The organism is Streptomyces sp. 63XJN7_1_ISO-PGPR-S23-121, assembly GCF_056173025.1.
Window position 1 is genome coordinate 3,358,139 of sequence record NZ_CM149653.1, and the last position, 452,613, is coordinate 3,810,751.

General features: G+C 72.3%; 401 protein-coding genes and 35 pseudogenes (1 of these 436 running past the window's edge). 207 read left to right on the forward strand and 229 right to left on the reverse strand.

What is annotated here, in order from left to right; translation table 11 throughout:
* A protein-coding gene (locus AC0VYN_RS14610; RefSeq protein WP_475536360.1) for a YihY/virulence factor BrkB family protein crosses the window boundary here: on the reverse strand, positions 1-23 show its start. The gene continues 1,045 nt to the left of window position 1, outside the view; the window shows 23 of its 1,068 coding nt (coding positions 1-23); it begins with the start codon at positions 21-23; the stop codon falls past the left edge of the window.
* A 190-nt stretch (positions 24-213) separates the two neighbouring features.
* Between AC0VYN_RS14610 and AC0VYN_RS14615 the strand changes: the two genes are divergently transcribed.
* Genes AC0VYN_RS14615 through AC0VYN_RS14630 form a run of 4 tightly spaced genes read left to right on the forward strand, consistent with a single transcriptional unit; the run spans position 214 to position 2,390 of the window.
* Positions 214-609, forward strand: a complete 396-nt coding sequence (locus AC0VYN_RS14615; protein WP_475536361.1) for a hypothetical protein — start codon at positions 214-216, stop codon at positions 607-609.
* Entirely contained in the window at positions 606-1,391 is a 786-nt protein-coding gene (locus AC0VYN_RS14620; protein WP_475536362.1) for a hypothetical protein, read from the forward strand. Before AC0VYN_RS14615 ends, AC0VYN_RS14620 begins: the two co-directional genes overlap by 4 nt.
* 41 nt (positions 1,392-1,432) lie before the next feature.
* Positions 1,433-1,969, forward strand: coding sequence for a roadblock/LC7 domain-containing protein (locus tag AC0VYN_RS14625; RefSeq protein WP_475536363.1), 537 nt, complete (start codon positions 1,433-1,435; stop codon positions 1,967-1,969).
* 46 nt (positions 1,970-2,015) lie between these two features.
* The gene (locus tag AC0VYN_RS14630; protein WP_475536364.1) at positions 2,016-2,390 is read left to right on the forward strand and encodes a roadblock/LC7 domain-containing protein; all 375 of its coding nucleotides are present in this window, start codon (positions 2,016-2,018) and stop codon (positions 2,388-2,390) included.
* Between the two features lie 72 nt (positions 2,391-2,462).
* Here the strand turns inward: AC0VYN_RS14630 and AC0VYN_RS14635 are convergent, their stop codons facing one another.
* Entirely contained in the window at positions 2,463-3,827 is a 1,365-nt protein-coding gene (locus AC0VYN_RS14635) for an FAD-dependent oxidoreductase (RefSeq protein WP_475536365.1), read from the reverse strand.
* Positions 3,828-4,043: 216 nt separating this feature from the next.
* Between AC0VYN_RS14635 and AC0VYN_RS14640 the strand changes: the two genes are divergently transcribed.
* Positions 4,044-5,513 (forward strand): MFS transporter, encoded by a 1,470-nt coding sequence (locus AC0VYN_RS14640; RefSeq protein WP_475536366.1) that lies wholly within the window; start codon positions 4,044-4,046, stop codon positions 5,511-5,513.
* Between the two features lie 33 nt (positions 5,514-5,546).
* Here the strand turns inward: AC0VYN_RS14640 and AC0VYN_RS14645 are convergent, their stop codons facing one another.
* Complete coding sequence (locus tag AC0VYN_RS14645; protein WP_385473482.1) at positions 5,547-5,699, reverse strand: hypothetical protein; 153 nt, start codon at positions 5,697-5,699, stop codon at positions 5,547-5,549.
* A 150-nt stretch (positions 5,700-5,849) separates the two neighbouring features.
* Between AC0VYN_RS14645 and AC0VYN_RS14650 the strand changes: the two genes are divergently transcribed.
* A complete protein-coding gene (locus AC0VYN_RS14650; RefSeq protein ID WP_475536367.1) occupies positions 5,850-6,023 on the forward strand; it encodes a CsbD family protein in 174 nt (57 codons plus the stop codon).
* Positions 6,024-6,105: 82 nt separating this feature from the next.
* Here the strand turns inward: AC0VYN_RS14650 and AC0VYN_RS14655 are convergent, their stop codons facing one another.
* The 3 genes from AC0VYN_RS14655 to AC0VYN_RS14665 all read right to left on the reverse strand — a co-directional run bounded on the left by AC0VYN_RS14655 (position 6,106) and on the right by AC0VYN_RS14665 (position 10,362).
* Positions 6,106-6,945 (reverse strand): chitosanase, encoded by an 840-nt coding sequence (locus tag AC0VYN_RS14655; protein WP_475536368.1) that lies wholly within the window; start codon positions 6,943-6,945, stop codon positions 6,106-6,108.
* A 41-nt stretch (positions 6,946-6,986) separates the two neighbouring features.
* The gene (locus AC0VYN_RS14660) at positions 6,987-9,725 is read right to left on the reverse strand and encodes a SpoIIE family protein phosphatase (protein WP_475536369.1); all 2,739 of its coding nucleotides are present in this window, start codon (positions 9,723-9,725) and stop codon (positions 6,987-6,989) included.
* Positions 9,726-9,933: 208 nt separating this feature from the next.
* Positions 9,934-10,362: a VOC family protein gene (locus tag AC0VYN_RS14665; protein WP_475536370.1), complete on the reverse strand. Its 429-nt coding sequence runs from the start codon at positions 10,360-10,362 to the stop codon at positions 9,934-9,936.
* A gap of 357 nt (positions 10,363-10,719) precedes the next feature.
* Here AC0VYN_RS14665 and AC0VYN_RS14670 point away from each other — a divergent pair, with 357 nt between their 5' ends.
* On the forward strand, positions 10,720-11,148 hold the full coding sequence (locus AC0VYN_RS14670; RefSeq protein ID WP_475536371.1) for an ATP-binding protein: 429 nt from the start codon (positions 10,720-10,722) through the stop codon (positions 11,146-11,148).
* 33 nt (positions 11,149-11,181) lie between these two features.
* Here AC0VYN_RS14670 and AC0VYN_RS14675 read toward each other — a convergent pair whose 3' ends face one another.
* Complete coding sequence (locus AC0VYN_RS14675; RefSeq protein ID WP_475536372.1) at positions 11,182-11,547, reverse strand: STAS domain-containing protein; 366 nt, start codon at positions 11,545-11,547, stop codon at positions 11,182-11,184.
* A gap of 162 nt (positions 11,548-11,709) precedes the next feature.
* On the opposite strand from AC0VYN_RS14675, the gene AC0VYN_RS14680 reads away from it, so the two are divergent.
* The gene (locus tag AC0VYN_RS14680) at positions 11,710-11,976 is read left to right on the forward strand and encodes a hypothetical protein (protein ID WP_385470058.1); all 267 of its coding nucleotides are present in this window, start codon (positions 11,710-11,712) and stop codon (positions 11,974-11,976) included.
* A 71-nt stretch (positions 11,977-12,047) separates the two neighbouring features.
* On the opposite strand, the gene AC0VYN_RS14685 is transcribed toward AC0VYN_RS14680, so the two are convergent.
* Together AC0VYN_RS14685 and AC0VYN_RS14690 are read right to left on the reverse strand one after the other, a co-directional pair.
* The gene (locus AC0VYN_RS14685) at positions 12,048-13,631 is read right to left on the reverse strand and encodes a glycerol-3-phosphate dehydrogenase/oxidase (RefSeq protein WP_475536373.1); all 1,584 of its coding nucleotides are present in this window, start codon (positions 13,629-13,631) and stop codon (positions 12,048-12,050) included.
* A complete protein-coding gene (locus AC0VYN_RS14690; RefSeq protein WP_475536374.1) occupies positions 13,628-14,245 on the reverse strand; it encodes a TetR/AcrR family transcriptional regulator in 618 nt (205 codons plus the stop codon). Before AC0VYN_RS14690 ends, AC0VYN_RS14685 begins: the two co-directional genes overlap by 4 nt.
* Before the next feature lie 71 nt (positions 14,246-14,316).
* On the opposite strand from AC0VYN_RS14690, the gene AC0VYN_RS14695 reads away from it, so the two are divergent.
* Both AC0VYN_RS14695 and AC0VYN_RS14700 read left to right on the forward strand, forming a co-directional pair.
* Entirely contained in the window at positions 14,317-15,912 is a 1,596-nt protein-coding gene (locus AC0VYN_RS14695; protein WP_475536375.1) for an FAD-binding oxidoreductase, read from the forward strand.
* 72 nt (positions 15,913-15,984) lie between these two features.
* Entirely contained in the window at positions 15,985-16,866 is an 882-nt protein-coding gene (locus AC0VYN_RS14700) for a YegS/Rv2252/BmrU family lipid kinase (protein ID WP_475536376.1), read from the forward strand.
* A 55-nt stretch (positions 16,867-16,921) separates the two neighbouring features.
* Here AC0VYN_RS14700 and AC0VYN_RS14705 read toward each other — a convergent pair whose 3' ends face one another.
* The 20 genes from AC0VYN_RS14705 to AC0VYN_RS14800 all read right to left on the reverse strand — a co-directional run bounded on the left by AC0VYN_RS14705 (position 16,922) and on the right by AC0VYN_RS14800 (position 34,683).
* A complete protein-coding gene (locus AC0VYN_RS14705; RefSeq protein ID WP_475536377.1) occupies positions 16,922-19,201 on the reverse strand; it encodes a catalase in 2,280 nt (759 codons plus the stop codon).
* Between the two features lie 337 nt (positions 19,202-19,538).
* Positions 19,539-21,428 (reverse strand): DUF2264 domain-containing protein, encoded by a 1,890-nt coding sequence (locus tag AC0VYN_RS14710; RefSeq protein ID WP_475536378.1) that lies wholly within the window; start codon positions 21,426-21,428, stop codon positions 19,539-19,541.
* Positions 21,425-22,465: a hydroxyacid dehydrogenase gene (locus AC0VYN_RS14715; protein ID WP_475536379.1), complete on the reverse strand. Its 1,041-nt coding sequence runs from the start codon at positions 22,463-22,465 to the stop codon at positions 21,425-21,427. Before AC0VYN_RS14715 ends, AC0VYN_RS14710 begins: the two co-directional genes overlap by 4 nt.
* Positions 22,462-23,325, reverse strand: coding sequence for a carbohydrate ABC transporter permease (locus AC0VYN_RS14720; RefSeq protein WP_385470042.1), 864 nt, complete (start codon positions 23,323-23,325; stop codon positions 22,462-22,464). Before AC0VYN_RS14720 ends, AC0VYN_RS14715 begins: the two co-directional genes overlap by 4 nt.
* Positions 23,322-24,311, reverse strand: coding sequence for a carbohydrate ABC transporter permease (locus tag AC0VYN_RS14725; RefSeq protein ID WP_475536380.1), 990 nt, complete (start codon positions 24,309-24,311; stop codon positions 23,322-23,324). Before AC0VYN_RS14725 ends, AC0VYN_RS14720 begins: the two co-directional genes overlap by 4 nt.
* Before the next feature lie 25 nt (positions 24,312-24,336).
* Positions 24,337-25,668, reverse strand: coding sequence for an ABC transporter substrate-binding protein (locus AC0VYN_RS14730; protein ID WP_475536381.1), 1,332 nt, complete (start codon positions 25,666-25,668; stop codon positions 24,337-24,339).
* Between the two features lie 117 nt (positions 25,669-25,785).
* The gene (locus tag AC0VYN_RS14735; RefSeq protein ID WP_475536382.1) at positions 25,786-26,886 is read right to left on the reverse strand and encodes a substrate-binding domain-containing protein; all 1,101 of its coding nucleotides are present in this window, start codon (positions 26,884-26,886) and stop codon (positions 25,786-25,788) included.
* A 94-nt stretch (positions 26,887-26,980) separates the two neighbouring features.
* Positions 26,981-27,271, reverse strand: a complete 291-nt coding sequence (locus AC0VYN_RS14740; protein WP_385470050.1) for a gas vesicle protein K — start codon at positions 27,269-27,271, stop codon at positions 26,981-26,983.
* Positions 27,268-27,477 (reverse strand): gas vesicle protein, encoded by a 210-nt coding sequence (locus tag AC0VYN_RS14745; RefSeq protein WP_055421623.1) that lies wholly within the window; start codon positions 27,475-27,477, stop codon positions 27,268-27,270. The genes AC0VYN_RS14740 and AC0VYN_RS14745 overlap by 4 nt, the downstream gene beginning before the upstream one ends.
* A 35-nt stretch (positions 27,478-27,512) precedes the next feature.
* The gene (locus AC0VYN_RS14750; protein ID WP_475536383.1) at positions 27,513-28,361 is read right to left on the reverse strand and encodes a GvpL/GvpF family gas vesicle protein; all 849 of its coding nucleotides are present in this window, start codon (positions 28,359-28,361) and stop codon (positions 27,513-27,515) included.
* Positions 28,358-28,702 (reverse strand): gas vesicle protein, encoded by a 345-nt coding sequence (locus AC0VYN_RS14755; RefSeq protein WP_385470054.1) that lies wholly within the window; start codon positions 28,700-28,702, stop codon positions 28,358-28,360. Before AC0VYN_RS14755 ends, AC0VYN_RS14750 begins: the two co-directional genes overlap by 4 nt.
* An 18-nt stretch (positions 28,703-28,720) precedes the next feature.
* Complete coding sequence (locus AC0VYN_RS14760; RefSeq protein ID WP_475536384.1) at positions 28,721-29,674, reverse strand: SRPBCC family protein; 954 nt, start codon at positions 29,672-29,674, stop codon at positions 28,721-28,723.
* Positions 29,671-30,237 carry a hypothetical protein gene (locus tag AC0VYN_RS14765; protein WP_475536385.1) on the reverse strand — a complete coding sequence of 189 codons (567 nt, stop codon included), beginning with the start codon at positions 30,235-30,237 and terminating at the stop codon, positions 29,671-29,673. Before AC0VYN_RS14765 ends, AC0VYN_RS14760 begins: the two co-directional genes overlap by 4 nt.
* Entirely contained in the window at positions 30,234-30,515 is a 282-nt protein-coding gene (locus AC0VYN_RS14770) for a gas vesicle protein GvpG (protein WP_475536386.1), read from the reverse strand. Before AC0VYN_RS14770 ends, AC0VYN_RS14765 begins: the two co-directional genes overlap by 4 nt.
* A 4-nt stretch (positions 30,516-30,519) precedes the next feature.
* Positions 30,520-31,296, reverse strand: a complete 777-nt coding sequence (locus AC0VYN_RS14775; RefSeq protein WP_475536387.1) for a GvpL/GvpF family gas vesicle protein — start codon at positions 31,294-31,296, stop codon at positions 30,520-30,522.
* A complete protein-coding gene (gvpJ, locus tag AC0VYN_RS14780) occupies positions 31,293-31,814 on the reverse strand; it encodes a gas vesicle protein GvpJ (protein WP_475536388.1) in 522 nt (173 codons plus the stop codon). Before gvpJ ends, AC0VYN_RS14775 begins: the two co-directional genes overlap by 4 nt.
* A 37-nt stretch (positions 31,815-31,851) precedes the next feature.
* The gene (gene gvpO / locus AC0VYN_RS14785; RefSeq protein WP_475536389.1) at positions 31,852-32,169 is read right to left on the reverse strand and encodes a gas vesicle protein GvpO; all 318 of its coding nucleotides are present in this window, start codon (positions 32,167-32,169) and stop codon (positions 31,852-31,854) included.
* Between the two features lie 443 nt (positions 32,170-32,612).
* Positions 32,613-33,416: an SDR family NAD(P)-dependent oxidoreductase gene (locus AC0VYN_RS14790; RefSeq protein ID WP_475536390.1), complete on the reverse strand. Its 804-nt coding sequence runs from the start codon at positions 33,414-33,416 to the stop codon at positions 32,613-32,615.
* Complete coding sequence (locus AC0VYN_RS14795) at positions 33,413-33,733, reverse strand: transposase (RefSeq protein WP_475536391.1); 321 nt, start codon at positions 33,731-33,733, stop codon at positions 33,413-33,415. Before AC0VYN_RS14795 ends, AC0VYN_RS14790 begins: the two co-directional genes overlap by 4 nt.
* A gap of 23 nt (positions 33,734-33,756) precedes the next feature.
* Positions 33,757-34,683, reverse strand: coding sequence for an oxidoreductase (locus tag AC0VYN_RS14800; RefSeq protein ID WP_475536392.1), 927 nt, complete (start codon positions 34,681-34,683; stop codon positions 33,757-33,759).
* Between the two features lie 238 nt (positions 34,684-34,921).
* Here AC0VYN_RS14800 and AC0VYN_RS14805 point away from each other — a divergent pair, with 238 nt between their 5' ends.
* Positions 34,922-35,596: a TetR/AcrR family transcriptional regulator gene (locus AC0VYN_RS14805; protein WP_475536393.1), complete on the forward strand. Its 675-nt coding sequence runs from the start codon at positions 34,922-34,924 to the stop codon at positions 35,594-35,596.
* Between the two features lie 69 nt (positions 35,597-35,665).
* Here AC0VYN_RS14805 and AC0VYN_RS14810 read toward each other — a convergent pair whose 3' ends face one another.
* The 4 genes and pseudogenes from AC0VYN_RS14810 to AC0VYN_RS14825 all read right to left on the reverse strand — a co-directional run bounded on the left by AC0VYN_RS14810 (position 35,666) and on the right by AC0VYN_RS14825 (position 40,606).
* Positions 35,666-36,241 (reverse strand): isochorismatase family protein, encoded by a 576-nt coding sequence (locus AC0VYN_RS14810; protein WP_475536394.1) that lies wholly within the window; start codon positions 36,239-36,241, stop codon positions 35,666-35,668.
* 80 nt (positions 36,242-36,321) lie between these two features.
* Positions 36,322-37,620: a YeeE/YedE family protein gene (locus tag AC0VYN_RS14815; protein WP_475536395.1), complete on the reverse strand. Its 1,299-nt coding sequence runs from the start codon at positions 37,618-37,620 to the stop codon at positions 36,322-36,324.
* Positions 37,621-37,977: 357 nt separating this feature from the next.
* Positions 37,978-39,012 (reverse strand): cytochrome d ubiquinol oxidase subunit II, encoded by a 1,035-nt coding sequence (locus AC0VYN_RS14820; RefSeq protein ID WP_475536396.1) that lies wholly within the window; start codon positions 39,010-39,012, stop codon positions 37,978-37,980.
* Between the two features lie 84 nt (positions 39,013-39,096).
* Positions 39,097-40,606, reverse strand: a pseudogene (locus tag AC0VYN_RS14825) (cytochrome ubiquinol oxidase subunit I).
* A 173-nt stretch (positions 40,607-40,779) separates the two neighbouring features.
* Between AC0VYN_RS14825 and AC0VYN_RS14830 the strand changes: the two are divergent.
* The 3 genes from AC0VYN_RS14830 to AC0VYN_RS14840 all read left to right on the forward strand — a co-directional run bounded on the left by AC0VYN_RS14830 (position 40,780) and on the right by AC0VYN_RS14840 (position 43,378).
* Positions 40,780-41,211 (forward strand): NfeD family protein, encoded by a 432-nt coding sequence (locus AC0VYN_RS14830; protein WP_475536397.1) that lies wholly within the window; start codon positions 40,780-40,782, stop codon positions 41,209-41,211.
* 4 nt (positions 41,212-41,215) lie between these two features.
* Complete coding sequence (locus tag AC0VYN_RS14835; RefSeq protein WP_385470435.1) at positions 41,216-42,259, forward strand: SPFH domain-containing protein; 1,044 nt, start codon at positions 41,216-41,218, stop codon at positions 42,257-42,259.
* 159 nt (positions 42,260-42,418) lie between these two features.
* Complete coding sequence (locus AC0VYN_RS14840; RefSeq protein WP_475536398.1) at positions 42,419-43,378, forward strand: SDR family oxidoreductase; 960 nt, start codon at positions 42,419-42,421, stop codon at positions 43,376-43,378.
* Between the two features lie 136 nt (positions 43,379-43,514).
* Here the strand turns inward: AC0VYN_RS14840 and AC0VYN_RS14845 are convergent, their stop codons facing one another.
* The 4 genes and pseudogenes from AC0VYN_RS14845 to AC0VYN_RS14860 all read right to left on the reverse strand — a co-directional run.
* Entirely contained in the window at positions 43,515-44,168 is a 654-nt protein-coding gene (locus AC0VYN_RS14845) for a class I SAM-dependent methyltransferase (protein ID WP_475536399.1), read from the reverse strand.
* Between the two features lie 96 nt (positions 44,169-44,264).
* The gene (locus tag AC0VYN_RS14850) at positions 44,265-44,837 is read right to left on the reverse strand and encodes a DUF6328 family protein (RefSeq protein ID WP_475536400.1); all 573 of its coding nucleotides are present in this window, start codon (positions 44,835-44,837) and stop codon (positions 44,265-44,267) included.
* A 93-nt stretch (positions 44,838-44,930) separates the two neighbouring features.
* Positions 44,931-45,383, reverse strand: coding sequence for a hypothetical protein (locus AC0VYN_RS14855; protein ID WP_385470443.1), 453 nt, complete (start codon positions 45,381-45,383; stop codon positions 44,931-44,933).
* 108 nt (positions 45,384-45,491) lie between these two features.
* A pseudogene (locus AC0VYN_RS14860) lies at positions 45,492-45,758 on the reverse strand (TetR-like C-terminal domain-containing protein); the annotation flags it as partial.
* Between the two features lie 2 nt (positions 45,759-45,760).
* Here AC0VYN_RS14860 and AC0VYN_RS14865 point away from each other — a divergent pair.
* Both AC0VYN_RS14865 and AC0VYN_RS14870 read left to right on the forward strand, forming a co-directional pair.
* A pseudogene (locus AC0VYN_RS14865) lies at positions 45,761-46,606 on the forward strand (zinc-binding dehydrogenase); the annotation flags it as partial.
* Between the two features lie 114 nt (positions 46,607-46,720).
* A complete protein-coding gene (locus AC0VYN_RS14870; protein ID WP_475536401.1) occupies positions 46,721-48,940 on the forward strand; it encodes a DUF1996 domain-containing protein in 2,220 nt (739 codons plus the stop codon).
* Between the two features lie 51 nt (positions 48,941-48,991).
* Here the strand turns inward: AC0VYN_RS14870 and AC0VYN_RS14875 are convergent, their stop codons facing one another.
* Positions 48,992-50,230, reverse strand: coding sequence for a phytase (locus AC0VYN_RS14875; RefSeq protein WP_475536884.1), 1,239 nt, complete (start codon positions 50,228-50,230; stop codon positions 48,992-48,994).
* A gap of 286 nt (positions 50,231-50,516) precedes the next feature.
* On the opposite strand from AC0VYN_RS14875, the gene AC0VYN_RS14880 reads away from it, so the two are divergent.
* Together AC0VYN_RS14880 and AC0VYN_RS14885 are read left to right on the forward strand one after the other, a co-directional pair.
* Entirely contained in the window at positions 50,517-50,900 is a 384-nt protein-coding gene (locus AC0VYN_RS14880; protein WP_451689514.1) for a BlaI/MecI/CopY family transcriptional regulator, read from the forward strand.
* Positions 50,901-50,906: 6 nt separating this feature from the next.
* Positions 50,907-51,839, forward strand: coding sequence for a M56 family metallopeptidase (locus AC0VYN_RS14885; RefSeq protein WP_385465089.1), 933 nt, complete (start codon positions 50,907-50,909; stop codon positions 51,837-51,839).
* Between the two features lie 58 nt (positions 51,840-51,897).
* On the opposite strand, the gene AC0VYN_RS14890 is transcribed toward AC0VYN_RS14885, so the two are convergent.
* From AC0VYN_RS14890 to AC0VYN_RS14905, 4 genes are all read right to left on the reverse strand, one after another.
* Positions 51,898-52,350 carry a flavodoxin family protein gene (locus tag AC0VYN_RS14890; protein ID WP_451689512.1) on the reverse strand — a complete coding sequence of 151 codons (453 nt, stop codon included), beginning with the start codon at positions 52,348-52,350 and terminating at the stop codon, positions 51,898-51,900.
* A 55-nt stretch (positions 52,351-52,405) separates the two neighbouring features.
* On the reverse strand, positions 52,406-54,040 hold the full coding sequence (gene abc-f, locus AC0VYN_RS14895) for a ribosomal protection-like ABC-F family protein (RefSeq protein ID WP_475536402.1): 1,635 nt from the start codon (positions 54,038-54,040) through the stop codon (positions 52,406-52,408).
* A gap of 354 nt (positions 54,041-54,394) precedes the next feature.
* A complete protein-coding gene (locus tag AC0VYN_RS14900) occupies positions 54,395-55,969 on the reverse strand; it encodes an MDR family MFS transporter (RefSeq protein ID WP_475536885.1) in 1,575 nt (524 codons plus the stop codon).
* Between the two features lie 98 nt (positions 55,970-56,067).
* The gene (locus AC0VYN_RS14905; RefSeq protein ID WP_475536403.1) at positions 56,068-56,715 is read right to left on the reverse strand and encodes a TetR/AcrR family transcriptional regulator; all 648 of its coding nucleotides are present in this window, start codon (positions 56,713-56,715) and stop codon (positions 56,068-56,070) included.
* Positions 56,716-56,790: 75 nt separating this feature from the next.
* On the opposite strand from AC0VYN_RS14905, the gene AC0VYN_RS14910 reads away from it, so the two are divergent.
* From AC0VYN_RS14910 to AC0VYN_RS14920, 3 genes are all read left to right on the forward strand, one after another.
* The gene (locus tag AC0VYN_RS14910) at positions 56,791-57,069 is read left to right on the forward strand and encodes a metal-sensitive transcriptional regulator (protein ID WP_385465076.1); all 279 of its coding nucleotides are present in this window, start codon (positions 56,791-56,793) and stop codon (positions 57,067-57,069) included.
* A 665-nt stretch (positions 57,070-57,734) separates the two neighbouring features.
* Complete coding sequence (locus AC0VYN_RS14915; RefSeq protein ID WP_475536404.1) at positions 57,735-60,119, forward strand: phosphoketolase family protein; 2,385 nt, start codon at positions 57,735-57,737, stop codon at positions 60,117-60,119.
* A gap of 33 nt (positions 60,120-60,152) precedes the next feature.
* A complete protein-coding gene (locus AC0VYN_RS14920; protein ID WP_475536405.1) occupies positions 60,153-62,537 on the forward strand; it encodes a glycoside hydrolase family 65 protein in 2,385 nt (794 codons plus the stop codon).
* 20 nt (positions 62,538-62,557) lie between these two features.
* On the opposite strand, the gene AC0VYN_RS14925 is transcribed toward AC0VYN_RS14920, so the two are convergent.
* The gene (locus tag AC0VYN_RS14925) at positions 62,558-63,010 is read right to left on the reverse strand and encodes a hypothetical protein (protein WP_475536406.1); all 453 of its coding nucleotides are present in this window, start codon (positions 63,008-63,010) and stop codon (positions 62,558-62,560) included.
* 261 nt (positions 63,011-63,271) lie between these two features.
* Here AC0VYN_RS14925 and AC0VYN_RS14930 point away from each other — a divergent pair, with 261 nt between their 5' ends.
* A complete protein-coding gene (locus AC0VYN_RS14930) occupies positions 63,272-63,571 on the forward strand; it encodes a hypothetical protein (RefSeq protein WP_475536407.1) in 300 nt (99 codons plus the stop codon).
* Positions 63,572-63,677: 106 nt separating this feature from the next.
* Here AC0VYN_RS14930 and AC0VYN_RS14935 read toward each other — a convergent pair whose 3' ends face one another.
* From AC0VYN_RS14935 to AC0VYN_RS14955, 5 genes and pseudogenes are all read right to left on the reverse strand, one after another.
* Positions 63,678-64,541 carry a DMT family transporter gene (locus AC0VYN_RS14935; RefSeq protein WP_475536408.1) on the reverse strand — a complete coding sequence of 288 codons (864 nt, stop codon included), beginning with the start codon at positions 64,539-64,541 and terminating at the stop codon, positions 63,678-63,680.
* A 58-nt stretch (positions 64,542-64,599) separates the two neighbouring features.
* The gene (locus AC0VYN_RS14940) at positions 64,600-65,403 is read right to left on the reverse strand and encodes a hypothetical protein (RefSeq protein WP_475536409.1); all 804 of its coding nucleotides are present in this window, start codon (positions 65,401-65,403) and stop codon (positions 64,600-64,602) included.
* A gap of 328 nt (positions 65,404-65,731) precedes the next feature.
* Entirely contained in the window at positions 65,732-66,679 is a 948-nt protein-coding gene (locus AC0VYN_RS14945; RefSeq protein WP_475536410.1) for a hypothetical protein, read from the reverse strand.
* Positions 66,680-66,789: 110 nt separating this feature from the next.
* Positions 66,790-67,095: pseudogene (locus AC0VYN_RS14950) on the reverse strand (type 1 glutamine amidotransferase); the annotation flags it as partial.
* 78 nt (positions 67,096-67,173) lie between these two features.
* Positions 67,174-68,400, reverse strand: a pseudogene (locus tag AC0VYN_RS14955) (amidohydrolase); the annotation flags it as partial.
* On the opposite strand from AC0VYN_RS14955, the gene AC0VYN_RS14960 reads away from it, so the two are divergent.
* Both AC0VYN_RS14960 and AC0VYN_RS14965 read left to right on the forward strand, forming a co-directional pair.
* Positions 68,362-68,562, forward strand: coding sequence for a hypothetical protein (locus AC0VYN_RS14960; protein WP_475537072.1), 201 nt, complete (start codon positions 68,362-68,364; stop codon positions 68,560-68,562). The pseudogene AC0VYN_RS14955 and the gene AC0VYN_RS14960 sit on opposite strands and share 39 nt — an antisense overlap.
* 19 nt (positions 68,563-68,581) lie before the next feature.
* A complete protein-coding gene (locus AC0VYN_RS14965) occupies positions 68,582-69,322 on the forward strand; it encodes a class I SAM-dependent DNA methyltransferase (protein ID WP_475536411.1) in 741 nt (246 codons plus the stop codon).
* A 13-nt stretch (positions 69,323-69,335) separates the two neighbouring features.
* On the opposite strand, the gene AC0VYN_RS14970 is transcribed toward AC0VYN_RS14965, so the two are convergent.
* A complete protein-coding gene (locus AC0VYN_RS14970) occupies positions 69,336-70,457 on the reverse strand; it encodes a lipid II:glycine glycyltransferase FemX (RefSeq protein WP_475536412.1) in 1,122 nt (373 codons plus the stop codon).
* Positions 70,458-70,732: 275 nt separating this feature from the next.
* Between AC0VYN_RS14970 and ku the strand changes: the two genes are divergently transcribed.
* Entirely contained in the window at positions 70,733-71,785 is a 1,053-nt protein-coding gene (ku, locus tag AC0VYN_RS14975; RefSeq protein WP_475536413.1) for a non-homologous end joining protein Ku, read from the forward strand.
* A 157-nt stretch (positions 71,786-71,942) separates the two neighbouring features.
* On the opposite strand, the gene AC0VYN_RS14980 is transcribed toward ku, so the two are convergent.
* Positions 71,943-73,433, reverse strand: coding sequence for a SulP family inorganic anion transporter (locus AC0VYN_RS14980; RefSeq protein WP_475536886.1), 1,491 nt, complete (start codon positions 73,431-73,433; stop codon positions 71,943-71,945).
* A 307-nt stretch (positions 73,434-73,740) separates the two neighbouring features.
* Here AC0VYN_RS14980 and AC0VYN_RS14985 point away from each other — a divergent pair.
* Positions 73,741-74,116 (forward strand): annotated as a pseudogene (locus tag AC0VYN_RS14985) (MerR family transcriptional regulator).
* 10 nt (positions 74,117-74,126) lie between these two features.
* Here the strand turns inward: AC0VYN_RS14985 and AC0VYN_RS14990 are convergent.
* The 3 genes from AC0VYN_RS14990 to AC0VYN_RS15000 form a co-directional block, all read right to left on the reverse strand.
* Complete coding sequence (locus AC0VYN_RS14990) at positions 74,127-74,972, reverse strand: RNA polymerase sigma factor SigF (RefSeq protein WP_475536414.1); 846 nt, start codon at positions 74,970-74,972, stop codon at positions 74,127-74,129.
* Positions 74,973-75,064: 92 nt separating this feature from the next.
* Complete coding sequence (locus AC0VYN_RS14995; protein WP_475536415.1) at positions 75,065-76,012, reverse strand: anti-sigma factor RsbA family regulatory protein; 948 nt, start codon at positions 76,010-76,012, stop codon at positions 75,065-75,067.
* On the reverse strand, positions 76,009-76,362 hold the full coding sequence (locus AC0VYN_RS15000) for an STAS domain-containing protein (protein WP_475536416.1): 354 nt from the start codon (positions 76,360-76,362) through the stop codon (positions 76,009-76,011). The genes AC0VYN_RS14995 and AC0VYN_RS15000 overlap by 4 nt, the downstream gene beginning before the upstream one ends.
* Before the next feature lie 249 nt (positions 76,363-76,611).
* Between AC0VYN_RS15000 and AC0VYN_RS15005 the strand changes: the two genes are divergently transcribed.
* Both AC0VYN_RS15005 and AC0VYN_RS15010 read left to right on the forward strand, forming a co-directional pair.
* The gene (locus tag AC0VYN_RS15005; protein ID WP_475536417.1) at positions 76,612-76,968 is read left to right on the forward strand and encodes a PRC-barrel domain-containing protein; all 357 of its coding nucleotides are present in this window, start codon (positions 76,612-76,614) and stop codon (positions 76,966-76,968) included.
* 34 nt (positions 76,969-77,002) lie between these two features.
* Positions 77,003-77,167, forward strand: coding sequence for a hypothetical protein (locus AC0VYN_RS15010; protein ID WP_475536418.1), 165 nt, complete (start codon positions 77,003-77,005; stop codon positions 77,165-77,167).
* 53 nt (positions 77,168-77,220) lie between these two features.
* Here AC0VYN_RS15010 and AC0VYN_RS15015 read toward each other — a convergent pair whose 3' ends face one another.
* The 3 genes from AC0VYN_RS15015 to AC0VYN_RS15025 form a co-directional block, all read right to left on the reverse strand.
* Complete coding sequence (locus AC0VYN_RS15015) at positions 77,221-77,796, reverse strand: Dps family protein (RefSeq protein WP_451689488.1); 576 nt, start codon at positions 77,794-77,796, stop codon at positions 77,221-77,223.
* A 114-nt stretch (positions 77,797-77,910) separates the two neighbouring features.
* Positions 77,911-78,516 carry a flavodoxin family protein gene (locus AC0VYN_RS15020; protein ID WP_475536419.1) on the reverse strand — a complete coding sequence of 202 codons (606 nt, stop codon included), beginning with the start codon at positions 78,514-78,516 and terminating at the stop codon, positions 77,911-77,913.
* A 96-nt stretch (positions 78,517-78,612) separates the two neighbouring features.
* A complete protein-coding gene (locus AC0VYN_RS15025) occupies positions 78,613-79,413 on the reverse strand; it encodes a thioesterase family protein (protein ID WP_475536420.1) in 801 nt (266 codons plus the stop codon).
* A gap of 392 nt (positions 79,414-79,805) precedes the next feature.
* Here AC0VYN_RS15025 and AC0VYN_RS15030 point away from each other — a divergent pair, with 392 nt between their 5' ends.
* Positions 79,806-80,525, forward strand: coding sequence for an FAD binding domain-containing protein (locus AC0VYN_RS15030; protein WP_475536421.1), 720 nt, complete (start codon positions 79,806-79,808; stop codon positions 80,523-80,525).
* Between the two features lie 30 nt (positions 80,526-80,555).
* Here AC0VYN_RS15030 and AC0VYN_RS15035 read toward each other — a convergent pair whose 3' ends face one another.
* Together AC0VYN_RS15035 and AC0VYN_RS15040 are read right to left on the reverse strand one after the other, a co-directional pair.
* The gene (locus tag AC0VYN_RS15035; protein ID WP_475536422.1) at positions 80,556-81,392 is read right to left on the reverse strand and encodes a lysozyme; all 837 of its coding nucleotides are present in this window, start codon (positions 81,390-81,392) and stop codon (positions 80,556-80,558) included.
* An 82-nt stretch (positions 81,393-81,474) separates the two neighbouring features.
* Positions 81,475-82,165, reverse strand: a pseudogene (locus tag AC0VYN_RS15040) (FadR/GntR family transcriptional regulator).
* Positions 82,166-82,254: 89 nt separating this feature from the next.
* On the opposite strand from AC0VYN_RS15040, the gene AC0VYN_RS15045 reads away from it, so the two are divergent.
* The 8 genes from AC0VYN_RS15045 (at position 82,255) to AC0VYN_RS15080 (ending at position 90,301) form a co-directional block, all read left to right on the forward strand.
* The gene (locus AC0VYN_RS15045; RefSeq protein WP_475536423.1) at positions 82,255-82,788 is read left to right on the forward strand and encodes a DAK2 domain-containing protein; all 534 of its coding nucleotides are present in this window, start codon (positions 82,255-82,257) and stop codon (positions 82,786-82,788) included.
* A gap of 334 nt (positions 82,789-83,122) precedes the next feature.
* Positions 83,123-83,398, forward strand: coding sequence for a hypothetical protein (locus AC0VYN_RS15050; RefSeq protein WP_385469212.1), 276 nt, complete (start codon positions 83,123-83,125; stop codon positions 83,396-83,398).
* Positions 83,388-85,169, forward strand: a complete 1,782-nt coding sequence (locus AC0VYN_RS15055) for a ThiF family adenylyltransferase (RefSeq protein ID WP_475536424.1) — start codon at positions 83,388-83,390, stop codon at positions 85,167-85,169. Before AC0VYN_RS15050 ends, AC0VYN_RS15055 begins: the two co-directional genes overlap by 11 nt.
* Positions 85,150-85,578, forward strand: coding sequence for a hypothetical protein (locus tag AC0VYN_RS15060; protein WP_475536425.1), 429 nt, complete (start codon positions 85,150-85,152; stop codon positions 85,576-85,578). Before AC0VYN_RS15055 ends, AC0VYN_RS15060 begins: the two co-directional genes overlap by 20 nt.
* Positions 85,578-86,066 carry a hypothetical protein gene (locus AC0VYN_RS15065; protein ID WP_385469218.1) on the forward strand — a complete coding sequence of 163 codons (489 nt, stop codon included), beginning with the start codon at positions 85,578-85,580 and terminating at the stop codon, positions 86,064-86,066. Before AC0VYN_RS15060 ends, AC0VYN_RS15065 begins: the two co-directional genes overlap by 1 nt.
* Positions 86,047-87,351, forward strand: a complete 1,305-nt coding sequence (locus tag AC0VYN_RS15070) for an MPN domain-containing protein (RefSeq protein WP_475536426.1) — start codon at positions 86,047-86,049, stop codon at positions 87,349-87,351. Before AC0VYN_RS15065 ends, AC0VYN_RS15070 begins: the two co-directional genes overlap by 20 nt.
* A gap of 47 nt (positions 87,352-87,398) precedes the next feature.
* Positions 87,399-88,052: a Mov34/MPN/PAD-1 family protein gene (locus tag AC0VYN_RS15075; protein WP_475536427.1), complete on the forward strand. Its 654-nt coding sequence runs from the start codon at positions 87,399-87,401 to the stop codon at positions 88,050-88,052.
* Positions 88,049-90,301 (forward strand): AAA family ATPase, encoded by a 2,253-nt coding sequence (locus tag AC0VYN_RS15080; RefSeq protein ID WP_475536428.1) that lies wholly within the window; start codon positions 88,049-88,051, stop codon positions 90,299-90,301. Before AC0VYN_RS15075 ends, AC0VYN_RS15080 begins: the two co-directional genes overlap by 4 nt.
* Here AC0VYN_RS15080 and AC0VYN_RS15085 read toward each other — a convergent pair.
* The gene (locus tag AC0VYN_RS15085; RefSeq protein WP_475536429.1) at positions 90,294-91,751 is read right to left on the reverse strand and encodes a hypothetical protein; all 1,458 of its coding nucleotides are present in this window, start codon (positions 91,749-91,751) and stop codon (positions 90,294-90,296) included. The two genes, AC0VYN_RS15080 and AC0VYN_RS15085, sit on opposite strands and share 8 nt — an antisense overlap.
* Before the next feature lie 214 nt (positions 91,752-91,965).
* Here AC0VYN_RS15085 and AC0VYN_RS15090 point away from each other — a divergent pair, with 214 nt between their 5' ends.
* From AC0VYN_RS15090 to AC0VYN_RS15105, 4 genes are all read left to right on the forward strand, one after another.
* The gene (locus AC0VYN_RS15090) at positions 91,966-93,042 is read left to right on the forward strand and encodes a polyprenyl synthetase family protein (RefSeq protein WP_475536430.1); all 1,077 of its coding nucleotides are present in this window, start codon (positions 91,966-91,968) and stop codon (positions 93,040-93,042) included.
* A 154-nt stretch (positions 93,043-93,196) separates the two neighbouring features.
* A complete protein-coding gene (locus AC0VYN_RS15095; protein ID WP_385472318.1) occupies positions 93,197-93,481 on the forward strand; it encodes a polyprenyl synthetase in 285 nt (94 codons plus the stop codon).
* The gene (locus AC0VYN_RS15100) at positions 93,474-94,550 is read left to right on the forward strand and encodes a polyprenyl synthetase family protein (RefSeq protein WP_475536431.1); all 1,077 of its coding nucleotides are present in this window, start codon (positions 93,474-93,476) and stop codon (positions 94,548-94,550) included. Before AC0VYN_RS15095 ends, AC0VYN_RS15100 begins: the two co-directional genes overlap by 8 nt.
* 68 nt (positions 94,551-94,618) lie before the next feature.
* Positions 94,619-95,776 (forward strand): oxygenase MpaB family protein, encoded by a 1,158-nt coding sequence (locus AC0VYN_RS15105; RefSeq protein WP_475536432.1) that lies wholly within the window; start codon positions 94,619-94,621, stop codon positions 95,774-95,776.
* Between the two features lie 222 nt (positions 95,777-95,998).
* Here the strand turns inward: AC0VYN_RS15105 and AC0VYN_RS15110 are convergent, their stop codons facing one another.
* Positions 95,999-97,099, reverse strand: coding sequence for a DUF475 domain-containing protein (locus AC0VYN_RS15110; protein ID WP_475536433.1), 1,101 nt, complete (start codon positions 97,097-97,099; stop codon positions 95,999-96,001).
* 305 nt (positions 97,100-97,404) lie between these two features.
* Here AC0VYN_RS15110 and AC0VYN_RS15115 point away from each other — a divergent pair, with 305 nt between their 5' ends.
* The 3 genes from AC0VYN_RS15115 to AC0VYN_RS15125 all read left to right on the forward strand — a co-directional run bounded on the left by AC0VYN_RS15115 (position 97,405) and on the right by AC0VYN_RS15125 (position 100,436).
* Positions 97,405-97,851, forward strand: a complete 447-nt coding sequence (locus AC0VYN_RS15115; RefSeq protein ID WP_475536434.1) for a Fur family transcriptional regulator — start codon at positions 97,405-97,407, stop codon at positions 97,849-97,851.
* Positions 97,852-97,874: 23 nt separating this feature from the next.
* Positions 97,875-100,091: a catalase/peroxidase HPI gene (katG, locus tag AC0VYN_RS15120; protein ID WP_475536435.1), complete on the forward strand. Its 2,217-nt coding sequence runs from the start codon at positions 97,875-97,877 to the stop codon at positions 100,089-100,091.
* Between the two features lie 78 nt (positions 100,092-100,169).
* On the forward strand, positions 100,170-100,436 hold the full coding sequence (locus AC0VYN_RS15125) for a hypothetical protein (RefSeq protein ID WP_385472940.1): 267 nt from the start codon (positions 100,170-100,172) through the stop codon (positions 100,434-100,436).
* Between the two features lie 24 nt (positions 100,437-100,460).
* On the opposite strand, the gene AC0VYN_RS15130 is transcribed toward AC0VYN_RS15125, so the two are convergent.
* A complete protein-coding gene (locus AC0VYN_RS15130; protein ID WP_475536436.1) occupies positions 100,461-101,408 on the reverse strand; it encodes a MerR family transcriptional regulator in 948 nt (315 codons plus the stop codon).
* Between the two features lie 116 nt (positions 101,409-101,524).
* Between AC0VYN_RS15130 and AC0VYN_RS15135 the strand changes: the two genes are divergently transcribed.
* Both AC0VYN_RS15135 and AC0VYN_RS15140 read left to right on the forward strand, forming a co-directional pair.
* Positions 101,525-103,066: an alpha/beta fold hydrolase gene (locus tag AC0VYN_RS15135; protein ID WP_475536437.1), complete on the forward strand. Its 1,542-nt coding sequence runs from the start codon at positions 101,525-101,527 to the stop codon at positions 103,064-103,066.
* A gap of 192 nt (positions 103,067-103,258) precedes the next feature.
* Positions 103,259-104,926, forward strand: a complete 1,668-nt coding sequence (locus AC0VYN_RS15140; protein WP_475536438.1) for a cellulase family glycosylhydrolase — start codon at positions 103,259-103,261, stop codon at positions 104,924-104,926.
* Between the two features lie 69 nt (positions 104,927-104,995).
* Here the strand turns inward: AC0VYN_RS15140 and AC0VYN_RS15145 are convergent, their stop codons facing one another.
* Complete coding sequence (locus AC0VYN_RS15145; RefSeq protein ID WP_451689454.1) at positions 104,996-105,568, reverse strand: hypothetical protein; 573 nt, start codon at positions 105,566-105,568, stop codon at positions 104,996-104,998.
* Between the two features lie 36 nt (positions 105,569-105,604).
* On the opposite strand from AC0VYN_RS15145, the gene AC0VYN_RS15150 reads away from it, so the two are divergent.
* Positions 105,605-106,294 carry a response regulator transcription factor gene (locus AC0VYN_RS15150; protein WP_475536439.1) on the forward strand — a complete coding sequence of 230 codons (690 nt, stop codon included), beginning with the start codon at positions 105,605-105,607 and terminating at the stop codon, positions 106,292-106,294.
* Positions 106,291-107,598 carry a sensor histidine kinase gene (locus AC0VYN_RS15155; RefSeq protein WP_475536440.1) on the forward strand — a complete coding sequence of 436 codons (1,308 nt, stop codon included), beginning with the start codon at positions 106,291-106,293 and terminating at the stop codon, positions 107,596-107,598. The genes AC0VYN_RS15150 and AC0VYN_RS15155 overlap by 4 nt, the downstream gene beginning before the upstream one ends.
* 6 nt (positions 107,599-107,604) lie before the next feature.
* Here the strand turns inward: AC0VYN_RS15155 and AC0VYN_RS15160 are convergent, their stop codons facing one another.
* A complete protein-coding gene (locus AC0VYN_RS15160) occupies positions 107,605-108,504 on the reverse strand; it encodes a CAP domain-containing protein (RefSeq protein WP_475536441.1) in 900 nt (299 codons plus the stop codon).
* Between the two features lie 276 nt (positions 108,505-108,780).
* Between AC0VYN_RS15160 and AC0VYN_RS15165 the strand changes: the two genes are divergently transcribed.
* The gene (locus AC0VYN_RS15165; protein ID WP_475536442.1) at positions 108,781-112,155 is read left to right on the forward strand and encodes a pyruvate carboxylase; all 3,375 of its coding nucleotides are present in this window, start codon (positions 108,781-108,783) and stop codon (positions 112,153-112,155) included.
* A gap of 54 nt (positions 112,156-112,209) precedes the next feature.
* On the opposite strand, the gene AC0VYN_RS15170 is transcribed toward AC0VYN_RS15165, so the two are convergent.
* The 12 genes from AC0VYN_RS15170 to AC0VYN_RS15225 all read right to left on the reverse strand — a co-directional run bounded on the left by AC0VYN_RS15170 (position 112,210) and on the right by AC0VYN_RS15225 (position 126,572).
* Positions 112,210-112,536, reverse strand: coding sequence for an antibiotic biosynthesis monooxygenase family protein (locus tag AC0VYN_RS15170; RefSeq protein WP_475536443.1), 327 nt, complete (start codon positions 112,534-112,536; stop codon positions 112,210-112,212).
* Positions 112,537-112,561: 25 nt separating this feature from the next.
* A complete protein-coding gene (locus tag AC0VYN_RS15175) occupies positions 112,562-113,371 on the reverse strand; it encodes an endo alpha-1,4 polygalactosaminidase (RefSeq protein ID WP_475536444.1) in 810 nt (269 codons plus the stop codon).
* Positions 113,368-114,030: a spherulation-specific family 4 protein gene (locus AC0VYN_RS15180; RefSeq protein ID WP_385473601.1), complete on the reverse strand. Its 663-nt coding sequence runs from the start codon at positions 114,028-114,030 to the stop codon at positions 113,368-113,370. The genes AC0VYN_RS15175 and AC0VYN_RS15180 overlap by 4 nt, the downstream gene beginning before the upstream one ends.
* Complete coding sequence (locus AC0VYN_RS15185) at positions 114,027-114,953, reverse strand: NAD-dependent epimerase/dehydratase family protein (protein ID WP_475536445.1); 927 nt, start codon at positions 114,951-114,953, stop codon at positions 114,027-114,029. The genes AC0VYN_RS15180 and AC0VYN_RS15185 overlap by 4 nt, the downstream gene beginning before the upstream one ends.
* Before the next feature lie 7 nt (positions 114,954-114,960).
* On the reverse strand, positions 114,961-115,674 hold the full coding sequence (locus AC0VYN_RS15190; protein WP_475536446.1) for a nucleotidyltransferase family protein: 714 nt from the start codon (positions 115,672-115,674) through the stop codon (positions 114,961-114,963).
* 32 nt (positions 115,675-115,706) lie between these two features.
* The gene (locus tag AC0VYN_RS15195; RefSeq protein WP_475536447.1) at positions 115,707-116,708 is read right to left on the reverse strand and encodes an SDR family NAD(P)-dependent oxidoreductase; all 1,002 of its coding nucleotides are present in this window, start codon (positions 116,706-116,708) and stop codon (positions 115,707-115,709) included.
* A gap of 100 nt (positions 116,709-116,808) precedes the next feature.
* A complete protein-coding gene (locus AC0VYN_RS15200; protein WP_475536448.1) occupies positions 116,809-118,215 on the reverse strand; it encodes a hypothetical protein in 1,407 nt (468 codons plus the stop codon).
* A complete protein-coding gene (gene pelF / locus AC0VYN_RS15205; RefSeq protein ID WP_475536449.1) occupies positions 118,212-119,735 on the reverse strand; it encodes a GT4 family glycosyltransferase PelF in 1,524 nt (507 codons plus the stop codon). The genes AC0VYN_RS15200 and pelF overlap by 4 nt, the downstream gene beginning before the upstream one ends.
* 54 nt (positions 119,736-119,789) lie before the next feature.
* Complete coding sequence (locus AC0VYN_RS15210; RefSeq protein ID WP_475536450.1) at positions 119,790-121,928, reverse strand: hypothetical protein; 2,139 nt, start codon at positions 121,926-121,928, stop codon at positions 119,790-119,792.
* A gap of 448 nt (positions 121,929-122,376) precedes the next feature.
* The gene (locus AC0VYN_RS15215; RefSeq protein ID WP_475536451.1) at positions 122,377-122,904 is read right to left on the reverse strand and encodes a hypothetical protein; all 528 of its coding nucleotides are present in this window, start codon (positions 122,902-122,904) and stop codon (positions 122,377-122,379) included.
* 302 nt (positions 122,905-123,206) lie between these two features.
* A complete protein-coding gene (locus tag AC0VYN_RS15220) occupies positions 123,207-125,750 on the reverse strand; it encodes a discoidin domain-containing protein (RefSeq protein WP_475536452.1) in 2,544 nt (847 codons plus the stop codon).
* 201 nt (positions 125,751-125,951) lie between these two features.
* The gene (locus AC0VYN_RS15225; RefSeq protein WP_475536453.1) at positions 125,952-126,572 is read right to left on the reverse strand and encodes a TetR/AcrR family transcriptional regulator; all 621 of its coding nucleotides are present in this window, start codon (positions 126,570-126,572) and stop codon (positions 125,952-125,954) included.
* Between the two features lie 131 nt (positions 126,573-126,703).
* Here AC0VYN_RS15225 and AC0VYN_RS15230 point away from each other — a divergent pair, with 131 nt between their 5' ends.
* The 5 genes and pseudogenes from AC0VYN_RS15230 to AC0VYN_RS15250 all read left to right on the forward strand — a co-directional run bounded on the left by AC0VYN_RS15230 (position 126,704) and on the right by AC0VYN_RS15250 (position 129,839).
* Positions 126,704-127,768: an aldo/keto reductase gene (locus AC0VYN_RS15230; protein WP_475536454.1), complete on the forward strand. Its 1,065-nt coding sequence runs from the start codon at positions 126,704-126,706 to the stop codon at positions 127,766-127,768.
* 127 nt (positions 127,769-127,895) lie between these two features.
* Positions 127,896-128,330 (forward strand): hypothetical protein, encoded by a 435-nt coding sequence (locus tag AC0VYN_RS15235; protein WP_475536455.1) that lies wholly within the window; start codon positions 127,896-127,898, stop codon positions 128,328-128,330.
* A gap of 81 nt (positions 128,331-128,411) precedes the next feature.
* The gene (locus AC0VYN_RS15240) at positions 128,412-129,008 is read left to right on the forward strand and encodes an acyl-CoA dehydrogenase family protein (protein ID WP_475536456.1); all 597 of its coding nucleotides are present in this window, start codon (positions 128,412-128,414) and stop codon (positions 129,006-129,008) included.
* Between the two features lie 185 nt (positions 129,009-129,193).
* Positions 129,194-129,430 (forward strand): annotated as a pseudogene (locus AC0VYN_RS15245) (alkyl sulfatase dimerization domain-containing protein); the annotation flags it as partial.
* Positions 129,431-129,488: 58 nt separating this feature from the next.
* On the forward strand, positions 129,489-129,839 hold the full coding sequence (locus AC0VYN_RS15250) for an alkyl sulfatase C-terminal domain-containing protein (RefSeq protein ID WP_475536887.1): 351 nt from the start codon (positions 129,489-129,491) through the stop codon (positions 129,837-129,839).
* Between the two features lie 31 nt (positions 129,840-129,870).
* Here the strand turns inward: AC0VYN_RS15250 and AC0VYN_RS15255 are convergent, their stop codons facing one another.
* Entirely contained in the window at positions 129,871-132,507 is a 2,637-nt protein-coding gene (locus tag AC0VYN_RS15255; RefSeq protein ID WP_475536457.1) for a SpoIIE family protein phosphatase, read from the reverse strand.
* A gap of 325 nt (positions 132,508-132,832) precedes the next feature.
* Between AC0VYN_RS15255 and AC0VYN_RS15260 the strand changes: the two genes are divergently transcribed.
* On the forward strand, positions 132,833-133,057 hold the full coding sequence (locus AC0VYN_RS15260) for a hypothetical protein (RefSeq protein WP_475536458.1): 225 nt from the start codon (positions 132,833-132,835) through the stop codon (positions 133,055-133,057).
* Between the two features lie 188 nt (positions 133,058-133,245).
* The gene (locus tag AC0VYN_RS15265; RefSeq protein ID WP_475536888.1) at positions 133,246-133,629 is read left to right on the forward strand and encodes an RICIN domain-containing protein; all 384 of its coding nucleotides are present in this window, start codon (positions 133,246-133,248) and stop codon (positions 133,627-133,629) included.
* Between the two features lie 70 nt (positions 133,630-133,699).
* Here AC0VYN_RS15265 and AC0VYN_RS15270 read toward each other — a convergent pair whose 3' ends face one another.
* The gene (locus AC0VYN_RS15270) at positions 133,700-134,434 is read right to left on the reverse strand and encodes a L,D-transpeptidase family protein (RefSeq protein ID WP_475536459.1); all 735 of its coding nucleotides are present in this window, start codon (positions 134,432-134,434) and stop codon (positions 133,700-133,702) included.
* 377 nt (positions 134,435-134,811) lie between these two features.
* On the opposite strand from AC0VYN_RS15270, the gene AC0VYN_RS15275 reads away from it, so the two are divergent.
* Together AC0VYN_RS15275 and AC0VYN_RS15280 are read left to right on the forward strand one after the other, a co-directional pair.
* Entirely contained in the window at positions 134,812-135,015 is a 204-nt protein-coding gene (locus tag AC0VYN_RS15275) for a cold-shock protein (protein WP_028964611.1), read from the forward strand.
* A 276-nt stretch (positions 135,016-135,291) separates the two neighbouring features.
* Positions 135,292-138,120 carry a SpoIIE family protein phosphatase gene (locus AC0VYN_RS15280; RefSeq protein ID WP_475536460.1) on the forward strand — a complete coding sequence of 943 codons (2,829 nt, stop codon included), beginning with the start codon at positions 135,292-135,294 and terminating at the stop codon, positions 138,118-138,120.
* Positions 138,121-138,174: 54 nt separating this feature from the next.
* Here AC0VYN_RS15280 and AC0VYN_RS15285 read toward each other — a convergent pair whose 3' ends face one another.
* The 3 genes from AC0VYN_RS15285 to AC0VYN_RS15295 form a co-directional block, all read right to left on the reverse strand.
* Positions 138,175-138,840, reverse strand: coding sequence for a GntR family transcriptional regulator (locus AC0VYN_RS15285; RefSeq protein WP_475536461.1), 666 nt, complete (start codon positions 138,838-138,840; stop codon positions 138,175-138,177).
* 154 nt (positions 138,841-138,994) lie between these two features.
* A complete protein-coding gene (locus tag AC0VYN_RS15290) occupies positions 138,995-139,720 on the reverse strand; it encodes an aspartate/glutamate racemase family protein (protein WP_475536462.1) in 726 nt (241 codons plus the stop codon).
* 26 nt (positions 139,721-139,746) lie between these two features.
* The gene (locus tag AC0VYN_RS15295) at positions 139,747-141,234 is read right to left on the reverse strand and encodes an NCS1 family nucleobase:cation symporter-1 (protein WP_475536463.1); all 1,488 of its coding nucleotides are present in this window, start codon (positions 141,232-141,234) and stop codon (positions 139,747-139,749) included.
* Positions 141,235-141,556: 322 nt separating this feature from the next.
* On the opposite strand from AC0VYN_RS15295, the pseudogene AC0VYN_RS15300 reads away from it, so the two are divergent.
* Positions 141,557-141,748 (forward strand): annotated as a pseudogene (locus tag AC0VYN_RS15300) (SpoIIE family protein phosphatase); the annotation flags it as partial.
* Here the strand turns inward: AC0VYN_RS15300 and AC0VYN_RS15305 are convergent.
* Positions 141,744-141,917, reverse strand: a pseudogene (locus tag AC0VYN_RS15305) (SpoIIE family protein phosphatase); the annotation flags it as partial. The pseudogenes AC0VYN_RS15300 and AC0VYN_RS15305 sit on opposite strands and share 5 nt — an antisense overlap.
* On the opposite strand from AC0VYN_RS15305, the pseudogene AC0VYN_RS15310 reads away from it, so the two are divergent.
* Positions 141,913-142,782 (forward strand): annotated as a pseudogene (locus AC0VYN_RS15310) (MASE1 domain-containing protein); the annotation flags it as partial. The pseudogenes AC0VYN_RS15305 and AC0VYN_RS15310 sit on opposite strands and share 5 nt — an antisense overlap.
* 358 nt (positions 142,783-143,140) lie before the next feature.
* Here AC0VYN_RS15310 and AC0VYN_RS15315 read toward each other — a convergent pair.
* The 6 genes from AC0VYN_RS15315 to AC0VYN_RS15340 all read right to left on the reverse strand — a co-directional run bounded on the left by AC0VYN_RS15315 (position 143,141) and on the right by AC0VYN_RS15340 (position 152,103).
* Positions 143,141-143,974, reverse strand: a complete 834-nt coding sequence (locus AC0VYN_RS15315) for a class II glutamine amidotransferase (RefSeq protein ID WP_475536464.1) — start codon at positions 143,972-143,974, stop codon at positions 143,141-143,143.
* An 18-nt stretch (positions 143,975-143,992) separates the two neighbouring features.
* The gene (locus tag AC0VYN_RS15320; protein ID WP_475536465.1) at positions 143,993-145,471 is read right to left on the reverse strand and encodes a glutamate-cysteine ligase family protein; all 1,479 of its coding nucleotides are present in this window, start codon (positions 145,469-145,471) and stop codon (positions 143,993-143,995) included.
* A 167-nt stretch (positions 145,472-145,638) separates the two neighbouring features.
* Positions 145,639-146,136 (reverse strand): peptidylprolyl isomerase, encoded by a 498-nt coding sequence (locus tag AC0VYN_RS15325; RefSeq protein ID WP_386924480.1) that lies wholly within the window; start codon positions 146,134-146,136, stop codon positions 145,639-145,641.
* A 49-nt stretch (positions 146,137-146,185) separates the two neighbouring features.
* Positions 146,186-147,184 (reverse strand): type I glyceraldehyde-3-phosphate dehydrogenase, encoded by a 999-nt coding sequence (gene gap / locus AC0VYN_RS15330; protein ID WP_475536466.1) that lies wholly within the window; start codon positions 147,182-147,184, stop codon positions 146,186-146,188.
* Between the two features lie 107 nt (positions 147,185-147,291).
* Positions 147,292-148,248: a GlxA family transcriptional regulator gene (locus AC0VYN_RS15335; RefSeq protein ID WP_475536467.1), complete on the reverse strand. Its 957-nt coding sequence runs from the start codon at positions 148,246-148,248 to the stop codon at positions 147,292-147,294.
* A gap of 30 nt (positions 148,249-148,278) precedes the next feature.
* Positions 148,279-152,103 (reverse strand): CHAT domain-containing tetratricopeptide repeat protein, encoded by a 3,825-nt coding sequence (locus AC0VYN_RS15340; RefSeq protein ID WP_475536468.1) that lies wholly within the window; start codon positions 152,101-152,103, stop codon positions 148,279-148,281.
* An 81-nt stretch (positions 152,104-152,184) separates the two neighbouring features.
* Between AC0VYN_RS15340 and AC0VYN_RS15345 the strand changes: the two genes are divergently transcribed.
* Together AC0VYN_RS15345 and AC0VYN_RS15350 are read left to right on the forward strand one after the other, a co-directional pair.
* Positions 152,185-152,577: a hypothetical protein gene (locus AC0VYN_RS15345; RefSeq protein ID WP_475536469.1), complete on the forward strand. Its 393-nt coding sequence runs from the start codon at positions 152,185-152,187 to the stop codon at positions 152,575-152,577.
* A gap of 22 nt (positions 152,578-152,599) precedes the next feature.
* On the forward strand, positions 152,600-153,526 hold the full coding sequence (locus tag AC0VYN_RS15350) for a hypothetical protein (protein WP_475536470.1): 927 nt from the start codon (positions 152,600-152,602) through the stop codon (positions 153,524-153,526).
* A gap of 31 nt (positions 153,527-153,557) precedes the next feature.
* On the opposite strand, the gene AC0VYN_RS15355 is transcribed toward AC0VYN_RS15350, so the two are convergent.
* On the reverse strand, positions 153,558-154,430 hold the full coding sequence (locus AC0VYN_RS15355; RefSeq protein WP_475536471.1) for an SGNH/GDSL hydrolase family protein: 873 nt from the start codon (positions 154,428-154,430) through the stop codon (positions 153,558-153,560).
* A gap of 309 nt (positions 154,431-154,739) precedes the next feature.
* Between AC0VYN_RS15355 and AC0VYN_RS15360 the strand changes: the two genes are divergently transcribed.
* The 3 genes from AC0VYN_RS15360 to AC0VYN_RS15370 all read left to right on the forward strand — a co-directional run bounded on the left by AC0VYN_RS15360 (position 154,740) and on the right by AC0VYN_RS15370 (position 157,768).
* On the forward strand, positions 154,740-155,279 hold the full coding sequence (locus AC0VYN_RS15360; RefSeq protein WP_475536889.1) for a DUF4303 domain-containing protein: 540 nt from the start codon (positions 154,740-154,742) through the stop codon (positions 155,277-155,279).
* 83 nt (positions 155,280-155,362) lie between these two features.
* The gene (gene htpG, locus AC0VYN_RS15365) at positions 155,363-157,246 is read left to right on the forward strand and encodes a molecular chaperone HtpG (RefSeq protein WP_475536472.1); all 1,884 of its coding nucleotides are present in this window, start codon (positions 155,363-155,365) and stop codon (positions 157,244-157,246) included.
* Between the two features lie 78 nt (positions 157,247-157,324).
* Positions 157,325-157,768 carry a DUF3093 domain-containing protein gene (locus AC0VYN_RS15370; protein WP_451689419.1) on the forward strand — a complete coding sequence of 148 codons (444 nt, stop codon included), beginning with the start codon at positions 157,325-157,327 and terminating at the stop codon, positions 157,766-157,768.
* 44 nt (positions 157,769-157,812) lie between these two features.
* On the opposite strand, the gene glpK is transcribed toward AC0VYN_RS15370, so the two are convergent.
* Together glpK and AC0VYN_RS15380 are read right to left on the reverse strand one after the other, a co-directional pair.
* Complete coding sequence (gene glpK, locus AC0VYN_RS15375; protein ID WP_385468462.1) at positions 157,813-159,330, reverse strand: glycerol kinase GlpK; 1,518 nt, start codon at positions 159,328-159,330, stop codon at positions 157,813-157,815.
* 27 nt (positions 159,331-159,357) lie between these two features.
* The gene (locus AC0VYN_RS15380; RefSeq protein WP_475536473.1) at positions 159,358-160,203 is read right to left on the reverse strand and encodes an MIP/aquaporin family protein; all 846 of its coding nucleotides are present in this window, start codon (positions 160,201-160,203) and stop codon (positions 159,358-159,360) included.
* A 378-nt stretch (positions 160,204-160,581) separates the two neighbouring features.
* Between AC0VYN_RS15380 and AC0VYN_RS15385 the strand changes: the two genes are divergently transcribed.
* The gene (locus AC0VYN_RS15385; protein ID WP_475536474.1) at positions 160,582-161,592 is read left to right on the forward strand and encodes a hypothetical protein; all 1,011 of its coding nucleotides are present in this window, start codon (positions 160,582-160,584) and stop codon (positions 161,590-161,592) included.
* Between the two features lie 57 nt (positions 161,593-161,649).
* Here AC0VYN_RS15385 and AC0VYN_RS15390 read toward each other — a convergent pair whose 3' ends face one another.
* A complete protein-coding gene (locus tag AC0VYN_RS15390; protein WP_475536475.1) occupies positions 161,650-162,099 on the reverse strand; it encodes a spore-associated protein in 450 nt (149 codons plus the stop codon).
* 334 nt (positions 162,100-162,433) lie between these two features.
* Here AC0VYN_RS15390 and AC0VYN_RS15395 point away from each other — a divergent pair, with 334 nt between their 5' ends.
* The gene (locus AC0VYN_RS15395; RefSeq protein ID WP_475536476.1) at positions 162,434-164,335 is read left to right on the forward strand and encodes a CocE/NonD family hydrolase; all 1,902 of its coding nucleotides are present in this window, start codon (positions 162,434-162,436) and stop codon (positions 164,333-164,335) included.
* A gap of 96 nt (positions 164,336-164,431) precedes the next feature.
* On the opposite strand, the gene AC0VYN_RS15400 is transcribed toward AC0VYN_RS15395, so the two are convergent.
* The gene (locus tag AC0VYN_RS15400; protein WP_475536477.1) at positions 164,432-168,469 is read right to left on the reverse strand and encodes an endo-alpha-N-acetylgalactosaminidase family protein; all 4,038 of its coding nucleotides are present in this window, start codon (positions 168,467-168,469) and stop codon (positions 164,432-164,434) included.
* A gap of 61 nt (positions 168,470-168,530) precedes the next feature.
* Complete coding sequence (locus AC0VYN_RS15405; protein ID WP_475536890.1) at positions 168,531-170,297, reverse strand: beta-galactosidase; 1,767 nt, start codon at positions 170,295-170,297, stop codon at positions 168,531-168,533.
* A 333-nt stretch (positions 170,298-170,630) separates the two neighbouring features.
* On the opposite strand from AC0VYN_RS15405, the gene AC0VYN_RS15410 reads away from it, so the two are divergent.
* Positions 170,631-171,644 (forward strand): LacI family DNA-binding transcriptional regulator, encoded by a 1,014-nt coding sequence (locus AC0VYN_RS15410; protein ID WP_475536478.1) that lies wholly within the window; start codon positions 170,631-170,633, stop codon positions 171,642-171,644.
* A gap of 51 nt (positions 171,645-171,695) precedes the next feature.
* On the opposite strand, the gene AC0VYN_RS15415 is transcribed toward AC0VYN_RS15410, so the two are convergent.
* Positions 171,696-172,604 carry an NAD-dependent protein deacetylase gene (locus tag AC0VYN_RS15415; RefSeq protein ID WP_475536479.1) on the reverse strand — a complete coding sequence of 303 codons (909 nt, stop codon included), beginning with the start codon at positions 172,602-172,604 and terminating at the stop codon, positions 171,696-171,698.
* A 107-nt stretch (positions 172,605-172,711) separates the two neighbouring features.
* On the opposite strand from AC0VYN_RS15415, the gene AC0VYN_RS15420 reads away from it, so the two are divergent.
* A complete protein-coding gene (locus AC0VYN_RS15420; protein ID WP_386923333.1) occupies positions 172,712-173,245 on the forward strand; it encodes a 2'-5' RNA ligase family protein in 534 nt (177 codons plus the stop codon).
* A gap of 123 nt (positions 173,246-173,368) precedes the next feature.
* On the opposite strand, the pseudogene AC0VYN_RS15425 reads toward AC0VYN_RS15420, so the two are convergent.
* From AC0VYN_RS15425 to AC0VYN_RS15435, 3 genes and pseudogenes are all read right to left on the reverse strand, one after another.
* Positions 173,369-173,617 (reverse strand): annotated as a pseudogene (locus AC0VYN_RS15425) (hypothetical protein); the annotation flags it as partial.
* Between the two features lie 151 nt (positions 173,618-173,768).
* Positions 173,769-175,070, reverse strand: coding sequence for an MFS transporter (locus AC0VYN_RS15430; protein WP_475536480.1), 1,302 nt, complete (start codon positions 175,068-175,070; stop codon positions 173,769-173,771).
* On the reverse strand, positions 175,067-175,603 hold the full coding sequence (locus tag AC0VYN_RS15435; RefSeq protein ID WP_475536481.1) for an ArsR/SmtB family transcription factor: 537 nt from the start codon (positions 175,601-175,603) through the stop codon (positions 175,067-175,069). Before AC0VYN_RS15435 ends, AC0VYN_RS15430 begins: the two co-directional genes overlap by 4 nt.
* A gap of 228 nt (positions 175,604-175,831) precedes the next feature.
* Between AC0VYN_RS15435 and AC0VYN_RS15440 the strand changes: the two genes are divergently transcribed.
* On the forward strand, positions 175,832-176,242 hold the full coding sequence (locus tag AC0VYN_RS15440) for a VOC family protein (RefSeq protein WP_475536482.1): 411 nt from the start codon (positions 175,832-175,834) through the stop codon (positions 176,240-176,242).
* On the opposite strand, the gene AC0VYN_RS15445 is transcribed toward AC0VYN_RS15440, so the two are convergent.
* The 10 genes and pseudogenes from AC0VYN_RS15445 to AC0VYN_RS15490 form a co-directional block, all read right to left on the reverse strand.
* Positions 176,200-177,075, reverse strand: coding sequence for an FG-GAP repeat domain-containing protein (locus AC0VYN_RS15445; protein WP_475536483.1), 876 nt, complete (start codon positions 177,073-177,075; stop codon positions 176,200-176,202). The two genes, AC0VYN_RS15440 and AC0VYN_RS15445, sit on opposite strands and share 43 nt — an antisense overlap.
* Before the next feature lie 172 nt (positions 177,076-177,247).
* Positions 177,248-177,628 (reverse strand): DUF6193 family natural product biosynthesis protein, encoded by a 381-nt coding sequence (locus AC0VYN_RS15450; protein WP_475536484.1) that lies wholly within the window; start codon positions 177,626-177,628, stop codon positions 177,248-177,250.
* Positions 177,522-177,746: pseudogene (locus AC0VYN_RS15455) on the reverse strand (hypothetical protein); the annotation flags it as partial. The pseudogene AC0VYN_RS15455 and the gene AC0VYN_RS15450, both read right to left, overlap by 107 nt.
* Positions 177,721-178,320 carry a GNAT family N-acetyltransferase gene (locus AC0VYN_RS15460; protein ID WP_475536485.1) on the reverse strand — a complete coding sequence of 200 codons (600 nt, stop codon included), beginning with the start codon at positions 178,318-178,320 and terminating at the stop codon, positions 177,721-177,723. The pseudogene AC0VYN_RS15455 and the gene AC0VYN_RS15460, both read right to left, overlap by 26 nt.
* Positions 178,321-178,489: 169 nt before the next feature.
* Positions 178,490-179,665 carry a M23 family metallopeptidase gene (locus AC0VYN_RS15465; protein ID WP_475536486.1) on the reverse strand — a complete coding sequence of 392 codons (1,176 nt, stop codon included), beginning with the start codon at positions 179,663-179,665 and terminating at the stop codon, positions 178,490-178,492.
* 315 nt (positions 179,666-179,980) lie between these two features.
* Positions 179,981-180,652 carry a pyridoxamine 5'-phosphate oxidase family protein gene (locus AC0VYN_RS15470; protein ID WP_475536487.1) on the reverse strand — a complete coding sequence of 224 codons (672 nt, stop codon included), beginning with the start codon at positions 180,650-180,652 and terminating at the stop codon, positions 179,981-179,983.
* Positions 180,649-181,941 (reverse strand): globin domain-containing protein, encoded by a 1,293-nt coding sequence (locus AC0VYN_RS15475; protein ID WP_475536488.1) that lies wholly within the window; start codon positions 181,939-181,941, stop codon positions 180,649-180,651. Before AC0VYN_RS15475 ends, AC0VYN_RS15470 begins: the two co-directional genes overlap by 4 nt.
* A gap of 834 nt (positions 181,942-182,775) precedes the next feature.
* The gene (locus AC0VYN_RS15480) at positions 182,776-183,339 is read right to left on the reverse strand and encodes a hypothetical protein (protein WP_475536489.1); all 564 of its coding nucleotides are present in this window, start codon (positions 183,337-183,339) and stop codon (positions 182,776-182,778) included.
* A 458-nt stretch (positions 183,340-183,797) separates the two neighbouring features.
* Positions 183,798-184,247, reverse strand: coding sequence for a nuclear transport factor 2 family protein (locus AC0VYN_RS15485; RefSeq protein ID WP_475536490.1), 450 nt, complete (start codon positions 184,245-184,247; stop codon positions 183,798-183,800).
* A 105-nt stretch (positions 184,248-184,352) separates the two neighbouring features.
* A complete protein-coding gene (locus AC0VYN_RS15490; protein ID WP_475536491.1) occupies positions 184,353-184,499 on the reverse strand; it encodes a hypothetical protein in 147 nt (48 codons plus the stop codon).
* A gap of 67 nt (positions 184,500-184,566) precedes the next feature.
* Between AC0VYN_RS15490 and AC0VYN_RS15495 the strand changes: the two genes are divergently transcribed.
* A complete protein-coding gene (locus AC0VYN_RS15495; RefSeq protein WP_475536492.1) occupies positions 184,567-186,789 on the forward strand; it encodes a helix-turn-helix domain-containing protein in 2,223 nt (740 codons plus the stop codon).
* A 92-nt stretch (positions 186,790-186,881) separates the two neighbouring features.
* On the opposite strand, the gene AC0VYN_RS15500 is transcribed toward AC0VYN_RS15495, so the two are convergent.
* From AC0VYN_RS15500 to AC0VYN_RS15510, 3 genes are all read right to left on the reverse strand, one after another.
* Positions 186,882-187,295 carry a hypothetical protein gene (locus AC0VYN_RS15500; protein ID WP_475536493.1) on the reverse strand — a complete coding sequence of 138 codons (414 nt, stop codon included), beginning with the start codon at positions 187,293-187,295 and terminating at the stop codon, positions 186,882-186,884.
* A gap of 274 nt (positions 187,296-187,569) precedes the next feature.
* Positions 187,570-187,959 (reverse strand): hypothetical protein, encoded by a 390-nt coding sequence (locus AC0VYN_RS15505; RefSeq protein WP_475536494.1) that lies wholly within the window; start codon positions 187,957-187,959, stop codon positions 187,570-187,572.
* A gap of 106 nt (positions 187,960-188,065) precedes the next feature.
* Positions 188,066-188,731: a DNA-binding response regulator gene (locus tag AC0VYN_RS15510; RefSeq protein ID WP_475536495.1), complete on the reverse strand. Its 666-nt coding sequence runs from the start codon at positions 188,729-188,731 to the stop codon at positions 188,066-188,068.
* Positions 188,732-188,798: 67 nt separating this feature from the next.
* Here AC0VYN_RS15510 and AC0VYN_RS15515 point away from each other — a divergent pair, with 67 nt between their 5' ends.
* Positions 188,799-189,635 carry an oxidoreductase gene (locus AC0VYN_RS15515; RefSeq protein ID WP_475536496.1) on the forward strand — a complete coding sequence of 279 codons (837 nt, stop codon included), beginning with the start codon at positions 188,799-188,801 and terminating at the stop codon, positions 189,633-189,635.
* Positions 189,636-189,835: 200 nt separating this feature from the next.
* On the opposite strand, the gene AC0VYN_RS15520 is transcribed toward AC0VYN_RS15515, so the two are convergent.
* Positions 189,836-190,219 (reverse strand): peptidase inhibitor family I36 protein, encoded by a 384-nt coding sequence (locus tag AC0VYN_RS15520; protein WP_475536497.1) that lies wholly within the window; start codon positions 190,217-190,219, stop codon positions 189,836-189,838.
* Positions 190,220-190,464: 245 nt separating this feature from the next.
* On the reverse strand, positions 190,465-190,857 hold the full coding sequence (locus tag AC0VYN_RS15525) for a beta/gamma crystallin domain-containing protein (protein WP_475536498.1): 393 nt from the start codon (positions 190,855-190,857) through the stop codon (positions 190,465-190,467).
* Positions 190,858-191,954: 1,097 nt separating this feature from the next.
* Here AC0VYN_RS15525 and AC0VYN_RS15530 point away from each other — a divergent pair.
* A pseudogene (locus AC0VYN_RS15530) lies at positions 191,955-192,149 on the forward strand (diadenosine tetraphosphate hydrolase); the annotation flags it as partial.
* Positions 192,150-192,190: 41 nt separating this feature from the next.
* A complete protein-coding gene (locus AC0VYN_RS15535) occupies positions 192,191-193,477 on the forward strand; it encodes a M48 family metalloprotease (protein ID WP_475536499.1) in 1,287 nt (428 codons plus the stop codon).
* A 138-nt stretch (positions 193,478-193,615) separates the two neighbouring features.
* Here AC0VYN_RS15535 and AC0VYN_RS15540 read toward each other — a convergent pair whose 3' ends face one another.
* Complete coding sequence (locus AC0VYN_RS15540; protein WP_475536500.1) at positions 193,616-196,684, reverse strand: glycosyl hydrolase; 3,069 nt, start codon at positions 196,682-196,684, stop codon at positions 193,616-193,618.
* 361 nt (positions 196,685-197,045) lie between these two features.
* Here AC0VYN_RS15540 and AC0VYN_RS15545 point away from each other — a divergent pair, with 361 nt between their 5' ends.
* The 3 genes from AC0VYN_RS15545 (at position 197,046) to AC0VYN_RS15555 (ending at position 206,489) form a co-directional block, all read left to right on the forward strand.
* A complete protein-coding gene (locus AC0VYN_RS15545; protein WP_475536891.1) occupies positions 197,046-199,640 on the forward strand; it encodes a glycoside hydrolase family 127 protein in 2,595 nt (864 codons plus the stop codon).
* Positions 199,641-199,768: 128 nt separating this feature from the next.
* Positions 199,769-203,176 (forward strand): glycosylhydrolase-like jelly roll fold domain-containing protein, encoded by a 3,408-nt coding sequence (locus tag AC0VYN_RS15550; protein ID WP_475536501.1) that lies wholly within the window; start codon positions 199,769-199,771, stop codon positions 203,174-203,176.
* A gap of 46 nt (positions 203,177-203,222) precedes the next feature.
* Positions 203,223-206,489 carry a family 78 glycoside hydrolase catalytic domain gene (locus tag AC0VYN_RS15555; RefSeq protein WP_475536502.1) on the forward strand — a complete coding sequence of 1,089 codons (3,267 nt, stop codon included), beginning with the start codon at positions 203,223-203,225 and terminating at the stop codon, positions 206,487-206,489.
* A gap of 55 nt (positions 206,490-206,544) precedes the next feature.
* On the opposite strand, the gene AC0VYN_RS15560 is transcribed toward AC0VYN_RS15555, so the two are convergent.
* The 6 genes from AC0VYN_RS15560 to AC0VYN_RS15585 all read right to left on the reverse strand — a co-directional run bounded on the left by AC0VYN_RS15560 (position 206,545) and on the right by AC0VYN_RS15585 (position 212,803).
* The gene (locus tag AC0VYN_RS15560) at positions 206,545-207,573 is read right to left on the reverse strand and encodes a LacI family DNA-binding transcriptional regulator (RefSeq protein ID WP_475536503.1); all 1,029 of its coding nucleotides are present in this window, start codon (positions 207,571-207,573) and stop codon (positions 206,545-206,547) included.
* Positions 207,574-207,650: 77 nt separating this feature from the next.
* The gene (locus AC0VYN_RS15565; RefSeq protein WP_475536504.1) at positions 207,651-207,971 is read right to left on the reverse strand and encodes an L-rhamnose mutarotase; all 321 of its coding nucleotides are present in this window, start codon (positions 207,969-207,971) and stop codon (positions 207,651-207,653) included.
* Positions 207,972-208,047: 76 nt separating this feature from the next.
* A complete protein-coding gene (gene rhaS / locus AC0VYN_RS15570; protein ID WP_475536505.1) occupies positions 208,048-209,133 on the reverse strand; it encodes a rhamnose ABC transporter substrate-binding protein in 1,086 nt (361 codons plus the stop codon).
* 64 nt (positions 209,134-209,197) lie between these two features.
* Positions 209,198-210,229 carry an ABC transporter permease gene (locus tag AC0VYN_RS15575; RefSeq protein WP_475536506.1) on the reverse strand — a complete coding sequence of 344 codons (1,032 nt, stop codon included), beginning with the start codon at positions 210,227-210,229 and terminating at the stop codon, positions 209,198-209,200.
* Positions 210,222-211,277 carry an ABC transporter permease gene (locus tag AC0VYN_RS15580; RefSeq protein WP_475536507.1) on the reverse strand — a complete coding sequence of 352 codons (1,056 nt, stop codon included), beginning with the start codon at positions 211,275-211,277 and terminating at the stop codon, positions 210,222-210,224. The genes AC0VYN_RS15575 and AC0VYN_RS15580 overlap by 8 nt, the downstream gene beginning before the upstream one ends.
* The gene (locus AC0VYN_RS15585; protein ID WP_475536508.1) at positions 211,274-212,803 is read right to left on the reverse strand and encodes a sugar ABC transporter ATP-binding protein; all 1,530 of its coding nucleotides are present in this window, start codon (positions 212,801-212,803) and stop codon (positions 211,274-211,276) included. The genes AC0VYN_RS15580 and AC0VYN_RS15585 overlap by 4 nt, the downstream gene beginning before the upstream one ends.
* Positions 212,804-213,163: 360 nt before the next feature.
* Here AC0VYN_RS15585 and rhaI point away from each other — a divergent pair, with 360 nt between their 5' ends.
* From rhaI to AC0VYN_RS15625, 8 genes are all read left to right on the forward strand, one after another.
* A complete protein-coding gene (gene rhaI / locus AC0VYN_RS15590) occupies positions 213,164-214,330 on the forward strand; it encodes an L-rhamnose isomerase (RefSeq protein ID WP_475536509.1) in 1,167 nt (388 codons plus the stop codon).
* Positions 214,331-214,394: 64 nt separating this feature from the next.
* On the forward strand, positions 214,395-216,440 hold the full coding sequence (locus AC0VYN_RS15595; RefSeq protein WP_475536510.1) for a bifunctional aldolase/short-chain dehydrogenase: 2,046 nt from the start codon (positions 214,395-214,397) through the stop codon (positions 216,438-216,440).
* A gap of 207 nt (positions 216,441-216,647) precedes the next feature.
* On the forward strand, positions 216,648-218,156 hold the full coding sequence (locus AC0VYN_RS15600) for a rhamnulokinase (protein ID WP_475536511.1): 1,509 nt from the start codon (positions 216,648-216,650) through the stop codon (positions 218,154-218,156).
* The gene (locus AC0VYN_RS15605) at positions 218,147-218,902 is read left to right on the forward strand and encodes a (Fe-S)-binding protein (protein ID WP_475536512.1); all 756 of its coding nucleotides are present in this window, start codon (positions 218,147-218,149) and stop codon (positions 218,900-218,902) included. The genes AC0VYN_RS15600 and AC0VYN_RS15605 overlap by 10 nt, the downstream gene beginning before the upstream one ends.
* A complete protein-coding gene (locus tag AC0VYN_RS15610; RefSeq protein ID WP_475536513.1) occupies positions 218,899-220,323 on the forward strand; it encodes a LutB/LldF family L-lactate oxidation iron-sulfur protein in 1,425 nt (474 codons plus the stop codon). The genes AC0VYN_RS15605 and AC0VYN_RS15610 overlap by 4 nt, the downstream gene beginning before the upstream one ends.
* A complete protein-coding gene (locus AC0VYN_RS15615) occupies positions 220,320-220,961 on the forward strand; it encodes a LutC/YkgG family protein (protein WP_475536514.1) in 642 nt (213 codons plus the stop codon). Before AC0VYN_RS15610 ends, AC0VYN_RS15615 begins: the two co-directional genes overlap by 4 nt.
* Before the next feature lie 125 nt (positions 220,962-221,086).
* On the forward strand, positions 221,087-221,920 hold the full coding sequence (locus AC0VYN_RS15620; protein WP_475536515.1) for an endonuclease/exonuclease/phosphatase family protein: 834 nt from the start codon (positions 221,087-221,089) through the stop codon (positions 221,918-221,920).
* Positions 221,921-221,949: 29 nt separating this feature from the next.
* Complete coding sequence (locus AC0VYN_RS15625; RefSeq protein WP_475536516.1) at positions 221,950-222,525, forward strand: chloramphenicol phosphotransferase CPT family protein; 576 nt, start codon at positions 221,950-221,952, stop codon at positions 222,523-222,525.
* 21 nt (positions 222,526-222,546) lie between these two features.
* Here the strand turns inward: AC0VYN_RS15625 and AC0VYN_RS15630 are convergent, their stop codons facing one another.
* A complete protein-coding gene (locus AC0VYN_RS15630; RefSeq protein ID WP_475536517.1) occupies positions 222,547-223,614 on the reverse strand; it encodes an aldo/keto reductase in 1,068 nt (355 codons plus the stop codon).
* A gap of 169 nt (positions 223,615-223,783) precedes the next feature.
* On the opposite strand from AC0VYN_RS15630, the gene AC0VYN_RS15635 reads away from it, so the two are divergent.
* The 4 genes from AC0VYN_RS15635 to AC0VYN_RS15650 all read left to right on the forward strand — a co-directional run bounded on the left by AC0VYN_RS15635 (position 223,784) and on the right by AC0VYN_RS15650 (position 228,372).
* Positions 223,784-224,455: a dienelactone hydrolase family protein gene (locus AC0VYN_RS15635; protein WP_475536518.1), complete on the forward strand. Its 672-nt coding sequence runs from the start codon at positions 223,784-223,786 to the stop codon at positions 224,453-224,455.
* Positions 224,456-224,507: 52 nt separating this feature from the next.
* On the forward strand, positions 224,508-225,173 hold the full coding sequence (locus tag AC0VYN_RS15640; RefSeq protein WP_475536519.1) for a phosphoribosyltransferase: 666 nt from the start codon (positions 224,508-224,510) through the stop codon (positions 225,171-225,173).
* A 118-nt stretch (positions 225,174-225,291) separates the two neighbouring features.
* Positions 225,292-226,302 carry a DUF6215 domain-containing protein gene (locus AC0VYN_RS15645; RefSeq protein WP_475536520.1) on the forward strand — a complete coding sequence of 337 codons (1,011 nt, stop codon included), beginning with the start codon at positions 225,292-225,294 and terminating at the stop codon, positions 226,300-226,302.
* 306 nt (positions 226,303-226,608) lie between these two features.
* Positions 226,609-228,372, forward strand: a complete 1,764-nt coding sequence (locus AC0VYN_RS15650; protein WP_475536521.1) for a lysyl oxidase family protein — start codon at positions 226,609-226,611, stop codon at positions 228,370-228,372.
* Positions 228,373-228,482: 110 nt separating this feature from the next.
* Here the strand turns inward: AC0VYN_RS15650 and AC0VYN_RS15655 are convergent, their stop codons facing one another.
* A complete protein-coding gene (locus AC0VYN_RS15655; RefSeq protein WP_475536522.1) occupies positions 228,483-230,117 on the reverse strand; it encodes a multicopper oxidase family protein in 1,635 nt (544 codons plus the stop codon).
* A gap of 243 nt (positions 230,118-230,360) precedes the next feature.
* On the opposite strand from AC0VYN_RS15655, the gene AC0VYN_RS15660 reads away from it, so the two are divergent.
* The 3 genes from AC0VYN_RS15660 to AC0VYN_RS15670 all read left to right on the forward strand — a co-directional run bounded on the left by AC0VYN_RS15660 (position 230,361) and on the right by AC0VYN_RS15670 (position 232,626).
* Entirely contained in the window at positions 230,361-231,242 is an 882-nt protein-coding gene (locus tag AC0VYN_RS15660; RefSeq protein WP_475536523.1) for an SGNH/GDSL hydrolase family protein, read from the forward strand.
* 116 nt (positions 231,243-231,358) lie between these two features.
* Positions 231,359-231,718, forward strand: coding sequence for a hypothetical protein (locus tag AC0VYN_RS15665; RefSeq protein WP_475536524.1), 360 nt, complete (start codon positions 231,359-231,361; stop codon positions 231,716-231,718).
* A gap of 161 nt (positions 231,719-231,879) precedes the next feature.
* On the forward strand, positions 231,880-232,626 hold the full coding sequence (locus tag AC0VYN_RS15670) for an esterase/lipase family protein (protein ID WP_475536525.1): 747 nt from the start codon (positions 231,880-231,882) through the stop codon (positions 232,624-232,626).
* Positions 232,627-232,706: 80 nt separating this feature from the next.
* Here AC0VYN_RS15670 and murQ read toward each other — a convergent pair whose 3' ends face one another.
* Together murQ and AC0VYN_RS15680 are read right to left on the reverse strand one after the other, a co-directional pair.
* Entirely contained in the window at positions 232,707-233,603 is an 897-nt protein-coding gene (murQ, locus tag AC0VYN_RS15675) for an N-acetylmuramic acid 6-phosphate etherase (protein WP_475536526.1), read from the reverse strand.
* A 52-nt stretch (positions 233,604-233,655) separates the two neighbouring features.
* Positions 233,656-234,597, reverse strand: a complete 942-nt coding sequence (locus AC0VYN_RS15680; protein WP_475536527.1) for a MurR/RpiR family transcriptional regulator — start codon at positions 234,595-234,597, stop codon at positions 233,656-233,658.
* A 212-nt stretch (positions 234,598-234,809) separates the two neighbouring features.
* On the opposite strand from AC0VYN_RS15680, the gene AC0VYN_RS15685 reads away from it, so the two are divergent.
* The 4 genes from AC0VYN_RS15685 to AC0VYN_RS15700 all read left to right on the forward strand — a co-directional run bounded on the left by AC0VYN_RS15685 (position 234,810) and on the right by AC0VYN_RS15700 (position 241,577).
* Complete coding sequence (locus AC0VYN_RS15685) at positions 234,810-235,811, forward strand: N-acetylglucosamine kinase (RefSeq protein WP_475536528.1); 1,002 nt, start codon at positions 234,810-234,812, stop codon at positions 235,809-235,811.
* Between the two features lie 8 nt (positions 235,812-235,819).
* Entirely contained in the window at positions 235,820-237,376 is a 1,557-nt protein-coding gene (locus AC0VYN_RS15690) for a sodium:solute symporter (RefSeq protein WP_475536529.1), read from the forward strand.
* 133 nt (positions 237,377-237,509) lie between these two features.
* A complete protein-coding gene (locus AC0VYN_RS15695; RefSeq protein WP_475536530.1) occupies positions 237,510-238,697 on the forward strand; it encodes an anhydro-N-acetylmuramic acid kinase in 1,188 nt (395 codons plus the stop codon).
* Positions 238,698-238,715: 18 nt separating this feature from the next.
* Positions 238,716-241,577 carry an FAD-binding and (Fe-S)-binding domain-containing protein gene (locus AC0VYN_RS15700; protein ID WP_475536531.1) on the forward strand — a complete coding sequence of 954 codons (2,862 nt, stop codon included), beginning with the start codon at positions 238,716-238,718 and terminating at the stop codon, positions 241,575-241,577.
* Between the two features lie 67 nt (positions 241,578-241,644).
* Here AC0VYN_RS15700 and AC0VYN_RS15705 read toward each other — a convergent pair whose 3' ends face one another.
* Positions 241,645-242,208 carry a hypothetical protein gene (locus AC0VYN_RS15705; protein ID WP_475536532.1) on the reverse strand — a complete coding sequence of 188 codons (564 nt, stop codon included), beginning with the start codon at positions 242,206-242,208 and terminating at the stop codon, positions 241,645-241,647.
* 123 nt (positions 242,209-242,331) lie between these two features.
* Here AC0VYN_RS15705 and AC0VYN_RS15710 point away from each other — a divergent pair, with 123 nt between their 5' ends.
* Both AC0VYN_RS15710 and AC0VYN_RS15715 read left to right on the forward strand, forming a co-directional pair.
* Positions 242,332-242,778 (forward strand): ribosomal maturation YjgA family protein, encoded by a 447-nt coding sequence (locus tag AC0VYN_RS15710; protein WP_475536892.1) that lies wholly within the window; start codon positions 242,332-242,334, stop codon positions 242,776-242,778.
* Between the two features lie 91 nt (positions 242,779-242,869).
* The gene (locus AC0VYN_RS15715; RefSeq protein WP_475536533.1) at positions 242,870-243,340 is read left to right on the forward strand and encodes an N-acetyltransferase family protein; all 471 of its coding nucleotides are present in this window, start codon (positions 242,870-242,872) and stop codon (positions 243,338-243,340) included.
* A 34-nt stretch (positions 243,341-243,374) separates the two neighbouring features.
* Here the strand turns inward: AC0VYN_RS15715 and AC0VYN_RS15720 are convergent, their stop codons facing one another.
* Positions 243,375-244,358: a LuxR family transcriptional regulator gene (locus AC0VYN_RS15720; protein ID WP_475536534.1), complete on the reverse strand. Its 984-nt coding sequence runs from the start codon at positions 244,356-244,358 to the stop codon at positions 243,375-243,377.
* 166 nt (positions 244,359-244,524) lie between these two features.
* On the opposite strand from AC0VYN_RS15720, the pseudogene AC0VYN_RS15725 reads away from it, so the two are divergent.
* Together AC0VYN_RS15725 and AC0VYN_RS15730 are read left to right on the forward strand one after the other, a co-directional pair.
* Positions 244,525-245,938: pseudogene (locus AC0VYN_RS15725) on the forward strand (aminopeptidase P family protein).
* Between the two features lie 232 nt (positions 245,939-246,170).
* Entirely contained in the window at positions 246,171-246,515 is a 345-nt protein-coding gene (locus AC0VYN_RS15730) for an SCO0607 family lipoprotein (RefSeq protein WP_475536535.1), read from the forward strand.
* Positions 246,516-246,560: 45 nt separating this feature from the next.
* On the opposite strand, the gene AC0VYN_RS15735 is transcribed toward AC0VYN_RS15730, so the two are convergent.
* Positions 246,561-247,493, reverse strand: a complete 933-nt coding sequence (locus tag AC0VYN_RS15735) for a DMT family transporter (protein ID WP_475536536.1) — start codon at positions 247,491-247,493, stop codon at positions 246,561-246,563.
* Between the two features lie 88 nt (positions 247,494-247,581).
* Here AC0VYN_RS15735 and AC0VYN_RS15740 point away from each other — a divergent pair, with 88 nt between their 5' ends.
* Positions 247,582-248,235 (forward strand): TetR/AcrR family transcriptional regulator, encoded by a 654-nt coding sequence (locus AC0VYN_RS15740; RefSeq protein ID WP_475536537.1) that lies wholly within the window; start codon positions 247,582-247,584, stop codon positions 248,233-248,235.
* 34 nt (positions 248,236-248,269) lie between these two features.
* Here the strand turns inward: AC0VYN_RS15740 and AC0VYN_RS15745 are convergent, their stop codons facing one another.
* Both AC0VYN_RS15745 and AC0VYN_RS15750 read right to left on the reverse strand, forming a co-directional pair.
* On the reverse strand, positions 248,270-249,358 hold the full coding sequence (locus tag AC0VYN_RS15745; RefSeq protein WP_475536893.1) for a MerR family transcriptional regulator: 1,089 nt from the start codon (positions 249,356-249,358) through the stop codon (positions 248,270-248,272).
* A 138-nt stretch (positions 249,359-249,496) separates the two neighbouring features.
* Positions 249,497-249,799, reverse strand: coding sequence for a hypothetical protein (locus AC0VYN_RS15750; protein ID WP_475536538.1), 303 nt, complete (start codon positions 249,797-249,799; stop codon positions 249,497-249,499).
* 170 nt (positions 249,800-249,969) lie between these two features.
* On the opposite strand from AC0VYN_RS15750, the gene AC0VYN_RS15755 reads away from it, so the two are divergent.
* Positions 249,970-250,788: an SAM-dependent methyltransferase gene (locus AC0VYN_RS15755; protein ID WP_475536539.1), complete on the forward strand. Its 819-nt coding sequence runs from the start codon at positions 249,970-249,972 to the stop codon at positions 250,786-250,788.
* A 4-nt stretch (positions 250,789-250,792) separates the two neighbouring features.
* Here the strand turns inward: AC0VYN_RS15755 and AC0VYN_RS15760 are convergent, their stop codons facing one another.
* The 4 genes from AC0VYN_RS15760 to AC0VYN_RS15775 form a co-directional block, all read right to left on the reverse strand.
* Complete coding sequence (locus tag AC0VYN_RS15760) at positions 250,793-251,989, reverse strand: cytochrome P450 family protein (protein ID WP_475536540.1); 1,197 nt, start codon at positions 251,987-251,989, stop codon at positions 250,793-250,795.
* A gap of 349 nt (positions 251,990-252,338) precedes the next feature.
* Entirely contained in the window at positions 252,339-253,046 is a 708-nt protein-coding gene (locus tag AC0VYN_RS15765; RefSeq protein WP_475536541.1) for a B3/B4 domain-containing protein, read from the reverse strand.
* 37 nt (positions 253,047-253,083) lie between these two features.
* Positions 253,084-253,731, reverse strand: coding sequence for an FMN-binding negative transcriptional regulator (locus tag AC0VYN_RS15770; protein ID WP_475536542.1), 648 nt, complete (start codon positions 253,729-253,731; stop codon positions 253,084-253,086).
* A 36-nt stretch (positions 253,732-253,767) separates the two neighbouring features.
* The gene (locus AC0VYN_RS15775; RefSeq protein ID WP_475536543.1) at positions 253,768-254,604 is read right to left on the reverse strand and encodes an EamA family transporter; all 837 of its coding nucleotides are present in this window, start codon (positions 254,602-254,604) and stop codon (positions 253,768-253,770) included.
* A 122-nt stretch (positions 254,605-254,726) separates the two neighbouring features.
* Between AC0VYN_RS15775 and AC0VYN_RS15780 the strand changes: the two genes are divergently transcribed.
* Positions 254,727-255,305 (forward strand): helix-turn-helix domain-containing protein, encoded by a 579-nt coding sequence (locus AC0VYN_RS15780; RefSeq protein ID WP_475536544.1) that lies wholly within the window; start codon positions 254,727-254,729, stop codon positions 255,303-255,305.
* Positions 255,306-255,487: 182 nt separating this feature from the next.
* Here AC0VYN_RS15780 and AC0VYN_RS15785 read toward each other — a convergent pair whose 3' ends face one another.
* Positions 255,488-255,946 carry a TIGR03618 family F420-dependent PPOX class oxidoreductase gene (locus tag AC0VYN_RS15785; protein ID WP_475536545.1) on the reverse strand — a complete coding sequence of 153 codons (459 nt, stop codon included), beginning with the start codon at positions 255,944-255,946 and terminating at the stop codon, positions 255,488-255,490.
* A 92-nt stretch (positions 255,947-256,038) separates the two neighbouring features.
* Here AC0VYN_RS15785 and AC0VYN_RS15790 point away from each other — a divergent pair, with 92 nt between their 5' ends.
* Positions 256,039-256,755, forward strand: coding sequence for an SMI1/KNR4 family protein (locus AC0VYN_RS15790; RefSeq protein WP_475536546.1), 717 nt, complete (start codon positions 256,039-256,041; stop codon positions 256,753-256,755).
* 10 nt (positions 256,756-256,765) lie between these two features.
* On the opposite strand, the gene AC0VYN_RS15795 is transcribed toward AC0VYN_RS15790, so the two are convergent.
* From AC0VYN_RS15795 to AC0VYN_RS15810, 4 genes are all read right to left on the reverse strand, one after another.
* Positions 256,766-257,419 carry a YceI family protein gene (locus AC0VYN_RS15795; RefSeq protein WP_385472001.1) on the reverse strand — a complete coding sequence of 218 codons (654 nt, stop codon included), beginning with the start codon at positions 257,417-257,419 and terminating at the stop codon, positions 256,766-256,768.
* A gap of 197 nt (positions 257,420-257,616) precedes the next feature.
* Positions 257,617-258,126, reverse strand: coding sequence for a DinB family protein (locus tag AC0VYN_RS15800; protein ID WP_475536547.1), 510 nt, complete (start codon positions 258,124-258,126; stop codon positions 257,617-257,619).
* 135 nt (positions 258,127-258,261) lie between these two features.
* Positions 258,262-258,642, reverse strand: a complete 381-nt coding sequence (locus AC0VYN_RS15805; protein ID WP_475536548.1) for a VOC family protein — start codon at positions 258,640-258,642, stop codon at positions 258,262-258,264.
* A 152-nt stretch (positions 258,643-258,794) separates the two neighbouring features.
* Positions 258,795-259,727 carry a helix-turn-helix domain-containing protein gene (locus AC0VYN_RS15810; RefSeq protein ID WP_475536549.1) on the reverse strand — a complete coding sequence of 311 codons (933 nt, stop codon included), beginning with the start codon at positions 259,725-259,727 and terminating at the stop codon, positions 258,795-258,797.
* A gap of 243 nt (positions 259,728-259,970) precedes the next feature.
* On the opposite strand from AC0VYN_RS15810, the gene AC0VYN_RS15815 reads away from it, so the two are divergent.
* Entirely contained in the window at positions 259,971-261,455 is a 1,485-nt protein-coding gene (locus AC0VYN_RS15815) for an MFS transporter (protein ID WP_475536550.1), read from the forward strand.
* 72 nt (positions 261,456-261,527) lie between these two features.
* Here AC0VYN_RS15815 and AC0VYN_RS15820 read toward each other — a convergent pair whose 3' ends face one another.
* Positions 261,528-262,262 carry a D-Ala-D-Ala carboxypeptidase family metallohydrolase gene (locus tag AC0VYN_RS15820; RefSeq protein WP_475536551.1) on the reverse strand — a complete coding sequence of 245 codons (735 nt, stop codon included), beginning with the start codon at positions 262,260-262,262 and terminating at the stop codon, positions 261,528-261,530.
* Positions 262,263-262,492: 230 nt separating this feature from the next.
* On the opposite strand from AC0VYN_RS15820, the gene AC0VYN_RS15825 reads away from it, so the two are divergent.
* Positions 262,493-264,379, forward strand: coding sequence for an ABC transporter ATP-binding protein (locus AC0VYN_RS15825; RefSeq protein ID WP_475536552.1), 1,887 nt, complete (start codon positions 262,493-262,495; stop codon positions 264,377-264,379).
* Positions 264,380-264,503: 124 nt separating this feature from the next.
* Positions 264,504-265,907 (forward strand): FAD-binding oxidoreductase, encoded by a 1,404-nt coding sequence (locus AC0VYN_RS15830; protein ID WP_475536553.1) that lies wholly within the window; start codon positions 264,504-264,506, stop codon positions 265,905-265,907.
* Positions 265,908-265,999: 92 nt separating this feature from the next.
* Here the strand turns inward: AC0VYN_RS15830 and AC0VYN_RS15835 are convergent, their stop codons facing one another.
* The 4 genes and pseudogenes from AC0VYN_RS15835 to AC0VYN_RS15850 form a co-directional block, all read right to left on the reverse strand.
* Positions 266,000-266,260: a GlsB/YeaQ/YmgE family stress response membrane protein gene (locus AC0VYN_RS15835; RefSeq protein WP_475536554.1), complete on the reverse strand. Its 261-nt coding sequence runs from the start codon at positions 266,258-266,260 to the stop codon at positions 266,000-266,002.
* A 107-nt stretch (positions 266,261-266,367) separates the two neighbouring features.
* Positions 266,368-267,366, reverse strand: a complete 999-nt coding sequence (locus AC0VYN_RS15840) for a MerR family transcriptional regulator (protein ID WP_475536555.1) — start codon at positions 267,364-267,366, stop codon at positions 266,368-266,370.
* Positions 267,367-267,369: 3 nt separating this feature from the next.
* Positions 267,370-268,041, reverse strand: coding sequence for a HEAT repeat domain-containing protein (locus AC0VYN_RS15845; RefSeq protein WP_475536894.1), 672 nt, complete (start codon positions 268,039-268,041; stop codon positions 267,370-267,372).
* 93 nt (positions 268,042-268,134) lie between these two features.
* Positions 268,135-269,168 (reverse strand): annotated as a pseudogene (locus AC0VYN_RS15850) (saccharopine dehydrogenase NADP-binding domain-containing protein).
* 29 nt (positions 269,169-269,197) lie between these two features.
* On the opposite strand from AC0VYN_RS15850, the pseudogene AC0VYN_RS15855 reads away from it, so the two are divergent.
* A pseudogene (locus AC0VYN_RS15855) lies at positions 269,198-270,052 on the forward strand (helix-turn-helix domain-containing protein); the annotation flags it as partial.
* A gap of 30 nt (positions 270,053-270,082) precedes the next feature.
* On the opposite strand, the gene AC0VYN_RS15860 reads toward AC0VYN_RS15855, so the two are convergent.
* Positions 270,083-271,075 (reverse strand): hypothetical protein, encoded by a 993-nt coding sequence (locus AC0VYN_RS15860; protein WP_475536556.1) that lies wholly within the window; start codon positions 271,073-271,075, stop codon positions 270,083-270,085.
* 319 nt (positions 271,076-271,394) lie between these two features.
* On the opposite strand from AC0VYN_RS15860, the gene AC0VYN_RS15865 reads away from it, so the two are divergent.
* The gene (locus AC0VYN_RS15865) at positions 271,395-272,132 is read left to right on the forward strand and encodes a flavodoxin family protein (protein ID WP_475536557.1); all 738 of its coding nucleotides are present in this window, start codon (positions 271,395-271,397) and stop codon (positions 272,130-272,132) included.
* Positions 272,133-272,161: 29 nt separating this feature from the next.
* On the opposite strand, the gene AC0VYN_RS15870 is transcribed toward AC0VYN_RS15865, so the two are convergent.
* On the reverse strand, positions 272,162-273,172 hold the full coding sequence (locus tag AC0VYN_RS15870) for a helix-turn-helix transcriptional regulator (RefSeq protein WP_475536558.1): 1,011 nt from the start codon (positions 273,170-273,172) through the stop codon (positions 272,162-272,164).
* Positions 273,173-273,265: 93 nt separating this feature from the next.
* Here AC0VYN_RS15870 and AC0VYN_RS15875 point away from each other — a divergent pair, with 93 nt between their 5' ends.
* Complete coding sequence (locus AC0VYN_RS15875; RefSeq protein ID WP_475536559.1) at positions 273,266-273,517, forward strand: hypothetical protein; 252 nt, start codon at positions 273,266-273,268, stop codon at positions 273,515-273,517.
* Here AC0VYN_RS15875 and AC0VYN_RS15880 read toward each other — a convergent pair.
* On the reverse strand, positions 273,472-273,909 hold the full coding sequence (locus AC0VYN_RS15880; RefSeq protein WP_385465226.1) for a DUF2267 domain-containing protein: 438 nt from the start codon (positions 273,907-273,909) through the stop codon (positions 273,472-273,474). The genes AC0VYN_RS15875 and AC0VYN_RS15880 overlap by 46 nt on opposite strands.
* A 173-nt stretch (positions 273,910-274,082) precedes the next feature.
* A complete protein-coding gene (locus tag AC0VYN_RS15885) occupies positions 274,083-274,514 on the reverse strand; it encodes an Hsp20/alpha crystallin family protein (protein WP_475536560.1) in 432 nt (143 codons plus the stop codon).
* Between the two features lie 126 nt (positions 274,515-274,640).
* Between AC0VYN_RS15885 and AC0VYN_RS15890 the strand changes: the two genes are divergently transcribed.
* Positions 274,641-275,273: a type III effector protein gene (locus AC0VYN_RS15890; protein WP_475536561.1), complete on the forward strand. Its 633-nt coding sequence runs from the start codon at positions 274,641-274,643 to the stop codon at positions 275,271-275,273.
* Between the two features lie 86 nt (positions 275,274-275,359).
* Here AC0VYN_RS15890 and AC0VYN_RS15895 read toward each other — a convergent pair whose 3' ends face one another.
* Positions 275,360-275,884 (reverse strand): P-loop nucleotide/nucleoside kinase family protein, encoded by a 525-nt coding sequence (locus AC0VYN_RS15895; RefSeq protein ID WP_475536562.1) that lies wholly within the window; start codon positions 275,882-275,884, stop codon positions 275,360-275,362.
* Between the two features lie 248 nt (positions 275,885-276,132).
* On the opposite strand from AC0VYN_RS15895, the gene AC0VYN_RS15900 reads away from it, so the two are divergent.
* The 12 genes from AC0VYN_RS15900 (at position 276,133) to AC0VYN_RS15955 (ending at position 288,518) form a co-directional block, all read left to right on the forward strand.
* Entirely contained in the window at positions 276,133-276,303 is a 171-nt protein-coding gene (locus AC0VYN_RS15900) for a hydrophobic protein (protein ID WP_161163313.1), read from the forward strand.
* Positions 276,304-276,763: 460 nt separating this feature from the next.
* Positions 276,764-278,665 (forward strand): CASTOR/POLLUX-related putative ion channel, encoded by a 1,902-nt coding sequence (locus AC0VYN_RS15905; protein ID WP_475536563.1) that lies wholly within the window; start codon positions 276,764-276,766, stop codon positions 278,663-278,665.
* 106 nt (positions 278,666-278,771) lie between these two features.
* Positions 278,772-279,938 (forward strand): PP2C family protein-serine/threonine phosphatase, encoded by a 1,167-nt coding sequence (locus tag AC0VYN_RS15910; RefSeq protein ID WP_475536564.1) that lies wholly within the window; start codon positions 278,772-278,774, stop codon positions 279,936-279,938.
* 238 nt (positions 279,939-280,176) lie between these two features.
* A complete protein-coding gene (locus tag AC0VYN_RS15915) occupies positions 280,177-280,980 on the forward strand; it encodes an alpha/beta fold hydrolase (RefSeq protein ID WP_475536565.1) in 804 nt (267 codons plus the stop codon).
* The gene (locus AC0VYN_RS15920) at positions 280,980-282,272 is read left to right on the forward strand and encodes a PP2C family protein-serine/threonine phosphatase (RefSeq protein ID WP_475536566.1); all 1,293 of its coding nucleotides are present in this window, start codon (positions 280,980-280,982) and stop codon (positions 282,270-282,272) included. Before AC0VYN_RS15915 ends, AC0VYN_RS15920 begins: the two co-directional genes overlap by 1 nt.
* Complete coding sequence (locus tag AC0VYN_RS15925) at positions 282,269-282,598, forward strand: STAS domain-containing protein (protein ID WP_475536567.1); 330 nt, start codon at positions 282,269-282,271, stop codon at positions 282,596-282,598. The genes AC0VYN_RS15920 and AC0VYN_RS15925 overlap by 4 nt, the downstream gene beginning before the upstream one ends.
* A gap of 235 nt (positions 282,599-282,833) precedes the next feature.
* Positions 282,834-283,562: a DUF1684 domain-containing protein gene (locus AC0VYN_RS15930; protein WP_475536568.1), complete on the forward strand. Its 729-nt coding sequence runs from the start codon at positions 282,834-282,836 to the stop codon at positions 283,560-283,562.
* A 46-nt stretch (positions 283,563-283,608) separates the two neighbouring features.
* A complete protein-coding gene (locus tag AC0VYN_RS15935) occupies positions 283,609-285,126 on the forward strand; it encodes an ABC transporter substrate-binding protein (RefSeq protein WP_475536569.1) in 1,518 nt (505 codons plus the stop codon).
* Positions 285,126-286,091: an ABC transporter permease gene (locus AC0VYN_RS15940; protein ID WP_475536570.1), complete on the forward strand. Its 966-nt coding sequence runs from the start codon at positions 285,126-285,128 to the stop codon at positions 286,089-286,091. Before AC0VYN_RS15935 ends, AC0VYN_RS15940 begins: the two co-directional genes overlap by 1 nt.
* Positions 286,088-286,960: an ABC transporter permease gene (locus tag AC0VYN_RS15945; protein WP_475536571.1), complete on the forward strand. Its 873-nt coding sequence runs from the start codon at positions 286,088-286,090 to the stop codon at positions 286,958-286,960. The genes AC0VYN_RS15940 and AC0VYN_RS15945 overlap by 4 nt, the downstream gene beginning before the upstream one ends.
* The gene (locus tag AC0VYN_RS15950) at positions 286,957-287,757 is read left to right on the forward strand and encodes an ATP-binding cassette domain-containing protein (RefSeq protein WP_475536572.1); all 801 of its coding nucleotides are present in this window, start codon (positions 286,957-286,959) and stop codon (positions 287,755-287,757) included. Before AC0VYN_RS15945 ends, AC0VYN_RS15950 begins: the two co-directional genes overlap by 4 nt.
* Positions 287,754-288,518, forward strand: coding sequence for an ABC transporter ATP-binding protein (locus AC0VYN_RS15955; RefSeq protein ID WP_475536573.1), 765 nt, complete (start codon positions 287,754-287,756; stop codon positions 288,516-288,518). Before AC0VYN_RS15950 ends, AC0VYN_RS15955 begins: the two co-directional genes overlap by 4 nt.
* A gap of 157 nt (positions 288,519-288,675) precedes the next feature.
* On the opposite strand, the gene AC0VYN_RS15960 is transcribed toward AC0VYN_RS15955, so the two are convergent.
* Positions 288,676-289,035, reverse strand: coding sequence for a helix-turn-helix transcriptional regulator (locus tag AC0VYN_RS15960; RefSeq protein ID WP_475536574.1), 360 nt, complete (start codon positions 289,033-289,035; stop codon positions 288,676-288,678).
* A gap of 104 nt (positions 289,036-289,139) precedes the next feature.
* Here AC0VYN_RS15960 and AC0VYN_RS15965 point away from each other — a divergent pair, with 104 nt between their 5' ends.
* Both AC0VYN_RS15965 and AC0VYN_RS15970 read left to right on the forward strand, forming a co-directional pair.
* On the forward strand, positions 289,140-289,523 hold the full coding sequence (locus tag AC0VYN_RS15965; protein ID WP_475536575.1) for an STAS domain-containing protein: 384 nt from the start codon (positions 289,140-289,142) through the stop codon (positions 289,521-289,523).
* Positions 289,524-289,668: 145 nt separating this feature from the next.
* Positions 289,669-290,052 carry a DUF6281 family protein gene (locus AC0VYN_RS15970; protein WP_475536576.1) on the forward strand — a complete coding sequence of 128 codons (384 nt, stop codon included), beginning with the start codon at positions 289,669-289,671 and terminating at the stop codon, positions 290,050-290,052.
* Between the two features lie 139 nt (positions 290,053-290,191).
* Here AC0VYN_RS15970 and AC0VYN_RS15975 read toward each other — a convergent pair whose 3' ends face one another.
* From AC0VYN_RS15975 to AC0VYN_RS15995, 5 genes and pseudogenes are all read right to left on the reverse strand, one after another.
* The gene (locus AC0VYN_RS15975) at positions 290,192-290,836 is read right to left on the reverse strand and encodes a dihydrofolate reductase family protein (protein WP_475536577.1); all 645 of its coding nucleotides are present in this window, start codon (positions 290,834-290,836) and stop codon (positions 290,192-290,194) included.
* 139 nt (positions 290,837-290,975) lie between these two features.
* Positions 290,976-291,677, reverse strand: coding sequence for a 2-phosphosulfolactate phosphatase (locus AC0VYN_RS15980; protein WP_475536578.1), 702 nt, complete (start codon positions 291,675-291,677; stop codon positions 290,976-290,978).
* A 78-nt stretch (positions 291,678-291,755) separates the two neighbouring features.
* On the reverse strand, positions 291,756-292,982 hold the full coding sequence (gene thrS, locus AC0VYN_RS15985) for a threonine--tRNA ligase (protein ID WP_475536579.1): 1,227 nt from the start codon (positions 292,980-292,982) through the stop codon (positions 291,756-291,758).
* Between the two features lie 203 nt (positions 292,983-293,185).
* A pseudogene (locus AC0VYN_RS15990) lies at positions 293,186-293,967 on the reverse strand (aldo/keto reductase).
* Positions 293,968-294,104: 137 nt separating this feature from the next.
* Positions 294,105-295,331: an MFS transporter gene (locus tag AC0VYN_RS15995; RefSeq protein ID WP_475536580.1), complete on the reverse strand. Its 1,227-nt coding sequence runs from the start codon at positions 295,329-295,331 to the stop codon at positions 294,105-294,107.
* A 148-nt stretch (positions 295,332-295,479) separates the two neighbouring features.
* On the opposite strand from AC0VYN_RS15995, the gene AC0VYN_RS16000 reads away from it, so the two are divergent.
* The gene (locus tag AC0VYN_RS16000; protein ID WP_475536581.1) at positions 295,480-295,944 is read left to right on the forward strand and encodes a MarR family winged helix-turn-helix transcriptional regulator; all 465 of its coding nucleotides are present in this window, start codon (positions 295,480-295,482) and stop codon (positions 295,942-295,944) included.
* 85 nt (positions 295,945-296,029) lie between these two features.
* On the opposite strand, the gene AC0VYN_RS16005 is transcribed toward AC0VYN_RS16000, so the two are convergent.
* The gene (locus AC0VYN_RS16005) at positions 296,030-296,428 is read right to left on the reverse strand and encodes an ATP-binding protein (RefSeq protein WP_475536582.1); all 399 of its coding nucleotides are present in this window, start codon (positions 296,426-296,428) and stop codon (positions 296,030-296,032) included.
* A 224-nt stretch (positions 296,429-296,652) separates the two neighbouring features.
* Here AC0VYN_RS16005 and AC0VYN_RS16010 point away from each other — a divergent pair, with 224 nt between their 5' ends.
* Entirely contained in the window at positions 296,653-297,267 is a 615-nt protein-coding gene (locus AC0VYN_RS16010) for an SUKH-4 family immunity protein (protein WP_475536583.1), read from the forward strand.
* A gap of 60 nt (positions 297,268-297,327) precedes the next feature.
* Here the strand turns inward: AC0VYN_RS16010 and AC0VYN_RS16015 are convergent, their stop codons facing one another.
* Both AC0VYN_RS16015 and AC0VYN_RS16020 read right to left on the reverse strand, forming a co-directional pair.
* A complete protein-coding gene (locus tag AC0VYN_RS16015) occupies positions 297,328-298,191 on the reverse strand; it encodes an alpha/beta hydrolase (protein ID WP_475536584.1) in 864 nt (287 codons plus the stop codon).
* A gap of 171 nt (positions 298,192-298,362) precedes the next feature.
* On the reverse strand, positions 298,363-299,256 hold the full coding sequence (locus AC0VYN_RS16020) for an NADP-dependent oxidoreductase (protein WP_475536585.1): 894 nt from the start codon (positions 299,254-299,256) through the stop codon (positions 298,363-298,365).
* Positions 299,257-299,326: 70 nt separating this feature from the next.
* On the opposite strand from AC0VYN_RS16020, the gene AC0VYN_RS16025 reads away from it, so the two are divergent.
* Positions 299,327-299,914 (forward strand): TetR/AcrR family transcriptional regulator, encoded by a 588-nt coding sequence (locus AC0VYN_RS16025; RefSeq protein WP_475536586.1) that lies wholly within the window; start codon positions 299,327-299,329, stop codon positions 299,912-299,914.
* Between the two features lie 573 nt (positions 299,915-300,487).
* Here the strand turns inward: AC0VYN_RS16025 and AC0VYN_RS16030 are convergent.
* Together AC0VYN_RS16030 and AC0VYN_RS16035 are read right to left on the reverse strand one after the other, a co-directional pair.
* Positions 300,488-301,159, reverse strand: coding sequence for a hypothetical protein (locus AC0VYN_RS16030; RefSeq protein ID WP_475536587.1), 672 nt, complete (start codon positions 301,157-301,159; stop codon positions 300,488-300,490).
* Positions 301,160-301,252: 93 nt separating this feature from the next.
* Positions 301,253-302,713, reverse strand: a complete 1,461-nt coding sequence (locus tag AC0VYN_RS16035) for a helix-turn-helix domain-containing protein (RefSeq protein WP_475536588.1) — start codon at positions 302,711-302,713, stop codon at positions 301,253-301,255.
* Positions 302,714-302,881: 168 nt separating this feature from the next.
* Here AC0VYN_RS16035 and AC0VYN_RS16040 point away from each other — a divergent pair, with 168 nt between their 5' ends.
* Positions 302,882-303,505, forward strand: a complete 624-nt coding sequence (locus tag AC0VYN_RS16040) for a hypothetical protein (RefSeq protein ID WP_475536589.1) — start codon at positions 302,882-302,884, stop codon at positions 303,503-303,505.
* Between the two features lie 203 nt (positions 303,506-303,708).
* Here AC0VYN_RS16040 and AC0VYN_RS16045 read toward each other — a convergent pair whose 3' ends face one another.
* Positions 303,709-305,199: a hypothetical protein gene (locus tag AC0VYN_RS16045; protein WP_475536590.1), complete on the reverse strand. Its 1,491-nt coding sequence runs from the start codon at positions 305,197-305,199 to the stop codon at positions 303,709-303,711.
* Here AC0VYN_RS16045 and AC0VYN_RS16050 point away from each other — a divergent pair.
* Positions 305,153-305,821, forward strand: a complete 669-nt coding sequence (locus tag AC0VYN_RS16050; protein WP_475536591.1) for a tetratricopeptide repeat protein — start codon at positions 305,153-305,155, stop codon at positions 305,819-305,821. The genes AC0VYN_RS16045 and AC0VYN_RS16050 overlap by 47 nt on opposite strands.
* A gap of 65 nt (positions 305,822-305,886) precedes the next feature.
* Positions 305,887-306,294 (forward strand): hypothetical protein, encoded by a 408-nt coding sequence (locus AC0VYN_RS16055; protein WP_475536592.1) that lies wholly within the window; start codon positions 305,887-305,889, stop codon positions 306,292-306,294.
* 24 nt (positions 306,295-306,318) lie between these two features.
* Here AC0VYN_RS16055 and AC0VYN_RS16060 read toward each other — a convergent pair.
* Positions 306,319-306,462, reverse strand: a pseudogene (locus AC0VYN_RS16060) (Mini-circle protein); the annotation flags it as partial.
* Here AC0VYN_RS16060 and AC0VYN_RS16065 point away from each other — a divergent pair.
* Positions 306,418-307,058 (forward strand): annotated as a pseudogene (locus tag AC0VYN_RS16065) (NUDIX domain-containing protein). The pseudogenes AC0VYN_RS16060 and AC0VYN_RS16065 sit on opposite strands and share 45 nt — an antisense overlap.
* 169 nt (positions 307,059-307,227) lie before the next feature.
* On the opposite strand, the gene AC0VYN_RS16070 reads toward AC0VYN_RS16065, so the two are convergent.
* Together AC0VYN_RS16070 and AC0VYN_RS16075 are read right to left on the reverse strand one after the other, a co-directional pair.
* Positions 307,228-307,611 carry an SRPBCC family protein gene (locus AC0VYN_RS16070; RefSeq protein WP_475536593.1) on the reverse strand — a complete coding sequence of 128 codons (384 nt, stop codon included), beginning with the start codon at positions 307,609-307,611 and terminating at the stop codon, positions 307,228-307,230.
* 46 nt (positions 307,612-307,657) lie between these two features.
* Positions 307,658-307,921 (reverse strand): HU family DNA-binding protein, encoded by a 264-nt coding sequence (locus AC0VYN_RS16075; protein ID WP_475536594.1) that lies wholly within the window; start codon positions 307,919-307,921, stop codon positions 307,658-307,660.
* Positions 307,922-308,245: 324 nt separating this feature from the next.
* Here AC0VYN_RS16075 and AC0VYN_RS16080 point away from each other — a divergent pair, with 324 nt between their 5' ends.
* The 3 genes from AC0VYN_RS16080 (at position 308,246) to AC0VYN_RS16090 (ending at position 310,887) form a co-directional block, all read left to right on the forward strand.
* Positions 308,246-309,154: an SDR family NAD(P)-dependent oxidoreductase gene (locus tag AC0VYN_RS16080; RefSeq protein ID WP_475536895.1), complete on the forward strand. Its 909-nt coding sequence runs from the start codon at positions 308,246-308,248 to the stop codon at positions 309,152-309,154.
* A 303-nt stretch (positions 309,155-309,457) separates the two neighbouring features.
* Entirely contained in the window at positions 309,458-310,372 is a 915-nt protein-coding gene (locus AC0VYN_RS16085) for an NADP-dependent oxidoreductase (protein ID WP_475536595.1), read from the forward strand.
* Between the two features lie 35 nt (positions 310,373-310,407).
* Complete coding sequence (locus tag AC0VYN_RS16090) at positions 310,408-310,887, forward strand: MarR family winged helix-turn-helix transcriptional regulator (RefSeq protein ID WP_475536596.1); 480 nt, start codon at positions 310,408-310,410, stop codon at positions 310,885-310,887.
* Positions 310,888-310,963: 76 nt separating this feature from the next.
* Here the strand turns inward: AC0VYN_RS16090 and AC0VYN_RS16095 are convergent, their stop codons facing one another.
* Complete coding sequence (locus AC0VYN_RS16095; RefSeq protein ID WP_475536597.1) at positions 310,964-311,695, reverse strand: maleylpyruvate isomerase family mycothiol-dependent enzyme; 732 nt, start codon at positions 311,693-311,695, stop codon at positions 310,964-310,966.
* 203 nt (positions 311,696-311,898) lie between these two features.
* On the opposite strand from AC0VYN_RS16095, the gene AC0VYN_RS16100 reads away from it, so the two are divergent.
* Complete coding sequence (locus AC0VYN_RS16100; RefSeq protein WP_475536598.1) at positions 311,899-312,531, forward strand: dihydrofolate reductase family protein; 633 nt, start codon at positions 311,899-311,901, stop codon at positions 312,529-312,531.
* A complete protein-coding gene (locus tag AC0VYN_RS16105) occupies positions 312,528-313,370 on the forward strand; it encodes an alpha/beta fold hydrolase (protein WP_475536599.1) in 843 nt (280 codons plus the stop codon). The genes AC0VYN_RS16100 and AC0VYN_RS16105 overlap by 4 nt, the downstream gene beginning before the upstream one ends.
* Positions 313,371-313,462: 92 nt before the next feature.
* Here the strand turns inward: AC0VYN_RS16105 and AC0VYN_RS16110 are convergent, their stop codons facing one another.
* On the reverse strand, positions 313,463-313,996 hold the full coding sequence (locus AC0VYN_RS16110; protein ID WP_475536600.1) for a GNAT family N-acetyltransferase: 534 nt from the start codon (positions 313,994-313,996) through the stop codon (positions 313,463-313,465).
* 393 nt (positions 313,997-314,389) lie between these two features.
* On the opposite strand from AC0VYN_RS16110, the gene AC0VYN_RS16115 reads away from it, so the two are divergent.
* The 3 genes and pseudogenes from AC0VYN_RS16115 to AC0VYN_RS16125 form a co-directional block, all read left to right on the forward strand.
* Entirely contained in the window at positions 314,390-315,082 is a 693-nt protein-coding gene (locus tag AC0VYN_RS16115) for a transglycosylase SLT domain-containing protein (RefSeq protein WP_475536601.1), read from the forward strand.
* 23 nt (positions 315,083-315,105) lie between these two features.
* A pseudogene (locus AC0VYN_RS16120) lies at positions 315,106-315,339 on the forward strand (peptidoglycan-binding protein); the annotation flags it as partial.
* A gap of 120 nt (positions 315,340-315,459) precedes the next feature.
* Positions 315,460-315,744 (forward strand): annotated as a pseudogene (locus tag AC0VYN_RS16125) (M23 family metallopeptidase); the annotation flags it as partial.
* 16 nt (positions 315,745-315,760) lie between these two features.
* Here AC0VYN_RS16125 and arr read toward each other — a convergent pair.
* A complete protein-coding gene (gene arr / locus AC0VYN_RS16130) occupies positions 315,761-316,171 on the reverse strand; it encodes an NAD(+)--rifampin ADP-ribosyltransferase (protein WP_475536602.1) in 411 nt (136 codons plus the stop codon).
* Between the two features lie 115 nt (positions 316,172-316,286).
* The gene (locus AC0VYN_RS16135; protein ID WP_475536603.1) at positions 316,287-316,790 is read right to left on the reverse strand and encodes a hypothetical protein; all 504 of its coding nucleotides are present in this window, start codon (positions 316,788-316,790) and stop codon (positions 316,287-316,289) included.
* 236 nt (positions 316,791-317,026) lie between these two features.
* Between AC0VYN_RS16135 and AC0VYN_RS16140 the strand changes: the two genes are divergently transcribed.
* From AC0VYN_RS16140 to AC0VYN_RS16155, 4 genes and pseudogenes are all read left to right on the forward strand, one after another.
* Entirely contained in the window at positions 317,027-318,232 is a 1,206-nt protein-coding gene (locus AC0VYN_RS16140; RefSeq protein WP_475536604.1) for an NAD(P)/FAD-dependent oxidoreductase, read from the forward strand.
* Positions 318,231-319,013: pseudogene (locus AC0VYN_RS16145) on the forward strand (aldo/keto reductase); the annotation flags it as partial. The gene AC0VYN_RS16140 and the pseudogene AC0VYN_RS16145, both read left to right, overlap by 2 nt.
* Positions 319,014-319,139: 126 nt before the next feature.
* On the forward strand, positions 319,140-319,478 hold the full coding sequence (locus tag AC0VYN_RS16150; RefSeq protein WP_475536896.1) for an SRPBCC family protein: 339 nt from the start codon (positions 319,140-319,142) through the stop codon (positions 319,476-319,478).
* Positions 319,479-319,726: 248 nt separating this feature from the next.
* On the forward strand, positions 319,727-320,902 hold the full coding sequence (locus tag AC0VYN_RS16155) for a type III secretion system effector protein (RefSeq protein WP_475536605.1): 1,176 nt from the start codon (positions 319,727-319,729) through the stop codon (positions 320,900-320,902).
* A gap of 44 nt (positions 320,903-320,946) precedes the next feature.
* On the opposite strand, the gene AC0VYN_RS16160 is transcribed toward AC0VYN_RS16155, so the two are convergent.
* Positions 320,947-321,699 carry a helix-turn-helix transcriptional regulator gene (locus tag AC0VYN_RS16160; protein WP_475536606.1) on the reverse strand — a complete coding sequence of 251 codons (753 nt, stop codon included), beginning with the start codon at positions 321,697-321,699 and terminating at the stop codon, positions 320,947-320,949.
* Between the two features lie 124 nt (positions 321,700-321,823).
* Here AC0VYN_RS16160 and AC0VYN_RS16165 point away from each other — a divergent pair, with 124 nt between their 5' ends.
* From AC0VYN_RS16165 to AC0VYN_RS16180, 4 genes are all read left to right on the forward strand, one after another.
* On the forward strand, positions 321,824-322,372 hold the full coding sequence (locus AC0VYN_RS16165) for a DUF2231 domain-containing protein (protein WP_475536607.1): 549 nt from the start codon (positions 321,824-321,826) through the stop codon (positions 322,370-322,372).
* Positions 322,373-322,392: 20 nt separating this feature from the next.
* Positions 322,393-322,860 carry a hypothetical protein gene (locus AC0VYN_RS16170; protein WP_475536608.1) on the forward strand — a complete coding sequence of 156 codons (468 nt, stop codon included), beginning with the start codon at positions 322,393-322,395 and terminating at the stop codon, positions 322,858-322,860.
* A gap of 1 nt (position 322,861) precedes the next feature.
* Positions 322,862-323,518: a GTP cyclohydrolase I FolE gene (gene folE, locus AC0VYN_RS16175; protein ID WP_475536609.1), complete on the forward strand. Its 657-nt coding sequence runs from the start codon at positions 322,862-322,864 to the stop codon at positions 323,516-323,518.
* A gap of 406 nt (positions 323,519-323,924) precedes the next feature.
* A complete protein-coding gene (locus AC0VYN_RS16180; RefSeq protein WP_475536610.1) occupies positions 323,925-324,914 on the forward strand; it encodes an aldo/keto reductase in 990 nt (329 codons plus the stop codon).
* Positions 324,915-325,034: 120 nt separating this feature from the next.
* Here the strand turns inward: AC0VYN_RS16180 and AC0VYN_RS16185 are convergent, their stop codons facing one another.
* Positions 325,035-325,439 (reverse strand): type II toxin-antitoxin system PemK/MazF family toxin, encoded by a 405-nt coding sequence (locus tag AC0VYN_RS16185; protein WP_475536611.1) that lies wholly within the window; start codon positions 325,437-325,439, stop codon positions 325,035-325,037.
* 148 nt (positions 325,440-325,587) lie between these two features.
* On the opposite strand from AC0VYN_RS16185, the pseudogene AC0VYN_RS16190 reads away from it, so the two are divergent.
* Positions 325,588-325,733 (forward strand): annotated as a pseudogene (locus AC0VYN_RS16190) (IS701 family transposase); the annotation flags it as partial.
* A gap of 1 nt (position 325,734) precedes the next feature.
* On the opposite strand, the gene AC0VYN_RS16195 reads toward AC0VYN_RS16190, so the two are convergent.
* Complete coding sequence (locus AC0VYN_RS16195; RefSeq protein WP_475536612.1) at positions 325,735-326,145, reverse strand: RidA family protein; 411 nt, start codon at positions 326,143-326,145, stop codon at positions 325,735-325,737.
* A gap of 76 nt (positions 326,146-326,221) precedes the next feature.
* On the opposite strand from AC0VYN_RS16195, the gene AC0VYN_RS16200 reads away from it, so the two are divergent.
* Positions 326,222-326,596 (forward strand): winged helix-turn-helix transcriptional regulator, encoded by a 375-nt coding sequence (locus tag AC0VYN_RS16200; RefSeq protein WP_475536613.1) that lies wholly within the window; start codon positions 326,222-326,224, stop codon positions 326,594-326,596.
* A 665-nt stretch (positions 326,597-327,261) separates the two neighbouring features.
* Here the strand turns inward: AC0VYN_RS16200 and AC0VYN_RS16205 are convergent.
* Positions 327,262-328,091: pseudogene (locus AC0VYN_RS16205) on the reverse strand (SDR family NAD(P)-dependent oxidoreductase).
* 170 nt (positions 328,092-328,261) lie between these two features.
* On the opposite strand from AC0VYN_RS16205, the gene AC0VYN_RS16210 reads away from it, so the two are divergent.
* The 6 genes and pseudogenes from AC0VYN_RS16210 to AC0VYN_RS16235 form a co-directional block, all read left to right on the forward strand.
* Positions 328,262-328,768: an aldo/keto reductase gene (locus tag AC0VYN_RS16210; RefSeq protein ID WP_475536614.1), complete on the forward strand. Its 507-nt coding sequence runs from the start codon at positions 328,262-328,264 to the stop codon at positions 328,766-328,768.
* Between the two features lie 343 nt (positions 328,769-329,111).
* Positions 329,112-329,678, forward strand: coding sequence for a dihydrofolate reductase family protein (locus tag AC0VYN_RS16215; RefSeq protein WP_475536615.1), 567 nt, complete (start codon positions 329,112-329,114; stop codon positions 329,676-329,678).
* A 108-nt stretch (positions 329,679-329,786) separates the two neighbouring features.
* Positions 329,787-330,488, forward strand: a complete 702-nt coding sequence (locus tag AC0VYN_RS16220; RefSeq protein ID WP_475536616.1) for a class I SAM-dependent methyltransferase — start codon at positions 329,787-329,789, stop codon at positions 330,486-330,488.
* Positions 330,489-331,202: 714 nt separating this feature from the next.
* On the forward strand, positions 331,203-331,706 hold the full coding sequence (locus AC0VYN_RS16225) for an NUDIX hydrolase (RefSeq protein ID WP_475536617.1): 504 nt from the start codon (positions 331,203-331,205) through the stop codon (positions 331,704-331,706).
* A gap of 280 nt (positions 331,707-331,986) precedes the next feature.
* A complete protein-coding gene (locus AC0VYN_RS16230) occupies positions 331,987-332,946 on the forward strand; it encodes an alpha/beta hydrolase (RefSeq protein WP_475536618.1) in 960 nt (319 codons plus the stop codon).
* Positions 332,943-333,101, forward strand: a pseudogene (locus tag AC0VYN_RS16235) (MFS transporter); the annotation flags it as partial. The gene AC0VYN_RS16230 and the pseudogene AC0VYN_RS16235, both read left to right, overlap by 4 nt.
* 215 nt (positions 333,102-333,316) lie before the next feature.
* Here the strand turns inward: AC0VYN_RS16235 and AC0VYN_RS16240 are convergent.
* Entirely contained in the window at positions 333,317-334,513 is a 1,197-nt protein-coding gene (locus AC0VYN_RS16240; protein WP_475536619.1) for a glycoside hydrolase family 64 protein, read from the reverse strand.
* 209 nt (positions 334,514-334,722) lie between these two features.
* Complete coding sequence (locus AC0VYN_RS16245) at positions 334,723-336,840, reverse strand: FUSC family protein (protein WP_475536620.1); 2,118 nt, start codon at positions 336,838-336,840, stop codon at positions 334,723-334,725.
* A 249-nt stretch (positions 336,841-337,089) separates the two neighbouring features.
* On the opposite strand from AC0VYN_RS16245, the gene AC0VYN_RS16250 reads away from it, so the two are divergent.
* Entirely contained in the window at positions 337,090-337,872 is a 783-nt protein-coding gene (locus tag AC0VYN_RS16250; protein ID WP_475536621.1) for an SOS response-associated peptidase, read from the forward strand.
* On the opposite strand, the gene AC0VYN_RS16255 is transcribed toward AC0VYN_RS16250, so the two are convergent.
* Complete coding sequence (locus AC0VYN_RS16255) at positions 337,820-338,317, reverse strand: N-acetyltransferase (protein ID WP_475536622.1); 498 nt, start codon at positions 338,315-338,317, stop codon at positions 337,820-337,822. The two genes, AC0VYN_RS16250 and AC0VYN_RS16255, sit on opposite strands and share 53 nt — an antisense overlap.
* Before the next feature lie 376 nt (positions 338,318-338,693).
* Between AC0VYN_RS16255 and AC0VYN_RS16260 the strand changes: the two are divergent.
* Together AC0VYN_RS16260 and AC0VYN_RS16265 are read left to right on the forward strand one after the other, a co-directional pair.
* Positions 338,694-339,148: pseudogene (locus tag AC0VYN_RS16260) on the forward strand (S8 family serine peptidase); the annotation flags it as partial.
* A 171-nt stretch (positions 339,149-339,319) separates the two neighbouring features.
* Complete coding sequence (locus AC0VYN_RS16265; protein ID WP_475536623.1) at positions 339,320-340,225, forward strand: arginase family protein; 906 nt, start codon at positions 339,320-339,322, stop codon at positions 340,223-340,225.
* 57 nt (positions 340,226-340,282) lie between these two features.
* Here AC0VYN_RS16265 and AC0VYN_RS16270 read toward each other — a convergent pair whose 3' ends face one another.
* Positions 340,283-341,320 (reverse strand): LLM class flavin-dependent oxidoreductase, encoded by a 1,038-nt coding sequence (locus tag AC0VYN_RS16270; protein WP_475536624.1) that lies wholly within the window; start codon positions 341,318-341,320, stop codon positions 340,283-340,285.
* Positions 341,321-341,604: 284 nt separating this feature from the next.
* Between AC0VYN_RS16270 and AC0VYN_RS16275 the strand changes: the two genes are divergently transcribed.
* Complete coding sequence (locus tag AC0VYN_RS16275; RefSeq protein ID WP_475536625.1) at positions 341,605-342,951, forward strand: hypothetical protein; 1,347 nt, start codon at positions 341,605-341,607, stop codon at positions 342,949-342,951.
* A gap of 82 nt (positions 342,952-343,033) precedes the next feature.
* Here the strand turns inward: AC0VYN_RS16275 and AC0VYN_RS16280 are convergent, their stop codons facing one another.
* A complete protein-coding gene (locus AC0VYN_RS16280) occupies positions 343,034-343,774 on the reverse strand; it encodes an alpha/beta fold hydrolase (RefSeq protein WP_475536626.1) in 741 nt (246 codons plus the stop codon).
* A 92-nt stretch (positions 343,775-343,866) separates the two neighbouring features.
* Positions 343,867-344,433, reverse strand: a complete 567-nt coding sequence (locus AC0VYN_RS16285; protein WP_475536627.1) for a TetR/AcrR family transcriptional regulator — start codon at positions 344,431-344,433, stop codon at positions 343,867-343,869.
* Positions 344,434-344,639: 206 nt separating this feature from the next.
* Between AC0VYN_RS16285 and AC0VYN_RS16290 the strand changes: the two genes are divergently transcribed.
* From AC0VYN_RS16290 to AC0VYN_RS16300, 3 genes and pseudogenes are all read left to right on the forward strand, one after another.
* Positions 344,640-345,143, forward strand: a complete 504-nt coding sequence (locus AC0VYN_RS16290; RefSeq protein WP_475536628.1) for a hypothetical protein — start codon at positions 344,640-344,642, stop codon at positions 345,141-345,143.
* 41 nt (positions 345,144-345,184) lie between these two features.
* A pseudogene (locus AC0VYN_RS16295) lies at positions 345,185-345,640 on the forward strand (alpha/beta hydrolase); the annotation flags it as partial.
* 124 nt (positions 345,641-345,764) lie between these two features.
* Entirely contained in the window at positions 345,765-346,289 is a 525-nt protein-coding gene (locus AC0VYN_RS16300; protein ID WP_475536629.1) for a hypothetical protein, read from the forward strand.
* 55 nt (positions 346,290-346,344) lie between these two features.
* Here AC0VYN_RS16300 and AC0VYN_RS16305 read toward each other — a convergent pair whose 3' ends face one another.
* Together AC0VYN_RS16305 and AC0VYN_RS16310 are read right to left on the reverse strand one after the other, a co-directional pair.
* A complete protein-coding gene (locus AC0VYN_RS16305) occupies positions 346,345-347,253 on the reverse strand; it encodes a serine hydrolase (protein ID WP_475536630.1) in 909 nt (302 codons plus the stop codon).
* Positions 347,250-348,230: a LysR family transcriptional regulator gene (locus AC0VYN_RS16310; RefSeq protein WP_475536631.1), complete on the reverse strand. Its 981-nt coding sequence runs from the start codon at positions 348,228-348,230 to the stop codon at positions 347,250-347,252. Before AC0VYN_RS16310 ends, AC0VYN_RS16305 begins: the two co-directional genes overlap by 4 nt.
* Positions 348,231-348,381: 151 nt before the next feature.
* On the opposite strand from AC0VYN_RS16310, the gene AC0VYN_RS16315 reads away from it, so the two are divergent.
* Together AC0VYN_RS16315 and AC0VYN_RS16320 are read left to right on the forward strand one after the other, a co-directional pair.
* The gene (locus tag AC0VYN_RS16315) at positions 348,382-349,443 is read left to right on the forward strand and encodes an MBL fold metallo-hydrolase (protein WP_475536632.1); all 1,062 of its coding nucleotides are present in this window, start codon (positions 348,382-348,384) and stop codon (positions 349,441-349,443) included.
* A gap of 338 nt (positions 349,444-349,781) precedes the next feature.
* Positions 349,782-350,660, forward strand: coding sequence for a LysR family transcriptional regulator (locus AC0VYN_RS16320; RefSeq protein ID WP_475536633.1), 879 nt, complete (start codon positions 349,782-349,784; stop codon positions 350,658-350,660).
* 45 nt (positions 350,661-350,705) lie between these two features.
* On the opposite strand, the gene AC0VYN_RS16325 is transcribed toward AC0VYN_RS16320, so the two are convergent.
* Genes AC0VYN_RS16325 through AC0VYN_RS16375 form a run of 11 tightly spaced genes read right to left on the reverse strand, consistent with a single transcriptional unit; the run spans position 350,706 to position 360,168 of the window.
* Positions 350,706-352,286, reverse strand: coding sequence for an AMP-binding protein (locus AC0VYN_RS16325; RefSeq protein WP_475536634.1), 1,581 nt, complete (start codon positions 352,284-352,286; stop codon positions 350,706-350,708).
* Between the two features lie 12 nt (positions 352,287-352,298).
* Positions 352,299-352,850: a flavin reductase family protein gene (locus tag AC0VYN_RS16330; protein WP_475536635.1), complete on the reverse strand. Its 552-nt coding sequence runs from the start codon at positions 352,848-352,850 to the stop codon at positions 352,299-352,301.
* Positions 352,837-353,715, reverse strand: coding sequence for a hypothetical protein (locus AC0VYN_RS16335; RefSeq protein ID WP_475536636.1), 879 nt, complete (start codon positions 353,713-353,715; stop codon positions 352,837-352,839). The genes AC0VYN_RS16330 and AC0VYN_RS16335 overlap by 14 nt, the downstream gene beginning before the upstream one ends.
* The gene (locus AC0VYN_RS16340; protein ID WP_475536637.1) at positions 353,712-354,314 is read right to left on the reverse strand and encodes a 4'-phosphopantetheinyl transferase family protein; all 603 of its coding nucleotides are present in this window, start codon (positions 354,312-354,314) and stop codon (positions 353,712-353,714) included. The genes AC0VYN_RS16335 and AC0VYN_RS16340 overlap by 4 nt, the downstream gene beginning before the upstream one ends.
* Positions 354,311-355,423 (reverse strand): acyl-CoA dehydrogenase family protein, encoded by a 1,113-nt coding sequence (locus AC0VYN_RS16345; protein WP_475536638.1) that lies wholly within the window; start codon positions 355,421-355,423, stop codon positions 354,311-354,313. Before AC0VYN_RS16345 ends, AC0VYN_RS16340 begins: the two co-directional genes overlap by 4 nt.
* Entirely contained in the window at positions 355,420-355,680 is a 261-nt protein-coding gene (locus AC0VYN_RS16350; protein ID WP_475536639.1) for an acyl carrier protein, read from the reverse strand. The genes AC0VYN_RS16345 and AC0VYN_RS16350 overlap by 4 nt, the downstream gene beginning before the upstream one ends.
* Positions 355,681-355,720: 40 nt before the next feature.
* Entirely contained in the window at positions 355,721-356,572 is an 852-nt protein-coding gene (locus AC0VYN_RS16355) for a hypothetical protein (protein WP_475536640.1), read from the reverse strand.
* On the reverse strand, positions 356,569-357,894 hold the full coding sequence (locus AC0VYN_RS16360; RefSeq protein WP_475536641.1) for a TrpB-like pyridoxal phosphate-dependent enzyme: 1,326 nt from the start codon (positions 357,892-357,894) through the stop codon (positions 356,569-356,571). Before AC0VYN_RS16360 ends, AC0VYN_RS16355 begins: the two co-directional genes overlap by 4 nt.
* Positions 357,891-358,172: an acyl carrier protein gene (locus tag AC0VYN_RS16365; RefSeq protein ID WP_451689628.1), complete on the reverse strand. Its 282-nt coding sequence runs from the start codon at positions 358,170-358,172 to the stop codon at positions 357,891-357,893. The genes AC0VYN_RS16360 and AC0VYN_RS16365 overlap by 4 nt, the downstream gene beginning before the upstream one ends.
* A 33-nt stretch (positions 358,173-358,205) precedes the next feature.
* A complete protein-coding gene (locus AC0VYN_RS16370) occupies positions 358,206-359,456 on the reverse strand; it encodes a glutamate-5-semialdehyde dehydrogenase (protein WP_475536642.1) in 1,251 nt (416 codons plus the stop codon).
* Complete coding sequence (locus tag AC0VYN_RS16375) at positions 359,449-360,168, reverse strand: thioesterase domain-containing protein (protein WP_475536643.1); 720 nt, start codon at positions 360,166-360,168, stop codon at positions 359,449-359,451. The genes AC0VYN_RS16370 and AC0VYN_RS16375 overlap by 8 nt, the downstream gene beginning before the upstream one ends.
* 336 nt (positions 360,169-360,504) lie before the next feature.
* Between AC0VYN_RS16375 and AC0VYN_RS16380 the strand changes: the two genes are divergently transcribed.
* The 9 genes from AC0VYN_RS16380 (at position 360,505) to AC0VYN_RS16420 (ending at position 371,220) form a co-directional block, all read left to right on the forward strand.
* Entirely contained in the window at positions 360,505-361,821 is a 1,317-nt protein-coding gene (locus AC0VYN_RS16380) for a KamA family radical SAM protein (RefSeq protein WP_475536644.1), read from the forward strand.
* 8 nt (positions 361,822-361,829) lie between these two features.
* Positions 361,830-363,071, forward strand: coding sequence for a pyridoxal phosphate-dependent aminotransferase (locus AC0VYN_RS16385; RefSeq protein ID WP_475536897.1), 1,242 nt, complete (start codon positions 361,830-361,832; stop codon positions 363,069-363,071).
* A gap of 18 nt (positions 363,072-363,089) precedes the next feature.
* Positions 363,090-363,356: a hypothetical protein gene (locus AC0VYN_RS16390; RefSeq protein ID WP_385469024.1), complete on the forward strand. Its 267-nt coding sequence runs from the start codon at positions 363,090-363,092 to the stop codon at positions 363,354-363,356.
* The gene (locus AC0VYN_RS16395; protein ID WP_475536645.1) at positions 363,353-364,531 is read left to right on the forward strand and encodes an acyl-CoA dehydrogenase family protein; all 1,179 of its coding nucleotides are present in this window, start codon (positions 363,353-363,355) and stop codon (positions 364,529-364,531) included. Before AC0VYN_RS16390 ends, AC0VYN_RS16395 begins: the two co-directional genes overlap by 4 nt.
* The gene (locus tag AC0VYN_RS16400; protein ID WP_475536646.1) at positions 364,524-366,074 is read left to right on the forward strand and encodes an amino acid adenylation domain-containing protein; all 1,551 of its coding nucleotides are present in this window, start codon (positions 364,524-364,526) and stop codon (positions 366,072-366,074) included. The genes AC0VYN_RS16395 and AC0VYN_RS16400 overlap by 8 nt, the downstream gene beginning before the upstream one ends.
* Positions 366,068-367,348 carry an aminotransferase family protein gene (locus AC0VYN_RS16405; protein ID WP_475536647.1) on the forward strand — a complete coding sequence of 427 codons (1,281 nt, stop codon included), beginning with the start codon at positions 366,068-366,070 and terminating at the stop codon, positions 367,346-367,348. Before AC0VYN_RS16400 ends, AC0VYN_RS16405 begins: the two co-directional genes overlap by 7 nt.
* Positions 367,345-368,607, forward strand: coding sequence for an ATP-grasp domain-containing protein (locus AC0VYN_RS16410; protein ID WP_475536648.1), 1,263 nt, complete (start codon positions 367,345-367,347; stop codon positions 368,605-368,607). The genes AC0VYN_RS16405 and AC0VYN_RS16410 overlap by 4 nt, the downstream gene beginning before the upstream one ends.
* Entirely contained in the window at positions 368,600-369,853 is a 1,254-nt protein-coding gene (locus AC0VYN_RS16415) for an ATP-grasp domain-containing protein (RefSeq protein WP_475536649.1), read from the forward strand. Before AC0VYN_RS16410 ends, AC0VYN_RS16415 begins: the two co-directional genes overlap by 8 nt.
* Positions 369,854-369,948: 95 nt before the next feature.
* Positions 369,949-371,220 carry an MFS transporter gene (locus AC0VYN_RS16420; RefSeq protein WP_385469740.1) on the forward strand — a complete coding sequence of 424 codons (1,272 nt, stop codon included), beginning with the start codon at positions 369,949-369,951 and terminating at the stop codon, positions 371,218-371,220.
* Between the two features lie 39 nt (positions 371,221-371,259).
* On the opposite strand, the gene AC0VYN_RS16425 is transcribed toward AC0VYN_RS16420, so the two are convergent.
* The 4 genes from AC0VYN_RS16425 to AC0VYN_RS16440 form a co-directional block, all read right to left on the reverse strand.
* A complete protein-coding gene (locus tag AC0VYN_RS16425) occupies positions 371,260-372,498 on the reverse strand; it encodes an ATP-grasp domain-containing protein (protein ID WP_475536650.1) in 1,239 nt (412 codons plus the stop codon).
* A 66-nt stretch (positions 372,499-372,564) separates the two neighbouring features.
* Positions 372,565-373,014 (reverse strand): VOC family protein, encoded by a 450-nt coding sequence (locus AC0VYN_RS16430; RefSeq protein WP_475536651.1) that lies wholly within the window; start codon positions 373,012-373,014, stop codon positions 372,565-372,567.
* Between the two features lie 179 nt (positions 373,015-373,193).
* Positions 373,194-373,490 carry an STAS domain-containing protein gene (locus tag AC0VYN_RS16435; protein ID WP_475536652.1) on the reverse strand — a complete coding sequence of 99 codons (297 nt, stop codon included), beginning with the start codon at positions 373,488-373,490 and terminating at the stop codon, positions 373,194-373,196.
* Positions 373,490-377,647 (reverse strand): SpoIIE family protein phosphatase, encoded by a 4,158-nt coding sequence (locus tag AC0VYN_RS16440; protein ID WP_475536653.1) that lies wholly within the window; start codon positions 377,645-377,647, stop codon positions 373,490-373,492. Before AC0VYN_RS16440 ends, AC0VYN_RS16435 begins: the two co-directional genes overlap by 1 nt.
* Before the next feature lie 265 nt (positions 377,648-377,912).
* Between AC0VYN_RS16440 and AC0VYN_RS16445 the strand changes: the two genes are divergently transcribed.
* The 6 genes and pseudogenes from AC0VYN_RS16445 (at position 377,913) to AC0VYN_RS16470 (ending at position 382,233) form a co-directional block, all read left to right on the forward strand.
* The gene (locus tag AC0VYN_RS16445; RefSeq protein ID WP_475536654.1) at positions 377,913-379,229 is read left to right on the forward strand and encodes a PP2C family protein-serine/threonine phosphatase; all 1,317 of its coding nucleotides are present in this window, start codon (positions 377,913-377,915) and stop codon (positions 379,227-379,229) included.
* Complete coding sequence (locus AC0VYN_RS16450) at positions 379,226-379,585, forward strand: STAS domain-containing protein (RefSeq protein ID WP_475536655.1); 360 nt, start codon at positions 379,226-379,228, stop codon at positions 379,583-379,585. Before AC0VYN_RS16445 ends, AC0VYN_RS16450 begins: the two co-directional genes overlap by 4 nt.
* Positions 379,586-379,619: 34 nt before the next feature.
* Positions 379,620-380,123 (forward strand): annotated as a pseudogene (locus AC0VYN_RS16455) (MEDS domain-containing protein); the annotation flags it as partial.
* Entirely contained in the window at positions 380,089-380,616 is a 528-nt protein-coding gene (locus tag AC0VYN_RS16460; protein ID WP_475536656.1) for an STAS domain-containing protein, read from the forward strand. The pseudogene AC0VYN_RS16455 and the gene AC0VYN_RS16460, both read left to right, overlap by 35 nt.
* Entirely contained in the window at positions 380,613-381,293 is a 681-nt protein-coding gene (locus tag AC0VYN_RS16465; RefSeq protein ID WP_475536898.1) for an MEDS domain-containing protein, read from the forward strand. The genes AC0VYN_RS16460 and AC0VYN_RS16465 overlap by 4 nt, the downstream gene beginning before the upstream one ends.
* Complete coding sequence (locus AC0VYN_RS16470; protein ID WP_475536657.1) at positions 381,277-382,233, forward strand: ankyrin repeat domain-containing protein; 957 nt, start codon at positions 381,277-381,279, stop codon at positions 382,231-382,233. Before AC0VYN_RS16465 ends, AC0VYN_RS16470 begins: the two co-directional genes overlap by 17 nt.
* A 29-nt stretch (positions 382,234-382,262) precedes the next feature.
* Here the strand turns inward: AC0VYN_RS16470 and AC0VYN_RS16475 are convergent, their stop codons facing one another.
* Positions 382,263-382,829: a hypothetical protein gene (locus AC0VYN_RS16475; protein WP_385469764.1), complete on the reverse strand. Its 567-nt coding sequence runs from the start codon at positions 382,827-382,829 to the stop codon at positions 382,263-382,265.
* Between the two features lie 235 nt (positions 382,830-383,064).
* Between AC0VYN_RS16475 and AC0VYN_RS16480 the strand changes: the two genes are divergently transcribed.
* Positions 383,065-384,195, forward strand: a complete 1,131-nt coding sequence (locus AC0VYN_RS16480; RefSeq protein WP_475536658.1) for a CapA family protein — start codon at positions 383,065-383,067, stop codon at positions 384,193-384,195.
* 38 nt (positions 384,196-384,233) lie between these two features.
* Here the strand turns inward: AC0VYN_RS16480 and AC0VYN_RS16485 are convergent, their stop codons facing one another.
* The 6 genes from AC0VYN_RS16485 to AC0VYN_RS16510 all read right to left on the reverse strand — a co-directional run bounded on the left by AC0VYN_RS16485 (position 384,234) and on the right by AC0VYN_RS16510 (position 390,378).
* The gene (locus AC0VYN_RS16485; protein WP_475536659.1) at positions 384,234-385,205 is read right to left on the reverse strand and encodes a fumarylacetoacetate hydrolase family protein; all 972 of its coding nucleotides are present in this window, start codon (positions 385,203-385,205) and stop codon (positions 384,234-384,236) included.
* 104 nt (positions 385,206-385,309) lie between these two features.
* Positions 385,310-386,242 (reverse strand): VOC family protein, encoded by a 933-nt coding sequence (locus AC0VYN_RS16490; protein WP_475536660.1) that lies wholly within the window; start codon positions 386,240-386,242, stop codon positions 385,310-385,312.
* A gap of 5 nt (positions 386,243-386,247) precedes the next feature.
* Entirely contained in the window at positions 386,248-387,267 is a 1,020-nt protein-coding gene (locus tag AC0VYN_RS16495) for an amidohydrolase family protein (RefSeq protein WP_475536661.1), read from the reverse strand.
* Positions 387,264-388,394 (reverse strand): FAD-dependent oxidoreductase, encoded by a 1,131-nt coding sequence (locus AC0VYN_RS16500; RefSeq protein WP_475536662.1) that lies wholly within the window; start codon positions 388,392-388,394, stop codon positions 387,264-387,266. Before AC0VYN_RS16500 ends, AC0VYN_RS16495 begins: the two co-directional genes overlap by 4 nt.
* A gap of 23 nt (positions 388,395-388,417) precedes the next feature.
* The gene (locus AC0VYN_RS16505; RefSeq protein ID WP_475536663.1) at positions 388,418-389,380 is read right to left on the reverse strand and encodes a cyclase family protein; all 963 of its coding nucleotides are present in this window, start codon (positions 389,378-389,380) and stop codon (positions 388,418-388,420) included.
* Positions 389,377-390,378 carry a fumarylacetoacetate hydrolase family protein gene (locus AC0VYN_RS16510; RefSeq protein WP_475536664.1) on the reverse strand — a complete coding sequence of 334 codons (1,002 nt, stop codon included), beginning with the start codon at positions 390,376-390,378 and terminating at the stop codon, positions 389,377-389,379. The genes AC0VYN_RS16505 and AC0VYN_RS16510 overlap by 4 nt, the downstream gene beginning before the upstream one ends.
* 127 nt (positions 390,379-390,505) lie before the next feature.
* Between AC0VYN_RS16510 and AC0VYN_RS16515 the strand changes: the two genes are divergently transcribed.
* Positions 390,506-391,423: a LysR family transcriptional regulator gene (locus AC0VYN_RS16515; RefSeq protein ID WP_475536665.1), complete on the forward strand. Its 918-nt coding sequence runs from the start codon at positions 390,506-390,508 to the stop codon at positions 391,421-391,423.
* A 228-nt stretch (positions 391,424-391,651) separates the two neighbouring features.
* A complete protein-coding gene (locus AC0VYN_RS16520; RefSeq protein WP_451628288.1) occupies positions 391,652-392,530 on the forward strand; it encodes an SDR family oxidoreductase in 879 nt (292 codons plus the stop codon).
* Positions 392,531-392,704: 174 nt separating this feature from the next.
* Here AC0VYN_RS16520 and AC0VYN_RS16525 read toward each other — a convergent pair whose 3' ends face one another.
* The 3 genes from AC0VYN_RS16525 to AC0VYN_RS16535 form a co-directional block, all read right to left on the reverse strand.
* Positions 392,705-394,282 carry a serine/threonine-protein kinase gene (locus AC0VYN_RS16525; RefSeq protein ID WP_475536666.1) on the reverse strand — a complete coding sequence of 526 codons (1,578 nt, stop codon included), beginning with the start codon at positions 394,280-394,282 and terminating at the stop codon, positions 392,705-392,707.
* 230 nt (positions 394,283-394,512) lie between these two features.
* Positions 394,513-395,421: a hypothetical protein gene (locus AC0VYN_RS16530; RefSeq protein ID WP_475536667.1), complete on the reverse strand. Its 909-nt coding sequence runs from the start codon at positions 395,419-395,421 to the stop codon at positions 394,513-394,515.
* Positions 395,421-395,861 carry a hypothetical protein gene (locus tag AC0VYN_RS16535; protein ID WP_475536668.1) on the reverse strand — a complete coding sequence of 147 codons (441 nt, stop codon included), beginning with the start codon at positions 395,859-395,861 and terminating at the stop codon, positions 395,421-395,423. Before AC0VYN_RS16535 ends, AC0VYN_RS16530 begins: the two co-directional genes overlap by 1 nt.
* A 117-nt stretch (positions 395,862-395,978) precedes the next feature.
* Here AC0VYN_RS16535 and AC0VYN_RS16540 point away from each other — a divergent pair, with 117 nt between their 5' ends.
* Positions 395,979-400,205 carry a CHAT domain-containing protein gene (locus AC0VYN_RS16540; RefSeq protein ID WP_475536669.1) on the forward strand — a complete coding sequence of 1,409 codons (4,227 nt, stop codon included), beginning with the start codon at positions 395,979-395,981 and terminating at the stop codon, positions 400,203-400,205.
* Between the two features lie 156 nt (positions 400,206-400,361).
* Here the strand turns inward: AC0VYN_RS16540 and AC0VYN_RS16545 are convergent, their stop codons facing one another.
* From AC0VYN_RS16545 to AC0VYN_RS16560, 4 genes and pseudogenes are all read right to left on the reverse strand, one after another.
* Positions 400,362-401,078 carry a hypothetical protein gene (locus AC0VYN_RS16545; RefSeq protein ID WP_475536670.1) on the reverse strand — a complete coding sequence of 239 codons (717 nt, stop codon included), beginning with the start codon at positions 401,076-401,078 and terminating at the stop codon, positions 400,362-400,364.
* An 87-nt stretch (positions 401,079-401,165) separates the two neighbouring features.
* Entirely contained in the window at positions 401,166-401,756 is a 591-nt protein-coding gene (locus AC0VYN_RS16550; RefSeq protein WP_475536671.1) for a DinB family protein, read from the reverse strand.
* Between the two features lie 90 nt (positions 401,757-401,846).
* Positions 401,847-402,592 (reverse strand): annotated as a pseudogene (locus AC0VYN_RS16555) (vWA domain-containing protein).
* A gap of 229 nt (positions 402,593-402,821) precedes the next feature.
* Positions 402,822-404,843, reverse strand: coding sequence for a TerD family protein (locus tag AC0VYN_RS16560; RefSeq protein WP_475536672.1), 2,022 nt, complete (start codon positions 404,841-404,843; stop codon positions 402,822-402,824).
* 173 nt (positions 404,844-405,016) lie between these two features.
* Here AC0VYN_RS16560 and AC0VYN_RS16565 point away from each other — a divergent pair, with 173 nt between their 5' ends.
* Positions 405,017-405,589, forward strand: a complete 573-nt coding sequence (locus tag AC0VYN_RS16565; RefSeq protein ID WP_475536673.1) for a hypothetical protein — start codon at positions 405,017-405,019, stop codon at positions 405,587-405,589.
* A gap of 161 nt (positions 405,590-405,750) precedes the next feature.
* On the opposite strand, the pseudogene AC0VYN_RS16570 reads toward AC0VYN_RS16565, so the two are convergent.
* The 3 genes and pseudogenes from AC0VYN_RS16570 to AC0VYN_RS16580 all read right to left on the reverse strand — a co-directional run.
* A pseudogene (locus AC0VYN_RS16570) lies at positions 405,751-406,140 on the reverse strand (transposase); the annotation flags it as partial.
* A gap of 161 nt (positions 406,141-406,301) precedes the next feature.
* Complete coding sequence (locus tag AC0VYN_RS16575) at positions 406,302-406,886, reverse strand: DinB family protein (protein ID WP_475536674.1); 585 nt, start codon at positions 406,884-406,886, stop codon at positions 406,302-406,304.
* A gap of 163 nt (positions 406,887-407,049) precedes the next feature.
* Positions 407,050-407,328, reverse strand: a pseudogene (locus tag AC0VYN_RS16580) (MFS transporter); the annotation flags it as partial.
* An 89-nt stretch (positions 407,329-407,417) separates the two neighbouring features.
* Here AC0VYN_RS16580 and AC0VYN_RS16585 point away from each other — a divergent pair.
* The 9 genes and pseudogenes from AC0VYN_RS16585 to AC0VYN_RS16625 all read left to right on the forward strand — a co-directional run bounded on the left by AC0VYN_RS16585 (position 407,418) and on the right by AC0VYN_RS16625 (position 415,958).
* A complete protein-coding gene (locus AC0VYN_RS16585; RefSeq protein ID WP_475536675.1) occupies positions 407,418-408,398 on the forward strand; it encodes an ArsR/SmtB family transcription factor in 981 nt (326 codons plus the stop codon).
* 473 nt (positions 408,399-408,871) lie between these two features.
* Entirely contained in the window at positions 408,872-409,273 is a 402-nt protein-coding gene (locus AC0VYN_RS16590) for a YciI family protein (RefSeq protein WP_475536676.1), read from the forward strand.
* Between the two features lie 13 nt (positions 409,274-409,286).
* Positions 409,287-409,844: pseudogene (locus AC0VYN_RS16595) on the forward strand (sigma-70 family RNA polymerase sigma factor); the annotation flags it as partial.
* Positions 409,845-409,911: 67 nt separating this feature from the next.
* The gene (locus AC0VYN_RS16600; RefSeq protein WP_475536677.1) at positions 409,912-410,046 is read left to right on the forward strand and encodes a hypothetical protein; all 135 of its coding nucleotides are present in this window, start codon (positions 409,912-409,914) and stop codon (positions 410,044-410,046) included.
* 761 nt (positions 410,047-410,807) lie between these two features.
* Positions 410,808-411,173, forward strand: coding sequence for a hypothetical protein (locus AC0VYN_RS16605; protein WP_475536678.1), 366 nt, complete (start codon positions 410,808-410,810; stop codon positions 411,171-411,173).
* 200 nt (positions 411,174-411,373) lie between these two features.
* Positions 411,374-413,467 carry a hypothetical protein gene (locus AC0VYN_RS16610; RefSeq protein ID WP_475536679.1) on the forward strand — a complete coding sequence of 698 codons (2,094 nt, stop codon included), beginning with the start codon at positions 411,374-411,376 and terminating at the stop codon, positions 413,465-413,467.
* Between the two features lie 428 nt (positions 413,468-413,895).
* On the forward strand, positions 413,896-414,648 hold the full coding sequence (locus tag AC0VYN_RS16615) for an alpha/beta fold hydrolase (protein ID WP_475536680.1): 753 nt from the start codon (positions 413,896-413,898) through the stop codon (positions 414,646-414,648).
* A gap of 434 nt (positions 414,649-415,082) precedes the next feature.
* Positions 415,083-415,403, forward strand: a complete 321-nt coding sequence (locus AC0VYN_RS16620; protein ID WP_475536681.1) for a hypothetical protein — start codon at positions 415,083-415,085, stop codon at positions 415,401-415,403.
* Between the two features lie 225 nt (positions 415,404-415,628).
* Entirely contained in the window at positions 415,629-415,958 is a 330-nt protein-coding gene (locus AC0VYN_RS16625; protein ID WP_475536682.1) for a MazG nucleotide pyrophosphohydrolase domain-containing protein, read from the forward strand.
* Positions 415,959-416,337: 379 nt separating this feature from the next.
* Here the strand turns inward: AC0VYN_RS16625 and AC0VYN_RS16630 are convergent, their stop codons facing one another.
* On the reverse strand, positions 416,338-417,045 hold the full coding sequence (locus tag AC0VYN_RS16630) for a response regulator (protein ID WP_475536683.1): 708 nt from the start codon (positions 417,043-417,045) through the stop codon (positions 416,338-416,340).
* The gene (locus AC0VYN_RS16635; RefSeq protein ID WP_475536684.1) at positions 417,042-418,337 is read right to left on the reverse strand and encodes a sensor histidine kinase; all 1,296 of its coding nucleotides are present in this window, start codon (positions 418,335-418,337) and stop codon (positions 417,042-417,044) included. Before AC0VYN_RS16635 ends, AC0VYN_RS16630 begins: the two co-directional genes overlap by 4 nt.
* Before the next feature lie 220 nt (positions 418,338-418,557).
* Here AC0VYN_RS16635 and AC0VYN_RS16640 point away from each other — a divergent pair, with 220 nt between their 5' ends.
* The 4 genes from AC0VYN_RS16640 to AC0VYN_RS16655 all read left to right on the forward strand — a co-directional run bounded on the left by AC0VYN_RS16640 (position 418,558) and on the right by AC0VYN_RS16655 (position 422,794).
* Positions 418,558-419,250, forward strand: a complete 693-nt coding sequence (locus tag AC0VYN_RS16640) for an ABC transporter ATP-binding protein (protein ID WP_475536685.1) — start codon at positions 418,558-418,560, stop codon at positions 419,248-419,250.
* Entirely contained in the window at positions 419,247-421,664 is a 2,418-nt protein-coding gene (locus AC0VYN_RS16645; RefSeq protein WP_475536686.1) for an ABC transporter permease, read from the forward strand. Before AC0VYN_RS16640 ends, AC0VYN_RS16645 begins: the two co-directional genes overlap by 4 nt.
* Before the next feature lie 231 nt (positions 421,665-421,895).
* On the forward strand, positions 421,896-422,183 hold the full coding sequence (locus tag AC0VYN_RS16650) for a hypothetical protein (RefSeq protein ID WP_475536687.1): 288 nt from the start codon (positions 421,896-421,898) through the stop codon (positions 422,181-422,183).
* A 101-nt stretch (positions 422,184-422,284) separates the two neighbouring features.
* Positions 422,285-422,794, forward strand: coding sequence for a hypothetical protein (locus tag AC0VYN_RS16655; RefSeq protein ID WP_475536688.1), 510 nt, complete (start codon positions 422,285-422,287; stop codon positions 422,792-422,794).
* 1,166 nt (positions 422,795-423,960) lie between these two features.
* On the opposite strand, the gene AC0VYN_RS16660 is transcribed toward AC0VYN_RS16655, so the two are convergent.
* The 3 genes from AC0VYN_RS16660 to AC0VYN_RS16670 all read right to left on the reverse strand — a co-directional run bounded on the left by AC0VYN_RS16660 (position 423,961) and on the right by AC0VYN_RS16670 (position 425,397).
* Positions 423,961-424,239: a hypothetical protein gene (locus AC0VYN_RS16660; RefSeq protein WP_475536689.1), complete on the reverse strand. Its 279-nt coding sequence runs from the start codon at positions 424,237-424,239 to the stop codon at positions 423,961-423,963.
* 11 nt (positions 424,240-424,250) lie between these two features.
* The gene (locus AC0VYN_RS16665; protein WP_475536690.1) at positions 424,251-424,523 is read right to left on the reverse strand and encodes a hypothetical protein; all 273 of its coding nucleotides are present in this window, start codon (positions 424,521-424,523) and stop codon (positions 424,251-424,253) included.
* Positions 424,524-424,827: 304 nt separating this feature from the next.
* Positions 424,828-425,397, reverse strand: coding sequence for a GNAT family N-acetyltransferase (locus tag AC0VYN_RS16670; RefSeq protein WP_475536691.1), 570 nt, complete (start codon positions 425,395-425,397; stop codon positions 424,828-424,830).
* Between the two features lie 696 nt (positions 425,398-426,093).
* Here AC0VYN_RS16670 and AC0VYN_RS16675 point away from each other — a divergent pair.
* Positions 426,094-426,325 (forward strand): annotated as a pseudogene (locus tag AC0VYN_RS16675) (hypothetical protein); the annotation flags it as partial.
* A gap of 76 nt (positions 426,326-426,401) precedes the next feature.
* Here AC0VYN_RS16675 and AC0VYN_RS16680 read toward each other — a convergent pair.
* Both AC0VYN_RS16680 and AC0VYN_RS16685 read right to left on the reverse strand, forming a co-directional pair.
* A complete protein-coding gene (locus AC0VYN_RS16680; RefSeq protein WP_475536692.1) occupies positions 426,402-428,714 on the reverse strand; it encodes an FdhF/YdeP family oxidoreductase in 2,313 nt (770 codons plus the stop codon).
* Between the two features lie 37 nt (positions 428,715-428,751).
* Entirely contained in the window at positions 428,752-429,348 is a 597-nt protein-coding gene (locus AC0VYN_RS16685; protein WP_475536693.1) for an SRPBCC family protein, read from the reverse strand.
* Positions 429,349-429,505: 157 nt separating this feature from the next.
* Here AC0VYN_RS16685 and AC0VYN_RS16690 point away from each other — a divergent pair, with 157 nt between their 5' ends.
* Complete coding sequence (locus AC0VYN_RS16690; RefSeq protein WP_475536694.1) at positions 429,506-429,658, forward strand: hypothetical protein; 153 nt, start codon at positions 429,506-429,508, stop codon at positions 429,656-429,658.
* A gap of 490 nt (positions 429,659-430,148) precedes the next feature.
* Here AC0VYN_RS16690 and AC0VYN_RS16695 read toward each other — a convergent pair whose 3' ends face one another.
* The 3 genes from AC0VYN_RS16695 to AC0VYN_RS16705 all read right to left on the reverse strand — a co-directional run bounded on the left by AC0VYN_RS16695 (position 430,149) and on the right by AC0VYN_RS16705 (position 432,828).
* Complete coding sequence (locus AC0VYN_RS16695; protein WP_475536695.1) at positions 430,149-431,252, reverse strand: terpene synthase family protein; 1,104 nt, start codon at positions 431,250-431,252, stop codon at positions 430,149-430,151.
* Between the two features lie 113 nt (positions 431,253-431,365).
* Positions 431,366-432,226, reverse strand: a complete 861-nt coding sequence (locus tag AC0VYN_RS16700; RefSeq protein ID WP_475536696.1) for an ABC transporter permease — start codon at positions 432,224-432,226, stop codon at positions 431,366-431,368.
* The gene (locus AC0VYN_RS16705; RefSeq protein ID WP_475536697.1) at positions 432,223-432,828 is read right to left on the reverse strand and encodes an ATP-binding cassette domain-containing protein; all 606 of its coding nucleotides are present in this window, start codon (positions 432,826-432,828) and stop codon (positions 432,223-432,225) included. The genes AC0VYN_RS16700 and AC0VYN_RS16705 overlap by 4 nt, the downstream gene beginning before the upstream one ends.
* Before the next feature lie 244 nt (positions 432,829-433,072).
* Here AC0VYN_RS16705 and AC0VYN_RS16710 point away from each other — a divergent pair, with 244 nt between their 5' ends.
* Positions 433,073-433,321 carry a hypothetical protein gene (locus AC0VYN_RS16710; protein ID WP_475536698.1) on the forward strand — a complete coding sequence of 83 codons (249 nt, stop codon included), beginning with the start codon at positions 433,073-433,075 and terminating at the stop codon, positions 433,319-433,321.
* Positions 433,322-433,784: 463 nt separating this feature from the next.
* On the opposite strand, the gene AC0VYN_RS16715 is transcribed toward AC0VYN_RS16710, so the two are convergent.
* Positions 433,785-436,019, reverse strand: coding sequence for an MMPL family transporter (locus tag AC0VYN_RS16715; protein WP_475536699.1), 2,235 nt, complete (start codon positions 436,017-436,019; stop codon positions 433,785-433,787).
* 346 nt (positions 436,020-436,365) lie between these two features.
* On the opposite strand from AC0VYN_RS16715, the gene AC0VYN_RS16720 reads away from it, so the two are divergent.
* Complete coding sequence (locus tag AC0VYN_RS16720; protein WP_475536700.1) at positions 436,366-437,628, forward strand: sensor histidine kinase; 1,263 nt, start codon at positions 436,366-436,368, stop codon at positions 437,626-437,628.
* Positions 437,625-438,302: a response regulator transcription factor gene (locus tag AC0VYN_RS16725; RefSeq protein WP_475536701.1), complete on the forward strand. Its 678-nt coding sequence runs from the start codon at positions 437,625-437,627 to the stop codon at positions 438,300-438,302. The genes AC0VYN_RS16720 and AC0VYN_RS16725 overlap by 4 nt, the downstream gene beginning before the upstream one ends.
* A 332-nt stretch (positions 438,303-438,634) precedes the next feature.
* On the opposite strand, the gene AC0VYN_RS16730 is transcribed toward AC0VYN_RS16725, so the two are convergent.
* The 5 genes from AC0VYN_RS16730 to AC0VYN_RS16750 all read right to left on the reverse strand — a co-directional run bounded on the left by AC0VYN_RS16730 (position 438,635) and on the right by AC0VYN_RS16750 (position 445,523).
* Positions 438,635-439,132, reverse strand: coding sequence for a cupin domain-containing protein (locus AC0VYN_RS16730; protein ID WP_475536702.1), 498 nt, complete (start codon positions 439,130-439,132; stop codon positions 438,635-438,637).
* A 638-nt stretch (positions 439,133-439,770) separates the two neighbouring features.
* Positions 439,771-442,419: a DUF7824 domain-containing protein gene (locus AC0VYN_RS16735; protein WP_475536703.1), complete on the reverse strand. Its 2,649-nt coding sequence runs from the start codon at positions 442,417-442,419 to the stop codon at positions 439,771-439,773.
* Positions 442,416-443,822: an SWIM zinc finger family protein gene (locus tag AC0VYN_RS16740; protein WP_475536704.1), complete on the reverse strand. Its 1,407-nt coding sequence runs from the start codon at positions 443,820-443,822 to the stop codon at positions 442,416-442,418. The genes AC0VYN_RS16735 and AC0VYN_RS16740 overlap by 4 nt, the downstream gene beginning before the upstream one ends.
* Positions 443,823-444,220: 398 nt before the next feature.
* The gene (locus AC0VYN_RS16745) at positions 444,221-444,418 is read right to left on the reverse strand and encodes a hypothetical protein (protein ID WP_475536705.1); all 198 of its coding nucleotides are present in this window, start codon (positions 444,416-444,418) and stop codon (positions 444,221-444,223) included.
* A gap of 349 nt (positions 444,419-444,767) precedes the next feature.
* Positions 444,768-445,523: a DeoR/GlpR family DNA-binding transcription regulator gene (locus AC0VYN_RS16750; protein WP_475536706.1), complete on the reverse strand. Its 756-nt coding sequence runs from the start codon at positions 445,521-445,523 to the stop codon at positions 444,768-444,770.
* A 251-nt stretch (positions 445,524-445,774) separates the two neighbouring features.
* On the opposite strand from AC0VYN_RS16750, the gene AC0VYN_RS16755 reads away from it, so the two are divergent.
* The 4 genes from AC0VYN_RS16755 (at position 445,775) to AC0VYN_RS16770 (ending at position 450,563) form a co-directional block, all read left to right on the forward strand.
* Positions 445,775-446,842 carry a 2-keto-3-deoxygluconate permease gene (locus tag AC0VYN_RS16755; protein ID WP_475536707.1) on the forward strand — a complete coding sequence of 356 codons (1,068 nt, stop codon included), beginning with the start codon at positions 445,775-445,777 and terminating at the stop codon, positions 446,840-446,842.
* A 43-nt stretch (positions 446,843-446,885) separates the two neighbouring features.
* Entirely contained in the window at positions 446,886-448,151 is a 1,266-nt protein-coding gene (locus tag AC0VYN_RS16760) for a RuBisCO large subunit C-terminal-like domain-containing protein (protein ID WP_475536708.1), read from the forward strand.
* A 1-nt stretch (position 448,152) separates the two neighbouring features.
* Entirely contained in the window at positions 448,153-449,457 is a 1,305-nt protein-coding gene (locus tag AC0VYN_RS16765; protein WP_475536709.1) for a four-carbon acid sugar kinase family protein, read from the forward strand.
* A gap of 62 nt (positions 449,458-449,519) precedes the next feature.
* Positions 449,520-450,563: an alcohol dehydrogenase catalytic domain-containing protein gene (locus AC0VYN_RS16770; RefSeq protein ID WP_475536710.1), complete on the forward strand. Its 1,044-nt coding sequence runs from the start codon at positions 449,520-449,522 to the stop codon at positions 450,561-450,563.
* Between the two features lie 103 nt (positions 450,564-450,666).
* Here AC0VYN_RS16770 and AC0VYN_RS16775 read toward each other — a convergent pair whose 3' ends face one another.
* The 3 genes and pseudogenes from AC0VYN_RS16775 to AC0VYN_RS16785 form a co-directional block, all read right to left on the reverse strand.
* The gene (locus AC0VYN_RS16775) at positions 450,667-451,467 is read right to left on the reverse strand and encodes a SpoIIE family protein phosphatase (RefSeq protein ID WP_475536899.1); all 801 of its coding nucleotides are present in this window, start codon (positions 451,465-451,467) and stop codon (positions 450,667-450,669) included.
* 337 nt (positions 451,468-451,804) lie between these two features.
* Positions 451,805-452,116: pseudogene (locus AC0VYN_RS16780) on the reverse strand (SCO5918 family protein).
* Positions 452,117-452,168: 52 nt separating this feature from the next.
* Positions 452,169-452,573 (reverse strand): CBS domain-containing protein, encoded by a 405-nt coding sequence (locus tag AC0VYN_RS16785; protein ID WP_475536711.1) that lies wholly within the window; start codon positions 452,571-452,573, stop codon positions 452,169-452,171.
* Positions 452,574-452,613 lie beyond the last annotated feature (40 nt).

Consider the following 452,613-nt stretch of genomic DNA (forward strand, 5'->3'; position numbering starts at 1 on the left):
CGGGAGGGGGGCTGTTCGGCCATGTCAGGGCGGGTTGCCCGTCCGGGCGGGTCCACTCCTGCATCCTCTCCTTCCCAGGGCCGAAACGTCGCAGTATGCCGCAGCGGGGGCACGTTCCTCTGGAAAATGCCAAAGCGCTCACCGGACCCGTGCACTTTCCGTAGTCTCGTCGTCACGTTCGCGGTACAGCCGTGCAGGGGGAGGGGATCCGGCGTGCCCGGAATCGACGAGAGTCTGCTGGAAGCCATGCGGCTGCCCGGCGCACGGGGCGCTTCGCTGGTCGACTGGATCAGCGGCCTCGCCCTCGGCGCGGTGGGGGAGGCACCGGGCGGCGACCCGGAGGCGACGGCCGCGGAAACGGCGGAACTCGCCCGGCACATCGCGGAGAGCGGTTCCCTGGCACCGGCCGGCGCGGCACCGCCGGAGAAGGAGCCGCCGGTCGAGGACATGATCGTCACGACGGCGGACTCCTACCACCTGCTCAGGTTCGTCAGCACGCCCTTCGACAGCACGGTCTTCCTCCACCTCTGGCTGGACCGCAACGACGGCAACCTCGCGCTGGCCCGCATACGGCTGGCCGAGATGGCGGATCGCCTGGTGCTCGGATGACCGCAGCGACCACGGCCTGGGCCGCGCACGGAACCACGTCGGAGGCCCTCGGCACCCTCGCGGCCGACGGTGCCACCGGCGCCCTGTCGGGCGAACGCGGCATCGTGTACCTCTCGGCGGGCCGCGTCGTGCACGTGGAGTCGGCCCTCACCCCGGACCTCGGCGCGCTGCTCACCCGCAGCGGCGCCGTCCCGCCGGACGGCTGGTGGGAGGCGGTCGACCGGGGCGGAACCCACCACCGGGTCGGGCACCGGCTGGTGGACAGCGGCCGGCTCACCGCCGGTGCCCTGGAGGTCTGCCACCTGGGCGCGCTGTTCGACGCCGCGTACTTCGTCCTCGCCCACGACACCCGCGCGCACCGCTTCCGGCCCGGTGCCCTGCACTGGCTCGGCGCGGTGCGGTCCGTGCCCGTGGACACCGTCGTGCGGGAGTCCAAGCGCCGCCGCGCCCTGCTGGAACGCATATGGCCGGACCCCGACATCGACGTCGTGCCGCTCGTCCGGGTGCCCGGCGCCGGCACCGGCGACCTGCCGGCGCGGCGCAGCCGGACCCTGACCCAGGTCGACGGCGTGCGCACCGCCTGCGACATCGCCGCGTCCCTCGCCTGCCGGACCTACCACACCCTCGTCGAACTGCGCCGCCTGGCCGCCGACGGACTCGTCACCGCCGCCCCGAGCAGACCCGCACCGGCCGCGGGGGGCCAGGAGGCGCACCCGGTCACGTGGGACGACCCGGACACGGCACTGCTGCGCCGGCTTCGAGACGCCCTGGAGGCCCTGTGATACGCGCGCGTCGCCAGCGTGCCGAAAGGAGACTGCTCATCATGGCCGTCGAGAGCGACGTCCTGGACGAACTGCACCGCCTGCGCAACCGCGTGCCCCAGCTGACCGGATCGCTCGCGGCCACCGTCGACGGGCTCGTGCTGGCCCACGACGCGCCGGGCACCGAACCCGAGGGACTCGCCGCGCTCACCGCCGCCGCGCTCGGCGTGGCCCACCGCATGGCCGAGGCCACCGCGCGCGGCGGCTTCCGGGAACTGCTGCTGCGCGGGGCCGACGGCTACGTCGCCACCTACGCGGCCGGCCCGGCCGCCGTGCTCACCCTGCTCGCCGCGGGCCGCGTCAACGTGGGGCGGCTGCACCTGGAGGGCCGGCGCAGCGGCGCCCGCATCGGCGAACTGGTCGCCGCCCACATCGGCCACGAGCGCACCCGCCCCGGCGGCCGTCCGGCACCGGGCGAACACGCCGCGACGACGCCGGCCGATCCCGCCCGGCAGATCGGCACCCTGCCGGTGCGCACCCCGCAACGGCCGGCACACGAACCGCGTCCCCAGGCCGGCGGCCACCGCCGGCCCACCTGACCCACGGTCAGGTGTCCACCGATCACGTACGGAAGGAAACCCACGCATGGCCAACCTGGAGACCTCGCTCAAGGAATGCCTGAGCTCGATCGACGGAGCGACCGCCGCCGCGCTGGTCGACTACACCAGCGGCATGGCCCTCGGCACGCTGGGCGGGACCAAGGACTTCAACCTGGAGGTCGCCGCCGCCGGCAACACCGACGTCGTGCGGGCCAAACTGCGCACGATGGAGCTGCTCGGTCTGAAGGAGGAGATCGAGGACATCCTGATCACCCTGAACAGCCAGTACCACCTGATCCGCCTGCTCAAGGGCCGCGGCGGCAACGGGCTGTTCCTCTACCTCGTGCTGGACGGCAGCCGCGCCAACCTGGCGATGGCCCGCCACCAGCTGCGCCGCGTTGAGAGCGAGCTGGAGGTCTGACACCCCCGCGGTACGGAACACGGGCGCGGCCCGGCGGGACACCCCGCCGGGCCGCGCCCGTGTGCCACCGGCTCAGGCGCCGCTCTCCCTGAGCATGTCCTCGCGCTCGACGAGCTTCACGCGCTCGCGTCCCTGCGGCTCGCCCAGCGCCTTCTCCGCGGCGTCGAGGCGGTACCAGCCGTCCCACGTGGTGAAGCGGACCTTCCGCTCGGCCAGGTAGGCGTACACGGCCTCCGGGTCCGGAGCGGCGGGTGTGTGCAGGCGGCCGTTCGCGTAGTCGTCCAGCAGGTTGGACACCGTCTCGTTGGCGTCGCCCTTGGTGTGGCCGATCAGGCCGACCGGGCCGCGCCGGATCCAGCCGGTGACGTACGTCGACTGGAGGTGCTCGCCGGACTCCTGGACGACGCGCCCGCCCTCGTCCGGGACCGTGCCCGAGTCGAGGTCCCAGGGCAGCTTCGGGAGCTGGTCGGAGAGGTAGCCGACGGCCCGGTAGACCGCCTGGACGTCCCAGTCCTTGAACGCGCCGGTGCCCTTGACGTTCCCGGTGCCGTCGAGCTCGGTGCGCTCGGTGCGCAGGCCGACGACCCTGCCGTCCTCGCCGAGGATCTCGGTGGGCGACTCGAAGAAGTGCAGGAACAGCTTGTGCGGCCGGTCGCCGACGTCGCGGATCGCCCAGTTCTCCAGGGTCTTGGCGACCATGTCGGCCTGCTTGTTGCCGCGCCGGGTCGCGATCGAGCCCTCGTCGTAGTCGATGTCCTCGGGATCGACGACGACCTCGATGTTGGGGGAGTGGTCCAGCTCCCGCAGCTCCATCGGGCTGAACTTGGCCTGCGCCGGGCCGCGGCGGCCGAAGACGTGGATCTCCCGCGCCCGGTTGGCCCGGAGTCCCTCGTGGACGTTCGGCGGGATCTCGGTCGGCAGCAGTTCGTCGGCCGTCTTGGCGAGAACGCGGGCCACGTCGAGGGCGACGTTGCCGACGCCGAGGACGGCGACCTTCTCCGCCTGGAGCGGCCAGGTGCGCGGCACGTCCGGGTGGCCGTCGTACCAGGACACGAAGTCGGCGGCGCCGTAGGACCCGTCGAGGTCGATGCCGGGTATGGGCAGCGCCCGGTCGGCCGTGGCGCCCGTGGCGAAGATCACGCCGTCGTAGAACGCGCGCAGGTCGTCCAGGCTGATGTCGGTCGGGTAGTCCACGTTGCCGAAGAGGCGGATCTGCGGCTTGTCGAGCACCTGGTGCAGGGCGGTGATGATGCCCTTGATCCGCGGGTGGTCGGGGGCCACGCCGTAGCGGATGAGCCCGAACGGGGCGGGCATGCGCTCGAAGATGTCGATGGACACGCCGGGGTCGGCGGCCACCTCGGACTTGAGCAGGGCGTCGGCGGCGTAGATTCCGGCCGGGCCGGATCCGACGATGGCTACCCGCAGAGGGCGGGGCATGTTCGGGTTCCCTTCGAGCGGTAACAGATCGACTCTCGGGGAAGCCTAAACTGAGGCAAGCCTAAGTCGGTACGCGGGTCCGGTCTATGAGCCCATAAGGACGGCTTATGGGATCCCACGGTACGGCTTTGCCCCGGGTTTGAACCCCCGGCCACGGGTGACGCAGGCGTGAGGCGCGGCGAACGCGTCCCATGCCGTCTCGTGAGGAGAGCCCCCGTGCAGCGTCCGGACGACCGCCCGGCACCGAACCGCTGGCGGGCCCTGTGGGTGACGCTGGTCGCCGGGTTCATGACCCTGCTGGACGTGACGATCGTCGCCGTCGCCCTGCCGTCCATGCAGCGGGAGCTGCACGCCTCCGCGGCGTCCGTGCAGTGGGTCGTGTCCGGTTACGCCCTCGCCTTCGCGCTGACCCTCGTCACGGCCGGCCGGATCGGCGACGCGTTCGGCAGGCGCCGCGTGTTCCTCGCCGCCCTGGCCGCCTTCGTGGTGTTCAGCGCCGCCGCGGGGGCCGCGCCCGGCATCGAGCTGCTGGTGGCCGCGCGGCTCGCCCAGGGCGTCGCCGCGGGCAGTATCGCGCCGCAGAACTCCGCACTGATCCAGCAGCTCTTCCGGGGCGCCGAACGCGGGCGCGCGTTCGGCCTCTTCGGCGCCACCGTGGGGGTCTCCAGCGCCGTGGGACCGGTCGTCGGCGGGGTGATCCTCGCGCTGGCCGGCCCCGAGGGCTGGCGGTGGATCTTCTACGTCAACGTGCCCGTCGGCGTGCTGGCGCTCGTGCTCGGCCTGCGCCTGCTGCCGCGCGTCGCTCCCGGCCGCCGGGGACACCTCGACCCGGTGGGCGTCACGCTCCTGGGGGCCGGGATCCTCGCGGTGATGCTGCCGTTGGTGCTCGCCGAGGCGGGCGGGGTGCGCCGTACGTGGTGGCTCTTCCCGCTGGGGCTGCTGGTCCTGCTCGGATTCGCCGGCTGGGAGCGCCGCGTCGCCCGCCGTGGAGGGGATCCGCTGCTGGACCCGGGACTGCTCACCGAGACCCGCGGCTACGCCACCGGTGCGGGCCTGGGCGCCCTGTACTTCGTCGGGTTCAGCGGGGTGTGGCTCGTGTTCGCCCTCTTCTTCCAGAACGGGCTGGGCTTCTCGCCGCTGATGTCCGGACTGGCGGTGACCCCGTTCGCCGTGGGGTCCGCCACCGCGGCGGCCGTGGCGGGCCGCCTGGTGGAACGGCTGGGACGGCTGCTGACCGTCTGGGGACTCGTCGCCGTCATGGCGGGGCTGGGGACGACCGCGCTGGTGCTGTGGCTCGCGCCCTCCGACCGCGCCGCCTGGTTCGCGGCCCCGGCACTGCTGGTGGGCGGACTCGGCAGCGGCTGTGTGATCTCCCCGAACATCACCATGACGCTGCGGGACGTCCCGGTGCGGATGGCGGGAGCCGCCGGCGGTGCCCTCCAGACGGGCCAGCGCCTGGGCGGCGCCGTGGGCACCGCCGCGCTGCCGGGGCTGTTCTACGTGACGCTGAACACCACCCACGACGACTACCACGAGGCCATGGCCCTGTCGGTCGGCTCCGGTGTCGCCGCCATGCTGTGCGCGCTGACCGTCGCCGTCCTCGACTGGCGCCGTGACCGCCATGCCTCCGAGGGCTGCCCGCCGGAGACGTCCCACAGCCACACCCACGTCGCGGGGCAGGGCTGAGGGGCCGTCCCGCCGGCGACCGCCTCGGCCCGCTCAGTGGGGGCGCTTGCCGCCGAACTTCCGCAGCATCTCCTGCGCCTGCGCCCGGCGGCGGGGGTCCGCGGCGGCGCGGCGCACCTGCTCCGCCGCCCGGCGGCCCTGCGGGCTGCGCGCGAACTGCTTGATCCGGTTCAGCATTCCGGCCATGACGTCCTCCGGGTCGACGGGTCTGGTCTGTCGTCCATGTACGTCGTCCTTCTACCCGCCGGTCCTCCGATAAGCCCGCGGGTTTGACCCCGCCGGGACGGGCGACCCGCCAGGGCGACAGCGCAATCCGACGCCGTGAGGTGAGCATTCGTGGCCGGCAACGAGAAATCCAGGGCCAGGACCGAACAGGCCAAGGGGAAGGCGAAGGAGATGGCGGGGCGTGCCGTCGGCAACGAGAGTTTGACGGCCGAGGGCCGCGCCGAGCAGTCGAAGGGCGACGCACGCCAGGCCAAGGAGAAGGGCAAGGACGTGTTCCGGCACTGACGCCGGCGGCGAAGCGGCACCGCGATGGGCCGCGGAGAGAGCGTGCGGCTCTCTCCGCGGCCCATCGCGGTGCCCGGCGGCCTCAGTCGATGCGGTAGCTGTCCCCGTACACCCGCCATCGCAGCGGCGGATCGAGGTCGAGGTTGCCCTCGCGCAGGAAGACCCGCTGCGCCGTGTCGACCCGGCTGGTGTCGCTGTGCGCCGCCTCCTGCCTCATCGCCCGCACCCGCGCGTCGAGGAAGGCGTGCAGATAGGCCACCTCGTCGCCGCCGAGGGCCGGGGTCCGGGCCTGGCGCATCGCCCGTTCACGGATCGCGGGGAAACCGGCCGGGTCGTCGCCGCCGCCGTGCATCACCATCGCGTCGTAGTACGCGAACTGGCCGAGCGTTCCGAGACCGTCCCCGGTGGCCCGCCGGACGGCCGGGCCGAAGTACACGCGGTCGCGTTCGTCGTCCTGTGCCCGGCGGAACTCCCGGTCGCGGGCGGCCCGGCGCCAGTTCTCCGGGAAGTCCGGGTCCAGCCCCTCGTGCGAGTCGGAACCGTCCACCGCGCGCAGCGCGGGCAGATGGCGCGCGAGCACGTTGCCGGGCCTGCGGTCGGTGTAGAGCTCCACCAGGCCGAGCATGTCGCCGGTGCCCGAGCAGAAACCGATGATGCCGCCGGTGTAGCCGCGGCCGTCACCGATGTCCTCGAGGTACGCGTACTGCGCCTTCCAGTCGAGCGAGGAGTTCTCGGCGCTCGACACCAGGCGCATGGCGATCTCCTTCTTCGCCGGGTCGGCAAGCCCCGCCGGACGCCCGCGTGCCGCTCGCGACGGCCGCAGGCCGGGAATCGCCGCCGCCGGTGACGCGGAGGTCAGGGCGGTCAGGGCGCGACGCAGGACGCCCCGGCGGCGCGCGGGATCGGGGGACGGGTGGTTCACGGATGCTCCTGGTCTCGGGCCGGCGGAGGGCGCCGGTCCCGTCAGGGTATGGGCTGCTCCGCCCAGATGACCTTGCCGTCGGGCGTGTAGCGGGTGCCCCACCGCTCGGCGAGCTGTGCCACGAGGAACAGTCCCCGCCCGCCCTCGTCGGTCATGGCCGCGTAGCGCAGGTGCGGTGAGGTGCTGCTGCTGTCGAACACCTCGCAGATCAGGCTGCGGTCGCGCAGCACCCGTACGTGCACGGTCTCGCCGCCGTACCGGATCGCGTTGGTGACCAGCTCGCTCAGGATCAGCTCCGTCGTGAACGCCAGTTCGTCCAGCCCCCACTCCGCCAGCCGCCGGGTGACCTGGGCACGCACCTCGCCCACGGCGGCCGGGTCGGACGGCACCGGCCACTCGGCGACCCGGTCCGGGCCCAGCACGCGGGTGCGGGCGACGAGCAGGGCGATGTCGTCGCCCGGCCGGTCCGGGAGCCGGGCGTCGAGGACGGTCCGGCAGGTGTCCTCCGGCGAGTCGCCGGCGGTCTCCAACGCCCTGCGGAGCTGTTCGAGTCCGACGTCGATGTCGTGCTCCCGGTCCTCCACGAGCCCGTCGGTGTACAGCACGAGCCGGCTGCCCTCCGCCAGGCGCAGTTCGGCCGTCTCGAACGGCAGACCGCCCAGGCCCAGCGGGGGACCGGCGGGCACCTCGGGGAACTCCACGGTGCCGTCCGGCCGGATCAGCGCGGGCGGCGGATGACCGGCCCGGGCGATCACACAGGTGCCGGCGACCGGGTCGTAGATCGCGTAGAGGCAGGTCGCGCCGGTGACGGGGGCACTGCCGTCCTCGGTGGTCTCGTCCTGGTCGATCCGGGCCACCAGCTCGTCCAGCAGGGTGAGCAGTTCGTCGGGCGGCAGGTCCAGTGCGGAGAAGTTGTGCACCGCGGTGCGCAGCCGGCCCATGGTGGCCGCGGCGAGCAGCCCGTGGCCGACGACGTCGCCCACCACGAGCGCGACCCGGGCCCCGGAGAGCGGCAGCACGTCGAACCAGTCCCCGCCCACCCCCGCCTGCGCGGGCAGGTAGCGGTGGGCGACGTCCAGGGCGTTCTGCTCCGGCATCCGGCGGGGCAGCAGGCTCCGCTGGAGTGTCACCGCCATGCCGTGCTCGCGCGTGTAGCGGCGCGCGTTGTCGATGGAGACGGCGGCGCGCGCGACCAGCTCCTCGGCGAGCGCCAGCTCGTCCTCGTCGAACGGCTCGGGCCGCCCGGAACGCCAGAAGCCCACCACCCCGAGCACCAGGGCGCCCGCGCGCAGCGGCACGGTGATCAGCGAGTGGATGCCGTACTCCACTATCCGCGCGGCCTGCTCGACGTCCTGCGCCTGCCAGCCCGCGGCCCGGCCGAGGTCCGGCTCCAGGACGGGCCGGCCGGTGTCCAGGGTCCGGCCCTGCGGGGAGGAGGCCACGAAGCGGATCTGCCGGCCCACCGGGTAGAGCGGCGCCTTCGCGTCCACGCCGCTGAGCGCGGTGCGGCGCAGCGGGGTGACCGCCTCCGGCTGGCCGCCGCGGAGCACGGAGTCGAACAGGTCCACGGTGACGTAGTCCGCGAACCGGGGCGCGGCAAGCTCCGCCAGTTCCTCGGCGGTCCGGGTGACGTCCAGGCTGGTGCCGATGCCCACCCCGGCGTCGTACAGCATCTCCAGCCGCTCCCGGGCGGTCTCGGCACGGCCGGACAGGGCCCGCAGCTCAGTGGAGTCGCGCAGGGTGGCGACGCTGCCGGGCGGTCCGCCCCGCTCGTCCGTGGGCCGCAGGTTGATCGCCAGCAGCCGGTCCTTGACCAGGTGGACCTCGTCCGTGGCGACCCGTCCGGAGTCCAGCAGCCGCGCCGTGTCGGCGGGCAGACCGAGGTCCAGGACGTGCCGGCCCTCGGCGTCGGCGGGCAGGTCGAGCAGGCGGTGCGCCTCGTCGTTCGCGAGCAGCAGCCTGCCCTCCCCGCCGACGATCAGCACCCCCTCGCGGACGGAGTGCAGGACCGCGTCGTGGTGTTCGTACATCCGGGTCATCTCGCGCGGGCCCAGCCCGTGCGTCTGCCGCAGCAGCCGCCGGCTGACCAGTGCCGTGCCCGCGGTCGCCAGGGCGAGCCCGATGCCCGCGGTGATCAGCACCAGCGGCAGCTGCCGGTCCACGGTCCCGCCCACGTTCTCCGTCGTGATGCCGGCCGAGACCAGACCGACGACCTTGCCGTCCGGCTCCTCGACCGGCACCACGGCCTGGACCAGACGGCCGATCGTGCCGTCGACCTCCTCGGTCACGGTCCGCCCCTTCAGGGCCGGCTCGATGTTCCCCACGAATTGTTTGCCGATGCGGTCGGGCACCGGATGCGTGTAGCGGGTTCCCTCGGTGTTGAGGACGACGACGAAGTCCACGCCGGTCGCCTTGCGTGTCGCCTCGGCCCGCGGCTGGAGCACCGCCGTCGGATCGGGGCTGCGCAGTGCCGCGCGCGTGCCCGGGGCGTTCGCGAACGTCGCGGCCACGGCGACCGACCGGTTGCGGGCCTCCACCGTGCTGTCGTGCTGCACCTGGAGCACGAGCGAGACCGCCGCCGTCACGACGAGCAGCAGCACGATGACCACGTTCAGCACGAAGACCTGTCCGGCGACACTGCGCCCGGACAGCGCCGACCGCAGAGCCGCGACTCGTCCCCGCCGCCCCCCGGCCGCTGCCCGCCGTGACCGGTCCGCCTCCCGCTGCCGGGCGAGCGAACCGACGGGACGACGGGGTGACCGCTCTCCCGAGCGACCCATCAGTCGGACCATGTGCCCATGTCTACACTGCCGGGCCGCGTGAAGCGAGGGGCGTCCGCGGGGACGGCGGCCTCCCGGTGACCGTCCCCGCGGGCCCGGTACGCCCGTCCGGGTGGTGCACGACCGGCGTCGATCCGCAGGCCCCTCCCGGGCCCGCGAGAGGCCGGGAGGGGCCGGGGCGCGGTGTCCGCACCCGGCCGCGGGGCGGTCAGGGCCGGGCGTAGGGCCGGGTCATGATCTCCATGTTGTGGCCGTCCGGATCGTCGAAGTAGGCGCCCCGGCCGCCGAACAGCCGGTTGATCCGGCCGGGTTCGGTGTGCCGGGGATCGGCGTAGTACGTGACGCCGACCGCCTCCAGGCGGGCGAGCATGCCGTCGAACCCCTCGTCGGGTACGAGGAACGCGTAGTGCTGCGGCTGGATCGGATCGTCCCGCATCTCGTAGTAGTCGAGGGTGACGCCGTTGCCGAGGTCGACGGGCAGGAACGGGCCGAACGGAGCGCCGACTTCCAGTCCCAGGATCGCGGCGAGGAACTCGGCGGAAAGCCGCCGGTCGCGGGCGAGGACGGCGGTGTGGTCGAGCCGCACGGTCGTGGTCGGCGGTTCGGGGGAGCGCGGGTGCTGCCGGCTGTCGGGCATGGTTCGAAGATCTCCGGGTCTCGGGTCCGAGGGGCGGCGCCCGGCGTGCGGGCACCTGGAACGTGGACGCGGAGACAGGGGCGGGCCGCGGGCCCGCGTGCTCATGCCGGGGCCGGGACCCTCTCTCGTGCATGGCCCATGGCCGACCCGGCAGTCACCTGGCCGACGTTACCGCCCGTAGTGGGCCCGGGCAACGCCGTTTCCGGTGTTGCCCGGGCCCCGTGTTCCGTCCGGAACGGGCTGTGAGGAACGGAAGTTGGGGCAAAGGAAGGGGCAGAGCCGGTTCGGTGCGTATCGTGAAACAGCGCGGGCCTTCGCTTCCACGCCTCGGCCCCGGACCGGACGGTGAGGCTCTGTATGACTCCGGCGCACAGACGCGAGGCCGCCGACGTCCCTGCCACGGCCACCGTGGTGGAGTTCAGGGGCGGATCGGCGATGATCCCTGCCTCCCGGGACGTCGTCCAGGGTTTCGTCGCCCGCCTGCGCGAGGCCGGCGTGGACATGGCCGACACCTTCCTGGACTCCGCCCGCCTGGTGGCCAGCGAACTGGTGACGAACGCGCTCCGGCACGCGCCGGGCCCGTGCCGGCTGGTGCTGACGCTGGTGGAGGACGGGGTGGAGATCGCGGTGTCGGACTCGGGGGAGGGATTCCCCGCGTTCCTGCCCGGCGATCCCCTGCGTGTCGGCCGACACGGCCTGGAGATCGTGAAGCGGCTGTGCGACGAGGTCGTCACCAGGCCGCACGCGACCGGCAAGACCGTCTCCGCGCGTCTGCCGCTGCGGTGACCGGGCCGCACCTGGGGACCGGTCGCGCGGTCCTCAGGCGGCCAGGGCCTCATCGACGGTGGGGTAGCAGGCGATCAGCGTGTCCACCCCGACGAGTTGCAGGACGCGCAGGACGGCCTGCTGCGGCGCGGCGAGCCGGAAGAACACGCCCCGGGACTCGGCGGCCTGGTGGGCGGAGATGAGCACGTTGATGCCGCTGGAATCCAGGAAGGCGACCTCCGAGAAGTCGACCACCGTGCCCGGTGCCGTCTGCACACAGGAGAGCAGGACGTCGAGGAGCTGACTGCTGCCGTCGAGATCCACTTCTCCGGCGAGGCTGACGACGCTGACGTCGCCGCCCGTGGTGGTACGGGTGATCAGCAGCCGCTCGGGTACTGCCGCTCCCTCGATGTCCGCCACGCTTTCCTCACCTCTCGCATATGCCCGGCCGTCGTCGGTGGGTCGATGTTAAGGCCCTTCGAAGCTTGTGTGGGCCACTTGTGCGGACCGGAAGGGGCCCGGAAAGGGCCGGGACGGCCTCGACGCGCGCGACGGCCGTCCTCTGACTACCGTCGAGATGTGGTGGATCACACATTCGAAGAGCTCGTGCAGAAGCGTCGCGCGGCGGACCAGGCACAGCACCGGGTCGAGGAGCTGCGCGACTCGTACGGGCCTCCTACGCAGCAGGAGTGGACCCGACGGCAGTCGTACATGTACGAGACCGCCGTGCGGGCATGGCGCGACCTGGACCGGGACGCGCAGACCGCGATGACGGAGTACGTCAAGGAGGAGGGGCAGTCCCGGCACAAGCTCGAGGCGAAGGTCCGCAAGGCCGTCCAGGACGGGTGACCCGGAGCTGACGCCCGCCTCGGTCCCGGTCCCCGCCCGCGCGCCCGCGTGGCCGGGGCCCGAGGGCCGGTTCAGCCCTGCCGGGACAGGGTCTCGCCGACGAGGTCGCGTACGGCGGTCAGCGCCGGGGCCCGGTCCGCGGGCACCAGCCCGATACGGGTGCGCCGGTCGAGCAGGTCGGCCTCGTCGAGGGCCCCCTCGTGACGCAGGGCCCACACGAGCTCCGCCCCGGTGACGGGGTGGCCGGGCAGCACGCGCTCGCCGAGCCGGGGGTCCAGGTCGGCCAGGGCCCGCACGGCCGGCGCCTCCGTGCCGTAGCGCCGCACCAGGCGGCGCGGTGCCCGCAGCGCGGCGAGGACGTGCGGCGCCGCGGCGCCGACCAGGGGCAGGGCGGCGGTGGTGGAGGACCCGGCGGCGAGGCGGCGGGCGGCGACGGCGGCGTCCACGGCGTCCTCGGCCATACGCCGGTACGTGGTGAGCTTGCCGCCGACCACGGTGGTCACCCCCTCCGGCGAGGTGAGCACGGCGTGCCTGCGGGAGATGTCCGCGGTCCGGTCCCCGGCGCCGGGCCGGTCCGGCGGCGTGGTGTCCAGCAGGGGACGCAGGCCCGCGAAGGCGCCGACCACGTCCTCGCGGCGGACGGGCACGTCCAGGACCGAGCCGAGCACGTCGAGCAGGAAGCCGATGTCGGTCTCCGGCACCTCGGGGACGTCCGGCACCGGGCCGTCCACGGGCTCGTCGGTCAGCCCTACGTAGACCCGGCCGTCCCCCTGGGGGAGGACGAGGACGAAGCGGTTGGTCTCCCCGGGGACCGGGACGTGCAGTCCGGCGGGCAGCGGGCCGAGGTGTTCCGCGCGCAGCACCAGGTGGGTGCCGCGGGAGGGCCGGATCCGGATGCCGTCCACCAGGCCGCCGGCCCAGACCCCGGAGGCGTTGATCACCGCGCGGGCGCGGATCTCGCCCGTCTCGCCGGTGACCTCGTCGCGTATCAGGGCGCCGGACGAGGTGAGCTCGAGGGCCCGCACCCGGGTCAGGACGCGGGCGCCGTGCGCGGCGGCGGTGCGGGCCAAGGCGGTGACCAGCCGAGCGTCGTCGGTGAGCCGGCCGTCCCAGGACAGCAGGCCGCCGCGCAGCCCGGCGGGGCGCAGTGCCGGGGCGAGGTGGCGGGTCTCCACGGCGGACAGCCGGCGCGGCGCGGGAAGCGTGCTCCGGGCCGTGCGCGCGGCGAGGCGCAGCGTGTCGCCGGCCCGGAACCCCGCCCAGGCCAGCGTGGCCTGCGCGCGCGAGACCAGCGGCGTCAGCGGCAGTACGAACGGCTGGGCGCGCACCAGATGCGGGGCGGTGCGCTCCATCAGCACCCCGCGCTCCACCGCGCTCTCGTGGGCGACGTCCAACTGGGCGGAGGCGAGGTAGCGCAGTCCGCCGTGGATCAGCTTGGAGCTCCACCGGGAGGTGCCGAACGCCAGGTCGTGCGCGTCCACGGCGACGACGTCAAGACCCCGGGCGGCCGCGTCCAGGGCGGCGCCGGCGCCGGTCGCGCCGAGGCCGACGACCAGGACGTCGACGGCCGGACCGCCGACGGTGTCGGTCAGTTCCCGCGAGCGCCGCGCGGCGGACAGGGCGGCACCTGCGGCGGGGCTGCTGGTGGGGCTCATGGGGTGAGGGTCCTCTCGAGGATGGTCCGCAGCTCCGTGAGGAGGGCCGCGGCGGTCAGGTCGGGGTCGTCCTCGTCGGTCATGGTCCGCAGCGACAGGGCGAAGGACTGCACGACCAGCAGCACCGACCGCGCCTGCCGCTCGGGGGGCGCCGCCCGCACCGAGCCGTCGGCGTGCCCCTCCCGCAACTGGGTGGCCAGCAGCTCCAGCAGGGCCTCCTGGCTGGCCCCGCGCCGGTCCAGGACGTAGGGCAGCAGCAGCTCGGGATCGACGTCGACGATCTTGCGGAAGAGCGGGTGGGCGCGGAACGCCTCCACTCCGGTCACCAGCCCCTCGACCACGCGGGGGCGGGTGGCGAGGCCGGGCCGGGACTCGGGGACGGCCCCCGTGGCGACGGCGATCCACTCGCGGGTCATCAGGTCGCCGACCAGGGACCGCACGTCGGGCCACCGCCGGTAGAGCGTCATCCGGGAGACACCGGCGCGGCGGGCCACATCGGTCATGGTCGTGCGGCGGACGCCGACGGCCAGGACGCAGTCGCGGACGGCGTCGAGCACCGGGTCGTTGTCCGAGGAGTTCGGCCGGCTCGAGCTGTTGTGACGGTTGGGCGTCATGTGTAACAGTGTAACGCCAGTGAGGCCGCGCGGGCGGCATCCCCCGAATCGACCGGTGAGGACGACAGGCAATGGACATGCTGTGGAACGGCTGGGGCGATCCGGCCCGGGCGACGCCGCTGCCCGACACCGTGACCGGGCTGCTGCGCGATCTGCTCGGTGTCGAGGAGAAGGACGCCGAGTCCGTCCGCCTGGAGGAGATCGAGCTCCCGGCCGCACTGGACGACCCGGCCCGCCGCGCCCTGCTCGCCGCCGTCGGCGACCGCGCCGACCGCGTGCGCACGGACGCCGAGGCCCGCGTCCGCCACACCCGCGGCAAGTCCACCCCCGACCTGCTGCGCATGCGCCGGGGCGACGTCCGCGACACCCCGGCCGCCGTCGTCCTGCCCGACGGCCACGACGAGGTGCTCGCGGTCATGCGGGCCTGCGCCGAACACGGCCTGGCGCTAGTCCCGTTCGGCGGCGGCACCTCCGTCGTCGGCGGCCTCGCCCCCGGCCGGCCGGGCCCCTTCGTCACCCTGGACCTGCGGCACATGAACCGCCTGCTCGACCTCGATCCGGTCTCCCGCACCGTCACGCTGCAACCCGGCCTGCGCGCCCCCGAGGCCGAGGCCCTGCTGGCCGGGCACGGCTACACCCTCGGTCACTTCCCGCAGTCCTACGAGTGGGCCACCATCGGCGGTTTCGCCGCCACCCGTTCCAGCGGGCAGGCCTCCGCCGGGTACGGACGCTTCGACGACATGGTGCTGGGCCTGACCCTCGCCACCCCCGAGGGCACCCTCGACACGGGCCGCGCCCCCCGCTCGGCGGCCGGACCCGACCTGCGCCAGCTCGTGCTGGGCTCGGAAGGCGCGTTCGGCGTCATCACCTCCGTGACCGTGCGTGTCCGGCCGGTGCCGGAGGTCCGCCGCTACGAGGGCTGGCGCTTCGCCTCCTTCGACGAGGGCGCCGCCGCCCTGCGCCGGCTCGCCCAGGACGGCCCGCGCCCGACGGTGCTGCGGCTGTCCGACGAGACCGAGACCCTGATCGGCCTGGCCCAGCCCGACGCCATCGGCGCCTCCCTCGCCGGCGGGAACGCCGGCTGCCTCGCGATCGTCGGCTTCGAGGGCACCGAACAGGACACCGCGCACCGCCGCGGGACGGCGGCCGCCGTACTCGCCGAGTGCGGCGGCACGTCCGCCGGCGGGGAACCGGGGGAGCGGTGGGCGCACGGCCGGTACTCCGCGCCCTATCTGCGCGACTCACTGCTGGACGCCGGGGCGCTCGCCGAGACCCTGGAGACGGCGGCCTACTGGTCCCGGATCCCCGCGCTGTACACGGCCGTCCGCGACGCGCTCACCGCGACGCTCACCGAAGCCGGCACCCCGCCGCTGGTCATGTGCCACATCTCGCACGTGTACGAGAACGGCGCCTCCCTGTACTTCACCGTCGTCTCCGCCCAGGGCGACGACGCCGTGGCCCACTGGACCCGGGCCAAGCACGCCGCCAACGAGGCGATCCTCGACGCCGGCGGCACCATCACCCACCACCACGCGGTCGGCACCGACCACCGCGACTGGTACCTCCGGGAGGCGGGCCCCCTCGGCATCGAGGCCCTGCGCGCCGTCAAGCGGCGCCTGGACCCGGCCGGGCTGCTCAACCCGGGCGTCCTCCTGCCCGGCGACTGACCCCCCGGCCGGCCACCCGTCGTTCCCGTGAGACAACAGTCCGGCACCATCCGTCTGCCCGGAGGCACATCGATGCGACAGTTCACCGCCGTCGTCAACCCCACCGCGGGCGGCGCCACCTCGGCCGCCGCGCTGCTCGGGGTGGCCCGGCTGCTGCGGGAGGCGGGCGCCGGACTGGAGACCGAGTACAGCCGCAGCCTCGCGCACGCCCGGGACGTCGCCCGGCAGGCCGGGCGGCGGGGCCGGGTGGTGCTCGCCGTCGGCGGGGACGGGATGGCCGGCGGGATAGGCGGCGCCCTCAGCGGCACCGGCACCGTGCTGGGACTCGTCCCGGCGGGCCGCGGCAACGACTTCGCCCGCGCGCTGCGCCTGCCCGCCGAGCCCGAAGCCCTCGCCGAACTGCTGCTGCGCGGCGAGCCGCGCCCCGTCGACACCATCGAGGTCGCCTCCGCCGTCCACGACCGCACCGTCGTGCTCGGCAGCGTCTACGCGGGGGTCGACGCGCTCGCCAACCGCCACGCCAACCACGCGCGTCTGCTGCGCGGCACCGCCTCCTACTACGTGGGCGCGCTGCGCGCGATCACCACCTGGCGCCCGGCCCGCTACCGGGTCACCGTCGACGGACAGGAGCACGCCTTCACCGGCTACACCGTGGTCGCCGCCAACTCCGGCTACTACGGCTCCAACCGCCTCATCGCGCCCGCCGCCCGGGTGGACGACGGACTGCTGGAGGTCGTGATGATCCGTCACGCGCCGCGGCGGCTGTTCTTCGCCCTGATGAACGAACTCGCCTCCGGCGCCCACGTCCACCGGCCCCAGGTGCGGGTGCTGCGCGGGAAGGAGGTCCGCATCGAGGCCGACCGGGCCGTGCCCTACGGCGCCGACGGGGAGGTGGAGGCCGTCGTCCCCGTCACGGCCAGGGTGCTGCCCGGAGCGCTGCGCGTCCTGTGCTGAACACGCGCCGGGGCCGGCCGCCGACCTCGGCGACCGGCCCCGGGGGCCTCGCGGATCAGCCCCGCGGAGTGGTGAAGCGTTCCCACACCCGGTGCGACCCCAGCAGCCGCGTGACCTGCTCCAGCGCGGCGGTGCCCGAGTCGGCGACGACCACGCCCGCGGCGTCGGCGGGCACACCCGATGCCTCGAGGGCCGCCTCGCCGCCGGCCCAGACGCCGATCGCCTTGCCGTGCCGGAACGCCTCCGACACCAGCAGGCTCACCCGCGGGTCGATCGACCCCGGACCCGTGGGCGCCGGCGCCGCCTTGTAGTCCCGCGGCGTGTACGCGTCGCCGCCCATCGCGGGCGTCCCCGCCACCAGGACGGCGTCGAACTCCACCGACCGCGCGGTGACATAGCTGCGCTGGACGGTCACCGCCGCGTCGCCCGAGCCCAGGGTGCCGCCCGTCGGCGCCACCACGAGCGGCACCATGCCGGCGCTCAGCACCGCCTCCCGCACGGCCGTCACACCCTCCAGGTCGGCCCCGCTGGTCACGATGCCGACGACGCGGCCCTCGGTCGGCCAGGTCCCGCCGACCTGGGACAGCGCCGGGCTGGGCTCGACGTCGGCCAGGGGCACGGTCGGCTCCGGAGCGGGCAGACCGAGGCCCTCGGCGACGCCCGCGCACAGCTCCGGGTCGATGTTGGCCAGCACCTGGAGCGTCCGCTCCCTGATGGCCTGCTCGTAGCACTTGCCGAGCTCGAAGGTGTAGGCGCCGATGATGTGCTCGCGCTCCACCGGGCTCATGCTCAGCCAGAACCGGCGCGGCTGGCTGAAGTGGTCCGCGAAGGACTCCGGCGCCTCCCGCACCTTCGACGCCTCCGGGATCCGGACCGGTGCCTCGATGTACGCGCTCATGTCCGCGCCGGCCGTGAACGGGCAGCCGCCGTCCAGGGAGTTGGGGCGGTACGGCGCCACGCCCCGGTGCACCGCGGTCTGGTGCATGCCGTCGCGCAGCATGTCGTTGACCGGCGCCTGCGGCCGGTTGATCGGCAGCTGCGGGAAGTTGGGGCCGCCCAGGCGCGTGAGCTGCGTGTCCAGGTAGGAGAACAGGCGGCCGGCGAGCAGCGGGTCGTCGGTGACGTCGATGCCCGGCACCAGGTGACCGACGTGGAACGCGACCTGCTCCGTCTCGGCGAAGAAGTTGGACGGATTGCGGTTCAGGGTCAGCAGCCCGACCGGCTGCACCGGGGCGAGCTCCTCGGGCACGATGTTCGTCGGGTCCAGCAGGTCGATGCCCTCGAAGGTCTGCTCAGGGGTGTCGGGGAACGTCTGGATGCCCAGCTCCCACTGCGGGTACGCGCCCGCCTCGATGGCGTCGGCGAGGTCGCGGCGGTGGAAGTCCGGGTCGACGCCGTTGATGATCTGCGCCTCGTCCCACACCAGGGAGTGCACACCCAGCTTGGGCTTCCAGTGGAACTTCACCAGCGTCGTGGCGCCCTCGGCGTTGACCAGCCGGAAGGTGTGGACGCCGAAGCCCTCCATCATCCGGTAGGAGCGCGGGATGCCGCGGTCGCCCATGAAGAAGATGGTGTGGTGGGTCGCCTCGGTGTGCAGCGAGACGAAGTCCCAGAAGGTGTCGTGGGCGCTCTGCGCCTGCGGGATCTCCCGGTCGGGGTGCGGCTTCACGGCGTGCACGACGTCCGGGAACTTGATGGCGTCCTGGATGAAGAAGACCGGGATGTTGTTGCCGACGAGGTCGAAGACGCCCTCGCTGGTGTAGAACTTCGTCGCGAAACCCCGGGTGTCCCGCACGGTGTCCGCGGATCCGCGGGAGCCGACCACCGTGGAGAAGCGGGTGAACACCGGCGTCTCCACGTCCGCGGCGAGGAACCCCGCCTTCGTCACCGAGGCCGCCGTGCCGTAGCTCTGGAAGACCCCGTGCGCGCCCGCGCCCCGGGCGTGGACCACGCGCTCCGGGATGCGCTCGTGGTCGAAGTGCATGACCTTCTCGCGCAGGTGATGGTCCTGCAGCAGGACCGGCCCGCGCGGCCCCGCCTTCAGCGAGTGGTCGGTGTCGTACAGCCGTGTGCCCTGTGCGTTCGTCAGATAGCTCCCGGACTGGGCGACCCGGGCCTGGTCGGCACCGGTCGGCTGGCCGGTCGGCGACACGGTGGCCGGACCGCTCTGGTCCGGCTTGGGCGGCAGCGGCTCCCGGGGAGTGGTGGGTTCGGCGACCGGGGGCGACTCGGGGGCGGGCTTGCCGGGCACCCCGTCCGCCGGCCCGCCGCCCTCTCCCTGCAGGGCATCGGTGACCTTGTGGGCTACCCGCTTGAGGGGGTTGGCCTCGCTCATCAGCCTTTTCTCCGTTCTGGGCGGACCGCTGCACGCGGCCGGTCGTCCTCGAATACCGACTGCCGTGGTGGGCCGTGACCGCGTACCCAGCCACCCGGACTCAAGGCATGCGCGTTCGCGGCGGGACGAGCGGGTCCCGTACGCGGGGACGACGGCCGCTCCGCGGACACGACCCGTGGCCCGAGCACGGCGCGCGACGCCTTGTGCATGGGGACTCCTTCGCGCCGGGGGCCGTACCAGCGTCACCGGCCGGGTACCGGCGCGCCACCGGAGGCGTGCGCACGAGGGAGGCCCCCGGCCGGCCGGCTGCCGGACGGGGGCCTCGGGCCGCGCCGGGTCACCCGTGCGTGACCTCCAGCGGCGCGAACGAGACCCGCGTACGCGCGCCGCCGTCCGCCCAGACCACCTCGGCACCGGTGCCGTCGGCCACGACCTCCGTGACGGCGTCCGCCAGGGGACCGGGGCCCGGTTCACCGGTGAGCGCGGCCAGGCAGACGTGCAGCGAGGTGCCGCCCGCGTCGGCGGACAGCCGGGGCACCTCCGCCCACGGCACGTAGGCGGTGCCCTGCGGCGCGCGCACGGTCTCCGGCTCGGGACTCCAGCCGTGCAGGCCGTGCAGCGCCGACACCAGTGGCTCCTCGGGACCGGTGGCCCACCCGGTGTGGGTGAGGCGGGTCCCGGCCGGGGCGCCGGTCACCCGGTGCACCCGCAGCTCGTACGGCCCACGCGCCACGGTCACGCTCTCCACCCGCAGCCCGGGCACCATCGGGGGTCCGCCGGCGAAGACGGGCCGGTGCCAGGACGCCGCCCAGCCCCAGCCGTCGCCGTGCCCCGCGCCGAGCGGCCGGATCCGGCGGCGCACACTGCCCCGGCCGTTCACCTCCACCGACAGGTGGTTGTCCGCGACGTTGCCGAGTGCCGTCGGGCCGGTCCGGGTCGAGTACGCCTGCCGGCCGTAGTGCGGGTCGTCCCCGGCGGCCGACTCGCCCTCGTGCGGGCGGACATGGTCGCTGCCGTGGTTGTGCAGCCGGACGATGCCGTCGTCGCGCGTCGACTGCACCAGCAGCCCGGGCGCGGGCAGGGCCAGCACCCGGTCGGCCTCCTCGACCGGCGCCCGCTCCTCGGTGGCCGTCCACAGCGGGTGATCGGCCGGCGCCAGGAGCGACACGAACGCCTTGGACGCCCAATAGGGGGACGCCGGGCCGGAGTACGGCTGGAGCGTCGCCTCGTGCGGCCCGTGCCAGCCCAGGCTGAGCAGCCCGTCGTCGGTCAGTGCCCCGCGCTCCAGGAAGTACCGCAGGCTGCCGCTGGCCAGCCGCCGCGAGACGCCCGGAGCCAGCGGCGTGTACCCGGTCAGGGCGCCGAGGCCCACCGCCGAGGAGGCGGCGAACCGGTACGCCAGCGAGCGGCCGAAGTGCAGCGGCGCCCCGTCCGCGCCGAACGTCGCCCCGAACCCGTCGAGGTGGGCGCGCAGCCGGTCCCCGTACCGCTCGGCGAGGCCGCCGTCGCCGCCGAGGTGGGCGTCGAGCACCGGGTACAGGTGCAGCGCCCAGCCGTTGTAGTGGTCGAAGGCGCGTCCGTCGCCGTCGGCGTACCAGCCCCCGCCCCGGTACCAGCCCTCCATCAGCTCCAGCGCCCGCTGCCGGGCCGCGGCCGTCCCGGCGTCGCCGCGGCCGACCGACTCGAGGAACCCGGCGACCGTGTACGGGAACAGGTACCAGTTGTTCGGCGCCGGAACGTGCCGCAGTGCCCCGCGCAGCCACTCCTCCACCCGGTCCTGCACCCCGGCGTCGAGGTTCTTCCACAGCCACGGCGCGGTCAGCCGGAGCCCGAGCGCGACCGACGCCGACTCCACCATCGGCTGGCCCTGCACGTCGTGGTCGAGGATCAGCGGCCAGGACTCGCCGTCGTCGCGGCCGGGCGTGAGCGTGCCGGAGGCCAGGCCGCGCGCGTAGCGGTCCAGCCAGGCGTGCGGATCGTCGCCGCCGGCTCCCGCCACCCGGAACGCCGCCGCCAGGAACGTCCGCGCGAAGCCCTCCAGGCCGTCGGAGCGCACGCCCGAGCGGGAGGGCCGGCCCGGCAGGTCGAGCAGCGCGCAGCCCGGCGTGCTCCAGCGCCACGCCGCCCAGAGCAGCCCGTCCGCGACGGCCTCCCAGTGGGCGCGGGTGTAACCCGTGTACGGGCTCAGCGCACGGTCCTCGATGGGCAGTTCGAAGGGGATGCTCATGCCAGGAACGCCAGCCTTTCGCGTCGTACGGGGTGGAGGAAGCCGGCACCGGACGCCCAGCGGGCGGTCTCGGCGAGGGCGAGGTCCGCCAGGCGGCGCCACTCGTTGCCCTCGGAACCGGCGAGGTGCGGGGTGATCAGCGCGTTCTCGCAGTCCCACAGCGGGTGGTCCGGCGGCAGCACCTCGGGGTCGGTGACGTCCAGCACGGCCCGGACGCGGCCCGCGAGGACGGCGTCGGTGAGCGCCTCCTGGTCCACGACCGCGCCCCGGGAGGTGTTGATCAGCACGCCCCCGGCCGGCATCGCGTCGATGAGGGCACGGCTGACCAGACCGCGCGTCTCGGGCAGCAGCGGCGTGTGCACGCTGACGGTGCCGCAGCGCGCGAACAGCTCCGTCAGCCCGACGCGTTCGACACCGAGCGCGGCGGCGTCGGCGTCGCTGACATAGGGGTCGTGCAGCAGGACCTCGAGGTCGTGCGGGCGCAGCAGCTCGGCGACCCGGCGGCCGATCAGCGACGCCGACAGGAGGCCCACCGTGCGGCGGTAGTTGCCGACGCGGCGCGAGGTGTGCAGCCAGTTGCCGCGGGTGCGGGACAGCCGGAAGTCGTGGGCCCGCTCCAGCACCTGCTTGCCGGTCAGCAGGATCATCCCGAGGGTGTACTCGGCCACCGGAACGGCGTTGGCCGCGGCGGCCGAGGAGACCTCGATCCCGCGCTCCCAGCACGCGTCGGTGACATGTCCGCGGACGCTGCCCGCGGTGTGCACCACGGCCCGCAGCCGCGGTGCCGCCCGAAGTACCTCGGCGTCCAGCGGCGGGCAGCCCCAGCCGGTGACCAGCAGCTCGGCGTCGGCCAGGAGCGACCTGGCGCGCGGGGTGGACAGGTCGTCCAGGGCGGGCAGCGGGGCGAGGTCGCAGATCCGGCCCAGGGCGCCGAGCGACTCGGGGTCGAGGACGGCCGCGGCGGCGTCCCGGGACATGGCCACGGCGGCCCGGGGCCGGGATCCGCGGCCGGGTGTGTCGGGGGCGTGCGAGGTCACTTGACGGCTCCGGCGGTCAGCCCGCTCCGCCAGAAGCGCTGGAGCAGGACGAAGGCGAGGATGAGCGGCAGCACGGCCAGCAGCGACCCCATGACGACCACCGGGTAGTACTCCGGCGAGACGGACGCCGAGCTGTTCCACTGGTACAGGCCGAGGCTGACGGGATACAGGTCCTGGTCGGACAGCATCACCATGGGCAGGAAGAAGTTGTTCCAGATCGCGGTGAGCTGGAAGAGGAAGACGGTGACCAGTCCGGGGCCGAGCATCCGCAGCGACACCCGCACGTACGTGGTGAGTTCGCCCGCGCCGTCCACGCGCGCCGCCTCCAGCACCTCGTCGGGCACGTAGCCCCGGCTGAAGATGCGGCCGAGATAGACCCCGAACGGGTTGAACAGCACCGGGACGAACACCGCCCAGAAGGTGTTGACCAGACCGGCCGCCGACGCCATCAGGTACAGCGGCAGCGCGAGGACGGTCTGCGGCACCATGACCGCCGCCAGCACCAGGCCGAACAGCTTCTCCTTGTGCCGGAAGCGGTACTTGTCGAAGGCGTAGCCGCAGGCGACGCTCAGCAGCGCGCCCAGCGCGGCGCCGAGGACCGCGTACAGCAGGCTGTTGAGGTACCAGCGGCCGTACAGCCCGCCGTCCATGGCGAACAGGTCCCGCAGGTTCTGCGCGAAGGAGAAGTCGCTCAGCGACAGCAGGTCGCTGCTGAACAGCGCGTCCCGGCTCTTCGTGGTGGCGAGCACCAGCCACAGCACCGGCAGCAGGGTGTAGAGGACGGAGATCGCGACGACCACGTTGACCGTCGCGCGGCCCAGCAGTCCCGGACGCAGCAGGGAGCTGTCGGTGGCGCTCATCGGGCCTCCTCGGCGGAGTCGGCGCGGCTGGTGAAGCGGGTGACGCCGTAGGACAGGGCGATGGTGCAGACGAGCAGGACGACCGAGGCGGCCGCCGCCAGGCTGTAGTTGTTGCGGGTGAACGCCGCGTCGTAGATGTACATGCTCGGCGAGAAACGCGAGCTGATCATGGGGGAGGACTGGCTGAGCAGCATGGGCTCGGTGAAGAGCTGGAGCGCCCAGATCAGGGTGAAGATGGCGACCATGACGATCGAGGCCCGCACCAGCGGCGTCTTGACCTGCAGTGCGGTGCGCACCGGACCGGCGCCGTCGACCACCGACGCCTCGATCACCTCGCGGGGCACGGCCTGCAGGGCGGCGTAGAAGACGACCATGTTGTAGCCGAGGTTGCTCCACAGCGCGATGTTCACGATCGACGGGATCACCGTGTGGATGCCGAGGAAGTCGATCGTGATGTCGGCGCGGGCGAACAGGTCGATCACCGGGCTGATGCCCGGCGTGTACAGGTACAGCCAGATCAGGGCCGCGATGATGCCCGGCACGGCGTGCGGCAGGAACAGGCCGAGCTGGGCGAAGGCCCGCAGCCGCACCACGCCCGAGTCAAGCAGCAGGGCGAGGGCGAGCGCGCCGACGACCATGAGGGGGATGTAGATCAGGCAGTAGAGCGCGACCGTGCCGAGTCCGCCGAGGAAGGTGGGGTCGGTCAGGACGGCCGCGTAGCTGCGCAGTCCGACGAAGACGGTGCGCTCGGGACCGAATCCGAGGCCGGGCTGGTCGTCGCTGAAGAAGCTGAGGTAGACGGCCGTACCGACGGGGATCAGGAAGACGGTGACCAGCAGGACGAAGAACGGCGTCATGAGGACGCCGCACGCGGCCAGCCGGCGGCGTCCGGCCGCTCTGCGGGCGCGCAGGCCCGGGGCGGACGGCTCCGGACCGGCGGCGCGCGCGGTGCCGGCCGGCACCCGGGGCGGGGTGGTCGTGGTCATGGGGTGTCACCTGCCTTTCGTCGGCTCAGGTGCTGTGCTGGGTGGTGGACAGGCCGAGGGCCTTGAGGTCGGGCATGGTGCCCTCCTGCGCCGTGCGCAGCGACTCGGTCAGGGACCCCTGGCCGGCGCCGACCCGGGCGAAGGAGTCCTGCATGACCTTCTGGGTGGCGCTCATCCGCGGGCCCCAGAGCCAGCCCTCGCCGATCTTCTCGGCCTCCTGCTCGAACAGGCCGTAGATGTCCTGTCCGCCGTAGTAGGATCGGTCGAAGGCCTCGCGTCCCACCGTGACCAGTCCGGGAGCGGCCGGATACTGGCTGCTGGTGCCGCTGGACAGGCGGGCGCGCAGGGCGTCGGGGTGGGACACCTGCCACTCGATGAACTCCATGGCGGCCTCGGGATGGCGGCTGTCCCTGGTGACGGCGAAAGTGGAGCCGCCGTGCATGCCGACGGACGGGCTGCCGGTGTCCCACTGCGGCATCGGGGCGATCCGCCACTGCCCCTTCTGCCCGGGCCGCGCGTTCATCTGGGCGCCCGCGTCCCAGGCGCCGCTGAGCCGGGTGAGCACCAGTCCGTTGCCGAGCTGCGCGTCGGACTGCCTGCTCTCCACGGCGTTCATGAAGACGTCGTCCCGGTCGATGAGCCGCTGCCAGTAGTCGGCGACGCGCCGGGAGGGCGCGTCGGCGAGGGAGACGTTCCAGGCGCCGCGCGACGTGTCGAACCACTGGGCGCCCGCCTGCCAGGCGTACGCCGCGAACTGGGTCATCCCGTCGGTGGGGAACAGCACCAGCCGTCGCCCCGGCGCGGTACGGCGCACGGCGGCGGCCTGCTCGGCGAACTCGTCCCAGGTGCGTGCCACCCGGAGACCGTGCCGGTCGAACAGGTCGGCGCGGTAGTGCATCACCATGGGCTCCACGTCCAGCGGCACGCTGAACACCCGGCCCTCGAAGGTGGTCTGGCCGAGCGCCTGCGGCAGCAGCTTGCGGCGCAGCGCGTCGCCGACCAGGTCGGTGATGTCGCGGGCGACGCCGTCGATGGCGAACCCCGGTACCTGCGGGTACTCGATGGTGGCGACGTCGGGCGCGTTGCCGGCCCGGGCGGCGTTGCTCAGCTTGGCGTAGCCGCCCTGTCCGCCGGAGGGGATCTGCTGGAACTCCACCCTGATGGAGCGGTGCGTGCGGTTGAAGGCGTCGACCACCTCCTGGCTGCCGCGCAGGGCGGACCAGAAGGTGATGTGTGTGGTGGTGCCCGTGCGGGCCGACGAGGCGCCGTTCCCCCCGCTGCAGGCGCCTGCGGCTCCTGTCAGGGGTACGGCGGCCATCGCGGCGAGCACGGAGCGACGACTGGGTCGTCCGGGCATGGCGGCTCCCGCGGCTCCTGCGTGCCCGCGGCTCGGGGCACGGCTGTTGGGGACACGGGAATCCTGGACCGGCCCAGCACAAACGGTCAATAGATCGATCAGAGGAAAATAAAACGCTCAAACGCTCAGTGTGTCGGCCGCTCGCCGGGTCGAACCGCGCACCATCAGCCGGGGCAGCAGTTCGACGCGCCGCGCGGGCCGCCCGGCCGCCTCCCGCAGCCGCTCGAGGAGCAGCTCGGCGGCCACCCGGCCGACCTCCGCACGGGGCGGGGCCACGGCCGTCAGCGGAGGCAGGGCGAGCCCGGCCACCACGTCGTCGTACGCCACGACCGAGCAGTCCTCCGGCACCCGCACCGCCCGGTCCGCCAGCCGCTGCACGATCATCAGCGCGTCCACGTCGCCGTGCAGCACGACACCGGTCGCCCCCGTCCTGCGCAGCAGCACCGGCAGCTCGGCCGTCTCCTCCGCCGCCGCGTACGGCCCCTCGGCCCCCGACTCCGGCGCGCTCAGCGCCCACGTCCAGTGCTCCACCAGCGGGTGCGCCCCGGCGATCCCGGCGAACGCGGCCCGCAGAGTGCGCGCCGTCGGACTGTCGTCCCGGGTCGCGAACACGATCCGCCGGTGGCCGAGCCCCACCAGGTGCTCCACGGCCAGGTGCGCCCCGTACCAGTGGTCCGAGCACACCGAGTCCAGCACGTGCGGTGCGCTGCCGCGCCGCGGCCGCCGCTCCATCAGCACCGTCGGCACGTCCAGCGCCGCCAGCCACGCGTAGTCGCCCTCCTCGGCGGCCAGGCTGCTCCACCGGGGCGCGAGCAGCAGCCCCCGGGCGCCGTCCTCCAGGGCCCGCTCGACCAGCGGACGTTCGGCGCCGGCCGCCTGGGGCGCGATGTGCAGCGCGAGGCGCACGCCCGCCTCCTCCAGCACCGTGCGGGCGCCGTGCAGCGTCTCGGCCAGGTACGAGTGCCGCTCCGGCACGACCACGGCCACCCGGTCGCCGTCGGCGAGGTCACCGGCCGGCACCTCGGGAGCGGGCAGCGTCGAGCGGACGACGCCGTGCCCGCGGCGCAGCCTGCCCTCCCGCGTCAGCTCCTCCACGTCCCGGCGGACCGTCACCACCGAGACCTGCAACTCGTCGGCGAGGTCGCGCACCCGCGCGGTGCCGCGCGCCTGGACCGCCGCCAGGATCCGCTGCCGCCTGACATCGACCGGCTCCCGCATCAGTACTCCCCACCCGCAGATGTTCGTTTGAGCGATTCTTCGTCATCATAACGATCGCTCCTGGCGGGTGTACGTTCCTCGGGAACACGGGACGCTACGGTCCGGGATCCGCGAGCAGCGGGCCCAGCGGGCCCAGGTCGAGGTTGAGGTCGCTGCGGCTCAGGCCGTGCTGCGCGCACAGGTCGTCCATGCGCCGGTCGAGCAGCATGAGCGCCGTGCCGAGCCGGTCCTCCTGCTCCGCGCTCAACGTGCCCTCGTCGAAGCGGCGCACGGCCTGGCGTTCCATGAGCTGCCGCAGCAGCTCCACCACGGTGAGCACCAGCGCGGCCAGGTCGTTCGTGACCCGCTCGGGGTCCAGGTCGAGGTGTGCGCGGGGCGTCGTCACAGCGGCCCGCTGTCCGGCCACGGGGCGGGCACGCGTTCGTTCACCGACGACAGCAGGGCGTGCAGGGAGATCCGCACCAGTGGCACGTCGGCGATGGCCAGGACCAGGTCCCCGCTGACCACGACACCGGTCGCCAGCACCCGGTCCAGGAGGTCGACCAGGGGCACCCCGACCGGCGCGTACGGCTCGGGCCCGCCCCAGGGCACGCGCGCGGGACCCGGCGTACGGGTGTCCACGGAGGTCACGGCCGCACCCCCTGCTCCGCGTGCTCCCGCCGGGCGGGGTCCGCATCCTCGTCCCAGCGGGCGAAGGAGTAGGGGATCCAGGGACCCGAGGCGCCGATCTCGACGGCGGAGTACCGGCGGTCCGCGGTGAGCGCGGCCAGCGCGCGCGTGAAGGCCCCGCCCTCCCCGTCCTCCACGAGATAGGCCAGGTTCAGCAGTTGCGGTGCGCTGCGGCCCGTCAGACGGTCGCTCTGCGGGCGGTGCCGGGTCGCCGCGACGGCGTACCGGCGCAGTTCCGCGTCGACGGCCTCCGCCTCGGCCAGGGCCTTGGCCTGCGCGTCCCGGCGGTCGCGCCGCTGTGCGCTGGCCCGGCTCAGGTAGGCGCGCCCACTCGCCCCGGAGCCGGTGTCGTCGCCGGCCCGCGCGGCGGTCCGCGTGGCGGCGTGCACCTTCACCGCCCACTCCGTACGGCCTTGGAGGCGGTCGAGCAGCGCGTCCAGGACCGCCGCGCGCGAGGCGACCGCCTGCCGCGCGCTCTCCTCGCCGTGGTACAGCGTCGCCATCGGCAGCGGGACGACGGACCGGCCCCGCCCGCCCGCGGCCTCGACACCCCGGTGGTGGGCACGGGCGCACCGCTCCAGGTCCTCGGGCCGGCCCAGCCGCGCCGCCAGCGCCTCGTCGCCGAACAGCGCCGCGGGGACGTCCTGGACCAGCAGGCACAGGCCGTCCGCGTGCAGCACGCGCAGCGGGCCGCCCTCCTCGTGACCGGTCGCCGCGGCCAGGGCGGCGGCGTCCGGCGGAGTGCGGGTGACGGCGAACGCGCAGACGAGGCCGGGCGCGCCGGGGCCGGCCGGAGGCCCGCTCACCGGACGGCTCCCGCCGTCTCCCCGGCGGCCTCCGCCAGGGCGTCGAGCTGGGCCCGCAACCGCGCGTTCTCCTCGGCCAGTTCGTCCCGTGCGGCCCGGGACGACAGGGCCGGGTCGGTCTCCCACCAGTCGATGCCGGCCTTCTTCGCGGTGTCCACCGAGGCGATGAACAGCCGCAGCCGGATGGTGAGCAGCTCGATGTCGAGCAGGTCGATCTTGATGTCCCCGGCGATCACGACGCCCTTGTCGAGGACCCGCTCGAGCAGGTCCGCCAGGCTGCCCGAGGCGGGGGCGCAGAGCTCGGTGTCCAGCTCCGCGTACCGGTGGTCGACGTCCGTCACTGCGTACTCCCCGGGCGGTCAGCGACGCGGGCGGGCCCGTTCGTCGTCCTCTTCGGGTTCGTCCTCGTACTCGTCCTCGTCGTACTCGCCTCCCTCGTCGTCGTACTCGCCGTCCTCGTCCTCGTTCTCGTCCTCGTACTCGTCCTGCTCGTACTCGCCGTCCCCGGCCTCCTCGTCCGTGTCCTCGTCGCCCTCGCCCTCGGTGTCGTCGGCGTTCTCCTCCTCCAGCGCCTCCTCGTGGCTCCGGACGACCTCGCCGTCGCGGATCTCGCCGCGCCAGCCCTCCAGGTCCTCGGCGTCCACGAACGTCACGTGCCGTGCGAAGTGCTTCAGGTCCAGGCGCAGCCGGCGCCCCTGGGCGCGCCAGAGGTTGCCGGTCTTCTCGAAGAAGCCCGCCGAGTAGTACTCGACGACCACGACGACGCGGGTCAGCCGGGGCCCCAGCTCGTGGAAACTGACCACACCCTGTGTGCTGCCCTTGGCTCCCTCCGAGGTCCACATGATCCGCTCGTCGGGGACCTGCTCCTGCACGGTCGCCTTCCAACTCCGGCTCGAGGGGCCGACCTTGACGTTCCAGTCGGAGGTGACCTCGTCGGACGGGCTGACACTGCGGACGCCCTTGGTGAAGGAGCTGAAGTCCTGGATCTGGGTCCACTGGTCGTAGACGGTGCGCAGGGGGACGCCGATGTCGACGGTCTCCATGATGTGCGTCGCCTTGACGCTGCCCCGGGGCCGTCCTCGCTTCTTGGAGCCGCCGCTCCCTCCCGAGTCGCCCTGGCCGTTCCCCTCCGGGTCGTCCCCGTCCGAGTCCTTGCCGCCGGCGGAGGCGGTCAGACGGCTGGTCAGACCGCCGATCCGCTCACCCGCCCTGCCCGCCAGGCTGTGCCCGGTCGCTGAGAGGTAGCCGCCGAGAGCGTTCTTCACGTCGCCCAGCGGGGACGCCGCGCCCTCGCCCTTTCCGGTGGGGCTCATCCGCGGCCACCTCCCCGCCGGGCCCCCGACGGCACGGCCTTCCTCGCCGCGGCCTTCTTGGCGGCGGCCTTCTTCGCGGGTGGTTTCCCACCGGACGCCGACGGACGCGGGGGAGTCTTCCGCGCCGCCTTCCTCGGCGGCGCGGGGGCGGGCTCGCGGTCCTCCTCCCGTTCCTCGTCGTCGAAGTAGCCGGCCTCGTCGGCCGCGTCGTCGTCCCCGTCGTCCGGTTCCCGGCTCCCGCCCTCCCGGACCGCGCCGGCGAGCGCGTCGGTGCGGTCCCGGAGGGTGTCCGCGAGGCCGGTGAGCCTGCGGTTCGCCGCGGCGGTGACGGCCGTGCGTCCCGCGGCCAGCAGCTCGCCGCGCACCTGGTCCGACAGTTCCTGGAACTGCGGTGCCAGTTGCAGCCTGCCCAGCCCCGTGGACAGCACCTGGCCGGGGGAGAGCCCGAGGCGCCGCCCCGCCAGGTAGGAGCCCACCGCGAAGGCCACTTTCGCCTTCTTGGTGCGGCCGAGGAGATATCCGCCCGCCATGGCCGCCGCCAGGGCCGCCTTGCTGTCGTTCATGGGTGCCTTCCGTGCGCTGGTTCCGTGCTGGTGGTGGTGCGGCCGGTGGGCCGGACCGGGCGGTCGAGGAGGGCGAGCAGACGCTCCTCCTCCCGCTCGAAGGCCGCCTCGTCGACGGCGCCCTCGTCCAGGGCCCGGTTGAGCGCGGCCAGACGGGCCTGGACGGCGCGCGGGTCGTGGACCTGGCGCCGGGCTTCCTGCAGCAGTTGGTCGGCGATCCACGCCGTGCCCCGCACCGGCGCCAGGGGCAGCAGCAGGAGACCGCTCACGAGGCCCACCGCGTCACCGCCCGGCCGGGGCGGGTGACGGGTCGACGAAGCTGTAGCAGGGCAGGGGCCCGGTCACACTGAGCGCCAGCCGGTCCCCGCGGTCACGGGCGCACGCGTCCACCGCCTGCCGGAACCGGGACTCGTCGGCGGCGCGCAGCAGGAACGACGCGCTCAGCACCTGCTCGTCGTCGGTCGGGCCCCCCACGGTGTGCACGGCGAGAGGGGTCAGGCGCTCGAGGATCTCCTGGGCCGCGCGCCGCGCCTCGCGGCGGACGGCCAGGGCGAGCGCCTCGCCGAGCCGGACGTTGGCCTCGTAGTCCGGCCGGCGCCGTGTCCGCAGGGCCAGGGACCGCAGCTTCTCGTCCCGGCGCACCAGCTCGGCGAAACTGCCGGGCACGACCGCTCCCTTGACGTTGAACTCGACGCACCCCCGGACGCCGTCGAGCTGGCGTGCCAGGTGGTCGGCGTCGGAGCGCAGCTGCGCGAGCAGCACGTCCGGACGGGGACTGAGGACCGCGAACCGCATGGGCAGCAGCGGTCCCTGCGCGGCCAGCTCGTCCAGCACCGCCTGATGGGCCATCAGGTCACGGCGGCGGGGCCTGAGCCGTGCGGGCGTGGCCGAGACCGCGGCGCACAGGCCGGACTCGGTGAGCAGCCGCACCGGAGCGCCGCCGACTCCGGGGGAGCGGGGCGTGCGGACCCCGGCGGGGGCGATGCCGTAGACGTACAGGGCGTCCCCGGTCTCCGGAACAACGGCTGCGGGGGCGGGGGCTGTGGTGGGCACGGTCATTCCTCCTCTGTCTCCGTGCGCCGGCGCGGGCGGCTGCGCGGGCGGTCGTCGTCACCGCGGGGGCGCCCCGCCGGGCGGTTCCGGGGCCGTTGCGTCCGCTCCTCGCGCTCGCGGGTGCGGGAGCCGGCACGGCGCGGCAGGGGCGCCTCCTCGTCCTCCTCCGGCTCCGGTTCCTCGGGCGTGAGGATGTCCCGCACCCGGTCGGTCAGGGAGTGCGTCGACCGCTTGGCGGCCGCCCGGCCCACGGTCTTGGCGACCGGCCCGCCGAACAGCTCGGGAACGGTCTTGGAGCGCACGTCGTGCTCCAGGTCCAGACGGTTGCAGGCCTCCGCGAACCGCAGGTAGGTGTCGACGCTCGCGACAACGATCCGGGCGTCCACCTTGAGGATCTCGATGCCGACCAGGGAGACGCGCACGAAGACGTCGATCACCATGCCGCGATCGAGGATGAGTTCCAGGACGTCGTAGAGCGTTCCGGCGCGGGGCGCGCAGACGAGCTCGTCTTCGTACGGGATCATGCGGGTGGTCCTTCCGGGGGCGGGCCCAGCGGCCCGGTCACTGGTCCTGGGCGCCGCGCCGGTAGCGGGCGATCCTGCGGTACCGCAGCAGGTCGCCCGCCGTGTCCAGCTCGACCTCGTAGGTGGCGAGCAGGCTGGTGGTGTCCGGGATCCGTGCCACCTCCAGCACGTCCACGTTGACGATCCAGCCGTCGTCCTCGCTCCGGTACACCGCGGAGACCCCCTCCAGGCGGTGCCGGATCAGCTCGGACAGGGCGTCCGCGGCACGCTGTGCGGCGTCCCGGGCACCCCGTACGGGACGCTCGCGCGTGGTGGTGGACGTCGTGCCGCGACGCCGCTCGCCAGGTTCTGTCATGCAGCCCACTCTGACCGCGTGTCCCGGTCCGCGCGCCCGCAGTTACCCCATCCGGGCACTCCTGAGCTCACGACCCGTCACTGGGCGGTGCCAGGACCCGCGAGAACGCCGACCAGCTCGTCGCCGTCCCGCAGGACATCGCCACCTTCGGACTGCCGTCGGCGACGGACCGCACACCATGACCCACGTCGAGGTCCGACCCGACTGCTCAGGGCATCCCCGACCGCACGGTGCCGGCCACGCTCCGTCCGACATGCGCCCATCAGGGCCGCGCGGTCCGGGCCGGGCGCGACGGCGGAGTCGGAGCCGGGTTCCGCGGATGATCCTGGCTCGGTCCGAGCGCGCCTCAGCCCGTACCACCGGTGGCAGCTCCGCGTGGCGGTTCCTGGCCCACTCCCGATCGCCTGCGAAGGCCGCCCCGAAGAGCATCCGGCAGGCCCGGGTCAGCGTCCGAGCGGGCGCGCCGCCGTGCGGATCGCCAGTTCGGCCTCCGCCAGAGCGTCGATCAAAGCCGAATTCCCGAGTCCCGGTACGCACACCACCTCGCCGGCTTCCAACGCGGCCAGTGACGAGTCGACGACTCGATCGACGGGCATGCCTCCGTCCTCGTGCACGGACTCGTCCCGTCCCGGCACGGGCTCGTGACCACGCGACCGATGGAACTCGGTGGCGGTCAGCCCAGGGCACAGCACCTGAATCCGCAGCGGCGTGCCGGCGAGCTCGGCGGCAAGAGTGCGGGTGAAGGTGACCACGTAGCCCTTGGTGCCGCCGTACACCGCGCGTTCGGGCAGCGGATGCGGCGGCAACGCGCCCGCGAAGGCCAGCTGTGAAGCCACGTTGATCAGGGTGCCGCGCCCCCGTTCCAGCATGCCCGGGGCAGCGGCCCGCGCAAGTGCGGTGACTGCGAGGACGTTGACGGCCAGGACCTTCGTCATGAGCTCCGGTTCGAGGCCGGCGAACGGACCGTAGCCGTTGATCCCCGCGTTGTTGAGGAGGAACCCGATGTCGTCGTCGGCTGCCCGCCGTGCCACCCGTGCCAGGTCACCCGGCTCCGACAGGTCGGCGACGAGGGTCTCCACCGTGGTGCCCGTTGCCCTGCTCAGCCGCTGCGCCAGGTCGTCAAGCCGTTGCGCCCTTCTGGCCACGAGGACGGTGTCCCACCCCTGGGCGGCGAGTCGTCCGGCGTAGGCCGCGCCGATGCCGGAGGAGGCCCCCGTCACCAGGGCCGTGCCGTGTTGTGTGCTCACCGGTATGCCGCCTTCCCTGCCAACGGCCGCGGATGCTGCGGCCCGGACCGGGTACCCCGGACGAAAGCCTCATGCATGGACGAGACCACCCGTTGGACAGTCGCGATAGCGGGAGTGGACCGTCTGCCAGGGCCGTACCGTTCCGGCAGGTCACGCCAGGAGATCCCGGTCCGTGTCCTGCGGACCATGCCGCTGATCACCCGGCGGTCCTCCATCCGCGGCCGACCCGTCGCGGCCCGTGGAATGAGCGGAGCGAGTAACTCCCACCCCTCATCGGTGAGTTCATGACGGCGTACCGCGGCACCACGATCCACCATCCGGCGACCTGTGAAGACGGCCCTCAGATCGCGGCCCCGGCTTCGATGTCGAAGGGGACACCGGTGAGCTGTTCGCTCGCCGCCCACAGCCGCCTGCCCTCCGCGGGGTCGTCGGCGCCTGTGGGGAGCTTGGCGGGCTTGGGGGTGCCGGAGGTCTGGTCGCGTCCGGCGGGGCCGATGAACCGGCCCGACCGGACGTGCGGGCTGGTCGCCGCGTACAGGGAGGGCCAGGCGGCACCCTCGGCCGAGCCCATGAGAAGGCGTGCGGCGATCGGGGTCACCACGCGGCTCAGGGCACCGGTGCCGTGCTGCTGCAGATTGGTCATCGCCGACCCGGGGTGGACGACGAGCGCCTCGACGGGGCTGCTTGCAGTGCGGCGCGCGAGTTCGAGGGTGTAGACGATGTTGGCGCGCTTGGACTTGGCGTAGGCGCCCATGGCGCGGTAGCTCTTTTCGCTCATCAGGTCGTCCAGCCTGCCCATCGGCCACCGCGCCGCGATGGCGCTGACGGTGACCACGCGTGGTGCGGACGAGCGGCGCACGGCGGGCCAGACCTGGGCGTCGAAGGCGAAGTGGCCGAGGTGATTGGTGCCGACCGTCATCTCGAGGCCGTCGTGGGTGGTCCGCCGCTCGGGCAGGTTCATCACGCCGGCGTTGTTGAAGAGCAGGTCGACCGTCTCGGTCTCGGCGATGCGGGTGGCCGCGTCGCGGACGGAGGAGAGGTCGGAGAGGTCGAGCACGAGGGTGTCCGTATGGGCCTCGGGGTTCGCGGCGCGCACGGCCTCCACGGCCTGGTCCAGCTTGGTCTGGCTGCGGCCGGCCAGGATGACGCGGGCCCCGTGCCGGGCGAGCGCACGGGCGGTCTCGAGTCCGATCCCGCCGTTCCCGCCGGTGATCAGCGCCGTGCGGCCGGTCTGATCGGGGATGTCGTCGGGAGTCCAGTGGTTCACCGTTGTCACGCTCCTCGGATCTTTTGATCTTGTGCTCGGTCATGCGGCGCTCGGGCCTCGGCGAAGGCGGCTTCCGTGACGACTTGGGTGATGTCCAGGCGCATGCCGCTGAACGTCGGTCCTGGTGCGCAGCCCAAGACCTGCCTCCCTTTCAGACCGGCGGTCTGTTCGACTGGAGCCCCAACGTAGAAGACCACCGGTCTGATGTCAAAAGACCGGCAGTCTGTAACCTGGGGGCATGACGAACTTCCAGCGCGCGCGCAGTGAGGAGCAGCGTGAGATACGGCGCCGGGCCATCCTCGACACCACCGCCGCCATGCTCGAGGAGTTGCCCATCGGCGAGATCAGCCTGAACGAGCTGAGCCGCCGCGTCGGGCTGGCGAAGTCGAATGTGCTGCGCTACTTCGAATCGCGCGAGGCGATCCTGCTGGAGCTGCTCGACCGTGCGTGGCGGCAGTGGGTGGCCGACCTGCCCGCCCTTGTGCATGCCGGCATCGACCAGGACGCGCCGGTGAGCCGGCGTGCGGAGCAGTTCGCCGCCGTCATCGCGGGCTCCCTCGCCCGACGCCGGGTCCTGTGTGACCTGCTGAGCGCGCAGGCGGGCGTACTGGAACACAACGTTTCCCCGCAGGTGGCCGCCCGCTACAAGCGCGCGGCCGTGGCCAACGTTGCCGACATCGCGGCGTTGGCCCACCAGCGCCTTCCTGAGCTGGGCGACAGCGCTCCCCGGTTGACCGCAGCCATGATCATGACCGTCGGCGCCGTGTGGACACACGCACGGCCCTCCCCGGCGATGCTCGCCGCCTACGAAGCCGACCCCTCACTCACCGCGTTCAAGCTGGACTTCGTGACCACCCTGCAGGAGATGCTGGCCACGCTCACCGCGGGCACCATCGCCCGCGTCTCCGCCTGAGCCCGTCCGGGCAGGAGCCGTGGGCCGGGCCGCGATGGCCGGCGCGCGCCGGGCGGGGCATCTCGGTGATCAAGCAGGAGTGAACCTCCCCGCCCCCTCGGGGGCGGTGAAGTCCACGTCGGCGGCGGCCCGAACCCGGATACGGCGACCGGGCCGGCCGATCGTCCGGTAGATCGCGTTGTACTGGGCGATCGAGCGGTCCGCCGGGACGAGATCGGCGTCCGCCTCACCGCGCAGCGACGTGGTGTGTCCGTCGGCCACGACGACCAGGTCGTAGCCCCGGCTCAGTGCCTGCCGCGCCGTGGTGTCCACGCAGACCTCCGTGGCGAAGCCGGTCACGATCAGCTCGGTGACGCCGAGGGCCTTGAGCGTCCCGTCGGGACCGGTGTCCAGGAAGCTGTCGGGCGTCGTCTTGTCGACGACCGCCTCCCCCTCGCGGGGCGCCAGCTCCGGCACGACCCGCCACCCCTCGGTGCCGGGCACCAGCTCCTCGTCTCCCTGCCGCACCGTCACCACGGGCACGCCGGCGGCCCGGGCCCGCTCGCTCAGCGCCGCGATCGTGGCGACGGTCTCCGCTGCCCGGTGGGCGATGCCCATCAGCGCGTTCTGCATGTCGATGACGAGGACGGCGGAGGAGTGCGGCATGGGGCCACGCTAGTCGCTCGGGCCGCGGCCGGGAAACGGGCTGACCTGCCCTCCGTGAACAGCCCCGAACTCCGGACTTGTCAGCAGACGCCGTCGCCAGGCTTGGGGTTGCCCAGGCCGAACAACGGCCGCAGCCTGAGGCCCACCCAGGTGCCGGCCAGCGCGAAGGCGCCCCACAGCCAGCCGCTGAGGCTGCCCGACGCGATGCCCGCCAGGTAGGCGCCGATGTTGCAGCCGCCGGCCAGCCGGGCGCCGATGCCCATCAGCATGCCGCCGAGCACCGCCGCGAGCGCCGTGCGCCAGGGGATGCCCCGGTGCAGCGCCCAGGTGCCGCCGAGCGCGGCGGCGACGGCCGCGCCGATCATGATGCCGATGTCGGTGAGGCTGGTCTTGTCGGCGAGCACCGGACCGGCCAGCATCTCGGCGTTGCCAGGCTGCTGCCACCAGGTCCAGTTCTCCGGGTGACCGCCGAGCGCGCCCACCAGCTCCGAGCCCCACAGGCTGAAGGCACTGGTGACACCCCAGGCGCCGCCGGACACCAGCAGGACGCCCGCACCGAGCACTGCGAGTGCCAGGGCGCCGACGGCCAGGGGCCAGGAGCCGCGGACGGCCCGGACGGCGGCCCGGCGTGCCGAGGGGACGGCGCCCAGCGGCGGCGGGTTCCTGCGGGCCTGGATACGCCGGCTGACCAGCACGACGAGGAGCAGCGTGGCGATGGTCACGCCCCAGGAGCCGAACCAGCCGATGTGGTCGGACAGCACGACGGGATCCCAGGCCGGCAGGTCCTTCCACAGGTCGAACTGCCAGGCGGCCAGCGTGGCGCCGGCGACGAAGCCTCCGAGGGTGAGCACGATCGGCGTCTGTCCCGAGCCGACCGCGAAGAGGGTGCCCGAGGCGCAGGCGCCGCCGAGCTGCATGCCGATCGCGAACAGCGCGGAACCGGCGAACAGGCCAACGCCGATCGGTCCGGCGGACGGCGCGGGCTGGGAGCCGAACAGCCCGGTCTCCGTACCGATGAGCAGCGCGAACAGGGTGGCCGTCGTGCCGAGGAGCAGGGCGTGTGCCCGCAGCCCCGTCCCGTTGCCCACGGCGACCAGCTGCCGCCAGGCGGAAGTGAAGCCGAACCGGGAGTGGAAGAGGGCGACGCCCAGGCCGAGGCCGAGCAGGAGCAGTACGCCCGGCTTGGCGCCGTGCGCGGACCACACGTACGCGGTCAGGGCGACCGCGAGCAGGCCGGACACGACAAGCGGCGTCCGCCGCACCGGGGGCAGGGACGGCGCCTTCGGACGTTCCGAGGAGGTGGGCGAGGGAGCGAACAGAGGGGTGGTCGCGCGCGGCGGCGCGGCCGGGGACGACCCGGCAGGTGGTGCGGTGGTCACGGAAGATCTCCGAAGGTGGTGTGCACGGGGCGGCGGACGCTGGCGGACCGGCGGCGGGGATCACGCGGCCGGTCCGGAGACTCAGCGGGGACAGAGGCCGTCGTCGACGCACCACGCCGAGCAGGCGAAGAGCGCGAGACACAGCACTGGAGCCGAAGCATGCATGCGGACAAATATACGGAGGAAGGTGCTCCGGATGTCACGCCGTCTTGCCATACGGATGGCGGACGGCGCGGAGCCCCTGTCTGCCGGAGCGCGCCGGGGTCCGGGCGTCGCCGCCGCGGGGCCTCGTGCCGTGACCGGGGAGGGCCGGTCGCAGGGTGTCGGTCGCTGTGACGCCCGGCACACCGGACGACCTCAGTGGGAGCCAGGGGTCTCGGGGCGCGCCTCGGGCGGCGCGGCAGGGGTGCGCCGCTGGAAGGTCGCGTACAGCAGCCAGAGGGAAGGCACCAGGAGGACCGCTCCCACCGCCAGCGCGATCAGACAGGCGGAGAGGACCGCTCCGTCGGAGGCGGCCTGGGCGACCGTCGTACCGCCCACCAGCATGGCCGGGTACTGCGCCGCGCCCCAGGCCCACAGGATCGCGGCGACGGCCAGCGCCGCGGTGGGGCGTGCCAGTACGTAGCGTCTCCTGTGCAGCAGGGCGAGCCCGCTGAGACCGGCCACGGCGCTGAGGACGACCAGGGGCAGGCCGCGGTGGGTCAGTCCGTGGAAGAGGTACGGCGCATCGGCGTTCAGGACGGCGATGCCGGCGCACGCCACGACACCGCACGCCAGGCCGCTGATGATGCCGCGTCGGGCGAAGTCGGTGGCGAGAGCGGCCCGGCCCTCGCGGGCGGCGTCGGCGCACAGATACACCGCGGCGAGGTGGGCGCAGGTGAGTACGGCCAGGACGCCGCCGAGGACCGACGTGGGGTTGAGCCAGCTGGTGAGGACGTCGCCCTCGGCGAGGCCGGGCGGGACCCGCCCGGAGGCGACGCCGCCGGCCACGGTGCCGAGGAAGAACGGTGTGATCAGCGAGGAGAGGGCGAAGCAGGCGCCGAACAGACGCTGCTGCCACAGTTCCGTGCTGGCCTTGCGGAAGGCGAAGGCGGCTCCCCGGGCGATGATGCCCAGCGCTGCGAAGGTCAACGGCAGGTAGAGCGTGGACATCACGGCGGCGAAGACCGGTGAGAAGGCCGACCACAGCAGCACGACCACGAAGATCAGCCAGACGTGGTTGGCCTCCCACACCGGACCGATGCTGTGCTCGACCAGCCGGCGCCGGTCTCGTCCTCGTCGGGCTCCGCCGGCGAGGAGGTCCCACACGCCTGCGCCGAAGTCGGCACCGCCGAAGACGGCGTAGCAGGTGAGACCCACCCACATGACAGCGAGTGCCGTGTCTGCGAGCACGGTGACCTCCAGTGGTGGCCGGGAAAACGGGGCGCGAATCGGTTCGGGCCGGACGACGGCGACGGATGACGGGAGCTCTCGCGGTCACACGACGGGGTAGCGTTCGACGTCCTCTTCCTGCGGCGCCAGCGGCACGGCCGTGCGCGTTGCCAGACGGCGCAGGACGTACACCGTGGCGACGGTCATGGCGGCGTAGACGATCAGCACCAGCCACAGGCCGGTCATCAGCCCGGGCGCCGGATTGACGGCATCCCGCACACTCATGATCCCCCAGACGATCCACGGCTGGCGTCCGAGTTCGGTGACGCACCAGCCGCTCTCCAACGCGACCACCGAAGCCGGACCGGCGATCGCGGCCCCCCACAGGAACAGACGCGATCCGCGCCGGTCGAGCAGTTCACCGCTCCCGCGTCGGCCACGCCACCACGAGAACAGCAGCCAGGCCCCCAGGAGCAACAGGAAGAAGCCGACGGCCACCATCAGGTCGAACGCCCAGTGCACCGCTGTCACCGCGGGCCACTGACCGCGCGGAACCTTGTCCAGACCCTGGACGACAGTGCTGGGGCGGTATCCGACCAGCAGGGAGAGTCCGTTCGGGATCTCCAGCCCGTAGCGCAGGGCGTCGTCGCGGGCGATGCCTCCGAGGGTCAGGGGCACGTGGGACCCGGTGGTGTACACGCCTTCCATGGCGGCCAGCTTCGTGGGCTGGAACTCGGCCAGGAACCGTGCGGCCCAGTCGCCGACGACGATCTGGAAAGGGGTCACCACCGCTCCCAGAGTGAACGGGATGAAGAAACCCGCCTTGTGATAGGCGTCCCTGCGGCCCCGCAGCATGGCGACCGCATAGACCGCCGCGGTCAGGAATGACGCCACCATGAAGGCCGCCAGGATCATGTGCACGGTCTGGGGCGGGCTCGCGGGGTTGAGCATGGCGGCCCAGGGAGCCACGTCGACGACTTTCCCGTCCCGCAGCGTGAATCCGCGGGGCTGGTTCATCCATGCGTTCGCGCAGACGACGAAGAACGCCGAGGCCACGCCCGCCACCACGATCGGCAAGCCGATGAGCAGGTGCCGCCTGGGCGGCATCCGGTCCCAGGCGTAGAGGTAGATGCCCAGAAAGATCGCCTCGATGAAGAACGCGATGCCCTCCAGCGCGAACGGCAAGCCGATGACCTGCCCGTACGTGCCCATCAGGCCCGGCCACAACAGCCTCAAAGCTGAGGATGGTGCCGGAAACGGCGCCCACCGCGAACAGGACCCCCATTCCACGGGCCCATCGGCGTGCCAGCAGGCGGTGCGCCGGATCACCTGTGCGGATTCCGTACCATTCGGCGATGAGTGTGAGGGCGGGCAGCCCCACGCCGAGGCAGGCCACGATGATGTGCCAGGCCAGTGAGAAGCCCATCTGTGCCCGGGCCGCGGCCAGATCGCCGTCTGTCACCCCGTCCGCCGCCATCGCGGCGAACGACCGGACGCCGGAGGCGAGACGATCGAGCACGGGCACGAATACTCCCCGGAACGGTATCGAGCAAGGTCCTTTTGGCTGACTTTCCGGACATGACCGTATCGCCCGCGGGAGAGGGAGGACCGGCATCGCCACGCTCGGCGGCCACCGATTCCCATGGGACTACGGCCTGCCCTCCTCCAGCCAACAGGAGCATGCTGGTCGGGACAGGTAAAATAACGACATCGCGTCCGTCCGGTCGGTCGAAGGACTGAACGGCGTGATCCGACCTCTTCACCTGGATCGGTGAGAAGAGGTGCGTCATGGACCCATGGCTTGTCTGGTTGATCATTGCGGCGGTTCTTGCCGTGGCGGAGATATTCACGCTCACCGCCGCGCTCGGCATGCTGAGCGTGGCCGCAGTGGTCACGGCCGGAGGGGCCGCCATCGGTCTGCCGGTGCCGTTGCAGTTCTTGGTGTACGCCGTCGTCGCCACGATCACCGTGCTGTTCGTGCGGCCGATCGCGTTGCGCCACGTGCTGCAGCCCCAAGTGGCACGATTCGGCATCGACGCGCTGGTCGGCAAGGCCGCCTACGTCACCTCGGAGGTCACGGCCACGGGCGGCAGGATCCGCATCGACGGAGAGGAGTGGACGGCCCGCCCCTATGACGAGACGCTGGTTATCGCCACCGGAGCGACCGTCGACGTCATACAGATCAGCGGCACCACCGCATTCGTCTACCCACGGGACTGAAGCCATGGAGCTGTCCGCGTCCCTCATCGCCGGCCTGATCGTCGCGCTCATCGCAATCTTCACCGTGGTGCGGGCGGTGCGCATCGTGCCCCAGGCACGCGCTCGCAACGTCGAGCGACTCGGCCGCTACCACCGCACGCTGACTCCCGGACTGAGCCTCGTCATCCCCTTCATCGACCGAGTACATCCGCTGATCGATCTGCGCGAACAGGTCGTCTCGTTCAAACCGCAACCGGTCATCACCGAGGACAACCTCGTCGTCGAGATCGACACGGTCCTGTACTTCCAGGTCACCGACCCGCGAGCGGCCTTCTACGAGATCGCCAGCTTCCTCCAGGCCGTCGAGCAGCTCACCGTCACCACGTTGCGCAATGTCGTGGGGTCAATGGACTTGGAGAAGACGCTCACCTCACGGGACACCATCAACAGTCAGCTCCGCGGCGTACTGGACGAGGCCACAGGCAAGTGGGGGCTGCGGGTGAACCGAGTGGAGATCAAGGCCATCGATCCGCCGCAGTCCATCAAGGACGCGATGCAGAAGCAGATGCGGGCCGAACGGGACAAGCGCGCGGCGATCCTTGGGGCGGAAGGCCAGCGCCAGTCGCAGATCCTCACCGCCGAGGGGGACAAGCAGGCTGCCGTCCTGCGCGCGGAGGGGAACCGGACCGCGGCCATTCTGCAGGCCGAGGGCCAGTCCCGGGCCGTCGACGAGGTGTTCCAGGCGGTGCACCGCAACGACCCCGACCCCAAACTCCTCGCCTACCAGTACCTCCAGGCGTTGCCCCAGCTCGCGCAAGGCCAGGGGAACAACTTCTGGGTCATCCCCAGCGAGATCACCTCTGCCCTTCAGGGCGTGTCCCGAGCCTTCAGCGAGGTGCTGCCCCCGTCACCGGCAACCCGTGAGAAGCCATCGGGTGACGACATGGCCGCGCAGGCCGCCAGTGACACGGCGCAGGCGGCGGAAGCCGCCGCGGAGGCCCTGGCGGACGCCGCCAAGGCGGACGGCGTCCCCCCGACCGAGCCCCTACCGCCCCAGTCGCCACGTTGACGGCGGACCCCTACTGTCGCGCGGCCATCGTCACCACGGACGCCGGCCTCGGTGTCCTGCACAACGCCGACCCGCCCGTCGAGGGCGACACCACCACCGCTGCGCACTCGCGAGGAAATGGCGACGCAGGTTGTCGTGTTTACCGTGCACGGTGGTCGCATGAACCAGGACACGACCCCCCAGCACACCACCGGCGAGGCTCCGCTGACCGGCCGGATCGCTCTCGTCGCCGGGGCCACACGCGGCGCCGGACGCGCGCTCGCCGTCGAACTCGGCCGGCTCGGCGCGACGGTCTACGTCACCGGCCGCACCACCCGTACGCGCGCCAGCGAGGTCGGCCGGACCACGGAGACCATCGAGGAGACCGGCGAACTGGTGACTGCGGCCGGCGGCACCGGCATCGCGGTGCCCACCGACCACCTCGACGAGGACCAGGTACGCGCCCTTGTCGGACGCATCGAACGCGAGCAGGAACGACTGGACATCCTCGTCAACGACCTGTGGGGCGGCGAACACCTCCTCGTCGAGTCCGTGTTCGGCAAGAAGACCTGGGAGACACCCCTCGCCGACGGCCTGCGCATCCTGGAACTCGGAGTCCGTTCCCACGTGATCACCGCGGCGCTGGCCCTCCCGCTCCTGGTGCGCTCCGACGCCCCGCTCCACGTCGAGGTCACCGACGGCACGGCGGCCTCCAACCGCCGCTACCGCGAGAACCTCTTCTACGACCTCGCCAAGAACGCACCGATCCGGATCGCCTTCGGCTTGGGGGAGGAGCTGGCGGAGTACGGGGGTATGGCCGTCGCCGTCACACCGGGCTTCATGCGCTCGGAACAGATGCTCGCCCACTTCGGTGTGAGCGAGGAGAACTGGCGCGACGCCGTCGCCCAGGAACCGGCCTTCGCCATCGCCGAGTCACCGCACTACCTCGCCCGCGCGGTCGCCGCGCTCGCCGCGGACCCGGACCGGGCGGCCCGCTGGAACAAGAAGTCCGCCTCCAGCGCGGACCTCGCCAAGGCCTACGGCGTACGCGACGTGGACGGCAGCCGCCCCGACGCCTGGGCGTACTTCGAGGACACGCGGTACGGCGGGAAGGACGGCTCGGCGGACGACTACCGCTGACGCGCGCGGCCCTTCCCCGACCGGCGATGCGGCGCCTTGCCTCGGCGGCAGGAGCGGCAGCACAGGTCTCCATGGACACCTGGGCTGCGCAGGCGCAGCAGCACCGGTGCGCCCAGGGGCCGCGGGTGGCGGTGGCTCAGGCGCCGGTCGTCGCGGGCCGGCGCCGGCAGTGCAGGAAGAGATGGGGTTCGGGCCCGGCCTCCGGGTGGGCCGGGGTGAACAGCAGCTCCTCCCGCTCCAGGACCTCCAGACCCGCGCCCTCGGCCACGGCGACGAGGCCCGGCGCGGTGAAGCTGGTCACGCGCACGGGCTGTCCCATGAAGGTGGCGTCGACGCCCTCCACGTCCAGCGGAACGGTGGCCAGGACCATGTGCCCCGCCGGGGCCAGCGCCCGGGCGAGGCGCCGGACCACGTCCGTCTGCTCGCGCCGGTCCAGCTGGAGCAGCGCGAAGTATACGCAGACCGCGTCGAAGGAGCCGTCCGCGAGCGGCACGTCACGGATGTCGGCGCACCGGAAGGAGGCGGCCGGCACCTGCCGGGCCGCCAGCTCCACCATGACGGGGGAGATGTCGACGCCCTCGACCCGGTGACCGGCGCCCGCGAGGGTCTCGGCCGTGGGGCGCCCGGTCCCGCTGCCCACGTCCAGCACCCGGCTGCCCGGCGCGAGCCGCCCGAGCAGCCACTCCAGCGAGCGGCGGTGCGCGGGCGCCCCGGCGAACGCCTTCTCGTAGTCGGCGCCCAGCGCGTCGAACACGGCGGCGGCCCGCGGCCGTTGCTGTCCGTCGGTCACGAGGGTCCCTTCGCTGGGTGAGCCGGTGCCGGCCTCATCCTCCACCGGGGGGACGGCCCCGACAAGGGCCCCTCCGTGACGCGGCCGTCGACCGTGTCACGCGTCCTCGGTGGAGCGGGAGCGGCGGCCGGCGCGGTGGCGCAGGCGCAGGGGCAGCGCGTACCAGCACAGGCCGAACCACAGCATGACCGTGCCCACGAGTATTTCGGCGAGGACGCCCGGGACCACGAACCGGAGGATCAGCAGGAGGGTGCAGCCGATGGTCAGGGCGAGGAGGACCATGCCGCACATCATCAGGCGGCCGGCGGCCTCCACGACCTCGTCCTTCATGCGCTGACCGGACAGGAAGCGGTGTATGGAGACGGGGGCTATGAGCGACGCGGTGGCCGCCGCGCCGAGCACCACGGTGATGACGTAGATGCTGCGGTCCAGCGTCTCCAGCTGCCTGAAGGTGGGGGTGAAGGCGACACTGAGCAGGAACCCGAAGAGGATCTGCACGCCTGTCTGGGTGACCCGGGTTTCCTGAAGTATCTCGTTCCAGCGGCGGTTGACCCGTTCACGCGGGGTCTCCGGGTCTTCGGCCCCGGAGCCGAGCCCGTGGCTGTGGGCGTGTCCGCAGCACGCGGCGTCCTTTCCCGTCGGATCGGCCGGCTGCTCAGTCGTCGTCATGGCGTCCTCCAAGCTCCAGGCGAACCGTTTGCCCGCCCTGGACGCCTCCATGCCGTCGCGTGACACGTGACGGGGCGCCGGCCGTTCCGGTGGTCAGTGCAGTGCCTGGTACACCGACGCCGTGGTGAAGCCGTACACGACGTGCGGCACGATGTCCGACACCCAGGACGTACGGTCCCACTGCTTCGGGTCCGTCACGCCGAGCGCGGTGGCCGGCACGTCGCTGCCCACCATGGCCACGGCACCGAGCAAGGGCCCGGCCACCCAGTCCGGCAGCGGTCCGCGCCGGCGGCACAGGACCCCGTAGACGGCGCCGACCCCGAGGCCGGTGGCGTAGCCGAGCAGGGCGCCGACGGCCTGTTCGCGGTGGGGCTTGGTCTCCTCGTCGCCGAGCACCAGCCCGACGCGGTCGGCGACGCGGTCCGCGACCTCGGCCGGCATGTCGCTGGAGCCCCGGCCGCGCAGCAGCATGTCGCCGTACGTGGTGAGGTTCAGCGCGACGGTCCCCGCCGCGCCGGCGACCAGGCCCTTGATCAGTGACTGCATCCCGGAACTCCCTCGACAGGGGCGCGGTGGCGCACGACGGTCACGACGGGCCCCGGGTTCCCCTCTCGCAGCCGGCTAACAGAACCGCGGGTCCGTGCGGTCCCGTCGTCATGCCGGACGGGGGCGGGCCCCCTCCAGGGCCAGGTCCACCAGCCCCCGCACGAGCGCCTCGTCCAGCGGAGCCCGGCTGAGCAGCACCCGGAAGAACAACGGGCCGCTCAGGGCCTCGATCAGCAGGCCCGGATCGGTGTCCGCCGCCAGCTCGCCGCGCTCGACGCCGCGCCGGACCATCACGACGGCCCGGTCGAGGCGGTCGCTCCAGTAGGGCCGGCGGCGGTCGTCGAGCGTCTCGTCGTGCTCCACACCGATCCGGACTCCTCCGGGGCGACACGGTCACCCTCGGCCACGAGGTCTCCGGCACGATCGCCGAGACCGGCGAGGGTGTGACCACCTGGTCGCCCGGTGAGCGGGTCGTGCTGTACGCCGGCGAGGTCCGCGACGGCGTCACCTGCACCCGGGGCGTCGACTACGACGGCGGCTGGGCCGAGTACGCGCTGTCCGCCGAGACCGCCCTGACCCCGCTGCCCGACGCGATCCCCTTCGACCAGGGCGCGATCATCCCCGACGCCGTGTCCACCCCGTGGGGCGCGATCACCGAGACCGGTGGCGTCCGTCCCGCCGAGGCGGTCGGCGTGTGGGGCGTCGGCGGACTCGGTGTGCACGCCGTGCAGCTGCTGCGCGCGGTCGGCGCCTGCCCGGTCGTCGCCGTCGACCCCAATCCGGTGGCGCGCGAGCGTGCCCCGTCCGCCGGGGCCGACCTCGCCCTGGACTCCGCCGGCCCCGGGCTGCGCGAGGCCGTCGCGGCGGTGACCGGCGGGGCGGGGCTCGCCGCCGCCTTCGACTTCGCGGGCGTGCCCGCCGTGCGCGAGCAGGCGCTCTCCGTCCTCGCGCCCAAGGGCCGGCTGGTGCTGGTGGGCCTGACCGACAAGCCGCTCAGCGTCGTGGACGGCACCCGCTTCAGCTACCTCCAGCAGCGGATCCTCGGCCACTACGGTTCCGGCATGCCGGTGGCCCTGCCCCAGCTGCTGCGGCTGATCCGGGGCGGACGGCTGGACTTCCCCGCGTCCATCAGCGGGGTGCTGCCGCTGGCCGAGGCCGCCGAGGCGGTCGCCCGGCTGGAGAAGAAGGAGGGCAACCCGATCCGGCTGATCCTGCGCCCGTGAGGTGAGGGATTCCTGAGAATCCACGAGGCGTTTGAACACCCGCGCCCCCGACTCCGTATGGAGCCGGGGGCATTGCATGCCCCGGGTCCGCCACGACGCACACAGGAGCACGCCTTGGGACACAGCAGGCGCAGACGCCCGACCGGGGCGCGGCGCGCGACCTTCTCCGCGGTCGCCCTGATACTGGGCGGCGGTGGTCTGGTCGCCGCCAACGTGTTCGCCTCCGCGACCGAGACGGGGACCGGCCCCGCCGTCCCCCTGGGCAGTTCCGGCGTCGCGGCCACGGTCGACTGCCCCGACCTGAGCGAGCGGCTGACGACCGTCCCCGAGGCGGCCAGGCCGGACGTCGACGGTGAACTCGCCCGCCTGGACGGGCAGATCGCCACGGCCTACCGGCAACTGCAGGAAGCCGCACGCACCGCCGACGACGGCGGCCTGGACGAGGGCGCGATCCTCGACCCGTTGGAGCGGCAGCGGACGGAGACGATCGCGCGCATCGTCTCCGCCGTCGACGGCGCCGGGGACCGGCCCGAGGGGCTGGAGGCCCTCGCACCGTGCACGCTGCGACGCACCGCGGTCGCGACACCGGACGCGCCGAGCGGCGGCGCGGACGGGCGGCAGGACGGCTCGGGCGACGGCGGGGACACGGGAGCGGACGACGGAACCGGAGCGGCGGGAGACGACGCCGCCGACGGGGAGCAGCCCGGTGCGGGGCAGGAGCAGGGCAACGGCGGCCAGGCCGGCAACGGCCCCGTCGCGGCCGACTACGTCGACATCACGACCGTCCCGCCCGGCGCGGCGAAGCCGAGCCCGGACAAGGGCGCCTCGCGCGGCTCCTTCACCACCAGCTGCGGCGTCAACGCCGACGGCCTGTTCAACTCGGACAACCTGATCGCCGCGCCCGGCGTCGGCAACGGCGCCCACCACTTCCACGACTACGTCGGCAACCAGGGCAACGACGCCTTCGCCTCCGACGACGACCTGGCGAACGCCGGCACCAGCTGCGCGGACCAGGGCGACAAGTCCTCGTACTACTGGCCCGTGCTGCGGCTGCAGAACGGCACCTCCGAACAGGACGACCGGTCGCCCGGCGGGGGCGTCGAGGGCAACGCCGGAGAGATCGTCACGCCGGCCGAGGTGACGCTGACCTTCGAGGGCAACGAGCGCGGCAAGGTCACGGGCATGCCGCGGCTGCTGCGCATCATCACCGGGGACGCCAAGGCGTTCGTCAACGGCAACACCAACGCCAACGCCTCCTGGAGCTGCACCGGTCACGAGGACCGGCAGCTGAAGGACAAGTACCCGCTCTGCCCGGCCGGCAGCGACGTGGTGCGCACCTTCACCTTCCAGAGCTGCTGGGACGGCCGCAACATCGACAGCGCCAACCACCGCACCCACGTGGCGTTCGCCGCCGCCGACGGAAGCTGCCCGGACGGCTTCCGTGCCGTCCCGCGGCTGGTGCAGCGCATCGTGTACGACGTGGACGCGCCCAGTCTCCGTGACGGAGGCCGGACGACGCCCCTGTTCGCCGTGGACTCCTTCCCCGAGCAGCTGCACAAGCCGGTCACGGACCACAGCGACTTCATCAACGTCTTCGACGAGGGCCTGATGCGGGAGATGGTCGACTGCGTCAACGGCGGCCGCTCGTGCGGCGCGGGTACCCCGCCTGTCCCGGACCCCGGCCAGAGCGAGACCCCGCAGCAGCCGACCGGGACCCCGGACGACCCCGGGACCCCCGAGGCCTCCGGAACTCCGGACGACCCCGGGACCCCCGAGGCATCCGGAACTCCGGACGACCCCGGGACCCCCGAGGCATCCGGAACTCCGGACGACCCCGGGACCCCCGAGGCATCCGGAACTCCGGACGACCCCGGGACCCCCGAGGCCTCCGGGATCCCGGACGACGGAAACGGTCAGGAGACCCCCGGACAGCCGGGCGACGACGGCGGGCAGACCGCCGCACCCCCCGCCGGGCAGACCGCCACCCCGTCGGCGCCCGCGGACGCCGGCCAGGACGGGGAGCAGCCGGAGCACGCCGGCCGGCCCACGAACCCGGACCGGCCCGAGGCCTCCCGCTCCGCCGAGCCCAGGGCCGCGACCCCGCCCGCCGGCACTCCGGGCGACGCGAGCGCCTCCGCGGCCGCCCCCGGCGGGACGCGGGGGACGGACGGGGGCGCCGTGCAGGCCGCCGGTTCCGCGAGCGGGCCGCAGGGCGACCGGGGCGGGCTCGCCGAGACCGGTTCCGGTCTCGGCCTCTGGCCCGCGGCGGCCGGTGGCGTCCTCTTCGCCGCCGGATGCCTGCTGCTGCTCCGCACCAGGCGGCGTACCCGGTGACACCCCCCTGACGCGCCGTTCGGTCCCGACGCCGGCCGGGACCGAACGGCGTCAGTCGCCGAGCGCGTCCTTGACGTCGCCCAGGTCGACGAACTTGAAGCCGGTGGCGGCACGCTCGCCGTCCTCCGGCGTGTCGTGGCCGTCCTGCACGACGAGCAGGCCGTCGGGGTAGCGGCGGCCCAGCGGCCGGTTCAGCACCGCCGCCCCGTCGCACTCCTCGGAGCCGTCCAGCCGGGCCGAGACGGCGCCGACGCGGAACCCGCCCTCGTACTCGTTGTGGTCGCCCTGCTCGCGGTCGTACGCGGCGAAGGTGTCGTCCCCCTGGCTGGACGCCAGCAGATACCCGTCGCCGTCGGACTCCTGGAGGAGCGTCAGCCCCTCCACGTCCGCGGACAGCACGCTGCCGCCGAACCCGGGGTCGGAGCCGGCGACGCACTCGTCGGCGGCCTCGTCGTACGTGGCGGGGACACCGTACTCACGCACCGTGTCCACCAGCCGGGGTGTGCCGGTGAGGTCGGCGCGCAGACGCCAGATGCCGACGTCCTCCTGCCCGGCGTAGAGGGTGCCGTCGGCCGGGTCGACGACCATGCCCTCCACCTGGGGCAGTTCGCCGGGCTCGGCGCAGGGCGACCAGCGGGCGCCGTTCGGCAGCCGGAAGGACGCGGGCAGGTCCAGGGTGCGGACCGTGCGGTAGCCGACGCGCCCGGACGCCGTCGGGGTGAGCTCCAGCAGGGCGAGCCGGGTACGCTCCCGCCGGCTGACCAGCGCGTAGGAACGCCGGGTCGCCCTGTCGGTCCAGGTGGCCAGACCGTACGCGGTGCGCTGCTCGTCGACCTCCTCCTGGTCCGCGGAGAACACCGGCGCGGCGGCCGGGTCGGTGACGTCCGTCAGCGGGCGGCCCGGCGCGGCCGGGTCGATGCGGTAGAAGCGCAGACGGTCGCTGCCGCGGTCGGTGGTGACCGCGAGGTCCGCCGGGCCGGTGCTGAGCCGCATGCCCTGCACCAGGTCGACGTTGTTGAAGCGGCCTGGCGCGCTGTCCGGACCCGGGGCCGGGGGAGCGGCCACCGACTGCACCAGCCGGGCGTCGAGGTCGTAGACGCGCAGGCCGCCCTCCTTGGCCGTCGCGACGACGAGGCTGCGGTCGGGGTCGGACGGGTTGCGCCAGATGGCGGGGTCGTCCGCATCGGCGTTCCCGCCGGCCTCGTCGTCGTACAGGGCGGCCGTCTCGGCCCGCGGACGCACGGTCGGCAGCGCGTCGCCGCCGTGGGCCGCTGCCGGAGCCACGGGCAGGACGGCGAAGGCCGCGGCGAAGGCGCAGGCGGCCGTACGGCCGAAGGGGAATCTGGTCACGCCGGTACTCCCGAAGTCGAAGACATGACAACAAAGGGCATCAAGTGATCTTGAGGATGGAGTGCGTCGCCGGGGCGCTCTCCGGGTGACGGAGGGGCGTACGCCCGGCGAACGAATCCCGCCGTCCCCGTGCGAGCCGAGGCGGCGGTCCGATGGGCCGGCGGTGTCCGCGGCGTCGATACGATGGCGTACCGGGAAGCGGACGGGCGGCGAGGGGAGTGCGGGCGTGGCGGATGACCGGCGTCCCCGGCGGCGGGGGCAGGGCGAGCTGGAGGCGCTGGTGCTCTCGGTGCTGCGTGGGGCGGAGGGTCCGGCGACGGCCGGCCGGGTGCAGGAGCGCCTGGGCGGGGACCTGGCCTACACGACGGTGGTCACGATCCTGACCCGCCTACTGGACAAGGGCGCGGTGAGCCGGGAGCGCGCGGGCCGGTCCTTCGTCTGGACGCCCGCGGACCCGGCGGGCCTGGCCGCGCGCCGGATGCGCGGGGTGCTGGACGCGGAGAGCGACCGCGGGGCGGTGCTGGCGAGCTTCGTGACGGGCCTCGACCCGGCCGACGAACGGCTGCTGCGCGACCTGCTGGGCGACGCGCGGGCCGCAGGGGAAGACTGACGCCTCATGGGGGTCTTCGTCTTCCTTCCGCTCGTCCTGCCGCTGACCGCGTGGCCGATCGCGCGTCTGGCCGAACAGCACCTGCACCCGCGGACCGCGACCAGGCTGCTCACCGCCGTGGCCGCGGTGATGGCGCTGTGCAGCACGGTGTGCCTCGCCCTGCTGATGGTGGTCGGCACCGCGCAGCTCCCGGGCAATCCGCTGCCCGACGGCTGGTCGGACCCGGAGGTACGGGCGGCGGTGCCCTACGACGAGGTCGCCGGCAAGGCGGCGATCCCCGCGCTGTGCGCGGTGGTCGTGGCCTCGGCCCGGGCACTGTGGCGCCACGGCCGGGTGCGCCGCCGCGCCCACCGCGCACTGGCCGGGCTGCCGGGCACGTCCGTGGCCGTCCTGCCGGACGAGGTGCCCTACGCGTACGCGCTGCCCGGCGGGCGAAGGGACCGGGTGGTGGTGACCACGGCCCTGCTGGACTGCCTCGAACCGGCCGAGCGGCGGGCGCTGTTCGCCCACGAGCGGGCCCATCTGGCCGCCCGTCACCACCGGTTCCTGCTCGCCGTCCGGCTCGCCGCGCTGGCCAACCCGTTCCTGCGGCCGCTGCGTACGGCCGTGTCCTACACGGCGGAGCGCTGGGCCGACGAGGAGGCGGCCCGGACGGTCGGCAACCGTCGCGCGGTGGCGACCGCCATCGGCAAGGCGGCCCTGGTCTCCCGGGGCACCCCGGTCGCCACCCTCGCCGGTCTCGCGGCGCCGGGGCCGGTGCCGCGCCGGGTGGCGGCCCTGCTCGGCCCCGCTCCGACGCCCCGCACCAGGCCCTCGGTGTTCACCTCGGTGGGGCTGGCGGTGTGGGGCGCGGCGGCCGGCACGGCCGTGTCGGCGATGTCCTCCGCGAACGCGGCCGTCACGATGTTCCTCGTCCTCCGCGCCGCGACGCCCCTCTGACGGAACCGCGGCGTGACGGCGTGATCCGGTACCCGGGCACGCCGGCCGGGCCGCCGCGTCAGTCCATCAGCCCGGCGGCGAGCGCGGCCCCCAGTTCCCAGCACGCCTCCAGGTCGGCCTTGGCGGGCTCACCGGCCACCGTCACCGCCGGGGCGGCGCGCTGCCAGCCGAGGCCGGTCGTCACCGACTCGATGCCGCGCACGGCGCCGGTGGTGTCGTTGCCGCCGTGCACCCAGTAGCCGAAGGGCCGCCCCCGCGTGGCGTCCAGGCACGGGTAGTAGACCTGGTCGAAGAAGTGCTTCAGGGCGCCGGACATGTAGCCCAGGTTGGCCGGGGTGCCCAGCAGGTATCCGTCCGCCTCCAGTACGTCGACGGCCGTGGCCGCCAGCGCCGCCCGCCGGACGACCCGGACGCCCTCGATCTCCGGAGCGGTCGCTCCGGAAACGACGGCTTCGAGCATCGCCTGGCAGTTCGGCGACGGGGTGTGATGCACGATCAGCAAAGTGGCCACACCCCGAAGCCTGCCGTCCGCGACCCTCGGGCCGCAACAGGCACCGCGGGCCGGCTCACACCTCGGGGGCCGCCGTCTCCGTCAGGGTGCCGTCGGCCAGCCGCAGCCACCGGTCGACTCCGATCCCGTGCAGGAACCGCTCGTCGTGGCTGACCACCACGAAGGCACCCCGGTAGGCGTTCAGGGCGCTCTCCAGTTGCGCCGCGCTGACCAGGTCGAGGTTGTTGGTCGGCTCGTCCAGCAGCAGCAGGTGCGGGGCGGGTTCCGCGCACAGGACACAGGCGAGGGTGGCCCGCAGCCGCTCGCCGCCGGACAGCACGCGGACGGGCAGATGGGCGCGGGCGCCCCGGAAGAGGAACCGGGCGAGCAGGTTCATCCGCTCGGCCTCGGGCCGCTCGGGGGCGTACGCGGCGAAGTTCTCGGCGACCGTGCGGTCCCCGTCCAGCAGGTCGAGCCGCTGCGAAAGGTACGCGACGCGCCCGTCGGCCCGCCCGACCGTGCCCCCGCCGGGCTCCAGGTCGCCGTTCAGCAGCCGCAGCAACGTGCTTTTGCCGGCGCCGTTGGGGCCGGTCAGCGCGATGCGCTCGGGGCCTCGCACGGTCAGGTCGACACCCTCGCCGGCGAACACCTCCCGGTCGCCGAGCCGGATCCGCAGCCGCTCCCCGAGGAAGAGGGTGCGCCCGGCGGGCACGTCGGTGTCCGGCAGGTCGAGGACGATGCGCTGGTCGTCGCGGAGCGCGCGTCCCGCCTCGTCCAGCCGGGCCCTGGCCTCGCCGACCCGGCCGGCGTGCGTCTGCCCGGCCCGGCCCGCGGACTCCTGCGCGCCCCGTTTCATGTTCCCGGCGAAGATCCGCGGCAGACCGGCGTTCTTGAGGTTGCGGGCCGCGTTGCTCGCTCGGCGCTCGGCCCGCTCCCGGGCCTGCTGCATCTCCCGCTTCTCCCGCTTCAGTTCCTGCTCGGCGTTGCGGACGTTCTTCTCCGCGACCTCCTGCTCGGCCCGCACCGCCTCCTCGTACGCGGTGAAGTCGCCGCCGTAGAAGCGCAGTTCACCGCGGTCGAGTTCGGCGATGCGCTCCATGCGGTCCAGCAGGGCGCGGTCGTGGCTGACCAGCAGCAGGCAGCCCCTGTAGTCCGACAGCACGTCGTAGAGCGTGTGCCGGGCGTCCAGGTCGAGGTTGTTGGTGGGCTCGTCGAGCAGCAGCACGTCGGGCCGCTTCAGCAGCTGGGCGGCGAGCCCGAGGGAGACGACCTGCCCGCCGCTGAGCGTGCCGAGACGCCGGTCCAGGGCGAGGTCGCCCAGACCGAGCCGGTCGAGCTGGGCACGGGTGCGTTCCTCGACGTCCCAGTCGTCGCCGATGGCCGTGAAGTGCTCCTCGGCCACGTCCCCGGACTCGACGGCGTCGATGGCGCGGATCACGGCCGCGACCCCCAGCACCTCCGCCACCGTGAGGTCACCGGTCAGCGGGAGGGTCTGCGGCAGCCGGCCGACGGTTCCGGTGGTGGTGACGGACCCGGCGCCGGGCCGCAGTTCCCCGGCGATCAGCCTGAGCAGGGTGCTCTTGCCGGAACCGTTGGGGGCCACCAGACCGGTGCGGCCCGTGCCCACGGTGAAGGACAGGTCCTCGAAGACGGGGGTGTCGTCGGGCCACGAGAAGGACAGGTTCGAGCAGACGACGGCGGCGTCGGACATGGATGACCTCGCTGAGGAGAGGGGCGGGGGAAAGTGCACGCCCGCCCGGGACAGACAGGGAGAGGGGAACGACGAAGGCGGCCACCGCGGCGGCGCTCCTGTGCGCCTGCCTGTGGCCGTCGGTGCGGGGTATCACCCGCAGATGTCGTCGTCACCCACCATGTCCGGGACCTCTCGATACGCGATCAACGTCTTCGCCAGCCTAACAGTCCCCTCACGCCGGGGCGTGGTGGTTTTCGCCCGCCCGGACGGGCCGTCGCCGGGCGGAGACGGCCCTGTCCGCCTCTCTCCGGGTACGCGGAAGCCGCCCGCCCGGGTGGGCGGGCGGCTCCGTCGCACGGTGCGGCCGGCGGCTCAGCCGACCGGTGCCGCCGGTCCCTTGTCGGCGACCTCGGGGGCGGTCCCGCCGGACTCCTCGGCGAGCCGCTCCATGCCGCTGGTGGTCTTCAGCGGCTTCTCCTTCAGGAACACGACCGCGACCAGCGCGAGCAGGGCGAACGGCGTGGCGATCAGGAACAGGTCCGCCGTGGCGACACCGTAGGCGTGCTCGACGACGGACCGCATCGGGGCGGGCAGCGTGGTCATGTCCGGCACGCTGCTCTCGCCCGAGCCCTCGCCGGCCGGCGCGGTGACGCCGGCCGCCTTGAGCCCCTCGGTCATCTCGCTGGTGACCCGGTTGGCGAGGATCGCGCCGAGGACGCTGACGCCGATGGTGCCGCCCATGCTGCGGAAGAAGGACAGCACGGAGGTCGCGGCGCCCAGATCGGCGGCGGCCACGTCGTTCTGCGCGGCCAGGACCAGGTTCTGCATCAGCATGCCGACGCCGACGCCCAGCACCGCCATGTAGATGCTGAGCAGACCGAAGTGCGTCCCGGCGTCGATCGTGGACAGCAGCGCGAGGCCGACGGACATGATCAGCGCGCCCGCCACCAGATACCGCTTCCACTTGCCGGTCCGGCTGATCACCTGGCCGGCGACGGTGGACGACACCAGCAGGCCGAAGATCATGGGCAGGCTCATCAGGCCCGCGACGGTCGGCGACTTGCCGAGGGAGACCTGGAAGTACTGGGAGAGGAAGACGGTCCCGCCGAACATGGCGACACCGACCAGAAGGCTGGCGACGGTCGTGAGCGTCACCGTGCGGTTGCGGAAGATGCCGAGCGGGATGACCGGCTCGGCGGTACGGGCCTCGACGAAGACCGCGGCGACCAGCAGCAGGACGCCACCGCCCGTGAGGACGCCGGTCTGCCACGAGGCCCAGCCGAACTCGTTGCCGGCCAGCGACACCCAGATGAGAAGCGCGCAGACACCGGCGACGATCAGGAAGGCGCCGAGCCAGTCGATGCGCACCTCGCGCCGCGTGGTCGGCAGCCGCAGCGTGCGCTGCAGCAGCGCGATGGCGAGCAGCGCGAACGGTACGCCGATGAAGAAGCACCAGCGCCAGCCCAGCCACGAGGTGTCGACCAGCACACCGCCGACCAGCGGACCGGCCACGGTGCCCACGGCGAAGACGGCACCGAAGATGCCGGCGTACTTGCCGAGCTGGCGGGGCGGGATGACGGTGGCCATCACGACCTGCGCGAGGGCCGTCAGACCGCCCGCGCCGATGCCCTGCACGACCCGGCTGAAGATCAGCAGGCCGACGCCGTGGGAGAAGCCGGCCAGCAGCGAGCCGACGACGAACAGGCTCAGCGAGAGCTGGAGCAGCAGCTTCTTGTTGACGAGGTCGGACAGCTTGCCCCACAGGGGGACCGTCGCCGTCATGGCCAGCAGTTCCGCCGTGACGACCCAGGTGTAGGAGGACTGGCTGGCGCCCAGGTCCGCGATGATCGTGGGGAGCGCGTTCGAGACGACGGTGCCGGCCAGGATCGCGACGAACATGCCGGCCATCAGGCCGGACATGGCCTGGAGTATCTGCCGGTGGGTCATGGAGGTGGGAGGCGCGTCGTCGGGCGCCTGAGGTGCGGTCACGGCATCTCTTTCGGGGTGAATGGTGGGGTGGGTGTCGCGATCGTCCTGCGCTGCGGTCACGCGGGAGGCGCCGGAAGGCCGGCGGCGAGCAGGCTGAACACCTGGTGGAACACGTCCAGGAAGGCGGCCTCGTGCTGGTGGGCCGACCAGTGCTCCACGCTGGTCCGCACCGCGGCGGACGCCACCGCGGCCAGCAGCCGCGGGTAGAGCCCGGGCTCCGCGGACCGTTCCCCGTCGCCGGGGGCACCGCGCAGACGCAGGGCGAGGGCGTCGGCCAGGTCGGCCTCCGCCGCGATGTGCGCCCCGACGCCGCGGGCCAGGAGGTGCGGCGAGGCGTGCAGCACTTCGGCGTGCAGCCGCCACAGCTCGTGCTGCTGCTCCGCCTCGGCGAGTTCCGCGGCCATGGCCTCGCGCAGGGCCTCCAGCGGAGGGAGGCCGGCCGGTGCGTCGAGGATGGCGCGCCGCATCCGGGCGCCCGCGTCCGCGTCGAGGACGACGAAGGCGTCCTCGCGCGTGTCGAAGTAGTTGAAGAAGGTCCGCACGGACACGCCGGCCGCCGCGCTGATCGCCTCGACGGTGACCTTGTCCGCGCCGTGCTCGGCGGCGAGGCGTACCGCGGCCTCGGCGAGAGCGGCCCGTGTGGCCCGCTTCTTCCGCTCCCGCAGACCGCCCCCGGCGGCACTCTTCTCCGACATAAGTTGCATGGTATGCAAACCTGCATGCCATGCAAAATCAGCCCGCGCGGTACCATACCCACAGGGGTATGCGGAGGAGGAAGTGTGGAACTCGACATGTCGGCCGAGGAGCTGAAGTCGGCACTCAACCGGCTGCGGCGTGCCCAGGGGCAGCTGGCCGGGGTCATCAGGATGATAGAGGAGGGGCGCGACTGCGAGGACGTCGTCACGCAGCTCGCCGCGGTCTCCAGGGCCCTGGACCGGGCAGGTTTCTCGATCATCGCCACGGGGCTCCAGCAGTGCATGACCAGTGACGACCCCGAGGTGCGCAACTCCGTGCAGATGCGGGCGCGCCTGGAGAAGCTCTTCCTCTCCCTGGCCTGACCCTCCCGCCGCGCGCGATGCCGGTGTGCGGCCGGGGAGCGGGGCAGGCGGAGCGGAAGCACGGCCGGCACGGGTCGGCGCCGGTGCCGGCCGCGCTGTGGGCGCCGCGCGCCGCGCCCTTGGCCCGTGAAAGGTCTTCGGCGACGACGTGCTCACCTTCGCCGCGCGGTTCCCGGCGCCGACCAACTGCCGGAGCGCGGTCAGGAACGCAGGCCGGTCGCGGGCGTCCAGCGCCTGTGCGCACCGCCGACTGCCGTCCGCGGCGCGCGCGGCCGTCGCGTGCCAGTCCGCCCCGATGTCCGGGTCGGGCACCCGGAACCAGACCATCTGACTCCTGGGCGTGGCACGCCCACTTGGCCGGGTTCCGGGCGCGCTCTGCGCATCTGTGGTCGACAGGCTGGCAGCGAGGCCCCAGCCGAAGGCTCGGCGCACGGTCCGACACGGATGTCACCGACCGCAGAACCGTGATCGCCGACTTGGTGCCAACCGCTGTTCCGACGTTCCCCGAGGCCGTTTCCGCCTCCGTTCGGGAACCGACGTGACCCGAATGGCCCTGTCGGGTACCCGCCCGGTCCGCACAGGGTTGGGATGTGCGGCGCCACCCGCACCGCCCGGCACCGCGCCCACCCGGCCCGACCGCTGTCCCGACACGGAAAGGACCCCCGATGTCCGTCGACACGCAGCAGGCGCCACCCGGACTCCCCGACGAGGAGCTCGCCACCCTGGACGCCCACTGGCGCGCCGCGAACTACCTCTCCGTCGGCCAGATCTACCTGATGGCGAACCCGCTGCTGACCGAGCCGCTGCGCCCGGAGCACGTCAAGCCGCGCCTCCTCGGCCACTGGGGCACCTCGCCGGGCCTCAACCTCGTCCACACCCACCTGAACCGGGTGATCAAGGCCCGCGACCTGGACGCCCTGTGCATCTGGGGGCCCGGCCACGGCGGGCCGGCCGTACTCGCCAACTCCTGGCTGGAGGGCTCCTACACCGAGACCTATCCCGACATCACCCGGGACGCGGACGGCATGGCCCGGCTCTTCCGGCAGTTCTCCTTCCCCGGCGGCGTGCCGAGCCACGTCGCCCCCGAGACCCCCGGCTCCGTCCACGAGGGCGGCGAGCTCGGCTACTCCCTCTCGCACGCCTACGGCGCCGCCTTCGACCACCCCGGCCTGGTGGTCGCCTGCGTGATCGGCGACGGCGAGGCGGAGACGGGCCCGCTGGCGGCGTCCTGGCACTCCAACAAGTTCCTCGACCCGGTGAACGACGGCGCCGTCCTGCCGATCCTCCACCTCAACGGCTACAAGATCGCCAACCCGACGGTCCTGGCCCGCCTGCCCGAGGACGAACTCGACGAACTCCTGCGCGGCTACGGCCACGACCCCGTCCACGTCACCGGCGACGACCCCGCCGCCGTCCACCGGGCGATGGCCCGGGCCATGGACACCTGCCTCGACCGCATCGCCGCGATCCAGCGCGCCGCCCGCCAGGACGGCGCCGGCGACCGCCCCCGCTGGCCGATGATCGTCCTGCGCACCCCGAAGGGCTGGACCGGCCCCGCCGAGGTCGACGGCCTGCCCGTGGAGAACACCTGGCGCGCCCACCAGGTCCCGCTCGCCGCCGTACGGACGAATCCGCAGCACCTCCGCCAGTTGGAGGAGTGGCTGCGCTCCTACCGCCCCGAGGAACTGTTCGACGCCACCGGAGCCCCGCGCCCCGCCGTGCTGGCCGCCGTGCCCGAGGGACCGCGCCGGCTGGGCGCCACCCCCTTCGCCAACGGCGGACTGCTGCTGCGCGAACTGCCCCTGCCGCCGCTGGAGACCTACGCCGTCGCCGTCGACAAGCCCGGCGCGAGCACGCACGAGCCGACCCGGGTCCTCGGCGACCTGCTGGCGGACGTCATGGCCGCCACCGCCGACCGGCGCGACTTCCGCCTCGTCGGCCCCGACGAGACCGCCTCCAACCGCCTCCAGGCCGTCTACACCGCCAGCGGCAAGGCCTGGCAGGAACGGACCCTGCCCGTCGACGAGGATCTCGACCGGCACGGCCGGGTCATGGAGATCCTCTCCGAACACACCTGCCAGGGCTGGCTGGAGGGCTACCTCCTCACCGGCCGGCACGGACTGTTCTCCTGCTACGAGGCGTTCGTCCACATCGTCGACTCGATGGTCAACCAGCACGTCAAATGGCTGCGCGTCACCCGCCGCCTGCCCTGGCGCGCCCCCATCGCCTCACTCAACTACCTCCTCACCTCCCATGTGTGGCGCCAGGACCACAACGGCTTCTCCCACCAGGACCCCGGCTTCGTCGACCACATCCTCAACAAGAGCCCCGAAGCCGTACGGGTCTACCTGCCGCCGGACGCCAACACCCTGCTGTCCGTCGCCGACCACGCCCTGCGCAGCCGCGACTACGTCAATGTCGTCGTCGCGGGCAAGCAGCCCTGCTTCGACTGGCTGACCATGGAGCAGGCACGCGTCCACTGCGCCCGCGGCGCCGGCATCTGGGACTGGGCCGGCACCGAGGACGGCACCCGCGAGCCGGACGTGGTGCTGGCCTGCGCGGGCGACGTGCCCACCCTGGAGGTGCTGGCCGCCGCCCAGCTCATCCGCCGCCACCTGCCGGAACTGGCGGTACGCGTGGTGAACGTCGTCGACATCGCCCGGCTGCTGCCGAGCGGGGAACACCCGCACGGCATGAGCGACTTCGAGTACGACGGCCTGTTCACCGCCGACAAGCCGGTGATCTTCGCCTACCACGGCTACCCCTGGCTCATCCACCGCCTCGCCTACCGCCGGACCGGTCACGGCCACCTGCACGTGCGCGGCTACAAGGAGATCGGCACCACCACCACACCCTTCGACATGGTCCTCGGCAACGACCTGGACCGCTACCGCCTGGTCATGGACGTCATCGACCGGGTGCCCGGCCTCGCCGTGCGCGCGGCGGCCGTGCGCCAGCGCATGGAGGACACCCGGCTGCGCCACCACGACTGGATCCGGGAACACGGAGTCGACCTGCCCGAGGTCGCCGACTGGTCCTGGGACGGCTGACCGCCGCGCCCGGCGCCGAGGGAAGGGAAACCCGTGACCGCGACCGCCTTCACCTGGGACTACGTCCACTACGATCCCGCGGAGGAGCGGTTGCGGGAGTCCCTGTGCACGCTGGGCAACGGCTACTTCGCCACCCGCGGCGCGCTGCCCGAGTGCGCCGCGGACGACGTGCACTATCCCGGCACCTACGTGGCCGGTTGCTACAACCGGCTCACCTCCACCGTCGCCGGAGGAGAGGTGGGGCGCGTAGAGAACGAGGACATGGTCAACCTCCCCAACTGGCTGCCCCTGTCCTTCCGGGCCGGGGGAGGGGACTGGCTCACGCCGGACACCGCACCGGTGCCGGACCACCGGCAGACCCTGCACCTGGACTCCGGGGTGCTGGAACGCAGCACCCGGTTCGCACTCGGCGGCGGACACGTGCTGACCGTGCGCCAGCTGCGCGTGGTGCACATGGCCGACCCCCACCTCGCCGCCCTGCGCACGGAGTTCACGGTGGCGGGCGCCGGCACGGACCTCGAGGTGGTGGCGGCCCTCGACGGCGACGTCACCAACTCGGGCGTCCCGCGCTACCGGGATCTCGCCGGCCGCCACCTGACCCACGTGCACACCGGCGACGCCGGCGACGGCATCGTGTGGCTGCGCTGCCGCACCCGGACCTCGGACATCCGGATCGGCATGGCCGCCAGGACGTCGGCCGGCACACCGGTCACCCCGGGGCGGCAGCACCTGAGGGCCACACAGCGCGTCACCCTGCGCCTCGAGCCGGGCCGCACCGCCACCGTCGACAAGGTCGTGGCGCTGCACACCTCGCGCGACCCCGCGATCAGCGACCCCCTGCAGGCCGCCGTGGACCGGGTGACCGACGCCCCCGGATTCGACGAACTGCTGGCCGGCCACCGCACCGCCTGGGGCGGGCTGTGGCGCCGGGCCCGCCTCGAGGTCCCCGGCGAAGCCGGCGCCATCCTGCGCCTGCACCTCTTCCACGTCCTGCAGACCCTCTCCCCGCACACCGCCGACCTCGACGTGGGCGTACCGGCCCGCGGGCTGCACGGCGAGGCCTACCGGGGGCACGTCTTCTGGGACGAGCTGTTCGTCCTGCCCTACCTCAACCTGCACTTCCCCGAGGTCTCCCGGGCCCTGCTGCACTACCGGCACCGCCGCCTTGAACGGGCCCGCGCCTCCGCCCGCGCGATCGGCAGACGGGGCGCCCTCTACCCGTGGCAGAGCGGCAGCGACGGCCGCGAGGAGACCCAGCAACTGCACCTCAACCCCCGCTCGGGCCGCTGGCTGCCGGACCACTCGCACCTCCAGCACCACGTGGGCTCGGCGATCGCCTACAACGTGTGGCAGTACTGCGAGGCCAGCGGCGACGCCGAGTTCCTGCACACCAAGGGTGCCGAGACGCTGTTGCAGATCGCGCGTTTCTGGGCGGACTCGGCCACCTGGGACGACCGCCTGGGCAGGCACCGCATCCGGGGCGTCGTGGGCCCCGACGAGTACCACGAGGCCTATCCCGGCGCCACGGAACCGGGCCTCGACGACAACGCCTACACCAACGTCACCGCGTCCTGGGTGCTCACCCGCGCCCTGGACACGGTGAACTCCCTCCCCGAGCCCCGCCGACGCGAACTGGCCGAGCGCACCGAGCTGGACGGCGGCGAGCTCGAACAGTGGGAGGAGATCTCCCGCACCCTCCACGTGCCCTTCCACGAGGGAGTCATCAGCCAGTTCGAGGGCTACGGCGACCTCGCCGAACTCGACTGGGCGGGCTACCGGGAGCGTTACGGCGACATCCGGCGGCTGGACCGCATCCTGGAGGCCGAGAACGACAGCGTCAACAACTACCGGGCGTCCAAACAGGCCGATGTCCTGATGCTCGGCTACCTGTTCTCCCCGGCCGAACTCCGCGCGCTCCTCGGCCGGCTGGGCCACGACCTGGACGACGACACCTGGCGCCGCACCGTCGACCACTACCTGGCCCGCACCAGCCACGGCTCCACCCTCAGCGGACTCGTCCACGGCTGGGTCCTGGCCCGGGCCCGCCGCGCGGAGGCGTGGGCCTTCTGCCAGGAGGCGCTCAGGGGCGATGTCGCCGACCTCCAGGGCGGCACCACCGGCGAGGGCATCCACCTCGGCGCCATGGGCGGCACCCTCGACCTGATCCAGCGCTGTCTGACCGGACTGGAGACCCGTGCCGGCGCCCTCTGGCTGGATCCGGTGCCCCTGCCGGAGCTGTCGTCGTACGGGTTCTCCATCCGGTACCAGGGGCACTGGGGCGTGCGCTTCCGGCTGGAGCACGGCCACCTGGAGATCGCCGTGCCGGCCTCGGACCTGCCGCCGATCGACGTCCGGCTGCCGGACCGCGCCGTGCGGATCCAGCCGGGGGACACCAGCCGGCTCGTGCTCCCCGGCTGATCACTCCGGTCGGTCGGCGGTCAGCCCAGGGGGTAGGTCACCACGCGCGGAGCCCCGTCCGGCCTGCCGTCGGTGTAGGTCAGCGTCAGCCGCGTGTAGTGCTGCTCTCCCGAACCGTCCGCCCGGGTCTCGGGCCGGTCCAGCCGCACGGTCACCGGATACGAACGAAACGTTCCGGCCGCGCAGTAGGGCTTGCAGTCGTTGACCGCGTTGGACCCCGTCCCGAGCGCGGCGCTCGCGTCCCAGCGGGTCCAGTGCAGCGAGGCCAGACGGCTGTTGCCGTCCCCGCAGGCCAGCACGAACGCTGCCGGCCGCACGTCGCCCCGCATCGAGCAGTCGACGAGCACCGGGTCCTGGACCTGCCGCTTCGCGGGCTGCTCCGCCGGCGGGGCGGCCGAAGCGGCACCCAGGGGTAGTGCGAGCGCGGCGGCGGCGCAGAGCGTGACCGCCGCCCTCATCGGGTTTCTGCCCATGTCTGCTCCCGGCCGTCTCGGGGTCGCCTGTTTTCGTTCGTACCGACGGTACGACCATGTCCGGAAATGCACCACTCGTACGGAGCAATGCCGGGAGGCCATGACCTTCGAGGCCGGGGGGCACCCGTCGCGGCCGGCGTTCGTGCGATAACGCGCCGATTGCATCCACCGTGTGGTCGTCGCGGCTGTCCGCAACCGCCCTCACCGCCGGGGTGTCTCATGCCGTCGAGAACGGCGACCCACCCACCGGAGGACCGCGGTATGCACACGATGAACGTCCCGACCGCAGCCGACGCGACGCGCTCGCGCCGCCCCGGGACCCAGGGCGACTTCCTGCTCCAGCCGCCCGACCCCGCCGCACGCGTCCCCTGCCGCATCGACCCCGTCGACCTGCGCCGCCTGGACCTGCTCGCCCTCCTGACCGCGGCGGGCATCGCGCCCTCCGCCGGTGACCGGGCGGCCATCGAACGGCTCAGTGAGCTTCCCCGGCAGCGTGCACGTGGCCCTGCACCGATGGCTGGAACAGGCGTACGGGTTCTGCCGGTGACCGGTGACCGGTGACCGGTGACCTGTGGCCGGTGACCGGTGACCGGTGACCGGTGACCGGTGACCGGTGACCTGTGGCCGGTGGACGACGGGGCCCGGCTGGCCGGCCGCGCGGGGCGGGTCATGCCTCGGTCCGCAGATCCACCCCGCGCCGGGCCAGCGTCAGGACGCCGACGACGATCAGCGCGACGCCGGCCAGTTGGGGCAGCACCCACCAGCCGGTGCGCACGTCCTCCTGGTACAGGACCACGCCGAGCAGGAGGCTCACCGTCGCGTCCCCGAGGGTGAGGGCCGGCTGGGAGGCGACCAGGGGGCCGCCCTGCATGGCGTGCTCCAGCAGGAGCACGGCGCACACGCCGGCGGCGGCGAAGGCGTAGGTCTGCCACACGGTGAGGAAGCCGACCACCCCGTCCGTGCCCAGGACCCGCATGGAGTCCTTCATCAACCCGGCGGTCAGGGCGTAGCAGACCGCGGTGGCCGCGCCGAGGCAGCCGGCGCGGGCCTTGCCGACGGGCCGCTTCAGCCCGGCCGCGGCCAGCAGGACGGCCGCCCCGGCACACGCCCCGAGCGCCGGCACCCAGCGGTCCATGGAGACGTCGTCGCTGCCGCCGCCCGGTGCGGCCGACGCCAGGGCCACCCCCAGGCCGACGACCACGCCGCCCACGGCGAGCCACAGGACGTCGGGGAGGCGGTGCCGGGTCATCAGCGAGGCCAGCAGCAACGCCAGCGGAAGCTCCAGCACGAACAATGGCTGGACGAGTGACATCGGCCCGGTCGCCAGGGCGGCCGCCTGTCCCACCCCGGCGACGACGACGGCCAGCATGCCGCCGAGCCACACCGGCCGCCGCAGCAGGTCGAGGAGGAGGCCCGGACGGAACCCCCGGGTCTGCGGCACGCTCAATGCGGCCCGCCGCTGCAACACGGTGGCCAGCGCGTTGCTGAACGCGGCGACGAGAGCGAAGAGCACCGGCAGGACAACACCCATCCACCGATCCTCACCCCGTTTCGCCCCGGCCGCGCGCGGTGCCGAGCGGGGAGCCGGGTCAGTCGTCGCTCCGGTCGGAGGCCGGCTCCGTCGCCGCGACGGCCTGCTTCGGCTCCGGCGCGTCGGAGGCGGTGTAGTAGACGGAGGTGCCCTGCTTGGTGCGCTGGGCCTGGTTCTTGGCGACGAGTCCCTCGAGCGTGGTGCGCACGACCGTGGTCTTGACGGTGCGGTCGGAGTGGGCCTGGCCGAGCGCCGTGGTCACCTCGGCGGCGGAGCGCGGCTCCTTCTGCTCGCTCAGGTGCTTGCGGACCAGTTCGACCAGGGTGGGCTGGGCCGGCTTCGCGGCCGACGAGGGCGACGTGGACGAGACGGCGGTCGCGGAGGAGGCGGGCTTGGCCGGTGACTTCTTCGCCGCCGGCTTCCCGGCCGCCTTCGCGGACGACTTGCCGCCCGGCTTCGCCGACGACTTCGAGGCGGGCCTGGCGCCGGACTTGGTGGCGGGCTTGCCTGCCGGCTTGGTGGCGGGCTTCGTGGCCGCGGAGCGCTTGGCCGCGGCACCGGCCTTGCCGCTCCGCGTGCGCCCGCTCGCGGCGGCCGTCTCGGCGGCGGCACTGTCACGGGGGCCGGGCACCGGCGCCGGGTCGGCCGCCGAGGGGACCGGCGGCGTGGTGACGCCGAGCGCCTGCTGCATGTTCACCAGCAGGGCGTGGTCGTGCTGCAGCGCGGCCAGCTGCTGCTGCAGGTCGGTGATCTCCCCGCTGATGCGCTCCTGCTCCTTGGCGTTGCGCTCCAGGTCGCTCGCCACCTGAACGCTGTACTGCGACGCGAGTTCGGTGGCGGTCTGCGGTGTGCTCTCGGACATGGTGTTGACTCTCCTCGATTCGCGGCCGTGAAGGCACGGGAAGGCGGCGGGACATCAGTCGTGGGACATGGGGGTCATGTCCGCTCGGCGGAGTGCTGGGTACCGCTGCCGACTGCGCCGACACCCGGATGGTACGGACGGCGGCGCCTGTTGTTCGCATGTTGGCTGCCGGGCCGGTATACCACGTCAGGACCGCACCGCGGTACGCCTCACCAGTGCATCGACGCCTTCAGTGCCCCTCCGGGGCGGGCCCGAAGCCGGTTCGTCGCGCGGGTGTTCGGAACACAGACATCAGACGCCCCACACCTCAAGAGCAAACGGTCGGACCCTACTGCCGCACGCGGGCGGCCAACCGCTCCATGTGCCGTGCCGCCTCTCGTGCCTCCCGCTCGGCGCCGGACAGTTCCTCACCGGTCACCCGGTTCCGTTCCTCGGCGTCCCGCCGCTCGGCCTCGGCACGCTTCAACTCCTCCCGCGCCTCTCGCAGTTGGCGCTCGGCGAGCGACACCTGCGCGCGTGCCCGGTCCCGGTCGCCGCGTGCCCGCCGCAGTGCCTCCTCGGCGTCCGTCCGTGCCGCTCGGTGCTCATCGGCACGGCGCTCCGCGGCCTGCGCGGTCTCCTGGGCCCGGGCGAGTTCCTCCTGCCGCTTGCGGCGTCGATCGGCGAGTTCGTCGCCGCCCCGCTTTCCGGCCGCGGTGTGCTTCGCCGCCGGCCGGGACGGCTGCCGTGCCCGTGCGGCCTCCACCGGTGCGGGGGCGGTGCCGGCGGGGAAGTCGGACGGCGGGGTGAGTGAGCCCTCCAGGCGGCCGTCCGCCCATCGGCCGGCCGCGTCCGGGTCCGCGAGGACCGCGCGCAGCGTCCCCTCGACCTCCCGCAGGGCCGGCTCCGGCAGGTGATGCCCCGCCTCGGCGGCGAGCTGGGCGGCCTGTCGGGACAGGGCGGTGACGACGCTCCGGCGTTGTGCGGAGAGCTCCTTGAGGCCGGCGGCGTCCAGGGTGCGGTGCGCCTCGCGCAGCGCCTGGCCCAGTTCCAGGAACCGCCGGCTCTCCTCGGGCCGGGAGCGCAGCAGCAGGTTCGCCGCCCAGGCCGCGCGGGTGGGCCGGCGTGCGGCACGGATGCGGCGGGCGTCCTGCGCGCGCCCGGCCGTCCTCGCGGTGGCGGCCCTCTCCTCGCGCCGGGAGACGAAGTCGGGGGGCGGCGTGGTGTAGAGCTCGTCGAGAACCGCCTCCACGTCCTGCTCAACCGCGTCCCGCCGGCGCCCGCCCTTGCGCTGCATGCTCCTCGGCCTCCACTCGGACGTCCACGCCGACCGTGCCCGTACATCCTGTCTACGGGTGCACCGGCCGCCCCGCGACCCGGGCGGGGCCCGCATGGGAGTCCCACCCCGACGGTGCCGCCAGCGACGTGCGCGAGCAGCTGGCCGCCGAGACAGATCCCGAACACGGGGGCACCCCGCTCCAGTGCCTCGGCGACCAGCGCGCGCGTGGACGCCAGCCAGGGGGCGCCCAGGTCGTCGTCGGGCAGGTAGCCGCCGCCCAGGACCATGACGCCCGCGTGGTCCAGACGCCGGGGGAGTGGCGCCCCGGCGTACGCGTGCACCACGTCCAGCGCCAGCCCCTCCGCGGTCAGCCAGCCACCGAACCGGCCCGGCCCGCCGCTCCGGCCGTTCTGCACCACCAGCAGCCGTGACAAACCGCCCACCTCCCGCTCACCGCACCCGGACACCAGCCCCTTGCCCGCACGGCGCCGGCGGCCAACCCCCGAGGGATGTCACAGACCGGCGGCGCGATGCGTCGGGTCGCCGTCCAGGACGGTCAGCAGCACCGGCACATCGGCCAGTTCGGTGGCCGCGACGGTCAGCGGATCGGCGGCCAGGACGGTCAGATCGGCGCGGTGACCGACGGCGATCCGGCCGGCCTCGTGTTCCTCACCCGCGGCGTAGGCCGCGTTGGCGGTCATGCCCCGCAGCGCCTCCAGCGCCGTGAGCGCCTGCTCCGGGCCGTGGGGCGCACCCTCGAGGTCGCGGGTGGGCCGGCGGTGGCGGGCGCCCGCCACCACGCCCAGCGGCGGGAAGGGGGCGATGGGCCAGTCGGAGCCGAGGACGACGACGGCACCGGCGTCGTGCAGATCGCGGCAGCGCCACGCACGCGAGGCCCGCTCCTCGCCCAGGCGGCGCGACCAGTTGTCGGTGTGGTCGGCCCGGGTGAAGTCGCAGCAGTGGGTGGGCTGCATCGAGGCGACCACCCCGAGCTCGGCGAACCGGCGCACGGTGTCGTCCGGGACCGTCTCGATGTGCTCGACCCGGTGCCGTACCCCGTGCCCGCTGCCCGACCGGGCCTTCTCGACGGCGTCGAGGACATGACGTACCGCCGCGTCACCGATGGCGTGGGTGGCCGTGGGCACACCGGCCCGGTGCAGCTCGCCGACGATACGGGTGTACTCCCGCGGGTCCGGCCAGAACGCGTCCCGGGACTCGCCGTGGCAGTCCGGCTGCTCCAGCCAGGCCGTGCCGTTGTCCACGGTCCCGTCCATGAAGATCTTGACGCCCGCGGTCCGCCAGAGCCTGCCGCCCGCCCCCTGCCCCTCGATCAGCGCACGCACGCCCTCGGCGTCCGTGACGGGCTGGCACCAGGGCGCCACCCGCAGCCGCACCGGCAGGCGCCCGGCCGCGTCCAGCTCGGAGAAGAGCGCGAGGCTGTCGCCGTTGGCGTCCATGACATGGCCGCCGGTCAGACCGGCGGCGGCCATGGCGCGCAGGGCGGCGGCGAGCCGGTCGCGGCGCTCCTCGCGCGTGGGCCGGGGCAGCAGGCGTTCCACGAGCTCGCAGGCCGCGTCCTCCAGCAGCAGCCCGGTGGGCCTGCCGTCCGCGTCGCACACCACCTCGGCGGTGGCCTGCGCGAAGGTGCGCGGCCCGGACACCCCGGCGAGTTCCAGCGCGCGCCGGCCGGCCAGCGCGGAGTGCGCGTCGAACAGCATCAGGAACGCGAGCACACCGTCGGCGTCGCCGTCGCCGCCCTGTGCGTCAACACCCTCTACACCGGCCCGATCGCCCGGGCCCTCGGCGGCATCGACCTCGCCCTCCCCGTCGGCATGGTCGTTGCAGCACTGCTGTACGCCGTCCTGACGCGCGGCGGAAAAGCACAGGCGCCCACGGCCTGACCGGAGGTACGGTCCCGGCATGCCGGACGAGGACGGGTACTTCGGGGAAAGCGTCGCCGCGCGATACGACGAGTCGTCGGCGGACATGTTCGGGCCCGACGCGGTGGATCCCGCGGTCGGCCTGCTGACCGGGCTGGCCGGGACGGGACGGGCCCTCGAACTGGGCATCGGCACCGGCAGGATCGCCCTGCCGCTGGCCCGCCGGGGCGTCCCCGTGCACGGCATCGACATGTCCCGCGCCATGACCGCCCGGCTGCACGCCAAGCCGGGCGGCGACACCGTCGGGGCCACCATCGGGGACTTCGCGACGACCCGGGTGCCGGGCACGTTCACGCTGGTCTACCTCGTCTACAACACCATCAACAACCTGACCACGCAGGACGCCCAGGTCGCCTGCTTCCGCAACGCCGCCGACCACCTCGGACCCGGCGGCTGCTTCGTCGTCGAGGTGGGCGTGCCGGAGCTGCGCCTGCTGCCGCTGGGGCAGACGGCCGTGCCGTTCCGCATCGGCCCCACGGGGTGGGCGTTCGACACGTACGACACGGTGACCCAGGCGATGAGCTCGAACTACGTCACCCTCGTCGACGGCAGCGCCGAGTACACGTCCGTTCCGTTCCGTTACGTGTGGCCCTCGGAGCTCGACCTGATGGCCAGGCTCGCCGGGCTGCGCCTGCGCCACCGGTGGGAGGACTGGGACCGGTCCCCCTTCACCCATGAGAGCCGCCGGCACGTGTCGGTCTGGGAGAAGCCGGCCGGCTGACCGGGCCCGGCCGTCAGCGCCGGGACATGTACAGCCGGAACGCCCGGTGGAGCACCTTGCCGAGGGGGTGGTCCCACTCGCCGAGGTACTCGACGGCCTCGCCGCCCGCACCCACCTTGAACCGGAGCAGACCCAGCAGGTGGTTGTCCTCGTCCAGGGTGTCGGTGATGCCGCGGAAGTCGTACACCCGCGCTCCGCGCTCATGGGCGTCGCACATCATGCGCCACTGCAGGGCGGTGCTGGGCTGGACCTCGCGCCGGCGGGCGGTGGAGGCGCCGTAGGAGTACCAGACGTGGTCGCCGACGGTCAGCATCGTGGCCGCGGCGAGCACCTCACCGTCGTGATGCGCGAGGTAGAGACGCATGCGGTCCGGGTCCTCGGCCGTCAGCGCGGTCCACATCCGCTCGAAGTAGACGAGCGGGCGCGGGACGAACCTGTCCCGTTCGGCGGTCTCGACGTAGAGCTCGTGGAAGGCGCGCAGATCCTCCTGGCCGCCCTGGACGACCTTCACGCCGGCCTTCTCCGCCTTCTTTAAGTTGCGGCGCCACTGCTGGTTGAGACCGTTCCGGATCTGCTCCAGCGACCGCCCGGCGAGCGGCACCTGGCACACGTAACGCGGCTGCCCGGCGGCGAAACCGTCCTCGCCCCCGGATTCCGCCTGCCGCCAGCCCGTCCGGCTCAGCCGTTCGGCGATCTCACGGGCACCGGGCTCCTCCACCGTGGCCTCCACGTCCCGCAGCCGCCGGGCCCGCGGGTCGGCGATCGCCGCCTTGACGGTCTCGGCGCTCCAGCGCCGGGCCACCACGGGCGGGCCCATCCGCACGGAGAAGGCGCCCCGCTTCTTCAGGTGGGCGAGCATCGGCTCGAGCCAGCGGTCCAGCTCCACCGCGTTCCAGGCGATGACCGGGCCCTCGGGGAGGTAGGCCAGGTAGCGGCGCAGCCCCGGCAGCGGGCGCAGCAGCACCAGCGCCGCCCCCACCAGCTCTCCGGCGTCGTCGAACCACCCGAGGCTCTCCGCCTCCCAGTCCGGCTTCACCTCGCCCCACGAGGGGAGCTGGAGGTGACTCACGGAAGGCCGGGCCGCGACGAAGCGCAGATGCTCCTCGCGGGTGATCGCCTTCAGGTGGTGGCTCATGGGCGGTGACCCTTCGTTCGGCTCGTCCGATGGTGTCGGCGGGAGGACCGCCGCGCGGGCGGACGGTTCCGTCCCCGCACCACCAGGGAATACCGGCGGCGGTGAATCCGCGCGGGCTACCGGCTGTTCGGGCAATCGGTGGGAGCGGCCCGGCGCCGCCGGCCCCGCCGTTGCCCCGGGTGCCCCGCCCGGCGCGCGGCGCCGCGGGAGGGGTGACAGCGTGGAGGGGCGTGGAGGACACCGGCGGCGCGGCAGGACGGACGGAGCGGACGGCCATGGCACGGGCGATCTGGACGGGCGTGATCACCTTCGGTCTGGTCACGGTGCCGGTCGGGCTGTTCTCGGCGACACAGGACCACACGGTGCACTTCCACCAACTGCAACGCGGTACCTCCGACCGGATCCGCAACCGGCGGGTCAACCAGCGCACGGGCGAGGAGGTCGCCGCAGGCGACATCGTCAAGGGCTACGAGGTCGCCGAGGGCGAGTACGTCGTCGTCGAGCCGGACGAGCTGGACGAGATCGCGCCGGGCCGCTCCCGGACCGTCGACATCACCGACTTCGTCGACCTGGACCTGATCGAGCCCGTCTACTTCGACCGCACCTACTACGTCGCCCCGCGCGGCAAGGAGTACCTCAAGGTCTACCAACTGCTCCACAGCGCCCTGGCCGAGGCGAACAAGGCGGGCGTCGCCACCTTCGTCATGCGCAACAAGCAGTACCTGACCGCGCTGCGGGCCGAGAACGACGTGCTGGTGCTCCAGACCCTGCACTGGGCCGACGAGGTCCGCGACCCGGACAAGGAACTCCCCGAGCTGCCCTCGGGGCGGGCGGGCCGGGGCAAGGAACTGGACATGGCCCTGCAACTGGTCGACGCGCTCAGCGGTCCCTGGGAGCCCGGCCGCTACCACGACACGTACCAGGAGAAGGTGCGCGACCTGGTGCGGGCGAAGGCCGAGGGCAAGGAGGTCGCCCTCGCCGAGGAGCCGCCCACGGCCACCGACGTCGTCGACCTCATGGACGTCCTGCGGGGCAGCCTGGAGCGGGCGAAGAGCGGCGGCGGCAAGCGGTCGCCCGCTCCCGCCGAGGACGCCGGCGGCGGGGGAGAGGAGCAGGCACCGGCCGAGCGGAAGAAGGCCCCCGGCCGCTCCGGGCGCTCCGGCAGGGCCGCGACGAAGCGGGCGGAGCTGCGCGAGCTGAGCAAGGCGGAGCTGTACCGGCGGGCGACCGAGCAGGACGTCCCCGGACGCTCCAGGATGACCCGCAGCGAGCTCGTCGACGCCCTGGTGGGTTCCGGGCGGGCCCGCAAGAAGACCACGGCGGCCTGATGCCCCCGCCTCACGAGGGCCCACCCCGAGCTGCGCGGTAAGCCGCGCGGGCCCCATCGCCCCCCGACCGGCCCGCGGCCACCCTTCGACCGACCCGCGCCGCCCCACGGCCGCCCCGCCCGGCGGGACCGCGGTCGCCCCGGGTGCCGCCGTGCGCTCAGTGGCTGCCGGTGAGCTCGCCGCTGAGCCTGCCGTGCAGACGGGCGCTGGACTCGTTCAGCCCGGTGATCTCGACGGTCTTGCCGCGCTGGGCGTACCGGGTGGCGATCGCGTCCAGAGCGGCGACCGAGGAGGCGTCCCAGACGTGCGCGGCGGACAGGTCGACGACGACCCGGTCGGGGTCGCCGGCGTAGTCGAAGCGGTGGACGAGGTCGTTGGACGACGCGAAGAACAGCTCGCCCGTGACCCGGTAGACCGCCGTGGTGCCGTCGGGGTCCGTCACGGAGGTGACCCCGGCCAGGTGGGCGACCCGCCGGGCGAAGACGACCATGGCGGTGACGGAGCCGGTCACGACACCGATGGCGAGGTTGTGGGTGGTGACCACGACCGCGACGGTGACCACCATGACGGCGATCTCACCGGCGGGCATGCGCCGCAGGGTCCTCGGTGCGACGGAGTGCCAGTCGAAGGTCGCGAAGGAGACCATGACCATCACGGCGACCAGCGCCGCCATGGGGATGTCGGAGACCACCGGGCCGAAGACGATGCACAGCACCATCAGGAACGCGCCGGCGAGGAACGTGGACAGCCGGGTCCGCGCGCCGGACACCTTCACGTTGATCATCGTCTGGCCGATCATGGCGCAGCCGCCCATGCCCCCGAAGAACCCGGTGACGATGTTGGCGACGCCCTGCCCGACCGACTCCCGCGTCTTGGAGGAGCGGGTGTCGGTGATGTCGTCGACCAGCTGGGCCGTCATCAGCGACTCCATCAGGCCGACCAGCGCCATGGCGAAGGCGTAGGGCGCGATCGTCGTCAGGGTGTCGAGGGTGAAGGGCACGTCGGGCAGACCCGGCACCGGCAGGGCGGACGGCAGCTCGCCCTTGTCGCCGACGGTCGGCACCGCGATGCCGGCCGCGACCGTGACGACCGTGAGGACGACGATGGAGACCAGCGGCGCCGGGACCACCCTGGTGATCCTGGGGAAGAGGACCATCAGCGTCAGCCCGGCCGCGATCAGCGGATACACCGGCCACGGCACACCGGTCATCTCGGGGACCTGCGCCATGAAGATCAGGATCGCGAGGGAGTTGACGAAGCCGACCATCACGGAGCGGGGCACGAACCGCATCAGCTTCGCCACCCCGAGCACGCCCAGCACCACCTGGAAGACACCGGCCAGGATCACCGCGGCGACGAGGTACCCGAGGCCGTGCTCCCGGTTCAGCGGGGCGATGACGAGCGCCACGGCACCGGTGGCGGCGGAGATCATCGCCCGCCGGCCGCCCACCACGGCGATGGTGACGGCCATGGTGAAGGACGCGAACAGGCCGATCGCGGGGTCGACCCCGGCGATGACCGAGAAGGAGATCGCCTCCGGGATCAGCGCGAGCGCGACCACCAGACCGGCCAGCACCTCGGTGCGCCAGACCTTCGGATCGCGCAGCCAGTCCGGGCGCAGGGCGCGCAGCCGCGCGGCGGGGGACAGTACGGAAGAGGACAAGGAAGCGGCTACCTGTCGTGCTCGGGCACACCCCTGCCGGCAGGACGGGGCGCACGGAGATGGCGGGGCGGTGGACCCGCGGGGCCCGGACGTCGTCGCCGGGGGCGGCATCGGCCCCGGCACGGCAGCGGCCGGGCGGACGTACGCACACCCGGACGGGGGACGTCCTCGGCCGGCCTTCACCGCCTCGACAACTCTACCCCAACGTTAGAGTAGGGACCGGCGGGCCGCCGGGATGGCGGCGGCAGCGGCAACGAGCAGCGTCAGGAGCGCCGGCGTGAACGGCAAGCACATGCAGATCGGCGAGGTGGCCACCCGCACCGAGCTTCTCCCTGCGCACCATCCGGCACTACGAGGAGACCGGCCTCGTGGTCCCCTCGGCCCGTTCCCGGGGCGGGTTCCGGCTCTACACCGAGTCCGACGTCTCCCGCCTGATGGTGATCCGCCGGATGAAGCCGCTCGGCTTCACCCTGGACGAGATGCGCGAGCTGCTGACGGCCACCGACCGGCTCGACGCCGGCGACGCCCCGGCCGCCGAACGCGAAGAACTCCTCCGCCGGGTGCGCCGCTTCGAGGAGGCGGCCCGGCAGCGAGTGGCGGACCTGAGGACGAAGCTGGCGCGGGCGGAGGAGTTCGCGGCCACGCTGAGGGAGCGGCTGGAGACCTGACGGCCGCCGCTCACTGGGTGCTGAGCATGCCCTCCCGCAGGCGGGACAGCAGGCGCGAGATCAGCCGGGACACGTGCATCTGCGAGACGCCGAGGCGCTCGCCGATCTCCTTCTGGGTGAGCTCCTCCACGAACCGCCAGTGAATGATCTGCCGGTCGCGCTCGTCCAGCTCCGCGATCATCGGGGCCAGGGCGTGGAAGTCGTCGACGAGCGCGAGCGCGGCGTCGTCGGCGCCGATGAAGTCCGCGAGGACCGACTCGCCGTCCTCGCTGCCGCCGATGGCCGCGTCCAGGGACGACGAGTTGTAGCCGTTGGCCGCCAGGCGGGCCTCGACGACCTCGTCCTCCGGCAGGCTCATCAGCTCGGAGAGTTCCTTCGTGGTGGGGTTGCGGCCCAGCCGGCTGCGCAGCTCCTCGGTCGCCCGGGCCAGCTGCACGCGGGCCTCCTGCAGACGCCGCGGCACGTGCACCGCCCAGGACGTGTCGCGGAAGAACCGCTTGATCTCGCCCACGATGTACGGCACCGCGAACGACGTGAACTCCACCTCACGCGTCAGCTCGAACCGGTCGATGGCCTTGATCAGGCCGATCATGCCGACCTGGACGATGTCCTCCATCTCCTCCGGGCCCCGGCTGCGGAAGCGGCCGGCCGCGAAGCGGACCAGGGACATGTTCATCTCGATCAGCGTGTTGCGCGCGTACTGGTACTCGGGAGTGCCCTCCTCGAGGACCGCCAGCTGGTCGAAGAAGAGCTTCGACAACTCCCGCGCGTCCTTGGGCGCCACCTTGGACGGGTCCGCGATCTCCGGCATGCCGGAGATGTGCTGCACGGTCGCCTGCACGGTCGTCGTCGTCATGATGTCCCTCCCTGTCGGTCGGCCCTGTCGCTGTCCATTATCGGCCGACGAGACTGCGCTTACCCCGGCCCACGACTCGCACACCTACGTGTTTACGCGAGTGGCCCACCGAGATGGAAACGGACCGCCGTGCCGTCGTCCGCCGTGTGCGTCCGCACCAGGTCGGAGACGTAGTGGACGAGCAGCAGCCCGCGGCCGCCGATCTGGCCCCGCTCCGGCGGCCGGCGGCCGGCGAGCGGATCGGTGAGCCGTCCGGCGTCGCGGACCTCGCACACCGTCTGCCCCGCCTCGGCCCAGACGGCGAGCGTCCCGCGGCCGCCGCCGTGCACCACGCTGTTGGTGGTCAGTTCGGCCACGGCCAGCTCCAGATCCGGCAGCCGCCGCTCGGGCAGACCCAGCGACCTGGCACGCGCCACGGCGAAGCGGCGCGCGTCGGGGAGCTCCTCGGCCCCGAACGCGAAGGAGGCGGCGTCCGGCGGGGCCGTCAGCGGCTCGTTGTAGCGGGCGACGACCGCGGGCCAGTCGTAGGACCCGCTGGCCGCCTCACGGCCGTCGGCGATGACCGTCGGATGCGTGCGCCTGGCGTCGGCCAGGACGTCCGCGTGCAGCCGGGACTCGTCGTAGGGGCACAGGATGGTCGCCGGGCGGCCGGTGAAGGCCGCGTTGATCAGCGCCTCGTGCTGGGCGCACGCCGGGTACTCCGCCGCGCTGCGCCCGGCCCAGACCGGCTCGCCGATGATGCGGACCCGCGCCCCGGCGTGCTCGTCGGCGAACGCCCTGAGGACCCCGGGGATGATCCGCCCCGGATTGCGGCCGGCCTCCGTCATGTCCAGGAACACGACGTCCCGCGCCTCCGTGCCCAGGCCCGTCCTGATCAGCTCCAGGTTCGGGGCCGGGACGGCCACCGCCACCGGTTCACCCGCGTCCAGCCCTTCCCGTACGAACGACACCGAGCGGTCGGTGTACTCCCGCTCCGAGCGGTAGAAGAGCGCCGGGTGCGCGAACACCTCGTCCGAAACCGGCGTGGTCACCGTGTTCATCGGGCGGCCACCTCGATCCCGGTCAGCGACGGCCAGAACAGTGCCAGCACGCGCGGCAGCTGCGGCGGGGGCTGTTCCACCACGACCCGGCCGCCGGGCAGATTCATGGCCGTGACGGCGAGCGCCGCGACTCCGGCCACGTCGACGAACCGCACGCCCGAAAGCTCCAGGTAGGACACGTCCGCGTGCCGCCGGGACAGCTCGGCGAGCGCCCTCTCCCAGGACGGGCGGGTGATCACGTCGATCTCCCCGCGGGCACGGATTCCGGGACGTCCGGACAGCGGTCCCACCTCCAGCACGGCACCGTCCCGCGACTCGGCGGGACGGTCCCCGTCGTGTGTGCCCTCCACACTCGATCTCCTTCGGAAAACCGCCGGATCCGTGTCGTCGCTCCCGCTCGGCACGGGCCCGGGACCTCTCTTCGACCAGGCAGCCTAGCGCGACCGCGCACCTTTCCCGGGCCACCGCCCGGTCGGACGCGGCCGGACCCGACCCACCCGCGAGCCGATCGCTACGCCGGAGTGGGGACAAACCATGCGACTCGGGCGGGAAGCGGGGAAGGAGACAGAGGAGCGCGTCCTGGGAAGGGAAGACGAGTCATGTTCGAGGCTGACAACATCCGCGACTGGCGTGGCCGCGACGTCGTCGACACCGACGGCCACAGGATCGGGAGTCTGGAGTCCATCTACGTCGACACCGCCACCGACCGGCCCGCGTTCGCCGCGGTCACCATCGGTCTCCCGACCCGCCGCCGACTGGTGTTCGTCCCGCTGGAGAAGGCCACCGTCGGACCCGACTACCTCAAGGTGATCTACGACAAGGGCCTGGTCAAGACGGCCCCCGCGATCGATCCGGACGGTGAACTCGTGGCCGAGGCGGAGGGCGCGGTCTTCACCCACTACGACCTGCCCTACGAGCAGGGCAGCCGCGGCGAACGCCGGCTCGCCCGGCGCTGAGCCGTCCGCACAATCCGTCGGAGGGGAGACGACCGTGAGCCTGTTCCTGCTGCTGTTGCTGGTGGCGCTCGTCCTCGGAGTGATCGGGGTGGCCGCCCAGGGGCTGTTCTACCTGCTCGTCATCGGCATCACCGTCCTGATCGCCGACCTGGTCCTGGTCGGGGTGCGTCTCGGACGCCGGGGACGGCCCATGCGCTGAGGCTCCGGGGCCCGGCCGCGTCACCCCGCGGCCGGGCCTCCCGGCAGTCACCGTCAGCTCTGGCCCTGGGTGAGCTGCGAGCCCCGCTCGGCGCCCTCCGCCTCGGACTCCGCGCTGCCCGTCGCCAGGGTGCCCCCGGAGGTCTCCAGGTGGGCCCGCACGAACCACTGGAACTGCTCCAGGTCCCGCAGCTGCCCGATCAGCAGGTCCTCCGTGGCGGGGTCGATGTCACCGGCCTCCTTGACCGCGGCGCGCACGCCCTCGATCACGCCGGTGTACACCACGTCGAGCGCGCCCAGATGGGCGATGGCGTCCGCCCGGCCGATGGAGTAGTCGTCCCAGGCCCGCTCGGCCACCAGGGCTCCCGGCGTCCCCTGCGCCACCCCGCCGAGCGCGGCGATGCGCTCCGCGACGTCGTCCGCCATCTCGCGCACCTGGTCGACCTGCGGGTCGATCATCTCGTGCACGGCGATGAAGTGCGGGCCCACGACGTTCCAGTGGACGTGCTTGAGCGTGAGATGCAGGTCGTTGAGAGCGTGCAGGCGCAGGCGCAGCACGCCGATGAGCCGTCCGGCGGCCTCACGCTCGATGCCGGGGACCGTGTACTTCGGGGTCAGGTCGTGCGTCATGGCGGGCTTCAACTCCTGATCTGTCGTGTACGGCGTTGCACCTGCACGAATGCCCCGCTTCGGCGTCGGCAGACATAACCGGACGTCTCCCTTCCCGGACCGCGGGGCAGCCGGTCAGGACGGTGGCGCCGGCAGGGGCGTCGCGGCGAGCGCGCGGGCGGCGTGGACGAGGTTGGACGCCATGGCGCGGCCCGTGGAGGTCGACCAGTCGTGGCCGCGTTCGTCGTCCAGGTAGTCGGGCCCGGGCCCGGGCCCGAGGTGCCAGTAGGTCCAGGCCTGCCCGGGGACGGTGTAGCCGATGTCGCAGAGCGCGCCGCCGATCTCGCTGATGACGTGGTGGGCGCCGTCCTCGTTGCCGGTGACGAGGACTCCGGCGACACGGTTGTAGGCGACGGGGCGCTCCTCGTCGTCGGTCTCGCCGAGCATCGCGTCCATGCGTTCGAGGACGCGCTGGGCGACCGAGGACGGGCGGCCGAGCCACGTCGGCGACGCGATGATCAGGATCTGCGACGCCAGCAGCTTCTCGTGCACCTTCGGCCAGTCGTCGCCGTCGCCCATGTCGGTGAGCACGCCCGGCTTGAGACTCAGGTCCACGGCCCGTACGACGTCCACCTCGACGCCGTGTCCCTTCAGGGACGCGATGACCGTGGCGGCCAGGGCCTCGGTGTTCGACGGCTGCGGCGACGGCTTGAGGGTGCAGTTGATGACGAGTGCGCGCATGTGTCCCACCCTTCCCCCGGAGGCGGGGCAGGCCGACGGATCGGGCCCGCCTTCACCCGCCTGCCCCAGCCCGCGGGCACCGCCGCGCCGACCGCCTCAGCTGCCGCCGCCCGGTGGCTGGGGGCGGACGGTGAGTATCTGCTGTGCGTGTCCGACCGGCCCGGTCTGGTCGTGCAGGACGGTGCTGGTGATGCCCTGGCCGGTGGGGCCGAACACGACCGTGGTGTCCAGCCCGGTCCAGCGGCCCTCGGGCCGGCGGTGGAGGTGGAGGGTGAGGTCGACGTTGGGGAACATCCAGGCGGCCGGTGACTCCCGAGCGGCGATGCCGTTGGCCGTGTCGACGAGCGCCACGTAGGACGCGAGCGGGCTCACGGTCCGTCCGGCGACCAGGTCGAGGCCGGTGGAGATCCAGGCCGTCCCGCGGCCCGGCCGCGGGGGCCCCTGCGGCCGGACGTCCAGCGAGGCGATGTACCCGCCGGGCCACGCGGAGCTCATCGGCCAGGACTCGAGCGTGTGCGGCGGGGCGAGCGGCGCGGCGGCGCCGCCGGCCACCGCGGCGGTGTCCCCGGCGCCGAGGAGCCAGGCGCGGGCCCGCACGACGGGGCGTCCGGCGATGCGGACGACGGCCTCGACGAGTTCGATGGTGCGGCCGGGGCGCAGCGTCTCCACCCGGATCTCGCACTCGTCGAGGGCGAGCCGGCCCAGGATGTCGAAACTGATCCGGGACAGGAGCGCACCGGTGGCGGGCCGCGCGGCCAGATGGCGCTCGACGGCGTGCACGACGAGACCGCCGAGCGGGCTGAAGTGCTGTTCGTCGGGGTCCCACGCGCCGCCCGCGTGACCGGTGGGCTTGTAGCGGTGCTCGTCGATGGGCTCGAAGTAACTGCCGGTGCTCAAGTCGGCTCACCTTCCGGGCTGACGGTGCGGCGGGTCGGCGCGGGGGCCGCCCGCGTGGCCGGCGACGCCCGCGGCCGGATCCCCTCCCACCGGGCCACGAGGGTACTTGCCGGGGCCACGCACCTGTCCGGGGGGTGCCTCACCGGAGCGCGCGACGAGGCGGGACGACCGGTGAGCGGGTCGTCGCGCCGGTGCCGCTCCCGCGCGTACCGGCACGGCCGGCCGCGCTCGACGGGCCGCGAGCGCTCCGGCGCGCGAAGGGCGCACGCCCACCGCGCATGAGCCCTGTACGCGCCCCTGCGGTGCTGCGGAGAATACGACGGGACCGTGATCACGCGGCGGGGGTGCCTGCCGTCCGACCGCCGACTTCCCGGGAAAGCAGGTCGATTGCCGTGCTGTTGCGTCTGCCCACGTCCGTGACCGAGGCACAGGAGTGCATGGCCGACGGGGCGGTGCCCGTCGGCGGGGCGACGCTCGTGTGGGCCACGTGGCAGCGGGACGGCTTCCCGGACCAGGCCGTGTCGCTGCGCCACGTCCCCGAGGCGACCGTGGTCCGGCCAGGGACCCTGGGGGGTGCCGTGGTGCTGAACCGGATCGACGACCGCGTGCCGGAGGTGCTGCGGCGGGCGGCCGGCTCCGTCGGCACCGGGGCCGTGCGCCGGACGGCCACGGTCGGGGGCAACCTCGTGGGGAGCAGCCTGCGCTGTCTGCTGCCGGCGGCCCTCGTCCTGGACGCGGACGCCACCGTACTGGGCCCGGACGGCGCCTACGGGACCGACCTGAACGAGGCGCTGGCCAAGCGTCACTTGCTGCTAGCCCTGCACTGGCGCACCCCCGCGGCCAGCGGCTACCACAAGGAGTCCGCCGAAGCCGGCGGTCCGCCGCCCCTGGTCGTCGCCACCGCCGTGCACGCCGGCGCCGACGGGCTCCGGCTGCGGGTGGCGGTCCGCGACGGTTACGAGGTGCTCAGCGAGACGGCCCCGTGCGACGAGGGGGCCGACCAGGTCCTCGGCGCCCTGGAGCGGACGGACGTCGCCGCGCTTCCCGCGTGTGCGCGCGAGGTGGTGCGCCGGCAGGTGGCCGGCGTGCTGGCGGATCCGGCCGGCCGCTGACGCCGCGGCCGGCCGGATCCGCCGCCGGACTCAGCCGTTGGCGAGCGCCTGGACGCGGTCCACCGCGCCGTTGAACTTGTCGTGGTCCCCGACGGTCGCTCCGGTCGAGGTGTACTGCCACATGGTGTGGAAGCCCCAGCCGGCGGGGAGTTCACCCACCGACGAGGCGTACCGGGCGATCCACAGCGGTGTGGTGGAGGCGAAGCCGCTGTAGTTGCCGGTGCACTGCTTCCACCAGTTGGTGGAGGTGTAGACGACGGCGTTCCGGCCGGTGCGTGCCTTGTAGCGGTCGAGGAAGTCCCGGACCCAGTTGACCATCTGAGTCGCCGTCCGGCCGTAGCAGGTGTCGCCGTACGGGTTGTACTCGATGTCCAGGACGCCCGGCAGCGTCCTGCCGTCCTTGGACCAGCCGCCGCCGTGGTCGACGAAGTAGTCGGCCTGGGCGGCGCCGCCGGCGGTGTCCGGCGTCGCGAAGTGGTACGCGCCGCGGATCATGCCGGTGTCGTACGAACCGCCGTACTGCTGGGCGTAGTAGGGATTGCGGTAGGACGTGCCCTCGGTGGCCTTCACGTAGGCCCACCGCACTCCGCTGTTCCAGAGAGTGGACCACGAGACGTTGCCCTGATGGCTGGAGACGTCCACGCCCTCCGTCTGACTGGCCCTGGTGTCGGTGGGCCGTCCCTGCACTCCCTCGTGGGCCAGCACGCCACGGCCCATGTAGGCCGTACCGCGGACGGGTGTTCCGCCGGACGCGTCGGCCGAGGCGGGCGCGGCGCACAGGGCGAGGAGGAGGGACGGGGTGGCGAGGGCGACGCCTGACGTGAGCAGGCGTGAGTGGCGGGAAGCCACGGCTATGGGTCTGCGCATGCGTCCCATCCGATCCGCTGTCGGGCCGCACCGCATCTCACGCTCACCCGGACGGCGTCAGCGCCCCACGCGTACGGGCGGCTCAGCCGTCGCCGTCGACGGAGGCGCGCAGCCGCGCGCTGGCCATCCGCATGTGCTCGGCCATGGCCCGGTCCGCCGCCTCCGGGTCCCGGGCGCGGATCGCCCGCAGCACCGCGTCGTGCTCGCACAGGGTGCCGCCGACCGTGCCCTCGATGTCGCTCACCCGCTCCCTCCACACCTGCAGCAGCGCCCGGATGCTGTGCAGGACGTCGTTGAGGACGGTGTCGCGCGCGATACTGGCCGTCTCCAGGTGGAAGGCGATGTCGGCGTCGATGAAGGCAGTGACGTCGCCGCCCGCGTCGCACATGCGCTGGAGGTACTCCTCCAGCAGCGCCACGTCCGCGTCGGTCGCCCGCTCCGCCGCCAGGCGCCCCGAGAAGCCCTCCATGTACGTGCGCCTCGACGAGGTCCCGGGTGCGCCGCTGCCCCAGCATCAGGCCCCAGTTGATCGCCCGGGGCAGTAACTCCGAGGTGCCCTCGCGCACGTAGGAGCCGGAGCCCGGCCGGATCTCGATGATGCCGAGGACGTCCAGGGCGGACAGCACGCCGGAGCGCGCGACGCCCAGGGCCTCGGCCGGCTGACGCTCCGCGGGCAGCCGCGTACCGGGCCGGATGTCGCCGGCCGAGAGGTGGTCGAGAAGCCGCTTGGCGACCTCGCTGACGGAGGACTCGCGCACCACGGGCCGCAGCAACTGCGCGAGGTCGGGCGAGTCGGCGGAGCTGTGCTGATCAGGCTCACTGGTGCGCCCTGGACGCCCCCGAACCGGACGATCGGGAACTCGTGGCCGAGGACCTCGCCGACACCGCCGTGGCCCCCGCATCCGACGCCTCCCGGAACGCCGCCCGCGCCGTCCTGGTCGCCCTGGACGCCGTCGCCGCCCCCGTCGACGCGCACGTGGACGACCTCGGCCGCATCGACGCCGTGGCCGGCGACGGCGACCACGGCATCGGCATGCGGCGCGGCTCCACCGCCGCCCGGTCGGCCGCCACCGAGGCCGCCGCCCTGGGCGCGGGCGCCGCCACCGTCATGCACCGCGCCGCCGACGCCTGGGCCGACAAGGCGGGTGGCACCTCCGGCGCCCTGTGGGGCACGATCCTGCGCTCCCTCGGCACGGCGCTGGGCGACCGGGACGCCCCGGACGCCGCCCGCGTCGCCGCCGGAGTCACCGAGGCGTCCGCCGCGGTGCGACGGCTGGGCGGGGCCGAGGTCGGCGACAAGACCATGGTCGACGTCCTGGTGCCGTCACGCCTTTCACGGCATTCACTCCGTCCTCCACCCGCGCAACAGAACACCCTTTCCCGCATGACAGGGTGAATTACTGGAACACTTGCCCTAACAGCTCTCCTTTCGGGATGCATTCTCGAATAACTGATCGGTTTCCGGGTGCCGGAAACGGAATATGCCGACGCATTTTTCGCATCGTCTTCACGGGGGTGCTGTGGCCGGTTCATACTTGGCTGCCCGAGGGTGACAGGGGGGTCTGGCCGAATTCGGGGGAATCTTCGGCGGGGGAACATCGTCTTCTACCGGGTATCCGCGCACGCCTGTGTCGTGCGCCGTGCCGTCGGCGACAGCAGCCTTGCCGGAATGCCACCCGCATCGTGCCTTCGCGCCTCGCGCCGATCTCCACGCAGAGAAAGAGATCTCCATGAGCACGACGACGGTTACCCTGCGCAACGCGATCTCCAACGCGCGCCAGGACATCAACATCGAGTCGGGTCAGACGGTGCGTCAGGCCGTCGACAACAGCGGATTCATCGCGGCGGGCAGCAACTTCAGCGTGCGGGACAAGAACGGACAGGTCGTCGACGACCGGCCGGTGGAGGAGTACGCCAACACCGTCCTGTCCGTGGGCCTGCCCGGCGACGGCGTCGTCGGCGGGCGCGGGAACGACGACACCGCCGGGAACCACCATGCCCGTTGAGCGCTACGCCCGGCAGAGCGGCCTGGTCGCCCAGGACCTCGTCGCCGACGCACGCGTCGCCGTGCTCGGCACCGGCACGGCCCTGCCCTACCTGATCCAGTGTCTGACCCTGCTGGGTGTGGGCAGCCGGCACGGGTGCGTCAGGCTCGTCGGCATGGCGCGGCCGGTCCGTGAGGCGGACCTCGCCCACCAGTTCCTGCTGCACCGCGACGATCTGGGCGAGCCCCTGGACCAGGCTCTCGCCCTGCGCGCCCAGGAGTTGAACCCCACGGTCCGGGTGGCCGGCGACGACACGCCGCCCGACGGCCGTGAACTGGTCCTCGCCGTGCCGCGCGCCGCCGAGACGGAGTCCACCGCCGCCCGCTGCGTGGTGGACGTGTGGGGGCAGGTCCTGCCGGCCGCCGTCAGGATCGGCCCCGACGCCCTGCCGGACGCGTCGGAGTCGTCGGGCCTGCTGACCGCCGCGCTCGGCGCCGTCTGCGGAGGCCTGCTGGCCCAGGCGGCCCTCGGTGAACTGGGCGCCCTCGTGGACGGTCCCGCGGTGGTCTCCCAGTGGTCCGAGGAACGGCTCATGGTGCACGCGCCCGGCATCGGGAGCGCCACCGAACGCCTGATGAGCGGCGGCAACCCGCAGCCCTACCTGCAGGGCGTGCTGGAGCGGGTGGCCACCGCGGACCAGTCCGGCGCCTTCACCGTGCACCTGGACGGCCTGGCGGTGCGGCCACGGGTGACGACGGTCGTGGACGAGGACCACGTCCTCGCCTCCGTCGTCGTGCGGGAACCGGGCCGGACCCGTTCGCCGCTGACCGTCGTCCCCGCGCGCAGGCCGCCGCGGCGCACCCCGGTGTGCTTCTGGTCCCCGCTGGACGGCGTGTCCCCCGAGGACGGCGGCCGGCTGCCGGAGGACTGGGAGCCGGTGCCGAGCCGTGGAGCCCGGGTGGTGATGTGCGGCGCGGGAGCGCTCGGCGGCTGGGCCGCGGGCGTCCTGGCCGCGAGCGGCGCCGTCGGACACCTCACCGTCGTCGACATGGACGACCGGGTCGAACGCCACAACCTCAACCGGCAGATCCTCTTCCGCGACGGTGACATCGGCGCCGCGAAGGCCGAACGCACCGCCGCCCGGCTCCGGGAGATCGACCCGGAACTCCAGGTGGAGGCACTGGCGACGACGATCGGCCCCGAACTGCTCACCGGGCCCTCCGGCATCAACGCCGCCGCGCTCGCCGGCGCCCCCGAGCTGCACGCACGGGTGATGGAGACCGCCCGTCTGCGCACCCGGCTGGAAGAGGCGCTGCACGGGGCCGCGGCGGTGCTGTCCTGCCCCGACAACCAGCAGACCCGCTGGACGCTGAACGTGCTCACCGAGCGGCACAAGCTGCCGCTCGTCAACGGAGCGGTGGACGGCCTGACCGGCCGGGTGCACGTGTGCGACCCCGGCACCTCCAGCATGTGCCTGGTGTGCTGGCTCGGCACGTCCATCGCCGACGACCCGGTCCGGTACTCGTGCACGGACGTCGTCGACGGGGTGCCGATCCAGTCCCTCGTCACCAGCGCCGCGGTCGTCGGCGCCGCCCAGGCGGCGGCGCTCCTCGCGACCCTGGCCGGGGGCGCGGACCGCATCGGACGGTTCCACGTCTGGGACGGCGCCGGCACCTCCCTCACCGGACACCGGGCCGGGGAACGGGACTTCGCCGAGTGCCCGGCCCACCTGGGCGACCCCCTGCCCGGCACGAGCGACAAGGAGTACGACCGTGGCCGTTCCCCCGCATGAGTTCCTCGAGGCGAAGGCCCAGTTCTTCGACCTGGAACCGCTCGCCACCGACCAGGACGCCTGGGTCACGAGCGTCGCGGTGACGCTGCGTGGCATCCTCGGCTCACCGAACGGCGCCCTGCGCGAACGGCCGCAGGACTACCGCCTGCTCGTCGCCGTGGACCGGCTGCGCGAGGAGCTGCCGGCCGTGTGGGTGTTCTCCCCGTCGGACGACGCCATCCAGCACGTCAACATCTTCCGGAGCCGGGAGACCTGCCCCTTCACCGGATCGCGGCTGCCCCTCCTGTGCTGGGGGACGACCGGCTCGGCGTGGCAGCACATCCCGCGGGCCAACCGCTCCCTGTCCAACTTTCTGGAGGCGGCGCGCCAGGTCCTCGCCGAGGCCAACCTGAACAGCCGGGCGCGCTGATGCCGGTCACCGAGGAGGAGGTGCGTGGGCTCAGGTCCGAGTACCCGGACCTCCGTGTCCTGGCCCGCGAGACCCGGCAGGGCGCGCTCCTCGTGGCACGCTGGCGGGCCATGTTCGCGACGCAGACGCCGGGCGGGCAACCGGACGTGACGGCCGTCGGCACCCGCGTCCGGGGCATCGTCGGGGGCGGTTCCCGGATCCGGCGGGACTACCACCTGGTCATGGACGTCGGCGCCCTGCACCGGCGGCTGCCCGACGTGTGGATCACCGCGCCGGACGACGCGCAGATCCGCCACGTCAACATCTGGCGCTCGGACGGGGAGGCCGCGTGGTGCCCGGCGCTGGGTGTGCGACTGCCGCACCTGTGCTGGTTCACGTACACCCAGGCATGGGCGGACGCCCGGCAGTCGCACCGGACCCTCGGTGCCGCGCTCGAATACGTCAAACAGCTTCTGAACACGGAGAATCATGACAGTCCGGCACGTTGACCACGGCGCGCCGAGCCTGCGGCTCGTGCTGCCGCTCGCGCTCCTCGGCCCCGCCTTCTTCCTCTCCTCCTACCTCCTGTCCGTCGGCTGGGACGTGCCGAGCGGCTGCCGCGCGGCTGTGGTCGGGCTCGCGGCCACCGTGACCGCCTGGCTCGCCTCCTCCGAGTGGCTCGCCGGGCATCCGGCCGGCCGCCGTACCGGGTCCGGCGCGGGCACCGCCCTGGCCGCGGCGGCGCTGCCCTGCGCGGTCCTCCTCGCCCTGTCGGTGGCCCTGCTGCACCGGGGCGACTCGGCGGGCGTCTGGGCCCTGATCCCCGTGGTGGCGCTGATCCAGGCCGGCGTCCTGCTCCGGTCGGGCCGTCCCGCGGCGGACTCCGGCCCCGACCGGCCTGCCCGCCCCGGCGGCAGGGTGTCCGGTCCGGCCTCCGACGGTCCCGCGACGCCTCCCGGCACACCCACGGAGGACCCGGGCGACCCGGGGGAGGAGCCCGGCGGACAGGCGGACGATCCCGGCGAACGGGGGGAGCAGCCCGGAGTCCCGGCCGGCGACCCCGGCCCACCGGCGAACGCCCCCGACGACGGAGAGACCCGCCCGGAACGCCCTCCGCTCCCCGCCGCTACCGCGACCGCGGCACCGGACACCGCCGGCCCGACTCCGCCCGGCGCCGACGGCGAACCGGCCCCGGACGACGACGGTGAACCCGGCCGGGCCGCGCGCCGCCCGGAGGTCGGCATCGACGCGGAGCTGTGGCGCAACCTCGCCGAGGTGCTCGCCGAACCCGCCGAGCGGCGTGAGGAGCAGGGCGGCGTCGCGCTCACCGCGCGGACGGACGACGGCATGTGGACCATCGTCGGCGCCGTGCTGCCGCAGCAGACGTGGGCGAACGCGGTGCGCTGCGAGTTCTCCGTCCTGGAGGTCGAGCGGGTCCGCGACGCGCTGGACTCCCTCGGCCCCGACCACCGGGACGCCGTCCGCATCACCTGGCTGCACACCCACCCGGGCCTGTCCGTGTTCCTGTCGTCCACCGACCACGACACCTCGGCGAAGTGGCGGGCGCTGGACCCCGACTTCCGTCCCGTGGTCGTCGACGTCACCAAGAAGGAACTCGGCGACCGCATCGGGGTGTTCGACGCGCGGGGCGCGGCCCTGCCCATCGGACTGGTCGACGACGTACTGCCCGCCGGGACGGCCGGTGCCATCAGGGACGCCGTGCTCGAACGCTATCGCAGGACGGGCGGGCCCCTGCCCCTCGTGCTCGTCGGCGCGGAACCGTACCGGACATGACCGCGCCGCACTCACCGCCCGCACCCCCAGCACCCGAGGGACGAACGATGCCGAGGTCACTGCGCCGCGGGAAGAGCCCGGACCTGACCGGAGACGACATAGCCCTCGACCGGGAGTGGGGCGCCACCCTCCTCGCGTACTTCGCCCGCTTCCCCGCCGAGCGCGGCGGCGTGCTGGTCGGGAAACGCTCCGCCGGCCGGGTCGGGATCACCGCCGCGGTGTTCCCGCCGCAGCAGGTCGCCACCCCGGTCCGCTGCTCCTTCGACACCGCGGTGATCGAGGGCGTGAACGACACCCTGAAGGCCGTGGAGGAGACCCGGCTCGGCCCGTACGCGGCCACGGTGCTCGGCTGGGTGCACAGCCACCCGCACATGGGCGTCTTCCTGTCCGCGCAGGACCAGCGGACGCTCACCACCTGGACCGACCTGGACGCCGCCGCCGTCGCCCTGGTCGCCGACCCGTTCGCCCCCGACCACCACATCGCGGGCTGGGGACGCGCGTGCGCGCCCCGCAGACTGGTGCTGGGCGACGACCGGGAGGCCCTGATGCTGAACCAGGGCGCCAAACTCGCCGACGTGCTCAGCGGATACGCCCGGCCCGGCCAGGGCGGGCTGTGGGACGTCGTCGGCTGCGGCGCGGTCGTCTCGGTGCGCGTCTCCCGGCGGCGGGCGGCCCATCACCGTACGGAGGAGACACGGTGACCGAGGACATGACGGTCCGGGCCCTCGCCGACGACGAGGTCATCCACGGACACTGCTACACCAACGCGCCCGGCGCCGCCGCCGGCGACCTGCTGCGCGTGACGTCGCCCCACGCCACCGTGCACTGCCGGGTCGCGTGGGACCTGACCGACCGCTTCGGCGCGACGGAGGAGATCGCCCTCGACCGCTGGCAGCGCGCGGCGCTGGGCGCGGCGCACGGCGCCCCGGTGTCCGTCGAGAGGGAGGACGGGCCGGTGCCCGAGGCCACCGGGATACGGCTCGACCTGCTGCGCGGCACCGCGGCCTCCGGCCCCGAGTTGCGCGACTTCCTCGCCGTGGGACGCTACCCGCTCTACCCGGGCCTGCGGTTCTGCCACCGTCCGCTGGGCGCCGCCGGGGACGGCGCCGACGGCTACGGCGAGTACGTCGTGGAGCGCGTCGTGGCCGGCGCCGGGGACGTCCCCGTCGCCGAGGTCGGACGCCTGCTGGAGGTCGTGGTCCGGCGTTCCCCGGCCCTGCGCGCCGTCCGGCCCGGCTACGAGGACCTCGGCGGCATCGACGACGTCGTGGGACTGCTGCGGCGGGAGATCGAGGTCCCGCTGCGCCGCGCGGAGGACCTGCGCCGCCTCGGCGTGCAGGCGCCGGCGGGCATCCTGCTGCACGGCCCGCCCGGAACCGGCAAGACCACGCTGGCCCGCGCCGTGAGCACCCGGTGCGCCCAGGACGGCGTGGACACCGTCGTGCTGCGCGGTCCGGCCCTGGTCACCCAGCAGCGCGAGGACGCGGAGGCGGCTCTGCGCGCGGCCCTGCACCCGGTGGCCGAGGGCGATCCGCCCCGGCTGGTGGTACTCGAGGACGTGGACTACCTGGCGCCGGCCCGCGACACACCCGTGGTGGGCGGTTCCCTGCTCGGCCTGCTGCACGAACTGCTCGACCGGCCGGACCGGCCGGTGATCATCGCCACGACCAGCCGCCCGGACGACGTGGACGCGGCGATCCGGCGGCTCGGCCGGCTCGGGCAGGGCATCCGCATGCCGCTGCCCTCCGAGGACGACCGACGGGCGATCCTCGCCATCCACACCCGCGACCTCTCCCTGGCGGCCGGGGACGAGGCGGCCAGGGCCGCGCTGCTGCGCGACCTGGCGGCCCGTACGTCCGGATTCGTCGGCGCCGACCTGGCCGCGCTGTGCCACGAGGCGGGCCGGGTGGCGCTGCGCCGCGCCTTCCCGCTGGAGCTGCTGGACACCGGCCCGGACGGCGGCGGCGCCGCGGTCGAGGGCCCGGGCGGCCCCGGGGACGGAACGCGTCCCGACACGCCGGCCGGGGCTCTGGAACCGGTCTGCGCGCTGCGCATCCAGGAGGCGGACTGGACGGCCGCCCTCACCCTCGTCACCCCCTCCGCCATCGGCGGCGTCGTGCCGGAACTGCCGGACACCGGCTTCGCCGACGTGGTCGGCCTGGACGACACGGTCACCCAGCTGCGCGAACGGCTGATCCTGCCGCTGCGCGACCCCGGCCTGTTCGCCGAGGCCGGCGTCCGCGTGGAGCGGGGGGTCCTGTTCCACGGTCCGCCGGGCACCGGCAAGACGCTGCTGGCCCGGGCCCTCGCCCACGAGTGCGGGCGGCGCTTCCTGTCGGTCCGCGGTCCCGAACTGCTCAACCAGTGGTTCGGGGAGTCGGAGCGGGCGGTGCGCGACCTGTTCGAACGGGCCCGGCACCTCGCGCCCAGCATCCTCTTCTTCGACGAGGTCGACGCGCTCGCCCCGCGGCGCACCAACGGCACCGGCGACGGCGGTGCCGCCAATCGCGTCGTCAACCAGCTCCTCGCGGAGCTGGACGGCCTGGAGGACCTGGGCCAGGTCACCGTGGTCGCCGCCACCAACAACCACGAGCGCATCGACCCCGCCCTGCTGCGGCCCGGCCGCCTCGGGCTGCACATCGAGGTGCCGCTGCCCGACCTGGCCGGCCGGCAGGCCCTGTTCGCCCTCTACCTGCCGCCGGGCACGGTGGACGAGCACCTCGCGGAGTACGCGCGCAGGGCGGACGGCATGTCCGGCGCCGGCATCGCCATGGCCGCCCGCGAGGCGCGGCTGTCCGCGCTGAGAAGGGGCCGGTTCGAGGAGGCCCTGCCGGTCTGCCACGACGACGTCCTGGCCGGTCTCGCCAGGTTCGCGACCTCCCCCCGGACCCACCCGACGGCGGCCGGGAACGGCCTTCCGGCGCCCTCCCGGGGCGACTGGCTCAACTGACGGGACAGGGCCGGGATGCGGTCGCGGCGTCCTCCGCGGCGTCGTCCGACAGGCACCGCCGGGCGGTCTCGAGGGCGTCCTCGGCGGCGTGCCGTGCCATGGCCTGCACCTCGTCCGGCGTGGACTCCAGCAGCACACTCCAGGCGTGCCCCCGCAGACCGCGCAGCGCGGTCGCCCGGCTCAGCTCCCGGCGGTTCGCGAGCCGGTAGGCGTGGGCGAGCGGCATCGAGATGTCCTTCCACATCGTGTGGGCGGTCGACGCGGCCGCGTCCCGGGCCTGTTCGAGCAGTTCGGTGCCGGTCCGCAGCGCCCGGGTGTCCCCGCTCAGTTCGACCCGGCGCAGGTGCGCGGTGCCGGCGAGGAACCGGTAGTAGGTCCGGCGCTGGTCGTGCGGGGGACTGAGCGCGAGGGTCTCGGTGAGATGGCCGATGGCGTCACCCACCGACTCGGCTGTGCCCAGGGCCAGTTCGGCCAAAGCGAGCTGGCTCAGCTGGAAGGCGCGGTCGATGCCGGAGAGCCCGGGACGGGCGGCCAGGTCCTCGAAGACCTTCAGCGCGTCGGCCCCCTCGGGCGGTGTCCACCCGCCCGGGCCACCCTGACCGGTGCCGTCCGCGCCGAGCATGGAGAGGAAGGGGCCGACCGTGGCCAGCGCCTGGTCCAGTTGCGCGCGCAGCGGATCGCCGGACGGCAGGCGCAGCGCGAAGTCGCGCAGTTCCCCCATGCGCCGGGCCATGGCCGGAAGGTCACCGCGCACCGTGCAGGCGTGCATCTCCTGCATCAGCCGCATGATCTCGCCCCGGTCGCGCAGCGGATCGCGGCCGTCCCGCGCATCCTGTCGGCGCCCCGGATCCGGAGCACCGAGCCGGTCGGTGAACCGGCGCATGTCCTCGGTCACCCGCCGCGCCTCGGACGCGCTGGGGTCCTCCTGGACGATCAGGTGGCGCACCGCGAGGCGGGCCGATTCGACCGCGTCGGCGTACGGGGGTGTGCCGTCGACGAGCGCCGCGTAGCCCTCCAGCTTGCGCAGCGCCGCCCGGGGGTCGAAACCGGGCCGGCTCTCCTGCGCGGCGACCAGCAGGTCGCACGCGCGCAGGGCGGCACACGTCAGGGGCCAGTGCGGCATCGGCGCGGGGTCCTCGTCGGCCGCGTCCGCCAGCGCCACCGCCCAGGACAGCCGCGGGGATCCGAACAGCGTGCCCGACCCCAGCATCAGCTCCGCGAGGACCGCAGCCAGCTTGGCCCGGCCCGGAGCGCCGGCCGGCAGGGCCTGGAAGTCCGCCAGCGCCAGGTCGATGTCACCGTCCCGGCCGGACGCCTCGTACCGGCTCGCGTGGACCAGACAGCGGGCGAACAGCCACGGCGCCCCGTCCTCCCGGGCGGCCGACCCGACGATCCCCGTGACGCGGTCGACGACCGTCGCCGACGCGTCCGTCCCAGACACCTCACCCATGGCGACCCCCCGGTCGGTCCGGCGCCGGCCCGGACGCCCCGACCAGCCGTCGAGGCCACCGACACCCTTGAACGGTAAGGCGGAACCCGGCCGTCGGTACCCGCCCGTGCACCGGCCGACCGCAAGTGACGGACAATGACCGGCGTGTTGCCGACCCCGGTCGCCCACACGTCGCTTTCGCACCGAACCCCACCCCGCCCCGGAGGACTTCGCCATGACCGAGCAGCCACTGGACCGTGCCGCACGGTACGAGCGCGAGTTCAGCACGCTCTTCGCGGAGTTCTTCGACACACTGGGCACGACACTGGACACGCCGGCCTTCAGCCGCTTCACCCCGGACTGCCTGGAACTCCTGCGCGACCTGTCCCTGCGCGGCGGCAAGCGGATGCGGGTCGTGCTGCTGCACGAGGCCGCGCGTCTGGTACGCGACGACACGCCGGCCGAGGCGCTGAACGCCGCCGCGCTGAGCATCGAACTGCTCCAGACGCACGGCCTGGTGCACGACGACCTCATCGACGACAGCGCCACCCGCCGGGGCGGCCCCTCCACCTACTACGCCTACCGGGAGCGGTTCCCCCGCCACCCGCGGGCCGCACTAGGGCTCACCGTCCTCGCCGGCGACCTCGCACTCGCCCTCTCGCTGCGGGTGCTCCTCGACGCCGGGCTCCCGGTCGGGCTGCGCCAGGCCATGACCGAGGTCCAGGTCCGGGCCGCGACCGACACCTTCGTCGGCCAGATCGCCGACCTGGAACGCGACTTCGGCCCCGCGGCACCCGACGAGGAGGTCCTGCATGACGTCGCCGACCACAAGTCGGCCCGCTACTCGGTCCTCGCCCCGCTGCGCCTCGGTCTCCTGGCCGCGGGCGAACAACCGGACGCCGACGACGCCGAGTTGCGTCGCTACGCGCGGCTGGTCGGCATCTGCGGGCAGATGCGCGACGACTACCTCGACCTGTTCGGCGACGCGGCGGTCATGGGCAAGCCGACCGGCACCGACCTCCGCGAGGGGAGGCGCAGTTACACCGTCGCCCGCCTGCTGTCCGCCGTGAGCGGCACGGAGCGCGCGGTGGTGGCGGAGGCGCTCGGCGACCCGGACTGCACACCCCGGACCGTCGCCGCCGTCCGGGAGATCGGCGAACGCCACGGAGTGGCCGACGGCATGCGGGCGGACATGCGGCGCTGCGCGGAGCAGGCCGCGCTCGTCGCGTCCGGCTGGCGCCCGCGCAGGCGCGAGGAGGCGGTCGCCTTCTTCGAGCGGCTGCCGCTGTGGAGCGTCGAGCGGGACAGGTGACCGGCGCGGCCCTCGCCGCCCGCACCTGACACCTGTTCCCCGTGTCCCTCAAAGGAGGATTCGGGGACCCCCGGCCCCGGGCCGCCGTCATGATCGGAACGGATACGCCGCCGACCAGGCACATCCATGACGACGCCACCACTGGGGGAGAACCATGACGCACGCGACGCCGCGCGGCTCGGACCGGGACGACCAGGCCGTGCTGCTGGTCGCCGGAATCGCGGATCTGGCGGTGAGCACGGCGGGCTCGGCGATGGGCGCGCTGCGAGGGCTCCTGCGCCGCTCCGACACCGCCGATCTGGTGCGGGAGGCGGACCGTGACCTGCGGGCGCGGGGCAGGCTGGCCCTGGACCGCTGCACCGGCGTGCCACCGGCCCACCTCGAGGTGCTGGCCCGGCACGTGCTGGCGCGGCGCGCCGCCGAGGACGTCGATGTATGACCGCTGGGACCCGGCCGCCTTCCGGACACGCGTCGACGGCGTGCTGCGCGGCTTCCTCGCGCAGGAGGCGGACGAGCTCGTGGCCATCGACGAGGCCCTCGCTCCCGTGGCCGGACAACTGCGCGTCGCGGCCGGACACGGCAAACGGCTGCGCGCCGCCTTCTGCTACTGGGGCTGGCGTGCGGCCGGCCAGCCCGACAGCGACGCCCTGCTGCGGGCGGCGGCCTCCATGGAACTGGTGCACGCCGCGGCCGTCGTCCACGACGACCTCATCGACGACAGCGCCCTGCGCCACGGTCGGCCCACGGCCCACGTCGCCCTGGAGACGTCCCTCGGCACCACCGCGCGGGGATCCGGTGACGACCGCGACCAGGTCCGCGCCGCCGCCCGCTCCCTGGCCCTGCTGGTCGGGGACCACCTGATGGCCCTCGCGGGCCGGCTCTTCACCGACTGCGGCCTGCCCGCCGCCTACCTCGCCCGCGCCCGGGGCCTGTGGGCCGGGCTCGCCCGCGAACTCGTCGCCGGCGAGTGCCTGGAGATCCTGCACACCGGCGGCCGGCCGGACACGGGTACCTCCCTGAAGGTCGTCCGCTACAAGACCGCCAAGTACACCGTCGAGCACCCGCTGCTCCTCGGCGGACTGCTCGCCGGCGCCTCCCGGGCACTGCGCGACGGCTACTCCGCCTACGGTCTGCCGCTCGGCGAGGCCTTCCAGCTCCGCGACGACCTGCTGGGCCTGTTCGGCGACCCGGACCGCACCGGCAAGGCCGCCCTGGACGACCTGCGCACCCACCGGCCCACCGCGCTGCTCGCCGAGACCTGGCGGTCCGCCGACAGCGCCCAGCGGGAACGGCTGCGCCGGGTGCTGGGCCGGCGCGACCTGGACGGGAGCCACCTGGAGGACGTCCGCGACCTCATGCGGGAACTGGGGGCCCCGCAGCGCATCGAGCGGATGATCCTCACCCGGGTGGAAGCGGCCACCCGTGCCCTGGACGACGTCGACGTGTCACCGGGGGCACGCCGGGCCCTGCACGACCTCGCCCGCCGGGCGACCGACCGCGTCCACTGACCCGCCCGACGGCCTGCCGTCCCTCACCCCCCTGCCACGCCGAGCCGCACCGAGCCGAGGAGACCGTGATGACCTTCACCGAGACGTCGATGGACGCCCTGCGCCGCCACGGCGACGAACTGGCCGACGCCGTCGTCGCCACCCTCTTCGAACGCGGCGAGGCCGGCAAGTTCAACTCCCTGATGCGCTACGTCTCCACCGCGGGCCAGGAACTCCCCGCCGGACTTCCCGGAGTGGCCCGTGAGTACCTCCGGGCGACCGGCACCCCGCCGGACTGGGTGGACTGGGCCGAGATGGAGAAGGCCCGGCTGTTCTTCATCGACAACAACGTGCACATCTCCACCGCCCTGTCCTTCGCGTCCATGCCCGCCTGCTATCTCGTCCCGCACGTGGCCAGGCTGCTGTCGGCCACCCACGGGCTGAGCTATCCCTCCAAACGGATGGCGGAGACCGGCCAGTTCACCGTGTACCTGATGCAGCCCGACGCCTTCGAGGCGGGCGGCCGCTTCATCCCGGCCGCCCAGAAGGTCCGCCTGCTGCACGCCGCGATCCGCCACCACCTGAAGCGGGAGAACCGCTGGGACTCCGACACCCTCGGCGTGCCGATCTGCCAGGAGGACATGATCGGCGGGCAGATGTTCTTCTCCCTGCTCGTCCTGGACAGCCTGCACCGACTCGGCATCCACCTGTCCGAGGAGGGAGCCGGCGCCTACTTCTACGCCTGGCGGGTGGTCGGCGCGATCCTCGGCGTCGACCAGGACGCCGTGCCCCGCACGCTCGAGGAGGCACGGCAGTTCCTCGACCTGTACATGGTGCGCCACATGGGCCCCTCCGAGGAGGGCACGCACCTGACCCGGCAGCTCATCGACCTCTACGAGGAAGTCGTCCCCGGCACCCTCTTCGACCCGGTCGTCTCCGCCCTGATCCGCCACCTCGTCGGCGACACCTGCGCCGACTGGCTCGAGGTGCCCCGCACCCCGTGGGACACCCTCGTCAAGGCGGCCCCGCACCTCCTCGGTGTGCTGGAGACGATCGAGGACCGTTCACCGCTCGGCGCCTGGGCACTGGACCGGCTCGGTCACCTCACCACGGTCCTCGAACTGTCCTCCCTCACCCGCGGACGCGTCATGCACTACGCGATCCCCGAGCAGCTGAAGAAGGAGTACGGCGTCCGCGGTGCGCCCCGCACCCACCGCTGGACCCCGCCGCCGGCCACCGTCTCCTGAGCGGGGCGGGCGTCAGGCGATGGACGCCGAGACGACGGCCGACACCGCGAGATTGCGGCACGCCGTCACCCGGACCGCCGGACACCAGGCCCGTGCCGAGGTCCTCGTACGTCGTCCATCTCGAGGTGAACACGATGCCGCCCACATCGAGCAGCACCGGGCTGAGCACCAGCGCGGCGCTGCGGTCGCGCTGCTCCCGGATCTGCCGGCCGGGACGCGTCGTCAGCCGGCGTCGGCGAGCGCCTTGTTGCGGCGCACGGAGGACCAGAAGGACCAGCCGATCAGGACCACGCCGATGAGACCGGTGACGATCTCACTGATCTGGTACTGGATGGTCACGAGGAGGATCACGGCGAGGGCGCCGATGGCGTAGTGCGCGCCGTGCTCCAGGTAGACGTAGTCGTCGAGCGTGCCCTGACGGACCAGATAGACGGTCAGGGACCGCACGTACATGGCGCCGATGCCGAGGCCGAGGGCCATCAGGACGATGTCGTTGGTGATGGCGAAGGCGCCAATGACACCGTCGAAGGAGAACGACGCGTCCAGGACCTCCAGGTAGAGGAACATGAAGAACGCGGCCTTGCCGGTCAGGGCGATCGCCGTGCGGGCCCCGCCGGAGCGCTCGGCCTCCTCCTCGGCCTCGTGCTCGCGTTCCTCCTCCGCTTCGAGCCGGTTCTCGAAGTACCCGGAGAGACCGCGGACGACCATGTAGGTGATCAGACCGGCGATCCCGGAGACCAGCACCGTCTGCGCCTTGTCGGCATGGGTGCCACCGTGCTGGTGGGCGTGCGCGGCGAAGGTCATGGAGGAGACCAGCAGCACGATCAGGGCGACGCAGACCGAGAGCATGTCGACCCTGCCGAGCTTCGCCAGCGGCCGTTCGAGGGCGCCCAGCCACTTGATGTCCCGGTCCTCCAGGATGAAGTCCAGGAAGATCATCAGCAGGAACATGCCGCCGAACGCGGCGATCGACGGGTGGGCGTCGGTGACCAGCTGCTGGTAGCGGTCCTTGTCGGTGAGCGCGAGGTGGACGGCGTTCCATGGACTCAGCCGGGCGCTGATGGCCACGATGACGACCGGGAAGACCAGGCGCATGCCGAAGACGGCGATCAGGATGCCGACGGTGAGGAAGATCTTCTGCCAGAAGGCGTTCATCTTCTTCAGGATCCCGGCGTTGATCACCGCGTTGTCGAAGGACAACGAGATCTCCAGGACGGCCAGGATGGCCACCAGGCCGAGGGCGGTCCAGCCGTCGTAGAGGACCCCCGCGGCGAGGCCGAGGGCAGTGACGGCGAACGCCCAGCGGAACGTTTTCAAAAGCACGGGCCACTCATTCCTGTCGTCGCGCTGTGCCGGTCGCGGCATGTCCTGAGCCAGTGCCCACCACGCACGTTGTCTACCACGATCGTCCGCCCTCACGGTGGATGCGTGGGCGTGCGGTCCGCGGGTACCCGCCCACGCGGGATGGTGCGGGGCATGGCGGCGCGGCAAGGGACGGCCGCGTCGCCACCCGCGGTCCGTTCCCCGTTCTCCCGGCAGCCCCCTTCCGCCCCCCCTCCCGGCCGTCCTCCGAATGGAATAGTTCGTTTCCTTGAGGACCTCCGGTTTACCGGAGTAGGTTCGCCGCCATGACCGCATCCCGGAGCACGGCCACAGCCGAGGAACTGCGCGGGGCAGGGCTGCGGGTGACCGCCGCCCGTGTCGCGCTGCTCGAGACCGTCCGGGCGGGCGATCACCTCGGCGTGGAGGCGCTCGCCTCCGGGGTGCGCGACCGGGTGGGCCACGTGTCCCTCCAGGCCGTGTACGAGGCCCTGCACGCCCTCGCCGCGGCGGGGCTCGTCCGGCGCATCCAACCGCCCGGCAGCCCGGCCCTGTTCGAAGGGCGTGTCGGGGACAACCACCACCACGTCGTGTGCCGGTCGTGCGGTGCCCTCGCCGACGTCGACTGCTCCGTCGGCGAGGCACCCTGTCTGACCGCGTCCGACGACCACGGCTTCGCGATCGACGAGGCCGAGGTCGTCTACCGGGGCCTGTGCCCCGGCTGCTCCACCCCACGCACGTCCCCCGCACCGTGAACCGTCCCGTTCGGAAGGAACCCATGTCCGAGAACCACGACGCCATCGTGACCGACGCCAAGACCGAGGAGTCGGGTGGCTGTCCGGTCGCCCACACCCGCGCCGCCCACCCGACCCAGGGCGGCGGGAACCGTCAGTGGTGGCCGGAGCGGCTCAATCTGAAGATCCTCGCGAAGAACCCCGCCGTGGCCAACCCGCTGGGCGAGGAGTTCGACTACGCCGAGGCGTTCGAGGCCCTCGACCTGGCCGCCGTCAAACGCGACATCGCCGAGGTGCTGACCACCTCGCAGGACTGGTGGCCCGCCGACTTCGGCAACTACGGCCCGCTGATGGTCCGGATGGCCTGGCACAGCGCGGGCACCTACCGCATCAGCGACGGCCGCGGGGGCGCCGGGGCCGGCCAGCAGCGCTTCGCCCCGCTCAACAGCTGGCCCGACAACGGCAACCTCGACAAGGCCCGCCGCCTGCTGTGGCCGGTCAAGAAGAAGTACGGCCAGAGCATCTCCTGGGCCGACCTGCTGGTCCTCACCGGCAACGTCGCCCTGGAGCAGATGGGCTTCGAGACCTTCGGTTTCGCCGGCGGCCGCGCCGACGTCTGGGAGGCGGAGGAGGACGTCTACTGGGGCCCCGAGACCACCTGGCTCGACGACCGCCGCTACACCGGCGACCGCGAGCTGGAGAATCCGCTGGGCGCGGTCCAGATGGGCCTGATCTACGTCAACCCGGAGGGCCCCAACGGCAACCCCGACCCGCTCGCCGCCGCCCGCGACATCCGTGAGACGTTCCGCCGCATGGCGATGAACGACGAGGAGACCGTCGCGCTGATCGCCGGCGGACACACCTTCGGCAAGACCCACGGCGCCGGTCCGGCCGACGCCGTCGGCGCCGACCCCGAGGCCGCCTCCATGGAGGAGCAGGGTCTGGGCTGGCGGAACACCCACGGCACGGGCAAGGGCGCGGACGCCATCACCTCCGGCCTGGAGGTCACCTGGACCACGACCCCGACCCAGTGGGGCGACGGGTTCTTCAAGAACCTCTTCGAGTACGAGTACGAGCTCGAGCAGAGCCCGGCCGGCGCCAACCAGTGGGTGGCCAAGGACGCCCCGGAGATCGTCCCCGACGCGCACGACCCGTCGAAGAAGCACCGTCCGAGGATGCTCACCACCGACCTGTCGCTGCGCTTCGACCCGGTCTACGAGCCGATCTCCCGCCGCTTCTACGAGAACCCCGGCGAGTTCGCGGACGCCTTCGCCCGCGCCTGGTACAAGCTGACCCACCGCGACATGGGACCGAAGTCCCTCTACCTCGGCCCGGAGGTCCCCGAGGAGACCCTGCTGTGGCAGGACCCGCTGCCCGAGGCCGAGGGCGAGACCATCGGCGCCGAGGACGTCGCGACCCTGAAGACCAAGCTCCTCGAGTCCGGTCTGTCCGTCTCGCAGCTGGTGTCCACCGCGTGGGCCTCGGCGTCCACCTTCCGCGGCAGCGACAAGCGCGGCGGGGCCAACGGCGCCCGCATCCGCCTGGCGCCGCAGCGCGGCTGGGAGGTCAACGAGCCCGACGAGCTGGCGCAGGTCCTGCGGGTCCTGGAGGGCGTCCAGCGGGAGTTCAACTCCGGCGCCAGGAAGGTCTCCCTGGCCGACCTGATCGTCCTGGGCGGCTCCGCCGCCGTCGAGAAGGCCGCGAAGGAAGCCGGGTTCCAGGTGGAGGTGCCGTTCGCCGCGGGCCGCGTGGACGCCACGGAGGAGCACACCGACGCCGAGTCCTTCGAGGCACTCGAGCCGACCGCCGACGGCTTCCGCAACTACTACGGCAAGGGCAACCGCCTGCCGGCCGAGTACCTGCTGCTCGACCGGGCCAACCTGCTCACCCTGAGCGCGCCCGAGATGACCGTCCTGGTCGGTGGCCTGCGGGTCCTGGGCGCCAACCACCAGCAGTCCCAGCTCGGTGCCTTCACCCGGACGCCCGGCTCGCTCACCAACGACTTCTTCGTCAACCTGCTCGACCTGGGCACGACGTGGAAGGCGACGTCCGAGGACCAGACCGCGTTCGAGGGCCGTGACGCGGTCACCGGCGAGGTCAAGTGGGCCGGCAGCCGCGCCGACCTGGTCTTCGGATCCAATTCCGAGCTGCGCGCCCTCGCGGAGGTCTACGCCTGCGACGACGCGAAGGAGAAGTTCGTGCACGACTTCGTCGCCGCCTGGGTCAAGGTCATGAACCTCGACCGCTTCGACCTGGTCTGACGACCGCGACGCCCGGGCCGGCCCTTCCGCCGGCCCGGGCGTCACGCGTTGTCAGTGGCGGATGCGAGGCTGCCCGTCATGGATGAGGTGGAGTTCATGCGAGGCCGGGTCTACGGCGCCGACCACGAGAGCCCCGGGCCCCGGCCGGGACGCGCGTACGCGCAGCTGGTCGGCGGCCCGCTGGACGGCCTGCTGCTGGACGTCACGGACCTCGCCGAGGACGAACGCGGCCGGGGCGTCACCCTGGCGACGGAGATAGGCCGCTACGGTCCGGGAGGCCGGTCCGCCTACGGGCCCAGGCCCGGCGACCCCCGCCGCTTCGACTGGCGGGGCGACGTCCCCTGACCGGACCCCGCACGCGCCGGCCGCTCAGGCCGCCGCGGTCGCGGTCTGCGCCTCCAGGGCGGCGAGCAGCCAGTCGTGCGCGGCACCGGGCGTCGGCTCCGGCCGGGCGCCCGGCCGGGTGATCACCTCGGCCACCAGCTCCCAGTAGCGGTCGATGCGCGGGTCCGAGGCGAGCTGCCGGGCCAGCAGACGGCGGAAGTCCGGGGTGTCGCGGACGCCGTACGCGCTCGTGTAGGCGCTCACGAAGCAGTCCAGGGCCTCACCCGCGTGCGGTCCTGCGCCCCGGCGCAGCCGCACCCCCGCCAGCTCGTAGGCCTCGGCCAGCCCCGCGTACAGCACCGCGGCACCGCGTGTCCCGGAGGCCCGGTGCGCCTCGGGCTGCGGCTGGGCGGTGCCCTGGCAGGGGGCGAGCGTGAGGGCGTTGAGCCGGGCGAAGGCGAGGACCTGGCCGGGGGCCGGGTCGTCGGGCGGCTGGGGCACCGCCACCTCCAGGAACGCGGCGGTCGACCGCGCCGGCATCCGCGGCGGCAGCCAGCCGCGCCAGAAGCGGACGAGCGGCGCCGTGCTCGGTGGAGCGGCCACCGCGCCGACCAGCCGCAGCCGGTCGGCCCGCTCCCCGGGCGGACACTCCTGCACCAGCCGCAGCGCGGCCTCCCGCCAGCGCAACGCCCTGAGCTCGGAGCCGACTTCCCGCAGCCGTCCGGCGACGGCGTCCTCCAGCACGCCGCTCGCCCCGTCCTCCTCGTCGAGCACGCGGCGCACCTCCGGCACGGCCAGTCCGAGGGCGCGCAGCGAGCGGATGAGGCGCAGCCGGCCGAGCGCCTCCGGGCCGTACCGCCGGTGCCCGCCGGCACTGCGGGAGGCCTCCGGCAGCAGGCCGCGATCGGAGTAGAAGCGGACGGTCTTGACCGAGACGCCCGCCCGTTCGGCGAGCTCGCCGATGCCGCACAGTCCGTCGCGCGAAGTGAACACTTGAACCTCCCTCAGGGGGAGTTCCTACCGTACCGGCGAGCGCGGACGGCCGGCCGGGCCGGTCCGCGGACGAGCAGCGGACCGCGGTCCGCGCGATCGCCTACGGAGGAGACACCATGACCGCGTTCGTCCTCGTGCCGGGCATGTTCACCGGCACACACGTGTGGGAGGAGACCGTGGCGCACCTGACCGCCGCGGGCGCCGCCGCGTATCCGGTGCCCCTCACCGGCCTCGACGGGCCGCCCGGCGGCGCGGCGGCCGGCACCGACCTGGAGACGCACATCGCGGACGTCCTCGCGGTGATCGACGAGGTCGGACCGGAGAACGGAGCGACGGGGGACGGCGGGCGGATCGTGCTGGTCGGCCACGACTACGGCATCCACCCCGCGCTCGGTGCCGCCGGCCGGCGGGCGGAGCGGATCGACCGGATCGTGTACCTGGACTCGGCGATGCCGCGGGACGGCGTCCCGGCCCTGGCCGCCGTACCCGACGGGGCGCTGCGCGCGCGGCTGGCCGCGCGTGCCGGGGGCGGGGGAGCGGACCCCGAGGGGGAGTTGCCGGCTCCGGCCCGCGACGAGTGGGAGCGCTGGGGCAGCACGGCGGGCCTCGCCGACGCCGCGCTGGACCGGCTCACCGCCCTCGCCGCCCCGCAGCCGCTCGGCACCCTGCTCCAGCCGCTCCGGCTGACCGGCGCGGTGACCGGGCTGCCCACCACCGGCGTCCTGTGCACCGGCAACGGCGCGAGCATCGAGATGGTCCGGATGCTGGCGGGCATGGGCGACCCCGCCCTGCGAGCCCTCGTCGATCCCCGGGTGACCTTCTTCGAACTCGCCACCGGGCACTGGCCGATGCTGTCCTGCCCCGACCGCCTGGCGGACGTGCTGCTGCGGGCCGCCGCCGGCGAGGGACACCGGCTGGAGCCGGCCGGCCCGGCCGAACCGCCCGCCCATCTGCGGCCGTTCCTGCTGGACCTGCCCGCGGTCACCGCGGAGCGGACGGGGAACGTCGACCTCTACCTGCCCGACGCCGACGGTCCGCGCCCCGCGGTGGTGTTCGTGCACGGGGGCCCGGTACCCGCCGACGCCCGGCCGGGCCCGAGGGACTGGCCCGCGCTGACCGGGTACGCCCGGTTGGCGGCCGTCAACGGAGCGGTGGGCGCGGTCGTCGCCCACCGGCTGCACGACCTCGCCGACTACGAGCGGGCCGCCGCGGACGTGGCCGGCGCGGTGGAGCGGATCCGGGCCGACCCCCGGGTGGACGCGGACCGCGTCGCGCTCTGGTTTCTCTCGGGCGGCGGGCTCATCGCCGCCGACTGGCTGGGCGCGCCCCCGCCCTGGCTGCGCTGCCTCGCGGCCACTTACCCCGTCCTGGCTCCCCTGCCGAACTGGGGGATGGCCGGCACCCGGTTCCACCCGGTGCGCGCGGTGACGAAGGCCGGCGGGCTGCCCGTGGTCCTCACCCGGGTGGGCCTGGAGATGCCCGAGATCGCCGCCGGCGTCGAGGAGTTCCTGGCCGCGGCCCGGGACTGCGGGGCCCGCGTGGAGGTGGTCGACGTGCCGCACGGCCACCACGGCTTCGAGACGCGGGACCCGACCGACGAGTCGCGCCACGCCGTCCGCCGGGCGATGAGCGCGGTACTGGAGCACCTGCGGCCGTGAGGCGCCGCGCCACGGCCCGGCGGACCGGGGACGCGCCCGTCCGCGGGGCCGTGGCAGGTGCGGTGGAGGAAGTGACCGGGCGGGGCGCCGCACGTACGACGTCTTGACGTGTACGCGACGCGATGCGTTTTATGGGAGCGCTCCCATATCGCTGTGTCCGCGTCACCCGTCCCTCACGCCCCTGGAGTCGCCGTGAGAACAACAGGAACCGCTCTCCGCAGCAACCCCGTGCCCCGCCTCTGGGCCGCACTGGCGGCCCTGGTCGGTATCGCCGTCGTCGGTGCCCTGTGCCCCGCCGTCGCGCAGGCCGCCCCGCCCCCGGCCCCCGCCGCCGGTCTGCACATCAGCGGCGGCCGGCTGCTGGAGGCCGACGGCAACGACTTCGTCATGCGCGGGGTCAACCACGCCCACACCTGGTACCCGGGAGAGACCCGGTCGCTGGCCGACATCAAGGCGCTCGGCGCCAACACCGTCCGGGTAGTCCTGTCCGACGGCCACCGCTGGAGCGAGAACGGCCCGGCGGACGTGGCGGCCGTCATCGGCCAGTGCAAGGCCAACCGGCTGATCTGCGTCCTGGAAGTGCACGACACCACCGGCTACGGCGAGGACGCGGCGGCCGGCACGCTCGATCACGCCGCCGACTACTGGATCGGGCTGAAGGACGTGCTCGCCGGCGAGGAGGGCCACGTCGTCGTCAACATCGGCAACGAGCCCTGGGGCAACACCGATCCGGCCGGCTGGACCGCGCCCACCGTCGCGGCCGTCAAGAAGCTGCGCGCCGCAGGCCTCGAGCACACGATCATGGTGGACGCGCCCAACTGGGGCCAGGACTGGCAGGGCGTCATGCGGGACAACGCCCGCACCGTCCGCGACGCCGATCCCACCGGCAACCTGCTCTTCTCCATCCACATGTACAGCGTCTTCGACACCGCCCAGGAGATCACCGACTACCTGCACGCCTTCACCGACGCCGGACTGCCCCTGGTCATCGGCGAGTTCGGCGGCCCCGCCGACCAGTACGGCGACCCCGACGAGGACACCATGATGGCCACCGCCGAGCAACTGGGCCTCGGTTACCTCGCCTGGTCCTGGAGCGGCAACACCGACCCGGTCCTCGACCTCGCGACCGGCTTCGACCCCGGCCGCCTCAGCGCCTGGGGCGAGCGCGTCTTCCACGGCGCCGACGGCATCGCACGGACCGCGAAGGAAGCGACCGTCTACAGCGAAGGCACCCCGGAGGACACCCAGGCCCCCACCGCCCCCGGCACCCCGACCGTGTCCGCCGTGACGGGCACGTCCGTCACCCTCGCCTGGACCGCGGCAACCGACAACGTCGGCGTCACCGGCTACGAGGTGGTCCGCGTCGCCGGCGGCACCGAGACCACGGTCGCCACGAGCACCACCGGCACCGCCACCCTGACCGGCCTCACCCCGGGCACCGCCTACTCCTTCGCCGTCCGCGCCCGCGACGCGGCGGGCAACCGCTCGGCCCGCTCCGCGACCGTGGACGTCACGACGAACGGGGGCGGCACCCCCGGCGCCGCCTGCTCGGTCGGATACCGCGTCGTGGGCGAGTGGCCGGGCGGCTTCCAGGGCGAGATCGCCGTCCGCAACACCGGCGCCGCACCCCTCGGCACCTGGACGCTCGCCTTCGCCTTCGCCGACGGCCAGAGCATCACCAACATGTGGGGAGGCACTCCCACCCAGAACGCCGGCGCGGTGAGCGTCGCCCCCGCCTCCTACACCTCCACCATCCCCGCAGGCGGGACCGTCACCCTCGGGTTCACCGCCCGCAAGGGCGCCGCGAACACCGCCCCGACCGCGTTCAGCCTCAACGGCGGGGCCTGCGCCACCGCCTGACCGGACCCGCCCTCCCCGGCCGTCCGGAGGCCCCCCTCCGGCCGGCCGGCACCGAACGCGCGCGACAGGTCAGAACGAGACCTCGCGCACACTGGCCTGGCTGCGCGGCTCGGTCGTCGCGGTGATCTCCGACCGGTGGCGGCTCGCCGAGAAGGTCACCGTCAGCGTCTCGGCCGCGCTCTGGCTCGTGCTCACCGTGAATCCCTGCTCCGGCACCGCCGACACCAGGCACACTCCGCCGCTGCCGAAGCGCACGGTCACCCTGCCTCCCTCCGACGGCACCGTGTAGACGCCCGAACCGTCCTCCTCGCACCCCCGCTCGCCCCCGCCCGCCGGGGGCTGCCGGGTGGTCGCGGGGGCGGTCGGCGTCGTCGGCGCCGGGCTCGGCTCGCGCGGCTCCTCGCGGGTACGGGAGGGGGCCGGGCGGGGCTTCTCCACGGTGGGCGAAGGACTGGGGGAGGGCTTGGCGCTCGGCGACGGCGTCGGCCGCGGCGGCACCGGGAGCTCCTGCGGCGCCGACTGCGCCACCGGCGCGGTGGGCCGGGTCGAGCCCACCACGAAGTGGATCGTGATGATGACGGCCGTGATGCTGGCGGCCGTGCACGACAGCCAGATGATCAGGTAGCGCAGGAGGCGGGACACGACACCATAGTGACGGACCGGCTAACGTGCCTGCCCATGGCCTGTGTACTCGTCGTCGAGGACGACCCCGTGATCCGGACCGCGCTGATCGAGGTGCTGACCGGACACGGCTACGCGGTCAAGACCGCTCACCAGGGTTTCGAGGCGCTGCGCGAGATCACCCGGACTCCGCCGGACATCGTGGTCCTCGATCTCGGGCTGCCCGATCTCGACGGCCTGGACGTGCTCCGTATGATCCGGGGCATCTCCCGCGTCCCCGTGCTGGTCGCCACCGCGCGGGACGACGAGACCGAGATCATCCGGCTGCTCAACGCCGGCGCCGACGACTACCTGGTGAAGCCGTTCTCGGGCGGCCAGCTCGCGGCCCGCCTCGCCGCCGTGCTCCGCCGGTCGGCGCCCGCCGGCACCCGCGCCGCGCCGCCGCCCGTCCTGCGGATCGCCGACCTGCGCATCGACCCCACCGCCCGCACCGCCCATCTCGCGGACCGCGAACTTCCCCTTACCCGACGTGAGTTCGACCTGCTCTCCTACCTTGCCGCCCACGCCGACCAGGTCATCTCGAGACAGCGGATACTCACCGAGGTGTGGCAGCAGCCGTATCTGGAGGACCAGACGGTCGACGTCCACCTCTCCGCCCTCCGCCGCAAGATGGGCGAGAAGGCCCGCAAGCCCCGCTACCTCCAGACCGTGCGCGGCATCGGCATCAAACTGGTCAGCTCGCCATGAGACGCGCCCTCGCCGGCATCGCCCTCGCCGTCACCTCGATGGTGGCCCTGTCCTTCCTCGTCCCGCTCGCGCTCCTCGTCCGTGAACAGGCCCGCGACCGCGTCACCACCGCCGCCGAGCAGCGGGCCGCCGCCCTCTCCCCGGTGCTCGCCCTCACCACCCGGCGCGCGGACGTGCAGCAGGCCGTCACCGAACTCGACTCCTCCGACCAGCTGGCCGTGCGGCTGCCCGACGGCGGCTTCGTCGGCACCCCGCACGCGCCCGAGGAGGCGCTCGACCGGGCCGTGAGCGGCCGCGAGACACTCGCCGTGGACACCGCCGACGGCTGGGTCTACCTCCAGCCCGTCGTCCTGCGCGGCGACCGGGTCGCCGTCGTGGAGGCCCACGTGCCGTCGGCGGACCTCACCCGCGGCGTGGCCGCCTCCTGGGGCGTGATGGCGCTGCTCGCGCTCGGCCTGGTCGGCGGCTCGGTGCTGGTCGCCGACCGGCTCGGCGCCCGCGTCGTCCGGTCCTCCCGGAGCCTGAAGCGCGCCTCGCTGGCCCTCGGCTCGGGCGACCTGGACGTACGCGTGGAACCGGACGGCCCGCCCGAGCTGCAGGAGGCCGGCGTGGCGTTCAACACCATGGCCGACCGGGTCGTCGACCTGCTGGCTGTCGAACGCGAACTGGTCGCCGACCTCTCCCACCGGCTGCGCACCCCGCTGACCGCTCTGTATCTGGAGGCCGACCGGATGGGCGCGACGGCCGGTGCCCGGCGGGTCGCCGAGGCGGCCGGCCAGCTGGAGAGCGAACTCGACTCGATCATCGCCGCCGCCCGCACGCCCCTGGCCGCCGCGCAGCCCGGCCGCGGAACCGGCACGGCGAAACCCTGCGACGCGGCCGAGGTGGTCGCGATGCGCCTGGACTTCTGGTCGGTCCTCGCCACCCAGCAGGGCCGCCCCTACGAGCGCTCCCTGACCCCGCGCCCCACGCCGGTCGCCTTCCCCGAGGACGACCTGGCGGCCGTCGTCGACGCCCTGATCGGCAACGTCTTCCGGCACACCCCGGAGGGCACCGGCTTCGCGGTCCGAGTGGAACGCGCCGACCGTCACGTGCTCCTCACCGTGGACGACGCCGGCCCGGGCGTCGCGGATCCCGGGGCCGCGCTCACCCGGGGCGTCAGCGTCGGCGGTTCCACCGGACTGGGCCTGGACATCGTGGCCCGGGCGGCCCGCGCGGCGGACGGCGAGCTGACGATCACCCGCGCACCGCTCGGCGGCGCCAGGGTGCGGGTGTCGTTCGTGCTCGCCGGAGGGGGCCGCTGACCGGCGTCAGCGGCCCGCGCCGAAGTCCTGCGTCCACCAGGGACCGCCGTCGCCGAAGTGCACGCCGACCCCCAGCTCCTTGAAGGAGCAGTTGAGTATGTTCGCCCGGTGCCCGGGGCTGTTCATCCAGGACTCCATCACCGAGGCGGCGTCGGACTGCCCCCTGGCTATGTTCTCGCCCAGCGTGGACCACGCGTAGCCGGCCGCCTCGACGCGGCTCGTCATGGTGGAGCCGTCCGGACCGGTGTGGGACATCACCCCGCTCGCGGCCATGACGTCGCTGTAGTCGTCGGCGGCCCGGGTCAGCCGGTCGTTCGCGGTGACCGGCGAGCAGCCGGCCGAGGCCCGCTCCTCGTTGACGAGCGCGAGGACCTGCGCCTCGGCCCCGCCCGCCCCGCCGGAACCCGACCCCGAGCCCGAACCGGAACCCGAGCCCGACCCCGAGCCCGACTCCGACCCCGAGCCCGAGCCGCTGCCGGACCCCGTGCCGGCGCCTCCGCCGACGGCATGACCGGAGCCCCTCTTCACCGTGGTCCGGGCCGGAGCCGTGGACACGGGGCCGGTCTTCTTCGTCCGCCCGGCGGACGGGCTCGCCGTCCCCGACGGCTCGCCGCCGGGCGTGGCACTCACCCGGGGCGAGGCGCTCGCCGTGACGCCCGGGCTCGCCGACGGGGACACCGGCGCCGCCGCGCCCCCCGCCGCCTCCTCGACGTTCGGCCCCTCACCGGCGGCGCTCGTCGTGACCCGGTCCGCCGGCCTGCCGTCGTCGCCGCCGGAGACGGCCAGCGTGATCCCGACCCCCGCCGTGACGGCGACACCGAGCACCAGCACGGTGCCGCGCTTCCGCAGTCCGCGGTGGGGACGTGCGTGGGAACGGGCGGGGCGGGCGGCTCGGCGGGAACCCATGCGCAGGACACCTCGGCTTGTCGGTCGGCGTAGGAGACCCCGGTGGGCGCCTGGGCGCCCACCGGGACTGTGGGGGGTTGCCGAGAGCCTAGGGCGGGCACGGTGCCGATACGGCACCTCGAAGGTCATCTTCAAGAAGCCTTAAGAAAGCCGACAGAGTCCGCTGAGGAAACCGGGGCGCCGGACGAGGATCCGGAGTGGCCCGGCTCACATGGCGTACCGGCGGTGCCACCGACACCATGGTCTTTTGTCACCGGCAGGTCGAAGGGATCCACCATGTTCCGCAAGGTGCTGGTCGCCAACCGCGGCGAGATCGCGATCCGCGCGTTCCGCGCCGGCTATGAGCTGGGCGCGCGCACCGTCGCGGTCTTCCCCCACGAGGACCGCAACTCGCTGCACCGGCTGAAGGCCGACGAGGCGTACGAGATCGGCGAACCGGGGCACCCGGTGCGCGCCTACCTCTCCGTCGACGAGATCGTCCGCGCGGCACGCCGCGCGGGGGCGGACGCGGTCTATCCGGGCTACGGGTTCCTGTCCGAGAATCCCGAGCTGGCCCGGGCGTGCGAGGAGGCGGGCATCACGTTCGTCGGCCCGAGCGCGCAGATCCTGGAGCTGACCGGGAACAAGGCCCGCGCCGTGGCCGCCGCCCGCGAGGCCGGAGTGCCGGTCCTGGGCTCCTCCGCCCCCTCCACCGACGTCGACGAACTCGTCCGCGCCGCCGACGGCATCGGCTTCCCCGTGTTCGTCAAGGCCGTGGCGGGCGGCGGCGGACGCGGTATGCGCCGCGTCGAGGAACCAGCGCAGCTGCGCGAGTCCATCGAGGCCGCGTCCCGCGAGGCCGCGTCCGCCTTCGGCGACTCCACGGTCTTCCTGGAGAAGGCGGTCGTCGAACCCCGCCACATCGAGGTCCAGATCCTCGCCGACGGCCAGGGCGAAGTCATCCACCTGTTCGAGCGGGACTGCTCGGTGCAGCGCCGCCACCAGAAGGTGATCGAGCTGGCGCCCGCCCCCAACCTCGACCCGCGGCTGCGCGAGCGGATCTGCGCCGACGCCGTGAACTTCGCGCGGCAGATCGGCTACCGCAACGCCGGCACCGTGGAGTTCCTCGTCGACCGGGACGGCAACCACGTCTTCATCGAGATGAACCCGCGCATCCAGGTCGAGCACACCGTGACCGAGGAGGTCACCGACGTCGACCTCGTCCAGTCCCAGCTGCGCATCGCCGCCGGGGAGACGCTGGCCGACCTCGGTCTCGCCCAGGAGGACATCACCCTGCGGGGCGCCGCCCTCCAGTGCCGCATCACCACCGAGGACCCCGCCAACGGCTTCCGCCCGGACACCGGCACGATCAGCGCCTACCGCTCGCCCGGCGGCTCGGGCATCCGCCTCGACGGCGGCACCACCCACGCCGGTACGGAGATCAGCGCGCACTTCGACTCGATGCTGGTCAAGCTCTCCTGCCGGGGCCGGGACTTCGCCACCGCCGTGAACCGCGCCCGGCGGGCCGTGGCCGAGTTCCGCATCCGGGGCGTCGCCACCAACATCCCCTTCCTCCAGGCGGTGCTGGACGACCCCGACTTCCAGGCCGGGCAGGTCACCACGTCGTTCATCGAGCAGCGCCCGCACCTGCTCACCGCCCGGCACTCCGCCGACCGCGGCACGAAGCTGCTGACCTACCTCGCCGACGTCACGGTCAACAAGCCGCACGGCGAACGCCCCGAACTGCCCGACCCGCTGACCAAGCTGCCGCCGCTGCCCGCCGGTGAACCCCCGGCCGGTTCCCGGCAGCTGCTCACCGAGCTCGGCCCCGAGGGCTTCGCCCGCCGGCTGCGCGAATCGCCCGCCATCGGCGTCACCGACACCACGTTCCGCGACGCCCACCAGTCGCTGCTCGCCACCCGGGTGCGCACCAAGGACATGCTCGCCGTCGCCCCCGTGGTCGCCCGGACACTGCCGCAGCTGCTGTCCCTGGAGTGCTGGGGCGGCGCCACCTACGACGTCGCCCTGCGCTTCCTCGCCGAGGACCCGTGGGAACGGCTGGCAGCCCTGCGCGAGGCGGTGCCGAACATCTGCCTCCAGATGCTGCTGCGCGGCCGCAACACCGTGGGCTACACGCCGTACCCGACCGAGGTCACCGACGCCTTCGTACAGGAGGCGGCGGCCACCGGCATCGACATCTTCCGCATCTTCGACGCCCTCAACGACGTCGACCAGATGCGGCCCGCCATCGACGCCGTACGCGAGACCGGCACGTCGATCGCGGAGGTGGCCCTCTGCTACACCGCCGACCTGTCCGACCCGTCGGAGCGGCTCTACACCCTCGACTACTACCTGCGGCTCGCCGAGAAGATCGTGGACGCGGGCGCCCACGTGCTGGCCGTCAAGGACATGGCCGGCCTGCTGCGCGCACCCGCAGCCGCCACCCTGGTGTCCGCGCTGCGCCGCGAGTTCGACCTGCCGGTGCACCTGCACACCCACGACACCACCGGCGGCCAGCTCGCCACCTACCTCGCCGCGATCCAGGCGGGCGCCGACGCGGTGGACGGGGCGGTGGCGTCCATGGCGGGCACCACCTCGCAGCCCTCGCTGTCAGCGATCGTCGCCGCCACCGACCACACCGAGCGGCCCACCGGCCTCGACCTCCAGGCCGTCGGCGACCTGGAGCCCTACTGGGAGAGCGTCCGCAAGGTCTACGCACCCTTCGAGGCGGGCCTGGCCTCGCCGACCGGCCGCGTCTACCACCACGAGATCCCCGGCGGCCAGCTCTCCAACCTGCGCACGCAGGCCATCGCACTGGGCCTCGGCGAGCGCTTCGAGGACATCGAGGCGATGTACGCCGCCGCCGACCGCATGCTGGGCCGGCTGGTGAAGGTCACGCCCTCCTCCAAGGTGGTCGGCGACCTGGCCCTCCACCTGGTGGGCGCCGGTGTCTCCCCGGCGGACTTCGAGGCGGACCCCGACCGCTTCGACATCCCCGACTCCGTCATCGGGTTCCTGCGCGGCGAACTCGGCACCCCGCCCGGCGGCTGGCCCGAACCGTTCCGCAGCAAGGCGCTGCGGGGCCGCGCCGAGGCGAAGCCGGTGGCCGAGCTGGGCGCCGACGACCGCACCGGGCTGGCCAAGGACCGCAGGGCGACGCTCAACCGGCTACTGTTCCCCGGCCCGGCGCGCGAGTTCGACGCCCACCGCGGCACCTTCGGCGACACCAGCGTCCTGGACAGCAAGAACTTCTTCTTCGGGCTGCGCCCGGGCAAGGAGTACACGGTCGACCTCGACCCCGGCGTCCGTCTGCTGATCGAGCTGCAGGCCATCGGCGACGCCGACGAACGGGGCATGCGCACCGTGATGTCCACCCTCAACGGCCAGCTGCGGCCCATCCAGGTCCGCGACCGCGCGGCGGCCTCCGACGTCCCGGTCACCGAGAAGGCCGACCGGGCCGACCCCGGCCATGTGGCGGCGCCGTTCGCCGGCGTGGTGACCCTCGCCGTCGCAGAGGGCGACGCGGTGGAGGCCGGTGCCACCGTGGCCACGATCGAGGCGATGAAGATGGAGGCCACCATCACCGCGCCCAGGTCCGGCACCGTCGGCAGGCTCGCCATCAACCGCATCCAGCAGGTGGAGGGCGGCGACCTCCTCGTCGAGCTGGGCTGACGCGACGGCGCCGGCACCCACGGCCGAATCCGGTCGCGGGCGCCGGCGCCGCGGTCACGCGCCCTTCGGAGCCGCCTGCTGCACCACCTCGAACGACCACAGGGTGGAGCCGCTCGCCGCCGGCCGGGGACGCTCGCCGCCCTCCGTGCCGCCCTGGTGCGCCGTCTTCATGGGGCCCTCCATCCAGGCCTGGAAGGACGCCTCGTCGCGCCACCGCGTGTAGACGAGGTAGGTGTCGGTGCCCTCGACGGGGCGCAGGAGCTCGAACCACTCGAAGCCGTCGGAGTTCTCCACGGCGTGGGCACGCGAGGCGAAGCGCTTCTCCAGCGTCTCGCGCTGCTCGGCCGGCACGGTCAGTACGTTGATCTTGACTACGCTCATGGCTCCATCCTGCCGCACCCCGTGGTCAGCAGGCCCGGCGCCAGACCCCGAGCTCCGGTTTCTTCAGCATCGAGGACAGCCCCAGTCGGCGCGACTGCGGGCAGAAGCGGCCGGTCGGCTCGGCGTACTCGACGTGGAAGACCGCCTTGCCGGCCTCGATGAACGGCGTGAGCCGCTCGCACTCGCCGTACTGCGCGCACTCCTCGTTGACCGCGAAGTCGAAGTCGTGCACCAGCTGCGGGATCTGCGACAGGTCGTTCTTCAGGCCGACGGACAGGCCCCGCTCGTGGGCGATCTCCGCGATCATGCGGTTGTACGCGAGCTGGTCCCGCGCGGTGAGCGGGAAACCGGTCTCGTTGCCGAAGCCCTCCACAAGATCGGGCTCCACCGCGTCGAACCCCTTGTCCCGGCACATGTCGAACCGCCGCTCCATGATCGGCCGGAGCACCCGGACGCGGCGGATGTCCAGCCACCGCTCGCCCTGCCAGCCGTTGGGCGCGCCCAGCACAGCCCGGGGGAAGTCGTCCCTGTCCGGGCGGAAGCTCTCCCAGGCGCCCACGTTGACGTAGCAGATCACCTTGCGGCCGGCGCGGTGGAGCCGGGCGACGTCCGCCGCGTCGTTCTCGAAGCCGTCGATGTCGTAGACCGGTACGTCGGCCGAGGGATCCACCCTGCCGTCGAGCTGCCACTGCCAGGCCAGCCCGGGGCGCGGCTGCCACCGTTCCCCACGGGGCGCGGGCGCCGGCCCGCGGTCCTCGCCGCCCCCGCCGCCCGCACAGCCGGCCACCACCGCGAGGAGCAGGGCCGTCAGCAGCGCGGCCGGCCCCCGCCTCATCGCCGTGCCCCGGTCAGTACGGGCGTCAGGCGGGCCCACGGGTTGGGCGGCTCGCCCGTCACGGGCCCGCTGACCGCGGCGCCCCGCTCGCGGGCGGTGCGCACGGCGAGCGGGGCGAGGGCCTCGGGCACGCCGTACACCAGGTGGCAGAACCGCTCGGGCGGGTGCCGGCGAGTCCAGTCGGGCCGGCTGAACGCCGACACGTAGGTGGACCAGGGGCCCTCGAAGGTGACGACCAGGTCGGCGAGCCGGGCGTAGCCGGGCGCCGGATGGACCCCCGGGTTCAGCACGACGCACGTCGTGCCCTGCCGCCGCAGCACGCGCACCAGTGCCTTGTGGGCGGGCAGTTCGCTCCTCGCGGCACTCACCCGGTCCAGGAAGCACCCGTCGGCCGCGTACCACTCCCGGTGCCGCCGGGCGTCCTCGACGACCTCGGCCGCGGGACGGGTGCCGTAGTCCGTGTCGACGTAGCCGAGCAGCCGGGCGCCCGCGGCGCGCAGCGCCCCAGCCGCCGCGGTGAACGCCGGGTCGGGCGCCTCGCCCGGCCCGTCCGCCGGGTTCAGGACGACGCCGTACGTGCGGTCGGCCGCCGTGATCAGGCGGTGCCAGGCGCCCGGGTCCTCGGCGGGGTGGACGTACAGCGGGATCAGCAGGCTCACGACGGGACGTCACTTTCGGCGCGGAGGGACGGTGCCGGTGAGCCGCCCGACCACAGCGCGGACAGGGAGTCACCGAGGGTGTACGACGGTTCCCAGCCGAGCGCGGCCCGCGCGGCGGAGATGTCGGAGCACTGCCAGGACACCTGCCCGGAACGGACGGACCCGGCACCCTGCTCCACGATCCGCCCGCGGAAACCGGCCCGCCGCGCCAGCAGCCGCACCAGTTCGCGCACCGGCACGGCGTCCCCGCCGCCGACGTTGAGCACCCCGGGCAACGGGCCGGTCGCGGTCACCGCCCGTTCGGCCGCCCCCGCGACGTCGCGGACGTCGACGAAGTCCCGGTACGCCGACAGGTCGCCGAGCCGGAGCACCGCGTCCGGGCCCGGGCCCGCCTCGCGCAGCAGCGCGGCGACCCGGCCGGGCAGACCGGTCGGCGGGGCGCCGGGCCCCACCGGGTTGCCGACCCGCAGGACCACCGCGTCCAGGCCGGACGCGCCGACCGTGACCGTCCCCGCCAGCTTGGTGGCCCCGTAGGCGGTGAGGGGGCGGGTGGGCGCCGACTCCGGCACCTTGACGTGCGGCGCGCCCGGCCCGTACTCGGCGGCCGAGCCGAGATGGACCAGGCGGGCCGCGGGGCGCGCCCGGCGCAGCGCCTCGCACAGGACGGCGGGGCCACGGGCGTTGAGCTCGGCGAGCGTCACCGCGTCGCCGCCGGTGGCGCCCGCGCAGTTCACGACGGCGTCGGGAGCCGCCGACGCCAGGGTCCGGGCGAGCCGGTCGACCGGGTCGGTGGCGAGGTCGACCGGCACGTCGGCGGCCGGCGAGCGGCCGGCGCCGAGGACCCGCGTGCCCGGCAGGGCACGGAGCCGCTCTGCGACATGGGCGCCCAGATAGCCGGTGAAGCCCACAACGAGGATGCGCATGCGGTGCTCAGGCTCCCTTGAGCAGCAGGGACTTGCGGCTGGTGAACTCCGCGTTGGCGCGGTCGTAGTCATCCGGGCGGCCGATGTCGAGCCAGTAGCCGTCGAACTCGTAGGCGTGCGGCGGGTCGCCGGCCCGCAACAGGTCCAGCACCAGCTCGTCGAAGCCCAGGGGCAGGCCTGGCGTGTAGCCGTCGAGGGTCGACCGGGACAGCCCGTACACGCCCATGGAGACGCGGTAGTCCATGCTGGGCTTCTCGGTGAACGCGACGACCTTGCTGGCGTCGGTGGTCAGTACCCCGAAGTCGATGTGCACCTTGCGGGCGTACGTGGCGATCGTCAGCGGGGCACCGGAGGCCTCGTGCCGGCGCAGCACGTCGGCGTAGTCGAGATCGGTGAGGATGTCGCCGTTCATCACCAGGAAGTTCTCCGGCAGGCGCTCGCGCATCGTCAGCAGCGGCCCCATCGTGCCCAGCGGGCTCTCCTCCGTGGAGTAGTCCACGGTCAGGCCCCACTGGGAGCCGTCGCCGACATAGGCGCGGATGATCTCACCGAGGTGGCCTATGGCGATCGTGCAGCCGGTGAACCCGGCGGAGGCGAGCTGCCGCAGGACGATCTCGAGGATGGCGTGCTGGTCGCCGATGGGCACGAGCGGCTTGGGCAGCGCTGTGGTGTAGGGCCGTAGCCGGACGCCCTTGCCCCCGGCCAGGATCACTGCGTGCATGAGGTCTCCCCTCGTCAACGTGCCGGTCGTGGTCAGATGTTGTAGATGCCGGTCTTGTAGCGGGCCAGGTTGGCCGGGTGGCGGAAGAACTCCACCGTGCGCGCGAGCCCCTGCTCCAGGTCGTGCGCCGGCCCCCAGCCGGTCGCCTCCCGCAGCCGGCTCGCGTCCGCGACCAGGCGCATCACCTCGGAGTTCGCGGGACGCAGTCGCTGGGCGTCCTCCCGCACGTCGAGCGCGCTGTCCATCACCTTGCCGATCAGCGCCACCAGGTCGCCGACCGAGATCTCGCCGCCGGTGCCGGCGTTGAAGGTACGGCCCACGACCCGCTCGGCGGGCGCGGTGCCCACCGCGAGGAACGCCTGCGCGGTGTCCTTGACGAAGGTGAAGTCCCGGGTGGGACGCAGGTCCCCGAGGGTGATGGTCCGTTCCCCGGCCGCCACCTGGCCGATGACGGTGGGGATCACCGCCCGCATGGACTGCCGGGGCCCGTAGGTGTTGAAGGGCCGCAGCGTCACCACGGGGGTGTCGAAGCTCGCGTGGTAGCTGTCGGCCAGCCGGTCCCCGCCCGCCTTCGACGCGGCGTACGGCGACTGGGTGTTGATCGGGTGGTCCTCCGTGATCGGGACGGTCCGCGCGGTGCCGTACGTCTCGCTGGTGGACGTGTGCACCAGCCGGGGCGTGCCCGCGGCGCGCACCGCCTCCAGCACGTTCAGGGTGCCGGTGACATTGGTGTCCACATAGCTGTGCGGTGCCCGGTAGGAGTAGGGGATCGCGATGAGCGCGGCCAGGTGGTACACGCAGTCGGCGCCCTCCACCAGGTGCCGGACGGAGCCCGGGTCCCGGACGTCGCCGAGGACGATTTCGACCTGGTCGAGGACGTCGGGGGCGAGGGTCTCCAGCCAGCCGTAGCTGGAGAAGGAGTTGTACTGCGCCATGGCCCTCACCCGGTGTCCGGAGGCCACGAGCGCCTCGGTGAGGTGGGAGCCGATGAATCCCTCGGCTCCGGTGACGGCGGCGAGCGGTGTGGCGGTCACGCGGGGTCCTTCCGGTAGGTGGGCGGGGCAGGTCGACGGGTCGGTGATGCGGGGCGGGCGGTCCTGGAGGGACCCGGGCCCCGCGCCGGGCGGGGACGTGTCAGGCATGGGCGGCCGGCCGGCCCAGCAGCCGCAGCGCGCACCCGGTGAGACAGAGCGCGGCGGTACCGCAGCCCAGGGACAGGGCCGCCGTGCCGGGCGGGCCGCCGTACAGGGCGACGGCACCGGCGCCCGCGGCCGTCGCGAGACAGAGGGCGGCAGGCGGCCAGGCCACGCCGAAGGCCTGGAGGAGCAGCGAGGACCACAGGACCACCGCGAGCAGCGCCGTCGCCACCGGGTCGGCGTCCACCAGCAGGGCCGCCGGCACCAGCGGCCCGGCGTACATCAGCAGGCAGCCGGCCAGGACGGCGGCCGAACGCAGCCGGAACGCCGCCGGGGTGGCGGTGGCCCGCAGTGCCGCCACCGACAGACCGCGGTAGCGGTACAGCAGCCACTCCGCCGGGCCCATGCTCACGGTCAGCACCACCACCGCCCACGGCTGCTCCCGGCCCGCCAGGAACACCAGCACCCCGGCGGCCAGCCCGAACAGGCCGTACGGCAGCGACCGCCACGGCCGCGGACGCACGGCGCCCGTCACGGGCGCGGCCGTCAGGGTGCCGCGCAGTGCCCAGCCGGCCGCCGCGACCGCGCCGCACAGCGACAGCGACGGCAGGCCCGCCCGCAGCAGGCTCCCGGGCTCCCACCAGGGCAGCACCGCCGCTCCGGCGACCACCGGAACCAGTGCGGCCAGCAGCAGCCGCTCCCGGCCCAGCACCAGCAGCACACCGGCCGCGGCGAGATACGCCGACTGGACCGTCACGGCCGCGACCGCCGCGCCGGAACCGGCGAGCGCGGCCCCCGCGGAGGCCGCGGCGACGGCACCCAGCGGCGCCCCCTTCAGCAGGGTGCCGCCGGCCTCCCGGCGGCCGGTGGCCAGGCGCAGGTACGCCCGGTGGCCCAGCGCCTGGTTCCAGGCCCAGGACACCAGCCCCGCCACCACCAGCGCCGTCACCGTGCCGCCGTGCGGCAGCAGGCGCCCGGCGAGCGCGTAGCCGAGGCCGGGCAGCGCGAACAGGGCACCGCGCAGCGCACAGCGCACGTGGTCGGGCCGCCAGGGGTCGGCGGGCCGCGGCGGCTGCGGAAAGGTGCGCGGTACGCGCTCGTACAACGCCGTGGCCAGCGAGAAGATGTCGCGGTGCCCGTACCGTTCCTCGATGACCTCGCCGGTCAGTCCCTCGGACTCGAGCAGCGCGGCCACCTCGTAGGGGTGGACGGCCGGGGCGATGCGGTCCGCGAGGTCGGCGGCCAGCCGGTCCACTGCCGCGCTCCGCACACCGTGACCGGGCCGTACCAGGGCCAGCGTGTGGTGGTCGGACCCGCCCGGTGCGGGCGTACGGGGGACGGCGAGGCGCAGCGCCAGCGTGTCCTGCTCCGCGCCACCGGGCTCCAGCGCCATGGGGCCGCTCATCCGGTCGCACTCCTCACCGGTGCCGCGCCCACCGCGGAGAGGGGCACGTCGTCGGCCGCCGCGGGCGTGGCCGCGGAGCCGAACGCCGACAGTTCCAGGTAGATGGACCGGAAGGTGTCGATGGTCTGCCGGAGCGTGAACTGCTCGATCACCCGCAGCCGGGCCGCCTCGCCCATCGCCCGGCGCCGCTCCGCGTCACCCAGCAGTTCCAGTGCCGCGGCGGCCATGGCGGCCGGGTCGCGCGGTGGTACGACGAGACCGGTGTCGCCGACGGCCTCCCGGACGCCGCCGACGTCCGTGGAGACGGTCGCCCGGCCGCAGGACATGGCCTCGATCAGGGTGAAGGGGAAGCCCTCGCTGATGCTGGACAGCATCACCACGTTCCCGGCGGCGTACGCGTCCTTGATGTCCTCGACCCGGCCCTCGAAGGTGACGGCGTCCCCGTGACCGAGCTCCGCCGCCAGCGCCTCGCAGCGCTCCCGGTAGGCCTCGCCGCCGCGCGGGGTGCCGCCGAACAGCCGCAGCCGCGCCGCGGGCTCCGCCTCCCGCACCAGCGCGAACGCGCGGATCAGGGTCTCCAGATCCTTGATCGGGTCGACCCGGCCCGCCCAGCTGAGCACGGGCTCCGCAGGTTCCCGACCGGCGGGCGGGAACGCGGCCGGATCCACGCCGTTGTAGACCGTGCGTATGGACTCCGGGGCGGCACCGCCCTGTTCCTCCCACAGCCGGTTGTAGCGGTTGCCCGGGGTGATCAGGGCGGCCCGGCGGTACGTCTCCTCGGCCAGCAGCCGGAAGAAGCCCAGCACCAGTGCCTTCACCGGCCAGCGGTAGGGGACGGTGCGGTAGCCGAGGTAGCGCTCGCGCAGATAGACCCCGTGCTCCGTCAGCAGCAGCGGTACGCCGTGCCGGTCCAGCGCGGCCAGCCCCGGCAGCACCGCGACGCCGCCGCTGACCGCGTGCGCCACGCCCCGCTCGGGGACCGGGGCGGCCAGCGGGCGCAGGGCGTGCTCCAGCAGGGCGGTCGCGGTCACCGCGTCGTGCAGGGTGGGCCGGGCCTCGCGCACCGCGAGGCCCGGCCGGTTCCAGACGGCGGTCAGGACGGCGATCGCCCGGTCGTCGCGCAGGAACGGACTCAGCCGGCCGTCCGCGGCGGCCCGCGCCAGCCGGTACAGCGCGGGCCCGAACCCGTCCTCGGCCCGCGGATCGAGCAGCGCGGTCACGAACCGCTCGTAGGCCGCCTCGAGCCGGTTGCGCTCACGCCCGCGCGGGAGACGACCCTGCGGGGCGGGCCCCCACATGGGGACGGAGACGACCCGGCCGACATGCCCGGGGACGTCCCAGACGACCGGCTCGCGTCCGGTGCCGGTGACGGCGACGACGTCGAAGTCCAGGTCGGGCATGCCGGTGACGAGCTGGTCGCACCAGACGCTCACTCCGCCGTGACTGTGCGGATAGGTGCCTTCGGTGAGCAGGGTGACGCGCGGCGCGCCGGGGCGCCGCGCGCCGTGGGGAAGGTGCATTCGAGCTCCACGGCCGTGAAGTGGGGTGGTGGGACCTGCGGTGGCGGTGGGCGCTCAGTGCTCCGTGCCGTAGGGCACCGGTTCGCTCACGCCGGCCGGTACGCGGGTGCGCGGAGCGGCCGGCGTCGTGGTGGCCGTGTCGCCGGTGCCGGCGGCCGCCTGGGGAGCGGTGGCCGACGACGGCAGGGTGAGGGAGAGGGCGGTCCCGGCCGGGAGCGTCGTCCAGCCGGACACCGCCCCGGCGTAGGCGTCGCCGAAACCGGTGCCCCCGCGCCGGGTGCCGGCGGGCATGGTCGCCGTGACCGCGACACCACCGGGCGCCTGGACGGTGACGGTGTCACCGACGCGGTACGCGGTGACCTGACCGGCGTCGACCGCGGCGCGCCAGGCCGCCCGGCGCCGGAGTTCCACGCCGATGTCCGCCATGCGCAGGTTCACCACGGGGGTGTTGTCGGCGAACAGCCCGGCGTAGCCATCGAGGACCCCGTCGAGGACGGGGTAGGCGATGCGGTCCTCGGCCAGGTTCGACTGGTGGATGAAGTGCGGCTTGGGGTCGTTGGCGAGGACGTGGCCGAGTGCGATGCGCGTCTCCAGCGGCACGATGTGGCCGGCGTAGCCGGTGGCGGTGTCCAGGGGCGCGGGCAGGCACGTGGACGTGGCCGGGTTGTCCTCGCAGATGCCGCTGCCGCCCTGGGCGCGGCTGGTGTAGATCCAGTTGTACTCGTCGACCTGCTCGGCCGCCCGCCCGGCGTTGTAGAAGACGTTCATCGGGTAGCGGGAGACCGTGGTGGCGCTGCCGACCCGGCGCTGGACGGGGTCGCGGGAGTTGTCCGAACCGAGCCAGGCGATGCCGTTGTCCGTGAGGGCGGGGCCCAGGTTCGGGTTGTCGACCGGCTGTTGCGGGGTCACCTTCAGGCCCGAGTGCTCACCGGTCACCAACTCGTCGTTGTCCAGAGGCAGTCCGGCGGCCTGGCCCCAGACGCGGTTGGTGGCGATCTCGTCCGAGATCTCGTTGCGGGAGACCCACCGGGTGCTGCCGTCGGCGTTCGTGGCGCACTTCCACGGCACGACGCCGACGTCCTGGACGCAGCCGAGGAAGGCGTGCGTGTACGTGTGGTTGACCCAGCGGAACCGGCCGCGGTCGGCGATCAGCTTGTCGGCGAGCGGGTCGGCGCCGTTGTTGTCCTGGCGGTGGTCGACGCTGCCGGAGCCGTTGTAGGCCAGGTCGAGGGTGAGGTTCCTGCTGTTCTGCCAGGCGGTGGCGTGGTCGACGTCGGCGGGGACCATGCGGATCGGGTTGGGCGTCCCCTCGCCGGGCGCGCAGTCCACGTCGCCGGGCGTGCAGTTGAGCACGGTGTCCCAGCGGTCGTCGGCCGCGAACACGTCGTCGACGTGCACCGCGAAGTAGTTGCGGTCGGCGCCCAGGTGGATCCCGCCGGTCATCCACTCCACGATGCCCCGGGCCAGCAGCCGGAACTGCTGCTGGTACTGGTTGTAGACGAAGGTGACGACCAGTTCGCGCCGCCCGTCGTGCCGGTATTCGCCCACCAGCGAGCCCTTCGTCGGCCGCCCGGGGATCGCCGCCTGGACGTAGGGGACGAAGTCCGCGCCGGCCGCGGGCGTCGACAGGTAGGCGTAGGACTCGCCCACGGTGGGGGAGTTGTCCTCGAACGGGACGGCCCCGTCCAGGTAGCCGAAGGGACCGGCCAGGCCGGCCTGCGTGACCTCGGCGCGTACGCCGTCCAGGCTGCCGGCGTAGCCCGTGCCGACCGCGTACTGGAGCCCGACCTCGGGACGCGCGTAGGTGTACGCGTCGACCTGCGGGATCCCGTAGGCCTTCTCGTAGGCCACCAGGGCCGACATCTCGGCGGAGTTCGCCGGGAAGGGGTTGTCGTTGGGCAGGACGACGGCCTGGAACCTGGCGCGGGGACGGCCGTCCACCGTGTCCGCCAGGAAGCCGGCGTCGATCGAGGGCCGGTTCGCGGCCCCGAGATCGACCTTCGTGTACGGCGTTCCCGCGGTCTCCAGCTCGGCGGCGATGGCGTCGGTGGCCGGTCCTCCGTCGCTCACCACCAGCACGCGCAGGTCGACACGCGGTGCCGAGGCGTCCGCCCGGGCCGTGCCCGCCGGCAGGGCGAGCGAGGCTATCAGTGCGCCGACTGTGAGCGCTGTGGTGCGAATGGTCCGCTTCATGCGGTGAGATTCCCTCCCCCGGGCAGGGGTGGGCCGCCCCTCTCGGAGCCCCCACCCCATGACAACGCCGTCGCTCCCCTGAGACGCCGGTCGTCAACGCATCCGTCGCGTCACATAGTGAGGTCTGTGTGGAGTTTTTGTGTGCCTGCTGCGGAACTTGACGGAAAAGCGCATGTGTCCATTCGGTCCCGGCCGGGACGGCGCCCGGTGTGGATCGATAGGCGCAGCGTGCGGGGCCGGGCCCGTCACCAGGCCCGTGTACTGCTGTGAAACGGAATCCGGCGGCCGCGGAACATCGCGTTCCGTCGATTCGCGGTGTCAGAGGTCTCTACCAATGGCCCCTCGGGCCCAGGTGTCGGATCAGGTCACGCGTGATCCGGAGGCCGGCGGCGGGCGGCCCTTCGTGGGCGGCCCGCCGCCGGGCTTCAGTGGGCGGGAGGAGGTGCGGTCAGGCGCACAGGACTCGGGTCTCCGGCGTGTAGGCCGGCCCGCCGTTGACGCTCGTGCTGTCGCTGAACTCGACGTAGTAGTACGAGTAGAAGCCGATGTTGCCGTTGCACCCGGAGTCGGCGGCGACCTGCAGCGTCAGTGTGACGGTGCGGCTCTGGCCGGGCGGGATGGTGGCGCCGTAGTTGGTGCCCAGGTTGGCGGGCCCGGTCCCGCTGCACGGGACGGCTCCGTTGTCCGACGCCAGACTGCAACCGGTGAAGCTGTACTTGAGGTCGGGGCGCTGGGTGGTCAGCCAGGTCGGGTCGATCGTCTGGTAGACGAACCAGATGTCGTAGGTCTTGTTGTTCTTGATGGTCATCGACAGGTTCACCGTGCCGCCCGGCTGCGTGGTCGCCGCGTCGGTGCTGAACGTCAGCTCGGCCGGGGCCGGGTCGGCGGCGCTCGCGGAGGGCGCCAGGCCGAACAGGGCGAGGGCGAGGGCGATGATCGTGGCGAGACCGAAGCGTCTCGTTCGTGTGGATCGCATGGCCCGGGAGACTAGGCACGGCCCCCGCGCACCGTCTGCACCGCCGGGAACAGCGGGAACGCGGCTCGGCTGGAAGTGTGCGTGTCGTGAAGGAGATGTGACGGAACCGTCACAACCCGTGTCGGACGGCGTTCCCGCACGACAGCGCCGTACGGGCGCCGGTCCCGCCGGGAACCGCGCCCGGCCGCCCGGCAGCGCCGGCGTACCGGCGGCAATGGCGGATTCCGCGTGCCCGCCGCCGGCGGCCCGTGCGCCCGGATACACCGTCCCCCGGGCGCACGAGCACGCGGTTCACCCGTCCGTCACGGGAACTGGGTGACCTTGGACGGCACCGTGTCCGTCCCCGACGTGGGCGCGCCGGTGTCGTTGATCACGTGCGCGTACTGGCCCTTGCCGCCCAGGGAGATCACCATCAGGTGGCGCATCCTGATGCCCGGCCGGACCGGCACCTGGAACCCGTGGTGCTGGACGATCGTGTCGTCCGCGGTGAAGTTGCAGTAACTGCCGAGCGCCACCGCGTCGTGCTGGTTCACCGAGTCGGCGACCTTGTAGGCGGCGTAGCCGACGATGCCGTCGTGGGTGATGGCGGCCTCGTTCGGGGCGTCGTACGCCTTCTCGTTCTGGAAGAAGATCGTGCGGCCGCGCTCTCCGCTCCAGTACACGTCGTACTTGTTGAAGTGCTCCACGAACAGTCCGGTGGCGAGGACGTCGTCGCCGTTGACGCGCAGTCCGTAGTCGGCCCGGTTGGTCTCCCAGCCGACGCCCTGACCGTGGTCGGCGCGCCAGATCCAGGTGTGGTCGACGATCACGTCGTCGCTGTCGATCACGACGGAGTCGGTGGCAAGGCCCGGGCCCGCGCCGCCGACCCGGACGAACACGTCCTGCATGGTGGTGGGGTTGGCGGAGTGGTCCGCGTTGCCGCCCGGCGTCCCGATCCGAAGCAGCGCGTCGGACCTCACCGGACCGGCGTCGATCAGGAAGCCGGCGAGCCGCACACCGTCGACGTCGGCGACGTGCAGGGCGTCGCCGCCGCCGTCCGGGACGATGGTGGCGAGCCCGAGTCCCAGGACGACCGTGTTCGCCCGGTTCACCTCGATGGTCCGGTCGAGGTGGTAGACACCGGGCGTGAACAGCAGGTTGAGCCCCTGGGCGAGGGCGGCGTTGATGGTCGCGGCCGTCGCGCCGGGCTTGACGACGTAGAACTGGCTGAGGGGCAGGGACGTGCCGCCTGTGTTGGCGGGCCAGGACACACCGCGGGCGTTGGTGCGCTTGGCGGGCACGAACACCTTGTAGGCGTCGCCGTCCAGGTAGAGGAACGGCTTCTCGCGCGACACCGGCGTGGTGTCGAGCGTGGTGTACGGACCTGTCTCGAAGTTGCTCGCCGGTGCGCCCTCGACGCCGGTGAAGGTCATGTTCCAGACGCCGTTGGTCCAGCCGCCGACCGAGCTGTCCCGGGTGTACCACTGCTGCTGCGAGTAGGGACCGACCGTGCCGTCGATCCTCGAGTCGGCGATGTATCCGCCGGAGGCCCATCCGTAGCCGTTGGGGGCGAGGTTGAGGCCGCCCTTGACGTGGATGCGGCGGAACGGGGCGGCCTGGGCGACCGCCCAGCGGTCGGTGCCGTTGGACGGCGTGATGGCGAGGTTCTCCGCCGAACGCCAGAAGTTCTGGGTGGCGTTGCCGTTGAACCAGCCCGCGTCCACGGTGATGTCGCCGTTGATCTGCGTGTCGTCCGGGTTGAGGCCGAGTCCGGAGACGGAGGTGTAGAAGCCGAGCTGGGCGTTGATGCCGTTGTAGGTGCCCGGCTTCATCAGGAACTGGTAGCGCCCGCTGCCGAACTGGTTCGACTCCTGCTGGGCGAAGACCTGGTCGAACTTCTGCTGGAGGTTCGGGGTGGAGGGGTCCACGACGATGACGTTCGGTCCCAGGTCGCCGCCGCCCTCGACCGGGGGCGTGCCGGTCGTGCCGGTGTGGACGGCGACCTCCCACAGCGAGTAGCCGTAGCCGGTCGCGCGGACCGTGCCCTGGACGCGGACGTAGCGGCCCGAGCCGCTGACGTCGTAGGAGGCCTTGCCCCCGGTGCCTCCCGTCACGCTCTTGAGCGTGTGCCAGTTCTGCCCGTCCGGGGATGCCTCGATCCGGAACTCCCGGGCGTAGGCGGCCTCCCAGTTCAGGTCCACCTTGCACAGGTCGCGTACCGACCCCAGGTCGACCTGGACCCACTGCGGGTCGGACGCCCGGCTGGACCAGCGGGTGCCGGCGTCACCGTCGAAGGCGGCGGACGCCGGGGTCCCGGCGTTCTCCACGGAGGAGGCGGTGGCCGGCCTGCCGCGGGCGGCGTTGTCGGTGCCGCAGGAACCGGGCGCGGTGCCCCCGGTGGTGCCGAAGACCTGGAACTCCCACAGGGAGTAGCCCCACGGGGTGGCCCGGTGTACGCCCTGCATCCGGACGTAGCGGCCCTGCCCCGAGACGTCCAGGGTGTCGGTGCCGCCGTCGCCGCCGGTCACCGTCCTCACGTCGGTCCAGGTGCCGCCGTCCGGGGAGAGCTGGATCCGGTAGTCCTTGCCGTACGCGGCCTCCCAGTCGAGGACGACCCGGGTGACGGAGGCCGTGGCGCCGAGGTCGACCTGGAGCCACTGGTCGTCGCTCGCGGCCGACGACCACCGCGTGGCCGTGTCGCCGTCGACGGCGTTGCCGGGGACCGTCCCGGCGTTCTCGGTGGAGGAGGCCGTGACCGTGCGGCCCTGGGACAGAGGGGTGTCGGCCGCGGATGCCGTCACCGGTGCGGGGAGGGTGACGAGCGCCGCCGTGGCGACGAGCGCGACACCCAGGGATCTGAGTCTCATGCGGGGAGCTTTCTGCGGGTGCGGACAGGGAGGGGGACCGGCCTTCCCGGCCGGCTGCCGGGAGCGGCGGCCGAGACGAACGGCTGCGCAGTACCGCTTAGTTCAAGCTGTGATTTAAGTGGTGAGGCATCGATCGGGCAAGGCTTTGGACGAGAGAAAAAGCCCGCGGGTGCCACGGCCGCCCCGCGGGCGGGTCCCCTCTCAGGGTCCGGTCGGCGCGAAGACTCCCGCCCGTGCCGCCGCCACCGCGGCCTCCGCGGCACGGTCCGCCGCCGCCTCGTCGAGCGGCTCGCCGGTGGTCAGCAGGCGGTAGTACAGGGGGGCGGAGACGGCACGCATCACTTCGTGCGTGTCGGTCCCCTCGGGCAGCTCACCGCGCTCGACGGCCTGCCGGACGCAGGGCTCCCACTCGGCGACGCGGATGTCGTAGAAGCGGCGGAGGGCGGCCGCCGCCTGCGCGTCACAGGTCGCGGCGGCGATCATCGCCTTGAACAGCGCGCCCTGCCGCGCGTCGGCCAGGGTGCGCTGCACGAGCCGGGCGTTGGCGCGCAGATCGTCGGGCAGGCTGCCCGTCTCCGTGCGGGGGAGGGACTGCTCGGCCATGTCCGTGAGCAGGTCGGCGACCAGGTTGGCCGGGGTGCCCCAGCGGCGGTAGACGGTGGTCCGGCCGACCTCGGCGCGCCGGGCCACGTCCGCCAGGTCCAGGCCGGCCAGCCCGTGCTCGGCCAGTGCGTCACCGGCGGCCCGCAGTACCGCGGCCCGCACCCGGGCCGTGCGGCCACCCGGGCGGACCGTGCCCGGCTCCACGCTGTCGGACGTCATAACGGGACTCCGGTTCCATTAGGTGCTCGTGCGGTGTTAGCCTGTGGACATCTTAACGGAATGTACGTCCCGTTAAGTGGTTGCCGTCTCGTCGCTCGGCCGACGGGGCGGCCGGACGAGGGGATGCGGTTGTGGAATACAGGAGACTGGGCGCGTCCGGGCTCATGGTCCCGGCGCTGAGCTTCGGCGCCGGCACCTTCGGCGGGCGCGGAGAGCTCTTCGGGGCGTGGGGCGACACGGACGAGGCGCAGGCGCGCCGGCTGGTCGACATCTGCCTGGAGGCGGGGGTGACCATGTTCGACACCGCCGACGTCTACTCCGGCGGAGCGTCGGAGGAAGTGCTCGGTGCCGCCGTCAAGGGACGCCGGGACCAGGTGCTCCTCTCGACGAAGGCCGGCCTCCCGACCGGCGACGGACCGGCGGACGCGGGCACCTCGCGGGCGCGGCTGATCAAGGCGGTGGACCTGGCCCTGCGCCGGCTGGGCACGGACTACATCGACCTCTTCCAGCTGCACGCCTACGACGCCCGGACCCCCGTGCACGAGGTGCTGTCCACCCTCGACGATCTCGTGCGGGCCGGGAAGATCCGGTACACCGGCGTGTCCAACTTCAGTGGCTGGCAGCTGATGAAGTCGCTGGCCGACGCCGACCGGCACGGCTACCAGCGGTACGCGGCGCATCAGGTCTACTACTCCCTCGTCGGCCGGGACTACGAGTGGGAGCTCATGCCGCTGGGGCTCGACCAGGGGGTCGGAGCCGTCGTCTGGAGCCCTCTGGGCTGGGGGCGGCTGACGGGCCGGATCCGCCGCGGCCGGCCGCTTCCCGCGGGCAGCCGGCTCCACGCCACGGCCGACTACGGCCCGCCCGTCGCCGACGACCACCTCTACCGGGTGGTGGACGCCCTCGACGCCGTGGCCGAGGAGACGGGCCGGACGGTCCCCCAGATCGCCATCAACTGGCTGCTGCGGCGCCCGACCGTCTCCTCGGTCCTCGTCGGCGCGCGCAACGAGGAGCAGCTCCGGCAGAACCTGGGGGCCGTCGGCTGGTCCCTGACCGAGGATCAGGTGGCCCGCCTCGACGCCGCGAGCGCCAAGGACGCCCCCTACCCCTACTTCCCCTACGAGCGGCAGGAGGGATTCGCCCGCCTCAACCCCCATCCGCTGGGGAGGGTTGACGCCGCGTCGGCCCACGGCTGAGGCGGCGTACCGGGAGCGCCGCCTCGGAATTGTCAGTGCCCTGTTGAAGAATGCGGGCACAAGCGAGATCAACACCGGCCGGACCGGGTAGGCGGTCTCGAGTCACTGACTGGAAAGGCCACAGCCGATGCCGCCCACCGCCCTGCTCCCGCAGACCGCCGACTCCCGCGCGACCGGCCGCCCCGCCCAGCTCGCTGCCGTCCCTCCCCTCGCGGCAGTGCCCGCCCAGGGGCGCCGGCGGCCCCGCCCGGGCGGCCCCCTCAGCCCCGCGGAGTCCGACGTCCTGCGCATCGTCTCCGACGCGCGCACCCCCGTGTTCGTCACCGTCCGGGAGGGCGGGCGCCGCAGGTACAGCTACTGGCGGCCGCTGGACTCCACGACGGGCAAGGGCGGGTGCTACGTCGCACTGCCGACCGCCGAGTGCGACGCGCTGCACGCCGCCGGCCGCATCACGCTCGGCGACCCCGTGACCGACCCGGCCCGGACGACCTACCGGGTCAGCGCCGCCCGCACCCCGCTCGCGCCCGTCCGCGCGCTGCGGCCCCGGGTGCGCGCGGCCTGACGCACCCGGAAAGGTCACCGGCCGGCCACCGCCTCGACGGGGTCGCCGCCGTTCTTCAACAGGGCCCGCGCCCCGTCCTGCGTGCGGACGCGCTGCCGCCTGTGCCTGTGCGTGTGCCTGCGCGCCTGTGCCTGCGCCTGGGCCTGCGCCTGGGCCTGCGCCTGTGTTCTTCCGCGCCCCTGCCGGGTCTCCGCCGCCAACCTGCTGGGCGAGGAGGGCAAGGGCCTGCGCATCGCGCTGGGCCGCGTGACCGTCAACCGCCTCCTGCACTGCCCGTCGGCCGTCGGCGCCGCCCGCCGCGCCCTCCAACTCTCCCGGGACCGCGCCCTCGCCCGCACCGTGAACGGCAAGCCCCTGCTCGCCCTCCAGGCCACCCAGCACAAGCTCGCCGACATGGCCGCCGGCCTGTACGCGGCACGCGCCATGACCTACGCCGCGCTGGCCGCCCTCGACCGCGACGAGGACGTGCGGACCGAGGCGTTCATGTGCAAGCTCTTCGTGGCCGAGTCTGCCTTCCGGCTCCTCGACGAGGCGGTGCAGATCCACGGCAAGGAGAGGCTCACCCAGGGCAACGAGATCGAGTACCTCTTCCGCAGACTGCGCATGTTCCGGGTGCTGACCGGCACCTCGGAGATCCAGCGCAACGGCATCGCCAAGGGACTGGCGACCCTGGCCTGACCCACCCCGCCCGCCGACCGTCCCGTACCCCGACCAGAGGAGGACCGCATGCCCGGCACCACGCCCGCCCCGTCCACCGACCGGCCGACGACGACCAGGACCTCGCCGACGCCGACCGCGGATTCGTCGCCCGACTGCCGCCGGGCGTGGTGCGGGACGCGGCCGACCGCACGGTCTGGGACGCGGACGCCTACGCCTACCTCCACGACCAGTGCGTGCGCCTCATCAACGCCGGACACACCGGCGCCGAGATCGCGGAGGAACTGCGCTTCCCGCCCGCGCTGGAGGCACGCGCGCACATCGGCGGCCACTACGGCTCCCTCAGCCACAACGCCAAGGCCGTCTCCCAGCGCTACATGGGCTGGTTCGACGGCAACCCGGCGCACCTGTGGCAGCACCCGCCCCGCGAAGCCGCCGCCCGGCCGCGGCGCGTCGTCGGGCATCACCGCCGCGCTGACCGTCGAGCAGATCTTCCAGTCCCTGGCCGTCCGCATCGACGGCCTCCGCGCCGCCGCGGCCGGACGGCTCCTGCTGCGCTGGGAGATCACCGGTGACGATCCCGCGCCGGGCGCCTCCGCCGAGGTGTGGTCACTGCTGCTGTCCAACGGCGCCCTCGCCCCGATGCCCGGCGACGCCCCGCGCGGCGAGGCGCCGCACCTCACCCTGCGCCTGACCCGCGCCACCCTCGACGCGGTCGTCGGCCGCGCCACCACGTTCCCCGAGGCCGTCAAGGCCGGGAGGATCACCACGGACGGCGACCTCACCGCCCTGACCACCCTGGCCGGCCTCATGGAGCGTCCCGACCCCCGCTTCGCCGTCGTCACGCCGTGATCGACCCACCCGCGCTCCCGGCATCCCCGGATCAGGCGGGCGGGACGGGACGGACGGCGAGGACCGCGATGTCGTCGGCACTGTCGGCGCCCAGCCCGATCAGCAACTCGTCGCAGAACGTGTCGAGGGGCTCGCGGGCCAGGGCGGCGGCGTGCCGGCTCAGCCGGTCCAGGGCGACGTCGAGGACCTCGTCGCGGCGCTCGACCAGACCGTCGGTGTACAGCAGCAGCGTCGAGTGGGCCGGCAGCGCGTCGGACGCCGTCCGGCGGGCCGCGTCCGCATCCATGCCGAGGAGCAGGCCCGCGCCCTGTTCGAGGTAGCGGGTCCCGCCGTCCCTGGTGGTGAGCAGGGGCGGCAGATGACCGGCGGAGGAGTGGTGCAGCTCCCAGGGGCCCTCGGCGGGGCCCTTGACGATGCCGTAGAGGCAGGTGGCGGTGGCCTCCCGGTGGAGGCTGTGGTTCGCCAGGTCCAGCCGGTGCAGCACCTCCGCGGGCGGTTCCCGGCGGTCCACGGCGATGCCCCGGAGCATGCTCCGCAGCTGGCTCATGGCGATGGCCGCGTCCAGGTTGTGCCCCGTGACGTCGCCGATGACCACGGCGGTGTCCCCGCTGGGCACGACGAAGCTCTCGTACCAGTCACCGCCGACCTGCGCGGTGGTGGAGGAGGCGGCGTAGCGGGCGGCCAGCTGCAGATGCCCGACGTCCGGCAGCACGGGCAGCAGGGAGAGCTGCAGCCGTTCGGCGATGCTGCGGGTCTGCTGGTACAGCCGGACGTTGTCCACGCCCAGGGCCAGGCTGTGCACCAGGTCGTCGACGAGGGGCAGGTCCTCCTCGGTGAACGGCGGGGCGCCGCCGGTCCGGGTGACCGTCAGCGCGCCGAAGATGTCCCGGCGGGCCCGCATCGGGGCGACGACGGCACTGCCCGCACCGAGCCGCCGGAACAGGTCGGCGTAGTCCCGGTCGAGTTCGCTCACGGCCTGCCCGGGGGTCGGGGGCCCGGTGAGCAGCAGGGGTCCCGCCCCGCGCAGCGCCCGGGCCAGCGGGCCGCGCGAGACCTCGGAGACCGGCGGCAGCCGGCCCTCGTACGCCTCGGGACGCAGCCCGCGCGCGTCCCGGTGGACGACACAGACCCGGTCCACCAGGGCGTGCTCGGTGAACAGGTCCACCGCGCACCAGTCGGCCAGCCGCCGCGTGAGCAGCCCGCCGACGCGCCGCAGGCCCTCGTCCAGGTCCAGGGTGTTGCTGAGTTCGGCCGCCGTGTCGGCCAGCAGGGACAGCCGGTCCATCGCTGTCATGGCGTGACCGGCGGCGCCCTGCGGCGGCCGGGCGCGTGGAGGAGCGGCCGGCGAGCGGTCTCTGCCGGGGTCCGGCAGCGGGGCGCGCCGGTCCCTGTGCATCCGCCCCGGCGAGTCGAGCGACGTCGTGGCCCGCGGGGAGAGCTGGCCCACGAAGACGGTGCGGCCGTCGGCCGTCTCCTGCGTCTGGATGTAGAGCCGGACCGGAAGCAGCCGGCCGTCGCGGTGCAGCGCGGGAAGCGGCACGGACCGGCCCACGATGCGGGTGCGTCCGGTGAGCAGCATGGACGTGAAGGCCGCGGTGTGCCGCTCGCGCAGGTGCTCGGGGATGAGGGTGGTCAGCTTGCGTCCGACCAGATCGTCCGGGCTCCAGCCGAGCAGGTCGGCTGCCGGCCCGTTCGCCGCGATGATGCGGTTGGTCTCGTCGGCGGCGATGGTCGGGAGCCGGCCGGCCCGCACGTGGGAGACGTCCCACGGCAGCAGGTCCGAGGAGGTGACCTCCGGCTCGCGGGGGAGCACGGTCCACGCGGTCGGCCGGTCCCCGGCGAGCTGACCGGCGATCTCGTCGAACAGCCAGTCCTGGAAGGCGCGTCCGCGCGGCAGCGCGGGCAGGGTCAGCAGCCGCTCCCCCCGGGCCGCCTCCTCGGCCGTCTCGAGCACGCGGCGCAGTGTGCGGACCGCCGGTGCCGCGTCGGCCGGGAGTGCCAGGGACACGGAGCGCAGGTCCGCGTCGGCGACCGGCTGGGCGGGGGCAGCCGTCAGACCGGCGCTGATCACGTTGTTGGTGTCGTGGGCGGTGGCGAGGTCGCGCGGCCGCACGTCGAGGTGGTCCCCGGCGGACGCGGCCAGGATCAGCTCGCGCAGCAGGGCGTGCCGGTACTGCTGCGCCGCCGAGCACAGGGCGCTGGGCACGTCGACCAGGGTCACCGTCCCGTGCGGGTCCGGCGGGGCGGCGGCCTCCCAACCGGGCGACGGCGGCGGCGGACCGCCGTGCCACAGCTCGAACCACACGGTCTTGTCCGCGTCACCGGTGTCGGCCCCGTACCGCGACGCCAACTGCTCGACCAGCGCCAGTCCGTGCCCCGTGCCGGCGTACGGCGGTGAGTGGCGCGGTACGGGACCACGAAGGGGCCGGCGGTCGCCGACCGCCACGCGTACCCGGCCGTCGTGCACGCGGACCTCCACCTTGATCCCGGTGCCGGCGTGCAGCACCGCGTTGGTGACCAGCTCACCGGTGAGGAACTGGGCGGTGTCGCTCAGGTCCGGCGCGACGCTCTCGAGCGCCGCGCGCACGAACCCTCGAGCCGCCGCCGCGCTCCGCGGCTCCCCGGAAAAGCGCTGTGACACCGCCTCCGGCGGATCGGGATGGTCCATGTCTCCAGTGTGTGCCCGCGCGGCCGGGAGCGCGGGACGCCGGGCGGCAGGGCCCCGGCCGGCGTCCCGCGGCCGTCCGCCGTCCGGGTGAGGGGCCGCGCGGTGGCCACGGGCGGCGGCACGGGGGCGGGTCTGGTGGGCGGCGGACCACTCCGATAGCTTTCTCGTGTGGCCCCGCGTTCTCCCCCGTGCGCGGGGCCACACCGACGGCCGGAGCCGCGTGACGGTCGACGTGCCCGGTGAGGCGGGACGCGGAACGGGCAGAATCCCTCACAACAGGCCGAGCGGCGACCACCGCCGCTCGCGGTGCGAGAGGGGTCGGTGCGTGGGTGAGCGGCAGGACCGGGAGTGGACCGCGATGACCCCGGGGGACTTCGACGTGGAAGCCCCGCTGCGGCTGAACGTGGGCACCGGTCCCACCACCGTTCCGGCCGAGCCGGACGAGTACGGCACGGCCCCCCTGTTCGGGGACACGGCACCCGAGCGGACCACCCCGCGCCGCGACCGGCCGCGCACCAGGCCGTCCGGCGCGCAGGAACGCCTGTTCTGACCGAGCGCGGCCCGGAAGCCGCACCGGCGGGCACCGGCCGCCGGAACTCGCCCGCGGCCCGGACGCTCGACGGCGCCCCCGAGCCGCGGCACCCGGACGTACACTCCCGCGCCGCCGGCCTTGACCCTCCCTCGCCGTGCCCTACCCGGCCGCCTCCGCCTCGCCGGCCAGCCGCTCGGCGAGGCGCCCTGGCCCGCACCGGCGGCGACGAACGGCTCGAGGCGCCCGGGGACAGCGAGGCCGGCCCGCTGCGGGTCGGCGCGGCCTCCACGTCGCCGTCGCAGAAGTGGAACGTGACCCGCGACGACGACGGCACCTACGAGCTGAAGAACGCCGGCAGCGGCCTCTGCACCGACGTGGCCGGCAGCTCGCAGGCCGCCGGAGCCGCGGTGGTCCAGTACACGTGCACCGGCACCGCCAACCAGCGGTGGACCGTCACCGCGCAGGACGGGACGCTCACCCCGACGGCACGGCACAGCGGGCAGTCCCTCACCGCCACCGCCGACGGCCTCGTCGTCCAGTCCACCGACGACGGCGGAGCCCGGCAGCGCTGGCGGGCCACGCCGAGCTGACCCGGCGCGCACCACCGGTCCCGCCACGGCACCCGTACCGGGCCGCGGCGGGACCGTGCCGCCGCGCCCGCTACCGCGCCAGTGCCGAGGCGGGCCCCATGACGACGACCGGCCTCAGGTCCGGGTCCAGGGCGCGCAGCAGCGCGACCAGGTGCTCCTCGTCCAGGGACACGCAGGCGTTGGTCGGCCCGCCGTGGTCCACGTGGATCCACACCCCGCCGCCCTTGTCCTCGCCCAGCGGCCGTGTCTTGTCCAGCGGGGTGGTGCCGGGCACCCGGTTGTAGTCGACGGCGATCACGTGGTCGAACGAGCCCTCCAGGTCCTCACCCAGGTGGCCGGTGCCCGAGAGGGCGAACTCGGGGTCCTGGTCGTAGGGGAGCCGGGTCCCCGGGTCGGGCAGCCGGCCCCCCGCGTCGCCGATCCGGAAGACGCCGACGGGCGTGCGCAGGTCGCCCGCGGTGTGGTCCTCCGTCCAGCCGAGCAGCCCGTTGTGGGCCGACCAGGGACCGGCCACGGCCTGCCAGCCCCGTGCGGGGTGCCGTTCGTAGAGCACCACCTGGGCCCGGTTGGAGTCCGGTGTCTCACCCCGGACCACCAGGGCCTGCCGGGTGGCGGCGGGCACGAGTGTTCGGACGGCGGGTCCCAGCCCGGGCAGCGGGCGGGCGGTCGGGCCCGCCGGGGCGGGGCGGGGGGACGCCGGTCGTGCGGGGGGCCCGTCGGGCGTCCGCGCGGAGCAGCCCGTTCCCAGCAGACCGGTGCACAACACCGCGCCGATCACCAGGGCCAGGGCTTTCCTGACGCTCATCTCAACCTCCGGTTCGGTAGGTGGGCACCTCATTGGTTGACCACCCGCGCGGCCGGGTCGTGCCGATGCCCCGGGTCTCGCCCGTATGGCGCACGGACGACGCCGTGCACGGGGAGTGACGGAAGAGGACACCGCGGCGTCCGCCGGACGGGGGCGTACCGGTGCGTGGAGCCCCGCGGGCGCAACACCGTTCGCTCTTGAGGCCCTTACTCACTGGTGGGGCGCGGACATGCCGTGTAGCGTCATCGTCAGATGTCGTGGTTCGACCCGACCGCCCGCACCGTGGTGCGGGCGGTCTGCTGTGCAGTGCCTTGGACCAGGACGACCACCTCCGGGTCCGCGCGGTGCGGATCCGATATCGGCTGAAAGGCAAAGGCATGGCCAGCGGTACCGTCAAGTGGTTCAACTCGGAAAAGGGCTTCGGCTTCATCGCGCAGGACGGCGGCGGCCCCGACGTCTTCGCGCACTACTCCAACATCAACGCCAGCGGGTACCGCGAGCTCCAGGAAGGCCAGGCCGTGACCTTCGACATCACCCAGGGCCAGAAGGGCCCGCAGGCGGAGAACATCACCCCCGCCTGACCGGGACGCGTTGAACCCACCACGGCGCCCGGAAGCCTCACGCTTCCGGGCGCCGTGCGCTGTGCCGGGCGGCCCGCGACGCACCGCGCCGTGAGGCCCGAGCGGGTACGGTTGACTCATTCGCGAGGAATGCGACGAGCATCCTGGAAAGCGACCCGGCAGGCGACCGCCGCGACGTCACCCGCTCCGCGCGGCGCGCGCCCCCGGCGGCTCCCCGGCCGTGAACCGGAGGCACCCCACCCAGGGCCGGACACTTGGGAGGGAGGAACACGGAGCGTGAGCGCACACCCCAGTCGCCCCCGGGCCCCGTCCCCCCGCCCCGCCGACGAGCGGCCTCCGCGCACCGCCACCGGCCGGCACCGGGAGTCCCGGCGGCGCGGTGACGGCTTCCGGCCGACGCGCCCCGGGGGACGGCTGCGATCCCTGTTCGACGTGCGCAGCGTCGCCGGCCAGGTCCTCCTGTTCCAGGTGATCGTCGTCGTCCTCACCGTGGCCGCCGCACTCCTGGCCCTCGTGCTCCAGTCCCGGAACGACAGCACCCAGGAGGCCCGGCACCGGTCCCTGGACATCGCCAGCACACTCGCGCACGCGCCCGGCACACAGGCCGCGATCACCGGATCCGACCCCACCGCGGTACTGCAGCCCGTCACCGAGAGGATCAGGCACGACACCGGCGTCGACCTCATCGTCGTGAAGTCGCGGGACGGGGTCCGCTTCACCCACCCCGACCCCGCCCGGATCGGCGAACTCGCCAGCGGTCCGTCCGCACCGCCGAACCGGCCCGAGACACGGACCGCCGAGACGAGCGTGGGGCTCTCGGTCGTCTCCACCGTCGCCGTGACCAAGGCCGACGGTACCGCCGTCGGAGCGGTGACGGTCGGCATCACGGTCCGCAAGGTGGCGGACATGGCGGCCGGGCAGCTGCCGATCCTCCTCGGCGCCACGGCCGGGGCACTGGTCGTGTGCGCGGGCGGCACGGCACTGGTGAGCCGCCGGCTGCTGCGCCAGACCCACGGCCTGGGCCCGGTGGAGATGACCCGCATGTACGACCACCACGACGCGGTGCTGCACGCGGTGCGCGAGGGCGTGCTGATCACGGGAGGCGACGGGCGGCTGCTGCTGGCCAACGACGAGGCGCGGCGCCTGCTCGACCTGCCGCCCGATCTCGACCGGCCGCGCATCACCGACCTGGGCCTGGACGCGGGCATCGCCGACCTGCTGACGTCGGACCGGACGGCCACCGACGAGGTGCACCTGACCGCCGACCGGTTGCTCGCGGTCAACAAGCGCCCCACGGCCCCCGACGGCGCGTACGCCGGGAGCGTGGTGTCGCTCAGGGACACCACCGAGCTGCGCGCCCTGACCGGGCGGGCCGAGGTGGCGCGCGAGCGCCTGACACTGCTCTACGACGCCGGGGTACGTGTCGGCTCCACCCTGGACGTGGAGCGCACCGCACGGGAGCTGGCCGAGGTGGCGGTGCCGCGCTTCGCCGACCTCGTCACCGTCGAACTGACCGAGGAGGTGCTGAGCGGCAGGGAGCCGGTGGCCATGGCCACCGACATGCGCCGTGCCGCCGTGAGCGGGAGCGGCACCGGACCGGTACCCCTGCCGGTGGGCCGTGCGGTCCGCTTCGCCGGCTCCACACCCCAGGCACGGTGCGTGGCGAGCGGCCGGGCGGTACTGGAGACGGACCTGAGCGCGGCCGAGGCGGGACTCGCGCCGGACGGCGGAGACACGGCGCCCTCGCCGGACCACGACGTCCACGCCCTGATCACGGTGCCGCTGCGTGCCCGCGGCGCCGTGCTCGGCGTGGTGAGCTTCTGGCGCGCGGGCCGGTCGAAGCCGTTCGACGAGGAGGACGTGCCGTTCGCCGAGGAACTGGCCGCCCGTGCCGCCGTCGCGCTCGACAACGCCCGCCGCTACGCCCGTGAGCACGCCATGGCGGTCACCCTGCAACGCAGCCTGCTGCCCCGTGACCTGCCGGAACCGAGCGCCCTGGAACTGGCCCACCGCTACCTGCCGGCCCAGGCGGGGGTGGGCGGCGACTGGTTCGACGTGATCGAGCTGTCCGGCGCCCGGGTGGCGCTGGTGGTCGGGGACGTGGTGGGACACGGGCTGCACGCGGCGGCCACCATGGGACGGCTGCGTACCGCGGTGCACAACTTCGCCACCCTCGATTTGGCCCCCGACGAACTGCTGGCCCGCCTGGACGACCTGGTCGCCCGGCTCGACCGGGAGCGGGCGGCCCAGGGGGAGGACGAGGGGCTCATCGGCGCCACCTGTCTCTACGTCGTCTACGACCCGGTCGCCGGCACCTGCTGTCCGGCCCGGGCGGGACACCCGCCCCTCGCCCTCGTCCTCCCGGACGGCACCGTGTCCTTCCCCGACCTGCCGGCCGGCCCGCCGCTGGGCCTGGGCGGCCTGCCCTTCGAGAGCACCGAGTTCCAGGTGCCCGAGGGAAGCCAGCTCGTCCTCTACACCGACGGGCTCGTCGAGGACCGCGACCGGGACCTGGACGTAGGCCTCGACATCCTGCGCGCCGCGCTGTCCCACCCCGACCGGACCCCCGAGCAGACCTGCCGCGCGGTGCTCCAGGCCCTCCCGCCGGACCAAGCGCGCGACGACATCGCGCTCCTGGTCGCCCGCACCCGGGTGCTCGACCCCGGGCAGGTCGCCGAATGGGACGTACCCCGCGACACCGCGGCCGTCTCCGCGGTCCGCGCCGACGTCGGCCGGCAGCTGGAGACCTGGGGCCTGGCGGAGGCCGGTTTCACCACCGAGCTCATCCTCAGCGAACTGGTCACCAACGCCATCCGCCACGGCAGCGCACCCATCAACGTCCGCCTGCTGCGCGACCGCGGTCTGATCTGTGAGGTGGCCGACGGCAGCAGCACCTCCCCGCACCTGCGCCACGCGGCCGCCACGGACGAGGGCGGCCGCGGCCTGTTCCTCGTCGCCCGGTACGCCGAACGCTGGGGAACCCGGTACACCCCCACGGGCAAGGTCATCTGGACCGAGCAGACGCTGGACCGCCGGGACGGCGGCCCCGGCGGGTTCTCCGACGACGCCGACCCGCTCGACCAGTGGTCCGACGTGACCTTGTGACGTCCGGCGGCCCGGCGCGCGGCGGTGCCTCCGGCCGGCGGGCGCCGGCGGTCGTCAGGTCCGCTCCTGCTCCCCGTCCTGCCGGGCGTGGTGGCCCAGGGCGGCGCTGCGGCTCGTGGCGAGGTGGGCCAGGACGAGCTCCTGCACCCGGTCGACGTCGCGTTCCGCGATCGCCCGGCAGAGGGCCTCGTGTTCCAGCGCGACGCCCTCGAGGTCGTCGTGCCGGCCCATGAGCCACCGCAGCCGGCTGCGCAGAACGCCTTCCAGCTCGTTGAGCAGTTCGTTGGCGGCGAGGGAGATGACGGTCTGGTGGAAGTCGGCCGCCGCCCGGTGGGCCCGTACCGCGTCGCTGGCCCGGGCCGCCGTCAGCTCGGTGTCCACGATCGTGCGCAGCTTCTCCAGCCCGGCGCGGGTGTGCCGTTGCGCGGCGAGCCGGAAGGCGAGGGTCTCCAGACCCGAGCGGACTTCGTCGAGATCGGCGATGTCGCTCGCGGTGAACTCGCGTACCACCGCCCATGTCCGCGGCCTGGGTGTCACCAGCCCCTCGGACACCAGTGTCCGCAGGGCCTCGCGGACGGGCAGCCGGCTCACACCGAGAGCCTCGGCCAGCTCCCGCTCGACGAGTCTGCTCCCCGGCCGTCGCACCCCGTCCAGGATCTCGTCGCGCAACTGCCGGGTCACCCGCTCGGACTCGGGCGTGAATTCCCCTGCCGCGGTCATCGCCGTCCTTCGTCGTTCGTCCCGTTCCACGGCGCACCGGCTGCGGCGGTGCGGCGCGGCAGCGGAGCGGCCCGTCAGGATACCGCGCGGCCGGTGCGACCAGCGGTCCGGACCGCTGCGGGCGGCCCGGACGGAGGCGGGACGACGCGGGCCGTCAGCTGGGCGCCGGGGGCCAGTTGACGATCCGCTTGGGGCGCGGCGCCGCGTACGTGCGGACCTTGGACGTGGACAGGCCGAGACGGACCAGGGACTCCGCGACGGTCACGGCGGCGGTCACCCCGTCGACGACGGGAACCCCGGTGCGCTCCTCGACGCGTTCCGTGAGGCCGGCCATCCCTCCGCAGCCGAGGCAGATCACCTCGGCCCGGTCGTCCTCCACCGCCCGGGCGGCCTGTTCGGCGATGGCGTCCACGGCCGCACGTTCGTCGCGCTCGAGTTCCAGGACGGCGACTCCGCTGGCCCGCACGGACGCGCACCGGGCACTCAGCCCGGCCGCCGCCAGCCGCTCCTCGATGAGGGGCACCGTGCGGTCGAGGGTGGTGACGACGGAGTAGCGGCGGCCGAGGAACTGCGCGGTGCTCGCCGCGGCCTCGGTGATGTCGACGACGGGGACGTCCAGCAGTTCCTGCAGTCCCTCCCGCCCGTGCTCACCGTATCCGGCCTGGATCACCGCGTCGAACGGCTCGGGGTGGGCGCGGACGGTCTCCATGACGGCCACCGCGGCGAGGTAGCTCTCGTAGTTCCCCTCGACGGACTCGGCACCGAAGGAGGGGGTGAGGGGAACGATCTCGGTCCCCGGTGAGGCGGCGCCCGTCGCCTGCCTGCCGATCGCGTCCGTGATGGACCGTGTGGTGTTGACGTTGACCACGAGGATGCGCATGGGGTGGGGCCTTCGGTTCGAGTCGGTCATTCGGCGGCGACGGCGATGGCCTCGCCGTCCACGTCGCGGATCGGTGCGGCACGGTCGGCGACCGCCGCGTACAGGGCGGCGGCGACGGCGGCGCCGACGAACCAGGAGAACCCGGCCGCGGCGTGGAAGAAGGGCACGAGGGCGACCACGACGGCGATCGCGGCACTCGGCAGGAAGGCGGCGACGGCCCGCGGGTTGTAGCCCCGCCGGTAGTGGTACTCGGCGTCCGCGTCCTCGGTGTAGAGGGCGGGCACGTTGACCCGGGCCTTCCGCAGCAGCCAGTAGTCCGCCATGATCACGCCGAAGAGCGGTCCGAGCAGGGCGCCGAGCCCGCCGAGGAAGTAGTTCACGACGACCGGGCTGTTGTAGAGGTTCCAGGGCGTGATCACCAGGCCCAGCACGGCGCTCACCAGACCGGCCCGGCGGAAGTCGAGCCGACGGGGGAAGAGGTTGACCAGGGCGTAGATCGGCGCCACGAAGTTGGCCAGCAGGTTGACCGCGACCGTCAGGGCGATGAGGGCGAGCGAGGCGACCGCCAGCAGGAACATGTTGGGCACGGACCTGACGATGTCGGTCGGGCTGGTGATGACGCGTCCGTCGAGGCTGAACTGGGCCCCGCTGAGGACCGCCACGATGCAGGCGAAGAAGAGCATGTTCACCGGGATGCCGATCACGTTGCCCCGGACGATGGAGCCCCGGTCCCTCGCGGACCGGGTGAAGTCGCAGAAGTTCAGGACGAACGTCCCGTAGATCACCACCCACAGCGCGGCCGCCTGGAGGACCTGGAGCCACATCGCGCCGCCGGTGAGCGGATCGCCGTCGGACAGGGACACCGAACCGTCCGCGCGGACGAACATCCAGACCGCGAGCGCGCACATGGTGAGCAGCGTGACGGGTGCCGCGAAGGCCATGTACCGCCGGATCATCTGCATCCCGTAGCTCACGATGAGCACCTGGAGCGCCCACAGCACCAGGAAAGTGATCCAGCCGAGCGTCGACTGGCCGAGCAGGGAGTCGGTGTCCAGCCGGCTCAGATCCGGGAACAGCGCCACCAGCAGAGCGCTGAGTACGGCCGAGGCGAGATAAGTCTGGATACCAAACCAGGCGATGGCGACGGCGCCGCGCACGGCGGCTGGGATCTTCGCTCCCTTGATGCCGAACGCGATACGGCTCATCACGGGGAACGGGACGCCCGTCTTGTGTCCCATGAACCCGGACAGGGTGAGCAGGAGGAAGAGCAGGACGGAGGCGAGCGCGAAGGCGGCCAGGATGCCCCAGACGTTCAGCCCCAGGGCGAACAGTCCGATGGCGAACGCGTAATTGCCCAGGCTGTGCACGTCGTTGGCCCAGAGCGTGAAGACGTTGTAGGCGCCCCAGCGGCGCCCCTCCCTCTTCGTCGGGGCCAGGTCGTAGGTGTAGAGGCCGGAGCTGGTGGCGGTGCCGTCCGTCGGTGCGGACGCACGGCGGTCTTCCAGGGCAGTCATGCGGGGACTCCTGGTCGGGGTGCAGGGGGAGCTGGCGGTTTCCATGAAGTGGAACCGGGATTCCGTGTCCCAGAACGTAGTTTTCGCCAAACGGCACCGTCAAGAGGTTCGCGATAATTGGGATACCATTTGTTGGCTCGCCGGCCACCGTGCCGTCCCGCCCCCGCCGGCCCCGCGGCACTCCGCCGTAGTCCGTCCCACCCGGACGGCCTACTCCCCGCCTGAGGGGCCTCCCGGCCCGCAGCGCCGCGTTCCGGCCCGCGCGTACCCGTCGCCGCCGATCACGGGGGACCGCCCGGCGACATCCTCTCGCCGCGCAGGGGGGACGCCCGGCGAACTGCTCGCCTGTACGAACGACCTGCTCCTGACGCTGGGCACCGATCTCTTCGCCACCTGCACCTTCATGCGCTTCGACCCCGGCACCGGCACGCTGGAGAGCGCGCGGGCCGGGCACATCCCCTGCGTGTGGGCCACGGCGGACGGGAAGTCCGGGGTCTCCGAGGACGAGGGAGGCCGCCGACGGCCGCGATGCCGGCGAGCCGCACGACCCGTTCGAGGCCCTCGTCGACCGGCAGTGAGGGGCCCTCGACCACACCGTCCGTGAGCAGCAGGAAGACGCCGCCCGTGGTGAGCCGGTAGCGGGTCACCGGGTACTCCATGCCCTCCAGGACTCCCAGCGGCGGGCTGCGGCACCTGGTCGTGGAGGGCGCGGTGGTGTCCCCCATGTGGCCTCCCACCGGCGTCGCGGTGGCCTGCCTGCTGATCCTCGGGCCGCGCTGCGTGCCCGGCATCGCCCTGGGCGCCCTCCTGGTCGTCGTGTCCCTCTCCCCGCTGCAGCCCTCGGCGCTCGGCATCGTCGCCGGCAACACCGCCGCCCCCGTCTGCGCGTACCTGCTGCTGCGCGCGGTGGGTTTCCGCACCGACCTGAGCCGGCTGCGCGACGGCCTGTCGCTGGTCTTCCTCGGTGCGCTCACCGCCATGCTCATCAGCGCCGGCGTCGGCGTCGGCATGGCGGTCCTCACCGGCGACCTCGCCCCGGACCGCTTCTGGCCCGTCTGGCTGGCCTGGTGGGCGGGCGACGCGATGGGCGTCGTCCTCGTCACCCCGCTGATCCTGCTCCTGTACGAGGCCCGTTGGCCGCCCTCGCGCGCCCGGTGGCCGGAGGCGGCGGCACTGGTCCTCGTCGTCGGCGCCGCGGTGCCGCCGATCACCCAGAGCCCGGCCGGCCTCCAGTTCCTGGTCTTCCCGCTGCTGATCTGGGCGGCCCTGCGGTTCCAGCTGGCGGGCAGCCTGCCGTGCGCGCTCTTCGCCTCCGTCACGGCCACCGTCGCCGCCACGGACCGGTCGGGCTCCTTCGCGCGGCTGACCGACATCGAGGTGATGACCAAGCTCCAGGCCTTCAACGGGGTCATGGGTCTGACCGCGCTGCTGCTGTCGGCGGTGATCACCGAACAGCGCAACACCCGGCGTTCGGTGGAGCGTGCCTGCCGGGAACTGGTCGAGGCCCTGCAGCACCTGTCCGCGGGGAAGTCGGCCCGTAATCGGCCGTTGGAGGAGGGGGGGGCACTGACCGGCCGTGCGCCCCCGGCTCCGCGCGTCGGCCCCACCGGCGGTCCCCGGGTGCGCACGGACGGCATCCGACACACCCTGGGGGCATGCCCAGTGACCCCGCCCTCGTCATCTACCCGCCCGCCCAGGACGGGGGCCGGCGCGTCCGTTTCGACGGTGCCTTCATCGGGCTGGCCTACACGCTCGTCGACATCGCGGAGTTCCTGCGCCGCGCCGGGATGGAGGACGTGGAGGCGTCGGACGTCGAGGCCGCGGAGTGGATCGAGTGGCGCGGCGGCGGCCCGCACGACTGGACCCGGTGACGGCGGGCGTCCCGCCCGCCCGGCTGCCGACGACGTCAGGCGGCCTGCGGCGCGAAGGGGAGAAGCTCGTCGCCCCCGGGCCCGACGACCCCGCAACTGCCCTCGGGAACCTCGTTCCAGACGCCGGGCAGGTCGCCCAGGGGCTCCGAGACGATGAGCCGGGTCTCGTCGGACGCCTCCCGCAGGAACGGCATCCCGGGATGCAGCGCGCGCAGCGTCTCCACGCGGGAGCTGTAGTACAGCGACCGTGAGACCCTCTGACTGGAGTAGCGGAACGCCCACAGCAGCCGGCCGTCCGTCACCGCGACCGTCATCTGCAGCGGATGCTCCACCCCGTGCTCGTGACCGATCTCCTCCACCAGCCCCGCCATCCGCGCCACCGCCCCCGGCGGATCGTCCCGCAGACCGAGGGTGAGGGCCAGGAAGAACATCATCTCCGAGTCCGTCGAACCCTCGATGTCGAGGAAGAGCAGCGGGTCCACGGCGAGGGCGAGGTCGCGCCGGATCAGGTGGTAGTCGGCGATCGCGCCGTTGTGCATCCACATCCAGCGGCCGTGCCGGAACGGATGGCAGTTGGTCTGCTGGACGGCGCTGCCGGTCGAGGCCCTGATGTGTGCGAAGAACAGCGACGAGCGGACATGCCCCGCGATCTCGCGCAGATTGCGGTTGCTCCACGCCGGACCGGTCTCCCGCACGATCGCGGGCGTCCGCATCTCGGGGCCGAACCAGCCGACGCCGAACCCGTCCCCGTTCGTGGTCTCCACCCCCATCCGGGAGTGCAGGCTCTGGTCGATCAGTGAGTGGTCCGGCTGGTACAGGACGGTTTCGAGCAGCACCGGCGTACCCGAGTAGGCGAGCCATCGGCACATCGTCTGCCGCCTCCCTGGTCAGTCGACCGGCCAGGTGTGGACCGGGGCGTTGAGATGCATGAAGTCCATGTACTGCAGGGTCATCCGCCGCAGGGCCTCGTGCCGGCCGACGTGCGTGGAGTCGTCGATGTGATGGAACGTCTCCTTCTGCCAGACCGCGCCGTTGCGTCCCGTGACGCACCGCTGCTCGATGATGCCGAGCAGCGGCTCCCGCCAGGCCGCGTCCATTCCGGACAGCTCAAGCCCCAGGTGCGCCAGCGGCAGCAGCCGCCGCAGCACGAGCTCGGCCACGGGCACCTCGCCCATGCCGGGCCAGTACAGCAGCGCCTCGATGCCGTTGCGGGCCGCGGTGTGCAGATTGTCCTCGGCGACCGAGAACGACATCCGCGACCACACCGGACGGTCCTCCTGCACCAGGGCGCGCGTGAGCCCGTAGTAGAAGGCGCCGTTGGCGAGGGTGTCGGCGACGGTCGGCCCGGCGGGCAGCACCCGGTTCTCCACCCGGACGTGCGGTTTGTCGTGGGCGACGGCGTAGACCGGGCGGTTCCAGCGGTAGATGGTGCCGTTGTGGAGGGTGAGTTCCCCGAGGTCGGGAATGTCGCCGCGGTCCAGCGTCTCCGCCGGGTTCTGCTCCTCGCACAGCGGCAGCAGCGCGGGGAAGTAGCGCAGGTTCTCCTCGAACAGGTCGAAGACGCTGTTGATCCACCGCTCGCCGAACCACACCCGCGGCCGTACGCCCTGCGCCTTGATCTCCTGCGGCCGGGTGTCGGTCGCCTGTTCGAACAGCGGGATGCGGCTCTCGTGCCACAGCTCCTTGCCGAGCAGGAACGGCGAGTTCGCCGCGAGCGCGACCTGCACCCCGGCGATCGCCTGCGCGGCGTTCCAGTAGCCGGCGAACTCCTCCGGCGCCACCTGGAGGTGGAACTGGGTGCTGGTGCACGCGGCCTCCGGAGTGATCGTGTCCGCGTAGGTCCGCAGCCGGTCGACCCCGTCCACCTCGATGTGCAGGTCCTCGCCCCGGGCGGCGAACACCTGGTCGTTGAGCATCCGGTACCGCGGATTCTCCGACAGCGCGGCCTCGCCGACGTCCGACTGCCGCAGCGTGGGCAGGATGCCGATCATGATCAGATGCGCGCCGACGGACTTCGCCCGGTCCTCGGCGTGGTTCAGGGCGCCGCGGATCTCGGTCTCCCAGGCGTCGGGACCGCCCGCGGTCAGCCGGCGGGGCGGGACGTTGATCTCCAGGTTGAACCGGCCCAGCTCGGTGGACCAGGCGGGATCCGCGATGGCCTCCAGGGCGTCGCTGTTGCGCATCGCCGGTTCGGCCCGGTCGTCGACCAGGTTGAGCTCGATCTCCAGCCCGACCTGGGGCCGCTCGGTCTCGAACCGCGACTCGCGCAGCATCTGCGCGAAGGCCTCCAGGCACTCCTGCATCTTGATCCGGTACCGGCGGCGGTCCTCGCGGGTGAAGACCAGCGCCGGGACGTCACGTCCCATCGGCCCTCCCGGTTCCCTTCCTCGGACGCCTCTCCACCCCAGCGTCGCACCGCGGGGCGCCCCCCACCACGCGGGCGGCGAGCGGACGGCGGGAACGGGACGGCGCCCGCCGCATCGAGTGCGGCGGGCGCCGTGTCCGGCGGGCCCTCGCCCGGCCGGGGGCGGGCTCAGAGCCGGCCCGACTCCCGCACCGTGATGGTCGCGGAGGTGCGGCCCGACGGGGAGGAGCCGTAGCCCTCGATCCGGTCCACCACGTCCGTGCCCTCGACGACCTTGCCGAAGACGACGTGCTTGCCGTCCAGCCACGGGGTGGGGACGGTGGTGATGAAGAACTGCGAGCCGTTGGAGTTCGGACCCGCGTTCGCCATCGACAGCAGGTACGGGCCGGTGTGCTTCAGCTGGAAGTTCTCGTCCGCGAACTTCTCGCCGTAGATGCTCTTGCCGCCGGTGCCGTTGCCCTCGGTGAAGTCACCGCCCTGCAGCATGAACTGCGGAATGACCCGGTGGAACGGGGAACCCTTGTAGCCGAAGCCGTGCTCGCCGGTCGCGAGTTCGATGAAGTTCTTGGCGGTCTTGGGGGTGACGTCCTCGAAGAGCTCGAAGACGATGCGGCCCGCGTCCTTGCCGTCGATGTCGATGTCGAAGAAAACCTTGGAATTGCTCATCCCACCATTGTGACGGGTGAAGTCCGCGGACCGGTAACCGGCTGTCCCCTCAACGGGTGGCGAGCAGCAGCAGCGTGTCGATCACGCGGTTCGAGAAGCCCCACTCGTTGTCGTACCAGGCGACCACCTTGACGTGGCGTCCGTCGACGCGGGTGAGCTCCGCGTCGAAGACCGACGAGGCCGGGTTGCCGGTGATGTCCGACGACACCAGCGGGTCCTCCGAGTACTCCAGGACACCGGCCAGCGGGCCCTCGGCCGCGGCACGGTAGGCCGCCAGCACGTCCTCGCGCGTCACCTCGCGGGAGACGGTGGTGTTGAGCTCGACGATCGACCCGACCGGTACGGGCACCCGGATCGAGTCGCCCGACAGCTTGCCGTCGAGGTTCGGCAGCACCAGGCCGATCGCCTTGGCGGCGCCCGTGGTGGTCGGCACGATGTTGACGGCGGCGGCACGCGCGCGGCGGGCGTCCCGGTGCGGACCGTCCTGGAGGTTCTGCTCCTGCGTGTAGGCGTGCACCGTCGTCATGAAACCGTGCTCGATGCCGGCCAGCTCGTCCAGCACGGCGGCCAGCGGCGCGAGCGCGTTGGTGGTGCACGAGGCGTTCGAGACGACGGTGTGCACGTCCGGGTCGTAGGCATCGGTGTTGACCCCGTACGCGAGCGTGACGTCGGCGCCGTCCGACGGCGCGCTGACGAGCACCTTCCGGGCGCCCGCGTCGAGGTGGGCGCGGGCGGCCTTGGCCGACGTGAAGCGGCCGGTCGCCTCCAGCACGATGTCGACGTCCAGCTCGGCCCAGGGCAGCCGCGCGGGCTCGCGCTCGGCGAGCACCTTGATCCGGCGGCCGTCGACGACGAGGGTGTCCCCGTCGGCGGTCACCGGGCGGCCCAGCCGGCCGGCCGTGGTGTCGTAGGCGAGCAGTCGCGCCAGCGTGGCGGGCTCGGTGAGGTCGTTGACGGCGACGACCTCCAGGTCGCTGCCGCGCTCCAGCAGGGCGCGCAGCACATTGCGTCCGATGCGGCCGAATCCGTTGATGGCGATGCGAGTCATGAGTGGTGTCCCTTCGTCTCGCCACCCAGGCTGTCGCGCGGTGGACCTCCGGGACAGCGGCGTGATCGCCACGGTTCGAAAGGATTCCGCCAGAGAGCGGGAGGGCGTCACTCGCCCTGGGCGAAGGTGCGCCGGTACTGGGTCGGCGTGGTGCCGAGGATCCGCTGGAAGTGCAGCCGCAGATTGGTGGCGGTGCCGAGACCGGCCTCGTCGGCGATCTGCTCGACGCTGCGCTGCGACCGTTCGAGCAGTTCACGCGCCAGGTCGACGCGGGCCCGCATGACCCACTGCATCGGCGTGTACCCCGTGTCCTCGACGAAGCGCCGCGACAGGGTGCGCGGTGACACGGCCGCGTGCCGGGCGAGGGTCTCCAGGGTGAGGGGCTCACCCAGCCGGTGCAGTGCCCACTCGCGGGTGGCGGCGAACCGCTCGCCGAGCGGCTCGGGCACGCTGCGCGGCACGTACTGCGCCTGGCCCCCGCTGCGGTAGGGCGCCGCGACCAGGCGCCGGGCCGCGTGGTTCGACGCGGCCACCCCGAGGTCGCCGCGCAGCACGTGCAGGCACAGGTCGATGCCGGAGGCCGCGCCCGCCGACGTGAGCACCCGGCCCTCGTCGACGAACAGGACGTTCTCGTCGACCCGGACCAGCGGATGCCTGGCCGCCAGGGCCCGCGTGTAGTGCCAGTGCGTCGTGGCCCGCCTGCCGTCGAGCAGGCCCGTGGCGGCGAGCGCGAAGGCGCCGGTCGAGATGGCCGCGAGCCGCGCGCCCCGGTCGTGAGCGGCGACCAGCGCGTCGAGGACGGCCGGCGGCGGGTCCTCGCGGTCCGGGAACCGGTAGCCGGGAAGGAAGACGACGTCGGCCCAGGCGAGCGCGTCGAGGCCGTGGGCGACGTGGTACGACAGGCCGTCGCCGCCGGTCACCAGTCCGGGCACCGCGCCGCACACCCGCACCTCGTACGGCATGCTGGCGCGGGTCGTGAACACCTGCGCTGGGATGCCGACGTCGAGCGGCTTGGCGCCCTCGATCACGAGGACGGCGACGCGACGCAGACGGGGGGCTGACACGGGGACAGGGTATGCGGGGAGCCGCAGGCCCTAGGGACCGGCGTGCACCTGGCAGGCCCACAGGCTGGGCGTCTCGGGGTACTGGTCCCGCAGCGCGCGCATCGCCGTGTGCAGGGCCCCGGCCGTACGGGACACGTCCAGCGCGCCGCCGCCCGTGCGCAGCTCCTCGTACACGCCCCGCGCGACCTCGGCGCCGACGGCGTCCACGACGTGCCACAGGGAGCCCACGACGTGCGGGAATCCCGCCATCTGGAGGGCACTGACGATGTGGACGGCCTCGTCGGCGAGCTCCGGGCTGCTGCGCAGGGTGTCGCAGGCGGACAGGTACGCCAGCCGGGCCGACGGCAGCCGGAGCCGGGCGAGGTCGCGGACGGTCAGCGGACGCTCGGTGGCGTCGTGCAGCACCAGCCGGCTCTCGGACGGCCGCGCCAGGTCGCTGAGGGCGTGGCAGGCGAAGTGGACGTGGGCGTGACGGGGCAGGGCGGAGACGACGGCGGAACGCGTGGCGGCCGCGTCCGTCAGCACCGCGGCCCCGGGCAGCAGCCCGGCCAGGTGCTCCGCCTCCCGGCGCGCGCCGGGCAGGGGAGCGGCGCCGGCGGCCTCCGCTACCCCGACCACGAGCGCCGTGGTGCCCGCGGGGCGCGCGACGCGCTGCCGGGCGTGGTGCAGGGCCCGCAGCGTCGGTGTGTACGACGACGTCACCCGGTCGAGCGCGCCGGGGGAGCCGTCGGCGGGGGCCGCCGCGTGCAGCGGCAGCGTGCCCAGGGCTCCGCCGGGCGACCACCACACGCGGGGCCACGGTCCGCAGGGCCGGGCCGGCAGGCCCAGGTGGTCCAGGACGGGGCCGGTGACCGTCCGCCACAGCCAGTCGAGCGTGGCCCGGACGGCCTCCTGGGCGCGCCGTGCCTGCGCGCGCGGGGTTCCGGGCGCCCCGATGCGCACGAGTGCCTCCTCGAACACCGCCCGGCGTGCCGCCGTCGTCCGCGGATCGAGGCCGGGCAGCGGCACGGCGTCGACGGAACGCCCGGTGACGACCAGGGCGTCGCTGCCGTAGGGGGAGACGTTGACGAGGACCACCGGGCCGGCCGTGGCCGTCGCCCGCAGTTCGCTCTCGTCCCACTCGCGCACGGGGCGCAGCAGGCCCAGGCCCGGATGTCCGGTACGGATGCGGTGCGTGAGCTCCTGCCACTCGGCGGCCAGCCGCTGGCGCCGGTCGGCCCGCGCGTCGGCGGCGCCGGACGGGCGGACCGCGCCGTCCGGGAGGCCGTCCACGAGTTCCGCGCTCAGTTCCCACTGTTCCTCGGTGGCCGTGTCGAGGGCCGCCCGGAGCTCCTCGAACCGGTCGGCCAGCTCGGGTGCGCTCTCCCGGAGCCGGGTGAGGTCGCTGTCCGCGTCGAAGGCCTGGGACAGCAGGACGCCCCTGGCCTGCTCGAGGAGCCCGACCGCGAGCCCGGGCCGGCCGCAGCGCACCGCACAGGCGGCCGCGGCGGCGCCCAGACCGACGGTCCGGCCGAGCAGCAACTCCTGGTCGTCGCGCAGCAGATGGCGCGGCGCGACGGAGTGCAGCAGGTCGACCGCCCGCACATAGCCGTCCACCGCACGGTCCCACACGCCGCGTTCCGCCCAGAGGTCACCGCAGGCTCGCGCGGCGTTCAGCCGCTCGGAGGGCGGGCACTGCTGCTCCACGGCGGCCGTCCGGAACAACTCGGCCGCCTCCGCCGGGTCTGCGTCGCGGCGCCGGCCGGTGCTCCGGTCGCGCAGGACGACGCCCAGGTTCGTCAGCCGCAGCGCGCGCCTCGCGTGACCGGGCGGGGTGAGCTCGACCACCCGGCGCAGCAGCGCCACCGCCTCGCCCCTGACGCCCGGCGACACCAGGGAACCCAGGCCCGCCAGGCGGGACTCGGCGGCCACCGTCAGGGCGGCGGGCAGCTCGGGCGAGTCGTCGGGCAGCGCCGCGATCACCGCGTCGGCCAGCCGGCGTGCCTCGCGCGCGTCGCCGGGCCGCCGCGCCCTCTCGCACCGGGTCATCAGCGCCATGGCGAGGTTGTGGCGCCGGCGCGGCAGGCGGGGGTCGCCCGCCGGGGTCAGCGCGAGTGACTGCCGGAAGAGCCCGACGGCCTCGTCGAGCCGGGCGTCCGGGTCGGGGGCGCGCTCGAAGCCGGTCAGCACGCCGATCGCGGTGGAGCCGAGCAGCGTCGCGCGGTGTGCGGGACCGAGACCGGGCAGCTGCCCGGCACGGCGCCGGCACTCCTGCGCCTCGCGCAGGTCCTCGCCGTCACCCGACAGGCCGTGGCGCAGGCTCAGGGCCATCCCCAGGTTGAGCAGCCGCACGCCGAGCACCTCGTGCCCCTCCGGGGTGAGCGCCACGCCCTCCCGCAGCGCCTCGATCGCCTCGTTCAGGTCCGACGGGCGGCCGCTGTGCTCGTGACGGTCGCTCAGCACCAGCCCGAGGTCGCAGAGGGTCACGGGCCGCTCCGGGTGACCCGGAGGCAGCAGCCCCTCGGCCCGCCGCAGTAGCGCGAGGGCCTCGGCCAGGTCCGCGCGGTTGCCGTCGGGGTCGAGCTGGTAGCGGGCGTGCAGGGCCATCGCGGGCGCGAGCAGCCGCGACGCGGCGCGGGGTGTCGGCTCCTCCATGGCGAAGGCCGCCACGGCGGACAGATGCGTGATCGCGGCGTCCAGATCGGCGGGATCGCCGGTCAGGCCGTACCGGGCGCGCAACGCGTTGCCCAGCGCGGCGCGGGAGCCGATGCGCTGCTCCGGCTCCCGCGCCGCGCCGAGGGCCTCGGTGAACACCGCGACCGCCTCGTGCAGATCGTGCGGCCGGCCGGCCCGCTGGTACCGCAGGACGAGGGCGAGGCCCAGGTTGAGGCCGGCCGCGGCCGGACCCTTCGGGTCGCCGGGGGCGGCCCGGCGGAACAGGTCCACCACCTCGTCGCACTCCTCAGGGGTGCCGCCCTCCCGGTGCCGCAGCGCCAGCAGCGTCGCGCCCAGGGTGCTCAGGCAGTGCGCCGGATGCGGACTGCCGGCGGGGAGTTGGGCCAGCACGTCCCGTGCGATGCCGACCGCCTCGTACAGGTCCTCCGGGTCGTGCGCCCGCTGGTGGCGCTCCAGCAGCTGGATGCCCAGGTTGCTCAGCCGTTCCAGCCGGTCGGGGGAGTGGCCGGGCAGGCACTTCACGGTGCGGTGGGCGCGGCGCAGCGCCGCCTCCGGGCCCGTGCTCGCCTCCGGCCGGTCACCGAGGGACCGTGCGTGGACCAGGTCCGCGACCCGGGTGCCGTAGGCGGGATCGTCCTCGGGTGTGGCGAACACGGCGAGGCGGCCCATGCCGACGGCCTGGCCGAGCAGCACCTCACGGCTCGGCACGACGGCACCGACCCAGGCGGCACCCTCGTACAGGCCCAGCTCGTGCCGCGTGGCGTCGCGCGGCGGCTGGTGCTGACGGTCCTCGGCGGCGATCACGGACGCGGCGCACCCCGCCGACCACTCGGCGACCCCGTCGGCGTCCGACGGGTCGGGACGCTCCCCGGGGGCGGTCGAGGCGAAGTGCGCCGCCAACTCCGCCGGCACGAGCCGGGGATCGGCCACCCACACGGGGAAGAGCAGCGTTCCGGCCATGGTGCCGTGGACGCCGCCCTCGGCACCGGCGGTGGCCGCCGCGCGGGCGAAGCACAGCCATCCGGCCACGTGCCGGGCCTCCAGATCGGTCCTCGGGTCCACGGCCCGCAGCAGTGCCCGCAGTTCGGCGTCCGCGTCCGGGCCGAACACCACGTCCGGATCCACCCCCGTCTCCGCGGTGCCCGCTCGCGCCAGGCGGGCGCGGACGGCCCGTAAGTGCCGGTCCCGGTCGTCCCTCACCCTGTCGTCCCCCTGCGCAGTCGGCTCCGGCGGCTTGGCGACTCACTCTCCACTGGGTCCTTCTTAAGGCACACTTGGACCATGACCGTATCGCCCGGCGCTCCCGAACTCGTGCGACGGCAGGCGGCGTTGTGCGCCCTGCTCGGCTCCCGGGAGGAGATGCAGCAGCCCGGCGTGGGGGAGGCGGCCGAGCGTGCGCGGGACCTGCTGCGCGCGGGCGCGGGCGCCGAGGAGCTCGCGGCCTGCTTCGACGCCCTCGACCACGCCCTGCGCCGGGCCGGGTACGCGAGCGGACTGCTCGTCGCCTCCCGAGGGGTCGAGGTGCCCGGCGTGACCACGCACCTCAAGGTGGCCGTGTGCCCCGGTCCTGCGCGCTGCAGCCGTACGGAACGGGCCCGCGACCTGCTGCCCGCCCCGCACTGCGCCGTCCACGACGTGCGCATGACCAAGGCGCGCCTGCGCCCCGACCGGTGACCGCGCCCGGTCCGCCGCTTCCATGAACCCACTCCTCGCCACCCTGGGCGGCAAGCTCACCGAGCGCTGGCTCAACCTGCTGGTGCTGCCCGGCGCCCTCTTCCTCGCCGTCGCGGCCGTCGGCAGCCGCCTCGGGCACCGTCACTGGCACGACGTCGACCGGCTGCGCGGCACGCTGGACGACCTCGCCGCCCGTCCCGCGCTCGACCGGACCGGCACGGCCGCACTGCTGGTGGCTCTCGTCCTGCTCACCGCCGCCGCGGCGGCGCTCGCGGCGCAGTTCCTCGGCGGCGCGATCGAGCGGTACTGGCTGCGGTCCGGCCGCGACCCGCTCTCCCGCGCCCTGACCGCACGACGACGGCGCCGGTGGACCCTTAAGGACGCCAGGCTCGAGGAGGCGGTGGCCCGGACCGTCCCGGCCGGCGGGAGAGCGGACGGTGCGCTGACGGTCCCGGCGGCCGAGTGGGCACGTATCCAGGACCTCACCGAGGCCCGCGACCGCGTCGCGCCGCGCCCGCCGGTGCGGCCCTGCTGGTACGGCGACCGGATGCAGGCGGTGGCGGACCGCGTCGAGGACGCCTACGGTGCCGACCTCGCGGCGTTGTGGCCCCGGCTGTGGCTGATCCTCCCCGAACCCGCCGTACGGCAGATCCAGTCGTCCCGCGACTCCTTCGGCGCCGCGGGACGGCTCGCCGCCTGGGCGGTCGGCTACGCCCTGGTCGCCTGCTGGTGGTGGCCGGCCGCGCCGGTCGCCGTCGTCTGCGCGGCCGTGTCCCGGGCACGGGCCCGGGCGGCGCTGGAGGCGCTGGCGGAACTCGTCGAGGCCGCCGTCGACGTCCACGGCAGGGAACTGGCCGCGCGGGTCGGCCTGCTGGCGCCGGAGTCGGCCGGAGTGCTGACCGCCGGCGCGGGCGACCGGATGTCGGAGCTGTTCCGCAAGGCCGGCTGACACCGTGGCGGGTACGGCCCCGGCCGCCGGGTCAGCCCAGACCGAGGACGCCCATGGTGTGCTCGGCCATGCGGCGCTCGCCCAGCGCGTTGGGGTGGACGGGGACCAGGTTCTGACCGAACAGGAGCGGTTCGATCCACCGGGTGCCGGGGGCCTTGCAGGCGTCGTGCCCCTCGGAGGCCCGGGCGAAGTCCACGTAGGTCGCACCGGTCTCCTCGGCGGCCCGCTGGACGACCGCGTTGAGGTGCGTCTGGATGCTCCGCAGGTAGGGCACGTCACCGGAGGCGATCGGCAGCTTCAGGAAGCAGGACGGGTCGGCGGTGGCCGGCACGATCCACGGGTAACCCAGGGCCGCCACACGCGCGTTGGGCGCCTTCGCGCGGACGCTGCGCAGGGCCTCCTTGAGGGCGGGATAGGTGTTCGCCTCGATCTGGTCGTCGAAGGTCGTGCCGTGCTTGTCCTTGCAGGGGCTGCCCTTGCCGCCGCTGAGCAGGCCCGCGGTGCCGCACGCCGTCACCGCGTTGATGAACGTGCCGTTGTCGTTGCCGCCGATGGTCAGCGTCACCAGGTCCGTGTCCGCGCCGAGCGCGTCCACCTGAGGGGCGACCCCCGGGTACTGGGACTGCGTGAAGTGCTTCGTCTCGGCGGCGCCGCAGGTGACGTCGTCGAGCCGGGCACCCGTCCGGGAGGCGATGACGTGCGGGTAGTTCGCCGTGGAGCGCAGGCACAGCAGGTTCGTCGGGTCCACGGGCAGTACGCCGGAGCCGGCGCTGTAGCTGTCGCCGAGGGCGACGTAGTCGAGGGACGGCGCGGTGTCGGCGGCGGCGGTGGTGACGCTGAGGGCAAGCGCGCCGACCGCGGCTACTGTCGCGGTCATGACACGGCGCACGGCATGCTTCGGCATGTGCTCTCTCTTCTCGGGAGGGGGGGGCACGGGTGAGCGGGCGCGGTCGCGCCCGCGCAGGCGTGCTGATCGGTGAGAGTGCGGCGGCTCGAGCGAGGGACGGGCGACGGCCGTGCCGCGAGCGGGACGCGCACGCCGACGACCGCGGAGTACCGAACGCGAGTTACCAATCGGTTCTACCGTTAAGTAATGTGCCCGCGGCCTCGACACCGCGTCAACGTTGTCGACTGAACTTCTTGCAGCGGGCGCTCCGGTGCCCGTCGCCGTGCCCCTCCGCCCAGCCCCCCCGCACCCGGAGCCGACCCCGTGATGCCGACCGAGTACGACCTGACCGACGCCGTGCACCGCGCGGCCCGCGCCGCCTTCACCGACCTGTTCCGGGAGAACCCCGGCCACCGGTTCTACTACTGCACCCTCGTCACCCCCGGCGAGGCGTACGGACCGGCGCTGTCCGCCTGGTCCGAGCAGGCCCTCGCCGAACAGGCGGCCCGTCACGACTGCCCGCCCCTCGACCTCAAGTGGTCCTACGCCGACTCCCCGTTCTGCTGCTGGGGCGAACGGCACCTCGAGCCGGTGCGCGACCTCTTCGCGGACCGCGGCGAGCTCGCCGACCTGCCCGACGGCGAGGACGAGGCGGAGTTCGACCTGCGGCTGCGTGCGATGGAGACGGCCGTGGCACGCCTGGACGCGGAGGGGCTCTTCGGCACGGGCACCGCCCGCCACGGCGTCGTCGTCGCCGTCGAGGTCGTCCCGCCGGACACGGGCAACGACGAGAGGACGCTGCGGCTCAACCCGCCCGAGGCCCTCACCGAATGGCTGGAGGAGGCCGCCGTCCTCGACGACGCCTGACGGCACCCGGGGAGCGCCCCGGCTGTTCTAAAGTGGCCTCCGCCAGTGCAGACGACTGCGGATCAGTGAGGTAGCCACCAACCATGCCGACCGAAACGTTTGAGTTCCAGGTAGAGGCGCGTCAGCTCCTTCAGCTGATGATCCATTCGGTCTACTCGAACAAGGACGTCTTCCTGCGCGAGCTCGTCTCCAACGCCTCCGACGCGCTGGACAAGCTGCGCCTGGCCGCCCTGCGGGACGACACGCTCGACGCCGATGTGACCGACCTGCACATCGACCTCGACATCGACAGCGGGGCCCGCACCCTCACCGTGCGGGACAACGGCATCGGAATGTCCTACGACGAGGTCACACGGCTCATCGGCACCATCGCCAACTCGGGCACGGCCGCGTTCCTGAAGGAACTGCGCGAGGACGGCGACGGGGGCGACGGGCTCATCGGGCAGTTCGGCGTCGGCTTCTACTCGGGTTTCATGGTGGCCGACGAGGTCACCCTGGTGACCCGGCGCGCCGGCGAGTCCCAGGGCACGCGCTGGTCGTCGCGCGGCGAGGGCACGTACACCCTGGAAACGGTCGACGAGGCACCGCAGGGCACCTCCGTCACCCTCCACCTCAAGCCGGCGGACACCGAGAACCAGCTCCACGACTACACCTCCCCCTGGAAGGTGAAGGAGATCGTCAAGCGGTACTCGGACTTCATCACCTGGCCCATCCGCCTCGTCGGCGGGACCGGGGACGACGGCGAGCCCGAGACCCTCAACTCGATGAAGGCCCTGTGGGCGCGCCCGCGCGACGAGGTGTCCGACGACGAGTACCACGAGCTGTACAAGCACCTCGGCCACGACTGGCGGGAGCCGCTGGAGACGATCCGGCTCCAGGCGGAGGGCACCTTCGAGTACCAGGCCCTGCTCTTCGTCCCGTCCCACGCCCCGCACGACCTGTTCACCCAGGGACACCGGCGCGGCGTGCAGCTCTACGTCAAGCGCGTCTTCATCATGGACGACTGCGAGGAACTCCTCCCGCCCTACCTGCGCTTCGTCAAGGGCGTCGTCGACGCGCAGGACCTCTCGCTCAACGTCTCCCGCGAGATCCTCCAGCAGGACCGGCACATCCGTATGATCCAGCGCCGCCTGACCAAGAAGGTCCTGTCGACGGTCAAGGACATGATGGCGTCCGCCCCGGACCGCTACGCCACGCTGTGGCGGGAGTTCGGCGCCGTCCTCAAGGAGGGGCTCATCACCGACCCCGACAACCGCGACGCGCTCCTCGCCGTCTGCTCGTTCGCGACGACGCACGACGCCGACACGCCGGTCACCCTGAAGCAGTACGTGGAGCGGATGAAGGACGGCCAGGACACCGTCTACTTCATGACGGGCGAGTCCCGGCAGGCCATGGAGGCCTCCCCGCACATGGAGGCCTTCCGGGCCAAGGGGGTCGAGGTCCTGCTGCTCACCGACCCGGTGGACGAGGTCTGGACCGACGCGGTGGGGGAGTACGACGGCAAGCGGCTGCGTTCGGTGACCAAGGGCGAGATCGACCTCGACGGCGACCGGGAGGACGAGGCCGACGCGGAGAAGGACCGGCGGAGCGAGGAGTACGCCGGGCTGCTCGGCTGGATGACGGAGCACCTGGGCGAGGACGTCAAGGAGGTCCGCCTCTCCTCCCGCCTCACGGTCTCCCCGGCCTGTGTCGTCTCCGACGCCGACGACCTCACGCCCGCGCTGGAGAACATGTACCGGGCGATGGGCCAGGAGGTGCCCCGCGCCAAGCGCATCCTCGAACTCAACCCGGACCACGAGCTGGTGAAAGCCCTGAACCGGGCCCACACCGAGCGCGCGGACCGCACGGAGGTCACCGAGACCGCCGAACTCCTCCACGCCCTCGCCGTACTCGCCGAGGGCGGCCGGCCGCAGGACCCGGCCCGGTTCGTCAAGCTCGTGGCGGACCGCCTGGAGCGCACCCTGTAGGCCCGCCCGGGCGGCGGCCGGGCGGGGCACCCCCCGGCCGCCGCCCGCCTGCCGGGGCGCAGCTGAGAAGGTGAGCACATGCGTCTGTACGAAGAACGCCTCGGCGTCCCGAGAGCCGCCTCCTGGCTCGCCGCCCTGCTGAGCGTGATGGCCGCCGTCCTCCTGCTGCCCTTCGGGCCCGTCGCCGCCGTCACCGGGCTGCTGGTCGTGGCGGCCCTCACCGCCCTGGGGCTGCACGCCTACGGTGCCGCCGCCATCGTGGTGACGGACCGGCACCTGACGGCCGGACAGCTCCGCTTCCCGCTGACCGCGCTCGGGCTGGCGGAGATCCTCGACCCCGAGGAGGCGTTCCTGTGGCGCACCCGGCGGGCCGACGTACGCGCGAAGATGCTGCTGCGCAGTCACATCCCGACGGCCCTGCGCATCGAGATCGAGGACCCGGACAGTCCGGCGCCCTACGTGTACCTCTCCACCCGGCAGCCGGCCACCCTCCTCGCCGTGCTGTCCTTCGCCCGCCGCTGACCGCGGCGGCGGGCGCCGGCGCCCCTCCCGGGCGACCCGGCGCGTCAGGGGATCTTCACCCAGTCGAGCGTGCGCTCCACCGCCCTCTTCCAGCCCGCGTAGCCCTCCGCACGCTGCTCGTCGGTCCACCCGGGTTCCCAGCGCCTGTCCTCGTGCCAGTGCGTGCGCAGCTCGTCGGTGTCCCGCCAGAACCCCGTGGCCAGTCCCGCCGCGTAGGCGGCGCCCAGCGCGGTGGTCTCGGCGACGACGGGACGGCTGACCGGTACGCCGAGCACGTCGGACTGGATCTGCATGCACAGGTCGTTGGCGGTGACGCCGCCGTCCACCTTGAGCACGTCGAGATGGACCCCGGAGTCCTGCTCCATGGCCTCCACGACGTCGCGGCTCTGGTAGCAGATGGCCTCCAGCGTGGCCCGGGCCAGGTGTGCGTTGTCGTTGTACCGGGCGAGGCCGACGATGGCCCCGCGGGCGTCGGAGCGCCAGTACGGTGCGAAGAGGCCGGAGAAGGCGGGCACGAAGTACATGCCGCCGTTGTCGTCGACGGTGCGGGCGAGGTCCTCGCTCTCGGCGGCGGTGTTGATGATCTTCATCTGGTCGCGCAGCCACTGCACGGCGGACCCGGTCACCGCGATGGAGCCTTCGAGGGCGTACACGACGGGCTCGTCGCCGAACCGGTAGGCCACCGTGGTGAGCAGACCGTGCTGGGAACGGACCAGTTCCGTGCCGGTGTTGAGCACCAGGAAGTTGCCGGTGCCGTAGGTGTTCTTGGCCTCACCGGGGCGGAAGCACACCTGCCCGACCGTGGCCGCCTGCTGGTCGCCGAGGACCCCGCCGATCGGAAGGGCGGTACGCAGTGGCCGGGTCGTCCGGGTCACCCCGTACGCCTCCGGGTGCGAGGAGGCGTTGATGGCCGGCAGCATCGCCCGGGGGATGTCGAAGAAGCTCAGCAGCTCCTCGTCCCAGTCGAGCGTCTCCAGGTTCATCAGCATGGTGCGGCTGGCGTTGGTCACGTCGGTGGCGTGGATGCCGCCGTCGGGCCCGCCCGTCAGGTTCCACAGCACCCAGGCGTCGGTGTTGCCGAAGAGCGCGTGGCCCCGTTCCGCCGCTTCGCGTACGCCGTCGACGTTCTCCAGGATCCACTGGATCTTGCCGGCGGAGAAGTACGTCGCCGGAGGCAGCCCGGCCTTGCGCCGGATGACGTCGCCCCGGCCCGAGCGTTCCAGGTTCGCCGCGATCGTGTCGGTGCGCGTGTCCTGCCACACGATGGCGTTGTAGTAGGGGCGGCCGTTGCGGGGGTCCCAGACCACCGTGGTCTCACGCTGGTTGGTGATGCCGATCGCCGCCAGGTCGGTGGCCGACAGACCGCCGTAGCGCAGCGCGTTCTGCATCACCGAGTTGGTGCGCTCCCAGATCTCCACCGGGTCGTGCTCCACCCATCCGGAGCGCGGGAGGATCTGGGCGTGCTCCAGCTGGTGCTTGGCCACCTCGTTGCCGCCGTGATCGAAGATCATGAATCGGGTGCTGGTGGTCCCCTGGTCCACCGCGCCGATGAAGTCCGCCATGATTCGCTGCCTCTCCAGCCGGTGTGGTCAGTCCGCGGGTGTCGGGACGCGTCCCGGGGGCTCGGGCTCGGCGGTCGGCAGGAAGCGGCCGACGAACACCTTGTACAGAGCCGCGCCCAGCAGGCCGCCGACCAGCGGGCCGACGATCGGCACCCAGAAGTAGAAGTTCCCGTACTGATCCCGCCAGGCTCCGCCGTACCCCGTGATGAAGCTGGCCAGCCGGGGGCCGAAGTCGCGGGCCGGGTTGATGGCGTACCCCGCGTCGGCACCCCACGCCATGCCGATCGCGACCACGACCAGACCGATGATGAACGGGGCCAGGTTCGCTCCCGGCGGATTGTTCATCAGGTCGGTGAGGGCCATGATCAGCAACAGCAGGATGGCGGTGCCGATGACCTGGTCGCGGAACGCGCCCCACTCGTGGACCGGCAGCGCCGGATTGCCGTTGGCGGGCAGGGTGGAGAAGACGATCTGCGTCTTGGTCGTGTGTCCGGGGTCGGCCGCGGCCAGTGCCTCGCTGTAGTTCCAGCGGACCAGGAGGGCGGCCACGAACGCGCCGGCCGTCTGGGCCAGCACGTAGGGAACCACTTTGCTCCACTGGAAGCCCCGGAACGCGGCGAGGGCCAGGGTCACCGCCGGGTTGAGGTGGGCGCCGCTGAGCCGTGCCGCCACGTAGACGCCCAGCGTGACGCCGAGGCCCCACGCCCAGGCGATGCTGTCGTGGTCACCGAGGCCGCCCGGCGGGTCCGTGAGTGCGCCGGCCGCGACGACCTGGGCCACCACGCCGCAGCCGAAGAGGATGAGGATCATCGTGCCGGCGAATTCGGCCGACAGTTCGCCGATCAATGCGGTCCGTTTGCTCCGCTCAGCCATGACAGCTCGCCTTCCGCCGGCTGGGCCGGCCGTCGATCACCCGAGCGACGTCAGTCACGCTAGGACCGATCAACGGCGAGCGCATGTCAGGCGCCACCGCGTCGGAGGCCGCGGACGGCGAACTCCCCCTCGTCCGTGCCGCTCAACGGGGCGGACGGGGCGGGGCGGACGGGTGACAGGGGCTCACGCGCGCTGCTCCGTACGTGTGACGGACTATTCGGTGACCGGAGGGCAACCTTGTGAGCGGGTCGTGAGTCTTCAGATCGATCACACCGTGATCGGACTCACGAGGAGACCATCATCAGCGCCATACGCAAGACCCTGACCGCCACCGCCGTCGTCGGTGCCGTTCTCGCGGGCTCCGCCGCCTGCGGCACGGTGGAGCAGCTCTCCGCCGGCAAGAAGCTCGATCAGGCCTTCGAGAAGCTCGGCAACAAGAAGACCCTCTCCTTCGAGCTCGACCTGGACACCGACGTCGCGTCGCTGAAGGCGCTGGACGCCGCCTCCGAGCCCGCGCCCGACGAGGCGATCCCGGACGAGGCCGCCGAGCTGATCAGCGACGCGAAGATCACGGTCACCGTGCAGTCGAAGAAGCCGCTCGCCGAGTCGGGTGAGAAGGACATCGTCGGCATGGCCATGAAGATCGGCCACCCGGACGGCGACCTCGCCGAGTACCGCGTGATCGGCGACTACACCTACGTCCGTGCCGACGTCGACACCATCGGCAGGATGATGGGCAGCCCCATGCCGGCCGCCGAGGACCTGCCCCCGGAGGCCGGGGCCATGGGAGACGTCCTCGAGGGCAAGTGGGTGAAGTTCAACACCAAGGAGATGCAGGAGGCCGCCCTGGAGGGCGAGGAGGAGCAGGGCGCCCCCGCTCCCGAGCCGACCCTGGACGCCAAGACGCAGCGGAAGCTCGTCAAGGCCCTGCGCGGGGTCATCGCCCGCGAGGTGGACTTCAAGACGGCCGACGGGAAGAACGGCACCGAGCACGTCACCGCCACGGCGCCGTTCCGCACGCTGATCACCGAGCTGTTCGACGAGCTCCGGCCGCTGGCGAAGGACCTGCCTCCGGGCATGGACCTGCCGACGGACAAGGACCTGAAGGACGCCCCCGACACCGACGTGACGGCGGACTTCACGCTCAAGAACGGTGAGCTCACCGAGGTGGACCTGGACCTCGCCGGGCTGGCCGAGAACGCCAAGGTCAAGAAGCTGGGACTGACGCTCCGGATGAGCGACGGCACCAAGCCCACCGCCCCGGCCGGTGCCACCGAGCTGAACCTGCCGGAACTCATGGAGGGCTTCTTCGGCGGCCCGGGGACGGACGACAAGGAGTTCGCCGAGAGCGGCCTCGCCGACCCGGACTTCCCGGAGGACGAGTTCTGACCCGAGACCGCCCCGGCAAAGGCGCCGTGCGCCCCGCCGGGGCGGGCCGGACGCCGGTCAGCGGGTCGTGGTGACCCGGTGCTCCTTCAGGGCCGCGCAGTTGGAGCCGGTCACCTGCACGGACACACCGCCGATGCTGCCGCCCCAGTCGACGCAGTGGCCCTTGCCGTAGGCGTAGACCGGGCCCGCGTACGAGGTGTACGCCCCGAAGTCCCAGTCACTGTGGCCGGTGTCGGGGACGTACAAGGACGCGGACATGTCAACGGCCGTGCCCGCCGTCTTGCGGATGGTCACGACGCAGTTCATGCCGTTGGAGGCGTTGTAGGTCAGGTAGAGGGTCCCCCTGGAGCCGATGGGCGCGGAGTTGACGGTCTTGTAGGCGCTGCCGCAGACGGTCTGCGGGGTGACGCTCGCCGCGGCGGAGGCGGGCGCGGCCAGGGCGGTGGTGCCGCCGACCGACACCGCCACCAGTGCGGCCGCGGCGAGCTTCGAGCGGGTTGAGATCATTTTTCCCCCTTGTACGGTCTTGGACCAGGTTGGTGTTCCTGCCTGGTGTGACCCGTCACGTACAGGAATGGTTGTGTCACTGTCGGCGGGAATTTCCGGAAACCGGCGCACAGGGGCGCGCACTGACACCCCGTCGGGCTACCGGCGGGCGCCGCAGGCGCCTTGACGACGCGGGCGCCGTGAGCCGGTCGAACGCGCACCCCACCACGAGAGGCGAGGGGCCGTCACCCGGCGCGCCCGTGGGGAAATCGCACGCCCCATCGACGTGCGGCCGGTATCGCTGCTAAACCTGCACCACCCGCACCACCTGCACCCACCGTTCAAGGAGGAGCATGTGAGAGCCCGTAGCGCGGCCACCCGGACCGCCTCGGCCCTTGCCGCCGCCCTGGCGCTGACCGCCGGACTGGCCGGCCCCGCCGTCGCGGCGCACGGCACGGAGGCCCAACCGGCCACCGCACCACGGTCCCTGACGGGATCGGTGGCCACCGCGACCGACCCCGTCACCCACCAGGAGAACGACCGCGTCCCCGAGGGCTCGGTCTGGACCCAGCACTACTTCCCGTCCTCGGACGGCTCCGGCACCCAGCTGCACGCCGACGTCCTGCTGCCCGAGCGGACGGCCGGGCGGAAGAACGCGAAGGTGCCGGTCATCCTGTCCGTCGGCCCCTACTTCTCGCACTCCGGGCAGACCGGCCCGGAGGGCTGGTCCCGCACCGGCCCCTCGTCCCGCTTCCAGGACTTCATCGAGGGCACCGACCTGTTCGCCCGGGGATACGCCTTCGTCATGGTGGACCTGCGCGGCTTCGGCGGCTCGACCGGTTGCCTCGACTGGGGCGGGCCCGGCGAGCAGGCCGACGTCCGGGCCGCGGTCGACTGGGCCGCCGAGCAGCCGTGGTCCACCGGCGCCGTGGGCATGTACGGCAAGTCGTACGACGCCGTCACGGGCCTCATCGGCAACAACCTGGACCAGCGGGCCCTCAAGGCCGTCGTCGCCCAGGAACCGCTGTGGGACATGTACCAGTACATCTACTCCAACGGCGTGCCCCGCCCGAACGTGACCGGCACCGCCGGGGCGTACAACTCCATCGCCACCATGCCCCCGATGGCGGACGACGACCCGCGCTACCAGGCCAACGCCCGGTACGAGGAGACCCATCCGGAGTGCCTGACGGAGAACTCGGCCGGCTACCGGATATCCGACCAGCGGGACCCGTACTGGACCTCCCGCGACCTGGCGAGGACGGCCAGGGGGAGCGACACCCCGCTCTTCGTGACCCAGGGCTTCATCGAGAACAACACCAAGCCCGAGGAGATGGAGGAGTACCTCCGCAACCACAAGGGCCCCGAGCGCGGCTGGCTCGGCCAGTGGGACCACGTGCGCGGAGGCGACCGCGTCGGTGACGGTCGCCTGGCGATGGGCCGCGAGGGCTGGTACGAGGAGACCTTGTCCTTCTACGACCAGTACCTCAAGGGCGTCCGGCCGTCCGTCCGTTACCCGGCCTACGCGGTCGAGGACTCCACCGGCGCCTGGCGCGCCCAGCGCACCTGGCCCGTGACGGAGCGGACGGTCACCCTGCCGCTCGGCGGCGGCTCCTACGTGGACGACGGCGGCGCCTCCGCCCGAGCCGCGCTGACCGCCTCCGGCGGGCCGGCCCCGCAGCCGCCCGCGCAGCCGTCCGGCACCTGGGACATGGAGAACGCGCCCGCGACCGAGCAGGCCGCCCCGCGGGGGCTGACCAGGGAACTGGCGAAGCGCCAGCAGGCCGGCGCGGTCTCCTCCAGCTTCCTCGTGTGGTCGGCACCGCTGAGGAAGGCCGTGCGTGTCACCGGCACCCCGCAGGTGTCGCTGACCGCGAAGGGCGAGGGCAACGTGATGCTCAAGCTGTACGACGTCGCCCCGGACGGCACCGCCGTCATGTTCGACGAACAGGTCTCCCTGGTGGACTCGGGCCGGTTGACCGTCGATCTCAAGGCGACCGACTGGACGCTGGCATCGGGGCACGTCCTGGCGGTGGAGATCGGTTCGATCCGGACGGGTTCGTGGCGTGACACACCGTCGGGCGAGACCATCCAGGTCAAGGGCGCGAAGCTCAGGCTGGCCCTGGACAACCCGGCCGACGACGTGCCCACCGCCGGGGACCGCTCACCGTTCCTGGACACGTATCTCCGCCAGTACACGGTGAACCTGCCGGCCGGACCGGCGACGTTCACGGTGGTCCCGGGCGACCGCCTCTGACCCCTGGCCGGCCCCGGCGGCAGGACGGCCGGGGCCGGCCCTCGCCCCGGGGCCGGCCAGGAAGCCCCCGGCGGACCGCGCCGGGGGCGGGCCGGGTCAGCTCCGGTCGGCGGGCCGCTCACCCGGGGGATAGCCCGTCGGCAGGTCCGCCGGCGTGCCGTACACCCGCATCTCCGCGGCCGCGGCGAACGGCTGCCCGTTGAGCGCGTCCAGGGCCGTGAACCGTACGTGCGTGGCCCGGACCCGGTCGAAGGAGACGCGCTGCATCTGCGGCACGTCCTTCAGCGTGCCCTTGGCCACCGTCCTCCACTGCGTGCCGTCCTCCGACACGGCGACCTCGTAGCCGCCGACGCGGCCGTTCTGACCGCCGCTCTGCCGGTTCAGGTAGCCGAAGCCGTCCACGTCCGCCGCGCCGCCGAGTCGCAGCGTCACCCAGTGCGGGTAGGGCGCGGGGGCGTTGGTGTAGTCGGTGTGCCAGATGGTGCCCGGGTCACCGTCGAGGACGTTGGACACGGGGCCCTCCCCGGCACCGGAGGAGCCGTTCTCCGAGTCGGCGGTGGCGGTCATCGAGCCGGGGGAGAGCAACGGCTCGGTGGTCACCGCGGCCCGGGCGTCCGCCGTGACGGTCTTGGTGGCCCCGGCATGGGCGTAGGTGGCGCTCGCCTGCCAGGAGGCGGTGGTGCCGGCCGCGCCGGCGGGCGGGGTCAGGAGCCAGGTGGTGCGCACGGCGGCGCCCGGCTTCACGGTCCCGAAGAGGTTGCCGTCCTCCTTGTCGACCTCGGCCTTCCAGCCCTCGGGCAGCCCCCGCAGCGCCATGCCGACGTTCACGACGTCGGTGGACTCGTTGTTGGTGAAGGTGGTGACGAACTGCCCCGGCACGCCGGGGCTCAGCTCGGCACCGGCCGGCACGCCCACGTCCGCGCAGGCGGCCCCGGCACCGGCCTCGCCCAGATCGGTCACGGTGAAGTCGTCGACGACCAGGTCCGTGCCGCCGGCACCGCCGAGCTTGCGCAGCCCGACCCAGGAGTCCCCGCAGCCCGCGACGAACTCGCGGGAGTACGCCGCCGTGTCCAGGGCGGGCTCCAGCACGTCGCGGGTGATGTCCCGGGAGGACGTCCGCCCGTCCGCGACCCGGTCCGCGCCGGTGACCCAGGCCCACTGGCCCTCGATGTTGGTCTGGTACGCGAACGAGACCCGGTACCTGTGGCCCTCCTCGAACGGCACCGTGGCCGGAGTCGTGCGGTACACCAGCCCGGTGTTCTCCGCGTGGGACTTCAGCGAGTGCCGCCCGGCGAGGACGTCGTCGACCGCCTTGCCCTTCAACGTGCCGCTGTCGTAGGGGGGGTAGGTGTTCTTCCACGTCTTCTGGCTGTACGGCGCGTGCAGGTCGCTGATGCTCGTGCGGGCGTCGGTGACGCCGCCGGCGTCGCCCTTCACGAACGGACCCCAGCCGGGCTGGTTGCCCTCGAAGTCGTCGTGGGCGACCACGGTGCCGTCCTCGGCGCGGGGGAGCGGCGCGGTGGTGTCCGCCATCACGCGTACGTCGTCCAGTACGACCGCCGCCCCGCCGGCGCCGGCGCCGAGTTCCACGGTGACCTTGCCGCCACGCGGTGCCGTGAACGCGACGGCGGCCCGCTGGGAGTAGGTGTCGCGCTTCTCGTCGGCCGCCGTCCAGTTGCGTGCCGGGGTGATGTCGAAGGTGTTCACCGCCTCGTCGGCGGCGCCGTGTACCCGGAGGGTGGTGTCGCGTCGTTCGCCGGGCCCGATCTCGACGTCGGCGCTGAGCGTGTACCGCTTGCCCGGGACCAGGCCGGAGACTCGCTGGGAGACGGCGGAGGCGCCGCTGCCGAGGCGGGCGACGTTGTCGCCGTTGCCGGCCCGGGCGACCTCGGCGCCGCCGCTCGGGTTCCAGGCGTCCAGGTCGCCGCCGTTGAAGCCGGGGTCGGTCAGTCCGGTGAACTCGCCGTAGTCCGCGACCCGGTGGGGCGCCTTGCCGCCGTTCGGCACGAGCACGTAGGGCCGGTTCTTCTCGCCGGTCAGCGTCACCTTCCCGCCCGTGGCCTTCACCCGGGCCTTCTCCACCCGGCCCTGGTCGGTGAGTGCGTACAGGGTGAAGTTCCTGTTCCCGGCGAACTGGCCGGTCAGGTCGAAGGTGTGGGTGCCGCCGGAGGCGCTGAAGAAGTACATCTTGTCGGCGTCGCCCGGCGAGGACGTGCCGTTGCCGTTCCGGGGTTCGCCCCACGGCAGCAGGTAGGTGTCGCCGTCGAGCACGACCGAGTCGCCCATGGAGATCCGGCGCCGGCCGTCCACGGCCTCGACGCGCACGCCGTCGGAGAGCGTCGCCGACCTGCCGCGGTCCCAGTCCATCACCTGGTAGTGCTGGAGGAACTTGGTGGGCAGGTTGTCGGTCCAGATGTTGCGGTAGAAGGCGTTCCAGTCGCCGTGACCGGTCCAGCCCTCGAACTCGACGACGCTGGCGCCGCCGAGCAGCGGGTCGACGTTCCACACGTCACGGTCGGAGTTGGCGATGAACCGGACGATGTCGGAGTTGATGCCCTTGTTGGTGGCGCCGCCGTAGTTCTTGTCGGCCGCCCAGTGGGACCACAGCGACGAGCCCTCGAACTTGTACGACCACTCGGTGGCGACCTCGAAGCCCATCCTGCGCAAGCCGGCGGCCAGTCCGTCGGCCAGCCAGCCGCTGGAGTAGTAGGCGTCGATGTAGACCGTCCGGATCTGCGGGGCCTCCTTGCGCAGTTGCGCGAAGCGGTCCAGGACGGCGCCGGTGCCGAGGTCCTTGCGCTGGTCGATGTGGTAGGCCTGGTTGAGCCAGTCCCACCCGTTCGGCTGCCCGGCGACCAGCTCCTCGCTGAAGTTCTTCGCCTGCGCGTACGCCTCGGTGGCGTTGACGTGCACGGCGAAGTCCGCGTTGTAGCCGGCGCCGGTCCCGGTGAGCCGGTTGAGGTCCTTCAGGCCGCCCGCGCGTACGTTCTCGTTGCCGCCGTAGTCGGGGTGCGCCGAGTCGTGGCCCTCGCTCGCGTAGCCCTTCTCCAGCACCCACTGCCCGAGGTTGTCGGTGGCCATGGAGACGCGCTTGGTGTTGTCCAGCGTCTTCAGGAACGGATTGGTGGCCTGGCTCGCGAAGTTGAAGGGGATGCGCTGCACCACCCGCTCGGGCACCCGGTCCGCGCCCAGCGGGCGCCGCATGTGCTCCCGGTGGGCGATGGCGCCGTCCTGCCAGTCGACCGTGCCGTCGCCGTTGGCGTCGGCTGCCAGGACCACGGTCGCCCGGGGCAGCTCGTAGGTGCCGACCCGGGAGTCGGTCGCGCCCTGCGGGTGGTGGGTGTAGGTGCCGACGGACAGCTCCGCCCGGCGCCCGCCGTCGCCGGTGTCGACGATGCGCGACTGCAGGCGGGTGTTCCAGTTGGTGTTGTCGTTCTGCGGCGAGTCCTCCGTCGCGTTGGTGACGATGCCCGCGGACAGCTGGGCGTTGCCGACGAACGCGTACGGGGTGCCGACGGGCTCCTTGTCCGGGGCGGTGTCGGAGGTGATCGGGACGAAGCGGTCGGCGGTCGTCGTCGAATCCGTGGAGATCTTCGTCCGGGCGAGGTTGGCGCCCGGGGCGGAGGAGCCGACGGAGACGAGGGACTGACCGGGGATCGCGAGGGTCCGCACGGTCGACGCGGCCGCCCCGGAGATCTTCTCCACGGCGAAGACGACCGTGTGGTCCTCGGTCACGGTGATGGCCGAGGTGATGATGAGGCCCGGGAGGTCCGCGAACGTGGAGGTGTAGGTGGCCCTGCTCCCGTCCGCCTTCATGGTGGTCGTCGCCCGGTGCGGGGTGCCGTTGACGGTGAAGGTGTCGAGGACGGAGGCCTGTCCGCCGAGGGTGCGTGTGCCCAGCCGGTAGGCGATGACCTGCGGGAACTCCTCGGCGACCGTGACGGTCAGCCCGCCCCGGCTCAACTGGACCGGCGTGGCCGCCGACGCGGGGGCGGGCAGGGCTTGGGGCGGCGCCGCCCCGGCGGGCACGGCCGCGGCCGACAGCATGCCCACGCACAGGCTCAGGGCCGCGGCCACGGCGCCGGGCCGCGGGCCGCGTCTGCGCCCGGGCGGGCGGGGCGACGGGGACGTCATGTTTTCCACCTGGTACTTCCTCCTCGGATTCGGATGAGGGACGGGAGACGGCGGGGGAGGGTCAGAAGGTCTCGACGTACTCCTCGGGGGGACCCAGTTCGGGCCCCTCCCGCAGCTCGATCCGGTCGCCCAGCCGCTCGAGCTCCAGCAGGGTGACGGTGTTCTCGCCGGGCACGAGCAGGGGTGCGGGCACGTAGAGCGTGCGCTGCGGGCCGACCTCCCAGTAACGGCCGAGCAGGGTGCCGTTGACCCACACGAAGCCCTTGGCGAAGCCGGGGAACGCGGCGAAGGCGTCGGCGGGCTCGGGGACCGTGAACCGTGCCGTGGCGAATCCCGCGCGACCGTCCGGTCCGGCGGCCGACGCGGCGCGCGCCACGTCCTCGGGCGTCCACGTGTCGAGCGGCAGCCGGTGCATGGCCCAGCCGTGCACGAGCCGCCGGCCGACCGAGACACCGCCGAGGATGCCCTTGTGCCCGCCGAGCAGCGGACCGTAGTTCACGCGCCCCTGGTTCTCCACCAGCAGCTCCAGCAACGCCCGTTCACCGCGGCCGGTGATGTCGAGCGACGCCGTCTCGCGGTCGAGGACACCGAGCGGTGCGCCGTCCAGGAAGACCTGGGCCCGGTCGTGGAGCCCGGAGACCGTGAGGGTGTGACGGCCGCCGGGCAGCAGCGGCTCGGCGCGGTAGAGGACGAGACCGGACGCCTGCTCCAGCTCCTCGAAGCTCAGCGGATGCGGGGAGGCCACCGGCTCGGACGCGGCGCGCAGCGAATCGAGCAGACCGGCCCCGGCGTGGACGGGGACCGTGCGGGGGGCCAGCAGCGTCGGCTCGGGCGGCAGCGGGCGGGCCGGCGCCCCCGTGGCGGCGAGCAGCCGCTCGCGGAAGGCGTGGAACTTCGGGGTCGTCGCGCCGTGTTCGGCGATCGGCGCGTCGGAGTCGTAGCTGGTCACCGTCGGCTGGACAGCGCCGCCGTCGTGGTTGGCACCGGCCCACAGGCCGAAGTTGGTGCCGCCGTGCGCCATGTAGAGGCTGACCGAGCCGTCCGCGTCCAGGATGTCGTCGAGCGTCCGGGTCGCGCTCTCCACGGACCGGACGTGGTGCTTCTCGCCCCAGTGGTCGAACCAGCCGTTCCAGAACTCGGCGCACACGAACGGCTCGTCGCGGCGGCGCGCACGCAGCAGCTCGGCCGCCTCGCGGGCGTGGGAGCCGAACGTCGCCGCCGCCAGGTGCCCCGGCAGGCCGCCGCCGTCCTGCATCAGCTCGGTGGGGCCGTCCGCCGTGTAGAGCAGCTCCGTGACGCCCCGTTCCACGAGGGCGTCCCGCACCCAGCGGACGTAGCCCCGGTCGTCGCCGTAACTGCCGTACTCGTTCTCGATCTGGACGGCGACCACCGGCCCGCCCCGACCCGCCTGCAACGCGGCGAGGCGCGGGATCAACTCGTCGAACCAGCGCGCGACCTCCGCGAGGTAGGGCGGGTGGGAGGAGCGCAGCCGCATGCCGGGGCGGCCGGTCAGCCAGACCGGCAGTCCGCCGTTGTCCCACTCGGCGCAGATGTACGGGCCCGGCCGCACGATCACGTCCAGGCCGGTCTCCCGGGCCGTCCGGACGAACCGCTCGACGTCGTGTCCACCGGTGAAGCGGTACTGCCCCGGCCGTGGCTCGTGGAAGTTCCACGGGACATAGGTGTCGACGGTGTTGAGCCCCATGGCCGCGACCCGCTCCAGCCGGTCCGCCCACTGGCCGGGGTGGACGCGGAAGTAGTGCAGTGACCCGGCCAGCACCCGGTGCGGGCGCCCGGCCCGCAGAAGCGTCCCCCGCGGATGGGTCAGGACGGGCCCCGGCGCGGACGAGGAATCCCCGGACGGCGTACCGCACGCCCGGCCGTCCGCCGTCCGGCCCCCCGCGGGACCCGATGTTATCGATGACACGCTGCTCTCCCTCTCGGCCGTGGCGGGCATGCTGGCGGGAACTATGGCAGACGTTGTTATCGATGCCAATAGTGCTGGTGTGCATAGACTGTGCCCGACAGCGGTACCTGCGACGACGCGGCCGAAGCCGCGGTTCTTGTGGAGAAGCGGACGATGGCAGCGGAAACACCGGAAGCCGGTGGGGCACTCACACGGGGACGTGCGGCGGGCGAAGGCACCGCACGCCAGCCCGGCATGACCGACGTGGCCCGGCTCGCCGGCGTGTCCGCGCAGACGGTGTCCCGGACGCTGGCCGGCCATCCCAACGTCAAGGCGAAGACCCGCGCCAAGGTGCTCGCCGCCGTCGAGCAGCTCGGTTACCGCAAGAACAACGCGGCACGCGTGCTGTCCTCGGGGCGCAGCCGGACGATCGGCGTCGTGACCCTCCAGACGAACTTCTACTCGCGCACCAACCTGACCTTCGGCATCGAGACGGCGGCACGGAAGGCCGGCTACACGGTCAGCACCGCGACCACCGCGTCGCTGGACACGGCCGCGATCGAGGACGCCCTGTCCCGCCTGGCGGAACAGGGCGTCGAGGGGGTCATCCTGTCCGTTCCGCTGGTTCACGTCAGTCCGCGGATCGAGCAGCTCACCGGCGCGGTGCCGACCGTCACCGTCGACGGGTCGCGGACCCCGGCGACGGAGGTCGTCGCCGTCGACCAGACCCTCGCGGCCCGGCTGGCGACCCGGCACCTGATCGAGCTCGGGCACCGCAGCGTGTGGCACGTCGCCGGGCCGAAGGAGTGGCTCGACGCCGCGAGCCGCTGCGCCGGCTGGGGCGACACCCTGGAGGCCGCGGGCCTGACCGCGCCACCCGTGCTGGAGGGCGACTGGACACCCGAGTCCGGTTACCGCAACGGGCTGATCCTGGGCAAGATCCCCGACGCCACCGCCGTGTTCGTGGCGAGCGACGAGATGGCCTTCGGCGTGATCCGCGCCCTGCACGAGCTCGGCAGACGGGTGCCCGAGGACATCTCCGTCGTCGGCGTGGACGACATCGCGCTGGCCGAGTACTGCTCACCCTCGCTGACCACGGTCGCCCAGCCGTTCACGGAGATGGGCGCGCTGGCGGTCGCCCACCTGCTGCGGCACATCGCGGACCCGGACGCCGCGCCCGAGCCGGCGTCCGTCGAGCCGGCGCTGGTCGTGCGTGCCAGCACGGCACCGCCGCCCACACTCCGCGCGGACCGGCCCCCGGCCTCCTAGCGAGTCAGGGGCGGCGCACGGCACGGCGGCCGGCCCGGCCGGTTCCACCGGTCACCGGCCCCCGTCGGCTCCCAGGCCGTCGAGGGGCACGTCCAGACGACCGGCCACGGTGGTGAGGGCCGCTCCCAGCGGGAGGGCGACCCGGGTGAGGGCGTGCCGGTCGCCCCGGGTCGGGTCCCGGTTGACGATGAGTACCGGCTTCCCGTCCTGGGCCGCCTGGCGGACGAAACGGAGCCCGGACATCACCGTCAGCGAGGAGCCCAGGACCAGCAGCGAGGCCGCCTCGCGGACCAGCCGCCGGCAGTGCTCGACGCGCTGCGGCGGGACCGTCTCGCCGAAGAAGACGACGTCCGGTTTGAGGATTCCGCCGCACGCCGCGCAGGGCACCACGCGGAAGTCCCCGACCTGCTCGTCGGTGAGGTCGGCGTCACCGTCCGGGTTGATGCCGGCGGCCACCGGTGCGAAGCCCGCGTTGGCCGCCTCCAGCCGCCGGGCGAGCTCGTGGCGCGGGCTGAGGGTCCCGCAGGAGAGGCAGACGACCCGGTCCAGGCTGCCGTGGAGCTCCACGACGGCCTCGCTGCCGGCGGCCTGGTGCAGACCGTCGACGTTCTGCGTGATCACCCCGGAGAGCAGCCGGTGCCGCCCGAACGCGGCCACGGCCCGGTGCCCGGCGTTCGGCAGCGCACGGCCGAACGTACGCCAGCCGAGGTGGCTGCGCGCCCAGTACCGGCGCCGGGCCCGGGCGGACCCGGTGAAGTCCTGGTAGGTCATCGGGGTGTGCCGGCTCAGGCTCCCCCCTTCGCCCCGGTAGTCGGGGATGCCCGACTCCGTGGAGATGCCCGCCCCGCTGAGCACCAGCACGCCGCCGGCGCTCAGCGCGTCGACGACCGGCTCCGGGTCCACGGTGCCCGGCGGCAGGTCCTCGGTGGGGGTCCAGCTCAGAGTGGGGCGCATACGCATGCCGCCAGGGTACGGAACGGCCCGCCCGGTCGCCCCGGCCCGACCGCTGCGGGCGTCCACCGGGCCGGAGCCGCGGTTCCCCCTGGTCGCGCCGGTAGGCTGCGGCGGTGCGTACGGTTGAGCTTCTGTTGGACGAGGCGGCGGAGCTGGCGGTCCGGGACGCCTGGCGGCGGCTCGCGGAGGCCGGGCTGCCGAGTCAGGCACGCCACCGGTCGCCGACCAACAGGCCGCACCTCACCCTGGCCGCCTGCCCGGAACTGACCGCCCCGATCCGCTGGGAGCTCGCCGAGGTGGCCGCGGCCCTGCCGCTGCCGGTGCGGTTCACCGGCGTCGTCCGCTTCGAGCGGCCCACCTCGGTACTCGCCTGGGCCCTGGACCTCGACTCCACGCTGGCCCGCCTGCACCGCCAAGTGTGGGAGGCGGTGGCCTCGGACAGTCCGTCCGGGGCCCTCAGCCCGTTCCACGAACCCGGGCGCTGGAGCCCGCACGTCACCCTCGGCCGTACCCGGCGGGCAGGCGCGTTCGCCGGCCGGCGGATCCCCGAACTGCTGCCGGCGCCGCCGCTGACGGTCCGGCTCGTCACCCTGCGCAGCTACGACACCGAGACCGGCACGCTGGAGGTGCTGGGACCCCGCCCCTGAGAGGCCCCGGCCGCCGGGCCGGCCTCGGGGGAACCGGACACGCACCACCAGCCGTCGTTCAGGCCCGGCTGCAGCCGCCGTCGGCGAAGTAGTTCGGCGCCGGTGACGAACGACGAGGCGTCGCACCAGCCGGCCGGGGATCCGCATCCCCCACGGCCGCACCAGCGCCAGCCCCAGCGTGATGCCGGCCGCAGCCATACCGATCGTGACGGTGTTGAGCACCAGCCACCCGCCCAGGCCGAACCCCCGCCCGACCGGCAACAGCCCCAGTAACGAACCGACCACCCACGACACCTTGATCACCAGATACGGCACTAGGGCCGCCGCCGCCCCGTACGCCGCCGCACGCCCGATCCGGTCCCAGCGCTCCACCACGTCTCCCTCCGCCGGCGGTCCCCATGCTCCGGCGTCCGTGCGTCCCTCCGCATCATCCGCCGGGCGCACCCGGCTCCCCCGCTGGTCCGAATCGCCCTCCACACTGCGGACCACCTCACACGGGGATGCTCACGCACCATCCCCCTGGTCACTCGTTGCGCCCCGCGGGGGCACTCTCCTGAGCGGGAGTCCTGTCCGTCGGGTGATCCGGACCCCCGGCCGGGGCGGCGGCACGCAGCGCCGCTTCGACCCGGCGGTTGCTGGTCATGGATGCCGTGACGGCCGTCATCGCCAGGAGGAGGCCCGCGGCGGCGTAGAGCGGGGTGCGGATGTCGTAGGTGGTGGCCAGCCAGCCGCCGAGGAAGGCCCCGACGGGGGCGGCGCACATAGCCAGCATGCGGGAGGTGGAGGCGACCCGGCCCATGAGGTGCGCCGGGACGATCGCCTGCCGGAGGGACGGCCCGAGCACCATCGTGGCGCCCATGCCGGCCCCGCAGACGGCGAGCGCCGGCCCGGCCGCGTACGGGTTCGGAGCAGCGGCCAGGCCCAGGATGGCAAGACCCTCGACGGTGGCTGTGCAGGTCAGTGCGGTGCCGGTGCCGAGTCGTCGGCCGAGGTAGGAAGCGATGCCCGCGCCGAGCAGGCCGCCGGTGGCCTCCGCAGTGAGGAGCAGGCCGAAGCCGTAGGTGTCGATGCCGAGACGGTCGTGCGCGAAGAGGGCGAGGACGGTCTCCACGGCGAGGAAGGCGACGTTCCCGACCGCCGGGCGGAGCGCCAGCCCGAGCAGCACCCGGTCCCGGAAGACGTACGAGGCCCCGGCCCGCGCCTGCCGCAGCAGGGACTCGCGCACCTCCGGCACGGGCCGGGACAGGGCGGGCAGCGTACGTACGAGCAGTGCGGAGAGCATGAACGACACCGCGTCGGCGAGCAGCGGGAACGTCCGCCCGAGCGCGAGCAGCGCACTGCCCGCGGGCGGCCCCGCGAAGCCGGACATGGCGGTCTGGGCGCCGCGCAAGCGGGAGTTGGCGCGCTCCAGGAGTTCGGGGTCGCGGTCGAGCAGATCCGGCAGATAGGCCGTGGCGGCCGTGTCGAAGAAGAGCCCGCCGAGACCGAGCAGGAAGGCGACGGCCGCGAGCAGTGGGATGCTCAGCACATCGAACACGGCCGCCGCCGCGGGTATCCCGAGCAGGACCGCACGTGCCGTGTCCGCCACCCACATCGTGCGCCGCCGGTCCCAGCGGTCCACCAGCGCACCGCCGAGCACCCCGAAGAGTAACCACGGCAGCGTCCCCATGGCCGTGACGACGGCGAGCGCCATCGGATCCCGCGTCAACGTCAGCGCGAGCAGCGGCAGCGCGGCATGCGTCACCCCGTCACCCAGCGAGGAGACCGTCTGCGCGGCCCACAGCCGTCCGAACCCGGTCGGCAGCTTCCTGGTCCCCTCGGTCACTTGGAGCCTCCGTCCGCCTGCTCGCGCGGCGCCGGCCGGAACAGCGCGAAGGCGAGGGACACGTCCGGCAGCGACGGGTCCGACAGCTCCCGGTACTCGTCCGCCAGGGCCTGCAGCCGCGCCGCCAGCTGCGCGAACTGCTCCTCGGTGAGCCGCAGATGCGCCATCCGTACGTGCCGCTCGTCCACCGGCGACGCCTCCAGGTCCGCCACCGCATGACGCATCAGCACATCCGGCCCGCCCTCGCCCGGATCCGGCAGCGCGATCGACCGGGCGGCCATCGCGTAGTACCGCTCGGTGACACCCCGCACCTTCCGTGTCCGTACGACCTTCACCAGGCCGGCCCGCTCCAGGAGCCGTACGTGATAGCTGGAACTCCCCTTCGCCAGGCCCACCCGCTCGGCGATCTGCGTGATCGTCGCGGGCTCGAAACGGAGTACGGCCATGATCCGGTGGCGCGTGAGATTGGAGACGGCGCGCAGCTGCTCGTCAGTGGTGACGTGAAACGTCTCGGGAAGGTCGCTGGTAGGCATGCGAGCAATGGTCAACGACTCTTGACCATTGCGCAAGGGGATTGGCGAACGGGGGCGCCCGGGGGGTGTGTCTCAACTGCGTTCCTGGGCCGCTGGGTTCTCGGTAGCCGGGACTAGGACCAGCGTCCGATGGCACACGGTCACTTGATCTCTAAGCTCGCTGCCATCCATGGCCCCGGACGCGGCCGCCGGCTCACGCCGGGCCCGCCCCGATCAGGAGGTACGACGATGCCGGCTGACGGTACGGCTCACATCCGCATGGCTCGGCCCTCACGCGACCTCCGAGCAGCGGAACACTTCTGGGTGTCGGGCCTCGGCCTCGACGTCCTGTACCGGCATGCGGCGGACGGCACCCCCGGAGAGAGCTCACTGCTCATGGTCGGCTGGCCCGATGCCGGCTGGCACCTGGAACTCGTTCACGATCCCGCGGCTCCCGTGGAGCCGCGGCCGACCCCCGAAGACCTCCTGGTCGTCTACCTGGGCGAACCGGTGCCCGACTCCCTGGTGGGGCGGCTCGAGCGGCACGGCGGGCAGAGAGTGCCGGCTCACAATCCGTACTGGGACACCTGGGGTGTGACTCTCCGGGACCCCGACGGCTATCTGCTGGTGCTGTCCACCCGCGCCTGGTCCAACTCGTAGGCCGCGTCTGCCGCCCCGGGCGTCGATCCGCCCGGCGGCTCCGAGCGGCCCGCAGGCCCGGGCCGCGTGGGAGCGAGCCGGGCCTGCGGACGTGTGAGGAGCAGTCGGACGTAGTACGGGTGCATGAAGTGCGTCTGGCCGTACACGAAGCTGTTCGGTGCGGACTCCCAGCCCAGGAGGGCGCCGTTGTACATGGCGTCGGGCTTGGCCGTCCAGGTCCACAGGCGGACGATGCCGGTGGACGAGTCGCCGTACATGGCGCCGAGGTCGTCACGCCCGTCGCCGTTGTAGTCGCCGGTCACCAGCTGCAACGACGAGACGTCGAGGCTGCCGCTCAGGGTGAGCTTCGGCGCGGGACCGAAGGCGGTGCCCGTGGAGAGAAGGGTCCGGACCGTGTCCGTGCCGACGGTGTGGTCGTACCAGAACATCAGGTCGTCGCGGCGGTCGCCGTCGAAGTCGCCGGTGCGCGGGTGGGCGCGGTTCCAGTCGTACGTGGTGGCCGCCGGGCCCGTCCACCAGGTCGCCGGGGTGGTGAAGACACCGGCCGGTGTGGTGGGGAAGACGTACGTCCTGATGCTGTTGTCGCCCTGGCCGTAGAGCAGGCCCACCTCGTCGCGGCCGTCGCCGTTGAAGTCGCCGGTCACGAACTTGGAGCGGGAGGCCAGCCAAGTGCCCTTGGGGCCCGACCACTCGGACGGGATCAGCCGTACGACACCACCGCTGCCGTTCGACGTCAGCGTCCACAGCTTGGTGACGCCCGTGGTCCTGTCCACGTTCCAGATCGCCACATCGTCGTAGCCGTCGCCGTTGAAGTCGCCGGCCAGCGGGGTCATGTAGCGAACGAGAACGCGGGACGCCCTCAGCACCGCACTGTACGTGAAGATCGACGAGTTCGGCGGCAGTCGCAGGGTGCAGGGGCACTCGCGCGGGTCCGGGGCTCGCCCGCGCGTCGGTCCCACGCGTTGAAGAGCACCCCGCCCAACGTGGAGATGCCGTAGAAGCCTCTCACGATCGTGGCTGTTGCGCCGCTTCCTGAGCTGCGAGCTCTTCCGCGGTGCCCAGGAAGGCAGGGCCGCACCCCGCCGGAAGACGCCGGACCACCATGGCGACGGCCTCCTGAGCGGTTGCCGCGGGGCCGACCGTCTCGCTGCGCCGAGGTCCGGAAACCCAGTAGGTGCCCCCGGCGGCGGGCTGGATGTAGGGGATGTCCCAGGTCCACCTCCATTCGGTGCACCGGCTGAAGTGGAGCTTCTCCCATCCCGGTCCAGGGGAAGAGTTGCCGCAGGCGCGGCTCGGCGCAGGCCGCTTCCAGCAGTTCCACCCGCACGCGCCCGTCGTCTCGTACCGCCTGCCATCCTGCTTCGACGACCGCGTCGCGCGTTGCATCCGTATTCACATCACCAGCGTGCATGACGGACGCGGCATGGCCACCCGGAATGACGAACAGCCCGACGCGTGAGAGGCTTCGGCGTCCCCTCTCACGTCCCAGCGCGACGGAACTCAGAGGATGGGGCCGGCTCGGGCGACGGCTGCCACTCCCGCCTGAGCAGTCCGTAGATCCACGAGTCGGATACGTCGTCGTTGACGACGCAGTCCTCCCGCAACGTCCCCTCACGCACGAAGCCGAGCTTCTCCAGCACGCGGGCAGAGGCCACATTGCGTGTATCGGCCTCGGCTTGGACGCGGTTCAGGTCCAGCGTGTCGAACGCCCACCCCAGCAGAGCGCGCGCGGCCTCGGTCGCGTAACCCTGGCCCCACGTCGCGTCGTCGTAGCAGTAGCCGAGCGACGCGCTGCGGAAGTCCGGATTCCAACCGCTCAGGGTGCACCAGCCGATGAACGCCCCGTCGGAGACACGATCCACGGCCAACCGTGCCCCTGTGCCCTCCTGTTCCATCCGCCGGCAGGCAGCGATGAACTCCTCGGCGCGCGAACGGTCGGTCCACGGTGGTGAGTCCCAGTAACGAAGGACGTGGGCGCTGCTCTGCAGTGCGAAGAGGTCGTTCGCATCCGTGTCCTCGAAGGCACGCAGTCGAAGACGAGCGGTGTGCAACGAGGGTATGGGCAGCGACGCCCTCATGTTCACTCCCTGGTCGGCGGCCGACCCATCGTCATCCGCATGCGGGTCACTCGCAATGGGTTTTCTCGGCGGTCGGCAGACGGGTTCGCGACGAGGCGCAGCCTGCGCGGCACGACCCGCAGGGTACGGCCCGCTTCCTCAGCCAGGCCGTCCATGCCTTCGGGCGGTGTCAGCCGCCGCTGGTGAGCCAGGCCTCCGGGTCCGTGTACTGGCCGTCCAGAAGGACCTCGTAGTGGAGATGCGGGCCGGTGGACAGCCCCGTCGAGCCGACGAGCCCGACAGGGGAGCCGCTGCTCACGCTCTGGCCGGCGCTGACCTGGAGGACGGACAGATGGCTGTAGGTGGTCTCCAGCCGCTTCCCCTGGATCGTGCCGTGGTCGATCACGACGCGGTAGCCGTAGGCCGAGGTCATGGCGGCGAACTCGACCCGTCCCTCCCGCGACGCGGACACCTGGGCCCCTTCCGGCGCGCCGAAGTCGATGCCGGTGTGGAGCTTGGTGACCTTGGTCAGCGGGTGGACGCGTGAACCGAACGGCGAGGTGACGGTGAGCGTGGTGACGGGCGGCCTCAGCAGCGCGCCGGAGACCTGGGCGCCGTCCTGTTCGGGATTCTGCGAGACCAGGGCGTCGTAACGCGGCAGCCGCTTCTTGACTCCGAGCACGAACGCGCGGGCCGGGACGGGGACCTTGCCGGCCTTTCTGACCTCGTCCACGCCGGCCGTGTACGCGGCGAGCGTGAGGTCGGCGACGTCGCCGCTGACGGCGCCCTCCGTGCGGAGGGCGGTCACCTTCTCCGCCAGGGAGCAGTCCTGCCGCCCCAGCGCCATGATGGCGTCCACCGCATCGCGGGGCGAAGAGTTGCCGTTGCCGTCGTCGTCCCGGCCCCAGGCCTTCCAGCCGGTGTCCGTAAAACGTGCGATGCCCTGCTCGGAGAGGCTCGCACTGTCGTCCTGCCACCCGGAGAGCTGATCGACGTGCGCGGCGAGGAGTGCGGGCGTGACGCCCGCGCAGTCCGCGGTCGCCCTGCGCAGCCAGGGCACGTAGGAGCCGTCCACATTGCTGATGTCCGAGCGGCCCGGCTCCGAGTCCGGTGCCAGGACCGTGCCGAGGTTGCCGCTCAGGGCGAGGAAGGCGACGACCCCGGTGGACGTCACCAGTGCGGGCAGGACGATCAGAGTGAAAGGACCCGGGCCCCGCCGACGGCGTGCGGGCGCGCGGACTTCCCGTTCCTCGGCGGGTGACGCGTCCTCCACCGGGCCGAGCGCGGAATCGGCGGCGGCCGAATCCGTCGTGGTGGGGTAAGCCGGGTCTTCCCCGTCCTCGGTCACGTGCTGGGCCGGCTTCATGAAGGTGCCACGGCGGGACGTGATGCAGGCGGGGTGTATCGGCTCACGGGCACACGCTAAGGGGGGCGCTGACGAGGTGTCACCGACTATAGGGGCATGGTCAACTGCCCGATGAGGCGCAGCCGATGCCCCGCGCGACAGTGCGGGCGGCGGGCGCACGGGTGCGGGCGGGCGGCATCGTCGGCGTGGGCGGAGCCGTGGGGCGTGAGGGCGGCCCCGATCGAGGGGCCGCCCTCAGGGGCGCCGACAGCCGGGTTCCCGCGACCACTGGCGGTAGGCCGGGAGTGATGGTGTCGCCGGACCGGCGGGAAGGGATCAGGGGCGGAGACGCTGGTGGTCTCGCCACGAGGTGCGGCCGGCTTCGGCGTCGACCAGTTCGGAGGCCTGGTGGGCGGGGGCGGACTCCGGGAAGTACGCGCTGTCCTTGGGGCGGTTCCGGTCCGTCGTCGAGCGGGGGCGTGGGGCCGGCTCAAGGTGGGGGATGTGCTTGGAGCAGTGGACGTAGGCTTCCTCGACGGTGAGGTGCACCCACAGGTGCGGCTGGCGACCGGGCGCGGTCTCGGTCGGCAGTTGCGGGTACCACGCGCGGATCTCGTGGTCCGCGTACAGCCGGACCGTGCCGTTCACGTGCAGCCCTATGTGGTCGTGGGTGAAGTCCATGAAGAGCATGCCGAGCTGGGGGTTCTCGGTCATGTTGCCCGCACTGGCCAGAACGCCGTTGCCCCGGTATTCGGGGTACATCAGCGAGAGGTCGTCGGGGGAGACGCAGAAGCCCTGCGGCCCGGCGCGGAAGCTGGCGTCGCAGGCTCCCCGGGAGTCCGCGGTCGACAGGAACACCATGCTCTGCCGGGCTATGAACTCCCTCATCGCGGGGGTCAGGTAGGGGTGCACCTGACGGTCGTAGAAGGCGGCCGCCCGGTCGGCGGTGCCGAGCTGCTGCTGCAGCAGTCGTTCTCCGGAGGAGCCTGGCATGTCGTGGCCGTTCACAGGTCGGTCTCCTCGTCGGACGGAGGCGGCCCCAACGGGGCGGTCAGCACGGGGGTGTCCCAAGGGTCGTAGTGGATGTGTCGAGGCGAGACACCGTGGCGCCGCAGGGCCTGCACGGCCTCGCCCAGCATTTGCGGCGGGCCGCACAGGTACGCCTCATGCCGGTACCAGGGGCCGAACTCCGCCAGCACCTCGGGCAGCGTGCCCTCCAGGCCCGCGATGCGCTCGTGGGAGACCGCTGCCCGGACGCGGAGCCAGTGGTAGCGCTGGGACATGCGCAGCATGTCATCGAGTCCGTACAGTTCGTCCGCCGTTCTGGCGCCGATGAACAGACTGACTTCACGTGAGTTGCCGATGCCGTCCCGGGCCGCTTCCTCGATCAGTGCGCGAATCGGGGCGAGGCCGGTGCCGCCGGCCACGAAGAGCAGGTCTCGCTGGCGGGTCGGGCGCAGGACCATGGCGCCTTCCGGCGGTCCGAGCCGGACGGGATCTCCCGGACGGGCGTGGTGGACGAGCGCGTTGCTGACCTGTCCTCCGCGTACGGCACGTATGTGGAACGTCAGCTCGTGACTGGGTCGTGGGGCGTGCGCGGGGGAGTACTGGCGCCACAGTCTCGGTGCCCACGGCGTTTCGACGCTCACGTACTGGCCAGCCACGAACGGGTACGGCTGGTGCGGCTGGACGGTGATCTCGGCGATTCCATGTCCGCGGTGCACGTGCCCGACGATGTGCGCGTCCCACACGGCCGGACGGTCGAGGGCGTCCTCCTCCGCGGCCCGGACCATCACGTCCGCGGCCGCGGTGTAGGCGCGCTGCCATGCCGTCGCCAGCGCCGGGTTCCAGGCCGGGCCCGCGAAGTCGGAGAGGGCCTGCAGCAGGCATTCACCGACGGCAGGGTAGTGGGCGCTCTGCGTGCCGAACTTGCGGTGGCCGCGTCCCAGGCGGGAGCAGAACGCTACGAGGTTGTCGGTGTCGTCGACCAGTTCCACGATGCGCAGCAGTGCGCGCACCAGACGTTCCCGCTGGACATCGAGTTCCGCCGGAAACATGTCCCTGACCTGCGGGTAACGCGCGAACAGGATGCTGTAGAAGTGCGCGGCCAGCTCGGAGACATGAGGGGTGAAACCGGTCAGGCTGGCCCGTATCAGCGCGACGTCCTCGGCACTCACAGGGGGCGGGGCGGCTGCGATGTGACCGGGCGCCGCCGGGAAGACCGGGCGGGCCGTGCCGGGCCCGCTCCAGCCGTCCGCCGGCGCGCTCGGTCTGTCGGGGTGAGAGGTCAGGTGCATGGACTCGAACCTGCCCGTCACCGTCCACCCCAGACCTGTTCCGTCGCCGAAGCTGCACGCACCCGAAGACCAGTCGCTTCCTGCGAGGTTCGAACCCCTCCGCCTCCCTCGCTCGCTGCTCGTCCCCGCGCGGCGAAGCCGTGCGCGGCGAATTCCTGCATGTCGAACAGAAGGCCCGGGGCGTGCGAGTCGCAGCGCTCTCTTCGGGCGCTCCCCGGTGCCGGGCGAGGTCTGCCCGAAGCGACCCGGGCCGGTGACGTAACCCTGAGGGCGGGGGCCAGGACGAAACGCGGGATCGCCGGGCGCTCTTGCACCGGTACGGCGTGACGGCTTTCGGTATCGAGCACGCCACCATGCGGCATGGGTTCGAGACGGGTGACGCCAGTGCGCCGGGGAGCGCTGTGCATGGAACTCACGTACCTTCTTCTCTCCACGTCGGCACCCTCGGCCCAAGCGGTGCGACGTCGTGGGACATTGGACCAAAACCGCCGAGAGTCACGCGCATGTGTGCAGATGCGTACGCTGACAGCCCGGCTGCCTGGGACGGGCAACCGTCAGGCGCCCGTCACCTTAGCGTCCGAAGACGGCGTCGAACGATCCAGGAGGGTTCGGCGGGAACCATCCATGGGGGTTACCGGACGGTAGGTCAACATCCGTCCGCTGTACAGGCAGGGGGTACCGCGCACGCCCACTCCGCACGTCGTCGTGCCATCCGGGCTCCGGCACCCTGGATCCGGGTGACCCGACGGAGCATCTCGGCCGACTTGCGCATCGTTTGTCCTGACCGGGTTGCTGCGTCACGTATGGGAAGAGGATCCGCAAATGGATCCGGCATCACCGGACCCACTCGACCTCGCAGAGACTCCGAACCGGTGTCACCGCAAGGGTGATCAGCTCGGCGGCGGTGGGAGTCGACATGATTTCGGCGAGACGCGGAGTCGACGCCAGGGTGTAGACAGGTCTCCTCATGGAGGTCCCGGGCAACAGCGCGCGTGCGCTGCCGCGGAGGCCATGAGGCCGATTCAAGCAGTGCCCGACGGTGTTGGTTCGGTGCCGGATTCCCCCGGAGCTTCCCGGTGAAGGGGAAGCAGAGCCGCCGTCCAGGCATGTCAGCGAGACGAGGACGAAGGCCTGACCACCCTGGGGCGGTTGGACGGGGAGGACGGCGAGCACCGTCCAGTTGCCCTTCGTGAGGGACAGCGCCTGGGCATCCACATCGGGGCCCGGTTGCCAGCCGTGCTCGGAACGGGCCCGCGCGAAAGCCGCCTTGAGTGCGGCGTTCACAGTCTCCGGCGCGTGCCGTCCCGAGAGCCGTTCGTAGCACCTGCCCAGGGAGTTCGATGGCTCCCTCTCCACCTCGATCCCCTCCGCCGCCAGTACCGACCTGATCTCCGACACCGCCGTGTCCGCGGGCAGAGCCGGGCCGGAGAAGCGCGGGGCAAGTGGGCCGAGATCCGCAGGGGCACAGGCTGCCGCGGTCATCAGCGTCGCCGTGACGATGCACGCCAGGGCCGAGCGTCTCAGTCGCTGTCGAACGATGATGTCCGTCCTCTCTCAGTCCTCGACGGCTGACCATACTGCCGTCCTGGAGATGCCGACGGACCACCAGCCATGGCAGCGGCCGCCCAACCGGTCCGGAGTGGAGCCGTGTGCCACCTGCACGCCCCCGCCCGCACTCCGAGGGCCACACACGACCCCGCCAACCGCCTTCAGCTGACTTCCACGCGCCCCACATCCGACGGACCACTATCGGGCCTGACCGCGCGGGCGTGGCGTCAAAGCGACCGGCCCGGTCGGTGACCGTGCTGGTGGCAGCCCTCAACGAGGGGCTGTGACCAGCAGGTTCGCAGTCGGTCTCAGTCTGTCGGTGACGGCACGGTGCAGGCGTCGGCGATGGCCCGCGTATCCCAGTAGAACGGGCGGACTTCGGTGATCTGCCCGTCCTTCACCGTGATCGCCTGCAGGATCGGGAAGCTGAGTTCGCGGCCGGTCGCACGAGCGCGCGCCCGCACCTGCGTGAGCACGACCGCAGTCTCACCGGTGGCAAGGTACTCCTGCTCCACCATCTCGAAGGACTCCCACACCTGTCCCATCCTGAGGAAGAACTGCGTCAGGCCGTTGTGCCCACGCCAAGTGCCCCCGTAGGGCAGAGCATCTGCTTGATACAGCTCGACGTCCGGTGCGAAGAAGGGGGCGAGCAGGTCGAACGAAGCTGCGCCAGGGCCTCCGGCCGCCAAGTACTCCGCCTCAGCCGCGTACATGCCGGTGAGGACTCGCACTGAGTCCGTAGTGGATGACATCGTCATGCCGCCAGCGTGATCACCACAGGCCGATCCCGCTGGCGGCAATCAGACCTCGTTGTGCGGCGCGGTCCGCACTTCCGCAACACGCGCCGGATTCTGCTTCTTCGGTCAGCGTGGGGTCTGGACGAGGATGCCGGCGAGAGGGAGTGCGGCCGGGTAGGCGAGGGCGAGCTTGTCGGTCCCGGTACTGCGCAGGTCCAACTCCCAGGACAGTGAAGGAACAGTGCGTTTCGCCTGCAGAAGTAGTTCGTGCATACTGCATACTTTCGCAGGCGGGGTACGGCGTTCCGGCTGGGCCGCACTGACCAGGGGACATGCAGATATGTACACCGGTACACCGGTCACCGGCGGCTTCGGCGCGCTTGTGCACCGTCTACGGACGGAGGCCGGGCTGAGCCAGGAGCAGCTGGCACATGCTGCGGGGGTGAGCGTGCGGGCGCTGTCGGACATGGAGCGCGGACACACCCGGGGGCCGCAGCGTCGCACCGTGCAGGCATTGGCTGCCGCCCTCGGCCTGGACGAGGCCGGCGCCCGGGAGCTGGAACACACCGCGAGCTTGGGCCGCCCCCGAAGGGCCCGCATGACGCGTTCACCAGCACCTACGGTCGTACCGGATGCTGTTGAGCAGACCGCTGCGCCCGATCTGCTGCCGCGCGCACCGCGTGGCTTCTACGGACGGGCGGCGGAACTCGGCGCCCTGTCCCAGGCCGCCGACGGCGAGGCGCCCGTCTGTCTGGTTGTCGGGCCCGCCGGGGTCGGGAAGACAGTCCTTGTGCTGCATTGGGCCCACCACAACCGTGCCGGGTTTTCCGGCGGGCGGCTCTACGCCGACCTGCGTGGTTTCGGCGACACGGGCGAGCCCGCGCTCATCGAGGTGCTGCGCGAGTTCCTGCTGGCGCTCGGTGTGCCACTCGGCCGGATACCGGAGTCGGCGAATGGCGCAGCCGCGCTGTTCCGGTTGCTCGCCGCCGACCGCCGGCTCCTCGTAGTGCTCGACAACGCGCGAAACTCCGAGCAGGTCAGACCGCTCCTTCCAGGCGGCCGCCGCTGCGTGACTGTTGTCACCAGCAGGCACCGGCTGCCGGGGCTGATCGTCACTGACGCTGCTCGCTCCGTCGCGGTGGATGTGCTGGGACCGCAGGACGGCACCATGCTCCTCGCCGCGGTACTCGGCACGGAACGGGTGAACGCGGAGCCGGTGGCCGCGCGACGGCTGGCCGAGCTCTGCGACGGACTGCCCCTTGCGCTGCGGGTGGTAGCTGCCCGGATGACGCAACGACCCGGCTTGTCCCTGGAGGCGATGGCTGCCGAGCTGTCCGACGAGACGCGCAGGCTGAGCCTGCTGGATGTGGAGGACACCGGCGTGCAGGCGGCGCTGCGCGTGACGCTGCAACAGCTTCCGCAGGACGTCTCCCGTCAGTTCGCCCATCTCGGCCGCCACCCCGGTACACACGTCGACCGGTATGCGGCGGCAGCCCTGTCGGACACGAATCCGCCAACCGCCGAAGCCGCCCTGGAGAGGCTGGCCGTCGCGCACCTCGTCACGGAGACGGCACCCGGCCGATGGACCATGCACGATCTCGTGCGGCTCTACGCACGGAGCCTGGATGTCGCGCCCGAAGCGCTCAAACGCGTGCTCGACCACTACATCACCACGGGCCTCGCGGCCGTGGCGGCGGCCGAGCCCGGCAACGAGGAGTGCTTCCCGCTGCCGGCGGACTACCTGCCGCCCGTTGCCGTCCGGGAGTTCGCTGATCGTTCCGCCGCCGTGCCCTGGTACGCGGCAGAGAGGGATGACCTCGTGCTCGCGGTCGCCGCGGCGCACGCTGCCGGACTGCACGGCAGGACCTGGCGGCTTGTGCTGACGCTGTGGCCGCTGATCGTGTGGCGTGTACGGGACGGCTGGGTCTCGCTCCTGGAGACCGGGCTCGCGGCAGCGCGGGCCGACGCCGATCAGCACGGTGAGTCACGAGTGCTGAACGTGCTCGGCTGGGTGCTGATCGAGGAAGGGCGCATCGAGGAGGCGCTGACTCACCTGAGGACAGCCTCTGCGCTCGCCTCCCGGACAGCCGACCCGGTGGCCGAGGCGAACTCCCTGATCGTTCTGGCCATGGCGCAAGCGGCACTCGGCGGCCTGGACGAGGCCGCGCAGGGGTGTCAGCGGGCGGTGGAGCTGGCCCGCAAGGCTGACGATCGGACCATCGCAAGACTGGCCCAGCAGCACCTGGCCCGTCATCGGGCCGACGCCGGGAAATGGCGCGAGGCCCTGGACACGGCGACTGAGGCACTGGCCTGCGATGATCGGTCCGGCACGGCCGACATCCCCCGGATACTGCTACTCCTGGTGAGAGGAGAGGCGCTGCTGGGCCTCGGGTACAAAGCCGAAGGCATCGAGCAACTCGATTCCGCAGCCCGGGAAGCGGAATCCTCCGGCTACGAGGACGGCGCGGTACGGGCGCTCGGCGTCCTGCTGAGGGTCTCCGCGGACGCGGAACTCCAGGCACGATACGACGCGGCAGTCAAGCGGCTCACGACGCGGACGTGAAGTCGAGCAGTCGGCCCCCGCCGCGCGAGGACCATCGAAAGACCTAGGGGCCCTGACCAAGGGGATGGGACGGTACGGCCGGGCGCGGGCGGTCAGCCGTTGAGCGGGAGGTCGTAGCGGGTCCACGGAGACCAGTTGCCGTCGTGGTCACGGTTGCGGCCCCAGTACTCCCCGGTCTCGTCGTAATAGAACACCCTGAAGGTCCAGGGGTCGCTGGTGTCGTAGTCGTAGGCGCGCGCCGTGCTCCAGGCCCTTCCGCCCATGGACATCCATCCCGACCAGTCCCCGTCGGAGTCGGTCCAGCGGGTCCACACCGCACGGTCGGTGCCGACGATGAACTCCTGCTTCGTACCGTTGGGGAGCTTGTAGCTGCTCACGCCGTACTCGCAGATGTAGACGCCGCCTCCGCGCGAGCAGTTGCTCGCCTCGGCCGGCGTGGCCACCACGGCGACACTCGCGACCGCAGCGGCCGCGATCACGGTCGCCTTGAACCTATGGATCGGCATGACTCTCTCCTTCTGCCGTTGAACGGTGCATCAACCGCTTCAAGCAAGGGCGCGGCATCGCGACAGACCGCAACCATCCACCTGCGGTGCGGCAGGCACAGTCGATCACGGTGGGCGGGTTCCGTCCCAGGCAGTTCCACCTGAAGAAGTACGGCTGGCGTTCTTCTGCTGGGCTTCGAATCTGCCGGCGCCTGCACGCTGCCCTGCTGGCAGAGCTGCGCCGTGCACGTCAGGAAGGGGTGCCCGCGGCGGGTGCGGGTGCGGGGGTGGGCGGTCAGGCGTCGGGGTCGACGTCGGGGTGCGTGAACCGCACGGGCTTGCCCAGCGACCGGGCGTAGGCGATTTCGGCTCGGGTGCTGTCTCCGATGTAGTCGCCGACTACGAGCACCTCATCAGCGAGCCGGATCTTCGCTCGGTGCAGATCGTCGAGCCGAACCTTCAGCGCCTCGGCCTCGACAGGATCGGACCAGAGTTCGTGCGGCGACTTCATGTCGCAACCCGGTTTGACGACAACCTTTCCGGCTTCGGTCTCCCGGACATCGGCCTCGGCCATCTCGGTCATGAAGCGGGTGGAACCGCAAATCACGACGATACGCGGGAGGCCCAGCCGCTTCTTCGCGTCGGCGAGTCTCTCCTCGGGGGTGAGCGGTTGCGGGTATGACACTGGGTTCCTCCTGGTGGTGTACTCCAAGGGATGCCTGCGGAGACGAGAACGAGGGCGTCCGAGATCGTCTTATGGCGGACGACGTGGACACCCCTAAAATGATCAGTTAGCGGGACAGCCCCGACTCGCCCGCACGCAGGCCGGCCTGGAAGCGGGAGTTGGCCTCGAGCTTGGCCATCAGCTCGGCCACGCGCCGCCGGTAGGTGCGCAGCGAGACGCCGAGCCGCTGGGCCGCCGATTCGTCGGTGAGTCCCGAACCGAGGGCGTTGAGGATCAGGCGGCCGTCGGCATCGAGATGGGGGATGTCGCTGCGCAGGTAAGTGTCGAGATCGAGGGCGCTGTCCCAGATGGCTCGGAACAGGGAGTGGACGCCGTCGACAAGGATCGGTGACGTCGTCACGGTGTACTCGCGGCCGGTAGAGGTCTCGCGGCCGGCGAGGATCATCACTCGCCGGTCGATGAGGATGGTCTCGTGCGGAAGCTGGGAGCCGCTGATCCGTACGAGAGCGCCCTTGCTCTGCACGAGCCGCAAGTGCGCGCGGTCCTCCTCATGGGCGAGCGCGACCGGGCTGAGCAGCTTACGAGAGGCGAAGTCCGAGGAATCCGCAGTACGCATCCGGTTTCGGATCGCGGCTCTGGCCTCCGGCTGCGACCAGGTCTTCAGATCCCGGGCGGCGCAGAGGAACTCGCTCTGCGCGGAGGCGAAAAGGTGACCGGCACGCGCGATCAACTCTGCGTCTCCTTGGACTGAAAACACCTGTTCGTTCCGCATACCGTCAGTCTGGCAGCAAGCTGCCACGAGCTCGCCGGATATCGTGGCGGCGGACACCATGAGCCGCGTGACGATCAATACCTTCTCCCTCGGCGAAGACCTGACCATCAATCGGCTCGGCTTCGGCGCGATGCGCCTCGCGATGGGCACCTTCGACGGCCCGGCGCGAGCTCCGCAGGGCGGCATCGCGGTGCTCCGGCGCGCTGTGGAACTCGGCGTGAATCACATCGACACGGCCGGCTTCTACGGCCGGGGAGCGGTGCGAGCCAACGAGCTGATCCGTACGGCATTGAGCCCCTACCGTGACGACCTGGTGATCGCGACAAAGGTGGGGCCGCTGGTCGGACCAGATGGTGTGCCGAGCGAGCAGGCGACGCCTGCTCAGCTGCGCGGCCTGGTCGAAGCGGACCTGCGCTCTCTCGGCCTGGACCGGCTCGACCTGGTCTATCTGCGCGTCGGCGGAATGAGCGGGCCGGGCGGTGAGTCGATCGCGGAACGGTTCGCGGTGTTGGCCGAGCTCCGCGCGCAGGGGCTGATCCGGCACCTGGGCGTCAGTAACGTCGACGCCGCCCAGTTCGCCGAGGCCCGGGCTATCGCGCCCGTCGCGGCGGTGCAAAACCGGCGCACCAGTGAAATGGGGCTGCTCGCGGAGTGCGAGGAGGCGAGCATCGCGTACGTGCCGTACTTCCCACTCGGCGGAGGCCTGCTCGACGCCGAACAGTTCGGCAAGGTCGCAGCACGCCTGGGCGCGACCACCGCGCAGGCTGCGATCGCCTCGCTTCTGGCGACCTCACCGTCGACGCTGGCGATTCCGGGCACCGGTTCTCTTGCTCACCTGGAGGAGAACCTCGCGGCGAGCGATCTCAGCCTCAGTGACGAGGACCTGTCTGAGCTGCGAGGCTAACTGATCGGTTCCAGGCGACGGCTTGCCGGCCATGCCCGTAGGCAGCTTGAGGGCCACGACCGAGCACCGGCTTCGGGCGCGCGCGGATCATGCTGCACGCGGCCGCGGGCTGAGATGTCCCACGCGGGACTCCATCCAGCCACATCCCGCCCTCTCCCTCGAAGAGCGGGCGGACGGCGGGATGTGGTCAACCAGCCGGCTCAGCCCCCGCAGCCACCGAACCCGAGGGCGGTCACCGCGTTGTCGTAGGCGAACAGAAGTTCCTGCTTCTCACCCGGCGGGATGGTGAACCAGTAGCCGTAGTAGTCGGCATCAGTCCAGATACAGGCGAACTTGTCGCTGCGGTTCCACACCGAGCTGGCCCGGTCGTTCCACGCCCAACCGATGTTGGGGATGTCCACCGGATCGAGCTGCAGGACGTCGCCGGTATTGTTGTGGCCGTGGAACAGGCAGACTTTTCCTTCCGAACAGCGGCTCACGGACCCATCTTTGGGGTCATCGGCCGATGCGGTTCCCGGAGCCGCCAGTACGGCGGTGGAGGCGAGTACTGCTCCCACTACCGCGGTTTTGACTGCCAGTTTCATGAGTTCCCTTTTCGTTGTCGCCCGCGGAAACACGGTCCTGGTTGCCGCGTCCAACTGTTGCTTCCGTGGCTTCTCGCGGCTTACCGGTCGTCTCAACATGACGTTCGAAGTCGTCGCAGGCAGATGATGCTGCAGGCGAGTACCGGGCTCGAGGTGGATAAAAAGATATCCGCGTTGTCCACGATCGGGACATTGCTGTACTGCGCCGTGAAGGGCGTCGACGAGGTATCTTTACCGAACCCGCTTCAGGTTACCGGGCATTCCACGGGGCCTCCGCAGATACGCACGTTGTACACGCGGGCGTGGAGACCCCAGTCGATGGTGTAGTCCTGCCACTTACGCAAGGTGCGCTCGGTGTAGTAGTCGTTCTCCTCGATGATGTAACTGAACGTAACAGTGTTGTTGCCCGAGTGGAAATGCCTGACGTCGTTGAACGACACCCTCAAGCTGCCGGCGTTGGCGAAGCACAGGCGGTTGCCGGTGCTCGTTTCCACCCATGCGAGGTCGTTGCGCTGGGGGAGAGTGGGGTCTCCGCAAGACGTCTCGTTGGCCGCGGAGGCGGGGGCCGCCGGCATCGCGAACGTCAAGCCGGCAGCGGCCACCGCTGCGACGAGAACCCTCTTGGCCACCTGATTCATGGTTGTTCCTTCTAGGGGACAGGAGTGGAAATGATCACGCGAACTTGTTGGATCTCTTCGCCATCGGCCTGGCGCGGGCGCCGCGGCCAGGTGGAAGACTACGGAGAGCGCGGGTGGCGGTCGTCACCACGCAGAGCCAACTCGGACGTAGCTCCCGTGGGGGACAGGCCCCCGCTGGATCCGAATCCAGCAACGCATCGAGGACGGCAAGGACCGTCTCGCGATACCCGGCAGAGGTGCCGGCCGGCCTCTCACAACCCCCGCGGACCGGCCTGCTCGCCGGCGTCGAGAACCCGTCTACGCGACGAGCTCGCTGTCCCGCGCTGCCCCTGTGCGTCGATAACGTTCGACGAGTATCAAGGTGAAGCAGACGGCGGTGCTGGCCAGCGCTGCGTAGAGCAGGGGGGTGGTCCAGAACGCCACGTCGTTGGTGCTGTGGCCGCTGCTCCAGTGGCAGGTGAGGGACGGGGGGGAAGTGGTGGACAGTTGCTGACGCAAGGCTGTAGTCCCGCCCGCTGTCCACGTAGTCGCCACTGGCGGTCTTCGTTGCACAAAGGTCAAGCGGGTGCGTGTAGGCGAGACCGTAGAAGGTGCCCGCGCCATAGGCGGCGACAGCTGCTGCGCTTGCGATCGCGGCCAGACGGCCAGGGCGAGAGGGCTTCTTCCTGGCGACCCACCACGCGTATGGGAACACCCCGATGACGACCAGGATCAGTGTGACCGCGGGCGGGCCGAAGAGCGCGAAGAATGCCATGCGCCTTGACGCTACTTCGCCCCGAGGAGCGCCGAAGCCCGGCGTGGCCGCCGGCAGGATCGCGGCCTGGCCATGGCCACCCATCCCGCGGTTTCGGGGAACCGCAGGCGCCGTAGCCGAGGTCCTCGACCGCGGCGGCAGCCTTCTCGGGTGCGGAGAGGGGGCGAAGCCCGTCGAGGGATGCAGCGTGCCCCCCTGCGGGCACGAGGCGATCGTCCGGAGCCCCACTCGGACGTGTCTAGTTGTCCCTGGCCGCTCCTCGTTCCACTTGCCTGGTCCTTGAACTGTGCGAGGAGGATGGCAATCGAAGAGCGGTCTTCAATCCAGAATGTAGGTTCTGGCCATGTCTGTTGACTGGCGGATGGATCGGATCGGGGCTGCGCTGAGAGGCGAGAACCCAACCGTGCTGCGACGGTTGACGTCGGGCTTCGCGGTGATCGGGGATGTGCAGTTCCTGCCGGGCTACTCGGTTCTGCTGGTGGAGGACCCGGACGTGCAGCGACTGTCGGACCTGCCGAGGGCGAAGCGACTGTCGTTCCCAGCGGCTCGGGGAGGGCCGCGTAGGAGGGGAACACCGTAATGCCCGCCATCGCCCAAGAGACCACACAGCCATGCCCGGAGTGCGGCACGGAGATCCGCGGCGACAGCCGGTTCACCGTCTGGTGTCCCGCCTGCGACTGGAACGTGGACCCCGGGGAGCCTCAGCCGGACACGGGACGGCTGGAGGGAGCCGAGCGCGCCCTGGCCCGACGGCATGGGGAGCAGTTGCTCGCCGAGATGCTGAACGGGCGGGAACCGCTCCCGCGACGTGACGTCTCGGCGGTGACGGCCACCGCGCTCGCCCTGACCGTGCACGGCGTCACCGCCGCGCTCGCCGTCGGTGGTGTCTGGAGCGTGGCGGCAGGCTGGGGCGGCGTCGGCATGGTGGCGGGGCTGGTCCTCCTGGCGCTGGCCTGGGCGCTCGCCCCGAAGGCCCGCCGGCTGCCCGACGACCGGCCCGTGCTGTTCCGCGCCGACGCGCCCGAACTCTTCGCCCTGGTGGACGAGGTGGCGCGGGCGGTGGGCACCCGGAGTGTGCACGCGATCGCCGTGGACGGGAGCATCAACGCCGCCGTCACGACGTACGGTGTGCGCGGCCGCCGGCTGCTGGTGCTGGGCATGCCGCTGTGGGAGGTCCTGACGCCCGAGGAGCGGATCGCGCTGCTCGGCCACGAACTGGCGCACTACGCCAACGGCGACACGCGCAACGGCCTGGTGGTGGGCACCGCGGTGCGGACCCTGTCCCTGTGGCACCACATCCTCCAGCCGCTTCCGCACCCGTCCGGGCTCGAGGTGATCGTCAACGCCCTCTACGTGCTGCCCCGCCTGCTGATCGGGGGGCTGCTGGTGCTGCTCGTCCGGCTGACGTCACGGGCCGGGGTGCGGGCCGAGTACCTCGCCGACCGGCTGGCCGCCCGCACCGCATCCAAGCATGCGGCGGTCGGCCTCATGGACCGCTTGCTCATCGCCGACTCGCTCAGCGGCCTGCTGCGCACCGAGGCCAACCGTGCCGCCCTTGGCGGGCCGAGGTCCACCCGGGAGGCCGCGGCCCGGGCCGACGAGCTGTGGGGACGGCTCACCGCGTTCGCGGCGTCCGTCCCGGAGCACGAGTACGAACGGCAGCGGCGCGTAGGAGCCCGGCGCGGGCACCAGGTCGACGCCACCCATCCTCCGACCCATCTGCGCCGCGCCTGCCTGCTCGCCGACCGGTCCGAGGCAGCCGCGGTGGTGCCGCGGGCCCGCCGGACCGAGCTGATCGGCACGGAACTCGCCGCGGCCCGCACCGAGGTGGCCCGGCGCCTGCTGCGCGGCAGCCTCGGCGACTGAGGCCCTCACGGGCCACTCCTGCCTCCTGTCGTCGACCGACGCGCGTCCCCCGGCGGCACGGCCGGCCCCCCGCGGCACACCGGTGCCGCGGGGGGCCGGACCCGTGTCCGTCTCCGGTGCGAGGGACGCCGGCCGGGGTCACGCGTCGACGACCGCCCTGCCGTACGGCACGAGCCGTACGGGGCCGACGAGTCCGTAGTTCTGCCGCTTGGCGAGCCCGAACACCGCTGCCTGGGCCACCCGCAAGCGGTTGAGCAGGGTGGTGGCGACCTCCACCTCGATGGTGTTGGTGCCGCGCCGCAGGTACGGGCCGACGTCGACGACCGGCGTCAGCTGGTCGGCGGGCGGCAGGGCACGCCCGTTGACCGTGACCCGGTAGGTGTCGAACACCTCGCCCAGTTCCAGCCGGGCGCCGTGGCCACCGGTCCAGGCCGCCCCGAGCTTCACCGTGGTGCGGTAGCGGCCGATGCCCGAGGCGTCGGCCAGCTCCGGGATCTCGGGCCAGGGCTTGAGCCCGTCGAGCTCCACGGTGCGCCGGGTCCTGGTGGTGCCGGACGGGATGGTGCCCGACGCGGTGGCGCCCGGCGTCCAGTCCTCGGCGGTCAGCGTCCAGCGGGTGAGCGCCATCGGCTCGGCGACCTCCTCGATGGTCGCGCTGACGGCGGCCCCGCTCTGCAGGACGGTGGTGTAGGTGCCCGGACGTGTGTCGCGTATCTCCAGCCGGTCACCCGCGGCGCGACGGACCTCGGCCGCCTCGCTGGACGTCGCGTTCCAGCGGGGTGCGGGGCCGGGGATCCACTTGCCGGGCCGGGCCGTCGCGACGATCGTCGTGGCGCCCGGTTCCAGCGCGACGCGGAGCCGGATGCGTCCGTCGTCGAGCCGGGTGTACGTGGCGAGCGGTTCGATCGTGCCGGTCCAGGCGTCCAGGACGTAGGGGACGGCGTCCGGCCTGCGCGGGGTGAGCGTGACGTCGTGACTGATGGGCGTGCCGGTCGAACCCTTCCTGCTGACCGAGTCGTTGGCGAAGAAGTAGTAGTCGGCCTCGGTGTCGGCCCGGTGCGCGTGCAGCAGCATCGAGGACTGCGCGTACTCGACGTCGCGCCTCAGGCCGAGCGCGGCGATGGCCTGCGGTACGTCGGGGCGGTCGGGAACGTCGAACACGCTGGGCTGCGCCAGCAGTTCGCCGATCAGGCCAAGCAGACGCGCGTTGTCGCCCTCCTTGGGCAGTCCGGGCACGTGCCCGTCCTTCCAGTCCCCGATGACGATGACCGGGAGACCCTTCCTGGCGTAGCCGACGAGCTTCTCGGCGACGTCCAGTTGCAGCGTGTGCTCGCGGCCGATCATGACGTCGCCGTCGACGAGGAGCGCCTTGAAGGCCGGGCCGTCGGGCGCGAGACGGCCGTCGCGCACCACGGCTCCGGGCAGTGAGAGCAGGCGCGGGCTGAGGAAGAGGTGCGTCCAGCCGACCGGTACACCCTCGCCGCTGAACCAGGACGCGCCGAGGCCCGAGCCGGCGTAGCCCTTCTGCCACAGCACGCCGACGTCGGCCTTGTTGACGCCGGTCTGCAGGACCTGCTGAACCCGGCTCAGGTACCCGGCGACGTCGGGCACGTGACGCCAGGTGGGCTGGCGCGGGCCCCACGCCTCGCCGTAGCCGGCACCGCCGTTGTACGGCGAGAAGGCCGCGAAGCCGGGCCATGCCGCGCCCGGGGCGTCGGCGTACGCGAAGCCGTGGAAGACGGCCTGGTTCACCCCGGCCGCGTACTGGGTGACGAGCTTGCGGAGCGTGGCGTCCCAGGTGGTCGCGTAGGCGCCGCCCGCGGTGCCGCCCGCCTCGTTGGACAGCACCAGCCTGCCGCCCATGTCCCGGCCGCCGGCCAGGCAGCGGAAGTCGTCGAGGTTCTTGAACCCGAGCGACTCGCCCTCGGGCACGTCCAGCAGCGCGGCCTTGTACATCGCGTCGGTCTGGAGTCCGTACGGCTGGACGCGCAGTTGCAGCCCGAGGCCGTGCGCCCACTCCCGCACCGGGAGCAGGTGGTTCTCGACGTACAGCTCGGTGACCACTTCCATGTAGTCCCGGCGGACGGCCTTGTTGGTGGCGTCGTCGAACGAGAAGGCGTACTTCTCCTTCGTCTGGAGCAGGGCGGGCAGGTACGGAGTCAGCGAGTAGCCCATGCGGCGCTCGAACTCGGCCGGGATGCCGGGCGTCCACAGGGTCGCGTGCGTCTCGATCTCCAGGGAGTCCTCGAACAGCGCGCCCCCGGTCTCCCGCAGCAGCTTGCGCATGCGCGGGGTGAGGATGCGGCTCTCCCAGAAGTCGATGACGGCACGCGTCCCGGCCTCGCCGAAGTGGTCGACGACGTAACTGAGCGGGGCGGTGTGCGCGGGGCCCTCGGGGCGCTGGCCGGAGCCGCGTTCGAAGCAGGCGACGACGAGCCAGGTCCCGTCGTCCGGCGCGGTCCACTCCAGCCGTCCGTCCTCGACGAGGGAGGTGAGATCGGTGACCGAGTCCTTCTCCAGCCGGGTGGGGAAGGCGGTGGGCGAGGTGCCCGCGACGACGCGGGCGGCCTGCACGGACCGCAATGTGCGGGTCGTCGCGGCGGCGTCGGGAGCGGTCACCGGCTCGGGGAGCGCACCCGTGTAGGTGCTTCCTCCGGCGACGACGGCGACGCCGTGCGCCAGCTCCTTGATCGCCGACCTGCTGTCGGGCGTGATGCCGGGAACCGCTGCCGGCCAGGCCGGGCCGATGGTGAGGTCCACGACGATGCCGCGCTTCTTCGCCTGGCTCAGGGCCGTCTCGACCGCGTCCACCCAGGCGGGCGTCCCCCAGCCGAACCGGGACGGGTCGATCGGTTCGGAGAGGCTGTGGGTGACCGCCGCGATCTCCACGCCGCCGAAGCCCGCGTCGGCGATCTGCTCGATCTCCCGCCTGATCTCGTCCGCGTCGACCAGCGCGTCCGGCCACCACCAGCGGAACCTGGGACGTACCGGCGCCGCGGGGGAGGAGAACGAACGGGCGAACGCTCCGCCGGGTTTCGCCGTCGTGGCACCCGCCGGCGTCGTCGGCGCTCCCGCCACCGCGGCCGCCGGGGCGGCACCCGCGGAAAGGGCCGCCGCGGCTCCGGCCGCCGCCGTCATCTTGAGCAGAGCCCGCCGCCGCAGGCTCTCGTGCTCGAAGGAGTCTTCCTGCCCAGGTCTGTGTCTCATCGCGCCTCGTTTGAACGTTTTAATGGCCTGGCTGGAACATACGCAGCCCGATGTGCGGCCGCAAGGGGTCGGCGCGGACGGATCGTCCGACGGCTCACCCGAGGCGTCAGCAGGGCCATCTACCAGCAAGAGCCGTTCAGGAGCAGTCCGGTGACACGGCGTCGCGAGTCCGGGTGGGGCTGTCGGAACCCTTGACTCGCCACAAGGTCACGCCTACTTTGCCGTCGGCTGACAAAAACGTTTCAACGCACACTGCGGTGCCGGCTGCAGGGCGTCCCTCCCGCCGCCCCGTGCACGTATCGGCCCGTCCCCGAACGGTCATCCCTCCCCGAAGGAGCCCGGCTTGTCCGTGCGACCCCATGTGCCCAGCCCCCCTGTGCCCAGCCCCACCCGACGCCGTGTCCTGACCGCCACGGCCGCCGCGGCCGCCACCACGGCGCTGCCCGCCACGACCGCCGAGGCGTCCGCCGCCGGCCCGGGCACCGGTTCACCGGCTGGTACCCGGGCCGGCGCCGGGCCGGCCGTGGAGGCCGTCCGGCCGGCGCTGGACCCGCTCCCGTTGTCCGCGGTCCGGCTCCTGGAGAGCCCGTTCCTCGCCAACATGCGGCGCACCTGCGCCTACCTGCTGTACGTCGACCCGGACCGGCTGCTGCACATGTTCCGGCTGAACGCCGGACTGCCGTCGGCCGCCCTGCCGTGCGGCGGCTGGGAGGCCCCGGACGTCCTGCTGCGCGGTCACACCACCGGCCATTTGCTGTCCGCCCTCGCCCAGGCACACGCCAACACGGGCGACGACGCCTACGCGGCGAAGGCCCGCCACCTGGTGGCGGCCCTCGCCGAGTGCCAGGCCCACGCCCCCGCCGCCGGGTACCGCCCGGGCTACCTCTCCGCCTTCCCGGAGAACGTCTTGGACCAGCTCGAGGCCGGAGGCAGGCCCTGGGCGCCCTACTACACGCTGCACAAGATCATGGCCGGGCTCCTCGACCAGTACCGGCTCAGCGGCAACGAGCAGGCCATGACCGTGCTGACCGGCATGGCCGCCTGGGTGGACTCCCGCACGGCACCCCTGCCCCACGACCGCATGCAGTCCCTGCTCCGCGTCGAGTTCGGCGGCATGAACGAGGTACTGACGAACCTGTACCTGGAGACCGGCGACCCCGCGCACCTGCGCACCGCGCGGCGCTTCGACCACGAGGAGCTGTACGGACCGCTGGCCGAGGGCCGGGACGAACTCGCGGGACGGCACGCCAACACCGAGATCCCCAAGATCGTGGGCGCGGCACGCAGTTACCGGGCGACGGGGGAGCGGCGCTACCTGGACATCGCGACCCACTTCTGGGAGACGGTCGTCCGGCACCACTCGTACGCCATCGGCGGCAACTCCAACCAGGAGCTGTTCGGACCGCCCGGTGAGATCGTCAGCCGGCTCTCCGAGGACACCTGCGAGAACTGCAACAGCTACAACATGCTCAAGCTCGGCAGGCAGCTCTTCCTGCTCGACCCCACGACCACCGCGTACATGGACCACTACGAGTGGACCCTCTACAACCAGATGCTCGGCGAGCAGGACCCCGACTCCGAGCACGGTTTCGTCACCTACTACACGGGCCTGTGGGCCGGTTCGCGGCGCCGGCCCAAGGGCGGACTCGGCGCCGCGCCGGGCAGTTACAGCAGTGACTACGACAACTTCTCCTGCGACCACGGCACGGGCCTGGAGACCCACACCAAGTTCGCCGACAGCATCTACTTCCGCTCCGCCGGGCCGGACCCGGAGCTGTACGTGAACCTGTTCGTCCCCTCCGAGGTGACCTGGCGGGAGACCGGGGTGACGCTGCGTCAGGAGACCGGCCACCCGGAGACCGACCGCACCCGGCTCACCGTCACGGACGGCGACGCGCGTTTCACCCTCAGGATCCGTGTCCCCGCCTGGCTCGCCGCCGGCGGCGGCCGGGCCGCGGTGCGCCTCAACGGCCATGCGGTCGGGGCGCCCGTCCGCGCGGGCCGGTACGTCACGATCCGGCGGCGCTGGCGACGCGGCGACACGGTGGAGCTGACCCTCCCGCGCGAGCCGGTGTGGCAGCCGGCCCCCGACAACCCGCAGGTCCGGTCGCTGTCCTACGGCCCCGTCGTGCTCGCCGGCGCCTACGGAACGACCGTGCTCGCGACCATCCCCGACATCCGGCCCGGCTCCCTACGGCCGGTGGCGGGCGTCCCGCTGGAGTTCACCGCCGTGGCCGACGGGCGGGAGGTCCCGTTGCGGCCGTTCTACAAGGTCCACCACCAGAACTACACCGTCTACTGGGCCGTCACCCCCCGCCCGGGCCGCGAACGCGACATCGCCCGCTACCGGCTCGACGAGGGCAGCGGCACCACGGCCGCCGACAGCACCGGCACCTTCCCCCGCGCGGTGCTGACCGGCGGCGCCGGCTGGACCACGGACGGCACCCGGACCGCGGTGCTCCTGGACGGGACGGACGGCCACGTCACGCTCCCCGAAGGGCTCCCCGCCGGACTGAGCGAACTGACGGTCGCCGTGCGCGTCCGCGTCGACACGCTCGCCAACTCGGCCCGCGTCTTCGACCTCGGCTACCACAAGGGTACCTACCTGTACCTCACGCCCCGCACCGGCGCCGGCCGGGCACGCGCCGCGCTGAAGATCTCCGGCATGGAGGGCGAGGACGTGATCGACGCGCCGGGGCCCCTGCCGCAGGGCCGGTGGATCCACGTCGCCGTCACCCTGGCGGGCGGCACCGGGATCCTGTACGTCGACGGAGCCGAGGCCGGCCGCAACACCGCCATGGTCACCAGCCCGCTGCTGCTCGGCGCCAGCACGCGCAACTACCTGGGCCGTTCGCAGAACTCCACGCATCCGTACCTGCACGGCGCGGTCGCCGACTTCCGCCTGCACAACCGTGCCCTGACGGCCGCCGAGGTGGCCGGACTCGCCGCCGGCTGACGACACCCCGGACGCACCCCGCACCCCGCACCCACCCGTGCCGGGCGGCACCGGACACGCCAAGTGCCCGGTGCCGCCCGGCACGGACCCGCCCGACCCGACGTCCCCACCCGAACGATGGAGTTCCCGTGTCCGAATCCGACCTGTCCAGACGCCGGTTCGTCGTGGCCGCCGGAGCGGCAGGAGCCGCCTTCGCCACCGGCCTGCCCGGCACCGCCGACGCCGCGCAGGCCGCCCGGCCGGCGGCCGCCGGGGCCGCCCGCACGGCCGGCTACGCCCCCGACGACTTCGCCGACCCGCGCCGGGACAGCCGGCCGACGGTCTACTGGTACTGGAACGGCCCCGTCACCCCCGAACTGGTCGAGACCCAGATGGCCGACCTCCGTGACAAGGGCATGTTCGAGGTCATCCTCTTCCCCTTCGACAACGCCGAGATGCGGCCGGTGTTCTTCACCGAGGAGTGGTTCGCGATCGTCGGCCACGTCCTGAAGGTCGCCGAGCGTACCGGCATGCGGGTCTGGCTGTTCAACGACGACCACTTCCCGAGCGGCCGGGCCGGCGAGTACATCGTCACGGGCGGCACAGTCGGCTCCCGCACCTACGCCCCCCGGCCGGACCTGCGGCTCAAGGCACTGTGGCGGTCCACCACCGTCGTCGAGGGGCCCGCCACCGCCGACCTCACCGCCACCACCGGCGTCGGCGTCGACACCGGCCGCCTGGTCGCCGACGCCGACGTCCTCGGCGGAGCCGCCGTACTGAGCGCGGGCGCGGGCTGGACCGACTGCACCGTCACCGGCAGCGCCAAGGCCGAACACGGCGCCGCCGGGCTCGTCGTCCGCGCCTCGGCCACCGGAACCGACGGCTGCGCCGTGGAGTTCGACCAGACCGGCGTCGTCACCGTCCTGCGCCTGGCCGACGGCACGGCACCGCAGGAGCTCGCGCGCAGCAGCCGCACCGACGGCTTCAACAAGACCAAGTTCCACACCCTCGTCGTCACCGTCCGCGGCGACAGCCTCACCGTCACCCTCGACGGCAAGGACAAGGGCACCGTCACCGACGCCGCCCGCACCACCGGCAGCGTGGGCGTGCGGGCCGTCGACGGGCAGCGCGCCCTGTGGGCGAGCCTGACCGTCACCGCCGCCGACGGCACCACCCTGTACGAGCAGGCCTTCGACGACCCGGCCGCCGCCGGCGGCTTCCCGGCCCGGACGCGGCCCGCGGGCACCGCGGCACCCGTCGCCGCGGTCGCCCGCCCCGTCGGTGCCGGCGGCACCGACCGCCTCGTCGAACTGACCGATGACCTCCGGGCCGGACGGCCCTGGAAGGTCCCCGCCGGCCGCTGGCAGATCGACGTCTTCGGCGGCAGCCCCCTGATCGACGACAGCCAGGGCTACAGCCGCAGCTACGTCGACCTGCTCGACGACGAACCCGTCGACCTGTTCCTCGACATGGTCCCGGGGGAGTACCACCGCCGCTTCGGCCGCTACTTCGGCAACGTCGTGCCGGGCTTCTGGGACGACGAGCCCTACTTCGCCTCCGCCGAGGCCCACTTCAAGCGACTGCCCTGGTCGCCGACGCTGCAGGACGCGCTGCACGCCGTCGGCGTCGAGCCGGGCACGGCGTACGCCTCGGCCTTCGACGACCTCGGCCGCGACGGCCGCATCGCCCGCGGACGGTACTGGCAGGCCGTCTCCGACCGGTTCGCCGTGTACTTCGAGAAGCAGTCCCGCTGGTACCAGAAGCGGAACGTCGCCCTCGTCACCAACCCGCTGTACGACGAGACGTCGCCGTCCAAGCGCATCGCCTCCACGGGCGACCTGCACAAGGTCCACCAGTGGGCGCAGGTCCCCGGCGGCGACATCATCACCGCCGAGTACGTGGCCGGCGAACCGACCATGATCCCGCGCAACCCGGTCGGCGTCGCCCACCAGATGGGCCGCGAACGCGTCCTGCTGGAGACCTTCGGCAACATGGGCTGGCAGGTCGCCCCCGACTTCGCCCGCGCCCTCGTCGGCGCCAACGCCGCCCGCGGCATCAACCTCACCGTGCTGCACGCACTGTGGACCGACGAGACCCGGGTGTACTTCCCCCCGCCCTTCGGACCGCGCGCCCCCTGGTGGTGGGCCATGGAGCCGCTCGCCGACTGGATCGGCCGCGTGATGGAGGTCGTCCGCGGCACCTCGGCGGCACGGACCGCGCTGATCCAGCCGCAGCGGGCGGCCGAGCAGTGGCGCGGCACCGACCGGCAGGGCGCCGTCGACAGCGCCCTGAGCGACACCGCGTACGCCCTGGAGGCCGCCCAGGTCGACTTCGACCTCGTCCACGAGGGAGCACTGAGCGGCGACCGGGGGCTCCTTGCCCACGCCACCGCCCGCGGCGGCCGGCTCACCGTCGGCGCGGCCCGCTACGACCTGGCCGTCCTGCCGCCGACCCCGACGCTCGACGCCGCCGCGGTGAGGACGCTCACCGACTTCGTGCGCGGCGGCGGAACCGTCGTCGCCGTCGGCGACCTGCCCGGGGACGAGGCGAACGGCGGCGACCGCGGCCTCGAACGCGCGCTGTCCGGGCTGTTCGGCGAGCGGATGCCCGGCAGCCGCCGCACCGGCGCCGGGACGGCCGTCCGCGTCGCCGACGTGGCCGGCCTTCGCGAGGCCACGCACGCGGCCGGCGTCGCCGCCGCGGTGCTCGAACCGCCCGCCGAGGCGGTCCGCGTCCTGCGCACCACCCGCGGCAAGGACATCGCCTTCCTCGTCAACAACGAGAGCGGACGGACCGTCGAGACGGTCGCCGCACTGCCGGCCACGGGCGTCCCGGAGCTGTGGGACCCCGCCACCGGCACCGCGCGTCCCGCACCCGTGTACCGCCGCGACCGGGGCAGGGACGGCCTCCGGGTACCGCTGCGCCTGCGCCCCTACGAGACGCTCGCGATCGTCGTCCGTGCCTCCACCCGGCCCGGCGCCCACCTCACCGACGCGCCCCTTCCGGTGGAGGACGTCACCGCGGGGAAGAACACGCTGCACGTCACCGCCGTCGCCGAGGCACCCGGCAGCTACCCGCTGGCGGGCACCGACGACCGGCACACCTACCGCGGCAGCGCCGAGGTCACCGACCCGCTGCACGCCGTGGACCTGGGTGGCGACTGGACGCTGACACTCGACAAGGACGGCGCCACGCCCGTCACCCGGCCCCTGGACAGCTGGACCGACCTGGACCCGCTGTTCTCCGGCAGCGGCACCTACACCACCGCCGTCGACCTGGACCGGCACACCCTCGACGGGCGCGGCTTCCGCCTCGACCTGGGCACGGTCCGGGAAGTCGCCGCCGTGACCGTCAACGGGACCGCACTGCCGCCGCTGCTGTGGAGCCCCTACACCGCCGACGTCACCGACGTCCTGAGGGCCGGCCGCAACACGATCACCGTCCGCGTCTCCAACACCCTCTCCAACGAACGCAAGAAGCCGCTGCCGTCGGGTCTGCTCGGGCCCGTGGCCCTGCGGCCGTACCGCCGCGTCACGGGAGTCCTGCACCGTGTCTGACCCGGCCGCGTCCGCCCCGCCCCCGCACACCCGCAAGGAGCACCCCATGCGCAGAGCGCTCACCCGGCGTGCCCACCGGCGCCCCGCCCTCCTGGTCGCCTCCGGCCTCACCGCACTCGTCACCGTGCTGCCCACGGCCGTCCACGCCGACGCCGGGCCCCCCGCCCGCGTCACGCCCGTCCAGCTGCGCACCCAGCACCTGACGCAGGCCCTCGGCATCGACGACACCACGCCCTACCTGAGCTGGAACATCACCAGCCGGGCCGCGGGCGTCGTGCAGTCCGCCTACCGGGTCCAGGCGGCCACCTCACTGAGCAGACTGAAGCAGGGCAGACCCGACCTGTGGGACTCCGGCAGAGTCCGCTCCGGCGTCCCGCAGACCACCTACGACGGCAAGCGGCTCGGCTCCCGCAGCCGCGTCTACTGGAGGGTCATGCTCTGGTCCGGCGACAGCGGCCGCGACTCGGGATGGAGCGACCCCGCCGTGTTCGAGACGGGCCTGACCGAGCGGCAGGACTGGGACGCGGACTGGATCACGCACCCGGACTGGCGGCTGAGCGAGCGCACCGTCGAGCCCGTCGTCGTCGACCTGCCGCGCACCACGGCCCGCTACGTCCGCCTCGACGTCACCCGGCTCGGCCTGCCCCTCGCCGACGACTTCCCCGCCGAGTCCTGGCGCCTCCAGCTCGGCGAGATCGACCTGCGCGACTCCGTCACCGGGGCCACCGGCCTCGCCAAGGGCGCCGCCGTGACCGCGTCGCAGACCGAAACCCTCCGCAAGACCTGGGAACCCGCCCTCGCCGTGGACGGACTGCCCAACAGCGCCCTGCAGACGGCCGCCGGATACTCCAGCCCGCCCCACACCGGCCCCGACGTCTCCGACGCGCCGATCGTGCTCACCCTCGACCTCAAGTCGGCCAGGACCTTCGACCGGATCGCCCTGTACCCGCGCGCCGACGTCCTCACCGACGACGGCAGGGTGCCGAACTTCCCCGTCGACTACACCGTCTCCACCGGTGACGCGGCCACCGGCCCCTTCACCCCGGCCGCCCGGGTCGGCGGACAGCGGCCGCCCACGCCGTACCTCCCCGCCGGTATGCCGCTGTTCACCAAGGACTTCGCCCTGCCGAAGAGCGTGCGCAGCGCCCGGCTGTACGTGTCCGGCCTCGGCATCCACGATGCGAGCATCAACGGCGAGCCGGTCGGCGACGCCGTCCTCGAACCCGCCAACACGGACTACGCCGAACGCGTCCAGTACGCCACCTACGACGTCACCGACCGGCTGCGCCCCGGCCGCAACACCATCGGCGTCGAGCTGGGCAACGGCATGGCCAACGTCGTCAGCACCGCCGACCGGTACCGCAAGCTGTACGGCAACCTCAGCGACCCCAAGCTCGTCGCCCAACTGGAGATCACCCTCGCCGACGGCACCGTGCGCCGCATCGCCAGCGGCGGCGACTGGCGCACCACCCTCGGCGCGACCACCTCCACCAACTGGTACGGCGGCGAGGAGTACGACGCCCGCCGCGCGATCCCGGACTGGAACAAGCCCGGCCAGGACCGCGGCGCCTGGAAGGCGGCGGCCACCGTGTCCGGACCCGGCACGGCCGCGCGCCCCGCCGCCCTCAGCGCCCGGGAGACCGAACCCGTCCGCGTGATCGAGACGCTCACCGGCAAGGAGGTCGAGGGAGCCGCCGAGGGCAGCCGCGTCTTCGACGTGGGCCGCAACATCGCCGGCTGGCCGGAGATCACCGTCACCGCCCCGGCCGGCACCGACATCCGCATCCTGCCCGCGGAGAGCCTCAAGGACGGCCACGCCTTCCAGTCCATCAGCAACGTCGGCGGCCCCCTGTGGGACACCTACACCACCCGCGGCGGCCGCTCCGAGACCTGGCACCCCCGGTTCGGCTACCACGGCTTCCGGTACCTGGAGCTCAAGGGGCTGCCGGAGAACGCGACCGTCACCGTGCGCGGCAAGGTCCTGCACACCGACAACGCCTCCTCGGGCGACTTCACCAGCTCGAACGAGCTCGTCAACGGCATCCACTCGATCATCCGCCGGTCGATCGAGGGCAACATGATGAGCGTCCTCACCGACTGCCCGAGCCGCGAGAAGCTCGGCTGGCTCGAACAGAACCAGCTGCTCTTCCCCGTCCTCACCGGCAACTACGACATGGAGGCGTACTTCCGCAAGCTGGTGCGCGACATGTCCGACGCCCAGACCGAGGACGGGCTGATCCCGAGCACCGTCCCCGAGTACACGAACCTGCCGGGCGGCTACCGCAACGACGCCAACTGGGGCGGCGCCTTCGTCCTCGTGCCCTGGCAGCTCTACACCACCTACGGCGACCGGGACACGCTCGGCACCTACTACCCGCAGATGAAGCGGTACGTGTCGTTCCTGGAGCAGCAGGTGAAGGACGGCATCCTCGACTACGGCCTCGGCGACTGGTTCACCCCCGACAGGACGTTCCCGCGCGCCGTGGCCGGCACCTACGGCTACTGGCGGGTCGTCGACGCCATGAGCCGCATCGCCGCCGTCCTCGGCGACGAGGACGGCGCGGCCTCCTACCGTGCCAAGGCCGACGCCAGTGCCGAGGCCCTGACCGCCAGGTACTACGACCGGGCGACCGGCACCTTCGGTGGCGGGGGCCACGGCGCGGAAGCCCTCGCCCTGGACATGGGCGCCGTCCCGGACGGCGAACGCGAGCGGCTGCTCGGCCACTTCGTCCGCAGCGTCGAGGAGGCCGGCCACCACCTGGTGCTGGGCGAGATCTCGCTGCCGGCCGCCTTCCGCGTGCTCTCCGCGGCCGGCCGTGACGACGTCGTCCACGAGATTGCCACGCAGACCACCAGCCCCAGCTACGGCTACCAGGTCCTCGCGGGCAACACCACGCTCGGCGAGTCCTGGGACGGGGGCCCCGGCCAGTCGCAGAACCACTTCATGCTCGGCGCCATCGACGCCTGGTTCACCGACCGGGTGGCCGGCATCGAACAGGCCCCCGGTTCGATCGGCTACCGCAAGCTGCTGATCGATCCGGCCGTCGTCGGCGATCTCACCTCCGCGTCGGGCTCCTACCGCACCCCGTACGGCACCGTGAGCACCGACTGGAAGCGCGACGGCGACCAGTACCGGCTGCGGCTGAGCGTGCCCGCCGGCAGCACGGCCGAGGTCCACGTGCCGTTCACCGGGGGACGCGTCGCCGCCCCGGCCGGAGCGAAGCCGCTGCGGACGGAGGGGAGCGAGGCCGTCTACGAGGTCGGCTCGGGCGACTGGACCTTCACGTCGCACTACGCGGCCGACGCCTCCTGAACCACCGGCGGCGGTGGCGTCCCACGACGCCACCGCCGCCGTGTTCCGCGCGCGGTCAGCGGCTGGGCAGGCTGGAACCGCGGACGACGAGCTCGGGCTGGAGGACCAAGTGCCGGTGCCGGTGCTCGTCCGACCGGTCACCGGCCTCCTGGAGCAGCAGGTCGGCCGCCAGCGCGCCCATGGCGCGGGCCGGCTGACGGACGGACGTCAGCGGAACGGTGGCCGCCGCGGCGAACTCGATGTCGTCGTACCCCACGAGGGCCAGGTCGTCCGGGACCTTCACACCGGCCGTGTACATGAACTGGAGCACGCCGAGGGCCAGCAGGTCGTTGGCGCAGAAGACCGCGGTGGGCCGCGCCGCCAGACCCAGCAGCCTGGCCCCCGCGTCACGTCCGGCGGCCACGTCGAGACGCTCGGTGGGGAGTTCCCGCAGCGCGGTGGGCGGCAGGCCGGCCTCGGCGACGGCATTCAGGGCCCCCGCCCTGCGGTCCTGGATCTGCCTGAGATGCGGCGGTCCGCTGACGAAGGCGATGGAGCGGTGCCCGGCACCGGTGAGGTGCCGGACCGCCATGGCACCGCCGGCGATGTCGTCGACCGAGACGGAGCAGCCCGGTTCGTCCCCCGCCACCCGGTCCACGATCACGTAGGGAATGCCGTGCCGGCGGAACTCGCCCAGACTCCGTCTACTGGGGTCGGCGGGCGTGACCAGCACCCCGCGGACCCGCTGCTCGGCGAAGAGGTCCAGGTACTCGGCCTCCTTCCGCGCGCTCTGCGCACTGTTGCACAGCGTGACGGCGAGACCCGCGTCCCGGGCCGTGCGCTCCGCTCCCTGGGCCAGGTCGACGAAGAACGGGTTGCCCATGTCCAGGACGAGCACCGCCACGACACGGCTGCGGCCCGCCCGCAACTGCCGGGCGGACTCGCTGCGCACGTATCCCAGGCGCGCGATCACCTGCTCCACATGACGCCGTGTCCGCTGCGAGACGCGGCCGGGCTGGTTGAGCACATTGGACACCGTGCCGACGGAGACGCCCGCCTCCCGTGCCACGTCCTTGATGCCGACCGCCGGCGTGGAGTGCGTCATGTGTGTTGTTCCCTGCTGTCCATTCCCCGCCGTCGTACGGGCGCGGGGATGCGTTCGTCCTGCGGAGCCGGGAGGGCTCACGCCAGGTGGAAGACCTCGGTGAGGGGGCGCATGGCGGCATCGGGCGCCTGCCCGTCGAGTTCCTCGAAGAACTCCGCCATCTCCGCCTGCCACCGGGCGTTCACCTCGGTGGCGTCCATGGCCGCGCGGGCCGCCTCGAAGTCGTCGGTCTCCAGATAGCCGACGAGCAGGCCGTCCTCCCGCAGGAAGAGGCTGTAGTTGCGCCAGCCGGCCGCGGTGAGGGCGGCGCGCATGTCGTCCCACACCTCCCGGTGGCGCTCGCGGTACTCGGCGGCCCTCTCCGAGCGGACCTTCAGAAGGAAGCAGACACGTTGCATCGGATCACCTCGCTGCCGGCGGTGGGGCCCCGGCGATCGCCGGGGCCCCACCGCACGTTCCGGGAGTCGTTACGGGTCAGAAGTCGTACTGGTCGATGTTGGCCTTGTCGAAGACGGTCGGCTCGCCCGGCGAGACGACACCGTCCTCGCCCAGGGTGAAGCTCCCGAGGTCACCGGCCTTGAGGGTCTCGCCCTTCTGCCCGGTGATCTGGCCGGACTCCAGGGCGACCGCCGCGTGGGCGGCCAGCGCGCCGAGCTTCGCCGGGTCCCACAGCTCGAACGCCTCGACGGTGCCGTTCTTCACGTAGGCGCGCATGTCGTTCGGGGTGCCGAGGCCGGTGAGCTTGACCTTGCCCTTGTACTTGGAGCCGGACAGGTACTGGGCGGCGGCCTTGATGCCCACGGTGGTGGGGGAGATGATCCCCTTCAGGTTCGGGTACTCCTGGAGCAGGCCCTGGGTCTGCTGGAACGACTTCTGGGCGTCGTCGTCCCCGTAGGCGACCTTGACCAGCTTGACGTCCTTGTAGGCGGGCTTCTTCAGCTCCTCCTTCATGACGTCGATCCAGGCGTTCTGGTTCGTCGCGGTCTGCGCGGCGGACAGGATCGCGATCTCGCCCTTGCCGCCGATCTGCTTGGCCAGCAGTTCGACCTGGGTGCGTCCGAGGTCCTCGGTGGAGGCCGGGGAGACGAACACCTGGCGGCAGTCCTTGTTGGTGTCGGAGTCGTAGGTGACGACGCTGACACCGTTGCGCATGGCCTGCTTGAGCGCGGTGCACAGGGCGCCGGGGTCCTGCGCGGAGACGGCCATGGCGTCGACCTGCTGCTGGGTCAGGGTGTTGACGTAGCTGACCTGGCCGGCGGTGTCGGTGCCGCTGCTGGTACCGACCTCCTTGTAGCTGGAGCCCAGCGCCTCCAGGGCCTTCTTGCCGCCGGAGTCGGCGGTGGTGAAGTAGGGGTTGTTGACCTGCTTGGGCAGGTACGCGACGGTGAGGCCCTTCTTCGTCGCGGCGTCCGGGTCGGCCTTGCCGACCGCCGCGCTGCCGCCGTCCTTGGACGCGTCGTCCTTGGTGGTGCCGCCGCAGGCGGTGGCACCGAGGGCGAGCGCGGTGACGGTGGTGAGGGCGAGGGTGAGGCGACGCGACCTGGCGGTGGTGCCGAACATGGGAACTTCCTTTACGTGTACGGACGGTGGGCCGGAGAGGTTCCGGGACGTGAAGAGGGAGGGCCTAGGAGGACGGGGCCGTCACCGGTGGGGAGGCGGCCGTCCGCCCCCGGGCGCGGGCCTGTGAGATCTGCCGGCCGATCCGCGGAGCGAGCACGGAGACCACCAGCAGCACGCCGGTGGCCACGGTCTGGGACTGGGCGGAGACGTTCAGCAGGCTCATGACGTTCTGCATCGTGCCGAGCAGGAACACCCCGGCGACGGCGCCGCCGAGCGTGCCCTTCCCGCCGTCGAAGTCGATACCGCCGAGCAGCACCGCGGCGATCACGGACAGTTCGAGTCCGGTGGCGTTGTCGTAGCGGGCGCTGGCGTAGTGCAGCGTCCAGAAGACACCGGTGAGGGCGGAGACCACACCCGTGGAGACGAACATGGCCAGCTTGAGCCGCTTGACCCGGACGCCGGCGAAGCGTGCGGCCTCCTCGGAGGCCCCGACGGCGAACAGCGACCGGCCGAAGCGCGTGGCGTGCAGCAGGACGACGGCGATGGCCAGCAGCACGACGAACGGCACGGCGGCGTACGGCAGGAAGGTGTCACCGAACCGTCCGGCACCGAAGTCCAGGTACTGGGCCGGGAAGTCGGTCACCGAGTCGGAGCCGAGCACGATCTGGGCGATGCCCCGGTAGGCGCCGAGCGTGCCGATGGTGACGGCCAGCGACGGCAGTCCGAGCCGGGTCACCAGGAGCCCGTTGACGAGGCCGCACACCACGCCGAGCAGCACGCACAGCGGGATGATCGTCTCGATCGCCATGCCGGCGTTCCACAGTGCCCCCATCACGGCGCTGGAGAGGCCCGCGGTGGAGGCCACCGAGAGGTCCACCTCGCCGGACACCACGAGCATCGCCATGGGCAGGGCGATCAGCGCGATGGGCAGGGTGTTGCCGATGAGGAAGGACACGTTGAGGGCGTTGCCGAAGTTCTCGACGAACGAGAACGAGCAGATCAGCAGGACGACCAGCAGGAGGCCGACCGAGGTGTCCCAGCGCACCGCCCCGCCGATGCGGGAGAGCGCGGGGGACTTGGCGGTGGTGTCAGGCATGGCGGGCACTCCTCGTCCGTGCGGCCTTCTTGCGCAGCGCCCCGGCGACTCGCAGCGCCAGGATCCGGTCGACGGCGATGGCGAGCAGCAGCAGGAAGCCGTTGATGGCGGTGACCCAGACCGAGCTGACGCCCAGGGCAGGGAGCACACCGTTGATGGAGGTCAGCAGGACCGCGCCGAGCGCGGCACCGTAGACGGTGCCCGAGCCGCCGGTGAAGGCGACGCCGCCGACGACCACGGCGCTGACCACGATGAGCTCGTAGCCGTTGCCGGTGTTGGAGTCGACGTTGCCGAACCTGGCGAGGTAGAGGGCGCCCGCCAGTCCGGCGAGCGCGCCGCACACCACGTAGGCCGTCATGATGCGGGCCCGGATCGGGATGCCGGCGAGCCGGGCGGCCTCCGGGTTGGACCCGAGGGCGTACATGTCGCGGCCGCTGCGGTAGCTGCGGAGGAAGTAGGCGACGACGACCAGCACGACGACGGTGAGCAGGGCGAGGTAGGGCACCACGGAGATGCCGTCGTGGCCGAAGTCGACGAAGCCGCCGGGCAGGTCGCTCGCGGTGATCTGGCGCGAGCCGACCCAGATCGAGTCGATGCCGCGGACGATGTACAGGGTGCCCAGGGTCACCACCAGCGCCGGCACCTTGCCGAGGCTCACCAGCGCGCCGTTGACGACGCCGAACAGCGCGCCGATCGCCACCGCCAGCAGGACGGCGACGATCGCGTTGCCGCCGTCCTGGAGGTAGAGCCCCGCGGCGAAGGCGGAGATGCCCAGCACCGAGCCGACCGACAGGTCGACGTTGCGGGTGATCACCACCACCGCCTGGCCGATCGCGACCAGGACCAGGATGGTCGTGTTCAGCAGCAGGTCCTTGATGCCCTGCTGCGACAGGAACTCGCCGTTGGAGAGCTGGGTGGCGCCGAGCATGACCACCAGCACGGCGATCACGGCCAGTTCGCGGGCCTTGAAGATCCTGTCCATGAGCCGTCGTGCGGTGACGGACTCGGGTGCGGCGTCCTGCCGCACCGGCTCGACGGTCGTGGTCATGCCACCTTCCTCTCTCGGTCGGCGCGGCCGGTGGCGGCTGCCATCACGGTCTCCTCGGTGGCCTCGGCGCGGGGGATCTCGGCGGTCAGCCGGCCCTCGTGCATCACCAGGACCCGGTCGGCCATGCCCAGGATCTCCGGCAGGTCGGAGGAGATCATCAGCACGGCCACGCCGTCGGCGGCCAGCGAGGACAGCAGGCGGTGCACCTCGGCCTTGGTCCCCACGTCGATGCCGCGGGTCGGCTCGTCGACGATCAGCACCTGAGGTGCCGTGGCGAGCCACTTGGCGAGGACGACCTTCTGCTGGTTGCCGCCCGAGAGCGTCCCGACGACGTCGGCCAGCCGGGCGTACTTCACCTGCAGTCTGGTGGCCCAGTCCACGGCGCGGCTGCGTTCGGCCCGGCGGTTCATCAGCCCGGCACGGGACGTGGCCGCGAAGCCGGTGAGGCCGATGTTGCGCTCGATGGACATGTCCATCACCAGGCCCTGGGCGCGGCGGTCCTCGGGCACCAGGGCGATGCCCGCGGCCATGGCGACGCTGGGCGCGCCCGTCGGCAGCTTCCGGCCGAGCATCTCGACCTCACCGCCGTCGAAGCGGTCGATGCCGAAGACGGCCCGGGCCACCTCGCTGCGGCCCGCCCCGACCAGTCCGGCCAGGCCGAGGATCTCGCCGCGGCGGACGTCGAAGGAGACGTCGGTGAACACGCCCTCGCGCGTCAGCCGGCGCACGCTGAGGGCGACTTCGCCGATCCGGGTCTCCTGCTTGGGGTAGAGCTCCTCGAGATCGCGGCCGACCATGCGCCGGACCAGGCCGTCCTCGTCGAGGTCGGAGAGGGGCTCACTGGCGATCCAGGCACCGTCCCGCAGCGTGGTGACCCGCTGGCACAGCTCGAAGATCTCCTCCAGGCGGTGCGAGATGAACAGCACCGCCGACCCCTGCTCGCGCAGCGTCCTGACCACGCCGAACAGCCGGGCCACCTCGCTGCCGGTGAGCGCCGCCGTCGGTTCGTCCATGATCAGCACGCGGGCGTCGAAGGAGAGGGCCTTGGCGATCTCGACGAGCTGCTGGTCCGCGATGGAGAGACCGCGCGCCGGCTGGTCGGGGTCGAGCGCGACACCGAGACGGGAGAAGAGGTCGGACGCCGCCTGCGTGACGGCGCGGTGGTCCACCCGGCCCAGCGAGCGGCGCGGCTGCCGCCCGATGAAGATGTTCTCCGCGACGGACAGATCCGGGAAGAGCGTCGGCTCCTGGTAGATGACGGCGATCCCGGCGTCGCGGGCGTCGGCCGGACCGTGGAAGTCCACCGGCTCGCCGTCGAGGAGGACCGTGCCGGTGTCCGGACGGTGCACGCCCGCGAGCGTCTTGATCAGGGTGGACTTGCCGGCGCCGTTCTCGCCCGCCAGGGCGTGGGCCTCGCCCGCGTGGAGTCGCAGCGAGACGCCGCGCAGGGCCCGCACGGCGCCGAAGGATTTACTCACTCCCTCCAGGGCGAGGACCGGAGTGGTCTCCGGTTCGGGATGAGTCATGGGTTCTCTCCAGTACGTGTGCCGGGCGGGACCCCGAGCTGTGAAATGTTTCAACGGGGTTGCCCGGAAGCTAGCTTCAGCCCGTCCGGAACGTCAAGGGTCTGCGCACCACCCGGTCGGCAGAAGTTGCGGACGGGCTGGGCGGAGGCCTTCAGGAGCCCCGGTGAACTGCACAGTCATCTGCTGTCCGGCCTGCCGGGGCGCCGTGTGCCCGGGGTTCGGCGACCGCTTCACCGGGGTTTCCGCGGCCCCTTGACGGGGTTGCGGTCAAGGGCTAGTTTCAGCGGCAGCCTGAATCGATTCACACGACGGTCCTTCCAGTGCCCCGCGACGGCACAACTCGCGTCTTCAGAGGTGGACATGCCTGACATCACTGCCGTGAAATCCGCACTCGCCGACCAGCGGGTCGAGACGCCTTCCTGGGGCTACGGCAACTCCGGAACGCGTTTCAAGGTGTTCGCGCAGCCCGGCGTGCCGCGCACACCGCGCGAGAAGCTGGACGACGCGGCCAAGGTGCACGAGTTCACCGGCATCACCCCCCGGGTGGCGCTGCACATCCCGTGGGACAAGGTGGACGACTACGCGGCGCTCGCCGCCCACGCGAAGGACCGCGGGCTGGAACTGGGCGCCATCAACGCCAACGTGTTCCAGGAGGACGACTACAAGCTCGGCAGCGTGTGCCACCCCGACGCCACCGTGCGGCGCAAGGCGCTCGCGCATCTCATGGAGTGCGTCGACATCATGGACGCCACCGGCTCACGCGATCTGAAGCTGTGGTTCGCCGACGGCACCAACTACCCCGGCCAGGACGACGTCGCGGCCCGCCAGGACCGCCTGGCCGAAGCCCTCCGGGCCGTCTACGAGCGCCTCGGCGAAGACCAGCGGATCCTCCTGGAGTACAAGCTCTTCGAGCCCGCCTTCTACACGACCGACGTCCCCGACTGGGGCACGGCGTACGCGCACTGCCTCAAGCTCGGCGACCGGGCGCAGGTCGTCGTCGACACCGGCCACCACGCGCCCGGCACCAACATCGAGTTCATCGTGGCGGTCCTGCTGCGCGAGGGGAAGCTGGGCGGCTTCGACTTCAACTCCCGCTTCTACGCCGACGACGACCTGATGGTCGGCTCCGCCGACCCCTTCCAGCTCTTCCGGATCATGCACGAGGTCGTCAAGAACGGCGGACTCGCCCCCGACGCCGGCGTCGCCTTCATGCTCGACCAGTGCCACAACATCGAGGCCAAGATCCCCGCCGTCATCCGGTCCGTGATGAACGTGCAGGAGGCCACCGCCAAGGCCCTGCTCGTCGACGCCGAGGCGCTGACCGCTGCGCAGGCCGAGGGCGACGTCCTGGCCGCCAACGCCGTCCTCATGGACGCGTACAACACCGACGTGCGCCCGCTGCTGGCCGAGGTCCGCGAGGAGCGGGGCCTGCACCCCGACCCGGTCGCCGCCTACCGCGCGAGCGGCTGGCAGGAGCGGATCGTCGCCGAACGCGTGGGCGGCGAGCAGGCCGGCTGGGGCGCGTAACCGCCCCCGGAGCACCCGCGCCCCCGCATCCCCGTCGTCATCCCCTCCAGAAGGAAAGATCATCATGGCTTCCGCCATCCACCCCGAAGTCGCCGGGCTCCTGGCGCGCTCGCACCGGCTGGGTTCGGACCCCCGCAACACCAACTACGCCGGCGGCAACACGTCCGCCAAGGGCACCGCCACCGACCCGGTCACCGGCGGCGAGACGGAACTGCTGTGGGTCAAGGGCTCCGGCGGGGACCTGGGCACGCTGAAGCCCGAGGGACTGGCCGCGCTGCGACTCGACCGGCTGCGCGCGCTGAAGGACGTCTACCCCGGCGTCGAGCGCGAGGACGAGATGGTCGCCGCCTTCGACTACTGCCTGCACGGCAGGGGCGGCGCCGCGCCCTCCATCGACACCGCCATGCACGGCCTGGTCGACGCGGCCCACGTGGACCACCTGCACCCCGACTCCGGGATCGCGCTGGCCTGCGCGGCCGACGGCGAGAAGCTGACCGCCGAGTGCTTCGGCGGCAAGGTCGTCTGGGTGCCGTGGCGGCGCCCCGGCTTCCAGCTCGGCCTGGACATCGCCGCCGTCAAGGAGGCCAACCCGGGGGCCGTCGGCTGCGTCCTCGGCGGCCACGGCGTCACCGCGTGGGGCGCCACCTCCGAGGAGTGCGAGGCCAACTCGCTCCACATCATCCGCACCGCCGAGGCCTTCCTCGCCGAGAAGGGCCGCCCCGAACCCTTCGGCCCGGTCACCGAGGGCTACGCGCCCCTGCCCGACGAGGAGCGCCGCGCCCGCGCCGCCGCCCTCGCCCCGCACATCCGCGCCCTAGCCTCCGCCGACCGCCCGCAGGTCGGCCACTTCACCGACGACGACGTCGTGCTGGACTTCCTCTCCCGCGCCGAGCACCCGCGCCTCGCCGCCCTCGGCACCTCCTGCCCCGACCACTTCCTGCGCACCAAGGTCCGCCCGCTGGTCCTGGACCTGCCGGCCGACGCCCCGCTGGAGCAGGCCGTCGCCCGCCTGGCGGAGCTGCACACCGAGTACCGCGCCGAGTACCGGGCCTACTACGAGCGGCACGCCGTCCCCGGCTCGCCCGCCATGCGCGGCGCCGACCCCGCCGTCGTCCTCGTGCCCGGTGTGGGCATGTTCTCCTTCGGCAAGGACAAGCAGACCGCCCGGGTCGCCGGCGAGTTCTACGTCAACGCCATCAACGTGATGCGCGGCGCCGAGGCCGTCTCCTCCTACAGCCCCATCGAGGAGTCGGAGAAGTTCCGCATCGAGTACTGGGAGCTGGAGGAGGCCAAGCTGCGCCGGATGCCCGCGCCCAAGCCGCTGGCCACCCGCGTCGCCCTGGTCACCGGCGCCGGCTCGGGCATCGGCAAGGCCATCGCCCACCGGCTCGTCGCCGAGGGTGCCTGCGTGGTCGTCGCCGATCTCGACGCCCGGGGCGCGGCAGCCGTGGCCGAGGAACTCGGCGGACCCGACCGGGCCGTGGCCGTCACGGTGGACGTCACCAGCGAGGACCAGATCACCGCCGCGTTCGCCGAGGCGGTGCTCGCCTTCGGAGGCGTCGACCTGGTCGTCAACAACGCCGGCATCTCCATCTCCAAGCCGCTGCTGGAGACCACGGCCGCGGACTGGGACCTCCAGCACGACATCATGGCCCGCGGTTCCTTCCTGGTCTCCCGCGAGGCTGCCCGGGTGATGACCGCACAGAAGCTCGGCGGCGACATCGTCTACATCGCCTCCAAGAACGGCGTCTTCGCGGGTCCCAACAACATCGCCTACGGGGCGACCAAGGCCGACCAGGCACACCAGGTGCGCCTGCTGGCCGCCGAACTCGGCGAGCACGGGATCCGCGTCAACGGCGTCAACCCCGACGGCGTCGTCCGCGGCTCCGGCATCTTCGCCGGCGGCTGGGGCGCCAAGCGGGCCGCCGTGTACGGCGTGGAGGAGGAGAAGCTGGGCGAGTTCTACGCCCAGCGCACGCTGCTCAAGCGCGAGGTGCTGCCCGAGCACGTGGCGAACGCGGTCTTCGCCCTGACCGGCGGTGACCTGACCCACACCACCGGGCTGCACGTCCCGGTGGACGCGGGTGTCGCGGCGGCGTTCCTGCGCTGACCCCGCAGCGCCCCGACGCCCGCGCGTCACGCGCGGCTGCGTCGGGGCGCTTAACGGGGCCGGCGGACCGGCCTTCGGCTCCCCGCCCCACGACTCGGGCCGTCCCCCGGCTCCTGCCCCGTCACTCGCGCCGCCCCGCCCCGCCCGCCCCCTCTCCTTCCTCCACGTCCGACCACTCCTCGCCGCGCCCAGCGGAGGTACCAGCACGTGACCACCACCCCGGCCTCCTCGGCCTTCCCCTCGGCGTTCGCCGCGGTCGACCTCGGGGCCACCAGCGGACGGGTGATCCTCGGCCGTGTCGGTCCGGACAACCTCGACCTGACCGAGGCCCACCGGTTCCCGAACACTCCCGTCCGCCTGCCCGACGGACTGCACTGGAACCTGCTCGCGCTCTTCCAGGGGGCCGTCGACGGTCTGCGGGAAGCCGCCCGGGCCGGCGGAGTGGTCTCCGTCGGAGTGGACACCTGGGCGGTGGACTACGGGCTCCTCGACGCCGACGGTGTACTCCTCGGCGCCCCGTACCACTACCGGGACAGCCGCACCGACACCGCCGCCGAACGGGTCCGGCCCCACGTCGGCCCCGAGGAGCTGTACCGGATCACCGGGCTTCAGCACCTGCCGTTCAACACCGTCTTCCAGCTCGCCTCGGCGGCCGGCAGCAGCCAGCTGCGCGCCGCGCGCACCCTGCTGCTGATCCCGGACCTGCTGGTCCACTGGCTGACCGGATCGATCGGCGCGGAGGTCACCAACGCGTCCACCACCGGGCTGTTCGACGCCCGCACCGGCACCTGGTCCGCCGAACTCCTCGAACGGCTCTCCGTCGACCCCGGCCTGCTGCCGCCGCTGCGCCGCCCCGGTGACCCCGCCGGCACCCTCCTGCCGCACGTCGCCGAGCACACCGGCCTCGACGCGAGCACCCCGGTCGTCACCGTCGCCTCGCACGACACCGCCTCCGCCGTCGCCGCCGTCCCGGCCACCGAGCCGCACTTCGCCTACATCTCCTGCGGCACCTGGTCCCTCGCCGGACTCGAACTGGACGCCCCGGTCCTGACGGAGGCCTCCCGGAACGCCAACTTCACCAACGAACTGGGCGTGGACGGCACCGTCCGCTACCTCCGCAACATCATGGGCATGTGGCTGCTGGAGGAGTGCCGCCGGACCTGGGAGGCGCAAGGGCTGCCCACGCACATCCCCGTCCTTCTTGCCGAGGCCGCCCGCTGCCCAGCGTTCGGCGCGCTCGTCGACCCCGACGACCCCGAGTTCCTCGCCCCCGGCGACATGCCGGAACGCATCCGGGACCACTGCCGCCGCACGGACCAGCCGGTCCCCGACAGCCAGGGCGCCGTCGTCCGCTGCATCCTGGAGAGCCTCGCGCTCGCCCACCGCCGCACCCTGAGGCAGGCCGCCGAACTCGCCGGCCGCGACATCACCCACATCCATCTCGTCGGCGGCGGCTCCCGCAACGACCTGCTCTGCCAGCTCACCGCCGACGCCACCGGCCTGCCCGTCATCGCCGGACCCACCGAGGCCACCGCCCTCGGCAACATCCTCGTCCAGGCCCGAGCGGCCGGACTGGTGGCCGACCTCACGGCGATGCGCCGGCTCGTCGCCTCCACCCAGCACCTCAGGCGCTACGGCCCCCGCGGCGACGGCGCCGCCTGGGACGCGGCGGCCGCCAGGCTCACCCCTGCCCGAACGGAACCCCGATGCGCGTAGCCCTCTTCGCCACCTGCGTCAACGACGCGCTCTACCCGTCCACGGCGATCGCCACCGTCAAGGTGCTCGAACGCCTCGGGGTCGAGGTGGACTTCCCCGCCGCCCAGACCTGCTGCGGTCAGCCCCAGTACAACACCGGCTACCGGCGCGAGACCGAGCCGCTGGTGCGCCGCACGGCCCGCGCCTTCGACGGCTACGACCACGTCGTCACCCCCTCCGGTTCCTGCGTCGCCATGGTCCGCGACAACTACCCGAGGATCGGCGCCAGGGCGGCGGCCGAGGGCCGCGGCCGGGAACTCGCCGACGCCGCCGTGTCCCTCGTGCCACGCGTCGTCGAACTGACCGAGTTCCTCGTCGACGTCCTCGGGGTGACGGACGTGGGCGCGTACTTCCCCCACACCGTCACCTACCATCCTTCCTGCCACGGCCTGCGCATGCTCGGTCTGGGCGAACGGCCTCGCCGGCTGCTGCGAGCGGTCAGGGGACTGGAGCTGGTGGAGCTGCCGGGCGCCGAGGAGTGCTGCGGCTTCGGCGGCACCTTCGCCGTCAAGAACGCCGACGTGTCCGCGGCGATGGGCGACGACAAGATCCGCAACGCCTTGTCCACCTCCGCGGACGTGCTGTGCGGTGCGGACAACTCCTGTCTGATGCACATCGGCGGCATGCTGCGCCGCCGGGACGCACCGCAACGGGCACTGCACCTCGCGGAGATCCTCGCGAGCACGGAAGAGGAGCCGCTGCGATGAGTGGGACCTTCATGGGCATGCCGTCCTTCCCCAGGGCGGCCCGGGACGCCGTGCGCGACACGACGCTGCGCGGGAATCTGCGGCACGCGACGCACACCATCCGCGCCAAACGGGCGGGAGCGGTCGCCGAACTCGAGGACTGGGCCCGGCTTCGCGAGGCCGGCAAGCAGATCAAGGACCACACGCTGCGCCACCTCGACCGCTACCTGGTACGGGTCGAGGAGGCGGTCACTGCGGCGGGCGGCACCGTCCACTGGGCCGCCGACGGGGACGAGGCCAACCGGATTGTGGCCGACCTGGTGAGGGCGACCGGCGAGACGGAGGTCGTCAAGGTCAAGTCGATGGCGACGCAGGAGATCGGCCTCAACGAGGCGCTCGAGAAGGCCGGCATCCGGGCCTACGAGACCGATCTCGCCGAGCTCATCGTGCAGCTCGGCGGCGACCTGCCCTCGCACATCCTCGTCCCGGCCATCCACCGCAACCGCGGCGAGATCCGCGACATCTTCCGCTCCGAGATGGGGGAGTGGGGCCGCCCCGCGCCCGAGGGACTCACGGACACTCCGGCCGAGCTCGCCGAGGCGGCCCGGCTGCACCTGCGGGAGAAGTTCCTGCGCGCCAAGGTCGGCATCTCCGGCGCCAACTTCGTGGTCGCCGAGACCGGCACGCTGGTCGTCGTGGAGTCCGAGGGCAACGGCCGCATGTGCCTGACCCTGCCCGAGACACTGATCTCCGTGGTCGGCATCGAGAAGATCGTGCCGACCTGGCGGGACCTGGAGGTCTTCCTCCAGCTCCTGCCCCGCTCCTCCACCGCCGAGCGCATGAACCCGTACACGTCGATGTGGACGGGCACCACCGACGGCGACGGCCCCCGGAACTTCCACCTGGTCCTGCTCGACAACGGCCGCACCGACACCCTCGCCGACGAGGTCGGCCGCCAGGCACTGCGCTGCATCCGCTGCTCGGCCTGCCTGAACGTCTGCCCGGTCTACGAACGCGCCGGCGGACACGCCTACGGCTCCCCCTACCCGGGGCCCATCGGCGCCATCCTCACGCCCCAGCTGCGGGGCCTCACCACGGAACTCGACGCGTCCCTGCCGTACGCGTCCTCGCTGTGCGGTGCCTGCTACGAGGTGTGCCCGGTCGCCATCGACATCCCCGAGGTCCTGGTGCACCTGCGGGAGAAGGTCGCCGACCAGGGCGGCAAGGGGCACCGCCTGGAGAAGGCGGCGATGAGGGCGGCGACCTGGCTCCTCGACCATCCGGCCGCCCTCACCGCCGGCGAACGGCTCGCGTCCGGGACGCGGAAGCTGCACCCCGAGCGGCTTCCCGGACCCGGCGCGCGCCAGTGGACCGACAGCCGTGACCTTCCGGACGTGCCCGCCCAACCGTTCCGTGACTGGTGGAAGAAGAACCGCGCATGACCTCTCCGTCCTCCTCCCGCGACCGCGTCCTCGGCCGAGTGCGCAGGGCCCTCGCGGACGCGCCCGAAGCCCCCGAGGTCTCGCGCGACTACCTGGTCAGCCACACTCCCGACGACCCGGCCACGGTGCTCGACCTGCTCCACGAGAACCTCGCCGACTACCGGGCGGGCGTGCACCGCACCACTTCGGAGGGCCTGGCGGCACTGATCGGCGAGTTCCTCGCCGGTCACGGCGCGCGCAGCGTCGTCGTGCCGCCCGGCCTGCCCGGCGCCTGGCTGGCCGGCTCGGACGCCCGGCAGCGCCTCGACGACGTCCCCCTGACCCCGGAGGAGCTCGACTCCGCCGACGCCGTGGTCACCGGCTGCGCCCTGGCCGTCGCGGAGACCGGGACCGTCGTCCTCGACGCCGGCCCGGGGCAGGGCCGGCGTGCGCTCACCCTCGTTCCCGACGTGCACATCTGCGTCGTCGACGCCCGCACCCAGGTCGTCGCCTCCCTCCCGCAGGCCCTGCCCCGCCTCGACCCCACCCGCCCCAGCACCTGGATCTCCGGCCCGTCCGCCACCAGCGACATCGAGCTGGACCGGGTGGAGGGGGTCCACGGACCCCGGACCCTGGAGGTCGTCCTGGTGGTCGACTGACGGCAGCGCGGCCCGGCGAGCGGCCGGACGAGGCATCGGATGCATGTGCTGAACGTCCGGCCCGTCGCCTAACCTCGTGCGTGGACCCGTCGGCCGGCACGTGCCGGCACCGCGAGGAGGCGACCGTGCTCGGAAGGAACACCCGGTGGTTCGTGGGCGCGTTGGCCGTGGCCTGCCTGCTGGTCGTCGGCCGCGGCGCACCGGACGACGGCACCGCCGCCGGGCCGCTGCGCGCCGACTCCGTCAAGCACGTCGTACCGAACCGGGTCATGACGTGGAACATCTGCAATCCCTGCCGTGAGAGCAACGCCGACCGGGCGGCGGAGATCGCCGCGTACGCGCCCCAGGTCATAGGCCTGCAGGAGGCGTGCGTACGCGACGTCGAGCAGCTCCGCGACTATCTGAAGACCCGTCACGGGCTGGTCTACCACGTCGAGTACGGGTCGGTGCTGCGGAACCGGGGACGCTGCGGCGGGTGGCCGTGGAATCCGGGAGGCTTCGGCCAGGCACTCCTCTCGGCGGCACCGATGACGGACCGCGTCCTCGTGGAGTACCCGGACGGCGGGTCCGAGGACCGCGGGTACCTGGCCGTCACCACGAGGGTGGGCGACCGGTCCGTCCGGGTCTTCGACACGCACCTCGCCCAACGGCGCCAGGAGGCGGTCCGGGCGGGCCAGACCGCCGTACTCGCCGCGGCCGTCGGCCGGTACGACCGCGCCGTCGTGCTCGGCGACTTCAACGCCGTGCCGGACACCCCCGAACTCGACCCGTTCCGGGAACTGGCCGCGGACGCCGATCCCGGATGCCGTCCCTCGCCCGCCGGCAGGTGCGAGCCGACCACCGACTGGGACAGCAAGTTCGACTACGTGTTCCTGCGGGGCATCACCCCGCTCCGGCACCGTGTGCACCCCACCGCGTACTCGGACCACCACATGCTGCTCGCCGACCTGCGCACCTGACCCGGCCGGCCGTCTGGCATCATGCCCGGATGACGCCAGGCCGGATCATCTTCCTCAACGGCACGTCCAGTTCGGGGAAGTCGAGCATCGCGCGCGAGCTGCTCGACGTCCTCGACGACGGTGTCTTCTTCCACCTGGCGGTGGACAGCTTCAACGCGATGCGCACCAAGCGCACCCTCGAGGCGGAGGAGCTCGACACGGCGCTGCGGCGGACGAGGATGGGCTTCCACCGCTCCGTCGCGGCCATGGCCGAGGTGGGCAACGACGTCGTCGTCGACCATGTGCTCAGCGAGCCGTGGCGATTGCTCGACTGCCTGTCGGTCCTGCGTGCCGAGAGCGTGCTGTTCGTGGGTGTCCACTGTCCGCTCGAGGAACTCACGCGCCGGGAGCGGGAGCGGGGAGACCGCCCGCCGGGCCTCGCCGCGCACCAGTACCACCTCGTCCACCGGCACGGCGACTACGACCTGGAGTGCGACACCGGCGCCGCGACCGCGCGGGAGTGCGCCGAGCGGATCAGGGACTTCCTCCCGCGGCTCCCGCACCTGTCGGGCGGCACCGCCTTCGCCCGCCTCCGGGACCGCCACCTGTCCGCCGCCACCGGGTGACGCGCCGTACACGGGGACGGGTCACGGGACCAGAGCGGCCCCCGCGGCCGCCCGCTCCCCGGCCGGGCGCCTGCGCCGTGCGGCCGAGGTGAGCGACGGCGGCTGCCAGGCGCCGTCGGCCCGGTAGAGGTCGGTGCCGGGCGCCACGATGCCGTCGATCCGGTCCAGGACCGCGTCGTCGAGCAGCAGGTCGGCACCCTTGAGCAGCGCGGTGAGCTGGTCCATGGTGCGCGGCCCGGTGATCACCGAGGTGACGGCGGGGTGGACCAGCACGAAGGCGACGGCCAGCTCCGGCAGCGTGCAGCCCACCTCGTCGGCCAGGGCGACGAACCGCTCGACGGCCGCGAGCTTCGCCTCGTTGCCCGGCACGGCCGGGTCGAAGCGGTGCGGAGTGAGCTTGGCACGGCCCGTGGTGAGGTCGACGGGCCGGCCCGCGCGGTAGGCGCCGGACAGGAACCCCGAAGCAAGAGGTGACCAGGTCAGCACGCCCATGCCGAGGCGCTGCGCGGTCGGCAGCACGGACCGCTCGATGCCGCGCGCGAGCAGCGAGTACGGCGGCTGTTCCGTGCGCAGCCGCATCAGTCCGCGGCGTTCCGCCACGTGGTGGGCCTCGACCAGGTCCTCGGCGGGGAACGTGGAGCAGCCGAACGCCCGGATCTTGCCCGCCCTCACCAGGTCGCTCAGGACCGACAGCGTCTCCTCGATGTCGGTGGTGTGGTCGGGGCGGTGCACCTGGTAGAGGTCGATCCAGTCCGTGCCCAGGCGCCGCAGACTGTCCTCGACCGCCTTGAGGATCCAGCGGCGCGAGTTGCCGCCGCGGTTGCGTCCCTCCTCCAGCGGGAAGTGGACCTTGGTCGCGAGCACGACGTCGTCACGCCGGCCCTTGAGGGCCTTGCCGACGATCTCCTCGCTCTCACCGGCCGAGTACATGTCGGCGGTGTCCACGAAGTTGACGCCGGCGTCGAGAGCGGCGTGGATGATGCGTGCGCCGTCCTCGTGATCGGGGTTGCCCACAGAGCCGAACATCATGGTGCCGAGGCAGTGGGTACTGACCTCGATGCCGGTCGTGCCGAGGACGCGATAGCGCATGCCGGTGCTCCGTTGTCTGGGGGGCGGGACGGGGAGCGTCACTCTAGGACTTCGAGCGCACTCGACGGCAAGCGAGCGGACCGGCGGATCAGGCGGCCCTCTGGTACGGAACGGGCGGCCGGGGTACCCGGTGCACGGCCCTCGGACAGCCCCAGGGAGATGAGCGGGCATGGCGTCCGAAATCGCGAAGGTGCCTTCGCACCACGCCACCCTGAACGGCGATCTCGTCGTGCCCACCGGTGCGCGGGGCCTGGTCCTGTTCGCCCACGGCAGCGGAAGCTCTCGGCTCAGTCCCCGCAACCGCGCGGTCGCGGCCGGGCTGCGCGCCGCGGGATTCGGGACGCTGTTGCTGGACCTCCTGACCCGGGACGAGGAGCGCGAGGACATGGCCACGGCCCGGCACCGCTTCGACATCGGCCTGCTGGCACGGCGTCTGGCGGATGCCGTCGACTGGCTGGCCGGGCGCCCGGACACGGCCGGGCTGCCCGTGGGCCTGTTCGGGGCGAGTACCGGAGCTGCGGCCGCCCTGATCGCGGCGGCGGAGCGGCCCGCATCCGTGCGTGCGGTGGTGTCCCGGGGAGGCAGACCGGACCTGGCGGGCGACGCCGTTCCCCTGGTCGCCGCACCGGTCCTGCTCGTCGTAGGGGGCGACGACGAGACGGTCCTCGCGCTCAACCGCGAGGCCGCCCGGCGGCTCGCACCGGTCCACGAGATCCACGTCGTCCCCGGCGCCACCCATCTCTTCCCCGAGCCCGGCGCCCTGGAGGAGGTCACCGAAGCGGCCGCCGCCTGGTTCCGCGACCACCTCGGCGAAGGAGCCGACGACGACCGCGCCGGCTGACACCGCGGCGTCCTTCCGACCCACGGGGGGGGAGAGAGGCAGGCATCAGGTCATGCGCTTCCACGATCGCCGGACAGCCGGCCGGGAACTCGGGCTCCGGCTCATGGAGTGGGCGTCCGAAGGCGAGCTGCCCCGCGTCGTCGTCCTCGCGCTGCCCCGCGGTGGCGTGCCGGTGGCCGCAGAGGTCGCCCGGGCCCTCGGGGCGCCCCTGGACGTGCTCGTGGCACGGAAGATCGGCCTTCCCGGCAGGCCGGAGACGGGCATCGGCGCGGTCGTGGCCGACGACCCGGCCCTGTTCGACCGGCGGACCCTGACCATGCTGGGCCTCGACGAGGACCGCCTGGTCCGGGACGTGGCCCGCGAGCGCGAGGAACTGAGACGCCGCGCCCTGCTCTACCGGGGCGACCTCTCCACGCCCGACGTCGAGGACCGCACCGTGATCCTCGTCGACGACGGCCTGGCCACCGGCGCCACCGCACGCGCCGCCCTCCGCCACCTCCGGCGGCGCGAACCCGCCCGGCTGGTCCTCGCCGTTCCCGTCGGCGCCCCCGAGGCCGCCGCCGCGATGCGCGAGGAGGCCGACGACGTCGTGTGCCTCCGGCAGCCGCCGGACTTCATGGCCGTCGGCTTCTGGTACGACGACTTCGAACAGGTCACCGACGACGAGGTCGTCGAGGTCCTGAACGAGCGCAGGGCGGCCTTGCCCCCCGGCGGGTGAGCGTTCGCCGTACCGGAGGGGCGACCGCGACGGCCCGCATACATCACGGATTGGGTACCGACCCGGAACTATGGCCTCCATCACAGCCAACGCGATCTTGCGCTGGTGAGATCGCCGGGTGCTCGGTTTCCTCATCAGGCTCCTGCCCTTCTGGGTCAGAGAGCCCCTGCTCATCGTGGTCGGATCCGTCTTCGGTGTGCGCATCCTGTATCTCGCCGTCCGCGACGGCGGATGGGCGCCGGCCGCCATCGGCACGGTCTTCCTCGTCTTCACCGCGGTGCGCGTCCACACGGTGGTCCGCGCCCTGCGCGCGCGCCGGAACCCGAATCCGGTGGCCTCCGCCGACGGGGCGGTGCCCGCCGCCGCGCCCCAGCCGCAGCAGCAGCCGCAGCCTGAAGCGGAGCGGCGTCCCGCGCCGCCGGCCGCTCCGGAGAAGGAGCCCAACGCCTGGGGCCAGGCCGCCGCGGCCGTGGCCGTGTTCGGAGCGATCGCGGCCGTGCTCTGGCTGGGCCCGAAGGTGATGCCCTCCGACGACACCACGCCAAAGGCCGCCTCGTGTTCGGCCGGGGAGCACGAGGAGCTGCCGAGCGCCTACAGGGAGACGCCCCGGGCCGTGACCGGCGAGGAGCTGTGCACGGCGCTCAACCGGTCGGACCTGGCCCAGCTCCTCGGCACGCCCGCGGAGATCGCGACCGTGGCGTCCGGCACCAGCAACACGGCTCCCCTGACCGACGGAAAGGTCGCGCAGCCGGAGGCCGAGGTCCAGTTCGACACGTACACCGTGCACGTCTCGGCCACGTACAACGAGCTGTCGATCGCCCAGTACGTGAAGCTGATGAAGTTCGGGAACGAGGAGAACGTCAGGACGCTCGCGGTCCTCGGGCGGCCCGCGGTCCTCTCCTCGGACCACACCATGAAGCTGGAGATCAATCTGGGGGGCGGCGGGTCCGGCGGACCGGTCGAGGAGGGCCCCCTGGCCAGGACGCTGACCGTGGCCTTCGACGGGAAGGACCGGGGCGGCTACTACGACATCACCGTGTGGAGCACGTCCGGAGCGCTCCCGGACGACAGCGCGCTCCTCGGCATCGCCGAGAAGATCCTCCCGACGCTCCCGGAACGCGCCGTGTGACGAGCCGTGGGGAGATCACCGGCCCCCTCCCCACGGTTCGGCAGATACGGGGCCGCGCCCGATATCAGAAGACCTGTCACCGGGCGCGCCGTACCCGCAAGAATGACCCGATTACCTCCGCAACGGAGCTATCCGGCCAACATCCCCTCGTTTTCCCTCCCCGGACAACCGGGCGTCGGGCCCGTTCCTCTCACAGCGCGGGCACAGCAACCGCGCCTCACAGCGGGCCCCGCGACTGTCCTCGCCGACACGACGTGCCGCCCGCCGCCTGTCTCCTTCTCACAGCATCCGGAGGACGAGGGAACGATGACCAGAACGCGCACCACCCGGCTTCGACGTCCGCTGCTCGCCGGCACCACGGCCGTCGCCGCCCTGGCCGTGACGGCCGGGCTCGTGGCCGCCACGTCGGAGCCGGCCAAGGCCGCGACCGGCCCCAGGCTGAGCCTCATCGCCGCGACCAACTCGCTCACGCTCACCTCCTGGAAGGAGGATCCGGGCGTCTACCTCGACCTCGGCACCTACCTGACGGCCGAGGGGACGCCACTGGAACTGAAGGTGACCCGGAAGTCCTACAAGGACCCGGTGACCATCACCCAGACCGTGTACGAGGGCGGCAAGGCCAGGACGAAGACGCTGCCCAAGGGCACCGTGAAGGACTTCTCCGGCCTGCCCGGCTTCGCGGAGATCACGATCACCGACAAGGCGGGCAAGAAGGTCCTCAGCCGCACCGAGGACTTCTGCCCGAACAACGCCAGCGGCCGGGTGCGCCCCGACGCGCCCGCCACCTCCAAGTATCCGGAGAGCTGCCCCACCAACCCGTTCACCCTCGGCTCGGTGTGGGGTGTCGAGAAGGGCTGGGCCGCCAACACATACGCCGGTTCCTACACCGACTCGGTCCGGCTCGCGGCCGGCACGTACACCGCCAGGATCGGGGTCGCCAAGAAGTACCGCGACCTGTTCGGCATCGCCGACAAGCCGGCCACGGTGAAGGTGACCGTGGTGGAGCGCAGCTACGAGGACGAGGAAGGCGTCGCCCGGTCGGCGTCCCCCGCCGCACGGTCCGCCCAGGCCGGCGAGCACGCCGGACACGGAGCCGCTGCCGAGGCGCCGTCCGGGCACACGGGCCACGGCCCGGGGCACGCCCCGACGCCGGCCCAGGCCGCCGCGCCGGTGACGAGCGGCGCCGGCCCCTCGTACAACGTGGGCCACGGCCCGCTCAGGGCGGCACCTCCCGCCCTGCCCTGGGCGGCGAAGAAAGAGCAGGCCGCGCGCTCGATGCGCACCGGTGACACGGCCGGACGGACCGACGGCTCGCGCAAGGCGCCGGCGCTCGCGCCCCTGTCGAAGCGTCCCGTCGGCAAGCCCTCGGTGCCGGACGTGCCCAAGCCCGACCTGCGCTCGCTGCCGGCCTACGGCATCGTCATCAGCGACGGCGAGAAGGACATCCCCGGCAAGGACTACCTGGCCTTCAGCGCCAACGTGTGGAACGCCGGCCCGGCACAGCTCGTGGTGGACGGCTTCCGTTCGCCCGGCAAGGCCAAGATGGACGCCTACCAGTACTTCTACGACGCCAAGGGCAAGCAGGTCGGCTACACCCCGACCGGCACCATGGAATGGGACCCGCGCCCGGGCCATGTGCACTGGCACTTCACCGACTTCGCCAGCTACCGGCTGCTGAAGGCGGACAAGAAGGAGGCCGTGCGCAGCGGCAAGGAGGCCTTCTGCCTGGCCAACACCGACGCGATCGACTACACGGTGAAGAACGCCAACTGGCACCCGTTCAACACCGATCTGTCGACCGCCTGCGGCCAGGAGAACTCGATCTCCGTCCGTGAGGTGCTGGACGTCGGCTCCGGCGACACGTACACGCAGGACCTGCCGGGCCAGTCCTTCGACATCACCCAGGTGCCCAACGGCACCTACTACATCCAGGTCCTGGCCAACCCGGCGAAGCGGCTGAAGGAGACCAGCCTCGACAACAACAGCGCGCTCCGGAAGATCGTCCTCGGCGGCAAGCCGGGCAAGCGGACGGTGACCGTGCCGGCGCACGACCTGGTGAACGCGAACTGACCGGACACCGGGCAGCAGACCACTGACGCCGATCACAGGGCCGGCGGCCCCGAGACGCGGCCGCCGGCCTCGGCGCGTCCCGGGCGCGTGCCGGCGGCGGAGCGGTCGCGTCACGCCTGTCTGCGGTACCCCAGGACCGTCATCATGCCGCTTTCCGAGTGGTACTGGTTGTGGCAGTGCAGCATCCACAGCCCGGGGTTGTCGGCGTCGAAGTCGACCACCAGTTTCCGGTGCGGCAGCACCACCGCGGTGTCCTTGCGGGCACCCACGCCGTCCAGTCCGGTGACGGCGAAGGTGTGCCCGTGCAGGTGCATCGGATGCCACATGTCGGTGGCGTTGACGAGGGTAAGCCGTACCCGTTCGCCTGCGCGCACCGGGTGGCGCTGCCGCACGGAGTAGGGCTCGTGGTCGAATCCCCAGTCGAACCTCTCCATGCCCCCGGTGATCCGGATGCGCATCTCGCGGTCGGGTTCGCGGCCGTCCAGGGCCACGGAGTCGTCGGGCACGAGGCGGCGAGCGGGGACGGTCCTGCCGTCGAGTTCGTCCGGGTGGACGTCGGCCGGGGGGAGGTGCCCGTTGCCCTTGTCGGTCCGCAGGACGGCGAGGGCCCTGCCCTTCTTGCCCTCGGCCACCGCGACGAGCGGGAAGACGCCGTCCCGGGCGGTGACCAGGACGTCGTACCGCTCCGCCATGCCGACGAGGAGGGCGTCGGTTCCCGTGTGCTTCACCGGATAGCCGTCGGTGTGGGTGACCGTCATCCCGTGGCCGCCCAGGGCGACCCGGAAGGCGGTCTCCGCACCGGCGTTGATGATGCGCAGCCGGACGCGGTCGCCGGGACGGCAGCGGAACACCTCGGGATGACCGGGCAGGCGCCCGTTGACCAGGAAGTGGGGGTGGGCGACGCTGCCGCCCGCGCCGTGCAGCATGCGGCTGTAGGACGTGTGCAGTACGCGCGAGGGTCCCGCGGGTCTCCCGGTCGGCGAGGGAAGGGCCGTCGCCGGGCGGCCGGGGCTCGCGGCGCCGGGGCCGGAGCCCATGGCCATGTGGTCCGTGTCCGCGGAGTCACCGGGCATGAGCTGGTGCAGGACCTCCTCGGGAGTGGAGCCCTCCACACCGTCGAGCCAGTCGTCCAGGACCACGACCCACTCCTTGTCGTAGGCCAGGCGCTCCCGCGGATCGTCGACGATGAGCGGCGCGTACAGGGCCCGGTCGACCTGCACCCCGACGTGGGAGTGGAGCAGGTACGTTCCCGGATACTCTGCGGTGAAGCGGTAGCGGAAGTCGGCCCCGGGACGGATGGCCGCCTGGGTGAGCCCCGGGACGCCGTCCATGTCGCAGCGCAGCCGCATTCCGTGGCAGTGCAGCGTCGTGTCGGCGGGCAGCCGGTTGGCGAGCGTCAGGTCGAGCACGTCGCCGGCGGTGACCCGCACCAGCGGGCCCGGCAGCGCCTCGTCGTAGGCCCAGCTCGGGACGGACCGCCCGCCGATGTCCAGCGTCGCCTCGGCCGCGGTGAACCGGTACGCACGCACCGGTCCGGCCCCGCGTTTCCGCTCGGCCGCGAGGACTTCCGGGTCGGACGGATTGACGTAGCCCGGGGGGCCGGGCGGGACGAACGCCGCCCCGCCGGCACCTCCTCGAGGCCCGGATCCCGGTCCGGGGCCGGAGTTGGTGCAGGCTGCCAGGAGACCCGCGCCGGCAGCGGCGACCGGGGCGCGGAGCAGGGTACGCCGAGAAGGTTCGAACATGTCTGCATGAGACATGCAGGATGATCGCGCAGCCCGTCGGTGCGGCCGAATGCCTGACGCGGCCGGTACGAATTCCACCGGCAGGCGGACGGCCACGGAGGGCGTCCCGCGCCGCCGGGGCGGTCGCCCGCTCGTCGGTCCGCGTCCGCGTCACCCGGTCGGCTTCCGTGCGGCGTCACGCCTGCCCGCACGGGCCCGTAGTAAGAAAGGATCATGCACGCGCGCGTGCCGAACGGAGGCATCGTGAAGACAGCACTGCGCATGACCCTGGGCATCGTTCTGGCCGCCGGGGCCGCGTCGGCCACGGCACCGGTCACGGTCGCGTCGGCCGCCGAACCCCTGCGGTACGTCGCGCTCGGCGATTCCTACGCGGCCGCCCCGCTGGTCCCGCCGGTCGACACGGCCGGACCGGCGTGCCTGCGCTCCCTGGCCGACTATCCACGCGTCGCGGCCGCGGCCCTGGACGCGACGCTCACCGACGTCAGCTGCTCCGGAGCCACCGCCGGCCACCTGAGCACACCGCAGCACCCGGGAACGGCACCCCAGTACGACGCGCTGACCCCCGGCACAGACCTCGTCAGCGTCACCATCGGCGGCAACGACACCGACCTGTTCAGCGAAGCGCTGCACTGCGTCAACGTCCTGCCCCCGCCCCACGGCACCAGCTGCGCGGAGCGCAACACCGCCGGCGGAACCGACAGGACCAGGGCTCGCATCGACGCCTGGGCACCGGTCTTCGCCGCGGTCCTGGACGACATCACCCGGCGGGCGCCGCACGCCAGGATCTTCGTCGTCGGCTACGGCAACTACCTCCGTCCCGACGGCTGCTTCCCCTCCCAGCCCTACTGGAAGCAGGACGCCAACCATCTCCAGGGCGCGATCAACCACCTCGGCGCCGTACTGAGGCGGACGGCCGAGGAGCACGGCGCCGTCTTCGTCGACACCTTCGAGCTGAGCGCCGGACACGACATCTGCGCCGCCCCCGCCGACCGCTACTTCGAAGGTGTGGTCCCCACCCGCCCGGCCGCGCCCCTGCATCCCAACGCGACGGGGGCCCGGGCCATCGGCAACGCCCTCGCCGCGGCCGTCCGCGAGACGTCGGCGCCGCCCGGCGGCGGACGGTGAGAGGCGGTGCCGTCCGCCGTCCGCGCCTGGCCGGGGAGATCCGCGCGAGCCCGCCACCGTGACCCTTCGGGGAGCGGCGACCCAAGGCGGCGGGCTCCGGCATAGAATCCGGTCTCATGCCGAAGCCTGACGAGCTGATCATTGACATCGCCACCCTCGTGGAGTCCGGGCGGAGCAGTCAGATGTCCCTGACCGTGGTCACCGGCGGCGCCGTCGTCACCGGTCGCCTGGCTCCCGAAGCCGTATGGCGGCAGAGGGTGTCGGAAGTGCTGACGGACTCCGCCCAACTGAGCGACTTCTCCGCCGTCTTCGACGCGCCCGTGCGGAGGGACGGGCCGCCCACCCATCTGCACTTCCACGTGGCCCGCATCCTGCAGGGCGCGGTGGGCATCCCGGAGACGGGCGGGATGTACCGCGTCGCGATCGAGGACGTCAGTGCCTGGACCGTGGGCGACTTCAGCTACTCCGACGGCTGAGCCGCGGCCACGCGCCGGCCGGGGCCGCCCCGGCCGGCGTAGCGGGCACGGGCGCGCGTGGCGTCCCGGCGAGCACTGGTGATTCCACCGATGGCAACCGCTGTGCCTCCCAGGACTCTGGGTCGGGTCAGGCCACCCCGACCAGCATCCAGGAGGGCTTCATGCGTCGCCGTTCCCCACGCCGGCTTCTCGGCCTGCTCGCGTCCGCCACCGTCGCGTTCAGCCTGTTCTCACCGGCCACGGCGGCCGGCGCGGCGGACGCCGCGGCCGCGCCGGCCGCCGCCGCCCGGCCGGCCGCCACGGCCGTCCAGCCGCTGTCGACCAGCACCCCGGTGGTCTTCGTCCACGGATACACCGGCAACGCCTCCAACTGGGTCACCGCCATGAGCGTCTTCCGGCTCAACGGCTGGTCCAGCTCCCACCTCTTCGCCTACGAGTACAACTCCTACGGCGACAACGTGACCAACGCCCGCGGTCTCGCCTCGTTCGTCGACAACGTCAAGGCGCGGACCGGCGCGAGCAAGGTGGCCATCGTCAACCACTCGATGGGCGGCCTCGTCAGCCAGTACTACCTGAAGGTGCTGGGCGGCAACACCAGCGTCAGCCACCTCGCCTCGATCGCCGGCGCGAACCACGGCACCACCTACGCCGGCGCCTGTCTGATCTACACGACGTGCCGACAGATGTACCCGGGCTCCTCGTTCATCGCCCAGATCACCGCGGGCGACGAGACACCGGGCTCGACCAGGTACGCCACCTGGTACTCGGCGTGCGACGGCGTCATCATCCCGTACACCAGCACCCGGCTGAGCGGCGCGACGAACAACAACGTGGTCTGCCAGACCCACATCGGCTACCTGGCGGACACGGTGGTGCTCGGCGAGATCGCCCGCTTCGTCGCATCCTGACCCCGGAGCGGACGGACGGCACGGTCCGCCCGTCCGCCCCACCCGGCCCCCGGCGTCCTCGGGGCCGGGCCGTGCCCGACTCAGCCCGCGGCGACGGCCGTCCGTGTGTCGCCCCGGGCCTCGGAGAGGCGACGGGCGGCCTCCTCCGCGGTGCAGTGCGCGAGGAGCATGACGATGGCCGTCTTGGCGTGCCCCTGCGCCGCCCGCAGCGCCTCGGCGGCGGCTTCCGGGCCGGCGCCGGTGGCCTGGACGACCATGCGGCGGGCCCGGTCGACGAGCTTGTCGTTGCTGGCCCGCACATCGACCATGAGGTTGCCGTAGACCTTGCCCAGACGCACCATCGACGCGGTCGAGAGCATGTTGCAGACCATCTTCTCCGCCGTACCGGCCTTGAGCCGCGTCGACCCCGTGACGACCTCGGGACCCGTGGGCACCTCGATCGGGAAGTCGGCGTAGCGGCTCACCACGGCGTCCGCGTTGCAGGCGACCGACACGGTGACGGCGCCCCTGGCGGCGGCGTGCTTCAGCCCGCCGACGACGTAGGGGGTACGGCCGCTGGCGGCCAGGCCGACGACCGTGTCCCGTTCGTCCACGCCGATCCCGTCCAGGTCGGCGACGGCCCGCGCGGGCTCGTCCTCGGCCCCCTCGACCGCGACGGCGAAGGCGCCCGGGCCGCCGGAGAGCAGCCCCACGACCTGCTCGGGGGAGGTGCCGAAGGTCGGGGGGCACTCCACGGCGTCGAGCAGACCGATCCGGCCGCTGGTGCCGGCGCCGAGATAGATCAGCCGCCCGCCCAGGCGCAGCGACCGGGTGACCGCCTCGACCGCCGCCGTGATCTCCGGGAGGGCCTCGCGTACCGCCAGGGCGACGCTCTGGTCCTCGGCGTTCATGACGGCGAGCAGTTCGGTGACCGGCATGCGGTCCAGGTCGGTGGTCCGCTCGTTGCGGGTCTCGGTGCCGAGCGTGCTGAGGTCCACGGCGCGGTCGTCCTTTCGGTGCTGGGGCTCGAGGTCGGGAACGGGGGCGCGGTCAGTCGCCGGGGGAGCGGCGCTGCTGGGGGCGCCCGCGGCGCTGGACGGCTCCGTAGGTCTTCTCGAGCGCCGCGGTGGTGGCGTCGAAGGACCGCTGCGCGACTCCGACGAACAAGCAGTCGATGAGGGCCAGTTGCGCGATACGGCTGGCGGTCGCGCCGGAGCGGAAGGGGGTCTCCCGGGCGCACGTGGCCAGGACGAGGTCCGCGCTCACGGCGAGGGAGGAGCGGGGCGCGTTGGTGAGGGCGATCGTCGTCGCGCCGCGCTCGGCGGCCACCTGGAGTGGCTCCACGGTGTCCTCGGTCTCCCCGGAGTGCGAGATGGCCAGGGCGACGTCACCCGGCCCGAGCAGGGCGGTGGCGGTGAGCGCGGCGTGCCGGTCGGTCCACACGAAGGCCGTGCGGCCGATGCGGTGCAGCTTCTGGTGCAGGTCCTGGCCGACGAAGGCGCTGGCGCCGACGCCGAAGATGTCGATGCGCCGGGCGCCCGCCACGGCGTCCACGGCGCGGCCCAGCACCTCGACGTCCAGCCCCGCTCCGGTGTCCTCCAGTGCGTGCATCTCGTTGTAGACGATCTTCCGGACGATCTCGTCCAGGGTGTCGGTGGCGCTTATGTCGGTGCCCGGGGCCGGGCGGTCGCCCCCGCGCGCGTCCTCCCGGGCCGCGGCCGCGGCCAGCGCGAGCCGCAGCTGCGGGTAGTTGGCGATGCCTATGGCCCGGCAGAAGCGCATCACCGTCGCCACCGACGTGTCGGCCCGCTTGCCGAGCGCGCTGATGGACAGCTCCGACGCCTGTGCCGGATCGGCCAGCACGGCCTCCGCCACCCGCCGTTCCGAGGGCGCCAGGGACGGCAGTGCGGCCCGGATCCCCGCCAGGGTTCCGGCCGGGGACACGTCCTCGGCGGGGCGGTCCGTCGCGCGACGTCGTTCCTGGTGGGCCATGGGCCGTTCCCTCCTGGGTTGGTGGCGACACAGTAGCCACACCCCCGCGGTACGTCAAAAAGTTACGGAGGAAATCAATCCGCGTTACTTATTGACATGCGGATGTCGGCGTTCCGATACTCGCTGGACCGTGATCCGCAACCGTCACCGGCCTCCTGGGCCGCACGGTGACGGGCCGACGCGACGGATCCCTGGACACGAAGGCGTGCTGTATGACATCAGCAGTGGCGGTGGACCTGGGCAAGACCGGTTGCCGAGCGGTGCTGTGGGACGACACCGGCCCCGTCCACGAGACCCATGACGTGCCCGGCGCCCCCGGGCTCGCCACCCGCGACGGAGTGACCGCGGCCCGGGCCGCCGTGTGCGCCGCCGTGCTGCCGCTGCTCGAACGGCGGTCCGCGCTCCGGCCCGTGGCGCTCTGCGTGGGCGCGGCGGGAGCCGCCTCCGCACCGGAGGCCGCCCGGGCGCTCGCCGGGCAGCTCCTGGCGGACCTGCCCGTGCCCGAGGTCGCCGTCACCAGCGACGCCGTCACCGGCCACGCCGGCGCCCTCGGCGGGCACCCGGGCGTGGTGCTCGCGATCGGTACGGGCTCCGTCGCCGTGGGCATCGGCGCGGATGGAACCTTCGCCCGCGTGGACGGCTGGGGCCCGTGGCTCGGTGACGAGGGCAGCGGTGCCTGGATCGGCGCCGCCGGACTGCGGGCCGCACTGCGCGCCCACGACGGGCGCGGACCGGCCACCGCGCTGCTGGACGCCGCCGTGGGTCGGTTCGGCGCCCCGGACCGGCTGCCCGTCGCCCTCGACCGGGACGGCAACCCGGCACGCACCGCCGCGTCCTTCGCGCCGGAGGTCGCGCGCGCCGCGGCCGCGGGGGACGGCGCCGCCGCCGGCATCGTGCGCCGGGCCGCCGCCGCACTGACCGGGACCGTCCTCACCGCGGCCCGCCGGACCGGCGGCACCCACGGTCTGCCCGTCGCCCTGACCGGCGGACTCACCGGCCTCGGCGACGTGCTCCTCGGCCCGCTGCGGGCGTCCCTCGCCGACGCCCCGGTGCCCCTGCTGCCCCGGACCCCGCTCGGAGACCCGCTGGACGGGGCACGCCTGCTGGCACTGAACCCCTCGGCTCCCCACGAACCCCACGTCGTCCGTGCCGGGCGGTCGACGGCACCCCCCACCGTCCCCACCCGGCCGGCGACGCCGCCGGCCGTTGCTTAGGAGTGAGCGTGCGTCAACTCGACCTCGTGGTGATCGTCGTCTACCTCGTGGCGATCGCCTGGATCGGCCTGCGACTGGCCGGCCGGCAGAAGACCTCCAAGGACTACTTCGTCGGTGAAGGGCACATGCCGTGGTGGACCGTGGCCTTCTCCGTGGTGGCCACCGAGACCAGCGTGCTCACCGTCATCAGCGTGCCCGGCGGCGCGTACAGCGGTCAGGCCTTCGGCAACGTCGAGCTCGCCCTCGGCTACGTCATCGGCCGCGTCGTCGTGGCCGCCGTGCTGATCCCCCTGTACAAGCGCGGCGGATTCGTCAGCGCCTACCAGTACCTGGGCAGCCGCTTCGGGCTGAAGCTGCAGGGGCTCGCCTCGGTGACATTCGTCTTCACCCGGCTCCTCGCCGAGGGCGTACGGCTGTTCGCCTCCGCCATCCCGATCAAGCTGCTGCTCGACGAGTTCGGCGTGCACACGAGCTACCGCGTCATCATCATCGCCGTCACCGCGGTCACCGTGCTCTACACCTACCTCGGCGGCATCAAGGCGGTCATCTGGACCGACACCATCCAGATGGTCCTGTACGTGGGCGGCGCCCTCCTCGCCATCGGCGTCCTGTCCGCCCACGTCGGCGGCGACGGCTTCTCCCAGGCCCTGCGCGCGGGCAAGTTCCAGCTGTTCGACACCGACTTCGACCCGGCGCACATCCTCACCAGCCCGTTCGCCCTGCCGACCGCGATCATCGGCGGCGCCATCTTCGCCATGGCCAGCCACGGCTCCGACCAGCTGATGGTCCAGCGCGTGCTGTCCACCCGCTCGCTGCGCGACGGCCAGAAGGCCATGATCGCCTCGGGTGTCTTCGTCACCGTCCAGTTCGCCGCGTTCTCCCTCGTCGGGGCACTCCTGTGGTCCTACAACGAGGGCCGCGGCATCGAGGAACTCGGCCTGAGCAGCACGGACAACCTCTACCCGCAGTTCATCCTGCACGGGCTGCCCGTGGTGATCTCCGGACTGCTCGTCGCCGGCATCCTCGGCGCCGCGATGGGCTCCCTGTCCTCCGCCCTGAACTCCATGTCCAACTCGACGGTCGCCGACATCATCCACAGCTTCTTCCGCAGCACACCGTCCGAGGACTTCCTGCTCAGGATCGCCCGCGTGATGACCCTCGTGTGGGCGGTGCTGATGGCCGTCTTCGCCTGTGCCTTCAGCACCAGCACCGGCAACGTCTATCTCACCGGCCTCACCATCGCCGGCTACACCTACGGCGCGTTGCTGGGCGCGTTCCTGCTCGGCCGTCTCGTCCGGCGGGCCAACGAGACCGACTCCGTCGTGGCGTTCCTCGTGACCATCGCCGTCATGACGTACCTCGTGCGCGGGGTGAAGATCGACGTCACCGTCGCGGGCGCCACCGTGCCCACGGGCATCGCCGCGCAGTGGCTGGTGCCGATCGGCGTCCTGGTCACCCTGGCCGTCGGCGCCCTGATGAGCCTCTTCCACAGCGCCCCGAAGGCCGCCGAAGGCGTCGAGGGCACCGATCCGGACCGCACCGGGACGGCCGCCGTCCGGAAGTGAGGTTCGCCCGCACCGCCGCGCCGGGGCCCGACAGGGCCCCGGCCCCGTACCCTGCCGAGACCATCCCTGGAGCAGCCATGCCGCAGCCACAGCAGACCCCGGCCCCGGGCCGCACCACGCGCCGGGAGGCGTCGTGCGCGTGATCGGCCTGATGTCGGGCACCTCCTACGACGCCATCGAGGCCGCCGCCGCGGACCTCGCCCTGGACGGCGACACCCTGCGCCTGCGCCACCTGGGACACCTCTCCGTCCCCTACCCGGCCGAGCTGCGGGGCCTGATCTCCGCCACCCTGCCGCCGGCCACCACGACCACGCAGGCCGTGTGCGCGCTGGACACCGGCGTGGGGCAGGCCTTCGCCGAGGCCGCCGGGCGAGCCCTCGGGGAACTGTGCGACGGCGCCGCAGACCTGGTCGTCTCGCACGGCCAGACCATCCACCACTGGGTCGAGGACGGCACCGTTCGCGGCACATTGCAACTCGGCCAACCGGCCTGGATCGCCGAGGCCACCGGACTCCCGGTCGTCTCCGACCTGCGCAGCCGGGACGTCGCCGCGGGCGGCCAGGGAGCCCCGCTGGTCGGCATGACGGACACCATGCTGCTGCGCGCGCTGCCCGGCACACCCGCGGCCCTCAACCTCGGCGGCATCGCCAACATCACCGTCGTCGCGCCCGGCGCCGAGCCGCTCGCCTTCGACACCGGCCCCGCCAACGCCCTGCTGGACGCGGCCGTACGGCACTACACGGACGGCGCCGCGGCCTACGACGAGGACGGCCGCCGCGCCGCCGCCGGCCGCACCAGCCCCGCACTGCTGCGCGCCCTGCTCGACGACCCGTACTACGCGAGGCCCGCCCCGAAGAGCACCGGCAAGGAGCACTTCCACCTGCCCTACCTGCGACGGGCCCTGGAGCAGGCGCCCACTCCCGAGGCCGACGACGTCCTCGCCACCCTGACCCGGCTCACCGCCGTCACCGTCGCCGGCGCCTGCCGCGACCACCGGGTCACCGAACTCGTCGTCTCCGGCGGCGGCACCCGCAACCCCGTGCTGATGCGCATGCTCGCCGACGAGCTGTCCGGTGTGCCACTGCGCCCCAGTGACGCCCTGGGGATGCCCTCCGATGCCAAGGAGGCCCTGGCCTTCGCCGTCCTCGGCTTCCTCACCGTCCACGGCCTGCCCGGCACCCTCCCCTCGGGCACCGGCGCCCGCCGGGCCACCCTCCTGGGCAGCATCACCCCCGGACGGTCCCCGCTGCGCCTGCCCGAACCCGCCGAACGGGCGCCACGCCTGCTGCGGATCACCGATCCGGACCGCCCCGCCCGCTGACCAGCCCACCGAGGAGCCATGCCCACCACCGCCGCCCCACCCTCCGCCGCCGGGCACCCCTCCGACCTGGCCGCGCTGCTGGCCGGCTGCGTCGGCGACCCGGCCCGGGTGACCGTCGACCTGCCCCGCCGCGTCGCGTCCGCCCACGACGCCTCGCCCTACCTGCTCACGCCCCGGGCCGTCGTGCGCGCCGCGACCGCCGCCGAGGTGGGCGCGCTGATGGCCGGGGCACGCGCCGCGGGACTGCCCCTGACCCTGAGGTCGGGAGGCACCAGCCTGTCCGGGCAGGCGGGCGGCGACGGCGTCCTCGTGGACGTACGCAGCCACTGGCGCTCCGCCGAAGTCCTGGACGACGGTCTGCGCATCAGGCTGCAACCCGGACTGACGGTACGTCAGGCCAACGCGCGGCTCGCCCGGTACGGGCGCCGGCTCGGCCCGGACCCGGCGAGCGAGTCGGCCTGCACCATCGGCGGGCTGGTCGCCAACAACTCCAGCGGCATGAACTGCGGCACCCGGGACAACGCCTACCGGACCATGCAGTCCCTGCAGTTCGTCCTGCCCTCCGGCACCGTCGTCGACACCGCGGCCGCCGACGCGGACCAGGCCCTGCGCGCCCGCGAACCCGCGCTGCACGCCGGGCTCCTGCGCCTGCGCGACCGGGTACGCGACTCACCGGCCTCCCGCGCCACGGTCGAGCGGCTCTTCTCCCTGAAGAACACCATGGGCTACGGCCTCAACGCGTTCCTCGACCACACCGCACCGGCCGACATCCTCGCCCATCTGATGATCGGCAGCGAAGGCACCCTCGGCTTCGTCGGGGAGGCCGTCTTCCGCACGGTGCCCCTGCTGCCGCACGCCGCGACCGGCCTGCTGGTGCTGCCGGGCCTCGCCGAGGCCACCGACGCACTGCCCGCGCTGCTGGCCGCCGGCGCCCGCACCGCCGAACTCCTCGACGCCGCCTCCCTGCGCGTGGCGCAGCGCTCCCCGGAGCCGGTGGACGCCCTGCGCGGGCTGCGCGTGGAGCGGCACGCGGCACTGCTGGTGGAGTTCGCCGAGGACAGCGCCGCGCTGCTCCAGGAGCGGACGGCGGCCGCGCGGCCGGTGCTGGACCGGCTGCCCGCCGTCGGCCCCACCACTCTCGTACGCGACCCCGCGGTCCGGGCCCGGCTCTGGCACCTGCGCAAGGGCCTCTACACCGCCGTGGCCGGAGCGCGCCGCCCCGGAACCACCGCGCTGCTGGAGGACATCGCCGTCCCCATGGAACGGCTGACCCGCACCTGTGAGGGGCTGACCGGCCTCTTCGACCGGCACGGCTACCAGGACGCGGTGATCTTCGGCCACGCCCGCGACGGCAACCTCCACTTCATGCTGACGCAGGACTTCGACACCCCCGCGGAGACCGAGCGCTACGCCCGCTTCACCGACGCCATGGTCGACCTCGTCCTCGACGCCGGCGGCACCCTGAAGGCCGAGCACGGCACCGGACGGGCCATGGCACCCTTCGTCCGCCGCCAGTACGGCGACGAACTGTACGACGTCATGCGGGAACTGAAACGGCTGTGCGACCCGCACGGGGTACTCAGCCCCGGCGTGCTCCTCGAGGACGACCCCGCCGCCCACCTGCGCAACCTCAAGAGCGTTCCGGAGGTCGATCCGGCCGTCGACGCCTGCGTCGAGTGCGGCTACTGCGAACCGGTCTGCCCCACGGCGGACGCGACCACCACGCCCCGGCAGCGCATCGTCCTCCAGCGCGAGATCGCCCTGGCCGCCGCCGACGGGGACGAGGAGCGTCGGCGTGCCCTGGAAGCCGACTACGGCTACGCCGCCGTCGACAGCTGCGCCGCCGACAGCCTCTGCGTCACCGCCTGCCCGGTCGTCATCGACACCGGGGCCCTCATGAAGCGGCTGCGCGGTGAGCGCCACGGCGCCCTGTCCCGGCGCACCGGGGACGCCGTCGCCCGGCGGTGGGGGAGTGCCGTCAAGGGAGTACGGCTGGCGCTGAACACCGCCCACGCCGCGCCCGCGTCCGCCGTGCGCGCCGCCACCGGCGCCGCCCGCCGGCTCGGGGCGGCGGAGCTGGTGCCCGCCTGGACCGGCGACATCCCCCGCGGTGGTCCGGCCCGCCCCGCCCCCCGACACCCCGCCGGAGCGCGGGCGGTGTTCTTCGCCGCCTGCATCGGCAGCGTCTTCGCCCCGGAGGAGGCCCCCGACGGTGCGGGCGGTTCGGCGGCGGCCTTCCTGCGGCTGTGCGACCGGGCCGGGGTCCCCGTCGCCGTGCCGCAGGGGCTGGCGGACCTGTGCTGCGGCACGCCCTGGCAGTCCAAGGGGTATACCGCCGGACACCGCACGATGGCCGCACGCACCCTGGAGGTCCTGTGGCGGGCCACCGGCCGCGGCCGGCTCCCGGTGGTCTGCGACGCCTCCTCGTGCACCCACGGTCTGTCCCAACTCGCGGACGCACTGGGCGAGTCCGAGCGTGCCCGCTTCACGGCGCTGCGCTTCGTCGACAGCGTCGTCTTCACCGCCGAGCACCTGCTTCCCGCACTGCCCGCACCCCGCCGGATCGGGAGCCTCGCCCTGCATCCGACCTGCTCCACCGTGCACCTGGGCATCGACGACGCCCTGCGCACCGTGGCCGCCGCCGTCAGCGACGAGGTCACCGTGCCCGACTCCTGGGGCTGTTGCGCGTTCGCCGGTGACCGCGGTCTGCTGCACCCGGAGATCACCGCCGCCGCGACCGCGGCACAGGCGGCCGAGATCACCGGGCGCGGCCACGACGCCTACGCGTCCTGCAACCGCACCTGCGAGATGGGGATGACCCGCGCCACCGGGCGCCCCTATCGGCACGTGCTCGAGATCCTCGACGCGGCGACCTCGTGAACGGCCCGGGGACACGCGCGTGCCCGTCGGGCGTCGTCGCGCGTGTCCCGCCCCGCACGGCCGGGGCTCAGCAGCCGCCGCAGTTGTAGTACGTGACGTCCCAGTGGTTGCCCTCGTCCGCGTAGACGTTGCCGGAGCCGGACCGCCACTGCGCGGCGCCGTCGCCCCGCAGGCCGATGTAGGTGAAGGTGTTCTTGATGTAGGAGCCGACGCAGGTGTACTTGCTGAAGTCCAGCTTGTAGCCGTTCCAGTGCGAGTAGGTGCCGGAGGCGTGTCCGGTCTCGGTCCCGCCCGTGATGTTCAGCGCGCACCCGCTGGCCCGCTTCAGGGTCTGGGCACCCTGGGCGGTGGTCAGGTTGAGCTGGTCGAAGGACGTACAGGTCGAGTTGTTGCGGTTGGAGCAATTGCCGGAGGACGACCAGGTGATCCCGACGTCGCGGAACATCGACGTCGCGGTGGCGTGACTGATCCTGGTCACGGCGAACGCGTCACCGGCGCTGCCGACGACGACGGCGCCGGGTGCGGCCACGAGGGCGAGAGCCGTGACGACCGACCGGATGCGTGTGCCTCTCGTGCGCGGGGTTCTCCTCGCCGCCGCGGGAGTACCGATGGGGACCGTCGGAGACTTCATGAAGGAACCTCCATGCAGAGCGTCATGCTGCCTGTGGGCTGGTTGAGCACGCGGTGCACGACGATGGTGCCCGAGGTCTACGCGCGTACGCCAGAGGGCGTCGTGGTCCAGCAGAATGACCTCATGGCTCCGACCTCCCGCACCCGTGCCCGCCCCGGCGGCGATCCGGTCCGCGCACGGCTTGCGGCGGCGGTGGCCGCGGCGTTGACCGTCGGTGCCGGGACGGGGCTCCGGGCGGTGTCGGAGGGAGCGGTGGCCAAGTACGGCGGTGACGCCCTCTACACCCTGCTCGTCTTCGCCCTCGTCGTCCTGGCCGCGCCGCGGGTGACACCGTGGAAGGCCGGCGTGATCGCCCTGTCCGTGAGTTGGGGCGTCGAGTTCCTCCAGCTCACCGACCTGCCTGCGGCGCTCTCCCGGCGGAGCACGCCGGCCCGCCTGGTCCTCGGTTCCACCTTCAACGCACCGGACCTGCTCTGGTACGCGGTCGGAGCGGCGGCCGGATGCCTCGTCACGGCCCGGGTACGCGGTGCCGGGCCCGCGACGGGGCCGGCGTCACGCCGTCGCCTCTGACCCCATGGCTCCACCGGCGTGGGTGCCGGGCCCGGGCCTCGCGATGAACTCGCGTGCGGATGCGTGGTGTTCTCTGCGAGCATGCGTCGCTGTGGAGATCAATGACTTCGTCGTCCGCCGTGCGGCCGACTCCGACGCCGCCGCGGTGGCCGACGTCTGGCTGCGTTCCTTCGCGGCGGCACTTCCCGGCGTGCGCCGGGCCCATTCGGACGACCGGGTCCGGTCCTGGTTCCGGGAGGTGGTCGTGCCCGAGCAGGAGACATGGGTGGCGACGGTGGACGACTCGGTGGTCGCGATGATGGTGCTGGACGGCGAGGACCTGGACCAGCTCTATCTCGATCCGCCCTGGCGGGGCCGGGGCATCGGCGACCGCCTCGTGGACCTGGCGAAGCGGCGTCGGCCGGCGGGGCTGGTGCTGTGGACGTTCCAGGTCAACGGGCCGGCGCGTCGCTTCTACGAGAGGCACGGCTTCGTCGCCGCCGAGTGCACCGACGGCCGGCGCAACGAGGAACGGGAGCCGGACGTCCGGTACGTGTGGCGCCCCGGGAAGCGGGAGCCCTGAGGGACGCCGAGCCGCCCGGGCGAACGGTCGCGGGTCACAGCCAGCCCGAGCGCTGGGCCTGCAGGGCCATCTGGAAGCGGTTCGCGGCGCCGAGCCGGGTCATCAGGATCTGGAGGCGGCGGAACAACGTGCGGCGGCTGATGCCCAGTTCGCGGGCGATCACCTCGTCCGTCGCCCCGCCGGCCAGCAGGCGCAGCAGACGGCGGTCGGCCGGCGGGAGCCCGGCGGGGCGGGCGGTGCGGCCGTGGACGGGCAGGGCGCTGTGCCAGGCCTGCTCGAACAGGGCCGTCAGCGCGGACAGCAGGCCGCAGGGCTGCACCACCAGCATGGTGTTGTGCACGTCCGCTTCCTTGATCGACAACGACACCAGCGCGTACGCCTCGTCGATGATCAGGAGCTTCACCGGCACCGACGGCAGGACTCTGGCCTCCTCGCCCGCCTCGATGCAGGGTTCGACCACGTTCTTCAGATGGCCGGGGTACTCCAGCGACTCCCGCGAGTAGACGACGCGCTGCTTCACTCCGCGCGCCAGCGTGGCCAGCGCGTCGTCGGTCACCGTGGCCAGGGGCACGTACGGAGGGGACTCGAACTGGCGGATCTGCTCACGGGCGCTCGCCCACGCATGACGCATCCGCGGAGCGATGTCCTCCCCGGTGACGACCTCGACGAGGTTGTCGTTGTAGGCGGCGAGCCGCCGGCGCCGGAACGACTCGAAGGCGCCCCCGACCGCGATCCGGGACTCCTCCAGCTCGGCCGCCCGGTGCCGGGCGAGGATCTCCAGGCCCGCCGCGGGCGGCACCGGGGCCACCACGTCCCCGTCCCCGGCCGAGGCACTGGCCAGGCCGGCGTCCACCAGTCCGCCGTACGCCGCGGCGAGGTCCGCCCCGCCCAGCCCGGCCGCCGCGCCCACCGCGTCCAGCGGAGCGGGGGCCACCTCCAGCAGGGCCAGGTAGACCTGGCACGTCGTGTCGTCGAGCCCCATCATCCGCAGGGCATCGCCGAGTCTCGCGTTCGTCATGGGGCGATTATCCGTGCCCACGGGCGGTCCATGGCCGATCAGTGCCACTGGCACGCCCGGGCACCGACGGCCGCCGCGGGCCGGTACCGTCCGGATGCCGCCCCTCGGCCGAGGGGGGGACGAACCTCGTGGCAGCCCCATGGACGCCCAACGGAAGGTGCATGACGTGGCGAACCGTCGGAAGAACAGCCTCTACCCGGTCATCTCCGCGGAGTTGTCCGCCCTGATGCGGACGGGCTGGGCGGACACGGAACGACACGACCTCCAGCCGGCCGAGCAGGCTCCACACGCGGCCCGCCGCCGTGCCGCGCTCTCCGCACGGTTCCCCGGCGAACGCCTCGTGATCCCCTCGGGCAACCTCAAGGTCCGCTCGAACGACGACACCTACCCCTTCCGCCCGTACACCGGCTACGTGCACATGACCGGCGACCAGGTCCGGGACGGCGCACTCGTCCTCGAACCCCGGGCGGACGGCGGCCACGACGCCTACTGCTACCAACTGCCGCGCGACAGCAGGGAGGACGACGAGTTCTGGACCGGCGCCCACGCCGAGCTGTGGACCGGCCGGCGCCGCTCGCTCGCCGAGTCGGAGCGCGTCCTCGGCCTGCCGTGCCGCGACGTCCGCACCGCCGCCGCCGACCTGGCCGCCACCTCCGGCCCGCGGACCCGGATCGTCCGGGGGATCGACCCCGCCCTCGAGGCCGCCGTCACCACCGACGAGGAGCGGGACGCCGAACTGGAGGACGCGCTCGGCGACCTCCGCCTCGTCAAGGACGCCTGGGAGATCGGGGAACTGCGCAAGGCGGTGGACTCCACCGTGCGCGGCTTCACCGACGTCGTCGGGGAGCTTCTCCCGGGCGATCGCCTCGTCGGAGCGCTGGATCGAGGGCACCTTCTTCCGCCGCGCGCGCCTCGAGGGCAACGCGGTCGGCTACGGATCCATCTGCGCCGCGGGCGAACACGCCACGATCATGCACTGGACGGACAACGACGGCCCGGTCCGCCCGGGAGACCTGCTGCTGCTCGACGCCGGCGTGGAGACGCGCTCCCTCTACACCGCCGACGTCACCCGCACACTGCCGATCAGCGGCACGTTCACGCCCCGGCAGCGCGAGATCCACGACGCGGTGTACGAGGCCCAGGAGGCCGGCATGGCGGCGGTCGAGCCGGGCGCCCCGTACCGCGGCTTCCACGAGGCGGCCCAGCGCCACCTGACGGCACGGCTCGTCGAGTGGGGCTTCATCGAGGGCCCCGTCGACCGGGCGTACGAGCTCGGACTTCAGCGCCGCTTCACCATGGCCGGCACCGGTCACATGCTGGGCCTGGACGTCCACGACTGCGCGCGGGCCCGCACGGAGGACTACGTGGACGGCGTGCTGGAGCCCGGTATGTGCCTGACCGTCGAACCGGGCCTGTACTTCCAGGCGGACGACCTGACGGTGCCCGAGGACTGGCGAGGCATCGGCGTCCGGATCGAGGACGACCTCGTCGTCACCGACGACGGCCACGAGAACCTGTCGGCGGGCCTGCCGCGCTCCGCGGACGAGATCGAGGCATGGATGGCACGCCTCGCCGGCTGACCACCGGCGCCCGCGGCGGCGGCCGAGGTCGGCGAGCCTGCCGGTCCCGCGGTGCGGGACCACTGCGGGGGGTCCCGTACTCGGGTTCGCTCCGGACCCTTGACAGGCCGCCCGGCACGCCCGGCGGACGCCGGTGAGTAGCGGCGAGCGCGCGCGCTGAGTACCCGTACTCAGGACCGGCCACCGGGCGTCGGCGAAGGTGGAGACCTGTCCGCCTACGCTGGGAGACCTCGTGCACAGGAACAGCAGGACCGGCCGGCCCACCGACCGTGCACGGCGCGGCGTCGTCCGCGTCGCGGCCGCCGCCGCTCTCGGGTGCGCCTCGGCGGCTCTGGCGCTCACCGGATGCTCACTGGAGTACCGGGAGGCCATATGCAGCGACGGCGAGTACCCGGTCACGTCGGTCGGCGGCACCGGCTCCGCGTGCGCCCCGGACGGCGAGCGGCCGCCCCAGGGCTACACGCGCTACCCCGAGGGCAAGGTGCCGAAGCACGTGGACGACAAGTGGGACGTGTACTGGCGCACCCACATGATCGACGGGAGCGGCGCCGTCGTGGACGCCCCCGAGGGCGGCTGAGCCCGCGTTCGCCGGATCGCCCGGACCGGCCGGTCGCGCGGGTGGTCAACGCGTTCCGGCGGGGGAGGCTTCCCGCTGGTCCTCGGCGGGCCGGGTGGGGCGGTCCGGGTGCGCGCCGTCCCCGCTGCGGACGACGACCACGGCCGCGAGGCAGACGGCCAGGCCCACGGCGGTCTGCACACCGAAGGGCTCACCGAACATGAGGGCGCCCCACACGGCCGTGACCGGGGCCATGAGGAACATGAGGGTGTTGACCGCGGTGATACCGGACCGGCGCAGGATCAGCCAGTACAGCCCGTACCCGCCGAAGGTGGGCAGCACCACGAGCCAGGCGGTCGCCACCCAGAACGACGAGTCGGCGGGCGGCACGGCCGCCCCGGCGCCCACCGCCAGTGCGGAGAAGAGGACGGCGCTGGTCGCGCAGTGGAGCGTCAGTGCCGCCCGGGGTGAGACCGGCACAGGGGCGCGGCCCTCCAGGAAGGTGGCCGCCACCAGGGACAGCATGCCGAGGAAGGGGACCGCGTACGCCCACGGGGCGACCTCCGCGCCCGTCGCCGCCGCGTCGGCCAGGGTGACCGTGGCGACTCCGGCCAGCCCCAGCCACAGCCCGGCCCACTGCCGGCGCGATACGTACTGCCGCAGCAGGGGCCCGGCCAGCGCGCCGGCGACGAGGGGCTGGACGCCGTCGATCAGGGCGGTGGTGCCGGTGGAGACACCGAGCTGGATGGCGTAGTAGACGCTGAGCAGATACCCGCTCTGCGACAGCGCGCCGATGGCGACCTGCCGGCCGGCGTCCCGGAGCCGCAGGCCCCGCCACGCCGCGCGCGAGAAGGGCGCGACGGCGACGAGGACCAGCGCGAGCGGCAGGAAGCGCCACATCAGGAGCGTGGTCGCGTCCGCGGTTCCCGCGCCGAGTCGGGCGCCGATGAACCCGGAACTCCAGCTCAGTACGAAGGCGGCCGAGAGCAGGGCGTGCACGTGGACCACATCCCGTGGGCGGATCGAGGTATACAGATCGGTTTACTCGCTCGGGTGCCCACTATACAGACCGGTATACTCGTGACTCATGGAGCCCAGGGAGAAGCCGCACCGCGTCCGCATGACGTCCGGGGCGCTCCGCGTGCTGGAGGCCGCCGAGCGGCTGTTCTACGAGCGCGGCATCCATGCCGTCGGCGTGGACCTCATCGCCGCCGAGGCCGGGGTGACCAAGAAGACGCTGTACGACCGCTTCGGCTCGAAGGAGCAGATCGTCGTGGAGTATCTGGCCGGCCGCGACGACCGCTGGCGGGACCTCCTCGCCGGCCGTCTGGACGCGGTCGCGGGGCGGGAGCCGGCCGTCCGGATCCTGGCCGTCTTCGAGGCCTCGCGCGCATGGGCGGCGGAACACGGGTCCCGGGGGTGCAGCATGATCAACGCCCATGCGGAGATCGGCGACGCGGCGCATCCGGCGTACGTGGTCATCGCCGGGCAGAAGCGGTGGATGCTCGACCTCTTCACCCGCCTCGCCGGGGAGATCGACGAGGCCGGCGCGGACCGGCTGGCCCGGGCGCTGATGCTGCTGCACGAGGGGGCGCTGGTCGCGCACGGCATGGGGGTCTTCCCCGACCCGTTCGGAGAGGCTCAGGACCGCGTGCGGGAACTGCTGCCGGAGGCGGCGGCGACCGGGCCGGACGCGCCGGGCCCGGTGAGTCCGGTGCCACCCGGTCCGGCCGCGCGGTGAGGCGTACCCGCGCGGCCTTCCCGGGCGGGACGGTTCAGGCCACGAGCAGGCGGAGGCCGAGCTCCGCCGAGTCGAGGGCGGCGAGGTCGCGGTTGCGTTCGGCCCACCGGCCCGAGGAGAGGTCGTCGCGGAGGCCGCGTACGGCCCGCTGCTCGGCCTTCGGCCCGACCCGGGTCCATACCGACACCGCGCGGCGTACGTGTTCCTCCAGATACGCCTCGGGCCGGCGCCAGTAGGCCTCGAGGAAACCGTCCGCACAGTCCCACGGGATCAGTACGGGCTCCAGGCGGGCCCCGACCTCGCGGGCCAGCTCGTCCACCGATGGGCGGTCGGCGACGACGCCGGCGACCTCGGGCAGGTAGTCGCGGGTCAGCCAGAACCGGAGGCGCCAGCCGGTGTCGCCGGCGTCGTGCGTGAACACCACCACGCGTCGGGCGACGCGGCGCATCTCGCGCAGCCCGGCGATCGGATCGTCCCAGTGGTGCACGGTGCTGAAGGCCATCGCCGCGTCGAAGGACTGGTCCTCGAACGGAAGGCTCTCCGCCGCGGCGGCCACACACGGTGCCGCGCCCGCGGGCCGCAGCGCCCGCATGACCGCCGACGGTTCCACCGCGGTCACGTCGCGGTCCGGAGGCTCGTAGGAGCCGGTGCCGGCGCCGACGTTCAGCACCGTCCGTGCGTCCCCGAGCGCTTCCCAGACCCTCGCGGCGATCCGCGGCTCGGTGCGCCGCGTCGCCGGATAGGCGGACCCGATCGCCTCGTACAGCCGCGCGCCGAACACCTTCAGCTGCTCCTCGGGTGTCGTCCTGATCCCCATGGACCGTGCCTCCAGTTCCCTGTCGATGGCCGTCACCATGGCGCCGGCGCGGTCGCGCTGTTCCAGCAGCAGACCGCGCAGGCGGTGCAGGTGCGCGACCGCGTCGGTGGCCGGGTCGTCGACCAGGAGCGCGATGTCGCGCAGCCCGAAGCCCAGCCGCCGGTAGGTGAGCACCTCCCGCAGCCGCTCCACGTCGCCCGCCGAGTAGGTTCGGTAACCGGCGGCGGTCCGGGCGGACGGACGCACGAGGCCGATCTCGTCGTAGTGATGCAGAGTGCGGACGCTCACGCCGGTCAGCCCGGCCACGCGTCCCACGGTCAGGTGTTCTTCCACACCACCGACCATGCGGCCTCACGCCACGTCAGGGTCAAGCACTGCGCCGCCGGTGCCGCTCCCGGGCCGCGGCTCCGGGGAGCGGCACCGGCTCCCGCCCGGGACGCAGACTCAGCCGGCCTGCCCGGCGAACTGTGCCAGCTGGTCCTTCACCCAGGGGTCGTACACCGCGAGCCGATGGGCGGCCGCCGGATCGAACTGGCGCAGCTGGTCCATGATCCACGGGTCGACGCGCCGGTGGGAGGCGGACCTCTGGGCGTGCTGTGGCCCCGCGGTCGCCGTGGCGGGACGGTCGGAATGACCACGGTGGTGCGGGGCCGCGGCCGCCGCCGGGCCTCCGCCGGCCAGCAGGGCGCCTCCGATCCCCATGGCGGCGATCCCCGTGGTCACGACGTGCCGCATCGGCTTGTTCATGATGTTCCTCCCGCTTCACGCGACGACTGGCTCACAACCGGAATCATGTGATCCGGTTGTGGCGCCTACCCGGCCCGACGCGCGATACACGGGCCGTGTCCCCGCGAGCCGCGCGGCCGGAATCCCGAAGTGGTGGCGGGGAGGCGTCGTCGCGGGGGAGGATGCGTGCCATGACGGGAGAGCGTTCCTCCATCAACCGGGCCGAACCCAGCATCGCCCGCGTCTACGACTACCTGCTCGGCGGCAAGGACAACTACGCCGTGGACCGGGAGATCGGAGACGTGTTCAAACGCGACCTCCCCGGTTCGGTGGCGATCGCCTTCGCCAACCGTGCGGCCCTGACGCGGGCGGTGCGGGAGATCGTGACGACCACCGGGGTACGGCAGTTCATCGACCTCGGCAGCGGCCTCCCGACCGCCGACAACGTGCACCAGGTCGCGCAGCGGCACGCCCCCGAGTCCCGCGTGGTGTACGTCGACACCGATCCGCAGGTACTGGTGCACGGCCGGGCCCTGTTGGAGGAGAACGACCGTACGCGGGTCGTCTCGGTCGACGTGCGTGATCCGCAGGGCATACGCACCCACCCGGACACCCTCGCCCTGATCGACTTCGACCGTCCCGTCGCCGTCGTCTTCAGCGCCGTTCTCCACCATGTGAACGACGAGGAGGACCCCGCCGGAATCGTCCGCCACTGGCGCGATCACGTAGCGTCCGGAAGCCACTTCTTCGTCAGCCACTTCCGTTCCGGCAACAACCCGGAGACCGCGGAGGCCGAGAAAGTACTCCAGAAGACGTTCGGCCGGGGCCGGTGGCGGACCGACGAGGAGATCGAGTCCCTCCTGGACGGCCTGGACATCCTGGATCCGGGAGTCGTTCCGGCGCCCGTCTGGCGCCCCGACGCGGGTGGCGGAGCCCGGGGCGGGGACGGTGAGCGGGAGCTCACCGTCTGGGAGCGCCTGATCGTCGCGGGACTGGCCCGCAAGGCGTAGCCGTCTACGCGGTGAAGCGCACGGGCAGACGCCGGGGACCGCGGATCATCAGCCCCGGACGCCAGGCGACGGCAGCCGGGTGGATGTCCAGTTCCAGGTTCTCGCAGCGCTCCAGGAGCGTCCTGATGGCGATGCGTGCCTCCAGACGCGCCAGCGGCGCGCCCAGGCAGTAGTGGATGCCGTGGCCGAACGCCACGTGGCCGCGGGCGTCACGGGTGATGTCGAAGCGCTCGGGAGCGGGGAAGCGCGCCGGGTCGCGGCCGGCGTCGGCCAAGGCCACCAGGACGAGCTCGCCGCCCCCGGGAACGACCGTGTCGCCGATGGTCAGCGGCTCGGTGGTGAACCGGTACGTGGGGGTCTCCACGGGACCGTCGTAGCGGAGCATCTCCTCGACGGCGGAGTCGATGAGCGTCAGGTCCGCGCGCAGCGCCGCCAGTTGTTCTGGGTGGGTGAGCAGGGCGAGGACCCCGTTGGAGATGAGGTTCACGGTGGTCTCGTGGCCCGCCACCAGCAACAGCCACGCCATGCCCAGGAGTTCGTCGGGGGAGAGCCGGTCGCCGTCTCCGTCCGCTCCGTGGATCAGCGCGCTCATGAGGTCGTCGCCCGGCTGCCGACGCTTGTCCGCGAGCAGTTCCTCCAGGTACCGCGCCATGGACGCCGCGGCCGCCTTACGGGCTTCGGGGTCGGTGGCGCCGAGGGCGTCGTTCGACCAGGTGCGGAAGGAGCCCCGGTCGAGGTCCGGAACGCCGAGGAGTTCGCAGATGACGGAGATGGGCAGCGGGAAGGACAGGGACTCGACGAGGTCGGCGCGACCGTCGGGCGCGGCGAGCATCCGGTCCAGGAGCGCGTCGGTGGTCTTCTGGATGCGCGGGGCGAGAGACTCCACCCGGCGGGCGGTGAACTCCCGGGCGACCAGCCTGCGCAGCCGCGTGTGGTCCGGTGGGTCGGCCCTGAGCATGTGGGGGCCGGAGGAGATGGCACCGAGCGGGAACGAGGGGGACGCCTTGCTCCAGTCCTTCGAGAGCGTCGGCTCCGCGAGCGCGGCGCGCCCGGCCTCGTGGCCGACGACCAGCCAGGCGTCCGCGTTCCCCTCCGGCATCCGGATGCGGTGCACGGGACCCTGCGCCCGTAAGCGCGCGTACACGGGGTACGGATCGCGTGTGAAGGAGTCACCGAGTGCGGCCAGGTCGACGATGCTCATGGGCTACCACCTCTACGACGGCTCACGGTTCACGACGGTGGCCGACGGGGCATGACGCACGGCTCCCGCGAGGAGCCGCCGACCCGCCGACGGGCAACCACTGCCCGCCGACTGTAACTCCCGCAGTCACCGCACCCACCCGCTTTTCGGCCAACGAAGAGGCATGGGCGAGACCGGCAGAGCCGGCGCGACCGGGCGGTGCCGAGGGCCGCGGTCGTCCCCGCCCCGACCGGCAACCCGTGGCGCACGGGTCTGGTCTCGGCAACGTCCTCGGTGGCCACCTCGCGGCCCTGAACGCCGCGGGCGTCCGCGGGAGCGGTGTGGGACGGCACGCCGGGTCTACCGGGACTCAGACGGTGGCCCCGGGCCGCTCCCGGTCGAGGTGGAGCACCCGGGTCCGGTCGGCGTGCGGGACGAGCAGCCCGTACAGTTCTTCGGCCGCCGCCTTGAGGAGGTGGCCGTCCTGGGCGGCGCGCAGGGTCTCGAGGACGAACGCGACACGGACGGAGTCCTCGGTGACGCGGGTGCGGTGGGCGTCGCGGTGATTCCAGTGACGGGTGAGGACGCCGGTGGTGTCGGCGTAGACGACCTCGCCCGGCCTCGGGTTCTCGACGGTGTCGGGTTCGCCGAGGGGAGTGAACTCCTCGGTTCCGTCCGCGTACCGGATCTCGACGTCGCCGGCGACGTGCTCGAGGTCGAAGGCGCCGGCGGGCAGGCCGTGGCGCACGGAGACGGCGTTGTACGAGTCGACCGCCGGGTTGATGCGCGGCAGGGTGCTCTTCTTGGCCATGCGGCGGCCCAGGGCGTCGACGCTGGGGCGGACGCGACGGGGATTGGTGCCGAACGAGCGGTAGGCGGTGTGCCAGGCCTCGATGCGGGGGTCGGTCTCGTCGGCCGGCTGCCAGGCGCCGTCGGCGAGCTGCTGTTCCAGTGCCTCCAGGGCGGCGGTGGTGTCGGGCCAGGGTTCGCGGCCGCGCAGACCGTCGGCGGTGACCAGGGCGACGAGGGTGCCGGGGAAGGCGTCGGCGACGGCGGGGGAGATGCGGAAGGTGGTCATGGCAGGCGTTCCTTCGTGCGGGCGTGCGGGTCGGTGGTCAGGACGTCCAGGGGCCGACGCGGCTCAGGCGGCGGCGCTGCTGGGCCGCGGTGGCGAGGTCGAGGCCCTGGCCGCGTTCCGTGAGGTGATCGGCGACGGCGGCGCGGTGTTCGACGGGCTTGTGGTCGTCGTACTTGAACTTCGCCCGGACGTCGGTCACTTCGAGGCGCAGGCCGCGGATGCCGGACAGCATCCGGCCGTACGGGGGCCGGCCGACGGCCAGGGGGGCGTGGTCGCCGTCGGGCTGGAAGTGGGCCATCTGGCGTCGCAGCAGCTCGGCCTTGGCCTCCGGGTCGTCGACGACCGTGGCGCGGCAGGTGAACTGGACGGCGGTGTAGTAGCTGGTGGGGACGCCGTCGGTGGGTGGTGTGTCCGGCTTGGCACGCCAGGGGCCGGGGACGAAGGCGTAGTCGCCGAAGACGGTGAACAGGACGTTCGGGTCGTTCTCGATCGCCTTCCAGGCGGGATTCGGCCGGGCGAGGTGGATCAGCAGGTGACCGGGGCCGCCGGTGAAGTGCGTGGGGACGGCGACGGGAGGCTCGCCGGGCAGGCCGTTGACGGTGAGGACGCCGAAGTCGTGTCCGTCGGCGATCCAGGTCTGCCACTCGGCTTCGTCCAGGCCGGCGTCCCAGGGCTGGATGAACATGCGGTACTCCTTGCGCGGCGGTGGTGAGGGCGCGGGTCAGGTGAGGGCGAGGAGGCTGACGGCCACGGCGGCGGTTCCCAAACCGGCGAGCTGGCCGCGGTGGACGCGTTCGGCGAGGACGCCGCGGGCGAGCAGCACGGTACCGGCCGGGTAGAGCGCGGTGACGACGGCGGCGACGGCGAGGTCCCCGCCGCGGACGGCGAGCAGGAACAGCAGGTTCGCCACCGAGTCCAGCACGCCCGCGGCGGCCGACACCGCGTACGCGGGCTTCTCCGGGCCGAGTCTGCGGAACATCAGTCCGGCCGCGGCCAGGGTGACGGCCGAGGAGACGGCACGGCCGATGATGAGCGGTGCGACGCCGCTGTCGGACGGCGCCTGGTGCAGGAAGACGAGTTGCAACGCGATCGCGGCGCCCGCGCCGAGGGCCAGAAGCAGTGCGGTGCGCGACGGCCGGGCCGCCCCGGCGCCGTGTCCGGCACTGACCAGCACCACGGCGACCAGCGCGAGCGGCAGGCCCAGCAGCCCGGCGAGGCCGAGGCGCTCGCCCTGCAGGAGGCCGACGCCGACCGGGAGCATGGCGGATACCAGTGCGGTGACCGGCGAGAGGACGTTCATCGGGCCGATCGCCAGGGTTCGGTAGAGCAGGGCGAAGGCCGCGGCCGAGGCGACGCCGGACGCGGCCCCCCAGGCGAGTGCCCCGGTGCCGAACGAGGCGCCGAGGACGGGCCAGAGCAGCAGCTCGACCACGAGGGAGGCGGGCGCCGCCACGACGACGGTACGCAGGACGTGGGCCCTGCGGGCGCCGAGGCCGCCGAGGAAGTCGGCACAGCCGTAGGAGAGGGAGCTGCCCAGGGCCAACAGCAGAGCGATCACGGACGTACATCCCTAACTGATTCGGTGGAACGACCAGACCGTACAATGAAACGACCGTCCCTTGTCAACCAAACGACCGGGCGGTGCAATGGAATGGATCCACTCACCGGGAGGGGAATCGGATGGCCGAAACAGAGGCGGCTCTCCGCGCGCTCGCGCACAACGTCAGGGTCGCCCGCACCCGTGCCGGCCTGTCCCTGGACGAACTCGGCAGGCGCGCCAAGGTCAGCAAGGGGGCTCTGGTCGGTCTGGAGAGGGCCCAGGGCAATCCGAACTTCGCCACCCTGGTCCGGCTGGCCGACACCCTCGGCGTCTCGGTGTCCGCCCTGATGGAGGGGCCGCCCGAAGGGCGTGTCCGTGTGGTGTCCGCCGACACCGTGATGCCGCTGTGGGCCGGGGAGCGGGGAAGCGAGGCCCGGCTGATGCTGACGACGTCGGGCCCCGCCCCGGTCGAGGTCTGGCGCTGGCGCCTCCAGCCGGGCGAGGAGTACCCCAGCCATCCCCACCAGGCCGGAGTCGTCGAAACGGTCAGTGTGACCTCGGGGCGGATGATCCTTGTCGTCGACGGCGCCGAGCACCCTGTCCGGGCCGGACAGACCGCCACCTTCGACGGTGACGCCCCCCACACCTACCGCGGCGCGGGCGACGAGGCCTGCCACCTGATCATGACCGTGCACCTGCCGCCCGGGCCCGCCTCCTAGGGCCTCTCGTTTGGATCATGTCGGCGTCGCGGGGTGTGGCACGCACATCTGCCGCGTTGTCGTCGGTTGCCAGGGCTCCGCCCTGGCGCCCTCCTCCGCCTTGCAGCTGCACGCACCACACCCCGCTCGGGTCGGCCGGGACGCGCCGTCCGTCCCAGCCGGCCTGATCCAAACGACAGACCCTAGCCGTCGATGTCGAGTGCGGTCCCGTACAGCCGGTCCACCTTCAGCCGGACGACCACCCGGCGCTCGGCGACGAGCTGTCCGAGGAACGCCTCCTCGTCCTCGGGCCTCGCGTCCTCCGGGATCATCCCGAGCAGTTCCCGCCCCACCACGTCACCGGGTGCCGTCGTGATCCCGGAGACCTCGGCCTCGCCCTCGGCGACGGCGAACGACCACACGTCGCCGCCCTGCACGTGCGGGGCCACCCGGGGATTGCGCCGCAGGTGCCCGACCTTGACCCGGTCGGCCGTCGTGGAGAACCGTACGATCCGGGCTTCGGGGTCCCAGCTGTACACCATGGCGGTCAGATGGGGGTGGCCACTGCGCTTGACCGTGGCGAGCGTGCCGAACCGCTGCCTGCCGAGCAGGGCCGAGAGCGCTTCGTCGGACAGGGGGCGGGGCGCGGGTCCTTGAGTCATGACGATCTCAACGTCCTGGGCCGCCCAGTGACTTCGGCGACGTCGTGCACCAAGTGGCTTCGAGGGCCCGGCTCGTCGTTACGCTCCTCGGCGTGACCAGCAGCGAGGAATTCATTCGCGTACAGCGGGCGTGGAAGCGGATAGAGGCGTGGATGAGCCGCCACGCTCCCGCTTCGCACGCCATGCTCAACCCACCCGCCGGGCCGGACCGGATCGAGCGCTGGGAGGCCACGATGGGCTTCTCCCTCCCCCCGGCCCTCGCGGCGCTCCACCTGCTGCACGACGGCAGCCGGGGGTACGACCAGGACCGGTTCGGGGAGCATCCGCACGCCCAGGGCCCGCTGCCCGCACCGGACGACGACGCCTCCCGCGCCTGGGAGGCGCAGTGGGCCGCCGCGCTCTTCCTGCCCGGACCCGGCATCCACACCGGCTTCGCCTGGTTTCCCCTCGACGAGGTGACGATGCAGTATCCGGTGCATCAGGGCATCGAGGAGGAGTTCAACCGGCTCATCCCCTTCGCCGCCGACACCCTCGACGCCTCCATGTCCGGCTTCTTCCTCGATCCCCGGGACGGGCAGATCGGGGCATGGGGCGACGCGGGGCACGTGGAGTTCGGGTTCGGCACCCTGGTCGACTACGTCGAGCAGATCGCGTCCGCGCTCGACAGCGGCGGCACGGCGTTCGGTTACCGGCCCGCCCTGCACGCCTGCGGCGCGCTCGGCTGGCCGGACGAGGACGTCGCTCCCCTCGACGAATGGGGTGACGCCTGGACGTGGGTCCCCGAAGGAGGCCTCGTCCGACCCACGTGAGCGCGGAGGATCAGGCCGTGGACCGGATCGCGGAGATGTCGAACTGGAGCCGGACCTTCTCGCTCACCATCGTGCCGCCCGCCTTCAGGCGCTGGTTGTAGACCAGGCCCCACTCGGTGCGGTCGATGGTGGTGGTGCCGTCGAACCCGACCCGTTCGAAGCCGAACGGGTCCACCACGGAGCCCAGATAGTCGAGTTGGAGGTCGACGGGCCGGGTGACACCACGGATGGTCAGGTCTCCCGTCATCAGGAAGGTCTCTCCGCCCTCGTGCGTGGTGGAGGTGCTGCGGAACACCATCTCCGGGTAGCGGCGTGCGTCGAAGAAGTCGGTACCCACGAGGTGCGCGTCCCGCTGTTCCACGCCCGTGTCGACACTGCCGACCCGGATGACGAGGTCGGCCCGTGACTCGGAGGGCCGGGCCCCGTCGAAGTACAGGGTGCTGTCGAAGTCGGTGAAGGCCCCGCGCACCGTCGTGACCATGGCGTGCCGTACGGAGAATCCGATGCGGCTGTGCGGGCGGTCGATGGTCCAGTGCCCGGTCAGGGACCGCAGCGCCGGGTCGAGCGCGACACCCGTGGGCCCGCCCTCCGCGACGTGCGCACCGGAGCGGACGGTCGGCACGGGTTCGACCATGGTGGACTGCCGACGGTTGAAGATACCCATGAGATCGTAGGCCCCTCTCGGAAGTGATCACTTGGTGCTATCACGGAGTCGCCGGAAATCACGTGGAGAGATGGGAGGCCTTGTCCGGCCTCCATGGTGTCGGCTGCAAAGGTACACAGAATCGACATGATCGCATCACAGGTGCAGCCGGTGCCCGGGCGGAGCGACACGCTCGACGGAAGCCCCGTGGCCGGCCCTCAGCGGGGGCGGGCCGGGCCGTCGAGGACCTGTTCGCGCAGGATGTCCGCGTGGCCGCAGTGCTGGGCCACCTCGCGCAGCAGGTGCAGGTAGATCCAGCGCAGCGGCAGCGGGCCTCGGCAGTTGCCGTGTGCGAGGTCGTCCAGCGTCAGCTCCGCCGTGGCGCGCCGGGACGCCGCACACGCCTCTCGGTAGGCGTGCTGGACGGAGGCGATCGTGTCGCCGTCGTGAAGATCGAACGACTCGTCCGGCGTCTCCGGGATGCCGATCTCGCTGCGGGGCCGGCATGTGATCGCCTCGTCGAACCAGACCTTCTCCACGAACGTGGCGTGCTTGACGAGGCCCAGCAGTGTGGTCTTGGAGGTGACCAGCGACCGGCGCGCCTGCTCCTCCGTCAGGCCGTTCAGCGTGTCGTGCAGCGCGGTCCGGTGCTCATCGAGGAACGTCTCGAACTGCTCGCGGAACGCGGCGTGGAAGACGGTCGGTTCAGTCGTCGAGTCGAAGGCCATGACGGTAACGATAGGCCGCTCGGTGTCTCTCCCGCGGTACCGGCCGGACCTCGAAGCCGCGACCGGCAGGGGCACCGGTCGCGGCTTCGGTAAGGCGCTTCGCCGATCAGGGGCCAGGGCATGGCCGGCACACCGTCAGAGCGGGAAGAGGCGGGCCTTGAGCAGGCAGAACTCGTTGCCCTCGGGATCGGCCAGGACGTGCCACTGCTCCTCGCCCGTCTGACCGATGTCGGCCGGGCGCGCGCCCAGCTTCAACAGGCGTTCCAGCTCGGCGTCCTGGTCGCGGTCGGTGGCGTTGACGTCGATGTGCAGCCGGGACTTCCCCTTCTCGGGCTCGTCCCGGCGGCTCAGGATGATCGTCGGCTGCGGGCCGCCGAACCCCTCGCGCGGACCGATCTCGAACATGTCGTCGCCCTCGCGGTCCAGCACGACGAAGTCCAGGACCTCGCACCAGAACCGCGCCAGCAGCTCCGGATCCCGGCATCCGAGGACGAGCTCACTGATACGACACGCCATGACGAAACCTGCTTTCGGTCGGACAGCCGGCGGGGAGGCCACACGTACAGGTCACGGGCTCCCAGCGGTCGAGACAATCCCGCGACCGTACCGGACGGGGTGAGCCCGGGTGAAGTGGTTCCGGGTCCGGGCGCAGCGGTGTCGCGGCCGGCTCAGCCGGTGAGGACGGGGCCGGCGGGGGAGAAGACCTCGTCGGCCGGTCCCGGGCGTCCCGGGGGTGCCGGCTCCTCTTGGGCCTGCGCCCGGTCCAGGCGGAGCATGTTCGCCTCGTCCGGTGTTCCGGGCACCGCCTGATAGACCACCATCCGCTGACCGCCCGTGCGGGCCAGCTGCATGACCTCGTAGGTCAGGGTCATCGCCCCCGCCTTCGGGTGCCGGAACGACTTCTGCCCGCCGCCTCGTTCGCAGACGTCGTACCGTTCCCAGAGCTTCGCGAACTCGGGCGACTTCAACACCAGTTCACCGGCCAGTGCCGTCAGTTCGGGGTCGTCCGGGGCGGTTCCGGCCACTGCCCGCAGATGGGCGACCGAGCGGGCGACGGTGTCCTCCCAGGGGTCGTAGAGGATCCGCCCGACCGGGTGGAGGAAGAGATAGCGCGTCAGGTTCCGCTGCTCCTCCGGCCAGTCCCAGAGCCCAGGCAACAGCCGCCGCCCGGGCGGATTCGCCGCCAGCACGCGGTTGTAGCGGCTCACCACGTAGGCGGGCAGCGGGCGCACCGACTCCAGCATGCGCAGGACCGAGTCACGGACACCGTGGTCGGAGGACGCGGGCAGCTCGGAGGGACGGCCGGAGGCCAGCTCCGCCAGCTCGTGCAGACGCTCGTAACCGTCGCCGCGCAGCCTCAGCGCGCGGCCGAGGGCGTCCACGACCGCGGGGGAGGGGTTGGTCTCCCGGCCGCGCTCCAGACGGATGTAGTAGTCGACGCTCACCCCCGCCAGCGCGGCCAGCTCCTCGCGGCGCAGCCCGGGAGTACGGCGCAGTCCCGCACCGGCCGGCAGTCCGACGTCCTCCGGGCGCACCTGCGCCCTGCGGGCCTTCAGATAGCGCCCCAGTTCGGTGCCGCGCGTGTCCCCTGTCGCTGCCATCCGCCCATTGTGGCAGGCCGTCGCCGAGCGTGAGGGGCCCTGCCAGGACCTGGAACGCCGCACCCCGGGCACGGCGCGGTCTGCCCGACCGGGCCGCGCCCGGGCAGAGTCGGTGCCGGAGCGGGCGGCCCGGCCGCCGGGACCCAGGGGGCGCACGACGCCGGACCGCGGCCCGGCGGAACGGGACCGCCCGCTCACCCGCCCCCCTGGGAGCGGGTCCGTCGCCTGTTCCAGGAGCCCGCCGTGCCTCTCACCTCGTCACCGTCCACCACCCCGTCCGAGGCCGCCGCGCCCAGCGGCGCGGGGGAGCCGTCGCCGCGCGCACGCCGGCGACGACGGCCGGCCCGGAGCAGGCCGGCCGAGGCGCCCGCGGGCGGCTCCGCCGCGCCGAGGCGGAACGCGACGGCCCTCGTCGCGGCGCTGCTCGGCTTCACGGTGATCACCGTCGACGTCTCGGCCGTCAACATCGCGCTGCCCGCGATCCGGAGCTCCCTCAGCGGGGGAATGGCCGGACTGCAGTGGGTGGTCGACGCGTACACCCTGATGTTCGCGGCCCTGATGCTCTCCGCCGGCTCCTTCGCCGACCGGGCCGGCGCCCGCCGCGCCTACGCCTGGGGCGTCGCCCTGTTCACCCTCTCCTCCCTCGGCTGCGCCCTCGCGCCCGGCATCGGCGTGCTGATCGGTGCGCGCGTGGTCCAGGGCGTCGCCGCCGCGGTGGTGATGCCGGCCTCGCTGGCGCTGATCCGCCACGCCTACGAGGACGCCCGGGCGCGTGCTCGTGCCATCGCGCTGTGGACGGTCGGCGGATCGGTGGCGATGGCCGCGGGTCCGGTGCTGGGCGGGCTGCTCACCGAAGGGGCCGGCTGGCGGTCGGTGTTCCTGCTCAACCTGCCGGTGGGTGCGGTGATCCTGGGCCTGCTGGTGCGGGTGGAGCGCTCCCCGCGGCGGCCCGCCCCGCTGGACGGCGCCGGCCAGCTCACCGCCGTACTGGCGCTGGCCGCCCTGGTGTTCGCCGCGATCGAGGGCGGTCACCTCGGCTGGACCAGCGCACCGGTCCTGGCCGCCGCCGCGCTCGCCGCCGTCTCCGCGTACGCCTTCCACCGGGTGGAGGCCCGGCACGAGCACCCCATGGTCCCGCTGGGCATGCTGCGCGACCGCCGGGTGGCGCCCGCTCTGGCGGTCGGCTTCGCCCTCAACGCCGCCTTCTACGGCGGGATCTTCGTCCTGGGGCTGTACTACCAGCAGCTGCGCGGCATGTCGGGGATCGCCGCCGGTCTGATGTTCGTCCCGATGTCGGCGCTGGTGACGGCGACCAACCTGGTGTCACCGCGGCTCGCGGAGCGCATCGGCCGGCGGGCGGTGATCGTCACCGGGCAGGTGCTGTTCGGCGCGGCCATGGTCGCCATGCTGGCGCTGGCCGCGGACACGCCCCTGTGGCTGGTGCTGGTCCTGCTGGTGCCGCTGAGCGTGGGCGGGGCGCTCGCGGTTCCGGCGCTGACGGCACAGCTGATGGAGGCCGTGCCGAGCCGGCGCGCGGGGATCGCGTCTGGCCTGCTCAACGCCTCCCGCCAGGCCGGCGGCGCGCTCGCCGTCGCTCTGTTCGGCAGCGCGCTCGCCGGCTCCGACGGAGGCTTCTCCCTGCCGGGCATGCGTCTGGGCCTGCTGGCCGTCGCCGCCCTGCTCCTGGTCACCGCCGGCCTCGCCCGCGTCCTGCTCCCGCGCGGGTGACGCCCCGGGCCGGGCCGGCCCGCCCGATGGACGGCGCCGGCCGGCCCGCCTCGCAGGGGCGGCGCCGGTGGATCAGATGCCGCAGGTGGGAGCCGACCAGTAGGGCGACGGGTCGAAGGCCACGTGGGTGTGGTCGTTGTGGCCGGGGTAGCCCGGGCCGAGGATCTCCGAGAAGCCGTGCGTCCTGGCCTGCTGGGCGAGCCGGCAGAAGGACGGCGAGCCGACGAGGTCGGCCGCGTCGCCGTAGAGGTGACGGCTGGTGGTGGAGCCGCCGACCGCGCTGTTGCAGGCGCGGGAGCGGAATCCGCTGGAGATGCTGATCGGGACGTCGCCGAGGGCGTGCCGCATCGCCTCCAGCTTCCACATGGTCTTGAGCGCGTTCGACTTGGCGGTGGCCGCGGAGACCGCGCCGCCGGACCAGTCGGAGTTGCACTTGTTGAGTTCGGCGTAGCTGAAGTGGACGGGCGTGCAGTCGGCGTCCTGGAGGGCGTAGATCTTGCTGAAGGTCGCGGGCCCCGCCACCCCGTCCGCGCTCAAGCCGTACGCGGCCTGGAACTTCTTGACGGCGGCGGCGGTCCGCGCGCCGTACTGACCGTCGTAGGAGAGCCGCTCGCCGGACGACACCCAGCCGGCGACCCGGATCTGGAGCTGGGTCACGTCGCTGCCCGAGGACCCCTGGGAGAGGGTGCGGTTCCAGGTGTAGCAGGAGTCGGCGTGCGCGGTGCCGGCGGTGGCGCCCACCCCGATCGCCAAACCAGTCATGAGCATGACAAGCGAGAGAAGCAGGCGTGACGCGCGTCTGAACATCCGGGCCTCCCGACCGTTGAGCCGACAACAACCGAAGCCCAGCGTGCGGCAACGGGCTACGCGCGTCAATGGTCACCCGGAGGAGTGAAGTCGGCGTCCCCGCTCGCGGCGGGGATCGCGCATGCCGCGCTGCTCAGGGCGTGTCCGGTTCTCGCCAATCCGCGGTAAATGCCTGGACCGTGAACCTCGCCCGACGGGAGACTTCCGGCTTCCGAACCTCCGGGAGCGTGATGGGAACAACAGATACGCGAGGGCCGACGCCGGGCAGGAGCGCGGTCGTTCTGGCCCTGCGCCGCTACGGCCGGGAACTGCTGCGACTCAGACTGCTGGCCCTGCCCGCGCTGCTGCTGCCGGCCGTGGGCAACATCGGCATCCGCTACGTCGCCCCGCTGCTGATCGCCAAACTGGCCGGACAGGCCGCCGACGACAGCGGTCTCACCCTCACCTCGGCGCTGCCCTACGTACTGGGCTTCGGCGTGACCCTGCTGCTCGCCGAGGCCGTGTGGCGGGTCGGGCAGCACTGCCTCAACCGCGTGGACGCCCTCGGCATGGAGCATCTGTACGTGGAGGGCATGGACGAACTCCTCGCCAAGGACGCGGCGTTCTTCCACGACAACTTCGCCGGTTCCCTGACCAAACGGGTGCTCAGCTTCGGCAAGCGCTTCGAGGACTTCGTCGACACTCTGACGTACCGGATCGTGGGCAGCCTCGTCCCTCTGGTGTTCGGTGCCGCGGTGCTGTGGAGCTACGAGCCGATGCTCGTGGTCGGCCTTCTCGTGATGATCGCGCTGACCGTGCTCGCCGCGACGCCTCTGATCCGTCGCCGGCAGAGGCTCGTCAACGACCGTGAAGCGGCGATCGCCCGCGTCTCCGGCCATGTCGCCGACAGCCTGGCGAACATGGAGACCATCCGGGCGTTCGCGGCCGAGCGGCGGGAGGCCGACGAACACCGCAGCCGCGTCGCGGACTCCCGGCGCCTGACGCTCAGGTCCTGGGACTACGGCAATCTGCGCGTCGACATCCTCATCGCCCCCATGTCCGTGCTGACCAACGTGCTGGGCCTCCTGGTCGCCATCGCCTTCGGCGGCCCGGGCCAAGGGGTGGAGGAGGTCGTCGTCGCCTTCACCTACTACTCCAACGCGACCCAGATCATGTTCGAGTTCAACCAGATCTACCGGCGTCTGGAAAGCTCGATGACCGAGGCCGCGCAGTTCACGGAGCTGCTGCTGGATCCGCCCACCGTGCTCGATCCGAAGGCGCCCGAACCCCTCCTGCCGCGGGACACCGGCATCCGCTTCGAGGCCGTGACCTTCGCCCACGCCGGTGCGCAGCCCATCTTCGAGAAACTCGACCTGGACGTGCCCGCGGGCGCACGGGTCGGTCTGGTCGGCCGGTCCGGCGGCGGCAAGACCACGCTCACCCGGCTTCTGCTGCGGATGTCGGACATCGACGACGGACGCATCCTGATCGGCGGCCAGGACATCCGCCGGCTGCGCCAGGCGGACCTGCGCTCACTGATCGCCTACGTCCCGCAGGAACCCGCCATGTTTCACCGCAGCCTGCGGGACAACATCGCCTTCGCCCGGCCCGGCGCCACCGACGACGAGATCCACGCGGCGGCCGCGGCCGCGCACGTCACGGAGTTCGCCGCCCAACTCCCCGACGGTTTCGCCACCTTGGTGGGGGAGCGGGGCATCAAGCTCTCAGGCGGCCAGCGTCAGCGCGTCGCCCTGGCCAGGGCCATCCTGCGCGACGCCCCGATCCTCCTGCTCGACGAGGCGACCAGCGCGCTGGACTCGGAGAGCGAACTCCTCGTCCAGGACGCCCTGTGGCGGTTGATGGACGGACGTACGGCCCTCGTGGTCGCCCACCGGCTCAGCACCGTGGCCGGCATGGACCGGCTCGTCGTACTCGACCGCGGACGCGTCGTCGAACAGGGCACCCACGGGGAGCTGCTCGCGGGGGAGGGTGCCTACGCCAAACTGTGGCAGCACCAGTCGGGCGGCTTCCTCGGCGAGCGCGCCGAGCCGGCCACCGGACCGGTTGCGGGAGCCGGCCCCGGCGGGCTGCCCGGGCCGGCCGGCCCGGCGACTCGGGCCTCCGAGGTCGGCGGATAGGGAACACGGCGCCCCCGAGGCGGCCGGACCGGCCGGCCTCGCCGCCATGCGGGGGCGTCCGATCCGGCCTAGCGTGGAAACGAGGGGCAGCTCGCATCGTCGCGCCCGGGAGAGGTGAAGTCCCATGCCGAGCGAGCAGACGACGGCACGTGAACAGGCCCTGACCGAGCGGCTCCGGTCGGCGCTGCGCGGCGAGGTGATCGACCGCGGCCACCCCGCCTACGACGAAGCCCGGGCCGTGTGGAACGGGCTGATCGACCGCCGGCCCGCGGTGATCGCGCGGTGCGCCGGGACGGCCGACGTCGTCGAGGCGGTGGCGGCCGCGCGCGAGCACCGGCCGGTCGTGAGCATCCGCGGCGGCGGCCACCAGGTCGCGGGGAGCGGCGTCTGCGACGACGGCCTGGTGACCGACCTGTCGCACATGAAGGGCGTGCACGTCGACCCCGAGGCCCGCACCGCGCGCGCCCAGGCGGGCGTCACCTGGGGCGAACTGGACCGTGAGACCCAACTGCACGGGCTCGTCACGCCGGGAGGGGAGATCTCGGCGACCGGGATCGCGGGTCTCACGCTCGGCGGCGGCTTCGGGTTCGTGATGCGGACCTTCGGACTGAGCTGCGACAGCGTCCGCTCGCTGGAGATCGTCACCGCGGACGGCATGGTGCGCACGGCGAGCCGGGACGAGGAGTCCGACCTCTTCTGGGCGGCGCGCGGAGGGGGCCGGGGCCTGGGCGTCGTCACCTCCTTCGAGTTCGGCCTGCATCCGCTGGGTCCGGAGGTGGCCGGGGTGCTGGTCCTGCACCCGTACGAACGTGCCGAGGACGTGCTGCGGGCCTGGCGGGACGCGACGTACACCGCGCCGGACACGGTCACGCCGGAGCTCCTGCTCTGGAGCGTCCCCGCCGATCCCGCGATCCCGCAGGAACTGCACCGGGCGAAGTGCGTGATGGTCGGCGCCGTGTACGGCGGCCCGCCGGGCGACGAGGCCACCGCCGCGCTGGCGCCGCAGCGCGACCTGGGCCCGCCGCTCATGGACCTGAGCGGAACCGTGCCGTACGTTGCCCTGCAGAGCGCGAACACCTGGCGGTTCCCCGACGGGGAGCGTTACTTCATGAAGTCGCACTTCATGGAGGAGCTGACGGACGAGGCCATCCGGACCCTGCTGGACTGGGACTCCCGGCGGCCGACTCCGGAGAGCCTGATCGTCGTCCGCACCCTGGGCGGCGCGGTGGCACGCGTGGGCCCGGACGACAGCGCGTTCGCGCACCGGTCCGCGCGCTACAACGTGAGCATCGACGCGGGCTGGCGGGACCCGGCGCTGGACGAGACCGCGATCGCCTGGGCGCGCTCGGCATGGGACGCGATGAAGCCGTTCTCCAGCGGCGGTGCGTACGTCAACTTCGCCGGGCTCGGTGAGGACGCGGGCGAGCTGCGGGGCGCGGTCTTCGGCTCGCACGAGGAGCGGCTCGAGCGCACCCGCGCCGCCTACGACCCGGCGGGCCTGTTCGCACCGGCCGCGCGCAGGCCGTGACCCGGCCGGGCGAGTCCTCGCCGGCGCCCCCGCATGCGTGAAGGGGTGTGCCCACCAGTGCTGACCGGTGGGCACACCCCTTCACGCATCCCTCAGGCGTGTCGTCGGGCCCAGTACGGGGTGACGACCGCGATGAGGAGAGCGGCGACGCCGATCTGCAGGACGTGGCGGATCCAGTCGATGCCGCCGGTGTCGCGTACGCCGAACGCGGTGGCGAGCGCGTTGCCGGCGACGGCCCCGACGATGCCGAGGACGGTCGTCAGCCACAGCGGGATGGGCTGGCGCCCGGGGAGCACCAGCTTGGCCAGCAGGCCGATGACGAGTCCCGCGATGATGGCCCAGAGGAACGACACGACTCTTCTCCTTGCGGTGCTGCGGAAGTTCAGGTTGTCCTTCGCGTGCCCCTGGGGGACGGTCATATGCCTGCTCGTCGACGCCGGGTGCTCGCGGAGGCGAACCGTCACCGCGTGTCGCGCAGTTGGCGGAGGTAGGTCGCGGTCAGGGCCACGGCACGGTCCGCGTCCCGCGACAACTCCACCAGGGCGCGTGCCGCCCGCGGCCCGGGGATGTCCGCCAGCGCCTGGGTCAGCCGCCCGCGCGCGGGTGCCGGCGTGGCGTCGTGGGTGAGACGGCCGACGAGCCCGGCCGCGATCACGTCCGCCGTCGTGGTGTCCCTCGCCAGCACACTCAGCGCGTCCGCCGCGTCGGTGTCGTTCCTTCCCTCCACGATCAGGTCGATGAGCGCCGGGACGGCGTCCGCCTCACCGCGCGTGCCGAGCGTCAGGGCGGCATGCCCGCGGACCACGGGGTCGGGGTGCGCGAGGGCCTCGCGCAGTTGTCCGGCGGCCTCGTCACCGGGCATCTCGGCGAGGGCCCGGACGGCACGTTCCCGTACCGCGGCCTCCGGTGAGCCCAGGGCCCTGGCCAGCAGCGCCGGACCGCCCTCGCCCGACCGTGCCAGCGCCCACCGAAGGGCTCCGGCGACGTTCGGCTCCGTCTCGCGCAGTGCCGCCTCGACCAGGGCCTCCACCGGCACCCCGGCGGCCGAGGAGAGCGCCGCACGCTGTCGCGCGGCGGCGCTCTTCGACCCCAGCGCCTGGAGGAGCGCCACGACCTGGAGGACGTCCTCCCAGCCGGCGGGGTCCGCGGCGTGGATCCGGCACAACCGCGTGAGCAACTCGGTCTCCGCCGCGACGCGTTCACGGGTCCGGCGGATGAGCTCGGTGACAAGCGCCGAGGGCATGGAGCCCGGGTCGTCCAGCGCGCGTCCGATCTCACGCAGCGACAGTCCCAGCGACCGCAGGCTCTCGATCTGGAAGATCCGCTGGATGTCCTCCCCGGAGTACTCCCGGTAACCGGAACCGGTCCGCCCCGAGGGACGGACCAGACCCAGCGACTCGTAGTGCCTGAGCATCCGGGCGCTGACCCCGGACCGTCGCGCCACCTCACCGATCAACACGTCCTATCCTCCCCCATGACCGGACCCGCCGAGCGCCACGATGCGCTTCGCCTCGTCGAGCAGGAACCCGAATCCGGCTTCCGGGTCGCGCAGCAGGCGCCGGGTGGCGAGCGCGTGCGCGCGCACGAGCGGGTCGGGGGCCGACTCCGCGGCGAGCAGGTCCGGCACGATCACCTCACCCAGCTCGACCAGCGCCCGGCTGAGGCTCCGCTGCGTCTCCCCTCCGCCTCGCCCGAGCTGCGTCACCAGCACGGTGGCCAGCGCCGGCTCCTCGCCGTCCGGTACGAGCACGACCGCGGCCCGCCAGGCGCTGCGCGCCACCTCGTCGTCGGCGTCGCGCAGAAGCGCCGGTGTGATCGCCGGCCACGCCTGCGCGTCTCCGATCTTGGACAGCGTGTGCAGGGCCTGACTCCGGGCCTGCGCCCGTGCCGAGCCCAGTTCGCGGAGCAGCCGGGGAAGCGTCAAGGGCAGCGGGTGGCGGGCGAGCGCCCAGGTCAGCATGTCGCGGACGAAGAACTCGGGTTCGACCGCGCATCGCTCGACGAGCTCGTCGACGTAGCGCGGGTCGGGTGTCGTGCCCACCGCGAGAGCGGCCCGCAGCCGCGCGGACGGGCGGCTGTCGGCCAATCCCTCGAGCGCTCGCGTCGTGTCCGTTCCCTGTCCCGTGACCGTCATCCAGACCACCTCCTCGGACAGCAGGAAAGACCCTGCCACCGTGTCAAGGTCAAACGGCGGCCGTGGCGTGGGCGCCGGCGGGTGGGGCAGTCCCTAGCGGTGCAGCTCCAGATCGATGTGCGCGAGAGGGCGCGGAGGAAGTAGGGCGCGTCGAAGATCCGGCCGGCGGAGGCGACCTCGGTCGCCCTGGTGCGCCCGGTGAGGACGCGGTCGACCGCTTCCACGGCGAGCGGCGCGGTGATGGCGTAGATGTCCGTGCCCCGCGCGACGGCCCGCCGCTCACGCCCGCCCGAGCGCACGACGGCGTCGACGAGGAAGGTCTGGGCGGACCTCCCGTCCGTGTCGGCCGGGGCGGGCGCCGGGGTGTCGGGGGCCGACAGGTCCCTGGCCGCCTCGACGGTCATGTAGGTGCGCACCTCGGGAATGGGCAGGTGGCTCGGCACCGTGACGACATCGGCCATCGTGAACTCCCCGAGGACGGCCCGGGTGCCCATCGGGTCCGGGAAGGGCCAGTCCAGGGTCGGCAGCGCGTCCTCGTGGTACTGCAGACGCCCCTCGGCGTAGCGGACCCCCCGGCCGCCCCGCCGCTCCCGGGACACCGCGCCTGCGGCACGTGTCCCGGCGGTGGGGTGCCAACTGCTCAGCCCGTAGGCGACGTGCGCCTCGTCGGCCGACGTCCACTCGCCCATCGCGGCGGTGACGAGCAGGTCCCCGAGGCCGCCGTAGAAGGCCATGGCGGGCACGACGATCGTTCCCGCGGCGCGGGCGCGGTCCGCGAACTCGGTGAACGTGTCGATGTTGGCCTCGATCTCGGCCGCCACGTCCACGTACGGAATGCCGGCGCGCAGTGCCGCCTCGACCACGGGGGCGGCCGTCGTGGCGAAGGGGCCCGCGCAGTTGAGCACGGCTGCCGCACCGGCCAGCGCGCCGTCGAGCGCGGCCGGGTCGTCGACCGGGGCGGGGCGGACGTCCCACTCGCCGCCGAGCTCCGCCGAGAGGGCCTTCAGCTTCCCGGCGTCGCGCCCCGAGAGCACCGGAACGAACCCGCGGTCCCGCAACCGAGCCACCACAAAACGGCCGGTGTGCCCGTACGCGCCGTACACCGTGACCATGCGCCCCGCAGTCATGAATGCTTCCTTCGCTCGAATGATCCGCTCGGTCTGGCGTCTGCGGGCCGGGCGCCGTGCGGGCCGGCCGGTTCGGGCTGGAACCCGACCACGGTCTCGACCGGCTCCGGCACGCCGACACCGTGATCCTCCCCGGCTGGGCCGACGTCGACGAGGACCCGCCCGCGGAACTGGTCGACGCGGTACGCGCGGCACACGAGGCGGGCGCACGCGTGGCCTCCCTCTGCACGGGCGCGTTCGTGCTGGCCGCCGCCGGCCTGCTGGACGGGCTTCGCGCGACCACGCACTGGGCCCACACCGACGTCCTCGCCGCCCGCTATCCCCGCGTGACGGTGGACCCGGACGTCCTCTACGTGGACAACGGCAGCGTGCTCACGTCCGCCGGCAAGGCCGCCGCCATGGATCTGTGCCTGCACCTCGTCCGGCTCGACCACGGCTCGTCCGTCGCCAACACCGCCGCCCGCCGCCTCGTCGTGCCACCCCAACGGGACGGAGGACAGGCCCAGTTCGTCACCACTCCGGTGCCCGCCCCGGACAATCACCCCCTCGCGGAACTGTTCCCGTGGGTCCTCGAACGGCTCGACCGGCCGCTGACCGTGGAGGACCTCGCACGCCGGGCGGGCATGAGCTCGCGCCATCTGGGCCGTCACTTCAGGGCCGCCACCTGCACCACCCCGTTGCAGTGGCTGCTGACCCAGCGGATCCGCCACGCGCAGGTACTGCTGGAGACCACCGACGACAGTGTCGACTCCGTCGCGGCGGCCACCGGCATGGGCACCGCCACGACACTGCGCCGCCACTTCAACCGCACGGTCGGCGTTCCCCCGGACACCTACCGCCGCACCTTCCGTTCCCGGGCCCTCCCGGCTCCCGAGGGCGGCTAGCGACACCGGCCCGCGTGTACCGCCGGACGCCTAGCGGGCTGTCGACACGTTCCACGCCACGGCTCCGACGTCCGGCTCCGCGGCGGAGATCTCATACGTCACCTCTCCCCGTGGCCGCTTGACGGCCACCAGCTCGCCGCCCGTGTTGCAGGGCAGCCGCCGTGTGGTGGTCCTCCCGTCGACGGTGAGGCCGACCGTGACGGCCTTGCCCCGGCCGGAGCAGGCGACGGCCAGGAAGTAGTCGGTGCCGCTGTCGAGGGCGGAGACGCGGCGGCTGATCCGGCCGGGGAGGTCACCGGCGCCTTCGTCGACGGGCCGGTCCGCCTTCCGGTCCAGGTTCAGGTCCGAGGGCAGGCGGCTCAGGGCCGTCCGCCGGTAGACGTTCCGTGGTGAGGTGCCCTCCAGCAGCCGCTGGACGTCGCGCAGGGTCCGGAGACTGGGGGCCTCACCGGCGGCGAACTCGGCGACCGCGTCCTCGGGCAGACCCCGGACGGCCGTGCGGTAGGCGTCGGGGACGACGGCGCGGCCCTCGAACTCGCCCAGGCCGAACGTCTCGTCGTCGTAGGGAACCGCCGCGTCGTCACCGATCAGCTCCGCCCCGTTCGCGGTGCCGACGAGTCCCACGACGTAGGTGTGGCCGGGCTCGAGCCGCGGAGCTCCCTCACGTGCGGCCTCCTCCTTGCCGCCCCAGAGGGTGGTGTACCAGCCGTGCGCCCGCAGAGTGACCTCCTCGGGCGGGCGCGGTGCCCCGGGCCTGGACCAGATGACCTGGGCGACGGTCGCGGTGACCGTGCGGGGGATGTAGTCGCCGTCCTTCGGATCGGCCTCGGCCGTCGACTCCCGCGTGATCCGGACGACGGCGGCGTGGTCTCCGTGGGCGACCCACTCTTCTGCGGCGGCCGAACCGCGGAACGGATCGTACGAGGCGCGGGGTAGCACGCGTCGGCCGTCGCCGGCTGCGATGGCCACCGCGCTGCCGGCGGCCACCAGCACGGCCACACCGACGACGATCCCGATCCTCATCCGTCTTCTCGACGCCACGGTGCTCCTGCCCGATGCCTGGGGTCCGGTTGGACTTCGATGTAGGACGACCCGGGCAGCCGTTCGGTTGCGCCGGCCGGCGCCTTACCGGCCGGAGCCGTCATGCCTGGTCGTACGGGGCGATGACGAGGTCACCGCACCGGCTGCCGGGAGATCCCGCTCGACGACGCCGGTCGGCCGTCGGAGTGATTGCCGGGCGCTCGCTGTGCCGTGGCCGCCGTCGAGCGCGCCGGGCCCCCACGATGAGGAGCCTGCGCCACCTCGAAGGGCACGGTGGCACGACGCCAGGAGAAGCGGAACCGTGGACACCAGCCCAGTCACCGCCGACGCGCCCCCCGCCGGCTACGACGACCTGCGCGCTCTTGTCTTCAACTGCACGCTGAAGCGGTCACCGGAGCGCAGCAACACGCAGGGGCTCATCGACCGCGGCGTGCGCATCATGGAACGACAGGGCGTACAGGTCGAGACCGTACGGGCGGTCGATCACGACATCGCGACCGGGGTCTGGCCGGACATGACCGAACACGGCTGGCGGAGCGATGCCTGGCCGACGCTGTACGAGAAGGTCATGGCCGCGGACATCCTCGTCCTGGCCGGTCCGATCTGGCTGGGCGACAACAGCTCGGTGATGAAGCAGGTGATCGAGCGCCTGTACGCGTGCTCCAGCCTGCTCAACGACGCGGGACAGTACGCCTACTACGGCCGCGTCGGCGGCTGTCTGATCACCGGGAACGAGGACGGCGTCAAGCACTGCGCGATGAACGTCCTCTACAGCCTCCAGCACCTCGGCTACTCCATTCCGCCGCAGGCCGACGCGGGCTGGATCGGCGAGGCCGGCCCCGGCCCCTCCTACCTCGACGCCGGTTCCGGGGGTCCGGACAACGACTTCACCAACCGCAACGTCACCTTCATGACCTGGAACCTGCTCCACCTGGCCCGGCTCCTCAAGGACGCCGGAGGCATCCCCGCCTACGGCAACCAGCGCACCGCCTGGGACGCCGGCTGCCGTCACGACTACGAGAACCCCGAACACCGCTGACCGCCGGTACCACCGGCGACTGCGCCGTCTCATGGCAGGGGTTCGCGCGGTGAGGCCTGGCGAGCACGGGACGCGAGGCGATCGGCGAGCGCGGTGACGAGGTCGCGCAGTTCGTCGGGGCGCTCGATGACGAACGGCCGGTCCAGCGAGGCGAGTACGGGAGGCAGCCAGTCGAGCCGCTCCGCCCGCAGTTCGACGCGCAGCCAGCGCTCGGTCGCCCGGTCCTGGCCTGCCGCGGGCTCGTGCTCCTCCAGGCTCGCGATGCTGGCGGGCAGGTGGGCGCGGATCTGCTCGACTGTCCCGTGGATCCGCAAGGTCACCTCGTGCCGGTACTCGGCCGTGGCGAACGCCGACAGCACGCGCTGGGCCGGACCGGGGCCCACCGGCGCTTCGAACGTGCCGGGCAGGGCCCGCGCGTCCGCGATGCGGTCGAGCCGGAAGGTGCGGTCCTCGCTGATCCCGGCGTCCTTGCCCGTGACGTACCACCGGCCCGCGTGCGCGACGATCCCGTACGCGTGCAGCGTGCGTTCGCTGCGCCGCCCGTCGCGGTCGGTGTAGCGGATCGAGACCGGTCGGCGGTGGCGCACCGCGTCGGCGATGGCGAGCAGGACGCCGGAGTCCGGGGTGTCGGACGTTCCGGGCTGTTCCGTGAAGGCGAGGGATTCCAGGAGTGTGTCGAGCCGGCGGGCGATGTTCTTGGGCAGCACCCGCCGGATCTTCGCCGATGCCGTCTCGTTCGCCGTGCGCTGCGCCGGCGTCAGTCCTGTGCGGCGGCCGGCGACCAGGCCGAGCAGCACGGCCAGCGCCTCGTCGTCGGTGAGCATGAGCGGAGGCAGGCGGTACCCGGGAGCGAGCCGGTACCCGCCGTAGCGGCCGCGCACCGATTCCACGGGCACGTCCAGGTCGATCAGCTGGTCCACATACCGTCGCACGGTGCGCCCTTCGACGCCGAGCCGGCCGGCCAGTTCGGCCACCGTCCTGGTGCCGCCCGACTGCAGCAGCTCCAGCAGTGTCAGCACGCGGGCGGTAGGTCGGGGCATGTGCACAACCTAGCCCGAATACAGGACCGGTTCTGTCCACTATCTCTCCTAGCCTGCGCAGTGCACGCCATCGGCACAGCCAAGGAGATCCCCATGGAGTTCGTCTCGATCCGCATCATCACCGGCGACGTAGCGCGCCTCGTCGACTTCTACGACCTCGTCAACTTCTTCACCCCCGTCACCCCGGCGGCCGTCGAGAAGTTCGCACGCCGACGCCACGCACAGCGGCTCACGCGGGAGCCCTGGCAGCCCAGGGCTCCCGAGGGACGGGGCCGCCGAGTCCGGGAGCAGGTCGCCGTCTACGCGGCCGGGGCGAGCTCGGCGCGGCCGAACAGCAGGGCGTAGCCGTTGGGGAGCTGGTGGAGGATGCGGGTGGTCAGGTCGGGGCCGGCGTAGGCGGCGACGGCGGAGAAGACGGAGCCGGTGTCCCAGCGGGTGGTGGCCAGGGAGGCGCCGGTGCGGGCGGCGAGGTCCTTGACGAAGGCCCAGCCGGTCAGCGGCCGGGTGTCGGGGATCTGCGCCGTCAGCACGCATGCCGCTTCCAGGGGCAGGCGGCCGGCCAGGTCGACGCGTTCGTCGCCGGTCAGCTGGCGCCCCAGTCCGCCGAGAACCAGGCGGACGGCTTCGTCGGCCCTCTCGCGGGTGGGGTAGGCGCCGTCGTAGCGGACCTTCTCCAGCATCTGCTCGTACGCCGTCCCGTACGGCTGCCGGGGCGATGCGTGCCGGTCGGAGATCACTGGGGTGGTTGCCTTTCTTGCTTGGGCCGGTGTTCGGGCACCGGCGCGGGACGGGCAGGTGGGCACGGGCGGCCGAAGAGCACGGCGCTGACGCCGCGGTAGGTCACCGGGGTGCGGAGAGCGGATCCGAGGGGGAGATCGGGTGCCCGCCCTCCGCACTCGTCCGGCCGGTGTCAGCCGGAGATTTCCTTGCGGCCGGATCCGACGCCGATGGAGATCTTGCGGGGCTTGGCGCGCTCGGCGATCGGGATGCGCAGGGTGAGGACGCCCGCGTCGTAGTCGGCCTGGATGCGCTCGGTGTCGAGGGTGTCGGCGAGCACGATCTGGCGGGAGAAGACACCCAGCGGCCGCTCGGACAGCTCCACGTGTACGTCGTCGGCCTTCGCCACCGGCCGCCGCTCGGCCTTGACGGTCAGCATGTTCCGCTCGACGTCGATGTCGATCGCGTCCGCGGGGACGCCCGGAAGGTCGAAGGCCACCACGTACTCGTCGCCCTCGCGGTAGGCGTCCATCGGCATGGCCGACGGCCGGGACCAGGTGCCGGGGCCCATCAGTTGCTGCGCCAGCCGGTCCAGCTCACGGAAGGGGTCGGTGCGCATCAACATCGTAAGAACACCTCCAGCAGGTTCGGGCAGTTGCTGCCAATGCGCTCACTGACACCGTTGTAACATGTCATCCAACGGATGACAAACGCAGTGTCGTCCAGGTGATGACATATCGAGGAGGTGCCCGTGACCGCAGCCGACCAACCGCCCGCGACCAGCACGAACGCCCACAGCCCGGCGTCGTTCCTCGCCGCCGCGGCGGCTCTCGCCGCCATAGACGGCGCCCTGCGCGACGCCCAGCGAGAGTCTCCTGAGACGCCCGAAGAGCCCGGCCCCGGGCCGGAGCAGGCGCTGGCTTCCCTGCTGCTGCTGCGGCAGGTGCGCGAGCGGCTCGCCGGGTGGGAGACCGGCCTGATCGAAACGGCCCGGGACGCGGGAGCCAGCTGGGCGGACCTCGCCCACCCGCTCGGCGTCGCCAGCCGCCAGGCCGCCGAGCGCCGCTACCTGCGCGGCCGGCCCGGCCCGGCCGGGACCACCGGCGAGCAACGCGTGACGGCCACCCGTCAGGCCCGGGCCGCCGAACGCTCCACGGCCACCTGGGCCCGCACCAACGCCGCCGACCTGCGCCGCCTCGCCGGCCAGATCACCGCCCTCGCCGACCTTCCCCCGGCCGCCCGCCGCCCGCTGGGCGAGCTCCACGCGGCCCTCGCCCACGACGACCCCGCCGACCTCATCGCCCCCCTGGCCGCTGCCCGCCCCCATCTGGCCGCCGCCCACCCCGACCTGGCCGCCCGGCTCGACACCCTCACACCCCCCTGAACCACCCGTCGTCCCGGGGCCCGGCGGGTCGGACCGCACGCAGTGCCGGCCGGCCCCGCTGACAGGGCGGGCCGCTTGTCGGGCCCTCAGTTCTTGAGGGCCCCGGCGATCCGCCGGGCGGCCTGGCCGGGTGTGAGGTGAGTGGTGTCGACGACCTCGGCCCGTGTGCGCAGCCATCCACGGGCCGCCTCGGCGTAGGGCTCGAGGTGGGCGAGCCGGAAGGGGGAGTCGGGGCCGAGGACCGTGTCGCCCGCGATGCGCCTGCGCAGGGTGTCCTGGTCGGCATGGAGGACGAAGTGCCGCACCGGAATCCCGTACCGCGCGAGACCGGCGCTGATCTCGCGCCAGTACTGCTCGACCAGGACGGTCATGGGGATCACGAGAGTGCCGCCGGTGAAGTCGAGTACGTGACGGGCGGTCTCGACCACCAGGGGCCGCCATGGCGGCCAGTGCTGGAAGTTGTCCGTCTCCGGCAGGCCCGGCGTGATGTCCATGAGCGTCTCGCCGACCTTCTCGGCGTCGAACACCCGTGAACCCGGGATCAGTTGCTGCAAGAGCGCACTGGTCGTCGTCTTGCCTGCGCCATGGGTGCCGTTGAGCCATACGATCACGGACCCACGGTAGCGGTGTGTGCGGCGCAGATGGCCGCAGCCGGGGGAGCGGAGCGGCGTCGGCCGCCCTCATCGCCCGCCCGAAACCCGACCGGGGCCGGGGTGCCTGTCGCCCCGACGACTCGTCGCACACGAGCGGGGAAGACGCGCGATGTGAGCGTATGCCCCCGGTTCCGTGAAAAGAACGCGGCGATTGGGTGTTTGTAAGGGCGGGATAAGAGCACACGACGGCCAGGAGGTTGATGACAATGGTTCCCCTGCTTCTGGTTCTTCTTCTGGCCCTGGTCCTCTTCGGTGCGGGTTTCGCGCTCAAGGCCCTGTGGTGGGTCGCGGTGATCGTGCTGGTGGTGTGGCTGCTCGGCTTCGTCGTCCGCCCGGCGGCCGGCGGCGGCCGCAAGGGCCGCTGGTACCGATGGTGATGCCTGCGGAGGACTGAGCGCGGCAGATCGCGCCGCCGCCGACGGCGGCGTGCGAAGGGTGGGTTCGGGCCGACGAGGTCCGGGCCCACCCTTCTGCGTGCGCCCTCCGCGCGGTCCGCCCCCCCGCCGGGGACCCGCGATCAAAACGGACTCGGCGCCCGTATCCGGCGTACCGGGTGCAACGAGGGATACTGGACGTCACGTCGGCCCCGCGGGCGCAGCAGCGGGAACCCTGCACCTCCTCGCCCGCGGGACCGACGCCCCGAGCGCCCCGAGGCGACGACCGGTGGTGCGGCTGCTCCCGATCGTGTGAACGTGCCCCGAACCGCGCCTGGTCAGGCGGCGGATCCCCCACACTGCCGTTGTGCCGTCCAGGGTCGTGCAATGCCGGGGGCACGGGGGACAGGCGCCGCATCACCGGGGTGCCCGGGCCTCTGCACGGGGTGGCGAAGGGGGACAGGTGGCGCAGCGGCGCACTCCGCTCGGCGACAGGGCGCGTTACTGGTTCGACTCCACGCTGAGCCGTGGCGCATCCGCTCTCGTCGGCTGGCTGGTGCTCCTGTGCCTGACGTTCGTCGTCCCGGCCAGCGCCGTCATGGTGTGGACGGACCCGAACGCGCCGAAGCCCCTCGGGGCCCGGCTCGTCGCGGTCTGGCGCCTCACCGGTGAGACACTGCGGCTCGGCGGAGCGACCGGCACCCCGGTGCGGGTTCTGCTGTCGGTCCTGCTGGCACTGGTCGCCCTGCTCTACGTGTCCACTCTCGTCGGCCTGATCACCACGGCGTTCACCGAGCGGCTGACCGACCTGCGACGAGGCCGTTCCACCGTCCTGGAAGAAGGCCACGCCGTGGTCCTGGGCTGGTCCGAGCAGGTCTTCACCGTGGTGGGCGAACTCGTGGCCGCGAACGCCAACCAGCGGCGCGGGGCGGTGGTCGTGCTGGCCGACCGGGACAAGACCGCCATGGAGGAGGAACTCCTCTCACGTCTCGGGTCGTTCTGCACCACCCGGCTGATCTGCCGCAGCGGCCCGACCACCGATCCGGCGGTCCTCGCGTTGATCAATCCCGCCGCGGCCGGTTCGATCGTGGTCCTGCCCCACGACGAGCCGGACGCGGACGCGGAGGTGGTCAGGACCCTGCTCGCCCTCGAAGCGGCCCTCCCGCGGGGCGGTACGGCCGGCCCCGTCGTGGTCGCCGCCGTGCGCCACGACCGGTTCCGGCAAGCCGCCTCCCTGGCCGCGGGACCGAACGGCATCGTGCTGGAGAGCGACACCGTCACCGCCGGACTGATCGTCCAGGCCGCCCGCCGTCCCGGGCTCTCCCTCATCCACCGCGAACTCCTCGACTTCGCCGGCGACGAGTTCTACCTGACCACCGAACCCTCTTGGGTGGGGCGCCCGTTCGGCGACACGCTCCTGGCGTACACGACGTCGAGCGTGGTCGGTCTGATGCGGGACGGCGTGCCGCTCCTCGGCCCGCCGGCGCAGACGCCGATCGGTGCCGGGGACCGGCTCATCGTCATCAGCCGTGACGACGACACCGCTTCGCCGAAGGACTGCTCGGAGGCGGTCGAGAAACAGGCGATGGCGTCCGGACGGACGGCGGTCACGGGCCCGGAGCGCGTGCTCCTGCTGGGCTGGAACCGGCGGGCACCGCTCATGGTCGACCACTTCCGGCGCCGCGTCCGCTCCGGCTCCGTCGTCGACGTCGTCGCGGACGGTGCCGAGGCTCCCGTCCGGCAGGCGCTCGACACCGGTGACGGGTGGGACGCCGGGCTCGCCGTGCGACTGCACCGGGGAGACGTGATGTGTCTCGAGACCCTGCGACGTCTGGACATCGCCTCGTACGACAGCGTGATCGTGCTCGGCAGTGACCCCGCTCCGGGACAGCCTCCGGAAGAGCCCGACAACCGGACACTCGCCACCCTCCTGCTGCTGCGCCACGTGGAGGAGGAGACGGGCCGTGAACTGCCGGTCGTCACCGAGCTGATCGACGACCGCAACCGGGCACTGGCCCCCATCAACCCCGGTGCCGACGTCATCATCAGCGGAAAGCTCATCGGTCTGCTGATGGCGCAGATCTCCCAGAACCGGCACCTCGCGGCGGTCTTCGAGGAGCTGTTCGCCGGGGAAGGCGCCGCGATCCACCTGAGGCCCGCAACGGACTACGTCCTGCCCGACCACGAGACGTCCTTCGCCACCCTCGTGGCCGCGGCACGTGAACGCGGCGAATGTGCCATCGGCTACCGCGACCACCGGGACGTGTCCAGCGGCCCCGCGTACGGTCTGCGGATCAATCCGCCCAAGACCGAGCGTCGCCGATGGGCCACCGGCGACGAAGTCGTCGTCATCGGCCGGGACTGACCGCGGCAGGTGGGGCTCCGCCGGCCGGCGCCGCCTCGTCCGGTGCAGGCCGGGTGACTTCGCAAGATTGCGGGGAATAAGTGACGGCACTTGACAGGAGGTTGCCGTGGACGGTGGGGACGTGGAACTGGGACAGCTGCTGGCCGCTGCGGAAGCGGCGCCACCCGGAAGGTCCGTCGACGTGGTCGCTCGGGACCTGCAGAAGCGCTTCGGGGCCGAGCGCGTGTCCTTCCTCTTCGTCGACCTCATCGGGCAACGGCTGGTGAGGCTGCCCGCCGTCGTGGACGGCGACCTCGCGGCCGAGACCGCGCCGACGGACCTGGAGGGCAGCGTCTACGACACCGTCCTGAGGAGCCAGCGCCCGCACGTGGAACCGGACGGCCGGGGCGGCCAGCGCGTCATCACCCCGGTCAGCAACCGCGGCGACTGCATCGGCGTGCTGGAGGTGACCCTGCAGCACGCCGACGACACCGTCCTCAGACAGGTGGGCGAGGCCGCGCACGCGCTGGCCTACATCATCGTGACGGACCGCCGCTTCACCGACGTGTACCACGTGGGCCAGCGCACCACCGCGACCAGCATGGCCGCCGAGATCCAGCACCGGTTGCTGCCCTCCGCCCCCTGCTGCGAGGCCGACCAGTTCACCCTGGCGGCGGGGCTGGTCCCGGCCGACGACATCGGTGGCGACACGTACGACTACAGCCTCGACAGCGACAGCCTGCACCTGTCCATCACGGACGCCATGGGCCACGACACCGACTCCGCCCTGCTGGCCACCCTGCTGGTCGCCGCACTGCGCCGGTCCCGCCGCGGCGGCTGCGACGCCCTCCAGCAGGCCGAGCAGGCCCACGAGGCCCTGCTGGCCTACGGACGCGGTCTGGCCACCGGGCAGCTGCTGTGCGTCGACCTGGAAACCGGCGTCGCGGAACTCGTCAACGCCGGGCATCCCTGGCCCCTGCGGGTCCGCGGCGACACCGTGGAGGAAGTCAGACTCGCCGTAAACCTTCCGTTCGGCGTGGTCTCCCCGATTCCCTTCCGGCTGCAGGAGCTGCACCTGCAGCCGGAAGACCGGCTGGTCCTGCTCACCGACGGCATGCAGGACCGCGGTGCTGCCGCTGTCGCCCTGCCCGCGCTCGTCCGCGACACCCGTGCCCTGCATCCCAGGGAAACCGTCCGTGTCCTCACGGCCGCCGTCCGTGACGCCTGTCACGGGGGGCTTCAGGACGACGCTACCGTCATGGTCCTGGACTGGCACGGAGCCCCGTCCCGCTGATGCGTCGGCGACCGGACCCCGCACCTGTGAGAGTGATCATGTCGACCGAAGGCCGGGGCAGGACAGCGGTGTGGGCGAAGGTTCTCGCCGGCATCGTGCTCCTCGCCCTCATGCCCTGGTGATCTATCTCATGGTTTCCGTCCAGGACTCGGGCGCACTCCCCTGGTGAGTGCGGTCCCCGTTCAGGGAGTGCCGCGGCCGGACGCCGGGCAGTGGGCGGGTTTGAGAGAGTGGTGTCATGAACATCGAGCGCAGGAACCACGTCACGGTCACCGGCAATCCGCTGGGGCGCACGGTAGTGCTGGCCCACGGGTTCGGTTGTGATCAGAACATGTGGCGTCTGACGGTGCCCGCGCTGGCGGAGAAGTACCGGGTGGTGCTGTTCGACTACGTGGGGGCCGGCCGCTCGGACCTGGCCGCGTTCACGGAGGACCGGTACGCCTCTCTGGAGGGCTACGCCCGGGACGCGGTGGAGGTATGCGAGGCCCTCGACCTGCGCGACGCGGTGTTCGTGGGGCACTCGGTGAGCGCGATGGTCGGAGTACTGGCCGCCGCGATGGCCCCGGAGCGGATCGGAGCGCTGGTCATGGTGGCTCCGTCCCCGCGGTACATCGACGACGACGACTACCGGGGCGGCTTCAGCGCCGAGGACATCGACGAGCTGCTGACGTCCCTGGAGTCGAACTATCTGGGCTGGTCGGCGGCGATGGCACCGGTGATCATGGGCAACCCGGAGCGGCCCGAGCTCGGCGAGGAGCTGAAGAACAGTTTCTGCGCCACCGACCCGGACATGGCGCGGGTCTTCGCGCGGACCACGTTCCTGTCGGACACGCGGGACGAGCTGAAGGGCGTGGCCGTACCGACGCTGGTGCTGGACTGCACCCAGGACGCCATCGCCCCGCGTGAGGTCGGCGCCTTCGTCCACCGCACGATCCCCGGCTCGCAACTGGTCACGCTCGACGCCGTCGGGCACTGCCCGCACCTGTCCGCGCCGGAGGCCACCAACGAGGCGATCACCGATTTCCTGGCGCGGCTGCGGTGATGTGCCGCACGGGCCAGCAACCCGACCCGCACGACCCGGACAACGACAAGGCATCGGACGCGGTATTCGCCGCGCTCCTGGAGGACAGCGCGGAGGAACTCTACGAAAGCGCGCCGTGCGGGTACCTGTCCACACTGATGGACGGCACCATCGCCAAGATCAACTCCACGTTGCTGAACTGGCTCGGCATGGAGCGGGACGCGGTGGTCGGCCGTATGCGGTTCACCGAACTGCTGACCGTGGGCGGCAAGCTCTACCACGAGACGCACTTCGCGCCCCTGCTGCGGATGCAGGGCGAGATCAACGGCATCGCCCTGGAGATCAAGCAGACGGGTGGCGGCCGGATACCGGTGCTGATCTCCTCCGTGGTCAAGCGCGGCAGCACCGGCGAGCCCCTGCTGATCCGCACCACCGTCTTCGACGCCCGGGACCGCCGCGCCTACGAGGACGAGCTCCTGCGCGCCCGGAAGGCGGCGGAGGAGGCGCGCAGGCAGGCGGAGGCCGACCGGGCGCGGCTGCAGGACGCCCTGGCCGTACTCCAGCAGTCGCTGCTCCCCGCCACCCTGACCGCCGTGCCGGGCATGGAGGCCGCCGTGCACTACCGCGCCGCGTCCCCCGACCGGCTCGGCGGCGACTTCTACGACCTCTTCCCCATCGACGGCGGCCGCTTCGCCTTCTTCCTGGGTGATGTGTGCGGCAAGGGACCGGAGGCGGCCGCGGTCACCTCGCTGACCCGCTACACCCTGCGCGCCGCGGCCCTGCACGACCCTGATCCCGTCTCTGCCCTGACGACCCTCAACAGGGTGCTCCACGAGCGCTACACGAGCGGTGACCCGCGCTACTGCACCGTGATCTACGGCATCCTCGAGCCCGACCCCGCCACCGGGCACGTCACCGTCCGCATCGCCTCGGGCGGGCACCCGCCGGCCCTCCTGCTGCGTGCGGACGGCAAGGCCGACTACATGCCCACCCCCGGTGGTCTCCTCGTCGGCGTGCTGCCCGACGCCACCTTCGTCACCACCGCGACCGTCCTCACCCGCGGTGACACCCTTCTGCTGTACACCGACGGCCTCACCGAGGCCCGCACCGGTGAGGACCGCGCCGACCTGTTCGGGGACGAGGCCCTGCTCGGCTTCGCCGCCGGCCACGCCGGCGAGTCCCCGCAGGCCGTGGTCCAGGCCGTGACCGGGCTCCTGGACGGCTTCGGAGACGGCCTCGACGACGACACCGCCCTGCTCGCGCTCGGCGTCCCCGCCTCCGCCCCCGTCCCTTGGACGGAGGCCTCCGCGTGAGCCCGTTGAACATCACGATGCGGGATGACCGCACCGGGCCCGTTCTGGGAATCGTCGGAGACCTCGACTTCGACACCGCCGACCAGTTGCGCGGACTGCTCGCCGGGCTCGACCTCCGGCCGGGCCAGCGCCTCGTCCTGGATCTGGGCGGCATGACGTTCTGCGACTCCAGCGGCATCACCGCCCTGATCGTCGTCCGCAACCACGCCCAGGCCGCCCAGGCCGACATGGCGCTCGCCTCCGTCCCCGACCACACCCTGCGCGTGCTGCGCATCGTCGGCCTCGACCAGGTCTTCGCCCTGCTGCCGGACAGCGCGTCCGCCTAGCACCAGGCCCCTCGCGGGCGGCGACGACCCCGGCGTCGAGCAGTACGGCGGGCGCCGGCCAGCCCTGCTCGCCTCCGCCGCGGGGCCGTGCCGCCGTACCCTGTCCACCAGTGGTCTCATTAGGTGAAACGTCCGTTTGACATTAGATGGGCTTATGAAAGATAAAGAAGTTGCTTTGGCCATGTATTGACACTCCGTCGTAGACCGGCCGTCCTCCTAGCCGAATGAGCATGCCGTGCACCAGCCCGCCCCCGCAGTGCCCCCAGTCGATCCCGAGGAACGCTGGAAGGACTGGTGCGCCGGGCGCCGCGTGGCCCTCACCGCCCCCACGGGCAATCTCGCTCTCGTCGAGACCCGCTGGCTGCCGGCGGGGGAGCGCCCCGACGTGGACGCGGCCCGGGCGGGCAGCCCTGACACGGTCACCGTCACCACCCTCAGCCGCACCGACATGGTCACCGGCGAGCCCGAGCACGGCCTGCGCTTCTGGGACGCCGCGGCACCCGCCCTGACCGCCTTCGACCGTGTGGACGTCTTCGCCTACGACCCCGCCTGGGTCCTCGAAGCCGTCTACACCCCGGTCCCCGGCGCCCGGCGAGTCGCCTTCGAGCACATCCGGGACAACGGCGGCACCCGTGACCTCGTCGTCCCCGGCGACATCGCCCTCACCGTGGACGGCCGCGACTACACCCTGAGCGCCTTCGACGACGACGGCACCCTGCTCCTCGTCTTCGGCGACCCCACCAACGGCGACAGCACCTACGGCGCCGGACGCTTCCTCTTCGTGGAGCGCACAGACGACGAACACCGCGTGATCCTCGACTTCAACCGGGCCTTCGTACCGCCCTGCGGGTTCTCGGACCAGTACAACTGTCCGATGCCGCCGCGGCAGAACCGCTTCCACCTGCCCGTAGCGGCCGGCGAGAAGCTCCCCGTCTTCCGCGACGGCTTCACCGGCCGGCACTGACCGGCCTCCTTCCTCCCGCACCACCGCACGAAAGCACCCTTACGCCATGAGCCCCAAGAAGACGTCCCTGTACGCCGTCACCGCCGCCGCGACCCTCTCCCTGGCCCTCACCGCCTGCGGCGGATCCAACGGAACCGCCTCCGCCGGCGGCACCTGGGACAAGGACGCCACGGTCAACATCGGTTCGCTCTACGAACCGCAGAACCTCGACAACACCGCCGGCGGCGGCCAGGGCGTCACCGAGGCCCTCAACGGCAACGTCTACGAAGGGCTGTTCCGGCTCACCGACGACGGCGACGTGGAGAAGCTCCTCGCCTCCGACTACGAGGTCGGCGACGACGGCCTGACGTACACCTTCACCCTCCGCGACGGCGTGAAGTTCCACAGCGGCAAGGAACTCACCAGCGCCGACGTCAAGTACAGCCTGGAGAAGGTCCTCGCCGACGACTCGCAGTCCGCCCGCAAGAGCAACCTCGAAGTCGTCAAGGACATCGCCACGCCCGACGCGAAGACCGTGAAGGTCACGCTGTCGCAGAAGTCGATCTCCTTCGCCTACAACCTGTCCTACGTCTGGATCATCAACTCCGAGGCGAAGAACCTCAAGACCACCGAGGACGGCACCGGCCCCTACACGCTCACCAAGTGGACCCGCGGCTCGGCCCTCGGCCTCAAGCGGTTCGCGGGCTACTGGGGCGACGCCGCCGCCAACAAGGAAGTGGTCTTCCACTACTACAAGGACGCCACGGCCCTGAACAACGCGCTGCTGACCAACGCCGTCGACGTGGTCACCAGCGAGCAGTCGCCCGACGCCCTGGAGCAGTTCAAGAACAACCGGAACTACAAGGTCAACGACGGCGACTCCACCACCAAGCTGCTGCTCGCGTTCAACGACAGGGCCAAGCCCTTCGACAACGTCAAGGTCCGGCAGGCGGTCTCCGCGGCCATCGACGACAAGAAGCTCCTCCAGTCCGTCTGGGGCGACTACGGCCAGCCCATCGGATCGATGGTCCCGCCCACCGACCCGTGGTACGAGGACCTCACCGACGTCAACGCCCACGACGTGGACAAGGCCAGGAAGCTGCTCGCCGAGGCCGGTTACAAGGACGGCTTCACCTTCACCCTCGACACCCCCAACTACGACCCGCACCCGACGGCCGCGACGTTCATCAAGTCCGAACTCGCCAAGGTCGGCATCACCGTCAAGATCAACACGATCACGCCCGACGAGTGGTACACGAAGGTCTACAAGAACCACGACTTCACGGCGACGCTCCAGGAGCACGTCAACGACCGCGACCTCGTCTGGTACGGCAACCCCGACTTCTACTGGGGCTACGACAACAAGCAGGTCACCGCGTGGGTCGAGCAGGCCGAGAAGGCCTCCACCACCGCCGAGCAGACCGAGCTGCTGAAGAAGGTCAACCGCAGGACCGCCGAGGACGCGGCCAGCGACTGGCTGTACCTGTACCCGCAGATCGTGGTGGCCAACAGCAAGCTCTCCGGCTACCCGCTCAACGGCCTGAACTCCCAGTTCTACGCCTACGACATCCAGAAGAAGGGCTGATGGGCCGCTACCTGCTGCGCCGGCTCGCCTTCCTGGTCGTGTCGCTGGTCCTGGCGAGCGTGGTGCTGTTCGTGCTGCTGCGCATGCTCCCCGGGGACCCGGCCAACGCCCTGACGTCGGTCGGCGCCAGCCCCGAGCAGATCGCCGCGGCCCGTCGCTCCATAGGCTCCGACCGGCCGCTGCCCGAGCAGTTCACCCACTGGATCGGGCAGCTGGCGAGCGGCGACCTCGGCACCTCCTTCGTCAGCTCGCTGCCCGTCGGCCCCGAGGTCACCGCCCGACTGAACGTCACCGTGCCGCTCACCCTGGCCGCGTTCGTCCTCGCGGTCCTCGTCGCCGTCCCCGCCGGGTTCGTCGCCGCGTACAAGCGCCGCACCTGGTACGGCGCCCTGCTCAGCGGCGTCTCCCAGCTCGGCATCGCCGTCCCCGTGTTCTGGCTCGGCATGATCCTCATCGCCGTCTTCGCGCTGAACGCGGGCTGGCTGCCCTCCGGCGGCTTCCCGCAGGACGGCTGGGCGGCACCCGCCGACGCGATCCGCTCCCTGGTCCTGCCGGTCGTCACCATCGCCCTGGTGATGAGCGCCTCCCTCATCCGGTACGTCCGTTCCGCCACCCTGGACGTACTCGGCAGCGACTACCTGCGCACCGCCCGCGCCCTCGGCGAGAGCTTCGGCACCGCCATGCGCAGGCACGGCCTGCGCAACGCCTCGGTCCCGGTCATCTCCATCCTCGGCATCGAACTCGCCTCCACCCTGCTGGGCGCCGTCGTCGTGGAGTCCGTGTACGCGCTGCCCGGCCTGGGATCGCTGCTCGCCACCGGCGTCACCCAGCACGACTACCCGGTGATCCAGGGCGTGCTGTTCGTGTCCACCCTCGCGGTGCTGCTCATCGGCTTCCTCGCCGACCTCGTCCAGAGGATCGTCGACCCGCGGCTGCGCGGGCGGCTCTCCGGAGGCGCCCGATGACCACCACGGACCTGCTGGCCCGCCCGGCCGAACCGGCCACGGGCCGGCGTCCCCGCCGGCGATCCGTCACCCTCGTCGTGGGCTGCGTCCTGACCGGCCTGGTCGCGCTGCTCGCCCTCGTGTCGTTCCTGTGGCTGCCCTACAGCCCCGACGACACCACCGGCGGACGCCTCGCCGGACCGGGGGAGGGGCACCTGCTGGGCACCGACAAGCTGGGCCGGGACCTGTTCACCCAGCTCATGACCGGCGCCCGCATCGCCTTCGGCGCGGGGCTCGGCTCCGTCACCGTCGCCGCGCTCATCGGCGTCACCCTCGGCGTGCTCGCGGCCTTCGCACAGGGCTGGCTCGACGACACGCTCTCCGCGTTCCTCGACATCCTCATCGCCTTCCCGACGCTGCTGCTGGCGATGCTCGTCGTCGCCGCCCGCTCGGCCACCCTCGGCTCGGCGATCCTCGCCATCGGGCTGGCGCAGAGCGCGGTCGTGGCCCGTCTCGTCCGCATCCTGGTCAAGCGGGTCCTCACTCAGGACTACATCACCGCCGCCCGGACCTCCGGCACCTCCTGGCCCCGCACCGTCGCCGGCCACGTCCTGCCGAACATCTGGCCCACCCTGGTGGTCAACCTGGCCCTCCAGTTCGGTCTCGCCGTCCTCGCCGAGGCCGGCCTGTCCTACCTGGGACTGGGCGCCCCGCCGCCCAACGCCTCCTGGGGGCGCCTGCTCCAGGAGGCCCAGGCGACCTTCACCACCGCCCCGGCCGGCGCCCTCGCCCCCGGCATCCTCCTCGTGCTCCTCGTGATCGGCGTCAACCTGATCGCCGACGGGCTGCGCGACGTCCTCGACCCGGCCGGCCGCGGGAGGCGGACATGACCCTCCTCGACGTCCAGGGACTGACCGTCCGCACCGCCGACGGACGGCCCCTCGTCACCGACCTGTCCCTCACCCTCGCGGGCGGCGAACGCCTCGGCCTGATCGGAGAATCGGGCTCCGGCAAGTCCCTGACCACCCTCGCGGTGCTGGGCCTGCTCCCCGAGGGCATGACCGCCACCGGCAGCGTCGTCCTCGCCGGCACGCAGATCCTCGGCGCTCGCGAGAAGGAACTGACCGCCGTCCGCGGCCGGGACGCCGCCGTCGTCTTCCAGGAGCCGCTGACCGCCCTCGACCCCCTGATGCGGGTCGGCCGGCAGATCGCCGGCCCCCTGGGCAGGCGCACCGGCCTGCGGGGCGGCAGACTGCGCGCCGCCACCCTCGACGCCCTCGCGCAGGTGCGGCTGCCCGAGCCCGAGCGCATCGCCCGTGCCTTCCCGCACGAGATCTCCGGCGGCCAGCGGCAGCGCGTCGCCCTCGCCGCCGCCCTCGCGTGCGAGCCGGCGCTGCTCATCGCCGACGAACCGACCACCGCCCTCGACGTGTCGGTCCAGGCCGAGATGCTCGGCCTGATCGACACCCTCGTCCGGGAACGGGAAATGGCCGTGCTGTTCGTCAGCCACGACCTCGCCGTCGTCGCCAAGGTCACCGACCGCGTCCTGGTCATGAAGGACGGCCGGGCCGTCGAGGAGGGCCCGGTGCGCGACATCGTGGGCGCCCCCCGCCAGGAGTACACCAGGAACCTGGCCGCCAGCGCCCGCGCGCTGGAATCCGCCCTGAACCTGAGGAGCGCGCCGTGACCCCCGTGCTGGAGCTCGCAGACGTGTCCGCACGCTACCGCGGGGCCCGCACCGACGTGGTCTCCGACGTGTCCCTCGCCGTGCGCCCGGGAGAGAGCCTCGCCCTCGTCGGCGAGTCCGGCGCGGGCAAGACCACGCTGCTGCGCCTGCTCCTCGGCCTCGCCCGCCCCACCGCCGGCACGGTCCGCTTCGACGGCGCGCCCCTCGCCCTGCGCGACAGGGAGCAGATGCGGCGCTTCCGGCGCAGCGTCCAGTGCGTCTTCCAGGACCCCTACTCCTCCCTCGACCCGCGCCGCCGGGTCGGCTCGATCGTCGCCGAACCGCTGCGGTCCCTAGGCCTGGACAACCGGGCGGGCGCCGCGCCGAAGGTGGCCGCGGCGCTGGAGGCGGTGGGTCTGCCGGCCGACGCCGCCGAACGGTATCCGCACGAGTTCTCCGGCGGTCAGCGCCAGCGCATCGCCATCGCCCGCGCCACCGTGTGCCGGCCCCGTGTCCTGCTCGCCGACGAGCCCGTCAGCGCCCTCGACGTCACCACCCGTGTGAAGGTCGTCGACCTGCTGGACGAACTGAAGCGGGAGCGCGGCCTGACGCTGGTGATGGTCTCCCACGACCTGTCGGTCGTGGCGACCCTGTGCGAACGCACCGCCGTTCTGGAACGCGGTCGGGTCGTCGAGCAAGGCGACACCGCCCGCGTTCTCGGCGAACCCGCCCACTCCTACACCCGCCGCCTGATCGACAGCGTGCCCCGCCTGCCCGCCTGAGAAGATCACAGGACTGAGATCGCCCCGGCTGGGTAGTCACGCGCAGGCAGGGAAGGGCCGCGATGCCTGGGGAGGTCTGAGCGGCCCTTCCCTTTCCGATGCCGCGGTCGGTGCGGAGCGGGCTTCGCCGGTCGACCGCGGGCCCGTGATCCGCTCCCTACCGTGCGTCGCCGGCACCGGCCAGGCGGGGTGACAGGCTGCCGGGCCGCGCGTGGTCGGTCTCGTCCTGGACGAGCAGGGAGAGCAGCGCGGCGACCGACAGTCCCGCCTCCGCCGGGTGCCGCAGCACCTTGTCCGGCTCGATGCGGTAGGTGTTCGTACGTCCGTCGCGCGTGTGCGAGAGGTATCCGTCCTGCTCGAGGTCGGAGATGATCCGCTGGACGGCGCGCTCGGTGAGCCGGCAGTGGGCGGCGATGTGGCGGATCCGGACGTTCGGATTGTCGGCGATGGCCGCCAGTACACGCGCGTGGTTGGTGACGAACGTCCATCCGGTGTGAGATCCAGGCACTTCAACCATGCACAGCATTTTAGGGACCGTGTTTGCCGGACGCCTAATGCATGACATACTTTTCGCGCAACAGGTGACAGGATTTGGCGGGGGAGACGCAGGAGGGTCCCAAGGTGTCTGTGGACGAAGCGGTCGGAGGACACTCGAACGACGGCGAGGAAAGCCGGCTGCAGGTCCTGGACGAGGCCATGGTGGCGCAGTACGAATGGTGCGGCGCCTGGGTCGTCGGCGCACGAGGGGCGTACGACATGCACTCGATCACGCCCCTGGCGGACGCGCTGGACGCCGCGGCCAAGGAGCATCCGAGGGTGGTTCTGGACGCCTCCGGCGTCACCTTCGCGGACTCGACCCTGCTGAATCTGCTGATACTCGCCCATCAGTCGACCGACTTCCGCGTGGCCGCGCCGACCCAGCAGTTGCGCCGGCTCCTCCAGCTGACCGGTATGGACACCGTTCTGAGCGTGCGAGCGACGCTCGAGGAGGCCGCGGCCTGCTGAGGCGCGGCAGGGCCCGGCAGGCGACCTGAGCCGACAGGTCCGGCAAGCTGGCCGGTGACTGCTCGAACGATTGCGGCATCCACTCCGTCCTCCTCATGCGGCCGGACACACCGGCCGGCTGAGCATTTCGTCGAGGAGGGGTTCGATGAACCGGACCGGGTGGTCCATGACGCTGGCGGCCGTGATGGTGTCGGCAGTCGCGTGCACGGCGGGCAGCCGCGTCGACGGTCACGCGTCGGCATCCTGTGCCTTTCGGATCCTGTACCAGGACCGGGCCTACCAGGATGTCGCGAACGTTGAGTTCACGGTAGGGCGGAGGCTCGGAGCCGCGACCGAGCCGGCCTGCGACGACACCGGCGGGGACCAGGCCGACGAGCCGGGGACGACGGTGACCGCGTACGAGGTCGACGGCGTCCCGCCTCGCGTCGCCATCGCGGTCGGCGACACACCCGGCGAGGCCCGGTTCGTCGCCGTCTACTCCGGCACGGAGCTTCCGCCCGAGGTGGAGAAGCTGTTCGACGGCTCGTGAGCGGGGTGGCGGGCCCGGCCCCGTAGGCCGGGCCCGCCACCCGGAGCGCCGCGCCGGTTCGCCGCCGCCGGCGCCCGCCACCCCGGCGTACTCACCGCCCGGCACGGGGAAACGGGGCCCGCATCCGCGGGGCCCCGTGTCACCTCCGCCAGAACAGGTGGTGCGTCACGCCGCTCGGACTGGGCACGACCTCCAGATGGAACCGGTCGAGCAGCTCGTCGGGCGACTCCCAGAGCCGGAGGCCGGGCCCGAACTCCACCGGCGAGACCGCCACGTGCAGGGTGTCGACGAGGTCCGCGTCGAGGAACTGCCGGACGGTGGTGACCCCGCCGCCGAGTCGGACGTCCTTGCCCCGCGCCGCCTCCCGGGCCTGTGCGAGGACGGTGGCCGGGTCGCCGTCGACGAAGTGGAAGGTGGTGTCGGAGAGCGTGAACGAGGGACGCCCGTGATGGGTCATGACGAACACCGGAGTACGGAAGGGCGGCTCCTCTCCCCACCAGCCGCGCCACTCGTGGTCCTGCCACGGCCCGCGCTGGGGGCCGAACTTGTTGCGGCCCATGATTTCGGCGCCGATGTTGCGGGCGAAGTCCCGCGTGAAGTAGTCGTCGAGGCCCCGGCTGCCCCCAGGGTCCGTGCGCATGGGCCAGGACGCGGTGGCTCCGGCCCAGGCGAACAGCCTCTCGGCATGGTCGAGACCGAACGGCCGCTCGAGGCTCTGGTGCTCACCGGCACCGACTCCGTCGCTCGAGACGTTGAAGTTCATGACTCTCAGCAGTTGATCCACGTGTTCCCTCGTCGAGTGGTCGCGTCGTGCGGCGAGGCGCCGCACACCATGACGTCGAACGGGACGAGGCCCGATCGACAGCGGCCCGCGACGTCTTCCGAGGCGCGTCGCATTCCGCTCGGCCGAACGTCGTCGGTGATCAGATTGTCGCCTCGTCGGCCGGCGACGGCACGGCGTGCGGACGCAGGACCATGAGCGAGTCCTCCAGGGCGGCCACCATGGCGAAGGGGAAGCGGTCGAGCTCGAGACAGAGCGCGACGTCGTCCGGGTGGGCTCCCTGGCGCACGCCCTGCGCCAGCTCGGCGGCGGCCCGTGACCGGCCGGCACGGCGGAGGAACTCCGCCGCGTCCGTCCCGGCCCCGGTGGCCCGCCGGGCTATGTACTGAGCGCAGGCCAGGTCCTCCTCGGCCCGCCCGTCCTCGCCGGTGACCACGAAGGTGACACGGTCGCTCCCGCGTGTCCGCAGGAGCCGGGCCGTCGCCTCCGCCACCACGAAGCCGGCGCACAGCACCAGCGACGCCTCCTTGACCGCGAGGGCGCCGACCGTACCCGCCGTGGTCTTCTGCACGACGGTCCGCCCGCCGAGGTCGGCGGACCGCAGTAGCCCCGGCGAATTGACGGCGTCGAACCCGAGCGCGGGCGGACCGTCCTTGAGCGCCACCCAATCCGGGTGGCGGGCCTTGAGCGCCAGGGCCTCGTCGAGCGACTCGGCGAGAACGATCTTCTCCGCCCCTCGGGCGAAGGCCCAGGCCGCCACCGTGTAAGCGCGCATGACGTCGACCACGACCGCCACCGACGGAACTTCGACCAGCTCGGCGATGCCGAGGAAACGAGCGTCCATCCGGTCATGATCGCGCATGCCCGCCCCGGAACGCCCCTGAGAATGCGCGTCGGCATCGAGTCGGTGATCAGGCGACCGTCAGGAGGGGGCGTCGCCCCACAGGACGCAGCTGTGGGCCTCGACGAGGGTGCTGATGCGGGTGAGCACCTCACTGGCCGGCCAGGGGTCGAGCCGGCGTCCGTCGCGCAGGCGCAGTGCGACGCGACCGTCCGCGGCCTCCGCGGCGCCGATGACGGCTTGGTAGGGGACCAGACGGGCCTGCCTGATCCTGGCACCCAGGCTGCCGCGCTCCGGTGCCGAGATCTCGGCACGCAGGCCGAGACGGGTGCAGCGCCGGACCAGGGCCGCGGCATCCGGCAGTTCGGTGTCGGAGACGGGCAGAACGACCAGTTGAGTGGGGGCCAGCCAGGCGGGGAAGGCGCCGCCGTGCTGTTCGACGAGGTGCGCGACGGCACGTTCGACACTGCCGATGACGCTCCGGTGCACCATGACCGGGCGGTGCCTGGCGCCGTCCGCGCCGGTGTAGCGCAGGCCGAACCGCTCGGGCTGGTGGAAGTCGACCTGGACGGTGGACAGGGTGGACTCCCGGCCGGCGCCGTCGGCGACCTGGACGTCGATCTTGGGGCCGTAGAACGCCGCCTCTCCCTCGGCCGCCTCGTAGGGAAGACCGGAGCGGTCGAGGACGTCGGCCAGCAGTGCGGTGGACCGCTGCCACTTCTCGGGCGCGGCGACGTACTTGCCGCCGGGACCCGGCAGCGAGAGCCGGTAGCGGGCCGGGGTGATGCCGAGCGCCTCGTACGCCCGGCGGATCATCTCCAACGCAGCCCGCGCCTCCTCGGCGACCTGGTCCAGGGTGCAGAAGATGTGCGCGTCGTTGAGCTGGATGGCCCGCACCCGGGTCAGCCCGCCGAGCACGCCCGACGGCTCGGAACGGTACATGCCTCCCAGCTCGGCCATGCGCAGCGGCAGCTCACGGTAACTGCGCGAGCGGGAGCGGTAGATCACCGCGTGGTGCGGGCACAGGCTCGGCCGCAGGAGGACCTGCTCACCGCCGAGTTCCATCGGCGGGAACATGTCGTCGCTGTAGTGCGCCCAGTGTCCGGAGATCTCGTACAGCTCACGCTTGCCGATGACCGGTGAGTACACGTGGCGGTATCCCGCCTGCCGCTCGGCGGCGCGGATGTACTCCTCCAGGGTGTGCCGTACGGTCGCTCCGTCGGGCAGCCAGTACGGCAGGCCGGCGCCGATCAGCGGGTCGGTGTCGAACAGGCCCAGATCACGGCCGAGCTTGCGGTGGTCGTGCATGGCGGTCTCCTCGCGGATGTCGGGCGGGTGACCGCAGGACGAAGCCCCGGGGCACTCGCCCCGGGGCTTCGGACCAGACATCTGTCAGCGCGCCGGGACACTCTCCGGCGTCGTCGTCACAGCAGCGCGCTTCATGCCGGAGACCGTAACAGGGAGCGGCGACGTCCACACGCTCATTTCCGCGACGCGGCCGGCTCCGATAGTCAGTCGAGGGTGTCGGGGTCCGGGCCCGTGCGCATCCCGCGGTCCAGCGAAGCGAGTGCCTCGATCTCCTGCGGGCCGAGCTCGAAGTCGAAGACGTCGAGGTTCTCCCGGATGCGGGCCTCGGTGACCGACTTGGGGATCACGACGTTGCCGGTCTGCAGGTGCCAGCGCAGGACCACCTGAGCCGGGCTCTTGCCGTGCTCGGCGGCGATGCCGGTGATCGCGTCGTCCTTGAGGACCGCGCCCTGGGCGAGCGGGCTCCACGCCTCGGTGACGATGCCGTGGCGGGCGTGGAAGTCGCGCAGCTCGCGCTGCTGGAGACCCGGGTGCAGCTCGATCTGGTTCACGGCCGGGACGATCGACGAGGCGCCGAGCAGGCGTTCCAGGTGCGCGGGCTGGAAGTTGGAGACGCCGATGGCACGGGTGCGCCCGTCGGCGTACAGCTTCTCGAGCGCACGCCACGTGTCGAGGTACAGGTCCCGGGCCGGAGCCGGCCAGTGGACGAGGTACAGGTCGACGTGGTCGAGGCCGAGCTTGTCCAGGGACGCGTCGAACGCGGCGAGTGTCGCGTCGTAGCCCTGGTCCGCGTTCCACAGCTTGGTGGTGACGAACAGTTCGTCGCGGGCGATGCGGAGTCGGCGAGAGCCCGTCCCACACCGCGTTCGTTGCCGTAGATCGCGGCGGTGTCGATGCTGCGGTAGCCGGCCTCGAGGGCGGTGGAGACGGCGGTGGTGGTCTCCTCGTCGGGGACCTGGAAGACGCCGAAGCCGAGCCGCGGCATGGAGACGCCGTTGTTGAGGATGACGGTGGGGACGGTGGGGACGGAACTCACGATGTTCTTCCTTGCCTTTGTCTGTCTGCCGGTCTCGCTGGTTGCCGGCGGGGAGGGTCGATCTGTGGGGGTGTCGCGGTGCCTGGTCAGTGGTGTGCCGGCACGGGCCGCTCGTCCGGGGCCTGGGGCCCGGCTGCCGGTGCGGTGGCGGCGGGGGAGTGGCGCTCGGGGGCACGACGCTCCAGGAAGGCCGACACCAGGGCGAGGAGCAGGGCCGAGGCGGCGAGGACCGCGCCCACCCAGTTGGGCGACGTGTAGCCGAGGCCGGCGGCGATGACGAGGCCGCCGAGCCAGGCCGAGAGCGCGTTGCCCAGATTGAAGGCGCCGATGTTGACGGCGGACGCGAGGGTCGGTGCTCCGTGAGCGTGATCCAGGACGCGCTTCTGGAGCGGCGGGACCGTGGCGAAGCCCAGGGCTCCGATGAGGAACACGGCCACGGCCGCGGTGATCTTGTTGTGCGCGCCCAGCGTGAACAGGGCCAGGACCACGGCCAGGCCGCCCAGCGCGGTGAAGAGCATCGGCATGAGGCTGCGGTCGGCGAACTTTCCGCCGATGAGGTTGCCCGTGACCATACCGAGGCCGAACAGCACCAGGAGCCACGTCACGGACGACTCCGCGTAGCCGGCGACGTCGGTCATCATCGGTGCGATGTAGGTGATGGCCGCGAAGACGCCGCCGAAGCCGAGCACCGTCATCGCCATGGCGAGCAGCACCTGCACGTTCTTGAAGGCCGCCACCTCGTGCCGCAGCCGCACGCCCTCGGGCTTCGGCATGTCGGGCACGAGGCGGGCTATGCCGGCCAGGCCGACGACCCCGAGCGCGGCGACCGCGAAGAAGGTGGCGCGCCAGCCGGCGCTCTGCCCGAGGAACGTGCCGAGCGGCACACCGACGACATTGGCGACGGTCAGGCCGGTGAACATCATGGAGATGGCGCCGGCCTTCTTGTCCGGGGCGACCAGCTCGGCCGCGACGACGGAGCCGATGCCGAAGAACGCGCCGTGCGCCAGCGAGGCGACCACGCGGCCGATCAGCATGACGCCGAAGACCGGGGCGACGGCCGAGACGATGTTGCCCACGATGAACAGGCCCATGAGCAGCATGAGCATGTTCTTGCGGGAGATCCTCGTGCCGAGCACGGTCATCAGCGGCGCACCGAACATGACGCCCAGGGCGTATCCGGTGACGAGGAACCCGGCGGTCGGCACCGAGACGCCGTAGGTGGCGGCGACGTCGGGCAGCAGGCCCATGATGACGAATTCGGTGGTGCCTATGCCGAAGGCCCCGATGGCTAGGGCCAGGAGCGCAAGAGGCATGGTGAAGCCTTCCCGGAGGGGTGTTGCGATAGCGCCTTACGAGCAAGCACAATAATTGCATGCGCTTGATAATTGCAAGCGCGGCATAGTGGCGTCTGCCTCACCATGACCGGAGCCTCGTCGGGATCCCGGGAAGGACGGGTGACAGATGACCGCCACCGGCCCCGCGCTCACCGCCCTCGCGCAGAGCTGGTGCGCCCTGTCCCTGCTCCACGGCAGGATCGAGTCGCACCTCGAGCGTGCCCTTCAGACAGGCCACGGCCTCAGCGTGCGGGAGTACTCGCTGCTCGACGTCCTCAGCCGTCAGCACGACGGGGAGGGCGGCCATCTCCAGATGAAGCAGGTCGCCGACGCCGTCGTCCTCAGCCGGAGCGCCACCACCCGCCTCGTCACGCGCCTGGAGGACCGCGGTCTGCTCTCGCGGTACCTGTGTCCGACCGACCGGCGCGGCATCTACGCGAACGTCTCCGAAGCGGGACTCGTCCTGCTGGAACAGGCCCGCCCGACCAGCGACGAAGCGCTGCGGGAAGCGCTCGCCCGCGCCGCGACCGAACCCGGCCCGGCCCCGCTCGTACGGGCCGTCAGCCGGACGTCACTCCTGGTCGAGGTCTGAGCCCCGGCCCTTCACACCCCGTCGGCAGTCGACCGCCGCGGAGCGCCAGGCCGCGCGCCGCCCCGGCGGCAGGCGCGCGGCAGGATCAGCGGGCTTCCTCGGCCTCGGTGGGCGGGCGGAAGCAGGCGATGACCGTCTTGCCGTCCTGGCACGGGTGGGCTTCCCACTCGTCGGCCAGCGCCTCGACGAGGAGCATGCCCCGTCCGCCGAGGCGCTGGCTGCTCGGCGGACGCGTTCTCGGCAGCTCGCTGGAGCCGTCCCGCACCGCGACGTGCAGACATCGACCGTCCCAGGTCATCACCAACTGCGCATGGGAGTGCGCGTGGACGTGGGCGTTCGTGACCAGTTCGGACACGGTGATCAGGACGGCGTCCACGGTCTGCGGAGCGCTGTCGGTCCAGTCGAGCGTCTTCAGGTGTCCGAGGGCCCAGTCACGAGCTGCCTTCGGAGTGCTCTGCAGGGGCAGCGAACGCGCCCAGCCCACTGCCCGTAGTGACGATCGGTCCACTGCACTTCCCCCAAGCTGGATGACTCTTCTTCGCGAATACCCCTGGAATGCCGGGTGAAGCAGCCACTCTCCGGGGAACCGAGGGGTGGTGGACCGGACTCCGGGCTGACGGAACGAACTCCGGGACGAGCGAGCCGGGGCGTCGCTGTTACCGTGTGCCCGATCACAGTTGTGTCGCAGCGGAGTTCGGAGTTTCGGCAGTGCTTTTCGACGTCACCCGCGGCGGACTCGCCCAGATCTTCGGCGAGGACCGGATCGCGGCCCTGCCCGCCAACGCCTTCTCGCCCTCCGCCGGGGCCACCGAGGGCGCCCGCCTTCTGCAGAGCGTCGGCGTCCCCACCGGGACGCTCTGGCTGCGGGAGCCCGACGAGGACACCGGCCGGCTGCACCTCGTCCAGGACGTCGTCGACACCGAGTACTTCGAGGACGCGGCGGAAGGCGCGGGAGAATGGCCGGTCATCGGCTGGCTGCTCAACGCACACCTCGCCCTCGACCCCGGTTCGGGCACGGTGCACGCCTTCGACCCGGACGAGCACACCGCGCGGGTGCTCCACACGGACGTCTCCTCCCTCGTCCAGGTCGCCCTCAGGTTCCAGCGCCTGCTCGAGGAGTTCACCTTCGAGCACGACGGCGACGAAGAGGCCGGCTTCGAGCGCCTGGACCGTGAGGTCGAACGCATCCGTCAGGAGACGAGTGGCGTCGACCCGCTCCTCTTCCAGGACGAGGAGACCGTCTGGTCGGTGGTCGGCGACGAGATCGCGGCGGGGCAGCGGTTCCGGGGCGACAGCCCGGGAGCCCGCTCGCTCAGCGGGTGACCGCCAGTCCTCGTCGCCCCGGAAATCCCCCCCGGCGCCGCCTGGTTCAGCGGGCTCCGGTCATGATCCGACGGGCGGGAGCGCGGCGAGTTCGCTCAGGACTCGGGCCGCCGGCGCCGGGTCGACCAGCCAGTGCAGATGGCTGCTGGTGAGTGTGCGGACGTCGTAGGGGTTCTCCGGCGTCAGCGCGTCGCCCTCGCGGATCATCCGGTCCTGCATGGCGAGCGGCACGCTGGTGTCCTCGGTCAGCCGGATGTACGTCCTGGGGATGCGTCCCCAGGTCTCGGCCCGTGCCCGGTCGTCGGGTGTGCCGACGTCGAGGTTCTCGTCGGGCTGGAAGGTGTTGAGGAAGACCATGAACTCGTCCTCCGTCCCGTCGGCGAGGAAGGCCGCCTTGAAGGCCGCGAGGACACCGGGGTCGGCGGTGCGGAAGTTGGAGCGCAGCAGCCCGAGTTCGGCAGGGTTCCCGACCATCGCCGAGGCCACCCCCGCGACGTCGACGGTGGCCATCTCGGGCTCGGCGTAGTAGGCGCTGATGTCGAGGTCGACGGGGCACCAGGCGGAGACGTAGACGATGCGGTCGATCAGGTCGGGGCGCTGGTTGGCCGCGACGGTGGCCGTCATGCCGCCGCGGCTGTGGGAGACGAGAATGACGGGGCCGTTCCGCTTGGCCCGCTCCAATACGGCGATGAGGTGCGCGGCGTTGTCGGCGAGCGTGACGCCCTTGATGGCCCCCGGCGCGGTGGCGAGCCCTTCGAGGTCCTGCGGTGCCTGGTAGGCGCGCGGGTACGTCGCCGCGAATCCGTGCCCCGGAAGGTCGACGGCGACGGAGCGGTGCCCGAGGAGGCCGAGTTCGGCCTGGAGCGGTGCGAAGGAGAAGGAGTTCGCGAAGGCCCCGTGCACCAGGACGAACGTCGGTTGCATCTGTGTGCTCACTTTCCGGCGATGACAAGAGAGTGGGGTGAAGTGCCCAGTGATGAGGGCGGCTTGTGACGGCTCCCCCTCAACCGGGGCTTCACCGTACTCAGTCGGAGATCATCCGCACTACCCCGGACGAGTGCACCGTGAGGTGTTGTGCACCGCGCGGGAAGCGGCTCAGACGACCACGACCCGACGCCCGCGCGTGTGACCGGCCTGGCTGTCGATGTGCGCCGCCGCGGCCTCGGCGAGCGGGTACGCCTTCTCGACCGGGATGTGGAGCCTCCCCCGCGAGATGAGGTCGACGGCCTCGGCGAGCGCATCCGGCACGCTGCCGGCCACGCCGGAGAACCGGACTCCGAGTTCCGGCGCACCGAGATCGGCGATCGAGACCACCTTCCGCGGATCCCCGGTCAACTCGACGAGGTCACGGATCACCCCCGAGCCGGCCAGATCGAGGGCCGCGTCGACATGGCCGAGCTGCCGCACCCGCTCGACCCAGCCTTCACCGTACGTCGTGGCGAGGGCGCCCAGGCCGATCAGATAGTCCTGGTTGCCGGCCCCGGCCGTGCCGATCACCTTGATGCCGCGGTCGCGAGCGATCTGCAGCACCGCCGATCCGACTCCACCGGACGCACCGCTGACCAGCAGCGTCTGGCCGGGATGGACACCCACCTCGCGGATGACGCGCAGCGCCGTCTCCACCACGGAGGGATACCCGGCGGCCTCCTCGAACGTCAGCCCCTCGGGCATACGGGCCCAGGCGGACAGTACGGCGAACTCGGCGTAGGTGCTGGAGCCTTCGCCGAACACTCGGGCACCGATCTCGACACCTTCCACGCCTTCGCCGATCTCGTCCACCACGCCGGCGGCGTCCAGCCCGACTCCGGCAGGCAGCTCGATCGGATGGGCTTTCAGGACCTGACCTTCACGGACTCTCCAGTCGACGGGGTTCACGCCCGCCGCCCGGACGGCGACGCGTATCTGGCCGGGGCCTGCGTGGGGCTCCTCGGCATCAATGAGTTGCAGAACGTCCGGACCGCCGAACTCGGCGAAGCTCACTTTCTTCATGCGGCGGACAGTAACACTAACGGTTAGCTTTTTGCAGCGGTTGCGGCTTCGTACCTGGTACGGTCAGCGCATGAACGAGCCGTCCGGACGCCGTGAACGCAAGAAGGCCGCGACCCGCCAGAAGATCGCGGACACGGCCCTGCGGCTCTTCCTGGAACGCGGGTACGACGCGGTGGGTATCCGCGACGTGGCCGCGGAGGCCGACGTGGCCGTCACCACGCTCTTCTCCCACTTCGCCTCCAAGGAGGCGCTGGTGTTCGAGCGGGACGAGGACTTCGAGCAACGCCTCATGCGGGCGGTCACCGACCGGGCACCGCACGAGCCCCTCGTCCCGGCGCTGCGCCGCGAGGTACAGGCCCTGGTGCGGCACTGCACGGCGGACAGCGCGGCCCCGATCTGGCGCATGATCGACGACTCACCCGCCCTGCGGAAGTACGAGGACTCGATGAGGCTGCGCCACGCGGAGAAGCTGGCCGCGGCCATCGCCGCCGACCCCGAACTGTCCCCGACCGAAACGGCGAGCCGGGCGATGGCGAGGTTCGTGATCGACGCCTACTCGCTGGCCCGCGAGGCCGCCGATCCGCAAGCCGCGGTGGACGAGATCTTCCGCATGATCGAGGCGGCCTGGGAGAGCGCCTGCCCCTCTCGAGGTACGTGACGAACCGCGTCTTCGTACACAGCGTTCGAGGGGGTGACCCCGACACCATTGCTCGAGGAACGCCGACCCCTCAGCCGTCGCAACCGTCGATGTCGTCGTCACCCCCTCCACCGCGTCCTGGGCGATGGTGTCCAGACGCCACAGGATCAGGCCGGTGCCGTCCTCGACCGGGTCGACCCGTACGGTGAACGGCGCACCCGCGGGAATGTTGAACTGGTCGGCCTCCCGGTCCCCGCACTCGATCCCGTACGCCTGCTCCTGACCGCGCCGCGACAGGGTGAGGACGAGTTCCCCGACCCCGTCTGCGTCACAGGCGATGCTCAGAAGGTACGGCCGGTCGCCGGGCGCCTTGTGCGTCTTGGCCAGGCCGTTCGCGATGAACGCGCCGGCGGTGTCGACGAGTTCGGGTCGCACGTCGGCGTCAGAGGCCGATTCCAGGGCCCGCTCCGCCCTCTGCTCCGGAGGACTACCTGCAGACCCCGCGCGGGGCATACGGCGAGCGCGGGCCACAACGGGGGGTGCGGCTCGCCGAGTTGGGTCGCGCGGCGGATATTGAGCACCCCCGACGGCACATCACCAGTCGACGTGCGTCCTGATCCAGCGGTCCAGTTCTGCCGTGTCGTCCGCGGGCGGCAACTCGGGGGCCAGGCCGAGGGGAGAGGCAGCGAGTTGCAGATGGGTGAGGTAGCCGTACGGGCCGTTGCCCGCGTGTGGGCCCACGATCACGGCCTGCGTGGCGGTGCGCCAGATCCGGTTGGGCATCGGCGGGCCCGTCACCACGGCAGCGTCGCTGGTGATCGTCAGCTCCGGGGCGGCCCCGAGATGGGCGGCGACGGCCTCCGCGGCCCGGTCGAGTACTTCGATGCACGCCTCCACCGTGGACGGGCGCTGTACGGTCCAGCCCGGGGCTTGGCCCCAGTTGTCCACGAGTTTGCCCAGCCAGGGCATGTTGACGAGGTCCTCGTCGTCCGGGTCGACAGGATAGAGCTCCCCGAACGCCAGGAAACTTCGCGCTGTCGGATCCCCGAACGGGGTGTCGCCCTCGGTGCACAACGGATGCCCGAAGCCCGTGCGGTAGGAGTCGGTGAGGCATTCGTGTTCCCAACTCCAGCCCCGAGCACGCAGAACGGCGTCGAGAGCGTCGAAGTCGTCCTCAATCGCTGGTTGTTGCGGCAGGGCAAGGAACTCCGCCACCGCGGCCGGGGGCAGGGAGCAGTGGGCCAGTGCGTGCACAGGGGAGGGCATGGGATCAGGTTCAAGACGTACCCGCGGGGCCTTGTCGACGATCACGGACCGGGACGGCGGCCGCGCCCGGGCGGACCGCATCGTGCCCCGCCCCTAGCTGTAGGGCCCCCACCGGCGTCCCAGGGTGTCGTACGTGTACCGGGGCAGGCCCTCGATGGCGCTGGTGCGGAACGGGTGGCCGTCGTCGTCGATGCGCACGGTGCCCTTGCGTCCTTGGGAGGACCAGTCCAGCTCCAGGTACCAGCGGCAGTCGCACGAGCGGGTCCCGGCCGTGACCAGCAGCACCTCGGGGTCCTTCGCCGAGACGCGGTAGGGCATGCGCACGGCCGGGATCGGCGTGCCGGAGTCGTTCCCGGCGAACGCGCGGGCGATGGGGCGGTCCTTGTCCAGGTCCACGGCGAAGTACCGGGGAGTGATCGATCCGCCGCAGCCCTGGTCCATGGCGTAGGCGTTGCCCTCGACAGGCGCCGTACGGCCGACCACGCGCCCGCGCAGCGCCTCCAGCACGACGGCCGTGTCACTGCGCCCCTGCACCGAGAGCTGCACGAGCGTCTCGCCGCCGTGCACCGCGCTCTGCGTCGCCGCCCAGGGCGCCGCGTCCTGCGAGGCAGGGGGAGGGGGGACCTGGTTCGGCGGCTTGGCGATGACGTAGTCGTGACCGCAACCCAGCTTCCACGCCTGCGAGTTGACGGACCAGGTGAGCGGCAGCCCGGCGGGCTGTTCGCCGCGGGACGGGGCGGATGTCACGCCGGGCGGGCGAGAGGTGCCCGGCTTCTCCTTCGGGGTGACGGAGCCCGAAGGCCGCTCGGAGGTGGGGGTGCCGCTCGGGCCGGGTGAGGCAGCGGCGCCTCGTCGCTCAGGCGCCCTGGCCTCCGCCGTACCGGACGCCGTCGGGCCGGCGACCCGTTCAGGACCGTCGGCGGACGCCCGCCGCCCGTCCGGCAGCGCGGACAGGGCCCCGAGCGTCGCGAGCACGGCACAGGCGGAGGCCGACCCGATCACGAGACGTCCACGGCGGTACCAGGGGCGGCGCGGGCGCAGGGGCGCGCCGGGGGGCCCGGGTACAGGGCCCGTTTCGGCGACCGGGCCGCCGTCGGCCTTCGGCACCGTGTTCGGTGCGGTGACGCCCTCCACCGCCGGGTCCGGTCCGTCCGCCGCGTCGTTCACGGCCTCCGCCACCGTGGCATCGGGCGATTGCTCCGCCGCACCCGCAGTACGGGGCCGGCGGCGGACTGCCACTGCCATGAGCCAACGGCGGTGGAGTTCCAGGCGTTGCTCCGAGGTCGCCCCGCACAGGGCCGCGAAGCGTTCCACGGGGGCGAAGTCGAGCGGCACCGCGTCGCCCGCGCAGTAGCGGTGCAGCGTCGAGGTGTTCATGTCCAGACGGCGGGCCAGCGAGCCATAGCTCCGGTCCGTGTGCTCCTTCAACGTCCGCAGCAGTGCCGCGAACTCGGCCACCTCGCCGATGCCGTCGCCGTCGCCCTGTGCCGTCACAGGCACCCCCGTCCTCGTACGACCCCCACCCGGCCCGGGACGGCATCCCAGGCACCCCATGTATCTGCACGTCAGAAGGGCTGGGATGGTTCCAGCGTGCCCGATCGGCCGTCGGCTGTTGCGCCCGGCCGCCGCGGCCGCCGATGCTTCTGGTGCCGCACCGACCAGGCCCGGGCCGGGCGCCTCGCAGCGGCATCCACGTCCACGCACTCTCCACGGGGGGCACCCATGTCCATGCGCATCCGAACGAGCGCTCTCACCGCACTCACCGTCACCGCCCTCGCGGCGGGCACGGTCCTCACGGCACCGGCCGCCGGCGCCGCGCCGAAGGCCGCCGCGCCCACGTTCCTCTCGGCGTCCCAGCTGCCGCTGCACCCGACGTCGTCCTGGACCGCCGGACCGGTCACCGACGGGTTCCCGGAGGCACTCGGCCTCTGCGTGAGCACGGAGGGCGTGCCCGCCTACGACTACCGGTACCGGGACTTCTGGACCGACCTGGACACCAGCGCCGTGCAGCTGACCGTCGTGACGGGCACGGCCGCCCAGGCCAAGGCCCTGGCGAAGCACTACGACGACCTGATCCGCACCTGCGCCGACCGCATCGAGGAGTCCTCGCCCGACGTCGAGGCCGAGGGCCGGGACTACGGCAGGCTGCCGGTCGAGGAGGGTGCCCGCGTCCGCGGCCTGCACACCGAGACGTCCTGGGGCGCCACCGACGTCGCCCTGCTGTCGGTCGGGCGGGACGGCAGGACCGTCACCGTCGTGAAGTGGGGACAGATGGGCGATTTCGGGAACGCGCCCGTGGCCGCCTTCAAGAAGACCACGAGCACGGCCGTCGACAAGCTCTACTGACCGGGCGGCCATCGGAAAAGAGCCGGGGCCGTCCTCCCGCCACGGGGGTCGGAAGGACGGCCCCCTACCGGTCATGCCCCGGGGCGGGGGACGGCCTGGACGAGAAGATCATGGCCGCCGACCAGCACCGCCCACTGCCTGGACAACAGCGAGCCGAAGACAATGCGCGCCCCGGAGTCCGGCCACCGACCGCCCCGCTCCGGCTACCGTCCGCCGCGGGGTACCGTGCTCGACGCCTCGACCCTGTCCACCACGAGCCAGTACTCCGAGAGGTAGTGGACCTCGTCACCCGCGTAGCCGAGCACGTAGTGGACGTCTCCCACCCGGTCCGGCAGGACGTCCTCCACGACGAACGTCCCGTCCTCGGCGACCGGAACCGGCGGCAGTTCGGTGAACTCCGGGCCGTTCAGTCGCTGCACCGTGATCCGCGGCGCCTCGGTGGGTGCCAGACCGTCCAGGTCCAGTCGCCCGGTCACCCTGAACGGATCCCCGGCGACGGCCGGACCGTGCGCCACGTCCACGATGCGCGAGGGGGCCAGGGCCTCCCGGGTCTGGATCGTGTGCAGCCAGAACCTGCTGCCCTCCTGGTCGGAGGTCACGACGAAGAGCTGTTGTCCGTCCCCGGAGAACTCCATGCCCCGCGGGACGACGCGGTGGCCCGCGGTCTCGTCCTCGAAGCTGATGCGCAGCGGCTGCCGGTCGACCGAGGGGTCGGCGAACGCCAGGGTCAGGTCGGCGGCATCGCCCGACGCCGCGCCGCCCTGGGCGAACCACTTGCCGTCGGGGCTGAAGGCGACGGCCGTGGGCGCCACACCCTCCGGCAGCGGCGCGTAGTGGTTCTCGAGGAAACGGGCGTCCTTGCCGCTGAGCAGCACGGTCCCCCGTTCCCCGTCGGCCACCGCGAGGACGGAGCCGTCCGCGGAGAAGTCGGCGTCCCGGAAGTCCATGCCCCGACCCGTGCCGTCCTCGCCGAACCGGCGCTCGCCCAGGAACTCCAGCAGGTTTCCGTCCGCCCCGTCCGTCACCCGATAGATCCCCAGGTCGGGGTCATCGGTCGGGGACCAGCGCTCCGGAGCGGTCACGAGCAGACCTCCGGGCCCTCCCTCGAGGTGGAGCCGGGTGCCCGAGTACATGACCACCCCGGCCGTGCCGCCCTCGGCCGACGCGGCGACACCGACACTGCCCAGCCCGTCGGCGCAGCCGTCGGGCGACGCGGCCGGCCGGCTGGTGAAGAACAGCCGCCCGCCGGTGTGCACCAGCTCCCGTCCGCAGTCGTCGGCCGGTGCCGGAATCGGATCGAGCGGGTTCAGGTACCCGCTGGAGTGGGAGTAGCTCGCTATGTGGTCCGACTGCCCGGCATAGACCTTCGAGCCGTCCGGCTCCACCGCGACGCCGGACAGGGGAGCGGCCATGTGGGCACTCGCGACGGCGGGCCCGGCACCCCCGTAGAGCAGGCCGACCAGCTCACCGTCCCGCGACCCGTCCGGATAGACCCGGTCTCCGGCTATCCACACGCGCCGGCCGACGTCGTCCACCGTCATCTGGGTGAACGACGCGGCGGACAGCTCAACGCCCGGACCCGACGGCACCACGGCCGCCGGGGCGGTGTCCGGGGCGGCGACCCCTGAGGCCGCGGACGCCGTACCGGTGACCGTCGCCAGCGCCGATCCGACCAGCGCGCCGGCCAGCAGCACCGTCGTCAGCCTGCTGCCTCTTCCTAACGTGTTTCTCAACGCGGATCCCACCCCTGATGTCGAGGCGCCACCCCGGTCGGGCGGCACTCGTCGCAGACACACAAACGCCCTCGACGAGCCAAGGCAAGCCTTTGCTGCCACCGCCGTGTCACAACGGCCCCCGAGACTGTTCGAGCGCGCGGCCGGGTTGTACGAGCGCCTGGGGGATGCGTCGGGTGAGGCGGACGCGTTGTTCTGGGTCGGCTGCTGGCACCAGGTGGTCAAGGGTGACGGCGTCACCGGCAGGCCGTACTTCGAGCGGTCATACGCGCTGGCGAGATCCGTCGACGACCGGATGACGATGTCGTACGCGATTCGCCACCTGGGCTTCGCGGACAGGGACGCGGGCGACTTCGATCAGGCCCGCGAGCGGCTGACCGAATCGGTGACGCTGCGCCAGGAAATCGGTTTCAGGCCGGGGGAAGCGGCCGGCCTGGTGGCGCTGGCCTACCTCGCGGCCGAAACCGGCGACCCGTCGGCAGCGTTCCACCACCTCGACGAGGCCCGGTCGGTCGCCGAAAGCTGTGACGCCAAGGCCGCGTTGGGGTGGATCGACCAAGCCCGCACCTTCATCCGTTCCTAGTGCCGCGGCAGGCAACGTTCGCCCCGTCGCGACACGTTCCGTGGCGGCTGCTAGGTTCAGCCGTCATGCATCCACAGGTGTTCGACATGCGGTTCCGCGAACGAGGCCGACGCGCCCGGACCCTGGGCCTCGGTCTGCTGGCCGTCGCGACCGTGCTGTGGGTGTGGTGCGGCGTGCTGCTCGCCACCTCCTACGAGGTGGAACCCGAGTACGCGCGCCGTCCCGTCGAGTGCGAGTCCCGTCTCTTCACCGACGGGGGGACCGCCAACGACGGACGGGCAAAGGATCCCTGCGGTGACGAACGCGACTGGCCCGAGGCGCTGGCCGTGCTCGGTCTTTCGGTCCCCCTGTCCGTCGCGGGCGCGGTGCTTCTCACCTACGGGCTCCTGGGGGTGCGGGTGAGCGAGCACGCGGCCGAACTGGCCCGACTGCGGGAACTCGCCGCACGCGAGAAGGGGGAAGCGGGCGTGTAGTCCGTCCCCGGCGTGACTGCGACGGCTTACGGCCTCCCGCTCGATGCGGCGCGAGTTCTCCACCTCGGCCTCCCAGGCCGCGAGCGCCTCGTCCCTGGTCGAGGCGCTCGAGGCGTACGCCGCATGGAAGTCCACCCTGTCGGACCAGACCGTGGGTGCGTCGTTGTCCGCCGGCCCGATGTCCGGATACGCGACGTCGAACTCACCTCCAGGGCTGGCACGTCCTGCGTCGCACCACCTTCGACCACCGGCGCCGCGACGGACGGTGGCAGACCCAGCAGCGCGAGACCTACGACCGCGGCAACGGCGCCGTCGTCCTGCCCTACGACACCGGACGCAGCCGCGTCCTGCTCACCCGTCAGTTCCGCTATCCGGCCTACGTGAACGGCCACCCGGACGGCATGCTCATCGAGGCGGCGGCCGGACTGCTCGATGAGGACGACGCGCACGCCGCGATCCGCCGCGAGAGCGCCGAGGAACTCGGCGTCAGACTCGGTCCGCTCACCCACGTGCTCGATGCCTACATGAGCCCGGGCTCCGTCACCGAGCGCCTCCACTTCTTCGCCGCCCCCTACACCCCGGCCGACCGGACCGGCACGGGCGGAGGACTCGCGGAGGAGGGCGAGGACATCGAAGTCCTCGAACTCCCCTTTGCCGAGGCCCTCACCATGGCCCGCGACGGGCGCATCACCGATGGCAAGACCATCCTGCTCCTGCCATGGGCAGCCCTGTGCGGGCCCTTCGCCCGACAGCGGAACGTCTGAAGGTCCGCCTCCGCCAGACGCACCTGGGAAGCCGGGGCGTTCGATTTCCGGGACGGCTCAGGTGCCTCCCGAAGCGGTGAACGTCCGCTGTCCGTCCGTCCTCGTCGACGAAGCCACGCGGGGCCGACGTACGGGTCCTGCCCGGGGCACTATGTCGCCGTGGGCAGGTTCACGGCCGGACCAGACGTCTGAGAGCGAGTCGTGCCAGCGGGGCGTAGCCGGCCAGGACGGGCATCGGGCCGTGCAAGGTGAGGCCGGCGGAGCTGCCCTGCGGGTCGGGCCGTACGTGGTGGAGGCGCAGCCGGACCGGCCCCAGGCGGACTCTCCACGACCACGTCCGATGGTGGTGATCGACGCTCTCGATGACGAAGGGAATCCGCAGACCCGCGAACGATTCGACCGCCCCTCGGAGTGCTGGGGTTATGTACGGGGCGTCGGTATGGACGGCCCTGATCTGCGGTGACCAGGACGCCCACCGGTCCACGCGCACGTAGCGCTCCCAGACGGTGCCGGGCGCTGCCGGACCGGTGGCGTTGAGCGTCAGCTGCGCCATGAGCCGCTCAGGAGGAGCCCGCACCGAACGGTGATGTGCAGGGCGCTCATTCGACCTCGCCACGCAGATACTCGGTCAGCGCCTTGCCCGGCCGGAAGGAAGCCGTGCCCTCCTCCTGCGCCAGGCTGCCGAAGCTGCCCAGGCCGACCCTCCCCTTCGACCTCAGCGCTTCGGCGATCGTTCCAGGATGCTCGACGGTGCCGAAAAGGGCGTCGAAGACACGTGTGACGTCCTCACTGCCCGGTTGACCCCCGCCCGAGGCCGTTGCCACACGGCGTGCCGTCAAGTCGAGGAGCTCCGTTTTGTCCATCGGCGCATCCGCCCATCGTGTCGGTGTTGTCCTGCCGCAGTCTCTCCACCATCACCGCGTTCCGGCTCAGCCGCATCCGTAGGGGCCCCATGCCCATGACGGCGCGGCCGCGACTGAAGCCCGGTGCACAGGGTCACGCCGGTCGCGGCCACGCCCGCCGCCCTGGTCCGTCGCTCGACTCAGCCGAAGCCTCGGACAACCCCATGCCGATGCCGGGCCCAAGCCGCAGGTCCCCCCCCGGCCACCCGAACGGATGGAGAACAGTCGGTCAGGCTGATGTGAAGGTGAATACCTGGTCGGAGGCGCCGGTGCAGGCGGTCTGCACTGCCTCGGCACCGTCGGTGGCTGGAGGGAGGAACCCGATGCACAGGCCGCTGTGGAGCGGCCGGAGCCGGAAGCCGCCGCCGGACGCCTCCAGGCGGAACTTCTGGTTGTCGCCGTCCGCGCAGTCCCACGGGGCGAGCAGGGCGCCGGAGGAAGTCAGGGGAGTCGTCCGAGATAGTCCCCATGGACCTGACCGACCTCGGCAGCGTCAGTGCCGCCGCCGCACGCATCCGGGAGTCGGTCGACCGGCTCGACTTCTTCATGGCTGTCGCCGGGGTGATGGCCACCCCCGAGCGGCGCGTCGGGCCCGGTTGGGAGTACCAGTTGGCCGCCAATCACTTCGGGCACTTCGCCTTGGTGAGCGAGTTGTACCCGCTCCTGCGCGATGCGCAGGGTGCCCGTGTCGTCGTCTACAGTTCCAGCGGTCACGGCATCACCGACTTCCGCTGGCACGACCCGCACTTCCGTGGCGGTTACGACCGCTGGCAGGCGTACGGGCAGGCCAAGACCGCCAACGTCCTGTTCGCCGTCCACCTGGACACTCTCGGCCGTGGCGACGGCATCCGGGCGTTCGCCCTCCACCCGGGAAGCATCATCACCGGCCTTCAGCGGGATCTGACGCGCAGCGAGCAGGTGGCGCTGGGCTGGGTGGACCAGCAGGGCACCGTGATCGGCGAGGGCTTCAAGAGCCCGTCGCAGGGCGCCGCCACCGGCCTGTGGGCGGCGACCTCCCCGCTCCTGGCCGGACGCGGCGGGCTCTACCTGGAGGACTGCGAGGTGGCTCGGGTCACCGGCGAGGACGGGCCGATGGACGTCGGCTGGGTCCGCAGTTACGCCGTCGACCGCGCCTCCGCCGCACGGCTGTGGGAGCTGTCCGTCGCCGCGACCGGGGCCGGGCCGGTCGGCTGAGACGTCATTCCGTCGGCGGTGAGTCGTGCGCCGGCACCCGACCGGCTCACCGGGAACGACGTCCATCCGGGGGCGACGGCCGCCGGCCGGTCACCCGGCTCCCTCCCCGGCATCGAGGGCATCGGGGCAAGGGGCTCTGGACGCGCAGTCCGCCTGTCACCGAACGACCGTTCGGTGACAGGCGGACTGCGTGCCGGGATCTACCTCGAAGCGATTACTTGGCTAGCCACGTAATCGGTGCTACTTTTATGTGGCTGGCCACGGAAGTTGGCCGGCGCGGCATGCCACTCGAGGAGACCAGTCATGAAGGCCATCGTTTTCGACACGTTCGGCGGCACCGAGGTCCTGCACGAGGCGGAGCTCGACATTCCTCAGCCCGGACCCGGCCAGGTCCGGGTCCGCGTCCGGGCGGTCGGCGTGAACCCGGTGGACGGCAAGATCCGCTCCGGTGTCATGGAGGCCATCTTCCCCACCACGCTGCCCGCCGTGCCCGGCGGGGAGATCGCCGGTGTGGTCGACGCCGTCGGCGAGGACGTCGACCACCTGAAGGTGGGGGACGAGGTCCTGGGCTGGTCCGACACCGGCTCCTACGCCCAGTACGCCCTGGCACCCGCGAACGTCCTCGCGCCCAAGCCGGCCGGCCTGGACTGGACACACGCCGCCGCGCTGCCGGTGGCGAGCGACGGCGCCGAGCGGGTCCTGGACCTGCTCGACGTCAAGCGCGGCGAAACCCTGCTGATCCACGGCGCGTCGGGCGCGCTCGGCACCATCGCCGTCCAGCTCGCCGTCGCCCGCGGCGCCCGCGTCATCGGTACCGCCGGACCGGCCAACCAGGAGTACGTCACCTCACTTGGCGCGACCGCGCTGATCTACGGGGACAACCTGGTCGAGCGGGTCCGCGAGCTCGCCCTCGGTGGGGTGGACGCCGTCTTCGACGCCGCGGGCAAGGGCGCACTGGAGGACTCCATCACCCTGCGCGGCGGCACCGACCGGATCGTCACCACCGCCGACTTCCGCGCCCGTGAACTCGGAATCGTCTTCGCCGAGGGCCCCCAGCGCCGCTCCGCCGCCCGGCTGGCCGAACTGGCCCAGCAGGCCGCCGACGGCACGCTGACGACCACGATCAGCGCCACCTACCCCCTCGCCGAAGCGGCCAAGGCGCAACAGGCCAGCGACGCCGGCCACAACCGCGGCAAGATCGTCCTGACTGTCGACTGACCCATCACCCCCACTCCTGAGATCAGGGAGCAGCAATGCCCGACACCACCTCATCGGAGCCGCCGAACACGGCGCGCGACGGGCGGTTGAGCTACGCCATCTTCCAGCTCGCCCGCGCCCACCGCGGCCACGCCGCCGCCATGCTGCGCGCCCTGAACCTGCATCCGGGACAGGAGCTGCTGCTGATGCAGCTCTTCGACCGCGACGGCCAGACCCAGGCGGAGCTGCTGGAGCGTGTGGGCCTCGACCACTCCACCGTCTCCAAGTCGCTTCGCCGCATGCAGGAGGCCGGCCTGCTCACCCGGGAGCCCGCTGCCCACGACCGGCGGGTCATGGTGGTCAGCCTCACCGACACCGGGCGCGCCCTGCAGGAGCCCATCGCCGACATGTGGCGCACCCTGGAGCAGATTTCCGTCCGCGATCTGACCCCCGACCAGGTCGAGACGTTCACCGAGTGTGCGCGCACCATCGAGAAGTCGGTCAGGGACCACAGCCGGCCGGCGCCTGACGCTTGATCAGGCACGGGCAGGCGGCCACGCGCCAGACGAACCGCCTGCCTGCCACGCGCCCTTGCACCCGCATTCCCGCAGGTCAGCTTCGCCAGGCGGGCACGGTCGGCAGGGGGCCGGGTGGATCGACGGTCAGTACGGTTCCGTCCGTGCGGCCGGTCAGCCAGCCCAGCAGTTCTGCCGCAGGTCCCGAAACTCGTGGCCCCCCGCCGTCACCGACCTGGCGCAGAACCTGGTCGTCGTCGGCGAGCAGTGCCATGGCAGGGGCGTCGGGCCGGTCGTTGAGCGTCTCCGCCATACGGGCCAGTTCCCGCTCCACGAGGCAGGGCGGCCAGTCCGTCGGCCTGTGGCCCGTCGCCAGATCGGTGTGGTGCACCTCCACCTCGCGCAGCATGCTGCGGAGGGTGCCGCGCACCGGGCGCAGGCCTCCGCCGAGCCAGCGCACCGGTACGTCCCACGTGTGCTCCGGCTGGCTGTCGGCGACCCTCAGGAATCGGTGCAGCGCGGCCTCCAGATCATCGGCCAGCTCGGCGGCCGGGCGCCCGGCTCCCTCCTCGATCTCCCGTTCCCGTTGGGCCTCGTCCCTGTACTGCGGCAGATCCGCGCCCGTGCGGGCCGCAGTGAGCAGCCGGGTGCGGGAATCGGCGCTGCGCGCGATGTGGGTGAGTACGTGCGCACGGCTCCAGCCAGGTAGCCGTGAAGGGGCCTGCACGTCGGCATCGTCCAGAGCGGCCGCGGCAGCGAGCAACCGCTCCACGGACGTACGCAGCAAGGGCAGTAATACGGTCGGCGACCGAGTCTCGTCGTAGGTCATCGGTCTCTCCTACCCCGTGACCGCGGCACCTGACGTCAAGCCGTGGCTGCGCATGGTGATCGTCCCGTACGCGACGACATCGGTCTTGGGCATCTGCCGCCCCCGGTGGCCCGGTGGGCAGGCCAGACATGGGGTGAAGCGCGGCCGCACCCCTTCACCTGCGTGAGCGATGAGTTCGGGCGACGGATAGGGTCTGTCCTGGCATGACCCGCATCATCGCCGACATCTCGGTCTCGCTCGACGGCTTCGTCACCGGCCCTGACCCCGGACCGGACAACGGTCTGGGCACCGGTGGCGAGGCCCTGCACACCTGGGCGTTCTCCGACGACCCCGACGACCGCCGGCTTCTGCGCGAGGGGACCGCCCGCTCGGGTGCCGTCGTCCTCGGCCGCCGGCTCTTCGGCGTGGTCGACGGGCCGAACGGCTGGGACGACACGACCGGCTACGGCGCCGGCGAGGTGGGCAGGCCCGCGTTCGTCGTCGTGACGAGCGCGCCGCCGAAAGCGGTGCGGCTCACCGGCCTCGACTGGACGTTCGTCACCACCGGTCTGGCCGACGCCGTCACCGTCGCCCGTGAGCGAGCCGAGGCGGCGTCGTCGGACAGCGGCAGGGACCTCGACGTCGTCCTCATGGGCGGCGGCGCCACGGTCGGCTCGGCACTCGCCGCCGGGCTGATCGACGCGCTGAGCCTGCACCTCGCGCCCGTCGTGCTGGGTGCCGGGACACCACTGTTCACCGGCAAAGCACCGCACACGCTGGTGCAGCGGAGCGTGATCACGACAACGACCGCTACGCATCTGACCTACGACGTCCTTCCGGGTGGTGTGGTCCGATGACCACTGTCAACATCAACGGCATCGCCCTGGGCGTCGAGTCGTTCGGTGACGACGACGCGCCACTCGTCCTGCTCGCGGGCGGCCCGACGATGCTCTCCTCGCCCGACGCACTGTGCGAGCGCCTCGTCGCCGGCGGGCGCCGTGTGGTGCGCTACGACCTGCGCGACAGCGGGGAGTCGACGACGACGGATCCGGAGGCGCCCGCCTACACACTGCGCGATCTCGCCGCCGACGCCGCGGCCCTCGCCCACGCGCTCGGAGGGCGGCCCGCGCACCTCGCGGGGGTCGGCGTCGGCGGAATGGTCGCCCAGGTGGCCGTGCTCGACCATCCGGGCGCGTTCTCGACGCTCACCCTGCTCGGCACCCGCGCGGTTGCCCCTGGCCCGCCCGACGATGACCTCCCCGACCATGACCAGGCGACGATGAGCCGGCTGTTCGCGCGTCCGATGCCCGATTGGACCGACCGCGAGGCTGTCGCGGAGTTCGCCGCCGCCGGCGCTGAGATCGTCGGTGACGACCCCGTCGCCGCGCGCGCGATCGCCGCGCGCATCTGGGACCGCACGCCCGGCACCGCATCCCCCGTCCAGATGGCCAACCAGTTGGGCATGGTGTTCTCCAGGCTCGACTGCGGACCCCGCTGGCGCGAGCGCCTGCCCGAGATCGAGGCCCCCACGCTCGTCGTCCACGGCCGCCGCGACCGGTTCTTCCCCGTCGGCAACGGCGAGGCGCTCGCACGCGAGATCCCCGGGGCACGGCTGCTCGTCCTCGAGGAGGCCGCCACCGCGCTCCCGGATGCGGCGGTCGACGAGGTCGCCGAGGCGATGCTCACGCTCGGGTAGGGGAGGGGACGTCGAGTCATCACGGGCGGGCTCGAGAAGTCCGCCCGCCGGTCGCTACCAGACCGCCTCTTGTGATCGACGGCTCGGCCGGTTCATGCCTGGAACTCGGTGAGATCGATGGCGTGGACGCGCAGTGGGTAGCCGTACACCGGGTGTGACGTCTCCCGCTCGGGCACCATGCCGAGCTTGCGGATGACGTTCTCGGAGGCGTCGTCCCCTACCTGGTTGATGCTGATGACGCGGTCGAGTCCGCGGTCCTGCAGTGCGAACTCCAGCGTGGCGTGCGCGGCTTCCGACGCGTACCCCTGGCCCCAGAACTGTGAGCCGAGCCGCCAGCTGATCGCCACGGCGGGCATCACCTCCGGCAGGAACTCGGGCACGGACAGTCCCGTGAAGCCGATCAGTTCGCCCGAGGCCAGCAGCTCGACGGCGAAGAGTCCGAAGCCCTCCTCGTCCCACTCCTCCTCCCATCGCTCGATGTCCTCGGCCGTGAGGTCCAGGTCGCGCACCGTGCCGTCGTCGATCCAGCGCATGACCCGTGGGTCCGCGTTGATGTCCGCCATCGGCGCGAGGTCGTCGTCGTGCCAGCTACGGAGGAGGAGACGGGGTGTGCGGATCTCGGTCATGTGCCCATCCTGCCGAAGGCACGCGCCTCATCGGAAATCCGGCGTTTGCCCGCGCTGCCATTTCGGAAGCCACGCCCTGCGGGGGCCGAGCGCCGGAGTGGCGAGACGGTGCACGCTGCCCTGACGCTCCTCGAGCGGGGTGCCGGCCCTCCGGCGCGGGCAGCGGGCAGGACTGAGGTCCGCGCATCCTGCGGACCTCTTCACGCGGGGCATTCGCGGGTTTGCCCCGTCGCCTACCGCGGTTTGCGGGCGGTTTCCGTGAGGCGCAAGGTGGAATAGGGGCAAGCGTGACGGTAGGCGGCTCATCGTTATGAGAACGTGTACAGCTTTCAGGCGAGTGCCCTGCCGTACCAACCAGTACGCCCTTACCTCCAGCGTTTGAGGGGAGGCATCATGGTTGCTCTCTCCAACGTACGGTTCGGCAAGCGCAACGATGACGTCAAAGCCACTCAAGTGGCGTTGATCGCAGCCGGGGTGAATATCCCCGCGGGTGCCACCGGGCTCTTCGGTGAGGAGACGAGATCGGCCTACGCGGCGTGGCAGCGCATGCTGGGATTCACCGGCTCGGCTGCCGATGGATTCCCCGGCTGCTCCTCACTGGCCAAGCTCGGCGCCAGATCCGGGTTCACTGTGGACTGCCGGCATCCCGGGGCCATCGCCAGGGATTCTGTGGGCTTCGCGAAGAACTCGGGAGTGGCCGTCGACGAAGATACGGCTCGCGCGTTCGCCGAGCAGGCATGCGACAGGACCGGTGCGCCGAGGGGTTGGGTCACGGGAGTCGGCAACGGAGCGAACCTGCTCACTCTCATGTTTCGCGAGTCGTCCTTCCGGCCGAACGCCGTGAACGAGGACGACAAGAACGCGACAGGCCCGGTGCAGTCGGACGGCGCCAAGCTCAACTGCTCACGCGGTTACGCCCAGGTGATTCCCGATACGTTCGCTGAGAACCACCAGGTGGGCACGTCCCACCGAATCTACGATCCGGTGGCCAACGTCGCGGCATCCATCAACTACATCTGGCGCCGGTACGGCGACATCGCACGTGTGCAACAGGCGAATCCTCACCTTGATCCGGCCCCTTACTGAAAGGAGACAGAATTATGGCGACGCAAGCGTTCCCCGGAACGGCATTCTTTCACAAGGGACAGAAGAGTCCCGTGATCACCGCCATGGGCAGGCGCCTGGTGGCGGAAGGATGCGGGAAGTACCGGGCAGGCCCTGGTCCCGAGTGGACCGATGTCGATCAGCAGTCGTTCGCCGCATGGCAGCGCAAGCTCAAGTTCGAAGGCGCCGACGCCGATGGCATTCCCGGCAAGACCTCTTGGGACGAGCTGCACGTCCCCGCCACCACGACCGTGCCCTCCGGCAGAGGCGTCGCGTCTCCCGTCCCCGGACACGGTGTCACCACGCCCTATCGCATGAAGGGACCCCGTTCGCGTTGGAGCCTGGGATACCACACCGGCGCCGACTACGCCGCTCCGCAGGGCGAGCCGTGCCTCGCCGTACTCAGCGGCACCGTCCGCATCGGACACGACAAGAGTTTCGGCGACTTCCTCGTGCTGCGTGCCGGCGGATTCGACTTCTATTACTGCCACCTCTCGGACCGGACCGTGACCAGCGGTTCGGTCAAGGCCGGCCAGAAGGTCGGAGAAGTCGGCTCCACCGGGAACGCCAACGGCCCTCATCTCCACCTCGAGAAGCGCCCGGCCGGTGGTGGCTTCGGATCCGACGTGCCCCCAAACTGGTAGCCGGGCCGTACCGGTGTCAGTTGATGATCTCGGCGCGGTCACTCAGAAGAATCGCGGCCAGCCGATCTCGCCATACGCGAAGAGCTTCGGGTGTCTGTCGCGTCCAGTCGGTGACCTCGCCGACGATCCGGAGCGGTTCCCTGCTGCGATAGGAGCGGGTGGGATTGCCGGGGAACTTCTTGTCGGTGACGTTCGGATCGTTCTCGAACTCCCCGGTCGGTTCGACGACATACACCCGTGGGGCCCCGTCGCCGGCGGCGAGTTCGGCGGCGAGTCCCGCGCCGTCGCGCAACGCGGTGAAGTAGATGTGGTTCATCACGATCTCGGGCCGGTAGTTGGAACGGAAACCGGCGGTGAGGTGATCTCCGACCCGCAGCTCAGCCTTTGTGCCGTGAAAGAAAGGGCCCTCGTCCAACGCCTCGTCCATCGCCACAGGTTAGCGCGCCAAGAGCGAGCCCTCCAGGATGGCTCGGACATATCGCTGCGGTCCGGTGCCTGCGCAGCAGGTCGGGGCGCAGCCGCGTGAGGAATTCAGGCGTCGGTCATGTGCGGGGGCGGGCCAGTACGTATCTGTTTCCGGTGTCCGGGTCGCCGTAGAAGAAGAACAGCCGCAGTCCCTTGTCCGTTCCGCGGTCCACGTAGAGGTCCCAGCTGTAGTTCGTGGGGGACGCCGGCGAGCTGTCGTCGTTGCCGCTCAGGGCATCCGCGCGGTAGTCCAGACCGGTCCGCCGGGTCAGGTCGAGGTCGATCTCCTGGCCGTCGTCGGTGTCGGTGAGGCGCCAGGTTCCGGTGCCCGACAGTCGCCAGCCCTCGTCGAAGTCGAAGTCGGCGCCGTCCAGCTGCCGGAAGACGGCCGTGCCGTCGCGGCGCAGGGTCACCTGCGTGCCCTCGACGCACGTCCAAGTACCCGCGATCTCCGCGGCCGTCGCGTCGTGCACGCCGGTACCCGCGTAGGACCCGTACGGGTTGCACCCGCTCGTCACCGTCAGCGCGAGCGCGACGCCCCCCAGAGCGACGCTCCATCTGCCCGGTCCTGCCTTCCCCATCTTCCGTCCCTCCCCAGACGCGTCAGCCTTGATTGAACACGTTCAATTCTGGGTTGTCGAGCTGCGGTACAGGTACCGGCTGAGCAGCGCCGTCGGGGCCACGCCCCAGCGTCCCGGCGGTCGGGTCGGAATCCGTCCAGACGACTGCGCCCGCGAAGTGATCCGACTCACACGCTGTCACAGGGATCGATCAGGCGGTGTCTTGAGGGCGAACCGCTCGAAACGAGGGAGGCATCATGGCTGAGAACATCGACGTGGTCGTGATCGGCGGCGGATACGCCGGCGTCATGGCGGCCAATCGCCTGACGCAGCGCGGCGACGTGAGCGTGACGCTGATCAATCCGCGCCCCACCTTCGTCCACCGGGTCCGCCTGCACCAACTCGTGGGCGGGACCGGCTCCGCCGTCGTCGACTACCAGGAGGTCCTGGCGGAGCGCGTCCGGCTCGTGGTCGACAGCGTGACGCGGATCGACGCGGCCGGGCGCGATGTGGAGCTGGCGAACGGAGGGGCGGTCGGCTACGACTACCTGGTCTACGCGGTGGGCAGTGGCAGCGCCGACCCGCGCGTGCCCGGGGCGGCCGAGTTCGCCTACCCGATCGCCGGCCTGGAGGAGGCGCAGCGGCTGCTGCCGGTCCTCGACGCCGAGCCCGCATCGGCCGCGGTGACGGTGGTCGGAGCCGGTCCGACGGGCATCGAGACCGCTGCCGAGCTGGCGGATCAGGGCCGCAGCGTGACCCTGGTCTGTGGTGGCGTGCTCGGACCGTACTTGCACCGGCGGGGACGGCGTTCGGTGGCCGGGCGGCTGGCGGCTCTCGGAGTCACGGTCGTAGAGGGCCCCGACGCGAAGGTGACGGCGGTGACGAGTGATGCGGTGCGGCTCGCCGACGGCCGGGAGCTGCCGAGCGCGGTGACCATCTGGACCGCCGGCTTCAGCGTACCCGACCTGGCTGCGCGCAGTGGGCTGAGCGTCGACGCCCTGGGCCGGCTGCTCACGGACGAGACGCTGACGAGCGTGGATGACGAGCGCATCGTCGCGGCCGGGGACTCGGCGGCGCCGTCGGGCCTGCCGCTGCGGATGAGCTGCCAGGCGGCGATGCCGCTGGGTGCGCGGGCCGCCGACACGGTGCTCAGCCGGCTGGCGGGGGAGCGGCCCGCGCCCCTCAACCAGTCGTTCGGAGCGCAGTGCATCAGCCTGGGCCGGGGCACCGGCATCTTCCAGTTCGGCAACAGGTCCGACGTCGCGGTGTGGTTCCACATCGACGGTCGCCTCGGCGCGAAGATGAAGGAGGCCGTGTGCAAGGGCATCGTGAAGCACCTGGCCGACGAGGCGCACAAGCCCGGTGGGTACGGATTGCACCGCATGAAGGGAGGGGCCGGGCGACAGCAGGCGCTGAAGGCGATGAACGCCGAGGCGCCGGCCGTCGCCGAACGGATTTCCTAAGGTCGGCCGGGTCATCCTCGACGAGCACGAGACGGACGTCCCCGACTTCGGCGAGAAAGGTGGCCTGTTCGAACACGGCAACCCCAACAAGGTCCTCCACGAATGGACCGCCGACGCCACTGAGCGTTCCATCGAGGGCAGTCTCAAGTGCCTCGGTGTGGACCGCCTCGACGTCGTCTGGGTCCACGACATCGCCCAGGACTTCCACGGCGACGCCTGGGGCCAGAAGTTCGAGGAGGCCCGCACCGGTGCCTTCCGCGTCCTGACCCGCCTGTGCGACGAGGGCGTCATCAGGGCCTGGGGCCTGGGCGTGAACAAGACGGAACCCATCGAGATGACCCTCGCCCTCGACGAGCCCAAGCCCGACGGCTTCCTCCTCGCCGGCCGCTACACCCTCCTCGACCACGCCCACGCCCTCCAGCGACCGCTGCCCCTGGCCCAGGAGCAGAACGTCGACATGGTCGTCGGCGGCCCCTACAGCTCCGGCATCCTCGCCGGCGGCACCAATTTCGAGTACCAGCAGGCCCCGCCGGAGATCATCGAGAAGGTCAAGCGCCTCACGGCCCTCACCGACCAGCACGGCATCAGCATCAAGGCCGCCGCACTCCAGTTCTCCCTGGCCCACCCGGCAGCCGCCGCCGTCATCCCCGGCGCCTCACGCCCCAGCCGCATCGCCGAGGACAGCGCCGCACTGAACGAGAACATCCCGGCCGCCTTCTGGGCCGACCTGCGCGCCGCAGGTCTGGTCAGCCCGGCCGCCCCCCTGCCGCACGGCGCCTGACCGGCACCATCCGCCCCAGATCCCCAGTACCACCACCCGGAGAATCACCATGGCCTCGACCTCCGTCAGCCGCATCGTCCCGCCTCACCCGACCAGGTATGGAACCTCATCGGCGGCTTCGACGCCCTGCCCGACTGGCTCCCCTACATCCCCGAAAGCACCCCGCTCGAAGGCGGCCGGGTGCGACGGCCGAAGAACTCCGAGGGCGAGGTCATCGTCGAACGCCTCGTCGACTTCAACGAGACCGAACGCCACTACAGCTACGCCATCCTCCAGGCCCCCTTCCCCGTAACGGCTACGTCTCCACCGTCCGCGTCCACACGGTCCCCGGACAGGAGAACGCCACAGAGGTCCAGTGGTCCGGCCGCTTCAAACCCGACGGTGCCACCGAGGACGAAGTCGTACCTCTTCACGGGTATCTACCGCGACGGCCTCGACGCCCTCCACGAGACCGTCACCGCCTGACACCGACACCGGCCCGCTCCATGGAACCGGCCCCCGCACGGCCCGGGCACGCAACCGCGCGTACCCGGGCCGCGGTGTGTCCGGGATGCGCGCAGCCGCTCATGAGCCGGGGGCACCCTTGTCCCGGACACGCGCCCCGCGTACCTCCGCCGTCTGCCCCCGGGCATGCCCCCCGGACCCTTCCCCACGGGCCGCCAGGAGTGGAAGATCCTCCGTCTCTGCCCTGGCGGACATGAAGGAGAAGTGACGTGCGCGCGCAGACACGGCCCGGCGCGGTCGAGGAGACCGCGGCCGGGCGGCAGCGGTCCGCGGCGGCGACCGTCCGGCCGCCCCTGCGGGACCTGAGCCCCGCGGGCGTCCAGGACCTCCAGCGGACCGCCGGCAACGAAGCGGTGGCCCGGACGGTCCAGCGGCACAGGGACCCCGAGGCGACGGTGCAGCGGACCACGACGGCCGACCCGGAGATCCAGCACATCGTCGACGCGGTGGAGGAGATGCTGGGGACTGCCCGGTCCTTGATCGCCGCGGCCCAGGGGTTCGGGTTCCGGCTGCGGGGCAGGGCGAGCCAGCAGAAGCACTGCGACGACCTCGGCATGTCTCTGGACACCGCCGAGCACATGGTCTACGGCCAGTTCCGGGCCGACGGCCCGGCCGGCCGGACGACCAACCCGCGCACCACCGCGCTGAAGGCCCTGCTCGACGGGATCCAGCAGCGGCACATCGAGTACGTGGGCATCCTGCGCCGGTTCAACCTGCGTCCCGTCGGCGCCGACATCGGTCCTCAGGACGCCGAGGGCCTGGCGCAACTGTCGAACACCTGGTCGCGGGTGGTCGGCGGGCAGGGCATCCGGACCTCGTCGACCCCACGGCCGTTCGGCGAGGACCGTACGCCCGCGCCGCTCCCGGGGTTCGAGGGCCAGATGCTGTCCCACCACGCCCGGCTGCTTTCCCGGCAGCACGGCCGGGACCTGGTCGACGGTCTCACCACCGGGCGCGCGGGCGCCGGCGCGGCCATGGTGGGCGTGGTGCCCTTCCACCCCGAGCAGATCGAGTTCATGGGCGGCAACAGCGTGGTCGGCGCCGAGGCAGCCGTCGACACGCTCGAAGGGCTCGCCTCAGCTCCCAACGCCCCCGGCAGGGGCAGCACCAGCGTCGTCGCCGTGCCGCACGGCCTGCGGGACAGCGAGGGCGCGCACGAGGGTGAGGCCGTCTCGCCCGCCTTCCTGGTCTACGGGCACGAACTGATCCACGCACAGCACAACATGCACGGCATCAACATCCGCAACATCGGCGACGAGGAGGCGGCGACCGTCACCGGCAACGGAACCTCCACCGCCCTGCACGAACAGCGGCAGGTGCCGGTCACCACGGAGGAGATGCTGCGCGACGAACACGGCCTGCCACGCCGCGGCGGCTACACGTAGCCCACGGCCCTCGCCGGCGTCACCGACCCGGCCGATGCTGTCGGTCAGTGATCCTTGGGTGTGGGGTCATCGCGGCCGGTGTCGTTCGGGCACAGCCGTACGCAGCATTCGCCGCGCTGGGGAGCCAGTACGGCCTGGACTCCGCCGACCTCGAGGCCGGTGAGATAGCCGCTGAGGAAGGCATGGTTCATGCCGCACACCAGGTCGGGGGCCTTCGCGGCCAGAGGGTGGAACGGGCAGTTGCGCAGCCGCAGCCGGGAGGGGGCTTCCCTGACGGGTTCGTAGCCGTATTCCTCCAGCAGCCCCTCGCACGTGGTCAGTCCGCGCTCGGGACCCAGACGCCCGGGACGGGTCTCCTTCCGTGCGTCTTCGCCCAGCCGGCGGCCGCGCACTTCGGCGGTCCGCATGGCTGCCTGTGCGGCGTTCTCGTCGGCTTTCGCGGTCAGCACAGCGTCCAGGAGAAGGTCCGCGAGCAGTTCGTGGCGCCGGTCGGGGATGCTCACGTTGATCTGGGCGTCGGTGGGTTCGTAGACCTTCGGCCGCCTGCCGACCTTGCGGATGCCACCGGGCGCCTCGTAGCGGGCGCGCAGCAGACCGGCGTCGACGAGCTTGTCGAGGTGGAAGGCGGCGAGCTTACGGGATATCCCTACGCTCGCGGCGGCCTCGTCACGGGTGACCGCATGTCCGGCCCGGCGGATGAAGGAGAACATGCGCCGCCGTGAGTCCTCGCTCAGGACGCTGACGGTGTCGATGGCGCTGTCGGCCTGGCCGGCCGGCACTGTCTGTTCGGAAGCCACACGACCACGGTAACCCCCATCCGTGTAGGCACAAGTGTTCCTTACGCTCCGCTGTGCTGGCCATCTTGACGACCCTCCCTGATAAGACCAAAATTTGTTGGTGAAACTAGAGGAGGAGATGGCGATGCCTGATGAGCCCCGGCTTCAGGCGAAGCGACCGGTCAGTGCCGCACTCGCCGGCCCGTACGGCCACCCGTTCCATCCGATCCTGGTCACGGTGCCGATCGGCGCCTGGGTGACCAGCCTGGTGTTCGACATCGCTTCCCACGCGGTCAGCCGGCCGGGCTTCCTGACCCAGGGCTCGGAGTGGCTGATCGCGGTCGGCGTGATCGGTGCCCTGCTGGCGGCCATGGTCGGATTCCTCGACCTGTTCGCGATCCCCACCCGGACCCCGGCCTTTCGCACCGCTCTGGTCCACATGACGCTGAACCTGCTGGTGACCGCCGCCTACGCCGGCAACTTCGTGTGGCGCCACGGCACCTACACCGACGGCGGGAGCGTCGGTGTGGGCATGCTCGTTCTGTCCGTGGTCAGCCTCGTCCTCCTCGGAGTGTCGGGGTTCCTCGGCGGCAAACTCGCCTACCGCTACGGCGTCCGCGTCGCCGACGAGAGCACCCAGGCCGAGGGATACACGCCCGGCACCGGTGAGCGAAACGCCCGCCCCACCGCCTGAATCCGCTTCGGGAGTTCTCCATGGACATCGCCGCATTGATCACCTGGGTGGTCACCGCCCTGGGCGGCTTCTACATGCTCGGCACGTGGATCCAACGCGGCGGAATCCGCCAGCAGCAGTCCGGCGCCAGCCGCCTGCCCGCGCCCGTCGTCTTCGGCCACTTCGCTCTGGCAGCGATCGGACTCGTGGTGTGGATCATCTACCTCGCCACCGACAAGAGAGCCCTGGCCTGGACCTCCTTCGGCCTGCTGCTGCCGGTCGCCCTGCTGGGATTCGTGATGCTGGCCCGCTGGATCCCCGTCTACCGCGGCCGCTCCACCGCCGGAGCACCGGCGGCCTCACCGGCCGCCTCACCGGCCCAGGGGACCGGTGGGACCGTCCCCGCCGAACGTCACTTCCCCCTGGCGGTCGTCCTGGCGCACGGCCTGTTCGCCGTAGTCACCCTCGTCCTGGTCCTGCTCACCGCCCTCGGTATCGGAGACAGCTGAGATGAACGAGCACCCGCATTGCGCCACCGCCCGAATAGCCCTGCACGGCGACGAGGACGGGGCTCCGGCACGGCCCGCCCTACGGGTCGTCCACGAGCCCGGCGCCATCGACCTGGCCGCCGCCGAGGAAGCCGCCGGCCGGTTCCTCAACGCTCTCGGCGTCTCCACCGCCTCCGAGAGCCTGCGCGCGACGCCCGGCCGCATGGCCCGCGCCTACGCCGAACTGTTCAGCCCCCGCCCCTTCGACCTGACCACCTTCCCCAACGACGAGGGCTACGACGAACTCGTCCTGGCCCGACGCATACCCGTCCGGTCGGTGTGCGAGCACCATCTGCTGCCCTTCGTAGGCACTGCCCACGTCGGCTACCTGCCCGGCGCCCGCATCCTGGGCCTGTCCAAGCTGGCCCGTGTCGTCGAGCACTTCGCCTGCCGTCCACAGGTCCAGGAACGACTGACCAAGCAGGTCGCCGACTGGCTGCAGACCCAACTGGAACCCAAAGGCGTCGGTGTGGTCATCGAGGCCGAGCACTCCTGCATGACCCTGCGCGGCGTCCAGGCCACCGGCTCCACCACCATGACCTCCACCCTGCTCGGCCTGCTCCGCTCCGATGCCCGTTCCCGCAGCGAATTCCTCGCCCTGACCGGCGCCAGCTCATAACCGACCGCGCCAGGACCAGGACCAGGACCGCTCCGGCGCCGGGTTCGACCAGGGAGCCCCTCGGGCCCCGCCTGTACCGGCACGCGATGCCGCGCTCGTCGCGTCTTCCCCGCCGCGCACCCCGCGTGGCTGGTCGGCGAGCTCCGGGGACGCGCACCGCCCCGCCCGCCGAGCGCTTGCGCTGGAGCGCACTCCAGGCCGTAGCGTCGGGGCGACGGAGACGGCGACGGGCACGGTCTGTGCGCCGGTGCGACCACCGCAGCGCAGCCGCGGCGGCTCACGACGCGCCGGCCATGCGGCACCGGCTCGGGATGCCGGTCAGCGCCATCTGTCGCTAGATGGACGAGCGGCTATTACGCCGCTGGGACTGACGAACGAAACATGCAGGGAAGGACCGGGACACGTCATGCAGAAGCGCAGTCTGAGGGACCTCGAGGTGTCGGCCATCGGCCTGGGATGCATGGGCATGTCCGCGTTCTACGGCTCCGCCGACGAGGACGAGGGCATCGCCACCATCCGGCGCGCTCTCGACCTCGGCATCACCTTCCTCGACACGGCCCAGATGTACGGCCCCCTCACCAACGAGTCACTGGTCGGCGAGGCGATCCGGGGTCACCGCGACGAGTACGTGATCGCGACCAAGTTCAACTACCGGATGGACAACGCCGTCCCCGGCGACATCAGCACCGTCGGCCCGCAGGACGGCTCGGCCGAGCATGTGCGCAGCTCGGTGCACGGTTCCCTGCAGCGCCTGGGTACCGACCACATCGACCTGTACTACCAGCACCGGGTCGACCCGAAGGTGCCCATCGAGGAGACCGTCGGCGCGCTGGGCGATCTGGTTGCCGAGGGCAAGGTGCGGTACATCGGGCTGAGCGAGGCGAGCGCGGAGACCATCCGGCGGGCTCACACCGTGCACCCGGTCACGGCCGTGCAGAGCGAGTACTCGCTGTGGTCGCGGGACGTGGAGGCCGAGGTGCTGCCCGCCTGCCGGGAGCTGGGGATCGGGTTCGTGCCGTACTCGCCGCTCGGGCGGGGCTTCCTCGCCGGGCGGTTCACCACGCCGGACGAGCTGGACGCGAACGACTGGCGTCGTGAGAACCCGCGCTTCCAGGACGCCAACCTGGAGGCGAACCTGCGCCTGGCGGCCAAGGTGAAGGAGATCGCCGCCGAGAAGGAGGTGACCCCCGCCCAGCTGGCCATCGCCTGGGTACTGGCCCAGGGCGAGCACCTGGTGCCGATCCCGGGCACCAAGCGCCGCACCTACCTGGAGCAGAACGCCGGAGCGGTCGACGTCGAGCTCACGGAGGACGACCTGGCGCGCATCGCCGCGGAACTGCCGGAGGCGGCGGGGGAGCGGTACGACGAGGCGGGGATGCGGTCGGTCAACCAGTAGCCGCGCCGCGCGTTGGGGCGGCTCTGCCTCTTGGCCCTGGTGCAGGAGTTCGGTTCCACCTGCCTGGTTGCCTGGTGTGGGACGCCGCGGAACCATCGGCGGCGTCCGTCCCTTGCCCGCTTACTCCAGTCCACCGAGGCGGAGGGCATCCTTCATCTCGCTGAGCTTCGCGGCTGCCGTCGCGGTCCACTCCTGCGGCTGTCCAGCAACACGGAGGGCGTCCTCGATCTCCCTGAGCTTCACAGAGGACAGCACGCCTGCCCGCTCGACCAGGTCGTCCCGGGACACGATGGTCAGCCACGTGCAAGGGGTGAAGCCTGGACGCGGGAACGCGAACCGCAGCACGCCTTCAAAGGGCAGTCCTTCCGCGGCGCCCACGGCCACTTCGATACCCAGACCGCTGATGTCGACGCCCGCCGGAGCGACGACCTGCATCGCCCGGAGCCCGGACGCCTCGTCTCCCGGCAGCAGCACGACCGGCCGTCGCTGATCGAACTCGACCCACCAGACTTCGCCGTGTTGCATATGTCCTCCTGGCACGATCTGCGGTGAGGGCGCTGTGAAAACGGGTGCGGCTACCGTTGATCATCGGTGTGCGAAGACTGAAGATCATGCGGTGGCCGCAGGCCACAGCGTAGACCGTGCCCGGTGGCAGGAGTCATTCGAGGGCCTGATGCAGCGGATCGCGGGCCGCTTCGCGCGGGTCGACCCCGGCGCCGGGTGCAGGACTTGATCCTTGGACTGCTCTCGGACCTGCCGCGCACGAATTGCTGGATCATGGCCGAGCACATCGGGGACACCACCCCGGACGGGCAGCAGGTCAGTCCAGGATCGCGGTCGCCTCGACCTCGACGAGCACGTCCGGCTCGAAGAGATACTCGACGCCGATGAGGGATGCCGGAGGCATGGGAGTCGGCAGGCCGATCTCCTTGGCAACGGCCTCCACGCCGGCCATGAAGTCGCCGATCTTCTCCGGCGCCCACTGGGTCACGTAGAACGTCAGGCGCAGCACGTCCGCGAACGTCGCACCCGCACCCGCCAGTCCGACGGCCGTGTTGCGCAGGGCATGGGCGACCTGCCCGGCCAGATCACCGGGCGCGACCGGAGTCCCATTGCCCTGACGTGCGACTTGTCCGCTGACGTGGACGTGCTTCGCCCCGGTGCCCACGGCGACGTGGTGGTACGGGACCGGCTGCAGCATGCCTTCCGGTGTGAAGTGCTGAACTGTCATGGGTTCTCTCCTCCGAAGTAGGTATCTTGAAGCTACCTAGTAAAGGAAAGACACTTCAACGAGACCAGGTTTCGCCATGGATACCGCCGACGAACTCCGCATCGACGCCCCGCACCGTGAACTGCTCGACCAGATCCTCGACAAGTGGTCGCTCAGCGTCCTCAACGAGCTCTGCGAGCGCCCGTGCCGCTTCAACGAACTGCGCCGGGCCATCCCTCAGGTCACACAGAAGTCGCTGACCGCGACGCTCCGGCGCCTCGAACGCAACGGCGTCGTCGAGCGCGAGGTCGTCTCCACCCGCCCCGTGGCGGTCAGGTACCGGATCACACCGCTCGGCAAGACCCTTCGGCATCCCATCGACGTGCTGCTGGCCTGGGCCTCGCAGAACATGCCCGACATCGAAGGCGCACGCGACAGATACGACGAGCGCGAGGAAGGAGCCGGCCTTTGACACGGTGCCTGTCCTGACGTCCGGGCCGGGGCAGGAAAAGGACACGGCGAGGCACCTTCGGGCCATGCAGCACATGCCCGCGGGCGCGGGGAGAATGCCTGACAGGAGCTCCGCAGAAGCGAACCGGCGTGGCGGCCATCGCGCCTGCTGCCTCATGCTTTCGGCTGGAGCGTTCGAAAGCTCAAAGTGAACCACCGGCAGGCGGCCCCGGGGGCCCGGACCGCCCAGGAGGATTCGACCACCGTCCCTCAGACGACGGCAGATGGCAGCACCCGACTCGGAGCCTGCGGTCTATCGCCGTAGTGATCGTGCTCGCCATCTGGAGCCTTTTCGCCGTCCAGTGGAAAGAACAGGACTGCGCTCCCGTCCCGACTTCCTACGTTCTCGTGATCACTCACGGAACTCCGAGCGACTTCGAAGGATGCGGGGACGATTACCCCATTGATGTCGCCGACGACTGAACGGCCCGAGCCACAGCGCGGGGGCAGGGCGAGCGCCTTCGTCCACTCCCGTCGCAAGGCAAATGCGAACACGAAGCCGACTTCCCCTTCAACAAGCGCTCCGGGGTTCGAGGACTTCCGGGCGCTCGCAGCCCCACAGCGGCGGCAGCCCGCGCCGCGACTAGCCGGAGCCGTTCGGCACGCCGTGTGGCAGGCCGGAGGGCGTCAGGCGAGGGCCGGGCGCGGGCCCAGCAGACGGTGGGTGAGTTCCATCAGGCGCTTGCGGGCCCGGTGGTCGTAGGCCTGCTCATGGGCGGGCGCGTCGGTGAACTGGTCGAGTAGCGCCCGGTGGTGCCTTCCAGGTCCGGGTCGAGCACCAGCCGCACGGTGGGCCGCACGCCCTCATCGATGCCGGTGACCGGGGTCAGGCCGTACGCGCGCACCCCCGCGGTGTCCATCAGATGCGCGGGGTGCAGGGTGTTGACCGTGACGGCGGTCCCTTCCAGTTCGGCGGCCAGCTCGAACGTCGCCATGATCATCGCGAGCTTGCTGCGGCAGTACGCGCGCAGACCTTCGTAGTCCCGCTCCAGCATCACGTCGTCGAAGTCGACGGCTTCCTGCCCCATGGAGGCGACGTTGACCACGCGGGCGGGCGCGGAGGCGGTGAGCAGGGGCAGCAGGTCGCGTGTGAGTACGTACGGGGCAAGATGGTTGACGGCGAACCGCAGCTCGTGTCCCTGCCGGCTCAGCTCCCGTCTGAGCGGCTCCGCGCCGCCGCCGGCGACGGCGTTGTTGACCAGCGCGTCGAGGCGCGGTTCGGCCGCGCGGATGCGGGCGGCCATGTCGTGGACCTGGTCGAGGTCGGCCAGGTCCGCGAGGTAGATGCGTACGGAGGCTCCGGCGACGGTGTCCCTCACCTCGCGGGCCGCCGTCTCGACGCGTGCGCGGTCGCGGCCGTGCAGCAGGACGGTGTGGCCCTGCCGGGCGAGTTCGAGGGCGATGCCACGGCCCAGGCCCTGGCTCGCGCCGGTGATCAGAATGGTGCGTCGGCTCATGGCGCTCATCCTGGCCGCGGGTGCCGGTGGCACGGGGAGAGCCTGATGAGCCTGGTGTCAGCACCACCACGCACCACGCACCACGCACCACGCACGTCGGCTGTGGCACGCCGACCTCTTGCGGCTGTCGACGGACGGCCGCTCGGCGAGGCTTCACCGGGGAAGTAGGGGTGGATTTCCAGGTTGACAGCCGGGACGACGGAGGTGGCGTCGAGCAGCGCGGTGAGATGGTCGACCATGAAGTTGCTGACGCCGATGGCGCACCTTGCCGTCGGCCAGGAGCTTTTCCAGAGCGCAGTGGGCGGCGAGGGCCTGTCCTGCACCAGGCCCTGCCCTCCGACTTCGACACCGCCAAGCGCGGCGTCGACCGGATCGACCTGCTGACCCAGCGCAAACTCGACGCCGTCGAACAGCTCGCCGTCCTGGCGGAGAAGGCCGGCCTCTCCCTGATCGAGCTGGCCGTCGTCTTCGTCGTCAACCACCCCGGCGTCACCTCGGCGATCATCGGACCGCGCACCATGGACCAGCTGGAGGCGTTCCTGCCCGCCGCCGACGTCACCCTGTCCTCCGACGTGCTCGACGCCATCGACGAGATCGTCGCACCGGGCGTCACCGTCAACCCGGTCGACAACAGCTACGGCGACTTCGAACTCCGCGCCGACCAGCGGCGCCGCTGACGCGTCCCACCCTGACCGGGGGCCCGTTCCGAAGCCGAGCACCGTAATCGGCGATCGGTGCCAGGTGGTCCGCGGCTCGGAGATCACGGCTTCGTGGCATGTCGATCGTGCGTGACCTGGGTGTCCTTCGCTGCCTCACTGCCTTGTCACCCATGATCGGTCTCCGGTCCGTGGTACTCCTCGCGAGGGCCAGGTCGAGATCAGGCGGCTTGCCCGTGTCGGCCGAGTGCACCACGCTGAGCCCCGAGCACGAGGACCACCGGCGAGCCCGGAGCGCGCACCGATGAGTTTCCCGCGCCGCGCTGGTCTTTACGCCGGACACCCACGGACGGAAGGCTGGGCCATGCGGAAATTGGTCTACGGCATGAACCTGACCCTGGACGGCTACATCGCCGCGGCCGGCGACGACATCGGCTGGAGCGGACCGCCGAGCCACGAGCTGTTCCAGTGGTGGCTCGGCCACGAGCAGGCGTGTGGCCTGTCGCTGTACGGGCGCAAGCTGTGGGAGGCGATGAGTTCCTACTGGCCGACCGGCGACCAGCAGCCCAGCGCCACCCCGGAGGAGATCGAGTTCGCGCGGAACTGGCGGGACACGCCGAAGGTGGTGTTCTCCTCGACGATCGACAAGGTCGACTGGAACGCCCGCCTGGTCACCGGCGACGCGATCGCCGAGATCAGGCGCCTCAAGGCCGAGGACGGCGGTCCCATGAACATCGGCGGCGCAACGCTGGCCGCTGCGGCCATGCGCGCCGGGCTGATCGACGAGTATGTGATCGCCACCCATCCGGTCCTGGTGGGCGGCGGCACGCCGTTCTTCACCGCGCTGGACAGCTGGGTGAACCTGAACCGGGTGGAGACGCGGACGTTTCCCGGTGGCGTGGTCCTGACCAGGTACGAGACGAGGCGCTGAGCTGCTGATGTCGTGATCTCACGGGCCGTGGCGCACCGCCGTCGCCCTGACAGAACCCGCCTTACGGTGAGAGCGAGGTGCTGCTCCGCGAAGGAGGAACCGTCAGTCATGGCCAACACGGACGAAGGCGTGACTCGGGTCCGTGAGGTGCGCCGCCGGCTGTCGCTGGAGGGGCCGCCGCGGACGCGGGACCGCGAGGGAGACTTCGAGACCGTCTCGGTGCCCGAGCAGCAGTGCGATCAACTGCGCGATCTGATGGTGTCCGAGGGAGTCGAGAAGGTGGTGGAGGTCGGTCTCGCCTACGCCGGCTCGGCGCTCGCCATCGGAGAGGCGCTGACAACCGTCGCCCGTCCGCTTCCCCGGCACGTCATCATCGACCCGTTCCAGGAAAGCGAGTACTCCAACGCCGGCTGGGATCTGCTGTGCTCCGCGGGGCTGGACGCGATCGCCACGCTTGTGCCCGCGCCTTCCTCGATCGCGCTCCCGCAGCTGCTGGCCGAAGGGTTCGTCGCCGACGCAGCGTTCGTGGACGGCAGCCACCGGTTCCACGAAGTCTTCGTCGACCTGTACTTCCTGCGCAAGATCGTTCGTCCTGGTGGCCTGATCGTTGTCGACGACGACTGGTGGCCGTCCGTGCACACGGCCGTGCGGTACTACGAGCGGAATCTGGGATGGACGGTGATCTCGGATGCCTTCCCCGGCGAGGCGGTCGGCGTCGGACCCCGCGGCGAACAAGAGGCCCGGTGCAAGGCGTATCGCTTGCCTGCCCCCTCGTTCGAGCCCTCATTCGAAGACTTCCGGGCGTTCTGAAGTGCCGCTCGCCTCTGGTGCGCCGCGTCTTGATCAGTGATCCTTCACCCATGATGCTTCCGTCCGTTCAAGAGACGATCGAGTTGCAGCTCCGATGACCTGGTCGGTGACGACGTTGCGATCTGGGAGGCGGCTCAGGCCGGTGACGCCCTCACGTTGACCGGCTCCGTGCCGGACAGTGAGCTGCGCCGCTGTTTCTTCCCGGGCTGGGGTATCCGTGCCCATAGCGCCAACGAGCTGCTCTTCCAGGTCGCCTTCTGCTACGAGTGCCATGGCGCCCGGTTGTGGGATCCTGGCGTGCCCGCCGAGTTGTCCCGGATCCAGGGGTTCGACCCGGACAGTCCTCCGGCCCTCGAGCTGCTTCAACGATTTCGCGGCTCCACACCCGGCCGGCTCGGAAGGCTCCTCCGACGCAGTTGAGGCGCCGGCCGGCGTGGGCGATCACGAGCGCAGCCAGATGAGCAGCGCGGCGACGGTGGCAGTGCCGAAATCGTTCCCAGGTGCCGTCGGCCGACCGCAGCCGGGGGCGCTCGTACACCCCCTTCCAGGGCCGAATCGTTCCGGCAGGTCCCGCCAGGGCCGTCCGCACCGGCCGATGCTCTCCGGCAGCGACGGCTTCAGTTGCGCCCACCGCCCGTCCGAAACACCTGCCGCTCCGTCATGCCTCGGTCAAGGCTCCAGGCCGGCGACCGGACACGGCCCTACAGTGAGAACGTGCCAGACGATCAGCACCACGTGGACGTGGACGACGACGTCGAGATCCCGGTCTCCACCAGAGGCGAGACCTGGACGGTCGGCGCGGTCATCCTCAACCGGGACGGCAGGGCGTTCGCCCAGAAGCGCAGCCCAGACCGCAGGCACTTCCCGGACTGCTGGGACATCGTCGGCGGCCACGTCGAGCCCGGCGAGGCACTCCTGGACGCGCTCGCCCGCGAGATCGAGGAGGAGACCGGCTGGCGCCTGCGCCGAGTACGACGCCTGCTCGGAATCGCCACCTGGACCGGAGACGACGGGGACGGAATGCGGCACGAGGCCGACTACCTCGTCGAGGTCGACGGGGATCTGGACAGCCCCGAACTGGAGTGGTCCAAGCACACCGCCTACGACTGGTTCGGCCCCGACGACATCCCTCGCCTCACGGAGAACAGGGCCCCGGGCGAGTACCTCATACACGACCTCATCGCCGGATCCCTACAAGATCGCCCGAACAGCCTCTAGTGCAGCGAAACTAGGAGGCCGCGGCACTCGTCGTACTCGGCCGGCGCGGCGAGTCCGAGGCGGCTGCGGGTGGGCCGAACCGGGGACACCGGGCGCTCCCAGGAGCTGCTTGCCAGCGCTTCCCGCCCGGCCTGTTGCAGTCTTTGCACTGTTCTTGGAGCCGGCCCCGCGGACTCGACCAAGTCCCGCAACGGCCTGCCTCGCCGCGTCCAGCACGCCGAGCGGGCCGAGGGCGACCGAGGCCCGGCACGCCGCCGACACAGGGAGAACGGGGATTGTCATGAGCAGGGTGCCCATCGTCGGCCGTGGCGACGTCGCCGTCCCCCCGGCCCCGGACGCTTCAGGTGACGCGGTCACCCCCTCCGCCGGTATGTCGCCAGGGGTCCGGCGCATCACGCTGACCGCGGAAACCGAACCCGTGACGGGACTGCTCGCCGAGCCGTCGGACGGCCCGTCGCGCGCCCTCGTCGTCGCGCTGCACGGCAGCGGCATGACCGCCGGCTACTTCGACGGGCAGGCCCACCCGGACGTGTCCCTGCTGACCCTGGGCTCCCGGCTCGGCTACACCGTGCTCGCCCTGGACCGGCCGGGCTACGGACCGCACGCCCTCGGCCGGTGCGACGGCCTGACCGTGACCGAACAGGTCGCCCCCGTGGCCGCCGCCGTGGAGGAGTTCACCGAGCGGCACACCGGGCACGGCGGGACCCTGCTGCTGGGACACTCCTTCGGCGGGAAACTGGCGCTCGCCCTGGCCGCGTACCGGCCGCCCCGCGCCCTGCTCGGCGTGGAGGTCTCCGGCACGGGGCTCCGTCTCGCCGTGCCGCCCGAACGGGCCGGGCAGCGCGCCGGGATCGCGCTGCGGCGGCTCAACTGGGGCCCGCTGAACCTCTACCCGCCGGGCACGTTCCACGCCGGCGAGTCCGTCGTCGCCCGTATGCCCCGACGGGAGGCGGAGTCGGTGGGCGACTGGGCGACCGTGTCCGCGGACGTGCTGCCGCGCGTGCGCGTTCCCGTCCGCTTCACCTTCGCCGAGCACGAGGCATGGTGGCGGCACGGCCCGGACGACGTGACGGAGCTGACCGACTCGCTGACGGCAGCGCCTCGGGTCGTCGTCGACCGGCTGCAGCGGGCCGGGCACAACATCAGCCTCGGCCTTGCGGCCCGCGCCTACCATCTGCGGGCCCTCGCCTTCCTGGAGGAGTGCCGGGAAGCCGCTGTCGTCGGAGACGGACCGCCGTGAGCTCCGGCGCGAGCGGCCCGTTCCGCGCGCTGCGCGTGCGCAATTTCCGGCTCTTCGCCCTCGGCCAGGTCGTGTCGGTGGCCGGCACCTGGATGATGGTCGTCGCCCAGGACTGGCTCGTCCTCGACCTGACCGACGACTCCGCGAGCGCGCTCGCCACCGCGCCGTGGCCCTGGCCGTCGGCGGTCGTGGCGAGGCGCGGGAGGCCGATACGCGGCCGGCCGTCCCGGCCGGGGAACAACGGGCGGGACCGTGACCCACCCGGAGGAGATGAGGAACGCGGACGCCCGCCGGGGGAGGGATCGTGCCCGAACTGGGTCGAGCACGGGGTTTCCCGCCCCCCGGGCGGACGGCGGCGTTCCGAGCGAGGTCAGTCGAACGGGGCGAGGGTCAGCCGTGCCTGCGCGGGACTGCCGTCGTGCACCAGCGACTCGTGGTTGCCCACGTCGTCGAAGGCGAAGGCGTACGCCTTCCCGTCGGTCGTCCGCTCGTGGATGACCCGCGCGTAGTGGTTGGTCACGGAGTCCCGGTAGAAGCCCGACGCAGAGGTGTCCGGCTGGTTCGGGTTGCTCAGCAGCGTCGAGCGGTTGAACCCGGCGCACAGCGTCCGCGAGATCGGGCCGCGCACCGCGTCATTGGGGGCGTCCAGGAGTCGGTGGCAGCCGAAGACGCTGGACGCGTCGGGCTTCTGGAAGCTCGTCACGACCGCCCCGGCGCTGTTCTTGAAGTTCATGACGCCGCCGGAGACGCGCCCGAAGTACCTGGTGCCCGGCTGGTCGGCGAACGGGGTGACGGTCAGCGTGGCCGTCGTGTACTTCTGCCAGACACGGTCGATGTAGCCGTTCAGCACGGAGGCGGGGAGCGCCCCGGTCTCCACGCCGTAGAGGGGCGACAGCGCCCGCAGGACGGTGCCGTCGGACCGGGTCTGGATCAGGCCCGACCAGCCGGACTGTGCGCGCAGCGCGTCGAACACCCCGCGGTATCCGCCCGGCTTGAGCTTGCCGGTGGTGAGCACGGTGCCGTCGGAGCGCTGCACTCCGACGGAGTACGGGGCCGAGAACATGTCGACCTGTGTGCTGTTGAGCCATAGCCCGGAGTCGTTGAGTGTGTACTCGGACCAGTTGAACAGGATGTCGCGGTTCGGGTCGCTCGGGTTCTGCACGGCCGGCTGCACCAGGCCGCCCGTGGTCAGCCGGAAGTCGAGCTTGCGGCCGTAGGAGAAGTAGATGCGTCCCGACAGTTTGGGGATGCGGATGGTCTTGGTCTGCCCGGCGGCCGGTCCGGGGATGGAGGCGTCCGGCGCGGGTGTCGGGGGGTTGCCGCCGGCGGGCCAGGCGTGGAAGATGCCGGCGGCGTCCGCCCAGCCCTGCCGTCCCGACGTCAGCGACGTGCCGAGGGTGTAGACGTAGACGGCGTCACCGCGACCGGAGCCGTTGGTGATCGTCAGAGGGATGGTGTCGGGGACCGCGGCGCTCGCGGACGGTGCGGGGGCGGCCGTGAGCAGGGCGCCGGTCAGGCCGGCGATGCCGGCCACGGCGAGCAGTCCGCGCTTGAGGGATGACAGCACTCTCCACCTCCGTGCGGGTGTGGGGGAATGGTCCGTACCAGTGTGTGAGAGCGCTCTCAGCGTGCCGCTGCGTCGCGTTCATGTCAACGGCTGGGACCGTACGTGCCGCCGCCTCGGCGGCGATCGGGCGCTCTGGGTCCCGCGGGCGCGTCGCCCCGGGCGCCCGGGGCGACGCTCACCCGTCCGCCGCCGCCGAGAGAGACCCGCCGTCAGGTCCGCTCCGCCGGCGCCGTCTCCCGTGCGCCGGTGGCGGCGGCGAGGTCCGCGGCGAGAGCGTGCAGCCAGACCTCCACGTCGACCAGGACCGACAGGACGTCCGGCGCCGTCCGCGACACGGCACCGGCCGGCAGCGGTGCGACGTGGACGAGGACGCGGCCCTCCGGCGAACCCGCAGCCGTGAGGCTCGCGGACGCCACGTCCTCCGTCGCCGCGTCGACCCAGCGCAGGAGGGCCGGCGGAAGGTCCGGGGCACCTCCTGACGGCGGCAGCCAGTAGGCACCGACCAGCACGCGGGAGCCGTAGTCGAGGGCGGCGAGCCAGTCGGGACCACCGTCGACGGCGTCGGGAGCGGACTCCGTGCGGTACTGCGCGTACGCGGCCTCGGCGATCCGCAGCCGGTGCAGCGCGGACCGGAAGGGCCCGGCGCTGCCCGCCGGACGGGACGCGGCGGTGCGGCCGGTCACGGCCCGCGCCGTGGCCCGCACCAGTGGCGCGGCGGCCCGGAACAGTTCGACGGCGCTGCGCCGCATCTCCGGCCGGGCACCTGTGGGCCAGGCGAGCAGGCCGCACAGGAGCCCGACCGCGCTGCCGGTCAGCACGTCGACGAGCCGAGCCTCCTCCAGCCGCCAGGTGACCGGCGCGATCTGGGCGAACGCCGTCGAGAGCATCAGCGTGAACAGGCCCTGCGCCCAGGCCGGCCCGCCGACCGGACCCACCGAGAAGGCCACCAGCATCGTCGGCACCAGCAGGCACGCGTACACCACGGTGGCGTCACCCGCACCGATGAGGAGCGCCCCCGCGGCGACCGCGCCGGCCAGGGTCCCGACGGCGGCCGACCGCACGGTGGACCAGGTGGCACCCGCCGTGGTGCGGGCCAGGGTGAGCACGCTCAGCAGGACCCAGAAGCCGTGCGACAGGTCGAGCGTTCCCGCGACCAGGCGGGCGAGCGCGAGCCCCAGGGCCGTGCGGACGGCGTTCTGGAAGACGACGGAGCGCGGGGTGAGGTTGCCGCGGATCCGCATCAGCCACAGGCGGGGCGCCGGGAGCCCGGCGTACCAGGCCTGCTCGCGGACCGGTCCCGGCGCCGAACGGCGGGTGCCGGCCGCCAGGGCGGCGGCGGTGCGCACGGTCACGGCCGACACGGCCACGGTGAGGAGAGTCGAGCGGCGGCGCAGCAGGGCGTGCACGGGACCGGCGTTCCGCTCCGGCGGCCGTGCGCGTTCGGCCAGGAACTGGGCGGTCATCTCCTCGATCAGCTCGGGACCGGCGGCGGGGCGCTCCCCGCGCAGCTCGGCCGCCGTGGCGGCGCAGGTGGCCGCGATCCCGTGCAGCAGGGTCAGAGACGCCGTGTCGGCCGGGCACGGGGGAAGGCGGGCGAGTGCGGCGAGCTGGTCGAGCAGGCGGCGGGTCGCCGAAGCCGCCTGGGCCAGTGCCCGGTCCCGCGGACCCGCCCCGGTGGGCCGGGTTCCCGACGGCTGCCGGGAGAAGCGCAGGTCCTGGCCCACCGCCACCAGACGTCCCGCCGTGCCCGGGGACACGGCGTCCACCCGGGCCAGCAGGCCCGCCGCACGGGCCGCGACGTCGAGGGCGTCGGCGACCCGCCCGTGGTATGGCCGGTGCAGCGGCTGGGGGAAGAGCAGGAGTTCGCACAGCACCAGCGAGGCCGCGCCGAGCGCCACCCCGGCCAGCCGGTCCGGGAGGCTGCCGGGGGTGTAGGGCGGGAAGCAGGCCAGGATGTAGCAGAGCTGGAGCCCGGGCACGACGCCCGCGAGCCGGGGAGCGCAGGCCGCTGAGAGGACCAGCGCGAACCCGACCAGGAACATGCCGGCGGCGGCCGACCAGGCCGCGCCCGCGAGGAGGGTACCGAGACAGACCAGGGCGGCGGCCGCCGGAGCCGCCCGCAGCACGGTCCCGGCGCGATGGCGGCCCCCGCCCGGCAGGGGCGACAGAACGCCGAAGGCGATCGGCGTGAACAGGGCGTAGAGGGCGACGACGGGTTGGTCGAGCAGATGTGCCGCCGGGTAGAACGCGGCGGCCGCCGCGACGGTGACGCGCACCGCGCGCCGCCCGGCCCGGAACGACTTGGCCGGCGACGGCAGTTTCCCCATGGGCGTCCCTCCTCGGCGGCCGGTCCGGGCCCCGGCCCGCCGGTGCGCGGTTCCGCGCGGCGACACATCATGCCGAGGCGCGGCCGCCCGGAACGGCCGCCGCACCAGCGCACCGGCCGGCCTCGCCCGACCGGCTCAGCGGCGGCGCACCCCTCCGGAAGGGTGTGCGCGAGGGGCGGAGCGTCCTTCGGCATGCGACACGGCGGTCCGTGCGGTCGCGGGACGCACGGAGGGTGCGACAGTGGCTCCATGTGTGGCCGGTACGTATCCACCCGCGGTCCCGAGGACCTCGCCCGGCGGTTCCGGATCACCGACCCGGATGTCGGCGATCCCCTGGCGCCGAGCTGGAACGTCGCGCCGACCGACGAGGTGTGGGCCGTCCTCGAACGCACCGCGCGCGACGCGTCCGCCGGTGCTCCGGCAACACGTCACCTGCGGGCACTGCGCTGGGGCCTGGTGCCGTCCTGGGCCGGTGACACGAGGATCGGCGCCCGGCTGATCAACGCCCGGGTGGAGACCGTCCACGAGAAACCGGCCTTCCGCACCGCGTTCGCCCGGCGCCGCTGCCTCCTGCCGGCCGACGGCTTCTACGAGTGGCAGCGTATGGAGGACCCGGGGACGGGGAAGACCCGCAAGCAGCCCTACTTCGTCCACTCCGAGGACGACCGGGTGATGGCCCTCGCCGGGCTGTACGAGTACTGGCGCGACCCGGACGCCGGGCGCGACGATCCGTCGGCCTGGCTGACGACCTGCACCATCATCACCACCGAGGCCACCGACGCCGCCGGACGCGTACACCCCCGCATGCCCCTGGCCGTGGCGGAGGAGCACTACGACGCCTGGCTCGACCCCTCCCGCCGGGACACCGGGGCGCTGCGCGACCTCCTCGAACGGCCCGCGGACGGACGGCTGGACGCCCGGCCCGTCTCCACGGCCGTCAACAACGTCCGCAACAACGGGCCGCATCTCGTCGAGGCGGTCACCGCTCCGGCAGCCGGAGCCACTCCTCCCAGGTCAGATCCCGCCCGATGAACCGCGGTCGCTCGAACGGCCAATCCTCGGTGATCCAGCGTGGCACGAAGGCGTCCAGCGCCCGCTCCAGCGGGCCGCCCGCCTCCTCGTCCACCACCCACCAGGAGACCTCCGCGTCGGCCCCCAGCTTCTCCGGCGGGTCGATGTAGACGCAGCCGCGCAGGGCGGTGCGGTCCGCGTTCTCCACGGTGTAGTTGAAGGACTCGTGGGCCTCGATCTCCGCGGCGTGCCGCTCCAGGTCCGCGCGGTTCGCCTCGTACGACATCGTGGCGGACGGCCAGCCCCAGGCGGGGCCGAAGAGCGACCACAGCCGCTCCCGTGAGCCCATCACCGCGGGATAGTCGAGCGGTGCGTCCGCGCCGCTGATGGGGCGCAGCCGATGGCCGCCGCCGCCCGGGACGTCGACGTGCAGGGGGTGGGCGAAGTCACGCGGGAGCCAGGTCATGGGCGCGAGCCAACCACGCCGGAATGCGTCGCGCAAAAGGATTATGTCCGCTTCCGCTCCGGCCGGTTCGAAGGCTTATGTCGTGCGCATGGCAAGTTCGTTGACGGTGAGTCAACTCCGTTGTGAGCCAGTCGAGTCGTCGGCAACTCCTGGTCGCGGCCCGAGCGGAACGCGACGCACCGGGCCGGGGTGCGCGATCACCCACACCCGCCCCCACACGCGCGACCCACCCACGGCGCGCCGCCAGGAGGAGGACTCCCCCGTCATGGCACGACTGCGCAGCAAGAGAATACGGTTCGCCGCGATCACCGGTGCCGCGGCGGCCGCCCTGGCCGGCGGCCTCGTCACGGTCCCGGCACAGGCCGCCCCCGCCGAGAACCTGTCGCTCGGCGGCGGTGCCTCCGCGACGCTGGACACGGCGGTGCGCAACTCCGTCGCGAGCGGCGTGACCTACGCCGCCGCCGCGGGCAACAGCGGCGCCAACGCCTCCTCGTACTCCCCGGCGCGGATGACCGAGGCCCCCACCGTGGGCGCCACGACCAGCACGGACGCGAGGGCGAGCTACCTCGACTACGGTCGGTGCTGGACCTCTTCGCGCCCGGTTCCTCCATCGCGGCCGGCTGGAACACGAGCGACACCGCGACCAGCACCATCTCCGGCACCTCGATGGCCACCCCGCACGTCGCCGGTGCGGCAGCGGTCTACCTGGCCAACCACACCTCCGCCACTCCGGCGCAGGTCGCCACCGCCCTGGTGCACGGCGCCACCACCGGCAAGGTCACCGGCCCGGGCACCGGCTCGCCCAACCGGCTGCTGAGGGTCGTGCCCTGACGGCCGCACCCCGGCTCCACAGGGCCGACGTCCGAGCGTAGAACCATGGATCCGGGTGCCGTGCGGCTGCGGCACCCGGATTCCACGGTGCGGTGGTGCGCACGCCACGGACCACCGACACCTCGCGGGAGACCTGTTGAAGACCGCCCACCCGACAGTGAGGATGGCCCCATGCGGAACATCATGGTCATGGACGCCCCCTCCAACCTCGGCCTGCGTCCCCCGGCCCCCGGCACCGTCCCCGGCTGCTACAAGCTGGCCGGAGCACTGCGGGACAACGGGCTCGTAGGCAGGCTCGGCGCCCTCGAAGGGGGTGTCGTCGTACCGCCCCGCTACGACCGGGGCGACTGGCAGGAGGGCGACGGCGTCTTCAACGCGCCCGCCCTCGCCGCCTACACACGCACCCTCGCCGACCGCATCGAGAAGCAGGTGTCCGCCGGGCACTTCACCCTGGTCCTCGGCGGGGACTGCTCCATCCAGCTCGGCGCCGCGCTGGCCCTGCGCCGCCTCGGCCGGTACGGACTGGCCTCGATCGACGCCTCTCCCGACTTCCGCCACCCGGGCATCTCCGACCGGATCGGCGCGGCAGGCGGCGAGGAACTCGCCCTCGCGACCGGGCGCGGGCAGAAGGACCTGACCGACCTCGAAGGACTGGGCCCCTACCTGCGGGACGACGACGTCCGGCTCTTCGGCACCCGGGACGCTTTCGTGGACGACGAGGACGTCGCCGAACTGCGCCGCCTGGGAGTCCCCGTCACCACCGTCTCCGACCTGCGCCGCGACGACCCCGCCGACCTCGGCGCCGCGACGGCCGCCGGCCTCGAGGCGGGCACCCTCGACGGCTTCTGGGTCCACCTGGACGCCGATGTCCTCGACCCGTCGGTGATGCCCGCGGTCGACAGTCCGGACCCCGACGGGCTGCTGCCCGGCGAACTCACCGCCCTGCTGCGCCCGCTCGTCCGGTCCCCGCGCTGCGTGGGGATCAACATCACCATCTACGACCCCGACCTCGACCCCGACGGGAGCGCCGGCACCCTCCTGACCGACCTGGTGGTGGCCGCCTTCACCACCGACTGAGACGCGCGGCCCGTACAGGCCGGGACTGGTTGCGCCGCACACCCGGCACGGTGGCCGTCAGGCCGCCGGCTTCCAGCCCAGCGCCGGACCGAGCCGGCCGCCGATGTCGGTCAGGATCTGCTCGTAGTCCTCCGGGCCGAAGGTGAACGGCAGCGCGAAGGCCACCTCGTCCACCTCCCGGAACGCCGCGTGGGCCCGGAGGCGCCCGGCGATCCACTCGGACGGGCCCACGAGGTCCGGGGCGAAGAGCAGGCGGGCCGGACCCTGCGGGCGCCTGGTGCGCGGCAGCCGCCGCGCGGCGTACTCCTCGTACCTGGCGCGCTGCTCGGCGCCGGCGGAGTCGGTGGGGACCACCACCAGTCCCTGGGAGACCCGCGCGGTCTCCCCGTCGGGGTGCGCCGCGCGGAAGGCCCGGACGTGGGAGAGCTGGACCGCGGCGAAGTCCTCGGCCCCGGCCCCGGCGCCCCCCTCGACCCCCTCGGCCTTGACCACGCTGCTGGTGAGGAGGTTCATCGCGTTCTCCCCGGCCCAGCGCGCCGAGCGCAGGCTGCCGCCCCCGTACCACATCCGTCGCCGCAGGCCGGGGGAGTGAGGCTGAACGCGGTCGGAGTAGGTCTCGATGCCCTCCGTGCCGCGGAAGTCCGTGACCGGCTCTCCCGCGACGTGGTCGAGCAGGCGCCGTACCCGTGCGTAGCCGAAATCCTCGGCGTCGGCGGTGTCCGGGTACAGTCCGCCGTTCACCCGCTCGAAGTGCATCGGCGGTCCGGTGCTCACTCCGGGGTTGAGGCGTCCGCCGGAGAGGATGTCCACGGTCGCCCAGTCCTCGGCGAGGCGCAGGGGGTTCTCCCACCCCAACGGCGTGACGGCGGTTCCCAGTTCGATGCGGCTGGTGCGCTGGGTGGCGGCCGCGAGGACCGCCACCGGCGAGGCGATGCCGTACTGGAGATGGCGGTGGCGCACCCAGGCGCTGTCGAAGCCGAGCCGTTCGCCCAGCTCCAGCATGCGCAGCGTGTCCTCGTGCCCGCGGCCCGGATCGTCCTCGTCGAACAATCCGATCGTGAGGAACCCCAGTCTCTTCAGTGCCCTGCCGCTCATCTCCACCCGACTCCCACCGACCGGCGCCCGGACGGGCCCGCCACCTCGCAACAGACGGATCATGCCCCCTCGAACCTTCGGGGCAGGCATCACGGAGCGTCTTACGCCCGGGAGTTCACGAGAACGACACACCCGCGGTGGGAACACCGACGAGCACGCGCCGACGGCGGACCGTCCGGGCGCCGGCCCCGCGGATGGCCGGTTCCCGCGTTGCCCGGCGTGTCGCCGGTCCGGTTGGCTTGCCCCGGCTCCGCTCGGTGGCCGAGGGGCGAGGGGGAGTGACCATGCGTCGATGGACGGCAGTTGCGGCTGTGCTGGCGGGGGTCTGCGCCACAGCACTGCCCGCGGCCACGGCCCGGGGCGACGCGCACCCGGCGACCGCCGGGTCGCACGGGGACCTGCGACGCGTCAGCGTCGACGCCACCGGGCAGCAGGGGGACGGCGCCTCGTTCAGCCCGGTGCTCAGCGCGAACGCACATGTCGTCGTCTTCTTCAGCGAGGCCCGCAACCTTGTGCCGGGGCTCCCCGAGGGCGCCGGCATCCAGGCGTACGCGAAGGATCTGCGCACCGGCCGGGTCGACCTCGTCAGCGCGAATCTTGACGGCTCACCGGGATACGAGGCCGGCTACGTGCAGTCCGTCAGTGCCGACGGGCGTTTCGTCGCCTTCGATTCGCCGTCCAGGACACTGGATCCGCGCGACGCCGGCGACGGCATGGACGTCTTCGTCCGCGACCGCGTCAAGGGCACCACCGAGCTGATCACCCGCCACGACGGCGAACCGGACGCCGAGCGCAGCTTCCTGCCCTCGATCAGCGCCGACGGCCGCTACCTCGCCTTCGTGTCGCTGCGCGACGACCTGGTGGCGGGGGACACCAACGGGCTGGCCGACGTCTTCGTCCGGGACCGCGTCAAGGGCACGACCAGGCTCGTCAGTGTGGCCGGCGACGGCACGCAGGGCACCGGGAGTTCCTCCAACCCGGTCATCAGCGCCGACGGCCGGCAGGTCGCCTTCACCACCGAGGCGAGGAACCTCTTCCCCTGGCCGCAGAGCGCGACGGGCATCGCGAGGCCGCCCCAGCCCTACGTGTCGTTCGCCGTCCACGACCTGCGCACCGGTGGCACCAGGGCGGGCGCGTACAACGTGAACGGCATGCCGGTGCGGGTCCAGTACGGCCTGCTGTTCTCCCCGGACGGCCGCTACGTCCAGTTCGACACCAGCGACGGGGTGCTGCCGGGCGAGGAGCCTGGCACCTGGGGCTCGTACTCCCGCGATCTGCGCACCGGCGCGTACGCGCGGCTGGCGGCCGGGCCGGACGGGGGCCGCCCGGCGGGCAGCGTGACCGGGGCCGGACTCAGCGCGGACAACCGCACCACCTTCTTCACCACCAACGCCCCCGACCTGGTCCCCGGCGACACCAACAACACCTGGGACGTCTTCGCCCGCGACCTGAAGACCGGGCGGGTGACCCGGCTCAGCACCACTCCCGACGGCGGATCACCGCAGGAGTCCTCGTACGACGCGTCCCCCGACCGCAGCGGCCGCACCGTCGCCTTCACCAGCGACAGTGCGGACCTGGTGCCCGGCGACACCAACGACGTGTCGGACATCTTCGTGCGCCGCCTGCGCTGACGGGCGGGCGGGGAGGGACGGTCACCGCCGCCGCTGCCGGCGGTCGCGGACGGCGGTCGCGGAACGGAGGCGACGCGGACGGTCAGCCCTCGTACAGCCCCACGCCTTCGCCGGCCGCCGCGCGCACCAGGACGTCGGCCAGCTCCACCGGGGTTGAAAGCATCGGGTAGTGACCGGTGGCCAGTTCGAAGAAGGTGACTCCGGGTTCGGCGAGCTTGGCGAACCGCGGCATGCCGGTGCCGTGCAGCGTGCGGGCGAACTCCAGGCTGAGTCCGTTCGCGAGGCAGAACACCCCGGTGGTCGGGAGCTTGAGCCAGGCGCCGGTCAGCTCGATCGGGTCGGTGACGGTGCGGACCGGCTGCGGGGTGGCCAGGCGCATGTACCGCTCCAGCTCCGCCGGCGGGACGGCCTGCACCGCAGGGATCTCCGCGGGCACCGGGATGACGTCGCCGACGGCCTGTTCCAGCAGGCCGAGCTGCGGCATCTGAGCCACCAGCGACTCACCCGGCTCCGGGAACCCGGTGTCCACGAACACCACTCGGGCGACCTGCCCCGGGTGGCGGTCGGCCGCCGCGAGGGCGGGGAAGATGCCGTAGCTGTGCGCCACCAGCACGATGTCCGGGCCCTCCGCCTCGAGCAGCGCCGCCACGGCGTCGGTGTGCTCCCGCAACCCGATGCCGGCGGGGACTCCCTCGGCCCGCTCGGCCATGCCGGGCAGGGTGACCGGAAGTGCCCGGTGCCCTTGACCGGTCAGCTCGGCGGCCACCGCATCCCAGGCCCAGCCACCCATGAAAAGTCCCGGTACCAGCAGAAACGTCGTCATGACTGACCTCTTTCGATGCATCGACTGTGCCGTCGGTCAGGACGGTAGGACCTCCCCCTGGGGGAGATTCCAGCCCGGCCGGACGGGTGCTCTCACGCTGCCCCGTACACCGTGTCCAGGAGGCCGTCGACGAACCGGCCGAGGTCGTCGAGTCCGGCCGCCGCCTGCGTGGCGGGGCCATCGGCCACCAGGTGGGGCAGTGCGGCATGCAGTGCCAGCGTGACGGTGGCGGCGCGCTGCGGGGTCACGGGCAGGCCGGCGCTGCGTTGGGCGCGCTCGAAGTACGCGAAGTCGGCGGCCGCGAAGGCGTCGAGCGGCGCCGACAGCCATGGAGTCCGCGCGGCCTCGCGCTGCAGTTCCAGGAGAGCGAGCACCCGCACCCGGCCGGGGCCCCTGACGTGCTCCAGGAGCGTGCGCAGCAGGGCGGTCAGGCCCGCTCTGTCGACGGGCGCGGGTCTGGGGATCGCCGCGTACAACTCGATGATGCGCTCGGTGCTCGCCCGCAACAGCGCGTCCCTCGTGGGGAAGTAGTTCTTGGTGGTGCCCAGGGGCACTCCCGCCGCGGCGTCGACGGCCCGGTGCGTCAGACCCCGGCTGCCGGACTCCGCCAGTACGCCGATGGCCGCGTCGCCGAGGCGCTCCCGTCTTTCCTGATTCACCTATCCAAAGTACCCCATCTGTGGTACCACAAGTGGGGTAGTTTTTTTCAGGGGCGGACGGGGAGTGGTTCTGGTGGCTGTGGGATATCTGGTGACCGTGATGACGGCCGCGTTGATCGTGGTGTTCTGTCTGCATCCCGTCCGCGGGCCGAAGCCGCTCTTTCTACGTCGGCTACCGGCTCGGTCTGGTCTTCAACGAGGTGCCGTTGCTCGCCCTCTACGCGCTGGTGGCGTCGACCGTACTGGCCTACGCGGAGGGTGACATCGCGACGGTCGCCGACCGGGTGGCCGTCGGTCTGGCCGTGGTCTCCGCCGCCGGGCTCGGGGTGGTCGCGCGGCGGGGGATGCGGACGGCGTCCGTGGTCGGCCTCGCCCTGGACGAGGCGCTCGGCGCCGGCACGAGTACGCGCCGCCCGCCGCCGCTCGGGCGCATACTGCTCAGGCCCGTCTTCCGTCGCCGCGGTGACGTCAGGAGGGTGGGCGACCTGAGCTACGGAGACGCGGGCCGCCGCAATCTCCTCGACGTCTACCACCACCGCTCGCGCCCCGAGGGCGGCTCCGTTCTGATCCACTTCCATGGCGGCACTACGACCAGGGCCGCAAGAACACCCAGTCGCTCCCCCTGCTCTACCGTCTCGCGAGCCGGGGATGGGTCTGCATCAGCGCCAACTACCGTCTGCGCCCCGAGTTCTCGCACCCGGACCACCTGATCGACGCCAAGAAGGTCATCGCCTGAGCACGCGAACACGCCGAGGAGTACGGTGCCGATCCCTCGGCGGCCGTGTTCGTGTCGGGGAGTTCCGCCGGCGGACACATGGCGGCGCTCGCCGCTCTCACCCCCAACGACCCCGCGTATCAGCCGGGGTTCGAGGACGCGGACACCTCCGTCGCGGCCGCCGTCGTGCTGAACGGCTATCTCGGGGTGTACTTCGACGGGAACCCCGCGACCTCGCCGGTGAACCTCGTCCGGCCGGACGCGCCGTCGTTGCTGATCGCGCACGGCGACCTGGACGAGCTGGTGGAGACCGAGAACCCCAAGGCGCTCGTCACCGCCCTGCGCTCCGTCTCGACCTCGCCGGTCGTGTACGCCGAACTCCCGGGCGGGCACCACGCCTTCGACCTCTTCCACTCCTTCCGTTTCGAGGCACTCATCGACGGCATCGAGGACTTCGCCGCGTGGGTGAAGACGGGGAGGAGGGCGAGCTAGGCGAGCGCGTTGCCCGCCGGGGGGACGCGCGCGGGCTTCCCGTGGCCGCCGAGCCCCGGCTTCCGCCCCCCCCGCCGGGGGACCCGGTCGGCGAGGGCTGTCGGTGAGGCGTCACCATGGGATCATGACGAACGGGGAAGTCCACGGCCCGGCGGTGTGTCCCGGGTGCCGGACACGGGACACCGCGCCGGTGGCCGAGGCGCGAACGGGCAAGCGGGGGCGGCGCGACGACCTGGGGAGCCGGCTCGCTCCGGCACCGGAGCACACGGGCAACGGCTGCATGCACTTCGCCGAGGGCCTTCTGATCGCCTTCCTGGCCGGGGCCGCGGGTGCGCACTTCGCCGACAAGTGGGGCCTGCCCTGGCTCACCGTCGTCGGAGGCGTCGCCGCGGTGCTCATCTTCGTGGCGACGGTCGCCGTCGTCCGCACCGAACACGGTGACGCACAGCGGGTGCGTGCGGGGGAGTCCAGGGCGGCCGCGCTCACCGCGGAGGCGCGCTACTGCTACACCTGCCAGGGCGTGTTCCAGCCCTCGGGCACACCGTGGCAGGGGGTGCTGACGCCGGAGCGGTTCCGCCACCACGTCTGGACACAGGCCGGCTACGGCGACCAGCTCGACGAGAAGGCGAAGGCGGCCGAGCTGTCCTGAGCCGCTCGGCTCCGGCTCCGGCCCCGTCCGCGGACCGGCGGGCAGGGAGGCGGGGTCACTCCCTTCCCCTCAGGTACTCGACGGCCCTGCGTGCAGTGGCGCCGATCACCGCGTCGGCGCGGGGCAGCCGACGGTCGGCGCGGGCGGCCTGGGTGAAGACGACCGCCGTGTACACGCGGCCGCCGGCGAGTTCGACCACCCCGGCCTCGTGCCGCATGACACCGAACGTCCCGGTCTTCCCGTACACCGCCACGTCGTCGTACGGGAAACCCGCCGCGAGCCGGTGCTGCCACGGCTGGAGTCCCATGGTGCGACGGACGAACGCGCAGCCGTCGGGGGAGGCCGCCTCGTCCGTCCAGACGGCGCGCAGCAGACGCGCCATCTCGGCCGGGGTGGTCGAGGCCACCCACGCGGGGTCGTAGACGCCGGGCGGCACCGCCCGGTCGTTGTCCGCGATGCGTGCCATGGCCGCGTCCACGGACTCGGCCCCCGTCACCGTCAGCAGCCGGGTCAGGGTGCCCGCGGCACCGTCGTTGAGGCGGGTGCGGACCAGGCCGAGGGCGCGGCAGGCGTCGTCGAACGCCTCGGCCCCCACCTGGTGGAGCACCGCGTCAGCGGCCGCGTTGTCGGAGATGCTCATCATCATGACGACCAGGTCGCGCAGCGACATGGACACCTCGTCGCGCAGTTGTGAGATGCCGGTGGGCCCGGGCAGCCTGTCCCCGGGCGGCAGGATGACCCGCCGCCGTGGGTCGAGGACACCGGCGTCCACCTGCCGGCAGTAGGCCACCGCCAGTGGCACCTTGTAGACGGAGCCCATCAGCACGGCCTCGTCCGCGTCGACCTCCACCGCCGCCGCGGGCCGGTGCAGTTCGGCCACATGGAGCAGGCCGCGGACACCGGCGTCGTCGAACATCGCGCGCAGGATGCGCTGGATGTCCCTGTCGGAGGCCGTCGCGCTCATCGGGTCGCCTCCGCACTCGGGTGGTGCGCCGAGGCCAGCGCGTCGACCAGGGCTTCGGCCGCTTCGGTGGCGCCCGCGGCGGCGAGCCGCCGGGCGTCCCACACCACCCGCAGTCGCAGCGGAAGCGCCGGGGCGGTGGCAGGCCGCCGGACGACACCGTCCGCCGTGAGCGATTCGTCCGCCGTGACGAGAACGGCCTGACCGGCGGCGACGAGCGCCAGCCCGGCGCGTTCGTCCGAGACCACCACCGTCTCGACCCGCCGTCCCCGCCCCGCGAGCGTGTCCAGGAAGAGATCGTGCGCCGCGGGCGCCTCGGCACGCGGCCGGACCGCGTACGGCAACCGCCGCGCCGCCCCCGCTCCACCCGCACGCGGGCCCGGCGTGCTCGTCCTGTCCTGCGGACGGTGCGCAGCGGACCGACCGGCGTCCGCCTCGCCCGGTGAGTGCTGCCCCGCGTCACCCGCGTCGTCCGGCACCAACAACCACGTCGGCAGCAGCGACACGGGCCCCGCGGACAGGCCGTGCAGGACGGCGGGATGACGCACGACGGCCAGGTCGAGCCGTCCCGCGGACACATCCGTCAGCAGCGTCGCCGTCGGCGCCGTGACCACCGAGACCCTGGCCCGCACGCCGGCCCGGACGGGTGAGGCGGCGACGGTCGCGCCGAGCCGGGGCGGGAGTTCGGGCGACAGGCCGAGCCGGAGGCGCTGCCCGTCCGCGCCCTCCCTGGTGCCGCTCTCCCGCAGTTCGACCAGTGCGGCAAGCGCCCGGCGGGCGTGCGGGAGCAGCGCCGCTCCCTCCTCGGTGAGGGAGACCCCGCGCTCCCGGTCGAACAGCCGCACCCCCAGCAGCGATTCCAGCCGGCGCAGCGCCTGCGAGAGAGGCGGCTGAGTGATGCCCACGCGCTGTGCCGCGTCGCCGAAGTGCCCTTCCTCCGCGATGGCGACGAAGATCTCCAGATGCCGCTCGGTCAGCATGCGTCCCCCTGGTCTGCGGCGATACGCCGAACGAATCGGCCCGCGGCCGAGAGTGTATTCGACACGGGACCGCGGCCGAGGCTTGACTCCAGGGCCAAGGGCCGGGGCAGGAAGCCCAGTTGAGGCCCGCATCAGACAAAGGAGTCCACCCATGTTCTCAGAGCGGTCCTCAGCCACCCCGCGACGTGTCAGCCGACGCGGTCTCCTGCGGACGAGTGTCGTCGCGGGCGCGGCCGGCGCCGTGGGGACGGCCGGAACGGCCTCGGCCGCAGCGCCGCGCGCCGGCCGGGCCAAGGACGCTTTCCGCCCGGGGCGCAGCGGGGTGCGGCTGCGCTGGCTCGGCGTCGCGGGCTGGGAGCTGAGCTTCGACGGGCACCGGGTCCTGATCGACCCGTACCTCACCCGGCAGCCCTACACGGACTCCGACGGCAAGGCCGACATGACGCGGAGGCTGCAGGAGAACCACCGGATCATCGACTGGGTCCTGCGTGAACACCTCACCTCGGCACCGGAGTTCGTCCTGCTGACCCACGGACACTGGGACCACCTCGCCGACGTGCCGTACCTCCTGGACCACCCCGCCTGGCGGGACCGGGAGATCAACATCCTGGGCACCGAGACGCACCTGCACCTGCTGGCCGCCATGGGTGTCCCCGGTGCCGGGCGCAAGCACCGTCCGGTGGTGGTCTCGGGGGACGAGGTGCTGCGCCATCCCCTCCAGTCGTCCGACAAGCCGTCCCGCCCCGATTACACCATCGAGGTGGTACGCAGTCTGCACAGCCAGCTCGGCGGCTACGGCTTCGACCCGTACGGCACCCTGACCGCGCCCCCGGCCCGGCCGCGGTCGCTGGGCGATCTGGTCGAGGGCGGCACCCTGGGCTACCAGATCACGGTGGGCGACCGGTTGAGCATCATGTTCCTCAGCGGCTCGGCCAACTTCGCGGCCCGCGCGGTCGCCGGAGCCACCCCCGACGTCCTGGTGCTGGGCGCCAGCGGACACGCGGCCGTGCACGACTACTTCGAGCGCGCCGTCGACACCCTGGGCCGGCCCCCGCTCATCGTCCCGAGCCACCACGACGACCTGGTCACGGCCCTGGACGACCCCAAGCTGCACGACACGGTGAACCGCGGCGTGGTCGACCGGCTCCAGCAGGCGATCGGGGCCGACGGCCGCGTCCTCGACCCCCGCCACCTCGAGTGGCTGGACCTCTGACCTCCGGCACCTCCGCCCGCCCCGGGTGACGACTCGCTCCCCGTCAGGCCCCGGGCTCCGGGCCCCGGGCCGGCCCGCGAGGGACGTCGTGGCCCGGGGCCGGCCGCCCGGCCGAGTTCACGAGAATGACGTGAAATCAACTGTCCGGGAAAAGGCACCTCCCCATATATGCACATGCCAAACGTGTTGATGAGGCGGAGGGGGGACGCTACGCTGCGAAAAAACCGTGACCGCTCGTATGCCGTCCTTGACCGGAATAGCTGGACGGCAGGGCGAAGGAAAAGAGCCGGCGCAGAAGCGGGCTCGTATTCCACGGGCCGACTCACACGGGGGAAGAATTGGACACACGGCATCTCGAGGCATTCCTGGGCGCCGTGGACGCGGGGAGTGTGACCCGGGCGGCCAGTCTGCTCCAGGTGACACAGCCCACGGTGACCAACCGCATCAAGGCGCTCGAGCGGTCGCTCGGCCTGGTCCTGCTGGAACGCCTGCCCGGTGGCGTCAGGCCGACGAGAGCCGGTCACTCCATCCTCGAACAGGCTCGCGAGATCGTGCGGCTCAGCGGTCGCGTCCGGCGTATCGCGGACGCCTCACTCGCACCGCAGGGAAGAATCTGCGTCGGAGCGTCGGAAAGCCTCATAAATCACCGGCTGCTGCCGCTCATCGAATACCTGCTTCTGCGATATCCGGAAATGGATGTGTCACTCCGGCTGTCCACCCCCCAAGAGGCACTCGTCATGCTGCGCAACGGGCAGATGGACTGCGTGTTCATGATAAGCAGCGGAGCGTCGCAGGAGGATCTGGACCACTGCGATCTCTGCCCCGAGCCGTTCGCGCTGGTGGCCGGAGGCCGACGGGCCCCCGCCCGCCCGGGCCCCGCGGCGGCTGTCCCGTCGATCCTGGTCACCGCCGATCTGGACGTCCGTCACTGCGGCGGACTCCTGACCGAGGTCGAGTCGACCCTGCGGGCGGGGCGGACGCTGAAACTCGACTCCATCACCGCGGTGAAGCGCATGGCCGAGAGCGGCATCGGAGTCGGACTGCTGCCCGAGGTCACCGTGGCCGAGGACATAGCCGACGGCCGGCTCCACAGGGTCGTGGACTGGCGGCCCGCCACCCCCACCTACACGCAGGCCCTGTGGCGGCGCGGCGACGACGGGCAACCGGTCCTCGGCGCCGTGCTGAAGGCCGCCTCCGACGTGGTCAGCGCAGGCTGAGCGGGCCCCGTGGCCCCAGCGGGAGCTACGGAGCCCGTGGGCGGATCAGGCGGCGTCCGTGACGAGCTGGGCGCGCAGCCGCCGGTGGTCGGTCTTCCCGTGATGGTTGACGGGGAGGCTTTCCACGATGCGCACTACGCTCGGCGCCATGTACGCGGGCATCGAACGCAGGCAGAACGCGCGCAGGTCGCTCTCCGCCGTACCGGCCGGGCCGTCGCCCAGAACGACGAACGCGCTCAACTCGGCGTCCCCGTCGGGTCCCTCGTACACCACCACGGCCGCCTCGCGGACATCGGGGTGGGCCAGCAGCCGCCGCTGCACCTCGGCCGGTTCCACGCGGTTGCCCCGTATCTGAACCTGGCTGTCCCGCCGCCCGCAGAAGCGCAGTGCGCCGTCGGCGCCCCGGAAGGCGAGGTCCCCGGTCCGCAGCAGGCGCTGCCCGGAGCGGGGCTCCAGCGGGTCGGCGACCAGGACGGCGTCCGTCGCCCCGGCGTCGCCCCAGTAACCGGTCATCAGGGCCGGGCTGCGCAGGTACATCTCGCCGACGACGCCCTCCTCGAGCACCGGCGCCCCCTCGGGGTCCAGCAGCAGGATGTCGGTGCCCCGGTGGCCGTTCCCGATCGACAGGTGCGTCACCTCGTCGGGCAGCGGGTCGGGGACCTCGGCGAAACTGGCCGCCATGGACTCCGTCGCCCCGTAGCAGTTGATCAGACGGACACCGGGACGCAACCGCTGGAGGTGGCGCAGCTCGCCCAGGGGGAACTCCTCCCCGCAGAAGAGCACTCCGCGCAGCTCGGTCAGGGCGGCCAGCTGGTCGGGAATGTGACGCAGCGACTGACGCCAGATGGACGGCACACCGTTGACGTGGGTGGCCCGGGTCACGCGCAGCACCTTGAGGAATCTCGTCGGCCAGCGCAGCAGGGCCCGCGGGACGGGCGCCACCGCCGCTCCGCTGCCCAGGGCCATGCCGATGTCCAGCAGGGAGAAGTCGAACTGGAGCGGGGAGGTCGAGCCCACCCGGTCGCCCACCGACACGAAGCCCTCGGCGATCATGCCCCGGTAGAAGGCGACGACGGACCGGTGGCTCATCACCACGCCCTTGGGCAGGCCCGTGGTGCCGGACGTGAAGATGATGTAGGCGGTGTCGCCCGGCGTCACGGCGCGCCGCCGCCGCTCACGGCGCACCGGCGGGCGGGGCACCTCGATGCCGTCCGGGCCGAACCGGCCGTGCCCGACGGCCGTCCCCGGTTCCCCGTCGGCGAAAAGGCACAGCGCCGGCTCGGCCGACCGCTCGATCGTCTCCCGGCGCTCGGCCGGTGTCTCGGGGCTGACCGGGACGAAGGGCAGTCCGCGCGACGAGCACGCCAGCACGAGGGCGACGGCCTCGGCGGACGTGTCGGACACGATCATGACGCGCTCACCGATGTCCAGGCCGTAGCGGTCGAGTTCGTCGGCGTACCGCTCGGCGGCCTCGCGCAGGCCGCGGAACGTCGTCACCCGTTCCGCGCCGTCCGCGTACTCCACCACCGCGGGATGGTCGGGGTGCGTGTCGGCGGCGGCCAGGAGGAACTCGTCGAAGCGTTCGTCGGGCCGGTGGGTCACCGCGGGTGCGGGAGTCGCTGGCATGGTCTCTCCAGGTCAACGCAGGTCGTCGGCCGCGGCCGGGGCGGGCGGTACGGGGGTCGCGATGTGCGGTTCCCCGGTCACGAGCACCAGCGGGGAGCCGGGGGTCGCGGTCAGGTGGCGTACGGTGCCGACGACCAGGACGTGGTCGACGGCGGTGAAGGTCTCCGCGACGTCGCAGGTCATCACGACGGCCGCGTCGTGCAGGACCGGGACGCCCCGCAGCACCGCGTGCGGCGTGTCCCGGAAGCGCTCCGCGGGGGTGCCCGTGGCGAAGCGCCGCACCAGCGGACCCTGTGTGTGGGACAGCACGTTGACGGCGAACCGCCCGGCGGCGAGCAGGTCGTCCAGGGTGCGTCCGCCCGTGCCGAAGGCCACCAGCACGCTCGGCGGCGCCACCGAGAGCGACATGAGCGAGGTCGTCGTGCACCCCACCGGCCCCCGCGGCCCCAGCGCGGTGGTGACCGCGACGCACTTCGCCAGGCCCGTCATCGTCGCGCGGAAGAGTCCTTCGTCCACTCCCGCGTCGACCGACGGGCCCGCCTGAGGAGTCTCAACTCCGAGCACGGCTCACCTCCGGGCCGGGCGTGAGCCGGGCGAGCGTGTCGAGCGCCCGCTCGACCACGCCGCTGCGGGGGCGTCCGCGCCGGGCGGAGTCGACGGCGAAGCGCAGGGCCTTCGGCAGTTGCGTCCAGGCGTCGGCCAGGTCCGGGTCGGGCCGGGTGCCCAGGCGGTGGAGCTGGTGCCGGGACGCCGCCCACAGGTCGTCCACGTGCCGCTCCAGCAGGTCGCCGTCGGCGGTGAGGCGCTCCCGCAGGTACCCGAAGACCTCCCGCGGGTCGCGCAGCCAGGTGCCCGGCCACTCCCTCGGGGGGCCGACGGGCGGAGCGGTGCTCCGGCGCAGCCACCGGTACGCGTCCGCCGGGCCGGTGTCCACCGGTTCCCCCAGGGCGTGCGCGTCCCGGTTGCGTACGGCCGCCTCGAGGCGCCCGACCGGTGTCAGCGCCCGGCGCAGCGAGTCGTCGTCGAGCACTCCCGCGTAGGGCAGTTGCTCACCGCCGGGCATCAGGGCGTGGAAGGGGTCGGCCACCAGCCACCCCTCCGCGTCGTGGGCGCGCAGCAGGAACCAGTGGGGGACCACCCGCACCCCGTGGTGCGGCGACCAGGGCAGATGGAAGGCGTTGCCCGACACGATCACCTGACCCTCCCCGGCCAGCACGCCGGCGAGCGCCTCCCGGGCCGACGGCCAGTCCGGACGGTGGTCGTGGACCAGGGCCCCGCCGTCGATGCGGTCGTGATGGGAGAAGGCGAGCGCGCCGTCCGGGGCGTCGGTGCGCACCCACAGGTGCACCGCCGATGCCATACGGCCGGCCGCGGCGCCTCCCAGATACTCCACCAGCGCGGTGGAGTAGCAGGACAGGGCAGGTGTCATGGTGTCGCCTCCCAGGCGCAGGCCACGGGTACGTCGATGAGTTCTCGCACCTTGTGCCAGCGCAGACCGCGCCAGTCACCGTGGTCGAGATGCGGAGGCACGTCGATGCTCCAGGGGCGTCCCCCGATGCCGGTGCCGTCGGTCTTCACACAGGCCTCCTGGACCGTCCAGATCTCCGTGAAGACGGTGTGCCGCAGGGGCGCCGGCATGCGGTCGAGACGGTCCGCGTACGGAGCGGCGCACCGTCGGACCAACGAGCGGCCGACGTGCCGCGGCGGCACCTGGACGTCCACCCCGACGAGACGGCCCGGCGCGACGGCCACGACGGTGTGCGCCCCGTCGTGGGAGATGCTGACACCGGGCCGGGACCGGCCGGTCAGGACCGGCTTGCCGTTGTGGCCGGCCACGACCGGCGCGCCGGCGCTGTCCGGGGCCACCTCCGCGAGCAGGCTCCGCAGGAGCGCCCGTCCGTCCAGCAGTTGCCGGGCACGCCAGTCCGGACGGCCGCGTGCCGCGTGCCGGTCGGCGGGGGTGAGGCGGCCGGCGGACGCCTCACCGGTGGCCACCCACACTCCGGGGCCGATCTCCAGGACTCTCACGGCAGGTCCTCCGGCCCGTTCTCGGCGGCCGTCTCGGCCACGATGTCGAGGACGACCTCGGTCGTGCCGCCGCCGATGCCGAACAGGGCTCCCTGGGCCCGCAGTTGCTGCGGTCCTCCGGTGCGGAAGCCGTGCGCGCCCTGGAGGTGGGCGCACACGTCGAGGACGTGCTCGACCGTCTCGGCGGCACTGGCCTTGAGCAGCGCGGCGGCCGAGGTGTCGCGCCGGACGGCGACCGCCTCGGTGAGGCCGTCGGTCAGGGCACGGTGCTGACGGGACCGCAGGAGGGCCTCCGCCCAGCGCCGCCGGATGTCCTCACGCTGCCACAGGACGCCGTCGCCGCGGCGCCGCTGCCTCAGGTGGCGGATGGTGTCGCGCAGCACCCGTTCGCACAGCGCGACGGCCCACAGGGCTCCGGCCAGGCGCTCGGTGGCGATGTGCGCCGCGAAGCCGCTCATCCCCCGGCCGGTACCGCCCACGACGTGGTCGCGGGAAAGCCGGACGCCGTCGAACGTGAGGTGCCCGGTCCCGGAGCCGTCGAAGAGCCGCGTCCCGGCCGGTTCGGCGCGCACGCCGGGGGCGTCAGCCGGTACGAGCACCCAGGTGAAGTTGGTGAAGTGGGGGCCCGGCCGGTGGCGGGCGAGGACGAGGGCGGCCCCGCAGGTCGTCGCGTTGGTGATCCAGCGCTTGGTGCCGTCGAGCCGGACCAGGTCCCCCTCGAAGGTGACGCGCGTGTCCAGTGCCGCCAGGTCGCAGCCGGAGGTCTCGTCGGTGGCGGCGAGGGCCACGACGGTCCGGCCGCCGAGACTGTCCGCCAGGGTGCGGGCGGCCGGGCCGGTCCCTCCGGCGAGCAGGGGCAGGCAGGTGGCCACGGGGACGGTCACGGCCAGCGTCGTCCCGACGCCGAAGCGCCGGTCGACGTCGGTCAGCAGGGTGCTCACGGCGGCCGCGTCGACACCCCGGCGTGGGTCGTTGCCGCGGTAGACCCGGGCCAGCCGGTTCTCCGCGCCGAGAACGCGCCACACGTCGGCGCCGCTCGCCTCGGCGGGCAGGGTGCCGAGCCGGGAGCCGGCCGCGGTGGCGGGCTCCCGCAGTGCGGAGACGTTCATGCCGCCGCCCTGTCCTCTCCCTCGGCGGCGCCCGCCCGCCGCACCGCGGCCCACAGGCTGCCGGCGGTGGCGAAGGTGGTGTCGTTGAGGTCCTCGTCCGGGAGGGAGACACCGAGGCCGTCCTCGATGACGAAGAGCAGGTCGATGGCCTTCATGGAGTTCATCCCGAGGTCGTGCAGGCGGCTGTCCTCGGTGAGGGGCCGGTCCCCGAGGTTGGGCAGGAAGGGCGTCAGCAGGTCGATGAAGGGCTGGTTCACGGCTTCTCCGTCGCTTGGATGGGGGAGTGGATCGGCGGGGTCAGTTTTGGTGGGGCCGCGGGGCGAAGACCTCGCGGTCGGCGGTGAGGAGGGACGCCAGTTCGGGCAGCAGGGCGCCGGGGGCGGGCCTGCCCCGTTCGGCGCGCCGCTGGGCGATGAAGGCGGTCGAGGCGAGCCGGTCCCAGCGGCGCAGGTGGTCCTCCGTGTCCCCGCGCTCGCCGAGGTGCTCCCGGTAGGCGGCGTGCAGGCGCCGGGCACGCGTCATCAGCCAGGTCTCCGCGGTCAGCCGGCGCAGGGCGGCGAGCCGGTCGGGGTGCGCGGCATAGGCCTCGACGTACGCCGCCGGATCGTCCATGTCCAGCTCCGGCCGGGGCGCGCGGTGATCGGGCACGGGTGCCAGGGCGCAGGCGAAGGAGGCGGTGGGCAGGCGCTGCCAGGGAAACGTCCACCGGCCGGGGCGGGCCGGGCCCCACGCCGTCTCGTTGTCGTAGAAGTCCTCGACGACGGCTCCATCCGGGTGCGCTCCGACCAGGAAACCGTGCTCCATGTGCGCCCGCCCCGCGTAGGGCAGCCAGGGCATGCCGTAGGAGTCGGCGACGGCGTAGACGACGGACGCCCGGTCGGTCATGGCGCGCAGCCCATCGGCGGGTACGAGGCGCCCCATGGCCTCCGGACGCAGCCCGACGAGAGCCGCTCCGTCGCGCAGGTGGTCCTCCGGCGACGGATCCACCGTGGGCAGGCCGTCGGGACCGGGCCGTGGCCGGAAGCGCAGGCGCGCCCCCAGCGCGAGGTGACGTCCGGGCCCGTACCGGCGGTCCGCGAGGACCGCCAGGTTGACCTGCACGCAGTCCAGGATCCCGGTCCGCACGGACGGGGTCGCGGTGGCCGTCACGGGTGCGTCCCCACCCGGGTCAGTCCGGCCACCGCCCGGGCGAGCGCCTCGTCGGGCGGGGACTGGTCCTCGAGCCCGCCGGCGAGGAAGTGCTCGTAGGCTCCGAGGTCCAGGTAACCGTGGCCGCTGACGCACACCAGCACTCCGCCGGAGGCGTCGGGGGAGGCGGCGATGCGCGCGGCGGCCGCCAGGGCATGGCCGGACTCGGGCGCAGGCAGGACGCTCTCGTGGCGGGCGAGCAGCCGGCCCGCGTCCAGGGCGTCCGCCTGGCTGACCGCCATCGCGTCGATGTCCCCGCTGTGGCGCATCGCGGAGATGAGCTTCGCCGCGCCGTGGAAGCGCAGCCCCGCCGTGTGCGCGTCCGGGATCCGGTAGTCGCTGCCGATGGTGTACATCGCCTCCATCGGGCCGCTGCCGGTGGCGTCGGTCTTGTCGTAGGCGTAGACGCCGCGCGTCAGCTTCGGCGTGCTGCTGGATTCGGCGGCGACCAGGCGGGGCCCGTCCGTGCCGGCCGCGCGGCCGGCGGCGTGGAAGGGCAGCGCGATGCCGCCGAAGTTGGAACCGGCACCCACACAGCCGACGACGGCGCCGATCTCCGCGTCCAGCTCGGCGAGTTGCTCCTCCGCCTCCAGGCCGATCACGGACTGGTGCAGGATGCTGTACGTCTCTCCGCTGCCGATGCAGAAGGCCACCTGGTCGTGGTCGGCGGCGTACTCGACGGCCTCCCCGATGGCGAGCGAGAGGCTGTTGCCGGCGGCCGGGTCCTCCTTGGCGGAGACCTTGGTCAGGCCGCTGGGACTGGCGTGCACCTCGGCGCCCAGCATGCGCATCAGCACACCGCGGTACGGCTTGCGCCGAAGACTGGACTCGACCATGAAGACCCGGCAGCGCAGCCCGAACAGGGCGCACGCCGCCGCCATGGCCGTGCCCCACTGGCCCGCGCCCGTCCCCGTGACCAGCTCCTTCACGCCGGCCTTCCGGTAGTAGTGGGCCTGCGCGAGCGCCGTGTTGAGCTTGTGGCTGCCCGAGATGTTGACGCCCTCGTTCTTGACGTAGACCGGGAAGCGGGCGCCGACGGCCTCCTCGAACCCGCGGGCACGCCACAGCGGGGTCGGGCGGTACTGCCGGTAGCGTTCGGCGACCGGGCCGGGGATGTCCCAGTACTCGCGTGCGGAGACGCTGTGCCGGATCAGCTCGGTCGGGATGTTGATCTTTATCTCGCCGGACCCGTCACCGGAGCGGGGCGGGGTGCGGTCCGGCGGCAGCGGCTCGGACAGGTGGGGCAGGACGCTGCGCCAGCGGGTCGGGATCCGGTTCGTCACCGCCGTACCTCCGCCGCCGTCACGACGTCGATCAGGTCCCGGACGGTGCGGAAGCTGCGCCCCACGAAGAGGTCGTCGGGGAGGGTGACGTCGAGTTCGTCCTCGATCCGCACGAGCATGCCGACGAAGCCGAGCGAGTTCACGTTGAGCAGGTCACCGACGAGCGGTTCGTCGTCGGTGACGCGGTCGGGCGGCAGGGACAGGCGTGACTCGGCGATGACCACCTTCTTGACGACGGTGGCGACGGCGTCCCGGTCGAGGGACAGTTCCTGGGGCATGGCGTGCCTTTCGGGGGAGGGGGAGGCCGGGCGTCAGCCGCGCAGTGCGCCGGCGCCGTCGGTGACGTAGCTGTGGGTGACCAGCGCGCCGAGCGTCACGGGACCGCGCACGTGCAGCCGGCCGGTGGCGATGGCGATCTCGGTGCCCAGGCCGAGGGTGGGCCCGTCGTGCAGCCGCAGCGAGCCGTTGACCACGACCATCGCGGCGTCGGCACGGCGGCGGTAGGCGTCGACGACGTGCTGGTCCCGGGCGATGACGCCCTCGGTGTGCCCGGAGCCGTGACGGCGGACGTGGTCCAGTGCGGCACCGACGTCGTCGACCGGCACGACGGCGACGACCGGGTCGAGGAACTCCCGGCCCAGGTCGTGCGCGGCGAGGGGCTCGGTCTTGAGCGCGGAGGGGACGAGGGCGTCCAGTTCGGGGGCCGTGTGGAGGGTCAGTGCCGTCTCACGGCCCGCCAGCCCGCGCGCCAGGGCCTCGAGGTAGTCCCGGGCGACGGCACGGTCGACCAGCAGGGTCTCCACGGAGGTGCAGCCGGCCGGCTCGGGCAGCTTGCTGTCCAGCGTGGCCCGTACGGCGAGGTCGAGGTCGGCGCTGCGGTGGACATAGAGGTGGTTGACGCCGCCGCCGCTCGCGATCAGCGGGATGGCACTGGTGCGGCAGTGGTCCACGAGCGCGGGACTGCCGCGGGGGATGAGCACGTCCACCTGGTCGGGCCGCTTCAGCAGGGCCCGCAGCAGCCGGCGCTGCGGGTCGTCCAGCACGCTGACGAGGCCGGTGGGCAGTCCCGCCCGGCGCAGCGCGGCGTGCACGGCGCGCTCCAGGGCGGCGTTGGTGGCCGCCGTCTCCTTGCCGCCGCGCAGCAGTACGGCGTTCCCGACGGCGACCGGGAGCAGGGCGCCGTCCACGGTGACGGTGGGCCGCGCCTCGTAGACCATCAGGACGACACCGAGGGGCCTGGGCACGCGGTGGACGTGCCGTGCCGCGCCGGAGACGGGCACCTCCGTCTCGCGCACCTCCCGCAGTTCACGCCGGGTCATCCCGGTGAGCGCGACCATCCGCTCCCGGTGGGCGTCGGTCAGGCGCAGCCGCTCCACCAGCGTGGGCGGCATGCCCAGCCGCTGGGCCGCGGCGACGTCCGCCGCGTTGGCACGGGCGATCTTTGGCCAGTGGGACGTGAGTTCCTCGCCGAGGGCACGGCAGTAGTGGTCGTAGGCGGGGTCGCCCACGGGCGGGGCCGCGTCGAACGCGGTGCGGGCCCGGGCCAGCAGACCGTCAGGCATGTTGCTCCTCCGTGCTCGCGAGGAAGGCCCCGAGGTGGTCCAGGAGGAGGGGCAGCCGCTCGCCGTCGAAGGCGGTGAAGTGATCGCCGGGCAGCGGCCGTACGGTCAGGTTCGCGGCCACCTGACGCCAGACCGCCAGGTGCTCGTCGTTGTCCTCGTCGGCGCACGGCATCAGCAGCGTGGGGCAGTCGTGGCGTTGCTCGGCCCGGTAGGAGACGACGGCGTCGAGGTGCGCGTCGGCGGTCAGGGCGACCCGGTCGGCCGGGACGCCGCTGTCGTCGGCGGCGAGGGAGGCGCGGACCCGCTCGCGCCAGTGCCTGGCCGCCGCCGGGTCGCGGTCGATGCGGGCGGCGGGGCTGTCGACCATCACGACCCGCGGTCGCCGGCCCTCCTCGGCCAGCCGGGCCGCCAGCTCCCAGGCGACGACACCCCCGAGGGACCAGCCGAACAACAGCCGTGGTGGCTCCGGGAGTTCCGCGAGCAGCGACCAGTAGCGGTCCGTCATGGCGCCGACGCTGCGGTCCGGCTCTTCCCCCGGCGCCAGCCCGTAGCCGCGCAGGGCGAACACCGGGCCGGAGCGGCGCAGGGCGAACCCCACGCCGGTGTAGGCCCCGACACCACCGCCGGCGGCGTGGACGAGGACGCTGCACCCCCCGGGCCGGGGCCGGCCCATCGGGATGAGCACCGGCTGGGCGACGTCCGCGCGGCTCATGGTGTGCGTCCGCGACGCGGGCAACCGATCATCAATGATCTTTCCTTCCGGACTCAATGGCATCGACGACAAGCGAATTCCGCACCACCCGCCTTTCAAACGAATTCGGCTCGCACCCCATAAAGGTCTCTTATCTTCCTCGCGTGCGCACTTTATGAAAGCAGGTCAGTGACTGAATTCGGAATCCTTATCGGTGTCATGCGAGGTATTTATGGCTTCGGGAAGAATCTCGAATCAACGAATCCCAGCCGGGTAATCGGCGCTCGACGCCACGACCGCCGACAAGGGCCGGCCTGCCGTCGTCCAGCTATTCCGCCGAATCCAGAGGGACCCCGCATGACACTGATGCTCGACCAACCGGTCGGTGCTACCCGCTTCCGGGCCTTCGGTCCGCGGCAGATCGACGACATCGTCCGGCGCTACGGCCTCTCCCAGGAACTCCGGGACGGCATCGAGCTGCTGGCACACGTCCTGCCGTTCCGCGTCAACGAGTACGTGCTCGACGAGCTGATCGACTGGAAGGACCCGGTGCGGGACCCGATCTTCCGCCTGGTCTTCCCCCAGCGCGGCATGCTCCCCGAACACGACGAGCGCGCCCTGGAGACGCTCCTGCGCTCCGGGGCGACGAAGCGGGAGACGGCCGCCGAGGTCGGACGGATACGCGCCGGCCTCAACCCCCACCCCTCGGGGCAGCGCGAGTACAACGTGCCGGTGCACGAGGGCGAACGGCTGGCCGGACTCCAGCACAAGTACCGCGAGACGGTGCTGTACTTCCCCACGCAGGGGCAGTCCTGCCACTCCTTCTGCACCTACTGCTTCCGGTGGGCGCAGTTCGTGGGCGACCCCTCCCTGCGCTTCGCCGCCCCCGGCCCGGACCGGCTCGTCCGCTACCTGCACGACCACCCCGAGGTCAGCGACGTCCTGGTGACCGGGGGCGACCCGATGGTGATGAGCACCGACCGCCTCACCGGGCACCTGGAACCGCTGCTCGGCGTGGAGAGCGTGAACACCGTCCGCATCGGCACCAAGTCCCTGGCCTACTGGCCGCAGCGCTTCGTGAGCGACACGGACGCCGACCCGTTGCTGCGGCTCTTCGAACGGATCGCGGCAGCGGGCAAGCAGGTCGCCGTCATGGCCCACTTCACCCACCCCCGCGAGCTGCGCACCGCCCGCGTGACCGAGGCCGTCCGGCGCATCCGGGCCACGGGAGCCGTGGTCTACTGCCAGGCCCCGCTGGTCGCGCACATCAACGACGACGCCGAGACCTGGGCCTCCATGTGGAGGTCCGAACTGGCACTCGGCGCGGTCCCGTACTACATGTTCGTCGAACGCGACACCGGCCCCTACGACTACTTCAAGGTGCCGCTGGCCCGCGCGATGGAGATCTTCCACACCGCCTACCGCACCCTGCCGGGACTCGCCCGCACCGTGCGCGGGCCGGTGATGTCCACCACGCCCGGCAAGGTCGTGGTGGACGGCGTCGAGACCCTCGGCGGCGACCGGTACTTCCAGCTGCGGCTGGCCCAGGCCCGCAACCCCGCCCTGGTCGGACGCCCGTTCCGGGCCCACTACGACCCCGGCGCCACCTGGCTCGACGACCTGGAGATCGCCGCGGACACACCGCGGGACATCCGGGAGGCGCTGCGGCCGTGAACACCACCATGTCTCCCAACCTCGCCCTCAACGAAGAGGTCGCCCGGCTCCGGGCCCAGGGCCGCTCCGTCGTCCACCTCGGCTTCGGCGAGTCCCGGCTGCCCGCCTTCGGCCCCCTCGTCGAGCAGTTGTGCGCCGGCGCCCACCGCAACGCCTACGGACCCGTGGCCGGAGCGCCCGACGCCCTCGCCTCGCTCGCCGGCTACTTCGAGCGCCGCGGCCTGCCCACCGGCCCGCAGGACGTCCTGCTCGGCCCCGGAAGCAAGCCCCTGCTCATGGCACTGAACCTGGTCCTGCCCGGGGACGTGCTCCTGCCGCGCCCCAGCTGGAACTCCTACGAGCCGCAGGCCCGCATGGCGGGCAAACGGGTGTACGGCGTCCCCATCCCCGCCGAGTGCGGCGGCATCCCCGACCCGGACGCCCTGCCGGAGACCATCGAACGCGCCCGCCGGACGGGCGGCGACCCGCGCATCGTCGTGCTCACCCTCCCCGACAACCCGACCGGCACGCTCGCCACCGCCGGACTGATCGAGCGGGTGTGCCGGATCGCCGAGGCGGAGGACCTGTTCGTCGTGTCGGACGAGATCTACCGCGACGTCATGCACCGGCCCGACGCCCCCTTCCTCAGCCCCGCCGAAGTGGTCCCCGACCGCACGATGGTGACCACCGGGCTGTCCAAGTCCCTGGCCCTGGGCGGCTGGCGGGTCGGCGGACTGCGGGTGCCCCCCGGCAGGCGGGGGCGGGAACTGCGCGACCGGCTCGTCGCCATGGCCAGCGACATGTGGTCCACGCTGTCGGGCCCCATGCAGCAGGTCGCCGCCTACGCCTTCGGCGACCCGCCCGAGATCCGGCAGCGGCTGGCGGCGAGCGCACGCCTGCACGGCTCCGTGGCCCGCGCCGTGCACGCCGCGGCGGTCACCGCAGGTGCGACCTGCCGGCCGCCCACCGGGGCGTTCTACGTCTACCCCGACTTCGAACCGAGGCGCGAGGCGCTGGCGGAGCGGGGCGTCGACGGATCCGCGGCCCTGGCCCGCCACCTGCTGGACGAGCACGGCCTGGCCGTCCTGGCGGGACACCACCTCGGCGACGACCCCGGCGCACTGCGCTTCAAGGCCGCCACCAGCATGCTCTACGGCGACACCGACGAGGAGCAGGAAGCCGCCCTCGCGGCGCCCGACCCGCTCGCCCTGCCGCACGTCGCCGACGCCCTGATCCGCGTCTCAGAAGGCCTCGCCAAACTCGGCGCCTGACCACACCCGGGAGACATCATGGAGACACCCGACGTCCGCGCGGTCGTCACCGGCATCACCGCCGAGGTCCTCGGCGTCGGCCAGGCCGACCTGCACACCACCGGCGCGCTGACCGACCTGCCCACCTTCAGCTCCTTCCGCATCGTGGAGATCGTCGAGCGGGTGGAGGAAGAACTCGACACCGAGGTCGAGGCGAGCGAACTCACCCCGGACAACCTGAGCCGCCTGGACACGCTCATCGCCCTCTTCGAGCGGACACTGCGCGCGAGCGGGGTGCCCGGATGACCGTCACCGACCTGCCCCGCACGGCGTGGCGGCCAGCCGATCTCGAACGAGCGGTGTCCGAGGTCGAGGCGGAGGCCGCCCGGCACGCCGAGGCCTGCGACCGCGAGGCGCGCTTCCCCGTCGAGGCGCTGGAGGCCATGCGCCGCACCGGTCTCCTCGGGCTCCTGGTGCCCGCGGAGGACGGCGGGCCCGGCGGCGGCATGGACGAACTGCTGGCCGTCAGCAGCCGGCTGTCCCGTACCTGCATGTCGGTCGGCATGATCTTCACGATGCACTGCCAGCAGGTCGCCGCCGTCGTCCGGGACGGTGGCAGCCTGCGGGAGCGGCTGCTGCCCCGTATCGTCCGCGGCGAGCTCTACCTGGCCTCGGTGACCACCGAGGCCGCCACCGGCGGGCATCTGCTGTCCTCCGGGTCGACGCTGACGGCCGACGGCGACTCCGTCCACGTCGACCGCTTCGCCCCCGTGGTGACCGGAGGCAGCCACGCCGACGGGTTCCTCATCACCGCCCTGGCCCCCGACGCCACGTCCCCGTCCCAGCTGTCGCTGGTCTACGCCGAGCGCGACCAGCTCACCGTCACCGTACGGGGCGACTGGAACCCGATGGGCATGCGCGCGACCCACAGCGCGCCCCTGCACCTGACCGGTGAGATCCCCCGGGACCAGGTCGTCGGTGAGCACGGGGCGTTCCGGGACATCGCGGTGCGCACCTTCGCGCCACTGGCCCACCTGGGCTGGGCGGCGTGCTGGCAGGGCGCCGCCGACGGCGCGCTCCAACGCGTCGTGACCCTGCTGCGCGCCGAGCGCCATCGCCGCGACCTGGACTCGCCCCTGCTGCTCGCCCGCCTCTCGCGGGTCCGTCAGCGGCTGGACACCGTCCACGCGCTGACCACGCACGCCGCCTCGGTCCTCGCCTCCGCGGAGGACACCACCAGCACACCGGTGCAACTCCTCGTCAACGCGGTGAAACTGACCGCGTCCGAGCTGTGCCCGGCGGCGGCCGACGAGCTGACGGACCTGATGGGCATGCGCCACGGGTACCTGCGCGACTCGCCGACCGGCCTCGAGCGGACACTGCGCGACCTTCGGTCCGCCCCGCTGAACTACAGCAACGACCGCCTGCACGCGGCGGACGGAGTGCTGACCCTCATGGACCGGGAGGTCCGCCATGTCTGACTCGCTGTTCGACCTGTTCTCCGGGAGCGCACGCCGGCACCCGGACCGGCCCGCCCTGTGCGTGGCCGGCGCCATCCTCACCTACCGGCAGCTGTCCCGGACCGCCGAGCGCCTCGCGGCCCACCTGGGCCCCGTCCCGCCGGGAGCGAGGATCGGGCTGCTGGCCTCCCGCTCGCCCCTGGCGTACGCCGGATACCTGGCCGTCCTGCGCGCCGGGGCGACGGTCGTCCCGCTCAACCCGGTCTTCCCCGCCCAGCGCAACGCGGCGATCGCCGCCCGGGCCGGCCTGTGGAGCACGCTCACCGACACCGCGCTCCAGGACCTGATGCGCGAGAGCGGAGTACCGCTCGCCCTGGCGACGGCGGACGGTACGCCGTCGGGGCACCTCGCACCGACGCCGACGACCAGTGGGAACACCGCCGGCACGGGCGGCCCTGCGGCGTCGCCGCCCGCCGGCGAGGAGGCCCCCGCCTACATCCTCTTCACGTCCGGCTCGACCGGTGTCCCCAAGGGCCTGCCCATCGCGCACCGCAACGTCCTGCCGTACGTCGCCCACCAGGTGGAGCGCTACGAGGTCGGGCCGGGCGACCGGCTGAGCCAGACCTTCGACCTCACCTTCGACCCGTCCGTGTTCGACATGTTCGTCACCTGGGCCGGTGGCGCCACCCTGGTCGTGCCCCAGCGGGAGGACCTCGCCGACCCCGCCGGCTTCGCCCTGGCCCACCGGCTCACGCACTGGTTCTCCGTTCCGTCGGTGGTCTCCCTGGCCGCACGCATGCGCAGGCTGCCCGCCGGATGCCTCCCCGACCTGCGGTGGGGTCTGTTCGCCGGGGAGCAGCTGACGCTCAAGCAGGCGGCCGCCTGGCACCGGGCCGCGCCGCACGCCGTCATCGAGAACCTGTACGGCCCCACCGAACTGACCGTCACCTGCACCGCCCACCGGCTGCCGGCCGACCCCGCCGACTGGCCGACCACCCGCAACGCCTCCGTCCCCATCGGCCACTGCCTGCCGCACCTGGAGCACGTCGTGCTGGACGGCTCGGGCAACCCGGCGGCCGAGGGCGAGCTGTGCGTACGCGGCGTCCAGCGCTTCGCGGGCTACCTGGACCGCGGGAACAACGCCGGCCGCTTCCTCGACTGGGAGCCCGGTGGCAGCGCCCGCGTCCACGACACGCACGACGCCCCGGCGCGGAGGCTCTGGTACCGCACCGGCGACCGGGTCGTGGAGGAGGACGGGGTGCTGACCCACCTCGGCCGTCTGGACGCCCAGGTCCAGGTCCACGGCTACCGCGTGGAGCTGGGCGAGGTCGAGGCGGCCCTCGGCAGTCATCCCGGGGTGGAGGACGCCGCCGTCCTCTTCGACGGCACCGACCTCAGGGCCCTGTACACGGGGGCCCCGGTGCCGGTGCCCGAACTGGCCGGATGGGTGGCGGGCCGGCTGCCGGCCTACATGGTCCCCGGCCGGTTCCTGCGGGTGGAGCGCTTCCCGCTCAACGACAACGGCAAGCTCGACCGCAAGAAGCTGGAGACGCTGGCATGCTGAGGAACGACCACGACGCACTCTGGCACAACTCCCTCACACCGCGGACCGTCCGGGACGGCGGCTTCGACGCCACCGCCGTCGTGCACGGCAAGGGCTGCCGCCTCCAGGACGCCACCGGCACCTGGTACCTCGACGCCCGGGCGGCGATGTGGAACACGACCCTCGGCTACAGCTGCGAACGGATCGTGGACGCCGTCACCGAGCAGCTCCGCCGGCTGCCGGTGGCCCAGGTCATCCGCTACGAGGAGCCCGCCGACATCTCCCTGCGCTACGCCCGCCGGGTGGTCGCCACCCTGCCAGACCCCCTCAACCACGTCCGCTTCGGCAGCACAGGTTCCCAGATGACCAGCGCCGCGGTGCTGCTGTCCCGCTTCGTGCGCAAGGTCCGCGGCGAGACGCAGCGGGTCAAGGTCCTCGCCTTCACCAACGGCTACCACGGCACCGGGGGCCTGGCCGGGGCGCTGACCGGCGAGCGGCAGATGCACGCGCTGCAGGCTCCGCTCGCCCCCGAGGTGCACCACATCAGGCCCTGGGACCTCCAGGCCCTCGAACGGGCCGTGGAGCGGCGCGGACCGGAGAACATCACCGCCATGATCCTGGAGCCGATCATGGGAACCGACGTCCTGCCCGCCCCCGAGGGGGCCCTCGCCCGGGTCCGTGAACTGTGCGACCGGCACGGCATTCATCTCATCGCCGACGAGGTCACCACGGGATTCGGCCGCACGGGCGCGATGTCGGTCATGGCTTCCCAGGGGGTCCTGCCCGACATGCTGGTGCTGGGCAAGGGCATCACCTCCGGCTACTTCCCGCTGGCCGCGCTCGTCTGCTCGGACGCCCTCCTCGACGAGGCACTCTCCCGCCCCGAGTACGTCTTCCCGCACGGCTGCACCGCCGACGGCCACCCCGCCGCCATGGCCGCCGGACTGGCCGTACTCGAGGAACTGGCCGACGGCACGCTGCTGGAGCGGGTGCGGACGACCGGGGCCGCGATCCGCCGGCGACTGCGCGCCGCCGCCGAGGAAATCCCGCTGATCCACGACGTGCGCGGGGAAGGCCTGATGATCGGCGTCGAACTGCGCCGCGCCGAGAACCGGCTCGGCGCGAGCGAGATGACGGAGGTACGGAACGCCTGCAAGGCCGCCGGCCTGCTGCTGACCAGCACCAACAACACCCTGGTCCTGATGCCCCCGCTCGTGCTGGCCGAGGAGGAGGCCGGCGAACTGGTGGAGCGGCTGACGACCGCCCTGCGCACGGTCTCCGGGCACGGCTCGTGACCGGGCGCCCCGCCGTCGCGGTCGTCGACGGCTTCGGCTCGGCGGCCCGGCTGGCCAAGGCCTTCGACGCGGCCGGGCACGACTGCGTGCGGGTGCAGAGCACCGTCGACATACCCGGCCACTACCGCAGCGAACTGGACCTCGGCCTGTACGTCGACAACCTCGTCCACACCGGCGACGTCGAGGCCACCGCCGCGCTGCTGGCCGCCTACCGGCCGGTCGCGGTGATCGCCGGAGCCGAACAGGGCGTCGAACTCGCCGACGCCCTGTGCGAGTCGGCCGGACTGCCGGGCAACGGCACCGCGCTCAGCCACGCCCGGCGCGCCAAGGACGTCCAGACCCGGACCGTCGCGGCGGCCGGCCTGCCCACGGCACGGCAGCTGACCGTCACCGACGCCGACCGGCTCGCGGAGTGGCACGCGCGGCTCGGAGGGCGGGTCGTGGTCAAACCGACCCGCAGCGCCCGCAACGACGGGGTGAGCGTCTGCGACAGCCCGGGCGAGTCCGTCGCCGCCTACGAACGGGTGCGCCGCGCCGTCAACGACTTCGGCCTGCGCAACGAAGCGGTGGTGGCGCAGGAGTACCTGACCGGCACGGAGTTCGTGGTGAACACCGTCAGCCGGGACGGGCGCCACCGCGTCACCGACACATGGCGCTACCACAAGATCGACGTCAACGGGGTCCGGGACCGCATCAACGGCATCGTCTCGCTGCCGCCGCCGGACCCGCGCTGGAGCCGGCTGCGGGACTACGCCTTCGCGGTGCTCGACGCCCTCGGCATCGCCCACGGACCCGCCCACCTCGAGATCATCCTGACCTCCGACGGCCCCCGCCTGGTGGAGGTCGGGGCCCGGCTCTGCGGCTCGGACGTGGCCCGCTACGCCGTCCTCGTCACCGGCGAGTCGCAGATCGACCGCACGGTACAGGCGTACACGGACCCGGCGGCCTTCCTCGCCGACGTCGACGCCCCCTACCGCAGGGACGCGCACGCCGCGATGGCGTTCCTCGCCTCACCGGTGGAGGGCCGCCTGACCTCGTACCCGCTGCTCGGCCAGGTGGAACGCCTCGACAGCTACCAGGGCATGACGCCGCGGGTCACGCCGGGGCAGTGGCTGCGCCGCACGGTCGACGACAGCACCGAGCCACTCACCGTCGGCCTGGCGCACGCCGAGGCCGCGACGGTCGAGAAGGACTTCCAGACCGTCTGCTACCTCGACGGGTACGGCTTCTACGAAGTGGAGACACCCGAGCATGGGTAACCGACGCACCATCGCCCTCGTCGATCCGTACGGCGCCGTCAACAAGGTGGGCCAGGCGTTCCGCGAGGCCGGACTCGACTGCGTCCGGGTCCAGTCCACACCGCGGGTCCCGCCCTCCTACGGACCGGCGGACCTCACCGGCTACCGGGAGAACCTCGTCCACGACGGGACCTTCGAGCACATGGTCAAGCGACTGGCGGAGTTCGGTCCGGAGGCCGTCGTCGTGGGCAGCGAGCTGGGCGTGGAGTTCACCGACCGGCTCAACGAGGCCCTCGGCCTGCCCGGCAACGGCACCGCACTGAGCGAGGCGCGCCGCGACAAGTACGTCCAGATCGAGGCGCTCCGGTCGGCCGGAGTACCCGCCACCCGGCAGGAGCGCATCGACTCGCCCGGCCGGCTGGAGGAGTGGCACCGCTCCCTGGGCGGCCGGATCGTCGTGAAGCCGGTGCGCAGCGCCCGCAACGACGGGGTGTCGTTCTGCGACACCCCCGAGGAGTCCGTCGCCGCCTACCACCGGATCATGTCCCGGGACAGCGTCTTCGACGTCCCCAACGAGGGCGTGGTCGCCCAGGAGTACCTGCGGGGCGTGGAGTTCGTGGTGAACACCGTGAGCTGTCGGGGTCGGCACCGCGTCACGGACGTCTGGCGCTACCAGAAGATCACGGTCAACGGGATGCGCGACCGGATCAACGGCATGACCTCGGTGCCGCGCGACGACGCGGACTGGCACGCCGTCACCGAGTACTCCTACCGGGTCCTCGACGCCCTCGGCATCCTCTGGGGACCGGTGCACCTGGAGGTCATGCTCACCGGTGCGGGACCGCGCCTGGTCGAGGCGGGCGCCCGGCTGTGCGGGGCGGACGTCGCCCGGTACGCCGTCCTGCTGACCGGCGAGTCCCAGATCGACCGGACCGTGCAGGCGTACGCCGCCCCGGACCGGTTCCTCGACGAGACCGAGGCCCCGTACGCCCAGGACAACCACGGCGCGATGGCCTTCTTCGCCTCGCCGTACGAGGGCGTCCTGCGCGGCTATCCACACATCGGCCTGATCGAGGAACTGGAGAGCTGCCGGGGCGTCACCCAGCGCTTCAAGCCCGGCGAGCGCCTGGTGCGCACGATCGACGACGAGAGCGAACCGGTCACGGTGGGCCTGATCCACCCGGACCGCTCCGTCCTGCTCCAGGACTTCGCCACCGTGTGCTATTTGGACGGCTTCGGCTTCTACGACATGGAACCGGGGCACTGAGACAGTCCCGCCGCCGTCCCCGGACCGTCCGCCCGGGGACGGCGGCAGCCGGCACCGACCGGTACCGGCGTCAAGACCGACACCTAGGGAGCATCGTGGCCGAAGGCTGGCGCAGGGACTTCAACTTCGTCTGGGCCGGCGAGACCGCCTCGCTGGTCGGAACCCAGGTGTACCAGCTGGCCATGCCGCTGACCGCGGTTCTCACCCTCGACGCCAACCCCGCACAGCTGGGGCTGCTGGGCGCGCTGACGTTCGCCCCGTACGTCATTCTCGGCCTGCCCGCGGGCCTCCTGGTCGACCGGTGGCAGCGGCGGGGCGTGCTGATCCTCTCCAGCCTGGGGCAGGCGCTGTCGATCGGCGCCATCCCGCTGCTGGCGGCGCTGGACCTGCTGACCTTCGGCCGGCTGCTGGCGCTGGCCTGCGCGGCCGGAACGGCGCGGGTGTTCTTCACCATCGCCTACCGCTCCTACCTGCCGGCCATCGTGCCGCCGGAACATCTGACCGGCGCCAACTCCCGCCTCACGGCGAGCGAGTCGGTGGCGGAGATCGGCGGCCCGGGGCTGGGCGGGGCACTGGTGCAGCTCGTGGGGGCGCCGTTCGCTCTGCTCGTCGACGCGGTCTCCTACCTCGCCTCCGCGCTGGGCGTCTCCGCGGTGCGCAAGCGCGAGAAGCCCGTCCGGGTCGACCCCGCGCCATTGCGGTCCCAGGTCTCCGAGGGCTTTCGCTTCACCTTCTCCAGCTCGTACCTGCGGGCCACCCTCGGCGAGGCCGCCAGCTACAACCTGTGCTGGCAGATCGTCCTCACGATCCTCACCCTGTTCGCCGTGAAGGAACTGGACATGAGCCCGGGGACGCTGGGCCTGATGCTGTCCGTCGGTGCCGTGGGCGCACTGCTCGGCGCGGCGTTCACCGACCGTCTCGCCCACCGGGTCGGCCTGGGCCGCACCTTGGTGATCGCCGCGGTGATCGGCGACCTCGCACCGCTGCTGCTGCCGGTCGCACACCGCGGCACGTGGGCGGCCCCCCTGTTCGCCGCCGCGTTCTTCGTGCAGGGCTTCGGCATCACCGCCTGCAACGTGCACACCATGACGATCCGGCAGACCGTCACCCCGGAGCGGCTGCTGGGACGCACCAACGCCGCCTACCTCTTCGTCGCCCTGGGCATGAAGCCGGTCGGCTCGCTCCTCGGTGGCTGGCTGGGCACCCGACTGGGGCTGCGCGGTGCGCTGGTGGTGGGGACAGTGGGCCTGCTGAGCACCAGTCTCTTCCTGGTCCTCTCCCCGCTGCGCAAGGTCCGCACCCTGGACAGCCTCCGGCCCGAGCCTCCCGAGGAGGCCCGGGCCGCCACGCCGGCCGGCACGCCCTGAGCGGGCGCCGTCCGGCGGCAGGCACAGGGCCGCGCCCGCTCAGGCCACGTCCACGCGCAGGGCCCGGCCCGCCCCGTCCAGAGCGGCACGGCACGAGTCCGCGTCGGCCGCCAGGGCGATCGCATAGGCGACCCGGCCGTCCATCAGCCCGCGGGGCGGGGGCGACCTGACCTCTCCCGGCGCCGCCAGCGGGCCGCAGCGCACCACCTGCTCCGGCAGTTCCCGCTGCTCGAAGCGGACGTCCGCGATGGCGGTGTCGTCCTCGGGCGGGTAGTAGAAGCGGATGGCGGCGACCTGGCGGTGTCCGGCGGTCGCGTGCAGCCTGGGCGGTCTGCCGCACGCGACGTCGGCGGCCGCGAGCGCGAGGTCGGGGCCGCCGCCCATCAGGTTCAGCAGGGGGATCATGCCCCCGCCGATCCGGGCGTTGACCTCGATGACCTTCGGCCCGTCCGGAGTCAGCCTGATCTCCGTGTGGGTCACACCGTCGGTGAAGTCCAGCGCGGCGTGGGTGCGCACGACCACGTCCGCCAGTGTCCCGTCGGACCACAGCGGGTCGTCGGGGTCGACGACGTGGCCGGTCTCCTCGAAGTAGGGCGCGAAGCCGACCTCCTTGCGGGCGAGGCAGACGGGGGTCACCGTGCCGCGATGGACGACGCTGTCGACGCTGATCTCCGGCCCACGGGCGAACTCCTCGACCAGGATGTTGCGCTCGTGCGTCGGAAGGTCGGGCGCCGACGCGCCGCTCGCGCCCGTGAACTCGACGGCGTCCGCGAGGCCGGCCGGGGAGTCGGCCCGCACCACGCCGAAACTCCCGGCCAGGGCCCGTGGCTTGAGGACGACCGGATAGCCGATGTCACCGGCCACCGTGAGGGCCTCCTCGCGGCCGGAGACGAGGACCGAGCGCGGCTGGGGGACGCGGCCGGCGTCGAGGGCCGCGCGGGTGCGGTGCTTGTCCCGGCAGCGCTCGACGCACCGCCGGTCCCCTCCAGGCAGTCCGAGGGCGGCGGCCACCTGCGCGGTCTGCTCGATCCAGGTCTCGTCCCAGCAGATGACGCCGTCCAGCCGCCGTTCGGCGGCCACGGTCCGCGCGACCTTCACCAGACCGTCGACATCGGCGAGGTCGGCCACCAGGGTGTGGCCGGCCGTGTACGCGAGTTCCCAGGTCGGGGGCTCGGTCAGCACCAGGTGGACGCGGAAGTCGCGGCTGATCGACTGCAGAAGGTACTCGCGGTACGCGCGGATGCCAGGCGTGATCACCAGCAGGTGTCCCATCTCCATGGGCACCGACTACCCTTGCGCCGCCGGGGGAGTCCCCGGCGGCGCCCCTGCCGGCCGGGTCCCGGCCTACTCGTCGCGTTCCGCGACGAAGATGCAGAACGGGTGGCCCTCCGGGTCCCGGTAGACACGGAAGCGCTCGTCGTCGTCCGGATCCGGCCGGTCCCGGTTGCTGAGCAGACTGCCGCCGAGGGTGAGCACGCGCTCGTGCTGGTTCCGCAGCTCCTCCAGTGAGCCGACGCTCAGGTCGAGGTGCATCTGCTGGGGCACCGGGCCGTCCGGCCAGTCCGGTTCGCGCAGGCGCGACACCTGCTGGAAGGCGAGCTGCGGTCCGCCGTCGGCGTTGCGCAGCACGAGCCAGTCCCTGCCGTGCTCGTCCGGCTGCCCGGCCGGCGGCGGCTCGTCCCCCTCGGCGTAGTCGAGTCCCAGCAGGGACCGGTAGAACTCGGCGAGCTTGCGGGCATCGGTGCTGTCGAGCACGGTCTGCACCAGCCGGATGCGGCTTGCGTCATCGGTCATGCAGACCAGGTGCCCGACCCGGCTCCGCTCGAACGGTCCACTGGCCCACTCGGGGGAACGAATGCCCCCGCCGTCCACGGCGGCACGGCGGCCCCGGTGTTCAAGTCGCCCTGCGGGCAACGGACACGGTGTGCCGCCGTGCCGTCCCCCGAGGGCGACCGCGGGCCCTGCCGGTGCGGTCAGGCGCTGCCCAGACCGTGGACGGTGGTCAGGTCGGCGAGCCCCGACACCTCCAGGACCGGTGCCAGGAGCGGGGTGACGATGAGCTCGATGCGGTCGACGTGCCGGAAGAGCACGCTCAGACCGGCGCTGTCGAGGTACTCGACCTCGGTCAGATCGATGACCAGAGGTCCCTCGGTCGTCTCGATCGCCGCGGCGAGCGTGTCGGTGTTGCTCATGTCGATCTCGCCGACAGCTGTCAACTGGTTGACACCATCGGGCCGTCGACTGGGAGTCAGGGTCAGGAGCGTGCTCATCAGGCGATCCTCGTGTGCATGTCGACGGTGGTGCCGGCGGTGCCGGAGGTGATGGTGACCCGGTGCATCAGCGCCCGCATCAGCGCCACGCCACGACCACGGTGGGTGTTCGCCTCGGGCTGGGGCGTCTTCCAGCGGCCGGTGTCGGCGACGGTGAGACGCAGGTCGTCGACCAGTGCCTCGGCGCGCAGCCGGACAGTTTCACCGGGGGCGTCCCGGTGGCCGTGCTCGATGGCGTTGGCACAGGCTTCCCCCGCCGCCACCAGTACGTTCTGGACGGTGTGCGGGGGGAGTTCGCACTGGTCGAGCCAGTTGCGCAGAGCCTTGCGGACGGGTGCCAGCTGCGAGGACTCCGCGGGGAAGGCCACGTCCAGCGGTGCCGGGTGCCGGTACAGCAGGAGAGCCACGTCGTCGTCGTAGCCGTCGGCAGGCGCCAGCCGGGTCATGACCTGGTTGGCGAGGTCGTCGACCGCGGCGTCGCGGCCGGCCTGGACCGCTTCGCCGGCCTCGTCTATCCCGACCGTCAGCGGGCGGCGCCGGCGTTCCACCAGGCCGTCGGTGTACAGCAGGAGCGTGGCGCGGGCCGGCACGATGCAGGTGCCTTCGGGCCGGTCCTTGCCGGGGCGCACCGCCAGCGGAACCGAACGTGCCTTGTTCAGGAGGACGGTGGTCCCGTCCGGGTGGGTGAGGATGCCCGGCGGGTGGCCGGCACTGGAATAGGTGAGCCTGCCGGTGTCCGGGTCGAGGACGCCGCAGAACACGGTCGTGCACATGGCGCCCGGGATGCCGGCGGCGAAGTGGTCCAGGGCCATCAGTGTCTGGGCGGGACTGGAGTCCTGGAGCAGCAGGGCGCGGCAGGCGCTGCGCAGCTGGCCCATGACGGTGGCGGCCTCAAGACCGCGTCCGACGCAGTCACCGACGACGATGCCGATGCGGCCGTCCTGGAGCCGGACGGTGTCGTACCAGTCGCCGCCGACCTCCAGGGGGCGGGTGGCGGGTTCGTAGCGTACGGCGAAGCCGTCGGGGAGGTTGGCCGGACCGAGGATGGAACGCTGCAGGGCGAGGGCCGTCTCGCGCTGCTGGTCGATCTGGTGCGCGCGGGACAGCCCCTGGGCCAGCTGCCCGGCGAGGAGGGACAACAGCAACTGGTCCTCGCCCGTGAAGGGACGGTGGTCACCGAGGTCGATCCACAGCACCATGGTCCCCTCGGGGTGGCTCACGGTGATGCCCGCCCCGGTGGAGTCGTCCACCGGCGTCAGCAGGGGCTGGTCCAGCCAGGCCGTGAGCTGCTCCCGGCGCTCGGCGGTCAGGTCCTGCCAGCGCAGATCCACGTCGGTCGCCGTCAGCGACATCTCCTGGCCGGTGCTCGCGACAGCGGCCAGCACGCACTCGGCACGCCACAGGTTCTTCAGCTCCGCCAGGGCGCCGGCGAGGGCCTCAGGCAGGCTGGTCGCCTGGGTCAGCCGCATGCTCAGGGCGGCCTGGGCGCTCTTGCGCTGGACCGCGTAGTGCTCGGCGGTGACGTCGCGGAAGGTCCCGACGGTCACCCGGTGTCCGGTGTCCGGGTCCTGGGCCTGGTTGAAGGTCGCCGTCACCCACAGCCGGTGTCCGTCCCGGTGCGTCACGGGAATCGTGTAGGAGCCCTTGGGATCGTTCAGCACCTGCGCGAAGGCGTCGTCGACCTCGCGGTACCCGTCGGGGTCGGTCTCGGCGTCCGGCCACCAGGGATGGACCGGCTGATAGGGGAGACCGTCGGGGTCGTAGCCGAGGATGTCGGTGAAGGCCGTGTTGATCTCGACGACGGCGCCGTCCTCGTCACAGACGAAGAAGGCCTCCTGCAGGGAGTCCACCAGCGCCTTGCGCCAGCGCGCCTGGTGGTTGCGCAGTCGCGCCAGTTCCACGTTGGCCCGCACCCGGGCGAGGAGTTCGACCGCGGCGAACGGCTTGACGAGATAGTCGTCGGCGCCGGCCTGGAGTCCCTCGATGGACGCCTCCTGCCCGGCCCGCGCGGACAGCAGCACGACCGGCACCGACGCGGTGCGCGGATCGGTGCGCAAGGCCGCCACGAGGCCGAGGCCGTCAAGGCCGGGCATCATGACGTCGCTGATCACCAGGTCGGGAGCGTCGGCGCGGACGGCCTGCAGTGCCGACATGCCGTCGTCGGCCGTGCGCACCTGGTACCCGGCGCTGTCGAGCAGCCGCGTGAGGTACTCGCGCATGTCGGCGTTGTCGTCGGCGACGAGGATGCGTGCCGTGACGGCCGGGGCCGTGGCGTAGCCGGCCGGGTCGGCCGCCGTCACCGCGGTGCGTGCCTCCGCCGTGACGTCGTCCGGCAGCCAGCGCAGCGCCTCCTGCACATAGGGGTCGGCGGACGCGACCGCGCGGCTGTCCTCGGCCGGCACCAGGGCGGTGGAGGGCAGGTGGGCCGAGCCGAACGGCAGGCGCACGGTGAAGCAGGTGCCCCTGCCCTCGGTGCTCTCCGCGGTGATGGTGCCGCCGTGCAGCCCCACCAGCTCCTTGACCAGGGCCAGCCCGATGCCGCTGCCCTCGTTGGAGCGGGAGCGGGCGTTCTCGATCCGGTGGAACCTCTCGAACAGTCGCGGCATCTCCTGGGCGGGTACCCCGATGCCGGTGTCGTCGACGGTCACCACGGCGTGCGTGTCCTCGGCGCTCACAGTGACGCGGATCGAGCCGTCGAAGGTGAACTTCAGCGCGTTGCTCAGCAGGTTGAGGACCACCTTCTCCCACATGCCGCGGTCGATGTACACCGGCTCGGGGAGCCGGGCACAGTCGATCCGGAAGTCCAGCCTGGCCTTGTCGATGGCGGAGCGGAACACGCTGGCCAGGTCGGCGGTGACCATGGCCAGGTCGGTCGGCTCGAAACGGGCCTGCATCCGGCCGGCCTCGATGCGGGAGAAGTCCAGCAGGGAGTTGACCAGCTTGCCCAGGCGCAGGCCGTTGCGGTGGACGACCTCCAGCTCCTCCCGCACGTGGGCATCGGCGTCCGCCAGGCGGCCGCGCAGTTCCTCCACCGGTCCCATGATCAAGGTGAGGGGGGTGCGGAACTCGTGACTGATGTTGGAGAAGAAGGCGGTCTTGGCGCGGTCCAGCTCCGCGAGCTCCTCGGCCCGCCGCTGCTGGGCCTCGTAGCTGCGGGCGCTGGAGATCCCGGCCGCCATGTGCCCCGCGACCAGCTCGGCGAATCCCCGGTAGGACTCGTCCAGGGCCCGGAAGCGGTTCAGGCCGGCCACCAGGAATCCGTAGGAGGAGCCGCCCTGCTGCAGCAGGGGCAGCACCAGCGCCTGCGCGGGCGGCTGCCGCCAGTCGCCGGCAGGGAGGCCGGCGAACGGGGCGCCGTCGAGCGGTACCAGCACGGACCCGCCGTGTGCCAGTGACGGGACGGGCCACACGCCGGAGCCGTCGGCCGGCAGGACCTCGGGTGCGGCGGGGTGGCCCCTGTCCAGGCCGGTGACGTCCGCCAGGCGGGCGGCGCCGTCGCCGTCCAGCAGATACGTCAGGGTGAAGGGCAGGTCACGCCGGTTCCGAGACAGCTGCTGGTTGGCGAAGGCGAGCCACTCCTGCTCGGTGCGGACCACGCTCGGATCCGATCCGAGGTCCCGCAGGGTCCCCATCCTGCGCTCGCCGATGACGCGGTCGGTGTCCTCGCTGACCACGCAGAGCATGCCCACCACGGTGCCGTCGTCGTCGCGCAGCGGGCTGTAGGAGAAGGTGTGGTAGCTCTCCTCCGTGTAACCGGACCGTTCCAGGAACAGCAGCAGACCCTCGTCCCAGGTCGCCTCGCCCGTGCGCATCACCGTGTCGATGCGCGGGCCGATGTCGCCCCAGATCTCCGCCCACACCTCACCGGCCGGCCGGCCCAGGGCCCGGGGGTACTTGGCGCCCAGCGTGTCGCGCCGGTAAGCCGCGTTGCAGAAGAACGTCAGCTCCGGTCCCCACGCCATCCACATCGAGAACCGCGACGACAGCAGGATGCTCACCGCGGTCCGCAGACTCTGCGGCCACTGCTCCGGTGGGCCCAGGGGCGTCGTGGACCAGTCCACCCGGGCGAGGTCCGGGCCGACCTCCGGGTCGGCAGTGAACACGTCTGCGCGGGGCGCTGTCACGGACTCGTGCGCAGCGTCTTCCGAACGCCTCACTGGACACCCCTTCACTCAAGCCGTCCCGGAGGGCCGCGCAGGCCGGCCCGACCGTCTGGCGACTCCGCCGCACCCTCCGCATGCCCACCGCCGTCCGGGGACACCGCACGAGCTTCGAACACCACTGCCACTGTCACGTCGCGTGCGGGGGAGGCCGGGGGGACTGCCCGCCACTTGTGACGACTTCGTAGGATAAGCCAGTCACCCGGGCCCCCAGCGCCCGGGAGGCGACTACGAGCGTGAGAACGATGAAGCAGGGGAGACGATGACGGCGAGCCCCGTGCAGGCTGCCTCGGCGGAACCGGTCGCCGAGGAGGCGCGGCTGGCCGCCGTACGCCGCTACCAGATCCTGGACACACCGCCCGACGGCGCCTTCGACCGGATCGCGTCCCTGGCCGCACGCCTTTTCGACGTGCCCATGGCCACGGTGGCGATCGTCGACACCGACCGGGTGTGGTTCAAAGCCGCCCACGGCCTCGACGGCGTGACCGAAATCCACCGCGAACCGGGCCTGTGCGCCTCCGCCATCCTCCACGGCGAGCCCTACGTGGTGACGGACGCCGTCACCGACGCCCGCGCCCTCGTCCACCCCCTCGTCCAGGGTGAGCCCGGCGTCCGCTTCTACGCCGCCGCACCGATCACCACGGCCGACGGTCAGCGCCTCGGCGCCGTCAACGTCCTGGACACCCGTCCGCGCGAACCCACCGACGACCAGCTCGAGGCCCTGCAGGATCTGGCCGCCCTGGTCATGGACGAGCTCGAACTGCGGCTGTCGGCGATCCGGACCGTCGCGGCCGAACGGGAGCGGCGCGCCGAGGCGGAACGCCTCGCCCGGGCCCTGCAGCGCACCCTGCTCCCGCCCGCCCTGCCCGACGTACCCGGTCTGGAGACCGCGGCCGCCTACCACACGGCCTCCCCGGACGAGGTGGGCGGAGACTTCTACGACCTCTTCCCCCTGGACGACGGCCGGTGGGGCTTCTTCCTCGGCGACGTGTGCGGCAAGGGCGCGGATGCCGCGGCGCTGACCTCGCTGACCCGCTACACCCTGCGCGCCGCCGCCATCTACGACCCGGACCCGTGCGCCGCGCTGGCCAACCTGGACGCCGTCCTCAAGGGGGAGTACCAGGGCAGCGACCCCCGCTACTGCACGGCGGCCTTCGGCGTCCTGAAGCTCCTGCCGGACGGCTGCTGCGCGGTTACCCTGGCCGGTGGCGGGCACCCTTCCGCCCTGGCCGTCCGCGCGAACGGCACGGTGGAACCGATCTCCACGATGGGCGGCCAGCTCGTGGGCATGCTGCCGAACCCCCAGTTCGTGCAGACCACCACACGGCTGGATCCGGGTGAGAGCCTTCTGCTGTACACCGACGGCCTCACCGAGGCGCGCACCGCCGACGGCACCATGCTCGACGAGGAGGGCCTGACCCGGCATCTGACCGCCACGGCCCCGCGCACGGCGGGTGAACTGCTGCAGTCCGTCGAAGCCCTCTTACGGCGACTCGGCGACGGCGTCAGCGACGACACCGCCGTGCTCGCCCTGTCCGTACCCGCACGTTCCATGTACAGCACTCAGGAGAATCGGTGATCGAGTCCGAACACCTGCTGACAGTCACCCCGCGCCGGACCTCCTCGGGCCCTTTCGTCCTGGAAGTCGCCGGTGAGCTGGATCACCACACCTCCCACCGTCTGTCCCAGGCGGTCGCCGAAGCCGAGTTCGACGACAACGGCGTGATCATCGACCTGTCCGGGCTGACCTACTGCGACTCCACGGGCATCACCGTGCTCATCGGCGCCTACCAGAGGTCGCAGGCCACCGGATCCCCGCTGAGCCTGGCCGGCGTGAACCCCGACCAGATGCGCGTGTTCTCCGTCGTCGGACTCGACCAGGTCTTCACCTTCCACCCCAGTACGGAGGCGGCCGTCGAGGCCCTGCGCAAGTGACCGGACGGCCCCGCCCGTGCGGCCGGTAAGCGGCGTGTCGGAGCGGCTCGGACCGGACTGCGCGGTACAACAGTCCGGCTGCGAGGGTTCGGGGGAGCCCGGTCGGTCGGGGCGGCGGGGAGGGGCTGAAGACCGCAGTGCTCGCACACGAGCGTACGGAACGCGGGTCCGGGACATCGACCACGGTGATCACCTGTGTCCGGCGTTCGCCGACGACGACGAACAGCGACGGGTCGTCACCGCCTATCTGGCCGACGGCCTGGAGCGCGGTGAGCGGGTCGTGTACTTCGCCGACCAGTGCGCTCCGGAGAGCGTCCTCGGCTGGCTGAGCGCGGCCAAAATCAGCACCGGGCCGGCGCTGAGGAAGGGCCGGCTCGTGGTGACGACGGCCGACGAGAGCTACCTGGCGAGCGGCACCTTCGACGCCGACGACATGGTCACCGCTCTGCGGCAGGAGGTCAGGGACTCGCTGGCGGCCGGCTACACCGGATTCCGGGTGAGCGGTGAGATGGGATGGGCGCTGCGCGACGTCCCGGGCGCCGACCGGCTCTCCACCTTACGAGACCGAGGTCAACGCCGTGTTCGCGGGGCAGAAGGCGTCCGCCGTCTGCCAGTACGACGCCCGCCGGTTCACCCCCGAGCAGCTCGACGCCTTCGACCGCTGCCACCCCGGAGCCGTCGAGGAACCGCCACTCCACGAGGACGGCGCCCTCCGGCTGATCCCGTCCTTCCACGAAGGACACCGCACCCTCCGTGTCGTCGGCAGCGTCGACCACCGCACCACGCGGGTCCTCGCCGCCGCCCTGAAGACGGCGCTCGCCTGGCCGGGGGACGTCCGGGTGGACACGACGGACATGGAGTTCATCGACCTCGCCCGTGTCCGGGCCCTGGCCCGGTGCGCGGCGGGACTCGAGCCCGGCCGGCGGCTGCACGTGGTGAAGCTCGCACCCCTGCTCTGCCAGGTGATCGGCATGGTCGGCTTCGACGAGACCTCGGCCCTCGTCGTCAGCCCGGGGAAGGCCACCGCGTGACGGATCCGCTCCACATACCTCCACCGGCCCCGGGGAACGACCGCCTCACCCACCAGGCGCTGATCTACGGCGACGACGAAACGTTCCTCGCCACGACGGTGCCCTTCTGCCTGGACGGCCTCGCACGAGGTGACGCCGTGCCGGCCGTGACCACACCGGCCAACACGGACCTGCTGCGCCGAGCCCTGGGCCCCGCCGCCGAGCAGGTCGACCTCGTCGACGCCGCCGAGTGGTACCGGACCCCCGGCCGCACGCTGGGCGCCTACCACCGCTACGTCGACCGGCGTACGGCACGCGGAGGACACCCGCGGGTGCGCATCCTCGGCGAGCCGGTGTGGGCCGGCAGGGACGCGCTTGAAACGGCCGAATGGACCCGCTACGAGGCCGCGGTCAACATCGCCTTCGCCGGCCGTCCGGCCTGGGTCGTCTGCCCGTACGACACCCGGATCCTGCCCGACGGCGTCGTGGCCGACGCCCGCCGCACACACCCCGAGACGCGGGCTGACCGAGGAGAGCGGCGAAGGGGCGCACCCGGTACCGGGTGCGCCCCTTCGGGTCACGGAGGGCGCGACGGCCCCTGCGCCATAGGTGGTGGTCCTGCTGTCAGACCCGTGTGCGAGCGTGGAGCGCGAAGGGCGGGCGACACGCTGGAGGGGTTCGATGGCGGCGGAAAGTGACGGCTGGGCCGGCATGGGATGGGGCTGGACGGATGCGGCCGACGTTCGCCGCCGTCTCGACGAAGGCGCCGATCCGCATCGCTGGAGCGGGGGCCGGCCGCTGCACCGTGCAGCGGTGTTCGGGTCCCCGGAGGTCGTCGCGGAGCTGGCTGGCCGGGTCGCGGACGTGGACGCACTGGAGAACGGGGTGACGGCCCTGTGGGAGGCCGTCGTGTCCGGGAAGCCGGAAAACGCGCTAGCCCTCGCCTCCGCCGGGGCCGATCCGTGGCGGCCGTCGGTCGGCGGCTGGTCACCGGGACGGCTGAGCCTGGCCGGCCCGACACCGGACCTCTTCCCGGTACCGGAGGGGGTGTGCCTGACCGACACGGAGCGTGAGGCAGCGGAGGAGGCCCATCGGCTCACCACGGCGCTGGGCACGTTCCACTACGACGGCACCGGACTGGCCTGCGTGGCCGGGATCGACGCGGCCGAGGCGGTGCGCCGTCTGGAGGCGGCGCCGGCGGACGAGGAAGTCGTCGACGAGCTGCTGGAAGACCCGTACGAGTACGACATGGACGAGAGCCTGGGCATCATCGGTGTGACGTCGGTGCCGGGCGGTTGCGTCGTGACGCAGCCCTGGGGATACGCGCCGCAGATGCCGGGCGTGCTGACCCGCCTGTCCGCCGGCACTGTCTGCTACGGCTTGTACGCCAATCCCAAGAGCGGCAACCAGGGCAGCATCGCCCGGCACGGAACCGTCGAGGGCTGGGACCTGCACCCGGGCGGGGGACCGTACGAGAAGGACACCCCCGAGGAAGTCCTCGCCTCGTACCTCTACCGGTACAACGCCGTGGCCTACTCCTGCGCCTTCGCGGGACTGAGTCCGACCGACGCGCGTGCCGTGGTCGGCCCTCCCGATGTCTGGGTCGAACTGCCACAGCGCGACTACTGGAGTCACTGACGCGGACGGACCAGGGCCGGGGTGCTCGCCTACGGGAACCGCGTCACGGAGCGGGCGTGGTCCCACATGCCGTGCAGCTGAGCCAGGGGGCGCTGCTGCTCGCCGTGGAGGGCGTTGAGTACTACAAGGCACCCGGTCAGAGCCGGTACGGTCCACTGCGCGCAGGCCAGGTGACGCCGGGCCTTGCCGAGGTCGATGGGGTGGCGCGCGGCCTTCTCGGCGTCCTCGGGGGCGGCGGAGGAGGCAAGTTCGACCTTCTTGCCGACGACACGGGCGTACGCGGTGGCGGCCAGGGCTGCCGCGGTGACGACCGTCTTGGCCGTGGTGGAGGCGGCCACGCCCTTCTGGGCGGTGACCCGATGGGCGTTGGAGACGAGCAGTCCGCCGCCGCCGAACAGGTGCGCACCGATCGCCGCGGCGTTGACCGGAACCCACTTCGCCCATCCCACCGAGGCGATCCGGGCCCGGGCGGCGACGGTGGAGCCCTCGTTCTCGGCCGCCCCGTTCAGGCCGATCGCGCCCATCAGGGAGCCCCCGAACCATGCCGCCAGGCCGACGTCGTGAAGGCTGCGGATGACAGTGTTACGTCCGGACATTGACAGTGCTCCTTCTGCCAGTGGATCACGCCCCGGCAGAACGCCGGTCCCCTCCACCCTCACCTCGACCTGCCCCTACCGCGATCGCGGTTAGCCCGTACGAGCCTGCGCAGCGGGGCAGGCGACCCCTCCCACGGTGAGCGTCCCCCCGTCGGAGGACGCTGCTCACGCAGCCGCCTGGCCCCAGTCTCGCGGATCCTTCGCGCATCGCTCGCGACGGCTCTAGCGTGGAAGGGTGTACGAGGGCGTGGTCATGCTGTCCCTCGGCGGGGACGTGATGCTCGGCCGGGGCGTCGATCAGATCCTCCCGCACCCCGGCGACCCGGCGCTGCGGGAGACCTGCATCCGCGACGCCAGGGACTACGTCGGCCTGGCCGAGGCGGCGAACGGGCCGATCCCCCGGCCGGTCGGCTTCCGCTGGCCGTGGGGCGAGGCGCTGGCGGTCCTGGACGAGGCGGCGCCGGACATGCGGCTGGTCAATCTGGAGACGTCCGTCACGGGCGACGGTGACTTCATGCCCGGCAAGGGTGTCCACTACCGGATGAGCCCGGCCAATCTGCCGTGCCTGGCCGCGGCCCGGCCGGACGTCTGCGCGCTCGCCAACAACCACGTGCTCGACTTCGGCCCGCGCGGCCTGCACGAGACGCTCGACGCCCTGGCGGAAGCAGAGCTGCGGACGGCGGGGGCGGGCCCGGACGAGGTACGTGCGAGGCGGCCGGCGATCCTGCCCCTGGGCGTCGTCGGACGAGTGCTGGTCTTCTCCTTCGGGATGCCGTCCAGCGGGATCCCGAAGGACTGGGCCGCCACCGAGCAGCGGCCCGGTGTCGACGTCGTCGCGGAGCCCTCGGCAGCCGCCGCTTCCGCTTTCGCCGACCGTCTGCGGCAGGTCCGACGGCCGGGTGACATCGCCGTCGCCTCGGTCCACTGGGGCCCCAACTGGGGCTACGGCGTCTCCCGCTCCGAGGTCCGCTTCGCTCACGCGCTCGTCGACGCGGGCGTGGACGTCGTGCACGGACATTCCTCGCACCACCCGCGCCCAGTGGATGTGTACCGGGACAGGCTCGTCCTCTACGGCTGCGGCGACCTCGTCAACGACTACGAGGGCATCGGCGGCTACGAGAGCTACCGGGACGACCTGCGGGTGCTGTACCTGGTGTCGGTGGAGGCGGACACCGGCCGGCTGGTCGACGCGCGGACGGTCCCCTTGAAGGCGCGCAGGATGCGGCTGGAACACGCCTCGGCCGAGGACACCGAGTGGCTGTGCGCCGTCCTCGACAGGAACAGCCGAGTGTTCGGCACCCGCGTCGACGACGGGCCCGACGGCACGCTCACCGTGCGTCCTCTGCGTGCCGGGCGGCGCACATGACGTGAGGCGTGCCGAGCAGCCTCTTCGGGTGCCCGCCCCTACGGCCGTTCCCGGGTGCGGCGCCGGCCGGCGGCCAGGGGGACGGGCGCCGGACCGGGGACCACGGAGTTGGTCAGGGTGCCGATGCCCTCGACCGTGAGGGCGACCGAGTCGCCCGGCTTCAGCGGTGGAGGGACCTGCTCCCCGCGCAGGCCCCACAGCTCGGCGAGGCAGCCGCCGTTGCCGCAGGTGCCCGAGCCGAGGACGTCACCCGGTACGACACGGGTGCCGCGGGAGGCGTAGGCGGTCATCTCCTCGAAGGTCCAGCTCATGTTGGACAGCAGGTCCTCGCCGACGACCCGGCCGTTGATCTCGGCGGTCAGGGCCAGTCGCAGGAAGCCGTCGGCGTCCCGGTACGGTTCCAGTTCGTCGGCGGTGACCAGGTAGGGACCGAGGGTGGTGGCCGTGTCCTTGCCCTTGCAGGGGCCGAGGCCGACCTTCATCTCCGCCGACTGCAGGTCGCGCGCGGACCAGTCGTTGAAGACGGTGTAGCCGACGATGTGGTCGCGGGCCTGTTCGGGGGTGAGGTCGCGGCCCTCGCGGCCGATGACGGCACCCACCTCGAGTTCGAAGTCGAGGACGGCCGAGCCGGGCGGCACGGGTATGTCGTCCCGGTCGCCGTAGACGGCGTGCGGGTTGGTGAAGTAGAAGGTCGGCGCCGCGTACCACTGCTCGGGCACACCGGCCGCGCCGTCGACGGAGCGGCGTACGCCTTCGACGTGCTCCTCGAAGGTGACGAAGTCCCGTACGGAGGCGGGCTGGAGCGGGGGGAGCAGCCGCACCCGGGAGACGTGCGGGCCGGGCGGGACGTCGAGTGCCTGCCGGCCCGCGGCCAGCAGTCCGGGCAGGCCGTCCGTCTCGATGAGCAGCGCGGACAGGGAGGAGACGCCCGGCAGCGGGAAGAGGGTGCCGTCCTCCTCCACGACGGCCACACGCCGGCGGTGGCGTTGTTCGTAAGCGGCGAAACGCATGGTGTCGCTCCTGACGGAGAGGAAGGGGCGGGAGCGGACCGGGGACGCGACGGGGGAGTCGGGCGTGGACGCCGCCGTCGCGTCCCCGGGGGCCGGGCGCGGAATCAGACCGGCGGGGCGACGAAGACGCCGCGGTCGGGGTCGTTGAAGGACTCCTTGGCGACGAGTTCGTTCATGGGGTTGGCGGTGCCCCACTGGTCGGTGACCTCGGGCCGGGAGAAGTCGTAGACGTGCGGGTGCCAGGTGTCCTCGTCGAGGCACTCCAGCTCGGTGGTGTACTCGACGGTGTTGCCGTGCGGGTCCAGGAAGTACGTGAACGTGTTGTCGCCGGCCATGTGCCGGCCGGGGCCCCAGATCTTCTTGAAGCCCGCGCGGATGACCCGGCCGGAGCCGCGCATGTACTCGTCGATGCCGCGCATCTCGAAGGAGACGTGGTGCAGCGAGGTGTGCGGGCCCTGCGCGATCGCCATCGAGTGGTGCTGGTTGCTGATCCGCATGAAGTGCATGACCTCGCCCATGTACGGCGAGCTGAGCGTGTCCGACAGCAAGAAGCCGAGATGGCGCTCGTACCACTCGCGGGTGCGGTTCAGGTCGGGGGAGTTGAGGACGACATGGCTCAGCTTGACCGGGATGGACTCCTTCTCCTCGATCCTGCGGTGCCGTCGGACGTCGACATCGGAGGAGACCTCGATGGTGCGGCCGTCGACGTCGAAGAAGCGGAAGCCGTACCCGCCGCCAGGGGTGTCGACCTTGCCGGGCCGGGAGACCAGCTGTACTCCGCCCGCGAGGAGCCGCTCGGCGAGGGTGTCCACGTCGGCCGCGGACGCGGCACCGTAGGAGACGAGGTCGAGTCGCTTGTCGTCGGCCTTGCGTAGCCGTACGACGTACTGTTCCGGGGAGCCCTCGGCGGCGAGGAAGGAGATGCCGGAGTCCTCGGCGACCTTGGTCAGGCCCCAGACGCCGGAGTAGAAGTCGAGTTGCCTGTCGTAGTCGGGCACGGCGAGGTCGACGTGCCGCAGGTGGGTGAGCAGACGCATGGCGTTCAGTCCTTCCGGAGGAGGGCGGCGGCGTTGCCGCCTCGTACGGCGTGGAAGTCGCGGTCGGGCAGCCGTGCGGCGCGCAGGGCGGCGACCGGGTCCTCGGTGCCCATGTCGAAGGGGAAGTCCGAGCCGAGCAGGACGCGGTCCGCGCCGGCGACGCGGACCAGTTCGCGCAGGACGTGCGGGTCGTGGACGAGCGAGTCGAAGTACAGCCGTCGCAGGTAGCTGCTGGGCAGGTGCGCGCAGCCGGCGCCCGCGTCGGAGCGGGCCGACCAGGCGTGGTCGGAGCGGCCGATGTGGGTGGGCAGGTAGCCGCCGCCGTGCGCGGCGATCAGTCTCAGCGCGGGGTGCCGGTCCAGGACCCCGGAGAAGATCAGGTGCGAGAGGGCGACGGCGTTCTCGGTGGGCTGGCCGACGGTGTTGGACAGGTACCACCGGTCGAGGCGCTCGTCGAGGGTGCAGCCGAAGGGGTGCAGGAAGAGCAGGGCGCCGGTCTCCTCGGCCCGGGTCCACAGGGGTTCGTAGGCCGGGTCGGAGAGTTCGCGTCCGGGGGCGTGGCTGGAGATCTCCACGCCGAGCAGGCCCTGCGCGAGGGCGTGGTCGAGTGCGTCGACCGCGAGCGCGGGGTGCTGGAGCGGGACCAGGCCCAGTCCGTGCAGCCGGTCGGGGGCGGCCGCGCAGTGCGCGGCGGTGGCCTCGTTGGCCAGCCGGCAGACCTTCTCCGCGGTCGGCTCGTCGGCCCAGTAGTGGTAGTGCGACGGCGAAGGACTGACCAGTTGGACGTCCACGCCCTGGGCGTCCATCGCCGCCAGTCGCACGGTCACGTCGGTCAGGCGGGGGACGCGCTCGCGGACCATGGGTCCGCTGACCGCGAGTGCGGCCGAGCCGTTGCGGCGGGCGTCCAGAGCCTTGGCCTCGGTGAACCCGGGCCGGTCGGAGACCAGAGCCTCGATCCCGGGGAGCAGGACGTGCGCGTGCACGTCGACGGTGGGCGCGGCCGGCCCGAGCTCCCGCGCGGTCACGGCAGCTCCCGGAGCATGGTCATGGTGCGGGCCATCAGACCGGGCACGTCGGCGTCGCGCACCCCGTTGAGCTGCCACTGCCCGATCTGCACGGAAGCCTCGACGACCGGGCGGACGCGGGTGATCCGCCGCTCGTAGTACGCCTGGAACAGTGCGTCGTCCCAGTCGTCGGACCCGGTCAGCATCCGGGCAAGCACCCAGGCGTCCTCCAGGGAGAGGGCGGCGCCCTGCGCGAGGGTCGGCGGGCAGCAGTGCGCCGCGTCGCCGGCCAGCACGACCCGGCCGCGGTGCCAGGCACCCACGACCAGCATGCGGTCGAACCAGGTGTAGTTGACCTTCGCCGGGTCGGTGATGTGCGCGGTGATCTCGGGCCAGAACCCCCCGTAGCGCCGGGTGAGGCGGCGCATCTCGTCGGCGTACGACTCGGCGGGTATGAAGGCGCGGTCGCGGTTGGCCTCGACGACGTACGCGTACAGGGTCGTCTCGCTGGTGGGGCAGTAGCCGGCGATGTAGGCCGGGCCGCCGTAGGCGAGGTCGGTGCGGACCACTCCGGCCGGCCGCGGGGCCTCGACGCGCCAGATCGCCATGCCGGTCGGTTCCGGCTTGTCGGTGATGCCGATCGCGGCGCGGGTGCGGGAGCCGAGGCCGTCGGCGGCGATCACCAGGTCGTAGCGGTGTTCGGTGCCGTCGCTGAGGCGTACGGAGACACCCTCGGCGTCCTGGAGCAGGATCTCGGCGGTGGTGCCGAGACGCACGGTCGCGCCGCTCGCCCGGACGGCCTCGATCAGGATCCGCTGGAGGCGGGGGCGCTGCATACCGACGGTGGCGGGGAGGTCGTCGCCGCCGGTGCGCAGGTCGTCCTGGACGTGCAGGACGGTGCCGTCGGGAGCGGTGATGCCGACCGAGCCGAAAGCGGAACCGGACGCCTCCACCTGCTCCCACACGCCGAGTTCACGCAGCACGCGCAGGGCGTTGCCCTGCAGGGTGATGCCGGAGCCGGCGGTGGCGTTCCAGTCGTGCCTGGCCTCGATCAGGTCCACGGTGAGACCGGCGCGGCGCAGCAGGATCGTCACGGCGTTGCCGGCCGCGCCGCCCCCGACGACCAGAACCGCACGGGGCTGGGTCATGAAGAACTCCTTCGTTCCTCGGTCTACTTGACCGCGATCGGGTTGACGGGCGAGCCGACCGCGCCGGTGATGGGCAGCGGCGCCGCGGTGAGCCAGAAGTCGTACCGGCCGTCGACCGCGCAGTCCTCGGCGAGAGCCTCCACGTCCCACATCTCGCCGATCAGCAGGCCGACATGGGGGATGGCGACCTGGTGCAGCGGCTGAAACGCGTGCTCGAACTCGTTCGGGCGGACCTCGAAACCCCAGGTGTCGGTGGCGATCGCGGCGATCTCCGTGCCGTGCAGCCAGCCCGCCGTGGTGAACGACAACCCGGGCGCGGGCCCGCCCGCGTAGTCGCCCCAGCCGTCGCGGCGCACCCGGGCCAGTTGCCCGGTGCGCACCAGCACGATGTCGCCGCGCCCCACGGTCACGCCCTGCGCCTCGGCAGTCGCCGTCAAATGCTCCTCAGTGATCGCGAAACCGTCCGGCAGCTCACCGTCGTCGCCGACCGCGCGGCCGACGTCCAGGAGCACTCCGCGTCCGGCGACGTGCGGGGCCATGTGCTCGATTCCGGTGACCAGATCGCCGTCGGAGGTGACGACCTTCTCCGCCGGGCGCCCGTTCCACGCCTTGCCGTGGTCGAAGATGTGGCCGAGCCCGTCCCACTGGGTGGAGCACTGCAGCGGCATCGCGATGACGTCGTCGGCGCCGCCGATGCCGTGCGGAAAGCCCTGGTTGCCCAGTGCGGCGTCGGTGCCGGTGTCCAGCATGGTGTGCACCGGGTTGGTGCGCCGCCGCCAGCCCTTCTGCGGGCCGTTCATGTCGAACCGCTGCGAGAGGGAGAAGCTGACGCCCCGCCGGACCAGTGCCGCACCCTCGCGGCGCTTGGCGTCGTCGAGGAAGTTGAGGGTTCCGAGTACGTCGTTCTCGCCCCAGCGGCCCCAGTTTGAGCACGCCTTCGCGGTCCGGGCGATCGAGCCCGCGGGGTCGGTGCGGTCCAGGGTCATCGAAGCACCTCCGCGACACAACGGGTGCGCTGCGCGCCGAGTCCGGTGATGGAGCCGTTCATGACGTCGCCGTCGCGCAGCAGCCGGCCCCAGTGCATGCCGTTGCCGGCCGGGGAGCCTGTGAGCACCAGATCGCCGGGCAGCAGCCGGGCGGTCTGCGAGGCGTAGGAGACCATCCGCGCCACGCCGAAGATCATGTCCTTGGTCGACTCGTCCTGCATGGTCTCGCCGTTCAGCCTCAGCGTCAGACGCAGGCCGTCCGCGCCCGCGATCGAGGCGGCGGGCACGATCCACGGGCCCAGCGGAGTGAAGCCCGGGGCGTTCTTGCTGCGCAGCCAGTCGGTGCCGATCTGCGGCATGTCCCGGCGGAAGACGGTGGCCCGGTCGGTCAGGTCGTTGGCGATCGTGTATCCGGCGACGTGGTCGAGGGCCTCCTCGACGGACACCCGGTGGGCGGGGCGGCCGATCACCGCGGCCAACTCCAGCTCCCAGTCGGGCTTCTCGGCCCACGCGGGCAGGACGACGTCGTCGTACGGACCGGTGATCGCGCTCGGCAGGCCGATGAACACGTACGGCAGGTCCTCGGCGGCCCGCCGGTCCATGATCTCCGCGGCCTCCGCGCGCCGCTCGTCCTCCGGCCGGTCATCGCCCGGGGCCCGGTGCGCGACGTGCAGATCGATGACGTGCTGCCGGTAGTTGGCTCCCGACTGGAACACCTGGCGCGGCTCCACCGGCGCGTGCACCCGGAACTCCGACAACGCCCTGCGCTCGCGGTCGTCCGCGTCGGCCAGTGCGGTCAGCCGCGGCAGCACCGCGTCCCAGTCGTCCAGGACCGCCCGCATGGTCAGGCCGGCGTCGTCCAGGGCGGACCGCAGGTCGATCACCTGGGCGTCGGGTGTGACGAGGGCGGGGAAGGCGGGACTGCCGGGGGCGGAAAGGGTGGCCAGGGCGAAGGGTCCGGCGAAGAGGGCGGACGCGGCTTCAGGTTTCACGGACATGTCCTCCTGATTGCGGTGGCACTAATCTGGACCCGCCACTCGCGATCAGGGAAATCGATTCCGTGGATCACCATCATCCATCAGGCAGATTCTCGCAGGTCGTCGCCGGACAGCTAGGGGAATCGCTGTGAATCTCAGTCGCCTCGACCTCAATCTCGTCGTCGCCCTGCGCGCCCTCCTCGAGGAGCGCAACGTCACCCGTGCCGGGCAACGGGTCGGGCTCAGCCAGCCCGCGATGAGCGCGGCCCTGTCCCGCCTGCGCCGCCACTTCGACGACGACCTGCTCGCCCGGGTCGGTGGCCACTACGAGCTGACGGCCCTCGGCCAGGTCCTCCTGGACCGCACCTCCACGGCGTACGACGTGCTGGAGCGCCTCTTCGCCAGCCAGGCCGACTTCGATCCCGCCAAGGAGCGGCGGGAGTTCAAGCTGATCGCGTCCGACTACGCCGTCGCGGTCTTCGGCGCCGAACTGGCCCGGGTCGTGCACCAGGAGGCTCCGGGCATCCGGCTGCGGTTCGCGCAGACCCCGACCTCGGTGGTGGATGCCACGGGCACGCTGCTCAGCACGTCCGACGGTCTGCTGATGCCGCACGGGGTCATCAGCGGCTTTCCGGCCACCGACCTGTACGGGGACCGCTGGGTCTTCCTCGTCGCCGACGACCATCCGAGTGTCGAGGACCGCCTCACCCGCCAGGATCTGGCCCGGCTGCCCTGGGTCACCTACCAGCGCACCTACGACGCCCCGGCGGTGCGCCAGCTCGGAATGCTGGGGATCGAGCCCCAGGCCGAGGTCTCCGTGGACAGCTTCCAGAGCATCCCGCTGCTGGTCGCCGGTACCCGGCGCATCGCCCTCGTCCAGGCCCGCCTGGCCCGGCTCCTGGCGCCGCTGGCCGGAGTTCGTGTGGTGGAGCCGCCGTACGAGGCAGTGCCCCTGCAGGAGGCCATGTGGTGGCACCCCGTGCACACGCACGACGCGGCCCACATCTGGCTGCGCGAAACGGCCGCCCGCGTCGGCAGGCGGATGGCCGACGAGCCCGAGGGGTGAGTGGTGGCCCGTCGCCCGTGAACGCCGGACGTCGTCCACGGGACGGATGGTGGCCATCCACGACGTGAATCACGGCAGCGGGTGAGCTCGCTCCACCCGCGCCTCCGGCATGCACTCCCGTCTCCCGGGTACTCCGGCGGCACGCCCGTACCGGGGCCGAAGCGCGAGCGGCGCGCCGGTTGCCCCGACCGGCGGTGAGCGCATGAGAAACGCGAGAAAGAGTGAAACGTGAACGAGCCGCAGCACCCCGCCGAACAGTACCCGCAGCCCGACTTCCCCGCCCAGGAGCAGCCGCATCCCGGCTGGAGCGGGCCGATGGACCCGCCACCCGACCACGGTGAGGAGTCCTACCGCGGCACCGGGCGACTGACCGGCCGCAAGGCCGTGATCACCGGCGGCGACTCCGGAATCGGGCGGGCCGTCGCCGTGGCGTTCGCACGCGAGGGCGCCGACGTGCTGTTCACCCATCTCGACAGCGAGAAGGACGAGGCGGCGGAAACCGCGCGCTGGGTGGAGCAGGCGGGCCGCAGGGCCGTCCCCCTGTCGGTGGACATCCGCGAGGAGAACAACTGCCGGGCGCTGGTCGCCCGGGCGGTGGAGGAGTTCGGCCGGATCGACATCCTGGTGAACAACGCGGCCTACCAGATGTCGCAGCCGGACGGCATCGAGGCCATCTCCACCGAGCAGTTCGACCGGGTCATGCGCACCAATCTGTACGGCATGTTCTGGGTGACCAAGCATGCCGTGCCGCACATTCCGGAGGGCGGCAGCGTCATCAACAGCGCCTCGGTGCAGGCGTACAAACCCAGCCCGCACCTGCTGGACTACGCGATGACCAAGAGCGCGATCGTCACCTTCACGCAAGGGCTCGCGCAGATGCTGATCGACCGGGGCATCCGCGTGAACGCCGTGGCACCGGGGCCGGTGTGGACCCCGCTGATCCCCGCGACGCTGCCGGACACGGCGGAGTTCGGCAAGCAGGCGCCGATCGGACGCCCCGCGCAGCCGGCCGAGATGGCGCCCGCGTACGTGTTCCTCGCCTCGCAGGAGGCCTCGTACATCACGGCGGAGATCGTCAACGCGACGGGCGGTACGCCGCTTCCCTGAGACCACCGGCGTCCAGCCGGACGGCATCCCCGCCGTGCCGGACCGGCGGCACCACGGGGATGCCTGGCGTCTCGCTCCGCCGCGGCAGGGCCCGAGTCCTGGGGCGGTGACCGCGCGAGAAGTGGATCCCGCGGGCGGGCCGCCGCACGCCTCAGGCCGCCTTCCTCCAGACGGTCATGCCCAGTTGCAGGAAGGCGTCCTGTTGCAGGGCCGTCTGCTTGACCTGGATCGTGAGCGCTGCGACGTCGCCCGAGTCGTTCCCGACACAGAGCTGGGTGCCGGCGTCGGCCGCCGCGAGCCACGACATGCGGTATGCGGAGCCGGTGGCGCCGCTGAGAAGGTGACGGCAGACGTCGGGGAGGCGGCCTTGCCGTTGAACAACTGCACGAACCGGCTGGTACGGCTGTGCAGCGCGCAGTCGATGTCGTCCTCGCAATCGAGGCGGATGTCGCCCCCGCGATCGGTGCGGAGCATCGGTTCGTCGAGGCTCAGGGAGTTCGTCCGGTACAGCCACACGGGGGACAGGACGACGGCTTCCGTCGCCAGGGGGGTGTCCGGGGCAGGCTGCGAGGCCCGCGGGGAGTCGCCGACGGCCGGCGAGGTGAGTGACGGCGACGCCGTGGACTGTGCGGACCTCGTCTGTGCGGGTGTCGAGGTGGGCGTGCCCGCGGCCCGCTCGCCGGCGCCGGACCGGTCGCCACCGAACCACGTCAGGCCCGTCCACGTCAGTGCGCCCGCCGTCACGGCCACGGCTGTGACCAGCGCGGTTCGCCGCCCGGGCGCCCGGCGCCGGGCGGGCCTCAGCGACAGCGTCGCGGCCGCGGTCGACGGAGCCACGGGAGTGCGCGCCGGGTCCGGAACGGTCGCCTCGGGTCCCGTGACCTCGTTCCAGACGGCAGACCCCGCGCCCGCGTCGGCGTCCGCGCCCAGCCGACCGCGGCACCACCGTACGACCTCCGCCGGCGTGGCCCGCTCCCGCGGATCAGACGCCAGGCACCGGGCGAACAACGGGCGCAACGGTTCCGGCAGCCGGGACAGGTCGGGTTCCTCGTGCACGATCCGGTACAGCACGACCGGCGCCATGCCGTCCCCGTACAGCGGTTCACCCAGAGCCGCGAAGGCCGCCGTCTGGGCCAGTGCGAAGACGTCGGTCACCGGGGAGACTTCACCGGCGGTCGCCTGCTCGGGGGCCATGAAGTGAGGCGTGCCGACAGTGGAGCCGGTAGCGGTGTGCGAGGAGAGGTCCGCGGCGAACGAGATACCGAAGTCGATCACCCGTGGCCCGTCAGCGGCCAACAGCACGTTGGACGGCTTGAGGTCCCGGTGCACGACCCCCACGCCGTGGATCGCCTGAAGCGCCTCGGCCACGCCGGCCATCAGCCACAGTACGGCGGACACCGGCAGCGGCCCACGCCGGGCGACGGCCGCCGTGAGGGACGGTCCAGGCACGTACAGCGTGGCGAGCCAGGGGAGTGCACCGTCGGTGTCGGCGTCGACGAGTTCCGCGGTGTAGGCGCCCTTGACCCGGCGGGCGGCCTCCACCTCCCGGCGAAACCGCCGCCGGAAGGCCGGATCGTCGGCCAGCTCCGGCCGCACCACCTTGATCGCCACCGGGCGGCCGCCCCGGGTGTGCGACAGGTACACCCGGCCCATGCCCCCCGCGCCGAGCCGGGCCACCAGCCGGTAGCCGGCCACAACGGAAGGGTCGCCCGCCTGGAGAGGCTGGAACACCTCGGTGATGCCGCTGCTCATCGAACTGCCGTCCCCCTGATCCCCGACCGGCCGAAGGGCCGATCCGGGCAGAAGCTCAAGCGGACTGGGCGGACCGACCGACCTGGGGCTTTGCCGCATGCCGTACGCGGCCCTCGCCGCCGAACCGGTCCACCGTCGGCCGGGGTTCACCACCGTTTCCGAGTACCGCCTCCTCACCCTGCCGGACATCGCCCGGCCCGTTTCCCGGTGGGGGAGTCCGCGGTGACGGGTCACGGTCCTGCGGGCTCGTCTCGCTCCGCGAGGTGTGCCGCGACCGCCCGGCCCAGCACAAGGGGCGAGGCATCCTCACCGACCCGCACGCCCAGTCGCTCCGCCAGATCCCTCAGGTGCAGGTCCACCGCCGCCTCCACGCGAGTGGCCAGCAGGCCCGCGGCGTCCCGGGCCCGGACGACGGCCGTGGCGAGGACGGCGGCCCCGACCGCGGCGCCGGGCCACCACACCACCGCCAGCGCCGCGTACAGCAGCGCCCAGCCGGCCAGGCGTGCGGCGGCGTCGTACGCCTGGCGCGCACCGACGACATCGGCTCGGGGTGCTTCGGGCAGCAGGGCCCACAGCCGTGGCCAGGCCTGTTCCAGTTCGAACCCGTACCGGTTCCTTACCCCGTCCGCGGCCTTCAGGAAGACGTCTCCGATCCGGGTCGGCCGCCCGGGCCGCCGTGTCCGGCGTCGCCGTGCCGTACGACTGGCGTGGGCGAGCAGCAGCCGCCCGCCCCGTCCTCGATGTGTGACGGACCGTGCGACGGCGCGCCGTGCCCGCTCGTCCTGTCGCCGCCGACGGCTCAGCCGCCACCGCAGGAGCCAGGAGGAAGGCGCCCCGGACCCCGACGCACCCCACAGCCGTTGGAACGCGCCGCCGAGCGCCCCCGCCGCCAGGCCCGCCGCGCCCGACGCCAGCAGGGCGGCCGCGACGGCCAGCAGGACCGCTGACGCGCTGCGCCCGGCCCGCTCCCGCGCGACCTGGTCCAACCACGCGGACAGCCGTCCGACGTCGAACGGGTGCGCGTGGCCGAGCCGTACGGCGACGACCGCCGTCGCGACCCACAGCAGACCGGCCAGGACGACCGTCTGCAGCCAGCGTTCCGCGATCCGGGTACCGATCCCCGTCAGCAACGCGGACATCAGCGCGGGGGAAAGGCGTGCAGAGGGGTGTCGCCCGCCGCGCAGGCGGGCGGGGCCGTCGCCGCTTCCTCGGGGAACACCACCCGGCCGCAGCGGCTCCAGGGGCACACCCAGGCGTCCACCGCGCGCTGTGCCGCCGTGCCGTCCGAGGCCGGGCCGAACCCCGGAGGCAGACGTCCGTCCCCGGGCCGTTCATCGGCCGGACTGCGGACGTCCAGGGTGACCAGGCCGTGGCGGGCGCAGGCTTCCTCGATGGTGTCCAGCAAGTCCCCGAGCCGCTCCGCGAGGTCACCGTCGCCGGAGGTGTCGGCCGTGGACAACAGGCCGAGAAGTTCAGCCAGTTCCGGCCCGGCGCCGGCGGCGTCGATCTCCGCCGCCATCGTGCCGTGCCGGGTGAGCTGGTCGCACAGCCGTCCCAGCCTGTCCCGCACACCCCTCACGGCCCTCACCTCCGTCGTCCCGCAATCGTGCCGTTCAGCAGTCAACTGCGGTTCCGTGTCGCAGGATTGTCAGAGTACCGCTGCGCGATCACCCGCACACGGACAGAGAGGAACGCGATGCACGACCGGCGCGAACTGCTCGCCGAGCTGCGAGGCCGGGTCGAACGGGCCCGTGACACCGGGGACGACAGCACGCTGCGGACGGCCGGTGCCGCGCGAGCGGCCACGCTGCTCGCCCCGGCCGCGGGTCCCGCCCCCGACCTCGACAGCGCCGCCGTCCTGGGCTGGTACCACTGGCTGCGCTTCCGGCCCGGCGACGAGGACGGCCAGGAGAACCTGGTCCAGGCGGTGCGTTTCCTGGCCGGGGTGCACGCCGTGGATCCCGGTGCGGTGCCCCCGGAGCTGACACCCGTGTACGCCGGCGACGAGCGGGCGGCGACGACGGACGCCGAGGACGCCTTCGAGTTGGGTGTCCTCCTGGCGCTCGCCCACGAGCGGGACCGGACCGTTCCGCTGAACCGCGCCACGGCCTTCCTCCGCCTCGCGGTGGAGCGGGGACTGGCCGAGCCGCTCGACCGGGTGATGGCCCTGAACAACCTGGGGTGCACCCTGCGCATGACTCACGAGGCGACAGGGGACGGGGCGAGCCTGGACGAAGCGGTCAGGGCGGCCCGGGAGGCGGCGCGGGCCACATGGCACCCCGAGCACGCGATGTTCCTGAGCAACCTGGGACTCGGGTTGCTCCAGGTGTTCGACCGCGACGGCGACACAGCGGCACTGGAGGAAGCGGTCACCGTCTGCCGCCGGGCCGTCGTGGTGACCCGCCCGGGGCATCCGCACCTGCCCCGGTTCCGCCTGCACCTCGGGCTGCTGCGCGGCAGATGGGCCGAACTGCACGACGACGCCGCCGCGGGCGCGGAGGCGATCACGCTGCTCGGACAAGCCGTCTCCGCCACCGACGCCCGCGACCCGTCTCGCGGCGCATGGCTGACGCTGCTGGCCGCCCTGCTGACCGCGCAGTTCAGGCGTACCGGTGACAGCGCACTCCTCGACGAGGCCCTCTCCGCCGGCCGACAGGCCGCCGCCGCAGCCCCCGAGGGCCACCCGCAGTGCGGGGCTGCACGCCTGCGCCTCGCCGAGATCCTCGAGACACGAGGCGCCCAGGGCCCCGACCTCGACCTGCTGCGGGAAGCGGTGGCCGTCGCCCGCGGCGCTCCCGCAGCCGCCGACGCGTCGGGGCGCGTCCGACGTCTGCACCAGGTCGGCTGGTGCCTGCAGTCGCTGGCCGATGCCCTGCCCGGCGGAGACGAGGGGGACGCCGCCGCGGCCGAAGCCGTCGCCCTCGCCCGGGAGGCGGTGGCCGCCGCCCCGGACGCGACGTTCCGCAATGGGCTGAGTCGGGCGCTGCTCGTCCGGTTCCAGCGCACCGGTGACCCCGCGGCGGTGGTCGAGGCGGCCGACGCCGCCCGAGCCGCCGTCGACGCCACGGCCGCGGACGACCCGGCACGCCCCGGCTGGATGAACACCCTGGTGTTCGCCCTGTTCCGGCTGCACGACATCGTGGGCGGGGACGACATCCTGCGGGAGGCGATCGCAGTCGGCCGCGAGGCCGCCGCCGCGTTGCCCGAGGGCCACCGGTACCGGCCCGCGGCGCAGTCGCACCTCGGCGCGGTGCTGGTCCGGGCGTACGAGCACACCGGCCGCCGGGCGTACGCGGAGGAGGCGATCGACCGTCACCGCAGCGCCGTCGCGGAGTGCCGTGTCCCGGCCAGCGCGTACAAGTGGCGGATGAACCTGGGCATGGCACTCGCCTCGCTGGCGCGCAACTCCGGTTCGCGGGAACCGGCCGAGGAGGCGGTCACCGTCCTGCGCGAGGTCCTCGACGCCCTGCCGGACACCCATCCGGAACGCGGCACGGTGCTCAACAACCTGGCCCTGGCGCTGCTGTTCGTTCCTGCCGACGATCCCGCAGTGGTGTTGCGCGAGGCCGCCCGGACCGCCCGGGCCGCCGTCGCCGCCACGCCGGCCCCTCACCTGTATCACGCCCTGCACCTGAACAGCCTCTGCCTCGTCCTGCAGACACTGGCGTGGCAGACGGGCGACTCCGCACCGCTCGGGGCGGCGGTCGCGGCCGGCCGGGACGCGTGCCGGGCCGCCCCCCGCGGCCACCCCCACCGGGCGATGTTCCTAGGCAACCTGTGCTCCGCGCTGCGGAGGTCCTACGCCCGCGCCGGGCGTCACGAGGACATCGTGGAGGCGGTCCAGGCCTGCCGCGAGGGACTGGAGACGCTGGCCCGGGACCACCCCTACCGCGTCCGTCTGCTGCACCAGCTCGCCGAGGCACTCGTGCTCCGCAGTGTCTGGGACGACGACGCGGACCTGGCGGCGGAGACGATCGAGGGCTGCCGGGAGGCCGCCGCTCAGCAGGACGACGAAGGATCCGCCTCCCTGTGGGGCACCGCCCTCCTGTCCCGCGCGCTGCTGCTCGCCCACCTGCGGAACAAGGACATCACCCTGCTGCGCGAGGCCGTCTCCCACTCCGCCGACGTCGTCGCACGCGTCGGAACGGCGCCGCAGGACCGCGCTGCCGCCCTCAACCAGCACGCCGCCGTGCTCTACGTGCTGTACGACCGCACCGGCGAACACCCTCTGCTCGAGGAGTCACTGGCCGCCGCCCGCACGGTGGGCGCGGACGAGTCGGCCGAGCCCGAACTGCGAGTCGCCTCCCACCGCCTGCTCGCCGCGTGGTCCGACTCCGTGGAGGCGCTGGCCTCGGCGGAGTCGATCGTCGGCCTGCTGCCCCGGCTCGGCAGCGGGGCCCTGGACCGCGGCGACCGGGGGCAGTTGCTCGGCGGCCTCGGTGCGGTGGCACCGGCGGTCGCCGGCGCCGCTCTGTCGGCCGGGCGCCCGCGCCAGGCTGTGGAACTGCTGGAGCAGTCGCGGGGCGTGCTGACCGCGGAACCCCTCGCCGCCGTCGGCGCCGACCTCGACCGGCTCCGCTCGGCCGCCCCGGAACTGGCCGACAGGTTCGTCGCGTTGCGCAGCCGTCAGGAGTCCCTCGACCTGCCCGCCCCCTCGGCCGGGGACTCGCCCGTGGCGCCCGAGTCCCTGGCCGTCGTCCGGATGGAGACGCAGGGGGCGTGGCACGACGTGCTGCGGCGGATCCGCGCACTGGACGGCTTCGGCGACTTCCTCCGGCCGCCACGGGCCGCCGCCCTCACCGCGGCGGCGGCCGAGGGCCCGGTCGTCTACGTCTACGCCACGCCCAGGCGGTCCGACGCGCTCGTCCTGACCGGGGATCCCGAGGAGCCGGTGTCGGTGGTGCCGCTGCACGGCCTGCGGGAGGCCGAGGCCGCCGAGCGTGTCCCGGAGCTGCGGGCAGCCCTCGACCGGTCCGTCGACCCGACGGTGGACCCCACGGTGCGCCGGGCCGCCCAGGACGAGGTGCTGGACGTCCTGGCCTGGCTCTGGGACACCGTCGCCGAACCGGTGCTCACCGCCCTGGGACACACCGCGCCCCCGGCGGCCGGTGCACCCTGGCCGCGACTGTGGTGGTGTCCCGTCGGCCACCTGTCCCACCTGCCGCTGCACGCCGCCGGGCACCACAGGGACCTCCTTCGCCCCGACGGGGAGCCGCACCGGCGCGCCCCGCGCACCGTGCTCGACCGGGTGATCTCCTCCTACACCGCCACCGCCCGGGGCCTCGCCCGTGCCCGGGCGTCCCGCCCGCGTCCCGCCGGGCAGGCCCGATCCGCCGTCCGCACGGCCGTCGTCGCCGTCCCCGAAGCGCCCGGCGCCGGTTCCCTCCCGGGCGCCACCGCCGAGGCCGCCCTGCTGGCCCGGCTGGTCCCCGGCGCGACGGTCCTGACCGAACCGACCCGCGCCGCCGTGCTCGACACCCTCCAGGACCACCGGATCGTCCACTTCGCCTGCCACCACAGGCCCGCCCGGATCGACCCCTGGCAGGGGACGCTGCTGCTGCCCGACCACCGGACGGATCCGCTGACCGTCTCCGACATCTCCGCGCTGCGGCTGGACGGCGGGCTCGCCTACCTGTCCGCGTGCTCCACCATGCTCACCCGGTTCACCGACGAGGCGCTGCACCTCTCCGGCGCCTTCCAGCTGGCCGGGTACCCGCACGTCGTCGGCACGCTGTGGCCCGTCGGCGACCGGCCCGCCCAGCAACTCGCCGGCGACTTCTACGGCCGCCTCACCCGGGACGGCCGCCACCCGCCCGACCTCGACGGCGCGGCCGTGGCGCTGCACCACGCCGTGCGCTCCCTGCGCGCCAAGTACCCCCGCACGCCGACGCTGTGGGCCGCCCACACGCACACCGGCGTGTGACGGGGATTGTGCTGTGAAGAAGCGGCTCACCCCCACCGCGGCGGCCCCGTCTCTCGATGACGAATGGGCGACCGCGGAGTATGTAGCGCTGGGGTGCCGTGAAGGAGTCGCTGAATACCCACCGCTACCTGAACCTTCCTTGCACCGTCACCCGGGTCACAGCAACGCCGCACCCTCGCTTGTCACCCAGGTCCGCCAGACACGACGGGCGTTCGGCAGGTCAGGGCGGTCAAGGAGCCAGAGCACATACCCGGCACGACACCGGGCCCACGGGCTGTCCGAATCGGCTGCCCGATCGAGCCTGCCTCGCAGATCAGCGCTGTCGACGGCACGGGCAACCCGCACGTATTCGCGATCCTTGCAGCGATACGCCCGGTGGACGACGATCTCGACCAGGTCGGTGAGCTTCGCCCTGATCTCCTCCTCCTGGCGAGCACGGGCTGCCACCTTCCGGACCAGGCTCTGCTTCGTACCCCACGCCTTCGCATGCTGCGTCCACTCCAGCGGGTACCTCGCCTCCCACTCCAGGAAGAGCAACACATAGGGCAGCCCCGACCACGCCGCCAGATCCCCGTCGACGGGACCGCCCCACACCCCATCAGGCAGCGAACGCCTCTGGGCCTGCTGATGCCTCTGGCGCGCCTGCAGAAAGGCCGGCTCCCGGTACTGCTCGTCCGCTCCCAGGGGCCGCGCCAGCAGCCACATCTCGTTGGAACGGGCGAGCGCGTCCGTGACCTTCCTCTGGGCCTCCGTCAGATGGGCGAGCGCTGCACCCCTCGCAGCCGGATCCTCCGCCACAAGCCCGAACGCCCAACCCAGCCGCTCAGCCCACGCACAAGCGTCGTCCGCTTCTGTACCTGCCTCTTCAGCCACGCACGGGATCATCTCCTGGCGCGGTCGGCTCGCTCCGCGGACGGTGCGGGGGAGACGCAAGGGCTCCGGGGCGCAACGGACATGCCCCTAGCGTCGGTCGGCTTCCTGAGCTGCATGCTCCAGACGGCTCCGATGGTTCCCCCACCATGTCGAGTCGCCCGGCGCCATGCTGTCGTTGCCCTTGTTCATCCCCACGGCGCCGTCCATGAGCTCCCGAATGATGTCGGCATGGCCGGCGTGCCGGTGCGTGTCAGCGATCACGCGCACCACGGCGTGGTGCAAGGTCACCTCGTCCTTCCCGCTGGGCCACCACGGCACCTTGCCGATCGTGTCCAGCGCCAGCGTGTCGAGTGTCGCGTCCGCGTGGGCCCACGCCCGGCGGTAGAGCTCGACGATGTACTCGCGTGACTCGTCGGCGGTGACCCACATGTCCGCGTTCGCCTCGGCACCGTCTTCCAGCCAGGGCAGTGGTTCACCGGACGGTCGTCCGAAGGTGTCGCCGAGGTAGCCCAGCTCCACGCCGGCCGCGTGCTTCACCAGGCCGAGAAGGTTGGTGCCGGTAGGCGTCGACGGACGGCGGATGTGGTACTCCGAGAGCCCTTCGAGCTTCCACAGCAGGGCATCACGGGCGGACTGCAGATAGAAGTGAAGATCAGCTGCGGGGTCTGATGCGGTCATGAGGCAAGTCTGCCACTCGCATGATCTCTGTCCATACGCCCGGGCTTCAGCATTCCACCAACAGGCAGACGCACTCGTCAGCGCAGTGGGCTACTCCAGGATGCCGGCGGTGCGGGCGGTGGCCAGCCAGTCGGGGAATTCCCGCAGGAGCTCGTCGAAGAGGTGGTGGTCGGGGATGGCCTGCGGGGTGCGGCCGGCGTGGAAGAAGCCCGCGTTGTCGACGATGCGGCGGGTGGGGACGGCGAGGGTGTCCAGCTTGCGCAGAAACGTGAATTCGTTGTCGTCGGGGTCGCCGAAGCCGATGAACTGCCAGAACAGGGGGAGGCGGGCGGCTTTGCACAGGTAGCGTTCGGCAGCGGTCCTGCTGGTGGGGCCGCCGTCGGTCTGGAAGATGACCAGGGCCGGGCAGTGGCTGCCCGACTCCAAGTAGTGGTCGATGACCTCGTCCATGGCCCAGTGGTAGTTGGTGCGTCTCATGTGCCCGAGGTTTTCGTGCAGTTTGTTGATGCGGCCGCCGTGTGTGCCGAGGGTCAGGTCGGCGGTTCCGTCGACGTCGGTGGAGAAGAACACCACCGGAACGGTGCCGTCGTCGTCGAAGTGGGCCGATAGAGACAGAACCTGCTCGGCCAGATGCTGCATGGTGCCGTTCTGGTAATGGGGCCGCATTGACCCGGAGCGGTCCAGCACGAGGTACACCGCCGCCCGCGCGTCCTCCAGCCCGTGGCTGCGTACGCTGTCACCGGCCGTTTCAACAGGCTGACCAGATCAGGTGCCCTCTCCTGCATCTTGGTCAGGCTTACGGCCCCGGTGTATGTGCTGCCGTTCGTCAGGATCACTCCTCCGTGGCGGCGCCCCGCTCTCGAACAGGGCCGGCGTTTGCCTCTTCGGCTGCGAACAGTGCTGCTTTTGACTGGATGACCGGGCGTTGGCGAGTGTCATGGCGCCGGTGCGAGTGTCCTCTTGCAGAGGCCGGGTGGGTGAGGGCCTGCACAAGAGGACGGTCTCGCGGCGGGCACAGGCGGAGTTGCTGTCGTCTGTGCCCGGGTGTCATCCGCTCGTGGGGCGTTACTTGGGCTGCGTCCGGCGTGGCGTCGGGGTGTCCAGGTGGACGACGACGGAGGTGTAGAAGCGGTGCACGGCATCGTCCACGCTGCGGATGAAGCCGGATTCGGCGTTGCCGCGGCCGCTTCCCATGCTCTTGAGCAGGGACAGACGGAACCCGGTGATTTTGGCGTTGTCCTTGGGGAGCAGGTCCGCCGGTTCGGGGCGCAGGCGCTCCAGGGTTCCGCGTGGGCCTGGGCTGTCGCCGTCGACGAGGGTTTCGACATGGAGGTCCGCCGGGGCCTCGGCCAGGCGCCGGACGAGTCGCTTGGCCCAGCTCAGGGGGTAGCCCTGCTCGGGGGCCGGAATGTCGATGCCGGTACGCAGTTTGCCGGTGCGCAGGTCGGCGCTGACGGTCAGGACGCCGGGGGTGCCGTCGATACGCAGCTCTGCCAGGAGCCGCCCGTCGAGGCAGAGCTGATCGGCCAGGCGGTTTCGGCGCTCCTTGGGGTCTGCTCCGCGCTTGGCGCGCTGGACGGGTAGGACCTTCTGCCCGAGTTCGCCGCCCAGCCTGAGGCAGACCTGGCGGATGAGCCGTTCCCAGTTCTCGACCACTTCCAGCGCCCGGGTGTCGCCCTGGCACAGTGTTTCGTCGTCGATGCCGTTGCGCACGGGAACCCAGGCGGGGCCCATGTTCTGGAAGCCGTGGCAGCCGGAGTTCTCGTGCTGCAGGTAGTGCAGCAGTTCCTGCAGAAGCCAGGCATGCGCCACGTTGCCCACACCTTCGTGCCTGATCAGCATCTGTGCCTGGTAGGCGACTTCCGCCCAGGACAGATGCCAGAGGGCCACCTTGTGCTTGCGCCGCTTGTCGATCTTGACGTCGACGAGCGGGCTGCCCTCCAGCGCGACGTCGTTCGTCAGCGTGATCACGGCCTCGTAGCCGCGGCGTGCGGCGATGTCCATGTACGCCTGCACCTGGTCGGCCTTGAGCGCGTTGCCGTTGGTCTTCGTCTCGACCAGCGCGGTCCACAGCTTGCCCGCCCGCTCCACCCGGATCACCCCGTCCGGGCGCCGCGGACTGTCCCCGTGAGGCAGGGAGACCTCCGTGAACGTCTCCACACGGCCCGCCGGAGCCCCGAATCCCGCGGTGAGCCTCCTGCTGAACTCCGGCACCTGCGCCATCACCGCCAGCAGCACCGAGGTGGCACGCATCTCACGGTCCCGGTCGCTCTTGAGCATCGAGACAGGGAAGAGCCTGGCCTGCCTCCAGGCGTCGTTCTCCGCCAGGGTCTTCTTGACCGTCTTGGGGAGGGTGACCTTCTTCTTCGCGGTGCGAGGGCGGCTGGCCGGCTTTCTCGGCTCGCCGGCCTCGCCCTCAGGCCGGCGAGGCGCCGGGATGGCCTCCAGCGTCGCCTGCCCGGCCGACTCCTCGGCCGGCGTCGGAGCCGCCGCATCGACCTGCTCGTCGGCTTCCGCGCCGGCGAGTGCTGCTTCCGCCTCCGTGGCCGCGTCGTCCTCGATGTCGACCCCGAAGTCCGTCGCCAGCCCCGCAAGGCCGCTCTCGTAGCCCTGCCCGACGGCACGGAACTTCCATCCCTCGCCCCGTCGGTACAGCTCGCCGAAGATGACCGCCGTCACGGAACCTGCGTCGTCGACGGAGAACCTCAGCAGGCTTTCACCGGCCGCGTCGGCCAGCGTGATCCTCACGTCCTCCAGCTCACCGAAGCGGGCTTCGCCGTATCTGCTCGCGGCGACGACGACTCGATCGATCTCGGACGGCATGGCGGTGAGGTCGAAGCTGATCCGGTCCTCACTACCGTCCGCTGTTGGCGTCTTGCCGAGAAGCTGCACGCTTCCGTCAGCGGCCACCGGATGGTTGTAGAAGTAGAAGTCGCCGTCGCTGCGCACCTTGCCGTTCACGTCCAGCAGCAGTACCGACACATCCGCGTCGCCCTCGCCGGTAGGGCTGACCCAGCCCAGACTGACGATCACCGAACCGACGTCGTCGCTCAGGTCCGCCAGGGCCACATTCGAACCCATGATCATTTCCTGCACAAAGCCCCCAACGGCATATCCTGAACATGCGGAAGATCCCGCCCATCCGTCCCTTGTGCGGCACAAGATGACGAGTCGCGCGTAGAAAACTGTAATACGCACCGAGCTCGATCGTGGAGGTTCCGTGAAGCCAGGTGTGTGACAGCGGTGGCCGGCGCTGAACCGTGACCAAACCGCTGCTGCGAGCCGGGCTCGAGGTGATACCCGACGCGGTCCCAGGCTCGGCGATACCGCATGTCCTGGGGTACGAACGAGAGCGGGTTTTCGGGTTCTGCCTGGTCGAGTACGACGATCCGCGCTTCGTGGAGCGGCTCAACAAGGCCTGGTACGACCTCGCCACGTCCTCCGGCCTGATCGACGAGAATCGCGAGTTCCTCCTCATGTTGCCCAGGGGAACCCGGACCGCTGCGGAAGACCGCCGGCGGCGCACGATGCACGTCTGGCACCGGGTCCGCCTGCTGGAACGGTGGGACGTCATGGGGGCCGGCGCGGCGTCGTTCCTCGGCATGCGTGCTGGCCGCCCCGGCTTCGCCATGCTGGCACTGGACAACAGCGTCTGGCTCTTGGCCGACACGTACGAAACGGGTGCGGCCGTGTACGCGGTGCGGGATCCCGCCGGCTCCCCGGGGGTCCTGCGCGAGTTGAAGTGGGAGGTGGAGTGGCTCGCCAGGAAGGACGAAGACCGGGAGTTCCGACGTGAAGTCGGCGTTTGGCTTGAGAACAGGCAACAGCGCTAGCCTCGATCTTTCGTGACGGTCCGCCGACGGAGTCGGTGGACCGTTTTCGTGCCGTGAGTTGAGGGTGGGCAGGCCGAGGGCCCGAGTGTCGTCTCGGGGTGGCGCCGGATTCCACTGCTCCGGGTGGTGAAGGGCTGTCGTAGGGACGGGGGATCCGCTGGTCAGTCAGGGTTCGGCAGGAGTGCGAGCCGGTCGAGGGCTGCGGTGATGAGGCCGGTGAAGGGCCAGTGCCGGGCGAGGCGGAGGATCCGTCGGCGGCCGGTGGTGACGAGTTGTCCGGCCGCGGTGAACAGGCGGAACCGCAGGCGGCGGGGCTCCCAGAGCCTGGCCTTGCCGGTCAGGGCGAGCATGGGCATCCAGGCCAGCAGGTCGAGGGCGATCTGGATGATCTCCAGCCAGACCTTGTTCTGGGCTGTGGTGTGCAGGGGCAGGTTGCGCAGGCCGGTCGCGCGGGCGGCCCGGATCCGGTCTTCGGCCCGGGCCCGCAGCCGGTGGCGGAGCTCGGCGATCGGCCGGCCGGCGGTATTGGTGGCAAAGCAGGTGATCCGCACGACACGGACACGTGGGTACGACGAGATAGGCTCTCTCACCTGGAAAGTGCTCTTTTCCTTGCAGCCAACAGGACCCTCAGCAAGTCCTATCGTTGCAGGTCAAGGGCACTTTCCGTGTTTCTGATCAGCTCTTGGACGGCCCACCTCGTGAAAGCCCGAGGCTAAGCCTTGATTGATGCGGCCGACCTGGCGGCCTGCTCGATCTTCGCGCAGTGCGCCGCACGGGCTTCCTCGTCGATCCGCTCCTCGTGTTCGGGGCGCATCCCGGTGCGGCCGTCGAGGCCTTCTCGCAGGATGTCGGCGTGTCCGGCATGCCGGTTGCTCTCGCCGAGGACATGGACCATGACGGCGAACAGGTTCGTGTTGGGACGAGGTTCCGGCCACCACGGCACGTGGCCGGGGGCGTCGAGGGGAAGCTCATTGATCGTCGCGTCCGAGTTTTCCCATGTGCGCCGGTAGAACCCGATGATCTGATCGCGGGTCTCGTCCTCCGTCGCCCACATATCGCTGCCGTCGTGATCCTGCCACGGGGGCAGTCGCTCCGGGGAAGGGCGGTCGAAGACCTCGCCGAAGTACCTGGCCTCGACGCTGGCCGCGTGCTTGACCAGGCCGAGGAGATTGGTCCCGGTCGCTGTCAGAGGTCGGCGGGCGTCGTACTCGGACAGGCCGTCGAGCTTCCAGAGCAGCGCCTTGCGGTCCCGCCGCAGCCTCCCGTGCAGGCTGTCCTTCGCGAATTCATCGATCATGCTGCATGAACCTTCCGTGGGCTGTTCGTGGTCTCAGGATCCCGCACGTGGTTCACAACGACGACTGGAGAGCCGAGTTGGGACTCCTAGCACAATGAGCTTGCCGGGACGCCTGCCTGTCAGAGAGACGTGGCGGTGAGGTGCGTGACGGCTCGTCACCGACGCCGGCGATGAGCGCGCGGGGCGGCAGTTGGTCGGCCAGTGCGCCCAGCAGCAGTGAGCCGAACAACTGCGGGAGGCAGCCGATGCCGAAGGCGAGTGCGCTCAACAGCGCGGACCCGGTGGTAGCGAAGATCAGCACCGAAAACGTGGTGATTCGCAGCGAGCCCGCTGTGATCGCGACGGCGCGGCTCGAGAAGAGCAGCCGGAATCGCGGCTCGGCCAGCACCTCCCGGTAGGTGGCACGGTGGTTGCCCTGCGCTGGTTCGGCGGTTGGGATCATGACGCCCAGCCTCGCCGTGCGCCCGGGCCACTCACCAATGATTCGTCGCCGGACGAATCGGAAGAGACGTCCGGCGGTAACATCGCCGGGTGCTCCGCTTCGAAGTCTCCGTCGAGGACCTGCTGCGCAGCCGCTTCGCGCTCTCGCCTGCGATAGATCTCTGCCTGTTGCTGCGCTCGCTCACCGGCCAGAGCCGGCCGCTGCCGCGAGCCTGGGCCGCCCGGCTCCTGCCGGCCTTTGAACGGCTTCGCCGCGAGACCGAACTGGACGCCGCCCTCGCCCTGCAAACCCCGCAGTCCGGGCCGAACTTCGTCGCCCCGCCCCCGCGCGGCCTCAACCAGACCTGGGCAGACGACCTGGCCATGATCCGGGCCACACCGCTCGAAGAGGCCCGCCACGAATTCGCCACCACCGCGACCGGCCCGTCCGCCCGTGATCCCCGCGTACGCGCAGTGCTGGACTCCGCGGACGCCGTCTCCAGGATCGCCGAGGCGATGGACCAGGCGTGGCGCGAACTGCTCGCCACGGACTGGCCGCAACTGCGCGCGATCTGTGAACGCGATGTCGTGCACCGGGTGGGTGTGATCGGCGAACACGGATGGGCCACGACCATCGAGAGCCTGCACCCGAGCATCGCCTGGCGCGCCGGTGGTATCGAGATCGGCTTCTTCCCTCCAGTCGGAAACGTCCGCCTCGCCGGCGACGGGCTACTGCTGATCCCTTCGGTCTTCGTCGCGAATATCGCCGCCCACCTGGAAAACCCCTGGCCGAGGACCTTGGTCTATCCCGCCCGCGGCACCGCCGCCCTGTGGGGCGAACAAGCGACCGTTCTTCGACCGGACACGCTGACCGCTCTGGTCGGCCGGGCCCGAGCCCGGCTGCTGGTGGCGCTGGACGCCCCGGCCAGTACCAGCCACCTCGCCCGAAGCCTCGCCATGGCACCCGGCGCGGTGGGAGACCACCTCGCCATCCTGCGAGGCGCGGGGCTGCTCGTCCGTGCCCGGTCCGGACGGTCGGTGCTCTACCGACGCACCCCGCTCGGCGAGGCGCTGGTCGCCGGTTCGGGCTGAGGGCTCAGATCAACACTGCTTTTGAAGCGCCGCCAGCAGATGATGTTGCCGAGGCTTGGGCGCTGCCCGAGTCTGTCGGCTGCCGAGGCTAGCTGACGCAGGCACGTCGCTCACCTGTCGGCCCGGGCTGTACCGTAATATCCTGAGAATATGGCCAATTATAAGTGCTTTTGCCCCGTTTGTGGCCGCCAGGTCGAGCAGGTCATGCGCCGGCACAAGACCCTGGGTGTGTTCGTGCCCATGTGGCGTCCCGGCCCGTGCAAGAATCCCGGGTGCCGGGCGTACGAGGCCGAGTCGGAGCCCGCCCATGATGGAGAGCGGACCGGCGGTCGCAGGGCCGAGCAGTCAGACTCCTGACGCGCCTCTCGCGGGCCTGAAAAGCTTCCGCGAGCGTGTAGAGAAGCGCGGGCCGGCTCCGACGTCCCCTGTGAGAGCCACCCACCACGGGCGGCCCGAGCCGAAGGAGCGGACTCATGAAGTACCTGGTGATGGTGCAGGGCGCGCAGGTGGACTACGAGGCCCAGGCGGGCAAGCCCGCCGCCGGTCTCCCGGCCTGGAGCGACAAGGACATGCAGGCGATGTTCCAGCACATGGGGGCGATCAACAACGACCTCGCCGAGACAGGCGAGTTCATCGATGCCCAGGGGCTGGCCGAACCTGCCAGGACCCGCCTCGTCAGCGCCGGCGCGGACGGCAAGCCCGTGATCACCGACGGGCCGTACGGCGAGACCAAGGAAGTGATTGCCGGTTACTGGCTCCTGGAGTGCGAGAGCCTGGAGCGGGTCACGGAGATCGCCGCGCGGGTCATCCAGAGCCCCGTTCCCGAGGGCGCGAACACGTACCCCGTCGTCATCCGGCCGCTCGGCGAGGTGTGAGCAGGGGAGACGTTTGAGACGTACGAGCGAGGTCGAGGGCCTGCTGCGCCTGCACGCGCCGCAGGTCCTCGGCGCGCTCGTACGCCGGTACGGGCACTTCGAGGCCGCCGAGGACGCCGTCCAGGAGGCGCTGCTGGCAGCGGCCGGGCAATGGCCCGAGTCGGGGGTTCCGGACAATCCGCGGGGCTGGCTGATCAGGGTCGCCTCGCGGCGGCTCACGGACGCGCTCCGCAGTGATCAGGCGCGGCGGCTGCGTGAGGAGAAGGCGGTGGTGCTCACACCGCGCGACGCCTTCACCGCCTCGCCGCCCGAGTCGGATCGTGCGCCCTCCGAGGACGACACGCTGACCCTGTTCTTCCTCTGCTGCCACCCCGATCTGCCCCCGCCCGCCCAGATCGCGTTGACGCTGCGGGCCGTCGGCGGTCTGACGACGGCCGAGATCGCCCGCGCGTATCTGATACCGGAGGCGACGACGGCCCAGCGGATCAGCCGGGCCAAGCAGCGGGTGAAGGGCACGCGTTTCGGCCGCCCCGACCACTGGGAGGAGCGGCTGCCTGCCGTCCTTCCAACCCGACCACCACAGAGGCCTCAGTGGTGGGGCGGATGCGAGGTCCGGTGACGATGCCGAGGCGTGGGCCATGCGCGCACTGGCGGATCTGCTGAACCTCCTGAACGATGGACTGGGGGAGGCTCCCGACTCGGACGACCTGGCGGCCGCGCGCTGGCCGGCGGTCGTGGCGGCGGCGCGGACGGCGTTGCGGAGCATGACCTGACGAAACACAAAGAGGCGGCCCTCCCCCCGGGGGAGAGCTGGAGCGCAGTGCGGAGCGGTTCGAGGCGGCCGAGACGGCGATCAGGGCGCGGTTGTCGCCGAGGTCGTTGGTGTAGGCCTCCCGCTCTGCCGCCGCCAGTTGGAGGAGCCGGAGTGTCCCAGGCCTCGGAGAGCGGGACCACGCGTTCGATGTCCAGGCCGGCTGGGCCTGGATATAGCGGTCGTCGTAGGGGCTGTACCGCTCGCCTCCGCTCAGCGCGCACCGGATGCCCTGCTCGGACTGGACGCCGCTGGCGGCGTGACTCAAGCAGCCTGGCGGCTATCGGTGTCTCGGGCCGCTCCGTCGGCGGCTACGACCCGGAGGGGCTTCTGCTTCATCTGGGGACAGGTGTCGGATAAGTCCGGGGGTGAACTGCGGGCCGTGTGAGCGCGGCAGCGGGGGACCTGTCCAATCCCTCGGTGCGGGCCGTCTTCCAACTGGCCCCCAGCGACGGTGCGTCGGTGACGCCGGAAAGTCTGAGAGCCGTACGGGTGCGGCGGAGCCGACACGGTCGCACCGTTCGACGGCCACACCAAGACCTGCCTGGAGCAGATTCCCACGGCGCACGGCTGCTCGGTCGGCCCGATGTCCGTCACGAGGAATTCGTCGGACCGGACCCGGCCGATCCGGCCAGAAGTCTGGTTTGGTCTAGACTAAGAAGGGTGCGGTTACCTCGCCCCCATGGAACGCCCCACAGTCATGGTGGCGCTAACGCGAAGGGCATGAGCACAGGAACCCGCGAGATCCTGCGCCGGTTCATCGGGCGCCAGGCGCGGGCCGGCCTGGACGAGCCCGCCGACGACGTCCACGCCATCCACCTCCGCACGGAGGACGGCTGGCAGATCGAGATGACAGTCGACATCGCACCCGAAGCCCTCGCCCAACTCCCCGCACTGTGCGGCGCCGACGCGCCAGTCAGCGACGCCGACCGACGCCCTGGCACGGCAGCGACAATCTGCTGGACACACCCGGGCCGCTGGACGGCGATGACGGTACGAAGAAACGGGCGCCTCGTCAGATTCACCTGGGATCCCGAAGCCGAGCAGTGGCGCGAACGCCCCGGCCGACGCCCCATCCCTGTGTCCTGACCCGCGGGCCAGGCGTACGGCCATGCCGCGCCCGTAGCCGTCGGCCTGCCAGAGCTCGGCGAGGACTCCCGCAGCCGGCGTCCCGGCTTGATGCGCGACGCGCGCATCCCGGCAAACCTTCCGTGTTCCGGGGTGACCACCCCATGGCGTCGATGCCAGGATGTCGGTCGGTCGACGTACGGCGGACTTATGGGGTGGCAGTGGCGGGGACTTCGGTCGAGGCGGTGGACGCGGTGGACTGGAGCCGCTTCCGGACGGGCCTGCCGGAGCACCATCCGGTCAAGGAGGTCCCGCGGGCGCTGCGTCGCCTCGTCAGGCGAGGCCCGGCGGCGACGGACGAGGACTGCCACCCGCTGTACTCCTGCCTGTTCGCCCCGGGAGGCGGACTGCCGTCGGCCGCGGCCGCGGCCCTGCCGTTTCTCACGGCGCTCGCCTCCGACCCCGCCAACGGCGCACGAATCACCCTCGTCGAACTGCTCGGCGCCATGAACGCAGCGGCACGCGAGGCCGGTGAACAGGGCACGCACGGAGCGTGGCGGGAGGAGTGGCGGCGCCAGGGCGACACGATCACGGCGCTCCTCGCGGACCCCGCGCCGAGCGTCCGGCGGGCCGCACTCCCCCTCGCGGACGACGACGCACTGCTGGAGCGGTGGCACGCCGAGACGGACCCCGCCGTACGCCTGCCCCTCCTGCTGGCACTGGGCACCCGCGCGGCGACGACCGCCGGCGGGCCCGGCACCGGGTCACCCGGCGGCCGGCACCGGTTCGCCGGCGCGGTGGAGGCAGTGCTGAGCAGGGTGCTGCGCGACGACGAGCCGGTGATGAAGGCGGCAGCCGTGATCGCCCGGGCGTCCCTCGACGGTGACGCCCCCCTCCGGTATGCCGACCTGCTGCTGGACGTCCTCACCGATCCGGCCGTACGGCCCCGGTTCGAGCAGGTCTGGTGGCTGCCGGACGTGGAGATCCCCTTCACCCGGGACGACGTCGCCGCATGTGTGTCCGGTCTCCTCGACCACGTACCCGCGGCCGCCCTGTCTTTCGTGACCCGGCTGGCCGAGGCGGCGGAACGCACCGAGGACGACGGGCTGCGCCGGGTCGTCCTGGACGAGGCGTGGCGGCACCTGGTGCTCCGGCGTTCCGCGGCACCGACGGTGCTGCCCCTCGCGGCACGGCTGCTGGACTGTGCCGACGACTCCGTGCGGCTCAAGGCCGCGCACCTCCTCGCGATGCTCGCCCCTGACTCCGGCCCGTACGCCGACCGTCTGGCGGCACTGCTCGACGATCCCGGAACCGACGACATCTCCTGGAGCGAGGGGACCGTCGGCGACTTCGCACGCTGGGCCCTGGTCCGGCTGGGCGACCCCCGCGGCCTCCCCGGCCTGGTCGAGTCGCTCTGGGCGCCCTACCGGGAGCAGTACGGGCGCAGTTGGGTGGCAGGCGATCCGCGCCGGCCGGAAATGCACGACGTCCTCGCGCCGCTGCGCGAGCACGCGGACGTCCTGCTGCCCGCGCTGCTGGAGGAGGTGCGGCAGGACCACGAGCGGCACGGCGACCACGGCCAGATCATGGGCACGCTGCTGCACGTCGCCGAGAAGTGGGGGCCGGACGCCCTGCCCGCGCTCCCGGTCGTCCTTCCGCTGCTGAAGGACGCGCGGTACTCGTTGCGGGTGGTCGACGTGCTGCTGGCGATGGGACCCGGTGCCGCTTCGACGGCGCCCGCCGTGCGCGAAGCGGTCGTCCTCGACCACCCGGGCAACCGCGACAAGATCGCCTGGGCCGCGTGGCGCATCGCGGGGGGTGACGACGGCACCGCCCTGCGGCGCCTGGGCGAGGCGGTGCACGACGAGCAGGCGTCGCCCCGCGGACCGGTCCTCCTCCTGTCCGACTTCGGCCCCGCCGCCGCGGCGCACGCCGGACGGGTGCGTGAGCTCATGGAGAACGCCGAGTACGGGAAGGCGACGGCGGCGGTCGCCCTGTGGAGGATCACCGGCGACCCGGGGCCCACCCTGGCGGTGCTGGAGGAGGTCGTCGTGCGCTTCACCGGCGGCGACGACCGCTACGGCGACCTGACCGAGACCCTCGGCGCCTTCCTGCGCATCGGCACGGTCACGCCGGCCGCACGGCGGGCCCTGCGCCTCGTCGAGGCCCGGGACACGCGGCTTTCCCCCTACCGGGACTACCGGGCCGTCCTCGGCGACCAGGAACTCCGCTCCGCCGTCGCCGCGGTGCTCGCGCTCCCCGACGGTGGCGGCCTCACCCTTCCCCCGGGCGAATCCGCCCACCAGCTGCGCTGACAGCGGTCATCCTTCCGTCCCTCACCTGGGCGCAAGGGGGGGCATGTCGGACACCACGCGGATACTACTCGGCGTAGTCCTGCTCATTGTCTTCTTCGTGGGGCTCTTCGCCCTGTTCGGGTGGGTCGCCACGGGCAAGCGGGAGTAGCGACGTCGACCGCTCCGACCGCTGCAGCGCCACGCTCGAGGACCCGGTTGCGCGCCCCCGCACGGGAGACCCGGAGCACCGTACGAACGACAGCGGCGCGCCGAAGTCCGGCGCGGAGAGTCCCGGGAGTGCTGCCCCCGCGCCTCCTTCCGCCACCGCGGCCGGCCGAATCGGCCGCACGGCCCCCACGGCCGACCACCACTACCCCTTCTGGAAGCCATGAAGGCCAACGGGCCGAGGCCGGCGGTGTACAAGTCCTCGCAGCGGTGACAGTGAACGGATGGAACAGCGCATCCACGGCGGTCTCTTCACCCGCGTCCTCGGCCCTCCGCCGTGCGCCGGCGCCCCGACGGTGGTAATGGTGCACGGGCTCGGACTCTCGGGCCGTTACTTCGTACCGCTGGCGCGGCGGCTGGCGGCGAGGGGATTCACCGTGCTCGTGCCGGACCTGCCGGGCAACGCGCGGTCACGGGCCGCCGTATGCCGGATGCCCGACGTGGTGCGGACCGCCGACGCCCTTGCCCGCTGGCACCGCCGGCTCGTGCCGGGGCCGAGTCTGCTGGTGGCCAACTCGGTCGGCTGCCAGGTGGCCGCGGCCCTCACGGCCCACCATCCGAGTCTGGCCCACCGGGTCGTCCTGCTCGGTCCGGCACTCACCCCGGGGGCGTCCGCCTGGCGCCAGGCAGGCCGGCTGCTCGCGGACGCGCCCCGAGAGCCGCTCGCCCTGATCGTGGTGGCCGCGGCGGACTACCTGCTCACCGGCCCCCTACGTTTCGCCGTGTCCCTGCGCCACGCGCTGCGCGACGCCGCCACGGCATTCGAGGGTCACCTGGCCCGGATCACCGTGCCGACCCTCGTCGTCCGCGGGACCGGTGACACCATCGCATCCGAGGTCTGGACCCGGCGCGTCACAGAGCTGATCGCCGACGGACACGCGAGCGAGGTACCGGACGCCGCGCACGCGGCGCACTACAGCAAGCCGGAAGCCCTGGCCGAACTGATCGAGGCATTCGCAGCAGGGGAGAACCCATGAAGCCTCCCGCCCGTCCGACCCTCCCGACCGCCCTCCGCCCCGCTTCCCGCCCCCGGATCCTCGGCCGCCGTCATCGCACGGGACCCGCCGCCTGCCGTCCGCCCGGCCCACCGGTCGCCGTGGGTGCGCCGGCTGCGGTCGGCAGGCCAGCTGGACTGGTCGCGGGCGGTGATCGCTTCCTCGCATGTCCGGGCCGCTCGACGAGGCCCAGAAACGGGCCCCGGGTCGACCGAGCACGGCCGGGCAGCAAGCACCACGTCATCACCGACGAGCTCTGTAACGCCGTATCAGGGGACCAGTCGGTGAAGAGCTGTCCCGTAGTGGTACTCCTCGGCGGTCACTTGAGCCTCATCAGGTTCTCGCTTCCGCAACCCACTTCGATGACTCGGCGTCCAACTCAATGAAGGACGGCTGCCGATCACCCGGGAGAGCACGTGACGAAGAAGGACCAGAGGACGGACGCGGCGAGGGAGAAGGACCGCGAAAAGTGGATGGCGCGTTTCCAGGTGCGGCTGGCCATGCAGCCGGGCGTGGACCGGGCAGTCGTGCTCCAGGCGGTCAAGGAGGTCATGGCCCACTGCGCGGATACGGGAGAACACCCGCGGACTGCCTTCGGCGACCCGGACGCCTACGCGGTACACGCCGCCGCGCGGCTGGTGCCGGCAGACCGGGCGGCGCGCGCGAGGCAGCACAACGCTGTGGTGGACGCGCTCGACTCCGTGCAGAAGAGGGCCGGGGACGTCGCCGGTCTGTGACCGGTTGAACCGCCCGTCATGGCCTGGCGCACTGTTCTGACACAGCCTCTGTCCGCCGGGGCTGCTCAGGCCGGCGCACAGTCCGCCAGGACGGCGAACTGCTGGAACCGGTTGTCGCATACAAGGCCTACCCGCCCCGAGCTGCTGACCTACCCCTGAGCGGCGGCTACGCGAGCTCGCAGCGAGGGAGGAAGACTGGGCGGGCTCCGGGCTACAGTCCGGACGATGGACCTTGACGAACTTCGCCGGCGTGCGCTGCGTATCCACGACCTGTACGACGAGCTGAACCTGCGAGAACGTGGCCGGGTTTGGACTCGTGAAGAGTTCATGCTCGGGTTCATGGGGGACACCGGCGACCTGGCCAAGCTGATCCTGGCGCAGGAAGGGGCGCGGTCGGACCAGCCTGATGGCCAGGCCGCGCTGGAGCACGAGCTGGCTGACTGCCTTTGGTCCGTGCTGATCCTTGCCCACCGCTACGGCATCGACCTGGAGAGCGCGTTCGTGCGCACGATGGAGGACCTGGATAAGTCGATCAGCTCCCGTCTCGACCGGTAGGTCCACATGGGCGCTGATCGGCGAACAGGGCCCGGCATGCATGCCGCGGCCGAACGGCTTGCCGAGTACGCCGACCGGCTCGGCGAAGGCACGCGTCCCGCGTCCGTATCCGGCGGCCAGCGGTGCATTCCTCGAATCGGCAACCGCAGCACCACCGTCACCCGCATCGTGCCGGACCAGGACGACGGCGTGGCCGACCGACCACAGGTGAGCCGAGTACAACGCCTGAGCAGCCGTCATCGGCGGGCCGGCCGCTCCGCAGCCGCCCCGCGGACCATCAACCGGCTCAAGAACTCCCGCGCGGTCGCTACTCGTTACGACAAGCGGCCTACGTCTTCCAAGCCACCGTCGCCGCCGCGGCGATCCGGCCATGGCTCCGTCAGTGATCCGCCGGACAGTCCCCAGGCGCCTCGCCCGGGGCGATCAGCCCTGTCTCGTAGGCGAAGACGACGGCCTGGACGCGGTCGCGCAGGTCCAGCTTCGACAGGATACGGCCGACGTGGCTCTTGACCGTGGTCGGGCTGAGGAACAGCCGGGAGGCGAGTTCGGCGTTGTTGAGGCCCGTCGCGAGTAGGCGGAGCACCTCGAGCTCGCGCGGGGTCAGGCCGGACAGATCGCGGTGCGGGGCGATGGTCTGCGGTTCGTCGCGAGGGGCGAAGCGCTCAATCAGCCGACGAGTGATCGTGGGCGCGAGAAGAGCGTCTCCGGTCCGCACCAGGCGTAAGGCGGAGACCAGATGTTCGGGGGTGACGTCCTTGAGCAGGAAGCCGCTGGCGCCGGCAGTGAGCGCGGCGTAGACGTAGTGGTCGAGGTCGTATGTGGTGAGGATGATGACCCGCGTTTCGGCCAGGCCGGCGTCGCCGATGATGCGTCTGGTGGCCTCGATGCCGTCCATCTGTGGCATCCGGATGTCCATGAGGACGACGTCGGGCCGCGTACGGCGAACCGCTGCGACCGCCTCGGCCCCGTCGGCGGCCTCGGCCGTCACTTCAATGCCGTCCGCAGTCAGGATCATTTTGAAGCCGGTGCGTACAAGGGCTTGATCATCGGCGATGACGGCGCGCAGAGGCGGCCGGTCCGCGGTCATGCCGTGCTCCGTGGGATGCGGGCCGTCACCCGGTAGCCGTCGGTCGGCGTCGGTCCGGCCGTCAGTTCGCCCTTGTAGACGGCCAGCCGCTCGCGCAGCCCCATGTGGCCACGGCCGTTGCTCTGCGTTGGCGGGCACTCCTTGGCGCCACCGGTGTCCGTGATCTCGATCTCCAGACAGGCTTCGGTGTAGCCAACGGCGACGAACGCCTGCGCGCCGCGCGCATGTTTGATCGTGTTGGTCAGCGCTTCCTGGACGACGCGATACGCCGCGAGGTCCACCCCCGGTGGTAGAGGATCTGGCGGCAACGACACTCCGACGCTCACGGGTGTACCGGCGGCGCGTACTCGTGCGACGAGCGCGTCGAGCTGTGCGAGCCCCGGCTGAGGCTCCAGGCCGTCGGGCTTCTCGTGGTCCGGGGCGGCCAGCAGGTCCATCACGTGGCGGAGTTCGGCCATGGCGGCCCTACCGCCCGCCTCGACGGCCAGCAGTGCCTCCTTCGACTGCTCGGGAGCCAGGTCCATCACTTTGCGGGCCGCGCCGGCCTGGATCACCATCACGCTCACATTGTGGCTCACGACGTCGTGCAGTTCGGCGGCGATGCGGGCGCGCTCCTCCTCGACGGCGCGGCGCGTGGCCTCCTCCTGAGCGGCCTGCAGTTCTGTCATCCGGTCCCGACTGGACGCCAGCCGCAGTTGCAGAAGACGGACGAGGCTGGCCAGCGTCCCTGCCACCAGGAGCACGAATCCTGGGCTGGACCATCCCGGGAGTACCGGTTCCGCGTTGCGGAAAGCGAAACCGGACAGCGCGGCGGCGATCACCAGGACGGCGATCGCCGTTATCCGGTAACGGCTGTATACGACGGCGCTGTATGCGCCGATGACACAGGCCAGGACGGTGATCCAGGAGGCGGAGCTGCCGATGGCCAGTGCTGCGCTCAGCACCACCGTGAACAAGGTCAGCGGATACCGGCGCCGGGCTGCCAGCGGCAGCGTCGACAGGACGACCAGGGCCCAGGGCATGGGGGAGGGTTCTTCCTCCACGGGCACCCCATCAGGATCGGGCGGCGAGGGCGGGGCCGGGACCCCGGTTCCGGCGTCCACCGTAGGGGGGTTGATGTCCACCGGCCCGTCGCCGGGATAGCGCACCGCCACGAACAGGGCAAGGACGGTCAGTACGAGCGCCAGCACCACATCGGCGCGCACCGCTCGCCGGGACGGAACGGATTTCGCCTCAGGGCGTAGCGCGTCGATGATTTGCTGATGCCAGTTACGGCGGTTTTCCGTCTCCATCCGTGCATTGTGCTGCGCTCTCCGCCCGGCCCGCGTCCACCCGTCCGGCCAGGGCATTGCCCCACAGGCCTACTTCTCAGGGATGACTCCGCGGCCGATTCCTCCGTAGGAAGGAATGGATGTTGGTTCCGCGGCCGACGTGCCCCATACGCGGCACCTCTAGATTCGCGGGACCGGCAACGACGTGTGCCTCTCGCGACCGGAAGGACGGACGACTGATATGCATCAAATGATCGAACTGGAGGGTGTGGCGAAGCGCTACGACAGCGCCGGCGCGCCGTCGCTCGGACCGCTCACGCTCAGGGTCGCCAAGGGTGAGGCCCTTGCCGTTACGGGCCCTTCCGGCAGCGGCAAGTCCACTCTGCTGAACCTTGTCGCCGGCCTGGACAAGCCGACCGATGGCGCCGTGATCGTGGCTGGGCGACGGATCGACCAGTTGGGCGAGCACGCCCTCGCCAAGTTCCGTCGCGAGCACATCGGCATGGTCTTCCAGTTCTTCAACCTTCTCGACGATCTCACCGTCACCGACAACATTCAGCTCCCGGCCCAACTGACCGGGACCAGTCGGCGCAGGGCCGCGGCCCGCGCGGGTGAGCTCATGGAGATGCTGGGCATCCTGGAACATGCCCGCGCCTACCCGGGCCGATTGTCCGGAGGTGAACGCCAACGGGTCGCAGTCGCCCGGGCGTTGGTCAACCGGCCCGCACTGCTGCTCGCCGACGAGCCCACTGGTGCGCTCGACACCGCCTCCGGCCACGACGTTCGCAATCTGCTGATGGATCTGCACCGCGCCGGACAGACCATCGTGCTGGTGACACATGACCTGACGCTGGCGGAGGCGTGCGCGAGCCGCACTGTTCACCTGGTCGACGGTCAGGTCGCCCTTGAGTCCTACGCGCGGGCCGTCCGATGAGCCTGTTCGGTACCGGCGCGCTGGGCCGGGTCGTACGTTCCGGCGTCGGCCGACGGCGGGTGCAGACCGTGATGATCGCCGTGGCCACGATGATGGCCGTGGCCTCGGCCGTGGTCGCCGGGTCGCTGATGGTCGCCGCGACCGCCCCCTTCGACAACGCCTTCGAGAAGCAGCGGGGTTCGCACATCACCGCGCAGTTCGATCCGGCCAGGGTGAGTGAGGCGCAGCTGGCGAGGACCGGGAAGCTGCCCGGCGTCGCCGCGAGCGCGGGACCGTACCCGTCCACGGCGGTCCGCCCGGTGGACCGGTCGGGCTTCCAGCTGCCGACGCTGACCCTGGTAGGGCGGCCCGGTCCTGACGGCGCCGTGGACCGGGTGGATCTGAAGTCGGGCCGGTGGGTACAGAAGCCCGGCGAGATCGTGCTCGACGCGTCGTTCGAGGGGCCCGCCATCGGGATCGGCACCCCCATGAAGACGTCGAACTCCAAGGGCGCCCCGACCCTGTCGATCGTCGGCTTCGCCGTGTCGGCCAGCGAGACCGCCGACGCCTGGGCGGCCCCCGCGCAGGTCCACGCGCTGGGATCGAAGGGCAACCGGGTCTCGAGTCAGATGCTCTACCGCTTCGACTCCGCGAGTACGAAGCAGCAGGTCCTCGCCGACCGGAAGAAGCTCGCCGCCTCCGTGGGGTCCGGGGCACTGCTCGGGATCCAGTCCTGGCTGGACACCAAACGCGCCGCTGATCAGGGCGCGGCGGCGACCGTCCCGTTCGTGATGGCTTTTGGCGCGCTCGGCATTGTGATGTCGGTGATCATCGTCAGCAGCGTCATCAGTGGCGCGGTCGGCACCAGCCTGCGCAGGATCGGCATCCTCAAGGCCATCGGCTTCACTCCGCGCGACGTCGTGCGCGCCTACATGACCCAGGCGCTGATCCCGGCCGTCGTCGGCATCGCCCTGGGTGTCGTCCTCGGCAACCTCCTGGCAGTGCCGCTGTTGTCCGAAACCGAGTCGGTGTACGGCGGCGTCCCGCTCTCGGCGGCCGGGTGGGTGGACGTTGCGGTGCCGGCCGCCGCCCTGGCCGTCGTGGGGCTCGCGGCGGTGATTCCCGCGTTGCGGGCCGGCAGGCTGCGCACGGTTGAGGCCATCGCGGTCGGCCGGGTGCCGCGCACGGGGCGCGGTCAGTGGGCACACCGGGCGATGGGGAGGCTGCCGTTGCCGCGGCCGGTGACCTACGGTCTCGCCACCCCCTTCACACATCCGGTACGCACCCTCGCGATGCTGTTAGCGGTGGCGTCCGGCACTGTCGCGGCGACGTTCGCAGTGGGGCTGACCTCGTCCCTGAACGCGATCGGCACCTCGCAGGACCCCGAGAACCGTGCTGCGGTCACGGTTACGACGACCAAGGCGATCGAAGTCGCTCCGCCGCCGCCTCCTGTGGGGGGCGACGCGGGAGATCCGCCTCCCGCGGAGAACAGCGCTGCGAGCACGTCCAAGAAGCCCAAGACCGCCGACCCGGCGAAGGTACGGTCCGCCATCACGTCGCAGCCGGGTACGGAGTCCTACTACGGCAAGGTTCGGACCGAGGTCGCCGTGGCCGGGGTCTCAGGATCGATCCAGGCCAGCCTCTACGAGGGCGATTCGCGCCCCGGCAGCTACGAGCTGCTCTCCGGGCACTGGATCACCGGCAAGGGACAGGTCGTGGTGCCCTCGCGTTTCCTGGAAAGAACCAGCACCAAGCTCGGTGACACGGTGCGGGTGACCTACGAGAAGGAGACCGTGAACCTGCGGATCGTGGGCGAGTCCTTCGACACGTCGGGCAGCCGGCTGGAGATCCACGCGGACATGGCCGACTTCACGTTGGCTGAGCCCAGCACCTTCCTCGTCGAGACGAAGTCCGGCGTCTCCGCCGACGAGTACGCGCAGAAGGTCGCCGCGGTCATACAGCCGCTGGGGGGCGACGCCACGACCAGCTCCGAGTCGGGGCAGGACGGCGTCATCCTCATCATGGCCGCGATGGCGGTGCTGCTCACCCTCATGCTGATCGTTGTGGCCGGTCTCGGCGTGCTCAACTCCGTGGTCCTCGACACCCGGGAACGCATCCACGATCTGGGCGTCTGCAAGGCGATCGGCATGTCGCCGCGGCAGGTCCTGAGCCTCGTGCTCGCCTCGGTGGCCGGGATCGGCGTGATCGGCGCAGTGCTCGGCGTCCCTGTGGGGTACGCGCTGCACCACGTCGTCATGCCGGTGATGGGGCGTGCCGTGGGCACCGGACTGCCGTCGCTCGTCTTCGACGTGTACGGGCCTTTCCAGCTGCTCCTGCTGGGGCTCGGCGGAGTCGTGATCGCGATGCTGGGCGCGCTGATCCCGGCAGGCTGGGCCGCCAGGGCTCGTACGGCCACGGCGCTGCGCACCGAGTAGCGTCCGGCGGAGTGCAAGCCGCGAGAGCGGATCCGCTGGGTCCGACGGCCTTGTCGTTCAAGACCCCGGCATCGGCAACATCACGCAGGTACTGACCGGCCTGCTCGGTTGCGGCGACTTCGCGCAGGTCCTTCACCGGCTCGACGACGACGAATGACCGCCCGCCCCCCCCCGATCGGTAACGCTCATCAAGAGGTCGTGGTGCGTGGCAGCGATCGTTGAACTGCGGACGTGGCGAGCACAGAGGACGAGACGGAGACGGAGACTGTCTGCCGGGTCTGTGGTTTCGCCGGTGAGAACTTCTGGGAGGGCGGATGGCCGAATGAGGCTGCAATCTGTCCCTGCTGCGGCAACGACCCCGAAGTCGGGGACGCCGGCGTCATGGGCCTGCGCAACTACCGCGGATACTGGGTGGGACAAGGCGCTCCGTGGAGCAGCCGGCTGGAGGAGCGCAAGCACAAGCGCCAGGGCTGGGACCTGCTGAAACAGATGGAGAACATCCCGCCGCAGTGGCGCTGACCCAGGCGACCGGCAGATGCCACGGACGCAGGCGGCGCAGGCCGCCCAGTCAGCTCACCGTACGCGCGTCCGTTACCCAACTACCTCCCGAGAAGGCTCTGATGACCCGTGATGACGCCCTCAAGCAGCTCAGCAACATCGCGCATGAGCGGGCATTCGGTAGGCACGTCGGGTCCGACCGGCTCATCCAGGCCGGCCTAGACGCACTCCTGGCCGTGGTCGAGAGTCCCTCCCTCGCCATGCTGGCCGGCCTCCTCCGCAGCGAGGAACCCGAAGCGCCGGCGCTCTTCGATCAGGTCCTGGAGGAGCGGGGACTGTCCGTCCAGCCGCCCGCCGACCCTCGAGCCGTCGAGTGGGCAATGGCCCACTGGATTGCCGGCCAGATAGCCGACGGAACCCTGGAGCCCGCCACTGGCACCTACCTCATCTGGACAGACATCGCCTACGACCTCGGCTACCCCGAAGAGCTGCAGTCCCTCGTCTCGTGCGCTCTCAACCTGGACGACTGGGACGGGAGCTGGGGAGTCTCCGTCGAAGAACTCAACAGGGAAGCAATCGAGGTGGCGAAGCAGTTCCTGCGCACGAGACCGGCAACAGAAGCGGGGATTTGACCGTCCGAGGCTGCTTGCTGCGGTTCGGTCGCTTCTTACTGCGGCGGCGGCTCAGCGCGTCAACGACAAGATCATCGACGAAAGCCGGCAGGGATTCCTCAGGCCCGTGGCCGGTACTGACCGGGTCACCGCCCGGGGCGCTGCGCCGCGATGACAGCAGCTGCGACAGCCTCTTCTCCTCTTGGAGCTTCGAGGTAGTCCCGGCCTGGGCAGCGCGGCTGAGCGTCGCGCACAGGGGCGATTCTCGAACCTGGCCGCCTACGTGTCTCCCAAGATCGGGTGGTGGCGGCCCCACAGCCTGTTCACCAGGGGAGCCGCGACTCCGATGAGGGTCATGACACAGACGGCGACCCAGTACCGCTGCCCTTGCCCCAGCATCAGTACCGAGACCATGCCCACAACGGATCCAAGGCTGAGGCTCAGAGCCGGCCACCACTCCGTGCGACGCAGGAGACCAGGAATCGAGTACATCGTCACGATGCACCCGCTGAACATGGCGAACTCGTACCACCCGCCTCCCTCGGGGAGGTTCCATCCGCCCCGACGTCCCCCATTGCTGTGGTACACGAATCGAAGGTGCACGGCCCCGGCAGCACCCCAGCCCAGCGCGCTGGCGCCCACGGCGCCTATCAGCGTTCTCCACTCTCTGCTGCCCATGACCAGGGATGGTAGATCCTCTTCTCATGCCCGTGCAGAAAACGACCCGAAGGGGTTCCAGTATCCGACGAGACCCGGTTGGCTTCCGGATCGGCGGCGCAATTCCCCAGGCAGACGGCGAGTCGCGGGGCGCGAGTGGATCTACGAGGACGCTCTGCCCATCACCCCGGGAGTACCACGCGAGGCTGGTAGCCATGACCGATGAGACGGACACTCCGCGTTCCGTCCAGCACCTTGACGAGCTGCTGACCGCCTGACCTCCCCTATCGGCGATCTCACCCCGCCCGCTCACCCCGCGGACGTCGGTCTGCTCATCCTGCCCGATGGACGTGCCCCCGGCCGCCGGGGGCGTCGGCCGGGGAAGCAGGATCTACGTCCAGGCCGAGTCGTGCTCTGCGTGGGGGAGTGTTCGACCTCAGCAGCTGATACCCCGCACTGCAAGACCATGTCGACCCGGTCGCCGGCCATCCGGCGGACAGTCCCACAAGGAGCTCGCCGCGACCTGAGTCTCAGTCGGTGAAAAGCGGCTCGTAGGAATGGCCCTCCGGCGTGAAGACCAGAACGAAGTCTTTCCCCAGCCGAGTGGCTACCTCCCGCAAACGAGCCAGCACCTCGGCCCGGTCTGGAAGATCGAGGCCAAGAGCTGTGGCGGCGCGGTCTCTTCGGGCCACGAGGTCTGGTATGTCCTCCAGATACTCGGCCTCGAGCTCGTGACTCTCCTCGTCTGTGAACGCTTGGCAGTCGCGCCACCACGGGACGACCAGCACAAGCCGCACCAACTCCTGCACGCCGATGGCGATCAGAGCCGACCACCTTCGGAGTCGGCATAGAGGATGGGACGTTCCTCGCCGCCTTCACCGCAGAAGAAGTACGTGCCGCCAGCACCGTCACCGGCGAACCCTTCAAGCGCGGCGCCCGAGGCGAGGTGCACCTCCTCGACGTGATCGTCTCGGTCCAGGTCGAAGTCACCCGGCCAAGCGAGAAAATGGGCAGCTTCTGCCTGCTCACGGACGGCAGCGATCAACGATTTCCATGGGCCGCAGCCTACGGACCGTTGCTTGACAACCATCATGGCGAATCAGTCGCACCTGCCGCAGCGAGTGCGTCCGGATCCTCCGCGCACGTCTGCCGCTGGTGGAACGGGTGTGCATGCCATCGATCTTCGTCGCAGACTGCGCCGACCGGAGGCCGTGTTCGGTCCGGTGTTCGCATGGGGAAGCGAGGGCTGTGCGCAGATTCGACGCGGCGACGGCGAGTGTCGTCGTCCTGATGTTGTCGGTCCCGAGTTGCGGCCGGGAGCGACGCCGGGAACGGAGGCTGCTCCGGCGAAAAACTCTTCCCATATGGAAGATCACGAACAGGAGGCGGCGTCGGGCTCAATCGCCTGATCGACTGCCAAGATCCGCGGACAGCGCCGCGTAGATGTACTCGCTGCCCCAGCGATCCCCGTCGAGGTCGTTCTCGACCAGGTGCGCCTCCCGCCGCATCCCGAGGCGCTCACAGACTCGCACAGACCCGGTGTTCTCCACATCCAGCCGTGCGTAGAGCCGGTGCACGCCCAGCGTGTCGAAGGCAAACCCGGCCAGCGCCGCGGCCGCCTCGGTCGCGTAGCCGTGCCCCTGGTGACCTGGGTCGAGAGTCCAGCCGATCTCGGCCTGGGCGGCGCGGGCATCGGCCAGGGAGAGGCTCACCTCGCCAAGGACGCCGGGCTCATCATGTCGGCAGACAGCGAGCGCCAGCTTGTCTCCGTCGGCGCGCCAGGCCGTCTGCGCCGCGCGCGCGGCGGCAACCTGCTCGCTGCGCTCACGCGTGTGCGTCGGCCGGTACAAGTAGCGCGCCACGCTCGGCAGGCTCTGGTAGGCGTACAGGTCGTCGGCGTCGCCGGGAGTGAACAGACGCAGCGACAACCGGGCCGTGGTCAACGGAAGCAGTGAGGCGACGTCCATGCGGACCTCCAGGAGGCGATGTGGATCAAGTTGCGGACTGATTTTCGCATCACGACTGCCCGGCAGTCACGCCTTTTCAAGAGCAGCACTCGGCATCCGTGCCGCGAGTAGTGATCTTGTAGAGGCCGTTCTCCTCCTCCAGCCACATGTTGACGCTCGGGCTCGTAGCGCACGCAGTCTGGTAGAAGCAGCGGCCGATTCCGGCATCCGGGTTTGCAGCGGCTTCAGGCAGGGCGCACGGACATGACGTCCGTGTGCCCGGAGATCTGGGACGTCGCTCTCGCGCGGCTGCCACGGCGACGCGGGCTTGGATGGGCAGCTGTTGGTGTGGGAGGGCCCGGCGCCTCGCCTTCGAGTGGCGTCAGCAGCGTCTTGCCCGCCGCCACGGTGTCGGCCCGGCTCCGTGGTGCGGGACAGCGGACATTCGGATGCTCCCTCGAGAAATGAGTGGGTGATGTGGCACCCCTGGCCGGTGCCTCGTGGCGGTCCGTATGCTCACCGCGGTCGTGGAGACCTGACGAGAGAAGACACGGCGGCCCCGGAGTTCGACGCCTGGACCACTTTCATTCGAGGCGTCAAGCGACGTCTTCCGTCGGGTCCTGCGTGGCCGTCCAGGACCTGCAACAGCTGCCCCGCAGCGCGCACGCCCGGCGTAGCCGGGGCCGGAACAGCAAACAGCCCGCTCGCACCTCGGGCGTCGAGATCTGCCACCGCGGCCGGTCCTGCCTGCGCCGCCGCAGCCTCGGCTGGTGGATCGCCGCCGTGAACCAGCTCGGCTCCGTCCTCTTCATGATCTCGGCACTCGCCGCCTCCACCCGCCCCGCCACCGGCAGCCTGGCCAACGCTGGCATCGCCGACTGGGGCACGCGCCTCGGCGCCGGATGCTTCTGCCGTGGGCGGCCTGCTCCAGCTGTACGAACGCCCCTGACTCCAGCCGCCGGCACGTCACCGCCTTACGTCCGCGGGCCCCGCCCGGGGTACGACCGTCCCGGTCCCGGCCCCGGTCAGACGGGTGCCGGCCGGGACCGGCCGCCCGAGGGTTCCAGGCGGACGACGATGCCCTTCGACGTGGGCTGGTTGCTCATGTCGGCGACGCTGTCGAGCGGCACCAGGACGTTCGTCTCCGGGTAGTAGGCGGCGGCCGAACCCTTGGCCGCCGGGTAGGACACGACCTCGAAATTTTCCGCCCGGCGCTCGGTGCCGTCCTCCCAGACGCTCACCAGGTCCACCCGGTCGCCCTGGGCGAGGCCGAGTTCGGCCAGGTCGGCCGGGTTGACCAGGACGACGTGGCGGCTGCCGTGGATACCGCGGTAGCGGTCGTTGTTGGTGTACGGGACGGTGTTCCACTGGTCGTGGGAGCGCAGGGTCTGCAGCAGCAGGTGCCCCTGGGGGGCCAGGGGGACCACCCGCTCGTTGCAGGTGAACCGGGCCTTGCCGGTCTCGGTCCTGAACACGCCCTCGTTGACCGGGTTGGGCAGCTGGAAGCCTCCCGGACGGGTCACCCGGGCGTTGAAGTCGTGGAAGCCCGGCACGATCCGGGAGATGCTGTCGCGGATGGTGTTGTAGTCGCCCTCGAACCTGGCCCAGGGGATGTCTCCCACGCCGTCGGCGGCCAGTCGGGCGAGCCGGCACAGGATGGCGACCTCGCTCAGCAGCATGCGCGAGGCCGGTTCGAGCCGCCCTTGGGAGGTGTGCACCTCGCTCATGGAATTCTCGACGGTGACGAACTGCTCGCCGTCGGCCTGGACGTCACGCTCGGTGCGCCCCAGCGTCGGCAGGATCAGGGCGGTGTCGCCGCAGACAGTGTGCGAGCGGTTGAGCTTGGTGGAGATGTGGGCGGTCAGCCGGCACGACCGCATCGCCTTCTCGGTGACCTCGCTGTCGGGCGCCGCGCGCACGAAGTTCCCGGCCAGGGCGAGGAAGACCTTGATGCGGCCCTCCAGCATCGCCTTGATCGAGTTCACCGAGTCCAGGCCGTGCGGGCGCGGCGGGTTGAAGCCGAACTCCGTCTGCAGGGCGTCCAGGAAGGTGTCCGGCATCTGCTCCCAGATCCCCATGGTGCGGTCGCCCTGGACGTTGCTGTGGCCGCGCACCGGGCAGGCGCCCGTGCCCGCGCGCCCCAGGCTGCCACGCAACATCAGGAAGTTGACGATCTCCCGGACGGTGGGTACGCCGTGCTTGTGCTGGGTGATGCCCATTGCCCAGCACACGATGACCCGTTCGCTGCGCAGGACCTCGTCGCGGACCTTCTCGATCTCCTGGCGGGTCAGCCCCGTCGCCGCGTGCACGTCGTCCCAGTCGACTGTGCGGGCGTGCCGGGCGAAGTCCTCGAAACCGGAGGTGTGGGCGTTGATGAAGTCGTGGTCCAGGACGGTGCCGGGACGCGCGTCCTCCGCCTCCAGCAGCAGCCGGTTCAGTGCCTGGAACAGGGCGAGGTCCCCGCCCGGTTTGATGTGCAGGAAGCGGTCGGCGATCTGGGTGCCCCGCCCCACGACCCCGCGCGGCTTCTGCGGGTTCTTGAAGCGCCGCAGCCCCGCCTCCGGCAACGGGTTGACCGCCACGATGCGGCCGCCGTTGCGCTTGGCCTCCTCCAGGGCCGAGAGCTGCCGCGGGTGGTTGCTGCCCGGGTTCTGCCCCACCAGGAAGATCAGGTCCGCGTGGTGGAGGTCGTCGAGACTCACGGTGCCCTTGCCGACGCCGAGCGTCTCGTTCAGGGCGAAGCCGCTGGACTCGTGGCACATGTTGCTGCAGTCGGGCAGGTTGTTGGTCCCCAGGGCCCGGGCGAAGAGCTGGAAGACGAAAGCGGCTTCGTTGCTGGCCCGGCCGGAGGTGTAGAAGACCGCCTCGTCGGGCGAGTCCAGCCCTTTGAGTTCCTGCGCGAGGACGCCCAGGGCGTCGTTCCAGCCGATGGGCTCGTAGTGGTCCGATCCGGGCCGTTTGACCATCGGCTCGGTGAGCCGGCCCTGCTGGTTGAGCCACATGTCGGAACGGGCGGCCAGATCGGACACGCTGTGCTCGCGGAAGAAGTCGGCGGTGATCCGGCGCGTCGTGGCCTCGTCGTTGATGTGCTTGGCGCCGTTCTCGCAGTACTCGTTGCGATGGCGCTGGCCCGGGGCGGGGTCGGCCCACGCGCAGCCGGGGCAGTCGATCCCGCCCACCTGGTTCATGGTGAGCAGGTCGACCCCGGTCTTGCGCGGGGAGGTCTGCTCCAGGGAGTACTCCAGCGCGTGCACGACGGCGGGGACCCCGGCCGCCCACTTCTTCGGCGGTGTCACGGAGAGGGAGGTCTCCGGCTCCTGACCGGACGGGTTCTGCATCGCTTGGCCTTTCTCTTGCCGTGTGCGGGTGGGCGGGTCAGCCGACGGGCCACTGGGCGACACGGCTCCTGGGCGGTTCAGGGGTGTCGTGCTGGACGCGGCCGTTGCGGATGGTGCCGCGCCAGGCGCCGCCCTCCTGGCCGAGTCCTTCGATGAAGTGCTTGAAGTTGACCAGTTCGGCGCGCACCAGCCGGGCGGTCAGCCCCGTGACGCTGGGGGAGCGGGTGAGGGCCTTCGCGGCCCCGTGCGGCCGCAGGAGCATCCGGACCGTGATCGCGGTGCCGCCGGACCCCGTGGGCCTGAACTCGACCTCGCCCTCGTGGGTGGGGTGCTGCTCCAGGCCACGCCAGGCCAGGTAGGCGTCGGGGTCCTGCTCCGCGATCTCGACCGGGAAACGGTGGCGCAGCAGGCCGTAGCCGATGGTCCACGTGGTGACGGTGGGCCTGACCTGCTCGACGTCGCGCACCACGGCCGAGAAGCGCGGAAACGTCTTGAACTGCGTCCACTGGTTGTAGGCCGTGCGGACCGGCACCGCGACCTCGACCGTCTCCTCGACGTGCCACTCACGCAGCGGACGGCGGCGTGTGACGCCGTCGCCGTCGGTGCGCCCGTCGTCCTCTTCGTGCGCCATCATGATCCTTCTTCCGGTGAGAAAGCCGGGCGTCCGGGCACCCGTCCTCCCCTCATGGGGAAGGGCACCACTTCTGGTTCCCCGATCCCGGGTTTCGAGTCACCCGACCGCACCAGGGTCCCTGGGCGCGGACCCGACCGCGAGAAGAGCGCCGGTGCGGTTGCCGGCCGATTGCCTCTGGGGCGCCCCGCCGGACCAGATCGGCCGCCGCATGGGCATCGGCGAGGAAGACGTCCAGAGGCTGGTGGCGGCCCTGCTGCACCGCATCAAGACCTCTGACTACGGGCTCGCCCTGCTTGAGGGACTGCGCTAGTCAGGAGGGCCACGGTTTCCCAGACTGCTGTGGGAGAGCCGGGAGAGCCGTAAGGAATTACCGGTGCACCGGTGTGATTACTGCTCGCCTTCAACGGCGCTGTCCTCTCCAGCCTGGCGTCCGTCGCCGACAAAGACCTGCCGTCCGCGGTCAAGGGTCTTCGGCGCGCTCGCTGTCCTCGCCTTGGGCGCAGCCGCCGTGCTGCTGCTCCTTGTCGTGCGGCCCCGCCTGAGCCACGACGACCGGGCGTCCTTCCCGTAATGGGCGCGCCTGGACGAGCACGAGATACGGGCCTGCAGCGCCGACGGCGCGGCGTTCGAGGACCGCGCCGATCAGACGGACTGCCAGACATGCACGGGCTTCGGGCCGTGCCCCGTTCACCCGGAAAGCCCTGGTGACGTTTGATCCCTGACCGTCAACCCGTATACGGAACCCCAAGAATCGGATAGTCGCGTACGGGTTGCGGTGTCCTGTGGTCGGGCGGGGGTCTTCAGCAGTGGTCCCACCACCAGGAGATGCTCGGGTAGGGCAGAGGGCTGGTGTCGTTGGTCGACAGTGAGGGTGCCCAGCAGGAGGGGGTCTTGGCGACGTCTTCCAGAGCCATGCGTTGTGCCGCTGACCTGCGGTAGCGCGGCGCGCACCAGTACGTTTCGGTGTTGGCGACGATGAAATATCCAAGTCGCTCGATGAGGTACCGCAGGGGCGGCTCAGCCGAGGGCATCAGACGCTCGCGCAGACGGAGGATGAGGAGCATGAGGCGGTCACGCACCCTGACCGCCTCGGCGATGGCCTGGTCGAAGGAGAGTCCACGAGCCGCTTGCAGGATGCCCACGATATTCGGGGAAGTCTGGCCTTCTGCCTTTTCCTTTCGGTAGGAGAAGACATCGTTTTCCACTCCGACGAGCAGAGTGGTGCACTCGATCAGGGCCTGGACTGCCGGTGCGTTCCATTCCTCGTCCGGGATGGGAGCTGGGCCGCACATGGCCATCTGCGCAGCGTACGTGTAACCGCCGATGTCGTGAATGCGCAGGGCGAGGTATTCGTCTTCGTTGGGTTCGTCCAGGTGGAGCTTGTGGACGCCGCTGGTGAGCGTGCGCCTGATCCCGGCGCTCACACGGGCCACCTGTGTGGGTGTGCACTCCGCGCGCAGTTGCTCCATCGCGTCGTGCACTGCCGCGATGAGGGGGCCGGCGTTCTTCGGTACCCGGCATCCCGGAGATTCCATCACGTGCGTGACCTGGCCTACGAACCGGATGATATCGCTGGTCCGGCTGGAGGCTTCGGGGTGATCGAGCACGTCGTCGTCGATGACGAGTGCCCACTCGTTCAGGCAGCCGAGGCCGCGGAGCACTTGCTTGCTGGTCTCCGGGGTGGAGACCCTTCCTAGGCACCAGGCCATGACGGTTCCGGGAAGGTGGTGGGGTTGGGGGCTTAATTCGGCCCACCCGTACGACTCTTTCCACGCTTGGACCTCGGCTGTGACATCCGTGGGAACGTGTGGGAGCTCCGGCATCGGCAGGGGGTAGTGGAAGCGCAGCGCACTTCCCCGCTGTGCCGGAATCGCCGTCTGGCCCACTTCTGGTGTGCTGCTCATGGATGCTCCTTCGTCGGTGCGCAGTCGTGAGGGTGATGGCCTGAAGGTGCGCCTGCGATCGGCCGGCGCGTGTTGGTTCCGTCCGGCCGGGGGAATGCGGCGGACGCCGCCGGTTACGGGGAGCCCGGTGAGGGGTTCCGGCCGGCAGCTGGTGCCCGCTGAGCTTCGAGGGGCGCAGCGTCGCGTGGTTCCGCGGTCATGGGGCGGCCTGGCACGGGCAGGGCGTTGCGGGTGCGGTGGCAGAAGGCCAGGAGGCTCAGGAGCGCGGCGGCGGCGAACCACAGCAACTGCAGAGCGAGGTGGGCGGGCAGGGAGGTGGTGGAGAAGCCGGCCGCGGTGGCGGCTTGGACGGAGCCGTAGGTGGGCAGCAAGTGTGTCAGCGGGTTGTCGGCGCCGGCGCTGACCATGGGGTTCTGCAGGGCGACGTCGATGACGCTGGTCATCACCAGGGCGAACATGCCCTCGACCTCGCGGCGCAGCAGGGATCCCAGGACCACGCCCATGGCTCCGTAGGTCAGCGCGGCGCAGAACAGCGCGGCGGCGAGCAGGGAGGGCTGCTCCGGCGCCCAGGCGATACGCATGACGGCGGTGGCGTAAGCGGCCAGGAGCGCGGACGCGAGGACCAGAGAGGCGGCCTTGGCCAGGACGAGATGGGTGCGGGGGTAGCCGGCCATGGCCAGGCGTCGGTCGAAGCGCCCGCCGGTGAAGGTGGCGGCGAACATCATGAACCCGGTGACCAGGGTGACGGCGTTGAGGGCCCCGGTGATCTGGGTCAGCTCATTGCCGGCGGGCGCCAGCTTCTCTCCGGTGGAGGCCAGACGAAAGGGGGCCGCCTCGTCGGGGATGGTGAGGTAGACCAGGCCGACCCAGGTGGGGATGAAGAAGGCGACCAGCAGCATGGCGAACCGGTTGCGGGCGTGCTCGATCAGGTCGTATCGGGTGGCTGTGGTGAACAGGTCCAGGTGTGTCCTCATGCCGGTGCCGCCGTCTCCCGGCGCAGCGCGCCCGCCTTCAGACGCCACAGCTCATCGAGGCGTTCGGTGTCATAGGCGAGGTGGGAGACCACCAGGACAGAGCGGCCGGCGTCGCGCAGTTGGGCAGCCAGTTCCCAGAACCGCTGGTAGGTGTCCCAGTCGAAACCCTGGTACGGCTCGTCCAGCAGGAGAACCTGCGGATCGTGCATGAGCGCGAGTGTGAGGTTCAGCTTCTGCCGGGTCCCGCCGCTGAGGGCCCCGGCGCGCACATCGGCGTACTGGGAGAACTGCAGAGCCTCCATGACCTTTTCGGCATGTCTTAGGTCGGTCAGCGCGAAGGCCGTCCCGAAGAACTCGAGGTGCTGCCGGACGGTCAGGGCGTCGTTGAGAACCACATCCTGGGGGCAGTAGCCAAAGCGCCCCCGGTGACGCACCGTGCCACGATCCGCACGCAGCTCACCGGAAAGGACCTTCAAGAGGGTCGTCTTGCCCGCACCGTTCTCGCCGACGATCCCGGCCAGCACACCGGACCCGAGGTCCAAATCGACACCCCGCAGGACCACCCGCCGACGGTAGGCGTGATGCACCCCCCGTACCTCCACAGCGCCGCCCCCAGCCCACCTCATAAATACTGTCGCCATGTCGTACGCCGATTCAATGGCACGGAAACGACAAGATCCACAACCTCGGCGCCAAACCGCCCGAAACGGTGAAACAGACGCCCTATAGTTCGATCAGCACACGACTTCACCTGCGCGGAGAACAGCTGCGAACGTCGGAAGAGGAATGACAGGGACGGAATCGGAACCGGGCACGTTCGCAGGGCCTCGGAACGCCTGGTCACAGGTGAACCTGTTCGTGGTCAGCGGCCGGGTCCCATCCACGCGCGAGTTCACGCCCGAGCGCCATCAGGATTCCGCGAACCTGCGTGCTTCCGGCCGCACCGACGGCAAAGCGAGCCTGCTCCTGGCCTTCAACGACGCCTGCCTTGCCGGCCTCGCCTCCCTCGCCGGCGAACACTCGCCGACGCCCACCCGGGTGCTGGGAGGCACGGCCGTCGCGGCGATCGGTTCCGCCACGGTCCTGCATTTGTAAGTCGTCCGCCCCCGCCTCGGCGGCCAGGACCGAGCCTCGTTCCCCTACTGGGCCCGCCTGGCAGAGACCCAGATACACGTCGGCATGAACGGCGACACCCGCGCCGCCCGCATCCGCATCCTGTCCCGCATCGCGGCCGCCAAGTTCGCCCGGCACGCGCCGCGCCGTCGACTGCACCGTCGCCGCTCTCGCGTTCCTCACGCTGGCCGCCGCCGGCCCCCTGCTGTGACCCCCTGACGACGCGGCAGGTGCTCTCCCGCCCGCCTAGGATCTCCGCCAGACGAAGCGCGCCTGGCCGGCACCGGACCGAGTCCCTGGGTCGTTCCAGAGGCGGCCTGACCTGCAAGATTCGCTGTCTTTCTGTCGCCCCTCGTCGGATGTTCCGTCACGCCGGAGTCGGTCAGCGGTGGAGCCCGCGCCACGGGAGGCCCGCCGGCCGTGTGCCGGGCCGGCGGGGTGGGCGCTAGGACCGTCCGGACACCTGCCGGACAGGCTCGCTCCGGCGTGACTGCGGTTCTGAGGTGTTGCGGCCGGTCCCGTCCCGCCGACCCCGTACTCCGCGCACCGGCCACCACATTCCCCGGCCCAGCAGTGCCGCGGCCGCCGGGACCAGCAGGAGCGACACGACGAAGGCGGACAGGAGGATGCCCAGGGCCGTGGCGAAGCCCAGCTGACGGGTGGAGGGGTCCGCGTTCACCGCGAGGCTGCCGAAGGAGGCCGCCAGGACCACGCCCGCCGTGGCGACGGCCGGCGCCGTGTGCCGTACCGCGCGGGCCACGGCGGCGCGGGCCGGGCCCCCGTGGGCCATCTCCTCACGCAGGCGGTCGCTGATCAGGATGTTGTAGTCGGTGCCCAGCGCCACCACGAACAGGAACAGCACCAGCGGCAGCACGAAGGTCACGCCCGCCTCGCCGCCGATGTGCTGGAAGACCAGCGCGGAAGCGCCGAATGTCGCCGCGAAACACAGCCCGACCGCGAGCATCAGCACCACCGGCGCCGCCAGACTGCGCAGCAGCACCACGAGGATCAGCGCGATCAGTGCCGCCGCCACCGGGAACACCGTGCGCAGGTCCCGGTCGACCGCCGTCGCCACATCGGCGAACACGGCCGCCGTGCCGCCCACGTGCGTGGTCAGTCCGGCGGGCGTCGCTTCCCGCACGGCTCGGCGCACCGGGCCTGACACGAGGTCCCGCGCGCGCTGGGACTGGGAGTCCACCGTCAGATAGGCGTCCAGCCGGGCGGCGGTGCGGTCGGCGTCGAACACGGGGGCGGCCACCTTGCCCACTCCGGCCACCTCCGACAGCGCCCGCTGCACGACGCCCAGTTCCGCGGGGTCCAGGCCCCGGCCGTCGTCGGCGGTGACGTACACCGTCGTCGGGTCGGACACTCCCGGCGGCAGGGCACCGGCGATCTCCCGCGCCGTCGCGGAGGCCGCCGTGTCGCGCGGAGTGCCGCCGGTACCGAAGTCCATGCGGACACCCGTCACCCCGGCCGCCAGTGCGCCGAGGAGGGCCACCGACGCCGCGAGCACCAGTACCGGGCGGCGCGCCACCAACTCGCCGGTACGGCCCGCCGCGCCGGGCCGCCCGGCCTTCTCCGACAGGATGCGCGAGGGCCAGAACATCTTCCGCCCTGTCACCGCCAGCAGTGCCGGCATCAGGGTCAGACTCGCCACCAGCATCACCAGCACCGACACCGCCACCGACGGGCCGAGCACCCGGAACTGGCCGAACGTCGCCACACCGAGCGTCGCGAAGGCCGCCACGATCGTCAGCGCCGCTGAGGTCACCGCTGCGCCCACCCGCCCGGCCACGTCCGCGGCCACCAGGCGGTGGTGCTCCTCCGGGCGCTTTCGCAGCTCCTCGCGGAAGCGGAACAACAGGAAGAGGAAGTAGTCGACGCCGATACCGATCAGCACGGTGCCGATCATGCTCGGGGTGCCCGGGTCCAGGTCGAAGCCGGTCAGGAGGGCCGCACCCACGACCGTGCCGGCGGCGGCGCCTGCCACCACGGTCACCGCGAACAGCGGGACGAACGCGGCCAGGACGCTGCGGAACACGAGCACGTTGATCACAACGATCAGCCCGACCATCAGCAGACCGACCACCACCTGCGTGGTCTCCTCCGCGTCGGCGCGGTCCACCACGTCCGCCAGGCCGCCGGTGAAGCCCGTGCGCAGCCCTGCCTCGCCGAACTCCTGTTGTGCGCGGTCGCGGAAGACCCGGTACAGGGAGTGCATGCCGGGGTCGGTGGAGTTGCCCCGCAGATGTGCGCCGAGCAGCGCGAACGACGAGTCCGGGGCGGTCGTCATGAGGGCCACGCGGGGAACCTGGGAGTAATCCTCGGACAGCCCTCGTATCTGTTCGTCCGTCCACGGCATCTTCAGGCGCACGGCGCTCAGTTCACGCGCCACGTCCTGTACGCGCTGCTGGTCCGCTTCCCGCAGCGGCTTGCCGTCGCGCCGCGCCACGAGCACCGTCACCGCATCGGCGTCCGGTTCCGCGCCGAACTCCTCCCGGGCGATCCGCAGCGCCGCGGCCGCGTCGTACTGCGCCGGCAGGAATCCGGCGCTGTCGGTCTGCGTCACGCGGAAGACGAGCGTCTGGCCCATGAGCGTCACGAAGATGCCGACCACCGCCCACACGACAATGACCCGCCAAGGTCTGCGGGTCGAGAATCCGGTCAGGGAACGGATCACGGAAAGCCTCCGGGAAGGGGACGGGAGTACGGGGAGCAGGTGCCACGGGACCGTGGACGTCCGGGGCGGCGCCCGTGCCGGGTCTCGTCCCGGCACTGGACCAGCACATCAGCGACGCGCGGCCCGGACCTCGGAGCCAAGGACGAGATGCCCTCTGGGAGCACGGCCCCGGACCGTAACGCCGCTGGGAGCCTGCTCCCGGTCCCCGCTCCCTCCCGGTCCGGACGCCAGGGGCCCGGCGTATCGGCACCATGGGACACTCGACGGACGAACCGCAGGTCATCGGGCCGGTTCGGCGTCGGCGGGGAAGCATGGATGCGCACCGGGGGTGGAGATGGGACGAAGCGTGACCGAAGGGCGCTCCGGCCGGGCACGGGAGGGGGCCGACGCGTCCGGCGCCGGGCTGCCGGACCGCGCGACCGGGACGCGTCCCGACGGGGCCGCGACGGGAAACCGGACCGGAGGGCCGGGACTGTGGACCCAGCACGACGGACTCGTCGCCGTCGGCGCCGCGGCCGTCGATCTCGTGGGCTTCACCGTCACCAGCCAGATCGACCATGGGCATGTCCCGGTGGCCGGCTGCGCGGTCATGGTCGTCGCCTCGCTGTTCCTGCTGGCGCGCCGCCGCGTACCTCTGACGGTCCTCGCGTGCGTCCTCGCGGCGAACCTGTCGGTCAACTGGTTCAGTTCCGTGGGCCAGCACTACGGGGCGGCCATGGTCGTCGCCCTCTACACCGTCGTACGGCACCACCGGGCCGCGGTCGGCGCGGCGGCCGTCGCCGGCTGCGTCGCGGTGCTGCAGCTCGTCCACCCCGGGATGCCCGCGCCGTCCCTGATCGAGCTGGCCCCCAACGCCGCTTCAGCGCTGTTCGTGGCCGTCGCCGCCGTCGCCGTCGGCCGCTGGCAGCGCAACGCCGAGACCCAGCGGCGGCGGCTCGCCGAGCGGGCCGTCTCCGACGAGCGGCGCCGTATCGCCCGGGAACTGCACGACATCGTCGCCCACCACCTGACCACGATGCAGCTGCTCGCCGGAGGCGCTCGGGCCAACCTGGACCGGTCCCCGAAGGCCGCACGCGAGGCACTCGTCGCCCTGGAGGGCTCAGGCCGCTCCGCCCTGCGCGAGATGCGTCACCTGCTCGACGTGCTGCGGGCCGACGACGAGAGCGAGGAGGACGGCGAGGGGAGAGGGACGACCGCACCGCAGCCCGGCATCGGCGACCTGGACCGCATCGTCGGGGACAGCCGCCGCGCCGGCCTTCCCACCACGCTCACCACGGAGGGCGACCCCCGCTCGCTCCCGTCCGGTGTCGCGCTCACCGTCTTCCGTATCGTCCAGGAAGCCCTCACCAACGCCCGCAAGCACGCGGGCGACGGCGTGCACGTCGACGTACGGCTCACCTGTACGCTGCGCGAGGTGCGGGTCGACGTCACCGACGACGGTCCGCCTCCCGGCCGTTCCGTCGCCCGCGGAGCGGGCTACGGGCTCGTGGGGATGCGGGAGCGTGTCGCCCTCCACGGTGGCACCCTTCGGGCCGGGCCGGAGGGGGGAGGGTTCGCCGTCCGCGCCCGCCTCCCCCTGCCCGCCGACCGTCAGGGAGCGTACGCGTGAGCACGAGCGTGAAGGTTCTCATCGCCGACGACCAGCCCCTCGTCCGACGCGGCCTCGCCCTGATGCTGGATCCCGAACCCGGCTTCCAGGTCGTGGCCGAGGCCGAGGACGGCGCCGAGGCCGTCCGCCTCGCCCACGCATGCCGACCCGATGTGGTCATCATGGACATTCGCATGCCGGTCCTGGACGGTATCGCCGCCACCGAACGGTTGACCACCGAACTGCCCGGCTGCCGGGTCCTGGCCCTGAGTACCTTCGACATGGACGAGTACGTCGTGGACGCCCTGAGGGCGGGGGCGTGCGGCTTCCTGCCCAAGGACATCTCGCCCGAGGACCTCGTCGCCGCCCTGCGCGTGGTCCACGACGGCGAGTCGATCCTCGCCCCGCGGCTCCTGACCCGGCTCATCTCCACGCACGTCAAGGCCCCGGCCCACCCGTCGCCGGCCCCGCTGCCCCTCGGCGCCGAGGGCATCACCCAGCGTGAGCGGGAGGTGTGGCGGCTGATCGCCGGCGGCCTGGACAACACGGAGATCGCCGAACGGCTCGGGGTGAGCGCCTCCACCGTGAAGAACCACATCACCGGCCTCTTCGCCAAGCTGCGAGTCCGTGACCGGGCTCAAGCGGTCATCGCCGCCTACGAGACGGGCCTGGTCACGGCGCGACGGGAAGCGTAGAAACCGGGCCGGGGAAGAATGCTGTACGGCCGTGAGCCGGCGGGCTCCTGTCGTCCTGCCGGCCGGACTCTCGCTTCCCGGACCGGACCGCCCGCCTGCACCAGCTGCTCCCAGAACGCCGGCACCCCGTTCGGCACGCTGCCCCGGCCTCGGGCACGGCCGTCCAACAGGCGCTCGACGAGCATCCAGCCTCGCACCCCCTCCGGCCGAGCGCGTCGGTTCGGCCCACCAGTTGCCACCGTAGTGCGCAGCTACGGCACTTCAGTTTGATCCTGATGCCGCAAGGCCATACCCCTGTCGGTGACGTCCGGGTCTTCCTCGCGGAGCCGGACCTACTCGGCCGCCGCCTCCAGCGCGGCGCGCCAGAGCGGGCTGTCGACGTAGTGGTTGTCGTACTCGTCGGAGGAGTCCTTGATCTCCTGTGGGCTCGCCTCGCCGCGCATGACGCGGCCGAGCAGGCGCAGGTAGTCGAAGCGCGGCATGCCGGGCGTGAAGGTGAACAGCACGTCGGCCGTGGAGCCGGGGGCGGCGGCGAAGGCGTGCGCCGTGTGCGGCGGGACAAGCAGGAAGTCGCCCTCGTTCAGCGTCTTCACCTCGTCGTCCACCAAGACCTGGAGCGCGCCGCCGATCACGAAGAACAGCTCCGAGGCCCGCGTGTGGAAGTGCGCCGGGGCCCCGACCGCGCCCTTCGCGAAGGTCGAACGGTAACTGGTGATCGGGCTGCCGTCGGTGCCGCAGTCGGCCAGCAGCGTCATCGTGCTGCTCGGGTCACTGGTCGTTTCCGCCTCGACGGCACGGGTCAGGACGGGCTTCAGCATGTTGATGCTCATGGTGGTATCTCCCCTGGTCAGCGGCCGTTCCGGTGTTCTCTTCCGGCCTTGTGTCCACAACTCTATGACAGTAAAAGACCCATGCAGTGGTTCATTTCTGATGGATAATCATGGGTCAATCAGTTGACGCCGGAGGGGCCCTGGCCGTGGGAATCGGCCCCGTCACGTGGCCGCCGCGGCCTGCTCCTGGTTCGCAGTCTGTCGACGGGCCTTGAGGCAGCATGAGGTGCGGGAACTGCTCGGGGTGGCGGAAGGAGGCGAAGCGGCTCGCGTCCTCGATCGGCGCGCAGACTCCTTGTGCGGAGTCTGCGCGTCGTCGAAGAACCGCTTGGCCCGCTCGGTGGGGGTGAGGACGTCCCGGTCGCCCTGGAAGATGAGGAACGGCATGTCGAAGGCTGGGCCGTCGGCCCAGTCAAGACATCGGTTCCCCACTCGGTCGCATCCTGGACGTCCGCCACGGGGCAGCCGACGAGGTACGCAGGGATCGGTGTTCGCGGGCGAAAGCGCGCATCTGTGCGCTTGCGGTGCCGACTGCCGCAAGGGCTTGGCCCAGGGCCTGCGCGGGGTTCAGATCTTCGAGGCAACGCCCTGGAGCCAGAGGGGGCCGCGGAGGTGATGTGCGGACGGGCCCGGTGGTCTCAGCGCAGGACGTCTCGCAGCAGTCTGGCGTGCTTCACCGTCTGGCTCGATCCGGTGCGCGCGGCCACCGCGTCGACCTCGGGGATACCGCCCTTGGCGGCGCAGCGCGAAGCGCACTCGATCGCGAGTGCGAGGAGCGCCCCGGCTTCCCGGACCGGTGTGCCGCGCAGCAGCGCGGGCACGGCGGCCTCCAGTACGGACCAGACCGTGGCGTACGCGCCGGTCTCGGCCGCCGCGCGCAGTGCGTCGGTCACGCGCTTCGCCGAGCTCGATCTGTTGCGTATCAACGCCTGCATCTGCCCCGCGAGCAGCCGGCCGTCCAGCTGGCCCTGGGCGGCGAGCACGAGGAGGGCGTCCACCGCGGCGTCACGGTCGAAGCCGATCTTCCGGGCGATCTGCCAGTGCAGGGCGTATCCCGCCGGGCCGCCCGCTTCGGCCAGACGCGCGAGCATGCGGCCGTCCACCGAGTCCTTGGCGTGTGCTGCCACCTCGTCGCGGTGATGTGGCAGCTGAGCCACCCAGTACGGTTCGGCGTAGGCGTCGTAGGCGTCGTAGGGGCTGTAGGGGCCTGCGAGGGACCGGTCCCGTTCGTACGTACCGAGCACGGCCGCGGCGACCGGCGGAAGCGGGATGTCCTGATCCGGTCCGGGGGACACGGGCGCCCATCGTCCGGGCGGGGCGCCGGTCGGTTCGGCGGCCGGCCACTTCTGCGGAGTCGTGTCCTGGTGTGGCAGGCCGCCCTCGCGCAGCCAGCGCGCCAGCCGTCGGCCGGCGTCCGACCGCAGGTCGCCCGCGGCGCGCAGCACCTGTTCGTCCGCTGTGGGGGTCACCCGCAGCAGGGCCTGCGCCAGATCGACCGGTGCCGGTTCGACTCGCGCACGCTCCAGCTCGGCGACGCGTTCCACCAGCACGCCCGCGTCCACCGCGCCGGTGACGTGGGTCGGCAGGGCCAGCAGGAACGGCTGCGCGCCGGCCTCGATCACATCGAGGGCCTCCATCAGACGTGCCATGAGCAACTTGCCGGGCGGGGAGACCGCCTCGCCGTGACTGATCCGGCGGTGGGAGAGATCGTACATATTCCGCGGCTCGTCGCCGCGCACGGCCGCCGCCACGTCGTACAGGTCGCTCTGCCCGCAGTCACTGTGGACGCCCGGTTCCCTGCGCATGACCGGTTCGAGTGCCTGGGACAGCGCCGCACGGTCGAGCCGGGAATGGCGGACCAGCCCGTCCAGCGCGCGCTCGAACGCCACCACGTCGTCGTCGGCGAGGACTACCGCCAGCTCCTGGGCGACCTCGGCGGCCGTCCCGGCCGGGCCCGGTACCGGCCGGGGCCCGGGCACGAAGGGCAGCACCTCGGCTTCGGCGACCCGCTCGGAGCCGGTGTCGTGCTCCGTACCGGGCACCTCCGTGCCGAGCAGCTCCGCGGCGCGCGGGGACAGCCCCGGCCCGAGCGACGCGGCTGCCGTCCGGAGCTCCGCCCGCACCGGGTCCCCCGCGTTCTTCAGGTGGCGGGCGACGAGCCGGAGGGCGCGGTCCTGCACGGAGACGTCCGGGTGCCCGAAGGCAGACGCCGCGTGGTCCAGCATCCGACCCGCTCGCGCGGGCTCCCGCCGTGCCACCCGGTCGAGCCATGAGAGCTGGGCGCGCACCAGCTTCTTCTCCGGGCGCAGCAGGACACGTTCGCACGCCTCGCTCAGCATGTCCTCCTCCAGCAGACCCGCCTCGTCCAGTTCGCGCAGGACCTCTTGGCCGTAGGAGGCCACCGGGGACGACAGGTCGAGCATGGCCACATGGTCCCGGAGGAAGGGGGCCTTCTCGGCCGGAGTGAGGGCCAGCACCCGCAGGAGCGCCACGACCGGTGTGATCGTCTTGGGTGAGCCGTCCTGGAGGAGACGGGTGAGCAGCGGTTCGGCCAGGGCGGCCCGTTCGGGTGCCGTCCGGGCGTGCTCGTCGGCAGTGAGGGGGACGGCCTGCCAGTAGTGGATGGCGTGCGCCGGATGCTGGTCGGCCACGATCGCGAAGGTACGGCGGACGAGCGTGGCACGGTCCACCAACCCCTCGACGGCGAAGACGCACAGGGCCCTCAGCACCTGGGTGCTGAGGGAGATGGACGGCCGTTCCAGGGCCAGCGGGAGGAGCGTGGGGGTCAAGGGGTCCTCGCGCAGCCGCTCCAGGACACCGTCCGACGCGCCGTTCGAGTGCCTGCCCAGCCAGCCGGCGAGGAAGTAGTCGGATGTCGGCATCGGACAGCCGGTGGTGCGGACGATGTGGTCGACGACGAGGCGGAGGCGTTGTGAAACCACGCGCTCCCGCACCCGCTCGTCGAGCCGTGCCACGAGTTCGGTCCGCCACGCGACGGGGAACAGGTCCACGACGGCGACCATCCAGCTGTCCTCCGAGGGCACGTAGCGTCCGCCCGAGTTGAGGTGGCGGGCCGCGGCGTCCGGGGTAACCTGGCAGCCCAGCCGTGCGCTGGCCAGGGCGACACGCTGCTCGACGGTGAGCTCCAGCCAGCCCGGGAAGCCCATCTCCTCGTAGCGGGCGTTCAGTTCCGGCAGCTGGGCCGCGCGCTGCTCCGCGTCGAGTTCGCCCAGCGCGCGGAGCACGCCGGGGACGTCTCCGGCCTCCACGAATGCCATCAGTCTCATCGCGCCGACTCCTTCTTCGTGTTCCGGATTATGCGGGTGGCGAGCACGTGTTTGCACGGTCCGCGACCACCCCGGTACTTCGCCCACCACGGGCAGGTGCAGCTCATCCGCTCGCCGTCCTCGATGCGGACCAGGTAGGCGTGCTCGTCCTTCCCCACCCACGCCAGCGCGCCGTCGACGCGGACGGCTCCCTGAGCGACCAGCGCCTTCGCTCCGCGCAGCCGAGGGTTGCGGGACTCGGCTGCGCCCGCGGCATACGGCAGGTGCCGGTGGTAGTACGCCTCTTCCGCGAGGTCATAGCCGATCTGCCCGGAGGTCCCCAGCATCGTCAGGGCCGCGCGGACGCGTCCGGGCTCCAGGCCGGACTGCGCGGACAGGTCGGCCACGTCGATCTTCGGCTCCCAGGCCAGCAGCTCCGCCACCCGGTCCGTGTCCCGCGCCGTCGGTCCCATGGCGAGGTCGTCGAGCACGCCGCCCTCACCGGAGAAGCCGCGCGAGGCGTGCGGGGAGAGCAGCAGCGTCAGCCGCATGCCGGGCAGCGCGGCCTCCCACGCGACGGGTGCGGTCCGCTCCTGTCGGTCCCAGCCCCGCTCGTCATGGCTTCGCTCGGGACTCGGGGCGTACACCCGCACCGTCGACGCGTGCCGCAGTACCTGCTGGAGGCTCAGCAGCCGCTCGCAGCCGGGCAGGCACACGGCACCGGGCGACGGCCTGGTCGCCGGGCGCAGGCGGCGGCCCGAGGGGACCACCCAGCGCGTCGTGTGCGCACCGGACCGCTGGGTGGGCCGCGGCAGCGACCGCAGGACGGCGGCCGCTTCCGCGGCGGATATCTCGGCGCGCGGGACGAGGCCCGCCGCGGTCACCTGGGCCTCCGCGAAGCCGCGCAGCCAGCGCTCCGGCAGCGGGACCTTCTTCTCCACGAACCGGCCGTCGAAGGTGGTGGCCTCCAGCCCGTCCGGCCCCACCCGCAGGTGCAGCGGGTCCAGGCCGCCGATCCTGGCGAGGGCCAGGCGCAGCGGTGTGTTGATGTCGACGTTCGTGGTGCCGTGGCCGACGTCGTCACCGTCGAGTCCGGGGGCCAGGACGTCGAGGCGCGCGTGGACGCCGCAGCAGGCGGAGAAGGACTCCAGCCGCAGCCGGTCGCCGCCGGCTGTGACGACCGGGTCCAGGAAGATCGACGGCCGCGGCCGGTAGTAGCGGCTGGCGGCGACGTCGGCGACCGCGAGCAGCGCCGTGGCCGCGGCGGCCGGCGCGGTCAGGAACCCGTCGAAGAACCGCGGATTGGCTGCCTTGCCGTCCGGCGTGGCACCGCCCGAGGTCTCCAGATCGAGGGAGCGCCCGGTCGGGGTGTCGCGCACGGCGGACGCGTGCACGTAGGCATAGGACTGGATCGTTGAACTCACATGCTGAGGCTAGGCGTTGGCACTGACACAGGCCTCACTGGCGCGGACGTCGGGCGGGCCGGGGCTCGAAGCGGCCGGCGGGGGTGTCGAGGGGGCGTTCAGGCCGGGCCACTGACCTCGCACCCCGGGTTCGCGCCCTCCGACGCGTCGCCGGTTCGACGAGTCGCCCTCGTCGTCGTGGGGACAGTGGTCACGGGCTCGACGGCAAGGTGGGTCAAGCGATCCGGCGGGCGCCTGCCGGGGACCGCGGAGCCGGTCACTCGACGGGTGCTCAGCACCGCCCACACCGTCTCGCCGGGGCCGGCCTCGGCGGTCGGTGACGCCCCAGTCGTCGGTGAGGGCGGTGACGAGGATCAGCACGTCCGGGGGCGACTGAGGCATCTCCTCGCGCCGCGTCATCACCGCCGGAAGTCCGTTTCCGGTCTGTCGCCGACGTAGAGGCCGGCCGTCACCTGGGCCAGCTCGGGCTGTGCCAGGTAGTCGCCGATGCGGTCGGCCTGGTCGGTGGCGAGCGCTTCATCGGGTACAGCAGCTATCTGTCGGGCGAGGTCCCGGTGGTACGAGCCGGCCTCGGCAGCGGTGCCGTGCGCGGGCACCCACGGTCGTCGTCTGTGTGGGCTCCGGTGTCGGCTGGCTTTGTCTGCCGGTTCCTCCAGTCTCGGTTGTGTGGTTTGTGGTGGGTGCTGTCTTTCGTGCTGTGGCGGTCGTGTTGTGTGTCGGTAGCGTCGGTGCGCGCAGGGCCTTGGGGATAGTTGTTGCTGTTCGGGCTTTTCCCTGGCGGGCTCGGGCTGCGGGCGCGGCTGGTTACTTCCTGTGTCCGAAGCGTGTTGCCACTTGGAGCTGGCCGACCTCCTGGCCTGGCACGGCATCGGACCCGCATGCCTGGTCCGGCCCGGGCTCATCCCGCTCGCGTGCAGACTTACGGGGCCGCCCTCGGTTCGAGTACTACGGAGCGACAACGACCTTCGCAAATGCGGAGCGCAGCCCAGGGGGAGGCGTCTGGTCGGTGACAAGGACATCGATGACCGACAGGTCGCCGAGGGCCATCGCCTTCTTGCGATCGAACTTGGTGTGGTCGGCGGCGACAACGACCTGGTCCGCGAGATCGAGGAGCGTGCGGCGCACTTCGACCTCGGCGGGGTCGAAGTAGGTGATCCCGCGGTCGACGGACAGTCCGCCGCAGCCGAGGATCATCAGGTCGAGATGGATCTGCGGCCTCTCCTGCGCGGCCGATGAGGAGACCAGGCTCAGTTCGGGTGTCATGAGCCCGCCCAGGACGAGGACCCGGCTCCTTGTGTCGCGCAGCTCAAACGCCGCGTGGAGCGAGTTGGTGATCACGGTCAAATCGTCCCGGCCGGCGAGTTTTGCGGCGACTGCGGTACAGGTGGTGCCGGTGTCGATACCCACTGAAGTACCTGGCTCGACCAGGTCGGCCACGGCCCGCGCAATCCTCGACTTCTCGATCGTCATCGTCGACGAACGGGAGCCGTAAGCCGGTGCCCGGCGGGGCACGGCGCCGCCGTGTACGCGGTCCAGCAGCCCTGCCTGATCGAGTTCGGCCAGGTCACGGCGAATCGTCATGCCGGACACTCCGAAGCGCTCCGCGAGGGTGCTGACGTCGACCTGCCGGGATTCCTGCAGCACACCGAGGATGGCTCTTTGCCGGGAGTTGCGCACTGGTTCCACCTCGTCCTGAGCCACGCCCATAACGCTATCCGGCCTCCTGCCACGGGCTTCAACAGGGGGCTGACTCGTAGCGCCGCCCTGTCGAAGCAGTGTTCATATGAACATTACGTGTGCCTCGAGCGTACACTCGCCGGGCCTGCTCGCGGGGAAGCGTTCTGCATCGCACGGACTGTCGGGCAAGTGGCGACCTATTGACCTGCAGGCTTTCCGCGGCTACGGTCCGAGCCACCCAATGTTCATTCGAACATTGCCGTTCGGAGGTCCTCATGGCTCTGCCCATCAAATCCGGCATCGAGAAGGTGCCGGGCGGGCTGATGCTCGTCCCCATGCTCGTCGGAGCTGTGGTGCACACGGCGGCGCCGGACTCCGGAGAGTTCTTCGGCTCCTTCACCGGAGCCCTGTACACAGGCCTGCCCGCGATCCTGGCCGTGTTCTACGTGTCTCTGGGCTCGACCCTGGACGTGAAGGCGACGCCCTACATCGCGAAGAAGGGCGGTGTGCTGCTGGGGTCCAAGGTTTTGTTCGCGATGCTCGTTGGCATAGTCCTGGGCCGGCTGCTCGGGGAATCGCCGGTCAGCGGTGGGGCGTTCGCGGGGCTGTCCACGCTCGCGGTGGTGGCGGCGCTGAATGACACCAACGGCGGCCTCTACATGTCGCTGATGGCCCAGTTCGGACGCAAGCGCGACGTCGGCGCCTACAGCGTCATGAGTCTGGAGTCCGGCCCGTTCCTCACCATGGTCACGCTGGGCGCCGCCGGGCTTTCCGCCTTCCCCTGGCAGACCCTGGTGGGAGCGATTCTGCCGTTGGTGCTGGGGATGCTCCTGGGCAATCTCGATCCCGAGATGCGTCGCTTCCTGGCCCCCGCCGTGCCGGCGCTGGTGCCGTTCCTGGGGCTGTCACTGGGACTCACGCTCAACCTGACCGCTGTCTGGAAGGCCGGCCTGCTGGGGATCGGGCTGGGACTGTTCGTGGTGCTAATCGGCGGAGCGGTCCTCCTGCTGGCCGACAAGGCGAGCGGTGGCGACGGCATCGCGGGTCTGGCCGCGGCGACCACCGCCGGCAACGCGGCAGTGGTTCCCTCGATCGTGGCGGCCGCCAACCCCGTCTACGCACCGGCCGCCCAGTCCGCGACCGTGCTCATCGCCTCATCGGTGGTGGTGACGTCGATCCTGTGTCCGCTGATCACCGCTCTTTGGGCACGTCGGGTCCTGAAGCAGCCCTTGGCCGCTGGCGCAGTGGGCGATCCGACAGCAGACGGCGACCGTCCGTCCTCCGCTCCGCACCCCGTGCCCGGCGAAAGCCCGGTAGCTGCTGCACAGCACGACGACAACTGACGGCGAACGTCCCCTACATCAGAGTTGTAGAAACGGAGAGCACATGCGTGACCAACGGGTGGTGCGCTGCACCTACTACCTGGAGTCGGAGATCGATCCGGAGCAGGCTGCCGCAGTCATGGCCGGGGAGCAGTCCAGTGGCACCTTCGTCGCCGTGCCGGGAGAGTCGCCCCGCATCCGCGAACGGCATGCCGCGCAGGTCGTCGACGTGCGGAAGTTGGGCATGCGCAGCCCGTCGCTGCCGTCGCGCAGCCGCCCCAAGGAGGTGCGGGCCGCCCTCGCGGTGGTCGAGTTCCCGATGGAGAACATCGGCACGGACCTGGCCACCTTGCAGACCACGATCGCGGGAAACCTCTTCGAGCTCGGTGAACTGTTCGCCTGCCGTGTCCAGGACATCGAGCTGCCGGACGAGTTCGTTGCCGCTCACCCGGGCCCGGCGTTCGGCGTCCCGGGCACCCGCAGGCTGATGGGGAACGCCGAGGGCGTCATGATCGGCACGATCATCAAACCGAACGTGGGCCTAGCCGAGGACGAGTTCCGTCTGATCGTGAGGGAGTTGGCCAGGGCCTCGGTCGACCTGATCAAGGACGACGAGCTGATGACCGATCCGGCGTACTTTCCGCTGGAACGCCGGATCGCAGTGGCCACCGAAGAGATCCGGGAGGCCGAACAGATCACCGGCCACCCGGTCATGTACGCGTTCAACATCACGGGTGACCTCGCCGGGCTCCGTCGGCGCCACGACATGGTGGTCGAGGCGGGCGGACGATGCGTGATGCTCAACGTCCCCGTCATGGGGCTGCCCGCACTGGCCTGGCTGAGGGAGTTCTCCGAAGTTCCCGTGCACGGACACCGTGCCGGTCTGGCCGGGGCGATGCGCTCGCCGGCGCTGGGGATGTCCTACCGAGTGTGGCAGCAGCTGGCCCGCCTGGCGGGCGCCGACCACCTGCACGTCAGCGGTCTCGGCAGCAAGTTCTACGAAACCGACGTAGAGGTCGCCGCGAACGTGCACAGCTTGCTCGAGCCGCTGGGCAAGACCCTGAGCCCGCTACCGACCTTGTCGTCCGGGCAGAACGTCACCACCCCGGCGCCGACCTTCGCCGCAACCGGTTCGACCGACCTGCTCATGCTTGCGGGCGGAGGCGTGGCCGCGCACCCCGACGGACCGGCCGCCGGCGTGCGCAGCCTCCGCGCCGCCTGGACGGCAGCCGTCGACGGCGTCCCCCTGGACGTGGCCGCACACGCGGCGGCACAGGCAGGCGACCCGGCGCTCCTCCACGCCGGTCGCAAGTTCGGGGGAGTGGCCTGACATGGCGTACGTCAGCTTCGTGGCCGACGACCTGACCGGTGCCAGCGACGTCCTCGCACAGGCTCATCGCCACGGTCTCGACGCCGTGCTCGTCGTCGGGGACGGCAGCCGGCCGCTCCCCACCGACTGCGATGTCGTGGGGATTGCCGGGCCGTCGCGTTCGCTCGCAGGGTCCGCCTTCGACGAGCTGGTCCGCGCACAGCTGGAGCAGATCGCCACAGCCGAGGCAGAGGTCCTGATCTACAAGATCTGCTCCACCTTCGACAGTTCCCCCGCACGCGGCAGCATCGGCAGAGGCATCGAGCTGCTGCACGAACGGTTCCCCCATCACGGCCCGGTCCCCATCGCGCCGGCGCAACCGGGCTTCGGCCGGTACACCGCCTTCAGCAACCACTTCGCCGGCTACTTGGGCGGCGTACACCGCCTCGACCGGCATCCCGTCATGGCGCACCATCCGTCGACCCCCATGCACGAGGCCGACCTGCGGCAGGTGGTCGCCGCGCAGCTGCGTACCGGCGAGGTCCCCGCGGCCCTCCATCTTCCCGCCTACGCCGACGGCTCCTTCCGCGAGCAGTGGACGAAACTCCGCCACTCCAGTCCGGCAGCCTTCGTCGTGGACGCCGTCGAGGACGGCCATCTCGACACCCTCGCACTGGCACTGCGGGAGGACAGCACCGGACAGAACCCGGCGATCGTGGTCGGCTCCGGCGGCATCATGGCCGCCCTCGCCCGCACCGCCGCCGGGCGGTCCGACATCGCCGACGACGCCCAGCCCGCTTCCGGGCCGGTGCTGGCCGTCAGCGCCTCGGCCTCCAGCACCACAGCCGCTCAGATCGCCGACGCCGTCGCGCACGGCTGGGCCGAACTGGCCGTGCCCGCCCAGCTGCTCAACGGGCAGGACCCGTCCCTGCTGGACGATCTGGAAAAGCGCGCGGCCGCCTGGCTCGCAGCCGGACGGAACATCATCGCGCACACCACCCGCGGAACACAGGACCCGCGCTACGCCACGACCGGCCCCCTCGACGCCTCATACGTGGGCGAGCTCCTGGGCACCTTGGCAGGAAGCATGGCCGTCAAGGGACTCACCCGGGACATCGCCGTGCTCGGCGGCGACACCTCCAGCCATGCACTCCTGGCCATGGGCGTGAGCGAGCTGCGCGTCTGCTCTCAATTCGTCACGGCCGCCCCCATCTGCCGCACCGACAGCGATGCCGCGGTAGCCGGCTGCCGCCTGCTGCTCAAGGGCGGCCAAGTCGGCCCGGTCGACGTGCTCGAGCGCTTCGCGCAACCGACCTCCCCGGCCTGACCCACCGATCACCGAGCCCGCCGGCCATTCCGGCACTCACCAGCAGCGAAGGAGCGAAACACATGAGGGCAGTCGTCAAAGCAGCCTCCGGCAAGGGAGTCGAGTACACCGCCGACGCGCCCGAACCGAAGCCGGGCGACGGCGCGGTCGTCGTAGAGGTCGCGGCGGCCTCTTTGTGCGGCACCGACCGCGAATGCTACGAGTGGTCACCGGCGGCCCAGGCATTCAACCTGAAGCTTCCCGTCGTCCTGGGGCACGAAGCGGCGGGCACCATCGTCGAGGTAGGCGCCGGCGTGGAGAACCTGCGCGTCGGTGACCGTGTCGCCCTGGAAAGCCACCTGCCGTGCGGCCAGTGCTTCGCCTGCCGCACCGGGGACGCCCACACCTGCGAGCGCACACAGATCCTAGGCATGCACTTCGACGGGGTCTTCGCCGAACGCGTCGCCGTGCCCCACCGCATCTGTGTCCCCCTCCCCGAGAGTGTGCCCCTGGAGACCGGCGCCCTGCTGGAGTCGGTCGGCGTCGCGGTGCACGCCATCCAGCGAGCCGGGTACTCGGTGGCCGGACGAGGCGTTCTGGTCAGTGGCGCCGGGCCCGTGGGCATGGTCGTCGCGCGACTGGCATCCCTCATGGGCGCCGCCTACGTGATCGTGATCGAGCCGAACCCCTTCCGCCGCGCCGAAGCCGAACGGCTCGGAGTGATCACGATGGAGCCCGGGGACGGGGTCGCCGAGCGAAGCCGCGAACTGAGCGGCCACCGCGGAGGTGCCGACGTGGCCTTCGAATGCTCCGGAGCAGCCTCCGCGCTCCCGCCCCTGTTCGACGCGGTACGGCGAGAGGGCACCGTCGTGACCGTGGGACACCCGGGCCGACCGGTGGCCATCGATGTCGCCGCCCAGATCAACAAGCGAGGCATCACACTGCGCGGGATCTTCGGCCGCCGCCTGTGGGAAACCTGGGAACAGACACTGCTCCTGTTGAACTCCGGGCGCCTGGACCTGGACTGGCTGATCACGCACCGACTGCGGCTCGACCAGGTCGACGAGGCGATCGATCTCCTCACCGGGGACGCCTGCAAGGTGCTGCTCGTTCCGGGGCTGGGCTGATGCTTCGGTTTCGGCCGTCGTCCCACTCGCGCAGCCGCGGGCACGCGTTGCGGACTCGCACGAAGCCCTTGGTGTTGCAGGACCCGCCATGCGGCCCCAAAGTTCAACGCGCTGCAGCGGTTGGTCCCGTTCTTGACGGGGGTGAGGCGTCGATGAGGTCGGCGCCGGTGGCGGCGTCACGCCGGGAGTGGCCGACTCCGTGCCAGTCCAGGCACATGACGGTCGCATCGTCCTCCAGATGTTCTTGGCCGGCGTCGACGACCGCTCTGATGAGGGTGCGAGCGGCCTCGCGAGGATGCAGCCCGCGGGTGCGGACGATCAGGTCCGCCAAGTCCAGGCTCCGGGCGTTGCGTTCCAGCATGCCGTCCGTCAGCATCACCAGCCTGTCGCCGGGTTGCAGGTCCAGCGACTGCACCCGATAGGGGTGCGCGGGCTGGAAGTCGAACGGCAGATCGACCTTCGGGACGAAGTAGACGTCGGTGAACGACCGGTTCGCGATGACGATATAGGCCAGCGCGCGCGCCGCCTCACCGATCTCCCGCATCGTCTCCGCATCCGGCGCCGCGGGCAAGAACAGATCCAGGACGCCGATGGCATCCGCGCGATTGGGCACCAGAGCGACGATCCGCACCGGCGCGCCCTCACCCTGGTCCTCGACACCCGGACGCTGGCTGCGGATCACCTCGTCGTACAGGGTGCCCCGCAGCGGGATACGCCGGGCCGGCTCACCGGTGTCGACACTGCCCGCCGCGCCCAGCCGTACAACCGAGCTGCCGGTGAAGTCGGTGATCAGGAAGGACACCGACGCCGTCCCCAGGCGCTCCGTGAGCATGCGTGCGACCACATCGAGCGACTCCACGGGCGCCGCGGCCTCCGCTGCCTCCAACGTCCCCGCCAGCGTCAACGCCCGGCCCGCGCCATTCTCGCCTGCCCCCATGCGGTCACGGCGCCTCCTCACTCCTCAACTCGATGCCGCTCAGGACTCGCGTTCCGGACACGCGGGTGCCGGAGCCCAGTCCAGCACCGAACGGCGCATATGGCACCACGTGTCCCAGCCTGCTGCGCCTGAGTACCCGGCCGCCAGGCGCTCACCGCTCTCGGACCGTGTGCGGTCAGGTCCGCCCCCGTGCGCCCTGCGCTACCGCCTGTACCTCATGTGGCAGCCGGAAGGATGGCATGCGAGTGCACAGTGACGGCGGCGAAGCTCACTGCTGCGACGGCGGCTCACGCCTGCCCGTCGGTCAGCCTGCCGCGGGGGCCCCGAGCATCGCGGAAGCCTTTTGCAACGGGCTGAGAATGCGCTCGGGTGCGGCAGCTCGGGAGAGGTCGCGGCAGGTGAAGCCGAGCTGGGTCATGGCCCGCAGGACCTCGCCGGCGCTGAAGTCGCGGCGGTCCTGGCGGGTGACGACCTGCCCGACCTGCTAGACGGGGTAGGTGCGACGGCCGATGGTCACGGACGCCCCGACGACTTCCTCGGGCTTGACGCCCTTCATCGATTCCAGGACGCCGCTCTTGGTGAGGTCGAAGGGGAAGCGGGCGATGACACAGCGCATGATGCCTCACAGGAAGAAGAACGAGGGGATGGTTCTGCCGCGGTCGAGGCGGTCAGCGGGCCAGGGCGAGGACGCCCAGGGCGTTGCCGTGTTCGTCGACCACGGGCAGGGCATCGAGGCGGCGGTAGCGCATCGCGTGCTCGGCTTCGGCCATCGTGGTCACGGGAGAGGCGAAGGGCCCCGGGTCGACGAAAAGGTCCCGCAGCTGGACCCGGTCCGTGTACACGGAGCTGTCGCGGACCGCGGTGAGCTGGGCATGGGTGAGAAGTCCGGTGCACACGCGGTCGTCGTCGCAGACGAGCAGGTGCCCGGTGCGGGCGCTCGCCATGACGGACAGGGCCACCTCGACGGTCATGTCGTCGCAGACCTGCGGTCCGGCGGTCTCCATGGCGTCGGCCGCCGTCCTGGACATGGGGGCGGCGCCCGTCGAACGGGGCTGCATCTGAACCATCGTCACAACGTGCCTCCTGCAGAGGTGGGCCAGTTTCCTGAACCTG

Bases quoted from the DNA above. Each gene is read 5' to 3' on its own strand.
- thrS (WP_475536579.1), bottom strand. From the start codon at position 292,982: ATGCACGACCACCGCAAGCTCGGCCGTGATCTGGGCCTGTTCGACACC.
- AC0VYN_RS15465 (WP_475536486.1), bottom strand. From the start codon at position 179,665: ATGAAGCCGGCCCAGCACGTGACCGAGGACGGGGAAGACCCGGCTTAC.
- AC0VYN_RS16085 (WP_475536595.1), top strand. From the start codon at position 309,458: ATGAAGGCCATCGTTTTCGACACGTTCGGCGGCACCGAGGTCCTGCAC.
- AC0VYN_RS16590 (WP_475536676.1), top strand. From the start codon at position 408,872: ATGAAGTACCTGGTGATGGTGCAGGGCGCGCAGGTGGACTACGAGGCC.
- AC0VYN_RS15755 (WP_475536539.1), top strand. From the start codon at position 249,970: ATGACGGGAGAGCGTTCCTCCATCAACCGGGCCGAACCCAGCATCGCC.
- AC0VYN_RS15950 (WP_475536572.1), top strand. From the start codon at position 286,957: ATGACCCTCCTCGACGTCCAGGGACTGACCGTCCGCACCGCCGACGGA.
- AC0VYN_RS15510 (WP_475536495.1), bottom strand. From the start codon at position 188,731: ATGCGGAACGAACAGGTGTTTTCAGTCCAAGGAGACGCAGAGTTGATC.
- AC0VYN_RS16055 (WP_475536592.1), top strand. From the start codon at position 305,887: ATGCATCCACAGGTGTTCGACATGCGGTTCCGCGAACGAGGCCGACGC.
- AC0VYN_RS15315 (WP_475536464.1), bottom strand. From the start codon at position 143,974: ATGTGCCGATGGCTCGCCTACTCGGGTACGCCGGTGCTGCTCGAAACC.
- AC0VYN_RS16670 (WP_475536691.1), bottom strand. From the start codon at position 425,397: ATGGACGTCGCCTCACTGCTTCCGTTGACCACGGCCCGGTTGTCGCTG.
- htpG (WP_475536472.1), top strand. From the start codon at position 155,363: ATGCCGACCGAAACGTTTGAGTTCCAGGTAGAGGCGCGTCAGCTCCTT.
- AC0VYN_RS15810 (WP_475536549.1), bottom strand. From the start codon at position 259,727: ATGGCAGCGACAGGGGACACGCGCGGCACCGAACTGGGGCGCTATCTG.
- AC0VYN_RS15155 (WP_475536440.1), top strand. From the start codon at position 106,291: ATGAGACGCGCCCTCGCCGGCATCGCCCTCGCCGTCACCTCGATGGTG.
- AC0VYN_RS15345 (WP_475536469.1), top strand. From the start codon at position 152,185: ATGACCGTATCGCCCGGCGCTCCCGAACTCGTGCGACGGCAGGCGGCG.
- AC0VYN_RS15555 (WP_475536502.1), top strand. From the start codon at position 203,223: ATGCGCAGAGCGCTCACCCGGCGTGCCCACCGGCGCCCCGCCCTCCTG.
- AC0VYN_RS15160 (WP_475536441.1), bottom strand. From the start codon at position 108,504: ATGGGTTCCCGCCGAGCCGCCCGCCCCGCCCGTTCCCACGCACGTCCC.
- AC0VYN_RS16475 (WP_385469764.1), bottom strand. From the start codon at position 382,829: ATGTCCGGACGTAACACTGTCATCCGCAGCCTTCACGACGTCGGCCTG.
- folE (WP_475536609.1), top strand. From the start codon at position 322,862: ATGAACGAGCACCCGCATTGCGCCACCGCCCGAATAGCCCTGCACGGC.
- AC0VYN_RS15035 (WP_475536422.1), bottom strand. From the start codon at position 81,392: ATGCGCAGACCCATAGCCGTGGCTTCCCGCCACTCACGCCTGCTCACG.
- AC0VYN_RS16540 (WP_475536669.1), top strand. From the start codon at position 395,979: ATGCACGACCGGCGCGAACTGCTCGCCGAGCTGCGAGGCCGGGTCGAA.
- AC0VYN_RS14930 (WP_475536407.1), top strand. From the start codon at position 63,272: ATGCACACGATGAACGTCCCGACCGCAGCCGACGCGACGCGCTCGCGC.
- AC0VYN_RS14900 (WP_475536885.1), bottom strand. From the start codon at position 55,969: ATGACCCACCGGCAGATACTCCAGGCCATGTCCGGCCTGATGGCCGGC.
- AC0VYN_RS16425 (WP_475536650.1), bottom strand. From the start codon at position 372,498: ATGGAGATGGGACACCTGCTGGTGATCACGCCTGGCATCCGCGCGTAC.
- AC0VYN_RS16135 (WP_475536603.1), bottom strand. From the start codon at position 316,790: ATGGGGAAGGCAGGACCGGGCAGATGGAGCGTCGCTCTGGGGGGCGTC.
- AC0VYN_RS15885 (WP_475536560.1), bottom strand. From the start codon at position 274,514: ATGTTGATGCGCACCGACCCCTTCCGTGAGCTGGACCGGCTGGCGCAG.
- AC0VYN_RS16645 (WP_475536686.1), top strand. From the start codon at position 419,247: ATGAGCCTGTTCGGTACCGGCGCGCTGGGCCGGGTCGTACGTTCCGGC.
- AC0VYN_RS15995 (WP_475536580.1), bottom strand. From the start codon at position 295,331: ATGCCTCTTGCGCTCCTGGCCCTAGCCATCGGGGCCTTCGGCATAGGC.
- AC0VYN_RS14720 (WP_385470042.1), bottom strand. From the start codon at position 23,325: ATGAGCGCCACCGACAGCTCCCTGCTGCGTCCGGGACTGCTGGGCCGC.
- AC0VYN_RS15785 (WP_475536545.1), bottom strand. From the start codon at position 255,946: ATGACTCAAGGACCCGCGCCCCGCCCCCTGTCCGACGAAGCGCTCTCG.
- AC0VYN_RS16100 (WP_475536598.1), top strand. From the start codon at position 311,899: ATGACCCGCATCATCGCCGACATCTCGGTCTCGCTCGACGGCTTCGTC.
- AC0VYN_RS14965 (WP_475536411.1), top strand. From the start codon at position 68,582: ATGCCGGACGAGGACGGGTACTTCGGGGAAAGCGTCGCCGCGCGATAC.
- AC0VYN_RS15190 (WP_475536446.1), bottom strand. From the start codon at position 115,674: ATGCACGCAGTGATCCTGGCCGGGGGCAAGGGCGTCCGGCTACGGCCC.
- AC0VYN_RS14765 (WP_475536385.1), bottom strand. From the start codon at position 30,237: ATGAACGACAGCAAGGCGGCCCTGGCGGCGGCCATGGCGGGCGGATAT.
- AC0VYN_RS16025 (WP_475536586.1), top strand. From the start codon at position 299,327: ATGAACGAGCCGTCCGGACGCCGTGAACGCAAGAAGGCCGCGACCCGC.
- AC0VYN_RS15960 (WP_475536574.1), bottom strand. From the start codon at position 289,035: ATGGTTGAAGTGCCTGGATCTCACACCGGATGGACGTTCGTCACCAAC.
- AC0VYN_RS16730 (WP_475536702.1), bottom strand. From the start codon at position 439,132: ATGAGCATCAACATGCTGAAGCCCGTCCTGACCCGTGCCGTCGAGGCG.
- AC0VYN_RS15175 (WP_475536444.1), bottom strand. From the start codon at position 113,371: ATGAGGCGGGGGCCGGCCGCGCTGCTGACGGCCCTGCTCCTCGCGGTG.
- AC0VYN_RS16170 (WP_475536608.1), top strand. From the start codon at position 322,393: ATGGACATCGCCGCATTGATCACCTGGGTGGTCACCGCCCTGGGCGGC.
- AC0VYN_RS15760 (WP_475536540.1), bottom strand. From the start codon at position 251,989: ATGAGCATCGTCGACCTGGCCGCACTCGGTGACTCCTTCACACGCGAT.
- AC0VYN_RS14850 (WP_475536400.1), bottom strand. From the start codon at position 44,837: ATGACGACGACTGAGCAGCCGGCCGATCCGACGGGAAAGGACGCCGCG.
- AC0VYN_RS16510 (WP_475536664.1), bottom strand. From the start codon at position 390,378: ATGTCCGTGAAACCTGAAGCCGCGTCCGCCCTCTTCGCCGGACCCTTC.
- AC0VYN_RS14990 (WP_475536414.1), bottom strand. From the start codon at position 74,972: ATGACGACGACGACCGTGCAGGCGACCGTGCAGCACATCTCCGGCATG.
- abc-f (WP_475536402.1), bottom strand. From the start codon at position 54,040: ATGTCCGACGCCGCCGTCGTCTGCTCGAACCTGTCCTTCTCGTGGCCC.
- AC0VYN_RS16665 (WP_475536690.1), bottom strand. From the start codon at position 424,523: ATGATGGTTGTCAAGCAACGGTCCGTAGGCTGCGGCCCATGGAAATCG.
- AC0VYN_RS14810 (WP_475536394.1), bottom strand. From the start codon at position 36,241: ATGCCGCACTCCTCCGCCGTCCTCGTCATCGACATGCAGAACGCGCTG.
- AC0VYN_RS15540 (WP_475536500.1), bottom strand. From the start codon at position 196,684: ATGAGACACAGACCTGGGCAGGAAGACTCCTTCGAGCACGAGAGCCTG.
- AC0VYN_RS15235 (WP_475536455.1), top strand. From the start codon at position 127,896: ATGCCGCCCACCGCCCTGCTCCCGCAGACCGCCGACTCCCGCGCGACC.
- AC0VYN_RS16365 (WP_451689628.1), bottom strand. From the start codon at position 358,172: ATGCCCCAGGAACTGTCCCTCGACCGGGACGCCGTCGCCACCGTCGTC.
- AC0VYN_RS16395 (WP_475536645.1), top strand. From the start codon at position 363,353: ATGACCGTCACCGACCTGCCCCGCACGGCGTGGCGGCCAGCCGATCTC.
- AC0VYN_RS15575 (WP_475536506.1), bottom strand. From the start codon at position 210,229: ATGCCTGACACCACCGCCAAGTCCCCCGCGCTCTCCCGCATCGGCGGG.
- AC0VYN_RS15585 (WP_475536508.1), bottom strand. From the start codon at position 212,803: ATGACTCATCCCGAACCGGAGACCACTCCGGTCCTCGCCCTGGAGGGA.
- AC0VYN_RS16265 (WP_475536623.1), top strand. From the start codon at position 339,320: ATGCGGAACATCATGGTCATGGACGCCCCCTCCAACCTCGGCCTGCGT.
- AC0VYN_RS15325 (WP_386924480.1), bottom strand. From the start codon at position 146,136: ATGAGCAATTCCAAGGTTTTCTTCGACATCGACATCGACGGCAAGGAC.
- AC0VYN_RS16525 (WP_475536666.1), bottom strand. From the start codon at position 394,282: ATGAGCAGCGGCATCACCGAGGTGTTCCAGCCTCTCCAGGCGGGCGAC.
- AC0VYN_RS15150 (WP_475536439.1), top strand. From the start codon at position 105,605: ATGGCCTGTGTACTCGTCGTCGAGGACGACCCCGTGATCCGGACCGCG.
- AC0VYN_RS15125 (WP_385472940.1), top strand. From the start codon at position 100,170: ATGGATGAGGTGGAGTTCATGCGAGGCCGGGTCTACGGCGCCGACCAC.
- AC0VYN_RS15085 (WP_475536429.1), bottom strand. From the start codon at position 91,751: ATGGGTGAGGTGTCTGGGACGGACGCGTCGGCGACGGTCGTCGACCGC.
- AC0VYN_RS16280 (WP_475536626.1), bottom strand. From the start codon at position 343,774: ATGACGACGTTTCTGCTGGTACCGGGACTTTTCATGGGTGGCTGGGCC.
- AC0VYN_RS14945 (WP_475536410.1), bottom strand. From the start codon at position 66,679: ATGCAGCGCAAGGGCGGGCGCCGGCGGGACGCGGTTGAGCAGGACGTG.
- AC0VYN_RS15015 (WP_451689488.1), bottom strand. From the start codon at position 77,796: ATGACGCACGACCTGACCCCGAAGTACACGGTCCCCGGCATCGAGCGT.
- AC0VYN_RS16315 (WP_475536632.1), top strand. From the start codon at position 348,382: ATGTTCTCAGAGCGGTCCTCAGCCACCCCGCGACGTGTCAGCCGACGC.
- AC0VYN_RS15400 (WP_475536477.1), bottom strand. From the start codon at position 168,469: ATGACGTCCCCGTCGCCCCGCCCGCCCGGGCGCAGACGCGGCCCGCGG.
- AC0VYN_RS16105 (WP_475536599.1), top strand. From the start codon at position 312,528: ATGACCACTGTCAACATCAACGGCATCGCCCTGGGCGTCGAGTCGTTC.
- AC0VYN_RS15170 (WP_475536443.1), bottom strand. From the start codon at position 112,536: ATGAGCGTAGTCAAGATCAACGTACTGACCGTGCCGGCCGAGCAGCGC.
- pelF (WP_475536449.1), bottom strand. From the start codon at position 119,735: ATGCACCTTCCCCACGGCGCGCGGCGCCCCGGCGCGCCGCGCGTCACC.
- AC0VYN_RS14795 (WP_475536391.1), bottom strand. From the start codon at position 33,733: ATGGTGGATCGTGGTGCCGCGGTACGCCGTCATGAACTCACCGATGAG.
- AC0VYN_RS15630 (WP_475536517.1), bottom strand. From the start codon at position 223,614: ATGCGCTATCGCGTCCTCGGCACGACCGGCATCGAGGTCAGTACCCAC.
- AC0VYN_RS14670 (WP_475536371.1), top strand. From the start codon at position 10,720: ATGACTCCGGCGCACAGACGCGAGGCCGCCGACGTCCCTGCCACGGCC.
- AC0VYN_RS15710 (WP_475536892.1), top strand. From the start codon at position 242,332: ATGGCTCCGACCTCCCGCACCCGTGCCCGCCCCGGCGGCGATCCGGTC.
- AC0VYN_RS15370 (WP_451689419.1), top strand. From the start codon at position 157,325: ATGCGTCTGTACGAAGAACGCCTCGGCGTCCCGAGAGCCGCCTCCTGG.
- AC0VYN_RS16255 (WP_475536622.1), bottom strand. From the start codon at position 338,317: ATGACCTGGCTCCCGCGTGACTTCGCCCACCCCCTGCACGTCGACGTC.
- AC0VYN_RS15020 (WP_475536419.1), bottom strand. From the start codon at position 78,516: ATGCGCGCACTCGTCATCAACTGCACCCTCAAGCCGTCGCCGCAGCCG.
- AC0VYN_RS15765 (WP_475536541.1), bottom strand. From the start codon at position 253,046: ATGACCACCTTCCGCATCTCCCCCGCCGTCGCCGACGCCTTCCCCGGC.
- AC0VYN_RS15520 (WP_475536497.1), bottom strand. From the start codon at position 190,219: ATGAAACTGGCAGTCAAAACCGCGGTAGTGGGAGCAGTACTCGCCTCC.
- AC0VYN_RS16090 (WP_475536596.1), top strand. From the start codon at position 310,408: ATGCCCGACACCACCTCATCGGAGCCGCCGAACACGGCGCGCGACGGG.
- AC0VYN_RS14935 (WP_475536408.1), bottom strand. From the start codon at position 64,541: ATGGGTGTTGTCCTGCCGGTGCTCTTCGCTCTCGTCGCCGCGTTCAGC.
- AC0VYN_RS15685 (WP_475536528.1), top strand. From the start codon at position 234,810: ATGACATCAGCAGTGGCGGTGGACCTGGGCAAGACCGGTTGCCGAGCG.
- AC0VYN_RS15900 (WP_161163313.1), top strand. From the start codon at position 276,133: ATGGTTCCCCTGCTTCTGGTTCTTCTTCTGGCCCTGGTCCTCTTCGGT.
- AC0VYN_RS14840 (WP_475536398.1), top strand. From the start codon at position 42,419: ATGAACCAGGACACGACCCCCCAGCACACCACCGGCGAGGCTCCGCTG.
- AC0VYN_RS15705 (WP_475536532.1), bottom strand. From the start codon at position 242,208: ATGAAGTCTCCGACGGTCCCCATCGGTACTCCCGCGGCGGCGAGGAGA.
- AC0VYN_RS14700 (WP_475536376.1), top strand. From the start codon at position 15,985: ATGCGACAGTTCACCGCCGTCGTCAACCCCACCGCGGGCGGCGCCACC.
- ku (WP_475536413.1), top strand. From the start codon at position 70,733: ATGGCACGGGCGATCTGGACGGGCGTGATCACCTTCGGTCTGGTCACG.
- AC0VYN_RS15445 (WP_475536483.1), bottom strand. From the start codon at position 177,075: ATGACCCCGCTGGCCGGCGACTTCAACGGCGACGGCTACGACGATGTG.
- AC0VYN_RS16305 (WP_475536630.1), bottom strand. From the start codon at position 347,253: ATGAGCGCGACGGCCTCCGACAGGGACATCCAGCGCATCCTGCGCGCG.
- AC0VYN_RS16630 (WP_475536683.1), bottom strand. From the start codon at position 417,045: ATGACCGCGGACCGGCCGCCTCTGCGCGCCGTCATCGCCGATGATCAA.
- AC0VYN_RS15915 (WP_475536565.1), top strand. From the start codon at position 280,177: ATGAACATCGAGCGCAGGAACCACGTCACGGTCACCGGCAATCCGCTG.
- AC0VYN_RS15090 (WP_475536430.1), top strand. From the start codon at position 91,966: ATGACCGAGCAGCCACTGGACCGTGCCGCACGGTACGAGCGCGAGTTC.
- AC0VYN_RS16735 (WP_475536703.1), bottom strand. From the start codon at position 442,419: ATGAGACTGATGGCATTCGTGGAGGCCGGAGACGTCCCCGGCGTGCTC.
- AC0VYN_RS14710 (WP_475536378.1), bottom strand. From the start codon at position 21,428: ATGAGCATCCCCTTCGAACTGCCCATCGAGGACCGTGCGCTGAGCCCG.
- AC0VYN_RS16165 (WP_475536607.1), top strand. From the start codon at position 321,824: ATGCCTGATGAGCCCCGGCTTCAGGCGAAGCGACCGGTCAGTGCCGCA.
- AC0VYN_RS16095 (WP_475536597.1), bottom strand. From the start codon at position 311,695: ATGACCTACGACGAGACTCGGTCGCCGACCGTATTACTGCCCTTGCTG.
- AC0VYN_RS15105 (WP_475536432.1), top strand. From the start codon at position 94,619: ATGACCTTCACCGAGACGTCGATGGACGCCCTGCGCCGCCACGGCGAC.
- AC0VYN_RS15490 (WP_475536491.1), bottom strand. From the start codon at position 184,499: ATGCACGAACTACTTCTGCAGGCGAAACGCACTGTTCCTTCACTGTCC.
- AC0VYN_RS16765 (WP_475536709.1), top strand. From the start codon at position 448,153: ATGGCGTACGTCAGCTTCGTGGCCGACGACCTGACCGGTGCCAGCGAC.
- AC0VYN_RS15945 (WP_475536571.1), top strand. From the start codon at position 286,088: ATGACCACCACGGACCTGCTGGCCCGCCCGGCCGAACCGGCCACGGGC.
- AC0VYN_RS15800 (WP_475536547.1), bottom strand. From the start codon at position 258,126: ATGGCCTTCGACTCGACGACTGAACCGACCGTCTTCCACGCCGCGTTC.
- AC0VYN_RS16345 (WP_475536638.1), bottom strand. From the start codon at position 355,423: ATGAACGTCTCCGCACTGCGGGAGCCCGCCACCGCGGCCGGCTCCCGG.
- AC0VYN_RS16575 (WP_475536674.1), bottom strand. From the start codon at position 406,886: ATGATCGATGAATTCGCGAAGGACAGCCTGCACGGGAGGCTGCGGCGG.
- AC0VYN_RS15805 (WP_475536548.1), bottom strand. From the start codon at position 258,642: ATGGCGTGTCGTATCAGTGAGCTCGTCCTCGGATGCCGGGATCCGGAG.
- AC0VYN_RS16070 (WP_475536593.1), bottom strand. From the start codon at position 307,611: ATGGCGCAGCTGACGCTCAACGCCACCGGTCCGGCAGCGCCCGGCACC.
- AC0VYN_RS15005 (WP_475536417.1), top strand. From the start codon at position 76,612: ATGTTCGAGGCTGACAACATCCGCGACTGGCGTGGCCGCGACGTCGTC.
- AC0VYN_RS16275 (WP_475536625.1), top strand. From the start codon at position 341,605: ATGCGTCGATGGACGGCAGTTGCGGCTGTGCTGGCGGGGGTCTGCGCC.
- AC0VYN_RS16310 (WP_475536631.1), bottom strand. From the start codon at position 348,230: ATGCTGACCGAGCGGCATCTGGAGATCTTCGTCGCCATCGCGGAGGAA.
- AC0VYN_RS16300 (WP_475536629.1), top strand. From the start codon at position 345,765: ATGACGAACGGGGAAGTCCACGGCCCGGCGGTGTGTCCCGGGTGCCGG.
- AC0VYN_RS15770 (WP_475536542.1), bottom strand. From the start codon at position 253,731: ATGTTCATCCAGCCCTGGGACGCCGGCCTGGACGAAGCCGAGTGGCAG.
- AC0VYN_RS15225 (WP_475536453.1), bottom strand. From the start codon at position 126,572: ATGACGTCCGACAGCGTGGAGCCGGGCACGGTCCGCCCGGGTGGCCGC.
- AC0VYN_RS15720 (WP_475536534.1), bottom strand. From the start codon at position 244,358: ATGACGAACGCGAGACTCGGCGATGCCCTGCGGATGATGGGGCTCGAC.
- AC0VYN_RS15920 (WP_475536566.1), top strand. From the start codon at position 280,980: ATGTGCCGCACGGGCCAGCAACCCGACCCGCACGACCCGGACAACGAC.
- AC0VYN_RS16640 (WP_475536685.1), top strand. From the start codon at position 418,558: ATGCATCAAATGATCGAACTGGAGGGTGTGGCGAAGCGCTACGACAGC.
- AC0VYN_RS14940 (WP_475536409.1), bottom strand. From the start codon at position 65,403: ATGTCCGAGAGCACACCGCAGACCGCCACCGAACTCGCGTCGCAGTAC.
- AC0VYN_RS15495 (WP_475536492.1), top strand. From the start codon at position 184,567: ATGTACACCGGTACACCGGTCACCGGCGGCTTCGGCGCGCTTGTGCAC.
- AC0VYN_RS16755 (WP_475536707.1), top strand. From the start codon at position 445,775: ATGGCTCTGCCCATCAAATCCGGCATCGAGAAGGTGCCGGGCGGGCTG.
- katG (WP_475536435.1), top strand. From the start codon at position 97,875: ATGTCCGAGAACCACGACGCCATCGTGACCGACGCCAAGACCGAGGAG.
- AC0VYN_RS16385 (WP_475536897.1), top strand. From the start codon at position 361,830: ATGTCTCCCAACCTCGCCCTCAACGAAGAGGTCGCCCGGCTCCGGGCC.
- AC0VYN_RS15670 (WP_475536525.1), top strand. From the start codon at position 231,880: ATGCGTCGCCGTTCCCCACGCCGGCTTCTCGGCCTGCTCGCGTCCGCC.
- AC0VYN_RS16040 (WP_475536589.1), top strand. From the start codon at position 302,882: ATGTCCATGCGCATCCGAACGAGCGCTCTCACCGCACTCACCGTCACC.
- AC0VYN_RS15410 (WP_475536478.1), top strand. From the start codon at position 170,631: ATGACCGACGTGGCCCGGCTCGCCGGCGTGTCCGCGCAGACGGTGTCC.
- AC0VYN_RS16245 (WP_475536620.1), bottom strand. From the start codon at position 336,840: ATGGGGAAACTGCCGTCGCCGGCCAAGTCGTTCCGGGCCGGGCGGCGC.
- AC0VYN_RS14905 (WP_475536403.1), bottom strand. From the start codon at position 56,715: ATGCAACTTATGTCGGAGAAGAGTGCCGCCGGGGGCGGTCTGCGGGAG.
- AC0VYN_RS15700 (WP_475536531.1), top strand. From the start codon at position 238,716: ATGCCCACCACCGCCGCCCCACCCTCCGCCGCCGGGCACCCCTCCGAC.
- AC0VYN_RS16500 (WP_475536662.1), bottom strand. From the start codon at position 388,394: ATGACCCAGCCCCGTGCGGTTCTGGTCGTCGGGGGCGGCGCGGCCGGC.
- AC0VYN_RS16635 (WP_475536684.1), bottom strand. From the start codon at position 418,337: ATGGAGACGGAAAACCGCCGTAACTGGCATCAGCAAATCATCGACGCG.
- AC0VYN_RS14835 (WP_385470435.1), top strand. From the start codon at position 41,216: ATGGAGCTGTCCGCGTCCCTCATCGCCGGCCTGATCGTCGCGCTCATC.
- AC0VYN_RS14645 (WP_385473482.1), bottom strand. From the start codon at position 5,699: ATGGCCGGAATGCTGAACCGGATCAAGCAGTTCGCGCGCAGCCCGCAG.
- AC0VYN_RS16550 (WP_475536671.1), bottom strand. From the start codon at position 401,756: ATGACCGCATCAGACCCCGCAGCTGATCTTCACTTCTATCTGCAGTCC.
- AC0VYN_RS14685 (WP_475536373.1), bottom strand. From the start codon at position 13,631: ATGAGCCCCACCAGCAGCCCCGCCGCAGGTGCCGCCCTGTCCGCCGCG.
- AC0VYN_RS15560 (WP_475536503.1), bottom strand. From the start codon at position 207,573: ATGACGCACTCCACGCCGGCGGTCGGCATCAAGGACGTGGCACGGGAG.
- AC0VYN_RS16685 (WP_475536693.1), bottom strand. From the start codon at position 429,348: ATGATGGCGCACGAAGAGGACGACGGGCGCACCGACGGCGACGGCGTC.
- AC0VYN_RS15750 (WP_475536538.1), bottom strand. From the start codon at position 249,799: ATGAACAAGCCGATGCGGCACGTCGTGACCACGGGGATCGCCGCCATG.
- AC0VYN_RS15795 (WP_385472001.1), bottom strand. From the start codon at position 257,419: ATGGGTATCTTCAACCGTCGGCAGTCCACCATGGTCGAACCCGTGCCG.
- AC0VYN_RS16015 (WP_475536584.1), bottom strand. From the start codon at position 298,191: ATGCAACCGACGTTCGTCCTGGTGCACGGGGCCTTCGCGAACTCCTTC.
- AC0VYN_RS14925 (WP_475536406.1), bottom strand. From the start codon at position 63,010: ATGGGCAGAAACCCGATGAGGGCGGCGGTCACGCTCTGCGCCGCCGCC.
- AC0VYN_RS16430 (WP_475536651.1), bottom strand. From the start codon at position 373,014: ATGACCGATGACGCAAGCCGCATCCGGCTGGTGCAGACCGTGCTCGAC.
- AC0VYN_RS16390 (WP_385469024.1), top strand. From the start codon at position 363,090: ATGGAGACACCCGACGTCCGCGCGGTCGTCACCGGCATCACCGCCGAG.
- AC0VYN_RS14695 (WP_475536375.1), top strand. From the start codon at position 14,317: ATGGACATGCTGTGGAACGGCTGGGGCGATCCGGCCCGGGCGACGCCG.
- AC0VYN_RS16180 (WP_475536610.1), top strand. From the start codon at position 323,925: ATGCAGAAGCGCAGTCTGAGGGACCTCGAGGTGTCGGCCATCGGCCTG.
- AC0VYN_RS16075 (WP_475536594.1), bottom strand. From the start codon at position 307,921: ATGGACAAAACGGAGCTCCTCGACTTGACGGCACGCCGTGTGGCAACG.
- AC0VYN_RS15350 (WP_475536470.1), top strand. From the start codon at position 152,600: ATGAACCCACTCCTCGCCACCCTGGGCGGCAAGCTCACCGAGCGCTGG.
- AC0VYN_RS14630 (WP_475536364.1), top strand. From the start codon at position 2,016: ATGGCCAACCTGGAGACCTCGCTCAAGGAATGCCTGAGCTCGATCGAC.
- AC0VYN_RS16325 (WP_475536634.1), bottom strand. From the start codon at position 352,286: ATGCCAGCGACTCCCGCACCCGCGGTGACCCACCGGCCCGACGAACGC.
- gvpO (WP_475536389.1), bottom strand. From the start codon at position 32,169: ATGACAGAACCTGGCGAGCGGCGTCGCGGCACGACGTCCACCACCACG.
- AC0VYN_RS14995 (WP_475536415.1), bottom strand. From the start codon at position 76,012: ATGAACACGGTGACCACGCCGGTTTCGGACGAGGTGTTCGCGCACCCG.
- AC0VYN_RS16655 (WP_475536688.1), top strand. From the start codon at position 422,285: ATGACCCGTGATGACGCCCTCAAGCAGCTCAGCAACATCGCGCATGAG.
- AC0VYN_RS15825 (WP_475536552.1), top strand. From the start codon at position 262,493: ATGGGAACAACAGATACGCGAGGGCCGACGCCGGGCAGGAGCGCGGTC.
- AC0VYN_RS15450 (WP_475536484.1), bottom strand. From the start codon at position 177,628: ATGCAACGCGCGACGCGGTCGTCGAAGCAGGATGGCAGGCGGTACGAG.
- AC0VYN_RS16680 (WP_475536692.1), bottom strand. From the start codon at position 428,714: ATGCAGAACCCGTCCGGTCAGGAGCCGGAGACCTCCCTCTCCGTGACA.
- AC0VYN_RS16405 (WP_475536647.1), top strand. From the start codon at position 366,068: ATGCTGAGGAACGACCACGACGCACTCTGGCACAACTCCCTCACACCG.
- AC0VYN_RS15440 (WP_475536482.1), top strand. From the start codon at position 175,832: ATGCCGGCTGACGGTACGGCTCACATCCGCATGGCTCGGCCCTCACGC.
- AC0VYN_RS15845 (WP_475536894.1), bottom strand. From the start codon at position 268,041: ATGACGGTCACGGGACAGGGAACGGACACGACGCGAGCGCTCGAGGGA.
- AC0VYN_RS15635 (WP_475536518.1), top strand. From the start codon at position 223,784: ATGGCGTCCGAAATCGCGAAGGTGCCTTCGCACCACGCCACCCTGAAC.
- AC0VYN_RS15200 (WP_475536448.1), bottom strand. From the start codon at position 118,215: ATGAGCGGCCCCATGGCGCTGGAGCCCGGTGGCGCGGAGCAGGACACG.
- AC0VYN_RS16485 (WP_475536659.1), bottom strand. From the start codon at position 385,205: ATGCGTTTCGCCGCTTACGAACAACGCCACCGCCGGCGTGTGGCCGTC.
- AC0VYN_RS16700 (WP_475536696.1), bottom strand. From the start codon at position 432,226: ATGAGGACACACCTGGACCTGTTCACCACAGCCACCCGATACGACCTG.
- AC0VYN_RS16030 (WP_475536587.1), bottom strand. From the start codon at position 301,159: ATGCCCTCCCCTGTGCACGCACTGGCCCACTGCTCCCTGCCCCCGGCC.
- AC0VYN_RS15285 (WP_475536461.1), bottom strand. From the start codon at position 138,840: ATGACCGCGGCAGGGGAATTCACGCCCGAGTCCGAGCGGGTGACCCGG.
- AC0VYN_RS15185 (WP_475536445.1), bottom strand. From the start codon at position 114,953: ATGCGCATCCTCGTTGTGGGCTTCACCGGCTATCTGGGCGCCCATGTC.
- AC0VYN_RS15830 (WP_475536553.1), top strand. From the start codon at position 264,504: ATGCCGAGCGAGCAGACGACGGCACGTGAACAGGCCCTGACCGAGCGG.
- AC0VYN_RS15625 (WP_475536516.1), top strand. From the start codon at position 221,950: ATGACGCCAGGCCGGATCATCTTCCTCAACGGCACGTCCAGTTCGGGG.
- AC0VYN_RS15415 (WP_475536479.1), bottom strand. From the start codon at position 172,604: ATGCGTATGCGCCCCACTCTGAGCTGGACCCCCACCGAGGACCTGCCG.
- AC0VYN_RS15740 (WP_475536537.1), top strand. From the start codon at position 247,582: ATGGAGCCCAGGGAGAAGCCGCACCGCGTCCGCATGACGTCCGGGGCG.
- AC0VYN_RS16435 (WP_475536652.1), bottom strand. From the start codon at position 373,490: ATGAGCACGCTCCTGACCCTGACTCCCAGTCGACGGCCCGATGGTGTC.
- AC0VYN_RS15460 (WP_475536485.1), bottom strand. From the start codon at position 178,320: ATGAGGGCGTCGCTGCCCATACCCTCGTTGCACACCGCTCGTCTTCGA.
- AC0VYN_RS16230 (WP_475536618.1), top strand. From the start codon at position 331,987: ATGAGCAGGGTGCCCATCGTCGGCCGTGGCGACGTCGCCGTCCCCCCG.
- AC0VYN_RS15270 (WP_475536459.1), bottom strand. From the start codon at position 134,434: ATGAGCGTCAGGAAAGCCCTGGCCCTGGTGATCGGCGCGGTGTTGTGC.
- AC0VYN_RS16505 (WP_475536663.1), bottom strand. From the start codon at position 389,380: ATGACCCTGGACCGCACCGACCCCGCGGGCTCGATCGCCCGGACCGCG.
- AC0VYN_RS16370 (WP_475536642.1), bottom strand. From the start codon at position 359,456: ATGCCTGACGGTCTGCTGGCCCGGGCCCGCACCGCGTTCGACGCGGCC.
- AC0VYN_RS15980 (WP_475536578.1), bottom strand. From the start codon at position 291,677: ATGGACGCTCGTTTCCTCGGCATCGCCGAGCTGGTCGAAGTTCCGTCG.
- AC0VYN_RS15435 (WP_475536481.1), bottom strand. From the start codon at position 175,603: ATGCCTACCAGCGACCTTCCCGAGACGTTTCACGTCACCACTGACGAG.
- AC0VYN_RS15525 (WP_475536498.1), bottom strand. From the start codon at position 190,857: ATGAATCAGGTGGCCAAGAGGGTTCTCGTCGCAGCGGTGGCCGCTGCC.
- AC0VYN_RS15485 (WP_475536490.1), bottom strand. From the start codon at position 184,247: ATGACGATGTCATCCACTACGGACTCAGTGCGAGTCCTCACCGGCATG.
- AC0VYN_RS15290 (WP_475536462.1), bottom strand. From the start codon at position 139,720: ATGCGCATCCTCGTGGTCAACGTCAACACCACACGGTCCATCACGGAC.
- AC0VYN_RS15165 (WP_475536442.1), top strand. From the start codon at position 108,781: ATGTTCCGCAAGGTGCTGGTCGCCAACCGCGGCGAGATCGCGATCCGC.
- AC0VYN_RS15295 (WP_475536463.1), bottom strand. From the start codon at position 141,234: ATGACTGCCCTGGAAGACCGCCGTGCGTCCGCACCGACGGACGGCACC.
- AC0VYN_RS16140 (WP_475536604.1), top strand. From the start codon at position 317,027: ATGGCTGAGAACATCGACGTGGTCGTGATCGGCGGCGGATACGCCGGC.
- AC0VYN_RS16490 (WP_475536660.1), bottom strand. From the start codon at position 386,242: ATGCGTCTGCTCACCCACCTGCGGCACGTCGACCTCGCCGTGCCCGAC.
- AC0VYN_RS15050 (WP_385469212.1), top strand. From the start codon at position 83,123: ATGAGCACGACGACGGTTACCCTGCGCAACGCGATCTCCAACGCGCGC.
- AC0VYN_RS15065 (WP_385469218.1), top strand. From the start codon at position 85,578: ATGCCGGTCACCGAGGAGGAGGTGCGTGGGCTCAGGTCCGAGTACCCG.
- arr (WP_475536602.1), bottom strand. From the start codon at position 316,171: ATGGACGAGGCGTTGGACGAGGGCCCTTTCTTTCACGGCACAAAGGCT.
- gvpJ (WP_475536388.1), bottom strand. From the start codon at position 31,814: ATGATCCCGTACGAAGACGAGCTCGTCTGCGCGCCCCGCGCCGGAACG.
- AC0VYN_RS15095 (WP_385472318.1), top strand. From the start codon at position 93,197: ATGACGCACGCGACGCCGCGCGGCTCGGACCGGGACGACCAGGCCGTG.
- AC0VYN_RS16215 (WP_475536615.1), top strand. From the start codon at position 329,112: ATGCGGAAATTGGTCTACGGCATGAACCTGACCCTGGACGGCTACATC.
- AC0VYN_RS15500 (WP_475536493.1), bottom strand. From the start codon at position 187,295: ATGCCGATCCATAGGTTCAAGGCGACCGTGATCGCGGCCGCTGCGGTC.
- AC0VYN_RS15100 (WP_475536431.1), top strand. From the start codon at position 93,474: ATGTATGACCGCTGGGACCCGGCCGCCTTCCGGACACGCGTCGACGGC.
- AC0VYN_RS16335 (WP_475536636.1), bottom strand. From the start codon at position 353,715: ATGACACCTGCCCTGTCCTGCTACTCCACCGCGCTGGTGGAGTATCTG.
- AC0VYN_RS16415 (WP_475536649.1), top strand. From the start codon at position 368,600: ATGGGTAACCGACGCACCATCGCCCTCGTCGATCCGTACGGCGCCGTC.
- AC0VYN_RS15665 (WP_475536524.1), top strand. From the start codon at position 231,359: ATGCCGAAGCCTGACGAGCTGATCATTGACATCGCCACCCTCGTGGAG.
- AC0VYN_RS15940 (WP_475536570.1), top strand. From the start codon at position 285,126: ATGGGCCGCTACCTGCTGCGCCGGCTCGCCTTCCTGGTCGTGTCGCTG.
- glpK (WP_385468462.1), bottom strand. From the start codon at position 159,330: ATGGCGGACTTCATCGGCGCGGTGGACCAGGGGACCACCAGCACCCGA.
- AC0VYN_RS16625 (WP_475536682.1), top strand. From the start codon at position 415,629: ATGGACCTTGACGAACTTCGCCGGCGTGCGCTGCGTATCCACGACCTG.
- AC0VYN_RS14915 (WP_475536404.1), top strand. From the start codon at position 57,735: ATGTCCGTCGACACGCAGCAGGCGCCACCCGGACTCCCCGACGAGGAG.
- AC0VYN_RS14830 (WP_475536397.1), top strand. From the start codon at position 40,780: ATGGACCCATGGCTTGTCTGGTTGATCATTGCGGCGGTTCTTGCCGTG.
- gap (WP_475536466.1), bottom strand. From the start codon at position 147,184: ATGACTCGCATCGCCATCAACGGATTCGGCCGCATCGGACGCAATGTG.
- AC0VYN_RS16530 (WP_475536667.1), bottom strand. From the start codon at position 395,421: ATGTCCGCGTTGCTGACGGGGATCGGTACCCGGATCGCGGAACGCTGG.
- AC0VYN_RS16605 (WP_475536678.1), top strand. From the start codon at position 410,808: ATGAGCACAGGAACCCGCGAGATCCTGCGCCGGTTCATCGGGCGCCAG.
- AC0VYN_RS16695 (WP_475536695.1), bottom strand. From the start codon at position 431,252: ATGAGCAGCACACCAGAAGTGGGCCAGACGGCGATTCCGGCACAGCGG.
- AC0VYN_RS16115 (WP_475536601.1), top strand. From the start codon at position 314,390: ATGGTTGCTCTCTCCAACGTACGGTTCGGCAAGCGCAACGATGACGTC.
- AC0VYN_RS15380 (WP_475536473.1), bottom strand. From the start codon at position 160,203: ATGGCTGAGCGGAGCAAACGGACCGCATTGATCGGCGAACTGTCGGCC.
- AC0VYN_RS15275 (WP_028964611.1), top strand. From the start codon at position 134,812: ATGGCCAGCGGTACCGTCAAGTGGTTCAACTCGGAAAAGGGCTTCGGC.
- AC0VYN_RS15565 (WP_475536504.1), bottom strand. From the start codon at position 207,971: ATGCAACGTGTCTGCTTCCTTCTGAAGGTCCGCTCGGAGAGGGCCGCC.
- AC0VYN_RS14775 (WP_475536387.1), bottom strand. From the start codon at position 31,296: ATGACCGTGCCCACCACAGCCCCCGCCCCCGCAGCCGTTGTTCCGGAG.
- rhaS (WP_475536505.1), bottom strand. From the start codon at position 209,133: ATGTTCGGCACCACCGCCAGGTCGCGTCGCCTCACCCTCGCCCTCACC.
- AC0VYN_RS14660 (WP_475536369.1), bottom strand. From the start codon at position 9,725: ATGGGTCGCTCGGGAGAGCGGTCACCCCGTCGTCCCGTCGGTTCGCTC.
- AC0VYN_RS16560 (WP_475536672.1), bottom strand. From the start codon at position 404,843: ATGATCATGGGTTCGAATGTGGCCCTGGCGGACCTGAGCGACGACGTC.
- AC0VYN_RS15875 (WP_475536559.1), top strand. From the start codon at position 273,266: ATGGAGTTCGTCTCGATCCGCATCATCACCGGCGACGTAGCGCGCCTC.
- AC0VYN_RS14725 (WP_475536380.1), bottom strand. From the start codon at position 24,311: ATGACCACGACCACCCCGCCCCGGGTGCCGGCCGGCACCGCGCGCGCC.
- AC0VYN_RS16615 (WP_475536680.1), top strand. From the start codon at position 413,896: ATGGAACAGCGCATCCACGGCGGTCTCTTCACCCGCGTCCTCGGCCCT.
- AC0VYN_RS15605 (WP_475536512.1), top strand. From the start codon at position 218,147: ATGCGCGTAGCCCTCTTCGCCACCTGCGTCAACGACGCGCTCTACCCG.
- AC0VYN_RS14635 (WP_475536365.1), bottom strand. From the start codon at position 3,827: ATGCCCCGCCCTCTGCGGGTAGCCATCGTCGGATCCGGCCCGGCCGGA.
- AC0VYN_RS16185 (WP_475536611.1), bottom strand. From the start codon at position 325,439: ATGCAACACGGCGAAGTCTGGTGGGTCGAGTTCGATCAGCGACGGCCG.
- AC0VYN_RS15680 (WP_475536527.1), bottom strand. From the start codon at position 234,597: ATGGCCCACCAGGAACGACGTCGCGCGACGGACCGCCCCGCCGAGGAC.
- AC0VYN_RS15650 (WP_475536521.1), top strand. From the start codon at position 226,609: ATGACCAGAACGCGCACCACCCGGCTTCGACGTCCGCTGCTCGCCGGC.
- AC0VYN_RS14730 (WP_475536381.1), bottom strand. From the start codon at position 25,668: ATGCCCGGACGACCCAGTCGTCGCTCCGTGCTCGCCGCGATGGCCGCC.
- AC0VYN_RS16200 (WP_475536613.1), top strand. From the start codon at position 326,222: ATGGATACCGCCGACGAACTCCGCATCGACGCCCCGCACCGTGAACTG.
- AC0VYN_RS15640 (WP_475536519.1), top strand. From the start codon at position 224,508: ATGCGCTTCCACGATCGCCGGACAGCCGGCCGGGAACTCGGGCTCCGG.
- AC0VYN_RS16760 (WP_475536708.1), top strand. From the start codon at position 446,886: ATGCGTGACCAACGGGTGGTGCGCTGCACCTACTACCTGGAGTCGGAG.
- AC0VYN_RS14805 (WP_475536393.1), top strand. From the start codon at position 34,922: ATGACGAACTTCCAGCGCGCGCGCAGTGAGGAGCAGCGTGAGATACGG.
- AC0VYN_RS15115 (WP_475536434.1), top strand. From the start codon at position 97,405: ATGACCGCATCCCGGAGCACGGCCACAGCCGAGGAACTGCGCGGGGCA.
- AC0VYN_RS14760 (WP_475536384.1), bottom strand. From the start codon at position 29,674: ATGAGCCCCACCGGAAAGGGCGAGGGCGCGGCGTCCCCGCTGGGCGAC.
- AC0VYN_RS14665 (WP_475536370.1), bottom strand. From the start codon at position 10,362: ATGCCCGACAGCCGGCAGCACCCGCGCTCCCCCGAACCGCCGACCACG.
- AC0VYN_RS15595 (WP_475536510.1), top strand. From the start codon at position 214,395: ATGGCTTCCGCCATCCACCCCGAAGTCGCCGGGCTCCTGGCGCGCTCG.
- AC0VYN_RS16110 (WP_475536600.1), bottom strand. From the start codon at position 313,996: ATGACCGAGATCCGCACACCCCGTCTCCTCCTCCGTAGCTGGCACGAC.
- AC0VYN_RS15355 (WP_475536471.1), bottom strand. From the start codon at position 154,430: ATGCCGAAGCATGCCGTGCGCCGTGTCATGACCGCGACAGTAGCCGCG.
- AC0VYN_RS15780 (WP_475536544.1), top strand. From the start codon at position 254,727: ATGGCCGAAACAGAGGCGGCTCTCCGCGCGCTCGCGCACAACGTCAGG.
- AC0VYN_RS14970 (WP_475536412.1), bottom strand. From the start codon at position 70,457: ATGAGCCACCACCTGAAGGCGATCACCCGCGAGGAGCATCTGCGCTTC.
- AC0VYN_RS15935 (WP_475536569.1), top strand. From the start codon at position 283,609: ATGAGCCCCAAGAAGACGTCCCTGTACGCCGTCACCGCCGCCGCGACC.
- AC0VYN_RS16445 (WP_475536654.1), top strand. From the start codon at position 377,913: ATGACGGCGAGCCCCGTGCAGGCTGCCTCGGCGGAACCGGTCGCCGAG.
- AC0VYN_RS16470 (WP_475536657.1), top strand. From the start codon at position 381,277: ATGGCGGCGGAAAGTGACGGCTGGGCCGGCATGGGATGGGGCTGGACG.
- AC0VYN_RS16270 (WP_475536624.1), bottom strand. From the start codon at position 341,320: ATGAGCGGCAGGGCACTGAAGAGACTGGGGTTCCTCACGATCGGATTG.
- AC0VYN_RS15255 (WP_475536457.1), bottom strand. From the start codon at position 132,507: ATGGACCATCCCGATCCGCCGGAGGCGGTGTCACAGCGCTTTTCCGGG.
- rhaI (WP_475536509.1), top strand. From the start codon at position 213,164: ATGCCTGACATCACTGCCGTGAAATCCGCACTCGCCGACCAGCGGGTC.
- AC0VYN_RS15210 (WP_475536450.1), bottom strand. From the start codon at position 121,928: ATGAAGCGGACCATTCGCACCACAGCGCTCACAGTCGGCGCACTGATA.
- AC0VYN_RS15360 (WP_475536889.1), top strand. From the start codon at position 154,740: ATGCCGACCGAGTACGACCTGACCGACGCCGTGCACCGCGCGGCCCGC.
- AC0VYN_RS15390 (WP_475536475.1), bottom strand. From the start codon at position 162,099: ATGATCTCAACCCGCTCGAAGCTCGCCGCGGCCGCACTGGTGGCGGTG.
- AC0VYN_RS16000 (WP_475536581.1), top strand. From the start codon at position 295,480: ATGACCGCCACCGGCCCCGCGCTCACCGCCCTCGCGCAGAGCTGGTGC.
- AC0VYN_RS15055 (WP_475536424.1), top strand. From the start codon at position 83,388: ATGCCCGTTGAGCGCTACGCCCGGCAGAGCGGCCTGGTCGCCCAGGAC.
- AC0VYN_RS16250 (WP_475536621.1), top strand. From the start codon at position 337,090: ATGTGTGGCCGGTACGTATCCACCCGCGGTCCCGAGGACCTCGCCCGG.
- AC0VYN_RS16380 (WP_475536644.1), top strand. From the start codon at position 360,505: ATGACACTGATGCTCGACCAACCGGTCGGTGCTACCCGCTTCCGGGCC.
- AC0VYN_RS15610 (WP_475536513.1), top strand. From the start codon at position 218,899: ATGAGTGGGACCTTCATGGGCATGCCGTCCTTCCCCAGGGCGGCCCGG.
- AC0VYN_RS15475 (WP_475536488.1), bottom strand. From the start codon at position 181,941: ATGCACCTGACCTCTCACCCCGACAGACCGAGCGCGCCGGCGGACGGC.
- AC0VYN_RS16375 (WP_475536643.1), bottom strand. From the start codon at position 360,168: ATGAGCCGCGCGGACGTCGCCCAGCCGGTGCTCATCCCGATGGGCCGG.
- AC0VYN_RS16220 (WP_475536616.1), top strand. From the start codon at position 329,787: ATGGCCAACACGGACGAAGGCGTGACTCGGGTCCGTGAGGTGCGCCGC.
- AC0VYN_RS14620 (WP_475536362.1), top strand. From the start codon at position 606: ATGACCGCAGCGACCACGGCCTGGGCCGCGCACGGAACCACGTCGGAG.
- AC0VYN_RS16770 (WP_475536710.1), top strand. From the start codon at position 449,520: ATGAGGGCAGTCGTCAAAGCAGCCTCCGGCAAGGGAGTCGAGTACACC.
- AC0VYN_RS14625 (WP_475536363.1), top strand. From the start codon at position 1,433: ATGGCCGTCGAGAGCGACGTCCTGGACGAACTGCACCGCCTGCGCAAC.
- AC0VYN_RS14690 (WP_475536374.1), bottom strand. From the start codon at position 14,245: ATGACGCCCAACCGTCACAACAGCTCGAGCCGGCCGAACTCCTCGGAC.
- AC0VYN_RS16195 (WP_475536612.1), bottom strand. From the start codon at position 326,145: ATGACAGTTCAGCACTTCACACCGGAAGGCATGCTGCAGCCGGTCCCG.
- AC0VYN_RS16600 (WP_475536677.1), top strand. From the start codon at position 409,912: ATGCGCGCACTGGCGGATCTGCTGAACCTCCTGAACGATGGACTGGGG.
- AC0VYN_RS15320 (WP_475536465.1), bottom strand. From the start codon at position 145,471: ATGGGACGTGACGTCCCGGCGCTGGTCTTCACCCGCGAGGACCGCCGC.
- AC0VYN_RS15860 (WP_475536556.1), bottom strand. From the start codon at position 271,075: ATGAGGATCGGGATCGTCGTCGGTGTGGCCGTGCTGGTGGCCGCCGGC.
- AC0VYN_RS14705 (WP_475536377.1), bottom strand. From the start codon at position 19,201: ATGAGCGAGGCCAACCCCCTCAAGCGGGTAGCCCACAAGGTCACCGAT.
- AC0VYN_RS15870 (WP_475536558.1), bottom strand. From the start codon at position 273,172: ATGCCCCGACCTACCGCCCGCGTGCTGACACTGCTGGAGCTGCTGCAG.
- AC0VYN_RS15215 (WP_475536451.1), bottom strand. From the start codon at position 122,904: ATGCGATCCACACGAACGAGACGCTTCGGTCTCGCCACGATCATCGCC.
- AC0VYN_RS15820 (WP_475536551.1), bottom strand. From the start codon at position 262,262: ATGTTCAGACGCGCGTCACGCCTGCTTCTCTCGCTTGTCATGCTCATG.
- AC0VYN_RS15580 (WP_475536507.1), bottom strand. From the start codon at position 211,277: ATGACCACGACCGTCGAGCCGGTGCGGCAGGACGCCGCACCCGAGTCC.
- AC0VYN_RS15135 (WP_475536437.1), top strand. From the start codon at position 101,525: ATGACCGCGTTCGTCCTCGTGCCGGGCATGTTCACCGGCACACACGTG.
- AC0VYN_RS15615 (WP_475536514.1), top strand. From the start codon at position 220,320: ATGACCTCTCCGTCCTCCTCCCGCGACCGCGTCCTCGGCCGAGTGCGC.
- AC0VYN_RS15075 (WP_475536427.1), top strand. From the start codon at position 87,399: ATGCCGAGGTCACTGCGCCGCGGGAAGAGCCCGGACCTGACCGGAGAC.
- AC0VYN_RS15535 (WP_475536499.1), top strand. From the start codon at position 192,191: ATGCCCGCCATCGCCCAAGAGACCACACAGCCATGCCCGGAGTGCGGC.
- AC0VYN_RS16400 (WP_475536646.1), top strand. From the start codon at position 364,524: ATGTCTGACTCGCTGTTCGACCTGTTCTCCGGGAGCGCACGCCGGCAC.
- AC0VYN_RS15970 (WP_475536576.1), top strand. From the start codon at position 289,669: ATGAACCGGACCGGGTGGTCCATGACGCTGGCGGCCGTGATGGTGTCG.
- AC0VYN_RS14855 (WP_385470443.1), bottom strand. From the start codon at position 45,383: ATGCAGTCACTGATCAAGGGCCTGGTCGCCGGCGCGGCGGGGACCGTC.
- AC0VYN_RS15070 (WP_475536426.1), top strand. From the start codon at position 86,047: ATGACAGTCCGGCACGTTGACCACGGCGCGCCGAGCCTGCGGCTCGTG.
- AC0VYN_RS14885 (WP_385465089.1), top strand. From the start codon at position 50,907: ATGGGGGTCTTCGTCTTCCTTCCGCTCGTCCTGCCGCTGACCGCGTGG.
- AC0VYN_RS16020 (WP_475536585.1), bottom strand. From the start codon at position 299,256: ATGAAGAAAGTGAGCTTCGCCGAGTTCGGCGGTCCGGACGTTCTGCAA.
- AC0VYN_RS16035 (WP_475536588.1), bottom strand. From the start codon at position 302,713: ATGGGGTGCCTGGGATGCCGTCCCGGGCCGGGTGGGGGTCGTACGAGG.
- AC0VYN_RS14735 (WP_475536382.1), bottom strand. From the start codon at position 26,886: ATGCGGGAGCCGGTCGATGTCAGGCGGCAGCGGATCCTGGCGGCGGTC.
- AC0VYN_RS15220 (WP_475536452.1), bottom strand. From the start codon at position 125,750: ATGAGACTCAGATCCCTGGGTGTCGCGCTCGTCGCCACGGCGGCGCTC.
- AC0VYN_RS15655 (WP_475536522.1), bottom strand. From the start codon at position 230,117: ATGTTCGAACCTTCTCGGCGTACCCTGCTCCGCGCCCCGGTCGCCGCT.